Source organism: Methanobrevibacter millerae (assembly GCF_001477655.1).
Classification (GTDB): domain Archaea; phylum Methanobacteriota; class Methanobacteria; order Methanobacteriales; family Methanobacteriaceae; genus Methanocatella; species Methanocatella millerae_A.
Genome location: NZ_CP011266.1, coordinates 1,481,207 through 1,942,579 on the forward strand (window position 1 = coordinate 1,481,207; position 461,373 = coordinate 1,942,579).

Consider the following 461,373-nt stretch of genomic DNA (forward strand, 5'->3'; position numbering starts at 1 on the left):
GTTTTAAAGATGCAACAATATTATCTAAAATTGGAACTGCCTGAGAAGTATAATTGTCCGGAAGCAATGCAATAATTTCACTATACCATTCAGTCAGCCTCTCATCCATAGGATCTGTGTAATTAATGGCTATTGCATTTCTTGATAACTCACCAATATAAGCAACAGGCCCTTCCACAACCTGTAATTTAGAGATAGGCTGTAAATTTTCAAACCATCCTATGTATTCAGAAACCGGAAGCAAGACTACATTAGACCTATTAGCTAATTTTTCAAGTTCACCTGGAGCCCATGTAGCTACATTAATACCGCATTTAATAATCATATCTTCCAATTGGCTGGTATTTTCTGGAAGTTCACCAACATCATATCCTTCAGTTTTCAAAGCAAGCAAAAGATTATAGATACTAGTTATTGAATCCAAGTAACTTGAACCGATATTTTGTTTTCCCGGAGGATAATTATAATAGATTAATGAGATTTTTTTATCTGCATTTTCTGTATACTTCAAATCTATCCATGAAACAATACGATTAGTTAATAAATCAATGTTTGTATCATGTGGTTTGTATCCAGAACGTTCCGCACCAGTATTAGGGGATATTTCATGAGTTACACCACCAACAAAAGTAGCTTCAATTATACCTTGTGCTTCACCAATGGCAACATGCCACCATTTGTCACTTCTGTTTCCTGGAAGACCTGTAGTACTTAATTCCCACTCACCATTATTCACATAATCTGAGTGGACAGCTCTAAATACTTGTACTCCGGCAGTTTCAAAAAATTCAGTTACTTTATCAAATAATGTTCCTCCAATACCATAAGCAGGCATTGAAACGATTGCATCAACATGACTTTCATATTCTGATGGATTATCTAAAAATGATTGGTAATCTGGAGCATTGGTAAAATATTCAACCATGACTTTATATTGGTCATCTGAACCTCCTGCCGCTACAACAGGAATAACATTAGCACCTTTGGATTCTAATGATTTTATTAATGCATAATACGGTTCTAAAGAAGCACTGGATACATACATATTACTTTCAAGCAAACCAACAGTATATTTTCTTGATGAATTGAAATACTGCTTTTTGTATTCTTCCAATGACATATATTTTTCCCTATATATACCATATTGATAGGACTGATGGAAAACCGGATTAGCATACTGGCAATTAAAACCGCAGGTATTCAATGCCCATAATATCTGATTAATTTGATTTTCTTTATCATTGCAGTCTTTATATAAAACCGCCTGATTATATTTGGAATCCACTTTATTTCCATTCCCATTGGTCAGATAATCATTTACAGATGTGTATGATTGTCCTCTTTTTGTTGTTTGGAAATATTCATTTAAAAAGTCGGCTGTGTATGTACTATCATCGAAGATTTTATGATAATTTATAGTAGAATTTTTAACCAAATTAAATGTTTTAAGCTGTGAAGAAGAGGATGTTTCCAATATTAAAAACATTTCTTTATTTGACAAATTAGGATATTTTAATAACAAATTTGTAAAAACAGAATCAGCATCTGTAGTTAACCAGTTTGCCATGACAATATCACTTTTATCAACAAGTTCATAGAGTTCATCTTCTTTCATAGTAGAAATCTGATTTGAACTTCTAACCTGAATATTAACATTTGAATAGTTATTTAACACTTCATTAGCCGCTGAATCAAAAATATTTGTTCCTCCATTATCACTAATAAGCAACATAGATTTATCATATTGATTTGAATCAGCAGAGGTAATTGTATTATTATTATCCTGTGCAAATGAAATATTTAAACTACACATAATTAAAACAATTAAAATAGCTAAAATTGCTATATACTTAAAATTAAAAGTATTAAAATTACTCCTAATTATTTTAAAACCTCCTTTGAAAAGAACTATAAAATAATCCCTTTCAGATTATATTTTGAAAATAATTATTAATATATTTAATCAAAGTATTACCAATTCAATAAAATCATATAAAAAAGTATTACTAAAAAAAAGAATGGATGATAAAAAATCATCCACGAATTGAAATAGTATTTGCAATGTTTGCACCATTATAACTTGAAGTTATAATATATTCACCGGCCATCAAATTAATATTAAGCCTTGCAACACCTGTTGAATTAGTAGTTCTGGTGTAAAATACACCATTTACATTAAATTGTATTTTTTCGTTTGCTAATGGAATACCTTTTCCATCTAACAGTTTGGCTTTAAACGAAGATCCGTCCCTATAAGACATTTTTAAATCACTGGCTGACAAAACAGGCAAAATTTTAATATTATTTGATACCTTACAATCACCATATTCTGCGGTAATTATATAATCACCAGGTTGCAAGTTAAGATTAAGTTTAGCAATGCCTGATTCATTAGTTGTGCGAGTATAGAATACTCCATTAATATTGAATTTTACATCGATACCTTTACCAACAGCTTTACCATCATCACCAATAATTTTAACAGTATACTGGCTTGCATTCCTATAATATTTAGTCAAGTCATTATTTTCAACAATCTTTGATATGACTTCAATATTATTAGCTGCATTTTCACCAGTTACACTATTTGTTGCTGTGATAACATATTCTCCTTTAGGTAAATTAATATTTAATTTTGCAAGACCTTTATCACCATTTATAGATCTAGTATACAATACACCATTAATATTGAATTGAACTTCAGTTCCATCAGCCAAATATTTTCCTGTTGAATCTCTAAATGTGGCATAATATTGAGTTCCATTTCTGAAAACTTTAACAACATCAGTACCGTTTACAGTTGGTTTAATAATTACTTTAGATGTTATTTTAGCAGAATTATATTTTTTACTGCCATTAAATGCAATATCGGCATCATATTCATTACTTCCTAAACCTAAAGCAATAGAAACGACACCATTTTTATCAGTTTGACGATTATAACTTACTCCATTTAATTTAATGGAAATTGATTCATTACTAATAGGATTACCTGCATAATCTTTAAGATAAACATATAATCTTTCAGACCCTTTGTAATATTTTTGAACATCAGGAGAAGTTAAATTAACTGATTTGTTATCTTTTACTTTGACATTAACATCATTGCTGGTTGGATTATATTTATCATCACCGGAGTAATTTACTATAAATTTATAATCACCAACATCCAAATTGGAAATAACAAAAGTTGCTTTTCCATTTTTAATTGAAATAGTTGAATTGTTCAAAGTTACATTACCTGTAGCATCTTGAGGCAGTACCACATCAATGTTTACATTTTCACCAACAGTGATATCTTCAGCACTTAAATTTAATTGAGGAGTAATTTTTTCAAATTCTACAACTAAAATATCATGTAATGATAAAATGGTAGATCCTGTAGCCTGGAAATATATTTTATTGGATTTCAATATGGAATTAGTCATATCAATTAAATGATAATTTAATGAATTACTTGTACCATTCCAAATATTATTATATCCTTTTTCATTTACCACAACATTAGCTTCACCAGCCTGTGCACCTGCAGCAAATACATATAATGTAGATTTAATTGAGTCATCAGAATTAACATCCATAAATGTGTATGATCCGGATTCAATATTTGCAGGTTTGGATAATAAATCAGCATTTTCAGCAATATAAACCAATTTATAAGTAGTGCTTTTACTGTTATCAGTCAATAAAACCAAAGATGGAGGATAAACAGCACTTCCACCAGCATCCTTATTTAAAACCAACTTATTAGCACCAGATTTAACCAAAGCAGTAACATTATAAACAACCAAACCATAACCGTACCTACCATAAGTACCTAGATTAGACTGGTCACGATAATTAGCAACAGGAGCAATGGTCTTACCATTAAATGCAATATTCCAAGAATTAAAGTCACCAGAAGCTACTTTATCCCAATTATAAGAAATATAAAGCAAAGCTTCAACAACACCAGAATCTTTAACATTAAATGTACTCTCAAGACCAGTGGCGCTGCTGCCGGCATAAACAGAATCATCCTGAGTCAAAACAACAACATCACCAGTAATATTATAAACACGATTAACAGTACCATTAAAAGCAGGATAAGCCAAATCCTTACCTAAATTACCATTATATAAAACATTGAAAGAAGCACTAGTGGAATTTAAAACATTATCAAACTTATCCACAATCAAAAGAGTATAATCCTCTTTTTTATTTTTTTCACCATTAACCGTAGATTTATCAATTGGCCTAATTGTTTTATCAACAAAGGTAACTTTTCCAGTTGAATTATATTTGAGAGACAAATCACTGGATGCTATTTCTTTACCGCCAGCCAATAATTTTACGCTACCATCAAATGCCTTATTACCATTAACAATATCAACGGTTAAAGTATTATTAACTCCAGCAAAAACAGTGTTTGCATATGGAGGTGTAATTGTTGCTGAAATTGTATTAAACTCCAATGATTTTTCACAGACAATAATTTGATGCAATGCCAAAATTGTTGAACCAGTAGCCTGGAAGTAAATTTTATTATTATTTTTAATATCATCAGTTGAATTAATCATGAAATAATTTAATGAATTGCTAGTTCCAGTCCAAATGTCATTATATGATTTATCGTTGATAATTATATTTCCTTCACCTGATTGTGCACTGGCAGCAAATACATATAATGTAGATTTAATTAAATCAGTTGTATCAACATCCATAAATGTGTATGACCCTGATTCAATATTTGTAGGTTTGGATAACAAATCAGCATTTTCAGCAATATAAACCGTTTTAAAAGTTTTATTTTCATCATTATTAGTTAATAAAACTAAAGATGGAGGATAAACAGCACTGCCACCAGCATCCTTATTTAAAACCAACTTATTAGCACCAGATTTAACCAAAGCAGTAACATTATAAACAACTAAACCATAACCATATCTTCCATAAGTACCCAGATTAGACTGGTCACGATAATTAGCAACAGGATTAACTAAAACATTATTAAAAGAAACTTTCCAAGAATTAAAATCACCAGAAGCTATTTTATCCCAATTATAAGAAACATAAAGCAAAGCCTCAACAACATCAGAATCTTTAACATCAAAAGTACTCTCAAGGCCAGCAGCACTGCTTCCAGCATAAACAGAATCATCCTGAGTCAAAACAACAACATCACCAGCAATATTATAAACACGATTAACAGTACCATTAAAAGCAGGATAAGCCAAATCCTTACCTAAATTTCCATTATATAATACAGCATAAGAGACATCTGTTGAATTAACTATATTACCTGCACTATCTTCAATAACTAATGTATACTTTTCATAATTATTTTTTGCTCCATTTACAGTGTTGGCAGTTACGGGTCTGATTTTTGAATCAATGAAATATAATTTTTGATTTATTCCATTTTTTAAACTAATTTGTTCATTGAAAACTAAATTTTTATTATTATATAATTTAACAGTTGCATTCAAATCTTGACTTGATTTAACGTTTATTGTCAAATTGTTCTGAACACCTGCATAAATAGTGTCCTTATATTGTGGAGTTATACCTGAAGTTACAGTAAGATATGATTTAACAACCTTTAATAATTGAACATTTGATTTAAAAGAACCATAACCATTTGTAGACGCCTTATATGAAAAATTAGTGTCTTGTCTTATTTGAAAATTATTTGTAATGTTCCATATATCATCTATAAAATAACTTCCTGTCTTTTCATAAATCGGGTCATAAATCAACTTATTATTAATCCGAGATAATGCATTATAAGTAGATAAACCAATATTTTCAAAAGTTACTTCATCATATTCTCCGTCGAAATCTTTAGTATTAATTAAATTAGAACGCGTGGATTGAGTCCATGACTGTCCAATATTTAACCAATAATTGATTTTATCATCATCTCCATCATCATAAATCAATATTATTGATATTAACTTTATTCTAGCATCAAAATTATAACCATCTTTTCTTGTATTTTCCACAGAAACAGTGATTTTATCACCTGCAGATAAATTCTTAACTTTTTCAGTTATGTTAAAAACAGATTGATAATCAGAATATTGTTTTGTAGTATGATTATTCACTACATAAACTAAAGGATCATTAGTCATACTAAATTCACTATATAAATCTTCATAGCCCAATACTTCAAATCCGTTTGATGTATTTAATGTTATATTAGAGTATAAAGCATAAGTAGGAGCACCGCTCCCAGAGTACGAATTTACAATTGCATAAGCCGATTTAATTTCATCAACATTATCCGGAATTATATATTCAACACTTCCAGATGTTTTCCAAGGATTTGCACTTTCAATATGCGCATCCCCTGATACAGTTCCAGTTTCAACTAATTCCATAGCAGGTGCCTCATCAGCAAATGCTACACCTACTGTCATTATAATCAAAAATGAAACCAATAAACATAATAAAAAATTATTTCTAAATTTCATTTATTATACACCTATCAAATAATGTATAATAAAAAGTTTAAAAAAATAATATATAAACATAGTTAAAGTATTACTATACTGTTAAATTTTATAAAAAAAGTATTACTAAAAAAATAAAAAGTGAATGAAGCTAATCATTCACATTAAGCAGATACAGTTACAGTGTTTGCGATGTTTGCACCATTATAGCTTGAAGTTATAATGTACTGACCTGCCTGTAAGTTAATATTTAGTTTTGCCTGACCTGAAGAGTCAGTAACTCTGTTGTAGAAAACACCATTGATGTTAAACTGAATAGTTTGACTAGCATATGCCTTACCTTGACCGTCAACGAGAGTTGCAACGAATTTTGTTCCGTCACGGTATTTCATTGAAATGTCTTTTGCGGACAATACAGGCAATACTTTAATCTTGTTTGAAACTTTACAGTTTTTATATTCCGCAGTGATGATGTAGTCTCCAGGCGGCAAGTTCAAGTTGAGTTTTGCAATTCCTGATTCGTTGGTTTGACGAGTGTAGAATACACCATTGATGTTGAATGTTACGCTTTCACCAGCGCCGACAGCTTTACCGTCATCACCAATGACTTTAACTGTGTATTGTGTTGCATTTCTGTAGTATTTGGTAATATCTCTGTTTTCTATGAGTCTTGCTATGATAGTAATGTTGTTTGCTGCATTTTCACCAGTTTCAGGATTCATTGCAGTAATCACATAACTACCTTGCCCCAAGTTGAGGTTCAATTTAGCTAAACCTTCATTACCAGATATTTTACGTTCATACATTACACCATTGATGTTAAATGTTACAACAGTTCCTTCTTTAAGGTAGTTACCTTCACTGTCACGGAAAGTAGCATAGTATTGAGTTGCGTTTCTAAAGACTTTAACAACATCAGTACCGTTAACGGTAGACAATATAGTAACGACTGAATTAATAGTCTTGTTATCAACAGTTACAGTAGCATTGTAAACACCACTGTTCAATGACAATCCAATACTTGTTGTACCATCAGCTTTAGTAGTTCTGTCGTATTTTTGACCGTTAATAACAATAGTAACAGACTTGTTAGCAACAGGATTACCTTCACTGTCTGTTACATTTACAACAAATCTTTCAGATCCGCCATAGTATTTGGTTACGTCAGGAGCGGAGACGATATCTGATTTGTCAGCCTCTTCAACTTCGTAAGGAATATCTTTTGAAGCAGGGTTGTATTTATCATCACCTGAGTATGTTACATGAGCTGTGTAGTTTCCAGGTCTTAAACCAGGAATAGAAATAGTTGCAGTACCGTTTACAACAGGAGCAGTGTATGGATTGCCCTCAACAACAGCAGTCACATTACCTGTAGAATCTTTAGGTAAGTTTACAGTAATTGTAGAGTTTTCATCTTCAACTGCCTTATCTGCAACAACATCCATAGTAGCATTCTCCTTAGAAGGAACAGGTTCTTCTTTTGGATTAACTGTTATTGTTACATTATCTTCTGCAGGGTTATACTTATCATCACCGGAATAAACAACAGGCAAAGTAGTATTACCAACAGCTAAACCAGAAACAGGAACACTAGCAGTACCATTAACCACAGGAACAGTAGTATTGCCAACAGTCACATTACCAGTAGCATCTTCAGGTAAAACCACAACAACAACAGCATCTTCACCATCACTAACAGGATCAGCAGTAATATTCATAGTAACATTTTCTTTAGAAGGAACTGGTTCCTCCTTAGCATTTACAGTTAATGTAGAGTTTGCAGTTGCATTATTGAAATTATCATCACCAGCATAAGCTAAATCAATAGTATAGTTTCCTTTACTTAAATCAGGAATTACAAATATGACTTTACCATCAGTTAATGAATCTGTTTTTGTAATATTACCGACAGTTATTGTTACATCACCAGTAGCATTTTCTACAGTTACTGTAATTGTAGCGTTTTCTCCTTCTGTTATTTCAGGAGCATCAATGACAATTGTAGCATTTTGTTTAATGACTTCCGGAATAATATTTTCCACAACAACCATTTGTTGTAATGCTAAAATAGTAGCACCGGTTGATTCAAAGTAGATTTTGATATTTCCTGAAGTTACATTTGCAATGAATGCTTCAACAGAGTTAGATGTTCCATTCCAAACGTCAGTATTAGTTTCACCATTTATAATCAAGTTTCCTTCACCAGATTGTGCACTTGCAGCAAAGACAAATAAAGTAGCATTGCCATCAATCACATCAAAGATGGTGTTAAATCCAGCATCCAAATTCTTATTGTTAGATTTAGATAACAAATCAGCTTCTTCCAATATATAAACAGTTTTTTCAATTGAACTATTTTCAGCATTAGTTAAAACTATTAAAGTGCTTGGATAAACAGCAGCATTACCTTTAGTCTTATTTAAAACAAAGGTATTTACACCATCAACAACTAAACCAGTTACATTATAAACAACTAAACCGTAACCATATTTACCATAGTTACCTAGGTTAGACTGATCTCTGTAACTAGCAATAGGAGTGATAGTTTGACCGTTGAATGTAGTAATCCAAGTATTGAAGTCACCATTTGCGATTTTATCCCAGTTATATGAAACATAAAGCAATGCATCACTGACAACATCATCATTTAAAGCAACATCAAACACATCAGTTCTGTTTGTTGCAGCACCTGCACTATATTCTTCAGTAGTCACTACAATAACATCACCAGTGACAGTGAATTCTCTTAATGTGGAGTTAGCATTAGGATATTCGAAGTCTTTTCCTAAATTACCATTGTATAAAACAACAACAGTATAATTGCTTTCATCAATAATGATACCTTCATCATTTTCAACTATTACAGTATAATTTACTTTCTCATTATTATTTCCGTTAACAGTGTTTTCGGTTACTGGTCTTATTGTTGAATCAATAATGTTTAAAGTGTAGGACTCATTTGCATCATATTTGGCAATGGTTTCACTACCAATCTCTTCATCACCAATTAAAACACGGACAACAACATTTTCAGCAGAAATTCCAGTATTTTTAACGGTTAAAGTTAAATTATTGACAACACCTGCATAAATAGTGTTGGCATACTCAGTTTTTAGTGAAGTTTCAGCACCAGGTAACTCCTTAGCTCTTGTTACTACCAATATTTGTTCATATACAACAACAGTAGACATCAATTTAGGGTTGGTTAAGTACCATGCATCATTATTTTCACCGATTACATCAGTTACATTTGCAATATATGGATAACAACTGTTACTGCTACCTTCATCCCATAAATCAGAGAATACTTTATCATTGAATGATATGTTTCCATCATGTTTTCCATCGGCAGAACCCGCGAATACATACCATGAAGCATCCTGAATATCAGTTATGTCAATGCCATTGAATGGTACATATACATTTGTTTCATTTGCATATTCTTTATTATAATATCCATATAATACATCACAAATATCGCTAAAGTAAACATCTTTAATGGTTTTAGAAGCAGTTGTATTGTATAAAACAACTAAAGTGGATGGATATAATGCACAGTTTCCGGTTTTTGTTATGTTGAATGTATTTTCACCATTGACAAAGTAGTCGCTTACATCAAATACTAAGGAACCATATTGGTAAATACCCCATCCTCCGAGGTTTCCTTGGTCAATATCCCAGAAAATGTATTTTTCAGTGATATCATTTCCATTGAATGTTAAAGTCCATCCTTCAGGGAAGAAAGAAGTATCCCAATTATAATTGAAGTATAAGAATGCTTTAACTAAAGTTGAATCATCTGGAACAGAAATATTCCAGGTTTCAGTTCTTTGTCTTGAGAACTGATCCATATATACATCAGTAGGCTGTGGTGAAACGATAACATCACCAGTAATGGTGTAATTTCTATTAATTTTATTATCTGAACCATCATAAGCATATGTCTTGTTTAGATAACCATTATATGCAACAATTTTATCAAATGATTTATTGATAATATCACTATCAGCATATTTTACATTAATATTATATTTGATTTTATTGTTTTGAGCACCAGGCCAAACAGTATTTTCAGTTAAATCCCTAACAGTTGGATCAGTAATGACAATAGTTGAAGTTCCAGTAGGTAATGAATCAAATACATATGTTGCTACAATTTCATCAGTTTCATTGCTATATACTTCAACAACAACATTATCAAGAGATTCTGATGCTTTATTGTTGATTTGAACAGTTAAATTATTTTCAACACCTGCATAAACACCGCTAGACCATGGAGTTTTCAATGAATCAATGTCTATTTCAGGTAAAATTCCATACTCAACAACAACCATCTGGTGTAATGCTAAAATAGTAGCACCTGTTGACTCAAAGTAGACATTTATATTATCAGAATCAACCTCTGTAACATAAGCCTCAACAGAATTAGCAGTTCCACACCAAACATTTTCATTTTTCTCATCATTAATAATTAAGTTTCCTTCATTATTTTGAGCACTTGCAGCAAAGACATATAAAGTAGCATTGCCATCAACCACATCAAAAGCCGTACTGAATCCAGCATCCAAATTCTTATTGTTAGATTTAGATAACAAATCAGCTTCTTCTAAAATATAAACAGTTTTTCCAACAAGACTGCCAGATTTATTTGTTAAAGCTATTAAAGTACTTGGATAAACAGCAACATTACCATTAGTCTTATTTAAAACAAAAGTATTCTCACCATCAACAACAAAACCAGTCACATTATAAACAACTAAACCATAACCATAAACACCATATTTTCCCAAGTTAGATTGATCCCTGTAACTAGTAATAGGAGCAATAGTTTGACCGTTGAAAGTAGTAATCCATGTATTAAAATCACCATCTGCGATTTTATCCCAATTATAAGAAACATAAAGCAATGCATCACTGACAACATTAGTGTTTAAAGCAACATCAAACACATCAGTTCTGTTAGTATCAGCACCTTTCATATATGTGGAATCACTTTGAGTTAAAACAATAACATCACCAGAAATAGTAAACTCCCTTAAAGTAGGATTAGCTTTAGGATATTCGAAATCCTTACCTAAATTACCATTATACAAAACAACAAAAGTAAAATTGCTTTCATCAAGAACAATACCATCATCATTTTCAACAACAACAGTATAATTAATTTTTTCATTGTTGTTTCCATTAACAGTATTCTCAGTTAAATCTCTAACAGTAGAATCAACAATATTTAAAGTATAAGTTTCACCAGCAGCATAATCAGCTATAGTTTCGCTACCAATCTCCTCATCACCAATCAAAACACGAACAACAACATTCTCACCAGAAATGCCAGTATTTTTAACAGTCAAAGTTAAGTTATTGACAACACCAGCATAAACAGTATTAGTATACTCAGTTTTAAGTGTAGTTTCAGCACCAGGCAACGGCATATCTCTTGAGACAACCAACATCTGTTCATATACAACAACAGTAGTCATTGTTTTAGGATTTGTAATATACCATGCATTATTGTCTTCACCAATAACATCACTTACATCAGCAACATAAGCAAAACAGCTATTATCACTTGACTGGGTTGACCATATACTTTTAAACTCTTTACCATTGAATGATAAATCACCATCATTTGCACCACTTGCAGCACCAGCAACAACATACCATTGTGCATCTTTAATATTATCTACATTAATTCCATTATAAGGAACATAAATATTAGTCACACCATCATATTCAGTATTGTAATAACCATATAATAAATCACATATGTCAGTGAAGTATACATCTTTAAGTGTTGTACTTCCAGTAGTATTATATAATACAATCAATGTTGATGGATATAATGCAGCAGCATTACTTCCTTTAGTTATAGCAAATGTATTTTCACCGTTTACAAAATAGTCACTTACATCATATACTAGAAGACCATATTGATAATCTCCCCAACCAATGTTACCTTGGTCCTTTTCAAATGATACATAATCATTTATAATATCCTTTTCATTGAATGATAAAGTCCATCCATTAGGGAAATATGATTTGTCCCAATTATAATTGAAGTAAAGGAATGCTTTAACCAAATTAGAGTTCTCAGGAATAGAAATATCCCATGTTTCAGTCCTAGAACCCGCACCAGCACTTACATATTTATCTAATGATTGTGATGATAAAATTACATCACCAGTAATTGTATAATTTCTATTAATTATGTTATCATGCCCTTCATAAGCATAAGTTTTATTAATATAACCATTATATGCAAGTTTTTTATTATAAGATTTAGAATCCAAAACATTTCCATTATATGTAACATTTACAGTATATTTAACCAAATTAGCATTATAATTACCAATGACAGTGTTTATATCAATATCTCTAACAGTTGGATCATTAATAATAAATTTAGAAGTGCCGCTGGTTAAAGAATCCACATTGTAACTTGCCACAGCATCATCACTTTCATCAACATATACATCAATAATTACATTTTCCAGAGCATTAGATTCCTTGTTATTCAAGGTGATAGTCAAGTTATTGTCCAAACCTGCAAAAATTCCATCACCCCATGGAGTAGTTAAAGAATTTATGACTACTTCAGGAATAACTTCTGCTTTTTCAGTTGCAGTCAATAACAACATGTTAGTTTTGTAAGAACCATATCCTGAACTACTAGCTGAATAAGAATAAACAAGATTACTGCCTGAATTGAAATAATTAGTCAGGTTATCCCAAACAGCATAAATATAATAATTACCACTATTTTGACTGGAAGGACTATCAGCAGCTTTATTGTTAAATTTAATATCATATGCTAAAAAAGAAGATAATGCGATTGTTTTAAAAGTAATATTGTCTGTTGGGCCAGTATAACTATTTGTGTTTAAATTAATTGAAGAGGATGTCTGGGTCCAAACCTGACCTACATCAAACCAATAGTTAATCTTATCATCATCACCATCATCATAAGCTAAAAACAAAGAAATTAACTTAATTCTACCATCAAAACCATAATTACCATACTTTGAATTAGCCACATTAATCCTGATTGTATCGCCAGGAGACAAGGCAGCTAAATCATCAGTAATATTATAAGTATATTGATAATCTGAATACTGTTTTGATGTATGGTCATTAATTACATAAACCGTATCATCATTTGCCTGATTACCAGAATATGTTAAAGCCTCAGAACCTAAATTTTTTGTTGAAGAACCAGTAGTTAAAGTTACATCAGAAGTTAATGCATAAGTATCACTATTACCACTACCAGAATAAGAATTTATAACCACAATAGCAGATTTAACATTTTTAACATCATTAAGAATTGCATATTCCAAACTTCCAGAGGTAGTCCATGGATTAACGGCAATAATATCTGCACTACCTGATACAACACCAGATTCCCTCAAATATACGGAATCCCAATTTGTTGGAAGAACTTGTTTTTCCTTAACTTTAATTAGAACATAAGAATTATCCATTTCCGGATATCCTCCACCTCCTAAAAATTCACCAATATATTCCCCACTTTCTTCCGCACTAAAAGTTAATTTATAACTAGAGCTACTAGCCTTTAAATTCCATGAAGATATGTCCAAAGAAAATATACCATTTCTCATGTCAATATATCCCAAATCATTAGTTTTTAAATTATTATACTCCAAAGGAAAATTTCCATCAGTATTAATGGAATTTCCAGTATATAAAGTACCTTTTATGACACAACTATCACCTTCAGTAATAGTTATATCATCATTTTCAAATTTCAAATAGGAATTACTTGATGAAGCGGGATAACTTAAAACATCATCAGAATTTCCTTGATTAAATGTTTCTAAAATATTATTTTCATCATTATTTGTTAAAATATTATTATCAGTTGAATTAACCGAAACATCATCAATTTCGGCTGCAGAAATAGCAGATAACGAAATTAACAATGTAAATATTAAAACTAAAATGAAAATTGAATTTTTAATATTTATTTTCAATGATTAACCTCCTAATTACATTATAACTAATTGATTAGTTACAAATAAAGATATAATAATTATTATTAATAAAATTAATTAAAGTATTACATAAATAATTAAATTTTATAAAAAAGTAATACTATAATACAATAACTATAAACTAAACTAAAAACAACATATATAATATATTAAATAAAAATGAGGCTAATCCATGATGTGGAATGAGAAAATAGAAACAATGTCAAGGCAAGACCTTGAAGAATTACAATTAAAGAAACTTCAAAAAACTGTAAAAATAGCTTTTGATGAAATTCCTTATTATAACAAGAAATACAGTGAAGCAGAAGTTTATCCTGAAGATATTGAAACATTAAAAGACATTGAAAAGTTACCATTCATTACAAAAGATGACTTGCGTGAAAGCTATCCTTTCGGACTAATCCGTGTTGACATGAAAGAAATCAAAGAATTGCACTCTTCATCAGGTACTACAGGTAAACCAGTAGTTTCAGGATACACCGAAAAAGACTTGGACACTTGGGCAGAAACAATAGCTCGTGGATTAACCATGATGGGAATTGGCGAAGAGGACATTCTTCAAAATACACACGGATACGGCATGTTTACCGGAGGATTCGGTGTTCACTACGGATGTCACAAGGTTGGAGCAACAATCATTCCTATTTCAACCGGACAGACCAGAAGACAAATCGAAATCATGAAAGATTTCGGCACCACAGGATTGATTTTTACACCATCATACGGAATACATTTAGGGGAAGTTGCACTTGAAGATGGAATTGATCCTAAAGAATTGGGAATCAAGGCTATTGGTTTTGGAGCTGAAATGTGGACTGAAGAAATCAGACAGAAAGTGGAAGACATCTTCGGTGCAAAAGCATACAACATTTATGGATTAACAGAACTTATGGGACCCGGTGTAGGTGTTGAATGTGAAGCACAGGAAGGTTTGCACATCCCTGAAGACATCTATTATCCTGAAATTATTGACCCTAACACATTAAGGACTTTAGGGCCAGACACTCCAGGAGAACTGGTATTGACTAACTTAGAAAGAGAAGGAATGCCAGTAATCAGATTCAGAACAAAAGACCTGACCAAAATAACCTATGAAAAATGCAGCTGCGGAAGAACACATGCTAGAATGAGCAGAATTACAGGAAGATCTGACGACATGATTAAAGTTAAAGGTGTAGCTATTTTCCCATCACAAATCGAAAAGGCATTGCTTAAAGCAGGTGATGTAGAGCCTCATTATTTAATAATAGTTACAAGACCTGGAACTTTAGATGAAATCGAAGTTAAAGTCGAAGCATCACAGGATATTTTCTTTGATGGTGTTAAGGAAATGATGGCAGTTCAGCAAAAAATCGGAAAATCAATTGAAAATGAAACTGGTATCAGAGTAAAAGTAACCCTTGTAGAACCAAAAACCTTACCTAGATTTGAAGGAAAAGCTAAAAGAGTTATTGATGAGAGGAATTTACATTAGGTGGTATAAATGAAAATCAAACAGCTATCAATATTTTTACAAAACAAGATGGGCAGTCTAGCAAAACCCCTGGAAGTTTTAACAGTTGCCGATGTCAATATCAGGGCAATGTGTATGGCAGACACTTCCGAGTTTGGTATATTAAGACTTGTTGTTGATGATCCTGAAAAAGGAAAGGAAGCTTTAGAGCAAAACAATTTCCTTGTTAAGATGACGGAAATAATCGGTGTTGAAATGAACGATGCACCTGGAGGCCTTACCAGTGTTTTAAAAATAATCAGAGACAACAACATTGATTTGGAATATCTTTATGCATTTACACATGACAAAGCGGACAAAGCTATCCTATTACTTCATGCATCAGATATTGACAAATTGATTGAAGTTCTTGAAAACAATAATATTACAATAGTCAAAAGTGAAGAAGTTTACAATTTATAAACTTCTTATCCTATTTTTTAAAAAATTAGATTATCAACGCAGTTAACCAGTTCGCCAGCTAATTTTCGTGAAACTTCCATAGGTTCATATGAATAGCATTCATAAACAATAGTAGCGATTCCTGCCTCTGCTGTAGGCTCTGTAATGAATGATGGACTTGATCTGAATTCAGGTTCGTAATATACAACCTCATCAATCAGATTTATAATTTCATTTACATATTCTGTTGATTTTTCATCAAAGCCCGGTGCAAAAACAAAATTGGTAATCTTATACTCACCAGGACCGCGAGATCCTCTGTTGGAGTGAATATCCAAAAACAAATCATATTTGTTATTAATTATTTCATCTTTAACAAATTCCTGAGCCAGCAATTGACCTTCAAGACGGCCTTCGCTTTCACTTTCAGGATTGTCCACTTCAATATTATAAAGGTAATAGCAATAGTTTAAATTTTCACAACTGGTCAGTTCTTCAAACAGTGCCCTGTGGGATTTGCTTTCAAGAGGATGCATTCCAATGAGATATGCAATTTTAATGTTTGAATCCGAATTGCCGAACGGACCATGAATATAAACACTGCCCAAGTCATTTTTACCAAGTAATTTAGAGTCGTAATCTTGAGAATTAATTTTAGCTAAAGTTGTTGGACTGTCAGGATAGTTCATGGTAAAATCTCCAAAAATAAAAAAAATAGGACTAGAAAAAATCTAGTCGTTTGAAGGTGCGCGTTCACCTAATTCTTTGTTCAATTCATACATTAATCTGTTGTCGCCGTCAGCAAATTTAGCTTTTGCGAGCAATTCCATTGCGTTTTCTTCTTCTTCAACTTGTTCTTCAACGAACCACTGCAAGAAGTTGTTGGTTGCATGGTCTTTTTCTTCAATAGCTAAGTTTACTAAGTCATTGATTAATCCGGAAACCATTTTTTCATGTTCTAAAACATGTTCAAATGCTGCTAATGGAGAATCCCATTCAGTTTGAGGTCCTTCAATAGCAGATAAAGTTACAGAAGCCCCTCTTCTGATAATGTAATCATAAAATTTCATACCATGTTCTAATTCTTCTTCAGCTTGTACTCTCATCCAGTTAGCAAATCCTGCTAAGTCTTCATCTTCAAAATAAGCTGCCATGGATAAGTATAAATATCCTGAGTATACCTCAGCGTTTAATTGAGCATTTAATGCTTTTTCCATATTTTCTGATACCATTTTATATCACCATAATAAGTTTTGTAGTTTATTAAATATAAATTTAAAGAAAAAATAAGTTTATAAAAAAGTAGCTATTAAAATAAAATTTAATGAGATTATCTTAATAGCTATTGTAGACAGTGAAAGATAGTTATGGTTTCCATAACTCCTCTCTTTTTTAATTAAACAATTATTTTATATTAAGAAGGAAAAAATAATTAAAAAATTGGTTATGCCGACAATTTAATAATTATACTCCGGGCTGATGTATGAATTTTTTAATATAAAATAATCAAATGAAAAATAATCAAACAGAAAGCTGTTTAAACTATCTTTCTAACATTAGTATCTAAACACTAATCTTAGAAAGACAATTTAAGTGGGAGGGAAATAGCTATTAAATTAATAATAGCTATCAATAATAAACATATGGCTGACTATTTATTATTTACTCCAATTCCAATGGACCTAATTTAGAGAGAGTCTTATAAAATTCGTCCATTGTTGTTTGAAATTTTTCTCCTTCGGAAGCAGATATCCATTCGAATCTGAATCTTTCTTTTTCAATTCCAAATTCTTCTATGATATCTTGGACAATTTTTGCTCTACGTGACCACTTGTAGTTACCGGCATCATAATGGCAGTCACCTATATGACAGCCTCCTACAAATACACCATCTGCTCCTTCTTCAAATGCTTTAAAAATCATTGAAGGATTGATTCTTCCAGAGCACATTACACGAATAATTCTTATATTAGGCGGATATTGCATACGTGCTGTACCTGCAGTATCTGCTCCACCATAACAACACCAATTACATAATAATCCTACAATTTTTAAATCTTCAGACATGATCTCACCTCATAATTCCTCTTTAGCTGGACTATATAATGGAGGTTTGATATCATCACTTACACCTGCAATATAACCAGTCCTATCAGAATATTTCTTTTGCAATTTATCAAAAATCAATGAAACAGGAATATCCATTGGACAGACATCATCACATTGGCCGCAGTCAACACAACTGAAACTCATATGAGACAATCTGATTCCTTGGAATGCAATTGGTTTTGGAGGAATTCCTGAATTTTCAAAGTATGATTTATTGATTTCACAGTTTTCATGACACCAGCATATTGGACAAACATCACGACATGCATAACAACGAATACATCTGTCCCATTCTTCCATTTCATCAACTTTATCATAAACGGAATCCTGTGTTTTCTTAGACATTTTAATCATGATATTTTCAACTTTTGCTCTTGCATCAATTGCATCCTGTGATGGTGATTTTGTTTCAATTAATCCTGCTTTAATAGCACCATTAATTAATTCATCACCTTTTTCATCATTAATTTCAACGAATGTCCATCCATCAAGTGATCCCCAATTACCACAAGCAATATTTGCTTTTCTTGGGATTTTAACATCACATCTTTGGCAATTCAAACGACGTCCAAATCCTTCTTCTTCTAAATCATGGATTTTTACACCTTTTTCAGTACCATCAGCAAGTTCTACAATGAATTGACCTTTGTCAATTTCTTCACTTACTACATCATCAGGATTAATATCATAGAACAATTCAATCATTTTTCTTCCAGTTACTGGAGAAACTGTTCCTCCACAGTTTAATCCAACAGTGAATATATTATCTGGATTAATTTTATGTCTTTTTATTAATTCATCAATAGAACGAATATCACAAGGTTTTACTGCAACAGCAATTTTTTTATCAGACAAATATTTTTGAATTAAATCACCAAACATGGTAGGTGCACAATGATAAGATCCTGCAGTGTTAATTAAATCATCTGAATTTGTTACAAATGTTGGAACACCATCATATATATCATCACCAGGACTTAAAGCTAAAACTCCATCAACCAATCCTTCATCCAATAAATATTTGAAAATACTCGTAACAGCCCCACCACATTCTCCGGCTTCAAGAATGTCTGAGTTTTTTGATCTAGCTAATACGTAACTCATATTATCACTCACAATTTATTTTGAATTTTTTCAATAATTTCTATTTCACTAAGGTTTTCAGATTCAACAACATTTTCAAAACTTTGGGAAAGACCCATTGCATTGACATAACTACCATCAGTTTCAAGCCAAGTTTTAATTGGGACAACAATTGTTGAAATATCAGATGTAGAATTTGAACATGGAACAAAAGTAATGATTTTTGAAATGGATTTATAATCATAATCTATTTCAGCAACAAGATCATCATTAAAAATTAACAAAACATCTGTGTTATCTAATAACTCAATCATATCTTCTTTTGATTTTGCATCAATAATTTTTGAAACACCTTTAGAATTACATTTACTGAATACAGGTAATGATTTGCAATTGCTGTTAGCAATAGCTTCAACGATTTTTTCTAAATCATCACTAGATTCGATTTTACTGTAGACAACAACACTATCATCATCTAATTTATTAATAAGAGATTCAATAGAATCTGCAATTTCATCAGAGACATTTGCTGTAACAGTTTTTTCAGGAGCATATGAAAAAATATTTGCACCATTTTTCTTTGCATGAACAATTTTTCTTCCAATCAAAGGATTTTCATATACTACATCACCAATAACAATAACTTTAGATGCATTTTCAATTTCATCATAAGATGCAATATCATCATTTAAATTTACAAAATTATCTGCATAAAATGCAATATTAAAATTATTTAATTCAGCAAAATTTTTTATCATTTCTGCTTCTTCAACACTATTATTTCCAGAGCAAACAACAGTAATTTTATTAGCATCATTAGATTTTAACTCATTAGATACTTCATCAATAATTTTTTCAATATCAGAAACTTCCAATTTATTTTTATAAATTTCTATAGAATTTCTACCATTTAAACAATTTTTTCCTTCATTAATTTGATGTCTTTTGTAGGAATAAGTTCCTACTACATCACCATCCTGTGAAACAACATTAATACCACAACCAACACTACAGGAAGGGCATAACGTGTGCTTAATCTCCAACATAATATATCACCAAAATTAGTTAGAAAGAGTATCTGAAATCTTTTCACTGCCAAAATAATTGCATGATTCATTTCCTTCCAATACATGAGTAGATTGTCTAGTTAAAGAAAACATACCCATTAATACATCAAAAGCCTTATCAAAGATTAATTGTGAACAAGAAGCTTGAGAAAATTCCTCAAAACTTTCTAATTTCAATAAACCTTCAACTTTAAAACTTAAATCTAATGAATTGATAGATTTTAATATACAATCATATCTAATCTCCCTAAGATCAGTATCATAATATTCAACTGACCAATCAATTTCTAAATTTAACTTTTTATTTTTTGGATTTGAATAAGGTCTTATCATTCCAATTTTTTCTATATATATTTGCATATTACTCTCGCCAACAATTTAATCAAATTTTAAAGTGTAAATTATTCAACTAAGGATTTAATTAAATAATCTACTTTGTTATTGGTAGTATTAACCATATAAATGTTATTAAAGTATTACTTTATTATAAATTGTTTAAATTAAAAATTAAGGATTTTTTAATCATAATATAATAAAAAAAATATAACTAATTTTCAATACTTCAAATAAGAAACGTAGAATCGTTGAAATCAAAAATGTAATAATTAATGAAAATTAGACTTTTTGACTTATATCAACTAAAAACGTGAAAAATATAATTAAATCATGCAAATTTTAAAAATATCCACAATAATTATATTTTAACTATAAATAATTAAATTTATAAATTTATTAATAAAAAAACCTAAAATATGATAAAAATAAAAAAGTAATACTTTTTTTAAAATTATTACTACTTGAAAACATAAAAAAATTCAAAAAAGTATTACTAATTTTAGATGTACAAACCAAAAAAAAAACAAAATCAACAAAAAAAACTATCCTGAAAAACAAAATCAAACATGAAAAACAATCAATAAAAAAAAAACAAAAAACTATCCATAAAAAAAATCAAACATGAAAAACAATCAATAAAAAACAAAAAACATCCAATTAAAAACAAAATAAAATGCACAATAGCAAAATAATTAATTGATATTATCATTAAATAGAAGGGAAAGAGGTTAATGGCAAATGTTGATTTTAGAAGATAGATATGTGTAGTTAAAATATATAATTTTCAACAATTAAACCATTAACCTATGTTGTATTACAAAAGATATCTTGGCCAATAATTAATAAATACCATCATCAAAAATTGTAAATTGGGATAATAATAAAAATTTTTAATTATCAGCCAAAACAATTTTATTCTGGTTTTGAAATTAAATCTTTTTTAGATCCTGTTTGACCTTCCTTCATATGAGGAGTTCTTAAAACAGTATCATTAGATTTTTCAATTTCACGAGCTTCACTAGCTAATTTTGCAGCACATGAAGCCATTTCGTGAGCTGCTGCAACTAATGGAATGAAATTTTCATAACCTTTTGTCATGAAACAACCTTTCATATCTAAATTAGCAACTGCACCTGCCATTTCATATGCAGCAATAGCTTTTGCTTTAGCATATGGATTTTCAAAACCAGCAACATCAACAGCTTTTTCAGCAGTGATGATTAGTTTTGGTAATTCAATTTCATCTCCATTATCAAATGCATTGATAATATCATCAATGGTGTTTTGTACCAATCTTAATGCACCAGTTTCTGCAAGAACTTTTAAAATGTCTGAATTGAATATAGCCATTTCTGTTGGGTCTAACCATTCTCTTTTTGCACCAATCATTGGATCAGACATTACAATAATGTAACCTAAACCTTGTTCATCCATTTCTTCAGTTTTGCTTTTACCTGGAGCATCACCAATAATTACTGCAGGTTTATCCATTGCAGATAACAATTCTCTAGCTTTAGCTGGTCCAGGAGCTCCTGGATTTGGGCTAATGAAAATACAGAAATCTGGGTCAAATTGTTCTACTTTTGGTACAACATCTTCGACTTGTTCAGGATTCATTTTTGCACCAGATCCAAATACTCTAACATCAATATTTGGTCTATCAGCTCTTTCATCTAATAACAAATCTAATACTGGAGAAACTCCAATATTTCCGCTTTTTACTATTCCAATTTTTACTACCATTTTTTCACCATTAAATTTAATTTTTAAGCTGAAGGAATTATAATATCCCTTTCACCAGAAGGCATGAATTCTCTTAATGCACCCTTAGCTATTTCTTTTCTTGGATGTTTAAAGTCAAATGTCAAATTATCATCTGCAAATGCAATTTTAATTAATGGATTTGTACAGAATGCATCGCCTCTTGCAGCGTGAGGTGCTTGAGCAATACCTGCATATTCAGGTTGGTGACCTACATTCATTGCATAATTAGGATAATTAGGACCTCTTAATTCATGGATAAGACCTTCATCACTCCTAATTGATAATGAATTAGAAGCACCTGCTTGGTCTTGTAAATCATATCCATAAAATCCAAGTCTGGAATGAGCTTCTTTATGTAAAATCATACTTAAATACCATCCATTTACACCAGCATTGGAATTTCCTGTTGCAAAAGCAGTTGAACAACCTGCAGCGGCGGAAATAACTGATGCTCTTTGAGAACCACCAAAGTGAGTTTCTAAAAGAGTAGGTATCTCATACTGTTCTAAACCATAAAGGGTTACTTCAGTAGATATATCACGTACAGTATCCATATCTAATTCAGCATTACACATCCCATAATTCTTTTCGACATAATCCATTCCATAATAAATGAAATCGTCAAGGATATCATCAGTATAAGCTGCACTAGCATATTGTGTAAAACCAACACCACCAGACATATAAGAACCCAACCAAACTTGGTCATATAATACAGCTGCAGCAGCAATAACTTCTAAAGTTACTTCTGCAGGATCATCAGAGATTCTTGAAGTTTGAACCATATCTGCCAAATTACCGAATGCTACACCACCCGGCTCATTAGGACCTCTTGCACGCCTAGATGGTAAAAATGCTCCCATTCCGATTACATCAGCGTGTTTTGCAGCATATGAAAAGTCAGCAATAGCTGCTTCACCAGCACATAACTTATATGCATTGATAAAACTCATACCAATTTGCATTGCAGACCATCTTGAAACAGTACCACCGTCACAAGCCCTTACAACTAAAGTAGGAACTCTACTTACTTGGTAAGTTTTATTTCCAACATATTTTTTAAGCATTTCTGCTTGATCTTCCGGAAATTCTTTATTGATATCAATTAGAACTCTTTTGTCTAATTCATCTGCTAAATCATCATTTCCAGTGAATATTTTTGCATAACAGTCATCGACAAGACTAGGGTGTACTTCAACCATATGTTCCTGTACAACAGCTCCTCCAGGAAGTGCGTGGTTAATATTTTCCATGTACTCGTTGATTGTTTCCGGAGTTACTTCAACCCCTAATCTTTCTTGTAAAACAGAATGAGCAGTATCCATACCTACGATAATAGTTCTTTTAATATCATCAACCAATTGTTGAATTGCTGCATTGTTACAAAAGTGTAAATCATCACCTTCAACATAATCTTCAGTTCCAGAAATCTTATATGCCATTAACTGTCTTTGACCTAATGGCACCCCAATATCTGGATTATAAAAAGGCATATTTCTTTCTTTAGCTAATTTTTCAGCAGCATCATTAAATTCTCTTTTTCTTTCAGATTGTTTCCATCCATCGAAACAATAAAAACTGGTGTGATCACTTTCCTGATCTTCACCTTTGAATTTTTGATTTAATGCGTTTAAAAATTTTTTATCTTCCAAACCCATTCTATTCACCTAATTTCTTTTTTAAATCATTAGAAAATACTCCCATACCATATCCTCCTTTTGTTCTAGCGGTATGGATATTTTCAACGACTTCAATTGCTTCTTTATCCTGTCTCATACCAATATTATCTTCCCTATATATTGTTGTGATATCTTTTAGATATTCTTCATCCAATGGAGCTCCCACATCAATCATTTCATCTAAAGGACGACCAACCTGGTCTTTTACATAATAAACATGACCATCTTCCTCATTGAAAATATATCTTTGAAGTCCATCAAACATCAAACCATTTTCATCAAGTCTTAATGAGTGTCCATGTACAGTAGCTCCTCTCATACCACATCTAGCAGGATCAAAAATATCTGTTTCAACCAATTCTTTAGAAATTTTTTCTAAATCCTGTTCCCTTATTTCAATTACCTGCCTTCCAGATAATGTACCAGTATCCACTCCCCTATATCTCCACATGTAAGTTCTTGCCCTATCATATGGCTGAGCAGGAGCATGATACATTGAATCTGCAAATTGAATATATCTAATTCTTATTCCTTCTTTAGCACCAGGAGTTGGCTCAACAATACTTTTAATAATATCACCATCGTCTTCCATTTCAGCTAATGGTGGGTGGACAGTTTTATAACTTTCACCAGGACTCCTGTGACCTAAAATTTTAACTAAACCTTCATCAGATACAGATCTAATCTTTTTAAATTCATGGTCAGGATTCATATGCTTTCTTCTATTTTCAGCAATTTTTGTTTCTCCAGGACCAAATTGAGCTTTATATTCCATAATTCACCAACATAATATTATTTAATAACTTTAACTGTTTCAGATGATATTGAACGTGCATCAACCAAACCGATATAACGTTTATCAATAGCACTTTCGAAATTATTGCCATATTTTAAATAGTCAGTGATTGTTGATTTTGTTCTGGTAAAAATACCGACCAATATACTATAATCACATGGCATATTTTCATCTAAAATTTCATGTAAATTATCCATAAAATCATTAAAATTAGTCATATCAACTGTAATGATAATTTCTCCAACCATTACTCTTAATTCCAAATCAGTATCTTTTACACTAATGATTTTCCTGTCAGTATGATTAACGATATGGCCTTTTCCAGGACCATAAAATACTTTTAATGGTATTGATGGACCATGAATTAAAACCCTTTGTTGACCTTCCAAATCATAAATGCAATTTAAAATATTTTCAGTTGTATTAGGCTTCAAATATCTATTTGGAACAATTTTTATGTCAATAACATTAATTTTTTCTGATTCTTCCATGAACACACCTTTAAAGTTTATCTTTTATTTCACCTGCAACATTTGCTACATTAGGAATTGGATTTCTAAGATTATCAATAGTTCCATATACAGTTCCAATCAATGCAGAAGTTCTTTTAACAGAAAACATCTGAGTTCCTGCATCCAAACACATTGCAGCAGACGCACAAGGAATTGCAGTTCCTTTAGCATGTCTTGTTACTACGTGATTTCCATGAAATGTACCTGGTCCTCCTCCACCATAAATTGAATGTGAGAAGAAACTAAATCCTACACCAACACCTTCAGTTCTACCATAATCTACACCAGGAAGCCCAGTTTCGTATTCTAACATATCATTATAATACAATACAGTGGATGCTACTGCTTGAGCAGCCCTAGCAGCACCAACATTAACAATTACTGCAGCAAGTAATCCTGCAGCAGCATATGCATTCCATAATGCCCAATCAACAGGCTCATACATATTATATCCAGAAGGCATTTTTTTAGCTACTTTAATTACATTATCTTCTATTGCTCTTCCAACTAATGATTGAATTACAGTTCCAACAGTCCCTTTCGCATTCTCTTTAACTATGTCAAAAACCAAATTATCAGCATTCAATCCCTGATAAGCCAAAGTCAATAAATGCATTCTTTCAAATGCACCAGTAGCATCACCAGTTTCAAACATTGCGGTTTGTTCCATAATTGATGATAATGCAGCAGCATTTAAAGTTTGTTTATTAGTAATTGCAACAACATGGTTTGCCATAATGTTCCTAAGACCATATCCCAAACCTTCTAAAAGAACCGGTGGTCCTAAAAGAGCACTAATATGAGCACCTGAAAGATCCACAGTTCTTGGATAAGCACCCATTACTGAAGTTTTAATTGTGGATGCATCAAACATATTAATATCAAAAGTATCAATAATTGCCTGAATTGTTGCAGCACCTGTTTGTAATGTTGAAACAGAATAATCTGCAGCCACATTTAATCTTTCAAATGGAAGTTGGACTAATAATTGCTGTCCTTCATTTATTAGATTAACAGAAGTATCATCATCCTCATTAACTTGAAGAATCTTTTTTATTTTTTCACCAATCAATTCAGCATTTTCAACAATAGGAAGATCTAATTCCCTACCTGGAATAAAAACAGATTTACCACCCATAGCAGCAGTTTTTAATCCTTTTTCAATACCTGCCAAATTTACAGCAGCAGATCTTTTGATATCATATATCATTTCTTGAATTGCGGAATTTTTTAGTGGACTAATTGCTTCTAAAGGCACATCTCCTTGGAGAAGTTTACCATTAGGACCATACAAATCTAATTGATCATCATATATTTGCATTAGTAACCTCCTACAAAAAAGTATTAAAAAAATATTTTATAATTAATACAATCCCCAAAATAGGATTAATAAATTAAAAAGTTATTATTTTAATACTAATTTAACTAAAATCGATTATCATATGAAATAATCAATTATATACTTGATAGTAATAAACATATAAATATTTTTAAAGTATTACTTTATTCAAATTACTTAGATTTAAATAAAATAAGTTAAAAATCCTTTTAAAATAATATATTAATTTATTATTTATTTAAATTAAAAATAAATATTAAAATAATAGTTAAATTAAAAAAGTAATAATTTAAGCAAAAATAAAAAATTTCAAAAAAAATAGCCTAAATAAATTTAAAAGATTCATAATTAATTAAATACCCCAATATAGGCAAATCATATTTTAAATTAAAATTAAAGAAAAAATATCTTAAAAATCTAAAAAAAACTAAAAAATAAATGATAAATAATAAGTAATACTTTTTTTAAAATTATTACTACTTAAAGACATAATAAAATTTATTAAAGTATTACATAATATTTAATGTAAAAACAAACATAAATTAAAATATGATAGAAAAATCCGTCTACGAAGATTATGAAATAGAATTCAGCGATACATACACCAGCAATGATGCCTATTATTTTGCTTTCAATGAAAACAGAGAGTTGTATTTGAAAAATAAGAAATTAATTACAGAGGTTAATGAATTAGATATTAATTTCTCATTATTCATAGGCAAATACAAAAATAAGGACTGTTTTGTTGTAAATGCCAATTTTAAAGCGGGTTTCGATTTAAGGGAAGTCTATGAATTTGACAAAGATTTATACCTAATGGGTACAAAAGCTGTTTTAGTTAACGATTGGTATATATCACATCAATTTTGCGGAAGATGTGGAACACAAACACAAGTAGATGAAAAGGACATGATGTTAAAATGCCCTTCCTGCGGACAAGTGCACTATCCGCGCATCGCTCCTGCAATTATTGTGGCTATCCGAAATGAGGATAAACTTCTTATGGCAAAACACTCATACCATGACAACATCAGATATGCTTTGATAGCAGGATTTGTAGAACCTGGCGAGTCAATAGAAGAAGCAGTCCACAGAGAAGTAAAAGAAGAAGTTGGAATCAAAATTAAAAACCTGAAATATCTAAAAAGCCAATCATGGCCATTTCCAAACTCACTGATGCTGGGCTTTGAAGCCGAATATGACTCCGGTATCATCAAAGTAGACGGAGATGAAATTGTAAAGGCAAAATGGTTTAAAAAAGAAGAAATTATTCGTTATGAATCAGACATAAGCATTTCTGATTGGCTAATACAGAAATTCATTAATGAGAATTAAAAAAAAAGAAAAAAGAGGTTATATTTTAACCTCTTTAAGCAGATATTGTAATAGTATTTGCAATGTTTGCACCATTATAGCTTGAAGTTATAATGTATTTACCTGCCATTAAATTAATATTTAATTTTGCTTGACCTGAAGAGTCAGTTACTCTGTTGTAGAAAACACCATTTACATTAAACTGAACAGTTTGACCAGCAAACGGCTTACCTTGACCATCAACGAGTGTTGCAACGAATTTGGATCCGTCACGATATTTCATTGATATATCTTTAGCAGACAATACTGGCAAGATTTTAATTTTGTTTGAAACTTTACAGTTCTTGTATTCTCCAGTTATAATGTAGTCACCAGCCGGCAAGTTCAAGTTAAGTTTTGCAATACCTGATGCGTTGGTTTGACGGTTGTACATTACACCATTGATATTGAATGTTACAGTTTCACCAGCACCAACAGGATTACCATCATCACCAATGACTTTAACAGTGTATTGAGTTGCATTTTTGTAGTATTTGGTAATATCGCTGTTTTCTATGAGTCTGGATATGATAGTAATATTGTTTGCCGCATTTTCACGAGTTACAGGGTTCATTGCAGTAAGCACATAAGTACCTTGGCCCAAGTTGAGGTTCAATTTAGCTAAACCTTCACTACCACTGATTTTACGTTCATACATTACACCATTGATGTTGAATTTAACAACAGTTCCTTCCTTAAGGTAGTTTCCTTCACTGTCACGGAAAGTAGCGTAGTACTGGGTTCCGTTTCTGTAAACTTTTACAACATCAGTACCGTTAACTGTAGATAAAATAGTTACAACAGCATTTGAAGTTTCATTGTCAACTGTTACAGTTACATTGTAAACACCACTGTTTAATCCTAAAGCTATGCTTGTAGTACCATTGACATTAGTTGTTTTTGTATATGTAACTCCATTAATGACTATAACAACAGTTTTATTTGATAAATAAGTGCCTTTGTTATCGGTTACAGTTACAACAAATCTTTCAGATCCTTTGAAATATTTAGTTACATCAGGAGCAGATACAATAATTGCTTTTTCTACTGTTGCATTTAATGATTTTTCAACAGGTTCATAATTATTGTCACCAGAGTATTTCACATCAACTGTGTAGTTTCCATCGCCTAAGTTTGGAATGGAAATTGTAGCTTTTCCATCTTTAATAGGAACAGTGTAATCTTTACCGTTTACACTAACAGTAATATTACCTTTTGCATCAGCAGGTGCTGTAACATTTACAATCAAGTCTTCACCTTTTACCGGTTTGTTAATATCAATTGCAATATCAGCATCAGTCTGATTAATGGATGCATCAGCATCAACAGATTCTTTTGAATATCCGTCTTCATCAATTGAATATTCTAAAGTGTAATTGCCTGCATCCAATTTACCTAAATCAAAACTTGCAATACCATTTTTGTCAGTTTTAGCAGTATATGTTTTATTGCCAACAGTTAATGATACAGGAATATCACTTACAGGATTTCCTTCATAATCTGTGACAGTTGCATTGACTTTGACATTTTCACCGTAAACCGCTTCGACATCACTTGCAGTGACATTTACTTTTTTCATTGCAGGAACATTATCCTTGACTGTTGCATTTCCTGGAACATAGCTGACACTAGCATCACCAGTCAATTCATCAGCAACCAAATAGTTTCCAACAACGTTTACATCATCATTAGTTGTTAAAACAATTGAATTGTTACCTGTAGTTGTAATGTTGTTGTTTTCCACATTTACTTTTCCAGCAATTGCTTTAATACCTGTTGTTTCATATGGTATTGACTCCCATACACTAGGAGATCCTACATTGGAACCAGCAGACACAATGGTATTATCTTTAACATCAAGTTCTTTTGCTCTTGATGCAATACCAATAGTGTAATTACCTTCCAAGTTAATATTGTTTCCTGTTACAGTTTCTTTTGCTCCTCCTAATTCCATACCATAGATAACTGCAGCCTTACCTGAAATGTTGTTGTTTTTATGTTCAACTTCCACATTTCCATTGGACATTGCAGAGTATACAGGATATGCTGAAAGCGGAGCATTAGCAACAATATTGTTATCTTTGATAATACCTGAGGCAGGTCCCTCAACATCGATGCCATTTGCATAATATGAATCAGATTCGGAAGTGATGTTGTTATCTGAAATTGTGAAGTTTTCACCGCTGACAATCAATCCATAAATGTATGTGTGACCTTTTGCGTCAATGGTATTTGATTTTACTTTTGCATTATCAGAATTCTTAATGTCAACTGCATAGATTGTATCATAAGATCCAACGACATTGTTATAATTTACAGCAATATCATTTTCACTTAATTCCAAATTATCACAGTTATCAAATACCAATCCTTCAGAAACAGGACTGCTTACCCAGTTGCCTGATCCTGCTGGAACTTCAGCCCAAGGAACGTAACTTGATGGAACAGTAATATTGAAAACATTATCGTTTACAACTACATCTTTGGACTCAGAAATAAGAACCGCATTGTTTAGAGCAGTACCGTTAGTATTTCCTTCATAATTAACTGTGTTTCCTGAGATATTCAAATTATCTGCTTTATTAGCAAGAATTGCATAAGCATCTTTATCAGTTTCACCAACAACATTTAAAACATTGTTAACAATATCCACATCAGATGCATTATCCACAATTATTGCAGATGTAATATTATCCGCTTCAATAGTGAATCCATCAACACATACATCATCAGAAGTTATATTAATAGCAATATTGTTTAATGTTGCATTTTCACCAAGCAATTTCATTGGACGATTGATATTGATTTTATCAGTGTTTTTGTTTGAAATAACACCATCAAAGATCAACTCATCGCATTTTACTTCATCTCTTAAATTACCTTTTTCATCGAAGAATTTTTCAAATGTATCGTTAGTTACAATATTTGATACTTCAAATGAAACGGTAGTTGATTTATTGGCGTATTTTTCATCACCAGAATAAGTTACATCAGCATTATATTTGCCATTTTCTAATTTTGGAATAGAAACACTAGCAGTTCCTTTAGATACTATTGATTCATAGTCTTTTCCATTTACCTTAACAGTAACAATACCTTTTGCATCATCCGGAATGCCACTGACAGTAACAATCACATCATTTCCTAAAATAACATCATTTGCAGATGCATTAATTTCGAATTCAGAGATTTTAGATACAGCAAATGATACTTCAGTTGTGTTTGCAGTGTATTTGTCATCACCTGAGTATGTAACTTCATAAGTGTAGTTACCTTCACCTAAACCAGAAATAACAAATTTAGCAGAACCGTTTTCAACTTTTGCAGATTTACCGTTTATGCTTACATTGCCTGTTGCATCACGAGGAAGTGTTACTTCGATAATTGCATCCTGACCCACTTTAATGTCATCAGCTGATGCTTCAAATTCATAGTCACTTACTTTAGATACTTCAAATTTGACCTCAGCAGTTTCTTTGGTGTATTTGTCATCCCCTGAATATGTAACTTCATAAGTGTAGTTACCTTCACCCAAATCAGAAATTGTGAATGTAGCAGCACCGTTTTTAACTTCTTTAGTTTCATTGTTAACTGTTATGGTTCCTGTTGCATCGCTGTCAACGGTTACTGTAATTATTGCATCTTCACCAACTTTAATGTCACTAGCATTAGCAGTGATGTTTGTTTTGAATGCGACAACAGTTAAGTTTGATGAATTGGATGCAGGATTATAAACATTATCCATATTAATTGAATATTCCAAAGTATATACACCATTAGGCAGTACATCAATGTCAAATGTAGCAGTGCCGTTGATAATATCTGCAGTGTAAGTTTCATTGTTTAATTTTAAGGTAATTACACCTTCAGCTACAACAATGCCGCTTTCTTCCAATACAGTTACATTGATTTGAGTTTCACCATAGGTAATAATTACATCTTCAGCCAAAATAGTTACATTTCCAATAGCCAATTTATCTTCAACAGTTAAATTGACGGTTTGATTATCAACAGTAGCTTCGATATAGTAACCTTGGCCTTCAGTTCCTTCAAATGCATTGACAACAGCATTGTCTATGGTACCATTTTCATCTGCTAAAGTACCGTTGGTAGCAGACATTACAAAATCACGAGGATATAAACTGCCTTCATAATCAGTTACGTTTTCACCGTCAGTTGATTTAAATGCTAAAGTTACATCCTGTAATAATCCTGTTTTATTGGTTGCATTTAAAGTTAATACCAAAAAGTTTTCAGGATTAACAACTTCTGAACTGGTTTCTTTGAGTTTTAAAACATAATTACCAATGAAATTAGAAGTTGTGATTGTAGCATTTTTATATGTAGCATTGTTGCTTCCCCACCAGTTGTCGGAAATATCCATATCAATAGTTTTACCAGCTGCAATTCCTATTTTAGTAATATTATCTGATAAGATTACAGAATTATGTATGGCTACAGATAAGTTATCTCCAGAATTAAGAGCAGCGATTAAATATTCTACATTTTCAAATAAACATCCGTCAAATAGTCTGTGAGAGTGGTATGAACTGCCATCAGTTCTTGTATAGAATAAGCTTACGGATTGTAGGTTTCTGAATGTTGAATTATATACTTCAACGTCTCCAGGCACCAGAGTATAACCTCCCATTGCTAAGTTCCAGGAATTAATTCCACCGAATGCATTTGGAGTGTATCTTCCGCCTTTATCTTCAAATGTGGAGTTAATAATTGTTACATGTTCGGATGATCCGATTGCAAGACAGGTCAATGAATTTTGTGGCATGTATATGCGGTTGGACAATTCATCAACTGTTCTGTTAGTAACTGTGAAAATGGAGTTTTCTATTGTGATATTACCTTTTTGACCACCGAATGCACCGATAGCTACTAAATCCATATTCATTGAATAAGCATTAAGGCTGTCAGTTACTTTAGAATTGTTCATGTATAAAGTACCCTGATTTGCAATAGTGGATAATCTGCCTGCATGGTTTGCTTCAAATGTTGAATTATCAATAATTAAAATACCATCATTACAAATAGCTCCACCATAATATGCATTTGCTTTTTTAGATACATCACCATATCCGTTATCAAAGAAATATGAATTGTTTACAACTAAAGTACCTGCAGTGTTAATAGCTCCACCATAGTTACCCTGTCCACCAATGAATTTGACATTGTCAATTTCGACATTAGCTCCTTCTTCAACATAAATTGCAGATTGGGTATCTCGAGCAGCCCTATTTAATGTAACATTAGCTAATGTTAATTTCGCATTACCTGTCAATGCAGTTATGAAGTAATCTGCAGCACTGTCAGTGACAATAACTTTATCAGCATCTTCACCAACAATAGTTACATCAACAGTTGTCGGAATTCTTAAGTTAGTATTCAGTTCACCAGTGTAATTGCCTTCTAAAACATGAACAGTGATATTCGTAGATTTAGTATAACCTTCACTTAATGCTTTAGAAATAGATTTGAATGGATTGTTTTGACTACCATTACCGTTTTCATCACTGCCTGTGCTGTTGGATACATATAACTCTATACTATCTACAGCATCAGCAATGTTTGTAGAAACAACACCACTTATATAAGTATCGTTTTCAGTTGCATATTCATAAACGCTTGTGAATTGATACTTGGTATTGTTTTTAAATCCTACATATTCCAAAGTTGCATTTTGATTAATTAAATCAGATTTACCAATCACATCACCACCAAAGTAGAATGTTACCTGACCTCCACCAATGATTGCACCTGATGGATGAGATACAGTTACTGTTATGAAATCTGACAATTCAGTCACGTTTTGACTGTTTGCAGTGATTGTTAAATCAGTTAAGTTTGCAAAAACATTGCTTCCAGCACTAGGAGCAATGAATATATCATTTCCGCAAGCTGCAGTATTATCTTTAAAAGTAACATCTTCAATACTCATTTCACAAACCGGACTGGTTTTACCATGATTCAATAAGTATATTGCACCACCATTACCGGCAGCAGTGTTGTTGATGAATTTAGCACCTTTGATTTTAGCACCGGTAGTTACTAAACCTGCACCGTTTGCAGATGCCCTGTTGTTGATGAATGTAATGTTTTCTACAATAATTTCAGGGTCATTACCGCTGCTTCTATATTGAGCAACATAACTGGTTACATTGTTGTTGATAAACTTATCATTGATTGAAGTAATTTGATTACCACTGGCATATGCAATATTTGATGCAGAGCCGGTTACTGTATTTGAATCAAAAGTGTTATTGATACTTACCAAATCACCTTGATTATAATATGCCGCACCACCAGAATAACCACCAATGGTATTGCCTATGAAAGTATTGTTTTCCAAATGTATTACATTATCATCCCTAGTTGCTAACCATAATAAACCTGTTGAAGTTTTACCATCACAGTTTTCAAATAATGAGTTGGTTAAAACTAAATTATAAGCATTGATTGCTTGACCAGACCCGTTAATGACTTTTAAATTATCAATGAATACTCCATCATTAGGAGCTTGGGCACGAACAGTACTTGAGTTTATGACAATATTATCATTCATGGTTAATGCATATGCATCGACAGGATTTCCGTCACAGTTAATAAAGGTTAAGTTGACCAATTTTATTTCAAGATTTTGACCAAATGTGAATATGTTTGATCCGGATGCCAACCATCCAGTACCTGATTTTGCATGTTCAGCATCAATGATTACATTTCCATATGATTCACCTAAAATAGTAATTTTTCCTACATTGGAATAGGACAAGTCCCTGTTTTCAGACCCGTTGTATAAACCATCTTTAATATGTACTATTAAATCCACACTAGTTGCAGTTCCATAATCCAAAGCTTTTTTAAGGGTTAAAAATGGATTAGCTTCACTGCCATCACCAGTTGTATCATTTCCTTCAGTTGAAACCCATACTTCTGCAGGTGAGTGGTCAAAGTTCACTGTTGCCTTACCGTCAACGACAGTCACTTCAAAAGGATTGACATCTGAATAAGCCTGTGTACCTGAAATTGTGTATTCACCGTTTTCCAATAATTTGTTTACAGTTAAGGATGCAACACCGTTTGCTTCGGAAGTTGCTGTACCAACAGTTTTACCGTCAATAGTGAAAACAACTTTTGCGCTTTGAACAGTATTGTCACCATCATCAGTTACATTAGCTTTTAATACAAATTGAGTACCGTCAATTTCCACATCTTCAAAAGCAACTTTTGCATTGAAATCAGATACAGAATAAAGTGTAGCAGTTGTAGATGTACAATCTATGAATTTATTGCCTTTAAGATATGAATTTTGGAAAAATACAATTCCTCCATTTGAACCTGTATATGTACAGTTGATGAAAGTATTGTCAGTAATATTTGCAATATTGTCTCCATTATTGTATCTTACGGCCAATGCTGCTGCGCTATGTGAACTGGTTAAATTTTTAAAGGTATTTCCTTTAATGACAGATTTACCAGTACCAACAAAAACTGCAGGAGTATTTGCCGAGCTACTTGTTGCAGTACCACTTTCAAATATGTTATTTATTAAAGTTACTAAACCCTCATGGGAGAAATATAAATCTACATATTGATAACCTGAATTTTTGTAAAATTTAGAATTTTTAATAGTTAAGTTACCCTTTTCAGAATAAATCGCACCTAAATTGGTAACATAATTTTCTTCAAATACACAGTTATCAATTGTCAAATCTCCGGATGACCTGATTGCTGAACCCATATCAGTTCTACCATGAGTAAAAGTAATATTTATAAAAGTCACTATTGAGTCAGCACTTATTGATTTGAATATTGGTGCTGAGTCATCACCATCAAAAATAGTTCCCCCATTTGAATCTCCAATGAAAGTAAGAGATCCATTATAATTTCTATGAGCTAAGTTAATTTGTAAGTTTGTATTGCTTTCACCGGAATACGTTCCAGGACCAACATGAATCACAGCATTATCAGAAGAATTTACTTCTGAAATAGATTTGTTTAATGTAGCATAAGGACTAGCCTGACTACCTGATCCGGTATCCTCCCCAGTGTCACTTACATAAATTTCTTTGATACTTCCTGCAGAATCATCTGCTGAAAGTATATTATCACTATCTTGTGCACTTGCTGCACCTATTGATAATATAGTTAGTAATATTAAGCTTACTAACATTATTTTATTTAATTTCAATTTTTTATCTCCGTAAATTATTTAATTCCCAAAAGGAAGCTAATCGTTTACATAAAATATTTATCAACTATTAATTAATAATTAACAAACATAATTGATTTAAATTTAATGTATGCATATCCCAAATTCATAAAAAAAATCATGAAAATAAGATATGAAGTAATATATTAATAAAATAATATTTAAAATTTTTCAATTATAATATATAAAAATAATGTAAAATTTATATTTTTTAAAGTTAAATTATATAAAACATCCCAAAATACATAATCAAAACAGAATAAAACACAAAAAAATATAAAATAAAATAGAAAATATTCAAAGAAAAAAAGAAAAAAAATCTCCTAATTAATAATAATTGTATTTGAAATTGTACAACCATTATAACTAGAAGAAATTATATATTTTCCAGCCATCAAATTAATGTTTAAATAAGCAAATCCATTTTTATCAGTCATACGATTATAAAAGACCCCATTAATATTGAATTTAATTGATTTATCAGCAAATGGCTTTCCATTGCCATCCAAAAGAAGTATTCTGAATTTGCTTCCGTCCCTATATTTCATCTTCAAATCATCAGCAGACAGCACATGAAGAACAGTAATTTTGTTAGTGATTCTAAGGCCGTTTGGATGGATTGCAGTCAAAATATACTCCCCCGGAGCCAAATTGATATTCAAACGAGCAATACCTAAATCATTAGTTGTGCGTGTGTAAAATACTCCATTGATATTCATTGTAACATTCTTATTGACTAAAGGATTACCTTTATCATCCAATAATTGCACACAATACTGAGTATCATTTTTATAATATTTCACAATATCTGCACCCATTATTGTTGGAAGAACTGTGATATTAAATGATTCTGCAAAATTGCCGTATGGATTATATGCCGTTAAAATATACTCACCAGGAACAAGATTGATGTTCAACCGAGCAATACCTTCATCATTCGTAACCCTATTATAAAACACACCATTGATATTCATAGTTACGTTTTTTCCGACAATAGAAGAACCAGTACCGTCAATAATTTTCACATAGAATTGAGAATCATTTTTATAGTATTTTACCAGATTATCTCCAAAAATAACTGGAAGAACAGTAATTTTAGCAACTGCAAATGAATTCTCTTCAGGATTATCTGCATAATATGCACAGGCAATTGAATAATTACCTGGATTTAAATTTATATTAAATGTAATCCATCCACCTTTATCACTGGTACGGACATATTCTTGTCCATTAATAGTTATGTTAATTCTTTTTCCAGACAATGGATTTCCCAAGTAATCCACCAGCTGTGCATTGAACTGGGTTCCGTTTCTGTAATATTTGACAATATCATAAGCAAAAATATAAGTAAGATTACCTGATATGATTATTGTATCATCAAAGCTGGATTCCTTATAAGCTGGGTTTCCGTTGAATGCAGCATGAATTTCATATATTCCTCCGTTTGAACCTAAATTGATAAATACATCGCCATTGCCATCAGTTGAAACATTATAATTTTTATCATTGACCTTCACATTTACAGCAGCATTGGCAATTCCCACACCATTATCATCAACCAAAGAAAGTTTATATGTGGTGTTTATCAATACACCGTTGAAACTGGAATTTTTAAGAACAGAATATGATAGAACAGTAATATTAAATGATTCAAGCAGCCCGTCATAAGGATTCTGAACTGTTATATCATATGTTCCAGGCTCCAAATCAATATTCAATCTTGCAGTTCCATTCTCATCAGATAAACATGTATAGAATATTCCGCTTAAGTTCATTGAAATATTTTTATTAGCAATAGGAGTTCCGTCACCCTGCAATAGTTTTACTCTGAACTGTGAAGAATCCATATAGTATTTCACCAAATCTTGACCAATGACTGTAGAAAGTACAGTGATTGTAGATGTCTTATATGCATTTTCAGATACATTATCAGAGACATATGATGTGGCCACGTTATAAAATCCTGGCTTTAAGTCTATCTTTAAGCTGACCCAACCATTTTTATCAGTTATGTTGGTGTAATTTGTACCGTTAATGGATATTGTCAGCAATTTATCAGATAATGGTGAACCTAAATAATCTAAGAGCTGCGCATAAAATTGAGTTCCGTTCCGGTAATATTTAACCAGATTAAATACAAACAAGTAAGTTGAATTGCCTGAAATGACTGTGGAATCTGAAGTTTCAGATTTTTCATAAGTGTTATCCCCATCAAATATAGCATGGATATTATACATACCTGCAATGAATCCTAAATCAACATTTGAAATACCATTTTTATCAGTTACTCCAGAATAGCTTTTATTGTTGATTTTAAATATTATTTGTTTTCCTGAAAGCAGATTATTATATTCATCAATGAGAATAACTTCATAGGTGTTGTTTTGTAAAAAATTACCTTTTAAAATTGTTTTGGTTAAGTTATCTGAAGGTAAAACCTTAATATAATTTGTTGTAAAGCTTTCAAGGTATTTCTGTGAACCCGCATAAGCAGCAGATACCAGATAATCACCATATTTTAACCTGAATCTGAATAATGCTTCACCTGAATTATCCGTATTCTTTTGATAGGAATTGATTAATTCACCAGTTATTGTTGAAACATTGATTAAAATATTTGCTCCAGTAATTGGATTATCCAACAAATCCTTTAAAACAACTTTAAATTCTAAACTTTCATTATCACAAGTCGTTTGATCTTTTCCATTGAGATAAGTTGAGGTTTTATCTGAATCAACAACCAATATTCGAGCATCAGATTTGGATGATATGTAATTAGCTGCACTCATAGAAAATGAAGCCAAATAATTTCCAATTCCTTTATTGATTAATAAACGTGCCAATCCTTCATTATTTGTTGTTACATTGTATTTTGTACCATTAATATCAACATTTATTGGCATATTTGTTAAAGGATGATTATTTTTATCCTTCAAGAATATTTCCAAATACTTATTGTCTCCAACCTTCATTATAACATCAGAGGCATATATTGAAGTCGGCATATCATAAACAAGAATATTATTAGTTTTTTCACAAAATATTCCATAATATTCATTGGTATAACGATAAGTAATGTTGTAAGTACCAGGAAGGAGCTTGATTTGCATACGTGCTTGGCCGAATGCATCAGTTGTCAATTTATATGTTTCTACAATTTTATCTGAAGAAATTGTTGCAAGAATTGTTTTACCATACTGACTGAAAGCATTAGGGTCATTGAATGAAATTACAAAGTATTTATTCTCACTATAATATTGTGCCAGGTCACTTGCATTCATTGAAATCTGTTCTATTACAGTTTTGTTGCTTACAATAATTGTAGCGGCAGCTGTTGAATCTTCATACCAGATATTTCCTGCATAATCCAAAGTTGCCAGATATGAACCTTCATTTTCATTTATTACAAATGTTGCAGCACCGTTTCCATCAGTAACACGACTTAAAGTTTTAATTACGTTTCCTTTGTATAAATTCATAATTATTGTTTCATTTGGAATGAATCTGCCATACATATCACTCAAGACAACATCATAAACTCCGTTTATTGGTATTGTTACATGATGGAATCCTGAAATGATTGAAATAACCTTTTCAATAGTTATTACTGCTGAACCCTCAGCTGATCCATAAATATTATCTCCAGCATATGTTGCCCGAATATTATAATTGCCTGGAAGATAGTTTATCGTAAGCTGTGCAACACCATCATTATTTGTTCTCAAGGAGAACTTATCTGAGAGATTTCCCTGTGTAATTACAACATTGATATTTTCACCGCGTATCAGTGTTCCATGCTCATCTTTCAATGTGATGTTATAGACATTGCCTGTTCCATAAAATACAACATCCGGTACATCAATGGTTGAATTTACAGGACGAATGGTTATTTGTGATTTTGATTTTGAAGGCAAATACCATGCATCACCGTTGAAGCTTGCTTCAATATTATATTTTCCAACATCCAGACTCAACAATAAATCTGCACGGCCAAATTCATTTGTAACTGCATCAACAGTTTTAATCTCACCTTTTGAATTGACTATTTTGAATTGAATTGTTCTGTTTATTATTCCGTAACCGTTCACATCATTCAAAATTGCATTGAAATTATTGTTTTTACCGTAATATGTCTTGTTTTGAGTTACAACATATGTTGGAGATGATAAAACATTGACATATGCAGTATTATTTGATGCTTCGAAATAACCGTTTCCATTATAATAGACATTTATTGTATATAAACCTACAGGATACTGGAAATTAAACTCATAGTATCCGTTATCATCGCTTATGACATCAAATGTTACTGTTTTGTTTTTAGAATCTAAAATTTCAACTGTCAATGTCTGGTTTGATATTTTATATGAATTTACATTGATTAGATTAAATCCATACCTGTTGTTTCCACCATAAAATACTGAATTTTCCATCAGTATCATTGTACTTGTATCAACTAAAGATAAATCAAGAATCTGATTGTCGATTCTTGCAAAAACATTCACATCTTTTGAGGTGTCAGCATGAGTAATGTTTGCATAAAGAATATTATTTGAGAGTGTTGAATTAAGTGGCTGTATAATTGCATTAAGACATGATAAAAATACAGGTCTTTGATTAATAACATAATTTAATTTAACAACTTTCCCATTTTCATCCACCAATGAATCTAAAGCAACTTTTATGCTGTCTTTAGATAGATTAACTAAACTCATTACTATCCAGTTGTCCAATTTCAAATTGCCTAAGAACAGATAGATCTTTTTGGAGTTAGGCTTTTGATTGTCACCCCACCAATTAGATGAATAGTCCACATCACCAGAATATGAAAATATGTCATTACCTTCATAATAAGCACTGTTATTTACAAAGACAGAATAATGAACCTCTTTTGCATTGTATAATGCACCGCCATAAGCCGCATTGTTTGAAATGAATGTGGAATTTATAACGGTATCTGCAGTTACAAGGCCATCCCCTTTATATGAATTTCCTTCTTTTATGATATTGGAATTGTTTTCAAAGTAGGAATTATTCACTTCCAATGATTTTATGGCAGCTAATTTGTTTCCAACAAAAACTGATGAATTGATTGAGTTAAAACGACCTAAAGGACCATAATTATTTACAAATACAGAATTATTAATAAATCCAGCAAAGGAACCGTGGTCTTCTGAAATGTAAAATCCATAGGTATCAGAGTAATAATTCATGGAGTTGAACTTAAATGTGTTGTCAATGAATGATGAGTTTTCAACATATGCATAACTTGAATATGATGAATATTCAGACAATGAAGCTGACAATACCACAATAGGATGCATATAAATAATACCCAATTCATTTTTTCTAAAAATTGAATTGTAAATCTCTATAGAACCATCAATTGGAAAGAGATAATTATAATTTTTATATATTGCATTAGTATAATATTTTGAGGCTGATTCAACTGTAATATTATTTACATAAAAACTGGCACTTCCAGTCATTATTGCACCTCTGTTTTTATAGAATGATGAATTGATAACTTCAACCACCCCTCTACCGTCAATGATTGATGAGGATTCTACATTTTCAAATTTGGAATTTTCAATAGCTAATTTACCTCCGTTTACCACAAATAGTGAATCACCATACCCCTGAGAAAGAACTGTAAAAGTAATATTTTTTATTGTAAGGCTTCCCCATGACTGTATTCTGAATATGTTTCGTGCATTATCCCTGCTCATTACTGCAGATTCTAAACCTACAATGGTCAAATTCTTATTAATTACCAAATTTGAATTGGCACTGTATGAATATGTTCCATTAAGCAGATAAATTGTATTTCCATTTAATGCCTTGTTGATTGTAAAGTCCAATGTTTGGTAAGGAGATTCATAACTTCCATCACCATATCCATTACTTCCCCTAGTTGGAGAGACATACAATTCATAATCAGTTAATCCAGTACCAACTACTAATCTAAGTCTTTGAGAGTCTATTATTGCATAAACAAGTGAACTTTCCGTGTTTTCCAATAAATAATTATTGAATACAGCATTTGATAAAAATGCACTACCCTGTTGGAATCTTCCGTTTTGTGATTCAAATTTTACTTGCCTTATAGGAAGCAAGTCCACATCATCCAATTTGAATAATGATTTGCCGTCACTGTATTTATTTAGACTAACAGTGAATGGATCCGCTGTTCCTACAGGAATTGGTGAATTTTTATTTTCAAAAGTCATTACAATCCAATTATCTGCAGAAGTTTTTGCATATTGAATATTAGGACCATGATTATCTCCCCACCAGTTTAAAGGAGCATAAACTTCACTTATACCACCATTGCCACTGACAGTACCCAAAATAATACTGTAAGTTACATTAACTTTTGATGAAAATGAATTTATCCCATCATTGAATATTGATGAAACAGCATTTAATGTAGAGTTAGATAACAAAAAGGAATTTGAAAATCTTCCGCTTAAAGTAGTGACTCTATTGAAAGTTACATTGGAATTGTGAATTCTTAACTCGCCAAAGGTAGAATTGAATGCAGTTAAAATTCCATTTTCTTGCTGTAAATTGTTAATGATGGAGTTTTCAACATTGATGTTAATCCCGTAATTTTTTCCACTATCATAATCATAATTAGAAATCAATTGCCCAACTTTTGAATTTTTAACGCTGATTGATTTAGCATTATATAATGTAGCCTCCACACCATTGCCTGATTTGAAATTCAAATTTGAATTTGAAATTGTTGCATTTCCAAGATTAACTAGTACCTGAGCCAATGTTGAAGAAGAAATATCACTGAATTGTGAGTTATATATTCTTAAATCAGCATTGTTAAAGATAAGACCCATAAAAGAACTCATCTTTTTAAATGATACATGATCTAAAGCCAAATCACCATAATTTGTAATGATAGCAGTATTTTTTGAATTTACATCAGCAAAACCGTTGATAAAAGTCAAATTATACAATTTTAGAGAATTGGAATTTAAAATATTGAAAAATCCATATTTATTTTCACCGTCAATGACAACATTTCCTGACATTGACTGTATAGTTAAATTCTTATCAATCGTTAAAGCATTGTTTAAAGAACCTTTATAGGTACCTTCCATCAAAATAATAGTTGAATTATCTCCACCAGATTGAATAGCTTCGTTTAAATTTGAATATGGAGCATCATAACTACCATTTGCATATCCGTTATTCGAAACATTTACATAAATTTCATTATGATTTATTCCTATAACATTATCAACAGAATTTGATATTAAATCCTGTGATATTGTTATATTTTCCTCTGTAGCACTAACAAAGGATAATGAAAGAATAAAAATTAATAATAATGAAAAATATAGAATTATATTATTATATTTAATTTTTAACACCTCAAAATTTTATCATTTTAATGATAAAAGTCCATAATGTTTTAAGTTATGTTTGAAGTATTATAAAAAACTATTTAAAAAAAGAAGAAAAAGAATGACTTAATATTCATCATCACTCTTTCGCTTATAACCAAATATTAACAAGAAAACTAGGATAATTACAAGCAGTATTGATAAATAAATTGCCATATCATCATCAATTTTCTTATCTACAGATTTATCCTCAATTTCATATGCATTTAAAGAATCACTTGAACTGGAAGATGAAGATGATTCACCTTCTGATGATTCTCCGGAACTTGATGCAGATGGAGAAGTAGCGGAAATAGCATTGGATACTAAACCAAAAGTATCTAAAGACTCGTCAAATTGAGAGCTATTTACCTTACTTACACTATTACCCTGAGCAGTACCATTCTGTGCATTTATATTACTATTCCTTCCATTTCCACCAGAATTTATATCTGGATTAACAGAATTATCATTGTTTCTTGGATTGTAAGAAGGAATATTCTGATAGATAAACTCAGGATTTCCAGTATTTGTATTAGGATTTGGACTAGGAAGTGGAATGCCAATAACTTTAGCCACCACATCGTCAATTAAATTTCCTGACGGATTAGGATTAGGCAATCCTGGACCGCTATACTGTCCACCATCACCATCACCCAAATTAAATCCCTGACCCTCATGATTGCCATTCGGTCCGATTACATTACCGCTATAACCTCCTTCGGAATTGCCAGTTCCCCTTCCAATATTTGCATTTGTAGATGGATGTGAATTTGTTTGTGTAGGATTAACCACACTTGGAGTATCACCTCCAGTATCCTGAGGATTAACTGGAGATGCAGGACCATCACCATTATCTTCATCTTCTTTTGGAGTAATCCATGAGACAATTTCACTCAATCTGGAACCAAGTCTCATGTTAGGGAAATTGTAAACAGAATCATCAGCATTAGCTGGACGTCCATTTAATTGTGTAGGACCCCAGTAGTTATATCTCATATCCGCAACTACTCTTGAGCTGTCACTTGTTATATAAGCTGAAGATATAGTACTTGATTCAGGAGCAAAATTATTATAAATGTTGGATTGATGCACTGTAATGTTAGCTTGTCCAACACGCATAGCGCCACCAGAAATTAAAGCCATATTGTCTGATATCGTTGAATTATAAATATTCAAATTATTTTGGACATGACCATAGTAATAGTAAGAATCATAGCTTAAAGCTCCACCATATCTTGCTGAATTATTGGTGATTACAGTTCTAGTAATTAGGAAGTTGTTTGAAATGAACAAAGCTCCACCAGTACTTCCTGCACGGTTTCCAACAAAATTACAAAAGTCAATTAATGCATCTGGTGATTGTACATATAATGCACCACCATCATTTACTGCCTGATTATCAATGAAATTTGAATTAAGGGCATTAAATTTATTGAATGCACCGTAAACAGCCCCACCATCATGATTATTATTGTATAAATAATTATCTGCAAAACCACCATTTTGTACTTTAGTATCCTCTGCACGATTGTTTATAAATGAAGAATTTGTTATAATTAAATCAGCATTGGATTTAGCAGTGTTTGATGCTCCAACATACTTTGTAGCTATTGCACCACCTTTATGAGCAGAATTTTTATTGAATACTGTATTATCAATTATTAGGCCTGTGTTATTGGAATAAATCGCACCACCTTCCCCAACAGGTAAGTTACACATTGAAGAATATGAATATGTTACTCCAGTAACAGACCATGTTGAAACTGCTTTTCTAATCATACAATAATCAAATGTAGTGATTGCTTTATTGTCATAAAATATTGTATTGTTTACAATCAAATCATGAACTGAATCTGTGTAAATCGTTCCTCCATGAACACCTTGATTCGCATATAAAACTGAAGAATTTATTATTATCTTACCAAAATCTGCTATTGCACCACCGATATGAGCCAGATTTCCATATATGAATGCATTTTCAATAATCAAATTGCCATAATTTAAAATTGCACCACCTTTACCGGTATCTCTGCAGTCAATAGTGTATGCATGATCTTCATCCACCTCATTATCAAATGAAGGATTTGAATTATCATAATATGAAGAGGAATTACATAATGTTGAATTATTAATGATTAAATAACCATTATTTATAAATAATGATCCTCCATTCACATTATGACCATTTCTAAATACAATATTGTTAACTGTTAAAATACCTGATTTTGATATAGTAAATAGCTGTTTTAAATCTGCATCAATGATTACATTTCCATCAAAACCAGTAATTGTAATGTTTTTATTAACATCCAAATCAGATTCGAAATAAATTCCTCCTCCAACATAAATTACTGCATTGTTCAGTGCATTTTTCAATGCATGACCTATGCTCGCAAAAGGATTTGATTGGCTACCGTCACCAGTAATGTCACTACCATTTATTGATACAAATATATTATATGGAGTATTGTCGGTTACCAAATCATATTTGGCATTAACTGCATAATTGGAACGTTTAGACCCATTACTGCTTATCAAATAATTTTCAATTATCCTATTTGACAGGTTCGTATCGGAAATTATTTCAACAGCATAATCATCAGCATTTAAAGAATTGGATATGATTCTATTATCAAATACATGATTATTAGATGATTTGTCTGATAGATAAATACCTGATTGATTTGTAACTAAGGAATTACCATTAATTTTAATATCATTAGATATTATTGAATTGTAATGGGAGTTCAATGCATAATAACCAAATATTTCAGATGCGTTACCAAGAATTATATTATCTCCAATAAGTGAATTATTTGAATTAGAAGAAATGATAAAAATCAATTTATCACCAATACCAGTGAAATGATTATTCAATACACTAATATTTTGAGAATTATTGATAATTAATGCATCAGATTTTGAATCTATATTGAACATATTATCAGATAATAAATCTGACAATGTATTATTCATTTTTATTATAGAATTACTGATTGTATTATTTACCAAACAATTGCCATATCCTTCATCAATTAAAATTAAACTTCCATTAAAAGTATTGTTTAAAATATCCAATTTTGAAACGTTATTCAATTGAATGGTTGAGTTGACAAATTTGATATTTGACATGTTGGAATTATTTGAACCCTCATCGAATATCAAAATCACAGTATTATCCAAATTAGATTTGTAACTTGAAACATTAACCGGAACATCAATTATTAACTTCTGATTATCTGATAAATTTAAAAGCAATGTATCATTTTGCCTGACAAAAGTTGAATTCAATTTGGGATTGAAATAAATGCCATAATTCAATTGACTAATAACATGAGTATTAGCAGTTAAATTGATTATGGATTCATTTTCAATGATATTTATTGGATTTGTTCCATTTGAATAAATCGTATTATTTATAATGCTTACATTATCACAATGCTCGGAAACTAGAATTGCACTGCAACCCTGACCGATGACATCGAAAACATAATCCATTGTAATGTTATTTCCAAAAATGTCCAAAATGTTATTTGCAATTGAAATATTATTTGACCTGTATGATGCAATACCATAACTTCCGCCACTTTGTGAGAAAAGATAATTATTTTCAATATTCATTGAATCAGACATGTGCAATTCAATCAGGTAGGCCATTTTATCTGCATGAATGATTATTTCATTGTATGAAACATTCCACCCATAAAGCCTGCCGATTACATTTACAGCAGCAATTCCATATCCACAGTCATCAGAAACAATATTGATTTTATTACCAATAACTTCACTTTCAACAATAGCATCAGAAAATATAGCTTCACCCATATATGAAGTTATCATAATTATAGTATTATTGTTGATTTTATAATTTTTAGAAAATTCCCTATTATAAATATATGAACGTGGACTATATGATGAAATACTGATTCCATATGCATAATCAATTTTCGAATTGACATAAATGTTATTGTTTGATATGATATTATCTTCACCAACTCCACAAACAAAAATTGCTGAGTCATAATCAGTCTTTTTCTTAAACATTGATGTTATATTATTGTTGACAACACTCATATCATTAACACCATCCAAAACAACAGCACTTTTATCATAATTGATAAAATTAAAATCCCTAATCAATGAACCTGAAGCGTCATCTTCAAAGGTTATTGTAACATTGAATAACAAATTATTCTGCTTGTTGCTGACAACATTAATCTTTTCATTGAAGAAAATATTTTTATTTGAAATGAAAGTGAAAAATATTGTTTTGGTTGCATTTGCCTTGAATGTATAATTCAAATATCCGTCCTCATCAAAATATTCATAGAAATTATCATCATCGATAACTAAAGCAGTAGCATCATATATAACACCATTGACCATATTGTCTGAATCAATATCTGCAACTGCATCAGTGATATCCTTATATATACCAACACTAGCATTAGTTTCAATGACATTGGATGAAATAGTTGTATAGTATACTAAACCTTTAAGATATATTCCATAACTGTCACTGGTAATCTTATTGTTGGATATTGTATTATTATAATACCTATCAGTACCAGAAGTTGTAATGGATACTCCTCTTGTATTAGTAATAATTATATTATTATCAACAGTATCATTATTACCATATATTGTAACTGCATCATCATGACTTGACTTGACTTTATTGTTATGAACAGTAGAATAATTACCTACAATAGCTATGGCATTTCCATAATTATCTACACTTATAGTATTGCCATATACATCAAGATTGTTTCCTACATGCAAAGCCTCTTCAACATCAACATATGAAATATCATTTCGGGTAATAATGCCTGTTGTGCCTTCACTGCCATATACTGCTAGACCTATTTTTTGACTTGAACCGTATATGGTATTATCACAAACTGAAATATTTGCACCATTAACAGCAATTCCAACAGCACTACCATTTACATTATTGCCGTGAACTTGGGCATTGCTTCCCATTACATTAATACCGTAAGATCCCTTTGAAATGGTATTGTTTGCAATTACGGTATTTTCATGGTTTGCATAAACTGCCTGAATTATAATTGACATAGGCAATGTACAAAAGCCTATTAATTCATTGTAAGATATTGTGCATCCTTCACATAATGCAGTGTCAAGTCTGCCTGCAAATGCGAATGGAGAGAAATAAATCAAATTGGTAACAGACATGTCTGAATAGCTCAATACTTCGATTTTATTTCTTGAAATAAAGTTATAATGACTGTTTGACATGATGATGTTTGATGAAACATATGTTTTCATGTCATTGTAGACAATATTGTTCCTGCTTGATGAATGCATTGGAAGGGCATAGACTCCACCAGAGTTAGCAATTCTAATAACATTATAAGAAATGGTATTGTTGCTGGTATCAGATAACCATATTCCATGCAAATAGCCTACCTGATTGGAATTAATTGACAAAACAGCTTCTGTATTGTTGATTGTAAGTCCTGTTACTATTGAACCGTCACTGCCTTTAATCAAATGGATAAATCCATTAGAAATTTGATCAGATGAACTGTTAGGCATTATTGTCAATTGACGGTCTATAACAAAACCTCTATCAGATATATTAGCTATTTTTAATACATCACCTGATTTGATATCTGCATCCTTTTTAATTTCACCAGTATATTTATTAAAATAATTATCATATGAATCCTGATTAATTTCAATTGTTTTTCCTGAAATTGAATCACCAAACAATTCATTGACAACTGCCGAATCATTTAAATTATTAGCACCATACAAATCATCTGTCTGATTAGTTGCAAATACCATATTTAATGATAAGATAAATAAACAAATTAACATTAATGAAATCAAAATATTCTGTTTTCTTATGTTTTCACCTCCTTTTAAGTCAATTATAGAAATTCAATAAATTTTATTTATAGTAAGAATTATTTTACTATAAGAAAATATTAGTTAAAATAATATTTAAATATTTACAATTAGAATTTAATAAAAGGTTTAGAAAAAAAAGCATAATACACTAATTATTTCCATCAATTCTGCAAATAACTATATGAAAAATAATCATAATTTACAGATATTATATAATATACTAAAATTAGACAATTAAAGAATAATATAAAATAAATTAATGATAAAAAAATTAAAATGATTTAATATTATTCAGGCTAATGATTCCTGCCTTTAGTCTTCGAAGGCCTTCATCCAATAACTTTTCAGGACATGCTATATTCATCCTCAAGAAATTGTCGCCGCACCTGCCGAAATCACATCCTGCAGACAAGAACAATCCCTGATTAGTCCTTAAAAATTCGCTTAAAATTTTTGAAGATACTCCTAAAGCAGAACAGTCAAGCCACAGCAAATAAGTTGCATCGCTTTCAACCAATTTTATTATCGGCAACTCATTGGCCAAATAATCACGAACAATAGATTTGTTTTTATATAAAACTTTTTTAAGCTCATCCAGCCATCCAGATGACTCATTATATGCTGCCATCACAGCTGATGTTGCAAATACATTGCAGGCATAGGAGTTGTCCACATGCATTTGAGTCTTGATTTTTTCAAGAAGTTCACTGTTCGTTGCATGAACAACTGAGCTTTGAAAACCAGCAATATTAAATGATTTTGATGGTGACAGGCATCTGATTACATTATCATCTGATACAAATGGATTATAATCAACTCCAGGATCAGTCAAATCACAGTGAATCTCATCGCTTATCAAAATAACATCATGTTTTTTGCATAGATTGCCAATGCGGGCCAAATCACTTTCAGACCAGATTTTACCAATAGGATTGTGGGGATTGCATAGAATCATCAGCTTAACTTTTGACAGTTTTTCATCCAAATCGTCAAAATCAATTTTATATTCACCATTTTCATATATAAGTTCATTTTCTAGAACTTTTCTATCATTTTCTTCAATAACATAAAAGAATACATGATAGACCGGTGTCTGAATAAGTATTTCATCTCCGACATCTGTCAGACATCTAATCATTGATGAAATTGATGGCATCACGCCGATTGAATAGGCCATGTCTTCACGTGACATTTTCAAGTCATAGCGTGAATCCCACCAGTTAATATATGATTCAAAAAGCTCATCAGGAACAATAGTATAGCCGAAAACAGGATGATTGGCTCTTTTTAAGATGGCATTCTGAATTGGAGGAGCCACCTTAAAGTCCATATCCGCTACCCACATAGGAATATCATCATCAAAATAGTCCCATTTAACGGAATTCGTATTATGTCTGTCTATAACGCTTTCAAAATCATATTCAGTATTTTTCATGATGGATTCTTTCCTCATCAAATTTATCCATGAACTTGTTTTCCCATCCTTCAGCAGGATAGCCTAATGTGATAATGCAGTATGGCTTTACATCAGTAATATCATCAATTCCAATGATTTCACCTATCTTAGTCATTCTTTCTTCTTCAGGTGCTACACCATTCCAAAGGCCACCCAAACCTAAGTTGACCGCTTCAAGCAACATATTCTCTGCTGCTGCACCCATATCCTGTTGCCAAACGGTTTTATAAAATGCCCTTTCAATATTTGCAACAAGCACAATTGCAACAGGTGCATTGGTTACTCTAGTCTTGATTTCTCCAAGCTTAGCCAAAGTATCCTTATCCTTTACAATAACAAATTCCCAAGGCTCAGCACCCAATCTTGATCCTGGTGCCTGCATTCCTGCCTTTAGAATCTTTAGGATTTTTTCGTCTTCAACATCTTTATCCTGATATTCACGTATGCTTCTTCTAGTATTGATTATAGTTTCAAAATCACTCATGGTATCACTTACTTAATTCGGCACCTATTTCAAAGGCCTTTTCTAAATCTTTTGGAAATTGAAGAACATATTGTTTTTGCTTTGCTTCTTCACTGAATCCTGCCATATTATATTTTGAATATTTTGCAACCTGCAGAGTATCACAAACTGGATATGATACGACTTTTCCATTTAAAAAGTTAAATAGATATTCTGTTTTTGCCAGATTGTCCTTCATGTTATTGTTGAAAAACTCCAAAGGAGCATTCATCGTATAGAATAATCCAACATTAACCTTTCCGGCATAATAGCTTGATCCGTCATCATAGGACAATATGCAGAATACCAATCTTTCAACCAATGCTCTAAATTCACTTGTAGGCTCTCCGAAATATATTGGAGTGCCAATAAGTAATGCATCAGCATCAAAAATCCTTTCAATCAATGGTGACAAGTCATCTTTCCAGTAGCATTTACCTTTAGTTTTATCCTGCATTTTACAGATAAGACAACTTCTACAACCTTTAAAAGCCAAATCATATAAATTAATGTATTCTGTCTCAGCACCAACAGATTCTGCTCCCTTCTGTGCAGCTTGCATGATTTCTGCGGTGTTCCATTTTTTCCTTGGACTTGCATTAATCACAATAGTCTTCATGAAATAAATTATATGAAACAATACATATAAAGTATTTCAACAATCAAAAAAAACTTTTAAAAAAAATATAAAATTAAATATTGAAAATTAATTAGGTGAAAAATTATGGAATATGAAATTAAAGGTGGAGCATTTCCAATCGTAGTTTGTAAACTCCAAAAAGGAGAAAGAATGAAAGATGAAAGTGGATCAATGGCATTTATGAGTTCCGGAGTTAAAATGGACACCAATACTGGTGGAGGAGTACTTAAAGGTCTTGGTAGGGCAATTTCAGGAAATTCATTCTTCATAAACACATTCGTAGCAGAAAAAGACAACCAAGAAATTGGATTTGCATCAAATTTCCCTGGAAAAGTTATTCCAATCAAATTAGATGGTGCAAATTCAATCATTGGTCAGAAAAGATCATTTTTAGCTTCAGAAGATAGTGTAGAAATTGATATGTATTTCCAGAAAAACCTTGGAACTGGAATATTTGGTGGAGAAGGATTCATTCTTCAAAAATTCACTGGAAACGGAATGCTATTTTTAGAAATTGACGGTGAAGTAATTGAACGTTATTTAGAACCGGGAGAAGTATTGTTTGTAGACCAAGGACATATTGCTGCAATGGATGAGTCAATTGACTTTGACATCGAAAGGATAAAAGGTGCTAAAAATTGGTTATTCGGTGGCGAAGGAGTATTTTTTGCTAAATTAGTAGGACCTGGAAGAGTATGGGTACAAACCATGCCGATTACAAAATTAGCTCAAGCATTAATCCCTATGCTCCCTACAAAAAAATAAATAAAAAAAAGTTTATTTTCAATAAACTTTTTACTATTTTTTATAATTTAAAAAATTAGTTAAAGTGTGTAAATACACACCAAAATTAAAAAATCTATTTTTTAGCTTCAATAACTTTTTTTCCATTCATGTAAGGGACTAACACTTCAGGAACTTTAACACTACCGTCAGCCTGCTGGTAGTTTTCTAAAATACAGCACATGGTTCTTTCTGTTGCAATAGCTGTACTGTTTAATGTGTGTAAAGTTTGAGCATCTCCAGAACCTGCTCTTCCAATACGGGTTTTTGTTTTTCTTGCCTGATAATCTTTACAGTTGGTACAGGAAACCAATTCTCTGAATGCACCTGAACCAGGGAACCATGCTTCCAAATCATATTTAATAGCAGCATTATCATTTAAAGCAGATGATACGATAGCTATTATCTGATATGGAAGTCCTAATTTTTGATAGATTCTTTCAGTCACTTCCATCAAGTGGTCATGCTGGTTTCTTGAGTCTTCAGGTGCTGAATAGATAAACTGTTCTATCTTTTCAAACTGGTGGACTCTGAATATTCCTAATGTATCCTTTCCGTGTGAACCTGCTTCCTTTCTAAAACAGGTTGAAAGTGCACAATATCTTAAAGGCAAGTCTTCAGGTGAAATGATTTCATTTCTGTGAAGTGCTGCCAAGGTTTGCTCAGCTGTTGCAATAAGATACATGTCCTCATTTTCCACTTTATATAAAGTCTCTTCAAACTCACCTAATTCAGAGGTTTCTGCTGCAACTTCGCCTTTTACAAAGAATGGAGTTTGCATTGGAATATATCCTTCAGATTCAAGTTCAGATAATGCAAACTGAATTAATGCAAGGTTTAAATGCAATATATCTCTTTTCAAATAATAGAAACGTGCACCAGCAATGCTTGCTGCAGTTTCCAAATCTGCACCATCAATTTTATTAATTAAATCAACGTGGTTTAACAATTCAAAATCATATTCTGGGATTTCACCATAGGTTCTCACAACGACATTATCGTCTTCAGTGTCTGATACAGGCACATCATCATCTATGATGTTTCCTACCTTATACCTGTAGTCATCCCTAAGCTTGAGATACTCACTATTTTTAGCTGTTAATTCCTTAATTTCTGAAGCTACCTCTTTTGAACGTTGGATTACTTCTTCTAAATTACCTTCTTCTTTTGCTTTTTTGAATGATTTAGATAATTTATTTTTTTCAGATCTTAAAGAATTTAATTTTCTTTCACCTTCTCTCCATAAGGTGTCATATTCTATAACTTTTTCAACATTTTCAGTATCTCTAAATCTTTTCTTCTCAGAGTCAATGATTAATTCCGGATTTTCTCTGAATAATTTTATATCTAACAATTTATGTCCCCATTAATATTTAATCAATATATAATTATGAATCTTTTATTTTTTAAAGTTAATCCTTAACTTCCCTATTTATCATCATTCTTCTCATTTTAGTGTTGTCCAACAGTTTCAAATTATCATCAACATCATATTTTAAATCTGCAATTAGGTTGATTTCTTCATCCCATCCTTCTCTTTCCTGAGTTCTTATTTTTTCCCAGCGTTCAAAATCTTCTTTAACCGGAAGCCCATTCCTTTTAACATTTTCTAATGTATTAAAGAACTTAAATTGAATATTTCCCCTTATTTCCATTAGCTTATCATATTCCTGCAGTAAATCATCAAGCTGATATGACATCAATCTAAACTTTTCACATTCAAGCTCCAATTTTAAAGTATCCAAATCATCATTTGTCATGTTAGTTAATTTAGATTTAATTAGATATAAAAATTATTAAAAAAAGTGGTTTACAACTCCCGCCCACACCTAGCAGGAGCAATTATTTTGAATTATTTAAAAAGCAATTTATCTTTGAAACTGCGTTTCATCTTGCCTTTAGTTTCTTCATTGAATTTAGTATCACCAAGATCTTCATCAATACTAAACATGGCCAACTCATAGACAATTTTATTCAATGCTTGACCTTTTTTGGTCAATATGTATTCAACATCACGTTCATATCGGTCTGATATTCTTTTAATCAAACCGTCTTTTTCCATTGCCTTTAAGCAGTTGCTTAAAACTTTATTAGATAAATTTGGTTTTCCTTGCTTGAACTCTGAGAAACGGGATTTACCGAAAAATAAATCACGAAGAATTTCGATTACCCATTTCTTTTTGAACAATCGCACTACCAAATCGATTGGACATTTGCTATAGGTATTCATTTTCAATTTCCTCCCAGTAATCATATAGGCTTTTTTATCATATATAAAGTTATCGGTATTTTATAGAGTAACTAAAAAGTTACCAAAAGAATTTATATAATAATATCAGAAGTTTTAATTGAAAGTTTTAGTAAAATAGGACTTTCAAGTATTTAAGAGGTGAAAGACATGTATAAACTAAATTCTTGGAATGAAAAAGAAAAGTTTAATTCATCAGAGATTGCGCAAAACATGGTAAGTGGACCATGCGGCAGTGATGTTTCAACAAGCTGCTGTGTGGATACAACAAAAATCAGCACAAGCTGCTGTATTGACACTACAGAAATGTAGATCAATTAAATCAAAACAACACCAATATATCTCAACCCCTCCTCTAAATCATATATTCCCAAATAATCAAAAAAATGTTGTTTTGATAAACACGAAAGGGGATTTTAAATAATCCCCTTTAAAAAAATAATTATAAGCGTTCAATATTTTGCATTGGACACTTTTCAAAGCATCTTCCACAGTGAAGGCAGTTTTCCTGAGGAATACAATATTTTTCACCTTCAACAGGAACATTCTGAGGACATACTCCCTTACATATTCCGCAGGCAACACAATTATCCCCTATTACAAAACCTTTAGGAGTTATTTTAGCATTCCCTAATGTGAATGTTTTTCTAAAAATAGGCTTTTGTGTCAAATCAAAAAATTCCATTTCAGCATTTTCAATGCAGAACGGCTCTAAAATATAACGGGATTCCCCAGGATATACATTATTCAAGAACTTATTTTCATCAAACATCAAATCAATCCAATATTTTTGGTCATCCAACTGATATGCTTCACCAGAGATACGAATTGACTTGTTATCCTTTAGTGAAAGATAGGAAACCTTCGGATGATTAATGATTTCACGATACACATCCTTTCCGCGTCCTGTCAAAAAATATATTTTTTCATCTTCAATATGCATTATATCAATAATTCTGGATTGGGGATTTCCATTTTCATCAACCGTTGATAAAACTGCATCTATTACATCTCTTAATTGGTTAAAACAATCTTCTTTTGTTATCATATTAATCTGAATATTATTTTTCCTTGTGCATTGTTACTTTCCATTAACAAATGAGCTTTTGGAATGTCTTCCAGTGATGTGAAAACTCTTCCAATAGCCGGTTTAATGTCATTAATGATTATAAAATCAAAAATCTCATCAATAATATCCTGAGTAGGAAAATTAGAAAAGAATGAAGTTACATATTTTTTATATAAATGTTTTATTGGATCAAATCCGTCCAAATATTCAATTCCACCTAAAATTCCTGTCACACAACAGATTCCATCTTCTTCAAGTAAATTCAGTGAATCAATTAATGTTTTAGGTCCGATTAACTCCAAAATCTTATTGCATGAAATATAGCCTGACAAATCTCCATCATCAACAACACATTCATCTGCACCACAATTTTTAAGTTTTTCAAATCTGTTTTCATTTCTTGAAGTTGCTATTATTTTACATCCTACTGCACTAGCCAGCTGTATTGCAGTCAATCCCGTAGCACTAGTTGCACCCCTTACAAGCAGAGTATCCTCTTTTTTCAAATTTAATGTTGAAATTGATCCATAAGAAGTAAAATAAGTTTCAGGGATAGATATTATTTCTTCAAGAGTTAAATTATCAAAGGCATAATCCGGAATTTTAAATACATTCTTTTTAGGAAGCAGCGCATATTCAGCATAGCTGCCATCAAATAACCTTCCCATACCACCCATTAAAGCAACGATTTTGTCTCCTTTGGATAAATCACTGTTGGATTCATCTGCAATTTCACCAACACATTCAATTCCCGGAACTACAGGTAAGTTAATGTAAGGCTCATCTGCCTCATAATCCCTTAAAATTACTTCTGAGCGATTGATTCCAAAACCTATGATTTTAACTAAAACCCAATCCTTTTTGACTTTAGGTATATCTATTTCACTTACTTTCAAATCCTGTGCTTTACATGTTTTTTTTAAAACAATTGCTTTCATTATTATCCTACTTCCTTCCAACATTGTGGATCTGGTGAATACATATTATGAGTATATCCATAGCTTACTGCAGGACAACCTCTGCAAAATCTCAGCAATTCACATTTGCTGCATTTTTCAAATTCTTCGAAACGGCGATATTCATTCATTTTATCTCCAGTGAATATATCAAATATTCTCTCTGTTAATGCATTGCCCACTTTGCTGTCCATTCTGCGGCAGGCAAAGACATCACCTGTTGGAAGTATTGTCAAATGACTGTTTCCACAGTTACAGCCATCATAGATGACATCATCTTTTAAATTTTGAGGTATTTTAAAAATTCCCTTTTCATATAGGAACAATGTCCATAAGTGATCTTTTAAATTAAAAAAGGTATTAGAATCTTTATATTCCTGATATTTCTGCCAAACATCATCCAATAAATTTTTATATTCTTCAGGAGTCATTTGTGCTGTTTTTTCAAAACTGGTCGGACAATATCTTGCAAAACTAAACAATCCAACATCATTTTTTACAGCCTCGTCAATAATGCCTGTTATCTCTGAGATATTTGTTTTGGAAACTGTTGTCATGATGCTTGCTCTTACACCTGCATCCTGTAAGGTTTTAACAGCATTTAAAGTTGAATCAAAAGATCCTGGTTTTCTGAAATAGTCATGAGTTTCTCGAAGACCATCCAAAGAAAGCTGATACTGTCTGCAGCCTAATTCATTCAATCGACTGCATACGTCAGGAGTTAAATGAAAAGGGTTTCCCATGATATTGTAATAAAGTTTTCTATCATGAAGAGTTTCAAGTAAATCCCAAAAGTTAGGATGTAAAATTGGATCTCCACCAGTAATGGAAAAATATGGTCTGCGATTTGTTTTTTCACACATCTCCAAACAGTTATCTAAAACGTGCTCCATTTCATCATAGCTCATTGTTACCAGTTCTTTATTATTGTCCTCTGAAAAAATATAACAGTGCTTACACCTTTGATCACAATCATCAAGTATATGCCATTGAAAAGCAAAAAAATCAGCCATGAAATCACTCCAAAAAAAGAAATAAAAAAAGATTATTGAATAATCTTAGAATTTAATATCACTGCCACATGCAGTGTTAATGTCACTACCACAAGCAGAAGCAACAACATCACTACCACAAGCGGTATTAACATCAGAACCACAAGCAGTGTTAATGTCACTACCACAAGCAGAAGCTACAACATCGCTGCCACATGCGGTTGAAATTACATTTTGTGCAATTTTAGAACTAAAATATGTTTCATTTTCATTCCATGAGTTCAATTTAAACATATAATTTTCTCCTTAATTTTTAAATAAAAGAATTTTTCTTTTATTAATTTTACTTTAATTTATTCAATTATAAATAAATTAAGTTACTTTAAAGTAACTATTAACCATTAAGTTACCTCTAAGTAACTTAAAATTAATAAACAAATATTTATAAAAATTTAATTAACAAAAGAGGCATTTAAATGGAAAAAGAAGAAAAAGCATTAATATGTCCTATTGAAATAGCCATGGAACATATCAACAGAAAATGGGTTATCCAAATCATAAGGGACATGTTTTTTGGCAAAAAAAGATTCAATGAATTTAAGGAAGGAAAACCTAATCTTTCCAATAAGGTTTTAAGTAATTGTCTTAAGGAAATGGAAGAAAATGGTTTGATAACACGGAAAACTAATGGTGGAATAGAATATAAATTAACTGAAAAAGGTCTGGCTTTAAATAAAGTACTGTATGAATTGGCAATGTTTACCCTAAATACTGATATTAACAACAGATATTATGATGACGAAAATAAAAAAGAATTAAAAAAAGTTTTTAAAGAAATTTTATTATAATAATTTCTCTTCCCATTCTTTAACTTTAAAACCTGTTAAAACAACATCATCACTAACAATTATTGGCCTTTTAACAAGCATACCATCTGTTGCAAGTAATTCTAGCTGTTCATCTTCAGACATATCAGGAAGTTTGTCTTTTAATTTCAATTCACGATATTTCATTCCACTGGTGTTGAAAAATCTTTTTAACGGTAATTCACTTTTTTCATACCATTCCTTTAATTCCTCAAAAGTAGGATTGTCTTCCACAATATCTTTTTCTGTGAATTCTAGATTATTTTCTTCCAACCATTTTTTAGCTTTTTTACAAGTTGAACATCTTGGATAATGTACGAATAACATAATATTTAATTGATTTTTAAATTAAAAATAGTTAATGTTTAATGCATCACTTAACTGTGAAATATCATCAACAACAGCTACAGGATAGTCATCATTATAAGCTTTTTCATCACCATATCCCCAAGTAACAATGATACAGTCCATTCCTGCATTTTTTGCAGTTGCAATATCTGTTTTTGAATCCCCAATATATATTGCTTCTTCTGTTTTAACATTAGCCATATCAAGAATCCTATTAACACCTATCGGACTTGGCTTTGAGGGATAATTTTCATTATGCCCTTCAATCAAGAGAAAATCTATATCCTTGAGGAATTTATCCGTAAAATATTTAATTGAATCCGTTGTTCTGTTTGAATTGATTGCAAGCAACACGTTTTTATCCTGCAATTCTTCAAGCAAATTTCCAATTCCTTCAAAAGGAACACTGTTTTGCTTAGGTGATTCATCATATATTGGGATGTAAGTTTCCTTAACAGCTTCGATATTTTCCGGCGTGTTTTTGTCTTTTAAAACAAGGGAGACGATTTCATTAATGTTACCGCCCAATCTTTCAACATATTCACTGCTGGTCAATGTTGGAAAATCATGTGCTTTTAAAGCCTTGTTAAGACATATGACAACATCATCAACAGTGTCAACCAAAGTTCCATCAAAATCAAAAATATATAGCTTTTTCATGATATCTAGATAAATGACTTGAAAAATTCCTCAAATTCCTCATCATCCATAGGTTCTGGAATTGAAATATTTTCATTATCCATAATATTTGAAGCAAGCTTTGAGTATTCACCAGCCTCTTCACTTTCAGGATATTTTTCTACAACAGTTTTTGCATCTAATTCAGCATCCTGAATAAGATTGCTTCTGTGAATAGTACCAATAACATGAGTTCCTATTTTTTCTGCAAAAGCATTAACAATCTCCTCTTCATTTTCAACATTTCTGCAGTTGCAGATAATTCCGCTTAAATTTCCCTTAAGCTTTTTAACACCCCTAACAATATTATTTGCCGCATAAAGTGACATGTATTCACCGGAAGTTACAATCAATACTTCATCAGCATAATTTTCACGCAAAGGCACAGAAAAACCACCGCAAACAACATCACCCAATACATCATATACTACAACATCCAAATCCTCTTCAAAAATATCGAGTTTTTCAAGCCTTTTCATTGCAACGATTACACCACGTCCGGCACATCCAACACCAGGTTCTGGCCCTCCGCTTTCAACACATAATATATCCTTAAATCCTTTGAAAACCAAATCATCCCTTTCAGGATTTCTATTATCCTTAAGCGTGTTAACTACAGTGGGAATTCTTTGACCATATAATGTACGTGTAGTGTCTGCTTTTGGATCACAACCAATGACCAGGCATTTTAAATCATCACTGGCCCATGTAGCAGACAAATTAGCTACAGTTGTACTTTTTCCTATTCCACCCTTTCCATAAATAGCTATTTTTTTAATCATTGTTGTGACCTCTCTTTAAGTTTATAGACAAAATCATTTTTTCTAACTTTAGTAGGAATCAAAACACCTACATTTGAGTTTTTAGGAACTTCCTTAACATCTCGACCTTCAATCTGCATGGAATCTATGACATGAGTAACAGAACCCGTGGTTTCACCCTGAATCATTATCCTATCACCGATTTTCAATTCATCCCAAACCCTAATCTCAGCAACACTGACCTTATTATAAAAATTGACCACCTGCCCAATGTCTTTTTTAATGTATTTAGATTGGTTGGTTTCGCTTGTCTCATATGGAACATTGAAATAAAATCCGGTGTCAAATCCACGATTGAAAACACTTTTTAACTCTTCCATCCATTTAGGATTTACTTCATATTCATCAGGATTATTCAAATATAAATCAATAGCTTCACGATAAATTCCAGTTACCATCGCACCATAATCAGGACTGCGTGCCCTTCCTTCTATTTTAAATGAGCTTACACCAGTATCTATTAATTCAGGAATGTGCTCTATCATGCACATGTCTTTCGGTGAAAAAAAGTTAGTTCTATAAGTGTCATCATAGGATTTTGATATGACAAAAGACTCTTCCGAAACATCTGAAGTATTTGAAACAGCATCATTTTGAGACTCTTCAAATGTTAATGTCCAATTTTTACGGCATGGCTGCAGGCAATCTCCACAATTAGCGCTTCGGCCATATAGCCCATAGCTTAAAAAGCATCTGCCTGAAATTGCCATACACATTGCGCCATGAATAAAAATTTCAGTTTCAATAGGAGATTTGTCTGTAATTTCAGCAATTTCATCAATTGACAATTCACGTGAAAGAATTGCTCTTTTAGCACCCAATTTATGTAATGTCTTTAAAGTATGGGAATTGGTAACGTTTTCCTGAACGCTAACATGGGCTTCAAGACCATGTGAAACAGCATCTTCTATTAGTCCAATATCAGATAAAATAAGTCCATCAATCTCTGATGATGAAATGACATCCAAATTATTTTTTAGCTTTTCAATTTCAGATTCTTTCAAAATAATATTTGTGCAAAGATAAGTTTTAGCATCATAATCTGAAGCCATCTTTGCTATTTTAGATAAATCACTTAGAGAAAAATTTTTGGCATTAGCTCTCATATTGTATTCATCCAAGCCAAAGTATACTGCATCAGCACCATTTTCCAATACAGCACGCATTGAGATGAAATTTCCAGCAGGAGCTAATAATTCTACCATATTAATCCTTAAGGTTTATAATAAGTTTCTGCTTCAATATCATCTGGAAGTTCAGTTGGATATTCTTCGTTAAGACATCCTAAACATAAATCTTCAGCAGGCATACCTATAGCATCTATAAGAGCATCCAAAGTGATATAACCTAAAGTATCAATGTCTAATTGCTCCTTAATTTCTTCAATGCTATAATTAGCAGCAATCAATTCTTTTTTAGTTGCCATTGCCACACCATAGAAACAAGGTGCAACTACAGGAGGACATCCAACTAAAAAATGAATTTCAGCAGGTTCTGATTCTTTGACTAAATCAAGTAGTTTTTTAGATGTGGTTCCTCTAACAATACTATCATCAATTAAAATTATTTTTTTACCTTTAATAGCTTCCTTAATAGGATTTAATTTAAGTCTAACAGCCAATTCACGTTCTTCCTGAGTTGGCATGATAAAAGTTCTTCCAACATACCTGTTTTTAATCAAACCTTCACCATAAGGAATTCCGGAAGCCCTTGAATAACCAATGGCTGCAGGAATTGATGAGTCAGGTACTGGAATTACAAAATCAGCATCAATAGGATATAACTTATGTAATTGTTCACCTATATTTAATCTGGTTTGATAAACATTAATACCATCAATGGTACTATCTGGCCTTGCAAAGTAAACATATTCAAACATGCAATGAGATAATCCGTAATCATCTGCAATTTCTAGCATATGGCTTTGAATTTCATCATCTTTAAAGTAAACAACTTCACCAGGAACAATATCCCTAATGTATTTAGCATTTACAACATCAAATGCAACGGTTTCAGATGCTAAAATATAGTCATCAGCTTTTTTAGCAACTGCCAATGGTTTAATACCCATAGGATCACGAACACCATATAGTTCACCATTGACAAGAATGACTAATGCATAAGATCCAACAAGTTTTTTTGAAACGGCTTCAATAGCATCAATGATGCTGTTTTTATTATCATAATATTCTTTTTTAAGCATATAACAAATTACTTCAGAATCAGTGTCTGATTTAAATTCATAACCCTCAGCAATCAGTTCATTTCTTAACTCACCAGAGTTAACAATATCCCCATTATGAGCCATAGCAATAAATCCATCATCAAAATCAGTGACAAAAGGCTGGGAATTTTCTAATCGAGATTGACCAGTTGTTGAATACCTAACATGACCAATAGCAATGTTTCCTTCAAGATTATGGATTTCATAATCTTTAAAGACATCAGTGATTAAACCCATGCCACAGTAATAATTCAATCCTTTTTCTGAATTGAAAGTTGCTATACCTGCAGATTCTTGACCTCTATGCTGTAAAGCATACAAACCATAATAAACAAAAGAAGAAACATTCCTAGAAGTATCCTTAGAATGAATTCCCACTATACCACATTTATCTTCCATCTCACCTTGCATTTGCAAACACCATTTAATTATCAATTATTATTTTTCTTCAACCTACTATAAATAATAATCTTTTTACTCCTAGAAATTCTCAAAAGTGTTTGGTAAATCATAATCATCCCGAACTTCCGGAGGCTTATTTGAATGTTTAGAAGATAATTCCTTGGTTAATTCATCTTTATTATCTTCAACAAAAATTAAAGCAGTTTTAATAATTTTTAACCAATCAATAGCCAGATTTCTAGATTGAGCTGCTATAAAACCTTGTCCAACAAGTATATTATCAGGTCTGAACTTATTTGTAGCTATTACAATCTTTTCCTCATCAACCAAATTCTGATTAAAAGTTTCTCTCCACAGTTCATCCAGCCTGTAAATTTCTAAAAAATCTTTAGTGTGGATATTTTCAAACCTATTTTTAAAATTTGTGAAATCTGATTTTAAATTGTCAATATCATCATGCAAATCCTTATTTTCCATTGACAATACTTCATTTTCCTTAATGAGCTTATTATAATCATCAAGTAAATTATTATAGTTATGAGTAACTTTCAATAGTTTATTTTCCAAAGTATGAATATTAATTAAATTTAAAGAATAAGAAAGGGTAGACTTGATGATTGAATTCAATATTTCCTTTTGTGCAAGTTCAATATTAATCTCTTCACTTTCAAAAAGGACATTGTTATAATCAAATAAGCCAATATGATTAAAATCTGTTTTTAAATCATTGAATAGCATATTAAAATTATCATCTTGGCCATATCCACCAATAAGAATAATATCTGCACCTTCAGCTACTTTTTTAGCTATTTCAAAATCTGTGGTGGGAATTATAGATGAAACAACAATATTATAATCTTTTTCTAGCTGAACATTATTAACAGCCTTTGAAATCAAACCTGCAATGTCAAGGTTTGATACGATAATTCTAACATCAATCTTTGAGTTATAATTGTTGTTTTCCATAATAAACCTCTTAGATATCATTCACCTTTTGATGCCATTTCCATGCGGATGATACAATACATTCCAAATCATATTTAGGTTTCCAACCAAGTTCCTTTTCAATTTTGGATGCATCTGCAATTAAAATATCAGGATCACCTTCACGACGATCAGCAATGTCAACTTTAAAATCACGACCAGTGACTTTTTTGCACATGTCAATAATCTCACGAACTGAATATCCTTGTCCATTTCCTAAATTGAAGATATTAGATTCATTTTTTTCACATAAATATTCATAAGCGGCAATATGTGCACTAGCCAAATCATTAACATGAATATAGTCACGAATACATGTACCGTCAGGAGTATTATAATCAGTACCAAATATTGAAATGGAGTCCCTTTTACCAATAGCCGCATCCAAAACCAATGGAATCAAATGAGTTTCAGGGTCATGCAGTTCACCAATTTCACAGTCAAAATCACATCCTGCGGCATTGAAATATCTTAAAGAAACATAGTTGAAATCACCTTTTTGGGCTTCCCTTTCCAATGCCTTTTCAGTAATCCATTTTGAATGACCATATGGATTGATTGGCTTTAATTCCTGATCTTCTGTAATTGGAACCTTTTCAGGATTACCGTAAACTGCAGCAGTTGATGACAAAATGAATTTATCTACACCGAATTCTCTCATAATCTGTAAAAGATTTAATGTGTTTTTGTAGTTGTTTTTGAAATATTTTTGTGGAAGTTCAACAGATTCTGCAACAGATGAAAATGCGGCGAAGTGCAATACTCCATCTATATCATATTTTTCAAATACTTCGCGCAAATCCTTACTTCCAAAGTCATAATCTTCAAAATTGCCCCATTTAGCAAATGTTTCATAACCTTTACACAAATTATCTACTACAACAGTATCATAACCTGCATTATGTAATGCTTTATTAGTGTGGGAACCTATATAACCTGCTCCACCAGTGACTAAAATCATTCAAACACCTAGATAAATTTACCTAATTTCAATAAGGCTTTAGGTGAAATTTTAATTAATTTTTTAACGATTTCTGTAGTGGAAATTTTCTCGAAGCTTTCACCTTCAAATGCATGGGCAATACTGTCTAACTCTTCATCAGATAATGTAAGCAAGTATTCTTGAACTTTTTTATATCTTTTAATTTCATAATCCAACTCGTCATGAGCCATTTGATCATATTGCTTTAAGAATTTTTTAGAGCAGTCTTCCTTGATTGCTTCTGCTGCTACTTGACCAGCACACATTCCACCAGTCATTCCACTAATGATTCCACCACCGGTTAAAGGATTTACTTGACCTGCAGCATCTCCAACGACCATAATGTTATCATCATAAAGCTTTTTAGTCATTCCACCAACAGGGTCTCCACCAACATTTAACTCAACAGCCTGAGCATTTTGGGTGTAAGGACATTTAGCAATGAAATCATCCAAATATTCAATTGCAGGCTTTTCTGCCATATGTGGTAAAACAGCTAAACCAATGTTAGCGATGTCATCTCCTTTAGGGAAAATCCATACGTATCCTCCAGGAGCACATGATCCGAAGTAGAATTCAATGACGCCGGGTCTTTCAAATTCCACGTTACACATTTCGTATTGAACACCTGATTCCATTTCTTTTGCTTTTGCAGCTGGTTTAAGACCTGCCCATCTTGCAATATGTCCTTCCGGACCGTCAGCAGCAATCAATATTTTACATTTGTAAGTTTCTTGTTTACCCATGGATTCAGTTTCAACAATGTAACCATTGTCAATTTTATCAATACCTGTTACTAATGTTTTGATTTTAATTTCAGCACCGGCTCTTGCAGCATCCATTGCCATGAATTTATCGAAAACTTTTCTCTCAAGGATATAACCTGCTTCAGGCAATTGAACTTCATCTTTAGTCAGCCATACATCTGTTCCGTCTGGAGCCTGTAACCTTACACCTTGAATTTCCTGTGTTACGAAACGAGGACTAGGTTCAATTCCTAATTTTTCAAGCCCTTGAATTGAAACTCCTTCAGCACATCTTTTTGGTGCTCCAATTTCAGATTTTTTATCCATTAAAATAACTTTTGCTCCACCTAATGCAGCATGTTTTGCTGCAGTTGAACCTGCTGGTCCTGCACCCACTACTATTACATCAGTTTCAATCATAAAAATCAGTCCTCTTTTTCTAAAGCGTTAATTGGACAAGCTTTAATACATGTGTCACAATCCCTACATTCATCTTCTTTAAAAACTAAAGAATATTCTCTTACTTGAATTAAATTTCTTGGGCATACACCTGCACATTCTCCACAGAATGAACACCATTCTTTAACTATCATAATATCTCCTTTCTTAAAAAAATAAACTAAAAAGTTTAGTTATTAATAGTAATGTTTTTATTAATATTTAAACATTTGTAAAAAAATAGCCTATATGACTAATTTAATAAAAATAAAAGAAAAAAATAGTTATTTTACCAGTAAAACTGGAATATCTGAGGTTCTTAAAAGTCTTTCAGATACAGAACCAATCTGATGGTCACTAACATTATTTTCTTCAAAAGATACAAACCTTTCATTATCAGAACCATAACGATGAATAACGACCAAATCAGCGCCAGTTTGATTAACAATGAATTTCATATCCCTTAATGCATCAGCAGTCAATAAATGTTGAGTAACTTCAATGTCATATTCGCCAGCCTTTTTGGCAACTTTATCCAAGATTGCATCACCGCTATCCTCCTCAGAATCATAGCTACTGAATGAAAATTCCTCCAAAACATGAACCGCAGCAATTTTAGATGAAAATTTATGAGCTATTTCAATAGCCACATCTGCGGCTTCATAGCCATATTTAGACCCGTCCACAGGAACGCAAATTACATCAAACATTTTTATTCCTCTTTTAAGTAACTTGCATGACAGAAATCAATGAAATCATTAACAATCTTATCCATATCTTCACTGTCATCGATTATTTTACCGTCATCCATGAACAGTGCCCTATTTGACAGTTCCTTAATGAAATCAGTATTATGTGAAATCATGATTATGGTAATTTGATATTTTTTGGATATCTTTTTAAGTGAATTAGTAACGATTCTTAAAGTAATAGGGTCTAAATCACCGAACGGTTCATCCAAAAGTAAAATTTCAGGTTTAGAAATTAAGATTAAAGCAAGCATTACACGAACTTTCTGACCGCCAGATAATTCATAAGATTTTCTGTAAAGTATATCCAAATCCAAATCAAGACTCTCAAATATGTCAGCAACAGCTTCACGAGTAGCTGTTTCTGGGAATTTAGGGAATAAATCATTTAAAATATCTGGAGAAAGACCAACTTGTTCAAGACGTGCTTTAGCTTCACTTTCCTGTAAATCAGTGAGTAAATAAAGAGAATCCAACAATTCATCACTCAATCCCATTCTTTCAGCTCTTTGTCGAGCTTCTTTAACGACGTTTTGATTTTTATAACCCAAACGAGTAGCTAATTGATCTAAAACAGTAGCGTAATGAGATAAAGCAAATTCCTGATGCATAAAACCTAATTTTGAACGGATTTTCATACGGCCAATTCCGGCAATGGCAATGTCATGCCACTTTCCATCAACCTGATACAAAACATCCCCTTTGTCTGAATCATCAAGTCCTGCAAGCATTCTAAGCAAAACAGTTTTACCAGCACCACTAGGACCTATTAAACTTAAAATATTTTCCTTTTGAACTTTAAAATTAATGTCCTCAATCTGAAGAACTTCTCCACCAGTCAACAAGTAGAACCTTTTATAGACATCCCTTACATCTATGATATCCTCATCGGTTGAAACATTTTTAATATCGACAATAGGATCCATTCCACCCATAAATTCTTCCGTAATCTCATCAGGGGTTCCTTCTTTTTTAATTTCACCATCTTCCATCAATATTACTCTATCTGCAAGATATTTTTGAACTTCAGGCAAATGTGAAACAACAATTACAGTAATATTTAATTCTTTATTGATATTTTTAACTGCATCAAGGATTTCTTGTTTTGTTTTAGGGCATGCCATTGTTGCAGGTTCATCTAAAAGTAATGCTTTTGGTTGTTTTGCAAGCTGACGGGCAATGATTAATCTTTGTTTTTCCCCACCACTCAATACTGAAGCATAATGATCTTTTTTATCAGTAAGAGACACCAACTCTAAAATCTTATCTGCCTCTTCACCAAACTCACTTTCAGCAACCTTAAAATCTGTACCGCCTTCATCATGATATTTTCTTGAATATAATTTCCTTAAAACATTTTCACGCACGGTATCCGGCCATAATCCGAAAGACCTTTGAAGATGAATTGCTGTAACTTTTTTTAGTTTATTATAATAATATTGGGAGGATTTTTCATTAATGCTTACATCAGCAACAGTTATGCTACCCTCATCAATATGTTCAACTCCTCTTAAAGCTCTTAAAAGTGTTGTCTTACCAGAACCACTTTTTCCCATGATTCCAAGAATTTCTCCTTCTTCAACAGAGAAACTGACATTTTTAAGACCAACAACAGAGTTACCGTCATCTAATTTATATGATTTACTTACATTTTCAACATTAATCATGTTCATGCCCCATTATAACATACAAATTTTTATAAATGAAACTATTTAAAAATATTTATTAGTGATACAAATGAGTTGTGAAAATAAAATTAAAGAATATGTTAACAGTTTAGAAAATGATAAATTATTAATCGAAACACATTTTGCCAATATAGAAAGAATAATTAAGGAAAATGACAAATTAGAAAGGGAAAAACTAATCGGAGTACTCTCTAACTTCAATACCCTAAACATACAATACGATCAGTTATGTAATGATTTAATTACTTTTATGAAGATTTTCAAACCTGAAACTAAAGAAATCAGACTTTACAAAACCGATGAACTTGTTGAATTATTGAATCAAAAAGCTAATGAGACTGAAGGCTAACTTTGATAATTTATAGTTACCTGACCGCCGGAATTTGTAGTTGAATTTTCAGCTACGACCTCACCATTTTTTAAAAGTTGAACAGTCATGTTTTCAGTAGAATCGTCATTTTTTTCAACCAGAACATAAACCTTATCCCATGCAGCACAGTCTAAGTCAAAAGTATGTCTTCCTTGAGTTGATTGCTCTTGAAGTGTGCTAGGTTCTCCTGCTTTAGAATACCAGAATCCATCGTAAATTACTTTTACCGCATAAGGATGAGAAGAGCCCTGCTGCACATTATTATCTGCAACAACAACATTTAATGATTCTTCATTAGTTGGCTTGTTAAAATGATTAATAGCTGAAAATAAAACTAATGCAATAGCAATTATACCAATAATTAAAACAATTTTTTTTGCTGTTCCCATTTTCCACCCACCTTTTTTCTGACCTGTGGGTGAACCATCCAATATATAGGAACAGTTCTCACAATACGTGGTTGACGAAATATTGTCATGACCACATCTTGGACATTTTACCATAATATATACCTAATAATAATTCTTTAAGTCTTATTATTCAAATACTTATATTTAAAGTTAATGCAAAAATAAGCGATTTAAACAATTTAATGGAAAAAATCATATACATTTTGGGCAGAATTTTTACTCATGCCCTCAACTTTTAAAAGCTCATCAACACTTGCATTTTTAATATTATCAATAGATCCGAATTCCTTTAAAAGATTGATTTTACGTTTTTTACCAATACCTTTTATATCATCAAGACTGGATTGGATTATATTCTTACTTCTAAGCTTTCTGTGATAAGTGATAGCAAAACGGTGAGACTCATCCCGAACCTGTTGCAGCAAATGAAGAGCCCTGTTGTTTTTAGGAATTATAATGGGCCTTTTTGAATTCGGAAGATAAATCTCTTCAAATTCCTTTGCAAGACCTATAATTGGAATATGGCTTAAATTTAACTCATCCAAAACATCACAGGCCATACCCAATTGACCTTTACCTCCATCAATGACAATCAAGTCAGGCTCAGGGTCTGTTTCAATCATCTTTAAACGACGAGTCAGTAATTCTTTCATCATTGCAAAATCATTTGGTCCTGGTGTTTCCATTTTGAAATGCTTATACATCTTTTTGTTTGGTTTTGCATCCTTAAATGATACCTTAGAACCAACAGCAAATTTTCCTGAGATGTTACTTATGTCATAACCTTCAATAATACGAGGCAGCTTTTCAAGCTTCAAATATTTTTTAAGTTCTATCATTGAGTTTTCGAGCTTTTTCTTTTGATGCTTAATTATTTCAGCATTTTTCTCCGCCATCTTTACTAGCCTTAACTTAACTCCCTTTTGCGGAACTTTTATATGTACTTTATTTCCTCTCAAATCACTTAGCCATTCTTCAAGCAATTCATTATCATCAATCTCTTCACTTAATAATATCTGCTTTGGAACATGTCTGTTATAACCATAATACTGCTGAATGAATGATGATATAATCTCTGAAGTAGAATCATGCTCTGACCCGCTCATCAAAAAGTCATCACGGCCGGTGATTTTACCATTACGAACAGGCATGATAACGACATAAATATCAAGTTTGCCTTTTGCAATAGCTATTACGTCCTGGTCCAAATCATCATCAACCAAATCAACAAATTGTTTTTCCATAATTTCTTCAATTGATTCAATTTGATCTCTTAGCACTGCAGCCTTTTCATATTCTTCACTTTCTGCAGCTTCTTTCATTTCCTTTTTCAGATTCTTAACGATGACTGAATATTTACCCTGGAAAAATAAATCAATTTTGTTAATGATTTCACTGTACTCCTTTTCTGTAATATTACCTGTGCACGGAGCATAGCATAAATCAATTTGAGCATTAAGGCATGGCCCATCCATATTACGACAGGTCCTAATTTTAAATAATGATTTTAAAAATTTGACCGTTCTTTTAACAGAACCAACATCAGTAAATGGTCCATAATATATGCCATTTTTAGTAATGTTTCTTGTAATGACTAAACGCGGGAACTTTTCATCAGTTATTTTAACATAAGGATAACGCTTATCATCCTTTAGCTGAATATTATAACGAGGATGATGCTTTTTGATTAGATTAGCCTCTAAAATCAAAGCTTCCTTTTCGGAATTTGTTATAATATACTCCAAACTATCAAAATGACTCATTAAAATTTGAGTTTTCGGTCTGTCCAGTTTTTCCCTAAAATAGGAACGTACCCTATTTAAAAGATTTTTAGCCTTACCAATATAGATTATTTCACCATCGGCATTTCTCATAATATAAACACCTGGCTTTTTTGGCAGATTTTCTGGAGATTTAATTTTTGTAGACATTCAAATACCTAGTTAAGCTCAACAATATCATTATCTAATTTAACTGTACCTTCAGCAATCATTGAATCCAAAACGCTTTTGATTTTAACTGAAGTTTTGCGGGATGTGGATTTGAAACCGAAATTACGTGAAACTTCTCTTGTTAAACTAGCTGTTGTTATGTTTTGTTTATGGGACAATATTGTTTCTATGTTTTTAGAAATTTCCTCATCAGAAATCAAATCTATTTTAGGTTTAACCCTCTTTCTTATAACAACATCATTACTTGATGCATCATACAAGAAGTCACCGATTCTTATAATATTTCCTGAATTTTCAGATTCTTTAATGGCTTTCAAGACCTGTTTTTTCATTTTAGACCCTGCTCTTTTAATATGGCAGCTGTCTTTAACCCTTTTAACAACCTCATTTACATGAATTGGTCCTTCAACATTGACAATTTCATTTATCGAATTAGAAACATTATTAATAGGCTGGTTAAATAAATCTTCCTGTGAATTCAAACCGAAATCACTTGCAAATTTATAATCAACAATTTCATCTTCAATATTTCCTCTTTTCGGAAGTTTATTGTCATCAAAACTCTTTAAAGTATTATTATTTTTAAATCTTTCTTTTTCTATTTCCTTGTAATCTTCATCAGCAATCTGAATAATATCTTCCAAAGCCTGATCTTTAATATCTTCACGCCTTTCCTCTTCATGAATTGTTACAATAGCATTATCATCGCTAGACAATTCCTTTTTGAGTTTTTCCATTTGAAGTTCTCTTTCATACCTCAACTCTTCTTTTTCGGCAAATGTCAAACCTTCATCCTGAGGAACATATTCTTCGCCTTCATAGTCCTGAATCGGTTCAATGTAGTCATTTTCATCATATTCTTCTGTTCTGTCAACTACAGAAACATAACCAACTTCAGTAGGATTTTCTATTTCATTTAAAGATTTATGAATATATTTGATATCACGAATACTGCTTTTAATAGAGTCCTTAACTGATTTAGACTTATTTTTATCCCCATCATAATACAAATTATTCTTTCTGAGAGGACTATTTACATCATTTATCCCTTTATAATAAGTAACTCCATCAGGTGATGTAGATACCTTGTTTGTTTTTTGATTATTATTAATACCAATATCATCATTTACGATATCTGATTGATAATTATCATAGTTATCATCATAAAATTGAGCATATTCATCGTTTTTCTTATTTAATGTATCTGAAATTACATCATCAAATGCCTTACTTACCAATGCTGAAGCAATATTTGAAATATCATCATCACCAAGGCTGCCGTCAGGATGATTTTCAAAAGCTTCATCAATTACACGATCAAAATCCTTTTCTTTAATAGTTTTATTTTTTGTCATTTCAGACATCCCATCCACATTTTTCTTAAATACAATTTTATCTACATTATAAGAATCAACATCATCATTATCAGATTGGATAAACTCATCATCAATAGTTCTGTCCATTAATGGATTGACATTAGGATTATTTTTATAGTCAGAAGAAATTACTTCAACTTCAACCACATCATCATCCCTAGGTGCAGTTTCATGCTCATCAATATCTTCATCCATAATCTCAGCATGGACAGTTTCAACCTCTTCTTTTGTCAAACTAAGTCTAGAAGTACCCCTAATTGCATCACTAAATTTAGATTCACTTATTCCATTAGGATTTTTAGGTTTGCTATTTCCAAAGAATATATTTTTTAATGGATTTACTTCAACTACAGGAGGTTCATCATCAGAATAATCAATAGTACTCTCTTCATCATTACTATGATCTACATAAATATAATCATCATCAGAACCCAAATCAACCTTACCATCATCTTCATCCTGCTTTAAATCACCAACAGACTCATCTAAAAGATCATCATTAATATTTGATTCATCAACAACAGAGTCAGACACTACAATATCCTCTTCATCATTACTATGATCTACATAAATATAATCATCATCAGAACCCAAATCAACCTTACCATCATCTAATTCAACATCATCCATATCATCACTATCATTAACATCAGAACCCAAATCAGCAGATCCTTCACCATGATTTACAAAAACATAATCATCATCAGAATCAGAATCAATACTTTTATCTTTCAAATCAACAGATTTATTGCTTTTTGATTGGTTTATAGGTTTTATATCAAAATCATCTTCTACATCGACTTTTACATCACTTTCTTTTTCATTTTCAATATGTGAAAATTCATCCATATCCATATCTGAAGACTTGTTAAAAGTAACTTTAGATGTATTTTTATCTTTATCAATAGGTTTATGTTCTAAAACATCCTCTTCAACATCATCCACATCCTGATTTAAATCACCAACAGACTCATCTAAAACATCCTCTTCAATATTTGATTCATCAACAACAGAGTCAGACACTACAATATCCTTTTCATCATTACTATGATCAACATAAATGAAGTCATCATTGTCAAGTTTGTCCTTTATTATGTCATTTACTTCATCAATAGATTCATCACCATTACTTTCATCATCATGGAAAAATGAAAATTTATTTTTTATTGAAGATAAAATTCCTCCACCTGATGCCTTGGATATAGTTGAATCAAATTTAACACCTTTTGAATCTATATCATCATCTATTTCTTCGGAGAGTTCTTCTTGGATTTCCTGTGAGATTTTTTCGTCCGTATATTGAACATTTTCGCTATCGTTTTTATCACTTGCATATGTATCTTCATCTTCAACACCATCATCAAAATGATTATTCTCTTTATCGATTAATTCATCATCAGTTTCATCTTCAGTTAACTCTTCTATAACCTCATCAATATTAAATTTATTAGATTCATCATGATTAACATCTATTTCATCAACATGATCGGTATTAACATCAAAATCATCTTTTTTGTCGGCAGAATCATCCACATCAAGATCATCTACAGCAATATCATCTACAGCAATATCATCATTCTCATCAACAGAATCAACAATTTCACTATCATCCACATTAATATCTAAATCATTACCAGAATCAACAATTTCACTATCATCCACATTAATATCTAAATCATTACCAGAATCAACCACAGCATTATCTTTTACATTTTCAACATCATCAACAATTAAATCATCAGTATCTTTTTTAATATCAACTTCTTTATCGAAAACTGATTCCTTATTTATATTTTTAGCATCAGATGTTTTTTCTTCGGCCAAATCATCATGGAATACAAAATCATCGAATGCACTATATTCTTCATCAATATCTGATTCTACAACAAACTCACTAGGAGATTCTTTAACAATATCCTCCATAGGTTCATCTACAACATCAACAAAATCACTAGGAGATTCTTTAACAATATCCTCCATAGGTTCATCTACAACATCAACAAAATCACTAGGAGATTCCTCTACAAATTCAAAATCATCATTATCAAATTCATCAAGTTCATCTTTGCTTACAAAAATTATGTCATCATCAAAGTCAAGTCCGTCTGGTGGAATTACCTCTACATTTTCTCCAAGTTCAGCTGCTTTAGCCTCTTCTTCTTTCTTTCTTTGTTCTTCTAACTCTTTTTCGCGTTTTTTTCTCAATTCTTCAGCTTTTTTCTCAGCTTCTTGTCTGCGTTTCTCTTCTTTTTCACGAGCTATTCTTTGTTCTTCACGAGTTTCCTTAATTGATTTTTCTATGAACTCCAATAATTTTTTACGTCCCAAATCACGGTTTCTATACCAATCGGTAGACCATAAATGATAAAGTTTCCATCCTAATCCTTCCAATACTTGCTCACGAAGTCTATCCCGGTCACGTGCAACCTTACTTGATGCATACATCTTTCCATCAGTTGTAATTCCCAAAATATATTTTCCAGGATTTTCTTCATCCACAATAGCCAAATCTACCCTAAATCCTGCACAACCAATTTGTTTATCGACAACATAGCCATTTTCTTCTAAAAAACTTGCAATAGCATCTTCAAAAGGTGCTGCATTATGTTCTTCTGCTGTATGTGCACCCATAGTTAAATTTTCAGCATATTCTAAGAATTCTCGTAGTGCCCTTACACCATGAGGAGGATTTGCCGTTAATTTCATACTTGAAGCTTTAAAGTTGGAAAACACAACACATTTTTGTCTTGCACGTGTAATCAATACATTTAATCTTCTTTCCCCACCATCCTGATTTAGAGGACCGAAGTTAAGTGACATTTTTCTTTCATTGTCAAAACCATATCCCACACTTATTAAAATAACATCTCTTTCATCCCCCTGAATTGTTTCAAGGTTTTTAACAAAGAATCTTTCATCCTTATTTTCTGAGAATAATGGTTCAAATTCTGGCCTTTCACGACGTTTTTCTTCCAATTTTTCCAAAATAGCATTTTTTTGAGCTACAGAAAATGTTCCTACACCCAAACTTTTTGTATCACCATATCTGTCAAAATGTTCAAATATCGCTTCAACAACATCTTCCGCTTCTTTTGGATTTGCAGATGATGAACCTCTATCATATGCAGTGTTGGGATTATAATGGAATTTTAATCCTAATTCCGAATCATTGTGAGAAGGTGAAGGATATACAAGCAATTCATTATCATAAAACTCTTTATTAGAAACATTAATTAATGACTCATGACGGCTTCTGTAGTGCCATTTCAACATCTTTACTGGGAAGGATAACTTACATAAATGTAATATACTCTCCATATCGAGTGATGTTGCTTCTTCCTCATCACTTTCTCCACTTGCCATCTGATCAAAGAATGATGTTGGAGGCAATTGCTGAGTATCACCCATTACAACTGCGGTTTTACCTCTCATAAATGCTCCCAAAGCATCTTCGGGTTTTACTTGACTTGCTTCGTCAAAAATAACCACATCAAATTGTAGTTCTTCATTAGTCGGGTCAAGATACTGTGCCACTGACAATGGAGACATCATAAAACATGGTTTTATCTGTTTAATCATACCTCCTGCTTTTTCGAGTAATTTTCTTACCGGCAAGTGTCCACTTTTTCTTGTAAATTCCCCTGCAAGTACTTTTGCCTGAGGATTTTCAGTAGCACCAAATATCTGCGGAATATTCTGATTTAACTTATGGAAAATTCTTTTACGATTTAAAATTAATATTTTCTTATCCAAATCCTTAAATTCCCTTATCCTGTTTTCATGAAGTTCACCAATGAATGTAGCCAATTCCTGATTTTCTACAAAAAGAATATTTAAAAGAGAATCAGCGAAGTTTCCTTCCACTAAAGATTTAATATCGTCCTTTTTAATATTTCTTTTCTCGATTGAATCAACAAAAGAATCGGCAATTGTTCCTTTAAGGGAATTTTTAGTGTTCAGATATTGAGACCATAAATGAAGACTTGAAAGCTGACCTCTCCAGTTGTATAACTGTGATTGCCAGTCTTCAAAATCAACATCATTAGCACCTTTTTTAAATATTAATTTACTTCTAGGATTTAATTTTGATTTTAATTTATCCAAATCACTGCTAAATTGCTTTCCAGAGTCTATATAGTCAACCAAATCCCTTTCAGGATTAATGTCAAATAAATCTTTAGATAGAATGTCAATAGTGTTCTGTGAAAAAATTCCTTCTCTTGTAAGTGCAGTGAACTGTGTCATCCACTGAGCGATAGCTTTTAAATCATTAATATCTGCATTTAAATACCAATATCCACCATAATACTGTTTGGCTAATGCTTCATTAGCTTCTAAATTCTTTTTAAGTTTTATAGCAACTTTAGCTTTGCTTAAATCATCAATAATTGTATTGATATCATCCTGAACAGGATAATTATAATATCTCTCGACTAGCTCCAAATGCTGATTTCCTTTAAAGAAACGGAATTTTTTATGAGACAATTCGTTTAATTCATAAATTATTCTGTCAATATTTGCATGATAAATACTTGGATTAAACTTATTTAATACATCAGCAACCTTTTGATATTTAGCTAATTCCTGTATCAATCTGTAAGGATCATCATTGTTTTTATCCCATGCTCCTGATTTTAATATTTGAGCATCAATTAATTCTGAATTTTGAGTTTTAATTATGTCAAATGCTGAAAGTGACTTTTCAAATTCATTTAATGTATTTGGCTTTTTAATTCCATATATATCATATACCCTTCCACGTTCAATTAAAAATGCATCTAAAGATTTCAATGTATCATTTATCAGCATTTCTATTTCCCTTAAATCTGCGGGAAGCAAACTTTTTGGTGAACATTTGCTCCAAGGATTCTCCTTTGAAATAGTTTGATACAGTTCAGCCACACTTTCCAAAGCCAAAATAGTATCATCCAAATCTTTTAATGTTACTGATTCAGGACTATTAAATCTAACCAAAGGCATTATGCTTTGCTTGCGTGAAAAATGATCATCAGCAGCTTCTTTCATTCCATATAATTGAAATGCAGAGAAATTAACTGCAAATACAGGTTTATGAATAACACTAGCATAATCATCAAGTTGTCTTTTTAAGGTTTCTAACTTTCTAATTGTCTGGTCTATGTTTAATGTATCGACAGCTCTGACAGTGGTTGCTTTTTGCAGGTCTTTCAGGAATTTTTTACGTCTAGTTTTATGTGAATGCAATTCTAAAACAAATTTGCCCAAACCCACATTAGTCAATCTGTCCTTTACAACATCCAATGCCGCCATCTTTTCAGATACGAATAAAACTGATTTACCTTCTGCAAGCAGCTCCGCAATCAAATTTACAATTGTTTGTGATTTACCTGTTCCTGGTGGTCCTTCCACAACAAGATTTCTTCCAGCCTTTACATCCTGAATTGCGGCAATCTGTGATGAATCAGCATCTAAAACCTGATACATTGTCTGATAATCAAGTTGAGTGTCAATATCCTCTTCATTGAAAGCCTCCACATCATTTTTAGCTGGATTGAATATCGCTTGTATCAGTTCATTTTTAGTTAAATCCACATTATCTGCCCAACTATCAGGATTTAAATCATTATACATGACAAATTTTGTAAAACTAAAGAAACCTAAAGCAATTTTGTGATTAACTTTCCAATTTTCCATTTTCTGAACAGCATGCTTAACCTTTTCAATATAATGGTCTACAACTTCACCATATTTTTTAAATTCAAAATCTGGAAGTTCAATACCTCCTTCAAGGAGTTTTGCTTTAAGGGAAATGTTGGTTTGAATATCCTCCCCAGTCCATTCCAAGTTAAATGATTCACCCACCTTTTTCCTTTCCATGGAAACGGGAATTAAAACTAAAGGAGCCTGGTTGGTTTGTTTCGGTTTGGATTTATCAATCCACTCCAAAAATCCGACTGCAAGGTACAAAATATTATAACCCTGTTCCTGAAGCATTGTTTTAGCTTGGTTATTAATATAATACAGTCTTTTTTGAAGTTCGTTTGGAGTCAAGTCTATTTCTAACTTTTTATTTCCTTCAGAAAACTTGCTAAAATCAAATGGAATATGGTCCCAAACTGAAGATTTCTCCTCTTTTTTATCTTTCTTATTAGATACAAAATACATTTTATTTTCTTGTAAAACTAATGTTTGAAAGACATTAATTGGTGTTTGGTTATTAATAACAACAGTTTTAGCCCTAGATTTAAAATTAAGCAATTGATTTCTTAAAGTTAAATCTAATAACTCCTTACGTAAGTTTTTAAACTCCTTTTCGATTATATTAGTGGATGAATTGGATAACATGATGATCATTTATTTTAAAAAAATTCTTTCAATCATATATAATTATTAATATCGTAATTAATAAAGTTTACTTATTAACAAATATTGCTTTTAAATTTCTCAAAAAAGGAAAAATAGGATTATGAGATATTTTATAAAAAAATAAAAGATTTTAATAAGAGTTTTTTAATAATGATACAAATTTTAAAAATCAATAGTGACCTATTTTTTTAATTTTTTCACTTGCTATTCTTGAAGCGAAATCGCCTGATTGCATAATTGACTTAGATTTTAATCTCTGAGAGATATAAGCCGCCATATATGTGTCTCCACACCCTGTTGTATCAACCAGATTTTCACATTTTACGGCTTTAATTCTTATTTCATCTTCACCAATAATTCTTGATCCATTACTTCCATTAGTTATGACTATTTCATCCACATCTATGTTATCGCCAATAATGTTTTTTTCTGATTCATCCAAAAATATTAAATCCGCATTTGATAAAATATTATTCAAATCATCAAAGACATCTAATTTTATAGTGTAATTTCCATTTACTTCAACATCAGGAACTCTCAGAAATCCTTGCACCGATAAAAATATTGGAACATGAAAACCTTTTAGATATTCTATTGTTTCAGATGGAAAATCAAATCTGTTTAACGGATTTAACACAAATGCATCAATTTTTTCAGGCAATATATCTTCTAAATCATTAGGTAAAATTGGAATTTGAGCAAAATTACTCAATTGATTTCTAATATCCAAATTATCCTCAAAAGGATATTCATTTATAAAATAGTGAGTATTATCCTTTTTAATTAGATGAACTTTTGATATATCTGGAAAATCACCGATTAAACTTTCATCACAGCAGTTTACAAAAGCCATGTAATCATTGAAAAATTCTTCAAATACGAAACTTTGAAAGTAAGTCGCTCCACCAACCATGTTGGATTTTTCCTCACCGATAATAACCAAATCATTGGTCACTGGTCCGATAACAACTAGCGTCATGATAAAACTCTTAATCCAGTTCAATAGTGATATCCACTACATGATATTTATTTGAAATATCATAAATCTCTTTTTTTATATTTTCAACATTTTTTCCAAAGTCAACATCAACTTTAACAGTCATTACTGAGTCAATTCCGTCAAGTGACCATATATGGAAATCATCAAGTGCATTTACACCGTCAATTTCCAGAATCTGCTGTTTGAATTCTTCAACATCAAAGTTATCCGGTGTCTTTTGAAGCAATACTTCAAGTGATTTATATAATGTTCTACCCAAGTTAAAGATTAACCAAACTGCAATAGCTATTGATACGAAAGGATCCAAATAGGATATATCCTGCCAAAATATTAAAATTACACTTAAAATCAATATTGCAACCCACTCGAAGATATCTCCAAGCAGATGATAAAATATTGCCTTTTCATTAAATGTTTCACCGCCGTGAAGACGCCATACAGAAATTGTCTTGAATACCAAACCTATGATACCTATTATAAGCATTCCCTCAGCATCAACACCTTCCGGAGAAAATAACCTTGGAATAGCTTCTGAAAGTATGAAGAATGCCATTACAATAACAAATGTTGATGTTATGACTGCACCTAAAATAGAAAATCTTTGATATCCATAAGAAAATTTATCAGTAGCTCCTTTTTGGGCAACATGCTCTAAAATCCATGCAATCGCCATGGAAAAGGTATCTGACATATCATGAATACAGTCAGCTAAAATTGCCATACTGTTAGTTGCAAGACCACCTATAATCACTATAATATTGAATGTTAAATTCAATAAAAAAACAAATGCCAAGTTATCACTTGCTTTTTTGTGATGATGATGTGTATCTATTCTCATAGAATATTATATGATAATAATACAATAAAAAAGTTATTCAAAATTATAAAAAGAAAAAATAAAGTTAATTTTAAGTATTTAAAAAAATACTAAATTTTATATAATTTAAAAATAAAAAGATAATTAGTGATTAAAAATGGCGTTAACTGGAACAACAATATTTTCCCACATATTACCTGTATTTTTTGGATTTTTCGGAATATTATTAATATTATCCGGAATAATGGATGATAATAATCCTAAACTTGGTTTTGGTATCGTACTATTCATTGTAGCTTGTGCTTTCCCATATGTTGTTTTAAATGCACTGCTCTAAATAATAGATATCTCACCAGAATGTAGGCTAGTTCCTACCAATACTTTTTTTATACCCAATCTTTCCAGTTCATCAATAGATTCCTTATTTAATCCACCACCAATTATCAGACAGTCTTTTAAATCTTTAAATTCATCTAATAATTCTTTATTATAACCGTTATTGGTTCCGACACTGCTGATATCTAAAAGAATTATCTGAGAAGCACCAATATCAACCAATACCTCTTTAAATTCTTTAAGAGTCAAGTCAAGATTTTTACAAAACAGTTCATTATCCTTCACATCAACGCTTATGATAATTCTTTCCTTAGGATATTTCTCAAAAATTTCATATAGCTCATCCAAACTTTCCAATGTTTCAGTTGGAACAATAAGTTTAAATGCATAATCCAAAAAGAATGAAAAGCCTTCAGCATTTTTTACTCCTGCATCCAATATTACAGGAATAATAGTGTTTACCATTTTGATGTCATTAATATTATGGCCGTTGCTTTCGATTAAATCCAAATCCGCAATATATAATTCATCAGCCCCATTTAATTTTAATCCCTGAGCAATTTCTACAGGATTGGCTGATGGTGCAAATACTGTTTGCAATGGTTGATATGTATCCCTTAAACCAGATTTGCCGCTTACTGCCTGACCATCTTTTAAATCTAAAACTGGTATTTTTTTAATCAAATTATCACCTTAATTATAGTATTTAATTAAGGGAGTATTTAAGATTTTTAAAAAAAAGTAAAAAACAATAGGAGGAAAATTGAGCTAATGAAAAACTTAGCCCAATTTTGAAAATAATAAATAATGATCAATTTAGGGAGAGTATAAAAAATATGATTTTTAACCCTTGTTTATTATCTTTAATATCATAGTATATAAAATTACCTATAATTTATAAAAATTAAATTATACTTGAATAAATTAATGTAAATATAAATAATAATTATATGAGATAATGTTCAAAAAAATATTGTAAAATTTAAACAAATAAACATACAATATAATAAATTATAAAATTAATGAATTTTCATCAATTTTAAATGTTAAAAATCAATAAAGTTGGCTTGAAAATGCTATAATAGTAAGTAATCATGTCATATCAATATTACAATATGATAAAAGTATAATTGATAAAAGTAAAACTAAATTGCATATTTAAAATAAAATTAGGAAATTTAAAAAAATAATAAAAAAAAGTTTGAAGCCAAAGAGGGAATTTTTGAAAGACAGAAAAAATCGTGTTCATCCTTATTGCTAAGCTATCTAATAAATTACTTCAAACTTTATACTATATTATTGTCTTAATGATATAAATACTTTTTTATAAAAAAGTATTACTTGCATTATGAAAAAAATATAAAAAAGTAATACATATCAGTTTAAAAAAATAATTATTCTCTGAAATTTTCATCAATATATGAATCAAACTTCAAATAAGCACTATCAATAGCTTCATTTAACATATCTTGGTTTATTTCAGATAATTCATCAAAAAGAACTCCTAAATCAACATCCACATCAAGTTGATCATTTTCATAATTGAGTTCAATATCCAAATCAAGGTCTTCAAGTTCCTTTGTTGAAATAACCTTTGAAACTTCAATTTCGAGAATTTCACCAAAATCAGTAGAAATAGTATCTAAATCCTCGGAGGATAATTTTTTAAGTTTTGACATAATAATCAAAAAAAAGAATAGAAATTAAGCTCCATTAGGAGCCATTCCTTGCATAGCAGCTTGAATATTAGTTTGCATTTCTTCAAGTTTTTTCATGACTCTTTCTTCTTGGCGAGCCATTGTTTGTTTTCTTAACTTGAGGGTTTCTAACTTATCTTCAGCTTCATCTAAAGCATCTTTATAATCTACTTTAATAAGTAAATTACCTGCTTGTTTGAATACTTCAGTATTTTCATCAGTATTATTTAATTCTTCTAATGCTTTTTCAGTTTCTTGAATTTGAACTTCTACAGTTTGAATTTGCATAGTTACAGCTTGAGCTTGTTGTTGTAACTGTTGAAACTGATTTAATTGTTCTTGAATATTTTCAGGAATTTCCATATAATCACCTTTTAATTTTATATATTTGTTAAGTTATTTATTTGTAATGATAAATTAATCCACTTGATAGCGGAATTTACAGAAGCTCTAAATGATGTAGAGTCTTGAGCATCAATATCAATAATAATAAAATTATCCTTTAAAGTTAAATCCATAGAAGACCTGTAATCAGGAGCCGTTTGAAATTCTAAAATAATAGAATCATAAATTATCTTTGCTTGATTGGAATTATCAAACTCGACGTTAATTTGACTTTTTACAGATTCCAAAGGACTATTCTCTATCATTGTTATCTAAAATCTTTTTAATATTAATTTGGAAATCAGTTTTATCTCCAAATTTATTAATAAAATTTATTTTAGCTACTAAATCATCATAGCCATTAGTAATATTAATATAATTCTCTTCAGCCTTATCAACAAGTTCAAAACCTAAAATATCACTTAAGCAGTTTAGTTTTTGAACTTCACTGACTATTTTCAATTTAGATGGTGAAATATTTAGCCTTTCATTTGTTGTAGTAACACTAATTAAAACAGTAATCAGCACTTCACCCTTATTGGAATAAAATGTGATTCTACTAGGATTTCCTTTTATTTCATTAACAATAGCTAAATTAATTTCATCTTCATCAAGAGCCCTTAATAAAAGTTCTCTCATATTCATTTTACCTCTGTTAACAGATGTAGAATCTGTTGCATGAGCTAAATTTTTACAAAATTTTCTTGTTTTTTGAGAAGGTTTTCTAGATGTTGAAATTAACATTTAAATCAAAAATAGTAAAAAAATTATAGATAAAACAAGATAAAATCTTGATTTTATTCTATTTTTTAAGGCCAATTCTGTTAGCCATATTCCCATCAGGAACACTTGCTGATACCCAACGGGTTACTTCTGGAACATTTTTAAATAAAATCCTATATCTACAATTAGGACATTTATTATCCATGTAGCTTTTTTGATCTACTTCTGTTCCACAACGTGGACACTTATACAAGGATTATTCCTCCACTTTAATGTCTCTGATACTACGTGCTGCAGATTTAACCATAGGGGTTTGAGGAACATAAGCTCCACCGGTGAATACTGCACCACATTTTCTACATTTCCAAATTCCAGCAGCTTGTCTTTTTACATATGGTCTATCACATTTAGGGCAAACATGATTTTTTTTCATGTTTTCTTCGATGATTTTAACAGATCTTTTAGCTTTTCTTCCGTATCTTGCACCGAACCTACCTGTAATACCAACTTTTTTAGTTCTTGCCATTTTAATTTCTCTCCATTATAAAAATAATAATAAAAAATGTAAATCAATTAGATTTACCATGATTAAAAACAATCATAAAATTATCTAATGTAATAATATTGTATCACATCATATTTAAAGTTAATGGAAAATTTAAGAAAATAATAGTATTTTCTCAAGATACCATCAAATTTAGACCTCTTATCTTAATCGAAAGTGTGATAATTAGGACTTTCATTAGTGATTAACAAATCATGAGGATGTGACTCTTTAATACCACTACTAGTAATTCTTACGAATTGAGCTTTTTTCTGCATGTCAGCAATATCTTTAGCTCCACAGTAACCCATTGAAGATTTTAAACCACCAACTAATTGGAATAAAATTTCACTTACTGTTCCTTTGTATGGTACTGCACCTTCAATTCCTTCAGGGACATACTTGGTGTGGTTCATTTTACTTTTAGAACCTTGGAAGTATCTATCAGCACCGCCGTCATATTCACTGGTCATAGCACCCATGGATCCCATTCCACGGTATTTTTTGTATTGTTTTCCATTCATAACAACAACATCACCAGGAGCTTCATAAGATGCTGCAAGCAAATTACCTAACATTACTGCATCCGCACCTGCACCGATAGCTTTTGCAATGTCACCTGAGTATCTGATACCACCGTCAGCAATAACAGGAATTCCAGCGTCAGCTGCTACATCAGCAACATCTGAAATCGCAGTAAGTTGTGGTACACCAACACCAGCCACAATACGAGTAGTACACATTGAACCTGGACCGATACCAACTTTTAGAGCATCTACACCCATAGCGATCAAGTCTTCAGCAGCTTCTGCAGTTGCAATATTTCCAACACATAACTCCGCATCAATATTGTCCTTTATGGTTTCAGTAAACTTAACAACATTCATGTTATGTGCATGAGCACAGTCGATTGAAATAATATCTGCACCAGCTTCATCCAAAGCCATTGCTCTTTCCAAATCAAACGGACCTGATGCGGCTGCAACCAAATAGTTTCCATTTTTGTCACGTGCAGCATTAGGATATTGAGCTTGGTTTAAAATATCTTTAATAGTGATAATACCAACCAATTTGCCATCATGAAGAACAGGTAATCTTTCTACCTTATTTTCATAAGCAATATTCAATGCTTCTTCAGCAGTAATTGGCTCTTCGACAGTAACAACATCGGAAGTCATTATATCTTTGACTGTCTTATTTGGTTCTGATTTTAAAACTGGTCTAATATCCCTTTTGGATATAATACCAATAATTTCATCACCATCAACAACAGGAAGACCACTGATTAATTCATCCTGCATTTTAGATTGAACATCCAAAATAGTTGAATCAGGAGTGATTGTTACAACATCACGAATAGTCAAGTCTTCAGCAGATTTAACCTTTTTAACTTCCTCAACCTGTCTTTCTAAAGAGATATTCCTGTGTATTACTCCAATACCACCTTCCTGTGCCATAGCTATAGCAAGTTCTGCTTCAGTAACAGTATCCATAGCAGCACTCAAAATTGGAATATTTAATTTAATACCTTTAGATAATTCAATTTTAGTATCAATATCTTTTGGTTCAACATAACTCGCATTAGGAGTAAGTAAAAAATCATCAAAAGTATAAGACATTCTTGCTTCTTGAACTTTTTTAGAATACATTAAAAAACACCTACTTAAAATGAATCACATAATTCTTTTAACTCAGCTACAGCAGTATGATGTATTTTACCAGTGTTACGGTCACCGCCAACACAGGCAGCGCCTCTGATACCAACTACATCACAACCAATATCATGTAATGGTTTTAATTGATCTTTTTTAACAGAACCTGCGAGAGCAGTTTTTAAATTATAACTATGAGCTTCTTCAACAAATTCAGTTAGTTTATCAATATCCAAATAATCAAATAAAGTATGACCATCCTTTACAGCAGTATCTAACATTGCCAAATCACAGTTTGCATCACGAGCTACTTTCGGAATTTCCATAGGATCAACAGCACCAACACGATGAGCATCAGCATATCCAGCAGCCACAACAATAGTGTCTGGACTTACGTCTTTAACAGTTTTAGATACATTTTTCATAACTTCAACAGCTTCGTCGTAGTTTTTGGTTCCGTATAATCCTACTTTGATATAATCTGCTCCTGAAACATGAGCTCCCATTGCCGCAAGAGAAACAGTACCTGGTTTGTAAGGCACATCTCCTAAAGTAGCACTAACTAATTTATCTTCAGGAGTTAATTCCCTAATCTCTTTAATAACCCAAGGGAAATTAGCACCTAAAGATCCTTCTTTAGGATTTTTAACATCAACAATATCCGCTCCACCTTTAATAGATTCAAGAGCTTCTTCATGGTTTATAGGACTAATTAATAGAAGCATGTATTTCCTCCGTTTATAATAATAAAATATTAAAATATAATATATTTATATTTAGTATTCCTTCTTTATAAGTATATGCTTTGAAGATAGAAAAAAATAGTAAAAATCAGTATGGTGAATCGTTATTACTTACATTATCCTTGATTTTGCCATGTACTTTAGGATAAAAACCAACTTCCGAAGATAATTTTCTCATATTTTCAATTATTTCATTTGTTGGAATGGCTACAGGACAATTTAGAGTGCATAATCCACATAAGGTGCACATGTAAAGGCCTGATTCATAGCATGTCTCATCATCTTCAATGAATTTGGACATTGCAACACCACGACCTCCCAAATAATTATTAAAACCGAATTCATTGCCGACAGCATTATAAACAGGACAATGCACAACACAGTTTCCACAGCCGATACACCAAAGACACTCTTCACTGGCTGAACTTCTTCCATTATCCAAAAATATTACAACTACCCTTTCAGCACCATACATATTCTTTAGAAGTTTTTTTTCGATGTCTGCGGTTTTTGACGGTCCGGAAATTACATTCATATATGATGTCACATAGTTTCCTGTTGCATAAACAGTTTCAAGTTTTGCAACAGAAATTGCGTCTTCCAATGTAGGTACAATTTTATCGATTCCAGCCACAATTATATGCAAGTCTTTTAGTGAAACCAGTGAAATATTACCCTCATTGTGAACCATTACGCATGACCCTTCTTCGGATGCTATTGCATTAGCACCAGATATACCTACACTTGCATTTTCCAGGCGATTTAATACATCACTTCTGACAAGTTCCATAATTTCACGAGGAATTGGATTGACATTGCTGTCAAGGGAATCATTGACAATATTTGTTATTTCAGACACATTCAAATGAGAAGCAGGACCTGTTGGATGGACTGGCTTATTATCCGTTTTTTTAAGCTGCAATATTCTGTCACCCAAATCCGTTTCAACAACATCCCATTTTTTATTAGCCAACTCATCCTTAAGATTAATTTCACCTAATGTGTTTGACTTAGCTTTGGCAATTACCTTATTGTCATAGCAATCAATTAAATCAAAAATAATATTTATGGCATCTTCCTTGGTTTCAGCAAACTCTACATCAATGCCATTGCGTTTGAATGATTCAATGGCATGGCTGTATAATTCTTTAGAATTTTCAATAGAATATTTTTTAATTTCACGAACCCTCTTTTCCAATCTTTTTACCTGAGGAGAATCCTTAATTTCAGATGATCTTGACTTTACTGTATTGAATGACATTCTCATGGTTTCAAGTTCACTGCTCTTCATTAATATCACCATATCTTACTAAAAATTCTGTCAAGTCAAACACATCAATACCATGATCTTTTAAGTTAAGCTTGCAAAAGGGACACGGTGTGACCAATAAGTCCGCATCAGTATCAATAGCCTGTTTTATACGTGAATCAGCCATTTGAGATGCAATTTCAGGATAAGCAGATTTTACTCCACCACCAGCACCACAGCAAATGCTATTTTCACGAACATTTTCCATTTCAACCATATTCGCAACATTTGAAATGACATTTCTAGGCTCATCAAATACATCGCAATGACGTCCCAAATGACAGGAATCATGATAGGTAACTTTTAAATCATGTTTTTTGAAATTCAATTTTCCCTCATCAATCAACTGATTTAAAAATTGTGAAATATGAATAACATCAAGGCCTTCATAATCATCTTTTAACGTCTTATAACATCCAGCACATGAAGTTAATATGAGTTCTCCACTTAAAACTTCACTATTTTTTTGAATCTGTTTTTGAGCTTCATCGACAAAACCTGTTCTCAACAATACAGACCCACAGCATTTTTCATCATCCAAAACTCTATAGTCCACACCTGCCAAATCCAATAACATTTCTGTTGCATCTTTTATGGAAGTTTCCTTTTCACGTGCAGTGCAACCTCTAAAGTATATCATAGACTTATTCTTCCTCATCATCCACGTTTATTTCGTTGTTAAGTGCAACTTCCTTAACAAGAGTATTTAAATTATTTTGCATTTTATCAACAATGAAATATAACTTTAAAATGGTATAGAACAAAATTACAAATACTAATATAATGATAAAGTCCAAACCACGAGTTATACCGAATAATCGTGCAAATGTAATACTGATATCTGGAAAAATTGCAAATAAACTAACAACAATCCAGAATATAGACCATAAAACAACAGTTGCAAATGAATTTTTTCCCTTCAAATATCTTGTAATAAACCATATGATAGCAATTACAGAAATTATAGGAAATATTAAAGCATATAAATACATATTTTCACCTTAAAATTGATGTTTAATCATTTGGAACAAAATTTTAAGTGCAACAGTCACATTTGTTCCTTTAGCTTGAGTTTCAGGAGTATAAATTGTTTGAATTGGGACTTCTGCAAAAGGAATATTATTGTCATTGACTTCACGTATGAATTCAGAAGAAATGAGATATCCTACAGCATTGATAGAAATCTTATCCAACGCATCAACGGTTATGGCTCTAAAACCCGTTTGAGAATCACTTACGTCCACCCTATAAAATATCTTTGTTAAAAAATTCATGACGGAATTTGCAAAGCTTCTGGTTTTTGGCATATCCTCAAAAGGTCTTACACCAATTACTGCTTCAGCTTCACCAGTAACCAATGGTTTTATCATTTCATCCAAGTCATCAGCTGAATGCTGCCCATCAGAATCCATACTGACAACATATTTTGGGTTGAATCTTAAAACAGCTTCAAAACCTGTTTGGGTAGCTATACCAACTCCCCTATTAATCATCAGAGAAAAAATATGTATCTTATCAGGAAATTCTTTTTTTACCTGTTTAACAACTTCCAAAGTATTGTCTGATGAACCGTCATTTACAATGACCATATTATAACCTTTACTGGCTATATCCACTATAACCGGCCTGATTCTTGTAGCTTCATTATATGCTGGAAGAACCACATACGTTGCATTTTTATCTTCCTCAGTTATTTCATGTCCCATATATCCACCTATAATGGTCCGGCATCTTCTTTTCCTTCACGCATTCCCATTCCAGCTTCTTTTCTCATAGCTTTTCTATGATACATCATCTTTATTAAATTTTGAGCATGTTCACGTGCTCTGTTTTCAGCCAATTTGCTTAATTCAACAGGGTCTTCTTCCTCATCCTCATGAACAAAAACCTCTAAAATATGAGTATTTGTCATGAGCTGCGCATTGATAAGGCCTGTTGATGCTTCATGAGCACACATCTTGTCCTTTTCCATAGGTCCCGGCATTCCAAGAGCCATTACAATATCACAGTTTTCCTCTTCTATGAGGATTTTAGCTGTTACCGGCAAGTCTTTAACACCAGGAACGGTCTCACGAATTATTTGTAAATCATAAGCATTATTTTTAAGCTCATCTATAGCAGCAGACGCCATATCAAAACGAGCAAATGTTGTATCACAAATTCCAATCCTCATCAATTTCACCTTATAAAAAAATATGTTAATTAATAATATATAATGATTTGTAAAAATAATATGGTATTAAAAATTATTACTGCAAGTAATACTTTTAAAATAAGATTTATTATAAAAATTAGTGAATAAAAAAAATTAGTTTTTGTTAACAAGTTTCAAAAACTTCTCCTTTGCTTCTTCAACAGTCAATGGATAGTCATTATCCATATCAAATCCTTCAGCTTCAATCTGTTGAAATAACTCAGTAACAATAGGAATTTTTAAATTAGCACTTTCAAGTATATCTGGCCGAGAAAATATATCCTTAGGAGTTCCTTCAGCAATTAATTCACCCCCAACCAATACAAAAACCCTATTTGCATAATCAGGGACCAAATCAACTTCATGAGTTGAAATAACAATAGTAATTCCTTCATCATTTAGTTCTTTAAGCAATTTAACTAAATTAGTAACACCCTGAGGATCCAAACCTGCAGTAGGTTCATCCAAAACCATAATTTCAGGCTTCATTGCTAAAATTCCAGCTATAGCAACTCTTTTCTTTTGACCACCACTTAAATGATGAGGAGCCGTTTTTTCAAAACCAGACATTCCGACACGATCTAGAGCTTCTTCTACCCTATCCTGTACTTCTTCCATAGATAATCCTAAATTCAATGGCCCAAAAGCAACATCTTCCTCTACAGTTGGAGCGAAAATCTGGTCATCAGGATTTTGAAATACAATTCCAACCTTTTGTCTGAATTTTAGTAATGATTTCTTATCGTACTTTAGTTCTTCTCCATCAATGAAAACTTTTCCTTCATCAGGCTCATAAATTCCATTCAAATGAAGAAACAATGTAGATTTACCTGCACCATTTTTACCTAAAAGAGCAACCATTTCTCCTTTTTCAATTTTTAAGCTAACTCCTTTTAAAGCCTGATAATCATTATTATAAGAATATTTAATATCCCTAACTTCTAACATTATTAATCACTCCTTTTTTTAGGTTTGTAAATTGGAAGTTCACCAGTGTATCCTCTGGAATCAAGTGAATGCTGTAAAGTTTCACTTTTATCAAGAGACCTTAAAAATATTGTACTTGCAAGGGCACCTAAAGATTTGAATGAATTGAAATATGAATGATATCCCAATCTGGTTTCCTGTGCTTTTTGCATCGTGTCAATCTCATTTAAGAAAATGAATATTGAATTATACATTAATAATGCAATTTCAATGAAAATCCTTGGAACTTTTAAGGTTGACAAACAGTTTAATATCTTTGCAATAGGTGTTGTAAGAGCTAAAAAACCCAATGAAGGTAAACAACCGACAACTCTAAAAAATGTGTAAACACCGTAGTGCAGGGAATCTGTTGTTACTACAATTCCAAATATTCCAGTTTCAAAAATAACTTCCCCTTTACCAAAGAAGAAGATTAAAAATAAACATGTAATTATAACAAAAGCCATAGGTATTGAAAGAAATTTTAAATAAGATCTAAAACTGATTTTTGCAAAACCTAAAATAACTATTGACATTATCACAAATATTGTTATATCAAAATATAGATTATCTAAAGCTAAAGTTAATATCAACAAAAAAATTGTCAAAAATAACTTAAAATAAGGATTTGTTTCCGTTAAAGCATTATGATGTGCAATATAATCCATATCAAATTTCATATAATCACTAAAAATTAAAAAAAATAGAAAAAGAATTATTCTTCTTCTTTAGATGATTGTCCTCTCCATAAACCAAAGAAGTAACCAATAATGATTGCTCCAATAGCTGCTTGAAGAGCAAATATTAAACTTTCAATTTCTCCACTTGGTGGTTCCCAAATTGATTTATACCAAGGTTCAAAACCTGTTTTTTCTACAGCCTGACCAGCAGCATCATCTGATCCACCAAAGTATCCATCATCCTCACCATGACCACTATACATTATTAATGGTGCTATGAATATAATTATACAAATAACACCTAATAAAATTAAAGTATTTCTGTTCATAATATCACCTATGATTCATTTGGAGCTAAAGCATCGAGTTTAGCTAATAATTTTGGTTTGTATGCTTTTAATCTATCCCAAATAATTACAGTCAAAATACCTTCACCAACAGCTAATGGAATTTGTGTTACAGCAAAGATTATTAAGAAATTGGTTAATGCTGTACCAAAGTTAGGAGATGGGAAAGCTAAAGCTAATTGGAATGAAGTAGCAACATAAGTTAATAAGTCTCCTAAGAATGCTGCAAAGAAAATTGCAATAGTAGAAGAGATATTTGCTTTTGTTAAAGCTTTATATACAATCCAAGCAATAAATGGACCAACAATACCCATTGAGAAAATGTTTGCACCCAAAGTGGTTAATCCACCGTGAGCAAGCAAAATAGCTTGGAAAAGAAGTACTATAGTTGCTAAAACTGCGGTCACTGCAGGACCGAACAATGCTGCACCTAATCCGTTACCACAAGGGTGAGAACAGCTTCCAGTAACAGAAGGTAATTTCAAAGATGATAATACAAACATGAATGCTCCACTAACAGCAATTAATGCCTTAGATTCTGGAGTTTCATCTACTATTTTTTTAATTTGATATATACCGAATGCTACAACGATGATTGATATGACAAACCATATAATACACCAGAACAATGGTAAATATCCTTCCATAATATGCATGATAAATTCCTCTCTCAATTTAATATCAAATTTAGGTAAACTTAAATTTAAATATATTAATTACCATTTGACATGATTAGTTTTATTTTTATAATATATAAATCTAATTAAAAATTTATCAAGTATGATTTAATAAAATGATTGATTATATCAAACACATTTTAAAAAACCATGAAAGTAAATCCCAATTATAAAATAAATATAATACAATTCTAATCATGAATAAAATACATCAATCCAATTGTAATTAAATTTAATACAACAGAAATTTTTAGTATGACTAAAAATAATTCAAATAAATAAATATCAAAACAGCTTTTGAGAAAAAAATAATTTAAGCAGTAACAACAAATATTCAACCATGAACATTAAAAATAACCTAATTTTAGCATTAGATGTTGGAAGCGAATCAGAAGCAATAGACATTTGCGAAAAAGTAAAAGAAAGTATAGACACCATAAAAATTGGTTATCCTCTTGCACTTGCCGAAGGACTTGAAATAATCAAAAAATTAAAAGATAAATTTGGATTTAAAGTAATATGTGACTTTAAAGTAGCAGATATTGATGCGACAAATGAAAAAATCTGTGAAGAAACATTCAAAGCAGGAGCAGATGCTATAATATGTCATGGCTTTGTAGGACCAGACAGTGTACAGGCCTGCCTTGATGTTGCAAACAAATATGAAAAAGAACTGTTTCTTTTAACTGAAATGTCACATCCAGGAGCTAAAAAATTCCTACAACCCGCAGCTGATGAAATAGCCAAAATGGGTATTAAAATGGGAATTACAAACTATGTTGCTCCTGCAACCCGTCTTGATCGTTTACAGGATATTAGAAATATTGTTGGTGAAGATGCATATATCATATCTCCAGGTGTTGGAAAGCAAGGTGGAGACGGCAAAAAAACATTAGAAATTTCAAATGCAATAATTGTTGGAAGAAGTATTTACGAAGCAGAAAATCCAAAAGAAGCATGTGAAAATTTACTAAAATAATGTTAAAATTAACTAAAAATATTTTAATTATTAAATACATAAAACAATATGTTCTACTTATCATATGAACAAAAAAATAAAAAGGAGGATACAACATGGCGTCTAATGTAGGTAAATTAATTATGGAAACCATTTTAGGTTTAATTACTACCGCTTTTGCATTCGTAGCAGGTTTAGCATGGAACGAAGCTATTCAAGCATTAATTCAACAATTTGTCGGAACTGGAAGTGCTTTAACCAGCTTATTTACTTATGCAATTATCGTTACCGTTATTGCAGTCATTGTTACTGTAATCTTGGCAAGATTTGCTGCTAAAATGGGTATCGAATTAAACGAATAGAAAGGAAAATTTTTTCCTTTTTACTCTACTTTTTTAAATACAACACCAGCCATCATATATGAAACTTCAAATAAAATAAAGAATATAAACGTCCAGAATGAAAAAGCACCACATAAAGCCAATATAAATATGACAACCTTCATTACAAACCTATACTCAAAAAACGATTGAATAAACTTATTTTCTGTATAATTATATATTAGTTCATGACCTATTTCATCACCTAAAGCTGCCAATATTAATATTAACAAAACAATAATGCTCAATTGGGGCATTCCACAGGTAAAACATATTGCAGCGAAAATTACAAATGTTACAACATGATGAAGACCATCAACTTTGAAAGCCAACAAATTTCCTATTGCAATGGCAATGAAAATATATGCAGCACCGACATCAGAAACTGATGCAATTGCACAGGCCAATCCACACAATACTCCGAAAAAAGTAGCTAAAATCAAATTATTATTTATATCATACTCATCATCTGACAATTTCATGAAAAAACCAGATAGAATAAACAAAATAGCTAAATAAACATAATCCATAGTAACACCTAAATTTTATCTAAAACTGAAGCATAAATCAATGGAAATATTATTGTAACATCACCAATAACAGTTTCCAGAGTTGAACCGCATTTAGCTTTAGACCAGGATTTCGCTTCCTGCAGAGGAGCTCCGCTTAAACTGCCTGCCTCCGGTCTGTCCAAAGTTATTTGAATAGCTGAATCAAGTCCTCCTTTAAGCAATGTTGAAGCCAATGTGTAATGCTTAGTTAAACCACCGCCTAAAAGTATTCCTCCAATTCTTTCACTATCAAAAACAAAATCAGATAGATAATGCATATCCGCTACAGCATCAACAGTAAAATCATGATCCTGTGTAAACATCCATAACTGCAAACCAAACATGCTGTCAATCAAACCAGGTGCAAAGACAGGAGTCTTCATGCGAGCTGCAGTTGCTAAAAATGAGTTTTCATCATCAATCAATAATCCAACCTCATACAATAATTCCTGAATGGATATTTTGCTTTTACGAGAGGAGATATCTTCAAATATCTTAATTATTTCCCTTTCAAATATTGTAAAATCATCTGATCCCACATTTATATCAGCAATTCTTCCAATTCCATCAGCATTTAAGTCTTCATCATCACGTCCTTCATCACGATAATGATTTCCCCCAAATGCTTCCAGCATGTCATGAGTAATATTTGCCCCACTTGAAATAATCAGATTAACATGCTTATTTTTTATCATGTCAGTTACTATGTTTCTAAGGCCTCCAGGTATTAATGGACCACCTAAACTCATAAAAACATTCATTCCTACATCATTAATCATGTCACACAAAATATTAGAGGCTCTTGCTACTCTGCCAGATCCTAAAACTCCGGATTGGTCAAATTGCCCTATCAATTCAGATACTTTCATGTCTTTTTTTACATTTAATTGGTTAACTTTATCCATTTAATCACACTAATTAGTAAAAATTGGGAATTGTTCAAAATTAGTTATTGAATTTATTAAGTCTGTTCTTGTTACAATTCCAAGCAGGTTATTATCATTATCTGCTATTATTAATCTTGAAATAGATTTTTTAAATAGAATTTCAATTGCTTTTGCTATTTTTAAGTTTTCATTAATAATAATTACTTTTGTTGACATCAAATCGCCAACTGTAGCTTCATCATTATCTTCAGCAATTGCCTGAATCAAATCAGTAACAGTGAAAACACCAACAACCTTACCGTTTTTCATGACTGGTGCACCATCAATTCCATTTTCAGAAAACAATCTTGCAGCCTCTCTCAGGTCACAATCAATTTTTAGAGAAATTACATTTTTGCTTGCAATATCACCAACAGTTTGTTTTGGAATACTTCTTATTGTAGTTGTATCAACAAGCAATATATTATCCATATCATCTCTTCCAACAATCTCACCCATAATTCCCAAATTATTTACAGGTGTTGGACCTAACTTAATTGTATCGCCTAAATTCAAATCCTTAATGCTTCCAAGCACTTTAATGGCTGCCTCACATTCACCCGGTTGAGGCACTGAAGTAAATTCTATTTTTGCAACTGAAATATTATTTAATCTTTCATCATTTTTATAAATAGGAACCTTTGCTTCCTTATCAGAAATAGATATGTTTAAAGAATGATATGCTTCAATTGTTGGTTTATATCCTCCTCTTGGACCTGGAACTCCCTTAACTAAACCCAAACTCCTAAGTGATTGCATCTGATTACGAATTGTTCCAGGATTTCTATTCATAACTTCAGCAATATCTTCTCCCTTTATGGATTTTCCATCAGAAGACTGATATAAGTTTATTAGTGTTTGTAAAATTTCTTTTTGTACTGAGGTTAACATAATAATCACTCTTAACAATATTAAAATTAATATTAGTTTGTTAAATATACTTTATAAATATAATGATTTATCATGATATATTATTCAAACGAATTATATCGTTTTAAAAAAGAAAAATAAAAAATAAAAAAAGAATAATTAAATATTAAAATTTATTATTTTTGATCAGTTATGATAGTTTTCACATACATGTCTTTCCATAGAATGTGTGTGGGCATGCAAATGGCGAATACCATTTTCCGTTTGAATCGCATCAATTATTTCCACATTTTCATGTGAATGAGAATGTTCTCCATCATCATGCGTATGGTAATGATTATGCTGTGCTTTTTTACTAGTTTTATCAAAATTCCTATCATATAACAAAGCTGCATTTAAAACAACCAAACATGAGCCAGCATTGTGAACAATAGCTCCTGTAACAGGATTTAATAATCCCAAAACAGAACAAATTATAGCAGCTGCATTAATGGCCATAGACATGACAATATTTGCTTTGATTGTAAATAATGTGGAATTTGATAAATTCTTAAGATATGGAATTTTGGATATTTCATCACCTAAAAGAGCAATATCCGCAGCTTCAATAGCAACATCACTACCCATAGATCCCATAGCAACACTTACATTGGCAGTTTTTAATGCTGGTGCATCATTAACACCATCTCCCACCATACATACATTGCCACCGTTTTCCTGGAATTTTTCAATCCAATCCAGTTTTTCTTCTGGAAGGAGATTACCGTGAACTTCACCGATTCCAACTTTAGAAGCGAAATAATTAGCTGCTTGAGTATTATCCCCCGTAAGCAAAACAGTTTTTGTTTTTATATCATGCAATGCATTAATCATTTGAGGTGCATCTTCACGAATCATATCAGATAATGCTATGATTCCAACAACATCATTATTTTTACCGACGATGACAGTAGCCTTACCCTCATTTTTAAACTTATCCAAGTCTTCACCAATATCTGCTGAAATTCCATTTTCATTGATGAATTTAAGATTTCCTGCATAAATTTTATCTGAATTGATTTCACAGGATACCCCCAAACCAGGATTCATCTTAAAGTTATTGACATCACTAATTGAAACATTATCGTTTTTAGCCTTATTTACAATAGCTTTTGCAAGAGGGTGTTCACTTAAACTTTCACATGATGCAGTAATTGACAATAACTCCTCTTCAGAAATGCCATATTTAACAATATCTGATACCACAAGATTTCCATAAGTTAAAGTACCTGTCTTATCAAATATCAATGTATTCAAAGCACCTAATTTTTCTAATGCTTCACCTGATTTGATTAAAACACCATGTTTTGTTGCCTGACCAATAGCTGCCATAATTGCAGTTGGAGTAGCAAGAATTAAGGCACAAGGACAGAATACTACCAATACGGTTACACCACGTTCAATATTACCTGTGACAAGCCATGCAGCAATCGCAATAATCAATGCAACAGGAACCAGCCAAGTTGCCCATTTGTCGGCAATTCTTTGTGTTGGTGCTTGCTTTTCATCGGCAGCCTTAACTAAATCGATTAATTTTTGAAGAGAGGAATCTTCAGCTAAACTTGTTGCCTTAATGTCAATTGCACCAAACATATTTGTAGTTCCGCAAAATACTTCATCACCCACAGTCTTATCAATAGGCAATGACTCACCAGTCATTACTGACTGATCAATTGAACTGGTTCCTTTAATTATCTCACCATCAACAGGTATGTTTTCACCAGGCAATATCCTGATATTATCTCCCAATTTAACTTCACTTGCAGGAATTATATCACCATTCGTAAGCCTTGCAGTTTGCGGAGTCAAATCAATTAAATTTTTCAAACCTTTTTTAGCTCTTTCAACAGTCCAATCCTCTAAAAGAGCACCTAATGCCATAATCCATGCTACTTCACCTGCTGCAAATACTTCACCAATTAACAATGATGCGACCATAGCTATTGCAATTAATAATGCAGATGAAATCCATTTTTCACGAATTAATCTGGTCATAGCCAATAACAGCATTGGAATACCGCTGATTATTACTGTACCCCATGCAGGATTTAAATAAATTGGAGTTTCAACCCCAAATATCATAAAAATAATAGCTATCAGTAAAAATATTCCTGAAATAATTGTCATTTTTAATCCAAATAAAAAATCTGTTATTTCATCAATCATATTAACACCCACAAAGTATTACTTTTTTAAATTCTTTTATATACCAAGTATTACTCAAAAATTTTTCAACTAAAATCTCAATACTTGAGACAATTAAAAAATCAATAAAGCACTACTTTCATCTCATTTAAAAATAGTATTACCCACAGCCAAAAAGTATTACTTTTTTTAAAATCATTTATATACTCAGTATTACATTTAATTATTATATGGCTTATTTGATATAAATGTTATTACTTTTTTTGAATTCATTTATATACCCGGTATTACTAAAAAGAAAAAATCATATTAGAAAAAATAAAATTAAAAATAATTAAATAGAATTAATCTATTCGCCGTCATCATCCTTTTTTACAAAATTCATACATTCCTTAACATCCAATAATTGATGTTCATGAATTTTACAGACAATTTTATATTTGTTTCTCAATTCAAGATGCTTGCAATCATCACAAATCATATTATCTCTCCAAAATTATTTCATTGCCAAATCCATAATGCTGAATGCTTCGCCTTCTTTTCTTTCAGAAGGTGCTCCCATTCCAAATGCTGATTTGGCGAATTCCTTATTCATCCTTTTAGAAACTTCACCAAAAATCATTTTATATGCAGTACATTGAGGATCTACTGCCTGTGGAGTTTGATATGCAACAATAGCATTGTAAGGACAACCTCCTTCGCAGTATTTAACATACCTGCATTTTTTACAATTTTCATCGACATAATCCCGGAATTCCTGAAGTTTTGCCCATGCATCAGATTCCTTTAAGTCATCAAAGCTAGGGTTAGTCGAAACATTTCCCAAAATATAGTCATCCATTCCAACAAATCTGTAGCAAGGATAAATCGAACCGTCGGAGCCTACTGCCAGTGTCGTTCCAATGCAATCTGCAAAGGTACAGAGTGTTCCCCTTCTTCTTAAACTGGATTTGCAGATATGATCCAAGTCCATTATTGTAAACTTATCCAAATCATAGAGATACTTATCCAACCATTCAATTAGCAGTTTTCCATGTTCTTCCTGGTCTAGTGCCCATGGATCTGCATTATCTCCCCTTAGGGAAGGCAATGCCGCATGAATTTTCAGATTCATTTTTTCTGCCTTAAAGAATTCATATAACTCATCAGAGAAATCTTTTGAATAATCGGTTACAGTCAATACAAAGTTGATTATAAGTCCTTTGCTTTTAGCGAGTTCATATTTGGCCATGGTTTTATCGTAGTAACCTTCTCCCCTTTGATAGTCATTAATTTCTTTTGGACCATCTATGCTTGTACTGACAACAACATTATATTCAACAAACAAATCAATCAGTTCATCAGTCAAAAGCCAAATATTACTCTGAAGGGAAAATCCTTCCAAATTAGGCAATTTAGATAGCTTTTCAAGAGCATTTTTGTAAAAGTCATATCCTGCAAGAAGAGGTTCGCCACCATGAAAAGTGAAATGAACTTTATCATCCCTAAAATCACCTAACCAGTCAATTATCTGATCTATAATTTCAATATCCATCATTTCCTTTTTATTTTCAGAACCCCAACAATATTTACAATTTGATGGACAATTGAGTGTAGGGATAATCATCACATGAAATGTCATTTTAACCATAAATCTTATTTAATTCTTTTAACAATTTCTTTTTCTCATCCTCATCCATATGGTCATTTACAAAGAAAATGTAACCGCATTCTTCACATTTTACGGTATCCATCTCTGCATGTGCACGATGATTGTCTAACATTTTTCTGTGAGCGACTTTATCTTTAGAACCACATTTTGGACATGGTGCAATTAATTCTTCAAACTTCATTTTCCTCACCTATAATTAAAATTAGATTTTAAAATATATTAAATTTTTCAATGACAAAAAGTATAAATACCATGTTTCAGTGAGAACAATTTTTATCACTGCCCTCAACAAGCTTTAAATAATAAATTGCTAATAAAAATAACTAATTTTTAAAAAAAAGAGATGATAACCATGCCATATGACTATTATGATTACTTTTTAAAAAAGAGAAATGACACTGTTTTTACTGAAACCACAAATAAGATAAGGGAAAATTTCTGGAGAGAAACATACGATGTTGTAGAATCGCAGGAATGGGAAGAAATAACTGACAAAATAAGAAAAAATTAACGATTTAAAAATTTAACCAAATACCTGTAAACAGGAAATCCAACATGCCTTACAAAAGACAGCATATATTTCATTCCAGGCAATTCAAATTCCTTTTTTACTTTTTTTAATTCAGAAATTATATCCAATTTCTGAGGGCATTTTCTTAAACACTTACCGCAGCCATTACATTTACCGGCATTTCCAGAATTACCCATAATTCCACCGACATACTGATAATAGTCCATGAATGACTGATTAATAAATCCTTTATGATTGAATAAATACTTTTCATTATATATCTTCATGCATTCAGGAATATTAACTCCTTGAGGGCAGGGCATGCAATATCCACAAGTGGAACAGTTGATTTTAAGAGAATCCCTCATTACTCTTTTAACATATTCGACAGTTTCCAAATCCTCAAAGCTCATGGACATTGGAGGTGTATTATTTGCAACATCCAAATTTTCATCAAGCTGTTCAAATGAGTTCATTCCAGATAAAACACAGGTAATGTTTCTATTATTCAATACCCATTCCATAGCCCAATAAGCATTACTTTTGTTTGGATTGGCCTTTTTAAATATTTCCTCAGCTTTTGAAGGCATTTTTCCTGCAAGAATTCCTCCCTTTAAAGGTTCCATGACAAAAACACCCATGCCTTTTGAAGCTGCATGTTCAATTCCTTCAACGCTTGCCTGAACATTCTCATCAAAGTAATTGTACTGAACCATGACCACATCCCAGTCATATCCATCAACCAATAATGGAAATTCCTCTTTAGGACCGTGATATGAAAAGCCTATGTGCTTGATTTTACCCTCATTTCGAGCCTTGTTCAAGAATTTGATTAAATCCTTTTTAAGCAATCTGTTCATCGCTTTTAAATCAACGGCATGAATAAGATAATAGTCAATAGAATCCCTTTGAAGTCTTTTGAGCTGTTCATCAAGAATTATTTCCATGTCTTCATATTTTCGAACATTGATTGCAGGCAGTTTGGTGCATAACTTAACCTTATCTGCATATTCTCCTTTAAGGATTTCACCCAAAAAACTTTCGCTATCCCCATAAAGATATGCGGTATCAATAAAATTAACTCCATTATCTATAGCATGATAAATTAACTTTTTAGCCTTATCTCTATCAATTTTACCATTTTTTAATGGAAGCCTCATCGCGCCAAAACCCAAGGGAGAAATTTCATCCCCAGTCTTTACAATTGTTCTATATTGCATATTATTAAATATTAAACTGAATCATATATAATTCTTAAAAATAAAAAATAGTATATTTGCTGAAATCATCAGCAATTATTAAATTATTTATTCGCATTTGTTAATCATAGATTTCATATAATCAATTAATGCATCTTTAGATTCATCATCATCCAAAGCGAATTCAATTGAAGTTTTAAGCCATTCGAAACGATTTCCTATATCATAGGTTTTTCCTTCAAAGGTGTTTCCATAAATAGCATCCAATTTAGATAAAGCATCGGTAAGCTGAATTTCTCCTCCAACTCCAGGCTCTGTTTCATCAATTTTATCAAAAATATCTCCTGTTAAAACATAACGCCCCATAATAGCTAAATTGGAAGGTGCCTGATGAGCTAATGGCTTTTCAACAAGCTTATCAATCTTATAAACATCCTTTTCAACTTCGGTTCCTTTAATAATACCATATCTTTCTACCTTATCTCTTGGAACTTCTTCAAGGGAAATTGCAGATGCACCATATTTTTCATAAACATCGATCAATTGTTTTGTACATGGTGTAGGGCCTTTGGTAATTGAATCTCCCAAAAGTACTGCAAACGCTTCTCCACCAATATGTTTTTTAGCACAGTAAATTGCATCACCAAGTCCTTTTTGCTCTTTTTGCCTTACATAACAGATATCTGCCAAATCAGTAATTGCACGGACTTGTCTTAAACGATCATCTTTACCTGCACTTTGCAAAGTTTGTTCAAGTTCAAAAGATTTATCAAAGTGGTCTTCAATTGATCTTTTATTTCTTCCTGTTACAATTAATATATCATCAATACCTGAAGCTACAGCTTCCTCTATAACATACTGAATGGTTGGTTTATCATAAACAGGTAACATTTCTTTAGGTTGTGCTTTTGTAGCAGGTAAAAATCTTGTACCAAAACCTGCTGCAGGAATAACAGCTTTCATAGTTTATCACCATATTTTAATTATTAAATATATTCTTTATTTTAATACATAAATAGTTACTTGAAAAAAATAGTTTGAAAACAGTGCGGGGGACGGGACTTGAACCCGCGAAGGGACTAACCCACTAGGCCCTCAACCTAGCGCCTTTGACCGCTCGACCACCCCCGCATAAAACAAAAGTAGTTATAAATAAATATGTTTTAAGCATTATATAAAGTTAACTGTTAATCAAGGATTTTGATAGTTACTTCCAATGTTTCTTCATTTTTTAAATCAGCTATTAACTGAGAATCAAGGTCACGGGCAGCTTTTGAAGACTTAATCATCAATGTTCTAGGACAGGTAAACTCACTGGTTCTGCATACAATATCCGTTGGATGAGTTAAAGTTAAATCTTCATGGCCAAAACCAATTATTTCATCATGGGCATTAGGAGTATCCAATAAAACAGCAATCCTAGTATTTGAATTGGCAATTTTATTTTTAAACTCTTCCGGAAAGTCCAACATTGAATCATCCATGTCCACACCGATTATGCAATCGGCAGCAGGCCCAATTTCCAAATCTTTCGTTATTTCAAAAGTAGATTTATGCATGGATGATACATTCCTATGACCTTTTGATTTGATTTTAAATTCCATAATAGTATATCTATCTTTAATCACTTATTAATTCAACAGATTTTAAGTCCCTGATAAAATCCAAAAAGATATCTGCATTTGCAATATCCCCACTATGAGGATTTAATTCAAAAGCTTTTTTATATGATTCATAGGCTTTATCATACTCAAACAGGTTCAAATAACATGATGCCTTATCAAAGAAATAGCAATCGACAGTATTGTCTATCGATAATGCCTCATCAAAATATCTCAATGCATTTTTAAAATCTGACTTGTCCATGAAAATCTTTGCTTTCAAATACCAAGAATAAGAAATCTTCGGATTCATCTCAAGAGATTTATTTACATTATCCAAAGCCTCATCAATACGTTTTGTTTCAAAAAGAGCATCAGCTTTCAACATATAAGCCTGAGGATTTTCATAGGAATCCTTGAAAACCTCATCAAGAATTTTTAAAGATTCATCATATCTTTCAATAGAGTTTAGATACTGCACCTTGAATAATTTTATATCATTATTACTGGATTCTATTTCTAAAAGCCTTTCCAGACAATTAAAGGCAGCATCCTGTTCATCCAATCTAAGTAAAGCGACTGACTTGAAGCTAATGGCTATAGTATTCGTATCGTCAATATCCAGTACTTTATCATAACATTCAATAGCTTCAATATAATTTTTTAAAATCAAATTACAGTTTCCCTTAATGTTTAAAACAAATGGATCATTTTCAACATTTAATTTTTCATTACAAAGAATTATAGTTTCCTTATAAGTATCATAAGCCTCTTTTTTCATATCCAATCTCAAATAGCACTGAGCCTTACTCATCAAAATCAGAGGATTATCAATATCTCCGGAATCCAAATTATCAATAAATTCAAGCGCATTTGCATATTGCCTTTTTCCGACAAGTGACATTATTTTTTCAACCACATCAATTTTGTTATCATCATGTCCATAATAATTCATAATTTACACCTAAACTAATTTATATTAATTTATTTATTATATATAGTTTTTAAATTTATCTATTATAAATTTAGACAATTTTACTTCCCCAAATTAAAAAAATAAGATGAAATCAATATTTATTTGATAAGGTAAAAAAATATTTAAAAACAAAATTAATAATTAAATATGAAAGGATGCTACTGTCTGGTAATTAAACTCGAAAAGAAAAAAATTTAAAAATTGGCAAAAAACTTAAATTCGAGTTTAAAAAGGGCTATTATGTATATATCGGTTCTGCAATGAACAGTTTGGAGTCCCGAGTGAAAAGACATTTATCTGCATCAAAGAAACTCCATTGGCATATTGACTATTTATTGAAATATGGCGAAATTGTTGAAGTTATTTATAATCTGGACAAAAAAGTAGAATGTGAACTTTCAATGGAACTGTCAAAAAAGCATGAATACATTAAAGACTTCGGCTGTAGTGACTGTGAGTGTGAAAGTCATCTGTATTATTTCAAAAACAAAAAAGAAGCTATTGAAGAAGTAACTAATGCATACAACTCAATAGCATGTCCGTTTAAAATTGGTATTTCTGACTTTTCTTGAACTTATATGAAATTTCAAAAGTGTTTAAAGCAACCTTTCTTAACTCTTCAACATCAAAGTCTGCAATTTCGGCCCAATCTTTTTCCAGCAATCTAATTTCGGATAAAATTTCACTGCCGTAATCAGTCAATACGACATCATAATGCAAATCATCGACTTCTACTATTTCAACTAGGTTTTTCCTTGCCAGTTTCTCATATCTTTTGAGATAGAGTTTTGAGTGAAGCTTAAAGTGAGCATCATCATCTGAAATTTTAGCATATTGCCTTACTCTTGCTTTTCTGTGATGTTTTTTAGAGTGTTTATCTACATTCTTCAGTAACTTTATTTGGCTTTCATGAAGATGTATGCTTAAGTTACTTCTAACATGGCTAATTTTAGATTCACTAATAATATCTATTAATTTAGATGCATCTTCCATTGAGGAAATAGCATCAACATGTGGATGTGCCATATCAATCACTTCATCTGACCAAATAGTCCTCTCATAATACCTCTTGTCACTTCACGTGCAACAGTATTTGCCGCAGTTGTAGCAGCCTTTTCCACGGCCTTTTGCTGAGTAGTCTTTTTAGTCTTTTTACCTGCAGGCTGTCCGCCACCTAAAATGCTTCCAAGATCAAATCCTCCAATAGTCAATGGTTCTCCAGAAGATTGTTGCTCTTGAGGCTGACTTTGTGGAGCTTCTTCCTGAACTGAAGGTGCTTCAACCTGCGGAGGTGTCACAGGCACTTCACTTTCCATATTCTGATTTTCATTGATTTTGTTTGCAAGTATTTCATAAGCTGACTCATTGTCAACAGCTTCAAGATATTTGTCCTTAAATTCAGACAGGTTAATCAAATCAGATCTTACATTTTCATCAATCGGACCGATATATGACTGTGGAGCAACAATGTTAACCTTTTCAACAATGCTTGGAACACCCTGTTCATCCAAAACAGACACCAATGCTTCACCAATACCCAAATTAGAAATAACATCAGCAGTATCAAATTCAGGATTAGGTCTGAATGTTTGAGCAGCTACTTTAACCGCTTTTTGGTCTTTAGGAGTGTATGCTCTTAAGGCATGCTGAATTCTGTTACCCAATTGACCTAAAATCTCATCAGGAATGTCTGCCGGCGATTGTGAAATGAAATATAAACCAACACCTTTAGAACGAATCAAACGAGTAATCTGTTCTATTTTCTTTAAAAATTCAGCACCCATTCCATCAAAAATCAGGTGAGCCTCATCAAAGAAGAATACGAATTTAGGTTTTTCAGCATCCCCAACTTCAGGCAATTGCTCATACAATGATGACAGCATCCAAAGCAAGAATGATGAGTATATTTCCGGAGAAAGGGATAATTTCTGAGCATCCAAAATGTTGATTACACCACAACCGGAATCATCCACACGAATAAAGTCATCCAAATCCAATGCAGGTTCACCGAAGAAATCGTTTCCGCCCTGATCTTCCAATGTGATAAGATTTCTTAAAATGGTATTTGCAGATTTTGTAGCAATAGAACCATATTTAGGTTCATAAACATCCTTATGCTCAACAACATAATTAATCATGGACTTTAAATCCTTAATATCAATTATAAGCAATGATTCTTCATCTGCAACCCTGAATACAATATTTAATACTCCAGTCTGTGCTTCTGTAAGGTTCAATATTTTGGATAATAAAACTGGACCCATTTCAGATAATGTAACACGAACAGGCAATCCCTTTTCACCAAACAGATCCCAGAACTCAACAGGATATGATTTAAGCTTAAAGGAATCCAAACCTTCAACTCTTTTAGCAACATTATCATTCATTTCACCGACTTTTGCAAGACCTGAAATATCACCTTTCATATCTGCTAAAAATACTGGAACTCCCATGTCACTGAATGATTCAGCTAGTGTTTTAAGAGTGATTGTTTTACCTGTTCCCGTTGCTCCTGCAATTAATCCGTGCCTATTTGCCATCTTTGGTAGTAAGTAAACATTACCACCAATTAAAATTTTATCTTCTACAAACATTTTTCTAACCATTTTCTATTTTTTTAATTAAATAAGAAGTTTTACGTTCAATATTTCTTCGATTAAATGCTTTTGCAATTCTTTTAATAGCATCTAAGTTTTTAACAAAATTATCCAGCCATGAGAATATGTCTCCAGGATAAACCTGAATCTGATATTTTCTAAATAACTTATTTGATATGTCCACAGGATCTTTACCTTTCAAACGTTCATGGATGATAACTTCAGAAATTCCAAGCTGCAGACATCTGCAGAATGGCCTATCCTGACAGTTACATTTCAAGAAATCACTTTGAAGACGAATCAATGCATCCTGAAATTTGGAATCCAATTTATCCAGAGCTTCACCTGAAGATATGATATCCAATGTGGATTCGGCGAATAATCTGGTTGAAAACTTAATCTTTAATGCATTAGCTATCTGATTGTGAATAACAGATGAAAGATATGCATTTTCAAATAATTCCAAATCCAAAGCCATAGCTATTACTTTTACCAATAACTTATCATATTTCTCTCTTTTCTTATACATTGGGGATAATCCAACATAATTGATTAGATAATCCCAGTCATCCAAAGCAGATCTGATAAATTCAGCATCATCTATGCTTAAAAATGATACGGATGTGGCTCTTCCATATTTAGTAATTTTAAAATCATCACTTATTAAACCTAACTCTTTCATTTCGCTAATGGCTATTTCCAAGCTGATTGGCACATCAATATCCTTATAAAATTTATTCAATTCATCCATATTCTTAATGGATGTAGATGAAATGTCTGCTAAAATCTGTTCATATGAGCTTTCTTCATCATATTCAATATAAACATCTTCACTATTGCTTTCAAGAAGTTCCAATGCTTTTGATTCTTCGCTTTCTCCTGAAAAATCATTTCCAACTTCAGGAAGCAAATATACTATCCCCCTATCGTGATAGCTTGGTCTTCCAGCACGTCCAAGCATCTGTGAAAATTCATTAGGATTAATCCATTTATTCCCCATTACAAGAGAATCAAAAATTACCTGTGAAGCAGGAAAATCAACACCTGCAGCCAAAGCGGCAGTTGTAACTACAACAGATAATCTTGCCCTGTCAAAGTCCTTTTCGATTTTTTCCTTCTTATAATATGATAAACCAGCATGATAAGCGGCAGCATTGATATGCTTTTCCTGCAAAAAGTTAGCAATTTTGTGGGTTTTTCGTCTTGAATTAGTAAATATTATAGTTTGACCGCGATACCCTTTTTTTGATTTGGTATTGAATTCTTTTTTAGCCAATTTAGCCATCAAATGTCTTTTAGATGATTCATTTCTCATATAAACAAGATGCCTTTCCAATGGCACTGGCCTGTCCGGATATTCGACAAGTTTCATGTTGAATTCATTTGCTAAAAACTGTGGATTTTTAACTGTAGCTGAAAGTCCTATAATCTGAGTTTGAGGATATAGATTTTTTATTCTTTTTATCAAACCGTTTAAACGGGTACCACGGTCCTCATCATCAATCATGTGGATTTCATCTATCAGCACTACGCCAAGATTGCTTAATGCATTTGAATTTCCGTTTCTTAACAAAAAGTCAATTCCCTCATATGTTGCAACAACAATGTCTGCATTTGAAACATCACTATCCGGCAATTTCAACTCACCTTTGGCCTTGACACGATTGCGCCCAACCTTAATTGCAACTTTCAAACCCAATTTTTTATATTTTCTTTTAAAATCCCGATATTTCTGATTTGCAAGTGCAACCAACGGAGTCAGAAAAATAAATTTTTTACCTTTAAGAGCTTGTGTAATACCTGCAAGCTCCCCAATCAAAGTTTTACCACTTCCAGTTGCACTTACAACAAGCAAATCTTCACCCTTAAGCAATCCCTCATGAATAGCCAAATACTGAACAGGCAAAAGCTTATCATTGCCGTTTTTAATTAAAATATCTCTAAAATCATGATTTATCTTTAAACGTTTCATCTCAACAGAGGGAATCTTAAGCCTAGATTTGGTTGAAGTTCTATCAAATAACGTCAAATTTCTGTTTTTTAGGGGATTAAAATGGGGATCAAGTACAGATAATGTCTTTTCCAAATTACCTGTTTTTTCAAGTGTTGATTTTAAGTTTCTAAAAATCTTTTTATCAAAACCCTGAAGCTTGATTTCATTTTTTATCGTATCCAATGCACAGTTTTTACACAACAATTGATTTTGATACTTGTATGAAAAGTCAGAGTTGACTATGGTTATCATTCCATCATATGCACAGTAGTCACATACTCTCGTGTGTCTGACCTTAACGTTAAGTCCCTTTAAGAAGTTTTCTACCTTTTCATCATGAGTAGCTAAAAAAACAGCCTGAGAACGAAGAAGTTTATTTACCTCACCAGGAGGAACTAGCTTTTCATTTAAAGTGGAATTTTCTTTAAAATTATAATCTGCTACAAATCTAGAAATAGCCAAAGAATCTCCATCATTTGTAAATTTAATGTTTCCTACAAATTCAGGTTCCCTTTTATGATTAAGAGCACCTTTTGGTGAACCAATAGGATATAGTCTCCACTGTTTTTTAATCTTTTTTAAAACTAGCATCGTATTTTATTATATAATTAATTGTTAATAAATTTTAAAAAAAATAGAAAAATTTGATTAATCGATGTAATCAAATTTAGTTTCCATAATTACAATAATTACAAATGCAATTACCGCAATTATAATGCATGGTAATAAACCTGAAAAGTTCATACTTACAGCATTTGATATTTCAACGAAAGGAACTTTAAGTGATCCAAGCATTACACCAATAAGAAATGCCATAGTTAATTCTTCATGGTTTTTAAGCAAGTAATTTAATATTTTTGAAAATCCAAGTATACCAATTAGAGCACCAACAACAAACACAATAATTTCAGTGAAATGAAGCTGATGAAGTGCATTCAACATGTATTTGTATTGTCCAAGCAATAACAGTAAAAATGAACCGGAAATACCTGGTAAAATCATAGCACAAATTGCAATCATTCCTGAAAAGAATAATATAATCAAAGAATGATTAGCTGCTATTGGATTTAAGCTTACAAAAATATAAGTTAAAATACAACCTATTACAGCAGATATTATTGTTTTTATACTAATTTCATTAAGTTTTCTAAATAATACAACAGCAGAGGCTATAATTAAACCCAAGAAGAATGAATATGTTAAAGCAGTGTGTACATCCATACAATAGGTAACCACTTTAGCTAAAGTTAGAAAAGCAACACCAATACCTAAAACCAATGGAATGAAAAATTTAAAGTCTATTTCATCCAAAAGTTGATTCCAAAATCCTTTCAAATTTCCCTTAAACAAAGGCTTAATAAATCCAAACTTAATGTTACTGATTGCCTCAATTAAATGACCGTAAATTCCAGTTATAAGTGCCATTGTTCCGCCGGAAACACCAGGAACAATATCAGCAGCACCCATTAATAATCCACGAATAAAAATTAAAAATGCTTCTTTAATGTTAAAATTCACATTATCTCCTCTATCTTAATTATATATAATCCTTTTAATAACTGTTTTGATTGAAAGTTTGGTAAAAAAGAAGTAAGCTATTTCAATGTAAAAAAATAAAAAATTGAAAATATTATTTTCCCATATCCTCAACTAATTCCTTAGCATATGGAGTAATATTTTCATTTAGCATTTTTTCCAGGAACTGACCCGTGTATGTTCCGGCTTCGGCAATCTCTTCAGGTGTTCCGGTAGCTATGACTTCACCGCCTCCGTCTCCACCTTCCGGACCCAAATCAATAATATGGTCTGCAGTTTTGATTACATCCAAATTATGCTCAATTACAACAACAGAATTTCCTGCATCTGTTAATCTAGCAAGAACCTCTAATAAACGTTTAATGTCAGCAAAATGAAGGCCTGTGGTTGGCTCATCAAGAATATATAAAGTTTTACCTGTGCTGGTTCTTGATAACTCTTTAGCCAATTTGATTCTTTGAGCTTCCCCACCAGACAATGTTGTAGCAGGCTGACCTATTTTCATATAACCCAGTCCAACATCATACAAAGTCTGGAGTTTTTTAGTGATTTTAGGAATGTTTTCAAAGAATTCCAAAGCCTCTTCAACTGTCATTTCCAAGACTTCATAGATATTTTTACCTTTATACCTGATATCCAAAGTCTCTTCATTGTATCTCTTACCGCCACAGACTTCACATGGAACATATACATCTGCCAAGAAGTGCATTTCAATTTGAACGATTCCATCACCGGAACATGCTTCACATCTTCCGCCTTTAACATTAAATGAGAATCTTCCAGGTTTGTATCCTCTTGCTTTGGACTCTGGAGTGTTTGCAAACAAATCACGAATGTCTGTGAATACTCCCGTGTATGTAGCAGGATTAGATCTTGGAGTTCTACCAATTGGCTTTTGGTCTATTGCAATGACCTTGTCTATGTTTTCCAGCCCATTAATTTTATCATATTTACCTGCAAACATGAATTTTTTGGATAATTTACCGTGAGCTCCCTTATATAAAATTTCATTTATAAGACTGCTTTTACCTGAACCGCTGACACCAGTAACACAGGTGAATTTACCTAATGGAATTTCTACATCTATATCTTTAAGGTTATTTTGGGCAGCACCCTTAATTTCAATGAATTTACCGTTTCCAGGTCTTCTTTCTTTTGGAATATCAATTTTTTTAGTCCTTGAAATATATTGGCCTGTGATTGAATCCTTATTATTCATTATGTCAATTGGTGTTCCCTGAGCAACGACTTTACCACCATGCTCTCCGGCACCGGGACCTATGTCAACAACATGGTCTGCTGACAAAATGGTTTCCTCATCGTGTTCAACTACAACCAAAGTGTTTCCTAAATCTTTAAGTCTTTTTAATGCTTCAATAAGTTTAATATTATCTCTTTGGTGAAGACCAATACTTGGCTCGTCCAAAATGTATAATACTCCTACCAGACCGGAACCAATTTGAGTAGCTAAACGAATCCTTTGTGCTTCCCCACCAGATAATGTACCTGAAGACCTTGACATAGACAGGTAATCAAGACCTACTTCAACTAAAAAGCTTAAACGTTCTTTAATTTCTTTTAAAACTTCTTTTGCAATGAAGTTTTCTCTTTCAGTTAACTCGAGATCCTGAAAAAACTGATAAGAATCTTTTATTGCCAAATCACAAACATCAATAATGGATTTTCCACCGACGGTTACTGCTAAAACTTCCGGACGTAATCTTTTTCCATCACAAACATAACATTTCCTGTCAGACATGAATTTTGAGAGATATTTTCTTGAATAGCTTGATTTGGTTTCAAAATATAATCTTTGCATTCTTGGAACTACACCTTCAAATTTACGATTAACCATATAGGATTTATTTCTTCTTTTAAAAGTGAATGGGATTTTTTCATCACATCCAAAAAGAATCGTATCTTGATATTTTTTATCCAATTCCTCAAATGGAGTGTCCATGCTGAAATTAAAATATTTAGATACTGCATCAAGCATTTGGAAATAGTAATTTTCCCTTTTGGCTGAACTTGCCCACGGTACGATTGCACCTTCACTTAATGATAATGATTTGTCAGGAACAACCAAATCAGGGTCAATTTCCATTTTGGAACCAATACCATTACATTCAGGACATGCCCCCTGTGGAGCATTAAAAGAAAACATTCTTGGAGTTAACTCTTCGAAGTTTATTCCACAATCAACACATGCAAAATGCTCGGAATATTTTTTTTCATATTCTTTTTCACCATCATCATATAAAACTGTGATTAAACCTTCTGAAAATTCTGCTGCAGTTTCTAAAGAGTCAACAAGTCTTCTTTTAAAGTCAACATCCTTACGGATTTTCAATCTATCAACCACAACATCTATGTTATGTCTGTATGTTTTTGCAAGAGAGATGTCTTCTTCAAGTTCCCTGATTTCTCCATCTACACGAACTCTGACAAATCCCTTATTTCTCAAATCTTCCAAAACATCTTTGAACTGGCCTTTTTTATCCCTTACAATTGGAGATAATATTTGGACTTTAATTCCTTCTCCCTCTTCGATAATACTGTCACCAATCTGTCCAATGGTTTGATGAGATACTTCATTTCCACAATTTGGACAGTGGGGAATACCAATTCTTGCAAACAATAATCTCAAATAATCATAAATTTCCGTAATAGTACCTACAGTTGATCTTGGATTTTCCCTTGTTGTTTTTTGATCAATTGAAATAGCTGGAGACAAACCTTCAATAGATTCCATTTCAGGCTTTTTCATCTGACCCAAAAATTGTCTAGCATAAGCAGATAATGACTCCACATATCTACGCTGTCCTTCAGCATAAATTGTATCAAAAGCTAATGAAGACTTTCCAGACCCACTCAATCCAGTAATTACAATAAATTCATCACGAGGAACACTAACATCGATATCTTGCAAATTATGTTCTCTAGCTCCCTTTATGATAATTTGTTTTTTAGACTCATCTGTCATAATAATCTCCCAAAATTATATTGATTATAATATTATTGTTCTATAATATATAAACTATTTCAAAGAGCATTTGATAAGTAAAAAAAAGTAATGAAAAATTATTTATCAAAGCCTTTAAGTGCATAGAGCTTGTTTCTTAACTCAGCTGCCCTTTCAAAGTCAAGTCTTGCGGCAGCTTCTTTCATGTCACTTTCAACATCCCTAATGAGTAGTCTGAGCTCATCTTTAGGCATTTTGCTAATGTCTGCACCTGAAGCAATTTTTTCTTCGGTTTCTGTTTTTTCTTTTAATGTTCTTGTAGTTGATTTAGGTACAATTCCATGCTCTTCATTATATTTCATTTGCAGGAAACGACGTTTTTTGGTAATGTCTGTTGCTTTTCTAACAGAATCAGTCATTTCATCAACATACATGATTACCTGACCGTTGACATTTCTTGCGGCACGTCCGATAGTCTGTATTAATGAAGTTTCGTTTCTTAAAAATCCTTCCTTGTCCGCATCCAGAATGGCTACAAGTGATACTTCAGGCAAATCAAGCCCTTCCCTTAAAAGGTTTACTCCAACCAATACATCAAAGGTTCCTCTTCTCAAATCATCTACAATATCAATTCTTTCAAGTGTATCTATTTCGGAGTGCATGTATCTTACCTTAACACCAATTTTAGCATAATAATCAGTTAAGTCCTCAGCCATTCTTTTTGTCAAGGTTGTAACAAGAACACGTTCGTTTTTCTTAGCCCGTTTTTTAACTTCACCAAGAAGGTCTTCAACCTGGCCTTCAACTGGTCTTATGATAACTTCAGGGTCGACCAGTCCTGTAGGACGGATAATCTGTTCAACTACATTGCTTGATTTTGAAAGTTCATAAGGTCCGGGTGTCGCTGAAACATAAATTACCTGATTTACACTTGATTCAAATTCATCAAATCTTAAAGGCCTGTTTTCCTTAGCAGATGGAAGTCTGAAACCGTATTCAACCAGGGTTTCCTTACGTGCACGGTCCCCATTATACATTCCTCTGATTTGAGGAACAGTTACATGTGATTCATCAATGATTGTTAAAAAGTCATCAGGAAAGTATTTCAATAGAGAATATGGTTTTTCTCCCCATTTACGTCCAGACAAATGCATTGAATAGTTTTCTACTCCAGGACAATATCCCATTTCCTGAAGCATTTCAATGTCAAAGCGAGTTCTTTGCTCTAGTCTTTGAGCTTCTAGAAGCTTATTCATAGCATTCAACTCATTTAATCGTTCATTCAATTCAGATTTTATATTGGTTAATGCTACATCCATCTTGTCCTGACCGACAACAAAGTGCTTTGCTGGGAAAATCATATATCTAGGCAAACTTTCAAGTTTTTTACCTGTGACTTTATCTATAATGCTTATTGCATCTATTTCATCACCGAATAGCTCAATTCTTATTGGTGGTGTTCCATGAACAGGATTGATTTCAATGACATCACCTCTGACCCTAAACTGTCCACGGTCAAATTCAATGTCATTTCGCTCATACTGCATGAAAACTAGTTTTTTAATAATTTCTGAGCGGTCATAAATGTCACCAACAGCTATACCAAAAGCGAATTCACCATAATCCTCAGGAGAACCTATACCATAGATACAGCTGACACTGCTTACAACAATCACATCATCCCTTGAAAGAAGAGATTGGGTTGCAGAGTGTCGCATCATATCAATATCTTCATTGATGGACGCCTCTTTATCAATAAATGTATCTGTTCTTGGCACATATGCTTCCGGCTGATAGTAATCATAATAACTGACAAAATATTCGACTGCATTATCCGGAAAGAATTCCTTAAATTCCTCATACAATTGTGCAGCCAAAGTTTTATTATGTGAAATAACAAGAGTTGGTTTTTGGACTTTTTCAATGACATTTGCCATTGTAAATGTCTTTCCAGAACCTGTTACTCCTAATAATGTTTGATTTCTCACATTATTATTTATACCATCAACTAGTGCATCAATAGCTTTAGGTTGATCACCAAGTGGTTTATATTGTGAATTAAGTTTAAATTCCTTCATGAGTTATCTACAACTATATTAAAACTAATATGAGTGTATCTGGCAGAACAGCAAGGAACTATTCTTTCATCCCTAACGGTCAATTTTCCGTATTTAGCTAATTTTGATTCAACTTCCCTCATAATAGCTGGGGCATTTCTCTCATCAAATACTCTTAAGGAACCTAAAAAAGTTGTTTTTCCCTGCATATTCATTACAGAAATTCCATCAACTTCATAAGGTTCATTCCAATCTTTTAAAATAGAGTTTGAATCTTCAATTAAATCTTTTTTAATCTGTTCTTTATCAATTGGCATACTATTCCCTCAATGCATCTGCAATACTTTTTGCAAGAGATACACGTGAAGTATCAGAGGATAAACTGTTTGTACCAATGATTTTTTCAGCTCCGGCAGCATATATTCTAACAGCACCATTATTTGTTAAAATAGGATGTACACAGCATACATCTACAGATTTTGCGCCATATTGTTTTAGAATGTTTATTGCATTTACAATAGTTCCACCGGTTGCTATGATATCATCAATGATAATTGCATGTTTGCCTTTTACTGAGTCCACATTAACAGTGTTTTCACCTGCACCATCACATCTTACATCAACAATTCTTGTTTCTACTTTATCAGGCCCTAAACGAACTTTGGATAAATATGTGCATTCACATCCGATGATTTCAGAGATTTCCTGAGCAAAACCGTATGCGCCTTTATCAGGAGCGATAATCAACGGTTTTTCATCAGTTTTTCTGAAGAATTTTTTATCCAAATATTCGGCTATTGCAGGCATTGCAGAAATATTTCTAGCCTTAATGTTAAAGAAGTTTAAAACACACTCTTCATGAATATTGAATGTTATGAATTCATCAGCACCTGCAGATTCAATTAATTGACAGACAATCTTTGCAGAAACAGCTTCCCCGTCATTGAATCTTTTCTCTTGTCTAGCATATCCTAAATATGGGACAACGACACGTACCTTTTTAGCACCTAACTCTTTAAGGGTAGAAATTAAAAATATCAATTCCATCAGATTTTCATCTTGAGGAAAACCTGTAGATTGAATAACAGTTACTTCATCTTCAATTGTTCCATTAATACGTAAATACTTTTCTCCATCCGGGAATTTCTTAATTTCCACGTAACATAATTCTTCTCCAAGTTCTTTAGCAACATGTGCCGCCAAATCCTGAGAAGCTGAACCACCTATAATCATAAGTATCACCAAAATTTTTATACATTAATTAGTATAGTTTTTCAATGTTAAAAAGTTAAGTATTGATTTTGAAAAAAGCATGATTAGTGAATCAAAACGTATAATGATAATGCAACACCGACAAGTGAAATTGCCAATTGGATAAAACCATGGCGTTTGATTTCTCCAACAGGTGATTGGATTAAATAAAATGGTAAAAAAAAGCCGAAAAATGCAAATATTCCCATTGAAGAATGTTTTGATAGGATAGAAACTATAAAACCACTCCATGAAAGAAAAATAGTTATGATATAAGATATAGCAATTGTTTTTTTATTTATCCTTGGCTGTGCCTTGTAAACAATGAAATTTTTAGGCTGAACCCCTTCAATCAGCGGATTGCCGCATTTTGCACAGAAATCATAATCATCCTGATTTTCATATTCACATTTAGAGCATATTCTAGTCATCACTATAAACTTAATCATTAAAAGTATATAAATCTATTTTTTACGATTAATTATATGATATGCAAAAAAATTAGTTAATAATAAAAAATTTAAAAATTAATATAAATAAATTAAATAATTTAATAAAATTAAAAAAAGTTTAATAAGTATTGTATGCATCATATGCTGCATATAACCTTAATAATATTAATATAATTGTACCAGCAATTCCTAAACCTGCAAAACGTGTTAAAACAGAAAGTGCTATGAAAATTACAAATAATATTATTCCTTTTTGCTTATATCCATTTATTCCCTGACCTACACCAGGAATAAAAAATGAAAGAATTGCATTAACAACCGCATCCCATTCCATAAAAATCACCTATCAATTTTTTTGAGAATAATATAATACTGTTTATTTTATAAATTCAAAAAACATACAATTATATTTTTCTCAATTAGTATTTATAACATTTTTATATTTAAAATTATTGAATGAAAGAAAATATCCTCCTAATCCCTAAAATTTTATTATCATCTTATCTACATAGTATAATATGACTGTTTAAAGAATTAACTGAGGTTATTATATGAAAGTTAAAGACGGAATAATTGGATTGGTTATTGGTGATGCATTGGGCGTTCCGGTTGAATTCCAATCAAGAGAATCATTAAAAATTGATCCTGTTACAAAAATGGAAGGATATGGCACTTACAACATGCCTCCGGGAACATGGTCTGATGACTCTTCAATGACAATAGCCACCATGGCAAGTATTGTAAATAAAAATGAAATCGATTACGATGATATTATGAAAGAATTTCAATCATGGATAGAAACTGGAAAATATACTCAATACTCAAATACCTTTGATTATGGAATAACAACAGCCCGTGGAATTCAAAATTACAAAATGGGAATTGATGCAATAGAATGTGGTGGAACTGGTGAAAGAGACAATGGTAACGGTTCCTTGATGAGAATTTTACCCCTCGCATTTATTCCGGATATTGATTACGAGACTATTGAAAACATATCCGGACTAACCCATGGTCATTTAAGATCTAAAATAGCATGCGTCTTTTATATTGAAATAGCTAAATCAATGCTTGAAAACAATTTGACTATTGATGAACACATTAAATTAGCGGGAAATAAAATTAAAGAGCATTATAAAGACTCTGGTGAGTTACATCATTTCAAAAGAATTTTTAATGATGAATTAAATGATGAAGATAGCATTAGCAGTAAAGGCTATGTAATAACAACTTTTGAAAGTGTAATATATTCACTTAAAAATACTGATAATTTCAGAGATGCTGTCCTTAAAGCTGTTAATTTAGGTAGAGACACAGATACTGTCGGGGCAATATGTGGAGGATTGGCCGGAATATTTTATGGATTTGATTCAATACCTGTGGATTGGATAGAAGAAATTCCTAAAATCAGTGAAGTCTTTGAATTATGTGAAAAGTATGAGGTGTATTGTGATGGATGTTTATGAAACTATTAAAAATATCCGATCTGTCTGCAATAATTATATGGATCCTGATTTGGTGGCCACAGTAATTGATGATAATTACTACATGGGAAGCAATAGCATTGATGAAATGCAAGGTTATGATATTTCAGATGATGATTCATATGAAGAAAAATTCATGAAAATACTAAAAGATGAAAATATTTTCATCAATTGCGGAATGCTTGCTTTTATACCAATAGTCAATGAATGTGATATTTTTTCCGCGGAAGATAAAACGATTAAAATAACACAAGATGAATATGAGAAAAATGCACATGAAAACGAATTATACTTCGGAATATTGATTGAAAAGAATTCATCAAACTACATCATAGGAACAATCGATTTATGTGGATGTAAAATTGAATCATGCTTCAGACCAATTAAAAAAAGTGATGAAGGATTATATGAAAAATTAGATGAGATAATTAGTAAAATGATTATCTCTTAATTAATTTTTGCTTTATGCTTTCCCACATTGCCTGCTCTTCACCGCAACCTGTCATAATAACATAGTCATATTTAGACTCTATAGCAAGTTCATATAACTTATTGATTCTTTTTGTCATTTCCTCATAGCTCAATGGATAGAATTCGGCATCAGGATATTCCTCTTTTATAATTTTATAATATTCTTCAGCCTTTTCGATTGATTCTCTTCCAGGAACTACAATAACATGAGCAGGATTCATTGCTTTTATAACTTTAAAGTGGTCTTCAAATATTTCTTCTTCATCAACATCAGGTGTAGTGTAGATAAATTCCAAAGGTCCGTCAATGAACTGATTCATGAACAATGCATTGATTTTAGCTGCATCACCATTATCTCCCTGACCAAGACCTATCAGTTTATTTCCATGATTTACCACTTCAAATCTTCCAGGCGGAATGAATGACATGTCCAAATTGTCAAATACCTTATGAATTGTAGTTTCTATATTTTCAATTTTAGGAGTGAATGTTGCATAGGTAGTGATTGAAGCCAAAGTGTTGTAAATATTATGGAATCCGAATGGCGGAACATTCAAATCAACCTTAAATGAAATATCATGATTATTTGGATAATTGAATAAGTTTCCTTCAATGGTCATCATCCATTTTTCATTTGTAAACTCAATATTCGTTAATTTGACATTAGGTTCGGGACGTTTAAATCCGCATTCACATGAATAAACTCCTCTGTGATTCAAGAACCTTTTTTCATAGTTCAATTCCTTTCCACAGGAAGGACATTCTATTACATCAGCATCAAAAAAGTCATGGATATCATCGACTTCAAGACCATAATAATGAACTTTAACATCATTTCGTTTTTTATAACCTAAAAATGCAGTTCTTGGATCATCAGTATTGGTAATTATGAATCCCTTATCCATATTTTGGGACAATAATTCTTTAGCTTTATAATAATCTTTGAATGGATTTTTTACACCGGCAACCTGAGCATGTTCCGGTGAAATTGTGGTGTAGACAACACCGACAGGGTCAACAACCCTCTGTACAGTGTCTGGTATTCCATATTTTATATTACGGATACCATATTCAAAAACACCTATATCTCCTTTTTGTTGAATTAAAGCAGTAGCTATGGCATTAATCGTGTTACTTTCAAAACTACTTCTAATTTCCAAATCATTAGATAATAGTTTAATTAAAAGAGTGGTTGTTGTTGTTTTACCGTTAGTTCCAGTCAATATGATAGATCCAATTCCCAAATCTGAAGATAATTCTGAAATTGCATCAATACCTGCAACTTTTGAAAAGATAATGCCCGCAAAACTTTTTCCACTTCCAGAACCTAATTTTGAAACAGGTCCTCCAATTTTTGCCAATGTTTTTGCAATAACCACTTTAATACTCATATTATATACATTAGATATCAAAATATATAATTATTACTGAAAAATTAAAAAAATAGAAATAATTCCAACTAATTGGTAGTTGGATTATTTATTGTAGATTGAGGAACCTTTTCAGCTACTTTTGAACCAATTGATTTCATTTTTTCAATTAATTGATCCTTTTTGCTTCCGCTGATTAAAATATTTTCTAAAACATCACTTAAAGTTTCTGTTGGAATGATTTCAATCATGTCTTCATATTTTTTCTCAATCATTACATCTTTTAAGTTTGATTTTGGAATTAAAACTTTTTTCATTCCAGATTCTGCAGCTGCTTCGATTTTAGCAGTAGCACCACCAATAGGCATTACATCTCCACGAACATTCAATGAACCTGTTAAAGCTACAGTCTGATCAATTGGAATTTCTTCAACAGCAGATATTACAGCAGTAGCTATACTTACACTAGCTGAATCACCTTCAACTCCATCATATGTCTGGATAAATTGAACGTGAATATCATAGTCAGACAAGTTTTTGTTAGTGTATTTTTTAATCAGTGCACTTACATTTTGAACTGATTCTGATGCAATTTCTCCAAGTTTACCTGTAGCAATAATTTGACCACCGTTTTTAGATTGAGCAGGTGCTGCTTCAGCTGCGATTGGAGATACAATTCCACTTCTGTCTCCAATTACTGCAAGTCCATTTACTAAACCGACTCTTCCACCTTCAGCATTAACCATACTGTATTCTTTTCTTTGGATAATTGACCTGTCAGCTATTTGCTGTTCTAAGGTTCTTGAGAATTTCTTAGCTTCAAGCACATGTTCTGCTTTAACTAAATCTGCACCTTTTTCAATAGCCACATCACCGGAAGATCTTACTAATCCACCGAGTTCTCTTAATCTTAATGTTAATGCATTTTGCTTACCTGATCTACGTTTTGCTTCCATGATGATTTCATCCAATGCATCTGGAGCAAAATGAGGTATTCTTCCATCATTTTTAACTTCCTGGGCTACGAACTGGACTAATTTTTCCCTATTTTCAGTTGTATCTTCCATATAATCCTTCATGAATACTTCGTAACCGTAACCTCTGATACGTGATCTCATTGCAATATGCATTCCTTCAAGAACTTGAATGTTACCTGATGCCACAAGCACAAAGTCACATGGTACAGCCTGGGATCTTACCATCGCACCACTTGAGTTTTCGCTTTGGCCTGTGATTGAATATTTTTTTTCTTGCATTGCAGATAAAAGTTCTTGTTGGGTTTTCATTGACATTGTACCGATTTCATCAATGTATAATACTCCACGGTTTGCCTTGTGAATCATACCTGCTTCTACACGTTCATGTGCCGGAGTTCCTAATCCTCCTGATTGGTATGGGTCGTGACGTACATCACCAAGCAATGCTCCTGCATGCGCACCGGTTGCATCCATGAACGGTGCAAATCTGTTTTCTTCATTATTAACCAATAATTTAGGAGACATTGTAGTATTTTTTGGCTTGATTTGAATTGAAATAAGTAAAATTAAAGCTGCTGCGATAATGGATTCAAGAATTCTTCCATAGAAAAATCCGATTATCAATATTCCACCAATAGCTAATGTAGTAATGAGAGTTTTACGTTCTTCATGACCACGAGCAGAACCTTTGGTTGCTTTTACAATTTTTTTACCTTCTCCCGCAGGTACGGTTCTTATTATTGGATGATTATTATCTTCAACATTTGGATAAATTAATATGTCCTGTAAAGATTCGTGTGGTAATATTTGAGCCATTCCCTTAGCCAACATTGATTTCCCAACACCAGGATCACCAATTAACAAAATATTTCTTCTTTGTTTTGCTGCTTTTTTAATTGTTTCAATGGACTCTTCATGCCCAATGACCTGGTCAATCAATAAAGGAGGAACCTCAATGTCCTGTGAACTTTTGATGTTTTCATAATCTAACATAGGTTTAGTTTCCTCATCAACAACATCATGTGTGACTTCAGGCTCTAAAACAACATCATCAGAAGATTCTTCAATAGGCTCTTTTTCTTCAAATTTCATTAAAAAACCTCACTATATATAATAAGTATATTCAACATTTTAAAAATCATTTTTCCTATTACTATATTATATTAATTTTATTATATATAAAAAGTTTTCTAATTTAGTAAACTTTAGTAAGAAAAATAAAAAGCTAATAAAATCTCAATCAATTGAATTTTATATAATTTTAATAATGAGATTATACAAACATTAAATATAAATAAAATTTAAAAAAAGTAAAGTGATATTTTATGGCTAAATGTATAATGGTTCAAGGAACATCATCAAATGCGGGAAAAAGTATGCTTGTAGCAGCTTTATGTAGAATTTACAAAAATAGAGGGTATAAAGTAGCTCCATTTAAATCTCAAAACATGTCTCTAAATTCATATACCACTTTTGAGAATGGTGAAATTGGAATAGCCCAAATGCTACAGGCAGAAGCTGCAATGATTGAACCAAGCATACACATGAATCCAGTTTTGCTCAAGCCAAAGGGAGACTTTACATCCAATGTAATCATACAGGGAAAATCAATCGGAGATATGAATTTCTATGATTACCAGCATAAATATCACGACACAGCTTTTGATGCCATAAAAGACAGCTTCAATAAACTATCATCAGAATATGATATTATCGTAATCGAAGGTGCGGGATCTCCTGCCGAAATCAACATGAGAGACCAGGACATTGCAAATATGGAAATTGCTCATTTGGCTGATGCAAATGTAATCTTAATAGCAGACATTGAGATGGGAGGAGTATTTGCGGCAATAGCTGGAACATATGTATTGCTTGACGATTATGACAGATCACGTCTAAAGGCAACAGTCATCAATAAGTTTAGAGGAAACCTTAACATATTAAAGCCGGGACTGGATAGGATTGAAGAGATAACTGGTGAGCCAGTTTTAGGTGTTTTGCCATATGATGAAACATTAAGACTTCCGGAAGAGGATTCTGCATCCCTTACAACACATAATTTTGATGAAGACAAAGACATTATGATTGGAGTAATCAGACTTCCGAAAATAGCTAATTTTACAGATATTGATCCATTTGAAGCTGAGAGCGATGTGGGAATAAGGATGATTGGAGTTAACGATGATATTGGAGATGTTGATGCTATCATAATTCCCGGAACCCGTAACTCAACGCAGGATGCCTATGAATTACAAAAAAGCGGACTTGCAGATAAAATCATTGCAAAAGCTCATGAAATACCAATAATCGGAATTTGCGGAGGATTTCAGATACTTGGTGAAGAAATCATTGATGAAGAGAAAAAAGAATCAAAACAAGGAACAATAAAAGGTTTAGGTTTGCTTCCAATAACTTCCGAGTTTAAACGTGAAGACAAAATTGTAACACAATCACAGGCAACAATTCCAGATAATCTATGTGGAATTGCCGGGGAAATGTTTAAAGATATTGTTGGTGAGACAGTTACAGGATATGAAATCCATGAAGGGACAAGCAATCTTTTAAACTGCAATGCTCTTTTAAATATCGAAAAAGGTCAGGGAAATGATGAAAATGGTCTTGTAGACGGTGCTTGCCATGAAAATATTTTCGCAACATATTTCCATGGAATATTCAATAACTATAATTTCAGACGTGAATTCTTAAATTATATTAGGGCAAAAAAAGGACTTGAAATTCAAACTGGCGAAGACCCATACAAGGCCCAAAAAGATTATTCTCTAAATAAACTAGCTGAAATCGTAGAAAATAATCTGGATATGGATATTATTGATAAATTAATTTTTAAAGAATAATATTAATATATTTAAAAAAATATATAATAATAAAAATGAAAGGAGATTTTTTAAATGATTGTAAACGTGAAAGCAACAAATAAAAACAATGGCGAAGTAATTTCTTACAAGTTAGAAGGCGATTCCACCGCAGGATTTTTATGTGACGGAACTCACATGCAAGAAGTGGCTGACAATAAAGTCAGAGAAGTCAACAACAACCTGATATTACAAGGTTCACCATTATACACCATAAAATCTGGTGAAAGCGCTGAAATTGAAGCTATGACTTTTGATATTGAAATTAATGCTGAATAGATTTATTCAGTTCTTTTTTTACTATTTTTTATATAAATTTATACAGATTAAATAATTTTAAATTATTTTTATATAAAATTAAATCCAAACAATCAATTGTTTTACATTATTCTTTATTATACAATGAATTGGAAAATAATTGGAATATGATTAGGTATCAGATTGGGAAGACCACAAAAAGTATATTCAGTTACTTCTTTGCAAGATATAAAGTTAGATATGTCAAAATTTGAATCTAAAAAAATAATAAGTTAGTTAATAGAGGATATTATCCTCCACCAGGGATGGTATATTTATCATTAACTCCATAAAATATTCCATCACCTTTTCTTTTTTCACTTACATTCAGTAATGCATTATTAAATATAATGTTTAATAACTTATATCCATCTTTATCTATGAAATCTGTTAATGTAGAATTATTCTCCCTTACATCCAATGCATTCTTTTCAATGCCAAAGCATGCACCATATATAATCTGTTGAGAATTTTCCAATGCAGATTCAGGAGGAAACTTTTCAGTTAAATCCTTTGACTTTAAATAATCCTGGAAGTTCTTCCACTCTTTTTTAATTTCTTTTCCTTTGCCTGTCAATTTACCATTTTCCAAGATATCTTTATAATTTTTACCATCAAAGTCATTTTCATTTTCAATAACTTTGAGAAAATCACTGAAATCATTTTCGAATTTATTGGCAATTGCAGTAATATTACTTTGTTTGGCCATGCTTTTTAGGTTGAATTTTTTACTTTTGTTCATGTTCTTAAGCAAATTGATAGCTAATGATTCTGAAGTTTTCAACTCACCCTTATTTGCGATTCTAAGAGTTATGTGTTTCATGACTTCCATATCATGTGGAGTTAATTTTTTACCTATTTCATATGAATCATCCAAATCTATGTCACATCTGATTTGGTTTTTATTGATTAAATCAAGTATTGTAAGTGATAATGCATTTACACCCACACCATTATTTTTTGAATACAATATTGAAACCATAGGATATGAATCATCACAAGGAATATTTTTGATATTTTCATCAAATTGATTATTGTTTAAGCCTAACATATACAACACCATATATTTTTTTATTCATCATCTTTCAAAGATTCTACATAAGCTTCACGAATTTCTTGTGCCAATTCATCATTTCCTTCAATTATTGGTCCAGTGTAATCACAGTCTCTGCAAATGCATTGTGACCAATTTTGAGGAATAATCCAGTCAACATTTCTAGATCCACATCTTGGACAAATTTTATGCATCTTCATTATTAATTCCCCGATTATCTTTGATAAATATAATATATTTAAATATTTAAAAAAGAAATATTTAAAGTTTATAATGCCTAATCATTTTCCGACTAAAATTCTCTAATTATAATTTTCTAAATTTAAATATGAGTACATTTATTATTATAGTATATTTCTTAAAGTTTTTACCATTTGCATATTACTTTTCATTTGCTCTCTTTGGTTTTATTTAAATATGTTATTTTATATTATAATAATTATTGTATTATTTTTTAGGGAATTTGTGTTTTCTTAAAAAAAATATAATATAAATAAAATATGAACTCGTAAGTCAACGAGGGATAGCTTGGTAAACCTTATAATTCATAAAGAATATAACAGCCCAAGAATAATATTACAAAATGATAAAAACATTAAGTAATAGACTATATTATTAAATATCTGAATATTGTATTTTAAATGTTTCCTTTTAATTGTAATTTTTGTCATTTTGTTTATTGGAATTAAATGTTATTCATCGGACCCTTTTTTCTGTTGCATATTTAATTAAATACTCAAATTAGCCATATATCATTTTTATCAGCTTTGATTGGTGTTGCAGGAAATACACTCCAAAATTTTGCAGTCTTTGTTAATTTTACTTTAAATTTAACAATTTCTTTAATGATCAATTCTTTTGATTTGTAATGTGAGATTTTTTCATCTTCCTAATTTCTTATAAAATCTTTTAATACAACCCACAGTGTCTTATAATTTTGTAAACATGCTAAAATCAATATTTTAAGGAAATAAAACCCAAAATGTAACAATATATAAAATATACAGCAACTTCCAATTCATTCTCAATTTAAGAAGTTAGGGTATTGTATATGATAAAATAAAAGAAGAAGCAGATGCTATTGCATCTATCTGGCTGCAATTCCAACTTGAGATATTACTGAACTCCAGCCTGAATTTCTGCTAGAATAAAACCGGAAAAATCAATCATCAAATGAATAATATATGACACAGATACGTTTTTTGTTTTCATTAAGCATATAAATTAAATATAGAACCGAGTCCCTGAATTAATAATATTTGCAAAACTCTTCCAGAATATGCAGAGTAATGAGCCATTCCAAAGATAAACAATGATTCGACAATACCAATACCTATACTCATATCACGATTTCTAGTTGAATTATAATTACATACATTATCAGTAATAACAAATCCAATTTTATTTGAAGCGAATGTTTTCGAAGGGAACATTCCAAACAGTATGTGAAAATTTTTTATTTGAAATGGATTTGAAACAAAAATTATTATTTTCTAAAAATAATTTTTCAAAATATATACATAAAATGTTAAAAAGAATAATCTAAATTACAAAATTTTAATAATTAACAAAATTATAAATAATTAACATACCCATCAAGGAGAGATATTATGAATATTTCAAAAAATTATAATGAAAAAGAATTAACATTAGTTATTGAAGGCCGTGTTGATACAATTACTTCACAGAATTTGCATGAAGAAATTAATAATGAAATAGGAAATTTCGACTCCTTAATAATGGATTTTACAGATTTAGAATATATTTCAAGTGCAGGACTTAGAGTTTAAATTGACACTCAAAAGAAATTAAAAGCAGAAAATATTCCATTTGCCATTAAAAATGTTAATAATGCAGTTGGCGAAATATTTAGAATGTCTGGTTTTGATAAGATTTTAAAGATAGAATGAGTTCAATAATACTAAAACCCAAATTAACTGAATTATATACTTTAAATGAGTTTATATTAAATGAACTTCAAGAAGAAAACCTCCATGTTAATTTGATTGTTGAGGAGGTTTTTGTCAATATTATAAAGTATTCAAAAGCTGATTTCATTAAAGTAAATGTTGAATATGAAAATGAAACATTAATAATGAAATTTATTGACAATGGAATTGAATTTAATCCTCTTTTAAAAGAAAAACATGATCTTCCCAAGGATATTGATGAAGCGCAAATTGGCGGATTAGGTATATTTCTTACTAAACAAATATCTGATGAACTTTACTATAATTATATTGATGGTGAAAATCACTTAAAAATTATTAAAAAAGTGGAATAATAAAAACAAAACTAATAAAAATAATATTATCATTTTTTTAATGATAATAGTTGATTATATTTTTTCTTTTAATTTATTTTGGAATTTTGGATTAAGTAACCCCTATCTTGGTTTAGTATATATTTTAGGACTATTATTTGGCCCATATGGTGCTTTAGGTTCAGTATTAGCAAATACACTACTTGATTTTTTTAACGGATATCCCATTTCAATTATAACCTTGTAGAAACCATCTCCTAAAATACTTGTATGACCCTGTAAATGTTATATAATACATATTTGAGTTTTGTTTCTTTATTTTGTAATGGTGTACTTCTACTATAATTAACTCCACTAAATCAACCTCACCTTCATTAACATTTCCAATCAAAGTGAAGAATCTGGATTATGCAACATATATTCTTTTTAACCAGTTTCATGTTGACGTTGATGTAACAATGAATACACTTTGTTTTTATTCTGTATTTGTCGTATATTTATTCTAAATTTAATCTTTCCCCAGTTCGCTCTTGAACATGACTCTTTACCGGAAAGATCAATTATTTGATGAATTCTTATCAAAATATTAAAATTTAATTTTATTCATATACTCTTCAAGTGGAAATGTCAGTGATTATGAAATCATTGGTGCAGAAAACATTTATAAATTATTAAAAGCCTATCTGAATTAAAAAAAAATGTTGATTATCTAAAAACATTTAGATATATAAATCAAAGAAAATAAAAAATAATATTATACATAAATAATATCATAATTAATAATTTTGTAAATATATTGGAGGATTAATAAAAATGAATGAAACAAATAAGGAACAGTCATGGATTCCACTAATAATAGTGGCTTTGGCTTCCTTTATTATAGCTTTGGACGCTACATTCATGAATGTAAGTATTGCCCAAGTTGTTGCTGATTTGCATACTGATGTAAGTACTATTCAGGCAACCATGTCGTTTTATACTTTAATCACAGCTGCATTCATGATGCTCAGCGCCAAGCTTCAGGACATAGTCGGTAAAAAGAAACTCTTTTTAATCGGTACTGCACTTTATGGTATCGGTACATTCACTGCAGCAATAAGTTCAAGTTCTACCATGTTATTTATCGGATGGGCAGTAATAGAAGGTGTTGCTGGTGCATTAATGATGCCTGCCACCGTTTCCATAATAAGCGGAACATACCATGGCGAAAAACGTACATTTGCTTTGGCAATCATAGGTGTCATGGGCGCAATTGCGGCTGCTATCGGTCCACTCTTCGGTGGAGTCATGACAACATTTTTAAGCTGGAAATATGGATTTGCATCTGAATTGATAATCGTTATCATTATTTTATTACTGCAAAGTAAAATACCTAGTTTCCCACCTACCGAATCCAAAAAAGATTTGGACATTACAGGCACCATAATTTCATTAATAGGTCTTGTTTTGTTGGTATATGGTATTTTATTATTGACTAATGATTTCAACACCAGTATAGGAGTAATAATTGTAGGAATTATTGCATTAGTAGGATTTGTATGGTTTGAACTCAGAAGAAAAAGAAGTGGCAAAGTGCCATTGCTTGATATTGAATTATTAAAAGACAAAAATTTAAGTGTGGGAACTTTAATCTTATTATTAGCTTATCTTTCAATGGGAGGTGCACTATTTGCAATTTCCTTGTTCTTGCAAAGCGTATTGCAGTTAAATGCATTCGATACAGGTTTAACCACACTACCATTGACAATTGGTTTGCTTATTTTTGCATTAATGGCTCCAAGTTTATCTGTAAAATTGGGTCACAGGAAACTCATGGCAATAGGATGTATAATAGCAATCGTGGGATGTATGCTGTTAAGCACACAGTTTAGATTGCATACATCAATGCTGAATTTACTGCCCGGAATGTTTATAATGGGAGCAGGACTTGGTTTTGCAATGGCTTTAAGTGTGGATATTGCAATAATCAATGTTCCTCCCGAAGGTCAAAACGGGGCATCAGGCATTACTTCAACCAGTCAGTCATTAGGTGAATCAATGGGTACTGCGATTATTGGAATAATTCTAATTCTTGGAGTTTTCGGAGGTATTTCCCATGCAGTCGACGTGTATGCTCCCGAATATTCGGGAAATGAAACATTCGAGCTAGAAGCATATGAAAGCTTTCAGACAGTAAGTAGTATAAACGATATCCAATCCGATCCTACTGTTGTAGGAATTGTGGATATTATTCTTCAGGACACAATGGCATTCGTAATGCAAATAACAGCAATTATAATGGCAATTGTACTTATTCTGACGCTGCTGCTGGAAGATAAAAAGATTAAAAAATAATGGGACTTATTCCCCCATTTACTTTTTTTTAATTTCTTTTTTTAGTTTTTTGACTAATTCAACACATATTTTCAAAACTTATTTTCCAAAAAAATTCCAATCCATTCCGCATAATTTTCAATTTCATTCTTTATTCCTTTTTTATGTTGGATGGTAGTTCAAGTTGAATTTTTTCTGTTTTTTCGTGGATTTATTCGGGGATTTCGTGCAGGAAATTATTAATTTTTTGTATAATTTCATATTCTTTCTAGTGTTGGGTTTAGAATCATAATGGATAATTAAAATTACCATATATAGTTTTTTATATAAAAAAAGTAAGCAATAAAATTAATATTGTTTTCAATTAAAAAAAATGTTTTTAATTTTAAAAAAAATTAGTAGAGGGAGTTTAAAACTCCCAAAATTTTTAGTTTTATTTTTTGCGTATTCTTATAGGTATAGTACCCATGATAACCAATAACAACAAGATTATTGGGTTACCAGTTGCATGTTTATCTGCATATTGTGTTACAGGTTCATCATGTTTAGGAGTAGGTTCCGGAGTAGAACCTGGAGTAGGTTCTGTTTTATTAACTATCTCAGCATCACAACTATTTGTTACATTTCCAGTCATATTGGATCCTGCAATAACCACATTAGTAACATTTCCTGCAATAGCAGCATTAAATACTACAGTAAAACTAGTATATTCTTGTGGAGCCAAACTACCCGCATAGACAAATTCATCTCCGAATTTAGTCCAACCATCACCATTAAAGCTGACAATTTTTAATTTAATTGAATATTGAACAACACCATAAAGAATAGACTATAAATTCATTTAGAAATATAAAAAATAAAGAATTTATGCTAGTTTCTTAAGTGAAAAAATCTAGCACCCTAACTATTCAAAGACACTTATTTTTTAAAATAAAATAAACAATATTTAACTTACATTTGAATTAATACCATATTTTTAATTATTTTTAGAAAGTTTTATAAATGATAAAAATAAATTATAACTTGTCGGAATGATACTTCCGGTAATATATTTCCGAAAAATAAAAAAATAATAGAGATAAGATACAATGGTTTTATTTAGTGCAGGTGATACTGCTTGGGTTCTTATTTGTACATTACTTGTATTATTGATGAGTATTCCAGCAGTAGCATTTTTTTACGGAGGATTAAGTAAAAGAAAGAATGTTTTAAATACAATTTTTTTAACTTTCATCGCATTTTCCATCATTAGTGTGATATGGGTAATCTTCGGTTATCAATTTGCATTTGGAAGCGATATTTATGGTTTTATAGGCCAGCCGGCGAATTTCTTTTTGCAAGGCATTGGCTTAGATGATTTAAATGGTACAATTCCAACATTACTGTTTGTAATGTTCCAATGCGCATTTGCAGGACTTACATGCGCAATAATGTCTGGAGCATTGGTTGGAAGGATGAAGACAAAAGCCTGGGTTATTTTTGTTCCGCTTTGGGCGTGTCTTGTATATGTTCCCATTGCCCACTGGGTATGGGGAGGAGGATGGCTGATGCAGATGGGTGCACTTGATTTTGCAGGAGGTGCAGTCGTTCACATTAATTCAGGAATATCTGCTCTAGCAGTTGCTCTAGTACTTGGAAAAAGAAAAAATTCTTCATTAATTCCTCATAACTTAGGTTATGCAGTGCTTGGTGCTGCATTACTTTGGTTTGGATGGATGGGATTCAATGGAGGATCAGGACTTGCCGCTGACGGACTTGCAGCGAATGCGATAATCGTGTCCAATGTTGCAGCGGCAATGGGATTGATTGTCTGGACTATAATTGATACATTCAAAATTGGAAAACCAACAGTTTTAGGTGCAATTTCCGGTGCGGTGGCAGGTCTTGTTGGAATTACACCCGCAGCAGGTTTTGTTGATGTATTCGGCGCATTGTTCATTGGTGCAGTAGCTCCAATAATCTCATATTATTCAATTAATTATTTAAAACCTAAACTTGGTTATGATGATGCATTGGATGTATGGGGAATACATGGAATGTCCGGAGTATGGGGAGCAATAGCAACAGGTATTTTTGCAGTTCCATCAGTAGGAGGAGTTGCAGGTCTTATTGCAGGAAACCCAAACCAAGTATTGATTCAAATTATAAGTGTAATTGCAACAATGATTTATGCATTTGCAGTGAGTTATATCATAGCTAAAATATTAGATAAATCCTTAAACAGTATAAGAGTTGAAGAAAGTGAAGAAATTGGAGGTCTGGATTCAAATCTTCACAAAGAATCTGCATATAACTTTAACTAGGAGGAATGAGATTGAAACGAGTTATTGCAATCATAAGACAGGAAAAATTTGAAGATGTTAAAAAATCATTAGTTGAGGTTGGATGCGAAGGAATGACAGTCTCTGAAGTCAAAGGAAGAGGATCACAAAGAGGAATTAGGGAATCCTATAGGGGGTCAAATTATTGTATTGACTTGATTCCAAAAACACGAGTAGAAGTTGTTGTAAAAGATGAAGGGCTTGATTTGATTATTGATGCTATTAAAAAAGGCGCATTCACAGGAAACATAGGTGATGGGAAAATATTCATCCAATCTGTGGATAATGTAATAAGAATCAGAACCGGCGAAGAGGGGGATGGTGCCGTGTAGTCCCATTTCCCTGCTTAAAACCAATCACAGGCGGAATATCATTTGATATCCGCCTAATAAATTTTTATATTATTGATTATTTTTAAAACTACTCCAAAAATCATTAAAAAAAGGTGTTATAATGTCCGAAAAAGATAGCAAATTAGACCAAATCATTAAAACAATTGAAGAAAACGATATAAAATTTTTGAAATTAGAATTAAGGGATATACATGGATTGCCGAAAAGCATGGCAGTGCCACTTAAAAAAGCTGATGATGTTGAAGATATTGTAAATGACGGATTATTGTTTGACGGATCATCAATAGCAGGATTAGCTTCAATTAATGACAGTGACTTACTTGCAAAACCTGATATCAACACATTTTCCACAATTCCATGGAGACCTGAATCAAAAGGAACCAGCAGATTCATATGCGACATTTACACAACAGACGGAAAACCATATGATGGAGACCCTAGGGGAGTACTTAAAAAATCATTGAAATTAGCTGAGAAAAAAGGATACGAGTTTAACATGGGCCCTGAACCGGAATTTTTCATTATAAAAAAAGATGAAAATGGCAATTACATGCCGGCAGACGAAGCTGATTATTTTGATGTTGAACCATTAGACCAAGGTACCGACATCAGAAGGGAAATCGTGTTCGGTTTAGAAGAGTTAGGTTTCGATGTTGAAGTAAGTCACCACGAAGTAGCAGAAGGACAGCACGAAGTTGACTTTAAATATGCAGATGCTTTAAAAACTGCTGATGCAGTAATAACATTTAAAGAAGCTGTAAAAGCAGTAGTGCATAATTTAGGATTTAAGGCAACATTCATGCCAAAACCATTCATAGGAATTAACGGAAGCGGAATGCACTGTAATCAGAGCCTATTCAAAGATGGAAAAAACATCTTTTATGACCCTGATACTGAAAATCAAATATCACAGGAAGCGTTGTACTTCATCGGAGGATTATTAAAACATGCACCTGCATTGTCATCAATATTATCCCCAACAGTCAACTCCTACAAACGTCTAGTGCCAGGTTATGAAGCACCATGCTACATAGCTTACGGATTTAAAAACAGGTCAACATTATTAAGAATTCCTGCATCACGTGGATTAGGTACAAGAATCGAATGCAGATCCGCTGACCCATCATGTAATCCATACTTGGCGTTTGCAGTATTACTTGAAGCAGGTCTTGACGGTATGAACAACAAAATAGACCCTGGCGAACCGACTGAAGAAAACCTCTTTGCATATACTGAAGAGGAAATTGTAGAAAAAGGAATCAGCAGCTTGCCAACAAGTCTCTGGGAAGCATACCATGCATTAGAAGAAGATGATGTGGTTAAAAACGCTCTTGGAGAAAAAGTATTCAATCAGTTCTACAATATCAAAAGAGCTGAATGGGATGCTTACAGGATACAGGTATTCGATTTTGAAAGGGATGAATATCTGAATGTGTGAAACTGATTATTGGTTGAAATAAGGAATTCATTTCCTTTGATCCAACCACCTTTAATTTTTGGAGGTTTTAAGCAAAAAAATTTGAATTGTTATTCAAAGGCATATGTAAAGTTAAAGTGAAATAAGGCATATCGTAACTTTAGAATTATCTAATCATTAAGCATATGATGAATTGAAACGGAAATACATTTATTTTATTTGGAGGCATAAGATGTGTGGAATAGCAGGCGTAATTTATAAGGATAAAAAAACACACCCCGTAGGAGATGCACTAACATCAATGTTGGAATCCCTGCAGCATAGGGGACCTGATTCAGCAGGATATGCAATCTACGGTAGTTTAAATTTTCCTGAAAATTATTATCAATTAAATATTGAAGTGAAAAGAAGAAAAGGCACATTAGATAATTTAAAATCATTATTAAACCAGATAAGCCCCATCTATAAGGAACAATTGGTAGGTTCCGTTGGGGATTCCGACGTATACAAATGTAAAATAGCATTGGATGAATATTCTCTCCTCCAGCCATGCATCAGAGAAATTGATGAGCTGGAAAACGTGAATGTCATCAACGGTTCACACTCATTTGAAATGATAAAGGACATCGGAAAAGTAAAAGACATTGCAGAGAGATTTGATGTTTCAAGCAGAATGGGAACACATGGGATAGGACATACCCGTTTTGCAACAGAAAGTGGCGTGGATCGCTATCATGCACACCCATACCAAAGCTACATCATACCTGACATAACCGTCGTGCACAATGGGCAAATTACCAATTACTGGAAAATAAGAGATCCTTTAGAGAGAAAAGGACATACTTTCGAATCATTCAATGATACAGAATGCATTGTGCATTATATGGCGGATAAACTTGATCAGGGCTATAAATTAGAGGAAGCACTAGACCAAGCAGTGATTGACCTGGACGGTCCGTTTTCAATATTAGTTGGAACACCAAATGGAATAGGCATAGCAAAAGACAAACTTGGACTTAGGCCAGGAGTAATGGTGGAAAATGAAGATATTTTTGCAATAGCTTCAGAGGAAATGGCATTGCATGATGTTGTTGATTCAGATGAAATAGAGCAGATTGCTCCTGGCGAAACAAGAGCCTACACTATCTAATAAGGAGTTTTTATCATGAAAGAATATGTTATTGATGCAAATTATATGGATGAAAAACAGTTGAACCGTACCATAAAAGAAATGGCAGCATCTCATGACAAGCTCGTTATTAACAATCCCGATTCAAGACATAATATCTGTGCAGGATTAACTGAAGATGCAGATATAGAAATCAACGGCTCTGCAGGTTACTTCGTTGGAACAATGGTCAACGGACCAAAAATACACATCAACGGAAATTCAGGGTGGTTCGCCGGAGACAATATGACCCAAGGAGAACTGATTATTGAAGGCACTGCAGGTGACGGTGCCGGACAAGGAATTTATGGCGGAACAGTAATTGTGAAAGGAAACACCGGTTCAAGAACTGGAGAAATCATGAAAGGAGGAACTGTAATAATCGGCGGAAACAGCGGATATATGACAGGATTGCTTATGATGGGAGGAAGACTCATAATACTTGGTGATGTGACCGATGATGTCGGCGAATCTATTATGAGAGGAAGCATATATGTTCTTGGAGATGTTAAAAGCCTTGGAAAAAATGCAGTTATTGAGGAAATCACACTTGAAGACCAAAACGATTTAAAAGAGATTTTAGAAGAATATGATTTTGATTTAAGTGATGACGATTATGCGAATTTTAAAAAAATCGTTAATATGCAATAGGAGCTAAAAAAATGAGCGAACATAAAATAGCCATGGTTGGAACACCGTGTGAAATTATGGCTGCATCAAAACTGCAGCACTATATCAATAGCCCTATTGATGTTAAGCTGGGCTTATTCTGTATGGAGAATTTTTCATATAAATACTTTGAAAACCTCTTGAAAGAGTATGATTTGAAAATGGAAGACATTGAAAAATTCCAAATCGAGAAAGGATTCATATTCCTATTATTAAAAACAAAAGAAACAGTTAAAATACCATTGTCCATAGCAAAAAGGATAATAAGGAAAAATTGTAATATCTGTGTTGAGCTAACCTCAGAAACATCAGATATCTCAATAGGTTCCATCGGATCACAGGACGGATGGTCAACTGTAATAATCAGAACCGAAAAAGGCGAGGAAATAATTAATGGTGCAATAGAAGAGAAATTCATAGAATCAAAAGAGCTTGAAGAGCCACAATTCAAATTATTGAACAAAATTGCAGAAAGCAAAATAAAAAAGAATCTGGAAAACATTGAAAGAAGGGAATTCCTGGCACGTCCTGTGCTGTACCAAAGAAACAAATCAGACGATTCTATCGCCAAAGAACTCGCAGAGGCACAGTTCATAGATTTGAAATCCAATGTTATTGACATTGGGGCATGTGTGCTTTGCGGAGCATGTGAATATGCATGTCAAGACAATCTGATAAAAATTGATGATACAAAACCTATAACGAAAGGAGAATGTCCACAAAACTGTAATACATGCTTTACAGTCTGCCCCAGGACTTTCATACCGGAAGATCTGCGAAACGACAATTCAAAAGCAATTGGCGATTACATAAAAGTAATGACAGTGAAATCCTTAAAACACACACAGGGTCAGGACGGATCCATCGTTACAACAATCCTGGATTATCTGCTGACAAATAATATTGTGACAGAAGCACTTATTGTGGATAAGGAGGACTATCTGGCATGGAAACCTTATGCTAAACTAACTGGAAAAATTGATGAAATCATCAAATCCGGAGGGACAAAATATTCAGTTTGTCCAGTATTTAAACCACTGAAAGACCTTAAAGAGGAGGTGAATTAAGTGTCATTTACTGTTGAGAGAAAAATAGAAATTTGTAAACAGAGTAATGACAGGCCAGGCTGCTGCTGGTATTTATGTGACAATCCAAACAAAACCGCATGTAAAAACTGTTACAGCTGCTATTCAAACTGCCCTCACAATGTTTATGAAGTAATTAATGACGAACCACTTCCAATTCATCAGGAAAACTGTGTAGGGTGCAAAATCTGTGAGGAAATGTGTCCGACACATGCAATATATGTCAGGCCTCTCGTTGACGAGGGAAGAGGAGTCTGGTCAAATTCAACAATGGTTGAAATCAAACGGAAAAGCCAGTCAGGATCATATAAGGTTAGAGGTTGCGGACTGACAAGAAAAATCCCTACATTTGACGATTTGAGCATATTGCCTGCACAAGTGTCAAGGCCACCAATAGACTCATACCGGGAAACCTGCAAGACCTCAGTAGTACTTGGAGACAGATTTGCAGAAAATCCAATTGAAATTGATACTCCAATCATGATTGGGGCAATGTCATTTGGTGCATTAAGTAAGGAAGCTAAAATTGCATTGGCCATAGGAAGCAGCAAAGTGGGCTCAATAGCCAATACTGGTGAAGGAGGAATGCTTCCGGAAGAAAGGCAACATGCAGACAAACTGATTGCACAATATGCATCAGGCCGTTTTGGCGTATCCGCCGAATACTTAAACAGCGCAGAAGCTGTTGAAATAAAAATAGGTCAAGGTGCAAAATCAGGTATGGGAGGACATCTGCTTTCCCACAAGGTAACTGCAGAAGTTGCAAGAGTCAGAAATATTCCTGAAGGAACATCTGCCTTAAGTCCTGCAAGACATATGGACATTGTCGGACCGGAGGATTTAGGCATGAAAATCAATCAGTTAAGGGAAATTACAGACTGGAAAATACCAATCATTGTGAAATTCGCATCAGGAAGAGTGGAACAGGATGTGAAAATCGCCGCAAAGGCTGGTGCTGACATAATTGTGGTTGACGGCATGCAGGGAGGAACCGGGGCCGGACCTGAAGTGGTCACGGAACATGCGGGAATTCCTACAATCGAAGCCATAGTTAAAGCTGATGATGCACTTAAAGAGATAAACTTAAGAAGTGAAGTCAGCCTTGTGGCGGCTGGTGGAATAAGGTCTGGAGCAGATGTTGCAAAAGCAATAGCTTTAGGTGCAGATGCAGTGTATATTGCTACCTCCGCATTAATCTCAATAGGGTGTAAAGTCTGTCAAAGCTGTTCTGAAGGCATCTGTCCGAAAGGAATTGCAACACAGGACAGGGTGCTCAGAAGAAGACTGGATCCTATAAGGAAAGGCCAGCAGGTTGCAAACTATATTGAAGCAATGACGCAGGAAGTAACCGCTCTGACACAGCAAGCTGGAAACACAGATATAGAAAATCTTGAACGTCAGGATCTTGTTGCATTGACTATGGAAGCTTCACAACTGACAGGAGTACCAATGGTGAGTAAAAAATATTAAAATTTGCTTAAAATAGTTTTAAAAATTAAATAACAATTAGGAGATATCAATATGGCAGCATTTGATAGAGTGAAATCAGGAATTCCGGGACTTGATAAAGCTTTAGACAATATTCGTTTAGGGGACAATGTAGTGTGGAACGTTACAAATCTAAACGAATTTTCCTACTTTGTCAATCCCTATGTGAAACAGGCCAAAAAAGATAACAGGAACTTAATATATATCAGGTTTGCAACTCACCCCCCATTAATAGAAATGACAGAAGAAGATTTAATATTGCTTAAAAAAGAAGAGAATAATCCGAACACTGAGTTTTGCATGATTGAACGTGACGGGATTAAAATTTATATGGTAAATCCATATAACCAGTTTGAAACATTCACTCTGGAAGTTCACAGAATCATAGAAAAGGAAGGATACGATGCATTCTATGTTTTCGACTGTCTAAGCGACCTTCAGGCAGTCTGGTCAACAGATTTGATGATGGGTAATTTCTTCAAGGTAACATGCCCATTCTTATTTGATCTTGATACCGTGGCATTTTTCCCAATCATTCGTGGAAGACATTCATATGATGCAATAGCTAAAATCCGTGAAACCACACAACTATTTCTGAATGTATACTCAAATTCCCCCGAAGAGGTTTACGTAACCCCTCTAAAAGTGTGGAACAGGTATTCTCAGACCATGTTTCTTGGACATAAGTTCAATCCGCAGACCGGTTTCGTTAAAGTTCTTCAGGATGGTCAAGAAGTAAGCAAATACTATAAAACGATTAATTCCAACAAGTATCAGGATGGACGAACCCTTGACAGCTGGGAAAGGTATATGATTGAAGTTCGAAGGAAACATGATGAAGGCGAAAACATCGATGATGAATGCGACAAAATCTGTGAGCTGATGATGACAAAAGATGAAAAGATGCTTTCCAAAATCAAGGAATATTTCACCTTTGAAGATTATATCACTATTTACGACCGACGTGTAGGTAGTGGACTTGTTGGAGGTAAAACCTGCGGAATGCTGCTTGCAAGAAAAATAATTGAAAAGAACTGTCCAGATATCTACAATGACATTTTTGAACCGGACGACTCCTTTTACATCGGCACTGATTTATTCTACACATACATTGTTTCAAATGACTTATGGGACCTTAGGGTAAAACAGAGAACCAAGGAGGGTTACTATAAATACGGTAAAGAGCTAGAAGAAGCTCTTAAAAACGGTGTTTTTTCAGATGAAATCAAAAAGGAATTCATCCATATTCTTGATTATTTCGGACAGAACCCTATAATTGTAAGGTCAAGCAGTTTTCTTGAAGATGGATATGGAAATGCATTTGCAGGAAAATACGAATCTGTGTTCTGTGTTAATAGAGGTAGCCTTGAAGAACGTCTTGCCGCATTTGAAGAGGCCGTGAAGATTGTATACTCAAGTACAATGAACATTTCCGCTTTGGAGTACAGGAAGCTAAATGATTTGGACGACACTGATGAGCAGATGGGTCTTCTGGTTCAAAGGGTTTCCGGTTCATACCACGGCGACTATCTCTTCCCGACTGCAGCAGGAGTGGGATTCTCATATAGCCCCTATTCACCTCTTCCGAACATGGACAACAGCAAAGGAATGCTGAGACTTGTAATGGGTCTTGGTACAAAGGCAGTAGATCGGACAAAAAAGGATTATCCTAGAATCGTCAATCTTGACAAGCCTGAAGTAACCATGACTAAAGACATTAAGGAAAAACACAGGTATTCCCAACATTATCTTGATGTAATTGACCTTAAAAACATCAGTCTCCATGACATTCCTATTGATGAGGGACTTGACGTGATTCCAAGATATTCCAAAAACGTTATGGTTGAGCATGACCGTGAGGCAGAGAGAATGTTTCGTGACCGTGGCCAGCCTAGGGAAATAGTCTTCGTCAACTGTGAGGGAATCGTTAAAAATCATGAGTTCATCGATGTGATGAAAAGGATCCTGAATACATTAGAGATCGCTTACGACTATCCGGTTGACATTGAATATACAGTAAATGTAGGAGAGAACAAATCATTCAATATAAATCTCTTACAGTGCCGTCCACTTCAGGTTTCAGTCAATAATGAAGCCATTGAGATGCCTGAGAATCAAAATGTCTTCTTCCATATCAAGGAATCCTCAATGGGTATGTCAAGAAAAAGTGAAATCGACATCATATGCTATGTTGATCCTCATAAGTACTATGAATATCCTTATGCACAAAAAAGCTCACTGTCACGCATAATAAGCGACGTAAATGCCTACTGTAAGAACAATGACAAAACTGCCCTCTTAATAGTTCCAGGAAGAATAGGAACTTCTTCCCCAGAATTAGGCATTCCAGTGGTATTTGCAGATATCAGCCATTTCACAGCAATTCTTGAGGAAGCCTACAGTGATGTCGGATATATGCCTGAGCTTTCTTTTGGAAGCCATATGTTCCAGGATTTAGTAGAAGCAGAAATATACTATGGAGCACTCTTTGAAAATGAAAAAAGAATCGAATTCAACAGGGACATGATTTTTGACTATCCAAATATCCTAAATGACATCAATCCCAATTTGAATGATGAAATATATGATATGATACAGGTCATTGACTTTGACAAAGATAAAGCGGAGTTATATCATGACATGAACAAAGATGAAACAATGTGTATCTTCAAATAACTTTAAAACAGTTATATGAGGATATTTAGGGCAGGTGGGTGGGACATATGCCTTTTTATTTGCACAGTCAAATAAAATAAAATGTATGACAAAATTCGATGTGATTAATGACCCTATTAATCAATAGGGTTGTTTTTCACATGAAATTTAATTTTAAACTCTTTTTAGTACTTCACTGAATCATTTCAATAATGCAAAAAAAATAGAAAATATCATATTCAATGTTTTAGCAAATTTTGTTTCATAAGTAAAAGCGACCATATTCCATCAATTGACAACCAATTTTATCAATTCATTCATGAAGTTGAAATTTATTCTTCATTTAAAATAATGCTTCATTCATGTGAAGTAATATTATCAACTACATCAAAGTGAAGAACATGAATGGAAAAAATTAAAAAAATTAGATTAATGGTTTTGGACTTTGAGTGAAATCCTGAGGATACTTTTTTTCACATAATTCATATCCAATATATTCCAATCTTTCATTGAGCAATTTTTTTCCATTTTCAGATACTGCATACAATGGAACTTTTTTTCCAGAATAATATGGCTTTCTCTCTTCAGCTGTTTGCCTCATGTTTATAGATGAGCATCCTGAAATCACATCAGCATAATCGAATAACATTTCTGCTTCCTTTTTGGAAACATTGGTTGTATGTGCTACAAAAATATAAATGTTGACATCATCCGGTTTTGGATATTGCCTTAAATCCTTAACCATTTCTGTTGGAATAATTGTTATTGCAATGTTTTTATATCCTCTTTCAATTGCCATTTCAAGACCTTTTAATGGATTTAACTCTGCAGTTTCAGGATTTAAAACATTTTCTCTCCCAACTTTCTCCATCACTTCTTTGATTGGAGTAGTGCTTATCAATGCTGAAACTCTTCCCCCCACTCCCTGAACAATTTCTGCATCATTAATAAGCAATGTTCCGACTCCTTCGCATGCTCCAACTACACAATCAATATTGCCCTTAATCATATTGGTTTTTAATGTTTCGCTGGTCCCAAAACTCATTGTGTCTTCAACATCAATTGATCTTTGAGGAGTGCACATTCCAAATTCATCAATTCTTTTTTCAATATTGGATTTAATAAATTCTTTTGTCAAATCACCTTTATGCTGACCATTGTCAAATATGGAACAGTAATCAACTACCGGTTCTCCAATGTAAGTTATTTTTCCATTTTCTATTACGACTTCGGCTTTTCCTAATGCTTCAATTACATGTCTATCATTCATACAATCACCAGATAACAAATGTTATATACAATGCTTTTTAAATAGATTTTGTAAGGAAAAACTCACCAGCAGGTAAAAAAAGATGAAAAAAATCAAAGATTATGATGACAATTGCCCTATTGATGATACCTTAAAATTAATATCCAAAAAATGGGTGATATTTATCATTAGAGACATATTTTTAGGAAAAAAACAATTCAGCGAATTTTTAGAAGAAAAAACATTAAGTAACAGAGTATTGACAGACACACTCAAATTCATGGAAGACAATGATTTAATTACGAAACAAGTTTTTGAAAATGACATCAAAACGGAATATTCACTAACACAAAAAGGATTCAATTTAAATAAAATTCTATATAATATGCTGGAATATGGCATTAATGAGGTAAACAGTGGAAATTTATCTGAAAAACAAAAAGAAGAATTATTAAATGAATATGAAACACTTTTTAAAATCAATGATTAAATTATTATTTAATCGGTTACTGATTTTTACTTGCGAATTTGCCGCCGAATAAAAAGAACATGTATAAAAAAATACTTTTAGAACAACCTAACTTGTGGATCAATATAACTAGGTTCATCAACTTCCTTTACAACATCACCCTCTTTAACTTCCCCAATCAGCAACGGTGAATCAGGATTGTGCAACTTCTGGTTCTTTTTGACCAGTTTCATGTTGGCGTTGGCATAACACACTTTAAATTATCTACTACTTTTAGTGAAATTCAACTATGCTAAATCATTTCATTATCCATTAAAAAATCAATTAAATTCAAATGAATGATTCCCTCATGAGACATATCCACATCATCCATAGTTATTACATATTTCGGATAATTATCTGAAATCTTCTTTAATGGTTTAAATTCTCTTTCAATAGTTTCTTCACTTGCCAATAAATAAGAAACTTGAATATAAATGAGTTTATTTTGTTTTTTGCATACAAAATCCACTTCCAAGTTATCAACTTTACCCATGGTGATTTCATATCCTCTTCTTAAAAGTTCCAAATAAACAATATTTTCGATTACACGAGTGATATCCCTTTGATTGTTTCCTATTATTGCTTGTCTAAAACCCAAATCACATAGATAATATTTTTCATCATATTTCAATATTCTTTTACCCTGTAAATCTTCACGCTTTAGTTGATAAATCAGACATGCGTTTTCAAAGTATTTCAGATAATTGTAAATTGTATTTACAGATAAGCTTACCATATCCTGCTTTAGTCTTTTATGAATTTTATTTGCAGAAAAGGGCTGGCTAATATTATACATTACAAATCTTATAATCCTATCCAACAGGTCAACATTTTTAACATTATTTCTTTGAATTATATCTTTAAGGACAATGGAATTGTATAAATCAATTAGAATTAATCTTTTATCCTCACCATTATAGTCAAATGTTGAAGGCATACCTCCATCTTCCAAATATCTGTAAAAATGAGATTTAAAATCAGATGTAATTTCATAGTAATCAAGATATTCCCTAAAAGAAAATGGATATATGTTTAATTCCACATAGCGGCCGGATAAATATGTGGCAAATTCCCCGGACAGTAATTTTGAGTTTGATCCAGTAATATATATGTCATAATTTTCTTTTGCAAAGTAAGAATTGATTAATTTTTCCCATTGGGGAACAACCTGTATCTCATCAAAAAATAGATAAATCTTACCGTCAATATTTTCAGTTTTATGAGATATAAACTCTTCAAGCTTTTTAATATTATCAATTTCAAAATAATCACTTAATTCAAAGTTCATCCAAACAATATTCTCCTTTGGGATTCCTTGTTTTATTAATGAATCAATAATTTGTTTTAATATGGTTGACTTGCCGGAACGTCTTGTTCCAATTAAAACTTTAATAATATGTTTATTTACAAAAGGATTGATTTTATCAATATAATCTTTTCTTTGGATAATCATTAAAACCACACATCTTTTTATAATTATTATTTTATCACAAATATAATATAAAGTTTTCAGTATATTAAAAAGTAAATAATAAAATCAATATTATTTTCAGTTAAATGAAAATTAATATGAAAATTAGAATATATATTTCAAGTAAATGAAATTAAAATATAGATATGGAAATACACTAATCAAATGAATCTTGTTGTGTATCAATAAAACTAGATTCCCTAACCTATTTTACAACTTCACCAACATTAACATCACCAATCAATAAAGGAAAATCTTGATCATGTAATTTTTGATTCATTTTGGTCAGATTCATCTTGTTGCTGGCATAACAGCATAGAAATTATCTACTAAAAATTGAAATTTTGTTTCTATATTGCGAAGAAAACATGATTAAAAAGTATGAAAATCATCACCTGCATTTTAGTCAGATTTTGCCTCATAGTTAACGAACAAATATTGCTCTTAAAATATAATGCCACAATATTAAAATAGTCTCTTTCAAAAACTTTTATAAAAATACAAATATAAATAATAATATAATATATCATTAGGCTGAAGTCTAGGATATTAAATTTTATATAGATGTGTGTCCGAGTGGTCAAAGGAGGATGATTCAGGGTCATTTGCTTAGTGCTGCGTGGGTTCGAATCCCATCACATCTACTTTTTTTTAACTCCCTAAAAAGAATGATTAAATCAATTTTGCTGCCCATCAATATAGCTTGGTTCTTGAACTTCATTTATAACATCACTATAGAAACTGAGTTTATAACTGGAAATGAAACATTATGGTCAAGTCAAAAAGTCATAGCAGAAATATTTGGAACAATATCCAGTCACTGTTAATCATCCACAATGTCATTTTTATTTTTTATAAACAGAATTGTTATTATTAACAAGACCACAGTTATTATTATCATCATTAATGAAGTCATACTAAATGAATTAACGGAAAACTGATTATGAGTAATTTTTCCATTTGCCAATATCTGCATTATCACAACTGTAACTGATGATCCAATAGCTCCTACAACCTGCCTTGTGGTATTGTTGACTGCAGTTGCATCCTCAACATCACCTGCAACAACACTCATTGCCCAAGTAATTGCAGGTGATAAACCAAGCCCACAGCCGATTCCCCGGATTAACTGAGTAGCCAACAGATATTCGAAAGTGGAATTCATGTTATAAGTCATCATACAAGCAAATCCAATAATATTCATAATTGATGAGGCTATTAAAACTGGCTTTATTCCAATCTTATCAGCCATTATAGGGCTTATGAAATTGAACACAATCATGATTATTGCTGCAGGGAACAATATGAGTCCGGATTCTGTTGGAGAGTAATATGCAACATTTTGTACAAACAACGGCACCATTACATTGATTCCACACATCATAAAGTATAGCAATGCTGCAAAAACAGTCCCATATACAAAATATTTATTTTTCAGTACTATTAAGTTAACAAGCGGATTTTCAATTTTGTTTTGACGTTTAACAAATATTATTAATGTCAATATTCCAATGATTATTGGTAAAATCACATGAATAAAGCTGAATCCAAACTCTGCAATATTTGAAAATCCTATCATCAACCCTACACAGAATATTATTGACAATATCAATGATGGGAAATCCAAAGGATAATTTTGGGTTTCAAGTTCAAAGTTTGCAAGGAGTATTGATAAAACTAGAATTACTACAGTTATTATCGCTAAAAATTCAAAAATAACTCTCCAATTAAATAAGTCAATTATAATTCCGCCGATTGTAGGTCCCATTGCAGGCACAATTCCAACAAGAAATCCCATTAATCCCATGAAAAATCCCCATTTTTCTTCAGGCATTATTCTAAAGATTAATATTTGACCGATTGGCATTAAAATACCAGTTCCCATAGCTTCCAAGATTCTTCCAACAATTAACATTTCAAAGTTTGTTGATAAAAAACAAAGCAGGGATCCAATGATAAAAAGAATGAGTGATGTTATCAATATTGTTTTAATTTTAAATCTTTTTGTAATATATGCAGTTGGCGGAATCATTACTCCAATCACCAACAGAAATACTGAGTATGTCCATTGCGCAGTTGCTGAAGATACAGCAAAATCATCCATATAATAAGGCAAACTTGTTGTTACAATACTTTGTGAGATTAATGTAACTGCAGAAGCCATAATAAGTATAATCAAAGTTATTAATCCACTTTTATTTTCAAATTCCATTATAATTGTTCCATAATTTGTTGTCAATTAATAATTTATAAAATTTACATTAAATATTTTAAGAGCTACAACCCAAAATGAATCGATGATGTTATATAATGAAATCACCATCATTGACAGCGTCAATGGCAATGCCAATTTTTTAACGGCTATTTTCGGATTTGCCCTAAGTAAATTTACTCCCTGTATTTCATTACGTTCCATAGCATATATCCTCCAATTAAATTAAATTATCAAATAAAATAATGTTTAAATTTTGAAACTACTCTGAATTGATTAACTGTAGATAGTATAAGCTAATATAAACTAAAATCAGATAGTTTATTCCATAAAAAAAGTTATTTATAATCTAATTGGGGATGCTACTACACATACACACAACAGTTAAATACTAAAATTGTAATAATATTTTTGACATTCTCATTATAAAAACATGGAGATAAAATTAAATCTAAAGTGTTATGTGGAATACTACTTTTCCACATTAACTCTTTGTTGCTACTTTTATAGCTAATTTGACCATTTACGGCTTAAGTCAGTGTCATTAAATACAGTTTTTTCTTGACATTCTTTTAACTCACTTATGCCATCTCTAAAGAATTTTAAGCAGAAATCTTTTTTTGGATTGTAATTATCACAGTTTAAATGAATATTTTCCTGACAGTTATCACAACCAATGTCGCTACCTTTTTTGTTTTTACAGCATAATTCATCATTATCATCAAGATAACGGTATTCACAGTCTTTAAATATTATATCATTCATAAAATCCAATCTCCCATTTAATATATTTATCAAATATTAATCTGTTAATAAGAGAATAAATAAATTATTATCCAAACAGTAACATAAATCTGGTTAAAAAGAACATTACACTTCACAATTCTTCATCAACACTGTTAATTGGCAATGTCAAAAAGGGCGATATTATTAAAGAATCCGTAAAACTTCCCATATTGATAACAACATAAATTAATTTATCTATTCTAAAGTAAATAAAATGACCAAGCCATAAAAACTTTTATATTAAATGTTCAATAGATTATTAAATATAAATAAAACTTTTAAAAATTCAATCAATTTTATTAAACAAATATTATATAAAAATGTGCATATTTATCAAATAAATAATCATTTACCTGATTTTGGGAGGAATTTTTATGATAAAATTTAAATATTTTTCTAAAAAATCGATAATTTTAATTTTATGTCTGGTAATATTATGCAGTATACAGGCATGTACAGCATGTACAGCCGTATATGTAGGTCCAGATGCTAGTGATGACGGTTCAGTAATTGTTGCAAGATCAAATGACTATCCTGCCGTTTGGGCAAATCATATTGAGGTGACTCCTGCTGTAGAAAATCAGCCTGGTCGAGTCATGCCTGTAAGTGAGTATGGATCAGTAAAAACGGAAATCCCGGCAAATACTTACCAATACACTTCAACACCATATATGGATAGTACGGTAGCGGCTACGGGTTATTCTCATGATGCGGCCGCTGCTACTAATGAAAAAGGAGTAGCCATGACCATGTCTGTTACAGCATATCCAAACAGTGCCGCTTTGAGAGCAGATCCGTTAATATCTGGTGGAATTTGTGAAGATGCTGCAGTAGACCTTGTGATTTGTCAGAGTGGAACTGCCAGAGAAGGTGTTAATGTTCTTTGTGGAATCATTGACAGATATGGAAGCAGTGAATCCAATATTGCTTTTATTGTCGACCAGAATGAAGCATGGTATATAGAGATGTATACAGGACATCAGTATGCTGCGGTGAAATTGCCAAGGGACAAGGTGGCAGTTTTCGGTAATGAATTTTCTTTAGAGTACTTATCTGACTATGAAGACCATATTATATCTAAAGGACTATTTAGTCTTGCAGAACAAAGGGGTTTTGCTGTACATGGTAAGAATAATGAAATTAATCTCTTTCATACATATTCTGGAAATCAGAAGACTACAGATTATTCCCACAGGAGAACCTGGATTGGACACCACATTTTAGCCCCTTCAAAATTCAGTGCCGAATATAATCATAATACTATGTATCCTCTATGTTTCACACCAGATAAGAAGGTTTCACTGCAGGACGTCTCTCAGCTTATGCGCAATAGATTTGAAGGAACAAAATATTCTCCTGATGAGACGGGTAACACTGATATTAGGGTGATTGGAACTGATACTGCACTAAGCGCTCATATTATACAGGTGTTTTCAAATCTTCCTGCAGAAATGTCATGTGTCAGCTGGGTCAGCAGCGGTCCACAGGTCTATGGAGTCTTTGTACCTGTATCCAATGATTGTATATATGTTGGTGGGGCTTATGGAGCTAATCAGCCTGCAAGTCAAAAAAATGTCTTTGATATAAATTATCCATATTATCTCTTTAAGGATATCTGCTCTCGCTGTTTAGGACCAAGCAACTACAAAACTTATGGCGAGCCTGTCAAGGATTTCTGGTATAAATCCGAAAGCAATATGTTCATTTCAATGAGTAGAGTACTCTCAGCAGCAGCAAAAATGACTGATAAGAATAGCAGGGCAAATTATATCACTTCATACTGTAATGATATGATGGGTAAAGCATTTGAAACAGGAAAAGAAATACGTCAAATTATTCAAAATGGAGTGCCTCCAAGGAATTTGAATCTTGATGCATCAAAATTCAGTGTTGTTCCTGCAGTACCCGGAGACCACTCTACCGAAATTATCATTAAGACAACAGATCTTGTTAAAGTGTATAGAAATGGAACACAATTCTATGCAACTATCATGGACGGTGAAGGAAAATATGTGCCTAGAGGGGCTGTAGTTACTTTCAGTGTTTGTGGTGTATTGTATAATCGTGTAGTCGGTGAAAACGGTTTGGTTAAAATAAATATTAATCTTAATCCACGCAATTATAATATAATGACTTATTATGGTGGAGCAAGTGCTATGAATGCAATTGATGTATTGCCTACATTGATATCCAGAAACCTGGTGAAACATTATATGAACGACTCTCAGTTCTTTATCAAATTGGTTGACGGACAGGAAAATCCCTCTGCAGGCAAAGTTATTAGCATGAACATCAACGGAGTATTTTATGACCGTACAACTAATCAGGATGGTATAGCTAAGTTGAATATCAGATTAATTCCTGGTAAATATATACTGACTGCAACCGATCCGAATACAGGATTAATGATGTCATATATTATTACAGTATTGCCTATTTTAACGGCAAGTGATATGAAAATGACCTATTTAGATGGAAGTCAATTTAAAGTAAAAGTGGTTGATGGTCATGGAAACCCAAAGGATAATGTAAGTGTAATATTCAACATCAATGGAGTATTCTATAACAGAACTACAGATGCATCGGGAGTTGCCCGTTTGAACATTAATTTGATGCCTGGTGAGTACATTATTACTTCAGAGTATGAAACCGCTAGAGTTTCAAACATAATAACTATAATGGCAAAGGATTGATTTAAAATGTGAAAAAGATGATATTATTGCTGATTACATATAAAATGGATTTATAGAGTATTTATTTAAAGTATGTTTTGGAAAAGGTGATTTGTTAATCATTGAAGAACCTGAAGTTCATTTACATCCCAAAAATCAAAGAATACTTGTCAAATACATTGTCCGTGCAACAATAGTGGATTAAAAGTCATGCTGACAACTCATAGCGATTATGTCATTGAACAGTTCAATAATTTTGTCAGATTAGCTAGCATTGATTCGGAAAGTCTAGAAGAATTCGGATACTCTCCAAATAATGTTTTAAATCATGAGGAGAATTCAATATATAAGGTAAATGAACTTCATTTATAAAACCGGAGACAATCCAATTTTTGAAGCATTTACAGTTTCTGGAAAAGCAACGCTAGCAGATTTAAGTGGTGAACCTGCAAAGACTTATGAATTATAATTTAGTATTCAATTAATTGAATACTTCTTTTTTTAGATTTGATTAAATCTCATAATTATCATTACACCACACTTCACTTAATTACAAACTAGAATCAAAACCTGTAAAAATCCCAAATAACAATAATTAAGAAATTTTTAATATGGATAATCCCCTTTTTCTTCATATTCCTTTTTTAACCATGCTTTGAATATAGAATCATATATTTGATATTTTTCATTATTCAATTCTATTAATATTTTATTCTGTAAAGTTTTTAATGATGCTCCAATAGCTCCACTTTTCACACCTAATTTATTTGCTATATCAATTCTTCTTAATGGTTTTTCAACAAGAGCCACGATAATTCTTTGTTCCTGTTTAGTTAATTTATACCATTCATTAGTAAGATGAATCAATAAGTAAGGTAAGGATTTTTTAAATTCTGAAATTATTTTTTCTTCATTCAACTCTTCATTAGGCGGCAAGAGTCTAGCAAAGCTATTAATGTAATATGGAATTCCATTTGTGCATTTATAAAATCTTTTAAATCCGTCATCTGTGAATTCAAGATAATCTGCTTTTTCAGCCAGGTAATCTTTTGTTGTTTCATATGAGAATGTTTTGATTTCATAATTGAGGATTCTACCACCAAAAGCTCCTTTTTGACCAGCAATATCTGATATCAGTTCATCTTTAACACTCATGCTTCCTGAGAAAATATAACCAATATTTTTTTGTGATTGGATAACACTTCTAATATACCATAAAAATCCATTTACATCTTCATCAAGCTGTTTTAGGATTTGAAATTCATCCATAAATATTAAAATACCTCCAATATGCTCTTCGCAATCATCATAGATTTGTTGAGGCAAATCCATCACAAAACTTGTAAATTTAGTATAATCTTCTTCTGTTTTAAGAATAGGAATTGGGATTTTGTCTACTGACTCTATTTTGTCCATTATGAAATTACGAGTTTTAAAATACTTCAGAATTTTTGTATCAATTGTAATAATATTTGATTCATCACATGCATTTATAATGGATTCGTAAAATAATCTCATAAAGCAAAAACGATCAAGTTTATCTTTTTTAAATTTATCCATTGCTGATAAATCCATATAGACAACCAAATATTCATTTTGAAAGTCTTTTTTTAATTTTTTCATTAATGCAGTTTTTCCAACACCCCTAATACCTGTAAGCAGTATTGTTGGTGTTGAACCTTTTTTAGCTAGTTCTAGATTATCAGAGATAAATGAAATTTCATCTACCCTATTGTAAAACTGTGAATCATCTAAATCATTATCATTTCCTAATGGTAAACTTGCCATAATATTCACCTAAATTAGTTAATATTCTGTTAATCAAGTTATATAAATGTAATGTAAATTTCATTATAATGAAAAAAACACACTTTCCATTATGTAATGGAAATTACATCATGATGAAAAAAACACACATAACATTACATTAAAAAAATTAAATCATCAATACAATTATATTAGAATAATGTAGTTTATGGATTAATATAGCTTGGCTCATTAACTTCCATTACGGTTTCGCCATCTTTAACCTCACCAATCAGCAATGGCGAATAAGGATTGTGCAACTTCTGGTTCCTTTTAACCAAGTTCATGTTACTGTTGGCATAACACACTTCAAATTATCTACTACTTTTAGTGAAATTTGTTCAATACAATACGAAGAAAAAATGATTAAAAAGTAGAAGAATTATCTACTACTTTTTAGACAGCTTAGTTTCATAATAGAAAGTCCCAAATAACCATTTTCTTAAATTTCATCACCTAATAAAAAGTCAATTATGTTCATATGTTTTATTCCATCTCTAGACATGTTAAATTCATCCATACTAAATACATATGCATCATATTTATCAGGAATGTTTAATAATGGTGTAAATTCCCGTTCTATTGTTTCATCAGAAGCTAAAAGATAAGCAACCTGAATATAAATTTTATTATTCTTATTTTTAGCTATGAAATCTACTTCCTTATTTTTAACCCAACCCACTTTAACTGAATATCCACGTCTTAAAAGTTCAATATACACAATGTTTTCAATTATTCTAGGTAACCATTTATTATTTTCATCAACCAACGCCTGATGAAATCCATGATCCGTTAAATAGTATTTTTCATCTGTAGATAAGAGTTTTTTTCCAAGTATGTCTTCACGTAGCACTCTATGGCAAAATAGTGATTCAACAATGAAGTTTGTATAATTATTGATAGTTTCTCTTGAAGTTCTTTTACTTTCAGATTTTAAAAAATTTGCAATACTTTTTTTAGAGAATGTTTGCCCTATGGAATTCATAATATAATAAACGAATCTTTTAAATGTGTCAATTCTTCTGATTTCATGTCTTGAAAGTATATCACTAATAATGATAGAATCATAGATGTCAAGAAGTGCATTGATTTTACCATCTTCATCTTTTAAAGAAAGCAATGACGGCATTCCACCATATTCTATGTATTGCATGAAATATTCATATATCTTAGTTTTATCCATTTTAATATTGTTAATTTCATTATGATACTTTAAAATTTCTTTAAATGAAAAAGGATAAATGTTTATATGAACATATCTTCCTGCGACCAATGTTGAAAGTTCAGATGAGAACAATTTTGAATTAGATCCAGTAACATAAATATCACAATCAAAAGAAACCCTATATGAATTAATTGACTCTTCCCATTCATCAACCAATTGAATTTCATCAAACAATAAATAGATCTTACCCTCAATATCTTTAACCTTATCTAAAACAACTTCATCCAATTCTTTTGATGTCTTAATATGTCTATATTTCACATTTTCTAATGATATGTAAATTATATTCTCATCAGCAATACCTAAACCCTTAAGTTCCTCGATAATACTTTTTAAAAATGTTGTTTTTCCACATCTACGCAACCCAATAATAATTTTAAGAAAATCCGTGTCCAAATAGTTATAAAAAACATTAAGATAATCTTCTCTTTTAATCATGCAATCACATCTTAATAATATATTAGATTATAATCATATATAAATTTGTCAGTTATAACTTACAAAATTACAAAAATAAAAATAAAACAAAAGTATAACTTACAAAATTACAAAAATAAAAATAAAACAAAAGTATAACTTACAACATTATAATATAAAACAAGAAATACGTGATTTCACAGAACTTCAAAAAATCTCTTTTTAGCAACAAATAAATTCAAATTGAATTCAATATATTTTAGAGGTTTATAAAAGTATTCCTGAAAAAAAATGATTTAATTAAAAATGATACATGAAATTAATTAAAATAGTTTCTGTTTTGTGTCAATATAGCTGGGTTCATTAACCTCTTTTACAACATCACCATCTTTAACCTCACCAATCAGCAAGGGCGAATCCGGATTGTGCAACTTTTGGTTCCTTTTGACCAGCTTCATGTTGGCGTTGGCATAACAATATTTACATCCATGCATACATGTGTTATATAATCCAATATCCCTTCCCATTAAACAGTTGCATTCACGATTTTTGTATTTTCCTTTAGGTACTTTTAAATTATTTCCAATAGCTTTTTCAAGCACCTGCTGTGTCATGCAACCTGATGAATCAAAACCGAACTGGTCAAGCAATGTGCCTTCAACACAGGTCTTCATTTGTATACCATATTCATCAGCAATCTCTGCAAAATTTTTTCCAATGACTAATCTCTCTTCTGTCGTTACTTCACGGCCTTGCGGAAAATTCCTTAAGACCTTCTGGTATAAATCAATGAAACTTATTGTGCAGTCTGAAGTATATTCATGCAATTGTGATGCCATATCCCCAAACCGGTCAATGTGAAAATCCAAATCATACTTTTCAGTGATGAAAATCGGATCATATCTCCATGCCACTGCATTGGCTCCCAAATTCTCTGAAAGTATTTTAAATGTTTTAATAACTTTTTTATAATTTGGAACGTTTACTTCAATGTCCTTTCCATAGGACGTTATTGTAACAAACCAAAACTGCCTGTATTCAGATAGATTGTCCAATTTTTTAACCAAATGCTTTGGATTTTTAGAACAAAAGCAAATGCAATCCACAGTCTTGGGATTGAAATTGTATTTATAAATTTGATTGTTATATGGGTTTTTGCTTAAAACAAATCCTTCATCAATTCTTTTGAGAAACCATTTATGAAAAAAAGCTGGAATGTCCGTTCTGGTTCCTGTATTAAGTATCATAAAAAAAATAAGTAAAAAGAGATTATAAATCTCTTCCAAAAATATGTACTGCTGCAGTTCCTCCGGTACCACCGATGTTGTGGGTCATACCGATTTCTGCACCATCAACTTGACGTTTGCCTGCTTCTCCTCTTAATTGCCATACGATTTCAGCAGCCTGAGCAATACCAGTTGCTCCAAGAGGGTGTCCACGGGCTTTTAAACCACCTGATGAGTTGATTGGGAAATCACCATCGATTTCAGTTTGGCCTTCTTCAATAGCTATTCCACCTTTACCTTTTTCTGCAAATCCTAAGTCTTCTACTGCTAAAAGACCGTTGATTGAGAAACAGTCGTGAACTTCTGTAACATCAATATCTTTTACAGTGACACCTGCCATTTTATAAGCTTTTTTGGAAGCTACTTTAGTTGACTGGATAGTGGTAATATCTTTTCTGTCATGTAATGTTAATGTTCCTGAAGCCTGAGCGGAAGCTTTCACATAAATAGGAGTGTCAGTGTATTTTTTAGCATCTTCAGCAGGCACCATAACAATAGCTGCTGCTCCGTCAGATACAGGAGAACAGTCAAGTAATGTTAATGGGTCAGCTACCATTGTTGAGTTGATTACCTTATCTACGCTGATTTCAAATGGGAATTGTGCATTTGGATTGTTTTTAGCGTTTTTATGGTTTACAACTGAAAATTGAGCTAACTGTTCACGGGTTGTACCGTATTCATGCATGTGTCTTTTTGCAATCATTGCATATAATGAAGGAAATGTAGCGCCTTGCTGTGCTTCCCATTCTTGGTCTGATGCGGTTGCAATAGCTGGAGTAGCATCTACAACATCAGTCATTTTTTCAACACCTGCAGAAATTACTACATCATGAAAACCTGATGCAACTGCCATGATTCCTTGTCTTAAAGCCAATCCTCCTGATGCACAAGCAGCTTCAACTCTTGTGGTTGGTATAGGGTTTAAACCCATATGATCAGAAATAAGAGCTGCAATATGCTCTTGTTCTACAAATAATCCTGAAGACATGTTTCCAACAAACATTGCTTCAATTTCATCTCCTCCAATATCTGCATCATTAACAGCCTTTACACCAGCTTCAGCTATTAAATCTCTGAAAGAGGAATCCCATAATTCACCGAATTTTGTTTGTGAAACACCAATAATAGCAACGTCTCTCATACTTTAACCTCCCTACATTTTAATTTTACCTTTGAATTTAGCATAAACAGCATAGTCAACATAAGTTTTGTTGGATATGATATCTTCTGTTTTAGGAGCTAAATCTCTTTTTTCTGTTATTTCATCAGTTACTTCCAATGTGAATCCGTCACTACCTGCACCTGAACCATAGGAGACGACAAATATTTTGTCTCCAGGTTCTGCAACATCCAAGATATTTGATAATGCAAGAGGTACAGCACCGGAATAAGTGTTTCCAATATTAGGGGTTAATAATCCTTGAGAGTATTGTTCAGGAGTGAAACCTAATTTTTTAGCTGCTCTTAAGTAAAATTTACCGTTAGGCTGGTGGAAACATGCATAATCATAATCAGAAGCTTGAGTGTCAGTTATTTCAAATAAGTTTTTAGCTGCACTTAATACATGTTTGAAGTATGCAGGCTCACCGGTGAAACGTCCACCGTGAGATGGGTAGTCTTCACCTTCTCTTCTGTAAAAGTCAGGAGTATCAGTTGTGAAACTGTAAGTTTCTTCAATTTCTGCTAAGGTATTTTTCTTACCGATAATGTAAGCAGCACCACCTGCAGATGCGGTGTATTCCAAAGCATCTCCAGGAGCTCCTTGAGAAGTATCAGCACCAATAGCTAATCCATATTCAATCATGTCACTTTCGACAAGACCCATTGACATTTGAATACCTGCAGTTCCTGCTTTACATGCAAATTCCAAATCTGCTGCAGTCAAGTCAGGTGTTGCACATACAGCTTCAGCAACAATTGTTGCAGTTGGTTTTACTGCATATGGGTGTGATTCAGAACCGACATAGACAGCACCAATCTTTTGTGGATCAATTTGAGCTCTTGCTAGAGCATATCTAGCAGCGGTAACTGCAATAGTTGCAGTATCTTCATCAGCAGAAGGAACAGATTTTTCATTAACTACTAAACCGTTAGATAAAGCTACAGGGTCATCTCCCCAAACTTTAGCTATTTCTTCTACTTTTATTCTATATGAAGGCACATATGCCCCATATCCTACAATTCCTACCATTTAATCACCGAAATATATAATTTATAAAATAACATTAAAAAGTATTCTAATTAATTAATATATGATTTAAAGTATTATATAAAAGTAACTACAAAAAATAAGAATTTTTAATAAGGATATAAAATTTTTTTAAAAATAGTGATTCTGATATGCAGCTGCCGGGATTCGAACCCGGGTTGTAGGCTTGGAAGGCCCAAGTAATAACCAGACTATACCACAGCTGCAAAAGTAAAAGTGCGGCGTCCGGGATTTGAACCCGGGTCTCTAACGTGGCAGGCTAGAGTCTTAACCAGGCTGGACTAACACCGCATGAAAATAAACAACAATATTATATTATACCATTATGATATATAAACCTTTTGATTTTTGGATAATATACATGAAAATGTAATTTAAAAAAATAAATAATATACTCACAAGGAGCATATTCTATTCTTTTCTTGCAGTAATGCAAATCCAATCGTTTTCATTATTGACATAAGCTTTGAAATCCTTAAAACCAGTTTTTTCAAGAGATTCCTTTAAGACATCTTCAGAATATATTTTCATATCAAGAAGTTCAACAAGATCATCATACTTTTCCATTTCGCCTTCCCTGTAGACCGCCTCATTACAGAAAAATACCAAACCATCTTTTTTCAATACCCTATTGACCTCTTTTAGGTCATTGATGAAATCCGGCCAGAAGTATATTGTTTCAAAGCCCGTGACAATATCAAAAGTACCATCATCAAATGGCATTTCAGAAACAGAGCCCTGAATTACTTCAACCTTGCCTTCGTCAATAGCTTCCCGATTGAGTTTAATTGACTTTTCAACACTCACATCAGAATAATCGATTCCAACAACCTTTCCTGATTTAATTTCTGCTGCAAATCTTTCAATGTTTCTTCCGCCTCCGCAGCCAATATCCAATATCAAATCGTCTTCAGCAACATCAAAATGGCTTACACCCCATACAGCCATTGTTTCATGAGATCGGTTCATTCTCTCAAGAATCTGATGACCCAATTCGCCTACAGGTTTTCTTGCATTTTTAATCAGTTCCTTATCTTCAATATGATGGCCAGTATTTACCTTATCGTTATCACTCATCTAAACACCTACTTCTTAAATCCTTTTCTTGTCTTTATGGCTTGGCCAGTTTGGAAATCTTCAATTTCAACAGCAGACAACAATGACTTGCCGAATGCCAATAGCTTATCATCCTCATTAACAATGAGCACTTCATCATTTGCCCTTATGTTTTCATCGCATTCAACAACAAATTTTGAAAATACACTTTTACCGTCAAGAGCAAAAGGTTCTGAATCCTTGTTTACTACAACACGATTTTTCGGATATTCACATGCCCCGTGAAGTCTTTTTGCACCTTCCTTGGATAAAACCAGATATGAATCTGATGCTCTCATGTTTACAATCAGGGTTTTTCCATCATAGATATGTCTGATTTTACCTGTTTTTTTACTTTTTTCAACATTAATGTTTCCTTTAAGCAATGATTCTCCTGCACCCCAGCCAAACTGATAGTCTGCTATTGCCTTGAGCTTTCTGACATCATCCTTTTTGTATCTTATCTCCTCGTCTTCAAATTTATCGCTCAGTTCAATATCCAAAGTGTCCTTAAGCCTAGAATGAACCAGTACCTGATTATAGTCTTCAATGAATTCACTGAAGAACTGGTTGATGAATTCCAAGCTATCCTTATCGCGTATCTTTGGAGTTGCACTTTGGCTTAAAGGATAAAGCTCATCGACTTCAAGAGGTATCAGTCCGAACGGTACATCCAATACCATAAAATCAGTATTTTCCCCATCGAATTCACCTTTGTTTCCATATACATAGAATTCACCAAGTTTGCCTGATATAAACTTAGAGTATGGCTTTCGTGATGGAGGAAGCACCACCAAATCTCGTTTTTTAGGCATTTCCATCATTTTTTGCTGATGTCTTAACACTTCTGAACGGCTAAGTGATTCAGCTCCGGTATAGAAGAATGCGGACTTTTTGCTTCTCGGATCATATTTTTCAAAATCATCACTGTAGTTTGAAAGCTGGCGAACCGCATCCAAAAGTGCAGGGTGTGCACGGCAGCGTTCCTCTACAAGCTCCATTAAGCTTCCTTCATAAATGGCCTGTCTAATCAGCCTTAATTCTGCAAAAGATACGTGCAAGTTGTGCTGTGCAATCAAATCTCTCCTTTGCTTTTTAGGCATTGCCCTCAAATCATCAGGAGTGTATTTGGAGCATACTTCACATGAGCAAGGCATTTCCTGAAGGTTTTCAAGTTTGAAAGTTCCTCGAGTGGATAAAAGCCTGTCATCCTCTGCATACAATATATAGGCCGCTGAGTCAAACAGGTCACATCCCATTGCAACTGCAAGAGCGAAAATCATAGGATGTCCAGCTCCCATAAGATGGCGTGCAGTATTTTCCGGCAGATACATCATGGAATTCATTACAACATCAACTAGCTCCTTATAGTGGTAGGATTCCATTAACGGGACAACTGCACCTATAGGATACAAATCCGCATCAAGCTTTGAGAGTTCGGATGCACATTTCTGTCTAAGGTCCATGAATGTAGAGCCCTGAACTACAGAGTTGAGAAGCATCTCAATATTGTTTTCCTTCTTAAACTCAACAGCTTCCTTTGCACGTTCAAGAGTAATTTTTAAATCCTCTTCAGCTTTTTCACGCTCTACAAATGGTGCTGTCGGAATGTCAAGGCTTGTTCCAATATCTGTTCCTATCAGTTCCTGATACTCTATGACTTCCTTGTTGGTGATATCGACATCTCCATAGACTGAAAGCTGAAATGACCCTGAATCCGTCATTACCGGACCGTCAAAATTAATCAGCTTGTGAAGACCTTCTTCAATTGCTTTCTGCTTTAAGTCCTCATCCTTGTATATCAGATAAGCGTTAGTTATTACAATGTCTGCACCGTACTTCTTTACATCTATAGCCTGTTTGCGGGGATGTATAACAGGCATCAATGCAGGTGTCTTAACGTTACCGTGTTTAGTCTTTAAAACACCAACTCTTCCTCTCATATCTTTTGCTTTTATTTCAAACATTTAATTTACCTTAAAATAATTATTTAAAATAAATTATTTATTAAAAATTATTTAAATTTAACTAATAATATGAGATATGAAAAAATAAAAAAAGAAAAGCCGAAAAGTAATTTCAGCTTTAATAAGGGATTAATTTACCTCCGCCATTTAAAGCAATGGTAGCGCCGTTAAGCCATGAGTTTGCTGATGACTTATAATATATATTATATCCGTTACTTTGAATGTTGGAAAGTGTTGTATCATCATCTGAAAACGTTGTAAGATAGGAGTTTCCAGTAAGTGACCATGTTGAATCGCCGGAAAGTGACAGGGATATTGAACCTGCAGTGTTGGACGGATTGATAGCTGAGGAAATCCTTGTTGATGACAATTTCAATACTGCCGTACTGATTGAATCAACATATATGTTTCCGGATAATACCTGATTGACTGAAGTGAATGACAGGTCTCCACCGTTTGAACCGCTTCTACCCCATTCACCAGTGTTTCCGGATACATTGATTAGAATTCCGCTGCCATAGTTTATTTCAGTGTTTTCCAAATATATTTCAGCATCTGTGTTTGTATTGAACTTCCCCGCCGTTGGAGACGACGGGGATTCGCAAACCAAAAAAATGTATATTTTTTGGATGTTTTTACTGCATCGTAGTCCCTACGATTTCTAATCCGTTATTAAGGATATTAATTGCTGCATTAACATCTCTGTTATGATGTGTGCCGCATTTTGGGCAAATCCAGTCTCTTATTCCCAAGTTTCCTATTCCACCAACATTTGAGTTTATTTTTCGGCATTTGCTGCATGTTTGTGTGGACGGGAAATTTTTAGAAACTTTAACAAATCCGATATTGTTCCATTGTGATTTGTATTCTATTTTGTCCATGAAGTTGCGTGGTGCGTTTAATTGTAGTTTTCTAGATAAGAATTTGTTGTGTTTCCATGCTATGATGTTTTCATTTTGAACAGCAATGAAACAAGCATTCTCAACAATACATGTAGTTATTTTATCGTAATAATCGTTTCTTTTGTTGACTAGTTTGCGCATCCATTTGTGGTAGAGTTTTTTTGCTTTTTTGTATCTGTTGGAGTCTTTTTTGTGGTGTGACATCATTTTTTGATATTGTATGATTTTTTCTGTTTCTTTTTCTAGGTTTAGATTGGGTATCTCCTTGCTGTTAGAAAAAACAGCTAGTTTGCTGCATCCAATATCAATTCCAAGTTGTTGTTTTGGTCCGATAATTTTAACAGGAACGTGAATGCATTCGATGTTGAAAACAGCATAATACTTGTCATTTACACGTTTAACAACCACATGCTTTATTTTTACACTTTCATCGTTGGGATTGCTTCCTTTTAGTAGTAGTTTTTTGTATTCTTTGCTGGTTTTGAATTTGACCAGTCCTAGTTTGGCTAATTTAATTTTGTAGTATCCGTTTTTATCTTTCTGTATTCGGATGTTGTTGTTATTGTTCATTATTCTGAATGTGAATTTTTGAGTGTTTTTACGTTTTTTTAAAACAGGATAATGGGATTTTAAATCATGTTTAAAATATCGTTTAAAAGCAGTTACCAAGTCTTTTTGAGATTGTTGTCTGCTGCTTGACTCTGCTTTTTCTAAAAATGCATATTCCTGTCTTAACATCTTTAAAATAACATCACATGAACTTTGAGTGATCCATAATTTATCCTCATAACCATTCTGTTTTAACAATTGTCTAAAATAATTTATAAACGCCAATTCCATGTTATAGATGAAACGGTAAATGCCTATATTGGATTCTATTTCATTAATACTGGTGATTTTTTCACCATTATCATTCTTATCCATTTGAGACGGATAAATACGAACTTCAAGATACTTATTAACAATTTTCAAAATTAACAAAACCCTTTTACAAATTATTTTTTTAATATAATCTATTCACTCAAAAAAAATATTTAATTTTTTTAAATGACATTATACTATTTCATATGCAATAATATATAAACAATTACAAAGAGCATTTGAAAAGTAACATTACAATTTTTATAAAAAGTACACTAAATATAAAATTAAAAACAAATAATGACAATAAATCAATATTTTTTAAAAATAAAAACACAAAAAGGTATTTTACACTAGTACACCCAACAGTGCAATTCATCCCCAATCTCGGAGAGGTTGAGGTATTCTTGCATTTTTAAGATAAATTAAAAGTTTAAAAAAATGACTTAAAATGTAAATTATTATTGACAAACAATATTGAAATTTACATCTAAACATTATTGGCTTCAACATATGTCGCATACATCCCATATGCCCAAATGACAAATACCAGAATGCTAAAGAAAAATGAGTATATTGAAATTAAATTGCATATTATGGAAGAAACAAAAAGGCCGATTCCCTTTTGCGTATCGCCAAGATAGACAAGTCCGATTCCAGGTAGGAAAAATGACAGTGCCAATGCAATAGCTGATTTTTGATTCATTATTATTCTCCTTTAATTTAGTAATATACTATTTGATTTTGAGAACATATAAAATTTTATTGAAAAATGCAATTAAATTATTTTATACCAAAAAGTCCAAAATTAGTAATAGATACAATGAACTATGAAAATACCGCCCGAGTAATTAACGATGATATCTTTGATTTTATAAATCAATGTTTTGAAGAGGAAAGAAGTGGTCGAAATAATGAAAGTAGACTCAATTTTTTTGATACTTATAACGATTATTTTGTTTTAACGGATGATGGATCCTATTCTATTAACTCTAAAGAAATAAATCATAAAATTGAAACACTTCATACATCTACAGGTGCAATTAGTGAGGCGTTTGAGAAATTTATCAAGCCCATGAAGTTTGACTATGAAGATGACATTGCAATCCTGGACATTTGCGCAGGACTTGGATACAATTCTTCAGCTGCGATAGATGACTTTCTGAAAAATTCCAAAGATTCGCATTTGACCATTGATATGGTTGAAATATCTGCTGCAACCCTTGCATGCGGCCTTTTAGTGCCTTCCCCAATAAGAGCCCATGACATTACAAGAAAGGCAATAGAAAAAGAGCTTATCAAAACGGATTATGCTGCACTGGAATTGGAAAAGACAGAAATTCCAGAAAACATTGACATCAACGTATTCATTGAAGATGCTAGACAGACCGTTCAGAAATTGGATGATGACAGCTACGATGCAATATTTCTAGATCCTTTCAGCCAAAATATGGCACCGGAACTCTTTTCACTTGACTTCTTTAAAGAGTTTAGAAGAATAATCAAGGATACCGGAATTGTTGCAACATACACCTCATCAGCACCGGTAAGAGCAGCATTCATCGAAGCAGATTTCTATATAGGTCTTGGACCAATATTCGGACGCAAGCAGGGAGGAACTCTTGCAAGCCCGTCACAGGAAATGCTTGATACATCACTTCCGAAAAACGATGAAATCAGAATTGCCTTATCTGATGTGGGCATTCCGTTTAGAGATCCTGGCCTTAACAATTCAAGCGAATACATTTTAGAGAAAAGAACAGAAGAACGCCACGAAAAAAGGCACACAGAAAAAATATCCTCAGCAGTCAAAACGCCAATATTTTTAGCTCAGGAAATGGATGATGAAAAGCTAAAAAGACGTGTCGAGCGCAATCTGGCTAAAATGAACATACCCTCAACAACATCACCTGAAGCAAAATACATTGTTGAGATTGAAAACGATTATCAGGAAAAACAGTCTGTTGAAAACAATTCAAGAGATAGAATTTTAAATATGGCTGAAAAATTAAAAAAAGTAAAAAATGGTGATTATGCGTAAATCATTTCACCATTTTTCAACATGTAAGCGGCATCCTTTGTAGTTAACACTGACTGACTAACTACTGTTAATTTGGTTCCGCCGCCGTAGACATGTTCGTTACCGAAAACACTCCAATCGGCATCACAGTTTGCACAGAAGATATGTCCTTCTGCACTTCCACCTTCCTTATTGCCGGTTGCAGGGAAAACACCATAATTTGATGTTTCATCACCAGTCCAGAAGATACCCCAGTATAATTCACTGCTTCCACAGTATGGACATACCCTTTCAAATACGGTCATGTAAAATTTATATCCGTATGTGGACACTTCACCTGAAGCTGAAGGTCTTCCTATTGCCATAATTGTCTTGTTATCCGGTGAAACTCCATAAATGGAATAATATAATGTTTCATTAGTTAATGTTTCATTAGTAACTGAAGATGCTTCATCATAATAACTTATTTCATCTGACAGGTAATCAATGATTTGTCCTGAATCTGACTCATCAACTTCAGCATCAATCGCATTTACATTAATTTTATTATATACTTTCAATCCAGTTTCAACATCTTCTGATGCAACTTCATGAATGCCGTTGGTTAAGTTTAATTCAAGGCTTGCAATACCGTAATGATCGGTTTCAACAGAATATGTAACGCCATCAATAGTAATATTAACATATCTATTTTCACCAACTGAAGAATCTCCGTTGATTAATATTACATCAAATTTTGTTAATCTGCTTTCACTCTCCACATCAGATGTGATGAGAGTAGGCAATACGGTTACAATATTTGAAGCCATTTCACCATTTACAGGATTTATTGCTGTTAAGATATAGGAATCCGGAAGCAAATTAATATTCAACATAGCTATTCCATTTTCATCAGTGGTTCTTTCATAGTAGACACCATTGATGTTGAAATTAACGCTGGTGTTGACTAATGGTCCGCCGTCAGCAGCATAAAATTTAGCACGATACTGAGTTCCGTTCTTATAGAACTTGGTAACATCTGATCCATTGATTGAAGGTAAAACTACAATCTTATTTGAAAACATTAACCCGTTGTTATGAATAGCAGTCAAAATGTACTCGCCTGAATTCAAGTTAATGTTCAAACGGGCAATTCCGTTTTCGTTGGTTTTACGATTATAGAATACCCCGTTGATATTGAAAGTAATTTCACTGTTGGCTAATGGGTTTCCATTGTTGTCCAAAACGGTAGCATAATATTGAGTATCATTTTTAAATGTCTTTACTACATCGTTTCCTGATAATGTTGACAATACTTCAACATCACTGTTTAAAACAATAGAATTATTATCATAATCAAATGATGTAGAAATAGAGTAATTTCCAGGAATCAGATTTATAGCAAGAGATGCAATACCGTCATCATTGGTGTGTCTTGTATAATTCATTCCACTAACACTGATAACAACAGAAGCATTGTTGACAGGAACATCCCCATGAGTCAAAGTTACTTCATATCTTGTTCCGTTCTTATAATACATTGATAAATCTTTTGTCTGCAATGAGTAATCATCATTGCTAACAGATTTAATATCTGAAGGAATCACAGCAATCCCCGATGGGGGTTCCTCATCCGCTTCACTTACTTCGATGTCGTCAGTAGTTGCGTTTGTATCAAATGCTGCAACTGAAGAAATTGACAACATGAAAACAAGAGTTATAAATAATAAAGAAATTTTTTTGTTAAACATATATTAACCTCGTTAACATAGAATGCAAAATCCAGTTTTGCATCGCGATATAAAGTTATAAAACTTTTCTTATAAAAAGCTTTGTATTTTTAAAAAAGACACAAATAAAGCTAAACAGCAAAAATAAAGCAAAATTAAAAGGAATTGCTTTTTTCGTATTTTAAAGTTATCCATAAAAACTATCAAAGAATGAGTATTTATTAATTTATAAGCGAATGCATGCTTATTTATAATTTTCAATATTACTAAAAAATATTAAAATATATATAAATTGATAAAATATTTTAAAATAAATTAAAGTTAGAAAATATTAAAGGTCTTAAAAACAAAAATAAAAAGCAAATAACAATGGAATAGTAAAATAAAGAACTTATTCCACAGTTACACATTTTGCTAAATTTCTTGGTTTGTCCGGATCAAAACCTTTTTCAATTGTAATATAATATGACAATAGCTGAAGAGGGACAATATATACCAATGGAGCAATAATTTCTGATACCTCAGGATTGATTTTAAATACTTCAGGTGCCTTTTCTGCCAATTCCTCATCATCAGCCGCACCAAATGCCAGTACACGTGCTCCACGAGATTTCACTTCCTCAAGGTTGCTCATTGTCTTTTTATGGGAATCACCCGGAGGTATTACGACAACCACAGGTATTCCTTCATCAATCAAAGCTAAAGGACCGTGCTTGAGTTCTCCTGCAGCATATCCTTCACCATGGATGTATGAGATTTCCTTAAGCTTGAGCGCCCCTTCCAGTGCGGTCGGATAGGAATATCCCCTTCCAAGATAGAAGAAGTCCTTTGCATAGTTGTACCTTTGAGACATTGCCTTGATTGATTCGACATCTTCAAGAACCTCGTTGATGAAGTCAGGAACCTTATCCAAATCATTCAGCAACCTGTCATCCTTTGCCATCAATGCAGCAAATAGATACACTGCAGTCAGTTGGGACACATAGGTTTTTGTTGCTGCAACTCCGATTTCGGGCCCTGCCTGTGTTTGTATTACATATTGTGCCCTTCTGGTTATTGATGAGCCTGCAACGTTTACAATGCCCAATGTTTTTGACGTTTCGTTTGCAACATCCAATGCCTTAAGTGAGTCAGCGGTTTCACCTGACTGTGAAATGAATATCACAAGAGTATTTTCATCCAATGTTTTGGCCGAATACTTGAATTCGGAAGCCAATATCACATCAGTAGGAATTCCGGCCAAGGATTCAAGCAAATACTTTCCGGTAAGTGATGCATGATAGGATGTTCCGCATGCAACAAAGCATATTCTTGAAATGTCATCCAAATCGTCAATGATTTTTTGAATGTTGTCTTTTTGAGTTAATGTGTTTTTGACGGATGTTGCCTGTTCGTTGATTTCCTTTATCATGAAATGATCATAGCCTTCCTTTTCAGCCATTTCCGGAGTCCAGTTGATGGTATCCACTTCCTTGTTTATAGGATTGTCGAATTCATCATGAACGACAACACCTGTCCTGTCCAGAATTACGATTTCACCCTTTTCAGGATAAATAATGTCTTTTGCATATTTTAAGATAGCTGGAGAATCGGAAGCCAAATAATAGCCGTCACCGCCTAATCCTACAATCAGAGGAGAGTCTTTTCTTGTTGCAACAATCTTGTCAGGCTCTCTTGAAGAGATTGCAGCAATTGCATAAGCACCTTCAAGAATCTCGATTGTCTTTCTGACGGCATGCTCCAAATCCCTGCCTTCATCCATAAATTTTTGAATCAGATGAGGAATTACCTCAGTATCAGTGTCTGATTTGAAGGTATGGCCTTCAGCAATCAAGTCTGCCTTAAGTTTTGTGTTGTTTTCAATTATGCCGTTGTGAACGACCGCAATTGTATTTTCCTCATCCATTTGGGGATGAGCATTCAATTTGGACGGATCGCCGTGAGTAGCCCATCGGACGTGAGCTATGCCAAAACTGCCCGGCATGTCAGGCAAATCCAATTTCCGGTTTACTTCATCAATTTTACCTTTATCCTTTTTAATGTGAATGTTTCCGTCGTAAGTGGCAAGTCCTATAGAATCATAGCCCCTATATTCAAGCTTTGAGATACAGTCAAAAAGAATAGGTGCGACATTTCTATTATTTTCCTTTAATATACAACCTACAATACCACACATGATTACACCTATTTAATAATTATAAATATCCTTATAGAGCTTTACAACTTCACCGATTATTAGGATGGCCGGAGTTTGGATGTCCTTTTCGGAAATGTTTTCAAGAGTTCCGAATATTACGTTTTCATCAGGCAATGTTCCGCTTTCTATAACACATACTGGAGTTTGTTTATCCCTGTATTTCATTATTTCTGCAGTGTTTTGCCTAATGTTTCCGATACCCATCAAAATAATTAATGTATCTGCAGTATAGTCCCAGTGAACTTGACTTTCAGCCTTAGTCGGGTCTTCATGACCTGTCACTATTGTAACAGATGTTGCAACAGCCCTATGGGTTACAGGTAGTCCAAGTGATGTAGGTGCTCCAATAGCTGAAGTAACACCTGGAATAACTTCAAATTTGATATCATTTTCCATTAAAGCCAATATCTCTTCACCGCCACGACCAAATACGAAAGGGTCTCCCCCTTTTAATCTCACAACATTTTCATGAGCCTTTGCCTGCTGGACAATCAGCTCATTGATTTGGTCTTGTGTCTTATAATGCTGACCCGCTTTTTTGCCAACGTATATTTTTTCTGCATCTTCAGGTGCATGAGCTAAAATTTCTTCATTAGCCAAATAATCATATAAAACAACATCAGCTTTATTTAAGGCTTTAACAGCTTTAAGAGTTATTAAGTCTGCATCTCCAGGTCCTGCACCAATTAAATAAACTACCATTATATCACTTTTTATCTATAAAAATCCTTTAAAGAAATTCAAACCGTCTGTTGAACCCAATATTTCTTCACAAGCCCTTTCAGGGTGAGGCATCATTGCGCATACCAGTCCGGATTCATCACAAACGCTTGTAATTGCTTCCACGGATCCGTTAGGGTTTGTGTCTTTAAACTGCAATACGATTTGATCTTGGTCTTTTAACAAATCAATATCTTCTGTATAAAATCTGCCTTCTGCATGAGCAATAGGTATTTTAACAGTTTGTCCTTTTTTAAAATCTTTTGTAAAAGGAGTTCTTGTATTTGATACTTTCAAGTCAACCCATTCACAATTGAATTTGGGGTTTTCATTAGTTATAAACACGCCAGGAACAAGACCGATTTCTCCCAGTATCTGAGCACCGTTACAAATTCCTAAAACAGGTTTTTCTTCCCTGACCAATGCCTTAATTCCGTCAATTACTGGAGTGATTGATGCCATTGCACCTGCTCTTAAGTAGTCACCGTAGGAAAAGCCTCCTGGAATGACAACACCATCGAAATCAGTTAAATCTTCATTGCTCCACCAAACATATTCAGCTTCGAGGCCAACAAGTTCAATAGCACGAGCTACATCCCTATCACAGTTGGTTCCGGGAAATCTAATTACTCCGATTTTTTTCACTTAAACCACCTTATTTACCGCAAGCTGTGTTTTGAGGAATTACATTAATTTTATAGTTGTGAATTACAGGATTACATAGTAATCTTTCACACATGTCTACAACATTTTCTCTTATTACTTCCCTGTCTTCCCCTTCCATTTGGAATTTAATAATGTCAACAGTTTTTGCATTTTTCACTTCATAGCCAAGCAAAGCAAGAGACCTTTCAATAGTTGTAGCTTCAGGGTTTAACATACCGCTTTTTAAAGAGATTTTAACTTCAATATCAAATAACATCTAAATCACCTTCTCATCGTCAGGAATAATTCTATTATAAACTTCTATATAAGCATCCATCACTTCAGAATCCTTACCTTTTCTGAACAGTTCCTTATCCAGCATTTCCAAGGTTTCAGCATCCCATAATCTGCATCCGTCAGGTGAGATTTCATCACCCAAAAGGATTTTTCCATCTTTATCCTTACCGAATTCAACTTTATAATCAACCAATATGATTCCTGCATCCTTAAAGAACTTGGTTAAAATATCATTGATTTTTAAAGCTTTTTCAGTTAGAATATCAATTTCTTCCTGTGTAGCAATGCCCAATGCGGTTATTATTGAATCATTAAGCATAGGATCATGGTATTCATCATCCTTAAAGTCCATCTGTACAATTGGAGGGTCCAATTTTGTACCGTCTTCAATCGGATATTTGCGAACGAGACTGCCTGTTGCGATATTTCTTACTATCACTTCAATAGGAATCATGTCTAACTTTTTAGCCAACATGATGTTTTCTTCAGGCAAGTCTATGAACTGTGTTTCAACACCGTTTTGCTCCAAAACCTTAAAAATTTTAGCTGAAATGACTGCATTGTATGCACCTTTTTTGTCCATAACCTCTTTACGTGCACCGTCGCCGGCAGTCATGTCATCACGAAATTCGATGATTACTTCATCATCGTTTTCAGTAGTGAATACACTTTTTACTTTACCAGAATTAATTAACTCTTTTTTCTCCATGATATCATCAAATAAAATTTTAAATTATTATACTTTAATTTTTGTTTAAAATGCTATATAATGTTATTTAAAATAGATATTATTGTTGATTAATGCAACATTCAAATATTTCAACCACAATAATATTATAATAGTGATTATCATGAAAAGCATTTTTGAAAGAGAACTCGCCGGAGAGCTAATCTCAACTGACGATCCGGAATATCAGCAAATTTTAGACATAATTACATAAACGATGAACACATGCCGAGAATTAAATAGCGGCGTACACACTTCCGAAGAAAATCTTGAATACTTAAGCCGGATAATCGGAAAGGAAGTTGACGAATCAGTGTTTTTTATGCCTCCGTTTTATGTTGACTACGGCAAAAACATAAGCATAGGAAAAGGTGTCGTAATCCAGCAGCTATGTACCTTCATGGACAGGGGAGGAATAACCATTGAAGATGGCGTTTTCATAGCACCCAAGGTCAATCTGACCACGCTCAACCATGATTTCAATCCTGAAAACAGAAGCGGAACCTATGCTAAGCCTATACACATCAAGAAGAATGCATGGATTGGAATAGCTGCAACCATACTTCCTGGCATAACCATCGGTGAAAATTCAATTGTCGGTGCGGGAAGCGTAGTGACAAAAGATGTTCCGGACAATACGATTGTTGCGGGAAATCCTGCTCAGTTGATAAAAAAGATTGATGAATAACCCATCGATTGCTAATTTTTTTTTAAAAAAAGGAAAAAGAAGGAAATCAGTTTATTTTCTTCTTTTGATTTCTTATTCTGTTGTAGAAAAATGCTCCAACAGTAATTAACACAAATCCAGCTATTAAAATTACTGCATTTTCAATGACACTAACCAAAACATTACCAAGCGCTTTCAAGAAGTCCAAAATAGCTTGAAGTAATAACAGGATTTGATTGATTATTTCCAAAATGAAATTAATTAATGCGAACAGTAATCCTAAAATTTGCTGTATAAGTGCTATAATTGCGGAAATAAGTCCTACAATGAAATTCAATATGGCTCCAATCAAGTTTATTATCTGTTGAATGAAAGACAACAGAACACCTAATAATTTTAAAAGCCCATCAATTTCTTTCCACAGCGATGCCAGCATATTTAAAAATTTTTCAACAGCATCCATCATAGACTGAAGTTCCGCCATAAAGTTTTCAAACAGATGTACCATTTCCTCAAGAGCATGATAAAAGATTAAAAAGTCATTTAGCAATGTTTCAATAATAGGTTCCCATGCACCATAAAGCATATCCGCCCAAAAAAGCAAATAATCCAATAATTCCTCTAATAATGTTGCATTTGTTTCATTATCAAATAGAAGAGTCATATTGGTGATATTGGTTGCATTGGTAACATTTGTTGCATTAGTGGTATTGGTTAAATTAGTTTGATTAGTATTGCTGCTGATACTTCTAAATGATACCGTATATGCAAAATAATTCGATACATTGCCGGATACAGATTCCAAAACTTCAAAACTAAAAACGGCTGCAGTGTTATTGTTTATTTTAACGGCTCCATTGATTTTTTCAGAATTTTGTGCAGCATTAACCAAGTCACCTGAAGCGCCTGATTGTATAGCGCCAGACATTATACTTCCGATCTGACCGGATAAACCTTTTACGTAACAGCCGATAATGGTCTGCATCAGCATATTTGAATTAGGAGCACTTGATGCGGAAGCATGTTTGAATTCATCTCCAGAAGTTGCGGCAGGTTTAGAATAGTCAAGCCTAAATCCTCTAAACCCATCACTGAATTTAATATCATTTCCACTCCCTTGAGCCAAAATATATTTAGATTTATCATCCGTTTTGTTTTTATCGGGCGTTTTGTTCTTGTCAGAGGTATCTTTATCAATTGGTTTGTCATGATCATCTGTACTGTTATCCTGATGTGTGGCATTGTCAGCCATGGCAATACCTATAAAACAAAAGGAAATCAATATAACGATAATCAATGCAAATATTTTTTTGTTCATAATATGCCTCAATACTATTATTTATTAATTATTCCCATATATTAAGATTATGACATTCTAATGATGGTCAGGTTATTTAATATTTAAATTTTAAATACTATTATCTAAAAATATAATAAATAATTAATTAAGTAATGTGATAACATGAATTTACGTGAAATTATAACGGATGCTATTAAATATCCTATTAGCGATACCCGAAAATTTTTAATATTCTGTGCTTTAATTATTTTAATGAGCCTATCAACAGTTCTTCCATCATATGGCCTTAAGGACAGTACCATAGCCCTTATTTTAAGCCTTGTAACTTTCATTGTTTTATTTGTAGTTTTAGGATACTCAGTGGAAGTCCTTAAAGGTGGAATAGAAGGTGATGAGACACTTCCAGATTTTGATTATGTAAAACAATTTATCATAGGCATTAAAGCAATGATTTTAGATATAATATATTTCATCATACCTGCAGTCATTGTCATAATTATCGCTTCCGCAACAGGACTGTTTTCCTCATTCACGGAAATCGTAAATGTGGGAATTAATTCTCTAGCTAATGAAACAACCAATGTGACCACAATAATAGCTGCAGTTCCCAAATCAACAATGAACACATTTACCAATGCGTTAAGCGTTACCATAGTTGCTGCAATCATATTATTTATCATATTTTCATTGCTGTCATTTACAGCACTAGTCAGATTTGCAAAATTCGAAAGCGGTACTGAAGGTCTCAGATTCATGGAAATACTAAAGGACATGAAAAACATCGGCTTTATAAAGATTATAATTACATTGATTGTAATCTATATAATTGCATTAGCCATGGTATTTGTCATTGGATTGATTGGACTGATTCCATATGTCGGTGTTTTCATAGGCATTTTTGTCGGAGTGCCGTTTGTAGTGTTGTTTTTATATAGATCTATCGGTTTATTATATGCTGATGCATATTAAACCATTTTCTCTTTTTATAATTTTTTTGCATAAATCGCTCCAACGACTAAAAAAACAGTTCTTTTTTTATTTATAATACATGAAAATTATATAATTGTTAGAAAATGAATCTTTTAAAGCTCAAATGACACTGATAGAAGTATTATTTCATTGCTTTTCACTATTACTATAAAAACATTTAATAAAAGATTAAAACATTGCATTTAAAAAAAAGAAGGGACGTAAAAATTATCTTTTACGTCTTAAAATATTGTTTGAAACTAAACACATCAATACCAATAATGCAATCACTATTGGATTTCCAGTCTGTTTTGAGTCAATAGAATTATTTACAGATTTTTTAATTCCATTATCTTGTGAAATTGTGTTATTTTGTTCAGACTCAGTTGCATTAATGTTTATATCTAATGTGCTTTCACTTGGAGCATAGTATTCATTTCCATTATATTTTACAATAGCTGTTGTGCTACTTTTTGGTAAAATTACATCGATGAATCTAGCTATACCATTGTGAACTTCAGCAGTGTATTCAACACCATCAATAATTAATGTTGTAGTACCATTTAAAACAGGGTTTCCATCCTCATCTATGACATTTACTGTAACATTTATTTTATCTGATGGATTGCCATTGACCGGGTCTGCAGAGATAGTTGTATTTACTCTATTAACAACCACCATATTGACAGTAGTGTTTGACGGATTGTATGCATCATCACCCAAATACATCAGGTCTACAGGATAAACTCCAGAATCAGGTAACATTAATCCTTCAAATACTGCTTTTCCGTTTTCCACATTTGCAACATATTCACCAGCTGCTGCAAATCCTTCAGGAGCTTCTCCTATTTTATCGCCGATGATTAGAATTGCAGTACCGTTGGATACAGGATTTCCGTTTTCATCAGTTACATTTGCTATGATATTGACTTTTTCGCCAGAATATCCATAAACATCTTCAGATGCTATTGTAGTGTCCAGTTTAGGAACTGCATATGCTTTTAGGATAGCTATAAAATGTACTTTAGACAAATCTTCCCATTCCTTGCCGTCATCACTTATAAAAGATTTACCTGGTTGTGAAGGAATTCTAAGGTTATTAGTGACATACGGAGTATTTTTAAATGTAATTTTAAAGGTATCTCCCTTTTTAATTGGGACAGGTTTGTTTAGATTAACTGTTTCATATCCGCTGATTTTACTTATGCCCTTTTGGGTATGGACATCAGCATCATTTACAGATACTGTAAACTCATATTCCGCGCCGCTTTTATTAAAGAATGTTCCAACAGCACCAATAATCTCATCATCTTCAGCGGTGAAAACACTGGCATAATAGTTGCCTTCAGGTATCAATTTACTGTCTCCACCAACGTCATTCTGGTAAATCCTGGTGTATGTGTCATTGTTGATTATGTAACAAACGCTTTCCTTGTCTGCAAATGATGTGTCATAATAGGATAAATAGAAATATCCTTTATCACCCCAGCCGGTTCCCCAACTGTTTTTACAAATCCATGCTCCGTCACCTTCAGGAGTTTTTAGGAAATTATTTCTGGAATAATTGTCATCCCATCCAACGATACAAATTCTATGGGTTGAGTCATTGGAATCGTAACAATATTGTGCATAATTTGATTCATTGAAATATTTGGTTTTATTGAAATCTGCACGATGACTGGCCGCTACAGCACCATAATTGATTAAAGCATTTTTGATTAAATCCCTTCCTGCAGCATCTTTTACTGGAGGAATTACAACCACATTTTGAATGTGAATGTCCTCAGGAGTCATGTACAATGAGGAAATCTTACCCATTTCATCGTAACTGTCATATTCAGCCGGGAAAATTCCAAGCCAGTCAATCAGATAAGCAACAGCGGTAAATGCATTTCCTCCTTCCGAAAGAACATCATCACCATATTTTGAATATTTAAGCATTGTATTTTGCATATTGTTCTCAGATAAGGAATATGTCTGATTTGTATATCTGAGCAAGGCAGATTCCAGTGCTGCAACGTTTCCAAATGCCCAGCATGCACCCATGAATCCCTGATCTTTAACCGGAGTAATCCAGCCATATTTTCTCAAATCGAAAAACTCAGGCATCTTATCATAGGTAATATTGCTGTTGAGTATGATTAACGGTTTTGCATTAGATTCCCAATTATAGAAATCATTTTTATTGTTGAAGGATTTGACATCAGAAGTGTAATTGTTATCCAAATCACGATTTACTTTTCCATATACTGTGTATACGCTTATTCCATCAGACGGATTGTTGAAGTAATTTCCGATTAATGTTAATTCATTATCATATGCATAAACTGCAGATCCTTCAAAAGCACTATTATTTACAAAAGCATTTCCTTTAAGGAGTGCCTCATCACTATCAAAATAACATGCTCCTCCATAGGACTTGTCATCCCCAATGCTGTTTGAAATGAATTTGGAATTCTGAATATCGACATTAGCATGGCTAGTATAAATTGCACCGCCTTCATAATTTGCAGTATTGGAAGTGAAATTAGTATTGTTAATAATTAGATTTCCATCCAATTGAAGGATAGCTCCTCCAAAACCTGAATAACAGTTATTGAACAGTGTATTACTAATAGTAGTCCAACTTCCAAAAACACTGTCCCCAGCAAAAACATCGACAAAAATGGCACCACCATCGTTTTCACTGGCCACATTGTCAAATTCACAGCCCGTGATTGTTAGATTTGAAATAATTCTTGCTCCAATTGCACCTGCTGTTTTATTAGCAAAGAGGTTTTTGAATTTGGAGTTGCTGATTATTAATTTTCCATCATTTCTAGAAAAGATTGCCGCAGCATATTTTGAGGTGGTATTTAAAAAATTGGAATTGTCAACAGTCAAATTTGACATATCCAGAAATATTTGGCCTTTAATAATGTTATCGCTGCTGCTAGTGAATGTGGAATTGACAACATTGACCTCTGATCTAAAAGAGGTGATTGAAGCACCATTATCTCCACTATTGTCAATGAATTTACAGTTATTAACGTTCAACACAGCATCAAGAGAATAAACGGCCCCACCATCATATGTTTCATTATCACCCATACAATTTATGAATGTAACATTGTTTAATGTTAACTTTGAATCAGTTCCAATTGCTGAGCCATAGCCACAAAAAGCATTTTGAATGATTAAATTATTTATTTCAACGTTTTTTCCAGTTATATAAAACGCCCTGGCCTGATTGGTACAGTCTATTATATGATTGTTTCCATTGATTACAAAATTATTCTTGGTTATATTGATTCCGCCAGAATAATCTTTGTCAATTTCCTGATTGAATTTATAATCACTGTTAAAATTAAAATTTGAATTTTCAACAGCAATTGCCTTATTAAGGTCATCGTATGACTTATCACCATCATTTAAAACATCTCCAGCATCGTTTAAATCGGCTGCAGATATTGTGGTGATTGAAATCATGAAGACCATCAACATAAAAAAGTATAATAATTTATTATATTTCATATTTACCCCCGAAATATTATGCAAGGATATGTATATATAACAAAATATTTAAATTTATTTAGATAAGAATTAACACCCAATTGGACATCGTATTCATCAAACATAGCCTTATTGTTTTTTAATCGGATATCAATAGCTTAAATGTACCATTTGAAAAAAATAGGGGATGCAAATATATTATGATTATATGAATAATAAATCGTCTTCACTTTGGCCGAATTTAGTGCCATTTGTTTTTCCATTTGGAAGAATTGATAAAATGACAACAGGATATGAATCACCAGGATTGATAATCATTGTATGTGTAACATCTTTCCGGGTTTTGATAGTTATATCATAACTATTGCTGTTTTTAGATAAATTACCTTTTAAAAAGACTTCATTGAATGGATTCTCGTATAAATACTCTGGCAATTCCACATCAATTTCAAAATAGTCCAATAATTCCCTTAAAATCATACGAATCAAAAAAAGAAAAAAATAAATTAACTATGCTTCGATAGTTAATTCTTTTGCTAAATTACATGTATTGTAGTCACTGGTACCATTGAAAGTACAGTTGAAAGTATATTTACCTGGGTTAACACCAGCAATACCGAAACCCAATTTACCATCATTACCTGTAGTAAAGTTAATATGATTTTTTTCACCACTTTCAGCAATTACAATAATGTCAACTACCTGATTAGCAATAGGAGAACCGTCTTTTGCAGTTAAAGTCAAATTAAAAAAGTCTCCGTTTTTTAATTTGTCGGGGCTTGTAACTTCCATTTGACTATCTTGAGCTGCCGCATAAACAACAGATGTTGCAAGAACCAATACGAGCAATCCTAAAATTATTTTTTTATTCATATTTTTCACCATTTATTCCATTTTAGGTAGATTTTCTTGATCTGAAGCATAGGATGAACCTATTAGCTCTCCAGTTTCTTTATCAAATTGTCTAAATCCACCATCACTGTAGGTAACATGTCTATAATATCCGCTACCTTCCTGATAGTTAAATTTAATTTCTTCGGAAATTATTTCTTTATCATCATCTGTAATAAAAATCACCTCAAAAATCAATTTATACTATAAAAATAGATATTAGCAACTTAATTTATATATTTTATGTCAGAATATTTAAAAAAAATAATAAAAAAAGTAAAGTAACTTTAAATTACTAAACTCTTTCTTCAACTTCATCCCAGTCTTCGGTTTTGGCCGGAAGAAGTGTGAATACCAAAGTAGCCCCTAAAAGAAGAATTGCTGAGATGATAGTGAAATTAATCTGTTCAATTGTTGCATTGGCCACAACATCAAACATTCCACCGATCCACACGATTGCAATGAAAATCGGAAGAACATATTTTACGATGATAAGCCACCATTTGCCGAGTTTGATGGTTTTGGATCTTGAATTTAAAAAGTCAATAAGCTTTTCAGCCTTGAATATCCAGGCAAATACTATACATTCAACTATTACTCCAAAGAGCAATGCAATCTGGTTGATGAATGTATCGACAAATCCAAGAAGTTCTCCACCGAATGACGTTGCATAAACTAGGGAAATGACAGCACCCACAGCAATCAGTATTGTCATAGTTTTAGACCTTGAAAATCCAAACTTGTTTTGGATTGAAAAGGACAATGGCTCGATTGTTGATAGAATACTTGTAAGACCTGCCAGATAAACTGTCAGGAAGAAGAGAGGTCCTAAGATGTAGGCCCATTGACCCAATACATTAAATACGGTCGGATAAGCGATGAACACCAAACCTGTTCCTTGAACTACCAAATCAGACACTGCAGTTCCTGACTGAAGGGACATGTATCCTAAAATTGAAAATACTCCCAAAGCCGCAAAATTCTCAAAAAGAGAATTGGCAAGTGCTATTGAAATGGTGTTTGTAATCAAATCAGCATCATCCTTGGTATAGCTTGCATATGTAAATGCAATTGACATTCCAAGGCTTAGTGAAAATACGATTTGTCCGAATGCCGCCATCCAAATCTCAAAATTGCCTAAAAGTGACCAGTCCGGATGGAAAAGCTCTGAAAGCCCTATTGATGCGCCAGGCAAAGTCAGGGAAAATCCGACAATGACAACCATAATCACAAAAAGCAGGGGAACCAAAACCTTTGAAACTTTACCGAGACCTGATTCCAAGTCTCTGTGTGAAATTACCCAAATAATAACCCAACCGACAAGCATTGCAACAGCAATTAAAGGAATGAAATTAAACAGTCCGTCCATGGAACTTGAAGACTGCAATAGAGTGGTTGTGAAATAAGTATTGGGATCTGCTCCCCAACCCTTAAACAGACTTAAAATCATGTAAATTCCATCCCAGCCCAGAATAGCTGAGTAATAAATCATAATCATAAAAACAGCGACCGGCAAGAACCAGCCAATATACTCCCATTTGGAGTTGATCTTTCTTATGGCCTTAGCAAAAGAAGACTTATAGTTATATCCTACCCCATACTCCAATATTAAAAAAGGAATTCCCATTAAAAGGATAGCCACAATATATGGAATGTAAAAAGCTCCTCCCCCATTAGAATAAAGGACATAAGGATATCTCCAAATGTTTCCAAGTCCAACTGCAGAACCTATCATCGCTAGAATAAATGACAAGTTACTGCCCCATTCATTTTTATCTGCCATATATTAAAATTGTATTTTAATATGTATAATGTTTATGATTAAAATTAAATATCCAATAAAGAATAATGATTAATATGAATGCCTTTAACGATAACGGAAACATAAAACAGTTCCAGTTAACAAGAATGATTAATGAAAAGTGTAGCGACGAACACACAATAACTAAAATATCAATTGTGCTTCGAAGGGACAAGATTGAAGCTCCATATTATATGGTTACAAAAATCAAGGTTTCATCATGCATCGACAATGAATCCGGAGGACTTGTCCATGCAATGGATATGATGAGCCTCAACAGAATGCATAACCTGAGTGAAGATGCATATCATGAAATCGAAAGCCTTATTGATGATGCCTGTGAATCTGACGCGGTTAAAGTAACTTCAGATGAAAAGGGAATGAAAATGGCCATAATGTCTAAAAGCAATTCTGAAAGCATAAGTCTTTTTGAAAATTACAGGAAACTCTTTGAAAGGATTGACAATCTGATTTGCTAATAATTTTACCCTCTTTTCGTTGCAGACTCCCAAAGATATCAAAGGCCATAAATTATTTCTCAATTCCATTTAATTTGCCTTAGTTTGAGCATTTCTTTTAAGTCGCTGTCTGTCATTTCTGTAATGAATGATTCGTTTGAATCAATAGCCAATTCAGCCAATTCAACTTTTTCACTGAGCACCTGATTGATTCGCTCTTCAAAGGTTCCTGTTGTGATGAATCTGTAAACCATCACATTTTTTTCCTGTCCGATGCGGTATGCTCTGTCAGTTGCCTGATTTTCAACAGCGGGATTCCACCACAAATCATAATGAATGACATTTGAAGCGGCAGTCAAGTTAAGACCTGTTCCACCGGCTTTAAGGGATAAAATCATTATGCTGTAATTTTCATTATTCTGGAACTTATCAACCATTTCATCTCTTTTTTTACGTGAAATCTGACCATGGAAAAACAGCACATCCTGATTAAAATGCTCTTCAATCAGTTTTTTGAGTATTTCACCCATCTCTACATACTGCGTAAATATTATAACTTTTTCCTGATTTTCTAGAATTGTCTCCAATATGTTAATAAGAACTTGCATCTTTCCTGATTCATCTACTGACATCTTATTTGATTTGGAATATTGTGCAGGATGGTTGCAAATCTGTTTAAGTGAGGTTATTAATTTTAAAATCATCCCTTTACGACTTATTCCCTCACTATCTTCCACATCACGAATCAGGACATTTAAAGTTTCTTCATAAAGTGCGGCCTGCTTTAATGTTAAATTGCAGTAAATGTCATTTACTATCTTATCCGGCAAATCCTTTATGATATTTTTATCTGATTTATGGCGTCTTAAAATGAAAGGAGAAGTTATCTTTTTGAATGTAGATAAAACCTTTTCATCATGGTTGTTTTCAATGGGTTTTATGAATTTTTCGTTGAATATTCTTAATGAATAGAGATAGCCTTTGTTTATAAAGTCAAATATTGACCAATACTCAGACAGTCGATTTTCTATTGGCGTACCTGATAAAGCCATTTTATGGGCTACATCAAGGGATTTGATAGCCTGAGTCTGTTTTGATGAAGGATTTTTGATATTCTGGGCTTCATCGATTACGCATAAGAATATGTCAAGTTCATTTATTAGCTTAAAATCCTGTCTGACCATTCCATAGGAAGTCAGTATTATATCCACATCCTCACTCGGGAGTTTTCTGTTGATTCCATGATATATGAATGAAGTCAATGTTGGTGTGAATTTTTCTATTTCCTTTTGCCAGTTGCTTAAAAGACTGGTCGGTGCTACAACCAGCACGTTTCCTTTTATTGAATTGTTTTCTTTTAGGTAGAGTATTGTTGTCAGCACTTGAAGTGTTTTTCCAAGCCCCATATCATCTGCAAGTATGGATCCGAAACCTAATTTCATATTCTGATACAGCCATGAAAAGCCCGTTTTCTGATAGGGTCTTAACTCACCGTTTAACTTTTCTGGAAGGCTTGCATCATCAATATCAAATAATCCGTTGATTAACTGGGATAGCTTATCGTTTATTCCAATATTCAGTTTATCCACATCCCCGCTTAATATAAAATGCATCAAATCATTTTGTGTCGGATTAATTGGTATCAAATCGGTCTGACGATTGATATTAGCCAAATCCTCAGTGTTAATTCTTAAATATTTATTGTTAATTTTGACTAAACCGTTATAGTTTTTAGACAAGTTTTCAAATTCGTTTAGTGAAAATGTTTCATCCCCAATAGCCACTTTCCAGTCAAATTTGTTCAAGTCATCCAGTGTCAGTGTTGTTTTGGATGAAAAATCATCTTCACTTGTCAGTGATAATTTTGCGGATTTTTCAATCGTCAGTTCATCTGGAAGTATGACATCAATCCCGTTTTTTTCAAAGCGTTTAATTAAAGCATGATTGAAAAACAGGAAGTCTTTTATATCAAGCATGATTGTCTGATTTAAATCCACATCAAATAGATATTTTGAAAATAAGTCGCCTATAATATTGGAATTTCGAATGATTTCTGGATATTTGCCTGAGGATAAAATATCAGTCAAGTCAACTGATTCATCATCCATTATGACCTTAGGAGTGATTTTAAACATTTCGTTTTCCTGACTGACCTCCAATATGAAATGAAAATCCAATTCCCTGAATAATGGAGATAACCAGCTACTGATGGTATTTTCAACTCCTTTGGGAATATTTTGACTTTCAAAGAAAAAAAGATTATAATAAATATTATTTTTCAGTGATTTCATTAATCCTGGTTTAATATTGTAATATATGTAGTATGCAAATCCTGTAAAAAACATGCTTACTGCACAAACAACCTGATCGTATTTGCCTAAAGGAGCTCCTTTAAATGATATTAAATCATCCGGGCATCTGCATGCCAAATTTTCAATGCGCAGGGATACATCCGAATCATATGATGGAATCCATCGAATTGCGTAGCATCCATTATCCAATCTGAAAAATTCAGGTATCAGAGCGTTTTTTAATATTAATTCGGATGTGGTTTGAAATATTTCATGAAAAAACATTAAATCAGAATTATATTCAGCAATGTCACTGTATTGAAACTCTGCAAATAATCCAAATAATGCATGCTTTAAATTCCTTATTTTAAAATTCAAGGCCAAACCTGTGTCAAAAGAAATGATATTATAGTTTTCATCAATGCTGAAATGGAATTTCTCCCATTTTTCAGGATGATACCATTTTTCCTTAAAAATATAATCAAAATTTTCGCTTTCAATTCTAAAAGAATCACCAAAATTAATGTAATGGAGATAATAATGTTTTTCATCATAAATACTGTCGATTATATGGGAAAAATCCATTAAGGTATCAATTAAAATACTTTTAAATGATAATGTATTGCTTTTAAAAAAATCCGTTTTATCATCCAGTAAAAACTTAAAGTCATTAATAAGAAAAGGAATATCTCCAACATCATTATTTTTAACAATTTTCTTATCATTAAATAAATCATATATTCCTTTGACTTGATTTTCATCCTCAAAAAGAGTATCAACATGATAATCCCTAAGTGTTAATATTAAAAACGGATTTTTCAATAATTCCTTTGACAGGTAATGAAATACCGCTGCTTTATGTTTACAGAATAATCCTGTGTTATTACAATCACAAGACATTTTAAAATCAGTGATGGAATCAGGAATTATTTTAACATCATTAAAAAACAGTTCTTCAGGAATATTTCCATTTAAAATAAATCTTTGTAAATGTTGACTATTTTTTATCAATCTATTTAATTTTTCATTATCTGATGAGGATAATTTTTTAAATTCAATCTTAACATTATAAAAATCTCCCGGTGCACCTTCAACATTAGCTGTGACTATATTATCACTGATTTCAAAATCCTGAACACTGCCATCACTGGCATAGATTTTACCATGTTTAAGATGATTCTTATTATCTAATGTTTTAATATTATCCAACCAGGAATTAACCAAATCCTTTTCGAAATTCATTAAATATAATTTAAAATTAAGAATATAAAAAGCTATCACAGTAATATTCATTTAACTATACATACTGAAAAAATATCTATCATATTTAGAAACTCATCATGGTTAAAATCTAGGTTTCATCATGTATCTATAATAAAACGAGAGGACTTTTGCATGCAATGGATTTGCTGAGCTCATCAGGACACATAATTTGACTGAAAAAGCATATAATAAAATCGAAAGCCATATTGAGATATCGGTGAATCCGAGAAGTTAAAGTAACTTCAGATGAAAAAGGAATGAATATGGCAATAATATCCAGAAGCAATGTTGAGACTATAATTCTTTTTAAAAAAGCATCAGGGACTTTTTGAAAGCTTAGACAGTTTGATTTACCAAGAAATCATATAATTGAAATTTCTTGAAATTGACAAGTTATTTTAAAAATGACCTTAATTTTAATGATTATCAGCAAGTTCCTTAAAAAAGTATAATCAGTCAAACATTAAATTATGAAAGATCATTCCTAGAAACTTAAGGATTTAACTTATTTTTAACTATGTTTTCAATATTGAAAACATCTAATTTTTATTTATTTTAATTAAATCAATCATTATTTATTTTAATACTTGTTTAATTACTTTTAATTTACTTATATCTTATTTTAATAATTATTAATAGTTTATTTTAAATATTATTAGTCATATATAATTATATATGTAATTAAAGTTTTTTGATTATGAATTTAGTAGATTGGAGGATTATTTTATGTATTCTTTTGATAGGTTTATCAAAAATTTTTTTCGATTTTTTGAGTGTTTTATATTAAAAAGATATATTACTGAAGATAATCGATTTATTAGGGATAGAAAAATGACTCAAAAAGAATATACTGCATTTATTCTTTCCCAAAGGAGCTGTACTAGTTATATTGAAACTATTAGATTTTTTACTAGGTGGTTGAAGAAAGATTTTGAAACGATTTCTAGCCAGGGAATTGGAAAACAGAGAATGTTTATTGACCCTAAAGTTTTTATTGACATGTATGAATGTTTTATTGATGAATTATATAATAAATTTCTGGGATTTTCAAAATTTAAAGGATATATTGTTAGTGCTTGTGATGGAAGTATTGTTGATCTTCCAAATGTTACTTTAACGCGTGAAGAATTTCCTGTTGGTGATGAAAACTTGTTAAAAGAAAAAAGAATTCGTGCAAGAGTTTCATGTGTATTAGATGTGCATTCCAAACATATTTTAACTGTAAAAATAGTTGAAACAATAGTAAATGAAATTGATTTAGCAATAGAACATTTAAATAACTTAAAACAAAGATTTGACATCACAAAATTAATTACAATTTATGACCGAGGTTATCCATCAATCGAATTAATGACTAAAAACATTGATTTGAACTCAAAATTTTTAATAAGACTACCAAAAAACGTATTTGCACATCAAATTAAACAAATGAAAACCAATGATGAAATAATACAAATCAACATGACAAACAATAGATTAAACAATTTTAACGATGAAAATTTAAAAGAAAAAGCAAGAAAAATGGGACGACTAGAAATAAGAATAGCAATAATAGATATTGGAAATAAAGAACTAGAAATACTAGCAACAAATTTAACACCCGAAGAATTCTCAACAGAAGATTTAAAAGAATTATATGCAAAAAGATGGACAGTAGAAACAGGATTCGATAGACTAAAAAATTTAATAGAAATCGAAGATTTCAGCGGAATACGAAGACCAATAATCGAACAAGATTTTTACGCACACATATTCATTTAGAACCTAGCAATAACCATAAAAAACCATGCAGAAAACAATATAACAAGAACACCAAGAAATAAAGATAAAAAAATAATTTATCAGTCGAATTTCGCAAAAATAACAGGAAATATCTATTTATTCTTCTTTGACATACTATTTGAATCGAGAACAAAAAGAGAAGAAATAATCGATTTTATAATAAAAGAAGCATCTAAAGAACTAACACAATACGAAGAACATCAATATGATGAAAAAGAGCGAAAAACCCCCGGATGTTAATAATAAACATCCAGGAAACAAGAAAAAAACACACTAATCCAAAATTAAACACACACAAAATTAGTGAGTTTTCACATCTTGTTTAATTTTTTGTTCTCAAATAATATAAAAAACTTACGAAAAATCAATTATCTATACAAAAATAATATAACAATGTTATTAAAAACCAATTATGATGAAAAATTTCATCCAAAAATATATTAAGTTTCTAGGAATGGTATGTTATGACAAGGGTTATATACTATAATTAAAATATTAATTAATATACACAAATATTTTTTAAAAATATTAGAAGCACATATTTTTTAAAGGAGGTAATTAAATGGCAAAAGAGATTTTAGCAACACCTACATTGCATGGAAATGCCACTAAAGCATTTTTAGATGATATGATGCGTCCAGATAATGAAAAAGAGATTGAAATTAAAGAAAGAATTAAAAATGGAAATCATATTAAATTTCTTTAAATTATTTTTATATTCTTTTTAAATCTTTATATAATGTGATAGTAGTTTTTTGATTTCTTTCTGCAGTTCTTTTTAATTTTTCTGGTCGTTCTATTTTTATATGTTGAAATGCATTATCATAATAAAATTTTCTTACTTTACAATATGCATCAACTGTAATAAATTTAACTCCAATTTTTAAAGATATATTTTTTATTTCAGAACATATGTTGTCTAATATTTTAGTTCCTATACCTTTTTTTTGATAATCTTCATGTATGGCTAATCTTCCAATTTTTATAGCAGGAAAACTTTTATATGAGCATTCATATTCTTTTGGAATATCTTTTATGTTTATACTATCTGCAAGTAAACTAAAAAATCCAATTATTTTATTCTCATGTATTAAAAGATAAGTTGTATTTATATTGTCTTCCTGCTGGTTTAATGCATCATCTTTTAAAAAATTATCCATATCATTTAGGCCACAGTGAAAACTAGATAATTCATGTTCTTTAGTTAATTTAATAATATTATAATCGATTTGCTCAATATCATTAGTCATATATCAATGTATGTATTTAGTGGTTAATATGATTTAGGGGTAATTTGTTGTTATAAATATTGATTTTCATATTATGTTATTTTTCAATTAATATATGCTAACTCCTCCAACTTCACATATTGGATCTTTAATTAATTTTAATAATGGATTATTTTCATTTGATATATTTATCAATTTTGATTTTATTTACAATTTTATTTGGACTTATTATCAAGATTTCTCATCAACTGTCAATTTCTAAAATATTTTTTTACATTACCTTACTCAATTCATTTAAAATCACAATCTGTTTTTACCAGTTTAACTTTTCAGTTAATTTTCCTTTAAGTTTTTATCCATAATACTTATTTAATTGAGACTATCTTCAAGTATTCTCATATAAAGTTGTGTTGGACATTTTAATTTCATATTACTAGCAATCCATGTTGTATCTTAATGAAATGGTTATTTTGCTTCTACTACACTTTGAATAGTTTTTTGTGATGATTTTAGGTTATGATTTTTTGCTGTTTGACAAAGGTATTGTTTACATGTTTATTCGGATTTATTATTAGATTTGGTAGTAAACAAAGAAAATTGTCTCTAGATGTAACTTTTCATGTAACTGACCAAATCATCCCCGGACTCATCGCCATCCAGTGCAAACTCGATTGAAGTCTTAAGCCATTCAAGCCTGTTACTAATGTCATAGATCCTGCCTTCAAATGCAACCCCGTAAATCGAATCAAGCTTTTGAAGCGCATCGGTCAGTTGAATCTCACCGCCCACTCCCGCTTCGGTCTCATCGATCTTATCAAAAATATCCAAGGTTAGAACATATCTTCCCATTATTGCAAGGTTTGACGGGGCCTTGTCCCTTGGAGGCTTTTCCACTAATTCATTAATCTTGTAGACATTCTCGTCAGTTTTCTCTAATTGTGATTTCGTACCTCTCCACTTTATCGATGGGAACCTCCTCTAGTGAAAATCGATTAAGCATTGCGGGTGCTGTAAATATCAATAAGCTGCTTGGTGCAAGGTGTCGGCACTAGCAATTGAATCGCCTAAAAGGACTGCGAACGACTCATCACCGATGTGTCTTCTGTCTCATCTTATTGCATCGCCCAGGCCGTTCTGCTCCTTTTGTCGGACATAGCAGATGTCTGCAAGGTCTGTGATTTTCCTGATCTGTTTAAGTTCACTGTCCTTTCGGTCTTTTAAAGGTTGTATTCAAGTTCGTAGTGCTTGTCGAAATGATTCTCAAGTGATTTTTTATACCTGCCGGTGACGATGATTATGTCCTCGATTCCAGAAGCCACCGCCTCCTCAACTACATACTGGATGAGGGGTTTGTCATAAGTCGGTAACATTTCCTTAGGTTATGCTTTTGTGGCAGGTAGGATTATTGTTCCGAAACCTGTTGCTGGATTAATGGAGGGAGAGAGTTTTGTCATTGCATATGGTGATTGTGGATGACTGTCTACTGGAAATATTGAAAATCTTTTAAATCCAAATCATGAAAACCTGGAATTATCAAAAAAGACATTTGCGAAGTTAACCTGGAGAGGATTGGTGGCGTTGACTATATCCTTCACCTCGCTATAATGCCATGGGCATATTTTGTATATTATCAATGGAGTAGGTATTATCATTTGATAATTTCTGGCAGGATATATGTACGTTCCAATGTTGGTATTGTGATTGATACTGTTCACCGTAGATGTTGCAACTTTTTTAAGCAAATAATTTACGGTATTGTTAACATTATGGGAAGTAATGTATCATTTGCAGGCTTTATTTTACTGCAAATGATTATTACTTTAGTGTTATCAGTTTATAATCGCACTTTATGCCAGTCCCTGAAAAGGTTTATATTAATGGGTGTTGTTGGGGTTTTTAATATTTTTAAATAAGTCGTTTACTTCTGTTTCCCATCCATCTTTATGAATTATTCTTTTCATGTGTAAATCTGCATCCAATATTTCTTTTTTAGTGAGTTTACTGAATTCCATCCAGTTTTTATCAAAAACATATATTGCATTACCATAAATCAAAGACTCCAGTATAGTAAATTCCTTAAACTCAAATCCAACATATCCAGTAAAACCGGCGGTTCCAATAAATGTCATTGTTGGATTATGCGAATTTATGTATTTTATTCTGGCTTCATCAGCCACTCTTTTAGTTTTCTTTGTCTGTTCTAATACTGGCTTCAGGTGTTCTTTTAACTTTCCCCAGGGCATTTTACCTTTCGGCAGTAGTTCCCAGTTTAATCTTTTAAGATTTATTAAATCTGTTAATTCGCTTAAGTCTTCTTTTAAGATTTCACATTCTTTAAAAAGCTCTAAAAATAAATTTATAGTATGTTTCAATAGTTCATCATCTTTTTTATAAATGAATTTTTTATCAGCGATTATGATTTTTTGACCTTCTTTTTCAACAATTCTTAATTCAATACTTGGAGGGGCTATTGGTTCTCTGTATACTCGTTCGTAGGGTATTGTACAAATTTCTGTTACTTCTTTAGTTTCGCCTCTACCGCACCATTGTTTCCATGTTAATGATCTTTGATAGTATTTTGTTTCTTTGCCTAATTCTGGTCGTTTAATGTATGATCCTTCTGAATTAAACCGGGTGATAGTTGAATGTTTACCTGCTCCTGAGCCAATAGTGGGTAAAACTTGTTCGCCTATCTCTAAATCTTGTGTAAATCCAATTTTATTCAAATTATTGAACCTATCTATGTTTGAAACGCTGATTATTATAGCGGTTCCTTCTTCTTGATTTTTAAATTGTGTTTCTAAATTATTAATTCTAGTTTTACTTATTATCATATTCGGTCTCCTTAATCATTAATTAATTTAGGAGTGGTTATTTTTTAACCACTCTATTCTTTTTCATAAGTGCATTTTCCACATCTGCTACATGGTGGTAAGGGTTTACTTGACTTGTCAAGATGTAAATCTTCTCCACAGTTGGTGCAGACATATCTTCCAATGCCCGGTTTTTCCCCACATTTGTAGGTCATGAATATCACCTTTTTTTAGGTATATCTAATGGGAGTCGCAAGTAGTATTGTTTAAATATGATAAACAAGAAAAATAGAAAGTGAAGTTACTGTTTTACTTAAGGTTATTCATGCTTGTAATTAACTTTGTATTCTTGTAATTTCTTTCGTCTTTTTCTAGTAATAGGCCACTACAATGTCCTACTAAAGTAATGGCCTATTTTTAAGACATATTTTTTTAACTAATGTTATCACCATTGATATTTTGTCATTCTACAGTCATAGTCATAGGCACTTTTTAAAGCACCATCATTGACACAATATTAAGATTACACAAAGTGTGTAAAATCTTTTAGCCAATAGTTCAAGAATTGGCCATATTAACATTTAGTATTTTAGATAATACTGGTATATAAACATTTTTATTAACTTTTTTAGGATATATTTTTGGTATTTTCTTCTAATTTTTAGTATTTCTCATTATTTTTAATAGAAAATAGGTTCTAAAAAAAGGTATTTTTTAAAATTTATAGTTAAATTCAATACTTATTTTCAGTACTTTTGATGTAATTTTTAGAAAAGTATTATATTGACTTTATCCAAATGTATATTCATGGTAGAAATTATATCTCTTGAAGATGTTTACACTGCAATGTGTTCTAGTAAGCCAACATTATATAAAGCAGTTGCAGGTTTAATATTCTCATCAACTATGACTCCATCAACAATAGCAGAATTAACGCTAAATGACTTTCTAGTTGCATGCGATGAATATTTTGATGAAGATGAAGAAAAGTCACTAGTAAACCTCCTTAAGAAAAATCCTTGGAAAATTGTTCCCAACTGGAAATTAAAATCAAAAAACATCTTTACATTCAACACACCTGAAACTACATTTTATTTGTTTTTATATATAAAAGAAAAAAGAATGAAAGATTTAAATAATTTGGGGAATCCTTTATTTAAAAGTGGTAAAAATAATTTTTTAACATCAAGTAAAATCTCATCCTATGTGACAGAGTTCAATGCAGTTCTTAATTTATTCAATGAGGGTTATGGCAATAAATTCAAGTCAAAAAATCTAATTGCAACATTTGAAGAAATATATGATAAACAGATGTATATTGGAATAAAAAACAAAAATAATTTGATTAAGCTATTTGAAGGAAGACTGGCGAATAATAGTAAGTTTTACCGATATGCAGTTAAAAACCCTCATAAAATTAAAGAATATTATAATATGTTAGTGCCATATTTAACTTCAAGATCATATAATCTTGATAGATTCCATAGAAGCGGTATGGATGATAAAAAAAAGATTTCTTTAATTGTTAAAGATTTTTATAATGCTGAATTAAAAGATGATTTGAATTTGGATTATACTCAAGGACAGTTGTTGTGTAAGTTTGCAGTAGGTTTGTCAAAATATGTGCCTTTTTCTAATGATGAATTATATTTAAATAAATTATTTAAAAAGGCAATTATTAAGTTAAAAGTCTATAATTATGATTTTATGGATGGGGGAGGAATTTTAATGTATTATGTTAATAAAAATTCTAATCCTGAAGTTTATGCTAATAAATTGGAGGAAGATAGTTATAAATTAGGAGCTTATGATATAATTAATGTTAGTAGGGATGAGTTGAATAAACTTTTTATTAATTATGTTATTGAAAATAATTATTATAATAAATTTATGAGGGATTTTGAAGCAGAAATGATAATAAAAAAAGTTTGTTATAATTTAATTGATTATGAAGATAGAATTATATGAAAATTTTATCAAAGGTGAAAAAATGGTTGATTGGACTCATTTCAATAAAAATAATGGAGGTAGTGATTCTGACGCGTTTGAAGAAATGATTTATCTTTTATTTTGCACAAAATATGATAAAAAAGAAGGAATTTTTGGTTATTTTAATCAAAGAGGCATTGAAAAAGAACCGATTAAAGTAAATGATAAATGCATAGGGTTTCAAGCAAAGTTTTATACAACAAAATTATCAGATAACACCCCAGATTTAATAAAATCAATTAAATTTGCAAAAAGGGATTATCCCAATATTTCTAAAATTGAATTTTACATAAATAAAGAATATGGTCAAGGTCGTAAAAAAGGCACTAATAAACCTCAAGGACAAATCAAAGTAGAAGAATTTGCTGAGAAAAATGATATTGAAATTGCATGGTATTTAAAGAGCAAGTTGGATGTGATTTTATTCCAACCGGAATATCAAAGAATTCATGAAAAATTTTTTGGCAAAGAAAAATCGTTTTTGGATTATATTGAAGAGCTAAATATTTATTCAAATTCTTTATTTGAAAATATTAAGGATGATTTAACACTTAAGGATAATCCCATTAAACTTAATAGAGATTCATATATAAATGAAATTGATGAAAAAGTATCTGAAAATGATTGTTTCTTGATTAATGGAAATCCCGGATGTGGTAAATCTGCTTTGGCTAAAGAGTTCTTAAAACAAAAAGATTGTCCTATTTTAATGTTTAAGCCTGATGATTTTGATGTAGAAAATATTCAATTCTTTTTTGATAGATTTAATTTGTCTTTAAATGAATTTAGGGAGTTTTTTAAGGATTTTGATGAAAAATTTATTTTAATAGATTCTGCTGAGTTAATCGGCACTTTAAAAAACCAAAGGGTTATTGATGAATTTTTCAAATTGATGATTCAGGATTCCTGGAAAATTATTTTCACTTCAAGATTAAATTATTCCAATAGTCTAAAATTAAATCTGAAAGTAAACCTTAACTTTAAAGTTGATGAGATAACTGTAAAAGAATTATCCTTAAATGAGTTAGTGTCCTTATTTGAAGAAAATAAATTAAAACTGCCACAAAATATTAAATTTAAAAAATCACTTCAAAACTTATTTTATTTAAACGCATATTTATCCAATATCGATAATATTGATTTGGAGGATGAATCCGAAATTAAAGATGTATTATGGGATTTGATAATTAAAAAATCACATTATCAATATGGCAATAATCCTGATAAAAGAGAGGAATGTTTTCTAAGATTTATTGAGATGAAATCTAGCAATCCCTACTTTAAATTTGAGAGTGACTATTTTTGTCAGGAAATATTAAATGATTTTCAAAGAGATGGAATTATTAGCAATATTTCTGACAAATATTATTTCTGCCATGACATATATGAAGATTGGGGTCTTGAAAAGATAATTAATAAAAATTTCAATGAATCTAGCGATTATGAAATATTTTTTAAAAAGATTAATGATTCTGTTAAATTTAAAGTGGCTTATAGAAAATGGTTGCATTATCAATTAAATAATAATTATGGAAATGTTGATGAATTTTTAGACTTTGTTATTGTTGATGATCAATGTAGGGAATCATGGGTTGATGAAACTCTCTTTGCTGTTGTCGTTTCAAACAAATTTGAATTATTTTTGAAAAAATTTAAATTTCAAATAATGAGTGATGAGTTTATTCTAAAAAGGATATTGTATTGGCTGCAAACAATTTTTAGAAAGGAAAGTGATTCTCAATTTTCCAAGTTGGTAAAAGAACATGCAAATAAAATTATTTACAAGCCTTTTGGAGTTTATTGGGAAAAATTTATTTCATTTTTATATGACAATTTGGAAAAATGGAACAAATCTCAAATGGAAATAATTGTGCCTTACTTGTTAGAATGGAATCGGCATTATTCTGAAGGAGATGCGACTAGAAACTCTTCATTAATTGGATTAAAGTTTTATGAAAATCTGGAAGCCAATGATTATTATGGTGTTGATAAACTTAAAGATTCTTGTGTTTCCATTATCCTTTTAGGTTCAAAGGAAATAAAAAATGAACTTGAAGAAATTTTAAATAAGACATTGTTAAATCAGTGAAAAAAAAGTCAAGATCCTTATTATATGCTATCTATTCGGATATTGGGTATGAACAATTATGGGAACATATGTGAAATTTTTCCTGATCAGATATTAAAGTTAGCGGATTTATTTTGGATTGATGATAATAAATCAGACTATGATTTTGATAGATATGAAAGAAGTTTTTTAATAGATAATAATATTACTTGGAAATATTCTTATGAAAGTCCTTTAGAAACTCCTATTCTATACTTATTAACATGTCATCCTGAAAAAACTGTAGATTTCATAATAAATTTTGTAAATAAATCTATTGAATATCATGTTGAAAACTATCCAACTGATAATGATGATTTCTATCGCATTGATGAAATTGTGCTGGAAATTGATGGAATAAAAAATAAACAGTATATTTCAAACTCACTGTGGCAATGTTATAGGGGATCCGGTTCTCCGGTAATTCCTACGTTGCTAAAAATTATGCATATGGCATTGGAGAAGTTTTTACTTGATGAATGTGAAAATGATAATTTTGATGATGTTGAAAAAATATTGAGGAAAATTTTATGTAAATCAAAGTCCGCTTCATTAACGGCGGTTGTAACTAGTTTAGTGTTGGCGTATCCTGATAATTTTTTTGAGATTGCATTAATCTTATTTAAAACTCTTGATTTATTTAAGTATGATTATGCTCGGTGGATTAATGAATCCGAAGCTAAATTATTATATGAAATTGCACCTATGAATAAACAATTTTTGGTTCAAGAAAGATTGGATACCTGTGACCAAAAATTTAGAAAAATGAATTTGGAAAGTTTGATAATTAATTATCAATTTTTTAGAAATGAAAACATTTCCGAAGAAATTTCAAAATATAGGGTGGAATCTATACAGGAATTAATTGATAATCATTTAGAAGAGTTAGATTCTAAAAATTTGGCTAAAGAAAAACTTTCAAATTACCGAATGTTATTATCTAAAATCGATAGAAGAAATCTCAAACCAAATGTGAAAGAGACTGATGGTGAAATTCAGATATCTTTTGAAAACGTTAACATAGACGATGATTTAAAAGAAGACTCAGAAAATTTTTCCAAGGAATTTAATGATATTTTTAAGTATGTTGATTTAAGTAACTGGGCAGATGCAAAAATAAATGACAAACCTATTCCTGACAATCTTTTAAAATATGAAAATGATGTTAGTATTATTTTGGATGAGTTAAATCAATTTCTTACGGATTTAAATGAAGATAAATTAAAATTGAACATTTATGTGGATAATCTTCCATTAAGTGTTTCATTTTGCTTGTTAAAATTTTATTCCGATTCATTAAAAGATGAGGATAAAGAATTATGCAAAGATATAATCTTGGAACTTATTTATTTTTCATTGCTTGATGAATATTATTTTTACCAAATTTCTCATAGATTGGATATTGGGACCCTTGCTATAGTTTACTTGTTTGATTTGTTTCCGAATGATAGGTTAGTGTTCATGGTAACTTTATTGTTGATCTTATTCAATGATGAAAAAATCGATGCGACTAATTATTTCTCATCGTTTTCAATTATCGCATTGAGAAAATTATATGTTCAACATCCAAATTGTGTTAACAATATTTTATGCTGCTATTCCAAGTTTAAACCGGACTTCGATGATATTTATATTAAAATTATAAATGAAAACAGGAATTCAAATATTCCTAATCTTTTTGCATTTGCAGTAAAAAACTTTTTAGAAAAATATGAGGATGAATTGGGAAATATTGTAGACTATAATGATTTTGAATTTGAAAATTTAAATTTAATTTCAGCTAATGTGATTTTTCAAACTATTCCTGAAAATTCAAGTGATAAATTACACGTGGATTTCTTCAAGTTTGTTTTCCAACTTTTTGCAAATGATTTATTTGATAGGGAATCTCAGCTAAAGGGTTCCAAATATTATTCTGTTAGATATACTTTTTTAATGCGATTTTGCAACATAGCTCTAATGAATAAATCAAATTTGAAAGAATATATTTCGTCCTTTTTAGATCACTTTAGAATAAATGATGGTGCTTATGAATTAATCAATTCATTTGTCAATGTTGTTAATAATGAAGTTCTTGTAGAATTTTGGGAGATTTGGTGGTTGTTTTTAGAAAAAATATTGGAAAATCATGAAACTGTTGGGAAACATTATTTGGAGAAAATATTGGAGAAATTTGTCATAAATTATCAACTAGAAAATGATTTTGATATGAGTGAGGATATTGTTGAGATGGAAAAACAATTTTACAGAAGAGTTTGCAAAGAACTTGGAGAGTATGAATTCATCTTGAATTCGGTTTCTAAAATAGTAATTAAAAACAAATTCCTTTCATCTGGTTTAACTTGGATAAAAATCATATTGAATGAGGGCGATTTTAGTAATGTGGAAAAAGGAACTATTTATAATGTGGAGTATTTTGTTAAAAAATATGTTAGTGTGAATTCCCAAAAGATAATGGAGGATATTAAAATTCAGAAGGATCTTCTGTTAATTTTAGATTTTTTAATTAAAAACGGTTCCAATGATGCATTTAGAATTAATGAATGGTTAGTATCATTAAAATAGTAACAAATTTTGATTTATTATTCTATTCATAATATTTTTAAATCCAAGTATTTTTTGTGGAATTGAAAATTTATGGAATTTCATCTACTCGAATCTTTTCTTTTGAGTATGGAAATGATTTCATTAAATTCGAAATTCAACTTGATTTAAGTGAACTTTTCATGTTAACTATTAGTTTAGCTGACTCTACCTTCAAGCATTATGGCGTCGGATTTATTTCACTTTTTCAGTTTTTGTGGGGCACTCCATATCTCATGAGGTGAAAATTATAATGGTATTTCATATATGAATCTTAACAAATTTAATGTGTTTGACTTTTAAATGTTTTAAACTTGTAATTAATCAATTCACAAAATTTAAGGGGCAAAACCCTAAATTATTTCTTAATATCCTCACAGTTGTCTTTTTTATCTGAACTCATACGATCGACTGTTACGCGTGACTAATCTTTTGCAAGGTTAAACAGGTACTCGCCATAATCTGTTTTTTTAAGATCCTCGGCAGTTTTCAGTAACTGCTCGGTTGTGATGTACCCCTTAAGATAAGCGATTTCCTCAAGACAAGCAATGTATAATCTCTGCCTTTTCTGAATGGTTTCAATAAAGTTTGAAGCTTCCAAAAGCCCAGCATGTGTGCACTATCAAGCCACGCCATTCCGCGTCCAATAAGCTCGACCTTTAATTTCCCACGCATCAGGTACTCTTCATTAACGGAGGTGATTTCCTTTTCACCCCTCTCGGATGGTTTCACGTTTTTGGCAATCTCGATGACATCATTGTCGCAGAAGTATAATCCTGGAACAATATAGTTTGACTTTGGATTCTCAGGCTTTTCCTCAATGGAGAGCACCTTCCACTCCTTGTCAAACTCAGCCACGCCGAAGGCTTCAGGCCTCTTGGTGCAATGGCCGAAAATGATTGCACCCTCTTTTAGAGTGGTTGCCCTTTCAAGGATTTCTGTGAACCTGTGCCCGTTGAAAATGGTCTTTGAGGATTAATGCAACATTGCCGTCACCAATGAAATCCTCTACAATTATGAATGCTTCGCCAAGACCATTCTGATTTTCCTGGATTTCGTATTCGAATTTGATTCCCAGGGATGAGCCGTCCCCCAGGAGATCTTTATACATTGGAAGGTCTCTTGGAGTTGAAATGATTAGGATTTCCCTGATTCCTGCAAGCATCAAAAACTGAAATCGGATAATAAATCATTGGCTTGTCGTATAAAGGCAGAAGCTGTTTTGAGACTGCTTTTGTTATTGGGTAATGCGGGTTCCGGAACCTCCTGCAAGCACTATTCCTTTCATGGTAATCACTTTTACCTAAAATCTCTTTTATAACATGCTTGTCATCATTGTCAAAGACTCTTAACAGGTAGATTGCTGCAAAATAGATTATTATTCCAACTGGAAGCGCTACTGCATGTTCGGGTTCAATAAGTGGGGTGCTATTTCTAAAATTACTGATTCCGCCATAATCTTAAATGGGTCATGATATAATTTCCACATGTGCCTTATATGATAACGTTTTTTGCCTTCGCCTGAATCTTTTGTTTTGAAATCATATTTAAACATTCAGGAAAGTATTTGAGGATGTTGGATACCTGTCATTTTATTCGACTTATTAACAAAATTTGTTTTAGTTTTGTAATTTAATACATTAACTCGCTCTGTTTTCTAGATCTTTCGTGATGATTTAAAATTTTTCACTACTTGTTTTATTAAAATATATTTTCACCGCCAATATCTTATTTGATAAAGCCTGCTTTCAAGCATTCGATGCTTTGATTTCAAGGCTCATGTTTGGAAAGAAATTTTAATAATCGCAACATGTGCATGCACACACTTTAAAAAACTGATGCTTTTTCAAAATACCTCATTTAAAACTTTAAGATTGGGAAGTTTATTTTCCCAATCATCATTGGCTTGTTTTTAGTGGGTTTAATATTCGATGGGAAGTCTTTTTAAGCATGAAAAACTAAATGCCACATAAATGGTGTGTTAGCTTGTAATCTGCACACGAATTATTGTGTGCGGGACTATAAGTTACTTATAATTATAGTCTTGTTTTCCTTAAATTTTAGTTTAATGTAATTTTTCATATACTCTACCAATCATCCCTGATTCATTGTCATCAAGGGCAAATTCAATGGATGTCTTAAGCCACACCGGCTGTTTGCAATATCATATGTTTTACCTTTGAATGTGACTCCGTATATTGAATCCAGTTTTTGAAGGCATCTGTAAGAGGGATTTCACCACCCACTCCAGATTCTGTTTCGTTGATCTTATCAATAGATATCTGGTGTTAGGACATACCGGGCTATTATTGCAAGGTTTGACGGAGTCTTTTCCCTTGGTGGTTTTTCCACCAGTTCATTGATTTTTTAGATGTCCTTTTCAACTTCACTCCTTTAATGATTCCATATCTTTCAACTTTTTCTATGCGAACCTCCTCAGGGGAAATCGCTGAAGCATTGTACTTATTGTAAATATCAATCAGCTGCCGGGTGCAGGAGTTTAGTGATGGTGTCTTCAAGAAAAACGGCAAAAGGCTCTCTGGACACATGTTTTTCAGCACAGCGAATCGCATCGTCCCAATCATTCTCTCTTTTTGTCTGATATGAAGATATCTGCTAGGTCTTTATTTTTTCTGTTGTGTTACATAAATTCCTAAATCGTATAATTTTCAAGGGAGGAGGTTGGTTTGTCATTAATGGTAACATTTCAGGTGATTGTGTTAAAATAATTTTGTTCCAAAACATGCTAAAGATTAGTCATAATTAAAATCCATTAAATAAAACTCAAATTCAGATTTTTTTAATAGATTGAATGTGTTATTTGTAATTATTTTAGTTGGTACCGTTGGATTTTCTTTAAAATCCTTAATAAAACCTGCAATATAAACGATGTTGCGTTCATGGAGAATGTGTCTGAATTCATTTTTTGTTATTGGTATTTTATTTTTATTTTTATTTTTTAAACTGTCATAATATGAATTTATTTTTTCGTCAGTGGTTAATAATTTGTTTTTCAAATAATAATATGACCCTTCGATTTGTCCATACACATCTCTACATCCTCCATAATCAAATTTATTTTTAAGACAAATCAGAAATAGTTTATTCTCAGTTTCATCATAAATCATTAAATCAGTTATTTCAAGATAATCCGGCTTTAATGTATGTCCCACAATGATGTCATCATCCTTTTCAAAGGAATTATTGTAATTATTTTCGTTTTTCTTTGTAATTTTATCCCAATTTGTTAATAATTGAGGATATTTCTTTTGTAAAAATTCTGAAATGCGTCTGGAATTATTGTAAATCTCTTGAAATTTATTGGTAATTAGTTCGTTAAATGTATAACTTAGATAAAACCATTTTCCATCTAGTAAAAAGTAATCTTTTCGTGTTTTTGAATCATATAATCTGCAATCTAGGCAATTCAATAGGGCACTGTTTAATGTTTCTTCTCCATTTTGAGAGGTGTTGATTATTGTATTTTTAAATAATGCATTTAAGGATTCTTTATTAAATAATTCATTTTCATTTAAATAATTTTCAATAGTTTTCCACTGAATGGGGTCATCATCTTCTAAATTTAAATTAAGTTCATCACATCTAATCAAATAGAAGTCATTATTTAAATAGTTAACAATTTGTTCTCCAACAATTTCGATATCATAATTGCTGTTGGTGTCATCTAAAATAGAAGAGATTAATAGTTCCAACAATTCACTTGGTTTGTGATTTTCAGCACCAGACACCTCTATAAATGAATTCAACTCAAAATTTGGACGATTTTCATTAACAGAATCCAACCAATCAAAAACATACTCCAAATTTTCAAAGGTCAATGATTTTTCAACAAAAACAAAATCCTTATTTGTAAATCTGATGTGTTCCAAATCATCATTGAAATGTTCATTGTCAATCAAACCCAATTCTGTTAAAATTTTAGCATCCAAAACCAATCCTAATTCTTTATAAAGGTTTGTAAAATCAGATTCAACATTCAAGCTAGTTGCCCTTCTGTTGACTCGGTGATTGTATATCTGATTGTCATATAAACGGTTTTCGATGATGTTTCTCACAACACTATCGGTATTGTTGATTAATTTTGGGATTAGATTCAGACCATAATTTTTTTCATAATATCCTTTAAGGTGATGGTATCCCTGTCCTCCGGATATTGCATAGACTGTCTTATTTGAAGATTCCTTTAAAAGTACGTAGGACATATTATTGTTTTTTTGATATTTCTTTTTAAGAGATTCAGTCATTAGTTCATGGATGCATTTAATCCATGATGGGTCGCTTTCATTGCTGTAGATGATTCCTTTGTAACTATTTTTATTAATAGTGTCAAAATTGATTTCTTTTTCTCTCAATTTATTTTTTATATCATCTATTATGCCATCAATACTATACTCTTCTTTTATCATGTAGATTTTAAATTTATTTGTTGGTTTTTTTGACATTTTATCATAATTTCTTTTAATTATAAACTCTTTTTATAAATCTATTTTATTTGAAGTTTTAAATGGTTTTTGAGAGAGTATTCCTTCAAGATAATCATCATTTAATAAATTCAGAATCTTTTTGACATCTTCAAATTCATCTAAATGAAGTTCTCCATTTGATCTGTTAAACTTGATATTTTCACTTTTTTCTTCAATTTTTCGTATATTCTCTTCAGTTAAATAGTTGAAATTCTCATTATTCAGTATCATATATAATTTTTTCAAGCTTCTCTGATTGTTTTCAATTTTTGAAAATAACTTTTTAACATCTAATTTTACTGATTTGTCCTGCCTACTTTCAAATTTATCTAATTTATCTTTGATCTCTCTTCTAAATTTTTCTTCAAAACCGAATATTTGCTCAAAATAATAATTATGAAATATGTACATTATGGGATTATCATCATCTAATGAACAAATACAATCAATTTTATTTTCTAAAGGTAATAATGGTTTATCAAATTTTTTAATGTTTTCTTCAAGTATCAAATTCATTTTTTCATTTTCCAAAAATGTTTTATTACGTATTTTTTGGAATGATAATATTCTATTTTCACCATTGTCCATTAAAATAGCAATAATCCATAAGCTATGTCGTTTATCTAATTTTGTTTCAGAGTATATAATTGGATCTCTTTCGATATCATCTATAAATTTAGATAATCTGCTTAATTCACCACATTCAATTTTTTGAACAATATATTTATCATTAATAAGCGGATTATAATCAATTGGATCTTCTGTTTCTTCATTAGTAATATAATCGTGAATTTGACTATGTATTGCAGTTTTAAACTCTGAAAGCATTTCTAGATCAGTAATTTTTGTTGAAAATATTTCATATTCAATCTTACCTTTTGCTTTTGAAAAAAGATATAAATTCACATGTTTTGGTTTTATATTATATACTTTTTCTAAAATATTATTCATTATCATCACTTACCATATATACCTTTGAACTAAGTTGCATGACTCCAATTTTTTTACCAAGTCTTCTGTTAACATCAATTTTTGATATTAATAATAAATTAGTATTTTTTGAGTAAATTTTATAAAAATTATATCCTAAAAATATAAATAACGGATTTATATATAAAATCTCTGAATTAATATAAATCATGAAAATAATTATAAATATTACAATGCAGCATAAAAATTCTTCAGTACTACTAATTGAAACGAATGAAAAAAAGTAGGGTACTAAATAAGTTAATATTATGTCATTTTTCTCATCAATTCTATTCACAACAAAAAACTTTTCAGTTTCTGATTTTGAATTGTTGATAATCTTTTTGAAATTATAGATTAATAGGATTATAACTATTAAAATTATAATTGGAATAATTGGAAGTGGAATGGTTAACTTTAAATAAGGCATATTAATATTATAAATAAATTTTAAAAAATATTTAATGCCCATAATTATAAATAACGGAATATATGCACTTAAAAACAATATAAACTTTGCTAAATCAATTTTTTTTAATATTGTTATGCGATTTAAAGCCATATACTTTAAATTATATTTTTAATTTAATATAAAATATTGTATTTATTGTCAACCCTGTTAATTTAAGAAATTTTTGTGAAATTAATTTTTTTATTCACCTCTTCTTTGAGTTGGAGGGAATTTGTTATTTGGATCTTTGGCTGTTCTGTCAGGATTCCTATCATTTACTCTATTTTTTTCAACTAAGTTCGATTGTGCGGTATTCAATATTCGTTTTACAGCATTTTCTCTTTCCTTAGGGTCATCCGATAATAAGTCTGGCATGTCTAATTTGATTAATCCGAATAAGACATTGAGATTTGTTTTATATTCGTGTTTTAGGTTTTTATTTTTTTGTTTTTCTTGTACTTTTTGGTCTGCATCGAGTTTCATTGCCATGAGGTAATTAAACATGAATATGTTGGCGTAGAAGTCTTGTTGTATGATTTTTTCGTTATATCCGCTGAAGTTTTCTATGTGTATTATGTTTTTTAATCTGTCGAAATTGGTTTCTATTTTCCATCTTTTGTTATATAATTCTTTTAAATCGGAGGTAGTGAATTTATCGAAGGGTAAATTGCTTGCTAGTATTTCTGTGTATTTTTTTCCTGTTTTTGTTGTTAGTTCTATTTCTGTTATTCTTATTTCTGTATTTCTTTTTTCTTGTGCTTGTTTCTTTAATTCTTTATTATGAAAGTTTTGTGTTCTTGTTGTATTTATGGTGATGTTTATAGTTTCATCATTTGTTTTCATGTATTTTCGTTCTTTTTTGAAGTCATCTGCTTTTAATCGTATTAGGAAATATGAATTGATGCTTTTATGTTTGAGCATTAGTTCAAGGGCGTCGTATCCTCTGTCGTAGGTTGTGATGGTGTTGGTCATGTCGATTCTTTGGTTTAAGTTGTCTAAATGTTGCATTGCGAGTTCTACTTCGCCTATTTTTTTGCTGTTAGTTATTGTGGCCGTTAATATGAAATCTGTTTGTGTATCTGCAATGCAGGATGCTCTAAATCTTATTAATTCCTTTCGCAATCTATTGAAATGTGGATTATTTAATTCTTTTAGTTGTTTTTCTGTGTATCCAATATTTGGTGCATCACAGATGCTAGTATCGCCTGCAAGTATTGAATATCCCCTATAAAGGCCAGGTCGTTCTGAATCGTTGTAAATTCCATCAATAAAGTCTTCATTCATATCCACATAACAAACATGGTCGAGTAATTTTCTTCTTTGAGAAATGTTAGATTTGCTTAATGTCATATTTTTATCCTTTTTTTCTTTTATAATAAAATTTATAGCTTCAATTGCAGTTGTTCGGCCACAATCATAGAAAGGATACTTGATTATACTTTCCAGATTAGTTTTTCGATTTCGAACAAAATGATTTTTTCCATCATCAATTATATATTTTCGATCAACATATTTATTTAAGTTTACCCAAGTTTCATCACAATATTCCATGAAATTAATCATCAAAAACAACCCCTAAATCCAGAAATTCAAAACAAAAAATATTGAATAACTCTATATAAAAATATAATTTAATAATATTTAATATTAACTATTAAAAATACTTAAAATTAGATATAAAATACTTAAAATAATTATATAAAGTATTAAAATAATCATAGTTAATTTTAAGTAAAATAAAGGATTTTACTTGAAAAATATCTAAAAAAACTGAAAAATAAGAAAAAATTAATAACAAAAAAGAGAACCCAAATATAAAAAATAAAGGCGATAATACCATATAATATCAAATAAAAAATTATAAATTGAAAAATAAAGAAATAAATCAATATAATTAAAAATTCATTAACTAGTTTCTTAAATTAACAGGGTTGAGTTAGTACTCCAATATTTATTATAATAATATGTATATCAATATTAAAATCATGAAAACTCAGTTGGATCTTAATTTTTTTGGTTGTAGTGAAGGTTAATGAACTAAAAAGTGGTTTTTTCCAGACAAATTAATTATTATTTCAAATGCTCTTGAAAATCATAAACAATATTCTTTATTTTTTAGTTTTAATAATCATTATTTAATAATTAAATTAAATAAGGATTAATTATGGTTGTTATAATTTTTTGAGAAAAATTTGAATTGAACAAATTAATTACTAGATTATAAAGTTTTTCTTTAAAAAATTTTTAATCTTTATATGCATGAATTAATCCTGCATCTTCAAATTTATCATATGATGTAGGCTTAAGTATTATATTAAATCCTTGCTTTTTTAACTTTTCAATGAGTAATTTATGATCTATTCCAGTATGTATGGAATGATGTTCAAAAATTATATCTTTAAAATTTGATAAGTCGGTATTTAATATTATATTAAATTCACATCCTTCACAATCCATTTTTAAAATATCTGGTTTAATCTGATTTTTAGTTAAGATATCTTCAAGAGTAATAACTTCTACTTCATAATGATCTTTTTCAGTTCTAAATTGTGAAGTAGAGTTCATATCATCAATTGAGATGGTACCAATCTTATCAGAAACTCCATAATTAAAGAAATGTAATTTCTCATTTAAATCGGGATTTATTTTTTTTAATTCAAGTGAGTATTCATAATTTTTTTTCACAGGTTCGAATCCATAAACACTAGCCCCTTGATTTGCAAAGAAAAGTGCTGTGTCTCCAACATAAGAACCTATATCAATTACAACTCTATTTTTATAATTAATATTGAATGAACTATAGGATTCGCCCATATAGTATTCATAGAATGGTGTTTCATCAATTAATTGTTTTTCTTTTCTAAAATTAAAAATGTTCACTCCTGCCCAAGGAATAATATCTTTTGAGGAGCATAAATCTGTAATAAATAATGCAAATTCATCTACTTTATTTTTATTTATTTTAGGTATTAAACTCATAATTTTATCTAATGTAGATGTATCATTAATTAAATGTTCCTGAGTTGAATTTTTAAATTTAACATTAACTTCTTTTTTTAAATTAAATTTAAATAATAAACATTGTATTGGATTTTCTAAATAATTAAAATAATCTAATAAATAATCTATTTTTTTTACCATATTTTCACCATATTAATGTATGTGTGGGGTTCATTAAATTTTTTATAATATAATATATATGTTTATTTCATTTAAATTTTAATATTTTTAAAACTTGGAACTGTTATTTTCTTATGTCTTGATTTCTTTTTTTATAGTAAGTTACGAAACTTTTTTAAATAATAAATTATAAATATTTATTCATGGTAGGAAGAAAACAAATTCACTTAAAAAAGCATTTGAGTAAAAATGAAATAGAAAAATTACTTAAAGAATACAAATATTATCATAAAATTTATTTAAGACTTTTATTTATTCGTATGCTTGATAAAGGAGAAGACATGAATACTGTTTGTGAATTTTTCAATATAACAGTTCCAACAGGTTATAATTGGTTAAATGCATATAATGAAGAAGGATTTGAAGGTTTAAAACCAAAATTTGCTGGAGGAAGACCCTCTAAATTAACTTCTCAACAATTTTTAAAATTAAAAAATATGCTTGATATTAAAATCGATGCAGGTGAGAAATTATCTAGAAAAGATGTTCATATGTTAATTATTGAAGAATTTGGAGTACATTATAGTTTAAAAAGAGTAGGTGAGATAATTAGAGAACTTGGATTCAATTATAATAAAGCATATCCCTTTCTTTACAAAACAACCTGAAAATGCTGAAGAAATTTTAAAAGATAGATTAGAAGTTATTAATTAAACTAAAAATGAAAAAATTATATTTTTTGATGGATCTGCTATTCAAAATGAGCCAAATTCATCAAAATCAGTATCTAAAAAAGGAAATAAGAATTTAGCTAAGAAAAATCCATATAAATTTAAAGTTAATGCATTGGGTTCTATTGCTTTAATAGGTAATTCTAGTTTGACTATTTCTGAAACATCAAAAGCCCATGATATAGCAAGAGCTTTTATTGATATTAAGATAGCAAATAGTGAAATACCTATTTTAAAATCATTATTAAATAAAGTTTTGTTGGATTCTGATTTGTCTCCAGATCAAATTCAACAAAAGATTTCAGAAAAAAATTCAACAAAAGAAGATTTTATAAATAAAATAATGAAAAATATTAATGATGATGAATTAACAACTGTTGAATTAGCTTTAAAATTAGAAAAACAAAGCAAAAAAGAAAATTTGGATAATCAAAGAAGAATAGATTCAACTAAACGACAAGTTATCTTAGAAAATATTAATAAAGAAGAAATTAAGAAATATTCTTATTTAGAACCAAAAATTAACATTATTTTAGACAATTATAGTGTTCATAAAGCCCAATTAGTTAAAAAAATATGTGAAATTTTGAACATGAATTTAATTTATTTGCCTCCATATTCTCCGCAATTTAATCCTATAGAACAAGTATGGAGAACCTGTAAAATAGAAATAAAAAGAAAATATTATTATTCAAAGGAAAAATTAGAAAAATTTTTTGTCAAAACATATTTTAAAGTAGTTAATGAAGGTAATTTCTTTAATTGGTGGGAAAAAACATTTTTAAAAAAAGTTTTGTAATTTACTATAATCTAATTATTCTTTATGCATTAATGCACTTTAAAGTATTTATATTGGTATATAAGTCATTTTTAATATCTTAACTATTGTATTACTCTTATTAGGGAGTGTAAAAAATTTAACTGATAGATTTTCAGTTTTCTCCCAAAACATTTCTTTTTGTCCAATTTAAGTTGTTTAATCAAATTTGTCTTGTGCTCCTTTGTATGTTCTGAAGATTCTTTTTATTTTTCCAGGGAAAGTTACTCTGAATAATAATTCTGCTAAATTGTTTGTACTTGGAATTTTTCTGTTTTTTGTGTGATTCAAGGTTATTTCAAGTTTTTTAGAAAGTTTTCTCATGAAATCTTGGATTATTTCAGGCATTTCATCGAATTTTTCATTTAATTTGTTGAATCTATTCATAGCAGTCTTAATAGTTTTGGATTTAAATATTTTTGATATTTTTTCCTTGTATTCTAGGTATTCTTTGACTTCATTCTTGATTTGTTTTAATTTGAATTTATTTCTGTCATTTTCCATTTTAAGCTTTTTTCGTTGGTTTTGATTTTTTATTAATTTTTTCTCTGTTTTCTTTGGTCTTCCTATTTTTGGTGGCATTTTGCTTTTTAATTGTTCTATTTTTTCTGTAGTTTTTTCTATTTGCTCTTTGAGTGATTTTATGATTCTGTTTCGTTTATTTATGTGTTTTTGTAAAGGTAGCATTAATCCTTGCATTATGTGGAATGTGCAGGTGTGGTGTTTTGCTCCAATTTCTTCAATTATTTCTGGATAAGCACCATAGCCATCGGTAATTATTGTGTTTAGTTTTAATCCTTTAAATGATTCTTTAAAGTATTTTTTAATGGTTTCTTTGGTGAATTCTTCTCTCCTTATGATTTGATCATTGATTATTAATCGAGTATGAGAATCAATAATTGTCATTCACACGTAAATTTCTTTATTAATCTTTATAAACTCTCCATCATAATTATAAAAACCACTTGGTTTAATATTTAACTTTTTAATTAATTTATTGACTCTTTTTTCTTCTTTATCTAAGTATTGGTCTATTAAATCAGATTGAGAAATGTATGATGTTTGTCTACTCATTTTGACATCATAAATTAAATTTATATAATTTGCTTTGTTTTCATAAGATGAATATGTTATTGTGCTGAAATCTAAGCTTAATTTCTTTATTTCTAGTGTGTAATTGCAGTATTTACTGATAAATGTTTCTAATGAGGTTGTTTTGTAATATTTATGGTGTTTGCAGGAGTATTTTTGTTTATATATTGTTTTGTTCTTGTTTAAAATAAACTTCTGCAATCCATTTTTATTTAATGGTTGTTCACAAATTGGGCAAATTGGATTTAACTCATAATAAATTATTTTATATGATTTTTGAAGTATTTCCTCTGCAATGGAAATGAAATTCGGAGAAACAGCAGTGTTCAAATACAAATTCTCACCTTCACAAAAAAGGAAAGAATTAAATAAATTGTCATCCATAAAATTAATTACGGGTTTGTTTTTTTGTTGCATATATAATAATAAGCCCGTATTCCTATTTAAACCTATCTAAACTATTATTTTTAGGATTAAAAACTTATTAGATTATATTAAAGTACTAAATTTGATATTCATCAGATGATACAAATTTAACAAGGGATTATGTCCTTTTTATTAAATTAACAATATCTCCTTTAAAATTGAGATCAAGTTTCAAAACCTTCTTTTAAAATTAATGCAAAACTAAGCAAATGCTATGAAAATTATTATTTGTTTTTTATTTTGAAAAATTAGTTCAATTAGTTTTAAATAAATGAAATAAATATAGTAACAATTTATATACGATGGATAAGAGTTACACTATCAGTTAAATTTTTTACACTCCCCTTATTATTTTTAAATTTATTATTCATGGTTTTTAAATTATTTTTATTATATTTCAAGAAATTTAAGATATTTTTTATATTCGGAAAAAAGTATTTACTTAAGTAGTCAGAAAAATGGTATAGAATCATGTTTCATTTCTTTTTTTTAAATGATTTTGTTGTTTATTGTTTCATCAATAGATTGTTTAAACTAATTGTATGGATTTTTTATTATATTCTTAAAATTCTTCTTTAACTCATTTTTTAACTTATTTTGAATAATATTTTCTTTTTTTAAAAGCACAAAACAATCTCTCAAGAGCTAACAAATTGAAAGTCTCAAAATCGCATGTTTTTTAATCATCAAGGATTTTTAAAAGATTTTCCGGTATATTTTTCTTAATGTTTTTGAATGATATATAATTCTTAATAAATGTAAATATAAATATGCTAATTCATATTTTTCTTTTAATATGAAAATATTTAAAATATTAATTGAAGGTGTATTTACATGGTTAAAATTCACATAAATTTCAAATTCCCTCATTTTTTTTAAAAAATTTATAACATCTTTCTTTGGAGATTTCACCAAATTTAATGCATATAATCTGATTAAAGAACAAATAATATGGCCTTTGAAGATATATGCTAAATCTAAATCATATTTTTTAATTTTTTCTAAAATTTTTAAGTAAACGTTATGGATTTCATTTAAATTACTTAAAGTAATATTGCTAGTAATTGAGTCGGTATATGCATGATGAATATATCCATAGAAATTTTTCAAATAAACTGCTTTTTTGGAATAAAGTCTAAATATTGCTTTGAAATAAATATCTTCTGCATAATACGTTTCTAAAAAATAAATTTTATTTTGATTAATAATATCTTTTCTAAATAAACAATGGGTGGAAAGATGATCATTTAAGTAAAAAATATTTTCATTTATAAAACTTATTTTATTTTCAAAATTTTCATGAGATTTTGAATCATCATATTCTAAATCTATTTTTGAAGTATTAATATTATCAATGCGTAAAACTCCACAAGATACTAAATCTGCATTTTCAATTATTGCATTTGAATAAAGTTTTTCACACATTTCTTGATCATATTCATCATCAGAGTCTAAAAATAATACATATTCTCCAGATGCATTTTCAAGGCATTTGTTTTTTCCAAATCCTGGCCCTTTATTTTCAGTTCCAAAGAAGGATATAATATTTTTGTATTTTTCTGAGTATTTTTTTAGTATTTTTTTAGTATTGTCTGTGGATGCATCATCATATAATAATAATTCAATATTATTAAATCCCATATTTTGATTGATGATAGAGTTTATTGCTCTTTGAATAGTGTCTTCGGCATTATAACATGGAATTATTATACTTACTTTATAATTCAATTTATCACCTAAATTTTTATTAAAGATTTTTTTATAACTTTTTTTTATTTTAATAGATTTTGTAAGATTTTATATTTTTGTAATGGGTCACTTAATTTTTCTAAAAATTCTTATTTCTTTTTTTAATAAGTTATTTATTTATTAAGAATAATATTAGTTTCTATTAACTATTTTGGAAATGAAAAAATTTACTTATAAAATAATTTTTATTTATTATTATGGTTGTTATTATTTGGTTATAATATCATTTAGGGGCCTGAATTTTTTAGTTTTCAGATAGTTGTTGTATGGCTGTTTTCGAGTAAAACCCTTGTGATACAATTAGGACTCCTAAAAATACATTTAAATATACTGTTTTTGTTACAGATTTCGGTGTATATTTGTGTATTTCTCTCATGTTGAGTCCTTGTTTGAGTAATTTAAAAAAGTCTTCTATTTTTCCTCGAATTGGTTTGAATTTCTTCCAATCATCTAATTTTTTAAATAACTCTATTTTAAGGTTGTTATAAAATTGTTTTTGTGCTAATATTTTCTTTGTTTTGTTAAATACTTGTAATGGGTAAGATAATTGGTCGTTAAGCTTTGTTTTATTGAAATTGTCTTTTGGAAAAATAAAAGGAACTATTTTATATTTGCTAATTCCTAATTGATAGTTTTTATAACTGTAATAACCTTTATCTAAAATTATGGTGTCTCCTTTTCGTATGATTCGTCTTTTTTGTAGGTTTTCCATTATTTCATCGAAAAGTTTTGCATCATTTGGTGCTCCAGAATGAATTAAAATAGAAACAGGATTCATACTATCGTAATCAATGATTACTGTGGCTTTAAATCCAATATAAAATCCTTTAGAAGATGAATAACTCCATTTTAAATTTAATGTTTTGAGATGTTCTTTTGTCTTTTTATTTCTGTTAAAATTAAAATCCAAGTCAACTGGCGTTGCATCAACAATAAATGTCTTTTTTCCTCTTCTTTTAACCTTATTTTGATGATTTAATACTCTATTTAATGCTTTTAAAAGGTTTTCAGGATTTTGTTGTGAAAAAATTTTGTAAACTTGATTTGCAGTTAAAATTTCAGAAATTTTAAAGTAATCACGTAGTTCTTTTTTAGATTCAAGTTCATTTAAAATAAATGAAATATCTAATCCAAAGAACATGCTTATAAATATGATTTTAAATGCAAATATTTGTTTATTTAAGTTTTTAAATCCATATGATGCTAAAATTTCCAAAGATTTTCTAGAATCAATAATTTTAAATATTTTCTTTAACAAAGTATAATTTGGGTCTTTAATATCTAAATTTAATCTGTGTTTCATGTTTATCTCCAAATAAATATATGTAACACATAATACTTAAATTTAACGATATTATAGTACCCTTTTTAAAAATTAAGAATTATTCAAATGTATTTTTAGAAACCAAAACTAATCATTATAAAATATTAAAAAAATAAGAAAAATTAAGCGGAATTTATATCAGAAAAATTCAGACCCCTATTTATATTTGATGTTTAATGCTTCTTCCATTCCATGAAGTGCTATATTTGCCAATAATGGAGAAATGATGCCTCCTTGCGGAGTTCCAGTTCTAGTTTCATAGAATATATTATTTTCTAAATATCCTGCTTCTAACCATTTCTTAATCAACTTTTTAAGCGGAAAATTACCTAATTTGTTCAAGATATGTTGATGATTTAAAGTATCAAAACATGACTTGTCGGATAAGTCGGGAGGATTACTCCCCTCTTCTCTCCTAAGAACCTATCGTGTACCTTTCGATACAATAGGCTCAAGTATGCATTTATCCAGTAAAATAAGAGTATCTTCTATCGCGCATATCAAAATAATCGGTTTTATCCTTATCGTAAGGACTATAATCATGTTTTATCATAATATGTCGCCTAATAGGAGTCCATTTCATTTTAATTAGATAATCACCAGTCAATGGATCAGTCAAAATCCAATTGCCAGTATATCTACCGTTATTGAAATAAGGGAAATATCTTTGTTTAATCCACTTTTTACCTTTGTTTCCATGTAGTCTTCGCAAGAACTTATATATTTTATTCCAAATATAATCATCCATAGCACAGAATACTTTCTTTGAAACAACATGTCTCCAATAATTAGCAGTACCTCGAATGACTGGATTCAGTCGCCTTATTAAAACTCCCACATTATTTCCATAACAAGATTTACATATATCATCAATTTTCATTTAAACTTATTTATACTATCCTTAGAAGGTTTATTTAAGCATAATAAACCGTCTTTGGTTTTATATTGTCTAAAATTGAAACCTAAGAAATTGAATCCTTCGGAAATATGTTTAATGAATGTTTTATCCTCAGCTAAAACCAAACCTCTTTCGTCAAGATAAGGTTGTAAGATGCTTTCGACTTTCAGTATATCTTCTTTAGATTGTGCAAAAATCAAAAAATCATCGGCATACCTTACCATACGGTATTTGCCCCTAGAAGCATATGTTATTCCTCTTTTATTTTCATATCTAGCGTATGATATATCTAATATTTCTTCCATACCATGTAGTGCAATATTTGCAAGTAATGGTCTGATAAGGACAAGGAATTTCTTTCTTGACCTCTCATCAGAACCGTACAAGTGCCATTAAGCACATACGGCTCAAGCACACATTTATCTTCGGCTAAATTGATTTTTACTATGGGTTTCAAAATATTCAGTTTTACTAACATCATAAGGACTATAATTGAATTTAATCAAATTCCACCTCCTAATTGGTATACTGGACATTTTAAATAATTGGTTTTTATCATTAGGACCCACAAGAGCCCATTTACCAATAAAATTTCCTTCATCATCATATTGTGGAAAATATTTCTTAATTATCCATTTGATACCTTTATTAGGATGCAGTCTTTTGAGAAATTTGAATAATTTTATCCAAATATAATGGTCAATTTTGCTATATGTTTCTTTGGCTACTGAAGTTCTCCAAAAATAACCAATACCCTTAATTACAGGGTTTAACTTTTCGATAAGATAATCAACATTGTGCCCATGACACTTTTTGAATATATCCTTAATACGCTCTTTTGCTTTCTTAATACTTTCTTTTGAAGGTTTAATTAAGCATTTATAACGATTTTGTTTCTTATATAATCTACAATTGAAACCTAGAAAGTTAAATCCCTTATGGGTGTGTGTTATTCTGGTTTTGTCTTCTGCCAATTCCAGACCTCTTTCGTCTAGATATGGTTCCAATAGGTTTCTTACCTCTTCTATTTCTTCTTTTGTTTTAGAGAATATGACAAAATCATCAGCATACTTAACAACACGATAATTACCATTTGTTCGATAAGTTATACGCTTTTCACCGTTTTGATTATAATTCTCCTCTTTATAAGATATATTGAGGCATTCTTCAAGTCCCGTTAGTGCAATATTTGCTAATAAAGGCGACAGCAATCCACCTTGAGGAGTACCCTTCTCTGTTTCATTAAAAACATTGTTATCTAAATAACCTGCCTTTAATATTCTTTCTGCTACTCCTTTTAAGGGGAAACCTCTTAATTGTTTTAAGATAAAATCATGAGATAAATTATCAAAACAACCTTTAAAGTCACTTTCAAATACCCAACACCATTTATTGTGACTTATATTTTTGTGTATGCGTTCAATTGCATCGAATACACCTCTTTTTGGTCTGAAACCGTATGATATTGGTTCAAATCTTGCTTCCATTTGTGGCTCGAGAGTAATTCTAATTACTTCCTGATAAATTCTATCAACAATATTAGGAATACTTAATGGTCTTTCTTTACCATTTTTCTTCGGGATATAAATTCTACGAGTAGGACTTGGATTATACTTATAAATATCCTTTTTAATTAGTCTGTCAACTAATTCTCCTTTTTCTTTGCTAGTTTTAGCAATGAACCCGTCAGGACCAGGAGTATTTCTTCCTTTATTAATTTCAGTAACTCTACGAACAGCCAATAACAAAACTGCCTTACTATTTGCTAATAATCTTTGAATATTTCTCACTTTTCGTTTATCATTTTTAACCTCAGCTCCATATATCCGCTTTTGCTGTTTATCTACATACCTTTCAATTCTATTCCAATTAATAGAATCCCAGTCGGTAGTGTCTGATGATACGGACACACAAATATTATTATTTGCGGAATTTCTCAAGTTAATCACCCTCCTTTTGATAATAATGCAAAAGAACATTAAAATTTTCGTCTACATTGAAGTTGTCTACCTTCCGAAAGTGGGCAGTGTTTCCACTCCATACCTAAAAGTTATTTTTTTTTAGGCTTTTACTGGTATCCGTCATGGTTTATATGCTCATTATTATTCCCATTGTCTTTCGACTATTGACGGCATTATGCTTTCTTCGGAATCCTTTACCTGCTACACATATGTATATCATTCACAATCAACCTACCCCAGATTTTTTTTAGGGAGTGTATCAGGCTTACCATGTTGATCTGTTATCAGAAACGCCAAGAGGACGCTCCAACCTCTACACCGGCAAATATTATGGGTTGTGACTAGATAAATATTTTCCCAGTATTTATCTCCTAATTTGCGATACAGTAATAGTTACAATAATATTGTAAACCTTGTACTCCACTTACTGTTGGACTTAACGATGCTTACAGTTGTTCACACGATGTTGAGCGTTTCAAGGCTTCCCCTAGCCTGTAAATTTCAGAGTACTTGAAATTTACTTGGACATTCTATCATGCAACCTCGTAACCAATCACTTAGTTAAGAGTTTCAAGGGGGGAAATTCCATCACAACTAGAATTGAAATCTAAATATTATTAGTTTCACTATTAGAATGAGCAACAGACCCATCATGTCGCACGAGAAAGTAATCCTCCTTGAGGAGTTCCTTCAAGAGTATTATGAAATACACCATTATCAACATATCCAGCTTCCAAAAATCTTTTAACAAGATTATAATTAGGAAATCCTTTGATTTGTTTAAGTATGAAATCATGATTAAGTGTATCAAAGCAAGAGCGAAAATCTCCTTCGTACACCCAACACCATTTATTCCATTTGATATTATAGTGTATTCTTCTCGCAGCATCGTGTGTACTTCTTTTGGGACGAAATCCATAACTTGTAGGTTCAAATTTCGCTTCCCATTCGGGTTCTAATGCCATACGAATTATCTCCTGATAAATACGGTCTTTAATAGTGGGAATACCCAAAGACCTTAATTTACCGTTCTTTTTAGGAATGTATTTTCGATACGCAGGTTTAGGTTTATGTAATTTCATTTTCTCCTTTTTGAGCATGTCAAATAGTTTACCACGAGCACGGTCACTTGTAGCTTTAAAACCATCAATGCCAGGAGTTGATTTTCCTTTATTTTCTTTAGTAACTCTATTAATTGCTTTTAACAAAGCGGAATTACTTCTCATCAATTGTCTTTGTAAATCACGGACTTTTTTCTTATCATTATCTTTACTAGCACGATATATTCGTTTTTGTAAACTATCTACATGCCGATTGACTTTGTACCATTTAATACTTTTCCAATCGGTTGCATCTGGTTTCGCGGGCTCACAAATGTTATCATTTGGAGTTAATCTCATTATTGGTCACCATCCTTTAATAGTTTTATACAAATACGCATTATATACACGTTGCATACCATTCAAAAGTCAGCCAGGTTATCCCTGCCACCCACAATGGAGTGATATCCATTCACAGTTACATATCTTCATTTCTTCCTGCTACCTTTCGGTTAATAACGGCATTTGCTTTCTTTGAAATCCTCTACCCCCTAAGGAATTAAACATCATTCACAATCCGTTTACCCGACCTTAATCGGGACCTCGTGGGGTTTACCAAGTTTATCTCCAATCAGATACGAATAAGGGACGATTCGGACTATACACCGACAGACATATGAGTTGTGCAATATAAATATGACTTCAATATTTATTTCCAGTCTGCAAGACAATAGTAGTCATCCTAACTAATAGGAAAACATCGTATTCCACCTATTGTTCGAAGTTACGACGCTTACATCCGTTCACCATAAAGTTTAATCGTTCTTATCCTTCCCCTAGCCTTCAGAATTCGAATACTAAATTCTGATTAGACATACAATCATGCAACCTCCTAATCAATTACTCAATTAAGAGTTTCAAGGGGGGGAAATCCCAACACAACAGGGATTGAAAATCCATTTTAATGAATTTTCACTGCTTAAAATGAAGAAAGAGATACTTCTTGTCGCACAAAATCTCCTTCAAAGACCCAACACCATTTATTGCCTTTTATATTAAGGAAAATGCGTTCTATAGCATCATATACTCCTCTTTTGGCCTAAAGCCATAAGATGTAGGTTCAAACCGTGCTTCCATTTGTGGTTCAAGGATAATTCTAATTATCTCTTGATAAATTCTGTCAGTAATTGAAGGAATACTTAACGGTCTCTTTTTGCCGTTTTTCTTCGGTATATAAATCCTACGTGTAGGACTAGGAATATAATTATAAATATTCTTCTTAGACAATCTATCTACTAATTCACCCTTTTCCTTGCTGGTTTTAGCAAGAAATCCATCAGGACCAGGTGTATTTCGCCCTTTATTAATTTCAGTAACTCTACGAACCGCTAATAACAAAACGGCCCTACTGTTTGTTAACATTCTTTGAATATTTCTTACTTTTCGTTTATCTTTATTAACCTCAGCTTCATATATCCGCTTTTGCTGTTTATCTACATACTTTTCGACACTATACCAATTAATAGTGTCCCAGTCAGTAATGTCAGATGATACGGACACACAAATATTATTTGTGGTATTTCTCAAGTTAATCACCTTCCTTTGGATAATAATGCAAAAGAACATTTTCTTTCGTCTACATTGAAGTTGTTCACCTTTCGAAAGTAGGCAGTGTTTCCACTCCATACCTAACTTGCATTTATTAGGTTTTACAGGTATCCGTCATGGTTTATATGCTCATTATTATTCCCATTGTCTTTCGACATCGACGGCATTTGCTTTCTTCGAAATCCTCTACCTGCTACACATATGTATCTCATTCACAATCAACCTACCCCCTATTGGGGGGGGAGTGTATCAGGCTTACCATGTTGATCTGTCATCAGATACGCCAAGAGGACGCTCCAACCTTTACACCGGCAAATATTATGGGTTGTGATTAGATAAATATAAAGACAGTATTTATCTCCTGAATTTGCAATACAGTAATAGTTAAAATGTAGATTTTAACAGTGTACTCCACTTACTGCTGCGAGTGACGATGCTTACAGTTGTTCACATAATGTTGAGCGTTTCAAGGCTTCCTCTAGCCCGTGGTTTTCAGAGTACTTGAATTCCACTTAGACATTCTATCATGCAACCTCGTAACCAATCACTCGGTTAAGAGTTTCAAGGGAGGAAATCCCATCACAACTAGGATTGAAAACTATAAATTAATAGTATTTCACTGATTTAAATGAGCAACAGACCCATCATGTCGCACGTCTTTCTCTCGCCCTCTGTTATTTGGAAGTTAATAACAAGATTAGGCTTTACCTATCATGCAATCCACCCCACTGTTGCCAGTGACGCAGTTTCAATGGAGAATAACACGCACAACAGTGTTATCAGTCAATAAAGACTGCACTAACATATATCTTAAGAACTAAGACATATAACAAATTATTGATTCTATCTCGTCGCACTTTCTAAACGTGCTTTCACAAGGTTCGATGCCTCTTGTGAAAATTCTTAAAAATAAATTGGACTTGCATGCCATAACAATATCGGCATATTTATAGTCTTTTTGTTTAAAACAATACAATACTATGCCTAATAGTAATAATCTTGGATAATGTCTGTTTCCATTATCTTTGAAGTCTTATTCTAGTTCTTTTACAATATCCATTACTCCTGGTGAGAATATCAAATCCAGAATAATGTAAATTAATCGAACATCATTTCGATTTTCCTTTCATAAATCTTGATAAATTGTATTTTTATCAAATCCATCAATCTCTTTGGCTTTACTAACCATAAATTTACACCTAATTATTTTATTTAAGGATATTGCTTAAAATTAACTAATAATAACTAAAATAACCTTAAATAAACTTTTACTAACTAAAAGTTATTAAAAGATTTTTTAAAGAAATCTCCACTAATAATCTAAATCAATCATGGAAAACTTATTGATAGTAAAATAACGATTAAAGTATATTAAAGTTATTAAAAGTTAATTTAACAATATTATAATTAATAATATGTAAATTGAAGTATAAAAATATATGTATTTGTGGAATTCAATATTTTATTGAGTGTCAAATTGAGATTTCCCTGGTTTTTATGCAAATAAAATTGACTCATCAAATAGGAGGTGGTGAGTTGAGAAAAAGTTAATCTCTAAAAAAGTTTTTGATTAAACTAAGACTTAAATTTGTCATTGATTTTCATTATTATTTGTCTTAATTATCTTTGTTCTAAAAATTGGAGTCTATATAGTTTTAGATTATGTTGGGAATGGTTGTTATTGAGTATTTTTTCTGATTTTTTGGTGATTTTTGTATAAAAAAATAATGCTTTAACAGTTTAAATTTCAATAAAACTTAATCAATATGCTTAGAATAAAAAATTAAGATCAATCATTCAGATTAAGCAATATTGATTTTCCTCTCACTGATTTAAATAGAGTAAAGAGACAGTTAACTGTCGCACAACCCCTAGCTCGTCGCATGTAACCGAAATAGTTATGTCCACTTTCAGTGCAAATGGATTTAAAATCACAATCCCTGCTGCAAGGATTGCAATAATGATTATAAGTAAAATCATGATTATTTTATTGTGATTCATAATTTATTAACTATTTTTATTATTATTGAATTTACGATAAATATTCTTTATTAAGATGTTATTATAAAATAAAGAATATAAATTACTGATAAATATAGCTTTTTTGAAATCTTTCTTTAAAATTAAATTATTTAAAATAGATATTTCTTTTCTTGGAATTTGAATATCCAAATCTTTTTCAAAATCATAAATCTTTAAAATCGCTTCTTTTTTCTCTTTTTTATCTAAATTAGAAAAAATTAAAAGTAAACTACCAATATTTTCCGCTAAAAAAACATTAATTGATAAATTTACATTATCTAATAATTCATATGTATATTCCATACCTTTTAAAAAATTATTAAATTTTTCCAAATCATGACCATGAATGGCTGTTTTTTTATCTTCAAAAGTATTGTAAATATATAAATAATTTTTAGGTAAAATAGAAACTTTTTTAGAATTAATTAAACATTTAAAATAAAAATATGTATCTTCACACAAAGAATCATCAGGAAATGAAATATTATTATTTATAATTAAATTTTTTTTGAAAATTTTGCCCCATGGTGCTACTAAATGATTATATGATAGTTTATCGAATTTTTCTTGACTTTCCAAAGGATTGAATGAAATTAACTGTTCATTGGTTGGAAATAAATTTGCTTTAACCATATCCCCATCAAGGTTAATGTAATGGCTAGATATTACAAAATCTGAATTTTCTTCTTTTATTGTGTCATATAATATTTCAAATGCGTTTTTTTGATAAGTATCATCAGAATCAAGGAATATAATATAATCCGAAGTTGCATAATCAATACCCAATGATCTAGGTTTACCCGGAAGGCCAGAATTTTGCTTTAATTCTATTAATTTAATATTATCATATTTTTCCACATATTGATTAATAATCTCTTTTGATAAATCTGTTGACGCATCATCGACCAATATCAGTTCAATATAATCAAAACCAAAAGTTTGATTAATTATCGAATCAATTGCAAATGAAATATCATTTTCAGCATTATAAACAGGAATTATTACAGAAATTTTATAGTTAATGATTATACACCACACTAATAACTTTAATTATAATTAATATTTGACAAATAATAAATTAGTTTGTCTGTTAATGAATAAATTTGTTTCGATGCAATACGGCAAGAAAAAAATAATTTGAAAATTCTCGCAAAACATCAACTCTGCACAGTTCATTAAATACAAAACTTGATGATAAAAAATCTTTAAATTTTTTATTATTTTATGTTGATTAATGGTTTTTTATATTGGTATTATAGTTCACGACACTAAAAATTATAAAAATTCATAGGAACTTCCAGAGCCAATTTTTCCAATAACTTTCATTATTAATTACTTGTTTAAATTCATTTTCAAAGATAAATTTTAGTTGTTCCATGCAGGTTATAAATTTTCTTGAAATTTTAGCTTTTATTGTTCTCCAAACTTGTTCTATTGGATTATATTTTGGAGAATATGGTGGTAAATGGATTAAATCCATGTTTAAAATGTTGCATAATTCTCTGAAAACAGTAGCATGATGGACACTATAATTATCTAAGATTACTGCTATTAGTATTTCCATTATTAACTGGTGTTGTAAGTTTTTATCCATAAAATATGATAATAACATTGCTTTTTGAAGATTTTCGAGTACCTGGTCGGATTTAGTTTTGAAATTTAAAGGATTTTTTACAAGTCTTTCGAAAAATTTCTTGAAAGTATTACTTTTCTCAGATAATATTTCTAACGCTAATAATAGTTTTTCATAGTTTTTTTTCATCATTAACCGTATTTAAAATATTTTTTTAACTCTAAATTTTTATTATTCATTATTTTTCCTAATTTAGATTTTAATTCTTCATTTTCAATATTTTGAATAGTGATGGTTATCATAAATTTCATCATTTCAAAGGTTTTTGTATTATCTAAGAATGATACGAAAGATTTTCCATTTATTGCTTGTACACCTAGTGCATTTAAGGATAATCTTGTTGTTGGTTGTATTTTAATGTTTTTAGTGCCTTTTTTATTATAACATCTTTGACTGTTATCTTGATTTTGACAATATGTTTGATCTAAAAACACGACAGTGAAATTTTCTAAATCTAAATGTCGGGTGTTTTTTTTAACTGTTCTTCAGCATCTTTTGGCATTTTAGCATATATTTTATAAGGTTTAGTGTAAGTATAGTCCAATTTCTTCATTATGCGCTCAATACTTCTTAAACTATATTTAACGCCAAATAATGTTTCAATTATATGTTTTACTTCTTTTGCAGTTTTTAAATTATTTTCTTGAATCGCTTTGTCTAAAATTAAAAATTGTTCTTCTGTTAGTTTAGATTGACCTTTAGAACCTTTTTTTCTTTTTAATGCTTCCATACCACCATTATTCCATTGTTTAATCCAATTATATGCAGTTCCTTGACTAATCCCATGTTTATTAATAATGTCATTTATTGGTTCATCATGCAAAACATCCAAAATTACATATAATTTATTTAAAACTCGTGTATCATTCTCTAACTTTTTAATTTCCGTTTGAATCTCGGAAATAATCCCAGGATATTCTTCAATTAATGTTTGATTAGACATGATTATAATATTTATAACCAATAGTATTTATAATTTTCAGTGTCGACTACTATACTTTTTGATAGAAATTTGAATTTTTCAAAACACACATGACAAAACCCTAAAAAAGTAAATTTTATTTTAAATAAAATATAATATTAAAATATAGAATTTTATAAAAATAATGAAGGAAAAAACAATGGAGTATAAAATAACAATTATCATACCAATTTATAATTCTGAAAAATACTTAAAATATACTATTGATAGTGTCATTAAACAGAGCATAGGATTTGAAAATATTGAATTAATATTAGTTGATGATAATTCCAATGATAAATCTAAAGAAATTATTTTAAATTATTCAAAAAAATATGATAACATTAAACCTATTTTACTAGAAAATAATTCTGGTGCTGCAAGCATTCCCAGAAATATTGGAATTAAGCAATCAACTGCACCATACATAATATTCTTAGATAGTGATGATAGTCTTTATAATGATTATTGTGAAGTATTATACGCTGCAATAACAAAAAACAATGCAGATATTGTAAAATGCAAACACACAAGTAAAATTAATAATGAACTGTTAATTTCAAAAGACATTCATTCAATAAATAATGAGGAAAAAAAGTTAACATCAATTGAGAAAATGTTTTTGTACCATACTGTATGGGCTAATATATATAGCAGCTCTTTTCTTAAAAAAAACAATATAAAATTTTTAGAAATGTTATTTGAAGATGTTGTTTTTTCTGTTTATTGTTTAATAAAAACAAAAAAAGAGGTTATTGAATTACCCAATTATCCGGGATATATTTATCATATAGAAAACGAAGACTCAATCACCCATAATGTTTCGATTAATACTTTGAATCAATTTTTAAAATGTGTATCTTTAATTTATGACTTATTAGATAAAAATTGCAGTTATAATACCAAACAAGAATTAATGAATGAACTAATTAATATGGTCTTTTTCATATTAGCAAAGTTAGAAAATCCGAAAGAAGGATTGGAAATACTTCATGACTTTGAAAAAAATTTAACTATTCAGTTAACTCCAATTTCAAAACCCTTAAATATTTTAAATAAAAAAATTATTAATAAACAATTTAATCAAGCATTAATATTATTAAAAATAATTGGAATATTATATAACAATAAAAAAATTAGAACATTATTCCTTATAAAATATAGTAATTTAAAAAGAATTGATTAATAGAGAGATAACTTATTAAATATTATCAACCAATAACTAAATTTATAATTCATGTTGTTTTGCTTTTTCAAATTCTAATTCTAATTCTTTAACCGCAGATTTATTAACAACTTTTTTAACTAAGAAATAAGGTGTTAGATATAAAATAAAATTACCAAATTTATTTTTAGATAACAATTGGAATAATTTTAATTTATTATTAAATTTTGTTGAATAAACAATTGCAGATTCAGAATTTGATAATTTTGCATAATATTGATATAATTCCGCATAAGGATGATCAGGATTCTTCCATGGGCGAAAAACATCAGCGGCACAAAAATGAAGAAATATTGGATTTTTTCGGGCATCATCCATAATTTCCTTAGAATAATATTCATGTTCTATGCAACAAAACTTTCTTGACACAAAATAAGGCATATATTGAAAATATCTTTGAAGATTATACTTTGGTGAGATTATTTTAATTTTATCTTTAAAAATTACATTAATTACACCCTGATCATGTTGATAAAACCTATTCTGATTATCTTTAATAAATTCTATGAATTTTTCTTCAACATTATTTTCACGCCATTTTTTCAAATTAATCAGTAGAACACCAGCATTAACATATTTATCCTCTTTAGAATAACCCAACATTTCCTGAATTGTAGTATTGCAACAATCTAATACTCCAGCACAATAATAATCAGAAATATCTTCATCCCATAATTGTTTTAATGAATCAACGATAAGACTATCACAATCCAAATATAAAATTTTATCTATATCTTTAGGTAGTAAACTTGAAATAAATAATCTTGAATAAGTAGTAAACGAAATAATGTTATCTCTATCAAGAGAAGCAATATGAAAATTTAAATCTTCAATATTTTTTGTTTTAATGAAATGTAAAGAACACTCATATTCATTTACAACATCTTTTATTTTATTTATATTTTTATTAGTAATTCCATCACTTAAAATAAACACATTAATATCATTAAAATCATTTTTATTATTTTCTAATAATGATATTAAAGTTATGCATAAAAATGAAGAGTATTCATTATTAGATGCTAATACAACATTAAACATTTTTAACCTCAGTTATATACTATTAATAAAAATATGATAATCATTTAAAAAAAATGACAGACATAGATACTTATATATTATATTATGTTTCATTTAATATAAATTAATATTAAAGAATTGGGACTGTCAACAGGAATGTTGGTATTTTTTAATAATTGCTCAAACATTTTTTTTAATTCTAAATAAATACTTAAAAAAATTTAAACACTCATACATGCTATTAACATTAGATAATAAAAAAATAAATAGATTTTCATATGTTAAAATCCATAAACTTAAATTATTTGTTAGTGTAAAAAATTTAACTGATGAATTTATTTTTATTTCATCTACATTCTATTTATTAAAACTAAATATGTTATTAAGTTAATATTAAATTGTTAAATAAAAAATAAGGACAAAATGATTTGATTTTACTTCAATTAAATGATATTAATGCTTTGATAAAATACCATTCTTTTCCAATTATCTTTTAAAATATGATCCATTATCATCATAATAACTCATATTCCACTTAAATTAATTAAATTAGTATATATATTATGAATATCAACTTATTTATATATTAACAACTATTTAAGTTTTATTTTTAAATTTAAAGTTTATAAAAATGTTTAAATTAAATGTAGGCTAATTATTATATATGAAACCAAAAAATAAAAAGCCTACAGAGATATATTGTGTCGAAGATTAATTAAATATTACCTATTTGGACAGGGAAATTTACTCTACATTTGTAACACTATTTCTCCCAAAATCGTTGATTTATTCTCAGAAATTATAAATACTAAATTATTTGTGATTTATTTTGATTATAGAGAATCTGATCCTGATTTTGCTCAAACACATGTCAAAAATGGATTAGTTGAATTTAAATTAAACAAAAAATACATAATTTATAAACAAACTTATAAATATCAATCTAAAAATAAAGAAAAATACATGACAACAATGTTACCCGATTATATTGATAAATACTGCAATTATACAAGAGAAATCAAAAAACAGGGATTAATGTGCACAAAAATTACATTTTCATCATATGGACCAAAAACTGAAATTGTAAACGAACAATTTAACCTCAATATATCAAGACAAAGCATATACTTACATGAAAAGGAATTATCACCACAATACACCTATAATAAAGAACAAGAGATATTAAAAGAAATTGAAAAATTAAATATAAAACCTAGCGGTTATTATAGTTATGATGAAGAATATATAAAGATTAATAAGAAAATCTACGTAAGATTAGCCTTAATTGATGTGCATACAAAGATGATTATCAATGATGAATTAATTCCCAAAAACCAATTCAATAAGGAATACATTGAAATGTTCTTAAAAGTGTCTACAGCAGATATAAAATTAGATACTATCATTACTGATGGATATCGTTCATATTCAGAAATAATAGAACGATTGGGTGCAAAACACCAACTTTGCACATTTCACATAATGCAAAACCTAATGACAAAACTAAATCCATACATAAACACTAAAAATAGACTCATAGAATCCCCAATAAAATCCAATGAGAAAAAAGAAGCAAAAATAGAAGAATTAAAAAAACGAAATGCCCTTAAAAAGAGGAAGACCTAAAAAATCCGATAAAAAAGCAAACAAAAACCTAGAAAAAAGAAAAAAGCTAAAACAACAAATAGATGAAAATAAAGAAAAAATAAGAAAATACAAAGCTAAAATCAAAGAACACTTAGAATATAAAGAAACAATCAAGAAAATATTCCGTGCCAAATCTTTAAAAACCGCAATGAAATATTTCAATCAATTAAATGACAAATTAGAAGAATTACCTCCAATAATAAAAGACTTCATCAAAAAACTATCAAAAAAGAGAAATAATGCATTAAACTACTTAAATGATAAAAATATACCAAAAACAAATAATTTAGTTGAATTACTGTTTAAAGTAACATTTCCTGGAAAAATAAAAAGAATTTATCGAACATATGCAGGTGCAATAACTCAAATCAAAATTGATGACCTCAAATGGATTGAACAAAATGTCCTCAAAAAACCCAGTAAAAAATAAAATTATCAGTTAAATTTTTTACACTAACGATAAAACATAAATATAATCCTTATTATACCATTAAATCAGATTATTTTATGTTGATTGATTTTAAATACAAAAAATATATTAATTCTAATAAAAATTTACTCAAGCAGTATGTTTGGAAATGAACACCCACAGTTCCAAGAAGAATATGGATGAGAATCATCATAACTTATCCAACCATGGGATTTATTAAAATGTTATTTTTTAATAAAACTTTCGAAAATCTTTTCAAATTGGGTTAATATAGGATATTTAGAAATTAAAATATGAACAATTGGAAATTTTCTTGTATTTAATAATATATTGTACTCTTTAACCTTCAAATCATTTGCTATAATATAAGTTGTTAATAATCTTTCAGCCATAAATCCAAATATTCTTGTATCTCTGAATTTATATTTATCAAAATCAATTTCTTCACTAATTTTATCAAAAACTTTAAATAACCAATCAAAATAATCATTTGCTAATTCTCTATTGCAAATAAACATATTGTTTAACCAGAGATATCGGTCATTCATGACCTCATTATAAGTTTTTGCATATTTTGGAAAAAATCGCTTTAATATATCTTCAATTAATACATAATCTTCAAATAGAACATCATAATCCGGACGTTCTACGTTTAATGATTTATGGAAATCATATAATGGCTTAATAAATTTCATAGGTTTTGGTAAAATGATATCATATTCATTTAAATCATTGATAATATCGGACTTAGTGAGTTTATCCCATCTTAAACTTCTTACAAACCATCTACGATAATGGCAAAATCCTATTATGTCCTGATTAGTATTTTTCCAAGCCCAATACTCACCAGTTAACTCAGAATAATATTTATTTAAATTAGAAATATTATCTCCTTCATCATCATAAAAATAATTAGGTTTATTCTCCGTTATTCCTCTGCCACAGACTAAAGGTTTATATAACTCAGAGTCATATTCATCAGAAATTTCCTGATTAAATGTTAAAATAAATACATCAACTGTTTTATCCAAGTTATCACCAATAAATAGTATAGAAAAAAAACTATATAAACATATCATCAATACAATCTAAGGGGACTGTCAATTTGTTAGGACTTTTTTTGATTTTCTATCCAGCCATTTTTTCTAGCCATAATGTAGTCAAATATTCATTCAGGAGTTCTATAGATTCTTTTTGTCTGTTTGTCTAATGTATTTCCAAAGTAATTCTCTAGTTTGTTGTTAGTACTTTCTAATTTTCCAATGAATGATTTTTCAAGGAAAATTAAGTATTTTCTATAAACTGGGAAGAAATTTTTGTTTAAGTAGTCTTGCATCATCATTGGAAAATTAGTTAATTCTTGTTTTAAAAGGTATATATATCTTATTGCCTTATCAAATGATTGTTGGTGGAATAATTCATAAAATAATCCTACGTATATTTTTATTTCATTAGACATTTCTTCTTTTTTATTTTTGCGCATTTTTTTGATTTTGTATTCGGAGATTTTTGGTTGGGTTTTTCGTAATTCTGCTTCGTATTTGTCTAGTTCTTCTGTTATTTTTGGTTTTAAATTGGTGGTCATGTTTTTAATTAAATGAAATGTGCAGTGTTGATGTACAAAGCCTAATTTTCTCATTACTTGTTCATAATCTTCTTTTAAATCTGTTATTATTGCTTTACGGTGTTTTAAGGGAATTGATATATCTATGAAATCTTCAACTATTTTTGAAGTTTCCTTTTCAGATATTAAGCATGCTACGGGCATGTTATTGATTATATCAAATAATTCTAATCTAAACATATCGCTTAACTTTAATTCTAATTGGAGTTCCATCACCCAAATATAATAATCTCTAATTATATCTTTTTCTAGAATATTTTTTAGAACAACAATGTTTACAATATGGTTAACGTTCTTCTAAAATTCCCTGACTATTAACAAAGTAATTATCATCAAGAATAGACTCAATAGGCAAAATTAATTGAGGATAAATTTTTTCATCAAAATCCTTTTCGAACAGGATCCTTAAATTCACCGATAAATATATAAGTCTCACCAACCAATCTAAGATATGAAAGGCATTTAATTTCTGATTCCATATATAATTATTTGTCTTCCACCATATAAATAGTTAATTAAACTCAAAATTAAAAATATAAAATATTAAATAATATACAGTTAATTTACAAAATTATAACAAATTTATATTAAAATTAAAGCACAATAAATCGGAAAAAATCTTGAAAAAATTTAAAAAAAAATAAAAAATTAAAATACCAAACCATAACTTGCATATAAATTTAACGAAAAATAAACATTCCTAGAAACTTAAGGATTTAACTTATTTTTAACTATGTTTTCAATATTGAAAACATCTAATTTTTATTTATTTTAATTGAATCAAACATTATTTATTTTAATACTTGTTTAATTATTTTTAATTTATTTATATCTTATTTTAATAATTATTAATAGTTTATTTTAAATATTATGAGTTATATATAATTATATATGTAATTGAAGTTTTTTGATTACGAATTTAGTTAATTGGAGGAGTATTTTATGTATTCTTTTGATAGGTTTATCAAAAATTTTTTTCGATTATTTGAGTGTTTTATATCAAAAAGATATATTACTGATGATAATCGATTTATTAGGGATAGAAAAATGACTCAAAAAGAATATACTGCATTTATTCTTTCCCAAAGGAGCTGTACTAGTTATATTGAAACGATTAGATTTTTTACTATGTGGATGAAGAAAGATTTTGAAACGATTTCGAGTCAGGGAATTGGAAAACAGAGAATGTTTATTGACCCTAAAGTGTTTATTGACATGTATGAATGTTTTATTGATGAATTATATAACAAATTTCCAGGATTTTCAAAATTTAAAGGATATATTGTCAGTGCGTGTGATGGGAGTATTGTTGATCTTCCAAATGTTACTTTAACACGTGAAGAATTTCCTGTTGGTGATGAAAACTTGTTAAAAGAAAAAAGAATTCGTGCAAGAGTTTCATGCGTATTGGATGTGCATTCCAAACATATTTTAACTGTAAAAATTGTTGAAACAGTAGTAAATGAAATTGATTTAGCAATAGAACATCTAAATAACTTAAAACAACGATTAGACATCACAAAAGTAATTACCATTTATGACAGGGGTTATCCATCAATCGAATTAATGGCAAAAACTATTGATTTGAACTCAAAATTTTTAATAAGACTACCAAAAAACGTATTTGCACATCAAATTAAACAAATGAAAACCAATGATGAAATAATACAAATCAACATGACAAACAACAGATTAAAGAAATTTGATGATGAAAATTTAAAAGAAAAAGCAAGAAAAATGGGACGATTAGAAATAAGAATAGCATTAATAGATATTGGAAATGAAGAACCAGAAATACTAGCAACAAATTTAACACCAGAAGAATTCTCAACAGAAGATTTAAAAGAATTATATGCAAAAAGATGGACAGTAGAAACAGGATTCGATAGATTAAAAAATCTCATCGAAATCGAAGATTTCAGCGGAATACGAAGACAAATAATCGAACAAGATTTTTACGCACATATATTCGTTTATAACCTAGCAATAACCATAAAAAACCACGCAGAAAACAATATAACAAGAACACCCAGAAATAAAGATAAAAAAATAATTTATCAGTCGAATTTCGCAAAAATAATAGGAAATATCTATTTATTCTTCTTTGACATACTATTTGGATCGAGAACAAAAAGAGAAGAAATAATCGATTTTATAACAAAAGAAGCATCCAAAGAACTAACACAATACGAAGAACATCAATATGATGAAAAAGAGCGAAAAAACCCAGATGTTAATAACAAACATCCGGGAAACAAGAAAAAAACACACTAATCAACAATTCAACACACAAAAATTAGTGAGTTTTTAAATCTTGTTTAATTTTTTGTTCACAAATAATATAAAAAACTTACGAAAAATCAATTATCCATACCAAAATAATATAACAATGTTATTAAAAACCAATTATGATGAAAAATTTCATCCAAAAATATATTAAGTTTCTAGGAATGAAAAATAAAAAACTAAAAAATCAAAAGAAGGCTGGAAAAAGAACTTTGAAAAAATAAACACTAAATATCAACAAAAGTCCTAACAAATTGACAGTCCCCAATCAATGTTGTCAACTTGAGTACTATTCACATATTTTTTATCTCCTTCAAGTCTTTTTTGTTATTCTTTCAAACTTTAGCATATGAAATTGGAAATCTTAGATTGCAATTCGTCTTTCTTGACGTAGTTTCATGTTTCTGTACTTTGATTAGCAATCTGATATACAATTTGAAAAATAATTCATGTTGTTTTTCCTTATTTCTTCGAAGAGCGATAATATTATAAAAAGCAGATAATCATTTATATTCCGAATAATTTAGCATAATCAACACAATATTCTTCATAAATACCTTGAAGATATTTATTAACCATTATGCTTATTATAGTAAGTTACGAAACTTTTTTTAATAATAACTTATAAATATTTATTCATGGTAGGAAGAAAACAAATTCATTTAAAAGAACATTTGAGCAAAAACGAAATAGAAAAATTACTTAAAGAATACAAATATTATCATAAAATTTATTTAAGACTTTTATTTATTCGTATGCTTGATAAAGGAGAAGAATTGGATAATGTTTGTGAATTTTTCAATATAAGTGTTCCAACAGGATATAATTGGTTAAATGCATATAATGAAAAAGGATTTGAAGGTTTAAAACCAAAATTTGCTGGAGGAAGACCATCTAAATTAACTTCTCAACAATTTTTGGAATTAAAAAGTATGATTGATCTTAAAATTGATGCTGGTGAGAAATTATCTAGAAAAGATGTTCATATGCTAATTATTGAAGAATTTGGAGTACATTATAGTTTAAAAAGGGTAGGTGAAATAATAAGAGAACTTGGATTCAATTATAATAAAGCATATCCCTTTCTTTACAAAACAACCTGAAAATGCTGAAAAATTTTTAAAGAAAAATTAGAAGTTATTGATTTAAATAAAAACGAAAAAATAGTATTTTTTGATGGATCAGCTATTCAAAATGAACCAAATTCATCAAAATCAGTATCTAAAAAAGGAAATAAAAATTTAGCAAAGAAAAATCCATATAAATTTAAAGTTAATGCATTAGGTTCTATTGCTTTAATGGGTAATTTTAGTTTGATTATTTCTGAAACATCAAAAGCCCATGATATAGCAAGAGCTTTTATTGATATTAAGATAGCAAATACTGATATAACTATTTTAAAATTATTATTAAATAAAGTTTTGTTGGATTCTGATTTATCTCCAGATCAAATTCAACAAAAGATTTCAGAAAAAAATTCAACAAAAGAAGATTTTATAAATAAAATAATGAAAAATATTAATAATAATGAATTAACGACTGTCGAATTAGCTTCAAAATTAGAAAAACAGAGCAAAAAAGAAAATTTGGATAATCAAAGAAGAATAGATTCAACTAAGCGTCAGGTCATCTTAGAAAATATTAGTAAAGAAGAAATTAAGAGATATTCTTATTTAGAACCAAAAATTAACATTATTTTAGATAATTATAGCGTTCATAAATCCCAATTGGTTAAAGAAATATGTGAAATTTTGAACATGAATTTAATATATTTGCCACCATATTCCCCTCAATTTAATCCTATAGAACAAGTATGGAGAACATGTAAAATAGAAATAAAAAGAAAATATTATGAATCAAAGGAAAAATTAGAAAAATTTTTTGTCAAAACTTATTTTAAAGTAGTTAATGGAGGTAATTTCTTTAATTGGTGGGAAAAACTAAATTCATTTATTTTAATCAAACGACTATTTTTAACCAAAGTTTCTAATACTTAAACCAATTTAATTCGTCTTCTTTTTAATTATTCTAAGGGTGCTTAAATTAATTAGTTCTAATCTTATATTTGGTGAAGATTTTAAAAGGCGAACTTAGAGTGTAAACGGTTTTATAAAGAGTTATAATAAAATAAAAAACAATAACTGACTAAAAAGAAAAAACCCTAAAAAAATAAAATAAGAGACCTATAGTTAATTACCAAACTTTTGTTATAAATGCTTCGAGCCATTTGTCATAAACTTTTGTTTCTGAAATCGATTCAAAGTACGTTTTAATTGTCAATTCTTGTAAAAATTCTTTTGATTTAAGGTAATAATGTTTTATTTCTCTTTTAATTTGTCTCCAAATTTGTTCTATTGGATTTAAGTGAGGAGAATATGGTGGAAGATATATCAGAGCAATATTAAGATGCAGTGCTATTTTTTTGATGAATGCAGATTTATGAACGCTGTAATTATCAAGAATTAAACATATCCTTTGTTCGGTTTGCATTTTTGTAATTATATCTTCTTTTTCTAATTGATATAATGTTATTTTTCTCCTTATTTCCATTCTTTTTTTCACATTATTTAGTGATTCTCTATTACAGTGTTTTCCAATGATTCTAGCAATTGTGGAGGTTGTATTGTCTTTATATTTTTCAATTGTTTTTAAAATTTTTTCTGTGAAAACTACATTATCTTCATTATTTTGCATCAATAATTCATCTATTTCATCATCAGTTAAATTAACTTCTTTAATTATTTTATTTAATAATTTTACAGTATTTTTATTATTTGTATTTGCAATTCTTAATTCTAGTAATGCTATTGCAATTTCTGGTGCTGTTGAAGAATTTGTTATTGTGATGGTTGAATTTCCATTAATTGCTAATGATCCTGTGGCGTTGATTTTAAATTTGTATGGATTTATAATTTGCGTGTGTTTTGTTCCTTGTTTATATAATGATTTTTGAGTATATAGCTCATTTTGAAATGAAGCTTCATCAAATAAGACTATAACATCGTTTGATGTTACATTGTATTCTTCTAAGTTTTTTTAACTGTTCTTCGGCATCTTCAGGAGATTTTGAAAATTTTGGATATGCTTTACTATAGTTATAACCTAATTTTCTCACAATTTTTCCTATTTGCTTTAAACTATAATCTACATTGAATTTTTCATTAACAAGAAAATGTACATCTTTAATAGACATATTAGGTGTTTCTTCTATGATTTTGTCCAATTCTATTAATTGATCATAAGTTAATTTTGAGGGTCTTCCTCCACCAAAAGAAGGTTTTAAACCTTCCAAACCTTCTTTTTCGCATGTTTTAATCCACCTATGAACTGTTTGATATGATTTTCCCAAGATTTTTGCAGCATCGGCAATTGTATTTCCTTCAGTAACAATTTTAACTGCAATTAATCTTTGATAATACCTATGATACGCCACATAATTACTAATTTCTTCATCCAAAGCAGTTTTTGTCATTTTGTTAAAAACATTAATTTTAGATTTTCCAGACATAATTCATTATTTGTCAGTCATCTATAATAAAAGTTTGGTTAGTAACTATAAATCAAAAAAACAAGCAACTACGAAAAGAAAAAAAGAGATGAGAAAAAAGAACTAAAATAATTATTAAAAACTAATGAACAAGTAGAAAACATATATGATGCCGACACTAAAAAAGGCTCACACATAAGATTCAATACTCTTAACAACCGTGGAAAATTCTTTGACAGAAACAGTTGCAGTTTTCTAGAAAGCTTAGATAAAAAATTTGACAAAACAGTAACATACTATGATAACCCATTAATTCCCAGAACAAACAATAATATCGAACGATATTTCGGAATAACATTGCCCAGCTTCATTAAACGTAAATACAGAACAATCGAAGGTTTAACAAGATATTTAAAATTACAAAAAATCAGATGGATACATCGAAATGTTCTGCATGACTACCCACTTGAAAACCTTCCCTGACCCAGTACTTACAGGAAAAAGAGTGCATTATATCATGACAATTTTAAACAATGCCCTTATAACATTTTTTAATGAAATAATGAGAATTACAATACTTGCAATATGGATTACACTCCCCAATAACTCCATCGTCATTAACAAGGACTATCATCAAGAACTGAAGCAATAGGCAAAATCACTTGCACATAATTTTAAGTATCACTTTCGTTTTCATTCAAGAAATCAGTGCTAAATCGGACACATCCACCATTATTTTATTTTTAAAAAATGCCCATAATAAGTAATATTACCATTTTTATCAAATTTATTATAATTTTTCTTATAAGACAACTTAAAAAATTTATATTTATAACACAAATTTAAAAATTCATCATACTCACAACTTTTGGAAAAATTTTCATCTAAATAAAAAATTTTTGAATTTTTTAAAGTTGCATTGTCAATATATTCTTTACAAACCCCAAATGAATTATATGCTATTTCAGTCACATAATCTATTAAAAAATAATCTATAAGATAATTATAATCCAAATTATATTGAATCAACATATCATACAAAAATGAAAACAACATGTTTGATTTTCCACCCATGAAAAATCCGCACCATCGTCCTTTTGTAAAAAAATCCATCCACATCCCTTCTTCAAAAAAAAACAGTATTGTAATCCATATCATCAAACTCGTTGAAAATATAATCCAATATAAAAACAGTTGCATCAACCCATATCCCACCATATAAACTTAAAAGTTTTGCTCGAAGAATATCAGAAAAAAGAGTAATGGTAATATTTTGATTTTTAAATTTATTAATTATCTCAATTGGGATGTCAACATAATCCGAATAATTATATTTAGTTAAAATGACTAATTCATAATCACCAGAATATTTTTCAATATTTTTCACACATATTTTTACTAATTCTGGTGCATTTTCAATACCCTGCCACCAAAAACACCAAATTTTTTATTATTATTTCCTACAATTATATTTTCATGTTTATAATAATTTATTATCACTGAATATTTATTAACTAAAAATTCATATATATAATCATGTTGCATATCAGAAATTTTTAAATAAAACCCATTCAGTAAAATCAACCCTATAAAGTTAAGGATTGTTGATTAAATTATTTTTTTAATTTTGTTTATTTTTTCTTATTTTTAGTTAAATCAATTCTATATTTGTTTTTTAATTATTTTTATTGATTTAATGAAGTTTTATTTTATTTGGGGTTCAGTTTTAATTTTTATTATTTTTTTGAATGTTGATTTTTTTCACTTATTTTTAAATCGTGTGTCTTTTAATTTACTTGTATTTTGCTATAATTATTTTAATTCTTGTTTAATTAGTTTTAATTTATTTATATATAATTTTAATTATTTATTATAGTTTAATTTAAATATTAGTTAATATATAATTATTATATATGATTTATGTTAATTTGAATTATTTTTTAATGATTTAAATGGTATTTTTGAGGAGTTTTTGTTATGGAATTTTTTGAAGATTATTGTTTGGAAACTTGGAGAGGTTTTAATAATTATGTTAATCAAAAATATGTAATAGGTGAAAATCATTTCGTTAGAAGGCGAAAAACAACTCAGGAGAGTATTATGAAATATCCTTTAATGAATCATGGGCGTACGAATGCTATTGAATCATTATATTTTATTTCGGAAGTAACAGGGGATGAAGAAATGACTATATCTAAATCAGCGATTGGACAACAAAGATCATTTATAGATCCACAAGCATATGTGGACATGGAATGAGGACTTTATTAATGGAATCTACAACGATTATGAGGAAAAAGATAAATTTAAAGGATATATTGTATTGGCCGGAGATAGTTCTATTTGTGATTCACCCAATACCAAATTAACATACCAAGAATATAATCAACCACATTTTAACTTGATTAAAAAAGAACTACTAAGATTCAGAGCATCATGCATTGCAGATGTGAATTTAGATTTCATACTAACCTCAGAATTCACCAGCACAAAAATAGACGAAATAATATTAGCAAAAAAACATTTTTTTCAACATAAAAAATATAGATTTCCCAACCATAAATTCCTCACAACATACGACTGAGGATATAACTCAATGGAATTAATGTTAATCCACCATTTAAACGACTCCAAATTCTTAATTCGCTTACCAACAGACAATTATGAAAATGAAAGAAAATGGATGACCACCAATGACGAAACAATAACAATAAAATTAAACCACAACAGAAAACAAAATTTTAAAGACGAAAAACTAAAAGAAATCGCATCCAAACTCCAACAAATTGATTTCAGAATAAAAGAAATAGAACTAACAGATAAAAAAAGGAAACCCTTACACAGAAATACTAATCAGCAATTTAGAAAAAGAAACATTCACAACAGAAGATATAAAAGAATTATACAGAAAAAGATGGAAAATAGAAACTAATTTCAACAGACTCAAAAACATAATAATGCTTGAAAATTTCACAGGACATAGAAAAATAATTCTGGAACAAGATTTTTACGCAAACATATGCATATTCAACTTCTTAATAGCAATGAAACACGATGCCAACAACAAAATACAAGAAAAACACAAAAATAAAAACAACAAATATGAATATCAAACAAATCTCAACGTATTATTTGGAAAAATAAAAATGGAAATACCAAATCTCTTATCGCCAAGCAAAAAACAACAAAACAAAGCAATTAATCGCATAATGAAAATAGCAACCACAAATCTAGTTAAAAAAATATGATAAAAATGATAGAAATCCCGATAGGAAATCTCAAGACCCAACTAACAAATATCCTTACACACAACGGAGATCATCATGAAAAAATTTTAAAACTCCTTAACTTTATAGGGTTGACAAAAAATAGAAAAATTAATTAATGATTTCTCCCAAACTATCATTGAGGGCTTTTGTTTTGTGTTCATATTTATACATTTGTCCTCACTATTTATATAATAGTTTCTACTGACTCTGTTTTTCATATAAAAACTAAATAAATAACCATACTTTATATCTATTCCATATATTAGATTATTTGAAAATACTTGATTTAAATATTTCTTTAATTAAAACAATGAATTCAACGCATTAAATTAATATTGTAGTAAATAAGTTTAAATATAATAAAAGCAAAATATTAATTTAATTGATGAATAACAAATAATAATAAACTGTTTTTTGAAAAAAGAAATTATAAACACATATTATACCTAATAAAGATATAATATATTAACAATAATAAAATAAAGTAAAATAATCAATTTCTTAAGTTGACAGCATTGGAGAAAAAATAGTCGATTTTATAATAAAAGAAGCATCCAAAGAACTAACACAATACAAAGAAAATCAATATGATGAAAAAGAGCGAAAAACCCCAGATGTTAATAATAAACATCCGGGGAAACAAGAAAAAAACACACTAATCAACTTTAAACACACACAAAATTAGTGAGTTTTTAAATCTTGTTTAATTTTTTGTTCTCAAATAATATAAAAAACTTACGAAAAATCAATAATCCATACCAAAATAATATAACACGTTATTAAAAACCAATTATGATGAAAAATTTCATCCAAAAATATATTAAGTTTCTAGGAATGATTCACCATCAAAAATTTTATTAAGAAAATATATCTATATAATATATAATAAATGATATAAACAACAATCAAGAAATCACTGAAATAGACAATATCAAATATATAAATATTTATAATAATAATTTCGTTAAAACTCATCCTAAAGAATATATTGTATGTACTGAAGAATATTTTAGTGATGATCAATGGGATATGTTAAACCTTGAAAATAGATATATTATTGATATTGGTGCCAATAATGCTGATACTGCATTATATTTTGCTAAAAATGGTTCTTGCGTTATTGCTTTTGAACCCGTGAAGCATATTTATGAATTAGGACTTGAAAATATCAAACTTAATCCTTCATTAAAAGATAAAATCCAATATATAAATAAAGCTGTTGGTGCTAAAAAAGGAATGTTAAATATTAATGCAGAATCTCTAAAAGACTATGCGGATGGAAATGATTCATATGACATAGAAATAATAACAATAGATGATATAATTAATGATTATAATTTCCCATATGATGTTCTAAAAATGGATTGTGGAGGCTGTGAATTTGAAATAATAAAAAATAATGATTTGAGAAAATTCAATGAAATAATCTTTGAACATCATGCAGATATGGTTAAACAGGATTCTAATCAGTTAATTGATAAATTAAAATCACAAGATTTTAAAATTAAAACATTTCCATGTAATGCCAGTGATAAACCCTTTGAAGAAATTGGAATAATATATGCTTATAAATAATATAGGGATTTTATGAAAATATCAATTATTTGTGTTTATAATAATAAAACAGTTTTAGATGATTGCTTATTAAAAACACTACATGAACAAAATAATGATTTTGAATTAATTTTAGTAGACAATACTGAAAATAAATTTAACTGTGCTGCTGACGCTTTAAATTATGGTGGAAATAAAGCTACTGGAGAGTTATTATTATTTATACACCAAGATGTGAAATTATTTGAAAATAACTTAAACGATATTATAGAATACTGTGAAAAATTAGAAAACTTTGGTATTGCAGGTATTGCAGGAACTGATTTGAATGAAGGCTATATGAAAAGTTGTGGAATCCATAACATCCCCCCAAAACCCATGTGTGATAATCAAATAACTAAAATTGAAAGAGTGCAAACATTAGATGAAGTATTACTAATAATACCTCAAGATATTTTTAAATCATATAAATTTAATAATAAACTTTGTAATGACTGGCACTTATATGGGGGAGAATATTGTCTGAATTTGATAAAAAATGGATACTCAGTATATGTACTTCCAATAAAATTATATCATTATTCAAATGCGAATTCAATGTCAGTAGAATATTTCATTACTTTAAAAAGAATATTTAATTATTATAAGAATGATTTTGATATTATTCATACAAATTGCTGGGGAAGTCATAACCCAAAAAAAACAAATTATACTAAATTTAATAATTATTTACAATAAATCACATCTAAAAGAAATTATGCAAAAAATTAGTAAAAAAATAAAAAATTAATTTTTTATATAAATAAATACATAATTATATTAATTTTACAAAATGAATTTATAAAGTGAATTCCATGAGCAAAATACAAACAATCTTCAAAAATATGAGCTGGCTACTAATATCACAAATAATAGCCAGTGTTTTTGGATTTGTTTGGACTATTTTATTAGCTAGATACCTTGGCGTTGATAATTATGGAATTTTAGGATTTGCAGTTTCTATAACTGGAATTTTAGGAGTTATTGATGATTTAGGAATAAGTACATATATTGTTCGCCATATTTCAACGAATTATGAATCTGCTCCAAAGTATTTGGGCAATACAATACCTTTAAAAGCCATATTTGCGGCTATTAATCTAATTGTCACATTCATCATATTAGTTTTACTTAATGTGAATCAATTTACAATATTTATAACATTACTTTTCTCTATTGAATCGATTTTTATATCTTATGTAAATACACTTTATGGGACATTTCAAGCATTTGAAAAGGGTAAATATCAAGGAATTTGTAATATATTAATGAATACAATAACATTAATATTCATTTTAATTTCAATTTTTGCTGATTTAGGTCTTGAAGGAGTTACATTCGCATACATTTTAGCTAATTTAATCAATCTCATTTATGCATATTACATTTTAAACAAACATATTGTAAAACCAAAATACGAACTTGACTGGAATTTTTGTAAAAAAGTTACATTATTATCCATTCCCTTTGCGGTGACAGGAATATTATATAGCATTTATTATTCTATTGACATTATTATGCTCACCAATATGGTTGGGGATTATGCAACAGGAATTTATAATGCAACTTATAAGCTGATTTCTGTTTTAACCTTATTTTATTCAGTTTATACTGCTGTAATATTTCCAGTAATGAGCAGACTATTTAAAAATGATAAAAAATTATTAATAATAAGCTATGAAAAGTCAATCAAATATTTAATGCTCATTATTATACCAATAGCTATCGGAACAATGTTTTACTCATTAGATATTATCCAATTAATTTATGGACATAAATATGACCAAGCAGCATCTGTTTTATCAATCTTAATTTGGACAGTTTGCCTATTATTCATTAGCGGTGCAAGCAACACTCTTTTAAATGCATCACACAGAGAAGTTACGGTAACAAAGATTTATGCAATAGCTGCTGTATTTAATGTTGTCTTAAACTTAATCATGATTCCACATTTCTCATACAACGGCGCTGCAATCACAACGGTTTTAAGTGATTTGTTAATTGTATTTATACAGATATATGTAATTTATAAACTAGGACACAGACCAAATAAAAAACTATACAGTGATTTAATAAAAATCGTATTAGGATCAGCAGTTTTAGGAATCGCATTATACTTCCTAAACCTAAACATGTGGATTGCCATACCTGTTGGAATAATAATATACTTTGCAGTAATAACATTATTAAAATTCTTTGATGATGATGACAAATATGTAATTAGAGAAATATTGGGTAGAAACTAGATGAAAAGCAAAGAGAGAATATTTTACTTTGATGTGCTAAGGGCATTTGCAATAATAGCTGTAATAATATGTCATGTAGGCCACTTTTTCGGCCCGCTAACAACACCTGCACAGATTATAAGCGAACTTACATTCATTAATATCGGCATGGCCGGCGTTCCAATCTTTCTGATGATCAGCGGAGCACTGCTTTTAAACAGAGAGTATCCAAACCTTAAAAACTTTTTAAAACACAGGTTTGCAAGAATCATCTACCCATTTATCTTCTGGACCATATTAATTCTAGGACAACTTTACTACCATGGATACAATTCTAAGTTCATCTGGGGAGTTTTTATTGGTGAGCCGTCAATTCTGTGGTATTTTTGGACACTGATCGGAATATACCTGTTCATTCCTGTTTTAAACTCGTTTATTAAGGATTATAAAATCAAAGGAGCTGAATACTTTTTGGCAATCTGGCTTTTTACAATTATTCTGAAAACATTCAATGCTTATCCTTTATGGAGCCATTTCAACCTGGACATGTTTGCAAACTATATAGGATATCCTGTTTTGGGATACTGGATTTCAAACAAAAAGTTCAATATCAATGACAAGAAGCTATGCATTGCAGGTCTTATAATATTTTTAATTTCCCTTGCAGTCTTTGTATATTGCTGTTATACAAATTTCAGTTTAGCCCAGTATCAAAACCTTCCGAACATGCTTGAGGCAGCGGGACTGTTTATATTCATCATGTGCCTTGACAGACTAAACAGATTCGAGTCAATAAAAGATGGTTTTATAGGTAATGCAATACTGTCCCTAAGTATATGCAGTTACGGAATGTACTTTTCACACACCATTGTCGTAAAGGCACTTTCATACCACAATCCAGGATCCAACACGTTATTCCCGTTAATGTTTGTGCTGATAGTATTTTTAAGCTGGCTTTTACCATATGTGTTAAGCAAGATTCCATATGTAAAGACTTTCAGCGGGGTTTAACTACCACATTATTTTTACTAATTATCAAAATTTAAGAAAAGCATGTACATTACATATCAATTAATAATGCAAAAAATAAATAAAAATAATATATTGAAAAGTAACTTCAACAAAATTAATTAATATCTAATTAACCCTTGAAATTATAATATCTAAAATTAATTATTCAAGCATGAATTTCTGATGTCTAAGTTTTGTTATATATGTTCCCCACTATTGAAATATAAACTTAGAAAAATCATCAACCAATTCCACAAGTATGTAAAACAGATAGATGATAAAAATATCAAAAAAAGTCGAAAATTATTACATATAAACCAATCACAAAATAATAAAGAACTTATACAAGACTAAAAATGAAATACAAACATTTTTAGATTATCAAATGAAATTTGACTAAAAAACACATAAAATAAGCCTATATAATTTTACAGACTTACTAAAATCCTCCCCAATGTTATCCCCAATGACATGTCCTTTTTCACAAAATGCATTAAATCAATTTAATTATCCAAATACCTGAAATTATTCTAATTTTGTAAAATTGCTCCCACATTGTAAAATTTACCTCAATATAACATCATATATAATCCCATATGGTTTAAATCAAACAGATAATAATTTATATAGAAAAATATAACATAACTAATGTAAATTCCTATTATGTCCGCGCGAACTATTTTTATTAATAATACTAAAATAGTACAATCAAAGGACATTATAGAGTATCCAATGTAAATGAAACATATCATTCCCAACACAACCTTGAAATTAATATGGTGCCAACAGGTTAAAATACATAGATTAATATATAATCCATCAAAACATTGTCTCTAAATTTAATTAATTTAGGTAGATTTAAAATTTAATAAACTATACGGGGTAATAACATGACAACATCAATATTATTAGATACAAACATCATCATTTATCGTGAAGACAATGATGTAATAAAAAAAGACATTCAAGAACTTTCAAAAATTTTACATAAAGAAGATTTCAAAATTTATGTTCATGAAAATTCTTTTAATGATATAAACAATGATAAAAACGATGAAAGAAAAGAAATAATGTCCTCAAAAATGAATACATATCCAATTCTCAAAACTAAATATAATTTTCAAGATGATGAAGATTTTTTAAGCATAGTTGGATATAAAGAAAACACCCATGATTTTGTAGATAATTCTTTATTATATTCAATATTAAAAGGAGAATGTACTTTTCTAATAACAAATGATAATGGAATTCACAAAAAAGCAAAAAAAGTTAGACCATATCGAACCTAATTTCAGCGAAAGAATCTTTAACACACAAGAATTAATCAATAATTTCAAAGAATATACTCCGAAATATCCATACATTATTGAAAAAACAACAATGGATTATTTAAATATCAATGATCCTCTCTTTGACAAATTAAAAAGAGATTATGAAGAGTTTGAAGGTTGGTTTAAATCCAAACAATCAGAAAAAAGGAATTGTTTAGTTTATAATAAACCAGATAAAAGTCATGGTGCATTATTAATCTATAAAAAAGAAGATGAAACAATACCTCTGGATAATAAAATATTGCCCATAAAAAATAGAGTAAAAATTGCAACAATGATTGTAACCAGCGAAGGTTATAAGATTGGAGAATTCTTATTAAAATGGATAATAGATTATGCTTTGAAAAATAACCTAGATGAACTCTATTTGACCCATTTTGAAGAAGAAGATGATTCTCTAATTTATCTAATTAAAGAATATGGATTCCAGTTAGAAGGAAAAAATAACAGAGGAGAGGTTGTTTATGTAAAATCTATTAATAAATCTCAAATTACTCAAAACATTGAAAATGAAATTCATCAGAATTCTCCATTAAAAATTGATAAAAAGTATTATCCATATTTCTATGATGGGCTAGAAGTAAAAAAATTCATAGTACCTATTAAAGAGGAGTATCATGAGAAATTATTCTTATCTAACCCTGAACAAAGTGCATTATTCGGCCACATTACAATTTCAAATAACACCATTAAAAAAGCATATTTATCCAAAGCAAGAATTAATGTAAAAGAGGGAGATGTTCTTTTATTTTATGAAACTCCTAAAAAAGGCATTTCCCAAATAGGTATTGTTGAATCTTCCAATAAAGATTTAAATATAGAAAACATAAATAAAACTGTAGGAAAACGATCAGTTTATTCACAGAATGAATTGAAAAATTTTGAAGGAAAAAATTTAGTGATTCTATTTATACACACAAAAGAATTTGACAAGATTCCTTATGAAACATTGAAAAAAGAAGGCATTATTAAAGGTGCTCCACAATCAATTCAAAGTCTAGAGCATGAAAAATATTTAAAACTAAAAAAGATGATAAAATGAATCTTTTAATATCAATTAAACCCGAATTTGTTAAAAAAATATTGGCTTATGAGAAATTATATGAATTTAGAAAATCTATTTTCAAAGAGGATGTTGATAAAATTTTCATTTACTCAACATATCCTGTCAAAAAAATCGTCGGTTATTTTGAAGTGAACGAAATAATATGTGAATCACCACAGGAATTATGGAATTCATTTTCCGAAGTTTCAGGAATTTCAAAAAAAGATTTTTTCAAATATTACGCCAATTCAAATGAAGGTTTTGCAATAAAAATTGATAATTTACACATTTTTGAAGAGTACATTGACATGAGCCAATATGATGATTTTAGAGCACCCCAATCATTTTGTTATGTTGAAAATAATAAGTGTCTAAGGGAATTATTATTAGTTTAATAGCTAAATTTTAAAAATAAGCCAATTTAATCTTATTTTAAATTTTTTTATAATATGATATTTTATAAAATTAATTATATTGAAAAAAGCTATGTATAATAGGTTTGATAATGCAAATAATTTCTCTAGCAGTATTTGTTTATCTCGGTTACACAAAAGTCAGTCTCATAAGATATGAAAACCTGCCGAACATGTTTATGGGAGTCGGACTGTTCCTGTTCGTAATGTGTCTTGCAGATTAAATAAATTCGACCCAATCAAAGACAATTTCATCGCAAAGGCGATACTCTCCCTAAGCGTTTGCAGCTACGCAGTGTACTTTTCACACACAATAGTCGTAAAGGAACTTTCTTATCACAATCCCTGATCCAACATGTTATTCCCCGTAATGTTTGTGCTGATAGTATTTTTAAGCTGGCTTTTACCTTATGTGTTAAGCAAGATTCGATACGTCAAGACTTTCAGTGGGGTTTAACTACCACATTATTTTTACTAATTATCAAAATTTTAGAAAATCATGTACATTTCATATCAATTAATGATGCAAAAAATAAATAAAAATAATATAATAAAAAGTAGCTTCAATAAAATTAATTAATATCTAATTAACCATCGAAATTATAATGCAGAAAATTAATTATTCGAGTACAAATTTTTTTGATGTATGAAGTTTTGTTAAGGTGCGTATAAAAATCCCACAGCATTGCAAGAAAAAAATTATAAAACAATGGATTTACTCATACTCTTAATTATCATATCAAAATTTCTACTCTACTTTTTCATCAATTACGACAATTAAAAGTAAAACAACTAATTTTAAAGATTAATTAGTTAAACCTATTAAACGTTTAAATATTTTAAGTAAAATTATCACCTACCCAACAAATTCTCTTCAAAACGATTCAAAAAGTTTTCTTCATCAATATCTAAAAATTTTTTAAACAAAACAAATTCTTCATAAAATTCATTATAATTCTCTTTAATTTCATCATCATCCAAATGATTGAATTCATAAATGACACTGAAAATGAATAATTTAGAGTAGTATACAAAAAATTTATTTCTGTGATGTGTGATATTATATGACCATTCACTATCTAAATTTTTAAGTTTAACGAATAATTCTTTCATTGAATCCAATAATTTCTTATTATCATATTTATAGTAATAATAATGAATTATAAAATTACAATAATCTGTGCAAAGAATATTTAAAGCCATTTTTTTCTCATTTAACGAATTTAAAAGGTGATTATTCCATTTATTATAAATTAACTCGAAAATATATTTAGAATTTTCACATTCATTACATTTATTTAACATTTTTGTCCTAACATTAATTTCACTAATATAATCACTCAGTTGAATTGAATCAATTAATATATTTAAATCATCTTTAGATAATTCACAAAACATTCCACCCATTATCTCGTTGAAAAACTCATCATGCATAAAAATATCCATGAGTCCTTTAAAGAGAGTTTTATTCAAATGATAAAGTTGAATACACATATTTACAATAATATCATAATAATCATCAATATCATCCGAAGATACACTTAAAAACTTCATTAAAAAACAAAACAATGTTTTTTCTTTAATTTTATCATGTTTAATGAAAAATGAATTTATTTGATTAAAAGACATGCATTTTATAATTAAAACCAAAGAAAATACATTATCCGAATCCAATAACCTTTCAAATAAATCAAAATTATATTCATGTAACACATAAATCATTTGATAAAAATGATTAGGCAAGATAAATTTATTATTTTTTATTAATGGATTATATTTTTTAAAATCTATTTGTCTTAATGAAGTAATTAAAGTCTCTTCCTCATTAAGAGAGTTTAATTTATCAAAATACATCACTAAAACTTCATCAGCAGCTTGAATTTTAATGTTATTCAAAATTTCAAATATTATTAGAAGAATTTCATTAAATCGCTCATCTAAATCCTGTTTATTAACCAATTCTCCAATAGGCAAATCGATTAAACTATTAGCATGTAAAAATATGAAAAAATAAACTATATTAATTTCATTTAGACCCTTTTGAAATATGGAAATTAATGATTTTATAATAGCTACTTTTTTTTCGATTGAATCCACAATAAAAACATTATTATCTATTTTGTTAATTAATTTGTTTAATAAAACACGCAAATCTAAATTTTCACTATTTCCAACATATTCCATATAAATAAAATCTTCAGAAGAAAATTTAGATAAATCTTCAATAATCAAATTTAAATCATTATCTGATGAAATTTGATTAAACTCTTCCAAATTATTTATTATTTTGGATATTTCCATATTAAATTCCCCTTTGATTTTTCCCAAATTTTATCAAAAACTGTAACAACCGCTCGAGGATGTGAAACTTCTTGTAAAATATGATAGTTATGTCCAAATGAATTTAAAGACGTTCCAAGAGAATAAACCTTAGGTTGTTCATATTTTTCTGAGTTACCTGGAAAAATTAAAAAACGATCGTGTGCCTTTTGACTTTGTTGAATCCTAAATTCTAAATTTAAACCTTCAAAATTACTATTTAAATTTGAAAATAAATTTTTTTGATTGATCAATTCATCATTATTTAATTTATTGGATCCTAATGCTTTCAAAGCGACATCCTCAAAAGGACAATAGAATAAAGTGTTAACAATACCATTGAAGCTTAAAAATGGATCCCACAAATATACTCCATTTTTACCATTTTCACGAATCAATCTTCTTAAATCACGAATGCCTTCAGATTTATCCTTAAATGGGGTATACTGCTTAAACGATAATGTTTCTTCAAGTAATTCTTTTTCTTTAATACCTATTGAGTTTTGAATATACTGATAATATTCTTGATTTTTAACTGATGAATCAGAATTTTTTGAATTTGAACTAATATATGAGTCAAAATCTTTTGAATTTAAACTAATAACCTCTTTTTCATTATTATTCATGAAAAATCTTTTATGTTGAATATCAATCCACATTGACAATCCAATCGATTTTATAGAATAACCCGAATTGGAATATAATAATAATCTTGGATTTTCTCTCCAAATCTTCACATTTACTAATGAATCAACATTACCCACATTCACTTCTTGAAAGCCATTGCCACAATATTCTTCAAAATTAGTACCAAGATAGTTGTTATCCAGTATAGAGTCAACTTCTAAAATACAATCAGGACAATTATCATTGATTAAATGATGCCAATCTAAATTAAAATTTAGAGAATCCCCTGAATCTGATGCAATTTCTGTTTTAACATGTAATATATTGACTGGAAATTGAAAAATAAAGTTTCCTAACCTATCCCTTACATTAAATAAATTTATAGGAAGAATTTTATTAATTTTTTTAGATACCTTTTCAAAATGTTCTTCGTCTTCCGTGAGAAATTCAAACTGCTTTTTTTCATCAAAAAATTCTAGAATATATGAACCAGAATAAAAGTTATTTTTCAAAATATAATTTAACCTGTTATCTTCAATAGATGGAATAAATTGTTTATTAAGCCTTCTTAAACATTTATCCTTGATGGAATATTCTCCTTTACGATTAGAAATCCATTTGTATTCATGGAGAAGTTTTTCAAAATTCTCTTTAATTTCTGCTAAAGTTAATTCATATTGAAAAATACCCATTGAACAATCATCAATGTCTATCCTCTTAAAGAATCTATCATACTTATGTTTTTTTGGAGTTACATTTTTTTCTTGAAAAACACAAATGGTAAATAAATTATAAATTTTATTTGATGGTTCCATAACCACTAATTCAGTTACTTCACAACTATTATAAATTCCAACATTTCCTTTTTTAGATAATAAATCATATTCATCCATAATATTACTATACGATTTTTATTTAAAAATATTATATGTTAATATATTAACACGATTCATTTAATCTTAAAAATTAATTTTTATTCATGAATTTAACTAAAAAATATATTCATCAAAGCCAACAAAATTTCTAGAAAAGATTATAAATATAAAGTCAATTTTTCAAATATATCACAATATTGGATATTTTAATAAACCAATTTCATCTTTAAACATCTCTTTAATTTCTTCACAGGTTATATTATCCTTTTTAAATTCATCATATATTTCTAATAAGCTTTCAACAGTTATTATTAATATTCCATATTTAGTTTTTGCTAGTTCAATTTGTTCATTTTCAACAGGTTTTCTTTTTTCAGGAGAATATTTCCTAAAACGATTAATTATCAATAAAGGTTTAAGATTTTCACAATTATTTAAATCTCTTCTTTTTTCATAGTTTAAGTTTAATTCACCCAAATGACTATTTATTAAATTCCTACTTACACCTTTTATTTCCCCAATAAAAGTTATATCTGGAAATTCAATTAAAAAATCTTCATTTCCAATATCTTTAAATTTAGACAAATCTTTTTTTAACATATCTTGAAGAATATCTCTTACAACTTTTTCTAAAGGTTTTCCTTGCTCATATAATATGGATTTATAGTAATTATTCTCTTGAAGTTTAGTTTCTGAAATAGAAATTTCTTTTTCTAATGAAAGTATTTGTTGTTTATTATTGTCTATCAATGATTTTTGTTCTTTATCATCAAACATTTCAATATTATCAAACCATTTGGGAATATTTTCATTTGTTTCAAAAATTAAATTAATAAAATTTTCTATGTCCTGTCCATTATGTAATTGTAATGTAGTTAAAGTAATATTTCTTCTTTTAATTGTTGTAGGTTTTTTAATTATATTTTTAGTTATAATATTAAAATTAGATATTTCTTTAAAATAAAAATCAGCTTCTAAATTATAATCCCCAAAATTAGTTTCATTTTTTCCATAAGACAAAATAATCTTAGCAATATTAAAATAATCTCTTAAAAAAGTTGTTATTATTTCAGAATCATTTTTTAATTGATTATTTTCATTTTGAAGATAACTTTCAAGAACATATTCATCATTTGAAGGTAGTATTATAATTATATTATCATTTTCAGATATTGTTTCCGTTAATGTTTTAATATTTTTATCTTCTTTAAATTTCCGTTCTTCTGTATTATAAATCCATAATTCCTTTAAATTTAAATCAATTATATTATAATCAAATAATTCAATATCACTGAAACTATGTATACTAGATAATGTTATATCTAAATTATTGAGATTATAATATCCATTATTATTAATTAATTGGATTTTTTTCATCATACATTATTATATATCTTAATAATTTTTTAAGTTTTTTACAAATTTTGAAATGATTTGAGAATAATGAAATATTAAATTATAAATTAAATTACATAAAATTTGCATAATCTTGTAAATTATTAACTTCACCATAATAATCAATTAAAAATCCAATTAAAATTTCAGAAAGAATTTTGACTATAGATTGGTCAGACTGAGTAATTTCACCATGAATATTTTCATGAACTAAATCATTACGTTTAGATTTAATGAATTTTAATCTCTGAATAATTTTCTTAGGATAATTATACATCTGTAATATTTTTTCCATATATTTTACTAATAGTTTATCTGCCATACCCACATGAATATCCTTAATTATTCGTTCACTTAAAGACCAAAATTTCAAAAATGAATTCTCTATAGAACTTTCTAATGATGAAATGTAATATAAACTAAAATAATCTTTTAACTGATCAAATAAAATATTATTATTAATTTTATAAACATCTTCCAATAAAGTAGGAACAAGTTTCATCTGATTATCAAATTTAATAATTTTAGATTTGTCTAATTTAATAGCTGTATCCATAACATCTTGTTGATGAATAATATCGAAAATATTATTGTTTGAATCCGTCGCAATTAAAGCATTAATTTTTAAATCAGTTATTTTATTATCTAATGTTATTTCATTAATATGAAATTTTTCAGTGCCATTTTTATACTTATGAATATAAGTCACATATCCAAAAAACGAATAAATCTTGTTAAATGTATTATTTTTAATATATTCATAATCTTTACCCCTTTTTGAATATTTTAACATCAAAAATTTACTATTAAATTTATTTTTAATATCATAATCACAATCTTCTTCATTTTCAAAGTTATATTCAGAATAATCAAAAATAGATAAATTAAAATATTTTAATGCATCTCTAAATTTATTATTTTCCTCCAACTTTTTTGGAATATTAGTATAAATTATAATATTAATTATCTCTTCATCCATTTTTTTATACTCTAAAATGAGATTATTTAATTCTTGTAAAAAATTATCCAAAACAACTTCTTGAGAACTATCTTCAATATTTCTTAAAATATTTGAAATGTTACTTATAAACACCATTTTAGATAAACCCTGACTTTCAAAAACATTATTAATATTTGATTTCCACCCCATACAATCCCAAAGTGTTTCATAGTAATATCTTGAATCATACGTAGTGTTAATTGATTCAATACTATTTAAAAGAGTTTGTTCTATATGATATCTCTTACGTACAGTATATTTAATCTCACTATCTGAATCCATATACATCACACAATATTTTAAATATCCAATATCACATACCAATTTTTAAAATCAACTCAAACCAAAATCAATCAACGGTAGTACTCTTCAGAACTTATTTTCTTTCCATTGCTGTCATAGTACTCTTCATAGATTACACCGTCACTGCCCTGATATGAATGAATGGTATTTCCACGAGAATCTTTATCATTCTGGCCGGATGCTTTAACGTAACCTCCTTTTTGAGCAGAATATACATATTCATCCCCACCAGCATTATTGCTTGCCTTTTGGCTGTCTGTATCGTTGGAAATTTTTTCAACATTTACTGTAGTATTATTAGTTGAATTTGTAGTATTGTTTGACAAATTCATATTAGTTGAGTTTTGATGCGTTAATCCGAAGTACACTCCGGCACATATTATACATGCTGCTATCAATATAACTGCACAAAGTACTAATAACTGTTTATTTTCCATCATTTCACCAATTGACCTAAGATTGGGCGCTTAACTGTGACTGGTATGCATCCCTTTCTGCTTGGGTTGCATATCTGCTTCCGTCTTCAGCAGCATAAGGATGTGATTCACGGTAACTCATCATCTGTTCATGAGCCTCCCATTCCTCATCTGATACTCCTGCAGGCTTAGTGTTGGAACTATCAGAACTTGTTGTATTTTTAACAGTGTTCGTATTAACAGTTTTGCTGTCAGAAGTATTATTTGTATCCTTCGTATTATTGCTAAATTTTACTGAAGACACAATCTTTTTAAGCATTTCCAGATCTTTGCATGCAATCACAATATTGTCATGTGTAGTGTTGTTAACCAGTTTTGCGCTGTAGTATCCATTGCACTTGTACAATGAAAAACCGTTGATGATTTCAAGATTTTCTCCAACTGTCAGACCGTCACGAATGGTTGCAAATGCAACAGCACCACCTAAAGCATTGTTATTGGCTCCAAATGCATCCTGACTATTATAGGATACAATTTCAATACCATTTTTGGTGTCATTGTAAAGTTTAATTGTATCTGCATACAATGTCATATTTGTATCCGATTCTACAACATCAGCAGTACATGTACTTGAAAGTGCAATCGTTTTCATATTTTGTGACTGCGAAAACATTCCTGATGTGAATAATACACCAATTGCCAAGAGTATTACTCCAATAACAAGTAAAATTATTATTATGTTTAGCTTTTTCATTATTAATCCCTCTTTAATATTATATTATGTTTAAGTGGTTAATATCTTTTCATCATATGACCGTGCCAATGAATTATAAAAAACATATAACGAAGTTTAAAAATCCAATTACTATATTAAATAATTCATTCTAGAATCAGACATAATGATTAATTATAGTATTATTAAGCTGGCTTTTACCATACATGTTAAGCAAGATTCCATACGTCAAGACTTTCAGTGGTGTTTAACATTAAGTTTTTATTGAAAAAAAATTCATAGTAAATTATGGAGAGTCTTTTTTGTCATCATACATTTTTAAGATTCTCCATCATCATCCATGTAATTAATGATATATTGAAATGTAAATTCAACCAAATTAAGAATATTATTAACCATGAAATTATATTTAGATGTTCCTTGAAAAGATTTGCTTGACATGGAATATGGTAATAAGAATATTACGTTATCCATTTTAAATAAGCTATGTTCTTTATTTGGATGCAGTGAAAGTTATCTGCTATGTAGGAGTAGCGAATTTGACTATGAAAAATTTGCACTTAGAAGCACTATCATTGAAACAGATGATCTTGAAGGCATTGCAAGCATGAACCGAATATACATGAGCATGAAATACATAACAAGCAAAATGGATGATTAATATAATGCGACAACCAATTAAATACCAAACCATTCAATTACATTAAAAATCGACCCCTCAAAATAGTTTTATCATTTGTTTTGAAAATAATTTTTAATTAATATTATCAAAAAATAGAAAAAAATTGATAATATAAAGAGATATTAAAAATCAAAATTAATCATTTATAAAATAACTTAAAATAATTAAAAATAGAATTAATTAAACATGTTCAAAATAAAAAAATATTAAAAATATTATCCATAAATTCAATTAAAATATAGGCAATGAAAATACTCATATTATCAATCAGAAATTGATAATTGATAACATGAAGATAAAAAATAAAACTAAAAAGAAAAAATAAATTCTTTATATAATTATCAACAATAATGAAAATAATCACTAAAGAAATTAAATTTTATAGAGAAAAGTATTGAAATATTAGGCTTAATTAACATTAAAATATATGCAATAAAAATGGATACATTACCACCATATTAATTATAAAAATATAAAATAATATTGTAACCCAAATCGTAATACTGGTGGATTTTTAGTTAATTAAAATAAAAATAGTTAAAACAAATATAAGATGTCTAATAGGTTTAAGTCATAGAATAACTTAAAACCCACCACAAAAAATAGACACCATCCATCAATCGTTTATAGAACTAGAAATAAAGGTTTATTTCAAGTTTAAGATAGCACATGTGAAACTTTCAACAAGAGTTTAACTATATGCTAAATAATAGTTTCTCACCTATCTTTTATAAACATTACTATATTCCAATATTAAAATTAAATTTTATATACATTTAAAAACTAATAAATGATACAATAGAAATATAAAACTTATTCATCAATCGTTTGAAGGTGATGTTTAAAAATATATGTTTACAATTAACTATATTCATCTCCTCGAACTAGACGGAGGTGAATTCAGCATGATGTTCCTTGAATGGGTGCATTTGACCTTAGAGGTTGTAATGCTTGTGCTTACCATCATGAACATCATAATGTAATACTTTCCAGGTAATATGTTGTTGAATTCGGAGAAAGGTTTTTGATGTTTTTATAAATCCACAAAATGGAAGTTTTCCAAAATTCTTCCTTTCTCCATTATTTCAAGTTATTTAGTAATTTATAGTTTATAAAAAATTAATATTTATACTTACACCATTATATGACATTCATTTAATCGGAATGTAATCCTAAAAACTTTTAATTAAGACAAATGGGAAATAACTTAACACCCAATTATTTTGTTTCTTTATTTGACAATTGAAGATTTTCTGCCCAATTGTTCTAACAAACATTAATTATTTCTTTTCCTTCAAATAAACCTTCACAGTCTTCAAAAGTTTATCTCTAAAATCATGAATCTCACTTATCTTATTAATAGCTACATTTTCCTCAACTCTTGATCCTATAGAATTTTTTTCCATCGAATCAAATAGTGCAATAGCTAAGTTATCCAAATCATTGAAATACAATCGACAAATAGTATAATTCTGATTGTCATCCAATAATATTGCGCAGTAGCTTTGCCTATCACGAATAGCAACTCTTTCAGAGTCAATGATTTCAGACAATATCGAACGAACAATATAGAATCCTTCAATCTCTTCTGGTGTTGTTATTATCGGATTTTGCCTATCGCGATAATCCAAAACAACATTTGCTAAAATTGTTTCAAGCTCTTCAGTTATGAGTTTTTTAAACATATTGCGTTTTTTAGCAGTTATTCTCTCAGAGCTAACTTCCTTTGCAATCAACGTGACAAAGTCCTGTGAGGGATATGAAAACTCAGATAAAAGTTTTTCACGAATCAGGGTTTTATATTTAAGCTCACCAACCAGATTTTCTATTTTTTCATCACTAAACTTTTCTCTTGAAAATATTTCAAGAATTGACAAGTCATCATTTATTATATTCAGTTTTAAAAATGCTTCACTGTCCATTCTTCCGGGATTGACCGAATCTGTGAAAAACCAGTAGTCAACACCATTGGTCAATATTGCTATTTTACAGTCACTTACCGAATAGTATCTAAGCAGCTGGTTTAGATGATTTGAGTTAAGCTTTGTTTTTACGGATTTGCACTCAACAAGCATCTTCAATTCATCATCAATCAGAATTGCCAAATCAACTTTTTCTTAAGCGTTAACACCCACATCACAGGAATATTCACCTTTAACCTCATCCGGATTTTCTATATCATATCCTAAAATGCGAAAAAACGGTAAAATTAATGCAATCTTTGTTGTTTTTCATGGTAATTGATCTTTTTTTATTAACCAGATTTTTTCTAAATTTTTCCAATTCCTGAAAATTCATATTAATACATCTAATCACATACTATATTAAATATACATTAAGGATTTAATATCAAAATCACAAAAATACTCTTAATTAAATTAACTGAAAATTAATTAACTATCAAAATTAAAGCACCCAAAATCAATTATTCAAGAGACATTTTCAAAAATAGATTTTAAGTTTTGCAAATCAAAACCCAAAATAATTATAACAGTTTTTTTAATAATTATCTTAAGAGGGATTATTATGTCAAAAGAAAAGTTAATATCCGAAGGCTATAAAGCATATGAAAATGATGAAATCATTGTTTTTTGGAAACCTGATTTATGTGTTCATGCAACCGAATGTGTAAGAGGAAATAATGGCGTTTTTGATCCTACAAGACGACCATGGGTTGATTTAAGTCAGGGTGAGACAAGTGAAATTGCACAAATAATCGATAAATGCCCATCAGGGGCACTAAAATACGAACTTAAATAAGAAATTTCAAAAAAAAGAATTATAGTATATTTCCAAATATTTTTACCATTTGAGTTACTAAAAATCACATACCAAAAAACCTTTAATTAGTTAGATTGTAAAAAAATACTCATTTAGCATTGAGTATTGATATGTATATAATTTAGACAATAATGGTCCAAACTTTGCGAAAAACACTATAATAAATGAGATAATAGTCATTATCTCAATTAAATATTATAATTAAAAATGGCCATAACCATCGAAACTCCCAGGCCTAATATTTTTTTCAACACGAATAATGGTATTCACTGAATTATCAGTAATATCGGAAACAGTAAGAGAAAGCTCAGGTATCGTGAAATTAATGCAAGGATTCAAATATTTTGCAGGAATAATCCATTTTACAGACTGGAAATAAGTATCTTCTAAATCAATAGCTGAATTATCATTAGTAACAGAAACAGGGTCAACATTAACTAAATCATCACCAGCAATAGAATTATCTGCAACAGGTACATCCAAATCCATTTCAACCGGAACAGAAATGAAAACATCATTCATGATATCATCTACAGTTAAATCAACAGAACAATTTCCATCCATATTATCATTTAAAACAATACCAGAATCATCATCCAGATTAGAACGAACAGGGTCAAACTTAACCAAATCATCACCAGCAATAGAATTATCTAAATCACCAGCATTTTGATTTGAAGAACTTACTAGATTATGATCCACATCCATAGACACGAATGTATCATGAGGAACAGCAGAGTCATCAATAGCCATGTTGTCAACATCACTAGTTGCACAGGCAGCGCCTGCACAAACACAAACTGCCAATAAACAAATTAAACTTAAAATTATTTTCTTCAAATTATCACCTCATGATTTTATAGTATAAATTCGACCATATATAAATATTTTCGAATGTAAGTACTTACTTACAGCTTAAAAATAAATAAAACAATTAAATTACTAAATAAATAAAAAAATAAAGATTTTAAAACATTTAATTAAATATTAAAGTAAAATCATGAACAATATTTTCCATTGTTTGTCGATGCTTTAAAAATTAATTCAAATGTCTCAATTTAAAGAATAACATACCCAATCATTTAAAATATTGAAAATAAAAGCAACACGCATTTAAAAAGAAAAGCCGATCTCAAAATAATCAATTATCAATTAGCTATATCTAAAATAAAAAATATGGAAAATCTGATTCTGCAATTATGGAACTAAAAAACCAAATAATCCCTTTGCATCAGCAGGAACATCCGGAACATAGCTATACTGTGAAGCATTAAGTTTCAATTCTATCGGATGTGCAGAAGCATTTTTTAGATTATTATTTGAATTGAATTCATTCAGTATCTCTTTTCCATCGTTGAATGCCTTGGTCTGCACGTCATTGCAGTATGAAGTGAGATAATTTGACCGGTGATTCTTATCAGGTATTTGTGCCGCTTTTGAAAGTACTTCTCCCATTGATTTAAACATGTGACCTTCTGATTCATTCCAGTATGTCTGCACAGGCCTTCCATAAATATTGTAGTTATCATGTCCCATACATTGAGTACAAAGACTTTTAGAGACATAATACGGATAATTATTCGTATCAAATACTCCTGTATCATTTGCAGGCTGATTTGATCCATAAGCCTCACTGACATTTACACAATCATTGGATACAGGTACAAATACACCATAAACCGGCGGACCGCAGCTTACCCAGCTGACACATGACATTTCTGCAGGCAAATTTGGAAATATCTGAATAATATGGGCACTCAATGTCTCGTCACTTCCGATTACCCTTGTATCATTTCTTCCGGCCTCATCCGGAGAATATTGTGTTCCTTCATATCTGTCACGCAAAATGTGTGCAACGTCTTGGGGTGAAACTTTTTTATCCGGCGTGAAAGAGAGAGGATACATAGCATTATGGTCATAGTCTGAACTGTATTTTGACGGCTCAAGAAGTCTGTGACCCTGCCATGTTCTCATGTGGGCGGTGTCGTTATTAATCTTTGTTCCGGCGTATGTCTCAAAGAGATTGATTTCACCGTTTTTTCCTTTAACAGCAAAACCGTTTTCTTCCGGAAGTTTTGTTAAATCTGCAGATGTGATGGAATCTTCATAGTCAGATAAGTACTCCAGGGAAAACTCATTGCCGAATACTGCTACTTTGTCTTTAGGCATTTTCACAGCAGCGTACTGATGTCCGCCGTAGAGTTCAACATACCACACTTCGTTTTGATCAGCAATGATAGCAATATTAGACTCTGCATTACCGTACCTGTCAACGATTCCAAAAAGAACCTCTACCGCTTCTCTTGCAGTTTTACTTTGACAGATTACAAGATCTGCTGCTGAAACTTCAGCCAATCCTTCTTTCACCAGAGGGTCTGCTTTCAATGATTCATTGTTTAAATAGGCTGAAACAGACATAGTCATAGATACGCCATATTCATTAGTGCATGCTGCAGCATCACAGTCAGCCCAATTAGATGCTTGGGCACTGTCCATATATGGGGTTGCAGTGTATTTATAAGTGGTTGATGGAATTTCGGTTTTTACTTCCCCATCGGCACTTACAGGCATGAATCGACCAGGACTATTGTCTACATGAGGTGTTATCGTGATACGATTTCCCCAGTCGGCACGATAATCATTTGACCTTGCAATAATTGTTGAACCGTCGGTGCTGGCATCTTTACCTACATATATTCCAGTACATGCCGCAGAAATCTGCATGCTGCAAATCAAAAGAACACAAAAAAACAAACCTATCAATTTTTTAGATGAATATTCTAACTTCAAAAATAAAAACTCCAAAATAAAATATGAAATAATATATGGCTTTTCAATATATTAAGTGTAACTTTTTTTGTATAATTTATGTTAAAAAGCAATAATTTTATTGTTGAGATTGCAAAAAAGAATAACAGACTGGCGAAAATCAGGAACAATATTTTCCAACAATAGGAATCTTGCTTAACACCCACACAATCGCCCAGGATACAAAAAAGACAAATATGCTCATCAAGACTATAACTATACAAATCTCAAAGCCATTTCTTGGCAAAGCTGTAAAGAAAGGAGTTATATAAAACATCACAATGGAATTGATAAGATACATCCCATAACTCAGATTGCTGATTGAAACGACAGCTTTTCTAAATCCTGTAAAGTTCAGATTTTTAAAAATTACAAAAAGTGATCCTGCCTGAAGTATTACAAAAATACTCACGTCAACCCATGAGTTTAAAACTGCAGTCTGTGTCGCCTCATAATTAAGCGCGAAGCTTTTGGGCATTATTGCGCCTGTTGAAATCATTTTCATTGAAGTGGCAAATACAAACACCAAAAGCATCAATGCAATTAACTTTCTAGAATCTATTTTAAAGTCCTTTACTGACAGATAGTATCCCAAAACCAGAAATCCAATTGGAGCAGCAAAAAAGTTCAAGTTAAAGAAATTATCGATATTGTAATACAAAACAAACTGATAAAAAATTGCCGCCAAGATAAAAACTACTAAAAAATACTCAATTTCACGAATAGACGCATGTTGGATGAACTTGTTGATGATTGGAACCGAGAGATAAACTCCAAAAATCAGCCAGAAATACCAGTTATAAGATAAAATATTGGATGAAAATTCATAATCTGTAAATATTGAAAGTGCAAATGCAATAATCAGATAGAATATGAATGGATAAGTAATTCTTGTTAGCTTATGCCTTAAAAAATTATTCAAATCAATATCACGATTCAAAAGAAGCGCACCGCTCAGCATTAAAAATATTGGAACTGCATACCTGACGATTTCTGAAAACATGTATATGTACATGCCGTTTACCTTCTCACCGTGATGCCACAGCTGGAAGACATGTATTGCAATTATTCCAAAGATTGCAAGAACCCTCAAGTTATCGTAATATGCAATTCTGGTTTTAATGTTATCACCACCAGTATATTTGGAGTTCATGAATTAAGTATTTTATATGAAGCATGCCCCGAGCAAGAAAAATTTTAAAACTTATATAATTTAATTTATAAAAACTAAATAGGTGAATCCAAGATTGAGGAGTTATCAAAAATGAGAAATGTTGGTACTGTTGTACGTGGAATAAGGACACCAATTATTAAAGAAAACGACGATTTGGCAAGCATAGTCATTGATTCATTAATGGCTGCAAAGGAAAGTGAAGGATTCAAATTCAAAGACAGAGACATTGTTGCAATCACAGAAGCGGTTGTAGGAATTTCAGAAGGAAACTACGTAACCGTAGACGACATTGCAGAGGATTTACAGGAAAAATTCCCGTCCAAAAAAATAGGTGTTGTAAACCCTATTTTAAGCAGGAACAGATTTTCAATAGTCCTCAAAGGTATTGCAAGAGGAATGGATAAAATCACATTATTAACATCTTTTCCATCAGATGAAGTGGGAAACGGCATTTTGGATGAAAGCATATTGGATGAAAGTGAATTCAACCTGGCAAGCGTGATATCTGAGAAAGAATACTATGAAACATTCGGTTCATGGATACACCCATTTACCGGAATCAACATGATAGATTTCTACAAGGAGCTGATTGAAAGCGAAGACTGTGAAGTGGAATTCGTATTTTCAAACGACATAAAAACCATCCTGGATTATACAAATGACGTATTGACCTGTGATATCCACACAAGAGAAAAAAGCACAAAATTATTAAAAGAAAAAGGAGCTAACGTTTACGGCCTTCACGAAATATTGACAGAACCTGTTGGAGATTCAGGATATAATCCGGATTACGGATTACTCGGGTCAAACAAGGCAACTGAAGAAAAATTAAAACTATTCCCAAAAACAGGTGATGAACTGGTAATGGAAGTGCAAAAAAGACTTATGGACTTGACCGGAAAGCAAATTGAAGTAATGGTTTACGGTGACGGAGCATTCAAAGACCCTGTAGGACACATCTGGGAGCTAGCAGACCCTGTAGTCTCACCTGCACACACCCCAGGACTTGTCGGAACTCCAAACGAAATCAAACTAAAATATGTTTCTGACAACAAGTTCGCTGATTTAAAAGGAGACGAACTTAAAGAAGCAATAAAAGAAGAAATTAAAAACAAAGACAAGGATTTGACTGGACAGATGATTACTGAAGGAACCACACCAAGAGTATTGACCGACCTAATCGGATCATTATGCGACCTTACAAGCGGTTCCGGAGACAAAGGAACACCAGTCATATTCATACAAGGATACTTTGACAATTTAGCAAATGACTAAAATCTCAAAATCCTTCTTTTATTTTTTTCAACACCACCAATAAATAATCAAAACCAAGCAAATTAAACTGATAGCTAAACTTTAAAAAGTAGTGAAAGTAACAAATCATTAACTAAAAATTGAATAAAGCCAAAAAAAGATAAAAAAAGAACTTACTTTAAAAAAGTAAGTTTTATTGCTTGATGTATTTTTTCAAGTCTTCTGCCTTGTCGGTGTTTTCCCATGGGAGGCCTTCAATACCGAAGTGGCCGTATTTAGCAGTCTGCTTGTATTGAGTGTCCCTTAAGCCTAAGGTTTCAATGATTCCGTCTGGAGTTAATCTGAAGTTTTCGCGTACGATTTCTTCCATCTTTTTAGTGGTTTCAACACCGGTTCCGAAGGTGTCCACCATGACGGATGTAGGTTCTGCAACACCGATTGCATAGGACAGCTGTATTTCACATTTTTCAGCAAGTCCGCTTGCCACTATGTTTTTAGCAATGTATCTTGCCATGTAGCATGCGCTTCTGTCTACTTTGGTGCAGTCTTTTCCTGAGAATGCTCCTCCACCGTGTCTTGCATATCCTCCGTAGGTGTCTACGATGATTTTACGTCCAGTTAATCCTGCGTCTCCGTGAGGACCACCGATTTCAAACTTACCTGTAGGATTGATATGTTCTTTGGTGTCTTCTGTCATCAATTCCTGAGGAATTACTGCCTTGAATAACTTTTCGCGAATGTCCTCTTTCAATCCTTCCTGATTTTCGGACATTGACTCGTCATGCTGGGTTGACAATACAACAGCATCAAGGGAAATTACATTTCCGTCCTCATCATAGTTGACTGATACCTGTGCTTTTCCGTCAGGCCTTAAGTATGGAATTTCGCCTGATTCTCTCAATTCTGTTAATTTGTTGGTTAGCTTACGTGCCAAGTCAATTGGGAAAGGCATCAATGAATCGGTTTCGTTGGTTGCATAACCGAACATCATACCCTGATCTCCTGCACCGGTTTCATCTTCACCGCGATCAACTCCCTGATTAATATCCGGAGACTGTGAATGAAGCCTGTTTACCACTTCACATTTGTGACCGTCAAATTTCAAATCAGGATTGTCATAACCTATTTCAATGATAGTGTCTCTTATGATTTTTTCAATATCTTCATCAGATAACTTAGCAGTTGATGTAATTTCACCAAATACCATACAGAAATCCGTTGTTACACAAGTCTCACAAGCAACATGTGAATTTTTATCTTGTGCCATGTATGCATCTAATATAGCATCAGAAATAATATCTGCAACCTTATCAGGATGTCCTTGAGTTACAGACTCTGAAGTAAAAGTTCTATGTATATCACTCATATTATCACAAAAATAACTTAATCTAATTATAGTTTACTCAATAAAATAAATATACTTTTTTGTTATAACAAGAAAATGAGAAGTAATGAATTGGTGATTAATATGCTTCTGTTAATTAGATGAGATTTAGATTCAAACTAAATCATTAAGTTACAACCAAAGTATCTTTATTTTCTTCAAATATTTTAAATAGAATTTTTAAAGTAAGAAATTGAAATGACAGAAGCAAAAGCAACACCATCAAACCCATTTTAAATATAAATATGAAAATAGAATCTAAAATTAAATTCAATATATTTGAAATAACCAATATTAATACTGGCGTTTTAGAATTTCCTTCTGATTGTAATGTTTCACAGAACACATTAGTAAAAATAATTCTCAATCATCTTGCCAGGTAGTTAATATTATCTTGATATGACACTTATTTTTATCTATATTCCTATGTTTATATTTTCTCTTTTTTTAAAAAAATCGAATATAATTAATCATTTAATGAATTAATTAACAAAATAAATCACAAGACCAAAAAAATTAATTAACGGACAAACTCACCTTATTATGACCACATTGAATAAACTTTTAAAAAAATATTTAATAATTAAACAATATACAGTTTAACATGAATACGAAATATTTACTTATCGCAATAGTCGCTATTGTAATAATAGCAGTAGGTATTTTTGCGTTTTCAGGAAGTGGAGGACCATCACTGAGTGAAAATTCCACCATCGTTGATGCAAATGCCTTGACAGAAAAAGGAAATTTAAGTATCATAAGCAAGACCCAAGATGAAGATAAAGGATTTTTTTCAACTGACAAAAGTGATGTCAACAGCATTTTTGTAAACAGTTCAGGAATTTTGAAATTGACAAACTCAATAATCAACAAGACAGGAGACACTGCAACATCAGGAGATGACGCTGACTTTTACGGTGTCAACTCAGCGATTCTGGTTAAGGACAAAAGCCAGGCAACAATAGAAAACTGTGAAATAAATACAAATTCAAAAGGTTCAAACGGTATTTTTGTAACCAACACTGACACCGGCCAAGGACAGGGCGGAGCTCCCGGTGCAGGAGGCGCTGCACCTGGAGGAGGCGGAGGAAACGTTCCGGAAAAACCTCCAGAACAGCTTCAAAAGGATGAACAGGCAACAAACGATACTGTAGCCACCATCAAAAATGTCAAGATTACAACCCACCAGGACAAGTCACGCGGACTTGACTCAACTTTTGGAGGCATAATCAAAGCGGAAAACATCTTAATCAATACTGACGGAAATAGCTGTGCTGGTCTTGCAACAGACAGGGGAGAAGGTAACGTTACAGTCAAGGACTCAACCATCAATACAGGAGTCAGCAAAGAGTCCGGAAGAGGATCACCACTCATGTATTCAACAGGAAATATCACTCTTCAAAACTCAAAAGGTACATCCTACGTATCACAGATTGCATGTATTGAAGGTAAGAATTCCATAAGCATCGACAATTCCCAACTGGTTGGTTTTGGTGAAGGTAACCGTAAGGACGGGAACAAATATGTTGATTTGGCAGGTATTTTCATTTATCAGAGCATGAGTGGAGATGCTGATGTTGGAACATCAACATTTGACTGTAAAAACTCCGAGCTGACAATAGACTCATCTTCAAGCGTCTATAAGGAAGCTCCGATGTTTCATGTAACCAACACCAAGGCTAACATCAACCTTGACTCCTCAAAATTCAACTTTGGAAGCGGAATACTCTTTGACATTTCAAGCCAAAACCAATGGGGAAACAACGGCACTAACGGAGGAACCGTTAATTTAACTACAAGCAATGAGGAATTGAGCGGAGATGTTATTATTGATTCAATAAGTGCTCTTACATGGAATATGAAATCCACAACATTCAACGGTGCAATCAACTCAACAGGAAACACCACAGTCAATATCGAAAGCGGATCAACATGGAGCTTAAGCGGTGACAGTAATGTTACATCCCTAAACAATCAGGGAAAAATAGAATTGAACGGCCATAAGCTTTTGGTAAATGGTGAGGAATATAAAGGATAGATTAATATCATCTATCCGTTTTTCTTTTTTTAGCAGTTTTTTCCTGCATTATATACTTTTTCAAGCAAATCATTCTGATTTTTTACATCACCGAATGCTGAAAAGACATCTTTTTCTGTAGGGTTTTTGGAAAATCCTATGAAATCACGAATACCTTTTAATGCATCGCCGTTTGATGAACCTGCAGCGGTAATGATGTAATAGTCTTTATCTTCCAAGTATCTAAAAACTGGATAGCATCTGTCAAAGAACATCTTAAGGGTTCCGCACATGGAATAATAATAGACAGGAGTTGCATAGACAATCACATCAGCCTCCATCATGTCATCCAAAATCAGAGATATCTTGTCATCCTGGAAGCACTCTCTTTGTGGGGTTTTGCATGCATAGCATGCCTTGCATGATTCGAATTCAATATCCTCAAGGAAATATTTGGTTGCCGTATTTCCACCGTCAACTGCACCTTTCACGAATTCATCACACATAATATCTGAATTTCCACCTTTTCTAGGTGAGGAACTTATAACTACTACTCTTTTTGCCATATTAATCATCTATCCATTCTTTTATTTTATCTGAACTTTCTGAACCGGTAAGTCTTAATCCTTTCTTGAAATCCAAGTCAGGATAGGTGCTGGCCAGGTCGCTTACGCACTTGTCAATGCCTGATCCACCGGAAGTGCAGAATGCCTTAATGGCTTTTCCGCTTAAATCAACGCTTTCAATGAATGTGTTGATTATTGTAGGTGCTGTATACCACCATACCGGAAAGCCGATGACAACAATGTCATAACCGCTTACATCCGTTGTGTCAGCTATCGGAGGTCTGAAGGACTTGTCATTCATTTCAATAGTTGAACGGGAGTTTTTATTGGTCCAGTCCAAATCCTCAGGAGTGTAAATTTCCTCAGGAACAATTTCAAAAATATCATAGTCGTTTTCACTTGCAATTTTCTCTGCGATGCCTTTTGTGACGCCGCTTGCTGAAAAATAAGTAACTAATACATTTGACATTTTATCACCAATTATATAATATGATTTAAGATACTATATAATTGTTTACATTCGCAACAATATAATCCTCTGCAAGTACTTTCAATTTAAAGGTACTTTTAATTTATATAGCTTTATATACCCCCAAAACAATAGAATTAGACAAGAAAATATTATTATTTTCTTAACAACATCATCTGCTCAATTTGGTAGATGATACTGTAAATTAAAAAAATCATTTAAAAAATATGTAGTATATTGTTTAAAGACCGTAAGAAAACTCCCATTTTAATTACGAATGCTTAAAATATGCATTAATAGAAACACAATATAAAAATATTTTTTTGTTCAATGGTTTAGCATTATTTTATATAATACTAAATCAACCTCTTATATAATACTTATTCTTCAGCCTCGCCGTAAATCAGATTAAACCAATAGATATTGTCCTGTCTTGACAATATGTCCTGCAACAGTTCCTTACGTCTTTTGTATTGCTTGTCAAATTTTTCAGGATTCTCCTTTTGTACCAGTTCACGAAGTTCATAGATAACCTTATTGAAATATTCATCCATATCCTGCTTTTGATCATCATCCAGACAATCGAATATGTCATAACCTACAGAAGACTTGATTTTATAGTTTCTTCCTTTTTCGGTCAAGTTAATAATCAGTACCCTTTTGTCTTGCCTAGAAGGAACCTTTATAATAAATCCTGATTTTTCCAGTTTGTTCAAGAGATAATTGACTGAAGAAACGCTCACACCCAAAAGAATGGCCAAATCCTTTGATGAAAAACCATCCTTTGCCTGAAGAATAGCTAATATTCTTCCCTGACCTCTTGAAAGGTTATTGATTTGATTCTGATTCATCTTGGATTTATGTTCAATCATCTGATTTATAAGGTTCAGTTTATGATATAATTTTTCATTCATCAAAAAAAATCACTTCAATGCATTTCATTCACAATATAATTCAAATTATATAAAAATGAATATTTAAAATTTGTTGAAATAAAGCATTTTCAATATTATACAAATAATAGAAAAAAATATTGAGAAATTTTTTTTGAATGTTTAATTCTGTTTAAAAATATTTAATGAATATTATCAGAGTAGCAGTATACTTTCTTGAAAGCATTTGACATGAAGAGAGTTATTTCTCTAAAACATGACAAAAACAATTGCAAATACTGCCATGTAAGTAAATAACCCCAAAATGACCAATATTAATGTTATTCGTTTTTCCAAAGTTTTATTGAGAACATCATCATCAAAAAGTTTCCTAATTAGCATTAGAGTAACTGCGATTATTGTCATGTAGAAGAAAAATGCTGTTCTAGATCCTGATTCAAAGATTGTTGGTGAAAATCCGGCAGCTAATCTGGACATGAATCCTGCAATAAATAAAATTAGGGGAAGCATTTGTTCTTTCCCAAATGTTTTAAATATCATCCAGCAACTGCTTAATATCAGATAAATACTAATCAAAACCGCCAATACTGCAGATCCTGTGACAGCATTTGGCAATCCTTTATATGCAAATAAGCTGAGAGTATCGTATATTAGGGGGATACATTTGGAAATAGAATCCACTGCGGAAAATGCTGATACAACAGTAGGGTTGTGCATTAATCCAATATTCAAATACTCGGGAATGCTTGAAATATCAATCAATGTTTTGAAAAATACTAAAAAAAGTATTAATATGATATTAAAGTATAAGATATATTTTAGATATTTATTTTTTGTTTTAAGTAATGCAGATGCAGTTAGAATTATGTAAAATACTGTAAACAGCACTTTGTCTTTTAATAGAATTCCAATTGTTGGGATAGTGCCCAGGTATAGTTTTTCAATTATTCCGAAGTTTACATATTCAGGATAATATCTTGCAGTTTCGACAATCACTCTTTTAGCATTTCCAGGAGTGGTTAAAATCATTGTCAATGCCAAAGCAGATACTATTACAATTAAAACATTGAACCTGCTGATATCTTGTTTTTTAACTATGCAATAAATTAAATATAATGTGTTAATCCCTAAAATCAATAAGCAGGATTGTTCCTGATTTACCGCATAGAATAAACTTAATATGGATATAATATAAATGAAGATATTTGTTTTTTTACCATTTATTTCATTGATTAATGGTATGAATGATATCATTGCAAAAACAAAACACCATAAATAGTTTAAAGTCGTAGCGATCCATCCGGCACCCGCCATATCAAAGAAAGGATACATTAAGAATAATGACACTCCAATTAAAGCAACATATTTGTTATTGTCCTTATTGATGAATTTTATAACTAGATAAACGCCAATGGTATAAAGTATTATGTCAAGTATTTTCCAGACAATATAGTTTTCTTTAGCTAAAATTACTGTAATGCAGTCTATAATAAGTCTGCTGGACCATTCATGGTATCTAAAAGATATGAAATCTGTCAATGATTGATTTGATAAGACATTCGCATACCCAATATCATCACCAATAAATGTCATGATTATATGGAGCGCCAGCATCAGTATAAAAAAGCCGATGATGGCCAAATTATCTTTGATGAATTGAGTTAATTTCGATTTATCTTTACCAATATTCATATTAATTCACTTTTAAAACAACATTATTTTCCTGCAGGTCAAGGATATTAAGTATTTGAAAGATTCAATGTTACATCACATGACCGGATGCCAAAACAGTAATATACAGTAATTTCAATTATGCCCCCGTCAAGTTTTAGGACATCTGCATCAAATACATTTATTATCATATTTGGAAATTGATATGAAAACCCTTTTGGTTTAAGCAAAACATGATTCATTGTATGTTCAATCATTATCCTTACAGCATAAAACATTGAACAAATCTAATTTCACCATGCATGTGAGTTTAATGAAATGATTTTGGATTTAAGAGATTGTTAAACACCATATCTATTATATTCTACATAATGCTATTACAAGCATGATTTGATGAGATTCATTGAACAATGATACATTTTATGTATAATATATGGAAATAATGATATATAATAATTTAATTACACAAATAATATAAGCAAACAAAATCAAAATATATAACATTATAAGTTATTGAAGGTAAATATGATGAAAAAACCTGTTGTTGCAATTACAAGACCTGCTGACAGAGCTAAAAAAGCTTGTGAAATTGTAGAGAAATTAGGTGGAAGTGCAGTGCTTGCACCAACGCTAGACTTACAGCCAGTGAATACTGATTCACTAAAAAATTTGGTTAGAAATGTTGATTCGCTAGATTGGATTGTTTTTACATCTCCAACAACGATTGACTCTCTTAATTTATTCTATCCTGATTTTTTACAAAACCTGAACTGCAAAATTGCTGTGATAGGTAACAAAACAGGATCACTTCTTAAAAAACAGGGAGTTGATGTTGATTTGATGCCTGATGATTTTACTGCTGAAGGTCTGGTTGATGAGTTTGCAAAATCAGACATCAAAGGCAAAAGCATCGGAATTCCAAGAACCGCTTCTGCAAGAGACACCCTGCCGAAAGGTCTGGAAAATCTTGGAAATGAAGTCATCCTGGCTGAAGCATATAAGTCACTCTTTCCAATGGATGATGAAAGTGTTAAAGACCTGATTGAAAAAATTGAAAACTCAGAAATTGATGCAATCACTTTTACAAGCCCATTGACTGTTCATAACTTCTTTAAAATATCAGAAAATAATGAAAAACTAAAAAGACTCTTGTCAGACAACCTGCTGACTGTTGCAATAGGCCCTATTACCGGAAAGGTTCTCGACGACTATGAAGTCGCACATATTTACCCAGACACTTACACGGTTCCTGATATGATGGAACTGCTATTCAAAGTATGGAGAGATTCTAATGGAAGATAAAATCAGTATTATTCTGCCGATATTTAATGTTGGCGATCACCTTCGAGGAGGAATCGACTCTCTAATAAATCAAACTATTGGAAATGAAAATCTCGAAATAATAATGGTCAATGACTGTTCAACCGACGGATCAGGCGAAATCATTGATGAGTATGCCGAAAAATACGACTGCTGCATTGCAATTCACCATGAGCAGAACTCAGGAGCCGCATATACTCCACGTAACACAGGTATTGAAGCATGCACCGGAGATTATATAATGTTTTTGGATCCTGATGACAGATACACACTTGATTCATGCGAAACCCTATACAATGCAGTGAAGGAAAATGATGCTGATGTTGCATTTGCAAGGTTCAGAAGGATATTTGAATATGGAGGAACTGTTCAGAAGTCATTTTCACCCTATGAAGACGACCTGGAACATGCCTATCCCGACGAAACCTTTGAAACTGCGAATTTCCTTAACGTATCAGACTTTCTATGGGACAATTTCATCGAAAGGTTCCTTTACGGAAAAGACCATGAAGTGACATACAAAAGGGACGGACCGATTGATAAAATCATCATCGACAATATCGAGCAGGAACCTGACCTTTTGAAGATGGCACCTGCAGTCTGGAGTAAAATCTTTAAAAGGGAACTTATCATGGACAATAACATTCGTTTCCAGCCATACATATCAGGAGACGACCTGGCATTTACAGATGAGGCACTGCTTAAAGCAGAGGGAATCGTCTATCTCAACAACTTCATGTGTTACGATTACTATATAAGAGATCTGCCTGATGACAAGTCAATTACAAATACTGTAAACGTAAGGCTGCTTGACGATTTGATGGAGTCATATATCTACTGCAGAAAGCTTACTGAAGGATATTCAAAGGAAATACAGACAATTGCAGTAAATCCTCACCTGCTTCACTGGATGAATACATGGAAAGGCTCTCCATTTACCAAAGAGGAAAACAGACTGCTTCTAAAAAAAGTAAATAAACTCAAGAAAATACATAAAAGCGATATGAAAAGCAAGATGCTTTTATCTTCAATGACAACTGCAATCGAAACTTCAATTTATACTTCAAAAGCGTGATATAATGGAATTTGACTATGTGATAGTGGGAGCTGGCCTGTCAGGCCTTACAATAGCTGAAAGAATAGCCAATGAACTAGATGAAAAGGTTCTTATCATAGAAAAGAGAGACCATATCGGAGGAAATGTCTATGATTTCTATGATGACGGACTGCTGATTCAGAAATACGGACCGCACATCTTCCACACAAAAGAAAAGAAAGTTTATGATTACCTATCCAAGTTTACTGAATGGATTGATTACGAACACAGGGTGCTCAGCTATGTTGACGGCAAGCTTGTTGTGATGCCTATATGCATAGATACCCTGAACAAGCTGTATGACCTTGACCTGGATGAAGACTCAATGCATGAGTGGATTGACGAGCACAAGGAAGACATTAAAGAAATAAAATCCTCAGAAGATGTGGTTCTGGCAAATGCTGGAAGAGACATCTACAACAAGCTCTTCAAAAACTACACAGAAAAGCAATGGGGAACTTCAGCAGCCAATCTGAGTCCGTCTGTAATATCAAGAATACCATTCAGGTTCAATCATGATGACAGATACTTTGAAGACGCATATCAGGGAATGCCAAAAGAAGGATATACCAAGATGTGCGAAAAGATGATTGAATCAGACAACATTCATGTCGGCCTCAAGGCAGACTATAAGCAATACATCAACAGAATCAGCTATTCAAAAAAACTTATTTATACAGGCCCTATCGATTACTTTTATGATTACAAGTATGGTGAACTGCTCTACAGATGCCTTAACTTCGTTTATGAAATACTGGATGAGGATTCATATCAGGACGTAGCGGTAGTCAACTACCCGAATGACCCATACTTTACAAGAATTACCGAGTTCAAAAAGTTGACCGGACAAAATATTAAAGACAAGACAGCAATAATGAGAGAATATCCTGGTTTTAACGGCGAAAAATGCTATCCATACCCTACGCAGGAGTATCTGGATAAGTTCAAACTTTATGAAGCGGAAATGGAAAAAGAAGAAAACGTCATTTTTGCCGGACGTTTAGCCAAATATAAATATTACAATATGGATTTAGTTGTTAAGGACGCACTGGAAATATTTGAAAAGGAGATTAAATAATGATTACAATCTGGCCACAATATCTAGATAAAAATTTGACTTTAAGTGAAGGAAGAAAGATATCCAAAGAAAATGCCGTTTCATCACCTACAATGGATGAAATCGAAAAGGCATTGAAAAGATTGGGATTGACATACAATGTCCAAAAGGAAAGGGCATATCCTGGAAAATGGTATGAAAAATCAGGCAGAGTTTTGGTTGAATATGAAAATACCAAACTTGAGCTCATAAAGGAAATAAGCTTAAAAATCAAGGCCATCAGGAAATGATTTGAATGGAAATTCCTACTTTAATGTCTGAGCAGTATCGCCAAGCAAGGGAATTAATCGAAAATTCATCCAGCATCAAGGTCTATTCACATATCGACTGTGACGGAATATGTTCAGGCGCAATCCTTTCAACCATCCTGGACAGACAAAAAAAACCCCATGACATTGATTTCGTAAATCTTGATGTGCTTGATGATATCGAGCTTGATCATGAACTTACAATATTTTCTGATTTGGGTTCAGGCCAGCACATCGACACCAAAGCGACTGAGAACAACAACATTCTAATTCTAGACCATCACCCGCCATTAAGGGATTTGGACTATAAGGACAAAAAGGACTTCACATACCTTGAAATAAATCCAATCCACCATGGAATCGACGGGTCATATTATGTCTGCGGAGGAGGCCTGTGCTATTTTCTTGCAAAGGAATTCGGATATACAGACCTGAGCTGGATAGGCGTTTTATCTGCAATCGGAGATATGCAAAATACTCACAGTGGACATTTTGAGGGACTGAACGAAATCATTCAAGAAGATGCCATAAATGAAGGATATCTCGACTTGATTCAAAATGATTTGAACATATATGGAAGAAATACCCGTGAGCTTTTTATTGCACTGTCATATTTCAGTGATGTCAAATTACCTATAACAAACAATCAGAATGAATCCAAGGCTCTTTTAGATGAACTGGGAATCGATTCAACACTTCACAGAGTCATGCCCGAAGAGGCGGAAGTGCTTGAAAAAATCGGAATCCTATGCGAAGCCGGAAAGGACTATACACTGACAAGGCAGGACAGGGCAATGCTAAACAAGGAGCTTGACTCAATCAAGGCTGCTCAAACCCTTCCGCCATACCTGTCCAAAGACGAATTCATGATACTTTTCCAAACCCAAAGAAGAATCAAAAGAAAAACATTGTCAGATTTGACAAACGAAGAAAAAGGAAAACTCTACAATGCACTTAACAGGATGATAATCAATGAGGTTCCGCCAAAATACTATGAGCATATTCAAAAGATACTTATTGGAGACTCATACACTTTCCTTCTTGAAGATCCTGCAAGCTTTTTAAGGGATGGTGCTGAATTTTCAACCGCAATGAACGCTTGCGGTAGAAACCATGAAGAAAAAATTGCTATGGAAGTCCTTAAGGGAAACAGGGACTGGGCACTTGTCGAACTTGAAGAAATCAGCAGAAAACACAGATATAATCTTGCCACATCAATGGAAAAGGTGGCAAACGGAGATAAGATAATTGAACTTGAAAATTTGCAGTACTTTGACGGTACAGGAATCAAACCGGAAATTGTCGGTACAATTACAGGCATGATATTGGGATACTGCAACTGGAGAAAGCCTATAATCGGATTTACACAGATTGAAGATTCTGACGGCCTTAAGGTATCACTTCGATGTTCACGCTTCCTGTCATATGACGGAATCCATTTTGGAAATATTATACGCGAAGTATCATCACAAGTCGGCGGCAGTGGCGGAGGACATGCAATGGCATGTGGTGCATACATTCCCATTTCAAAAAAAGACGAATTTATACAAAAGTTTAATATATCATTAAATGGAAAAATATCAATGTAATTTTATAAATTTGTCAAAGCATGTTTAATGCTAATAGGAGGAATGAAAATTGAAAGCTTTTAAGAAAAGAGGTGCACTAACTCACTTCCAAATTCTAAGTGAAATATCTAAACAGGACCCACACCTTAAACAAAAGGATTTGGCTCAAAAATTAGGTATTACAATCCAGGCTGTTTCAGAAAACATTAAAACTTTAATAGAGTTAGGATACATTACCTCAAAAGACGGTAGATCACCTTATAAGATAACCCAAAAAGGTATCGATAAGGTTAAAAGAGATGCAATCAGTTTAAGAAAATATTCAGATTCCGTTTTGGAAACCATGAACCATTACAAAACAATCTGGCCAGCTATTGCAGGTGAAGACTTGAAAAAAGACCAAATTGTAGGTCTTTACATGAAAGACGGTATTTTATATGCCCATCACAAAGAGGAAAATGCAACAGGTATTGTTCTTGAAGATACCGAAAAAGATTCAGATGTGGCATTGACCAATCTGACAGGCCTTATTGACATGACTGTCGGAGAGGCAACAGTAATCAATCTTCCGACAATCAAGGAAGGCGGAACTAATGTTGCTGACATGAACCTGATTAAGGATGTTTATGAAAACGGTACTAAAAGCGGTGCAAAAATAGACAAGATTGCCGTTGCAGGTACTATTTCAAGAGTTGTTGCAAACAAACTTGATTTGAATGTGGACATTGAATTTGCTGCTCCCCAGGCAACTGCAAATGCTGCACGCAAAGGCTTGAATGTATTGGCATTATGCGTCGGAGACATGACAAAATCATTTGTCCGCGAACTTGAATCCGAAAAAATCAAATACAATATAATTGATGGAAGAAAATAATTATTTTTCCCTAATCATTTTTAACAATGCTGCGGCAATTTCAGTAGCATCCATTTTGGAAGATGTTATGACATTAACGTAATTTTCCAAATCATTATTTTCAATCAATACACGAACATCATCCAAAACTTCTTTATTTTTTATTCTCTCGATTTCATCACGGCTTGGAACTTTCTTGCTTTTAATATTTAAATTGAATTTTTTTCTGATTTTAACCAAGTCATGTGATTCATACGGAGCCACAATATTGAACGCATATCCGGATTCACCTGCACGGGCTGTTCGTCCGATTCTGTGAATGTAATCTTCAGGATTTTGAGGAATGTCATAATTGACGACAACATCAATTTCAGTTACGTCAATTCCACGGGCTGCAATGTCGCTTGCTACAAGAATCGATATGTTGCCGTTTCGAAACTTGTTCATTACCTTATCCCTGACTTTTTGGGTCATGTCACCATGAATGCTGTCTACCTTAAAGCCGTTTCTTTTAAGATTTCGATAAACAAAATCCACCCTGCGGCGAGTATTGCAGAATATCAGCCAGAGATTAAAGTCATAATATTCAATAATCTTACATAAATCATCAATTTTATCCCGGTCATCACTTTTAAAAGAGAACTGCTTTATTTTAGGAATCGTTTTTCTTGAATCTGAAATTTTTATAAATTTCGGATTATTCTGATACAGCTTGGTGATTTTTTTGATTTCATCCCTCATTGTTGCAGAAAAGAGTAAAGTCTGTCTTTGCTTTGGAGTGTGCCTTAAAATCAGTTCAATGTCATCCCTAAATCCCATGTCCAACATTTCATCAGCTTCATCCAGAACAACTGTTTCAACACCAATCAAATCAAGAGTTCCCCTTTCAATATGGTCAATAACACGGCCAGGAGTTCCAACAACAACATGAACTCCCTTGTTCAATACGCGAATCTGCCTTCCGATAGCCTGACCACCATAAACCGCCAATATCTTTACCTTATCCATATCCCAGGACAATTTCTTAAACTCTTCTGCAACCTGGATGCACAGTTCACGTGTAGGACAGAGTATAATGGCCTGAGGTGACTTGTCCGGAGTAAAAATCTTGTTCAGTATTGGTATAGCAAAGGCAAAAGTCTTGCCGGAACCTGTTTGTGCCTGACCGATAATGTCTTTTCCTGCTAATGCTTCAGGAATTGCTTTTTTTTGAATTGGAGTTAACTTTTCAAACCCCATTTTACCGACAGCACTTTTAATGTCATCATTTATTTTTAAATCATTGAAATTCATTGTTTTAATATTTGAAAAGATTATTATTTATAGTTTTAAAAACAATATTATATTACTATAATGGGAGATATTCTTATGGATAAGTCATCACTTGAAAATTTGGTTAATGATATAAACACGGAAGAAATGCTTAAGGAAAAACTTGAAGCCAGAATTTCCTCTGAAATCAACTCCAGAATAGAATCCGGCAGATATGATGATTACATCAATTCTGAAGTTGAAAGAAGAATGCAGACTGAAGAAGTTAAAAAGATAATCCAAAAACAGGTAGAAGATCAAGTCAAAGTAAAATTGGCTGAAGAAATGGCTGAACAGGTTGTTGAGGATGTTGATGAAATATTGTACACCCGTGAAGACGGAGAAACAATTAATGAACGTGGAATAGACATTGGCCTTAAGCAGGGCCGTGAAGAAGGAATAGAAATCGGCTACAAACAAGGCTTTGAAAAGGGAAAACAGGAAGGAATAGAAATCGGCCGTGAATCAGGTTATGAAAAAGCCATGAGCGAAGGCGGTGGAGCTTCATACCAGCAAGGACTTGATGAAGGAAGAAAACAAGGCCTTGAAAGAGTTGCACGTACAATGTATAAAGACAATTATCCCCTAGAAGAGATTACGAAGTTGACAGGACTTGTCTTGAAAAGACCAACAAGAAGATAGGAAAAATCACCATGAAAAATAAATTCATTAAATACAAGGAATACTCATTTAAAAAGCATCCTTCAATAGAAAGTATACAAATAATTAACGGTAAAAATAATTTCCCCATTAGCTGGTTAAATCAGCAGGGTTATTGTGAATACCAGATATATCTCCAGTACATGAAAGGCATAAAAACACAACCTACACGGGCAATGCTGAAGGGAACAGATGTGCACAGCCAGCTAGAAGAGGAATTTCTCAAGGATGCAGAAGAGGCAACATTCAACGAAGTGCTTGAATCATCAAAAAAGGAAGCTACAATATCCAGAGAATGCTTTGTTATTTCAGCCGATTACGGTATAAGAGGTTTCATTGATGAAATATGGATGACACCAACAGAAATAGTAATCATAGATGACAAGCCAGGTTCCAGAGCGTTCCCATCAACAATAAATCAGGTCAGGGCATACTGCCTCGCATTCAAAAAAATGAGCGGTGATGAAAGACAAATCAAGGGAGCACTGAGACAGCGCGGAACAGACAACATCTTTTGGAGTGAAGATTTTGATGCAAACGTTGAAAAGCAAATCAAATTCACAATAGATAGAATGCACTCACTTTTTGATGGTCAAAAACCATTCATCGCAACAAAAAATCCCAACAAATGCAAATCCTGCAGGTATCAAAGCTACTGTGAAGAGTGCAAATTATAGCCAACACCACATACTTCTTTTTTAAAACAAAAATAAAAAAACAGGAATTAAATCACACGATTTAATCCTAAATATAACTTGTTTTTCTTATACATCTTATCCAAAATTTCATTCCATTCATCTATGGTAATTTTTCCCTTGTTTGGAATCAGACTGTCAAGTGATGCTTCGTTAATGTTTAAAATATCCGATAATATATGTGCAAGAGTTCTTCCGGTCAAAGACAATTCATAGGGATCATAGCCAGTAACCATCAATACCCACACATTATCCTTTGAAGAGCTGTTGTATTCTTTTTTAAGTGAATCATACCAGTGAGTGATAATATTTTGAATGTCGCCGATTTCTCCATCACCCACTGAAATATAGTATCCCTCTTCAGAAAAGTCAATTGTTTTAATTGCGTCGGAAATTTTAGAGTTAAGTTCCGGTGAACCGATTTCCAAATCATATTCATTGTTTGTTATATGCTCTTTTAAGTAATTTTCTATTTCTTTTTTGTTTTTGAAGTATCCGACAGGCTCCAGCCTGTCAGGATCCCTGTCACATAAATCATAGATTAAATCTTCATCAACATCATAGATTTCATATCCGTCAAGCTTATGTGACTGATAAGGTTTGAAATCAAGACAATAATTCTCCAAATCATCCTTGTTTAAATACCATAGAACTTGAACTCTTTTAATCATTTTAATCATTTATTCTATTTCATTGACAACAATTGTTTTTGTAAAATCACTGAAAATCCTATCATCACGTCTGAACAATTTTCCTAAAGCCCAATCAAAGATAATAGGGAACCAGAAAATTTTTGTTAAATTACGCACAATAGCCTGAACTGTGGAAATAGGATAACCGTTTCTTGAAATAACACGCAAATACATTAAGGCCTTGCCAACAGTTGCCCCTTTGGTCTTTTCCAATAAAACAAAATAAAGTATTATTAATACTGGAACAACATATGGGAAGTACATATAGACCTGGAACTGACCATACGGATTAATGAAAACTGACAACAGAAATGAAACAATCCACATGAATGCAGAAACTACAAAAAAATCTATAATATATGCAAGTACCCTTCTTGTAAATACACTAGCCATTTTAACACCTCAGCAAACTCTAGGAACAGGATCAGCTATAGGAGCTTCCAAAATACGTTCTCCACCAATCGGCGTGTTGACAATGACATAATCACCATCTACAACTTCACCAATAATGGCAGCATTTTCACCATATTTCTCGCCTTTAATGGCTTCAAGGACAGCTTCCGCCTTATCTGCTTTAACACCCATTACAACCTTACCTTCATTTGCAACTTCAAATGGATCAATACCAAGCATTTCTGAAACTGCATGAACCTCTTCCCTTATTGGAATCGCATCCTGTTCTAAAACAATACCATTACCGGATTTGGAAGCCATTTCATTAATTGCATTAGCAAAACCACCACGGGTAGGATCTTTCATTGCAGTAACGCCACCGACATCCAATGCTTTTTTGATAATATTCCACATTGGAGCAACATCTGATTTTAAATCAGTGTCGAATCCAAAGCCTTCCCTAAAAGACATCAAACTCATACCGTGATCCCCCAAGCTGCCTGTGACAATGATTTTATCTCCAACCTGAAGACCGCTGTCACGTACAACCTCACCTTTTTTGGCTATTCCAATACCTGTTGTGACCATTACAATACCGTCAAGCTTGTCCTGAGGCATGACTTTAGTATCTCCTGTAATTACAGCAACATCAACCTCTTCACAGGTTTCATTTAAAGATTTCATAATCTTATCCAAGTCTTCTATAGGAAAACCTTCCTGCATGATAATTGCATTTGAAATAGCTAAAGGTTTTGCACCCATTACAGAAACATCATTTATTGTTCCTGCAGCTGAAATTCTACCAATATCTCCACCAGGGAAAAACAATGGGTCTATAGTATGACCGTCTGTTGTCATAACAATTTCATAATCGCCTAATGGTATTGATGCACCATCATCCAAAGCATCTAAACTAATACCACCATTAACACTTTTTTTGGATATATTGTCTAGGATTGTGGATGCGATTAAGTTAGCCATCACTTCTCCACCAGCACCATGATTCATATTAATTTTATCATCTGACATAAAGTATCGCCTTATAAAAAAGATATGTTGAAACAAGTATATTAAATTAGTTATAAAATAATTGAAAAAAATTTAGAATTAAAATAAAAATAATAAAAAAAAGAGTAAAGATAAGTTAATATCTTTAGATTAAAATTCCGTTAACAACGCCATCCTGACCAGGTCTGGATGTTACTTTTGCATTACCTTCAGGAGTTTCTACAACTGCACCTTTAGTAATAATGTTCCTTCTTACATAGTTAGGGTTTGCGTCGTTTTCAATTACTCCTAAAATATCAGTAACTTGGGTTTTACCGGATTTAACATCAGTTAAATTAATTTTATTAGTAGTAGCTAATCTGAGTTTTTCATTTCCGCCACGAGTACGGATTTTTCTTAATCTTTTTTCATCTACTCTAGTTTCAGCAGGATCTCTTCCTAATTCTGATTTCCTTTTTCCACGGTTTGCAACATTTCTTGCACCAGATGGACTTCTAGTTGATTTTCCTTGAGAAATTGCCATTATTTCACCTAAATAAGTATAATTAATTATATAATAATCGCTGCCATCAAGTCTCTTTTCTGTAAATTGAAGGACAAGAAAAATAACAATTTACATTATGAGAGCAAAAAAGAGCCTTAATGAATAATGATAATAAAATATTACTTTTTCATTATATATAAACTTTATTTTTTATAATGATTTTTACAGTTTTATTTTTCAAATGAAAATTTTAAATTGCATATAGGACAATAGTTTTCATTCAAAAGGGAAGTTCCACATACGGGACAGTTATCTGGAGAATTTGATAGATAGACATATTCCTTATCCAGACTTACCTTTGGAGGAATAATAGGTTCAGGTTTTCTTGAAGCATCCTCTGTTTTAGACCGAGCAAGGATTTCATCAACAAGATTATCGAAATCCTCTTCTGAAAGTTCACCGTCATCACTTGCATCCAATATTCTTTGAATATCATCATCAGTGATTTTGTCTCCCAAAACATCTTTCAATAAATCGACCAAATCATTGTCCTCTATATAGTACTCTTCATTTTCCATGAAAATAATATGTGAGTAATAATTAATATTATTTACTCACGAAATCCAAAATATTATCCTTAGGCTCCATTTTTTCAATTATCTCATCAGGAATTTGAGTATCCTCAAAACCAAAATCAATACTACATTCAGGCTCCTGCGGAATAATATCATCAGGATTTTCATATATATAATCTGAAATGTTGTTTTTCAAATCCCTGATTATCCTGTCGACATCCACCTCGCTGAGGTCATCATCATATTCATAGACAAACTCTTCACGGAGCTCATCATCCAGCTCATTTAAATAATTCATAATATCACCTAATTCGTCCTTATCTTATAGTTGAATTTTGAAACATCAAATGTATTGAAAAACGTGTTTGCATAAACCTTTTTGCTGGATATAGATAGTTCAAAATCTATCATATCGCCATTGCATTTGATTAAAATGCATACATCGGGATCTTCCAAAAGGTCTTTGCTGACATTAAGCACATCTGATGCACCATTTATTTGAATTGATGAAGGCAAACTGTTACCATCAACATTCAGGAATATTCCCTGTGAAAGTTCATAGTTTGCACAATATCCATCTTTTCCACATACTTTAGCAACGAACGTGTCATTTATTTCATCATAACTTGAAATTAATTCTTTTGATTCCATTATATCAAACCTCTACCATTATTATATCTAAAAAGTAATATAAATTAATTCCTAGAGCATTTGAGAAGTAATATGAGCATATTTCAATAAAATATTTATTTTACAAGTGATAAAAATTTCCCTGACCTGTAAAAATTGTCCTCACAAAAGTATTTTAAACACTTACATCAAAAATTATCATGATGGAAGAAACAGCCGAACAACTACAATTAGAAAATGAAATTAAAACTCAGGCCCAGGTCTTTTTAAAGGATTTCAATGCAGAACTGCCTGAAAGCATGGAACTTGAGTACGAAGGATTCTACAGAAGAGGATTCTTTGTAACCAAAAAAAGATATGCGGTCATTGAAGATGGAGAAATAATAGCTAAAGGCCTTGAATTGGTAAGAAGAGACTGGGCACCGATAGTCAAGGAAACACAGGAAGCTGTTTTGATGGCTCTGTTAAAAGAAGGAGATTCAAAAAAGGCCATTTCAGAAGTTAAAAAAGTATTGAAAAGAATAAAAAAGGGCGATGTTGAAAACAAAGAGCTGATAATACACACACAAATCAACAAGCCTTTGGGAGAATACAAACAGGTAGGCCCACATGTAGTTGCAGCCCAGATTATAGAAGACCACGGAATAAAAGTAACCCGCGGAACAATCATCCAATATATAATAAAAAAAGGAAAGGGTTCAATAAGCCAGCGCGCAGTACCTTATGAGTACAGCGAAGGCATTACATATGATAAAGATTACTACATCAACAATCAAGTCATTCCTGCAGTAGGACGGATAATGGAACCTCTGGGATATACAAAACAGGATTTGCAAGACCTGGCCGTTGGTGAAAAACAGCAAAGTCTTGACGCTTTCTTCTAGTTATAAAATAGTATTTACATCACCGATATTTTCTATGACAGTGATATCCAATTGTTCTTTTTTAATGTATTCCCTGTCATCTTCAGTAACATCAGAATTAACCAGGATAGCACTCATTCCGGCATTGACCGCACCTAATGCATCTTCCCTGAATTTGTTTCCAATCATCACTGACTTTTCAGGATCCCCTTTCATTTTTCTCAATGCAACGTCATAAATCAGTCTGTCGGGCTTTTTCTTTCCGACCTCTTCTGAAGTAATTACCTCATCAAAAAATGAATAAACATTCAATCTAACAAGCTTTTCCCACTGTTTGATTGTAATACCGTTGGATATGACAGCTAAACGGTAGCCCTGACTTTTAAGATAAATCAATGTATCAATAGTCTCAGCGAAAGGTCTTAAAAGTGCCATTTTCACATTATGATATGTAATCATACCCAAAGCAACAAGCATAGGGTCTTCATGACCTAAAACCACCTGAGTCAATACGTTGAAATGCCTTCCATAGTTAGAACCTTTTTCACGGATGATTGTTTTTAAAACACCATATGCCTCATCCTTATCTAAAGGCAGTCCATTATCAACCATCAACTCAATAGCTGCTTTTCTTGCAGTTTGTGCGAAAGCGGAAGTATCCAGCAATGTATCATCAACATCGAAAAATACTACACGATCGTCTTCAATATTTCTTCCCATAATTAACCCTCATTATTAAAATCAAGTTCTAAAGTAACTGGACAATGGTCTGAACCATAAATTTCATTTAAGATAGTTGCTGACTTTACATTGTCTTTAATCTCTTCATTAACATAAAAGTAATCAAGTCTCCAACCGGCATTCCTTTCACGGGCACGTGTACGATAGCTCCACCAGGTAAAGTTTTCCTCACTCTCATCAAACATGCGGAATGTATCTATAAAACCCGCATCCTCCAGCTCATCAAGCCATGCACGTTCTTCCGGAAGATAACCGGACTTTCCTTCACAGTTTTTAGGATTGTAAACATCAATCGGATGATGTGCAATATTATAGTCACCAGTGATTACAAGATTTTTGCCCTCACTTTTAAGAGTCTTAAGCTCATCCAACAGCGCATTGCAAAAATCAACCTTAAAATCAAGTCTCTTTGCATTCATTCCACTGTTTGGGAAATATATATTATATAAAATGAAATCTTCATATTCAATCTTTAAAACCCTTCCTTCACTGTCAAGCTCTTCAATTCCAAGTCCACGGGTGACTTTGACAGGTTTTATCTTGGAATATGTGCCGACGCCACTGTATCCTTTCTTTTCTGCTTCATTGAAGTGTGTTTCATATTCACTTATGTCAGCTAATTTCTTTGGAATATCATCTGCAGCAGCCCTTACTTCCTGAAAATTGATAATGTCTGCATCTGTATTGTCAAACCAATCCCAAAATTCATCCTTTTTTGATACTGCCCTGATACCGTTCACATTCCAAGAAACTAACTTTACTGACATTATAATTTCACTCCATTTGCAAGATTCAATTCACGTAGCCATTTGATATCACTTTTGTAAAGCATACGGATATCAGATACATCATATCTAATCATTGCCAATCTTTCAATACCTAAACCGAATGCCAATGCAGGCTGTGTAATTCCTAAAGGTTTCAATACTTCCGGCCTGAACATTCCAGCTCCGCCAAGCTCAATCCAGCTTTCCTTTTCCTCGAGATAGATTTCGGTTTCGGTGGAAAGGTAAGTGTATGGGAAATAAGCAGGCCTGAACCTTACTTCAAATCCTAATTTTTTATAGAACTCTTTTAATGTACCTAAAAGATTTTGAAAACTGATTTTTTCATCACATACAAGTCCTTCAACCTGATGGAATTCAGGCAAGTGCTTGTAATCGAATGTTTCCCTTCTGAATACACGGCCGACAGAAAACATCTTAATTGGAGGCTCATGTTCAAAAAGGTGTTTTGTAGAAATTCCTGTAGTGTGTGTTCTTAAAACGCTTTGGCGTGCAATATCTTCATTCCAGTCATATTGCCAGCCGATGGAACCTGTTCCTCCACCATTTTCATGGGTTTCCGCTGTTAACTTAACCAGATTGTCATCAGGCAAGTCACAGGTTAGAGGATTTTTAAGATAGAATGTGTCCTGCATTTCACGGGCGGCATGATCCTGAGGCTGGAAAAGAGAGTCAAAGTTCCAGAATGCGGATTCGACATAGCTTCCCTTGTCTTCTGAAAATCCCATGTTCAAAAAGATTTCACGAATTTCATCAATAATTACCCTTAAAGGATGCTTTTTGCCAGCGAAAAATACTGGAGCTTCTGCATTAATGTCATATGGACGATATTGTAAGCTTTTCCATTCACCATCTTTTAGCTGTTGGTGTGTTAACTGAGTAGCCTGCTTTTGAATTGTGAATCCTTCATTTAAGATATCTTCACCTTTAGGTAAAATATTAAAAGAATGTGAGGTTTCTTTTTTTACATTTAAAATATTTTTTCTACCTGCAAGCTTTTTAAAACCATCTTTCAAGTCATCAGTGAAAAGTTTAACTCCATCCGCATTGGTCTTGAGATAATCCAAAACCTTTTCATCAACGCCAACTTTGGATGTGAATTCCTTACCGAAATCCGTGATGTTTACAACACCTTTATCGATTTGAGCCCAGTTTTTACGGCGAAGCCATCCGATAGCAATATTTGCCTCTTTTTTGTCAACACCTGTTTCACTGGATAAATCCTTCATATGAATCTGTTTTTTCTCGGCAAGAACATCCAATATTCTTCTTTCAGGAAGGCCTTCATCAGCATATTTGAGACCGTCTTCGGTTAGGGAATATGTCTCTTCAACTTCCTTGTCAACATCAATAATGTCTTTGGATGCAAGAGATCCTGCAGCACTCATGACTGATTTTATGTCCATGCCAGTATTTTCTGCAATCTCTTCAGGAGTAGCTTTAGGATTAGCCTCTAGCTCTTTTAAAAGTTTCTTTTCGTATATATGTAATTCATTAATGGTTTTTTTAATATCCTCACTCATTTAAACACCATAGTTAATAATCATTAATAATATTATAATATCTATTTTAATTAATTAATAAATATTTGTAAAAATCAATGCTTAAAATAAAATATTCATTTTTAAACTATAAATACAAATACCTAAACCTAAAAAAACATTAGAAATAAAAAAAAAAGAAAAAATTTAAAAGTTGGATTTTAAATTGCTTACAAAAATAGATGCTGCGGTCAAATCAGCAGTTGTTCCTGGATTGTATTTATTGTTATAAAGATAATCATCGAATTCCTTAACTTTTTCCATGAAATCACTTTCATCTTTCAAGTTAAGCAAATCCCTTGTCATCATTGATATTTTAAGTGCTTCATCTGATCCGTACTTTCTTGAAATCAAAGTATCAGGAACCTGAGACAATATTGTTAGGAATGTCAATAGACATGCATCATTTAATGATTTTTCCTCTTTTAACTCATGGTATGTGGGATATCCTATTTCAAAAACAGCAGGCATGTCAGAAGTCATTTCACGAGCCAGCATGTCCCATGGTGCGGATATTTTTAAAACATCATACATTGTCTGGTTATTATCTCTCAACTCCTGTTTTGCATTGTCAGATGCAACATCATATTCATCCTGATCTCCCATTCCACCAGCATCTGCAATGTTGATTGCATCATACAGGTCACATGCATCATCAACAGAAGTGTTGGCCATTAGTTTAACGATGTTTGGACGGATATCATCAAAATCATCACTTATGGCTGCCGCAACTGCAATAGGTGTTGTCATCATCACAATGCCCAAGTTGGTATTGTTTTTAATCCACCTGTCAGTTTCAGCAACCGCCTCAAGAATATATTTTCCCAATTTAGGATTTTCAATATCGACATCACTGCATGCTTCACGTATGGTGTCTCCAATTACTATACCGCTGATTACAAAGTCTTCAAAGACCATGTCATCATAATCACGGGTTCTGTGAACGTTTCCAGGTTTTGGATAACCGCTCACTTCCAAAGCTGAAGCTATTTGAGCAATCTTTGCAATTTCTGAAGGATTCATTCTATCATGTCCTCCAATAACACTTTAGGTGCGAAGTTAGTAATAATCAAGTCTGCACCTGCTCTTTTGATTGAAGTCAAGCTTTCCATTATTGCCCTTTCAGTCAGATATCCTTTTTCAATAGCTGCCATAATCATTGAATATTCACCGCTTACATTATATGCAACCAGAGGCAGCATGAACTCGTCTCTCACCATTCTTACAACATCAAGATATGGAAGAGCAGGCTTGACCATTAAAAAGTCACATCCTTCAATCACATCCAATTCACATTCACGTATGGCTTCAACAGCATTTGCAGGATCCATTTGATAGCTTTTTCTATCTCCATTATGTGGTGATGAGCATGCCGCCTGACGGAAAGGCTCATAAAATGCTGAAGCATATTTTGCTGAATAGGACATTATCATTACATTATAGAATCCGTTTTCATCCAATGCCTGCCTTATTGCACCCACTCTTCCATCCATCATGTCTGAAGGTGCCACAATGTCTGCACCTGCACGGGCATGGGAAAGAGCAACTTTGGCAATGTATTCAAGAGATTCGTCATTCAATATTTCAATTCCGTCATCAGTGTCATCATTCTGCCTGATTAGGCCGCAGTGTCCATGGGATGTATACTGGCATAGGCATACATCAGTGATGACAACAAGATTTGTCTGCTTTTTAAGCTCACGAACTGCCTTTTGAACAATACCTGTATCTGCATAGTCTGGAGTTGCGATTTCATCCTTTTCGTCTTCAGGAGGAATACCGAAAACAATGATTGACCTTAAACCTTTTTTCTCAAGTTGCTTTGCAAATTCAACACCGCTTTTTAAAGAGTATCTGAACTCTCCGGGAAGTGATGAAATTTCTTCTTTTTCATCGCCTTCAAGGTCATGCTTAAAGTAAATTGGATAAATCAAATCTTCCTTTTGAAGTTTTGTTTCACGTACGATATCACGTATTTTTGAATTTTTTCTTAATCTTCTCATTCTTGTTGTTGGAAACTGCATTAGTATTCACCTTTACATATTATTTTACTTTGAAATTATTTAAAACATTATCATTTTCACCGTATGGTTTCTTCAAATAATGATTTTTGGCATGCTCCACAATCAGTGCATGATATTCCTGAAAATCATTGACATCACCATCAAAATTGTCTTCGAAGAACTTCTTAATCTTGTTATAGGAATCCTTTTCATTCACGAGTCCCAAATGGGAGAATATTCTTCTGGTGTATGCATCCACCACAAATTCCCTTTCGCCGTAGGCATACAGAAGTATTGAATCGCATGTCTCCGGACCTATTCCTCTAACTTCGAGCAAATCCTTTCTAGCAGGAGTATTGTTATCAAGAGAAATGTAAAACTGCGAAACATTTCTTAAATAATCATATTTCTGATTGAAATATCCGGAAGGCTTTATGGCCAGCTTGAATTCATTTTCATCAAAATCCAATAGCTTCTCGGGCGTAAGTTCAATCTTTTGCTTAAGATTATTTATGGAAGTTTCTACCTGAGGCCATGATGTATTTTGAGTCAGGACTGCACCTACAATTATTTCAAACTGTTCTGCCGAATCCCTTGGAAATGAATAATCACCTGGATGATATCCCTTTGTTGAACCTGTCTTTGTTGGATTTGTTCCGCCATAGCCGGTTATGGGCCACCATCCCTGATGGGAATATGTATCCAAAAGCTTTGCGAATATTTCATTTAAAATCATATGTAAGTATTTAATACTTTTAGTTAAATATAGATTATTATGTCAAACAAAATTGGGGAAAAATTTCAAATTACAAGCTTTGGTTCAAGCCATGGATATGCAGTAGGTGCGGTTGTTGACGGATGTCCTGCAAATCTTGAACTGAGTGCAGAAGATATTCAAAATGAACTGGATAAAAGAAAACCTGGAACAAGCAGTGTAACCACACCAAGAAAGGAATCTGATGAAGTTCAAATTTTATCCGGAATCTTTGAAGGAAAGACTGACGGAACACCTATTGCAGGAGTCGTATTCAACAAAAATCAGCATTCAAAAGACTATTCCATGTTCAAATCAACACCACGCCCTTCACATGGGGACTTCGGATGGATGAGCAAATACGGAAATTACGACTACAACGGAGGAGGCCGAGGAAGCGGAAGGGTTACCATAGGCCACGTCATCGGTGGAGCAATAGCTAAAAAACTTCTCAAAACAAAAGGCATTGAAATAATTTCTCATGTAACTCAAATAGGTAGCATAAAAGCCGAAAAACTTTCACTTGATGAAATAAGGGAAAACATAGAAAAAAATCCTATCCGATGCGGAGATTTGGAAGCTGCAAAAGAAATGGAAGAACTGATTTTAGCCAAAAAATCACAAGGAGATTCAGTTGGAGGAATTGTAGAGACAATTGCTACAAACATCCCTGCAGGTCTGGGTGAGCCTGTCTTTGAGCGTCTTGACGGTGATTTGGCCAGAATTTTAATGAATATAGGTGCCGTAAAAGGAGTTGAAATCGGTATGGGATTCGGTGTTGTTGATAAGGCAGCATCCCAAATCAATGATGAATACTATATTGAAGACAACACCATTAAAACAAAAACAAACAATTCAGGAGGGATTGTTGGTGGAATGAGCAATGGAATGCCTATAATATCCAGAATTGCAATAAAACCAACCCCATCAATTTCCAAATGTCAAAACACTATAGATATTGAAAGTATGGAAAATAAAAAAATAGAAATAAAAGGAAGACATGATCCCTGCATCTGTCCGCGCGTAACAGTCGTTGCAGAATCATCAACTGCAATAGTTCTTGCAGACCACATGATTCGTTCAGGATTTATCCATCCAAGCAATCTTGACGGTTAGTGCACATATTTACGGATTTGAGAAAGTTCATCATCTTCCCCATTTTTTGCTGCAAGTTTTCTTGAATTTTTCCTTTCAAAATTTGATAGATTTATGTTTGAACCATGATAAGGAGCATCAACATCCTTAAGTGAAATGATGCGTGCCTTTGAAGGATTGTTATAATTTATATCCAAAGACATTCCATCAAATGCGGCCAAAGTCTTGATACCTGTCAGTTTAGTTATCCTTTTAGCCTCACCAATAGGATTATTTGAAATCATCTTTAAACCCAAATGTGTCATTATGGCCAGTTTAGGTTGTATTTCTTCAATTAAGTTAATAAAACTTGACGAACACAGATGCCCTTTGATGGACTTGCCACCTGGACGTAAAACACTGGCAATAAAGACATCTGCTCCTTCATGGGATTTTGCCAATTCAGGAAAATAGGAAGTGTCTGAAGTGTATGATATTTTGAAATCCTTATATTCAATCTGAAAACCGACACCCATAGGGTCGCCATGTTTGGTTGGAGTAGCCCTAACAAGACAGTTATTGAAATATCTAATATCTCCTGCTTCAAGCTCCAAAATCTCAGATTTGGACTTATGATAAGAGGATATGCACGGACCCCACTTTTCAAAACCGGACAGAACACTTTTTGAACCCATAATGTGGCCGTTTTTCTGAGTCATTCCACGGGTCATCGCTTCAATCAGAATTTCAGCATCATTATAATGGTCAGTATGTGCATGGGAAACAAAAATACCATCTATATTTCTTGGATCAAGGCCAAACTGATATGTTCTAACCAATGCCCCAGGTCCGGGGTCAATATGATAATTCCTCCCTCCGAGATTATCTATCCTGAATCCGCCAGTCATTCTTCTTTGGTTAATGGCGGAAAATCTTCCTCCGCCAGTGCCCAAGAATATTAGCTTCATTTAATTTCCTCATAGAGAACACAGGATAATATTACATGACAATGGAGAGCTGTTTTTCTTAAGACACAATACTTCATCCTTGATTATGACCTTATCGCCGATTTTTATATCATCTGTATCGGCAAACATTATGACATTCCCATTCGGGCCTGCAAGAGGTTTCCAATTGAAATTGAATGCCTGGGTCTTGTCATTTAGCTTGACTTCAACCATCTTTCCGTCAATTGATTCGACTTTACCTATTGGTCCGTCATCAATGATTTTATTGGCCAGTTCAATTTCCCTGGTTTTTTGAATCATTTCCTCTGTTAATTGCTGACGATATTTTGTTAAAACCTTAATATCTGCATCAATTGTTATATTAAGATGTTTTTGAGCTTCTGAAGCAGTGAATTTAGGTTGCTGGATTAAGACATCAAATTCCTTACCTATAGTTGGAGTTTTTTGTGCAATGTCTGAGAGTATTTCCTCAAATATGTCTCCCATCAACCTCAAACTGTGTGAAGCTTTCCATCGTCTTTGAATTAAAGTTTCAGCCTGTTTTTTAGCAAAGTCATTACCGAATAATATTATGCCTTTTTCACCTGCCTGACGTGATTTTGTTTCAGAACCTATTAATTCAACAATTTGATAACCGTTAGTTGTTCCGTAAATTCTTTTACGTTTTGTTTCATGGGTTCCTTTTGTGCTTACTTCTCCCCTCACAGTGTTGCCAACAACTCTAATCTTATCCGCATCATCACTTATTTTAATAGGAACGTCAAGCTCTTTTGACCTTTGATATAGTTCTTCATCTGTTGTAATACTTCCATCATACAATTCATCTTCTAAGGCCTGTCTGTTATTGCCGAAATATGCAATACGCCTTTTATCACTAGCCATTACGCATCCTTTCTTACCTACATATGCTATAATTAAACTCATAATCCTCCTCGCTTTATCGGATTTATAAAATATTTATATATAGATTTATTTATTCTAATATTAAATCATTTTCATATTAAATAATTTTTTAAATAAAAATCCTTTAAAAATATTTTAATTGATATATAAAGGTTTAAAATTAATTATTTAAACAATATCTTTATATAATAATAAATCGAAATATAACAATATAAATAATTGTTAATTATTTATCATTATAGATTAAATAGTGTTAAATACAAAGGAGAAAATTTTATGAAAAATCTCAGTAAGATGTTCAAACCTGAATCCGTAGCGGTTATCGGTGCTTCAAACACCCCTGGAAAAGTTGGATACATCATTGTAGACAATTTAATAAATGACGGTTTTGAAGGTAAAATATACCCAGTAAACCCTAAAGGCGGAGAAATCTTAGGTAAACAAGCATATGCAAGCATAAAAGACATCCCCGAAAAAGTAGATTTAGCAATAATTACAATTCCTTCAGTCTTTGTTAATGAAACAGTGAAAGACTGTGGTGAAGTCGGCGTTGAAAATATGGTTGTAATTACAGCCGGATTTAAGGAAGTCGGTGAAGAAGGAGCTAAACTGGAAGCGGAATTAACTGCACTTGGTGAAAAATATGGAATCAACATTATTGGGCCAAACAGTTTAGGAATCACTGATTCACATACTCCATTGAACGGATCATTCTCACAAATGATGCCACCGAAAGGAAACATTGCATTCATCTCACAAAGTGGAGCAATGATGGTAGCAATCATCGACTGGAGTGTAACTTCCGGAATTGGATTCAGTAAAGTTATCAGTCTAGGAAACAAAGCTGGAGTAAACGAAATCGAATTATTGCAATACTTGGCTGACGATGATGAAACAAACGTAATCATCTGTTACTTGGAATCCATCTCAGATGATGAAGACTTCATCAGAACCATGAGAGAAACAGCAGTCAAAAAACCTATCATCATCCTTAAATCAGGTTCATCCTCTGCTGGTGCAGAAGCTGCATCTTCACACACAGGTGCATTGGCAGGCAGTGACCTTGCATTCGACACTGCATTCGGTCAATCAGGAATCATGCGTGTTGAAACAATGGCAGAATTGTTTGATTTAGGTTTAGCATTCTCCAAAGCACCTCTCCCACAAGGTAAAAATGTAGCAATCATTACCAATGCAGGTGGAGGGGGAGTTTTAACAGTAGATGCTATGGAAAAAGCAGGATTGGATCTTGTTAAATTTGATGAGGAAACTACTGCTAAATTAAAACAATGTATTCCTGACGAAGGAAGCGCAAACAACCCTATTGACGTATTGGGAGATGCACCAGTGGACAGATACAAAGAATCACTCGACATTGTATTGCACGACGAAAGAGTGGACAGTTTGATTGTTATGGTATGTCCTACAGCATCAGCAGACCCTGACGGAATCGCACAGGCTATCCTTGACGGAAGAAGAGATTCCAAAAAACCTATCATTGTAGTTAACATGGGTGGTCCATCATTCGAAGATGCAAACAACCTCTTAAGAGACAACCACATTCCAACATACGTATTCCCTGAAACCGCAGTTCATGCACTTTCCGCAATGACCAAATTCGCTAAACTGGAAGAAAGAAAATACGATGATGTGGTTGAAAAAATTACCGATGTTGACAAAGATACAGTAAAAGCCATATTCGACAAAGTAACTGCTGACGGAAGAGACACATTGCTTGGAAGCGAAGCATATGCAGTCGCAGAAGCTTACGGCATTTCAGCAGCACCAATCAAGTTATCAACTTCTGCAGATGAAGCAGCACAATTGGCTGAAGAAATGGAATTCCCTGTTGTACTTAAAATCGCATCAGATAAAATCTTACACAAGTCAGACATTGGCGGTGTAAAAGTAGGAATTGCAACACCTGATGAAGCTAAAGAGGCATATGATGAAATCATTGCTAACGCCAAGAAAGCTCATCCGGACATTGTGCCTGACGGTGTGGAAGTACAAAAAATGATGGAAACCGGACAGGAAGTAATCGTCGGTATGATTAAAGACAAACAGTTCGGACCAATGATTGCATTCGGTATGGGCGGAATATACGTTAACCTTATTGAAGATGTATCATTCAAATTGGCTAAAGGTTTATCATCCCAGGAAATTGATGAACAAATCGAAGCTACCAAAGTTTCTGAATTACTTAAAGGTTACAGAGGAGAAGCTGCCTGCGATATTGAAGAAGTAAAAGAAGCTATCAAAAGAGTAGCAAGATTAACTTTAGACTTCCCGGAAATATCTGAACTTGATATCAACCCAATTTTTGTTTACGAAGAAGGTTCAAGTGCTTTAGATATTAAAATCAAATTATAATTTCTCACTTTGAGAAATTTTTACTCTTTTTTTATTTTTTTAACACCATAGGCGATATTATGTATGGTGAAATTGACCTGGAATTATTTACCCACACAATTCTCGAACTGAACAATTCTTTTCAAAAATTAAACGACGGTAATTTTGACGTTAAGGAATCTCTTGATTCAAGTTATGAAAACTTAAAATCATTATATGATTCATTGAATGAAATCCTGAATGCAGATGAAATCAATGCCAATGAAGTTGAACTTTTCTGCAGCTATTCCCTAAACATGTTTCCGGAATACAAAAGCCAACTTACAAACCTGAAAAATTTGGATGATGATTTAAATGAATCTGTGATTAATTTAATTGAAATTTTTGACAAACTATGTGAAATAGCAGAGGACTATTTTAAAAATAGGAAAGTGATGTTATGAAATATGACTTAAGCAGTGTTGGCATACATAGGAACTTGCAATATGAATGCATTACTACAACAATTAATTCAGACAGAAAAAAGAATTCTGCCGCATTCGCATTCATCTACCTCGGCGATGACCGGGTAATGTGCAGAATATTTGAAGGCTCAAAAAGTCTTGAAAACATAAAGCAGACAAAAAGATACGTGGTCAACATTACACAGGACCCTCTGATATTTACCCTTTCTACAATCGATAAGCTTCCAGATGAGTATTACACTGATGATGAAGACATAGCAATTTTAAAGGACAGCGGAGCATATCTTGTAATTGATGTCGATGAGATTGAAATGAAAACACCCGAAGATTTCCCAATAAAAAACGACACCAACATCTATTTCATTACAGGTACGATAAAAGACTTCGTCATAAGGGACGAATCGGCACAGGCATTCAACAGAGGATTTTCCGGACTTATAGAGTCACTGGTCAACTGCAGCCGATACAAGATTGTTGACGGAGAAAAGAAAAAATACTACAAAGACCGTCTGGAAGAAAACAAGCGTGTAATAGAAAAAGTTTCAGATGAAAAAACCAAAAAAGCCATGGAAATACTCGCTGAAGAGTATGAAAAAAACTGATTTTTAAAAAAATAATATTGGAAGGATTTATTTTCCTTCCCAGTATAATTTATCATGCGGAATAGTGCTGTTTAAGATACCTAAATCCACTTCCACTTTCATGAAAGCGTCAACATTAGCTTTATAAGTATCATTTAATCCTGAAATGAATGGGAAACTAGCTAATGATTTAGCTTCAACATCTTCATTGGAAACAATGTCCTTAGGTAATAATTTTACTACAGAACTTGCATTGTTTTGAACATTTTCATTGATGTAATTGGTAGCGTTCTCATGGATTGCAGTAATATTTTTTACCAAATCAGGGTTTTTATCAATGAGATCCTGGGATGCCACAACAACACAGCATGGGTGGTTTGGTGAAATTTGACTGGAATTCATCAATACTTTATTTCCATCAGCTTCAGAAGAACTTACAAATGGTTGGAAAGTTACACCAGCATCAAGAGTGTTGGATTTGATTGCATCGTTAATTGAAGGAGTTTTCATTGCAGATGAATTAACTTTATCTATTGACAATCCATTGTTTTTCAAGAGAATGTTTAATAAAACATATTGAATACTTGCTTCACCAGGAGTTGCAACATTTTTACCATTTAAATCAGCTGCAGAATTGATTCCTGAATTGCTGGAAACGATAACACCACTACCCTCATTTTGAGCAGCGGAAATGATTTTTACAGGAACACCTTTTTCAACAGATGACAATACTGGAGAAATACCGACATATCCAACATCGACTTTTCCACTTGCCATTGCAGTCATTAAGTCTCCACCATTATTAAATTGTACGAGTTCAGTTTCAATACCTTTTTCTTTATATAAACCTTGTTGATCAGCAACAAATAATGCAGAGTCGTGATCAGAAGGCGAATAACCAATAGTTACCTTATTTGAATTTCCACCGCCTAAAAAGTCGAACCAGCCTGCACTGACAGTTCCCATTGCAATTAAAGCAATGAAAGCGATGACTAAAATAACACCTATCTTTTTATTCATTGAATCACCATATATTTTTTATAACAATAGTTATATCTTTTTCAATACATAACCAATTGATGGCAATAATATTGAAAAAAATAAAGTCTGGAATCCCTATTCATAGATATATACAAAAGCAATATATAAACTTATATGACTTGAAAATTTATAAAATTAAATTATCAACAAAAACAATCAAGTTTTTGATAAAAATTAAACCATTTTTGACAATAATACAAAAAATGATATCATTAACTAATCAAATAGCCAACACAAGCATTCTTTTTTTACAAAGAAGTGACTTGAAAAAATAATTCCATAAACCGAACATGAATTTGAATTAATCTGCTATGAATAATAATCAATAATTTAATACATTAATCCAATAAGTCATAGAATAATAATGCAAATTATTAATAATTTTAATAGATCAATTAGAATAAAAAAAATAGTTTTAGTACATGTAGATGAATTGATTAATTTATGAAAAATTAATAAAAAATAAAAAAGTTAGAAGCTGTTAAGCTTCTATTTTAATTGTATTTCCATTTCTTTCATAACCGTATTCAGAAGTGATTATGTATTCACCAGGCAGCAAGTTAAGATTAATCTTAGCTTCCCCTTGATCATTGGTTGTACGGTTGTACAATATTCCATTTATGTTAAATGAAACTTGCTGGTGAGGAGCAATATTACCCTGCTCATCCAATGTTTTTACAGTGAATGGGGTTCCATCACGGTATTTCATGACTACATCAGATGTGATTAACCTAGGAAGTACTTTGATAGTGTTACTTTCACGGCAATCTTTGTAATATGATGTAATTATATATTCACCAGGTTCTATGTTAATAGACAATTTAGCATGTCCGGTTGCATTGGTAGTTCTTGTGTAGAACACACCATTGATGTTGAATGTTACATTTTCACCAGCTTTAGCCCATCCACCATCTGCAGCACGTACACGAACAACAAACTGTGAATCGTTTCTGTAGTGTTTGACCAAGTCACTTGATTCTATTAAAGTGAATATTATAACATTATTTGTTCTCATTTCACCAGTAACCGGATTGATAGCAGTCAATATATAATGTCCTTTCGGCAGATTGAGGTTTAATTTAGCCCAACCTGTTGCATTGGTGGTTCTATTGTAGAATACACCATTGATGTTGAAACTGACATTTGTGTTTACTAACGGATTGCCCCGAGCATCTACGAATAATGCATAGTACTGAGTTCCATTTCTGTAAACTTTCAATACATCATTTGCATATATTGTAGGAAGAACTTCAACATTTGCATTAATGGTTTGAGGTTTAAACTCACCATTACCAGCAAATTCAACTTTAACAGTGTAATTACCACTGTTTAAGTTAAGAGCTAATGAAGCTTTACCGTCAGCAGAAGTTCTGGTGTAAGTTTTACCATTAATGGTAATCTTAACTTCTATGCCACTGATATTATTTCCATCATTGTCTTTAGTGTAGACAATGAATCTGTCAGAACCTGAGAAATATTTGACTACATCAGGAGCAGTGATTACAAGACTGCGTTCTTTAACAATGGATGCAGACACTGTTTTTTGATCATACTTGTCATTACCAGGATAAGTTACTTTTACATCATGAGTGCCACTTGGTAAATCTGAAATGTCCACAACAGCCTTACCGTCCTTAATAGGAACAGTGTAATCTTTACCATCAATAGATACTGTCACATCACCAGTTGCATCTTCAGGAACACTGACAACCAACTTATCACCATCAGTAGTTATATCAATTGGATAATCAGACTTCTTAGGCACATTAATTGTAGTTGAATTAGTTACTGGAGCATATTTATCATCACCAGGATAAGTAACTTTAACATCATGATTACCTGGAGCCAAATCAGAAATATCCACAACAGCCTTACCATCCTTAATAGGAACAGTATAATCTTTACCATCAACAGATACAGTCACATCACCAGTAGCATCATCAGGAACACTGACAACCAACTTATCACCATCTTTATCAATGCTGACATGATAGTCTGAAATCTTAGGAACTTCAACGACAGTTGAATTTGAACCTGGACCATATTTATCGTCACCTGAGTATACAACTTCAATTGTATGGTTACCCGGTTCTAAATCGGAAATATCCACAACAGCCTTACCGTCCTTAATAGGAACTGTTTGAGGTTTGCCATCGATTGTTACAGTCACATTTCCAGTTGCATCTTCAGGAACACTGACAACCAAATTGTCACCATCAGCAGAAACATCTATTGGATAGTCTGAAATCTTAGGTACTTCAACGACAGTTGAGTTGGAACCAGGACCGTATTTATCATCACCAGAGTAGGTAGCCTCAATTGTATGGTTACCAGGCTCTAAATCAGAAATGTCCACAACAGCCTTACCGTCTTTAACAGGAACTGTTTGAGGTTTGCCGTCGATTGTTACAGTCACGTTTCCAGTTGCATCTTCAGGAACTTCAACAACAATCTTATCTCCATCCAATTTAATGTCGACTTCAGTAGTTTTTGAAACAACATTGAATGAATCTGAGACTTGTTTTGAATCATATTTGTCGTTTCCAGAGAAAGTGGCAACAACATCATATGTTCCAGGTTTCAAGTCAAGAGGCAAGTTGACTTTTGCAATACCGTTTGTTACATTTACATAATAACCGATTCCATCGATATCTATCAGTACAACTCCGTTAATGTCATCCGGAAGTGTTACGACAATGTCTGTTTTATCTCCAACATTAATGTCATTTGCTGTAATGTCCATTGGATAGTCTTTGATTTTTGGAACGTTTACAACAGTTGCATTTGAAGCTGGGGAGTAGTTGTCATCACCGGAGTATATTACCTCAACAGTATGGTTGCCCGGAGTTAAATTATCTATAGGAATGACAGCAGTACCGTTGACGACATCAGTTACATTGTAAACTTTGCCGTCAATTACAACAGTCACATTACCTGTAGCATCGTCAGGAACTTCAACAGTGATTGTACCGTTAGTGCTGTTTTCCGGAATATCTACAGATATTTCAACTTCAGGTTTTATTTTTGCATCAACTATGAATGAAGTTGTATTTTCTCCAGGAGCATAGTAATCATCACCCAAGTATTTTGCAGTAACGTCATATTTACCATTATTAACATCACTTAAGTGTAATTTTGCTTTACCATTTGTTACATTTGCATAGTATCCAACACCACCGACATTAATTAGAACAATGCCATCTATATCTTCAGGCAAGTTTACAGTAATGTCAACATCACGGCCGTCTACAACAGCATCAACACTCATTTCATAATCACTTTGTTTAGGTATTTCTAACTCAATAGTAGATGATGCATTAGTATAGTTGTCATCACCAGAGTAAATTACCTCAACAGTATGATTACCAGGAATAATATTGTCAATATAAACAACAGCAGTACCATTAGTAACATTAGTTACATTGTAAACTTTACCGTCAATAACAACAGTCACATTACCCGTAGCATCATCAGGCAAGGTTACATTCACAATACCTGAAGTACTGTTTTCAGGAATAGTGACATCTACATGCATGTCTTTGGATGCATCTTTCTTAGCTTTAACGGTAAAGACTGTATTATTTGATTTAGCATCATAAGTTGCATCACCGAGATATTTAACAATAGCCGTGTAAGTGTTATTAGTCAAACCATCTACTTTAAGTGATCCTTTACCGTTAGTTAAATCAACGTAATATTTCTTACCGTCAATTTCAACAACAACACCATCAACGTCGATATTCAATTCAATGTTTAAGTTTTCTGTTTGTCCTTCAATAATGTCAGAGGAGGTAATGTTTATTAGATAATCAGTTACTTTTGGAATTTCAACATAAGTCATGTTGGATGCGCTAGTGTAGTTTCCATCACCAGAGTAAATTACCTCAACAGTATGATTACCCGGAGCAATATCACCAATATCGATGATAACAGGAGTTCCTGTTACATTTGTAACATCATATTCTACACCATCAACTTTTACAGTTATGTTACCAGTTGCATTTTCAGGTAAATCAACTTTAATGGTTTTATTAGATAGATTTACATCAACTGAAACTTCAGTTACATTTTTACCATCAACATTTAATGACAATACATTTGAAGTATTAGCTAAGTATTTGTCATTACCCTCGAATTCAGCACTTATTGTGTATGTGCCTTTAGTTAAGTCATTCAGTGTGATAGTACCTTTACCACCTACAACAGCAACATTATAATTTTTATTATTCACTTTAACAGATACGATTGCATCAATAGTTTCATTTAATTCAATGCTTACAACTGCATTTTCACCAACGAGCATTGAAGTTTTATCTAAGCTAATATCTATTTCAATAGGAAGTTTATTTACTGCTAATTGTTTAATTGCAGAAGCGCTGCCAGTGTAATTTTCATTACCTATAAAGACCGCTTTAATATCATAAGTAGTATTAGCTAATCCTTTAATAGTGTATGATCCTTTACCGTTTGTAATTGATACAGTGTAGTTTTCAACACCAACAGATAAAGTTACAGTAGTGTTGATGTTTTGATTCATAACAACATTTACCAATACATCCTCACCGACAAGTTTTGGAGTAGTGAATTCAACATCGATAGAAGATTCAGCACGTCCAATAACAAATGTCGCTGATTTTGAATTAGGAGCATATTCATCATCACCAGGATAAATTGCAGTTACTGCATGCAATCCTCCTGAAATGTTATTTAAAGTTAAAGTAGCAATACCATTAATATTAGGTTTTACTGAATAAGATTTACCATCAATGCTAATTGTGACATTTTCAGTTACATCATGAGGTAAAGTTACTTTGAATGTAGTATCTTCACCATAAGTATGATTATCCACAATTAAGATAATTTCATATGTTGGAGTTGGATTTACCTTGAATTTAGTGCCGTTTTTATCTTTTAGTGAATACTTATTATCACCAATGTATGTTACATTGACTTCATGTTCACCAACATGCAAATGAGGAACACTAATTGTAACAACACCATTAATCATAGTATGAGGTTGCACATCTCCATCGACTTTAATGATTAAATCAGCATTATCCACATCAGCAGGCAAAATTACAACAATAGTTGCATTTTCACCAAATTTAATATCATTAGCATTTACTTTAATTTCATAATCAGAAATCTTATTGACTTTTAAAATTGTATCATTTGCAGATTCACCATATTTATCATTTCCAGCAAATGTTACTTTTACATCATAAGTGTCGTTAGCTAAGTTAGATAGATTAAATGAACCTTTACCATTGATTATTGCTACATTATACATCTTACCTCCGACATTCAATGAAACAGTTGTGTTAATAGCCGCATCCAATTCAATTGAAATGACTGCATCGTCACCGACATATATTGGACTGTTTGAAGTTACAACAATGTCAGTTGCAATTCTATCCACATTAAATACTTTAGCAGCTGATGAATTTTTATTAAACTTATCATTTCCATTAAATGTAGCAACAACAGTTAAAGTAGCATTATTTAAAGGAGTGTAAGTATAAGTTGCCACATCAGCATTGCTTACTGCAACAGTATAGTTAACACCATTAATAGTAAATACAACATCACCAGTTACAGGCTCATTCAACTCAGCAGTGAATGTTACTGGAGTACCAACTTTAATATCAGTTACATCATCTAAAGTAACTGTAATATCATGTTTTTCAACATTGAATGTTTTTGATGCACCTGATCCAGTGTAGTTTTCATCACCGGCTAAAACAGCATTAACAATATATTCACCAGCAGGAAGACCACCATCAATAGTAATCACATTATTAGTTACAGTGTATTCTTTACCATTAATTGTTACAGTAACAGCACCAGTTGAGTTAACAGGATTTAAAGTAATAACAATATCATCACCAACTTTATATAACTCTTTAACATCAATTCCAATACCTGAAGTATTTTTATTGATATTAAATTTAGCACTTGCAGTTACATTATTATTGTAGTCATCAGTAGAGAAGAACTCAACACTAGCAACTTTAGCTCCTGCAGATAAACCTTCTAAATCAATAGTTCCAACACCATTGGTTACTGTTCCTTTGAATTTCTTACCGTCAACAGTAATGTTAACAGTTCCGTTTGCTTTATTACCAACAGTAATTGTAGCAACAGCCTTAGCAGGATAAGTCACATCATCAACAACAACACTAATTTCAGGAGTTACTCTTGAAACAGTAAATCTAACATTGTTTAATGTTAATTCATCATAGTTATCATCACCATAGAAGACTACAGTAGCAACCTTATCACCAGCTAACAGTTTAGTAGCGCCAATAATTCCTTTAACAGTACCATTGTATAACACATCACCATCAACACTAATTGAAACATTACCATTGAAGTCAACTACATCAATAATGAATGTAGTGTTTTGTTCTACAGTTACATTTTGAGCAGTTACATTTACATTCAATGTAGCATTGCCAACAGTGAATATTGCAGTATCATTGCTTGCAACATACTTATCATCACCAGCATAAGTTACATTAACTTCATGTTTACCGCTAGTTAATCCGGATGCATTAAATGATCCTTTACCTTTTACGATAGCAACATCATAAAGTTTACCGTCAACACTTAATTTAACAGTAGTGTTGATTGTTGCATTCAATTCAATTGAAATTACTGCATCACTACCATAAGTGATTGGAGTTTTAACAGTAACATCAATTTCAGTAGGAACTTTGTTGACTTTTAAGGTTAGAATGCTTGAAGAGTTTGTCAAGTATTTTGCATCACCTTTGAATGTAGCATTAATAGTGTAAGTAGCATTAGCCAAATCACTTAAGTTTAAGCTACCTTTACCGTTTACAATACCTACAATGTATTCTTTACCATTGACTTTTACAGCAACAGTAGTATTTATTGTTTGATTTAACTCAACAGTCACAACAGCGTTTTCACCCACATTGATTACAGATTTGTCTAAGCTGATATCCACTTCAATTGGAACTTTATTTACTGCTAAATTCTTAATAGTAGAAGTGCTTGCAGTGTAGTTTTCATTTCCAGCAAATACAGCTTTGATTGCATAAGTTGTATTGACTACGCCTGAAATAACATATGAACCGTTACCGTTTGTAATGACAACAGTGTAGTTGTTGTCGCCGACAGTTAAAATCACAGTTCCGTTGATTTTTTGTCCCATTGAAACATTGATCAATACTTTATCATCAACAAGTTTTGGAGTTGTGAAGTTCACATCAATGCTTGATGCTGCACGACCAATGACAAATGTAGTTGATTTGGAGGATTTTGAGTAATTTCCATCGCCGCCATAAGTTGCAGCAAATGTATGTAATCCACCTGAGATGTTGTTTAATGTTAATGTAGCAACACCATTTGCATTTGGTTTTACAGAGTAATTTTTACCGTCGATTTTGATTGTTACATTTTCTGTTACGTCATTAGGAAGGGTAACAGTGAATATTGTGTTTTCTCCATAAGTATGGTTTTCAACAGCTAAAATGATATCATAAGTAGCTGAAGGATTTACCTTGAATATATTGGAATTATTGTTTTTGGAAGCATATTTGTCATCACCAGTGTATGTTACATTTACTTCATATTTTCCAGCACTTAATCCTGGAACTACAACAGTTGCAACACCATTTACAATAGTGTATGCTTTTTCAGTTCCGTTTACTTTGACAACCAATTTAGTTGGATCAACATCAGCAGGTAAAACAACAACAATGGTTTCGTTTTCACCGAAATTAATGTCACCAACAGTTACATTGATGTTATAATCAACTAATTTGTTTACTTTTAATGTTGTGACATTTGAAACTCCCATGTATTTGTCGTCACCAACAAATATTACATTTATTTCATAAGTCTTGTTAGCAAGTCCAGATACATTAAATGAACCTTTACCATTAATGATTGCCACATCATAAGTTTCATCATCAACTTTTAAAGTTACGGTTGTGTTTATTGAAGGATTCATTTCAATGTCAAATACAGCATTTTCACCAACATAAATAGGGCTGGTTGTAACATTAATGTCAGTAGAAATTCTACCCACATTAAATTGTTTAACTGCAGATGAATTTTTATTAAACTTATTATTTCCATTAAATGTAGCAACAACAGTTAAAGTAGCATTATTTAAAGGAGTGTAAGTATAAGTTGCCACATCAGCATTGCTTACTGCAACAGTATAGTTAACACCATTAATAGTAAATACAACATCACCAGTTACAGGCTCATTCAACTCAGCAGTGAATGTTACTGGAGTACCAACTTTAATATCAGTTACATCATCTAAAGTAACTGTAATATCACGTTTTTCAACATTGAATGTTTTTGATGCACCTGATCCAGTGTAGTTTTCATCACCGGCTAAAACAGCATTAACAATATATTCACCAGCAGGAAGACCACCATCAATAGTAATCACATTATTAGTTACAGTGTATTCTTTACCATTAATTGTTACAGTAACAGCACCAGTTGAGTTAACAGGATTTAAAGTAATAACAATATCATCACCAACTTTATATAACTCTTTAACATCAATTCCAATACCTGAAGTATTTTTATTGATATTAAATTTAGCACTTGCAGTTACATTATTATTGTAGTCATCAGTAGAGAAGAACTCAACACTAGCAACTTTAGCTCCTGCAGATAAACCTTCTAAATCAATAGTTCCAACACCATTGGTTACTGTTCCTTTGAATTTCTTACCGTCAACAGTAATGTTAACAGTTCCGTTTGCTTTATTACCAACAGTAATTGTAGCAAGAGCCTTAGCAGGATAAGTCACATCATCAACAACAACACTAATTTCAGGAGTTACTCTTGAAACAGTAAATCTAACATTGTTTAATGTTAATTCATCATAGTTATCATCACCATAGAAGACTACAGTAGCAACCTTATCACCAGCAACAGGTAAAATATTACCAATTACAAGAGCTTCAACAGTACCATTGTACAATACATCATCACCGACTTTAATGGAAACATTTCCATTAAATTTATCAGTAACATTAATTACAAATGAAGTATTTTCTTTAACAGTAACATTTAAAGCAGTCACATTTACATCCAAAGTAGCATTACCCATTGTAAATGTTGTTGTGTCATTGCTTGCAATATACTTATAATCACCAGCATAAGTTACATTAACTTTATGGATTCCACTGTTTAATCCGGATGCATTGAATCCGCCTTTACCATTTACAACTGCAACATAATATTCTTTACCGTCAACAGTTAAAGTTACAGTAGTGTTAATTGAAGGATTCATTGTAACTGTAATTACAGCATCTTCACCAACCTTAACAGGAACTTTAACAGCAACATCAATGTCAGTAGCGATTTTAGCTACATTAAATTGTTTAGCTGCAGATGAATTTCTATTATACTTATCATTTCCATTAAATGTAGCAACAACAGTTAAAGTTGCATTATTTACAGGAGTGTAAGTATATGTTGCCACATTAGCATTGTTTACTGCAACAGTGTAGTTAACACCATTAATAGTAAATACTACATCACCAGTAACAGTTTCATTCAATGTAGCATTGAAGATGACTTTATTACCAACATAAATTACGGAAGTAATGTCTTTTATAGTAATTGTAACATTTTGTTTTTCAATTTCGAAGGTTTCCATTATTCTTGCACTAGTGTAATTTTTATCACCGTTGTAAATAGCTACAACATCATTTAATCCAAATGTTAAATTATTTTTCAAGGTTGCATTACCATTGACAAGCTTAATTGTGTATTCATTACCTCTGGTGTAGAATGTTACATTACCTGTTGTGTTTCCGCTGACAGTAGCAATTAAGTCAGTACCGTTTTGTGTTAAGGTAATTGTAGGAGTTGCCTGAGGAATTGAAGGACGGAACTCTTGTGAGATTTTTCCGTAATTCTCATCGCCATCATAATTGACAGTTGCAGAATGTAGACCTGCAGAAAGATTGTTTAATCTTAAGGTAGCACTGTTAGTAGTTCTGTTGATAGGAACAACATATGAAACACCATCAATTTTAATGGTTAAGTTTTCACCTTTAATGTCCTGAGGTATGTCTGTTATATTGATTTTTGAATATTCGCCGTATGGGTTATATTCAAAATCAGTTATTGTTACTTTCCAGCTTGTATTTGGACCTACATTAAATACAGTATTGTTCTTATCCTTAGGAGTGTATCTAGGACCACCGTTGTAAGTTACATTTACAACATGATCTCCACCAACTAAATCGGCAACATCCAAAGTAGCTACACCGTTAGTAAGGTTTACAGTACCTTTGTCAACTCCGTCAACATAAATTGTAACGTTTCCAACAGCATCAGTAGCAACCAATACCCTTACAGTAGCATTCTGACCGTAAGTGATATTATCAACTTTCACATCAATTGTAAAGTTGCCGGTCGGACCAACTTTGAATGTGGCGTCAGTTGAGTTTCCATTGAATTGATTATCTGTAGAGAAGAATGTTACATGAGCAGTGTAAGTTCCTACATTTAATCCGCTGATGTTGAAGTTTGCAACACCTTCATTAATGTATGCAACATAGATTTGAGATCCGATACGTACTGCAATGAAACCTGTTGCATTTTCATTAACGGTTACATTGATTATTTCATTTTCACCGTATGTAATGTTAGTTGTATTTACAGTAATTGTAGTATTCAGCAAGTATACTTCAAAGCTCGTCTGATTCATTGCATATTTATAATATCCATCTTCAATATAAGTGACAGACATCCAGTAAAGACCAGGATCAAGTATTTGGTCAAATGTTAAATTGAATGTACCGTTTACAAGTTGGAAATCCTCATATCTACCATTGAAGTAGATTCTTATTGTTCCGTTACCGTTTGAAGTAATGTTTGCACTTCCGTAAATTCCATAAGTATAATTCTGGATTGAAATTATAACCCATGTATCACGTAATTTAACAACGAATTGAGTTGTGTTTTGACATTCAAAGTGGTTTACATCACCGGAATACGTTGCAGTTACATGGTAAGTATTTGCAGTAAGGTTATACAGGTCTAAAGTTGCAATACCCTTAATAAGTTCCCTTATATAAGTTTCACCATTTACATCAAATGTTACATTTCCTGTAATAGTGTTTGGATCCTGCGGCACGGTAGCAGTAATAGTAACATGCTCACCTTCATTTATCTGTTCTACATCAAGTAAAAGAGTGGTATCTACCAAAACGTTCAGCGTACCGTTATATACAGCAGCATTTGGCAGTCCGACATCTTTACCGCTGATGTGGAATGTACCATTGTAATATACCTGAGTTGTCCATGCGTTATAGGACATTGGATACCATCCATGTTCAACATCATTGGTTGTGTTTAACTTGCTTACAGAGATGATTGTATTGTTGTTGTCATCATAAATGCTAGCCCAGAATGTGAAATTGGAATTCCATTCTGCATATACTGTAGTATTGTCCAAAATCTTGATTACTGTAGGAGAATCGATTATTCCTTCATCATTAAATATCACACAATCGAAGTTATTCTTATCAAGAGTTAAATTACCGTCATTCCATACAGAGTAAGGGACAGGATTAGTCACAATATTATATGGGGTAGTTAAGTAAGTCGTATTCTTGTTTTTAATATCTGCAGTAATGTTATTTTTAGTCATTTTAAGAGTTGCATCCTTATTAATCCAGATTGCATCAATACCATCAAATGATGAATTTGAAAGGGTTGAATTTCCGTTACAGAAGTATATTGCCCCTGCATATCCTGTAGATGCTTTGAAATTAGTAAATGTATCATTATACAAGGTAACATTACCGTCAATGTATAAAGTTCCACCGTTACCCCATGGAGTTGAAACATCATCGAAATTGGAATTGATGATACGGGCATCATTTATATTTTCAACGTATATTGCTCCTCCACGGGAAGTTGCGGAAGAAGATGTAATATTACATAAATCAATAGTTACATTTGTTGAATTGCCCCAGTAAATAGCTCCACCATCCTGTACAGCCAACATTCCATTGAATGAGGTATTGAATATTGATGAATCATTGACATTGACAATGTATAATGAACCCCCGTATGCGTGAGCCTGAGTATCATTAAATTCTGAATTAATAATCTTTAAGTTATTACCGTTTATCCAGGATATTGTTCCACCATCACCATAATATCTGTCTGAAGAGTCAATGTAACCTGCAGCTACGTTACTGTAAAATTTACAATCGCTAATAGTTGCATTATATGCATCATAAGCGGAAATTACTCCACCACGTTCCAAAGCAACTGAAAACTCAAATATGGAGTCAGTAATTGTTGTGTTATTGGACATCAATAGGATTACTCCACCTTCACCTAAAGCACGTGATCCTGTGAAGTTTGATAATGTAATATTCATATTATTGGAAGTGATGAATAATGTACCACCAGTATTAGCAAATGAATCTTTGAATGTTGAGTTATAGATATAACCGTTTTCACCAAGCCAGTCAATAGCTCCACCTTGACCGTCCTGTACATCATTTACCCTGTTGTTTTCAAAGTATGAATTACGTACTTTACAGTTAGGACTGTCACCTCTTACATAAATTGCTCCACCGCTTAATTCTGCAGTGTTGTTGATGAATTTATAATTGTTAATGTTAATTCCATCCACACCTAACCATGCAAGAGCTGCACCTGCAATTTCTGCATGGTTTTTGATGAATGAATTGTTTCCACCGAATCCTCCGGTAGCATTAGCTTCCCTACATAAAGCAGCACCATACTCACCGGCATAATTGGATATGAATATTGTATTGTTAAGACCCATCATACTGGCATTACAGTCGATAGCACCACCGTTTTTGGTAGCTCTATTTTCTATGAAGTAAACACTGTTTAATCTGGAATTGCTTGAAACACCGTTTAAGTAAATTCCACCACCATATTCAGCAGTATTTGCTCTAAAATTAATGAATTCGAAAATACCTGCTGATGAAAGCCAGTCAATAGCACCACCGTGGTCTCCTGCACTGTTATCTTCAAATGTAGTATAACGGATTGTATTGTTTGTACCGTTACCACCGGCATATAGTGCACCACCATGACGTACTGCAGTGTTGGATTTAAATATTGTATTATTGATAGTTAGGGATTCAGCTTTCAATCCGAGAGCTCCACCGTCACCCATCGCATAGTTTGAAGTGAAGTTGGAATTAAATATACGGATATTTTTAGAATCACTAGCCATATAGACTGCACCACCGGTATATGCACCGTTATTTGTAAAGTCAACATAATCGATTGTTAAGTTTTCACCTCTACAGTCAATAGCACCACCATTGTGACCCTCGGTCAAATTAGTCAAGTAGTTTCCTTCAAATGTACAGTTTTCAATTATATCATTGTTACTGCCTTTATTAATAAATATAGCTCCACCACTAGTTTCAGCAGTGTTGTCTATGAATTTATAGTCAACAATATGAATATCAGTTACACCCATCCATGCAAGAGCTGCACCGGAAATTCCTGCGTGGTTTCTGATGAAGGTATTGTTTGTACCGTGACCGGATGTTGCATTAATTTCCCTACATAAAGCAGCACCGTATTCACCGGCAATGTTTTCTTCAAATGTCAGGTTGTAAATACCGATGTTGGATGCATTACACTCTATAGCACCACCGTTTTTAACAGCGCTGTTTGATTTGAATGTAGAATTGACGACATTTGTATTGGCAGAGTTACCATTGAAGTAAATACCTCCACCCCATCTAGCATTGTTTTGAGTAAATTCTGAATTGTAAATTTCACCAACATATGCAACCCAGTAAATAGCTCCACCGTAATCGGTAGCATTGTTTCCTCTGAAAATGGATTCATGTACTTTGTTTTCTGTACCTAAACCACCGACATATATTGCACTACCGTTTACAGCTAAGTTATCATAGAATTTACCGTCATCAATATGTACACCTGAAGCGTGTAAGTTTACAGCTCCACCACGTTCTAAAGCAACATTGGATGTGAATATAGTATGATTAAGAATAGTATGACCTGAAGTAGCACCTACATGTATAGCTCCACCTAATCTTGCACTGCTTCCTGTGAAGTTTGTGTTTTCAACAGTTGCGTTAGCTCCGTAAATTGTAATTGCTCCACCATTACCTAAAGCATTATCAATATCCTCTTGAGTATTATAATAAAATATGGTTTCAGTAGCGAATACATCTGCAGTTGCAATTTTGGAAGTGTTAGTGGTCCATTCAGTTACATAATCCATACGTGTACCATCCCATGCAGTCCAACTGAACTGTTCACCACCAGTCCAGCCGTTTGTAATATTAGTTACATAGTTATCTTCAAAGTTACAGTCAATAACGGAACAGTTATGGCTGGTCGGACTTACATAAATAGCTCCTCCTGCAACATCAGCAGAGTTGTTGATGAATGTGTAATTTTTAATTGTAATACCAATAGATCCCATCCATCCTAAAGCTGCACCAACGACAATTGCATGGTTATTTTTGAAAGTGTTATTTGCACCGGAACCTGATTTTGCATTAGTTTCCCTACATAAAGCAGCACCAAATTGTGCAACATTACCGTCAAATACAGTATTTGTTAAATACATACTAGATGCGTTACAGTCAATAGCACCACCATTATATTTAGCATCGTTTCCTTCGAATAAACAATTTTCAATTCTACTGTTAATTGAATTTTCACCAAAGTATACTCCACCACCATAGTCCGCATGGTTATCAGTAAATCTGGTATCAACAATAGTACCTGAGGAAGCTACCCAGTAAATTGCTCCACCAAGACCATTCATTGCTGTTTCAGTAGTACTTATAGCATTATTTCCTTCGAAAACAGATCCATATATGTAATTATCAGTACCTACACCACCAACGAATAATGCTCCACCTCTAGTAGCATTATTGTTGTAGAAATTGGATGCATTTACAGTAACGGCAGATGCGTTAATACTGATTGCACCACCGGTAGTTACTGCAATGTTATCGTGGAAAGTGGATTTGGTAATATTAATTTCACCGGAAGCACTTCCTACATAAATTGCACCACCGTCATATGCACGGTTGTTGGTGAATTCTGAATTGTAAACTAAACCTTTTTCTGAATACCATTCAATAGCACCACCATGACCGTCAGTTTCATTTTCTACCCAGTTGTTGTCAAATATACAGTTTAATATTTCACAGTTTTTACTGCCTTCACCGACATAAATTGCTCCTCCACTGTAACCTACATGGTTATTATAGAAGTGATAATCATCAATGGAAATACGTGTTGCATTTATCCATGCAAGAGCTGCACCGGCATATTCTGCATAATTACCAATGAAAGTATTGTTTTTACCGTGACCTTCAGTAGCATTAATTTCCCTACATAAAGCAGCACCGATATATGCAAAGTTTCCATCAAATGTAGTATTGAATAATCCCATTCTAGAAGCGTTACAGTCAATAGCACCACCATGGGTAACTGCAGTATTTTCTACAAATGTTGTATTTATAATCTGACAATCAGGAGCAGTAACATTGTAATAGATTCCTCCACCGATAGTTGCATTATTGTGTTCAATTATTGAATTTGATATGATACCGTTTGGTCCGGCCCAGAATATGGCTCCTCCCATATCAATACGATCACCATATTCACCGCTGGCATTACCTCCAACAAGTATGACATTATCAATTGTGACATTTGAAGAGGTTATATTGAATATTCTGGAATAACCTGCCGCATCAATAACGAATCCTTCACCGCGAATTGTGAATGCATAAGGAATATTTGTTAAATTGATACATCTGTCGTCCATATTTTCATGGTTACCTTCGTAAAATGGAGTGAAAGTGAAAGTCCTGTTTAAGACAAGTTCTCTGTCACCACGTTTAACAGCATCATCGATTAACTTTTGAAGGAGTTTAAACTCACCAATAATTTCACCGTGAGCCTGTGCCACAGTGGAATTTACTTTATAGAGATAATTGTAATCTTCAAATGAAACTGTGATATTATAAGTTTCATTCTTTATAAGATTACCGAAACTTGCATAAATCATACCGTCACGTCTGTGAGTATCAATGTTAGATTCATTTATAATTATCGTTCTGATTTCTTCATGAGTAGTGGAATTAATTAATTTCATAACAACCCTAAGTCCATAACGATTCCAATCTCTAGGATTATCAATATAAACAGTAATATATGGGTTTAACCAATCAGAAATAACTCTAAGACGTAACATATAATCTTCATTATATTCAAATAAAGATGTGGAAATGAATTCAATATTTGTATTATTTGCTTTGACGGTAGTTCTGCCACCATCTACTGGAATACCAATTCCATCAAAGTTATTATAATCTCTGTACTTATCAGGTCCATTACCAACGAGATATAAAACAGCACCACCATTGTAAATTGCAATGTTTTTAAGGAAAGTATCATTTACTATTTTAAGAGCTCCATCGACATTAGTTGTACCTGCATAATAGACAGCACCACCATTTTGGGCAAGTGAATTTGTAAATGTTGAATCTGTAATTTTTCCTCCTTGTACTGCAGCGACATAAACAGCACCACCGTCTCCATCAGCCTTGTTTCCATCAAAGTAACAATTAATAATTTCTTTATCTATATTTGCAACATAAATGGCACCACCATCATCAACAGCACTATTATTAATGAAATTACAATCATGAATTTTTCTATTATCATAACCTTTAGATCCGATAAAAATTGCACCACCATCAGCAGCAGCCTTGTTTCCTGTGAAATTTGAATAACCTATGTCAACACCATTATTACTTACAGGAATAAAGATTGCACCGCCGCGATATGATGCACTATTATTAGTGAAATTATTTTGTGAAATAATTATACTATTTCCAATAGCATAAATAGCACCACCAGAGTTTGCGGAATTACCTGTGAAAATATTGTTTAAAACATAGACCCAAGATGATGTAGAAGAACCAGCCGGGATAAAGATTGCACCACCGGAGATAACTGCAGAATTATTTATAAAGGTCATATCCTCAATTGTAACACCAGCCCTATCCCAGTATAATCCACCACCATTAGCTGCTGAATTATTTATGAAAGTGAAATTATTATAGGTCATCTCAACATTACTAACATACATTCCTCCACCGTTACGTGCTGCCTCACCATTAGACATAATAAGATTATTCGCAGTAAATGCCTTTTTAGCATAAATACTTCCACCATCACCACATCCAGTACCAATGGTAGCTTTATTACCATCAAAAGTAGCATTGGTTATACTACACTCAGTAATTGAACTATCAATTACGATTCCTCCACCAAAGTTTGCAGAATTGTTTATGAATGTAGCATTAACAATTGTAATTTTTCCAACAGATTTTAATAAAATTGCTCCACCACCAAGATTAGTATCCTCAGTCTCATTACCATAAGCAGTGTTATTTATAAATGTATTGTTGATTAATGTAATTAGTCCATTTCTATCACCAGTTTGCAAGTATAATGCACCTGCTTCCTTTAAAGACCAGCAATTTTGGAAAATATTGTTAGAAATAGTTAAATTAGTACCCGGTCTTGCATACAATACCCCGCCTTGAATCCAATTACCCGCAGGACTGGTAGAGTTAGCGAAATTTCCATCAAAAAGACAATGGTCAATAAAAATATGACTACTTTTATCCCATAAAATAGCTCCACCATCCGCTTTACTATTGGTAACTGCTGAATTATTGAAGAATTTAGAATAACTTATACCACAGTAAGATCCACCTTCTGCGAAGTAGATAGCTCCACCTCCTTTAGTAGAATGTCCCGGATCTCCTTTAGCAGTATTATTAGTAAAAATGGAACCATTTACATAATTATATTTGGATCCTAGCCAGAAGAGAGCTCCACCGTCATTTCTAGCAACATTATTTGTAAAGTTGGAATCATAGACATTAGAATTTATACCTTTAGAAAAGTAAGCTCCACCATCACGATATGAATAACCTTTATCTAATGATGAGTTAATAACATCACAGAATTGGCCTTGCAAGAAAAGAATACCTCCATAATAAGCAGCTGAATTTGTAAAGCTGGAATTTCTAATTTTAGCATAATTATCTCCAATATATATTGCACCACCCATATTGGTATTATCTGGAGTAGCTTTAGTTGGGTCAGAATTTCCAGTGAAAGAAGATCCTAATTTTGCAAGAGTATCACTGAATGCTGAATTTTCAATAGTTGCAGACAGACCTTGAATATATACTGCACCACCAGAATAGGATGCGTTGGACATTGAAATATTGGAATTATTAATTAGAGCGTTTTTACCAGATATGTAAATTGCTCCACCATGTTGAGCAGCTGAAGTCATATTGAATCTGGATTTTTCAATGGTTGCATTATATCCAGATACATAGATTGCACCACCATACTTGGATGAAGTCATCATGATATCAGTTCCATAAATATATGCATCTTTACCTGAAACTTCAATTCCACCACCATTCTCATTAGCATGAGATTGAGATACTTTAGAATTTAAGATATGAGTGCTGTCTCCTTCAACATAAATTGCACCACCATTTACAGTAGCATTGTTTCTTAAGAAATAAGATGAATCAATAGTAGCATTCACACCTTTTACATAAATACTACCACCATTGGTTTTTGCAAAGTTCATTGTGAAGTTAGTTGTGTTGATTACTGCATTGACACCTTCAACATAGATAGATCCACCATAATTTTTGGTAGCGTTAGTTCTTGTGATGCTTGATTCGGAAATTGTAGCGTTTGCACCCTTAATATAAAAAGCACCACCATCCAATGCATAAGTGAAATCAGTCACTATACCTTTCAAGTTAGCGTTGTTACCTTGAACATAAATTACACCTCCTTCTTTAGCATTGGACCTTTGGAATGAACAGTTTAAAATATTGGAATAATTACCTAATAAAAAGATAGAACCTCCACCATAAATTTGGTTAGCTTCATTACCTTGAGTAACCATACATTTTTCAAATTCTGAATTAGTAATGTTTACATAATTACCTGTAGCATAAATTGCCCCACCATCAAATATAGCAGAAGACAATTCAAATCTTGATTTGTCCACAACTGCATTATTACCTGTAAGAGCAAGCGTACCACCTTTAGAATGAGCACTTGTTTTGGTTTTACCAGTTACGGTATTGTTGGAACATGTAATATTATACATAAAACCGTAATCACCCTCCCAATATATTGCTCCACCGTCATCGCCTGCATGGTTATTTTTAAATGAAGAGTTATACATTTTACAGTCATCACCAATAACATATAGTGCACCACCATCTTCTAAAGCGGAACAGTTTTCAAAGGTAGTGTTTTTAATTATAGTATAGTTTCCTGTGACAAACATTGCTCCACCCCAGGTTTCATTATCCTTAGCACCAGTATCAGCATATACATTACCCAAAGTGAATTTGGAATTTTCAATAGTAACATTGTTACCTACAAGACAGATTGTACCTCCTTTGGAAGTTGAACCTGATTTACCCAAAGCAGTGTTATTATAGAATATTACATTGGATACAGTACATAAATCAGCACCATGGTCAAAGTTGATTGCACCACCGTCGTCATAAACAGTGTTATTTATAAATTCAGAGTTTTTGATTGTGTTGTTTGTTGAACCTTGATCGAAGTTGATTGCACCACCGTTACGGCGAGCGCCGTTGTTGTAAAACTTGACATCAATTATTTTACAGTCTTTAGCATTTACGTCAAATGAAATCGCTCCACCATGACCTGTAAGTCTATAGTTAACTTTTGTATCTTCATTATCATCATTTCTTTCTTGAGTATAATTAGGCCAGGTATTGTTTGCTATACCTTTTGCATAGTTGCCTTCAAATATACATAATTCAAATGTAGCATTTTTATTATCCTGTAAAAAGACTGCTCCTCCACGACCAACTGAAATACAATCGGTAAATGTTGCATTGTATATGTATAAATGGTCACCAGTAATCATAATAGCACCAGCATCTCCACCGGTAGTGTTTGTATCCCAGTGAGAAGAGTCCCATCCAGCATAGTTTACAAGACCGTCTTTACTGACTTTTAAAGATCCACCATTTGAAGTAGCATTGATAATTGTGATATTTATTATTTCACCATAGTCTCCGTCGTAGTAGATTGCACCAGCAGAACGAGCCGCTCTTGTATTATTGAATATTGTATTATGAATTTTACCATAGTTAGCTCCAGCTAACCAGTCTACTCCACCACCGTTGGTACCTGAAGTACAGTTAGTGAAAGTACAGTTGTTGAATGTTACATAATCACTTCCAGTCATGTATGCTCCACCACCACGACGTGCGGAGTTGGAATCTATGAAAGTACAGTTATATACTAAACCTGTATCTCCACTCCAAAGGATAGTACCACCATCTCCGCCGAAGTACTGGTCAGTTGCCCAGTCAACAGGAGAAATAATGGAATCAGTAATATTAATAATAGTTTCATCTAATTTTTCCCAGTGATATCCGTCGCCGGTTGCATTTTTAACAGCAACATAAGATACGAAGTAATCACGATTATCAGATAATGTTTCATTGATTACATATAATTTATTTAAGTTATCAGCAGTAGGGGTTGTTTTTAAGAAATCCTCGTGAGATTCATTGTATAAAATTATATCCTCTCTGGTGATAGCCCAGATGTATTCCCAAGAAGTACCTGTTGCCCTGTTATTATTAAATTTGGAATTTTTAACAGTACCATTGTCACCGTGCCAGAATATAGCACCACCATTACGTTTAGCTGTGTTGTTAATGAATGTTACATTATCTACAAGACCGTTTTGAGCACCTTCAAACCAATCGATAGCACCACCATTGGTACCTGCTACGTTATGGGCAAAGTATGAGTCTTTAAATGTAGTGTTTTCACAAGGTTCGGTTTCACTGCCCTGCAAGAAGATAGCTCCACCACGTTTAGCAGCAGTATTGTTTACAAAGTTGGAGTATTCTACATCACCTAAAGCACCAGACCATATGATTGCACCACCATCACCACCATAGGTAACTTTACCATCAGGAGTAGTAGCATTAGCAATACCTAAAGCTGTGTTATTATAAAATTTAGACCATGAAATTGTACCGTTATGACCATTCCAGTAAATAGCACCACCAGAACGATTTGCAGTATTGTCTATGAATGTAACATTGTATACAATACCATTGTGAGCACCTTTGTTCCAGTCAATAGCACCACCATTAGTACCTGCAGTGTTGTTTTTAAAGTATGAATCAGTAAAGTTGGTATCTGTACAATTTGCATCAATGGTTCCCTGCAAGTAGACTGCTCCACCACGTTTAGCAGCAACGTTATCTTCAAATCTACAATCATCTACACTACCATAAGAACCAATCCAAATGACAGCACCACCGTCACCACCATAAGTAACGACATTAAATGCATCACTAGCATTAGCAATACCTAAAGCCCTGTTACCAGTAAAGTTAGCACGAATAATATCACCATACTCACCGTTCCAGTACACAGCACCACCAGATCTTTTTGCAGTGTTATTAATGAAAGTAACATTTTCCACAAGACCATCATGAGCACCTTTGTTCCAGTCAATAGCACCACCATTAGTACCTGCAGTATTTCTTATAAATTCAGAGTTAGTAAAGTTAGTGTTAGAACAGTTTTCACGTCCGTTAGCCTGTAAGTATACAGCCCCACCACGTTTAGCTGCTTCGTTATCTTCAAATGTACAGTTGTCTACTTCTCCTTCAGAACCTATCCAAATGACAGCACCACCGTCACCACCATAGGTAATGTTGCCGAATGCATCTTTTGCGGATGCAGTTCCTAATGCTTTGTTTCCTGTAAAGTTGGAATGTTTAATTTCACCGTTTTTACCATTCCAATATATAGCCCCACCTGACCTTTTAGCAGTGTTTTGTTCGAAAACTGCATATAACAAATGACCGTCTTCAGCACCTTCGTGCCAGTCAATAGCACCACCGTTAGTACCTGCAGTGTTTTCTTTAAAGTAAACATTTGAAAATGTAGTGTTAGTACAATTACCATGACTACAGTTTTGTAAATATACTGCTCCACCACGCATAGATGCATTATTACCTACAAAACTACAATTGATTACAGTACCATTTAAACCAGACCATATGATTGCACCACCATCACCAATATTACCACGAGTATCATTAGTTATACCTTTAGCAACGTTGTTAGTGAAGTTTGAGTGTAATATTTCACCATTGTGACCACTCCAGAATACTGCACCACCATTACTATTAGCTATGTTATTAGTGAATGTAGAATAATAAATATTACCTTCGTGTGAACCACTGTTCCAGTCAACAGCACCACCATTTAAACCAGCATAATTATCATTAAAACTACTATGATCTACAGTAATATTAGTACAGTTTTCAGTACTGTTACCATGCAGAAATATAGCTCCACCACGATTAGCAGCGTAGTTATTAGTAAAATTACAGTTATCATTAATAAGACCGTGACTACCTACCCATACGATAGCACCACCGTCTCCACCACCATAGATACCACCAATGTAGCTTTTAACTTCACCAGTAGCATTATTGTTTATAAATGTAGAGTTACTTACAGTACCATAGTGACCACTCCAATGTACTGCACCACCACTACGTTTAGCAGTGTTATTAGTAAATATTGAATCTATAATATAACCATAATTAGCACCTGCAGCCCAATCAACAGCACCACCATTATAACCAGCAATGTTGTCAATAAAGGTACAAAGTTCAAAACCAGTATTATTGTTTAAAGGATTATAAGATGTATTGGTTGAAAATACTGCACCACCATGTTGTTTAGCAATATTACCAATAAATGTACAGTTATATGCATAACTATCCCAACCTCTCATTACCATAGCACCACCATTACCAGGATAAGTGGTAAACTGACCTTTAGCTTCATTATATTTGAAAGTAGAATCAGTAATATGGAAATTTTTACTTTGCATACCAATACCACCAGCAGAACCGCCAGCAGTGTTATTGCTTATTGTACAATTAGTTATAGTAACATATTCTAAATAATTAGCACTACTACCAATTGCACCACCATTCAAACCAGCTTCATTCTTGATGAAAGTAGAATGACTAATAGCACTATTATTTGCATTTATAAATACTGCACCAGCACCACCAGACTGTTCATTATTAGGATTCTTTATAGCTTTGTTACCTTCAAAGTAAGAATTGGTAATTGTACTTCCAGAACCAACTAAACATACAGCACCACCATTAGCATAATATGCAGTATTATTAATAAATTTACAATTGTCAATATGAACTACACCTGAACCAAGCACAGCACCACCTTGACCAGGAATACCATTAGCTGCTTGAGAATAACCGTTGATAAATGTAATTCCAGTTAATGTTACTGTATTTGCCTGAGCAATACGGAATGCTCTTGCCTGATTAGAAGCATCAATCGTATATCCATTACCAATAATCTCTACATTCCTATTAATTAGAATACCAGTAGCATATGCATCGTCTGTTCCACTGACAAAGGTATAATTCTTACCTAATGTAATTACAGAATCTGTACTACCAGCAATTAAATTATTAAGTTCAGTAAATGATCCCCCACCTACACCTAAGGTTTCATTATTTTGAGAAGGCGAATACGATAAAAGATCATTACTACTATCGACAACTTCAATTGTTGAAGCTGAAGTTACATTAGTATTTGTGCTATTTGAGCTAACATCAGCAGCCATTACAGCCTGACAAGAACAAATAAAGCACAATATTATGCAAATTAATATAATTTCTCTTTTATTCATAATACAACATCCCTCTTTTATTTTTGACATATATTTATTACAATGCCATAGAGAGCTTATAATGACATATATTTATTATATTATTAATTAATATAGTTTTACATTTCAAACTAACCTAAAAAAATAAAAAAAATATAAAAATTAAGATAAAAAATAAACATTACATAAATAAAATGTATACAAAAAAATATTTTTTAAATGATTATTAATATAAATTAAACAACATTTTTTTTAAAAAAAAATTGAAAAATCATGACTGTTTTCAAAAAGAAATGAAATTTTAAAACATTGCAAAAATAGTATTTTTAAACAAGTGCATGTATATGAAATTTAATCAATTTAGTATTTTTTTTAAAAGGTAAAAAATACAAAAAAAGAAGAATGAAAATAAGTCAAAATGAAAAAATCACTTCAAATAAATGAAAGATATATTGCAAATAATAAGACAAAATATTAACAAATTTATAATACTGACCTATACAAAATCCGTTTAAATTGAATTATTTTGAGCATATGAATTATCCTTGAAAAAATTGCTGAACGTATCATAGATTTCCGTATCATTCTGTTTTTGGCTAGAAGAGCCATAGGTATATGATGGATAGTAGGTATATTCAACATCTTCTCCAGCGGAAGATGCAAGATTATTATTAATAAAATCATCAAATGAAGAGGAACTTCCCTGCACATTGGACGGACTATTAAAGAAAATCCCACTGAAGGCAAAAGATGACAATATTATAATGACAACCAAACCCAAAATGGATAAAATCATAATCTGATTTCTAGTGCTTAGATTGAATTTATTTGATTTTGAATCAGAATTCTTATCAAATTCCATATTATATGGCAATTTAGCACCGCATTTTCTGCAGTATTTTGTTTTATAATCAATCTCGCAACCACATTTCGGGCAATACATAATATTATTTATATTAAGTTCTAATATTTAAATTGAAATTATAATGCTTCTAACTTTCCATAATCTTCAATTATCTTTTCTAATCTTACACCATTATTAATAGAATTAATAAATGATTTTCCCGGATTCGTGTGATTTTTAATACGTCCATATAATGTTTTTAAAAAGATTTCTTCACCGATTCCCCTTTCTTTTAATCCGTCACTTGCCAAATCAACAATCTCTCTTGTTAACCTGCATAAATCATTTTTATCAATGAATGAGGGAATGTCTCTTTGTATGAATAGCTTTCTAAGTTCACTTGCAGTGTATCCCTTATGATAAATCACATCATCATTTTTTATTATTTCATCCATTTCATCCAATTTATCCTTAAGACCCAGATGAAATGCCGCAACACACATGGAATCACGAATCGGCTGAGTGCAAATGCTTCTAAACTCAATCGTTCCTCTGAATGTTAAATTAATAAACTTGAATGGTCGCAAATAGTTTATGTCCTCAAGGCATGGTCTGATATCAATTTTGCGATATTTTCCTTTGCAGTAAATTTCCCCGCTTACAAACTCCCTGGAATAGTAGTCAAGCAAATTTATTGATGGGAAATTGATATAGGCACCGTCACGCATTACACAATAGATGTTTAAAGACTCGAGATATGCCTGCAAATCATCAAGGTCCTTAAAATCAACATCATACCCCCCGATATTATGTGGATTTACTCCGTGCGTTGAATATTCCCATAGGATATCCCTGAAGCATGTCAAGGTATTGTCTTCCCCAAAAAGTACTGAATTTGAAAACAACAGTGCCTTGATTGGCTCGATTTTTGAAAAAACATTGATTGTTTTGACCAGATTGTCCTTGTGAACATCCAGCTGTACCTGTGAAGCTGATGAAAACATACCATATTCAGGATATTCATGAAACTGCATGCGGATATTCTTATAATTCTTATAGGATTTCAAATGATGATAAAGCATCAAATATCTCTCAGAGGGAATTGGCTGATTTAGATTATATTTCCTATACGGATTGATTCCCATTCCGGTCAGGGTATGGTTATACTCCTGAAAGGATTTCTTTACAAAATTATAAAACTCACTGAAACGCTCATTTATGGAAAACAGATCCTTTTCTTTACCCATTGCAAATTCAATGTTATTGTATGAACAGTCATAGCATAATATATCATCAGTTTTGGAATTTTTCAGGGAAAATACGTTGCCGTCAAAATCTATCCCGTCAGTTTTAAAATCAGGATACTCATTTTGAAATTTGTCGGTTACCTTATGAACAACATCAAAGTTTACTGCCTTTTTATCAAGATTGATAATGGGAATTTCAATTTCCACACCAATATAATTCTTCTTTTGGGTTGTTGGCTTTATAAACTCATTATACAATTTATATTTAACCAAATCTTCAGTTTTCATGATTTTCATCCGCAAATTTATCTTCAAAAAATTTTATATGTTCATCTGTAAGTACAAACTCATTTCCATGGTCTTCACTTTCAAATATTATAATGCCATCAATTAAACCGAATAGCTTATTTAATTCAACGGGTTTCCAGTTTTCATCATCCCCAAGTGGTGTTGAAGCTATAAGAAAACCTTCATCATTTTTTAAATAATACAGAGAATCTTTCATGTTGGAATGAATGTAAGTTAAATCCCCATCATATATCATTAAATTGAGTTTATTGTTTCTGGATAAATCTGCGACGATTTCTGTTAATAAGTTAAATCGTTCCTTAATTGTTGAAATGGATTTTTTATTATGTTCAAATTCATTGATTCTATCTACTATATATAATAGAATTCTTTCGGAATCTGTACTTCCTTTTTCTTTATCCTTATACTTGTCGAGGAGAGGATAATCAAAAATTGTTCCGTTATGTATCAGCATCCATGATCTGTTATTATCATCTGCCTCAATGAATGGATGGCAGTTTGGAGATATGATTTCACCAACAGTAGCCAATCTGATATGGGCAAAAATATTTTTTCCAACAACCGGATTGGACAATATATTCTTTAAGTTTTCGCTGCATGATGCCTTTACCGGCTCCTTGTTAATATTGAATTCACCAGACTGCATATTAGCTAATCCCCAACCATGCGGATGCTCATCTGAGTGATTGTAAAAACATTCAAGGCACTGATTAACCTGCTTTGGTTTATCTGAATTAAAACAAAAAATTTCGCACATATTATCCTCCTATCGTTCAATAATTATATCTTAATAACAATTGTTATATATTTTATAGTATATAAATATTTTCAGATTAACCGCCATAGATAATCTGAAGCAATTGGATTTCATCGCCCTCTCTAATTATATTATCTTCTATGGACAGTTCACCATTTTGTTTTGCCACAATAGTTTGTGAAGATAACTCTAAATCATTCAATAGATTTTTAATTGAATAATTATTACTTTTCAACTCTCGTTTTTCATTTATTTCTTTAAATTTCAATGTAAACTCCATATTTTCACATCACAAAATTATAGTTAACAATTGTTATATTATTTTCATCAGTTTTAAATATTACTGTTTAAAAGTTATGAAAAACATGACAAATTATATATAGATGAAATGACTTACTTTATTTATGGAAAAAATAACTATTGTTATATAGTTAATAGTTGAAGGGATTCTATTTTTTTCCATATCTCACAAATAATTAATTGTCGATAAATTGATTTATAACCTCTAAAAATTAATTTATTGATTAAACACATATTCATAGTTTTTTTCCTTAAAACAGAATACTAATAATTATCCTTAACCCTCCCCAAACTATGAATATGTAAAAGAGCATCTTTTTGATGCTCTTATTAAAATAATAATGTGATATAATGGATTTGGAAGATAAAATCGATATTGTGAAAAGCATATTGAAAGACAAAAAAGTAGCGATTGGCTTTTCAGGCGGTGCAGATTCAACACTAATTGCTTATTTATCATCAAAAGTTGCAGCAGACACATTAGCAATAACAATTAACAATCATCTTTTGCCTACAGGATTTGTAGAAAATACAAAAAATATTGCTCAAACATTTAACGTTAAGCATGAGATTGCAGATATTGATTTTTATGAGAATAAGTATTTTCTCTCCAATACGTCCAGCAGATGCTATGAATGCAGAAAATTAATGTATTCACAAATAAAAAGAATAGCTGAAAAAAGAGGATTTGATTTTATCTGCGATGGAAACAACATCAGCGATCTGGTGATTGATCGGCCGGGAATTCTAGTGACTTACAAAAATGAATTCAAAACCCCATTTATCGAAGCCAAATTAACTTCCAAGGAAATCCATGGATATTTAAATAAAAATAATATTCCATATTACAGGTCTACAACATGCCTTGCCACAAGAATTCCTACAGGTACACCCACTACAAGAGAAAAGATTTCAAAAATAAGGTATTGTGAAGATTTCATTTCATCCAACACCAAATGTGAAATCGTAAAAGTTAGGGATTTGGAAAATATTGCTATAGTTGAAGTGGATGAGATATCTGGAATATTGAAAGAGGATAAATTTAAACATATAAATGATGAATTAAAAAAGCATGGATTTAAAAAAGTTGCCCTAAATTTATCGCAGATTGATGATGATGAAACAATTAAAATCAGTTATCATGAAGGTTCATTTTCATACCTGCTGCCTTATACAATAAATATTGAAAATACAAAAAAGCAGCTGAAAAATGAAATTACATACATAAATCATGAAAAAATCAGCTTAAAAAATATGGATATAAACAGGAATGGACTGATAAGGGGATATGATTTCAGAGATTATGAAAATGCATTAGATTCATTTATGGAATTACTGAAAAAAATTAGGAGAAATGTTTAAGGTGAAAAAATGCCGACTAGATATATAGGTGATGGATATTGGGAAATTGCATCCAGACAGATGAGTATTGTTACAAGAAGCGAACAGCAAAGATTTAAAGACGCTAAAATCACAGTTATCGGCTGTGGTGGAATAGGCGGTGAAACGATAGAAATGCTTGCAAGAATGGGAATAGGAAATCTTGTTTTGGTTGATAAAGATGCATTTGATTTATCAAACTTAAACAGACAGACCCTGGCAAGCCTACCTGATTTGGGTCTTGATAAAAGTTCTGTTGCATCACAAAAGGTCAGGCTGATAAACCCTTATGTCCATGTAGATACATTCAATGAACATGTGGATCAGGAAAATATCGATAAGGTTATTGGAGATTCGGATATTGTGATAGATGCTCTGGATAACGTATTGACTAGAGTAATCGTATCAAGAAAAGCAAAAGAAAAAGGAATTCCATATATTCACGGAGCAATACATGGAACACAAGGTCAGATTACAGTATTCTTGCCCAACACTAAAAGCTATGAAGAAATGTTTAATCTCCCATCACTTGGAAAGGACTTGACCGAAGAAGTCATGAACGATTTAAAAAATGTTACTTCAGGAGTTCCTCCAGTTATAGGACCTACTCCAAATATTATAGGTTGTCTTGAAGCCTTTGAAGCATATAAGATAATAACCGGAGTTGGAAAGGTTACTGTAGCACCAAAAATTTTAACATTTGATTTATTGGATTTAGGTTCATTTTATTTGAATGAACTTTAATTTTCTTATTTTTTAAAATCAATACGTTCTGGTGCAGTATATACAGTAAAACGATTATTTCGAACAAATCCAACCATCGTTATATTGCCTGCTTCAGCCACATCCACACCGGATGATGCGGGTGATGCATTTGATATTATGATTGGAATTCCAACTCTAATCACTTTAATCAGCATATCTGCAGGCATTCTTCCACTATATGAAATGTAACATTTAGAGAAATCATAATTTTCTTTTGAAGCCGCCCCAATTACCTTATCCACTGCAACATGGCGGCTTACATCCTCTCTGATTATTATTTCATCACCGTACTTCAACTGTGCAACATGAACACCTGCAGTTTCCTGCCAGATTTTTGCCTCATCGGTCAAATGTTGGATATCCTTTATTATTTGTGTTGCATTAATTTTTAAATCTGAATCAATAGGATCAATGCTTTTTAACTCGGATCTTATTCCACCAGCATTATCCGAATTTACTCCCTGATATTCAAGTAACCTGCATACACAGGCATGTTCACAGTTTCCTTTTCTTTCCTGTACAATCCCTTCCTGTTCCAAATCTTCTTCAGGGTCATGACTAAGTGTTGTAGTTACCAAAATATTGGTTCCATCAACTTTAATGTCCATGATATCAGAATAATCTTTAATCAAGCCCTCACCTAAACAGTAGCCTATTGCAAAATCCTCCAAATCCTTTGGATAAGTTGAAAACTTTCGTGGGGGCAAATAATCGATGAACAGATAAGTATATTCATCTTCTACAGTGTTTTCTTCAATTGTTTTACACTCACCACCAATCCATTGAATTACATTACAATTTCTTATAAACTCCATAGTATCACATATAATAATATTAACAATTGTTATATTTAAAACTTAATAAAAAAAATAAAATTATTTTGTATCATTAATAAGGCAGATGCTAGATTTTTTCCAATAACAATTATTACATGTTCTGCATTCAGATACAGAGGATTTATTGTTCTTCCAATCTGATAAAAATTCAGGATTGCGAATAAATGGCCTGTACATAGATACAAAATCAATTGAAGTATCATTAATTAAGTTATTTATACGATTCATATCTGACATTCCACCACCCAAAATAACTGGAATTGAGACTTCACTAGCAACTTTATCACAAAACTCAACCAGCATGTCTTGATTGGACTGTCCTTTTCTGAAATATTGTGGAGATAAGAATTTTGTAATCTGTAAACTGTCAGCACCATTCTCAGCAAGTATCTTACATATTTCCAATGAATCTTCCATATCCTGATATAGATTTACCCTACAGTTAACATGCAAGTCAGTAGCCTTCTTAATCAACTTTATTATTTCAATTGCAATCCTTACACGATTATATGTATTTCCACCATAATTATCAGTTCTTTGATTTTCAAAAGGATTAATGATTCTTGAAAGATAATAATTATTTCCAATGCTTAATTGAATACCATCAAAACCTGCAAAAGCAACTTTTTTAGCGGCAACCAAGTAATCAGCCTGAATTTTTCTAATATCTTCAATAGTAAGGTCATTTACTTCAATCATCTGCTTTCCATTAACATTACAGTTAACAAAACCTACCTGGGCCAATATAGGAACATTGAATTGATGGACAATAGAAGTAACCTCCTTAAAATCCTTAATGAATAACGGAGAATTGATTGAATGGGAATAATCACTGAATCTATCGTGAGAATACAATGAGATTAATTCTGTAGTAATTAATCCGACGTTATTTTTAGCCAAGGTTTCATACCTTAAAAAAATATCCGCAGATAAATTCTTTTGAGACTCGTTTTGGGACTCCCACAAACCTGTTCTTACAATACGACTGTTGAGATTGAACTCACCAAAATTAGGATTATCAAATATGTCTTTCATAGATAATGTATTATAAAAAATAATATAAAAAGAGAAGAGTAATTCAGGAATTACTCTTATAGAGATATAATTATTTAAAATTAGAAATCATCTCTACAAATTCCGGAGTATCAATATTGGCTATTGGCTCATTGGTTTGTAAAGATTTGATTTCTTTCATTTCACCATCAGTTAATTCAAAATCAAAAATATTGAAATTTTCTTCCATTCTTTCGACTTTGACTGATTTTGGAAATACTATTATTCCTCTTTGAGTTAGCCATCTTAGTATTACCTGTGCAACTGACTTATCATGATATTCAGCTATTTTGGACAACAATGGATTTTTAAATATGTTGTCCCTGCCTTCAGCCAATGGCCCCCAGGCTTCAACTTTTGTATCAAATTTTTTGTAGAACTCTTCAATACCGTCCTGCTGGTAAAATGGATTTACTTCAATCTGATTGACCATTGGAGTTATTTTGGAATTGAGAGCCAAGTTTGTAAATCTTGCAGGTGTGAAATTGGATACACCAATAGCTTTAACTTTTCCTTCTTCATATAGTTCTTCAAATGCTCTCCATGTAGCAAACACATCACCAATATTTTGATGAATCAAATATAAGTCAATGTAATCTGTCTGCAATTTTTCCAATGATTCCTCACATGCTTTTTTAGCATCTTCATAGCTGTGATGGGAATGCCATATTTTAGTGGTAATGAAAAACTCTTCCCTTGGAATTCCACTGTCTGCAATAGCCTGACCGACATCAGATTCATTATAATATGCCTGTGCAGTATCAAAATGTCTGTATCCTGCAGAAATTGCATCTTCAACCGCTTTTTTAGTATTTTGTGGAGGTATTTGAAATACACCAAAGCCTAATTGAGGCACTTTTACACCGTTGCTTAATGTTACATAATCCATCATATCACCTATTGAATGTTAATTACCATCTGTCTGCTTTGAATGGTAGCAATTGTTCCACCATCTATTAATAAATCGATTCCAGTAATGAATCCAGCTTTTTCCCATTGATGTCTGCAAGCAATATTTTTTTACCTGCAGATATTCTTTTAATAATGGCCAAATCCATATCTCCTGCACCTAATAATGCAACAACCTCTTTATTTTCATTTAAATCTAAATTATATTAATACAATCTTTTCAATTGTTTTATCCACAGAAAGATTTTTATAATAATAAATAGTAAATTATTATATATAAAACTTTCCTAATGAAATAGTTATCTTTGTAAAGTGTTAGGTGATAATAATGAAAAATGAAAATATTATAATTTATATCATGATGTTAGGTACTTTCGGTGTATTAAGCACTGAAATGGGAGTAGTGGGAATTCTACCCCAAATAGCCGAGTATTTTAATGTAAACATTACACAGGCAGGATTATTTGTAAGCCTATTTGCATTGACAATTGCAATATGTGGAATATTCATGCCTCTTGTCTTTTCAAAATTTGACAGAAAAAAAAGCTTCATTTTGGTTCTTGCAATATTTACCATATTTTCAACAATAGGCGCATTCGTAACAGATTTCAATATTGCTTTAATCTGCAGAATAATTCCAGCAATATTTCACCCAATCTACTGCGGACTTGCACTGACAGTAGCCGCGGAAATTGTAGAGCCCGAAAAGGCACAGGATGCTGTAAGTAAGGTAATTATGGGAGTATCTGCAGGAATGATTGTAGGAGTTCCTATCACAACATTCGTTGCGACAAACTTCGGCTACCAATATGCAATGATGTGGTTCAGTATCGTGACACTTATAGCATTGATAGCAACAATAATATTTTTCCCAAGCCTGCCTGGAAAAGAGCAATCCTATGGAGGCCAAGTATCAGTTGCAAAAACGGGAATTTTTATCATATCCACATTAGGGGTCATATTCCTAAATGCAGGAATGTATACATCATATTCATATATTTCAGAGTTTCTAAATGCAATAACAAACATATTCGGAAGCGAATTGAGCATAGTGCTTTTTATCTATGGAATTGCATCAATTGCAGGAAACTGGATTGGAGCAAAACTGCTCAACTCAAACACCAATAAGACAGTTCTGTCATTTCCAATAATATTTTCAATATTGCTTTTGGGCGTATTCACATTCGGATCAATGAAAATACCAACAATAATATTAATGGCATTGTGGGGATTATTGGCCGGAATAGGTAATGATATAGCCCAATATTGGATGGTATCTGCAGCACCACAGGCACCTGAGTTTGCAAATGGAATATTTTTGAGTATGGGTAATGTGGGCGTAACTATTGGAACAACAATAGCTGGAGCAGTTGTATTGAGCATGGGAGTTCAATATGTAATGCTTGCGGCAATAGCCGTCCTTATTCTTGACCTAATACTATTATTTATAAGAACTAATAGATATACTACTGAGGCATAAAATGAATCTTCCAGAACAGTTTTACAAAGAGAATTCAGAAAACATTTTCATTTACCACTATGTTGAAGAGATAATTGCCAGCTTTAGCAGCCACCTGAAAAAAAATCTGGATGAAGAGGACATAAACAAAGCGGAATTTCCATTTTTAATCAGAATACGCTACAGCAAAAAAACAACACAAAAAGAGCTTGTTGAGTTATTTAAAGTTAGTGAAGGATATACTGCAAAGCTTTTAAGGAAATTTGAAGATAAAGGCTATATCACAAGACATGAAGACCCTGACAACAGAAGAATTAAAATTGTAGAGTTGACAAAAAAAGGCATTGAAAAAACAGACAGACTGGCAAAGATAATTGAACAATGGGAAACAAAAGTAACTACAGACATGACACAAGAAGAAGTGAAATTATTAAAAAAGCTATTATTTAAGGTAGTTGAGTAAGATGGTTGCCAAAAAAATTACACAATGCAGGAAACCTCATGGAAAGGAAGGAATTCAGACAATAAAAAACATGAATGAAAACCATAAGGACATATCCAATTTTGCATTCAAATGCATTGATGTTGGAAAAAACGATAAAATCCTCGATATAGGCTGTGGTGGAGGAATTAACATTGAAAAATTCCTCAAATTAACAGAAAATAATGTTGATGGTCTTGACTATTCAGAAATATCTGTGGGAGAGTCAATCAAAAGAAATCAGAAAGCTGTTGATAAAGGAAAGTGTAAAGTAATGCAGGCCGATGTGAGCAGAATGCCTATTGATGATGAAACATACGATTTGGTATCTGCATTTGAAACTATATATTTTTGGCCAGATATAGAAAACACATTCAAGGAAGTATCAAGAATCATCACACCCGAAGGAAGATTCATGATTGCACAAGGAACAGACGGAAATCATCCTGATGATGAAAAATGGCTAAGCACCGTAGAGGGAATGAATGTATATACAGCGGACATGTTGAAAAAATACTTATTGAATGCAGGTTTTTCAAGTGTTAAAAGCTTTAAAAAAGAAAATGACTATATTTTAGTGGTAATTGCACAAAAATAATTACCACCAAATATTTTTTTAATGATAACAAACACTTTTTTTAGTTCTATAACAGTTATTGCACATCAAACATCTGGATTTAGTGCACTCACCAGATTCCCATTTGGCAAGGAAATCATTTTCAGCCACAAATGGCCTATACATTGAAAGAAATTCAATATCAGTCGAATTCAATATATTATTTATATGTCCCATATCATTAAATCCTCCGCCTAAAATTACCGGAACATTTACAGAATCTATTAATTTTTTAGAATAATCCAACAAATCATCTTCCCCAGATAATTTTTTAGTAAAATACAAAGGTGAAAGAGGCCTTGTTACTTGAATGCTGTCAACACCAACCTTTTCAAGTAATTTACATGCTTCAATACTTTCAGCAGAATTAAAACCATCCTTTCTTTCATCAAAACTGTTTACTTTACAGCTGATATGTAAATTAAGATTATCTTTCATTACCTTAATCAATTCCAATACAAGACGCATCCTGTTGAATACGCTTCCACCATAATCATCAGTTCTTTGATTATAATAAGGATTGATGAATTTGGATAAGAAAAAATTATTGCCTATAGATAGCTGAATTCCATCAAAACCAGCAAATTCTAGTTTTTTAGCAGCTGCAATAATATCTGACTGAATTTTTCGAATATCTTCCATCACTAAATCATTTACAGAAATATCCAAATCAATGCCACGATTGTATTTAATGAATTCTACCTGACCCAATATCGGAACATCATAACTGTGAGTGATTTCAGCCATTTTACTAGCCATGACCATGAAATTTGTGCTGTCCATCCTATGTGAGTGCTCTACGAATTTATCTTTTGGATATATTGAAAACAGTTCAGAAGTTATCAATCCAACACCACTTGAAGCGATTTTATCATACCTATCATAAATGGCATTCAAATCTTTTTGCTGAGATTCCCAGAGTCCTGTTCTAATGATACGACTGTTAAGTTTAAAATCTCCAAATTTACATTTATCAAATATACTTTTCATAAAAATAATATTGTTAAAAATAATATAAAAAGAAATAAGTAATTTTAAACTTACTTTAAAAAAAAGATAGTTGAATAGGATTATTCAACTTGAGAAATTTTATTCGTCATGTCTTCAGAGAGATCCATTTTAGTAAATGATTCCGATGAGGATAGAAGCATGTTAAATTCACTGATAATATCTATGCCTACAGAGGCATTAGTCTTGTTGAACTCTAAAACATGACCTCCTTTTGTTTTATCATCAGACAAGAAATGCATATGCCATCCTGCCATATTTACATCACCCATATAATTAGGGAAATGGACTGCGACAATTGTTCCTGATTGATTTGTATAGTTAAAAACCTTTTGGTCTGTTTTTGCAACTTCATTAAATTCCTTATATGGCTTATCCTGTTTTTCTATGCTTCTAACAGTAATGTTTGAAAAATCCCCTTTGATTTTGACTACATACATATTATTTTTTCCCAACTTATCCAACTCTTTATCCAATTGAGAAGTTAAATCGGAAAAGTTATTGGCTGATATTTTAGGTATTGATGCATCTTCATCAAAATTTGTTACAACCGCAAAAGGTACTCTTTCATTATTTGGCATAACTTGAATACTGCCGTCAGCTTTTGCCTTGTAGACAACACCATCCAAAACAATCATTTCTCCATCGACGCCCTCAAAGGTTCCAAGACCGGTATCACCATTCAATTTCAAATCACCGACAGAAATAACACCCTCATATTCCCCATGCATAAATGCCTGCATTATAGAAACCTGATGAATGCTATCATCCTTCATTACCATCACATTGTCTGCAGAAACTACAGAAATGGAAAATAATGTTAAAATGATAAGTGTTAGTAAAATTATTTTTTTATTTAACAAACTTTTCACCTAATTAACTATTTAATTTACATGAATTATATAACTTATGAAAAGACATTTAATTTACTAAATGCAACTGATTCGATAAAATCATATACATTGTTTCATTTATGATAAGTTTTTTTCAGCCAAGTATTTTCCCGTTAGACTTTCAGGAGTATTAATGATATCTTCCAGACCACCTGTGGCTAGAATTTCTCCACCATTATTATCCTCATCGATTCCAATATCAATTATGTAATCCGCATTGGCTATCAAGTCCAGATCATGTTCAATTACAATAACTGTAGCTCCCCTGTCAATCAGATTATCAAATACATCAATTAAAACTTTTACATCTAACGGATGAAGACCAATTGTCGGCTCATCAAAGATGAAAATAGAATTCTTTTGAGATTTTCCAATTTCAGATGCCAATTTCAGTCTTTGAGCTTCACCACCAGACAGGCTTGGAGTAGCTTCACCCAATGTCAAGTAACCCAATCCCAAATCAGAGAGTTTTTGTAGCTTAGATGTCACTTTTTTAAGACCAAACAACTCTTCCAATGCTTCATCAACAGTTAAAGTCATGATATCTGCAAGAGACAAACCGTTATAAGTTGTTTTTTCTATATCTTTATTGTATCTTGTACCATCACAATCAGGACAAGTCATCTCTACATCAGGCAGAAACTGCACATCCATTGAAACGCTTCCAGTCCCATTACATGTTTCACATCTCAATTTTCCAGTATTATATGAAAAATCAGCAGTCTTATACTCATCAGACAACTTTGCAAATTCACGCCTTAAATCATCTAAAACTTTTGAGTATGTTGCAACAGTACTTCTTACATTCTTTCCAATAGGAACACTGTCAATCAAATCAATTTTTTTGATATCCTCGCATGAAATATCATAAACATTTTCTGGCAACTCTTCATTGCCAATATATGATTGGACTGCAGGATAAAGTGATTCTAAAAGCAGCGTTGTTTTTCCACTTCCAGAAACTCCAGTTACAGCAGTAAATTTACCTTTTGGAAACTGAACATTCAATGATTTTACATTGTGAATTTTTGAAGTTTTTATATCAATAGAACCATTTCCAAACATGTCCCGAGATTTGTTTCTAATAATAATCTTTTCAGAATTTGTTAAAAAAGGTGCAATTTGTGAAGATTCATTGGCTTTAATTTCATCAAGTGAACCCTGAGCTATTATATTTCCGCCATCAGCACCTGCAGTTGGACCTAATTCCACCATATAATCTGCAATGCCCAATATTTTTGTATCATGATCAACTAGAATTATTGAATTTCCATCATCTACCAAGCGCCTTATCACACTAATTAGGCCATTTACATTATCAGGATGAAGACCAATAGACGGTTCGTCCAAAACATACAATACACCAGTAGTATGATTTCTTAAAGTTTTTGCAAGCTGCACCCTTTGCAGTTCCCCAGTAGACAATGTATTTGCAGGCCTGTCAAGAGAAATATAACTTAATCCCAAATCAAGTAAAATATTAGCATTATCCAAGAATTCCTCCAGAATATTTTCTGCCATTTTGCCAACATTCTCCGGAAGCTCGCTTACAACCTTCTGAATCCAAACAACAAGATCTTTTAGATTCATCCGACATGCTTCATCAAGACTAATTCCACCCAGAAGAGTTTGTCTTGCCTTGGAATTAAGTCTTGTTCCACCACAATCGGGACAAACCTGCGTAGTCAAATATTTATTTATTCTTTGAAGTCCTTTTTCTGTCTTTGCTTTTTTAAGAGCTTCTTCAACTGCTTTATGAGCATTCCTATACTCTGCATTCAATTCAAACAGTTTGCCGTTTTTGGAAGGAATGTTTATATATCTTTTAACTGATGGTCCGTTATAGACAATGTCCTTTTCTTTTTCAGTCAAGTCCTTAAATGGAACATCTACCCTTACTCCCAGTTCTCCTGCAACATGATACATCCATGAAATTCCAAACATGTTCCATGATTCGACAGCACCATCTTCGAGAGTTTTTGTCTCATCGCCAACTAATTTCGAATCGTCAATGCCCCTAATATAACCGGTTCCCTCACATGTCGGACATGCACCATCAGAGTTAAATGCATACTCTTCAGCACCTAATCCATAGAATTCTTCACCACATTCAGAACATTTTATTGGGATTTCACGAGCTACATTAAGTGTTGGCTCTTGCATATGTCCATTTGGACAAAAATAGTTACCGCACCTAGAATATAATAATCTCAAAGAGTTTAAAAGTTCTGTGGATGTTCCAAAAGTTGATCTGATATTCGGAACATTAGGGCGCTGATGAAGTGCTAAAGCTGCCGGGACATACTGGATTAAGTCAACCTGAGCTTTTTGAGTTTGTGAAATCCTGCGTCTTGTGTAAGTTGAAAGGGCATCCAAATATCTTCGTGACCCTTCAGAGTATAATACTCCCAAAGCAAGAGATGATTTTCCGCTTCCGGAAACACCAGAAATAGCAACAATTTTTCCAAGAGGAATATCCACATCAATATTTTTTAAATTGTGAACTTTAGCTCCCCTTATTATTATCAAATCTTTATACATAATTAAAAAAAGAGTTAAAAGAATTATAATAATTCTTTTCTTAAGTCAATAGTATCTTTTAAATCAGGCCCAGTTGAAATGATAGTTACTGGAACATTTGTTTCTGATTCAATATCATTAATGAATGCTTTTGTTTCAGCAGACAAATCATTGTAATCCTGTGTTCTTGCACAATCCGGATATAATCTGTCAACACAGGTTAATGCAATTTGAGTTGCACCATTGATTCTGCATGATTCTTTCGCAAGTTCCATATCAAAGTAACCGATTCTTCTACGACGTCCGGTTACAACACCGTATTCTTCTAATCCTCTGCTTTCAGCTTCTTCCTGAGTCATTTCTGTTGGGAATGGTCCTTCTCCAACACGTGAAATATAAGCTTTAAATACATCAATGACCTCATCGACTTTGGTTGGACCTACACCAACATCAGCAGCAAATGTGGATGCTGTAGTATCCTTACTGGTTACAAAAGGATAGGTTCCATAGTAAAGTGATAAAGCAAAACCTTGGGATCCTTCAATGAATACTTCTTCACCATCATTAATGGCTTCATTTACTTCTAAGGAAACATCAGTTATATATTCTTCAAGTTCAGGATAATCACGAGCAAGATTTATAGTTCTCATAACTCTATCCGAGTTTGCTGGTCCGCATCCGGAACCCGTACTTCCTATTTTTTTAGCCAAATGCTCTGAAGATTTATCTCTATCCATATGGTCTTCAGTAATAATTGCACATCGTGAGTCAATTGACATTCTTTCCTTTACATTATATTTTGCTAAATCATCAAATTCTTTATAAAGTACATCCGGATTCACTAAAACTCCAGCCCCAATCATGAGTTTAGCATCAGTGTGTACAAATCCTGATGGGGTTAATCTTAAACCATATTTTTCACCGTTAAACTCGACAGAATGTCCTGCATTCGGACCTACACCTGCACGAGCAATAATGGATGGTTTGTCATTACTGCAAAGGTAAGTAATACATTTTCCTTTACCTTCATCACCCCATGCTCCACCTACTAAAATACTACAAGTCATCTAATAACTCCTAAAAAATTATCATGTGAAAATAAAAATTTTCATAACAATAATATTATATCATTAATGCTTAAAAAACTTTTCCAACATCATTAAATATAACATGAAATATAAATATAATATAAATTAAACAAAATCAAGGGTAAATAATATGCATATTGAAAGACAATTTAGAGAACTGGAAAAAATTGAGGAAATCAGTGCATATAATATAAATAAAATTGATTTATTTGAACATGCACCGCAATTCAAAAAGCCAGAAAAGATTCCTCTGTCCAACATAATCAGTTATGTACAATCTGACGTTAATATGTTTATACCGATAGAAGGTGAAGAAGACTATATTGTCAATAGATTAGGTTGGAATATTCTTCAAAGAGGAAATATTAAATTGGAGGATGTTGAAGGTCGTAAACTAAGTGAATGCTCACCGTTTTTCTATAAAATATTTAATGAGCCATTTAAAGAAATCCTAAAGACAAAAGAACCAAAAGCAATGCGAATTTTTTATTATGTGAGCGATAAAATTCAGACATTAACCAATGTCCAGATACTCTGTGATGAGGGGAATATCTTTGTTATTTCAGATTATGTTGATGGTCTGCATGATGAAAAAAGCTTAGAAGAGAAAAAAATTGAAGATGATGCAAACAAATCCAATTTAATCGAATACTTCTCTCAGACAGGAAGCTACTATAAAATAAGAAATGAATATACATGGACCCAAGGAATTTATAACATCATCAACAGGTCACCGGAATCCAACGATGCATATTACAATATTATCTTTGATTTAGTAATTCCAGAAGACAAGCCATTGGTTAAAGAATTGCTTGACACAATGAGTCCAGAAACAGATTCCTATGAAAACATCATCAGAATCAAAACACGCGATGGACATATCAAATATTTGGATACATACCTATACTCCAAATTTGATGAAAATAGAAATGAAATCAGCCATTACGGTCTGTTTAAGGACGTGAGTCTTGATTCACATAAACACATGACACGTCCTGTTGACTTTATGCTGAATGGATTCAATCATAATTCCAGATTATCACTACTTGTTGAACCGTTAAGCAAAAGATATGAATTCAGTGAAGGATTTTATGACATTGTCGAAGTACCTCATGAGAAATATATCCACAGTCAGGAAATACTCAAAAATATTGTGGAAGAGGATGTCAAAGAAAACATTAAACAGTTAATCAACGGCGAAATTGAAGAAGTAAATACAATTCTTACATACAAGGTCAACGGCAATCCTGAAAACTTGAAGATATGTGAATTGTTTATTGAAGTGTTCAGTTATGGAAACAACAAGCACAGCATCGGATTTTTAACCGACATTACAGACATGAAGAAAAAACAGAAGGAACTGATAGAATCCAATGCCAACAAAAACATCCTAATAAAAGAGGTGCACCATAGAGTTAAAAACAACTTACAGGTATTGAACAGTTTCTTAAACCTTGAAAGACGTGCTTATGGAAATAATCCGAATAGAATTTTGGACAATATGCAGGCACGCTTATCATCACTTGCACTGCTGCATGAAAAAACATACAATACAACAGATTTCTTAAATATCAACTTGAAAGAATATATTGAAGACCAGGATGAAACTCTTCAAGGTTTATTCAGCGCAAAGCACATCAACTTCAAATCAGAAATTGATGAAAACATTCATTTATCCATTCAGATAATTACCCCATTACTATTAATAGTAGATGAACTTACAATGAATGCTATTAAACATGCATTTCCTGATGAAAATATGGAAAATAAGACTATTACAAAAAGAATTGATTATATTGATGAAAATATTTGTGAATTTATCCTAGAAGACAATGGAGTAGGTCTTGAAAGTCCCGAACAACTTATAAACCACAATTTAGGTTGGGAAATAGTAAAAAGCCTTACAAAACAATTAAACGGAAAAATTGAAATAATGAATACTGAAGTTGGAACAGCATTTAAACTAACATTCCCAACAAGTTTTGATTATTCACTAGATGAAAAAGGAGGAAACTAAATGAAAATACAAAGAGAATATTGGAAACTGGAAGACCTTGAAGAAATAAGCATCTATGACATTTCAGAAAGAGAATTATTCAAATATGTGGATCCAGTAACCGAAGTACCTCCCATCCCATTCAAAAATACATTAAGAAGCCTTCCATGCGATATGGATGTTTTCATACCATACAATGACGGTGAAGATTTTATAATACACATGCTGGGATTGACTGCACTGGAAAGAGGAAACATAAGATTAAAAGATGTTGAGGGAAGATTATTAAGCGAATGCTCACCGGGATTCCATAGCATTTTCCATAAAGCATTTTATGAAGTTTACAAAACAGAAAAACCTAAAAAATTCCGTGTCAACTATTATGAAAACGATAAACTGGCAAGACTATCTAATGTGAAAATATTATACGATATGGGAAAAATCATTCTAATATCAGAGCTGAAATACACCAACGAAACCAAATTTTTAGAAGAAAACTTTAAAAATTATGATGAAAACAAAGCGAATCTGATTGAATACTTCTCACAAACAGGAAGTTATTATAAAATCAACGATAAATATTCATGGACCCAAGGTGTCTATAACATTATTAATCGTTCAAGAGAAGAAAATGATGAATATTACAATATTATATTTGATTTGGCAATACCTGAAGACAGACCTTTAATAGATAAAATTCAGAAGAAATTGGATAGCGGGGTCGCTGCTTATGAATCAGTCATACGAATTAAGACTCATGACGGTATTTTAAAGTATCTGGATTTGAATTTCTATTCAAAATTTGATGAAAATGATGAATTGATAAGCCGTTATACTTTAATTAAAGACATTACCAAAAATTCAAACAAGCAAATTACAAGACCCGTTGACTTTTTGCTGAATGGATTTAAAAAGTCCAAAAAACAGGCTTTGTTAGTCGAGCCGTTAAATCAGAAACAATACGAATACAGCGAAGGCTTTTATGATATAGTGGAAGAAGATAAAGAGACTTATTCAAACAGAAAAGTAATCATAGAAAATATCGTTGAACAGGAAACTGTAGAAAATTTCAGAAGACTATTCAATAGAGAAATCTCAGAACTTGAAGAAACATTTACATATAATGTTAAAGGAAATCCAGAAAATCAGAAGATATGTGAAATTTACATTGAAGTCTTTGAATTTGGACAAGAGGAACACAGTATTGGATTTTTAACAGACATTACTGAAGAAAGAAGTAAACAGATTGCTCTTCAAGAGGCAAATGAGCATCAAACCGTATTGATAAAAGAGGTTCACCACAGAGTTAAAAACAATCTCCAGATTTTAAACAGTTTCCTGAACTTGGAAAAAAGAGCATATAAAAATCAGCCCAATATAATTATTGACCATATGCAATCAAGATTATCTTCACTGGCACTGCTGCATGAAAAAACATACAATACCACCGATTTTAAAAATATTAACTTAAAAGATTATATCATTGATCAGGATAATAAACTTAAAAGTTTAATAGGCTTAAGAGATGGTATTGAATTTAAATCAACTGTCCAGGACGACATTAATCTTTCAATTGAAATCATTACACCATTGCTTTTGGTTGTTGACGAATTGACCATGAATGCAATCAAACATGCATTCCCTACAGATTGGCCAAATAAAACAATAAGCAAAGAATTCAGAAAAATTGATGACAATACAGGAGAATTGATTATTAAGGATAATGGTGTGGGTATTGATAAAACCAAAAAAGATATGAAGCACAGTCTTGGATGCGAGATTATTAAAAATCTGACAAAGCAATTGGATGGAGATATTAAAAATATTGATGTTGAAAAAGGAACTGCATATAGATTACTATTCCCGTTGACAATGGAACATACAATTTCACAATAATAAACATAGTAATATATAATTAATAAAAGATAAAAATAATATATGATAGGAAAGGGATAAAATGAATGAACGCATATTAATTGTTGAAGATGAAGCAATCACTGCACTTGACTTGAAGTATAGTTTGGAAGAACTTGGATATGAAGTTATAGATACAGTAGATACAGGTCAAGATGCAATTGATACTGCTGCAGAAACCATTCCTGATGTTGTATTAATGGATATAAAATTAAAAGGAGATATGGAAGGAATAGAAGCAGAAGAAGTAATTTCTGAACTAAGAATACCTATTGTTTATTTAACCGCGAACACAGATATTGACACTTTTGAAAAATCTAATGTGAAAGGATCATACGGATTTATTTCAAAGCCATATGACATTACCAAATTAGATAAAACATTGAAAATAACAATCAAAAGGTCACAAATGGAAGCAAAAAAAATAAACGATGCACAAGGGTTTAATGAATAGTAACTGATAAAATGAATTCTAACGAATTGAATGAAGTTACTTCACTTGCAAAATCCCATCCGGACATTTTAGTAATCAGTTCAGATAATGAATTGATTAACCAATTAAGAGAATATATTGAGGATTATGACTACAATTTTATAGGATCTGCAGATACCAAAGAGAAGATAAAAGATAAAATTGCAAGATTATCCCCCAATCTTGTTTTACTCGATTCTGAAATCGAAAATATTGATTTAATTAAATTAGCCAAAGATTTAGAAAAATATGATATCCCAGACATAGTCATCGTTGGAGAACGTTTCGATGATATGGTGGATAAAGTATTGATGATTACTCCATACGGATATTTATTTAAAGAAATCGATAAAGAAGAGTTACAGCGTGCAATGGCAGTAGCTATTAGAAAACATGAATTGAATAATCAAAAGATTGTTGAAGCCAAAACTAAAATTGATGAAAAAAATACGGAATTGTTAATTGAAAAGTCAGATTCCAGTTTTCTTTTAGTATTATGTGTTGCATTAATCATTATGGCAATTCTATCAAGAAATGCTACCTGGCTTCAATGGGTTTTACTTATTCCTACTGCAGCAATGTTAATTAATGGAATAGCCAGTATTAAAAAACCAGCAGAAGTAACATATGATTATGAAAAGCCATTTGTAAGCGTTTTTATACCTGCACACAACGAACAGGCAACAATTGAAATGACTGTTAGAAGCGTGTGTGAATCCGATTATTATGTTGATGGCAAACCTCATTTTGAAGTTATTGTTATAAATGACGGTTCAACTGACAGAACGGGCGCAATTCTACATGACATCAAAGAAGATTTGCCTCAATTAAAAATTGTTACAAGAAAACCTCCAGTATCAGGGAAAGGAAAAGGATTTGTACTTAACGATGCATTAACATTATCAAGAGGCGAAGTAATTGGTGTTTTTGATGCGGACACTAAAATATGTAAAGACTATCTTACTAAAATAGTTGCTTATGTGGCCGATCCCGCAATTGACGGCGTGCAGTCAAGAGTGAAAATGTATAACCGTGATGAAAATTTTTTAACGCGAATGCAACATGTCGAATTTGCAAGCTTTGGAAATACCCTAAGAGCCAAAGACAATTTGGGAAATACAGGATTTTTAGGAGGAAACGGCCAATTTGTTAGAAAGCAGTCAATAGTTGACTGTGGAAAATGGGACGGATTTGCTGTAACTGAAGACCTTAACCTGGCTGTAAAAATAATGCTTAGAGGTGGAAAAATAAGATACTGTGGTGAAGCAGCTGTTTATCAGGAAGCAATTACCCAATGGAAACCATTTTTCAGACAAAGAGTTAGGTGGGCAATCGGTAACTTTGAAACACTTTTCATATATTTGCCGCAAATCTTAAGGTCAAAAGTATCAATTCCTAAAAAATTCGGAATCATCGAACACATTTCATTTTACAGTTTCAATTTACTCATATTCTTTGGTTTTATCATAACCATTGCAAATGCAATATCCTGGCTTCTTTTACATGATGTGACCATTATAAGAATGGAAGCCCCATTCATTGTAGGTATTTTATCTGCAATTTCATTTTTCCCAGGAATAATGCTTGCATTATCCAGAGACAGTCCAGGAATTATAGAATTTATCAAAGATATTGTCAAATATTACATTTACTGTTTCCATTTAATTCCACTGTTTTTCATGACGATGGTTAGTATGATGACAAGAAAAGAGCGCAAATGGGCTAAAACTGAGCATAAGGGAGGACAAGATTAATGAGAAGACAAGACGTGATTCGTAGTATAATCTTAGCAATCATTATCATATTCCTTGCTGCAAACATTAATGGAATCAACAGTTTTTTAAGTGTTCAAACTGATAGGACAATTGATTTTGACCACAGCGTTACAGTAGTTCCTCAGGCATGGAACACAACAGAAGAATTAAATCAAACAAACCAATCCAAAACTCCACATGCAATTACAAATGAATATGTATATATTGACCATTGGGATGATTGGCCAGAAGACCATATCACATCAATATCGAATGAAAAATTCGCATCTATGGAAAATGGTGGTTTTGAAGTATTGAAAGTTGAAAATACTACACTCAGTGGCGTTCCAGTCTCTAAAGAATATTTCACCAATCCATCCAGAGACAATAATATTACATGGAGTCATATTGGAGTTAATTATGTTTTCCCTAAGGAAGATACCAATTATTCCATACAGGTTCATTACTTTACAAGTCATGACTATAACAACACTACATTTTTAAAAGAAGTTGATGACCGCATAGAAGATGATATGTCAAATATCCACAATAATCACTACAATGGATTTTTCTCAGGAATCAGAGGAATATACAATTTCTTTTCAAACATGATTAAACAAAAATAGCTATCATAATTTGATGGCTATTGCCATAACCATTAAAAATAATTAAATGAAATTTTAATTAAATCCATTATTTATTTAAAAAAATAAAAAAAGTTAAGACATCTATCTGTTGAAAGGATGATTTTCACACATAGGATCTTTTATAAGATTTCTTTTTTGATGATAAGTTAAATAATACATCATCCACTGATTAGACAACTCTTTCAAGATATCATCATTCAATCTTTCTGTAGGAGTAAAGAAATCCATTTCATTTCCTCCAACAGCAATTGCAACGTTTCCAAATTCAATTAAACAGAAGAAATCTGTACGGATATTATGAACATCAAATTCGGATTCTAAAGAAAAGTCTTTTTCTTTCTGATAATTATAAAAGAAAGTGTTTAAATATTCAAAATCCAAAAATTTTATTTTTTGATATTTAAAACAATTTCCTCCTGTAAAAAATGATTTTTATAATTGAAATTTGAAACAAAATCTATATCCCAAATATTATCATAAAAAACTGTGAAAAATGAATTTTTAGCAAATCGTACAGATAATGATAATACTTCATCATTTTTTGGATTGCCCAGCTCGACATCAATAAATTCCAAATAAATAGAATCGCCCGAAATCTCAATAGAAGCCAATTTAGCAAAATTACCAATAACATCTTCAATCAATCTTAAAGAATCATTTTTCATTCATAACACCTGTAAATAATTCATAAGCACCTTCAATTTCATATTCTGTATCTTCACTATATTTCTTATCCCACTTAAAGTTAATAATTTCAATAGGAGAATTGACAGTATTGTCCCAATTGACTTTAAATTTTGCATCAATTAACTTTTGATAAACTATTTCACCTATTTCCAAAGATTTATTTTCATCTCTTTGAAAATCACCGAAAGTTAATTTGAGAATATCCCTCTCAATAGCTTGTTCCACATCTTCAAATGTATAAAAGCAGAACCCTAAAGCAGAATATTTGTTGTTAATTAGATGAACATACAATTCGTAAATATCATCAACACCTTCTTTAAAGTCATATCCGCAGTTGTGTACACAAATGATTGCTTTTTCAGATAATTTTTTAAAGGTTTTCTCCAGAACAGAGAAATTATTGTTGTTAAAATCATTTGGAGAAATATCAAACTCAGAAAAATCAATTTCATATTCAATGAACTGATCTTCTAAAATTTCCAATATCTCATCTTGTGAAAAAAAACCAGATTTAGTTAATAAATCTATCATGTATTCTATTTCATCAACTAAATCCTGATTCATGCAATCACTCTTCTTCAAGTAACATTTGAATAGTTTTTACATTTCCTCTTTCAGTAAATCCGACAATTATGCGGCTTTCTCCCAAACATGCAATATCAAAATCATCATGATGTTTAATGCCATGGCCTTTAAGTTTAGTATAAGCATCAAAAGCTATTTTTGGATAAATATTGAAATTCTTTTGGAAAGTATAGAAAGTATCTTTAAATTTCTCGACACTATTGACTTCCGGAACATTGCCTTTTTCAATAGCTACAAATATATCCAATCCCTCTTCATTTACAGCATAATATGCATCGAAATCCAAGATTCCAACAGTTGCCATTGCCAATGTATGACAATCATTGAAATCCGCTTGGATTACAGAAGTGGAAAATTCTGGAATTCCCGCATCAATTCCTGCTTGTTTCATTTCGATGGCTGCCTTGATTAATTCATCACCGAAAATTTCTTCACTGTCCCAAGCCCAGGACCATTGTTTTAAATCCTCACGGTAGAATCCTAAAATCTGAATAGGCAATTTAATATCATCAAATATTAAAATACCATTCTCCAAATCTAAATCTCCTTCAACATCACCAATTAATTCTGATAAATTTTCTTGTTTATCTAGTGCCAAAGCACCATATTTTGATAAGACTACTTTAAATGAATCTCCTTCACGAATGACAACAGGTTCTTCAATAGTTTTCAAAGTCAATCACCTAAAATTCAAGTTTTGAAATTCTTTCCATTGCTTCTTTTGTATTTTCTAAAGTATTGAATGCAGTTAATCTTAAATATCCTTCACCACTTGGCCCGAATCCAGATCCTGGAGTACCAATTACGTTAGCCTCATTCAATAGAATATCAAAGAAGTCCCATGAATCCATATCATTAGGAGTTTTTACCCAAATGTAAGGGGAACTGATTCCTCCATAGACTTCAAGACCCATGTCAGTTAAACTTTCTCTGATTACTTTAGCGTTTTCCATATAATAATCAAGAACTTCTTTAATTTGAGCTTTACCATCTTCAGAATATGTTGCTTCAGCAGCTTTTTGAACAGGATATGACACTCCATTGAATTTTGTAGTTTGTCTTCTGTTCCATAATGGATTAACTTCAACTACATTGCCTTCGCCGTCATATGCCATCAATTCTTTAGGAACAACAGTGTATGCACAACGGGTTCCGGTAAATCCTGCGGTTTTTGAAAAACTCTTGAATTCAATAGCAACTTCACGAGCCCCTTCAATTTCATAAATTGAATGTGGAACATTATCCTCATGAATGAATGCTTCATAAGCCGCATCAAATAATATGATTACTTTATTTTCTTTTGCGTAATCAACAAATACTTTTAACTGGTCTTTAGTTAATGTAGTGCCTGTAGGGTTATTTGGGTAACATAAATAAATAATATCAACCGGTTCAGATGGCAATTCAGGAACAAAATCATTGTCAGCATTACATTTGAGGTAAGTTAATCCTTCATACATTCCATCATCACCCATTTCACCAGTTCTTCCAGCCATAACATTAGTATCAACATATACAGTATACACCGGATCGGTAACTGCAATTTTATTGTCTAATCCAAAAATTTCCTGGATGTTACCTGTGTCACATTTAGCACCATCGCTTATGAAAACTTCACTGGTATCCAATTCAATACCATATTTTTTGTAGTCATTTTCAATGATAGCTTCAGCTAAAAATCCGTAACCCTGTTCAGGACCGTATCCCATGAAAGTTTCTGCATCGGCCATTTCATCAACTGCAGATTTAAATGCATCAACAACAGCAGGAACTAAAGGTTTTGTTACATCACCAATTCCCATCTTAATAATATCTGCATCAGGATTAGCTTCTACAAATTCAGCTTCTCTCCTAGCCACTTCAACAAAAAGATAACTACTTTTTAATTTAAGATAATTTTCATTAATTTTAACAACCATAATCAAACCTCTAAAAAATTAAAAATTTAATATAATAATAATATAATTTTCAAAATATATAAAATAAATTGTTAAAAAAATTTTTGTTATATTTAGATTACCCTTTTCACAAATTGAATTCCAAATATAAAATGAGATATACAAAAATAACTTTTTTAAAAGAAAACAGAATAAATTTTTAAAAACAAAAGAATTTTTTTCAAATAACTTGATTTAATATAAAACTATATAATAAAGAATTTAGATAAATATATTATGATAAATTGAAAAATAGGAAGTAATATAAATGAATGAAACATTGATTCTAGTGTGGGTAGCAATACTGATAATAGGTATAATCGCTATAATAATTGTAAAAATGTATTTTAATGACAAAAAAGATGAAGAAATTGAATATTCGGATTTTACATCCACCCCATTGCAGGAAATAGTTTCCAAAAATGATAATGAAAATAAACATAAACAACGCACTAACCATATTACAAACTATTTTTCAAAAGAAGAAGAACCAGTCATTAGTCTTCGTAAAGAAGGAATACAACCAGATAAAGAATTCAATCCATATATTGTTCCAGAGAATAAAATACCAAATAGAAATATTAGTTATTCTTCCCAAAATCAGGTGTTAATTAATTATGATGACAATGTTCAAAAGTTCCAAGAACCAATAACCGATACCCAGAGAGATATTATGGCCAAAAATAATAAAGATGAAACCACAGATATTACTTTCAAAAAGACAACTGAAAGTAAACACGAACTTAAAGATTTATTTACAATTGATGAATTAATTAAAGAATCAAAAAGAAAAGATGACGAAAGGGAAAAAGAATCTCAAACCATAAAAAAAGAAGCTGAAGATAATAGTGATATTAAAGAAAGCATCAAGAAAAATAAAGAAGCTGAAGAATCTTCAGAAAATAAAGATATTACTGATATTAAAAGCAGCATTGAAAAAATGCATGAAATCGCTGCGGCAATCAAATCTACAGGCAGTGATGACTTAGCACCCCAATCAACAGCTTCTCAAAAAGATATTGCTGAAGCTATAAATACTGCTACCACAGAAAATGAAAAGGAAAAAGAAGAAATCCCTGAAATTTCTGAAACAAAATCCATAACTGATGCAGTAATCAAAAAAGATAGCGAAAAACCAAAAGAAGAAAGTACTGTTCAGGAAACACTCCAAATAGAAGAGGATGAGAAAAAAGTAGAAATAACTAAAGAAGCTAAACCTAAAGAAGAAAAAGCGGAAAAAATCAGTGATGCAATTCCTGAAAGTGAAAAAATCAAAACACCTCCTTTAAAAACACCAACTAAAGTGGAAGAAGACAGCATAAGCATTTTATCTGGTGCTGATGAAGATTATGAATTCGGTGCACCAATTGATTCATCAAACTTATTTGAAGATGAAAACGGTGAATTAAGCGATCTTGACTATAGAAAAGACTTAGCTAAAATTACAAATACAATTAAAAATTCAAGCATCGTAAAAGATATTCGCGAAAAATTAACTCCAGAATATGATGATATTGATGAACCTAATGAGGAATTCATCAGAAACGTGAATTCATATACTGAAGAAGCTAACGAATACTATGATGACTATGCACCAATCATAAATGAAACTCATGTTGATTATGTAGAACCAACAGAAGAAGAACAATTAAGACAAGAAAACACTCGGAAGGTATTCAATAATGCTAAAAATAATGTGGCTGAAGAAGTCAGTGCCCCAATCAAAGAAGAAAAAATTCCTACTCCAAAAGCAATACCTGAAAAGTCCAGTCTTAAAGTAGTTATCAACAATAATGAAGAAGTTCTTCGCAAGGGTGATGAAATCATATTTAACCACGAAGGAGAAACATATTCAAGTAAAGTCTACTCAATTAATGGAGATAACATTAAAGTAAAATACAGAAGACAAAACATTACCATTAAACCAAAAGACATTAAAAAAATCTATTAAATCTGTCATAATTATGACAGATTTTTTTATCATTTTTATATCTTAAAAAAAAGAGAATGACTAATCAGCCATCATTTAATTTATAACCTTCATCACACAAAAGATATTTAGCCTTTTTGATATCCATTGAACGAATGAAATTCAAATAAAAATCATCTAATTCTGCATCAGCATAAGGATAGACAAATTCAAATGAATATAAATTATTATCCTGAACATACATGAATTCATTTCTTCTAATCTGGCTTTCCTTAGTTGATATGGATGATATTATCATATAGTAGATATCATCATTAATAGCTATGAAATCTGCAGTTTGAACATCAATATTCGGATTGGCTTCCAACTGTTCTTCCATTGCATTTTTTATTTCCGGAAGACCGGCCATAGTGGGAGTAGTTGAAAATTTAATAGTCATTGGAATGTTCGGGTTGACCAATGATAATTCAACGAATTCCCCCTTATTAGGGATTGGATCAAAATCCTTTGGTGTTTGCAATGTAACAAATCCATTAGTGAAAAATGTCATCTGACCACCCTATTTGTGTGCATAGTAAAATATCAATTCATCATCTTTGATTTCATCCAAACGAGCGAATCCTACTCTTTCAAATTGAACAATGTCTCCAACTTTCAAATCACATAATGCAGATTCCCCAAGTCCTGTTTTAAGTGATGCATCGTCCATTACAATAGTAACTTTTACATTCTCTTCAACAGGAACCCATTGAATGATTCTGGCCTTCAAGTCTCTTGCATCTTCAAATGAAGTTGAATTATAGGTCACATCATCTCCTGAAATATCTACATTAACAGCATCCATCAATCGGAATATGCCATCACTGATATCATCTTTAGCCAAATAAGCTTTACCGTCAAATGGAAGCAATCTGTTTCCTCTGTCCAAATGGTCTGCATGAAGAGGCCTTTCAATTACGACTTCACCATCTTCATAATTTTTAACTTCAATTAGCTGAGGATCTTCAACAAAGAAATAACGATTAGCTATTGGTTCCAAAAGATTACGATTTAATCCATATATCTTTTTCCAGCTGATAGCTGAATCAGCCATTTTAACACCAATTTCTGTAATTAGATTGTAAATAGTTCTTGGATCGATTCCACGTCTTGCAACTGCCCTTAATGTTCCAAGTCTAGGATCATCCCAGCCGCTATAAGTTCCATTTTCAATACCTTCCAATGCTTTTGAAGTACTTAAAGCAATATCTTCCATTTTTAACCTACCATAATGAATGAATTCGGGCAAATCCCATCCCATATGGTCATAAAGGTATTTCTGTTTTTCACTGTTTGCCAAGTGGTCTTTTCCCCTTAAAACATGAGTCATTCCCATCAAGTGATCATCCACTGCTACAGAGAAATTCATCATTGGATATATTCTGTATTTATTACCTAATCTTGGATGGGTTTCATCAACAAGCCTCATTGCTACCCAATCGCGAATTGCAGGATTTTTATGATTTATATCTGTTTTTACTCTTAATACTGCATCTCCAGCATCCATTGTATCAAATTTATCCCATAATTCCAAATTTTCTTCAACTGAATTATCTCTGCATGGACATGCTTTACAATTGTCTTTAAGTTCTTTGAATGTAGCACCGTCACAGGTACACATGTAAGCTGCACCTTTTTCTATTAATTGACGAGCATAATCATAATAAATTTCAAATCTGTCAGATTGATAAATTATTTCATCAGGATTGATTCCCAACCATTTCAAATCCTGAGGAATCATCTCATAAGCATCTTCATAAACTCTTTTAGGATCAGTGTCTTCAATTCTTAAAATCAATTTACCATCATGTCTTTTCACATATTCAGCATTTGGAACTGCAGCTCTTGAGTGGCCAATATGGAGTGGTCCACTTGGATTTGGAGCAAAACGTAATACAATATTTTCATGAGTTCCAGGAAGCTCCTGAAGTCCTACTTCCTTAACTTGTTTTTTCTCTTGGACTTCCACATGATATTTTTCCATTTCACTTGCCTGCTCTTCTGCAGATAAATTATTAACTTTTGCTACAATTTTACCTGCAAGAGGTCCTATTTCTTTTGCTCTACTTCTTAGTTCAGGTTCATTTGCCATTATAGAACCCATAACAGCACCAGGATTTGCACTTCCTTTATGTTTAGCTGCATTTAACAAAGCATGTTTATATACAATTTCTTCTAAATCATTCATTTAATCATCACAATTCTAAATTTTAATAAAAATAAGATTAATATATAATTAGATATGATTTTCTTGTTAAAAATAGTTAATGTTTTTTAAAAATATATATTAATTTAAAAAACAAAAATGAAATAGAGTAGTTATTAAAAAAATGGAGTTGCATAAAAAATATAGGTCGATAAAATGAGTGATGCTGTAGAACAAGCAAAACTATACATTCAAGATGAAAACTATAAAGAAGCTCTTAAAATAGCAAAGAAAAGACATTCCAAAGATGATATCGAAGAATATATGACTATTTTGGATTTACTGATTGATGAGGATTACTTACTTGCATTAGAAGAAAAAGGCATGTATTATCAGTATTATGATGAAACCCATGACAATGGAGATTATGGGGAAAAGTACTTTGATGAATATCTTAAAAAGCAACCTCGCTCCATTAATGCATTATGTGATAAGGCAATGTCAAGATTCAATAAGAATAAAGTTGATGAAGCATTGGAATATATGGATAAGGCTGAAGAAAAGTATAAATCTTATTCTCCAATAGAAAAACCACGTATTTCTAAAAAAGAAATTAAAATGAGTAAAATCGAACTCCTGATTCAAGCAAAACGCTATGAAGAGGCATTAACTAATCTGAATAATTATGAAAATACATATGGTGGAGATACAAAATCTGATTTATATAAAGGTCAGATGCTTCAGAAAAATGGTGAAAACAATAAGGCACTTGAATATCTTGAAAGATCACTTCAAAACGAAGATACTGTAATTGGATATAATTCAAAGGCAGATGCATTATATGAACTTGGAGAATACAAAGAAGCTTTAAAAAACTATAATCACTGCATAGAATATGAAAGTAAAATTGATGATTTGGAATTATTAACAAATTTCAATTATAAATCTGCATTCTGTTGCGTAAAACTTAAAGACGAATCCGAAGCAATAAAATATTTGAATAAAACAATCAACATGCTGAATAAACATGGCAGACTTCCAAAGGATTTGGAGCAGATTTATCAGAAATGTTCTTTTGAAAAGGAAAGAATAATGAAAACTGGCGAAGTAAAAGACCGCGAATTTAGAAAAACCAGATTTTTTTCAGCAAGAACATCAATCATAATATTAATAATTATTCTTATAATGTATGTAATATTGAAAATGAATGGTTATTAAAATGAGACTTGGAAAAACAAATTTAGAAGTTAATAAAAATGGATTTGGAGCACTTCCAATCCAAAGAAGAAATATGGATGATTCAGTTGAAATTCTATTACACGCTTATGAAAATGGCATTGATTTCTATGACACAGCCCATTTTTATACAGACAGTGAAGCCAAACTAGGCAAAGCATTTGAAGATGTGCGTGAAAACATTTACCTTGCAAGCAAAGGGGCTGCTGAAGAGGTGGATGAATTCTGGAAGCAACTGGAAACTTCCCTAAAAAGTATGAAAACAGACTATCTTGATTTATATCAATTCCACAATATTTCATTTTGTCCAAAAGGTGATGATGACCTGTATAAAGCCATGTTGGAAGCTAAAGAAGAGGGATTAATAAAACATATTGGCATTACAACACATAAAATCACATTCGCTCATGAAGCTATTGAATCAGGACTCTACGAAACATTGCAATATCCATTCTCATACCTAAGCGGAAAGCAGGAAATTAACTTGGTAAATAAATGTAAAGAGTTTGATGTTGGTTTTATAGCTATGAAAGCAATGGGTGGAGGATTAATAACAAATTCAAAAGCATCCTATGCATACATGAATCAATTTGACAATGTTCTTCCAATATGGGGCATACAAAAGCTAGAGGAGCTTAATGAATTTTTATCATATGATGAAAACACCATATTAAATGATGAATTGAAAAAAGCCATCACAAAAGATAAAAAGGAACTTGGTGAAGACTTCTGCAGAGGGTGCGGATACTGTATGCCATGTCCGCAGGATATTAACATAAGCATGTGTGCAAGAATGTCGCTATGGATTAGAAGATTTCCGGCAGAACCTTACTTAACTGAAGAATATCTGGAAATAATGGAAAATACAAACGAATGTATTGAATGTTATGCATGTGTGGATAACTGCCCATATGAACTGGACATTCCACGTCTGCTTAAAGAAAACTATGAAGACTATCAAAATGTATTAGATGGAAAAACCAAGGTGTAAACATGAAGCAATGCATTGAAAATCCAAATGAATTGAAATGGGATGAATTTTGGGAAAATGAATTAAAACAAAAGGAAGACCGTGGAAAAGATTGGGATAAGGCAGCCGTATCTTTTCATAAAAGAGCCAAAAAAGATGACTATCATGAATTATTATTTTCAAAATTGATTATAGATGAAAATGACAGCGTGCTTGATTTGGGTTGTGGAGAAGGCTCAATTACATTACCCTTAGCTAAAAAAGCAAAAAGTGTTACTGGTGTCGACTCATCACCTAAAATGCTTGAATTATTAAATCAAAGAGCACAGGAAAGAGGCATTGAAAATGTAAAAACCATTTTAAAACCTCTAGAAGACATTACTTATGAAGACGTTGGTGCTCATGATATTGTACTAGCTTCAAGATCACTTAATGGAATAATCCCAATCAAAGAAACCCTGAAAACCATTGATAGAATAGCCACCAAATATGTATTCATTACGCTCTTTGGTCCTGAAAACTGGAAAATTGAGGGAGAATTTAATGAATACATTGGACGTGAAAACAAGCATTTTCCAGGACACAATTACCTATTCAACATACTATTTAATATGGGAATCTATGCAAATGTTGAAAGATTGGACATTAAGGCATATAGGGAATATGACAATATCGAAGAGGCAATGGACAACGGTAAATTCCGCCTTGATTTATTGAATGATGAAGAAAAAGACAAGCTAAAAGAATACCTTGAAAAAATTTTAACCAAAAATCCTAAAACCGGAAAACTATATAACAAAAAAGACAAGGCAGACTGGATTTTGATTTGGTGGAAAAAGGATTAAAAATATGGAAATGTTTTAAACACACATATAAATCAATTAAGGTAGTTTTTCAAACCCCGAGATTTATAACTAGAAATATCGAATCTAAAAACTCCTATTCAGGCATAATAGGTTAAAAAACAATTTTCACAATACAAAACATTAAAAACAGTTTATACTACATACAAAAAAAATAGCTAATATGTTAATTATAGAAAAAAGTAAAAAAATACTATAGATTAAATCTATAGCATTTTAAAGTCCTTAATTTGATTTAATCATGGTTAAAATCATTTTATATGGACTGTTTACTGCTTGAAGTGCATGGGGTTCATTTGCAGGCATAATTATTATTTCACCTTTTTTGACAGTATTTTTAACGCCAGAAATTGTAATTTCTGCTTCACCATCAATAATTTGAACCATTGCATCAAAAGGAGCAGAGTGTTCTGATAATCCTTGACCTTGATCAAATGCAAAGAAAGTGACTGTGCCTAACTCTTTTTTGATTACTTCACGACTTACTACAGTATCATCCTGGTATTCAACTAATTTTTCTATATCTAACGCTTTTGCTTTAATATCATCACTCATCATTCTCATCCCATAATCTGTTTAATATCTACTAAAGCATTACCAGATATTGGAGTGAGATTATAGTTTTCAACTAAAACGTTGATGATATCATCATTACACCATGCAGGGAGGACTGGTCCAATCCACATGTCAGTTTTTCCAAGGTATAATAAAGCCCATAAAACTGCTGCTGCTTTTTGTTCCATCCAACTTAATACAATTGTTAATGGCAATTCATTTAATTCCATTTCGAATAGGTCACATAAAGCTAATGCTACATCTACTGCTACAATTGTATCATTACATTGACCAACATCCAATAATCTTGGTATTCCTTCAATATCTCCTAAATCCAAATCATTGAATTTGTATTTTCCACAGGCTAATGTTAAGATAACAGTGTCTTCAGGTAAGTTTTGTACAAATTCTCTGTAGTAGTTGTTGTGTTTTGCTGCTTTATCACATCCACCGACAACGAAGAATCTGGATATTTTGCCGTCCAATACCAATTCTTTAATTTTTTCTGCATGTTCAACAATAGCTCCTGCACTCCAACCAGTAGTGATTGTAGTTAATTCTTCCGGTTCTAATGATCCTAAGGATTTTGCACATTCAATTACTTCTGAAAAGTCATAATCTTCTACAGTTTTTACTCCTTCTAATTTAGCTACATCCATAGTGAACATTCTTTCTTTGTAGGAGTCTAATGCTGGAAGTACACAGTTACTGGTTCCAACGATAGCTGCATTGTATTTAGCGAAGATTGTTCTTTGATCATGCCATGCTCCACCCAATTGTCCTGCTAAGTTTTCATATTTGTTTAATCCAGGGTAACCATGAGCAGGTAACATTTCAGAGTGAGTGTAAACTTTAATGTCGGTACCTTCCACTTGTTTTAATAATTCTTCTAATGCTTTTAAATCGTGACCGGTTACAATAATTGCAGGTCCTTCCTGTGCACCTACTTTTACTTCAACAGGTTGTGGTTCTCCATATGCTTCAATGTGTGCATCTTTGAGTAATCTCATTACATCTACACTTACTTTTCCTGCTTCTAAAGCAAGAGCAACTAAATCTTCAACATCGAAGTTAACATTGGTTAAGGTTGTGTATAAACCTTTGGTTAAGAATTCATCGATTTCAGGGTTTTTCTTACCTAAAACATTTGCATTGTAATTGTATGCACTAATACCTTTCATAGTAAAGATTAAATTATCCTGTAATCTTGCTACAGTTGGTTTTTTACCACATACTCCACTTACAGTACATCCAGTTCCCTTTGCGGTTTGGGAACATTGATAACAAAACATATCTAATCCATCTGCCATATTATTACCTCAAATTAATTTTATAATATATTGTTTAAATTGAAAGGTATATAAAGATTTTGTAACTTTTCAAGGGTTAAAAGTAGAAAACTTAAATAATATAATAAAAATATAATAAAACATGAATGATGATGTACATTTACTGAAAGGGATAGGCTTAACAATGTATGAAGCTCAGGCATATGTAACACTCACCGCATTAATATCAGCAACAGCTGTAGACATATCAGAAAAATCAAACATTCCTCGAAGCAAAATATATGATGTGCTGAAGAAGTTAAATGAAAAAAATTATATAGAAATAGAGGACGGAAGACCATTAATATATACCGTCAAATCTCCTGTTGAAGTGCTCACAAGAGAAAAGGAAAGACTTGACCGGAGCATTGAAGATTCAATTACTCGATTGACAAACATTTATGAAAACGGAATCAGTCAGGTTCAGGCACCAATATGGAGAATATACGGTGTTGAAAAAATCATCAATAAGGAACTTGAAATTATCCAACGAGCCAAAAAATCCATAAATATGAGGATTGGCTTTTTATTTAAAAATGAAGCAAAAATGCTTTTAAAGGAATTTAAAAAAAGAAATGATTTGGATATAAAAATATTGGCTTCACAAACATGTTACATTGACAATGAAGAATTCAATATAGTGAAATTCTTTAAAGAAAATGAAATTAATGTGCAAAAGGCAGATATTCCATTTGTGAAATTAGTAATTGCTGATTCAAAGGAAATGATGCACACATATTCCAAATTCACACAAGAAACGCGTGATGTGATTCCAGAAACTGCAATAGGAATCTGGAACCAATATGACGATATAGCAAGAAACTATAATGAGAGATTTGAAAACCAATTTAAAAAAATAAGTAAAAAAGCCAAAAATCAAAAAAAGAAATAAAAACTAATGCAATGAAAGTTCACCAAATAATATATTTTTGATTTTTGACTTACTAAATGAGAGATTAACCTCTAATAATACTATTAACCTCATCATTTATAAATCAAACAGTTATTTTATAGATAAATATTGCCTTAACTGAGTAAAAATTATTACAATTTCATTAAAAGTAACCTTTTGAAATAAAAATTGCTAAAAAGAGGTTATATTGTCTGAAATCAAATAAAAACTCTTAAATACTTCAAACAACTAAGTATAATATGGCAATAGAAAATATTGCCACAGACAAAAACTTCAATTATGAAAAATCCTATAGTAATGCTTGGCTATATAAAATCATCATAAACATAAAGTACAAAACAAAAAAACTTTAACTTGTATCCTCCCCCAAAAGCATTACTTATTGTGAATGATATACTCCATTGAAAAAAAACAAGTTAAAGAAAAAGGGGCTTTTTTAAGCCCCTACTATTTTTCAAATCTTTCGTGGAAATCAATGAAAAATTCAAGTAAATTATTATCAAGACGCTTAATGGATCTTGAAGCAATATTTGACGGAACATCCCAATATGCAGAGGCAATACTTCCAGCAATGGCCGCCTGCGTATCTGCATCACCACCCAAAGATACTGCATTTCTGACTGTATCCTCAAAATCATCAGCTTCCAGAAAACAGATTATTGATTCAGGAACTGATCCCCTACAGGACACATCAAAATCATAATGAGGCCTAATGTCATCAAGTTTCCTGTTCAAGTCATATCCGTAATTACTTTCAACATGTTTTTTAATTTTATTTTTACTTTTGCCTATTTTAGCTAAAAATATGGCGTCATTAGTTGCTAAAGCTCCTTTTATACCTTCAGGATGGTCATGGGTAACAATAGCTGACATGCGAGCAAGCTTTTGTGACTCCTCAAGTGAATCGGCAACCCATGCAACAGGACTGACTCTCATCGCAGACCCGTTTGCCCAACTTCCATATGGTTTAGGATTGTCCTGAGTCAGCCATTTTTTAAACATTCCACCATAACCTGCATGAGGATACTTTAAACCAAAAGCCTTAATTTCAGAAACTAAAACATCCATAGATGATTTGTCTTTCATTAACCATGAAGCAATTGCCAATGTCATTACAGTATCATCAGTAAATGTCGAATAGCCATTATATAACCTAAAGTCTTTAGTTTTAATGGGTCTGAACTCACGACTTGAACCTATTATATCTCCACAAATTGCACCTATTATACCTTTCATAATCAATAATTATATCAAAAAATTAATTTAAATATATTGAAAAATAAAATGATTATTATGAAACAAAAGCAAATTTTAATCATTTTAATTGTTTTAATTATAGCCATACTTGCTTGTTTAACAGCATATATATTTGTTAATTCAAATACTGGTGATTATACTACCCTCAGAATAAGCAATAGCTGTACTATAGAAGTTCCAAATGAAAACAACACAATGGAACATATGAACGGTGGTGTTTCCAAGTATTCATTTAAATCAGGAAATTTAAATATCACTCATCAGAAATCTGCAAACAATAGTGAAATTAAATCAATTTATGAAGAACAAATTAAAAATTCGAAAAAAATTGAAGATAATATTTATCATGATGAAACAAGCGGCACATATTCAATATTCATTGAAAACCAAAATACTGGAGATGCCATACTGATTACATCAAGCAATTTGGATTTATTAAAAAAAGTATCAGGCAGCGTGAAATTTAAAAAAGCAAATAACCTGAATATGAATAGCAACAATACTACAGACAATTCAACTTCAACCTCAGAAGGTGATGTTTCAGGAGATAATGCTCCTTCCGAAACAAATACTCAGCAATCCCAATCCCAACAAAGCTATAATCAAAACAGCAATAATCAAAATATTAATACACCATCACAGGACAATACAAATAACCAGGAAAGTGAAAAGCAAGAATCAAAATATCCATCATTAATTGAATATTAAAAAAAATAAAAAAATAGAAAGAACTTATGAATGTCTTTCTAATACAAAATCAGCAATGTCGGAAAGTACTTGTTTACTTGAAGAATCAGGTAATATTTCAAGTACTTCTTTTGCTTGGTCTACGGAATCTTGTGCAAGATTTCTTGCATATTCAATTGCACCGCATTTTGTTAAAATTTCAATAGCTAAATCTATATCTGCTTGTGAATTATTTTCATCTTTTAAAATTTCCAATAATTTTTCAGAATCATCACCTGCAGAAGAAAGACCATTGATTGCAATGATGGTCATTTTACCCTTTCCGATGTCTGATCCAATTGGTTTACCCAATGTTTCCTCATCACTGGCAAGGTCAAGATAATCATCCTGGATTTGGAAAGCAAGACCAATTAGTCTTCCATATTCATACATTGCATCAATCACTTCATCAGAAGCTCCTCCCATGATAGCTCCAACTTTTGTAGCGGCAGCAATTAATGCACCAGTTTTTTTGAAAATCATTTCCATGTATTCATCTTCAGTTACATCAAAACGATTTTCGAATCCCATATCAAGAGCTTGACCCTCACAGATTTTAACACATGCATCGGCAACAGCAGCTAATGCATTATTAATTTGTGCATGAGATGTTAATTCCTTATCAGAATTGATGATAATTTCAAATGCTTTTGAAAATAATGTATCACCTGCTAAAATTGCAACGTCTTCACCCCAGACTTTATGAACTGAAGGCATTCCTCTTCTCATGTCATCGTCATCCATGATATCATCATGAATTAATGAAAATGTATGAATAAGTTCTATTGCAGAACCTGCCTTAAGTGCATTTTCTTTTTGGCCTCCAACAGCTTCAGCAGTTATTAAAGATAAAGCCGGCCTAAGCATTTTACCGCCAGCTTTAGTTAAATAAATTGATGCTTCTTGAAGGTTATTTGGAGTAATAACATCTAATTCATCTTCTATTGTGCCAATAATATCAGATGAATAACTACCTAAAATTTCTTTAACATCACTCATATTATCTCTCCTAACTTTTAAAAACTTGTGCTTGTGAATTTCTTAAAATATGAACATCATAACCAATTCTATATCCTTCCTCTTCAGCCAATTCACCATAAGCTGCAAGCATGGATAAATCTCCGTGTGCAGGAATGATATGCTGTGGCTTTAACATGCGTAAAAATTCCCTGTGATCTTCTCTTCCAGCATGTCCTGAAACGTGAGCATTTGGATAAATTCTAGCACCTTTTGATTGCAATCTCCTTTCCATAATATGTCTGTTTGCAGCATTTGTTGGATTAGGAATAATAGGTGCTGAAATAATGACATTGTCTCCAGGTTTAATATTGAATGGAGTTCTTCCACTAGCTATCCTTGGCAACAATGCATCAGGTTCACCCTGGTGACCAGTAGTTACAAGCAAATATTTATCACGAGCTTCATCAGCTTCCATTAAAGCTCTGTTAACAGCTTTTGGACTTCCATAAATACTAGCATTTTTTGGTAATTTCAAAATTCCGTGCTTTTGTGCAATTCCGCAGAAACGTTCCATAGATCTGCCCAGGAAAAATATTTCTCTGTGGGATTTTTTAGCAATGTCTGCAATTGCCTGAACTCTTTCCACATGTGATGAAAATGTGGTTACAATCATACCTGTCTTTTCATGCAGTGGACCTCTCATCACATCCTCCAGGATATTGCGAGCAATACGTTCGGAATGTGTTTTTACCTCATCAAAGTTCTTAGCATTAGTAGTCTCTACAATTAAAACCAAAACTCCTTTTCTACCTAATTCTTTCAATCTCCTATAATCAGGTGGAGGAGATACTTTTTGGTGATTATCAAATTTAAAATCAAGTGCATAAACAATAATACCTTCAGGAGTATGCAATACAGGAAATACTGCCTGAGGTATACTGTGGGTTGATTGTACAAATTCCAAAGTAATATTTTTTGAAAGCTTAATTTTTCCTCCAGGATTTAATACCTTGATTGGATTTTTTACTTTGAACTTACGTTCACCCTTAATTTGTTTTTCAATTAATGCGGCCGTATATGGTGTTCCAATCAACGGAGCATCATATCTATGAGCCAATTTAGCTACAGCCCCAATATGGTCCAAGTGACCGTGAGAGAATACTATTCCCTTTACCTTACCGTCTACATCTTTCATTAAGGTATCATCAGGAATAACCCCTCTTTCAATTAAATCTAGGCTATGCATTCTGTCAATATCCGTATCTTCATGCATACTTATTCTGTCAAGATGAATACCCATATCAAAAATAACAACATCTTCGCCAATCTTGACAGCAGTCATGTTTTTACCGACTTCCTGATATCCCCCTATTGCGATTACTTCAACGCTCATATGTTTCCTATCTCCTTGAATAATTCTTAGTGTTAATTCCTCGTTCATTAAGCCATTCTCTTGTTTTTCCGCGTACAACTAATTTTGATTGTTTTAATTCTTCAATATTATTTGCTCCAACCAAAAACATGGCTATTCTTAAAGAGTCATTGAATTTATGAATAAATTGAGTTAATTCTTCATGTGAAATTGATTTTTTTAAAAATGGTAATGCCATACCAACACTATCTGCTCCAAGAGCAATAGCTTTAGCAGCTTCAAGACCTGATCTTATACCTCCGGATGAAATGACCGGAATATCAACATTATTTACAACTTCCGCAGTTGAAATAGCAGTTGGAATTCCCCAATCCCAGAACAATTCACCATAATATCTATCTTCAGCCCTATATGTTTCAACAGCAGCCCAACTAGTTCCGCCAGCACCTTCAATGTCAATAAAACTAACTCCAGCATCTGCTAACTGTCTTGCAGTATCTCCAGATATTCCGCAACCGGTTTCCTTGGCCATTACGGGAATATCAACTGCATCAGTAATTTTTGAAATTAAATCCAAATATCCTCTTGCATCTAAATCACCTTCAGGCTGAATAGATTCTTGAAGAGGATTTAGATGAATAGCTAAAATATCCGCATCCAAAATTTCAACTGCCTTATTAGCCAAATTTAATTGTGGTGCACCAATGTTACCTATCAACAAACAGTCGGGAGCATTATCACGAACAACAGAATATGTATCCTCCAATTCAGGATGTTCGCAGGCTGCCCTTTGAGATCCAACACCTAAAGCAATATTGTTTTCTTCAGCAACAATAGCTAACTGCTCATTAATTTCCTTTGAAGAAGGATGACCTCCAGTGATTGCTGTTATAAATAAAGGAGAATCCAGTTTTTTACCAAAAACAGATGTGGATAAATCAATATCATTTTTATCTATTTCTGGAAGCGCATTGTGAATTAATTCTATATCTTCAAAACCTGTAGTTTTATTCTTAAATTCAACATCATAATTTTTACAAATTAATAAATGCTCCAATTTTCTATCAGAAATCATGTTTTACTCCTTGAAATAACAGTCCCCTTAACATCATCATTTTCTAAAACTTTATAAATATTATTTTCAATTTCAGCATTTATTATTTTAGATTCTATCCCTAAATCAGCCAAATATAAAAGTTCCTTAATTTTACCGACCATACCACCGGTTACATCAATATTGGTAGTTCCTTCTAGTGCATCCAAATCTTCAATTGATGAGAATCTTTCATAAAAAACAGCATCATCATGAGTTTTTGGATTTTTATTGTAAACTCCATCCACATCAGTACCCAAAACAACTTTACTAGGATTTAGATTACTTGCCAAATATTGTATAATTTGATCTCCTGAAATAACACAAAATTCCAAATCTTCATCTAAAACAACATCGCCATAAATTATTGGAATAAATCCTTTTGATAAATATTTTTTAAAAATATCTAAGTTTCCATCAGTAATCCTTTTAGAATTAGCTGTTATGAATGAAGAGGCAGGAACTGCAATCACAGGCAAGCCATGAGATATGAATTCCTCGCAAATCAGCATGTTTAATTTCTTAACTGCATTCTGAATTTCACAAAAACCTATTCTTTTTTGAGGATACTCATCTTTATCAAAAGATTGTCCTATTTTATATTTTTTTGCAGGAGGATGGCCAAATGAACCTGCACCATGAACAATAACTAATTCCTTGGAAGAATTATCTAAAGATTTCTTTATCTCAAGAGCGATTCTTTTAAGATTAACTGAATCAACTTCACTTTCAGGTGCGTCCTTCTTTGTTAAAATACTGCCACCAATTTTTAAAATAATCATGAAAATCACATACGAACTCTAGAAGAAACTCCACGTTTGGTAAAATTAACCTGTAATACATTATCTTCTTTTGCAATGCCTCGCGCAACTTCTTTGGATTTTCCAGGACAAAGTGCTATAATACTTCCACCACCACCAGCTCCGGTGATTTTAGAACCGATTGCACCACATTCCCTAGCAGCATAAACCATACGAGACAATTCAACAGTATTTACTCCCAAAACATCTAAAAAACCATGATTAATATTCATCAATTCACCAATTTTGCTATAGTCCTGTTTAAGAATAGCCTGTTTTGCATAATTGGTTAAATTACCCATGGCTGTAATGACCGGATTGATAACTTTAGAATTTCTATTTTTAAGAGACCTAACATCCTTTACCATTTTACCTGTATTACCATGTTTATTTGTATAACCCACAACAAAAGGAGCATTGAAATTAACTCTAAATGGTTCGAAAGTTTTATTTCGTGATAAATAAACAAGCCCACCATATGTTGATACCAAAGTATCCAATGGAGATGCAACACCCTGAACCGCCTGTTCAACCATATGCGCATCATGAGCAAGAGATTTCTTGTTAAAACGAATATTGTGATATCTATATAATGCAGCCAGTGTTGCAACAGTGACTGCTGCAGAAGAGCCTAATCCTGAACCTATTGGTATTTCAGAAGATAAAGTCATTACAATTGGACTATGATCATGAACTCTATAAAAAGCTTCTAAAATATATCTAATAATTCCCGGTTTTCCTTTTTTTAAGATATATGACTTATTTCTTGTATCAAGTTCAACTTCAAAATTTAAATCATAAGATTTCAGTATAGATTTATCATTATATGATTTTTTAATTTCAACATAAGCTCTCTTATTTACAGCACCCGCAATAGCAGGTTCACCATAAACAACAGAATGTTCTCCAAATAAAATCATTTTTGCCGGAGCAGAAGCAATAGCCTTCATAATGACACCTATTTAAAAACACCTGAAGCATACCCAACAACAGAAGTCAAATCACCAGTTACATCACCGCTTGTTTTATACTGTAAAATATCGCAATTATGCTTGTTGGACATTTTAGAAACGGCAATTGTAGTCATGACCGGACCATAACCACACATGGTTATGTTATACTGAACAACTTCTTCATAAAGTTTAAATTCATTCATATGTTCTATATCCTCTAAAACAAATCCGTCAACGGTATTTGCCTTTTCTTGATTATTAAAATGAGATAAATCAGTGCTTGCAATAATACAATATGATTTATTTAATTCTTCAGCAGAATCAAAAATTGCCTTTGCAAGATCGCTAGAAGCAGAAAAAGATTGGGAGCCCATAACAATAGGCACTATAGTAAAATCATCAGAAAAATATTGTAAAAAAGGAAGCTGAACTTCAATAGAATGTTCAAATAGGTGAGCATCAAAATCTGCAGATGCCACATTTGAACAAGAAATTATTGAATTTGCAAAATCTTCGTCAATTTTAACACTTCCCAATGGAGTAATCCATTCCCCTTCATTGAAAACTGAAACTTCACTTCCATAACCAGTATGATTAGGACTTAAAATAACAAAAACTTCAGGAAAACCATTTTGAACTATATGACAATAACTATGCGAAGCTACTGAACCAGAATATTTAAAACCTGCATGAGGAACCATAACATTTATAGGATAATCTAGCCCATCAAAAGTATTTAGCTTTGGAATGAATCCTACACCAAATTCATTGACAAAACAATCTTCAATTGTTTTTCTAAGCATTTCCGGATTATCCGGATAAAATGTTCCATCTACAGCAGGTTTTCTTAACATTCAATTCACTTAAAATTTAAGTTCGAAATCAGATGCTTCGATATCTAAGTCACCGTCTTCAGGAATGTCTCCTCTTTCTCTTAAAATTTGTCTTGCAAGTAACCAATAAACTAAAGCGATAGCTTTTCTACCTTTGTTGTTAACAGGTACTGCGATATCTACAAAACTGAGTAAGTTTTCAGTATCACATAATGCAATTACTGGAATACCATTTTGTTTTGATTCAAGAACTGCTTGTGCATCTGACCTTGGGTCAGTTACAACAATGATTTTTGGTTCAATGAATTTAGCATAATTTGGGTTGGTTAAAGTTCCAGGAATGAATCTACCAGGAATAGTTTTTGCACCAGTAATTTCACCGAATTTTTTAACAGGAGCTTGACCGTATTGTCTTGTAGCTACTACTAAAATGTCATCAGGATTGTATTTTGCTAATAATTTTGCGATTTGTCTAATTCTTTCATCAGTTTTTTGAATATCTAATACATATAAACCGTCAGATCTTACTCTGAATATGTATTTTTCCATATCGCTAGTTTTTTGTTGGGTTCCGATATGTAAACCTGCTGCTAAGTAGTTATCTAATTCAATTAATAATTCATTTGTCATATTTAATTCTCCTTTATAGTTTATTTAAAAGTCATCTTCAATTTTTACACATTCTTCAGGACATACATCCATACATACTTCACAATAACTGCATTCATCAGGGTCAACTATTTCAATTTTATCTCCTTTAAGGACTAAAACTTCCATAGGACAAACATCAGCACATTCAGCGCAGTCATCGCCTCTACATTTTGAATAATCAATAGTTATTTTTGACATTTTTAAATCTCCTTATTAAAATTGACCCATTTTTGGATTTGGAAGTTCCTCTTCAATGCGTATTAATTCATTTAATTTAGCTATCCTTTCACCACCAATAGCCCCAGTCTTAATCATTGGTGAAGCAAAACCAACAGCCAAATGGGCTATAGTTTCATCAGTTGTTTCACCAGATCTATGTGATACTACCGGCACAATATTATGCTGTTTAGCTAATTTAACAGTCGCATAAGTCTCAGATAATGAACCAATCTGATTTGGTTTAATAATAATTGCATTTGCAGCATTCATTTCAATGCCCTTTAATAATAATTCTTTATTTGTTACAAATAAATCATCACCACAGATAAGACATCTATTGCCAACTTTTGAAGTTAACTGAGCAAAACCTTCGAAATCAGATTCATCAAATGGATCTTCTACATAAAACATATTATAAGTTTCAATAATATCTTTTACAAATTCAATTTGCTCACCAGTATCCCTTTCGACACCATCCTGAGCATAAAGATACTTCTGCTTTTTAGAATTCCACAATTCAGAAGCAGCCATATCTAATGCAGGCCTAATTTCAAGACCTAATTCATCACCAACTTCTTCACATGCCTTAGCCTGAATTTCCAAAGCATTATCATTAGTAATGTTCGGTACCCATCCACCTTCATCACCTTTTCCACCAGTGAAATTGGAGTCCTTAGATTGGATAAGACCTTTTAACTTTTTGTGGACTGAAGCATTGGCAAAAATTGCCTCAACAATATTTTTTGCTCCGATAGGAACAACTAAAAATTCCTGAATGTCTGGTGCATTAATTCCTGCATGAGCTCCACCATTCATCATATTTCCTAAAGGATAAGGTAATTCATTAACCCAATTACCTCCCAAATATCTATATAATGGAATGTTAGATGAAGCAGCAGCCGCTTTAGCAACAGCCATAGAAACAGCAACAGTAGTATTACCACCAATAGCTGACAAATTTCCAGTTCCATCCACTTCTCTTAATACTTCATCGATAGTAGTAATGTCATTCGCATCCATACCAATAAGCTCTGAAGCAATAACATCTTCAACTTCGCTTACGATAACATCCACTCCCCCTTCAGGAAATGAGACCACTTCTCTTGAACCGGTACTCGCTCCACTAGGTGCAGCAGCTCTACCAAAACCATTCCAAGTAGTAACATCTACTTCAACGGTCGGATTTCCCCTGCTATCCAGGATTTTACGAACTTGGACATCTTCTATTACACTATCCAAAAAAAACACCTCAGTGTCAGTTGATTTATTACCACACGACCTATAGTCCTTAAAAATTAGTAAGTTTCTTTATAGAGCCAATATGGTATTTTTATTTTTTAATAATTTAATTAGAATAAATAGATAAACTATTTATTCAAATCTTCATTTTTTATAACATCTAATGGTAAAACTCCTTCTTTAAGTTCTTTATAAGCAATATCAATAGGATCTAAGGAGTCGCCAAGTTCAACTTTTGGTTTTGCACCCATAGATATTTGAATTGCTCTAGCCCCAAGAAGTCTAGCTTGTTCAAATCTTGTTAATTCTTCCATTTCCATGAATATTACTTCCAATAAAGTTTTTATTTTACCAAATGTAATTTTTTTTAATATCCCTACAACCTGCAAAATTTATTCCCATGTCTGTACATGAGAAATTAACATTCTTCTACAACAGTATCTTGTTAAACCTAAATCATCTAAAACATCTTTAGATTTTTCACCATCAGCCACTCTACGATTGTATTCATCAAAGTAAGCTGATACAGGTTTTCCACAACTTAAACATCTTATAGGAATCATTTATATCATCTTTTATAAATTTTAATAAAATATAAAAGTACAGAATAAAATTATCTGTAACTTTTTTGTTTACGTGCTCTTGCTCCAGGACCACCGTATTTTTTAGGTTCTGAACGTCTTGGGTCACCTACTAACATAGTTCTGTCGTAATGAGTGAATTTTTCTTTTAAATCCATATCTTGTGACCATTGGACGAGTCCTTTTGCAATAACCATACGTGCAGCTTCTGCTTGGCCCATTACTCCACCACCAACAACGTGAATGTTAATATCCACTTGGTTAGCTAAGTCACCAGCTAATTTTAAAGGTTCTTGTAATTTTAAATTAGCAAGCTCAGGAGAGTAAAGTTCTAAAGGTACTCTGTTAATTCTAACTTTACCGGTTCCTTCTTTAACAGTACCACGAGCAATAGCTGTTTTACGTTTTCCACTTGTATGAATAACTTTAACCATAATCACACATCCATTTATCTAAAAGGTAGCTCCTAAAAGTTTGGAGATTTCCCCTAATTCAATACCTTTTTTGAGATTTTTGTATTCTGCTTCAGGAACTGCTTGGAGTTCTGCATCAGCATATTCAGCAGGTACGCCGACAAATGCTTTTAATCCTTTGTATGCAGTTTTACCTTTTGATTTTTTGAAAGGTAACATACCTCTTACAGTTCTTCTAAATATATCATCTGGTCTTCTAGGATATTTAGGACCTAAATCACGAGGGTTAGATATACTTGCTCTGTCAACTCTTTGTTTATATTTAGCATAAGCCCAATCCCTGTTTCCAGTTAACATAATTTTTTCAGCATTAAGAATTACTACTTCTTCGCCTTCTAAAAGATTTTTACTAGTAATACTAGCTAATCTTCCTAAAACGCATCCTTCTCCGTCAATAATCATCATGTTTACACCCTATTTATTCAATGATCCTAATGTTTGATCCTTTAGGATTAGTTTCGATTATCTCATCAATTGAGATGCATTCTCCACCCGCACTTTCAATTTTTTCTTGTGCTTTAGCTGAGAATTTTAATGCTACAACATTTACTTTTTTGTCTAATTCACCGTTAGATAAAACTTTACCAGGTACTAAAATAGTTTCATCAGCATCAGCATGTCTATTAATATCAGATAAGTTTACTTCTGCAGTTCTTCTATTTGACCTTGAAAGTCTATTAGCAACATCTTTCCAAATAGCTGCATCTTCACTTTTTGATTGTTTATTAAGTTTATTAATAAGTTCAATAAGGTTAGGATTAGTTTTGATAATTTTCTTAACCATTATTTACTCCTCCTTCTCACTAAAACTGATAAATTTATCTGCTTTTTCACCTAACTTATCACAAGCTGTTAATAATACTTCCTTAGGGGGCATTGATCCATCAGTTTCAATTCTAAATATGAAATCATTTTCACGATATCCTACGTTAATATAACTTTTGTCAGGTGCTCCGTTTGCAGCAGCACGATTGATAGAAGACCTTACACAACTTTTACACATGGAACAATTTTCAATGTCTAAAATTTTAATGTTTTTAGATCTTTTATCGGATTTTAAGACACCTCTTGGACATGCATCAGCACAGTCATAATCAATGTCTACTTCATCGTTGAAAGTAATTTCCGGATATTGTTTATAAGCACAAACAGTGGTTGGCATCCATTTAACATGGTTTTTACCATAACCTACTTTTGCATAAGCTTCCACAATAAGTTCTTCATCTTCTTTAAGTTTAACAATAGGAATTGTATCGTATACTGGTTTAATTTTTGAGTCTGAAGATATTAAATCCTTAGAATAAACTACCTTAGGTCCAACTTCATTTAAACGGAATGCAATACCTTGAGGTTCATACCAACCATCATCTTCAGGCAATAATAAGCCTTCAATAGCATCCAAATCAGACACTAAAGGAGTTAAACCAAGCCTATGAGCAAGTACCTCATTAAACATAGCAGAATCATTTTTAATAATATTCACATCTTCAATAGCTATTTTAGGAACATTAACCATTGCTGTCCTTCTAATAGCATTTACAAAAGGTACTTCTGCATCACGAACAATGAATACAATTTCATCATCGCTTTGACTTTTTACTTCTATCTCCATATTAAACCCTTCCAATTATACTCTTCTTCCTCTTTTACCACCAGGTCTTCCAGTACCATCGTGAGGAATTGGAGTGATATCTTCAATTTTACCAATTTTAATTCCAGCCCTTGCTAAAGCACGGATAGTAGCTTGTGCACCAGGTCCTGGACTTCTAGGTCCGTTTCCACCAGGAGCTCTAACTTTAATATGTAATCCTACAAATCCTTTTTCTTTAGCATCATCAGCTATTCTGGTTGCTGCAGCCATAGCTGCGAAAGGTGAAGATTGTTGTCTGTCTGCACGAACAACTTTTCCACCAGACCATTGGGAAATAGTTTCAGCACCAGTAATATCTGTTACAGTAATAATAGTGTTATTGAATGATGAGTAAATATTAGCTATACCCCATTTTTCATCTTTTGCCATAAATTACACCCTTTATTCTTCTGTATTAGCTTTATTATCCTTATTATTGTTGTACTCTTCAATTTGTTTTGCTACAGGTGAAGAACGATAGAATCCAATTTCTTCTTCTTGACCTCTTAATACTACATAACTTGGTGAGTTGATTTTTTTACCATCTAAAGCTATGTGTCCATGTACAACAAACATTCTTGCTTCTTTAGGAGTACGAGCTAAACCTTTTCTATATACAATAGTTTGTAATCTTCTTCTTAAGATATCTTCAACAGTTAAACCTAAGATATCTTCAATTGCAGCGTTTTCAGGCAAAACACCGGTTCTAGCTAAGTGTCCTAATAATTCTAATTTTTCTTCTTGCATTTGATCAGTTGAGAAACCGAGTAAGTATCTTGCTTCCCTACGATATCTTCTAACTAATGTATCAGCTTTCCAAATTTCTTTTTTATTTTTTAAGCCGTATTTAGTCATTAATTTGTTTTCATCTTTAATCCTTTCTGCGTTCCAAGGATGTGGTGGTGTATTATACTTTTTCCTTGATTTTCTAGGTTGACCCATTAAAACATCTCCTTATCTAAATAAATAATTATATTAAAAATAGCGTTTATGCTTATGAACGTCTTACACCAACTGAAGCACTTTTTCTGAAAGTAGATTTAGTTCTTTGACCTCTTACAGGTAAACCAACTTCATGTCTTCTTCCTTTATAACTTCTGGTCTTTTTCATTCTGTTTAAATCATCCCTTAAAGTCATGTCAAGGTCAGATTCAATTAAGTGAATGTCTTCACCAGTTTCATAGTCTTCCCTACGATTTAACATCCATGATGGAATATCAAATTTTTGAGGGTTTTCTATAATGTCTTCAATTTTTGCAACATCTTCATCAGCAATGTATCCGATTTTAGAGTTTAAATCTAAGTCCAAAATACGGCACATAGTTTTAGATAAAGATAAACCAATACCTTTAATATCAGTTAAAGCGTGCTCAATGGTTTTATTACCATCTACGTCCTTTCTAGAAATACGCACTAAGTGCTTAAATTCGTCTTCCATTAAATAACCTCCATTTATAGAGCGAACCTACGAGACGGAAAATAATAGATTCGAATGTTTTGAATTTCTCAAAACACAGTTCTTTCAACAATATAAACTTAGTATAATAACTAAGAGTGCAAAAAAATATCAGCTTAACAATATCTTTAATAAATATAAAAAAAATAGTGTTAAAAACTAATAAGCGCCGAGACTGGGATTTGAACCCAGGAGGGCAAAACGCCCACGAGATTTCCAGTCTCGCGCCTTACCAGGCTAGACTATCTCGGCACAACTAGCTATAAAAAAATACTTGCACACACATTACGCAATGTAACATGATATAATAATATATAATAATTAAACTATATAAATGTATTGTTTAAATTAAGATTTTGAAGAAAAATCTAAAATCCATGAAAAAATGAACTAGATTTTTCTCACCAAATCTTAAATGGAAAAAGTAATATCATATTACTAATAATAGAGTTTGTCCGTTAATGAATAAATGTGTTTCGATGTGAGCAAAAATGCTAGAATGAAATTGAAATTTCACATCTACACAACATCTAATATAAATTAATCAATTAAATTTTAAAAAATGACTTAAACTTTTAGTAAAACACTTATTTTTACAATTTTTAATGGAAATTACTGGGAGAATTATCAACAATTTTTATCAATACTTTCATCATTGAAAAAACAAAATCAGTTAATTTATCATAATAGTTGCAATCTACTGGTATTTGGACAAAAAACAGGTTAATACCTTCTTGTATCCCAACAGCCGAGAATTTAGTAAAAAGTCTTTTAAAAATTAGTAAATCTATAACTCCAATTGGATGCTATTTTCCTGTATTGCCATAGTGATTTCAATTTTTATAGCCATATATGATTTAACAAAATCTTACCCCCAATTAAATTCTACAAAAATAGAAAAAATAGTTGAAATACAATATAAAAATATTTTACCCATTAATATAATATGATTAATTAGGTGATAAAATGACAAATTGGATTTTAATTATTGTAATGGTTTTAGTCATTATATTTATCGTTTATACATTTATACACATGTATAATAGATTAGTTAGTTTAAGAAACCGTGTGGAGAATAGTTTTGCACAAATAGACGTTCAGCTTAAAAGAAGGAATGATTTAATACCTAATTTGGTAGAAACTGTAAAAGGTTATGCCAGCCATGAAAAAGAAGTTTTAGAAGAAGTTACAAGAGCTCGTGGAAATGTAATGAATGCATCAGGAGTTAAAGAAACAAGCGATGCGAATAATCAGTTGACTGGTGCTTTAAAAACTTTATTTGCTGTTGCTGAAAATTATCCTGACTTGAAAGCTAATTCCAATTTCCAACAGCTTCAAGAGCAATTAAACGATACTGAAGATAAAATTGCCTATGCAAGACAATTCTATAATGATACCGTATTGATGTATAATAATGCATGTCAACAATTCCCATCAAGCATGCTTGCTAAAATATTCCATTTCAAAACAGGTGAATTCTTTACAACTGACGAAGCATCCCGCGAAGCTCCTAAAGTAGAATTTTAATGGTGAAAACCCATGAACTATAAAAAAATAGCTGTAGTAATATTATTGTCATTGGTAATATTTTCTACAGCCAATGCCATTTATGCAGAGGATAAGGAGTATAGTATTATCGATGCATTAATTGACCTTACCATTCAGGAAGACGGACTGCTCCATGTAAACGAAAGCTACACCTATTCTTTTGAAGGTACTTTCAATGGAGTTTATAGGGATATTCCACTAAAAGATGGAGAAAGTATTGATAATCTGAATGTTTATATTGATGGTGCTTATGGAAGCTATGAAGTATCTGAAAAGAACAACAAAAAACATGTGAAAGTTTACTTATGGGCCGATAAAGCGCACACTCAAAAAATTCATGACCAGAAGGTGAAAGTTACCTATTCTTATGACATGAAAAATGTCGTTACAATATTTAACGATGTAGGGTCATTACAGTACAAAATATGGGGCAGTGAGTGGGATTGTGAGGTTAAAAAAATAACTGCAAATATCCATCTGCCGGGAGATAAGAACAATATTTATTATCTGAACCCCGAATATTACAATTTAAGCGATTCAATTAATGGAAATACCATACATGTTGAGACAACTTCAATACCAAAGGGAGAATTCTACGAATTGCAGGTACTGATGCCACTTGATGATTTTTCAAATGCAACATATGCAAAGCATGTAAACAGTGATGCCAAAGAGCAGATTATGCAAAAGCAGTCCGATTATAAAGGCGGAGTTAGCTTTTGGGGAAATATATTTAACATATTATCTGCACTTTGCTTTATATCTCCGCTATCCTTAATTTTTGTATATTTAAAATACGGAAGAGAACCTAAAGTTGACTATCATGGAATATATGAAAGAGAATTGCCAAGTGATGATCCTCCTGCCGTAGTTAATGCAATACTTAATAGATCCAGCATTGGCGAGCCCAACATGAAGGGTTTTGAAGCCGCAATTATGGATTTGATTGACAGAAAAGTCTTTAAAATACACATTGAAGAGGCAGAACATACTGATGATTTGGTATTGGAATTTGATGATAGCAAATATGAAGAATTGTCCATTACTGATAAAAAAGCATATGACCTTTTAAAAACATTTAGCGATGGAAATATGCTTAATGTATCCAGACTTTCGTCCAAATTGAATAATGAATATAACGGCAAATTATTTAAAGAAAAATTGGATGACTGGAAGGAAAGTGTAAAAAATCAACACATAGGTCAGATTTCAGAATACTTCAATGACACAGGAACATCAATATCTTATGGGTATACATTTGGAGGACTGGCAATTGCAGTGATATTATTCATAATATCCCTTTTTTCAAAACATCCTGCATCATGGACTTTAACAATTGCCTCAATATTTTTAGGAGTTATTGCACTTGCAATCTCATTTATACCTGAAGACATTTTTGGAAAATGGACTCCTGAAGGCCGCGTCTACTATCTCAAATGGATGAACTTCAAGAAGTTTTTAACAGATAACAGTTTAATTAAAGAACACCCCCCAGAATCAATAGTTGTTTGGAACAAGTACCTTGTTTATGGAACTGCTCTTGGAGTAGCAGATAAGGTTTACGAATCCATGAAACTTCATGAACCTAGAGTTGCTGATGATGACTATTACTATGGCGACTTGTATATGTTCCACTCATACTCCGGTTTGATAATGCTTGAAAGTGCATTCAACAATGGAATATCAGCAGCAAACCCTTCATCAGATGGTGGTGGATTCGGTGATATCGGAGGAGGTTCCGGTGGTGGAGGTGGAGGAGCTTTCTAGCTTCCCACCATTTTATTTTTTTAATCTTTTTTTGCAGAAACAGTTATTTTATTTGAAATTTGAGCATTTTCATACTGTGATGTTATTATATACTCGCCAGCCATCAGATTAATGTTTAATTTAGCCGTTCCATTTGAATCAGTGAGTCTTGTATAGAATACGCCATTAATATTAAATGTAACACCAACATTTTTCAATGGATTGCCCTTGCCGTCGACAAGTTTTGCTTTGAATTGTGTTCCATCCAGATATGTCATGCTGATATCACTGGCAGTTAAAACAGGCAATACTGTAATGTTATATGACATCATTAATCCTGTTAATGGGTCTGTAGCAGTCAATATATACTCACCAGGGTTTAAGTTAATGTTAAGTCTAGCTGTTCCATTTGCATCGGTTGTCCTGTTGTAGAATACACCGTTGATGTTCATTGTAATATCTACATCAGAGATAGCTTTGCCCGTACCATCAATCAGTGCGATATAGAACTGTGATTCGTTTCTGAAGTACTTGACAAGGTTTTGTGCAATTAAAGTAGGCAATACAGTAATTTTATTTTCAACAGCAATGCCGTTGAATGATGTTCTTATTGTGTAGTTACCAGGATTTAGGTTGATAGCTATTCTGGCCGTACCGTTTTCATCACTTACTCGATTATATTTGACACCATTAACATCAAAGGTTACGGTTTCATTAGCTACACCAACATCCGCTTCAAACTTGGAATCATTCTTATATATTTTAACCAAATCCTGCGTATAAATAGCTAAATCCTTAGTATAGACTTTTAAAGATGTAGTCATATTTTTTAGTGCCAAATCTTTCCATACATCATCTGTTTTCATGAAAACAGTATCTTTAGCATAATGTTGTCGTGAATTATTAAAGATAGGGACAGACTTTTTAGTTATTTCTACTGTAAAATTATCCCCCAGATTTATTGGAATTTCATCTGTTAATTTTACTGTATGGAAACCATAATAAGACCCTGTTCCATTTTGCACATGTTTTAATTCATTATTTACATAAATGTTAAGCACATAAGGTTCACCATCATATTTAAAGTATGTTCCAACCCCACTTATTAATTCAGTCTTTTGGGATTGATATGTGATTTTATAAGAAACATTCTTGCCAAACATATCATCGAAGAATATCATATTCCCGCTTAAATCCGTTTGATAATTTCTTGCGTATTTTTCAGTATTTTCAATGATAAATCCTACTGCATAACTTAAATTTAGAAAACTTACGTCATAATAAGACAGATAGATATATCCTTTATCCCCATTTTCAAAACCAAAATTATCTTTTAGTATCCATGCACCATCTCCTGGAGGAGTAGTTAAGAAATTTTCTTTGGGATAATTATCATCCCACCCCACAACAGAAACGACATGTGTCCTTTCATTTAATAAATTCTGATACTGGGCATGTGTTTTGTTATTATAGTCCGGAGCACCTACTGACGAATAATACTCTATTGCCAATGATCCATATTTCATTATGGCTTTTTTAATTTCATCATTATCAGTTAAATTTTTCCTAGGCCCCACAAAGATTGCATCTTGAATATGAATATTATCACCAGTAAAAAATATTGGTGAAACTTTTGCCATTTCATCAAAAGTATCATTTTTTTCAAAAACAGGCCCTAACCAACTAAGGATATTTTGAGTTGCATATGGAATATATCCACTACCCACTACATCATAAATACCATATTTCGAATATTGTAACATAGTATCTTTTATATTATTTTCTGAAAAATCATATTCAATTCCTGTTGATTTGAGTAATGCGGATTCAAGAGCCGCTATTGTTCCAAAAGTCCAACAACTACCATCAATTATTTGATTTTTAACAGAACTTATCCATCCCCATTCCCGTGAATCAAATTTTTTTGGCAAATTTACTACATCTATTGAATTATTAATCAGAATTAAACTGATCGGATTTTTACTAACCACATTGAAAAAGTCAGTTTCATTTAAAATTAGTGAATCATTGTTCAAATTTAGTTCACCCATTTCATAATTAAGAAAAACCCCATGAATTGCTTCATTGTTATTTTTAAAATTGCTTCTGTTAACATATAAATTACAGTCATAGGCATAAATAGCATTTTTTGTATTGTTGATGAAGTCTGAATTTGAAATATTTAAAGTACTTTTATCAAAAAACATTCCCCCACCATTATTTTCTTCATCCATCAATTTATTTGAAATAACGGAAATGTTATAGATATTTGCATTTACATTAGATGCATATATTGCTCCCCCATCGAAAGTAGCCGCATTATTAATAAATTTTGAATTATTTATTGTTAAATTACCATGTAACTGAAGCAGAGCTCCGCCAAAATTCCCTGTGGAATTGATGAAACTGGTATTGGCAATCAATGTAGTTCCAGGCAAACCATTACCAAACACATCTATAAATACTGCCCCACCATTCTTTACGGCAGTGACATTCATAAATGTACAATTAATAATTTGCGCAACACTCATTTGACTAAGCAGAATTGCACCAGCACTTTCTGTTGAATGAAGGTTTACGAAATTTGAATTAACAATTACAGTATTTTTCCTATTATATACTGCTGTAGCGAACTTTGAAGTTGAATTTGAAAATGTGGAATTTACAATTCTGATTCCAGAATTTTCATCTGCCCCATATAATAATGAATAAGTTAAATTATATGAATCTTTAAATACGCAATTATTAATGGTGGAATGAAAAGAAAAAGAAACTGCTCCGCCATTTTCGGCATGATTATTGATAAAAACGCAATTGTTCGCTTCAATCAAATCAATCCTTACTGCACCACCTTGCTTAGCAGAGTTATTTTCGAAAGTGACATTATTAAAATTTATCCTATCCTTAGTAAAGATAGCTCCACCATTCTCCTTTGAAAAACCGTTTATTAAGTTAAGATTATTAATATTAATATCACCAATAACATTAAAAATTCTTGCCTGTCCATTACCGTTAATTGTATGTCCATTACCATTAATGGTAAAACCCGTTTTATTGACAACTATTCCACTATTTAACAGATAATCCGTGGAATTGTCATAAATATAATCATCAGTTATTTCAATACTGTTGCCGGCATCATTAATTTCTGTCTGAAGACTTGAAAAGTTTCCATCAGCGTAAACTGCACTAACAGAAATAAAAAGCACCAGAAAAATAAATAAAATTCTAAATTTTTTCATAATATCAACCATATATTACTAATATTTTATAGAATATTCTTAAAAAAATTATCGAAACTGTATGATTAATATTCACTATGAAGTACTGTTTTCATCAAAGTAATAAAAAATGTTAAAATAATTAGAAAAAAATAATTTAATGAATCAAAAAATTGATTCGAAAATAGTTATTTCCACAATCTTGGATATACACCAGGTTTCATGAATACTTTTGATGTATTTACTACAAAACCACCTTCAGCTTCAAGAATCTCATCTGTAAAATACAATGAATTTCCTGCACCAACCAATTCACCTTTAAGGGTTTCTATAGCCACAATATCGCCTTTTTTAATGTTATCAGACAAATAAGCCACCCCACCGCTTGCAAGGTCTGCCCCATGACAGATTGCATCAACAGCAGAATCCTTTATCACTACTTTCGGCAAATAGTCAGCAGCCCTCTCCATTGGCATTATTGCTTCACGCAAAAATGATTCATCTCCATCTTCAATGTAGAAATGATATGCATCAGTTACATCCTGTAATGTAACTAAATTTTCACGTTCACGAAAAGATCCGACCTGCGTTCTTCTAAGCTCCGCCATATGAGCTCCAACTCCCAAAGCTTCACCAATATTGTGGCAGTATGTTCTTACATAAGTTCCTGCTTCACATCCTATTCTAAATAAAACATCACGGCCTTTAATTTCATAAATAGTAGAATAGTAAACATTACGTGTTCTTAATTCACGTTTGACGGCAGATTTAACAGGTGGCAATTGAAAAATTTTACCGGTAAACTCCTCAAAAACACGACGAATTTCACTTTCAGGCACATCAGCATGAAATGTAAGTAAACACACATATTCCTTTGGAGCAGTTAATAATAACTGTATTGCACGGGTTGCATCAGCCAAACCTACAGGTAAAATACCCGTAACTTTAGGATCAAGCGTACCCCCATGACCAGTTTTATCTAATTTTAAAATTCGTTTTACCCATGAGTCTACTTCATGGGATGTTGGTCCTGAAGGTTTATCTAAATTAATAACTCCATTATTAATATAATCAGTAATTTCCCTATCCTCAGGTTTACACCCATATTCAGGATTTGTAATGGATTTGGATTTTGTAATTAAATTAGTTTTCATGAATTAAACCTTAAAAAATAGTATAAAAAAATAGTAAAAAATAATGAATAAGTAAAATTATTCATCTTATAAATCAGCTAAAGCTGCTTTGATAGAGTCAGCGTCGCCAGAAACATCGATAGTTTCTTCAGTTGGTTCTAAGTGAGCAATGTTACATCTTCTGTTTTTAACAGCTTCTCCGATAACTTCAACATAGTTTTCGTCGATGATTTCAACGATTGCACATTTTTCACCAGCTTCTCTTCCAGCAGTTTTAACACATACTCTTCCTACTTCAATTGATGCCATTATATCACCTTTAATGTTGTTAAAATGATTTCTGATACTTCTTCAGGATTGAATGTACCAGTATTAATAATCAAATCATAAATATCCATATTTTTTATATCAATATTATGGATATCCATATATCTTAAAGCTTCACTTTCCTCACGAACAATAATTTCTTCGGATGCTACATCTACAGATTTTGATTCCCTTTCAGCAATTCTTTGAGAACGCACATCAAAGGGAGTTACTAACCAAAGTTTTAAATCAGCTTCAACAAAATAAGCAGATAACCTGCCTTCAACTATTAAATTATCTGAAGATTTAGCGAGTTCAGCTTGTCTTTTATCAATTTCTTTATCAATATCATCATTACCTTCAGCGAATTCACTAAACTCCAAGACAGACATACCTCTTTCAGAAGCCATCTGTCTAAAAACATACCCTGCAGAAATATAAGGAATATCTAACTTTTCACTAAGTAATTCCGCAGTGGTTGTTGTTCCAGTTCCAGCTAATCCACCGAGAGTAATTATCATTATTTTCTAGCCTCTTCTTTGAAATGTTTACGCATACATTTAGTACATAAGTACCCACCGTATGGACGGCTAGGTCTTTTACTAGTTTTTGAAAGTTTACCAATTTCATATGGACGTCCACGAGGAACTCCATGTAATACAGCACCACATTCAGCACAAACATGCTTAGATGGTTTTTTCTTTTTGTATCTTAAAACATTTTCTCCACCAGGAGTGTTTTTTCTCATTCTTTTATATGATCTTGATCTAAACCTATTTGCAGGCATTTAATCACCTTGATTAATTTAATAAAAAATTTAATAATTGTGTAATAGCGTATTCAAAATAGAATACTATAATATATCTATTTCATCATTAATAAATATATAAGATTCAAGGGTTAAATTAGAACCCTTGTTTGAATCCTAAGAATTTTCTTAAAATTTGACTCATACCAAAAGTACAAATCATATACCATAATAACCAGCCAATACCATATGGAATAGTAGCTTTTCCTCCATATAAAAATTGACCAATGAAATGCCAAAATGGAGTTAAAGTAAGCCAATAAGCAGGAGCAGGTAAGATTAAAACTAAATTACTGATAATAGAAGTCCTCATCCAAAAGAAAATTAAAATGATTGGAACAAAAGTAACAAGCATTGGTTTAAAAGATTCCATCATTACTGCATTTTGATTTTTGAGCATTTCTGTTTGTTCAGCTTGAAGTTTAGCAAGTTCTTTTCCATCCCCTTTCTTTTGAGCTTCCCTCATTCTTGAAGAAAGTTCTCTAGATTTTTTTTGATTTTCATTGACTTTATCTTGATCTACTAAATACTTGTTAGCAACAGTAGTAATTAAAGAAACAATAAATGCGATAACTAAAACTGTTAAAGCAGGATTTTGTGGGTTTGGATCCAATGCAAGAAGTGGATTGAATAATGTATTCAATATATCCAAAACCCCACCACTAAGCATACTAAAAATATCAGCCATACTATTCACCTATTTTAAAACTTCTACTAATTTTGATATAGTTTTTGGCAAATGATTATCATGATTAGCAATGATTTTTACTGTAGCTCCAGTTAATGTTGCATATGCCATAGAAGCAGCCCTATTCATTTCTTGATGTAATTGAATATCACTTGCTTTTTCAACATCACGGGAACGAGTATCATCATTCATTCTTCTGTAAATAATCTCATCAGGATTTGCTTCAACCATAATGAACAAGTCAGGTTGTAATTGTTCTAAAACCCAAATAGGAAGACCTGGTAAAAATCCAGAAGGAGTATTGATAGTACAATGAGTATCTACAATCACATTATTTTCTTCAGATCTTTCTTTGATTCTTTTAGCAGCTTTAGCTTGAATCTCTTTTTGAGTTTCAGCAGGTAATTTCCTTAAAGCATCTCTATCATCAACAATTTTTTCTTCAATTGCAAGTTCAGTCATTATGTCCCCATAGTTTAAATGGACATAATCAACTTCCTCAAGAGCTTTATTGAGCACAGTTGTACTACCTGAACCTGGAATTCCTGTTAATACTACTAATTTCAATTTAATCCCTCTATTAAAAATATGGAGAAGATTAATCTCCTCCTAAAACTTTCCTAAGTAGTGGATTTGAAGACATTAATTGTTCTTCAGCCATTTCTTCATATAGCTTATGTATAATACCTACAGTAAGCAATACACCGGTACCTCCACCTAAAGCACCAGTTAAATCTGCAAAGAATGCAATAATACCTACATATAAACCACTTATAATGGTAAGAGCAGGAATATATTTTTTCAAAATTTTATATAATTGACGTTTACTGCTTCTGAAACCAGGTATTTGGATACCTGAATTGTAAAGTTGTTCTGAAATTTTCTTAGCATTTAATCCACTGATTTCAACCCACAAGTATGAGAATAAAACACAACATGCCAAGAAGAATATAGCATATACAATAATATGTATAGGTTCTGTAGCGAACATTCCAATATTATTTGGTGTTGACAATAACCATGCAGCACCATTTACAGCTTTACCGTTTTCGATTTGACCTAAAATAGGGAAACCAATTTTTTGGAAAACATTTGCCAAAAGTGTAACGTTTACAAGAAGTGCACTTGTTAAAATAACTGGCATGTTACTTGCATAAACGAATTTTAAAGGATATTTACCAACAGAACCTCTAATTCTTCCATGTCCTTTTACAGCACCATGTGAAATTGGAATTTCAACACGGATAGATTCTCCATAAACAACAACCAAGAATACACAAATTGTTGCAATTAATGGAATTAATAATGTGAAATTAGCAGCACCAGCAGCAATAGATTGTATAAATCCTGGAATAGCACCAGTCATTATTCCATCAGTGCCCGGTAAGAAATTGAATGTTCCAACAAGAATTTGTTGACATACACCAGCAGCAATGAATAAACCAATACCACTACCGAATCCCCATTTAGAAACAACTTCATCCAAATATATAACTAAAACTGCACCAATTACAAGTTGAAGGAATAATACACCAAGATAAGAATTATCAATTGGTACTAAGTTACCAGTTAATACTAGAACACCCGCCTCAAACATTGTAAAAACAATAGATAACAGTTTTTGAGTAGCTTGGAAATGAGACTTGTCTTTGTGTGAAGAAAGATCCAAATCTAATAAACCAGAACCGACTAATAACTGCAATACAATTGATGCAGTAACAATAGGACCAATTCCCAAAGTAAGAATTGAACCGAAACTTCCAGCCATAACTGCCCTTAAAGCTGCAAAGTTATCCACAGCAGCCGGACTTAATCCGTATAAGGGTATTTGAGTTAAAATGTAATATAATACCAAAATAAGAGCAGTCCATTTAAGTTTTTCATTAAAATCTTCATGATGAACAGGAGATTTTACTTCAGGTAAAAACTTAAACATTGGCTCCAATACTTCAAGAGATGACATTTTATTCCTCTAAAAATTATAAAGGAAGACTATAATTCTATAGCCTCTCCTCCTACTTCTTCAATTTTTTCAATAGCAGATGCTGAGAATTTAGGAGCTGAAATTTTGAAAGTTTTAGAGATTTTACCTTTAGCTAAAACTTTATCATAACCTAATTCGGTCACATCAATAACAATAGCATCTCCATCCATGGATGCTTTTCCATCAGCAATTAAATCATCAGCTTTTTCTTCTAAGTAACTTAAGTTAACAGAATTAACTTTTTTAATCATTTTTTGAGGTCTTTTAAAACCATGTTTACCGAAATGATCAGGATCGTGGATAACAGTCCAAGTCCAGTGTTGTTTTCCGGCTCCAGCTTTACCTTTTCCACCTTTGTTACCTGCACCTCTACGTTTTTTAGTACAGCCTCCTCCGTTGGATCTAGAACCTCTGAGTTTGTTAATTTTACGTTTTGTTCTAATCATAATAAACACCTAATTTAAAGCATTCTTTTTGCGAGATCTTTAATTTCTTCGCCCCTGTAACCTAATGATCCACCTTCATTAATGGATAAACGGATATCCTCATATCCTTTTCTAGGAGGGTGTAAACGGAATACAGGTTTAATTCCCACATCAGCTAATTTAACTTCTGATTTGATTACAGCTTCTGCTAATTCAGCAATGTCTTTGTAATCTGAATTTTCAGCTACAAATTCATCAGTTACTTTGTTATTACCTTCGATTCTACCTCTTTTAGCAATAAGTTGGGCTAAAAGTTCAGCATCAATTTCACCCCAGGTAATGTAATCCTTAGACTTTTGAAGCATACCTTCAAAACTAGGATTTTCTTCAACTAATACTGCGTGGTTGATTCTGTTAAGTCTTAACATGTGTAAAGTGTCAGCAACTTTTTGAATGACACCAGTAGTTCCTCTAACTCTAATAACTAAAAACATAATCATCACCAATTAATAGTTAACTCCCATTTTCTTGAGGTCTTCTTTACTTGCTTTAACTTCACTTAAAGTTTTTAAAGCATCAAATACTGCATTAGCAAAGTTAACAGTAGTTTGGGTTTGACCGAAAGATTGAGACCATACATCGTGAATACCAGCAAGTTTTAAAATGGTTTTACCTACATCACCAATTACTAAACCTACTCCTGCAGGTGCAGGCATTAAGTTTACGCTAACACTACTGGTTTTACCTTGTACTTTGAAAGGTACTGTGTGTTCTCTTCCACAAACACAACCCCAATCACCACAGCCTCTTCTTACTTTGATAATGTTATATTTAGCATTATCAACAGCTTTTCTGATTGCAGGTCCAACCTCTTTAGCTTTACCTTGACCTAATCCAACATAACCATCTTTGTTACCTACAGCAACAATTACTCTGAAATTAACTTTTCTACCGGATTTATGCATCCTTTGAACTAAGTTAACATCCATTACTTCTTCTTCTAAATCCGGAATTAAGGCATCAACTATTTCTAATTCCATAATTGGAAGACCTTTTTCAAAGATTTCATCGATATCAGTAATGGTTCCATCTTTAACTAATTGACCCATTTTAGTTTTAGGTTCCCATTCATCAATATTAAAACTCATAGTTATTCCTCTGCCTCATCAATCTTCTTAATAGTTTCATCAAAGTTTTCAGGTAAGTCTGCAGGCTCTAAACCTCTTTCTAAATACTTTGAGAATTTTTTAGCTTTATCTTCATCATCTAAAGATTCAGCATAATTTGCGATATGTTCTCCTCTAATACGTTCGTCTTCAGGGAAAATAAAGTCTCCGTGAGGAACTTCTAAACCTGCATCAACAGCACCTTTGAGAGCTGCGAATATTTTAGAACCTTTAATAGGAGATCTTAAACCAATGTCTAAAATTGCATAGTCTACACCTGCAGCTAAAGCTCTTTTAGCACAGAGGTAACCAGTTAAATAAACACCAGTAATATTACCAGCATTTCCTAAGTAACCGTAGTTAGATAATTGTTTACCAACAGCAGATGCAACAGTGACATCTCCTTCAGGAGTGTAATCTATAACTTGAACAGTAGCTTGAGCGTTAGAAATTCTAACAACTAAACGAGATTTTTCGTAATCAATTAATTTAATCCTAGCACCGTAATCGGTTTTTCCTTCTCTTCTTCTTCTAAATGCTACTTTATAATTAGTTCCTTGTGCCATGTTTACTCATCTCCTTTAATTAAGTCATGGTCACGTGCGTAGTTTCTCATGTAAGATTTACTTCTGAAAGCTCCACCTTTTGCCATTTTGTATAATTTACGGTAAGTGGTAGCATCAATAACTTCATCTTCACGCATTTCTTTAAGGTCTTTTCTTAAAGCTCTGATTGTAGTCATCCATTGTTTTTTCTTAGGAGTACGAGCTTTTTTTGCACCTTTTCTACTACCTGCACCTTTTCTTTTTCCTTTTGCTTTTTGTTCTGCGATTTTTTTAGATCTGTAGCTACTAATACCTTTTTGAGGTTTTGCTTTAATAGCTCCATCATTAATTAACTGCTTAACTCCATCTCTAGTAATCGCCATGGATACTTCTTCAATTCTTTCAGGATCAATCCATACACGATTAAGCCCTACTTTGAGGATACTTGCAGCTAATCTTTTTTGAGTTGTAAGATTCATATATATAATCCTCCATAATTCAGCATAGCTGATAAATTTAGATAAATAATCTAAACTCCCTTAATTTTATCTTTAATAGTCATAGCAATTCTATAAAAGCCCCTGAAATGATATGACCTATAAATATAAATTCATTTAAATATTTTTATTTAAGACTTTAATTCCTAACTCAGATGCTTTATCTAACATCATGAGTTTTTTCCTTTTACCAATAGAAGCACTGATTCTTGCAGCATCAGTTTCTGGATTTAAAGCTTCTAATTCATTCATATTGTGAACAAGAACATCATTATAACCGGAAGGGTGTAAATTCCTAATAGCTCTAGGGGTTCTGTATCCAATAGCAGGCATGTCTGGTTTTCCTGCTTCATATCTTCTCATTTTACTTGTTTTACCTCTAGGGCGTCTCCATTTTATTCCAAGTTTTTTATAACGAGCATATTCTTGTCTTTTAAATCTTTTATTAGCCATAATAATCACCAATTATTCTTTGCTAGTTAAGTATATTCCGTCTTGGAATACTCTAGGATCTCTTCCTTTAATTTTAGTTGCTTGTTCTAAGTTAGCCATGGTTTGACCAACATGTTCCTTATTAATACCAGTAATTGTTACCTCATCACCTTTAACTGCTACTTTAGCACTACCTACAATTTTTGCAGTTCTTGGGTGTCTTTCCCCGAGGAAATTGTCAATATTTACGATATCTTTTTCGACTTTTACAGTCATTGGAAAGTGAGCAAATACGATTTTCATATGATATTCAAAACCATCAGTTACACCAGTAATCATATTGTTGATGTGTGCTTTTGTGGTTCCAATCATTGCTTTATCTTTCTTTTTAGGAAATGCTGTTTCTAAAACAACATTGTCTTCATCTTTTTTAATACTTACATTAGGATAAGTAAATTTTCTGGAATCTTCTCCATTAGGTCCTTTTACAGTGACCTCATTATTTTCAATTATAACTTCAACGCCTTCAGGGATTTCAATTTCTTCCCTTATAGCTGCAGCTACTACCATTATATCACCTAATACATGTAAGCCAACAAACGTCCACCAATTCCTTTTTCTTTAGCCTCATAGTGAGTCATAATTCCCTGAGGAGTAGTGACAATTAAAATACCGAAGTTTTTTGCTGGCAAATATCTTTTTTCAAATTTCTCAAATTCATCTTTCTTTACAGCGTGACGAGGTTTGATAACACCACATTTGTTAATGTTACCTAATAATTCAACTGTGAATTTTCCTGCTCTATTGTCATCGATGTATTCAAAGTTACCAATATAATTCTCTTTTTGCATTGTGCTTAAAACTTCCCCGATTAATTTGGAAGCAGGAGAAATAACACAAGAGTCGTTTACTTGTAATTCGTTATTTCTAATATTTGTTAAAGCATCTGCAAGAGGATCCATAAGACTCATATCATAACACCTTAATTATATTTTTTAAATCCGATTTTAGGAGCAATTTCCCTAAAACATTGTCTGCACAAATTTAATCCATATCTACTAATCATAGCAGAGTGGTCTCCACAACGAGCACATTTTTTTGCTGCTTTTCCATATTTTCTTGGCAAACTAATCACCTATTCATTTATTTCAGTTACATAATTAACATTAAAGTTTTCTTCCATGAATTTCATGGTTTCTTCTTTAGAAATTCTATGTTTTTGAGGAACTTTCTTTTGTTGGATTTTTCTTCTAGCTATTCTGTAACCAGGTTTTTCAAAAGTGATTGAAACATTCATACCAAAAATACCGATATCAGGATTATATTTCATTCCAGGAATATCAATATGTTCTTTAATACCGAAGGAAAGGTTTCCTTGAGCATCAAATTGAGTAGGTTTAATGTTTCTGCTAATTCCTTCTAAAACCATTTCAATTGCTTTGTCAGCTTTCTCTCCACGTAAAGTTAATTTACATGCGATTGGTTGACGTTTTCTGATACCCCATTCAGGATTAGTAACTTTTGAATAAGTTTTAACTGGGGTTTGATCAAACATTTCTTCTAAAAGAGTAATAGCACGTGATAATTTTTCACCAGCTTCTCCTACACCAATACTGACAGTAGCTTTTTCGATTTTAACTTCATTCATTGGGTTCATTTATTAACCTCCAATAAAGAAATTGCTGGAGCATCGCTACCAACTACAAATGCATAATCTTTTAAAGTTAAAAATTCATCTTTTGCACTATTTTCGATGATAATAGTATTTGGATTTGATGATTGATTTTCAATAATTTCACTTACAGTACCTAATTCACCAGTGTGTTTACCACCAGTAACAAGAACAGTAGCACCAATTTCTAAAGGATAAACTTCTTTAATTTCTTGTTCAGGTACTTTTAAACAAATTACATCTCCAACATTGTAATCATTTTCATCGAGAATGAGATTTTTACCATCGTGTAAGTTTAATTGAATTTTTCCACCTTTAATAGTGGTTTTATTAACAATTTTACTTAATTTTAAATCATTTTCTTCGATTAATTTTAATTGTAATCTTCCTTTAGTGTCTAAAAGAACTCTGTAAATCTCACCAGTTTTTGGAATTTCTATAACATCTTGGAAACCAACTGGGAATTTATAATCTTTGACAACTCTGCCATCTACTAAAACATTACCTGAGTTAATAATCCTTTTAGCTTCTCTAGAATTATCTGCTAATTTTAAAATATCTCTGATAACTAAAGTTAATGGAATTGCATCAACAATAGCATGAGAACCTGCGGAAGGTTTAACTGTCCAGGTATCTTCTTTAGGATGAATAGGCCAAGTTTTAGGTGCTTTATATCTTTTAAGATGTTTTCTAGATCCCATTTTAGCCATTTTAATTATCTCCTCTATTTTTAATTCTTCTATCGTCTTTTGTATCAGCATCAATAATCATTAAGTTAGATGGATCAACTGGAAGGAAAACTGCAGTTCCATCTGGTTTTGATAAAGTAACTTCTTCAATAGTAACTTTGTAAGAAGTATAATCAACTGAAAGAACTTCTCCTTCATGTCCTTTGAAATCTCCACGGAGAACTCTAACTTTATCTCCTGATCTTAATGGTAAAGATCTTTTACCTAAATCTGCCCTTAAATCTTTACTTAAAGTAGCACTTAAGTGTTTACCACGTGCGTGAGCAGGAGCATTATAAAGAGCTTTTCTTTGTTTTCTTGGTTGTTTTGACATTTTTTCACCTATACTAAAATATTTGCTGCACTACCTACACTAGGCCATCTGTCAGCTGCTTCTTTAGCAACAGGTCCTCTAATTTCAGACCCTTTTAATATTCCTTCAGGAGTAATAATAACAGCCGCATTATCTTCAAATTTAACACGAAGACCATCAGCACGCCTATATTCCTTTTTTTGCCTAATAACTACTGCGTTAACAATTTCTCTCCTCATGTCAGCAGTTCCTTTTTTAACAGAAGCAACAACTAAATCTCCAACACCAGCAACGTCTAATCTCCTTCTTACACCTTTAAATCCTTTAACGGAAATAATTTCGATTTCACGTGCACCAGTGTTATCAACACATTGGAGTCTTGCTCCAATTGGTAATGCTTTAGATACACTAGATGTTAATGGTTTCATATTATTTACTCTCCTTTAACCTCAACTAAAACAAAATGTTTAGTTTTACTTAATGGTCTGCATTCTGCAACTTTTACAGAATCACCAACATTCACATCTAAGCAATCTGGTTTGTGAACATTGATTTTAGATTTCCTTTTTTCATATCTTTCATATTTTCTAATGAATTTATAGTAACTACGTTCAACACTAATGGTCCTTTCAGCTTTGTTACTTACAACAACACCTTCAAGAACTTGACCTCTTACAGGTAAAGTTCCGTGGAAAGGGCAGTTAGGATCATCACATGTAGTTTCTGGTTCTTGAACATTAAGCCCAACCATATTATCACCATTTAAATTTTTTTAAACCTTTTTTTTATTCTATCTTCAGGACGAATCGACAAAATATCACCATTCACTTCAACTTTTTCCCCAGATGGAATTTCGAAAGTGAAAATTGAACCTTTTTTGGGAATTATTTTTTCCTGACCCTCAGATTCAATTTTAAATGTATTTTTTGTCTCATCAATAATAATTCCATATAAATTAAGAGATTTATTGCTTTTACTTTTCACATCAACAGCCAATCCAATGAACTCGTGATGAACTAAATTTTTTGAAGTAATCATATTCCCAAATCTCTTAACTAAAACATTTATAATAAATCATGCAGAAAAATTATAAAATTTTATTGAATATATCGAAGGATTATCTTCTTTTTTTATTATTTTTCTTTGATTCACGAATTTCTATTGTATCAGATGAGAAACCCATTTCAGATAAAACTTCTTTAACCTTAACTTTATGATCACCTTGAAGCTCTATTTGGCTATTCTTAGCGGTTCCACCACAAGCACATTTTGCTTTAAGAGTTTTAGTAAGCTCTTTGATATCAATATCATGTTCATCGATACCTTCGATAATAGTCATGAGTTTTCCGAATCTTCTTCTAACTGTAAAAACTTTTACAGCCTGAACTTCACGTGCAATTTCTTCACAGACACAAAGTTCTTCAGGAAGCCCACATACATCACAGATTTTTGACATTTAATTCTCCTTCTGTTTTTCATTCAATATTGTAAGAACACGAGCAATTGTTCTTTTTAATTCTCTAATTTTTCCAGGATTTTCATTAACCCCGGCAGCTGCACTTTTAGAAACATTTTTGGATAATTCAGTTCTGAGTTCAACTAATTTTTCTTGAATCTCATCAACTTCCATGTCCCAAATTTCTTTACTTCTTAAAATCGCCATTGTTCCAACTCTTTTAAGATAATTAAATTTAGTATTTAACTATCATCATTTTCTACTTCTTCAGTAGCTTCTTCTTCGACAACTTCTTCTAATTCCTCTAAATCTTCGATTTCTTCGACGATTTCTTCCTCTTCGATGACTTCTTCAGTTTCAACATCGATTTCTTCTTCAATAACTTCTTCACCATCTTCTTCAATGATCATTTTTGGAGGAAGAATTTCAACGGAATCAGGTAATACAGTTTCTGGAGGCATAATTCTTACATAAATACCTAATACACCAGGTTTTAATTGAACAGTTGCAAAACCTTCTTCAACTAATCTGATTGAAGGTTCACCACATTTTTTAATGTATCCTTCAACGAATTTAGCAACAGCAGATCTTGAACCTCTGATTTTACCAGAAATAGTAACTTCTACACCTTGAGCTCCAGCTCCCATAATTCTACGAATAGTGGAGTAAGCAACTCTTCTGAAGTGCATACCTCTTTGTAACATGTTAGCTATTTTATAAGCCATGATTTTAGGGTTAAGTTCAGGAACAGCAACTTCTTTAACTTCAATTTGAGGATTGTCTAATCCAAATTCGTTTTTAAGAGTATTGGTAATGGACCTAACATTTTTTCCACCTCTACCAATAACCATACCAGGTCTTTCAGCGTAAACAACAACCATAGTACCTAAAGGTGTAATTTGAACATCCATACCTCCGTATCCTGCTCTTTCAAGTTCTTTTTCTAAGTATTCATCAATCCTGGTTCTTCTAAGGCCCTCTGTGACAAAATCTTTTTCTATCATTAGTTAGCCTCCTGTAAAACTATTTGAATGTGAGTTGTAGGTGTATTGAAAGGAGTCATTCTACCGAATGCTCTAGGGATGTAACCTCTAATTACAATACCTCTGTGACTTGAGATATGTTCAATGAATAATTTTTCAGTGTCCATACCTTTGTATTCAGCATTAGCTTCAGCATTTTCTAAAACTTTTAATACTTGTTCAGCTGCTTTTACAGGGTATCTACCACTAGCCCATCCTTCTTGACCTTTTCTGTGTCCAACACCTCTATTGTGTCTTTTGAAAGGAACAGATTTTTTCATTTCAATAACATCTTCTAAATAAGTTTTAGCTTTAGCTACTTCCATTCCTCTAATTGCATTACAAATTTCAACACAGTGTTTTGGGGAAATCTTGAGAGATTTTGCCATAGCACGTGCAGTTTTTGCTTCATCAACTTCTTTATTATAAGCATATTTATTATTAGCCATGATCTAATCTCCTTATTTAAGTGGTACAAACATAGATGATCTTGTAGCTCCCATACCAGGGTCCCCGTGTTGAACTCTTTGTCTGGTTGGTGCATATTCACCAAAGTAATGACCTAACATTTCTGGAGTAATTTTTACTTCAACAAAGTTGTGACCATCATAAATACCGAAAGTGGTTCCAACCATTTCAGGTATAACAATCATATCTCTACAATGGGTCCTTACAACAACAGGACGACCATCTTTAGTTCCTTCTTTATTCAATTTTCTCATTTTATCCAAAACTTTTTGTTGTCTTGGTAAGAATCCTCTCTTTAAAGATCTTCTTTGTCTTGCAGGATATAATTTCATTACTTCCTCTAAAGACATTTCTTGTAATTCTTCAAGAGTATAACCTTTATATTTAAATACTTTTCTTGCCAATGAAACACCCTCTATCTATCTTTTTAATCCAGTTCTTCTAGCTGCAATTGAACCAACTTTTCTTCCTGGTGGTGCATGTCTTGAAATAGTAGTAGGACGACCAGGATGTTGTCTGTTACCTCCCCCGTGAGGGTGATCTACTGCGTTCATTGCTACTCCTCTAACAGTCATACATTTCTTACCTTTAGCTTTAAGAGCATGCCATCTTTTACCGGCTTTGAGATAAGGTTTATCTTTTCTACCTCCACCAGCAACGACACCAATACTTGCACGACAATTAGGGTTTAAATATTTTAATTCACCAGATGGTAATTCAACAACAGTTTGATTTGCATCGTGAGTAATTAAAGAAGCATAAGTTCCAGAAGATCTTACGAAACGACCACCGTCTCCAGGAGTATTTTCGATATCATAAATTGGAGTACCTTCAGGAATTTCAGCGAGTGGTAATGTGTTACCAAATTTAATAGGTGCAGAAATACCACATTCAATTTCATCATCAACTTGAATGCTTTCAGGTGCTAATATATATTTCTTTTCTCCGTTTTCGAATTTTACTTCTGCAATAGGAGCTGTTCTTGCTGGGTCATGTACAATATCAATGACTTTACCTTTAATACTTCCTTCTTTTTCTAATGCATCGAAAGATCTGTATCTAATTTTATCTTTAAACCGATGAGAAGCAACACGATGAGTAGGAGTTCCTTTACCTCTTCTTTGATGTATTAATCGTTTTCCCATTCAAATTCCTCCTTAGAATACTCCTATTCTGACAGCAAGTTCTTCTGCCATTTCTTCTTCTACAAGTTTAATGTATGCTACTTTTTCACCTTTAGTAGTGATATGAGTATTAACTCTAGCTACTTTTTCTTCGTATAACTCTTCAAAAGCTCTTTTGATTTGGCCTTTGTTAGCGGTACGACGTACGACAAAAGTAATTTCATTATTTAAGTCGATTAAATTCATGGTTTTTTCAGTAACATGAGGTTTAATAATAATTGAGTATGAATCCATAATAATCACCTTAATTTATCCAAAATTATTGGAATAAACCTCCTAACTTTTCTACAGCAGATTTGGTGTAAATAGTAAGTCTTCCTGGGTGAGTACCTGGTGCTAATAATTCAGCGTTCAAGTTATCAACAACTACAACATCTACACCAGCATGGTTTCTTGCACCTAAGCTGATACCATCGTCTTCACCGACAACTAAAAGAGGTCCTTTTACTTTTTTGTATTTTCTTCCTCTTGTTTTACCTCTACCTGCTCTTATTCTTTTTCCTTCTTTTGCACGAACAATATCATCATAAACTCCTAAACTTTGGAAGATTTCACGAGTTTGTTTAGTAGTTTTAACAGAAGAAATTTCATCTTCAACAATAATAGGAACTTGTTCTAAATCTTCGACTTTGTGTCCTCTTTTTTCAACAAGTTCTTTATTAGTGGTTGCTGCGATAGCTGATCTAATAGCAAATCTTCTTTCTTTTATGTTGATTTTTTCGTGATGATTTTTCTCAGCTCTTGTTGGGTGAGCTTGTCTACCACCAATAGCCATTGGTACAAAAGCTGCTCTTGAACCATTTTTAATCCTAGGAACTCTAGCAGTACCTCTACCAGAACCCCATCCTTTTGCTGAAGTTCTTTTACCTGCCATTGGGTCATTACCCCATGGTTGAACTCTAGCGGATTGTGCTGATAAAACAGCTCTTTTAATTAAATCTGGTCTGTAAACTTCATCAAAAATAGCTGGAAGTTCAATTTCTTCTTTTACTTCCCCATTAATAGAATAAACATTAGCCTTCATGATTATACCCCTTGTTTAGATTTTGTACTGATGTAATTAATTTGAGGTATATCCTCAGATTTCTTAGTAGGCCTAATTGCTTGTCTTAAAATAACTAACCTTTTAGATGGTCCTGGAACAGAACCTTTAATTAAAACGTAATCATTTTTAACAAGGCCGTATTTAATAAATCCACCATCAGGGTTGATTTGATCAACTTCATCAGCAGATGCAATTTTTAAAACTTTTTTATTGAATTCAGTTCTTTTATGGTATCCCATTTGACCTGCTTGTGCTACAGTCCACATAGTTCTTCTTGGAGTCCAAGGACCAATTGAACCAACGTGTCTTCCTTTACCACTTCTAGTAGCTTTACCATATTGAATTCTAATATTCCATCTTTTAACTACACCTTGGAATCCTTTTCCTTTTGTAGTTGCAATTGCATCAACAAATTGACCTTCATTTAATATGTCACTAGCTTTTACTTCATTACCTAATAATTCTAAAGCAGTATTTAATTTTTCTTCAGCGTTTGCGCCTCCAATACCACATTCAAATATGTCTGGTTTTTTCTTAGGTACGCTAGTTACTTTAGGATTGGTGTGTACTAAGACTTTGATATCTTCTGTGCGATCTAAAACACCTTGTATTTTTGCAATAGCTTCAGATTTATTGTATTCTTTAGGAAGTGAAATTTTCCTAGAGAGTTCTTCATCCAAATTATCTGCAAGTACTTCGGTGATTACTTTCAATCCACGAGAAGTTTTTTCGTATGCTCTAATTCCCATTACTACGACAGGAGGGACTTCCAAAACAGTAACTGGAGTAAATACTTCCATACCATTAGTTGGAGAGTTTTTATCGGTATCAGTGACTAAAGCATGAGTCATACCGACTTTATACCCTGCGAGGCCTAGTAATTTTGGTTCATCATTTTGCGGCCAAGCTTTAACTCTAGGGGTTTCTTTTGCTGCTCTTTTCCTTGGACTATAAGCAACAGACCCTTTTCTTGGCTGGTGATGTCTTACCATTCATTAACCTCCTTAATATATATTTTCCTTTATTTTAATTATATTCAAATATTCAATAGCTTAAAAAGCTATTTTGACAAAATTACTCGAAAATAATCTTGTCGAAATAATAAATAGCTGCAAGAAATTTACAACTAGATAAATATTATTTTAATATATTCTATATGAGCTAAAATTTATTTGAAGCACAATAAAGAATTTATTTAATGTATAAATAATTCTGCGCTAAGTTATTTTTGGCGAGTCCCAAAAATATCAATGTATAAAAAGTTGAGCAAATAATCTATTAGCAGTGTAAAAACTAATAAACAAAGTGAATTAATATTTCATAAAGTTAAATAAAGAAAGCGTAGCGACAACTGCCTCTTCAGTTCTAACAGTTTCAGTACCCTGACCCGGAATCGTATTTAATTTAACTAAATCCCAATTAGGATTTGAAACATCTTCTTGAATTGAAGAATAAGGGCCACCAAACAAAATAGCAATACTTTTAGATTCATCTACTTTATGCTTTAATTCATCAAAAATAGAATCAATATAATCTCCATATCTTGTAGTTTCAATTACAAGATCAGGTTTAATTAATTTTAAGCTATTTTTAAGACTCTTATTAGAGGAAATAACATTGTATCCCCAGTAAATGTCATCTGGTTTATCAGGTGTGACTATTACTTCTTTCTTAGCTATTTTAGCAATCTTAAAGTCAAAAATTTCTTTAACAGAAAGTTGCTCTTTGCAGAATGCAAGTTTATCCATACCTATATCAACAAAAGTTCCTTTATTGTTTCTTTTAACAGTGAATCCTTGTCTATAATCACCGACGTCAGGTTGACCTTTCAAAGGATGATGCGGAGTTCTTAGTGGTGGGAGTATACCTACATGCTTGAGTTCTTTTTTTATTGGAAAAGCTTGTTTCCTCAAGTATTGAGGTGTGTCCATAAATCTTAAAACTTCAGCCATAAAGGCTCCATCACTTTCCCCATCTTCATTCTTCATATGGTCATCATTGTAAATAACCACATTATCTGCTTGAAACACGGCTAAAGCTCTGCCTAAAATCCCTACTTTATAAGTACGAACTTTGAGATCTTTAGACTCAGAAAGAAATGAATTTGGAATAAATATAGATAGCTCATCTTTATACATCATATATAATATATTATATAAAGTATATAAAGATTACCCTACATTTACCTTTCACTAAAATAGATTTACACATTTTTAAGTATTATATCAATTATAATACCTGTAGCTCTTTTTATGCTACCAACTTTTTTATACTCAGAGAATATATTACTATTATATATTAAGTAACTACTATATAAAGGTATCTCTTTTTAGGTCAAAAATTAAAAAAAATAGAAATTTTAAAAAAATAAAATGATTTAAATGGCAAAAACGCATTATAATGTTGCCCTTATGACAATAACATCAACATTTCGTGATTCATCCGTGTGAAATTCATATATCTTCGCAATAGGAAAAGAATATCTGAAAACATGAGTAATATTGAATGACAAATTTTGATAAAAGTTTACTAAAAATTCTTCAGTCGATGCCATGTGAAAAGAATATAAAACATCCGGCGAAATATCACATGCTTTTTTAACAAAACCCAAATCAATGCCTCTGTCAGCTCTTTTTTGAGATCCGAATGGAGGATTTTGAAATATTGTATCTGCATTAAACTCATCTTCTAAGTCCAATACATCACCTTCAATATAATTTATATTATATAATCCCATATCATCAGCACTTCTTCTGGCCAAATCCAGAGACTCATTATCGATGTCAATACCTGTTGCAGATTTTGCTCCAAGCAACATTGAACCTATTGAAAATATGCCGCAGCCACAGCCCAAATCTAAAATATCCTTATTTTCAATATCCCCTAATGATAAAGCATTCCATAACAAATCTGATGCAATAACTGAAGGCGTGGAATACTGTTCAAGTTCCACTTTCGGTTTTGGGTGTGGGGGGATGGATTGAATTCTCATTTCCAAATGTTTCTTGCGGGTAATTTTTTTCATATAATCAACAAATTTATTATTTATAGTAAATATATTTAATATCATAAAAATTACTTTGAGGTTTCAAATGTTTGAAAAAGTATTAATCGCAAATAGAGGAGAGATAGCTATCAGAGTTATGCGGGCTTGTCGTGAACTTGATATGAAAAGTGTAGCAATTTACTCTGATGCAGATAAAACTTCCCTTTATACAAATTATGCAGATGAAAGTTATCCTTTAGGTAATCCTTCACCTGCCAAATCATATTTAAATATTGAAAAGATTATCAATATTGCACTTGAATCTGGAGCTGATGCAATACATCCAGGATACGGATTTTTAGCGGAAAATCCTAAATTTGGGGAAGAATGTGAAAAAAATGGTATAAAACTTATTGGACCAAGTGGAAAAGTTATCCATGAAATGGGAGATAAAATCACATCCAAAGCTTTAATGAAAAAAGCGGGCGTACCGGTTATTGAAGGAACTCCTGAAGGAGTACAGGATATTGAAGAGGCAAAAGAAATAGCTAGAAATATTGGATATCCAGTAATTGTTAAAGCTTCCGCAGGTGGTGGAGGTATTGGTATGCGTGCAGTTTACGAAGAAGAAGAACTTGTACGTGCTATTGAATCTACACAATCTGTTGCAGCTACAAACTTTGGTGACTCTACAGTATTTATTGAAAAATACCTTGAAAAACCAAGACACATTGAATTCCAACTTTTAGCTGACGAGCATGGAAATGTCATTCATGTAGCGGACAGGGAATGTTCCATTCAAAGAAGACATCAAAAATTGCTTGAGGAAGCACCGTCCCCAATCATGACTGAAGAATTAAGAGAAGAAATGGGTGGAAGCGCTGTAAAGGCTGCAGAGTATATTGGATATACCAGTGCAGGCACAGTCGAATTTTTATATGACAACGGCAATTACTACTTCCTGGAAATGAACACACGTATTCAAGTGGAACACCCAATTACGGAACTTGTTACCAATACTGATTTAATCAAAGAGCAAATCAGAATTGCAGCAGGTGAAGAATTAAGTTATGAACAAAAGGATATTCAAGTAACCGGACATGCAATTGAATGTCGTATTAATGCAGAAGATCCATTAAATGATTTTTCACCAAATCCTGGTAAAATTACTGGATACAGGTCTCCTGGAGGTCCGGGCGTGCGTTTAGACAGTGGAGTGTATATGAATTATACTATCCCAACATTCTATGATTCAATGATTTCAAAATTAATTACCTATGGAAGAAATCGTGAAGATGCCATAAACAGAATGAAAAGAGCATTGAGCGAATACATTATTTTAGGTGTAAAAACTACAATTCCATTCCATAAAGCTATTTTAAGAAATCCAAACTTTATAAGTGGAGATTTAAACACACACTTCATAGATACCTACAAAAAAGGTATTGAAAGTGAAATGAATAATGTAATAGCTGAAGATTTAGAAATTGTAAATAAACTCAAATCAACATTCATGCCAGGTAAAAAAATTGCAGCAATTTCAGCAGCAGTAGGATCTTACCAAAACCAAGCAAAAAGCCATATTGGAAAAAAATAGTTTAATGGGATTAAAATGCAAAATGAAATAATAAACATACTTAAAAAAGAAGAAAAATTTTCTGATAAAACCATCGAAGAAATTCGTGAAGTTGAATTAAATGATTTTTCAGATATTATTAAAGAAGTCGGCAAACAGGAAACAGAATATTTGAACAGGACCGAAATTTTAGATGGATTGAACACAAAAACTATTGGAAAAGAGTTATACCTCTTTAAAGAAGTGATGTCTACAAATACAGTAGCCAAATTCTTATCAGAAAATGATGTAAATAATGGAACTGTTATCATTTCTGAAAAGCAAAGCGGTGCAAAAGGCAGACTGGGAAAATCTTGGGAATCACCATTAGGAGGTATTTGGTTATCTCTTGTAGTTAAACCAAATGTAGACCACTCAAAAATCCCAATGATTACTCTTGCTACTGGTGTTGCTGTTGTTAAAACTCTTGAAAGAATAGGAATAGAAAATGCAGAAATCAAATGGCCAAATGATGTTATGATCAATGATAAAAAAGTCTGTGGAATTCTAACAGAAGCCATAACAAAATTCAACAGCATTGAAAGTGTCATTATCGGTGTCGGAATTGACGCTAATTTTGATGTGAATGTACTTTCCAAAGAATTGCAGGAAGGAACAACCACATTGGACATTGAATTAGGCCATAGGGTTAATGAAAATGAAATTATTAGATTCTTCCTAGAAGAATTTGAAAGAATTGGTATCTTATTCGAAGAGGGAGGATTTGAAAGAATCCTTAAAGAATGGAGAAAATATTCATATTCAATAGGAAAAATCGTAGAAGTAAGAGAACCTTTCAGCAAATCTTATGACGGATATGTTTTAGGTATTTCAAGAGAGGGTGCTCTAGTTGTAGAAAAAATTGATGGAACCTTAGAAAAAGTAATATCTGGAGAATGTATAATTAAGAAGTAAATACAATCTCCCTACATTTATCTTCATTAATAACTAACTTTTTCAAGTTATTAAATGAAGATACTATTTTTTTATTTAAATCATCCAAATCCAAATTAAAAGCATCACTTGTTGATAAATCGAATCTTATTGTGGCTGATGCACCAGGCATGGAAACCGGCGGAATTGTAATAATACCATGTTCTTTCAATAGTATAAAAGAAAATACATAAGCCACATCATTGTCAGATAAATTATGAGACACTTTTAGTTCACTGGCCAAATCACCCGGAGTAATCATCACACCCGTGGGCGTGGCCTTAAAATTAGTAAAATTTTGATTTAATAAAGTTAAAAAATCATCTTTTCTGTCAAAACTTCTGATTAAATTTTCACCGTTGAAATTTTTAATACCATTCAACATTGCAAGAATGGCTGGAGGCTGAGCTTCAAGACCAAATTGATTTACTTTAACTTTAATCTCATCAATTAAATCACTGCGACCTGCCATCAATCCACCTCTTGGACCGGGCATCAATTTATCAGTACTTGTTATCGAAATATCAGCACCCAAATCACATGCTTTAGGCTGATTGAATACAACAGTTCTAAGCCTTGCTCCAGATGCATCATCAACCATTACAGGAATGTCTTTTTCATGAGCCATTTCAATGACTCTTTTAAAGTTATCCAAATCTATGACTTTATGATCCATCGTTGAACCTGTAATGACAACAAGGGATGTGTTTTCAGGTATTGAAAATTCATCAAAATTATCTGTTTCACTATAATTGGCATTGACTAACTTACAACTTCTTGGAATTGATGGATGGGCAGGCAATTCTGCCAGATAATGAACAACATTAGTATTTTCACCTACAAGAGTTAATATCGTTGCAAGTATTCCGGAGGAAGTTCTGTTTAAAGGCAAAACCTTTTCTCCTCCCATATGTTCAATACCTACCTTTTGAAGTTCCTCTTCAAAAATGGCGGGACCCACATAAGTTTCTAAAAGATTAATTTCTGAAGGGCTTGCTATAAATCCTCCGGACAATCCAGTCAAATCATATAATGATTCACGGGATTTGTTTAAGACCCAATCCTTAATAATGGATAATGCATTTTCTCTTTTTTTAACTTCATCCAAAGAGTTGTTTACAATCATTTATGAATCATCCAATTCAAATTTCATGTCGCCAAATGCTTCAAGGAAAGGTTTTAAATCTTTTTCAGTTAATGGAATAGAAGTATATTGTTCTTCTTCAGGTTCTTCATAGGAATATTCTGCATCAAGTACTTTTCCTTCAGGAGTAACCCAAATCATTAAACTGTCACTGACAGTGTCACTTTTTTTGGTTGGCGGGAAAAACACTTCAAATGAAGTACCTAATTGAGAAAAGAATTTTTCCTTTTCTTCTTCACTTTTATTGCATTTTTTTATTTTTCTGATTCTTGATTTCAATCTTTTTTCTGCAAGTTCATTTATTTCTGACATTTTAAAAAACTCCTCATAAATATTATTTAAATTAGTTATAAATTAATTCTTAAAATTATAATATATAAATTAGTATAGTTAATCATATAAACTATTTCCTTTACTGTCCATTGCCACAATAAGAGGTCCAAAATCCTTCACTTTTAAATTCCAAATAGCTTCAGGCATTCCTAAATCTAACCAATCCACACTTTCAATTTTTTCAACTGCATCGACATATAATGCTGCACAACCACCAGTTGCAACCACATAAACAGCTTCATTTTCAATTAAAGCTTCACGAACAGTATCATCCATACCACCTTTTCCAATTACAATTTTAGGACCCATTGCAATTACATCACTTTGATATGGATTCATACGCATTGAAGTAGTTGGTCCAATAGCAACCATCTTGTAGTCATTATCCTCTTCAGTTATTATCGGACCTGCATGAAAAATGGCCGCTCCACCAATATCTCTTGGAGCACCTTGTTCTAAAATTCTTTTATGAGCCTGATCACGTGCAGTCAAAATGTTACCCGTTAAGCTGATAACATCACCAATTTTTAAATCCGCCACACTTCCATCCTTAATCGGAACATTAATTTTCTTCTCCATTGATACACCTGTATAATAAAATATATTATTTAAAAAAAATCAAATTAATTATTATATAATATTTAGAATTAATATTATTTAAAGTAGTAATAGTTTCTCAAGAAACACCAATATAGTATAGTTATACTCAATCATATCATTGAAATATTAATTCAGGAAAATATTACTAATCAATTGAAGGAGTAATCTATGGACAACAAAAAAATAATTATTATTGGAATAATAATTCTAATCATTGCTGTGGCAATTATTCTATTAATGTTAACAGCAGTAAATTATGAAAAAATTGAAATAACACCTAATGGAACAAGTATAGATGCTCCAGCCAAACAAACCAAATATAATGGAAAAATTGAAGGTGCTAAAGTTTGGAATTGGAACAATGGAATATTAGTTACATACAATCCTAATGAAGATAAAGATTTTATCAAAGTAACCGAAATAGGTTTTAATGCCCTGAATAAAATAATACAAAATGGAGAGAAACAAGAGATTGACGGTTATACATGCTATATAATAAATGCTGAAGACCTAATACAAGTACACATATTTGAGGTCATAAAAGTAAATTTAAATGGCAAATTTTATTGTATACCTTTATCGAATGAAACAAGCCACGATAATCTTATAATCTGCTGCAACAACAAGGATATAGCATTGCATATGGCCAAATCAGTACACTACAAAAATGTTTTTCCCGACAATAAAAATTTAGATAATACAATTTCTAAAGTAGAAAACATGACTGGAGATTTGCAGTCTAAAGCAAATGATTATATAAATAATCAAGATTTAAATGACATCAAATCCACAATAGAAGATAAAGCAGGAGATTTACGGTCAAAAAATCCAATTAAAATATAATAAATAAAATAAGGATTATCTTTGAAACTAATCCTTAACACACTCATGAAAATATTTTAATTTAACATTAAACTGAAAATAATTTTAAGTAATTTAATATAGTGTAAGGACTAAACTTTATATTATTATATGTGCTATTATGGATTAGTGAAATATATATTATCTTTTTGACAAATTTAATATATTCATTATGACTAACTTTTATATGAGATTTAAGAAAAATAGTAGGATAAATTTTTATGTCAAGTATGAGTAGCGTTGCAGGATTATCAAAATATATTAAGACACTCCCAAGTACAGGAAAATCAATTATAGCAATCTGTATTTTAAGTTTTTTAACTGGAGTGATACAATTTTTAATAAATCCTCAAGACAGTTTATCATATAATTTTTTTACTGAAGGATTCTGTACATTTATGATATTAGGTGTTAGTTCTATTTTAAGCGGTAGCGTTAACCAGTATTGGGTTAGAGCCCTTAAAGGAATTAATCTAAAAATTAAGCATTCCATGTTTTTATCTATGCTTTCGATGATATTCATTTCTTTAATTTTAATTGCAGGTGCAATTTTAGCTCAAATATTCCACATTTATCTATTTGTAAATTCGTTATTATTCGCTTGTGTGTTGGTTTATGGATTTAATACATTGGTATTATGGAGTACAACAAAAATAGGATTTTCCAAATCTGCAATAATAGGATTAATTCAGCCAATTTTAGTTTTAACAATGCTTGTATTATTGATGTTCCTGTGGAGTGACCCATCAGTATTTTCAACACCTGAAATAATAAACATTATTTTAAAATCTGTTGTTGCCTGCCTCATATTTGTTTTGACAATATATGCATTCATTACAATTCTCGCATCACCTTTAAAGAAAAATTTGGGTATAGGAATGCTAGACTTATTAAGTCTGTTTATAATGCATATGAATGAAGGTTCCAATGATTTAGAATCCACCTTCGAAAACATGGGAGAATCAATAGATACAGTAGTTACATTTATTTGTTTTAAAGGAGTTAACGGCATTAAATCATTATTCATATCTCCATCCGTGCATCCAGGACCATTAGGAAAAATTGGAGGATCAAACATGCCTACAATACTTGCAAACTCATTCGATCATTTTACAATGGTTGCTCATGGTCCATCAACACATGACTTCAATCCAATTTCATCCAAAGAAATAGACAAAATTGAAAAAAGTGTTAAAGACGGATTAAGTGAAGTAACATTCTCAAAAAAAGCAAGCAAGTTTAAAAGATATTCCATGAATGCTGCAAATATTGGAGTTCAATTCTTTAATGAAGGAATGGTTATACTCTCAACACTTGCACCAAACGGTAGTGATGATATCGAGTTTGGTGTCGGCCTTACAATGATGACCCAAAGTATCAGCAAATGTAATGTGAAAGATTCAGTTATTGTAGATTGTCACAATTCATTTACTCCTGAAAGCGGTGAAGTTTTACCTGGAAATCCTGAAGTTTTCGATTTGATTGATGCAATTGATAAAATTGAAGAAACTGAAAAACATGCCAATATCAGAGTAGGCTGCTGCGAAGATAAGATGGAAACCCTTGATAAACATGAAGGTATTGGGGAAAGCGGTTTGAAAGTAATGGTAATCGAAGTAGATAATCAGAGAACAGCATATGTTTTATTTGATTCAAATAATATGGAAATCGGATTCAGACAAGAAATTATGGATGCTACAAAAGATTTGGACATTGATGAAATAGAAGTGATGACCACAGATACACATACTGTGAATACCTTATCAAGAGGATATAATCCTGTTGGAATAGAAAAAAGACCTGAAATAATAGAATATATAATAAAATGTATAAAAATAGCTATTGATGATTTGGAAGATGTTGAAGTAGGAACTGGAACCAAAAAAATAAAAAACCTCAACACATTCGGTCCAAAAAATTCAACAGAACTTATCTCAACAATAAGCTCAATTGTTGCCGTCAGTAAAATAATAGCTCCAGTTTTGTTATTGACTGCATTGTTTATAGTATTTATATGGATTTTTTATGGTAATTTACCAATAATTGGCAATTAAAATCCAAACAATAATCCATGTAAAGAAGAAAGGTAAAACACAATCCCATATTTTTTGAGATCTATCAATTTCTTCTGTTGCAATTTTATCAGCTGATTTCATCATGGCATAAATAAAAACAATACCAAATATTAACCCAACCATATCATTTTTGAATCCTAAGGTTCCAATAGTGAATATACCAGATAATAAACCAGCAACGATTCCTAAAACAACATTAATTGAAGTAAGTTTAACAGTGTCGTCCAAAATATTTCCTCCACAAAATAAATTAAATAGAATAAATATAATTTAATAATTAATAGTATATTAAAGTATTGATATTTAAAGGTGTTTTAAATGAAAGCAATGTCAAATGTGGACATTTTTACAATTAGTGATGAACTTAATAATTTATTAACAGGTGCAAGAGTAGATAAATCCTTCCAACCAACCAAAGATATCGTTGTAATGAGATTTCACGTAGCTGGAACCGGAAGAGTTGATTTAGTGATGCAATGTGGTTCAAGGATACATACAAGCAAATATCCGCTTGAAAATCCCACCAATCCACCAACATTCCCAATGCTTTTAAGAAAAAGGGTGAAAGGAGCCCATGTTGTAAGTGTGAGTCAGCATAATTTTGATAGAGTTGTTGAAATTAAAGTAAAAAAAGACAAGTATTATACGATTGTTGTGGAATTGTTTGATAAAGGAAACATAATACTTTTGGATGAAGACAACAATATTATTTTACCTCTTAAAAGAAAACATTGGTCTACCAGAGATATAAGTTCAAAAAAAGAATATGTTTTTCCTGAAGATAGAGGTATCAATCCAATCAATGTTAGTGAAGAAGAATTTAAAGAAATTTTTATTGAAAAAGACAGCGATGTTGTGAGAACTTTAGCAGTTAACGGTTTTGGAAGTTTATATGCTGAAGAAATAATTGAAAGAGCAAATGAAAACACCGAAATAGATAAGAATACTTTAAATAAAGATTTAACACAAGAACAGTTTTCTGCATTATATAATTCATTAAAAGAATTATTTGATATTTTAAAAAATGAAGAGTATAAGCCCCAAATCGTTAAGGATGGAAGAAAGGAAGATGTACTTCCATTGGATTTGGTGAAATATGATGGCTTTGAAAAGAAATATTACGAGAATTTCAATGAGGCATGTGACGAGTTCTACTCAAAAAAAGTTAATACTGATATAAAAAATGTCAAAGAAAAAATCTGGAATAAAAAAGTAAACAAGTTTGAAAAAAGATTACGTTTACAAGAAGAAACACTCGATAATTTTAATAAAACTATTGAAACAAGCCAACATAAAGGAGAGTTAATTTATTCTAATTACACCACCCTCGAAAATCTAATAAATGTTGTTAACTCAGCCATAAGTAAAGACTACTCTTTTAAAGAAATTGGAAAAATTCTTAAAAAAGCAAAAGAAGATGGAATGAGTGAAGCGGAAATATTTGAATCAATTGATAAAATGGGCGTTTTAACACTGAAAATTGAGGATACTTCAATAATAATAGACCCTAAATTATCAATTCCCGAAAACGCTGAAAATTATTATGAAAAATCTAAAAAAGCTAAAAAGAAAACAAAAGGTGCTTTAATAGCTATAGAAAACACCAAAAAACAACTTGAAAAAATTAAAGCCAAAAAAGAAGTGGCCATGGAAAATATATCCATTCCAAAAAAGCGTGAAAAGAAAAATCTTAAATGGTATGAGAAATTAAGATGGTTTATTACTTCAGACAATACTTTGGTGATTGGTGGACGTGATGCAGGCACTAACGAAGCCGTTGTCAAAAAATATTTAGATAATAATGACATTTATTTGCATGCAGACATACATGGTGCATCATCAACTGCAATAAAATTAGAAGGCAAATCATTAAATGATACAATCCTCAAAGAATCTGGTGAGTTTGCAGCATCATTTTCATCTGCTTGGTCAAAAGGTTTCACAACCCAAGACGTGTTTTGGGTTCATCCAGACCAGGTATCAAAAACACCTGAAGCTGGAGAATTTTTAGCAAAAGGATCATTTGTAATAAGAGGAAACCGCAATTACATAAGAAGTGCAAGAGTAAAAATCGCTATCGGAATAGTTGACTATGAAGGAAAAAGAATAATGGCCGGACCAGTGGAATCACTTGAGGCACACTGTGACAATTATGTTGTGCTGAAACCGGGATATACAAAAAAAGAAGCGATAGCTAAAAAGATTCTGCATAAAATAAATGAAGAAGATTTATTGACTCTTGATGATATTATTAGAGTACTACCATCAGGCAAATGTGATATCGATGAAGAGTATCATCAAAGAAAAAAATATGAAAAGAATTAATCCTGATACTCTTCAGGATTATATTCAAAATATTCATTAGGATTTAAAATAACTGTACTGATTTTTGGATTGAATTGCATCACAAAGTTTGCAAAAATAGTAGGATCTTGCTCTATTGCGGGAAAAGTATTGTAATGCATTGGAATTGTTACCTTAGGATTTAACCACATTGAAGCAAGAGCTGCTTCAAAAGGACCCATTGTAAATTTATCACCAATAGGAACCATAACAATATCCGGCTTGTAAATATCACCAATAATTGTTTTCATATCACCAAATAAACCAGTATCCCCAGAATGGAATATTGAAGTTCCGTCTTCAAAGGTAATTAAAAAACTAGCTGCAACACCACCAGGAACTACTTCTTCAACCATATCAATATCAGAGGAATGTTTTGCATCAAGCATAGTGAATTTAACTCCCCTGAATATGAAAGAACCACCGATATTGACACCAATAGTTTCTATACCTTGTTTAGATAAAAATAAAGACACTTCATGAATAGCTGCAATAGGGGCATTAGTTGAATTGGAAATATCTAATGCATCACCCAAATGGTCAGAATGTCCGTGAGTAACTAGAATAATATCCGGATTTAATTCTTCTACAGGAACCGGACATGAAGGGTTGTTACTGATGAACGGATCAATTAATATATGGACATCATCATCACTTATTACTTCAAAACATGAATGGCCTAACCATCTAATTTCCATTAAGCAACTCCCCCAGCAATACTATTTAAAATCACATTTTCATCCAAGTTAGAAGCAATATTCCAAGTTTTTTCAAAATCGGCTCTGATATTTGAAATTGAAGCTCTATCATCATAAATAGCACCATACTCAGGATTGCCTGAAACATAACCGTCAGAGATAATCATTGCATGTGAGTCATCTGTGATTAAATTAACGGTATGTACCTTAGGTACAGTTTTTATATGAACTCCTTGTTTTAACAAAGAAGCTATTAATACAGTATAAGAAATATCAGATAAATCAAATTCATCAATAATAACTCTTGAATATATTGTAGGGACATGAGATAAGAATCTGTCGGATAAAGTGTTTAAAGATGGGATTTCCAACATTATTTCTTTATTCACTCCAACAGCCAATTCTTCAAAAGCATCATTTGAAGTAACTAATTCATTACCTATTAAAACATTACCTTTTAAAGAGTCAGGAACAGGCAATCTTTCAGGGTTATTAATATCAATTGCAATATCTCTTTGAGTAGGAACTGTTTGAGAAACAATTGCTGGTTCCAAATCCTGAGATAATGCTTTTTTAATTTCTTCTGTTTTATCAACACTTTGTTCTACAATAGGAGTTTCTTCATAAATGTAATCTTTTGAACGTTTTTTAGGTTTTCTAGTAACTTTAATAGGTTTTTCATAATTTGGGGTGAAATTCAATTCTTTATCTAAATCCACTTCTTTTTCTTCAGTATTTACAACACGTAAAACCGCTTTAGATTCATCAATTTCAGGAGCATCGAAGTACTCTCTTGGAGAAAGAGTGGAATTTTCTTCAGATTCATAATATTCCCACAGACCACTATCATCAATATTTTTACCATAATCATAATCATCATGTTCAGGCCTCATTATTAATGGACCGTTATTATCAAAATCACTGTTTGATTTAGAATTCCTTTTTGGAAAATTAATAGATGATTTATTGAATTCACCAGAATTCAAAAAGTCTTTGATAAGACCACTAGTTTTTTCAGCATTAGAATCAACAAAATAACTTATAATTAATATTATACCAACTATAGCTATTAAAAAACCAACCATCAATAAGACATCTACAAGGTTATATACCATTACTTCATATGATATAACCACACCAATCACAAATAAAATAATTCCTGATACAAATTTTAATGTATTTCCCAATTTGTTCACCCTTCATCAATTAATATTCACTCAAATACTAATATTTATTAATTACCCTATTTATAAACCTAATGGTTAAAATATCAAATTTCACCTAAATTAATTCATCAAATAAAAAAAATATTTATATACTCTTTGTTTTTGAGTGATTTTCCTATTAAAAAAAAATATTCAAAGTGAAAAATTGCTTTTAAAAAAACATGATACTTAAATGTAATACTTTTTTAATTTAAAGTAATATTAATATTATTGAAAAAACTACATTTTAAATGGTGAGAACAATGAAGTCAATGAAAAAATTTATCAACGAAGAATCAGGTCAGGGCGCAGCAGAATACATTTTACTGTTCGGAGGAGTTATTGTTATTGCACTTCTAGCTTTAACAATATATAGATCATATATGGAAACCAGCGATAAAAGTTTAAAAGCAAAAGACGATATTATAGACGTCAGAAATACAATATTGGACAATAGAACACATGTATAGAAAAATAGACAATAAAGGACAAAGTAGTGCAGAACTGATCCTAATCATTGGAGGATTATTGGTTATAATATTATTTGTAGCATCCTACATTACAAAAATAACAAACACTACTCAAAATTCTTTTAAAGGATTAATAAAACAAGAAAGAGATTATTTAATAAATAAAATATAAGGGGAGTAAACTCTCCTTATTCATCTAAAATTTTGTTTAAACATTCATTCCAAGATTCAGAATTAATATTAGTTAATTTCATCGAAGTTCTGGTTAATTCACGAATGTTTTGAGGACATGCACTAACACATGCTCCACACAAATTACAAAATGTTAAATTAGTTTCAGATTTGCCATCAACGATTTCAACAGCATTACATGGGCAAACATCCAGGCATGCATGACAAGAATCACCTTTACAAATTCCCTCTTCAGTTTCAACTAATTCTAATTTACCTGCAAATGGTTTAGATACATTAATTGCATCTACAGGACAAATTTCAGCACACCATGAACAATTTACACAATCGTCTTCAACAATATATGTCGTTCCAGTAATTTCAGGAACTATAATTTGATCTTGTAACATACAAGTTGAACAGATTTCAGTAATCGCATCTTGAGGACATATCCGTTTACAAATTCCACAATAAACACATTTTGATGTATCTACTTCAATGCTATTATTAAGCAAATCAACACTGGATGTAGGTACATTATTTATTATAATTGCTCCAGGAGGACATAAATCAGCACAGAATCCACAATAGATACATTTTTCATCATCAATAGAGATTTCTCCTCTAACTAAATCTTCTCTTTTAGGGAGTTCTCTTTTGAACAATATTGCATCCCTTGGACAAGCAATAGAACATCTTCCACAGAATAAGCAATCCTCTTCACATACTTCAGATTCAACTTCCCAATTTGGATAATTATCCATTTTTTTGATTTCAGTACCATCAATAGTCAAGGATAATGCATCGAATGGACAAGCTACAGAACATAAACCACACAATACACATGAATTAGAATTTACAGACAATAAATCCATCTCTATTAATCCACGTGCAATAGGTACAGTTGGCTCCAATCTCAAAGAAGATGTGGGACAAACATTACTACAAATTCCACAACCTAAACATTTTGAATCATCATATTTCAATTTACGAACTTCTGAACCAGTTCTTTCTACATTAAACATATATCATCCCTCTCAGGCTTTTGATATAGCTTGGTTAGGACAATTCTGAATACATAAGTCACAATCATCACAATTTTCAGGGACAATTTTAACATCCCCATCCTCTTCTATGATTGCTCCTTGTTCACAAAGTTTAATGCATAAACCTTGAACTGGACAATTTTCAATATGTCCACAAACATCAGAATCTATTTTAACTGCCATATAACCACCTCAATTTACATACTTATATTAATTTCTAAAAATTAACTAAATATGTTAATTTATAATATATCGAAATGTACATATAAACATATCGATATTTTTTTGATTTAAATGATTAATCCATTTTTATCTATTTCGCCACGCCTAATTCTTGTAGACGAAATTGGATTTCCATCTTCGGCAAGTACAAAACTAACAACAATAATATCAAGAGGATTCATTCCTTTAGATAATCTAATCTCATTAATTTTCATTGCAGTAGGTTCTGTCTCTTCACTTACAACAATTGCATCAAAATCAGCTTCATATATAGTTGTTCCAAAAGGATCATCTAATGACACTACTCTAAAATTAGATTTATCTTTAAAAAACAATTTCAAATTGTTCATTCTCTCTTCACATGAATCAATTTCTCCTTTCAAACCACCAAATGCATCGGATGTTACACCAATCTCAATTCGATTACCTAGTTCAAAAGCAGTAGATAATAACTTTTTATGACCATCATGGAACTTATCGAAAGTACCGCCGACAGCCACCTTAGAATATCTTTTATTACTCATAATATTGTCCTAATTAGTTTAGTATATAATATGTATATTAGAACTATTATAAATTATTTAGCAATTAAGGATGTGCCAAAGGACCAAGGCGAATTCCTCTCTCGGTAAAAATTTCGCTGAAACCTCTATATAATTAGGGTCCAATAATTCAATAAGGCCTTTCATAATTATATTCACCATATCTTCATTGAAGTCCTTATGATTCCTTTGAAGAAAAAGGCTTAGATAGACACATATCCACTAAAAAACTTTCAAAAAAAGAAAAAAGTACAATTTATGGGAAAAACCATTTCAAAAAGACAATTTATACTACGATGCAGAAATTGGAACCTGCATATGCCCTTTGGGAGAAATTTTATATCGAAGAAAAAACATACGAATACAAAAACAAACAAAGAATAACATACTAGACAAATGAATGCAAAAACTGTATAATGAAAGAAATCTGCTGCAAAAAAAGAACTAAATTTGTGGCACATCCTTTAATTTAAAAAAAGAAAAAAATGAAGTTAATTAGAATGAAATACTGGAATAGTATCCATTAAGTGAATAATTATAGTTATTCCAATTAACAACATTATCAAATGAGTTTCTAGTACTTGTTGAATCACTAACAATCCAAGTGTCACCGATTAATACTTGAGCCCATACATGACCGTATGTACTACCACTACTAAATACACATGTTCCATGGACATATCTAGCAGGGAGGCCTGCTGCTCTGTATAAAGCGATAGACAAATGCGCTTGGTCTACACAATTCCCAGTTCCTGCATTTAATGTACCTACCGCACCATAATGAGTGTCATAATAGAAACTATATGATATTTGATCTCTTACATAATTATAGATAGCTTTAGCTTTATCAACTGAATTAGTTAATCCTTGAGTTAAACTATTTGCAAGAGCAACAATTTGAGCATTAGTAACCTGACAATTGGTTGAACTGGATAAGTACGGTGTTAAATCTGTAATCGTATTTTTCTTATCGAGTGAACTTTGAGGTTCATATAATTTTAGAGATTTAATAGATACGGATGAAGGCAAATTATTATTTAAACCATAATATACAATAACCCTAGTTAACGCGTAAACAATACCATCATAACCTATAGTACCAATGCTAGTATCAACAGAATTAGGCGTTACACCATCCGTCATGCTAACAAATACTGAACTTGCAAGAGCAACATATTCACTTAAACTACCCATATTTGATGCAGAACCAGGAGAATCTGGATCGGAAACATCAAAGACATATAAATCAGAATAATCACCATTTGATATGCCAATTATAGCTTCGGAAATTAAATATAGATATTGTGCAGTGGAAAATGTATCTTCACCAATCAAAACATTGCTTGGCAATGCCGCATTAACTTCAATATATTGATTTACAGAATTTGCAGCACTGATTAAATCATTGAGAGATATGGTTCCTACCACATTAATAAATGATAAACCCACATTTGATTCATTATCATAACTATAAGTAATAGGATATAAACCTTTATTTAAACCATTGATTTCAATAGTGGCTATACCATCAGAATCAGTTATATTATTTACTGTTAAATCAGCGTAATTGAACTGAATAGATACATTTGAAATTGGATTATAATATGCATCCAATAATGTGACTGAGAAATAGCCTGTAGTTCCCACAATTATATCCAAATCGTCAGCTTCGAATATAGTACCATTAACTAAAATATGATTAGAAATGGTTTTTGCTGAATAAAATACATTATCCAAGGAAGTAGTTATTTCATAATACCCTACAGGAAGACCAACATTCAATTTAGCTACACCAGACTCATTAGTCGTTCTATTGTAAGAAACACCGTTAATTGTAAATGAAACTACGGTATTTGCTATAGGAGTACTATTTTTATCAACCAAAGTTGCAACAAAGCTAGCTGATTCAGAATAATTTTTTGCAAGATCATCTGCAATAAATTCAGCAAACATTTTATCTACAACAATAGTGTTAGTTCCATCATTATAATCAACAGAATCAACATTTGAATAACTATAAAATATTTCATAAGTGCCCGGAATTAAATTAATTGATAAGCCAGCCACACCACCATCATTAGTAGTACGATTATAACTCATTCCGTTAATAGTAAATGTAATAGTCTCATTGACTAATGGTTTTGAATCCAAGTCAGTTAAAGTAACATTGAATCTAGAACCATCATTATAGACCATACTTATATCATTACCAGATAGTATTACTGTAGAATTAGCAACCACAAATTTTTTAGTTATATTGGAAGAATAATAATTCCAATTTCCGTCAAATCCAATTTCAATATCATAAGTACCTTCTGAAAGATTTGAAACAGGAATTTCTGCTAAACCATTTTCATCACTTATAGCAGTTTGAGTTAAATTAGCATACTTGAAGTATACATTAGCATTGCTAATACTCTTATTATTTTCTCCAATCAAGTTTACAGCATAAACCCTATCGGTACCAAGAATAATGTGTGCATCATTACCATTAATAATAGACTTAGCTTTATTAATAGTTATAATATTAGATACTGATAAACCATTATCAGTAGTAGATGTAATAGTATAGTTACCTACATTAAGATTAATATTTAAGTGAGCATCCCCATCATTGCCAGTTACACGAGTATAGAATATACCATTAATATTGAATGTTACATTACCACCAACTAAAGGATTACCTTCATCATCAATAACATATGCAACAAATGAACTATTCCTATAAATCATGTTTAAATCATCTGCAGATATAGTAGGCAATACCTCTATATTATTAGAATGCATTTCACCATTAATTGGATTAATAGCAGTAATAGTATAATTATCTGGATTAAGATTAATATTCAATTTAGCCATACCACTATCATTAGTAGTACGAGTGTAATAAACACCATTAATATTAAATGTTACATTAGTGTTAGTCAATAGATTACCCTCATTATCAACAAATGTAGCATAATACTGAGTATCATTTTTATAATACTTAACTACATCATCACCAGCAATAGTACTTAATACAGTAATATTATTAGAACACATTTCACCATTAATTGGATTAATAGCAGTCAAAATATAATCTCCAGAATTAAGATTAATATTTAATTTAGCTGTTCCATTCTCATTAGTCTTTCTTTCATAAAACACACCATTTATATTAAATGCAACAGTGGTATTGTTTAAAAGAGCTCCTTGACCATCAACAAATGTAGCATAATACTGAGTATCATTTCTATAATATTTCTCAACATCTTCTCCTGAAATTGTAGATAATACTTTAACTATATTTGTAGTAGAAGAAGATTCATAGCTACTTGTTCCTGCAAATAAAGCACCAATAGTATAATCTCCGGAATTTAAATTTATTAAAATTGAAGCAATTCCTTGATCATTAGTAGTTCTTGTATAATTAATTCCATTAATATTAAAAATTACACTTTGATTAGTCAATAAAGTACCTTCACTATCAGATAAAACAACTTCATATGCAGTTCCATTTTTAAAGTATAATTCAGTATCATTTCCAGCTAATGAAGTTGATTGAGCATCATTAACCAAAAGTTCATCATCAGAGATATATTGGGATGTAAATAACCCCTCATCTTCATCAGAAGAATAATTATCATCATGAGAAGGTGTCTCTGGGATAGAATCATCACTAGAAACTTCTAAATTTTGTAAAGAAAAAACAATTTTATTATTTTCATTTAATAAATTTGAATCATCTATAGTAACATTTGAATCTATTGCTGAAACAGAACCTATCATTAAAAAGACTGTGAAAACAATAGAAAAAATTATTACTTTATTTATATTAGAAATTTTTCCACCTCTTACTCTCATTACGAAAATTTTAATAAAAATATGATATATACTAAGATTAGTATTCATAATGAGTAAATAAAGATTATAATTTAATAATATATAAATGTTTTTGTAACTTTAAAATTAAAAAAACTAATTAAAACAAGTTAAATTAAACAAAATCGTTTAAAAATATGCATAAATCACATTAAAATGAAAATTTAAGTGGAAACAAAGAAATTCAAGATTAAATATCTTGAATTTAAATTCATCAAAAAACAACCTTATGAAACATAAATACATTACAAACCAGATACCAAAATTAAAAATCATCAGATATTATCAAATTTTATTAAAAAATAATAGTGAAAAAATCATATATAGAAAAATTAATAAAAAATATAATAAAAAACAAAAAAATAAGCAAAATTATAGAAAATATAAAAAATAATGAAAAATTGAAATTATGATATTTGAAGACAATATTTTTAAAAAAGATTATAAAAAATAAACATCCGCTTTGCTTTGACATATCCAAACATATACAAAACAGCAATGTCATCACTTGGTTATAATATATTGTATAATTTTATTAATGAAAGAGACGACACATGGTGTGAAAGAGTAATATATCCGGATTTTCATTCAATTGAGTCTAATACTCCACTCAATAACTTTGACATAATTAGTTTTTCATTGCAATTTGAAGAAGATTATTTCAATGTTGTGAAAATACTAAAAAAATCAAATATTCCATTAAAACGAGAAGACAGAACAGAAAATGATCCATTAATAATAGCCGGGGGCCCATGTGCCACAGCCAATCCAATGCCTTTAAGTGATTACATTGACATATTTATCATAGGCGAAGGGGAAGTAATAATAAATAAATTTCTAGACCAGTATAACAAAAATCCGAAATTAAGCAATTTCTTAGATATAGATGGAATATATATTCCTAAGTTCGACAATGATGCAAAAATAGCAATAGTAAGCAATATGGATGATGCATACCACATTACACAGCCAATCATCACTAAAAGTGATAATGATGAATATAAAACTGTTTTTAGTGATTCAATTATGTTAAATGTGTCCAGAGGATGTACAAGAGGCTGCAGATTTTGCATGTCAAGTTATCTTTATAGGCCAATGCGTGAAACAAATATTGAAAGACTAATTGATACTGCTGTCAAGACAAGAGAAAACACTGGATTAAATAAAATTACATTAATTGGTGCTGCAGTTAGTGATTATTCACAAATCGAGTCGTTGATTCGAAAATTAGAAGAAAAGGATTTTCAAATATCAACACCTTCACTTAGGATAGAATCGATTACATATGAAAGTTTAAAGCTTCTAAAGGAAAGTGGTCTTAAAACTATAACATTAGCACCCGAGTCTATTGAAGAACTCAGAAAAAGAATCAATAAGGACATACCTGATGAAAAAATTTTTAGTGTCATAAAAGATGCTGTCAAACTCGATTTCAATATAAAATTATATTTTTTAATTGGACTTCCCTATGAAACAAAAGAGGATATAAAATGTCTTTGTGACTATATTGAAAAAATTGCAAACATGCATACATCAAGACATAAAATAAAATTCAGCATAAATCCTGTTGTTCCAAAACCACATACTCCTCTACAATGGATGAGTTATAATTTTAAAGATATAAAACAAAAAAGTAAATATATTAAAAAGAATTTAAGAAAATATAATGTCAAGATAGAAAGTCCTAAAAAAGCACTAATTCAGTATATATTGTCTTGTGGAAATAGAGACATTTCTACAATTATTGAAAAATCATTGACAAAAAACATAACGCTTCACGAGTGGATGAACTATCTGCCGGAATATAATATTGATGATGAACTGCCCTGGGACAAAATTGATGTTGGTGTAAAAAAAGAATTTTTAAAAATTGAACACAAAAGATTAGAATCAAAAAAGCAAACTCCATGGTGTGATGTATCCCCATGCTATAACTGCGGTGCATGTGAAATTAAATAATGAAAATAATATATAATATTATAGAGGAATTATTATGATTAACCCTGCAAAAAGAACAAGAACAATTGAATTATCCCAAATAAGAAAAATGTTTGAAGTAACCAATCCGGATGCAATTAACTTAGGAATTGGAGAACCAGATTTTGATGTACCTGAAAATATCAAAAAAGCAATGATTGAATCAATACATGAAAATGATACACATTACACTCCAAATAAAGGATATATTGAATTAAGAGAGGAAATTGTAAACAAATTCAAAAAAGACAATGATATAAAAACAAATCCTGACAATATAATTGTAACCGTCGGGGCAAGTGAAGCTCTCTATATGTGTGCTCAGGCATTTATAGAAAAAGGCGATGAAGTATTACTGCCTAATCCAAGTTTTTTATCATATGAAGCCTGCGTAAAATTAGCTGATGGAAAAGTAGTGCCTGTTGAATGCAGTATGGAAAATGAATTCAAACTACAGGCAAACGATGTTGAAGAAAAGATTAGTGAAAATACTAAAGCCATCATATTAAATTCACCATCTAATCCTACTGGAGCAGTAATGGAAAAAGAAGACATTAAAGCAATAGCAGATTTATCCGTGGATAAAAATTTCCTGATTATTTCTGATGAAATATATGAAAAAATAATATATGGCAAAAAACATTACTCTCCTGCCAAATGGAGTGACAATGTAGTGACTTTAAACGGTTTTTCAAAAACATATGCAATGACTGGGTTAAGAATAGGATATTTAACAGCAAATGAAGAGCTATGTGAAGAATTGCTTAAAATTCACCAATATAACATAGCATGTGCCACTACAACCTCACAAAAAGGAGCACTTGAAGCTTTAAGAGGACCTCAAGACGAAGTAATTAAAATGGTTAAAGAATTCAAAAAAAGAAGAGATTTAATTGTTGAAAGATTAAACGGAATGGGCTACAAAACAGTTAATGCAGAAGGAGCATTTTACGTATTTCCAAAAATTGAAGATAAAAACTTTGTTCAAAAAGCTGCAAAAGCAGGAGTTATCACAGTACCTGGGGCGGCATTCGGATCAAACGGTGAAGGCCATGTGAGAATGTCTTATGCAAACTCCTATGAAAATATTGAAAAAGCAATGGATATTCTTGAGGAGAAAATTATAAATGAATGAATCCCGAGAAAAAGCAGGTCAAAAAGCAGCATTTGTAGCGATATTATCTAATTGCTTTTTAACCGTTTTTAATATCCTTATTGGAACAATGAGTGGAAGTTATGCATTAGTTGCTGAAGGAATCCACACATTATCCGATGTTGCAACATCAATTATAGCATATATTGGATTTAAAATAGGACAACGTCCTGCTGATGATAAACACCACTACGGCCATGGACGTGCTGAAGCCATAAGTGGACTGGTTATAGTTTTATTTTTAACAATTGTTGGATATGAAATCATAGATACTGCAATAGACAAACTTTTGGATCCCAGTTTAATTACTACACCAGACATATATGCAGCATTGATGGCTATTTTTGGAATATTCATCAATTTAGCAATTAGTAAATATATTATAAATATTGGTAAAAAAATTAACAGCCCCGCTATTGTAGCTGATGGAGAACACCAAAAAACAGATATTTATTCATCAATTGCAATATTAATCGGAGTTATTGTATCAAATATGGGTTTTCCAATTTTAGACCCAATTATTGGATTGATAATTGGTCTTATAATATTAAAAACAGCATATACCATAGGTAAAGAAAATATCGACAACATAATGGGAAAAGTACCAGACGATAGATTAATAAGAAAAATTGAAAAAATTGTTCATAAAACCCCAAATGCCCATGAAGCACATAATATTAAAATAGATAACTACGGGTCTTATTCCGTTGTTAGTTTGCATGTTAAAGTTGATGGGGATATGACTGTTAACGAAGCACATAAAATTGTTCATGAAATAGAACAGAACATTCAAAATAAACTACCCGCCGTCAAATCAGTGTCAGTTCATACATGTCCTTTAGGATTAGAATATAAACATGAACAAAAAATAGATAAAAAATAATTAAAACGCCGGGACCGGGATTTGAACCCGGGTGATCATATGATCATCGGATTAGCAGTCCGACGCCGTACCAGGCTGGGCCATCCCGACATAAACAAAACAAGATATAACATTATATGTAAAAAGTTATTTATAAACTTATTCATTTTTTAATTAATGGCATGTTCAAGAGTGGACTAATCTCAAAAATATAAGTGATCTGAAAATCCAACTCCACCCCGGGATACTACAAGCATCAATTGTTAATAGTAGAGCTGCTCCCTTCCGGGCCTGACACGTTCCCATATTAAAGATAATTCTTCTTTACCCTCCAGTAAAGACTTTATCACCATTAATCCTGTAGGACGAAGTTTCTATGTTGTTTTTCCAGGCTTATATTTAATTAAAAAGCCGCCTCTTGAACTTCAACTGCACCAAAGGGGGTGTGTGCTTACAGAGGACCCCTAACCCTCCAGTCTAGCCACTATTATTTTATATAATTAATATTATATAAATGTTAACAATTTCACTGAAAAAAAAACTTTTACAGTAACTAGATAAAACTTCTTATAAAATCCATTTAAGATTAAATTTGATTTAAAAAATTTAAATAGTCTTTTTAAAAATAATTTCAGTACAAAAAAATAGAATATGATTCAATGACAAAAATCAAATAAATATTCACTAAAAAGAAAATATGAATAAAAAATCATTACTGGAAAAAATAAATTATTACAGTAAATGAATTAAAATTGTTAAATTTAAAAAAATAGAATAAAAAGAGGTTAATTAGAATACCTCTTGAATAATATCCCCATCAGAAATAATACCCACCAATTTTCCATCTTCAACAATTGGTATTTGATTTAATATTCCAGAACCCGGAATAGCTTCTTTCATGACATCAATAGCTGTTTCTAAGGTATCATCTGGAGATATGGTTACTACATCTTTAACCATGATTTCTTCAACTTTAGTTCCTAATTCATATTTGTCCAATATTAAATTATGGCCAACATCAGTAGCAGTAATAATACCAATAATCTTTTCACCATCAACAACTGGAAGAGAACTAATTTTATATTGCATTAATTTTTCAAAAGCATATACAACATCAGTTTCAGGAGTAGTTGTTATGACATCACGAGTCATTATTTCAGATACTTTTTGTTCCATCATTGCTTTCACCTCCAAATTTATCTATAATCTCATCAACCATTGAATCAATGGTTTGCCTAAAATCAACATTATTTATAATAGGATTATGATGAATATTAGCCTGTTCAATTAAAAAATTTTGAGTTTTCCTAATTGTAGAAAAATTATCCATGTAATGTTCAAGAGATCTTTTTACCCAAGGTTGCCTACATCGAGTATAAAATCTCTGTTTATGCATTTCCTCATCCTCAACAATTAATGTAAACATCATCACATTACCCTGATTAAGTAAATCTTCCCTAATAAATCCTGGAACTACATGAACTCCCTCTACAATAATACTAATTCCCTCTTTAATAGACCTTTCAATAATTGCTTCGATACCTACATTTACAACATCCACATGACTTATGAATCCTTCAATAATTGCATCTACACGAATTGCAGGAGTCCTTATACTTTCATATGCATCAAAACTGGATTTGTGTATAACTGGATTCAGTTCCTTTGAAATTATCTTACGCATGACTTCCCTAATCATATCGGTACTTATAATATTTTTTAATCCCAAACGATTTGCAAGTTCAAATGCCATGGATGACGTTCCAACACCAGAAGCTCCGCCAATCAAAATAATTAAAGGTTCTTCAGATTTTCTAACCGTCCTCCATCGCTCATACTTTTTAGAAAAACCTGAATCAACTGTATCTAAGTATCTTGCAATAGTTTTAGCCAATTCATCAACAGATATTTCACTAATACCTCTTTCAATAAGATTATTTTCAATATCATTAGCAATTTCATACGCCTGATTTAGACCAATACTGGAAACTCTCAATGAACGAGCTAAAATTCCTTTGGAAAAAGGTTCTTTATAAGAATTCCCATCAACATTACCAATTACCCAAATCATGATATCCCTTAAATTTACTTATCAAAAAAATATTTTTAAATTATAATAAATAAAATTTGTTATTTGATTTTTTGGTAGTTGATAAAAAAAGAGTAAAATAAAAAAAGAAAATATATTATTCATCTAATTGAATAATATTAATATCATAATTTGAACCATCAGCAATATCTATTAAAACTGCACCGTTATCCTTCAACATTCCAGGATTAGCTACATCTGTAGTTATGCCTATTTTACTAAGAGACTTAGCTTCATGTATATGGCCACAAATATTTATTTCAGGTTCAAACTCGTGGATTGATTTTAAAATTCCTGAACTGCCAACATGGTCACCACCAGAAGTTAAATCAGCATCTGTATTAAATGGCGGTGCATGAGTTACAAGAATCCTAACCTTAGGAACATCCTTATTGTATACATAATCATAATTAGCCATTAACTCAAAAACATCCCCATATATTTTTAAATCTTCTATTTCACCAGGAGTATCAAATGGTGTAGGATTAGATCCACCATATCCAAATAAAATAGCATCTCCATAACCAATAATTTCATTATGTAAACAAAATGCTCCAGATTCACCGATTGCTTTACAAATTCCCGTAGGATCACAATTACCCGGGATTGCAATTACATCACAATCATAATCAAATATTTTTCCAATGAATTCTCCAACAAATTCTAAAGGTCCGAAATTTGTAATATCACCAAGAATTATAACCAAATCAATGTCATTATTTTCTAAATATTTATATAAATTTTCGTTTTCTTCACCGTGAATATCACTAATAGCTAAAATTTTCATATTATCGCCTATTATTCTTCTAAAAAGAAAGAACCCATTTCTTTTAAACCCACTTGTAAATCAGGTTTATCACCATGCAATGCAACAGTAACATCATCATCAAATTCTATGATAAGTCCATTCCATTCAGCAATTTCCTGAACTCTTTCTTCAGCTAATGGAACTTTTAAATTTATTCTACCTGTTGTTAGGCCAGGAGGAGTATTGACCAAAAATGTTGAACGTGACTTAGGAAATTCAAATACTTCCTCACCTTTCATTGCCCGTTTAAATAAATCAAGCCAATGGTCAACATATTCCTCTCCCTCATTTTCTGCAATGGACAATATTGTTCCTTGAATACTATTTAAAGACATTTCTGCTTTTGCCAAACCATTAATCAAATCAGGATGAGAAGGATCTTTCTTATATGAACTAATTGAAGATCTAATCAATCCCATCTCAGGGTTAATTCCTTTAGGAATTTCATATCCCTTTTTATGTAAATCCGTAATTAGATTATTAAGAATTAACCAATTCTGTTCGGAGGGTAAACTCATAAATGTCCACCTATAATTTTTAAAGTAGTGTGGTTTATTTTAGCATCTGCTTCTTTTAATTCTTTTTCTATTTCTCTAGTATTATTGTATGAGTCTAAGAATAATACATGATGAGTAGAAGTTCCAGCAATGTTTAAAATAGCTATTTCATCATCATCATTAAGCTCTCTTTTATCAATAGTTGCTTTAAATTGAACATAAGGTTCATATTCTTCCGGAAGGTCACTATATTTAAATATACCATCTAATGTTGCTACAAACATTTTAATACCTCTCATATTTAATTAATATTTTAACTTTTTATGTTAATAATATATAAAATTAATTGTAATTCATTCGTATATTATCAAACAAAAATAAAATTTGAAAAAAAATTGTTACAAAAGTAACAATAAATCCGAAATGTGTTTTCAATGCCTAAAATTAAAAAAAAAGAATAAGGATAAAAATCCTTAAACTTATTTAGCGTTTTCACCTAAAGCTTTAGCTAAAGCAGGTGCTGCATCAATTTTTTGTGCGTCTAAAGTTAATTCATCAGAAGATAATCCCATAGCTAATCCGTATAATTGAGCTAAGTGGAATACAGGAATTGCAAAGTCAGTTCCGTATCTTTCGTTAACTTCAGTTTGTCCTTGATCGAATTGCATGTGACAGAAAGGACATACATCAATAATAGCATCTACGCCAGCTTCAGACATGTGGTCGAGTTTTTCTTTGGTGTAACTTGCAGTTACATCAATATCTCTAGCCCTTAAACCTCCACCTGCACCACAGCACATCATTTTGTCTTTGTAATCGACAGATTTTGCACCAGTGATTTCTACAAGGTCGTCTAAGATTTGTGGGTTTTCAGCTTGTTCTTCGATACCTATTTCTTCAGTAGGTTTTAAGAAGTGGCATCCGTAGTGAACTGCAACGTTTAAATCTAAAGGTTTTTCAATGAGGGATGCTAATTTTTCGTATCCAACATCGTCTCTTAAGATTTGAGCTAAGTGTTTTACGTTAGTAGTTCCTTTGAACTCTTTACCAATTTCAGCTAAGTTTTCATTAATTTTAGCTCTTTTTTCTTCGTTGTCTTTTAACATGTGGTTAGCTTCAAATAATGAACCGAAACATCCGTTACATTCAGTCATGATGTCAGCACCCATATCTTCTGCAAGAGTTAAGTTACGTGCAGCAATGGTAGCCCAAGTTTCTTCATCGAAAGAACCGAATACACCAGGAGCAGGACAACAGGAAGCTCCTTCCATATCTTTTAATTCAATATCTAATGCGTCAAATAATATACGGGTTGCTTTTTCAATACCTGGATAACGGTTAGGCATGATACAACCTAAGAAATATGCGATTTCCATACTAAAACTCTCCTAAATTAAATTATTCTTTTAATCCGCCGGTTGCTTCATCGTAACCGATTAATTCATCAAATGCGGTAATTTTACATAATTTTTGTACTTCTTCTAATGCTCCAGCATCTGCGTGAGTGGTTGCAGGAACTTCGGAAAGACCAATTTTGCTTCTTAAAGCTTTTGCAGCATCATTGATTGGTACAGCGTGACCTGTGTTAATTACAAATACACCAGTCATTTTGTGTGGTTTTGCCATGTATCCAGCGTGAGCAGCAACATTACGTGCTTTTTTAATAATTTCCACAATTTTTACACTTCTAGGACATCTTTCTTGGCAAGTGTAACAGGTAGTACACATCCATAATGCGTCGTCAGTGATTACTTCTTCTTTTAATCCAAGTAAACATTTTCTGACAATTTGTCTTACTTTATAAGGAGTTCTTCTTCCTGAAGGACATCCTCCACCACAGGTACCACATTGGAAACAATGTTTAACAGTTTCAATTCCAGCATCAATAAACTCAGCAGTAAATTCTGGGTCACGATTTGCATCTGTTAATAATTCTTTATCAGTCAATAAAGTCATATTATCTCTCTTTTTATCTTCTTTTTGTTCTTCTTCATCGTCATCAGTTTTCTCAACTGATTCGATTTCATCATCAGTGTTATCATCTTCCTCTTCTGAAGAAGTATTTTCTTCAACATCTAAAGATTCTTCCACAGGAACTTCATCTTCAATTTCTGAAGTTTCATCGCCATCTTCATCAGCAACAACTTCCACTGATTCAATTTCTTGAACTTCTTCTACATCAGAATCAACTTCCCCAACTTTAGGAATTTCTTCATCATTAGAAGGTTCATCTTCTTCTATTATAGGAAGATTATCCTCGACACTTTCATTCTCGATTGAACTAACATCTTTTTTGAATTTTAACTCAGTAGCACCAGTATCAAGATCTTTTTTAATAGAAACTTCACGTGAAACTGAGATTTTAGTACCGGATACTATAGGGTCGTTAAAATCTGAAGATGTCTCTTCGGCATCAACAGAAATATTTTCTCTGATACCTTTTTCTTCCATATCCTTTTCCTCTTTAAACAAGGATTTAAGACGATTTATAATAGACATTGAAAACACACCTCGGATTTTCACAGGAACATATCCTCCAATCCTTAATTATAATTTATCTGAAAATCATATATAAAGGTTACTAAATTTTTCATCAGTGTAATCAAAAAGATTACACCCAATAATTTTTTTAGGAAAACCTAAAATTTTAAAAATTAATAAACAATAATATACAAAATAAAAACAATAGACAAAAGGAAGAATTAAATGATAGAAAAATTCGAAATTAAATCACATGATGGACCTGGAAGAATAGGAAAATTAAACGGTGAAAAAACTCCAAAATTATTTTATAAAGATGAATTAAAAATCGCACCGTCAGAAGGATCCGCATACAATATTGATAAAGAAATAGCTAAATTCAACATAGAAGAAACCATAAGGCTCGCAGAAGAAAATGTTGATAAATGCAATGCTGCAGTAATTCAAGGATCAAAATACATAAACTTAAGAATTGAATGCATGAAGAAACTTGAAGAAATAGGATACAATATTTTTATTGTTGCAAATAGCGATGAATTATTAACAAATCCTCGAGAATTGGTAGATATTATTGTTAATTTAAGAAAAAATGCCCATCCTTCAAGCATATTAATTTTTACTTTTGCTGAAAGTTCATTTATGCCAATTTTGACATATATGGGAATTGATGGTTTTTTAACTAATTCAAGTAACTATTATAGTCACCTAAAGGTATTGCAAACACCCACCAAAGCATATGATTTGAATACATACAAATTATTTGATGAAATAACACAAGAAGAAATAGAAGAAAAAAATGTGGAATGCTTAGAATTTGTCATTAGAGAAATTCAGGCCCATATGGAAAATAGTTCTTTAAGAAATTTAGTTGAAGAGCGCTCTACAACCTCTCCCCAAAACATTTCAACTTTAAAAATTTTAGATAAAAAATATATGGATTTTATTTTAGAATACAACCAATTATTCTAATTTAAATGATGCAATCAAATCGGCATATTCATTAATTGCTTCTGAAGAGTAATCAGCAGTCCTTAACTCAAAAATATAGATATTGCCCTCCTGAATAAAAACATAAGTATGTATATCAAAAGTAATATCACGAGTTTTTATATTTCCGTGAAGCTTAATTGCATCCATCGATGCAATCTGAATAAATTCAGAACTTAAAATCACTCCACCATCATCAACAATGCATTTTTCCATAAATTCCTTATAACTATCCAAATTAGTTTCAGTCGGAAAAGAAACAACATTCAATAAATTGCTTTCACCTTTAGAAAGAGTGGCAATGCAGTCAGGATTGGAGAAAGTATCTGCCGTTTCAATATCCCATGTATCCGGATACTCAAAACTCACATTACCTGATTGAAACAACTTATTCTCCATCTTTTTCATCCTCTTTTGTTGATTTGATTTCAATCGTTTCTGGAGATTCTTCTAACGTATCAATATATTTGGAGAATGGTTCTGGAAGTTTTGGCATTACTTCTTTTAATATTTCAGCTGCATCCAATTCCAATGCCTGTCCTGAAAGTAACTGATCAACATCAAAGTCAAAATCAAAAGGCTTAAGCAAATCGTCAGTAGGTACCCTTAAGTTAATTTTATGTTTGTTAAGTATCATTTTTATAGTACTTGTGTTTCTGATTTGTTCATTCATGTCATCAATAGTACTATTTATATCATATGCTATGGCTTTATTCTTCTCATTTACATCATGTTTAGCTTTTGAAATGGACTTTTCTAAACTGTCAACCAACTCAGCATTTCTTCTATTAATATTATCCCTAGCTTCATCAATGACAACATTAATAGCATTTAAAATAGATTTATTTAACTCAACATTATAAGCAAGAATCATTTTATTTTTATAATCCAATTCTTTAAAAATAGCAACCCTTTCCTCATCAACACTTACAAGTTTCTTATTTAACTCATAAATTTCATCTTTAGCCTTAATTAACTCCTCTTTATCAGACAACTGGTCTTTCAGTGAGCCAACATCATCAAAAAATGAACCTTTAAGTGCGTCCAACTGTTCCTGCAATTCAAGTATTTCAGCATCTTTTTGAGCTAAAAGCTCCTCATCAACTTTAGAATTATTTTTTATCAATTGTTCATATTCATCTTTAGGAATGACTTTAACTAAATCATTATCTTCAAACGGATCTTCTTTTTTTAAACTGACTTGTTTTTGTTTTGATTCTTTTTCAACCGAATTACCGTCTTTATCTTTACTGGTATATTTTTTTGTATATACCCGAACAGTCCTAAATTCCTCATTTTCCATTTCCAAACACCTACTTAATTATATCTACATTCATTATAATTTAAATAGTTTATCTAAAAATGATTAAAAAAAATAATTATTGAGGAGGTTAATTTATAAAAATCACTTCTCCTCATTTTCAATCCACAACATCATAGCTTCTTCGATAGCTTTTGAATACCATCCGGTAGTGAACAACAACTTAGAAGAGGCTAATTTACGAAAATACATGTCAAGGTCATTATTGACCTTAATGGTAACTCTTCTATTTTTAGTCATGAATAATTATTATTTATCTTCTAGTAAATAAAGCATACAGTATCTTATGGACTTAATTTCATTTATTAATTATAATAATTATATTAAAAAGTTAAATTGGCCAAAATTAAAACATTTTGAATATACTTTTTAGGTAGATTAATTATCAAAAATCACCACCCCATTCAGCAATTTATTCCGTATCTTCCAACAATAAAATTCCCACATGCCCAATGAAATCTCCGGCCGATTAATCCCACAGACAAATTCACACACAGGACACTTAAACAAAAGTCTTGTCATAAAAATGTGTTATATTTACCCGGCAATATACTTATCCAACAAAAAGATTTATATATGAGAAAAACATAAGTATTATACGATATGAAATAAAATTCATGTCTACAATGAACATCAGTCAACCATTTTATAATCTCCAATTGTTAGTTCATTGCACTTAAAATGCGAAGTAGATAAAATTCTACTTCACTCCCCCTCCCCTTTTATAAACACATCGAAATCCATCATTAAAATATGAAAATATTTACTTATTTAAATTTAATTAATTATATACATATGATCCACATATTTTATAATAAATCAACATCAAAAATCAAATAATTTAATAAAAAACACAAAATATACATAATTGAATTAAAACATAGTACAAATTAACCTCAAACATAAATTTTAATTCATTATAGGAAAAATTTATATAAAACTATATATACTATTAAAACATATTAAAATACGATATGTTTTAAAATTCATATCAATGAACATCAAAAAGATTAAATTATTATCTCCGAAATTTGTTCATAATACAACCAGTATCGTAGATTGAAATATATCTACGATTACTTCCCTAAAAAGATTAAACATCATCCAAAATGCTTGAATCAGCTCCAGCAATTTCAACAAGGTATTCTGCTTCAACGATATGTAACTCCGCAGGAATAACGACACAATGAAGTGGTCCTCCAAAATCATAATCAATCAATTCTGAAATTTTACCTGCCTTTACTACAACATCACTTGAACCTACTCGAGCAATACCCATAGCCAAAGTATCTTCAGTTATCAGGCCATCATAATCAAGCGAATCTTTTATATTCATCAAATAATCTAAACCCTCATTAACAGTCATATAACGGTCTTTATGGGCCTGAATATCCAATAAAACCAAAGTATGAAGATTAGATTTTAAGTTTTCCTCAATTGCAACATATGGAGATTTAGGATAGAAATTATAATCCGGAAACGGAATAGTTGTTACTTTACCGAACTTATAACCTTGAAGACCTGATATGGCTGGGGCTGAAGATAGAATAGATGATCCATGAATAACCTCATATTTTATTCCTTTCTTAGCACATTGAACTAAAAAATCACTATGCGTTGTTGCAATCAAAGGGTCTCCTCCAGTAATTAAAGCCACATCACTATCTTTAGCCTCTTCGATGAACTTATGTTCTTCCTCAACTTCACCCCTAACCAATACTTCTATTTCTTTTCCAATCAATTCTTCAATCTTATCAAAACTGGATCCGAATAATCTTGATGTGAAAAATTCTGCATAAATTTTGTCAACACTCTTTAAACATTCCAAACCTTTCAAGGAAATATCTTTTTCATCAAATAATCCTAAACCTACTAAATAAAACATGATATACTATATATGAAATAAAACATAAAAAAGTTATTATGAAATGTGTTAAAGTTCCATTAAAAAAGCTTAATGATGTCAGAAAAGAATTAATGGAAAAAGAATTAATGAGAATGGATTACAGAATTAAAGCTGAAACTGATTATGGTTATATTCCAATAAAAGAGGATATTGATGAATATGAAATTGTTGATATAGAATTAGAGGAACTCAATACCCATCCACATAACTTTTCAGAACTTCTTGAAGATGAATTGACTGATAAAGAAATAGAGGATTTAAAAACTTCTTTTGATACAATTGGAGATATTGTTATTTTAGAAATTCCAGATAATTTAGAATCCAAAAAGAATATTATTGGAAAGGCCACACTTGACTTCACTAAAAGAAAATCAATTTACATGAAAAAAAGTGCAGTGCATGGAACAATACGAATCAGAGATTTGGAGCTGATTGCTGGGGAAAATAATCCTGTAACAATACATAAGGAACATGGAGCAAGATTAAAACTAAATGTTGAAGAAGTTTATTTTTCACCAAGACTTGCAACTGAAAGAAAACGTGTAAGTGACAGTGTTTGTAATGGTGAAAATATTTTAGACATGTTTTGTGGAATAGGTCCATTCCCAATAGTCATAGCAAAAAATAATAATGTTAACATCACTGGTGTTGATATTAATGAAAATGCAATAAAATATTTTAATGAAAATATTAAATTGAATAAGTTAAAAAACATTACTGCAATATGTGGTGATGCTAGAGAGATATCAACATCATTTAAAACAAAATTTGATAGGATAATTATGAATCTTCCAGGACTTGCATACCAATTCCTTGATGTTGCTATCAATTTAATTGAAGATGGTGGAATAATAAATTATTATGAATTCTCTGATGGGTATGAACAGGGGACAAAAAGATTAATTGATGCAGCATTAAAAGAGAAAAAAAATGTGGAAATAATTAACACAAGAAAAGTTAAATCCACATCCCCAGGAGAATGGCACGTAGCCATAGATGCGAAAATCACATCTAAATAGGATCAATTATGCCTTTTTCAGTGATAATTCCTGTGATAAATTCACTAGGAGTGATATCAAAAGCAGGATTTATTACTTCAGTGCCTTCAGGACATATTCTAGCCCCACCATAATATCTTACTTCATCACCATCCCTTTCTTCGATAACAGTATCAAAGATAGATGCTTCAAAATCAAAAGTAGACAATGGAGCAGCCACATAAAATGGAACATCATGCTGTTTTGCAGCCATAGCTACCATAAATGAACCAATCTTGTTAACTACACCGCCTTTTGCTATCCTGTCAGCACCAATTACAACTTTATCAATTTTTCCCTGAGACATTAAAAATCCTGAAGCAACATCAGGAATTAATTTCACAGGAATATTTTCCTGCTGCATTTCCCAAACACTCAAACTAGCACCCTGACCACGAGGCCTTGTCTCATCACAAATGACATTAATGTTTTTCCCTGCATCACGGGCTGCTCTAAAAACACCTAAAGCAGTTCCATAATCAACACATGCCAAAGCACCAGCATTACAATGAGTTAAAACAGTATCTCCTTCATCAATTACTTCTGAACCATATTTTCCGATTGCCATATTAGTATCAATATCTTCCTGATACATTTTTAAGGCTTCTTCAAGAGGATTGTCACTGTGCAATACCCTATCAACAGCCCAAAATAAGTTAATTGCAGTTGGACGTGCTGCCTTAATTTCATCGGCAGCCTTATCCAAATCATCATCATTCAAATAAGCAAGAGCCATACCGAATGCCGCTGCAACACCAATAGCAGGAGCACCACGCACAATCATATCTTTGATTGCAATAATGACTTCCTGATAATTTTCACAATAAACATAAGTTAATTCATCCGGAAGTTTAGTTTGATCAATTAATTTTAATTTATTTTCTTCCCATTCTATAGTTTTCATAGAATAAAATTTATAAAAAAATTATATAAAATTTAGCAAAAAAGAGAAAAAAAATTAAGATTATTTTTCTTCTTTCTTACTTTTAATTAAATTTTCCATATCATCAAATTGCTGGTCAACTTGTTTTTTTACAATTGAAGCAGCCAAAGTAGCAGTACCTACACTAGATAAAAGAAAACCTCCCCATGCCAAGATTAATGAATCAAGTTTTCCAACTACACTGTTTCCAGACGCTTCATAACTGTTACTTGTAAATGCATTTGAAACCATAGTTATGGACTCTAAAGGAGAAACCCCCTCAGCCAACATGGTAACTAAAAAGCTGACCCATACAATTGAAAATAACAATAATACTGATATTCCCAGACCCATACTTTTAGTGAATTTCACAAATCTTCGATAGTAAACTTGCATGAAATAAAAATATCCTAAAATATGGAATAAATCAATCCAAATAAGTGAACTATCCCCAAATACAATACCATTTATGGATCCGAAAGGAATCAATGTAAATAAAATGATTTTATCATTTAAAGAGTCAGTACTCATACTCATAACAAGATATATGGAAAGAATAATATCTAAAAGAAATATGGGAAATGACCCATCCTTCCAATTAAATATTAAATATAAGTCAATAATAATGAAAATAAATACCATTGACAAGTAAAAAATTTGCTTTAACGATGCTAATTTTTCTTCAGGGAAATATTCTACAGGATTTAAAAACTTCGCATATTTTAAACCCGGTATTGATTGCATATTATTAACAATTAATTTAGCAATATATACTAAAAATATAAAAATTCCGGCCGCAACTAACAATTGAAGAATAAGAAGCAACACAAAGTTATAATCCATTATTCATCATCCCCTTCAATTAATTTTTCTAATTCAGCAAATCTTTTATTGAAATGTCTTCTTAATATTGCTGCAGTCAATGTTGCAGCACTTACTCCCGAAATGACATAGCCCCCCCAGACCAATAATAGGCTATTGAATTTACCAAGGATGGTTGCACCGAAAATTCCATAACCATTACCAGTGAACTCATTGGAAATCATTACAAGAGAGTCCAAAGCATTTACACTTTCAGCATATTGAGTTATGAAGAAACTAGCAAAAATGATTACGAATAATAAAACTATAGTTACTCCCAAACCATTTGAATTAGTATAATCCATAAATTTATCAAAATTAAGTTTTGCAAAGTATATGAATATTAAAACATGAATTACATTGAAATAAATTACCAAATCCATATGGAACAAAAGTAAAGATAATGATCCATATGGAATTAGTATCAGCCATATAATCTTATTCTTTAAAGAGCTTTTATCCATTGTGACTGCAAAATACAATGAAAGTGCAATATCAAATATCACAAAGGAATACAAAAAGACCATTCCCTCGCCCACAATAGCATAAAAGATGTTTACAACACACAAAGCCATCATGATTAGATAAAAAATCTGCTTCAATGAATGAATTTCGTCCTCAGGCAAATAATCCTTCAAATTTATAAACTTAAAATAGCCATTTTTTACTAGTTTATATGTAAATCCTCCTAAAAGTGTTAAAACTAAAAAAACAACTATCACAATAGCAAATTGATATAATGTTTCCGCTAATAAATCCACAATTAAACACCAATTAATTTTTTCATATTTAAATTTTTATGATTTTAATTATATAACATTTTAGAATTCTTACAGACAGAATAGAAATAACAAGTATTAATTCAATTGCAACACAACATAATTACTTTTTATATTCTTTAAGTAAATTCTCCAATTCATCGAATCTATTGTCATAATCCTTAAATTTCCCGTCAAAATATTTCATTAAAATTGCAGCTGTCAATGTGGAAACACTTACTCCAGACAATAAATAACCTCCCCAGACCAAAACCAATGAATCAAGTTTTCCAGGAACACTATTTCCTAAAACGGCATAACCATTACTGGTAAAAGCATTGGAACTCATTACTAATGCATCAAGCATATTAACGCCTTCAACAAATGAAGTGATATACATACTTATAAATACAATGGCGAATAATAACAGTATTGCAATTCCCAACCCATGATTTCTGGTATACTCATTGAACTTGCCATAATATACCTTAATCATATACACCATCGCAATAATATGAGAAAATGTAAAAAGGGACAAAATAGAAAAGTCAGATATTAAAAATGACACGGTACCAAATGGAATTAATAAAAATGCAATTAATTTGCCCTTATAAGAACTTGTATCCACCTCTATAAAGCAAATCAATGAAATTACAAAGTCATAAATTGCAAGATAAATTAAATCATAATTCTCAACAACCAGTGCCAAAACAACAAATGTAAAACATCCTGCCATCATCAACAGAAAATAGATTTGTCTTAATATATGAATTTCATCTTCAGGAAAGTATTCATTCGCATCCACAACACGATAGTTTTTAATTCTTAAATAACTCTTGTTGATGAAAATATAAGCAATCAGAAAGATAACTAAAATAATTACAAAAGACAATGCTGTTCCAAAAATCATATAATTTAAATCCATAATATTATTTTTATTCAATAAACTATATAATAATATTATGAGACTGTCCAAATCAAAAATCAACACATATCTTAAATGTCCTCGTGAATTCAAATATAGATATATTGATGAAATTGAAACACCACCTAACGAGTACATGGCTCTTGGAAGCGATGTTCATCTAATAGCTGAAAACTATGCAAAAATCTATGGTGATAATCCACAGGAAAATCCGAGATACTTTCTCGATTTGATAGCACGTAATCTAAAATTAGATCCTGAAGAATATAATCTACATTTAAATAGTTTATCTTCATTTTTTAAAAGAGCATTTATAGAAAATGATTACACACTTTTCAGCCAAGAGGAATATCTTAGCGATGATACTCACAACTTTACAGGCATAACAGATATTGTTTTGGAAAATCCTGATGGTGATTTGATTGTTATCGATTATAAAACAGGATCATCATCTTCTTTTAGCAAATGCAGATTGGAACTAGGGTATTACAAAATGCTTGTTGAAAGCAATTATGATAAAAATGTTATAGCTGCAGGAATATTTTTTACTAAAGACAACAAGTTAAGATTATTATATTTTGAAGATGAAGAAAATAAAAGAAAATATATCTGTAATAGGGAACTTGAAGAAGGTCTTAATACATTATATGAAGTTAGAAAAAACATTAATGACAAAAAATTTCCAAGAAATGAACAGTTTCTATGCAGATACTGCACTTATTCAGATATCTGTTACAAAGACAAAGATTAAAAAAAATTAGATAAAGTGATTATTTTTCAATAACATAACCACTGTTTTGACCTTTAGTTATAAAAATAGGTGCATCTTCACCTAAAAATTCACGAGTTGCTTTTAATACAGACTCTTTATTTCTTTCATCAACAACAGAATATATTGTTGGTCCAAAAGAACTCATTCCAACACCATAAGCACCATTATCTCGCAAATGTTGCATCAAGTTATGCATTCTTTCATCATATAATGTTAATTCTGCTTTTTGGAATCCTCTTTTGTGAATTTCATTAATACATTTACCAAATTCTTCAATATCCTTTTCAAGCATTGATGGTATTAAATTCATGAAAACAATATGGGATAACTGTTCCACTTCTCTTTGAGGTAGCGGACAGAACCTTTGGAATAAGTTTACTTCTTCACCATCATGAATAGATAAACCATATGGTGGTATGGCTATCAATACATCCCATTCCTGAGGAAACTCATATCTTCCAATAAGAGGTGGTGGGCATGCACTGGAAGCTGAAGAAGGTAAAAATGTTGCCTTTTCTTTTAAACTGTGTCCTCCATCAGCAATGAATCCCCCATCTTCAAAACCATATGTACCGATACCGGAAGTTCCCCCTCTTCCAACGATTGAAGATAATTCCACTGATGTTTTTTCAATTCCAACAGTTTCACAAATTAATTTAGCAGCAGCTAGTGCTATTTGAGTACCTGATCCAAATCCTGAATGTGCTGAAAATGCATTGTGAACTTTAAAATCAAAACCAATATCCAAGTCAAAGTGATTGCAGACATCTTCGTAAGCCTGTCTAATCTTTAAATTGCATTCTTCAATAGCTTCTTCATCAGTAATGCTTTCATCAAATTCTACATTAACTCCATTTTCTGTTTGAGTACTTTCTAAAATAAATTGAGGATTTTGTATTGAAAATCCTATTCCGCCATCAATTCTTCCATATGAGCCATTCAAATCAAGTAATGTTATATGGATTCTAGCAGGTGTTCTAATTATCATAATTTATCGCCCATAATTTTTTAATACATATATACTATTCAACTTACTATATAAATAAATATCCATCATATAATGAAAAATGATTATTTTGTAACTAAAATCAACCCAACTATACAAATAACTATACCCAAAACTTGCTTTAAAGAAATATTTTCTTTATATGCAACAAAACCTACAATAAGCAGCGTGCATGCAAGACAAATATTTGCAACAACTGAAGCATTGCTGACCTTCCATCCTGCACGATATATTAAAATATAGCCTGTTTCCAAACCTACAATGGATATTCCCAGAACAATAGATGTCCAATTAATCTTTGATATTTCAAAAGCCACATTTTCCGGCCTTGAAATAACAAAAAATAATATTATAGTAACTATTGTTGCGGTTACATATGTAAAGATTAATGTAACAAATGGATCAACATCCCCCGGAGTTGATTTAGTACAAATGTTATACATAGTATTTGCTAAAACAACCAAAACCATTGGAAAGATTAAACTTATTGCCGTATTGTCCATTTTATTCCACATCAAAGTCTACAATTTCCCCATTATCATCAACTATTTTAGCAATTGTATCCTGTGCATCTTTAAGCTTATCATCACAAGCTTTAACCAAATCCATTGCTTTTTTAAATTCTTCAATTGCATTATCCAGTGGAACATCACCTTTTTCCAGTTTTGCAACAATTTCTTCCAATTCCTTTAAGTTATCTTCAAAACTGACATTTTCTTCTACCATATTAAATCACCTTTGTATTAACATTACCGTCTTCAAATTCGACTTCCAGATCATCTCCAGATTTTAACTGTTTAGCACTTGAGACAACCTTACCTTCAATTTTAGCTAATGTATATCCTCTTTTCAATGTATTTAGAGGATTTAATATTTCTAATTTTGATAATTGTAATAAATAATTTTCTTTTTGATTTTTAATAATATTTTCAGGATTTTTTAAAACATTGGAATTTTTCAACAAATCCAATTTATTTTTATTTCTCATTATTAATGATTCGGAAGAATGCTGTAAACGACGAACAACATTATCCAACATCATTTCTTTAGGAGCATAAAGTTCACATGGTGCTTTGAATAACTGTTTGGATACAATATTATCCAATTTAGATTTATTTTCATCCAAAGTTTTATTTATTGCCAAATTAGCCCTTAAACTAAGTTGATTTATACCATTTTTTATTTCCTCATATGGTGGAACTGCAATTTCAGCAGCTGCCGTTGGAGTTGCTGCCCTAAAGTCAGCTACAAAATCAGCTATGGTAAAATCGATTTCATGACCCACAGCACTAATAACAGGAGTATTGCAATCATATATTGCTCTTGCAACAATCTCTTCATTGAACGACCATAAATCTTCAATGCTTCCCCCACCTCTTCCAACAATAAGAGTATCCAAATTAAATTTTTCAGACCTTTTTATTTGATATACTATATTTTCAGCAGCCTTATCTCCCTGAACAAGTGAAGGAAATAATAGCACTTCGCATAACGGCCAGCGCCTTTTAATTGTTGTTATGATATCACGAATCGCAGCACCATTTGCCGCAGTGACAACCCCAATTCTTTTTGGAAAATTAGGAATTTTCTTTTTATGTGAATCATCAAACAAGCCTTCCTTGTTGGGTTTTTCTTTTAGTTCCTCATATTTTCTGTGTAAATCACCAATACCGTCTTTGGATATTTCACTAACATACAACTGATAAGTTCCATAGTTTTTATAGACTTCAATTTTTCCTTCTATAAGAACTTTCATCCCATCTTTTGGTTTGAATTTGAGTTTATATCTAGCTCCAAACATGACACCACGAATTTGACTTTCCTCATCTTTTAAAGTAAAATACAGGTGTCCACTTCGATATAATTTGACATTTGATAGTTCGCCCTTAATAAAAATATGTTTTAAATTAGAATCGCTACCAATTAACTCACCAATATAGTCAGTGACCTTAGATACAGTGATATACTCCTCAACCATAAAATATCACCTTAAATAATAATTTGTTAACAAGAAGTAAATACTTTTTTGATGATAGAATTTAATTATTTAAAAAACAAAGAAGATAATATGGCAGACAAAGATTTGAAATTAGAAACAAAATGCTATGATGCTAATGAATATGGATACCTATATGGATTAAACAAAAGGATTCCTGATGAAGAATTTGAAAAAGTAAAACCTTATATGAGAGATTTTAGAAGAAAAGACTTCTTAGATGGAATCATAAAAGTTACTGGAAGGCCAGAAGGTTATCGCTGCCTGGAAAAAGATGTCAGTAAAGTTGAGGAAATTCTAGGGATAGAAAATACACTAGAAAAAAGACAGAATAAGATTAAAAAGGCATTTGAAGATCCGATTCAAAAAGTAAATCTTAAAGATAAAGCATACAACTGGCTCAATACCCTTTTTAAAACTGGAGGAACAAGACCTAAGCAGGATTTGAGCCGTTTGGCAATCCATTCAACAAAAATTTATGATCCGGACGACAGCTTTAAAAATGGAGCTGAAGACGGTGAGGGAACATTGTTCATGTACACTCCTCACGGAATGTGGTATATTATCAACAATTGCGGAAAGTATAGTGATTTAAGCTTGAATAATGTAAAAACACCTCAAGGAGGAGCTATTGGCTATAGATTAATGTATGATGATACTCTTGATACATTGATTAGAATATACACAGAAGAAAATGAGTATGGTGGTGAAAAATTATATTAATTATTGACATCAACTATTTATGATAAAAAAATAATAATTAAAAAAATGTAAAAAATATGTGATATTATGGAATATGATATTAAAAGTATAGCCATTTATACAATAATTGCAACACTTATTGCATCTATCATTGATGCAGTATTTTTCGCATCAAATATTGTTGCATATAGTTCTATAATTGCTATAGCAATAGCAGGAGTTATTATTGGATTTTTAGCAAAAAATTTAGAAACTGCAGGATTGCAGGAGGAATAGTGGGTTTTATAGTCTCAATTCTTCAATCATTTATAGCTCCAATATTTTTAAAAGGAACAAGCATCCACATATTAGATTCTTATTATGCAATTATTTGTGTAAGTACAATTTGTAGAGCGGGAGTTAGTTTAATCATAACAAGAAATGATTAAACACCACCATCACAACCAAACCATTAAATGAATGAAAATACTACCCATCCAACATCAAATTATCACCTAAAAAAGAAAAGACCTATTACTAAATTAAAAATACTTAAAAATCAAGTATTATTAAATATAAAGAAAAAGCTTTATGCGACTTAAATAATTTTTAAAACAAACATATAATTACCTAAAAAGAGGTGAAATTATGGATAAGAAAAAAATTATTATTGCAGTAGTCGTTATTATCGCAATTATTGCTGCAGGATTATTAATTTTAGGTAGTTCAGACATAACATTACAAGGTGTGGGTGCAAAAGTTACTATACCAAATAACTACACCGTAGATGATAAAGGAGTAGCAAGTGCAGGAGACGTGAAAATAGCATTTATAGGATCTGCTGATGGAACAAATGCAGATGTTGAAAAGTTTTATGGAGCTATAGCTAAATCTGGAAATGAATCAGGATATAAAAACTATAAAAATGGAACTATAGGTGATTTCAAATTCCAAGAATTTAGTGCTAATCCAAAAGAACTTAAAAATATTACAACTGAAAAAGTTACCTCCGGAGATACAACATCATGGACAGAATATCCTCCACAAATGGCAACCGTAGGTATGTTAAATGATGACAGTGTTGTTAATATGAGAAGAGTTACTTTTGTTAATACAAAAGATAATACAATTAATGATTTATTAATTTACTCAAACAATACGAATATTGATTTAAACACTCCAGAGTTTGATAAAATAATAAATAGTATTGCAATTTTAGAAAAATAGATAATTAATTTATTTTTCTATTATTTATTTTTTAAATATTTTCAATATAAATAAAAAAAAGAATTTAGTAATGACTTTGTGGAGTCATTCCTAAATGATGATCTTCGCTTTTCTTACCAGGAATTCCATAAGCATCAGCTCTACATTGAGTACATGCCCTAAATACTGGTATAATCTCTTCAACTTGTTCACGAACACTTTCCATCATTGAACAATCAGGACGTGAATAATGTTTCATTTTTCCTAACGGTATCAATGGCAGAATATTCATTAAAGAAGCACCTCTCTTTTTAACTTCTTTAGCTATTTCAACAATGTGTTCGTCATTCAATCCAGGAATTAAAACTGAATTTACTTTAACAACCATTCCATTAGCTGCTGCCTTTTCAACACCATCCAATTGATTTTGAATCAAAATTTTAACAGCGTCATAATCCTTATAGACTTTACCTTCATATTTAATAAATGAATAAATATCCACTGCAATATCTGGATCAATTGCATTTATTGTTACGGTTACAGAATTTACACCTAATTCTGCAAGTCTGTCAGCATATTTTGGGAGCAACAATCCATTAGTACTCATACATTTAATTAAGTCAGGATGTTTTTCGGCCATTTTTTCAAAGAATTCAAATGTTTCCTCATTTGCAAGTGAATCTCCAGGCCCTGCAACCCCAACAACTGAAATTGGACCGTCTGCAGTTACATCATCAATATGAGCAATTGCATCATCAGGTTTCATGATACAACTTGTTACACCAGGTCTGTCTTCCTCATTATTAATATCCCTCGTACAGAAGTTACAGAATATATTACACTTAGGTGCAACTGGCACATGAGCTCTTCCAACTTTATCATGCATTTTTTCATTAAAGCAAGGATGTGCTTTAGTTATATGTGCAAATCTTGAACCTTTATGTTCAGCCATAATAACCACTTCTCCATATTTATTTATACTAATTTTATAACAAGTGTTATATAAATTTTTCTACATTCCGTTATTTAATTCAGCAATATATTCTTCAGCTTTTTCAATCCAAGAATCCATAATTAACTCATCAGTGGCCACGACTGCAATAATATCCTTTGTAGACATGTCTTTAATAATTTTAAAGCCTTCTGGTAAAATTCTGAATATTGCATCATAAATTCTTCTTTGAAGGTTGGAGTGCGGGTCATCAATAACCAAATTCTCCAAATCCATCTGATTGCCTGAAATTTCAAGCTGATACCTGTTAGGTTGATAAATCTCATCTCTGGAAAATATTCTCCACAATTTGTTTAAAATATTAGGAAGATAATTTTCATCATCAACAAGAATCATCGTCACATCATTTTGTTTATTATAACTGAAACTAGCGACATCTTTGAATTCGACAACAGTAGAAGTTTTTTTCATTTTAATAGCTAATATAAATACCGGATCATCAGGATTGACAAAAGCTTTTAAATCATCGACAGATGCACCCAAAACCAAATCCTGAAAGATTTGTTTAATGATGATTTCATAAACTTCAGCACCTTTCTTATCATAGCATTCAACTAACATCGAATCAACCCTGTTTATTTATTATCTTGCCTGTGTCCCATTCCTGATACAAGAAGAGCTGCACCTACAGCACCAATGTGTTGAGAGTATTCAGGAACAATAATTTCAATTCCACCTAATGTTTCACTTACAGCTTCAACAAGACCTGAAATTAAACTTGTTCCTCCCACTTGTATCAATGGTTCACGAATATCAATTTCCTGAAGTTGTTGTTCATACACTTGCTCTGATACAGAGTGACATGCAGCGGCCGCAACATCAGCTTTAGATCCACCTGCTGCAAGAGTAGTAACTAAATCTTGAATACCGAATACAATACAGTAGGAGTTCAACATTGCTCTTCTCCAATCCCCTTGAACAGCTAAAGGACCGAGTTCAGTAATATCTACATCTAATCTGCGTGAGGTCATATCTAAAAATCTTCCGGATGCACCGGCACAGATACCGCCCATAGTAAAGTTATCCGGAATACCATTATTTACAGTAATTACCTTGTTATCCATACCACCAATATCTAATACAGTAGCTTCTCCTTTTTGACAATCTGCCAAGTATACTGCACCTTTTGCATTAACAGACAATTCTTCCTGAATAAGTTCAGCGCCGAATTCCTGACCCATTGTAAATCTACCATAACCAGTAGTTCCAATACCATCCAAATCATCCCAGCCATAATCAGTTTGACCGAAAGCTTCTGATGCTGCAGTTTTTGCAGATTCAATGATATCCTTAGTTGATGTCCAACCAGTTCCAATAACCTGATTGTTTTCCATCAAGACCGCTTTTGTAGTGGTTGAACCGGAATCTAAACCAAGAGTAAGACCTTCTTGTTTTTCACGAGCAAGAATACTTCTACGAGTTACTGTAGTAGCCAATGCTTCCATACGGATAAACAATTCATCAGCTTTTGTTCTTTCAGTAAATGAATAGGTAACTACCGGAATACGAGTATTATTCTGTATAAAACGTCTTACTTCATTCCTTACAAGTGCTGCTTCAGCACATCTAAAACAAGTAGCAATAAATACTGCATCAGGCCTTGATTTACCTTCAACAATAGCCATGGCTCTTGCAATCATTAACTTTAAACTTGAACTTTGTGCAGAAAAACCAAATTTTTCATATGCCTCATCAATATACTCTAAATCGATTTCTGGAAGAATAATTTCCGCACCAAATTTATTAGCTGCTTTTTCAATTTCCTTTTGAATTCCACTATATTCAGTTCCACATGAAACTAAAGCAATTTTTACCATATTTATTCCTCCCCTGACTCTTCTAGTGAATCAACAAAATCATTTATTTCATTAACCATAAGATAAGTTTCATCTTGATTAGTTGGATAAGTTACTTCTAAAACAGGAATATCTCTGTTCCTAAGCAAAAATATTGACAATTCATTTGTTCTTGCACAACCAATACAACCAAAGCCATATGGTGCACCATCAACAATAATTGCTGCTTCAGCTTCATCTATCAATGGTCCAATAATAGACATTCTACCACGAACACCTGATGGAACCTCAATAGCCGCATATTTAAGACCATTAATCGGGTCTTCTTCAGTAATATTCATTGGTGGAGAATCAATCTCCGGATCTTTAATTTTTTGCCTAATTTGTTTTTGAAGAACTAAAGGAGTATGACCTTTCCTTTCAATTAAATCTGCCAAGATTAATGAATTTGGAGGATAAATAGCTACTTTCACCATATTTTCACCTATAATTTTTATTTATTTTCTAAACATTCATTCATAATTTTTTCAAAATCATCAACTTTTACCGGTTTTTTCTCTTCAATTGTTACTTCTTTGGGATTTTCTAAAGCTTCAGCAACATAACCAAGTATTGTATATTCTTTTTCCATTTGATGGAATCCTTCTCTTGGGCCGAATCTATGACCTCTACATCTTCTAGGATCCCCTGGAGCAAAGCCTCTTTCCTTTGTGAATATATGTGCAGGATCAAGTTTTCTAATCTCTTTAATTGCTTTATACACATCCTCTTTTTTTCCACTAATCATTGATCCATAACAAGTGTTTTTAATTGTTAAAGGAAGACCAAGCATGTGGAATTCTCCTACAATTTCACTTTCACTTACACGAGCTCCAGGTCCAAGAATAATCATACGAGTAATTACATCCGGATCCCAATCTTCACTACTCATGTTTACTTTAGGACATAGATTCTCTGACATAAACTACAACTCCTTCTTTTTTATCTTCTAAACCATCAGTATTCGCAACCATCTTACCGACAATATTTGTTGCATTGAATGATTCAGCAGTTGGCCCAAATTCCCGATTAGGTTCAAATCTAACACCAATCAAACCTGCAGTTTTTGATGACATGTTCGTAATACCAATTTCACATTCATTTACAACATCGGTCGGATTGTTTTCAGGAATAAGACCTTTAGCTAATTTCTTGTTACCTTCAAAAATGGTAATATGCATTCCAGGTACCGCGAAGTGAACTTTAATTTTTCCGATAGGGTTTTCCAAAAGACCTGAAATTAATTTAAAGTATTTAACTGATCTTGGAGCATTATCAACAAATTTAATTTCACATAATTCATTTGGACTGATGGCTTTTGTTACAACTTTTCCTTCATTAATAATATCAATAGTGTGTCTAGGAGATTGTTCGACAATTATTGCATCATCATCAGTTACACCCTCACGAATATGCTCAATACCCGCTTCAGCCAAAATTTTTCCAGCATCTCCTTGTGATTTACTAAGTAACAGTAATCTTTGTTGTTCAGATTTAACAGTTATGAAATCATCTTTTTTTGCAATATCAATAATTTCCATTCCTGCAGTGATTTTACCGACAGTGGTATGGTTTGGAGTTAAAACCCTGTTTTCACGGTAAACATACATCCTACCTACACCATTACCTTCATTCCTAATAGTTATAGTACCTCTAACTCTCTGAGTAGTATTTTCTTTAGGCTTATCGATACCTTGCAATTCATAAAAACCAATGAAAGAATTAGAATCAAAATTAACTTTAATTCTGTTATCCTTAATAATTGAAAACAAGTGCTCAACACATATTGGGGACTTCTCATCTATTTCAAAAGAAATATATGTAAATAATTCATTTCCTTCCTCCAAAACAGTGCTCAAATCAGAAACAGATGCACTATCAGTTGTTGTGCTTCTTTCAATAATCGGTTCAATAGAAGTTACCACATCATCATCAGTTAATTCGTTTAAAGTCTTTTTACCACCAATAATACGTGCAAAAATACCCTTGTTAAATGGAGGTACACCATATATATTAGTAGTATTTTCCTTAAGAAGAATTAAGTGAGTAGATTCATTACTAAAACTGGATAAACTTAAAACAACATCCCCCTCATAATATTTGAATTCATCATGAGTAGGTTCTAAATCAGTTACAATAGGTCCGATAGAAACTTCAGTTGAAGTAGACCACCTAATTGACAAATCAGTAAAATCTTCATATTGATTTTTCCACACATCAATAATAGGTTTTGCTTCCTCGTCATCAACCAATTCAATAATAATAGAACCTTGGGTAGTTTTAATTTTATATTTAGTAATATTCTTTTCCAGTTCTTTTTTACCTTTGATTAGACAAATAATACTACCAGGAGTATATGGAGCATTAGTTTCATCAATTACATCCTGAATTGTAGAACCATCTGCTACATCAATCTCTTTGCCATTAACTTTAATTAACATACAATCTCCTAATAATTGTTTAATATGATAAGTATATTTTTTAATATTAAAATACTTACTTATTTAATTTTGACAAAAGAGAAAAAAGAGAAAAAATAAAAAAATTCCGACTATAATTTAAAAACAGGATTTTTATTTTGATTAAAAACTTCTATTGTTTGGTCTTTATAGGTTACATTCAATACCCTATCGTCAGTTACTTCACCAACAACACAAGCTTCAATTGAATATTCTGCCAAATAATCACAGATAAAATCACATTTATCTTTACTAGCAGTAAATACAAAACCTGATCCAGGATATGATTTTAACCAATCATTCCATGGCATATTTTCATTTTTAGGAATATCTTCCAAATTAACATTAGCCCCTTTTTCAGAAGTTTCTAAAAGCATTTCCAGTGTCCCTAAAATTCCGGGATTAGAAATATCCTTGCCTGCTTTAATATAATCATGTTCGGCCAAGTATTGTACTGCAGTGATTTGGTCACGTACAAGCTGAGCATCCTTATCATAAGTAGTATCCCAGTTCAAACTAAACATTTCATGAGGTTTTCCATCCAAATCAATAGCCACAATTACTTTATCGCCAGTTTTAGCATCAAAACTAGTAATTAATTTATCTTTCTGAGCAATTCCCACAATAGCTACCCCTACAGAGTCACTATCGCCATCAGGATGTAGGTGCCCTCCAACCATTGGAACACCAAATTTCAAGCATCCATCTTTAATGCCTGTCAGCAAATCCTCATAAATTTCATCATGATTAATAGACATTATATTAACCATGGCCAACGGTTTACCCCCCATGGCAGCAATATCATTAACATTAACAAGAACTGAACAATAACCTGCCCAATAAGGATTTACATTCATGATTTGACCCCAGATTCCATCCGCAGCAATTAATACAACCTGATTATTTCCAATGTCAACAGCTGATGCATCATCACCAATATCAATGATCACATCCCCAGAAACATTATAAGCATCACTTAAAAGATTAACAACATTATCAATAGAACTTTTACGTGAAACTCCTTCAAATTCTTGCACTTCCTTTATGAGTTTTTCAAAGTCTAAAATAAACCCCACTTCCTTAAATTTTATTAATTGTATATTTAATATTCATATTATTTATGATTTCAATGATTTCATTTTCAACATCATCAATTGAATTGAAATCTCCAGAATAATTATTATTTTTAAAAATTTTTTTATAAATTATATTGCCGATAATATCATCATTTCCACTTTCAACTTCAAAAATAACAGAATTTTTTGATTTAAAACCATCTTCAACTACCTTATCCAAATCACCATCAGTTATTCCTATTATTGGAATATTGAATCTGTATAAAATATCAGATGCAATCAAAGTGGTATCATCACCGATTGTTATTACACATGAAGCATTCCTGAACTTATATACATCTTCCCCTGCATGATCAAGAAAAGCTAATTTAAATTTTTCAGAGGTTTTATTTTCCAATACTCTTGGCGTTACTTTTGCCTTTCTTAAAAGTCCTGTTTTAACAATTGCTGAAGATAAATCAACATCCCCTAATTTTTCAACACCATGAGGCTTTATCTCTCCACCAACAATATCAACTATTTTATTGTCGTTTGATACCAAAACAAGTTTATCTGAAGTTGATTTTCCAATGACAACACTATTGACCATAATGTTTTCACCAGGACTTACTCCATGAATAGTACGTCGACTTTGACTTTTTTCATCATCTTTAATATGGTTTTCATAGATTTCTTCAGGTTCAACAATGGTTAAATTTAATTTTTTAGCAAATTCGTCTGCCAAATTGCTTTTTACAGCCCAATTAATCACACTACCATCAACTTCGCCGGGCCTTTCAATTTGAATAATTGGAGTATTATTTTCATCGATCTTATTTTTATAGTGGTTATATACCTTATATCCAAAAACCTGTCCTGTGGTAGATGATTTGCCATAATTTAAAAGAAAAATAACATCAACAGAATCCTCATGAAATATTTTAAGCGAATCGCTTGGAACCAATTTACGGGAAATATCAATAATATCCTCCAAAGACTCGTCAATGACGGCAGTTCGACCCATCGTTCCACCCAATCTTACAGAAACATTCCCATATTCAACAATTAAATTTATAAGCTTCAATGCGTAACCTGAATCTATAATGTTTGGACCGTGAACTACAATTCCAATATTCATTTATTCACCTTAATCCTCTTTTTGAATATTTTAGATCCACATACATCACAGTCATCAAAAGGATAGTTTTCCTCAAATTCCTTTTTGCATCCCTGACAAACTTTTTTCCAATTATATATTTCTTTAATACCCTCAGTTATTATGCCTGAATATGGAATATTCATTATTTTTAATGTATTCTGAATAGTGTAGTCATCACTAATTACCTTAACGGATTTTCCTTCATCAATCAACATTAATGCAAGTGCTATTATCTTTTTATCAGGAAGAGATAATCTTAAGACATCACCGGACTTGGAGATATTTTCTTCAGTTTTATCCAAGTATTTTCTATCAACGTCCTGAACAATAAGTATTCCATCATCAACTGCACTATCATACAATAATCTAGATTCAAAATCCTTAATTTCAGCAGTGATTTCCGGAACAGTATAATTGTACTGTGATGTTGGTTTAAAACCATTAATGAATGCAGATGCATCTAAAACATAGTAAATTTCCATGAATATAAATATGATTTAAAAATTTATAAAAGTTTTTGGTTAATTCTATCGAAAAATGTAATTTGTTTTTCAGGAAATTTAAATTAATTACGAATATAAAACAGCCAAATATGTAAAAACCATATTACCCGACTTTCATGGAAGTTTCATAGAATATTCATAAAAACTTCATAGAATATTCATAAAAGTTTCATATATTTATTTAAATTTCATAGTAAAAAATAATATTATAAACATATTTCAATAATATGCAAAAACTAATGCTGTGATAAAAATGATGATGAATGAACAATACATACAAAAAGACATAATGTTTATCGTCAAATCAGAAATTAGATTAAAGATTTTAACTGAATTGAATGATAAACCCCAAACAATTAAAGAAATTGTTAATAAAACTAAAATGGCTTATAGTTCCGTGTCAAATAATCTAAATAAACTAGAATACAAAAAGCACGTTATTAAAGAAAATAGAATTTATACAATGACACCTATGACAAAACTTTATTTCAACCAACTGATGGAATTTAAGAAAAGCATTGATGTCATTAAAAATTTCAACAGCTTTTGGTATAAGCATGATATCAAAAATATTAACAATGAATTAATAGAAAATATTACACAACTATATGAATCAAAATTAATTGAGACAAATCCTATCGATATTTATAAAACACATGATAATATCAAAAATCAACTTAAAATATCAAAAAACGTAAAGGGAATTCTCCCATATATTCATCCGGACTATCCATTATTAATTGAAAATATCTTAAAAAATAACGGAAAAATCGAATTGATAATGGAAAAGAATATCTTTCAAGGATTATTGTCTCAAATCGATAAAGATCTGAAAAATAAATCTGTTCGAAATGGATCTTTAAAAATGCATATTTTTAATGGAAACTTAGATATTTATTTATTAATATGTGATGATTCCATGAATTTAGGATTATTTAAAAATGATGGCAGCTATGATCAAAACAGAATTCTAAATTCCACAACCGAAGACTCCCTAAACTGGGCGAACAACTTATTTGAAAATATAAAACAAAGAGTGATTTAAATGAGTTCAAGTACTTTAAAAGAAAATGAACCACAGGAATTTAAAAATGTCAAATATCTTTTGACATCTTCAATGCGTACATTAATCCTTATTGTTTTATATACTAATAAAAAAAATCTTAATGAAATCAGGGACGAACTAAAAAAACCATCTGCAACAATATTGCATGGTTTAAAGGAATTGGAAGAAAACAATCTTATTAAAAAAGATAGAAAATATTATTCATTAACATCAAACGGGTATTTACTAGCAACAAACATGATTAAACTAATTGATAATTGGTATGCTATCGAAAAAAACAAAGTGTTCTGGAATAACCACGACCTGAGTGGTATTCCAGAAAATTTTTTAAATAAATTATATCTCTTGAAAGATGCCCAATTCATTTCATCAACAACAAGCGACTTATCTAATGCATTTAATACATACATACAACTAATTTCAACAGCAGATGAACTAAACATTATACTACCAATATACTCAGAAAATCATTTTAAATATTTGATTAAATTATTAAAAAATGATGATTTGAAAAGATTGACAATACTAATAAATACAGAAATACTGAAAACGATGAAAAAGAATAGGTATCTAAAAAAATCATTGATAGAAAATGAAAAAACAAAAATAATAGAAATCTCTGAAAATCCGAAGATATTTTTAACATTTTCAAATGAATTTATGGCACTGACATTATTCTTTAATGACAATCATTATGATGATTCACAGATTATCATAGATAAACATGAAAATGCCATAAAATGGAGCAAAAATCTCTTTCAAAGATACATGGAAATGATATAATGTATATTGAAGAAAATGAAACCCAAAAAGCATTAAAAATAATTCTTTTACAGAAAAAAGGTGGAAAAAACTGTGCAAGAATTATTGAAAAGTTACTTATTCGACCATATAATTCCAATCAAATGGCAAATGAACTTCATATTAGCTACAATACCGCATATTACCATTTTCAAATAATGCTAAAATATGATTTGATTAATAAAATGCCATCAAAATATGGAACATTTTATGTGGCAAAACAGAACCTAATAAATGAAAAAGAATCATTTGAAGAGATAAAAAAATTAATTATAGATTAATTAAATATAGATTTTGTAATGATAAAAATTAGGTGATTAAATGGAAAGTGAAACTACCAAACAACATCAAGATGAATCTTCCAACAATATTACATGCGGAATTATCACTTTAAGTGATAGCAGAGATAAAAAAGAAGATTTATCAGGAGATTATATTGAAAATGAACTTAAAAAGAGATATACTGTAAAATCAAGAGAGATTATAAAAGATGAAAAAGATGATCTTTTAAAATCTATTGATGAAATGATAAACAACAATGTCGATGTAATCCTAACAAATGGAGGTACCGGACTAAGTGAAAGAGATATAACCGTTGAAAGTGTTGAAAAATTATTTGATAAAAAAATTGATGGTTTTGGAGAAATTTTTAGACATCAATCATATATAGAAATTGGTTCAGGAGCACTTCTCTCACGTGCTACTGCAGGTGTTTATAAAAAATGTTGCATATTTTCCATGCCAGGATCACCTAATGCTGTTAAAACGGCTCTAAACATAATAATTGATGAACTTCCACATATTGTTCATCATGCAAAAAAATAAATTTTTGATGGATTAAAATCCATCATTATATTTTTTTTATTACTTGCCAAATGCAATAAGTGTAATCATTGGAGTAGCATATGCTTCGATAATTGCTGCAACCAATAAGAAAATCACCATTAGAATTAAAGTAAAAATAATATCTTTTAGAACATATGAATCCAAAAAAGCTTCTTTAACACTTCTTTTTTTAATGGCACTGATTTCTAACTTCGTAATCAAAAATGCACCCGTTAATGCAAATACGCTTCCGCCCATATATTCAAAAATGAAATGGGGAAAAATCGATACCATAGAGAAATATAAATCACCGCCAAAAGGTGCGCCGATAGCAACAGCATTAAATATTACTAGAATTAAAGAAATTATTGAAAATAAAATTCCACCAATAAAAACTACCAAGTCAACGAGCAAATTATGCGTAAATAATCCTACAGCATCACCAGCAATATCCGAATAAGAAATTGATTTATTGGTTTCACTCATCATCTTAGAAATCATACCATACTTTTCTCCAGCAAAAATATTACCTGCAATGGCACCAATGATAACGAACACAATCAGAATTACCAAAGAAAGGAGTATTAATTTCTTATTTCTTGAAAAATATCCTTTTATAAATTTCTTTGTAAATAATTCCATCATATCACTAAAATTCATCAACAGTTATTAAGGGTTCTAGTTTAATTCCTTCTTTTTCAAATGCATCAATAGCGCCTTCCTGTCTGTCGACGACAACAAAAGCTCGGGTTACATTTCCACCATTTTCTTGAATAGCTTTAATGGCTTTAAGAAGAGATCCTCCAGTAGTTGTTACATCTTCAACAACAATAACATTATCGCCGGAGTTCAATTCACCTTCAATTAATTTAGATGTACCATATCCTTTCTTTTCCTTACGAATCATCAATAATGGAGTTTTACTTTCAAGAGAGACTGCAGTAGCAATAGGAACTGCACCCAAAGCAGGACCAGCAACTTTATCAATTCCATCTTCTGCAATCAATTCAGTGATTAATTTTGCAATAGTGGATAATATCTCAGGTTCTGTTATTGCTTTTTTCATATTGATATAATAGTCGCTTTTTTTACCTGATGACAAAGTGAAATCTCCTCTGAGGAAAACTTCATTTTCTTTTAATAGTTTGATTAAATAGTCTTTAGATGGCATTATAAATCATCATCACTTTTGAGTAATACTTTATCACCAATAGCTTTTACAAGTTCTACCGGTACAACATTTTCACTGTCACGAAGTTGTTCTGAGAATCCTATTTTCTTAATAACCAAATCAGTTATTTCAAAAGTATCTTCATCAAAAACAATTTCTTGAACTTTACCTATGATATTTATGTTCGCATCTAAAACTTCTTTATTGAATAATTCTTTTGTTCTCATAAAATCACCTATTATAAAATAATATTAAATTATTAATTTAAATAAATTTGTTTTTATCCTAAAAATTTTTCTATCCAGAACAACAATAAATAATTTACAGTATTTCCAACACAGCCCTCCAAAAGATTAAAAGATAAATCAAAGGCAGTATTTTTATTGATAATGCCCTTTTTAAAATCATCTATTAAATTTAAAATTGAAGAAGTTATGGCAATATTTTCCTGAATTTTAGAATCGATTTTTAGCTGTGAAATGAACTTATGTTTATTTTGATTTAAGCCATCATAAAATTCATTGATATCTAACTTATATCTATTTAATAATACCAAAACATTAGATTGTGAATTTGGAGTAATCCAAACTTGTTTTTTAATTGCTACATGTATAGACTCAATGATACTTTTAGCAATTATTTCACCTAATTTGGAATGTTTACCTGCATTAGTAATTACATTATTCGAATCTAAATTAGAAGCAATTATAAGACCGTCAGTGCCCGTGCCTGTTGCAAAATTATTAGAATATTGAGAAGGTATTTTCAAATTATTTAAAGCCACAGTTTTAGCTTCGCTAGCCACCATAAAAGCCTCTGCCAATACATTATCATTCAATTTTGAATTTATCAGCAAAATTGTATTAATGGTTCCTGGTTTAAATTCACCATTTTCTTCATAAAATCCTGCATCATCACCTGCGCAAACTGCATTAACACGAACTCCTGCAGTTGTAATGGCAACGACTTCCAATTTCTTATATTTCTTAGTCACTATTGACACATTTCTCATTTTAGCTAATGTGACAAGACCTGATGACATTTTAGGATTAAAATTTAAATCATCACATAACCGGATTAAATAATCAAATAAATCATGATTTTCCAAATAATTTATATTTTCTTGAGATAAATGATGATTAAAAACGAATTCCAAATTATTTTTTATTCCGCCATTTAAAACAGAATTAGAAATAGTGTTGTGCCGATTATTAAATTTAATAAAAATAGAGTCTTTGAAATAATACACTTCATCAGATGTTGAAGTCTTAAAAATAAGTCTGTCGTTATACATAAAATAAAAAAAGAAAAGATGTAAATTAGATTTACATCATTGGAGGCATACCTCCGCCCATACCTGGGTCCATAGGCATGTCGTCTGCTCCACCAGAGGATGCAATTACATCATCAATTCTTAAAATCATTTCAGCTGCTTCAGATGCAGATTGGATAGCTTGTTTTTTGACACGTTTTGGTTCAATTACACCAGCTTCTTTCATGTCTGCTACTTCACCAGTGAATACATCTAATCCCATGTAGAAGCTGTCTTCTTGAGCGGCTCTTAAATCTACTAAGGAGTCAATGCTGTCTAAACCTGCGTTTTCAGCTAAGGTTTTAGGTACGATTTCTAATGCTTCTGCAAATGCGTTTACAGCTAATTGTTCTCTTCCAGAAATAGATTCTGCATAATCTTTGAGTTTTTTAGCCATAGCGATTTCAGGAGCACCTCCACCAGCAACAACTTGGTCATCTTCAACAGTAGCTGCCACTACACCGATAGCGTCTTCGATAGCTCTTACGATTTCGTCAACGATGTGTTTGGTACTACCTCTTACGAATAAGGTTACGGATTTAGCTGCACTGCATTCTTCGACAAAGATCATGTCTTCACCAGAGATTTTTCTTTCTTCGACGATTCCTGCTTGACCTAAGTCATCTGAGGTTAAATCATCTAAGTTAGAGATAACGGTTGCACCGGTAGCTCTGGATAATTTTTCAATGTCAGATTTTTTAACTCTTCTTACAGCTAAAATACCTGCTTTGGATAAGTAGTGTTGTGCTAAGTCATCAATACCTTTTTGTGCGAATAAAACGTTAGCTCCAGAATCAGCGACTTTTTGAACCATGTCTTTAATCATGTTTTCTTCTTGTTCAATGAATGCTTGCATTTGAGCAGGGTCAGTGATTCTGATTTCAGCGTCAACTTCAGTTTCTTTAACTTCTAATGGAGTGTTGACAAGAGCGATTTTTGCATCTTTGATTTCAGATGGCATACCCGGATGTACTTTTTCTTTGTCAATGATTACTCCTTCAACTAAGTTGGATTCTTCGACAACAGCACCATCTTTTTTCTCGATTTTAATATTGTCAATGTCTACAACTTTATCATCAGCAACTTTTTGTACAGCTTCAACGATTAATTTTGCTAATGGTTCACGTGCTGCTTCGGTTCCTTTACCAGTCATAGCAGTCATAGCTACTTTAGTTAAAGTTTCAGTGTCAACATCATCGATTGCAATTTCATCTAAGATTGCTTGAGCTTTTTCAGCTGCTTTTCTGTATCCCATTGCAATGATAGTTGGGTGAATGTCTGAATCTAATAAGCTTTCGGATTTTTTTAATAATTCACCAGCAATAATAACTGCAGTAGTAGTTCCGTCTCCAACTTCATCTTCTTGGGTTTTTGCTACTTCTACGAGCATTTTTGCTGCAGGATGTTCAATATCCATTTCTTTTAAAATAGTTACTCCATCGTTGGTTACAACAATGTCTCCGAGACCATCCACCAACATTTTGTCCATTCCTTTTGGACCTAAAGTAGTTCTTACAGTTTCAGCTAATACTTTACCAGCTAAAATGTTATTTCTTTGTGCGTCTCTACCGATGGATCTGTTAGTTCCTTCAGGTAAAATAAAAATTGGTTGTCCACCTTGTGCCATTTAATCACCTTTTTTAATTTTAATAAATAATTAGATCAGTTTAAAAATCAACATGAAAAATAAGATATAGTGTTGAATAAACCTTTCTACATATAACATGAGTTTAAGGTTATATAAATACTTTACTATTTAGTAAATTTTTGTAAGAAAAAGATGATGATAAGACAATTAAAAAAAGTTGAATCGAAAATAAACAGAAAATAAATAAAAAAAGAATAGATAAAAAATTATCTATGTTGTTTTTTCTCTAATTTGAAAGGAGGAGTTCTTTCAATAGTTTCATAAGATTCCTGTTCCTCTTGGAGTTCATTGAAGAAAGCATTAATTTCTTCCAATCTTTTAATTTTATCATTTTTACGAATCAATTCATTTTGGAGATTAATAAACTCTTCACGTGAAACAGTTTGCTCTTTTAAAAATTTAAGTTCATTATCCTTTGCGTTGATTTCATTTTGAAGTTGATTTTGTAAATCAACATAATCTGATTTAGGGACACTTTGCTCTTTTAGATATTTTAATTCACTATCACGAACAGAAATTTCACTTTCCAAATAGTTTTGAAGACTTACATATTCTTCACGAGGAATTGAATTTTCTTTTAGAGAATTAATTTCATTATCCATTGCAGCAACTTCATTTTCCAATAATTGTTTAAGGCTATTATAATCTTCTTTAGGGATAGATTGTTCTTTTAAATTGGATATTTCATTATCCATTGCCGCAATTTCATTTTTAAATTGTGTTTCTAAATTATCATAATCCTGTTTTGGGATAGTTTGCTGTTTTAACAAAATCATTTCATTGTCAATAGTAGTAATCTCATTATCTTTTTGCTGGAGTTCCCTATCCTTAAGCTCTAATTGCTTTTGGAGTTCCATAATCTCCTGTTGAGCACCAGCATCATTTTCCAATTTGATGACCTGTATTTTATAATCATCAATGGTTCTTGAAAGATTATTTATTTGCGCATCCTTTTCAGCAATGCTTTTATAAGATTCATTCAATCTTTCATTTACTTCAGACAATTCATTTTTCTTATAATCTTTCAATTGTTCTGCAAAATAAGTTTTAATTTCATCCAAAGAATTATTTACATAATCAAGTTCATAAATCCTATCTTCCTGATTTTTAATTAATAAATCTTTCTCATTTAATTGATTTCGTAATTGATTTGCTTCCTCTTCTGCTTTAAATTTAATAACTGAAACTTCTTTTTCTTTGTCAACAATATCTTGTTCGAGCTCTCTAATGCGTGAAGCAGAGTTATCATTAGCTTTCTCCACTTCCAATTGTGTTAAATCGAATTTAAGTTTATTTAACTCTAATAAACAAGATCTGACTAAAGACTGTAAAGTCTCTTTTTCAGCATCTATTCCATTTACCATTTCTATCCCTTAACTTAAAATTTATCTCAATATTGAAATTTGCATATGATTAATTTTTAAATTTAAAAATTATGTTATACCATACACTATATTTATCTAATATTAAATATTGATGTTATACTATTTAAATTAAACCATTAAATAAACCAAAAATAGAAACTAAAAAAATATAGAAACCAGTTGAAAAATATAGAAAAAAATAGAAAAAATAAAAAAATAAATGAGTTAAATTAGAGTATTCTTTCATTAATTAACTCAGCATTTAATACTGATGCTCCAGCAGCACCACGAATAGTGTTATGCCCTACAAGAACATATTTAAAACTATTATCAAAAGCTTGGTCTTTTCTTAACCTACCAACACTAACAGACATACCATTACCAGCATTTCTATCCATTCTTGGTTGAGGCCTGTCCATTTCTTCTTTGACAATGACTGGATTTTCAGGTGCTGAGAATAAATTTAATTCTTGAGGCAATGCTTTGAAATTTGCCATTTTATCTTTCACATCACCAATGTCAAAGTCATCATCCAACTCAATGAATATTGCCTCGGTATGACCATCAATTACAGGAACCCTATGACATGATGCACTTAATCTGAAATTTGCATCATTGACTTTTTCACCATCAAAAGAACCTAATAAGTGCAAGGTTTCAGATTCCATCTTTTCTTCTTCACTGCCTATGTAAGGAACAAGATTGTCAACAATGGCCATTGATGGAACACCATTGTAACCTGCACCAGATACTGCCTGCATAGTTGATACTCTTATTGAGTTAACATTGAAATTATCCACAATAGGTTTCAATGTTAAAGTTAAAGCAATAGTTGAACAGTTAGGATTGGTTACTATAAATCCATCCCAGTTATTTTCTTTTTGCTGAGCATCAATCATGTCTAAATACTCAGGATTGACTTCTGGAATAACTAAAGGAATATTTTTCTTCATCCTATGAGCACTGGCATTACTTGCAACAACATAATCTTTTGCAAAGTCTTTTTCAACTTTAGCAGCAAATTCGGTAGGAAGTGATGAAAATACTATATCTACATCATTATCCATATCTTCAGGATTTGTTTCACATACAACAATATCTTTTACTGACTCAGGCATTTCATCATCAAGATACCATGTGGTTGCATCTTCATATCTCTTACCCGCAGAACGTGAAGAAGCTGCAAGAGCAGTAAGCTCAAAATCAGGATGTTTATCCAACAATTGAATAAATCTTTGACCTACCATTCCAGTAGCACCAAGTACACCTACATTAACCATAATAACACCTATTCTAAACCTAGAACATCATTCATACTGCTAACAACACCTTTTTCAGCAGTAGGCACATATCTAATAGCTCTAATTACACCGGCTATGAATACTTCTCTTGTATGTGCTTGATGTTTAACTTCAATTCTTTCACCATCACCAACAAACAATACAGTATGATCACCAACAATGTCTCCACCACGTATTGCATGGATGCCTATCTCTTCAGGAGTTCTTTTTCCAACCATACCCTGTCTTCCGTAAACTCCAACTTCTTCAGGGTCACGTCCTAATGATTCGGCAATTACTTCAAATGCGGTCATTGCAGTTCCTGACGGAGCATCTTTTTTCTGATTGTGATGAGCTTCGATAATTTCAATATCAAAATCATATAATAATGGAGCCAGTTTCTTTAATGTGTTGAAAAATACATTTACTCCAATAGCCATATTTGATGAAATTACTGCACCAACCTTATTGTCTTCAACATTTTTAATGTTTGATGCCATCTGTTCTTCAGTGAAACCTGTTGTTCCAACAACAATATTGACACCACAAGCAGTAGCTGTTTTAATAGTTTCAACAGCAGCAGGGGCAATTGTAAAATCGACCAATACATCAGGTTTTGTTGCTTTTAAAGTTTCTTCCAATTTTTCTGAACCAACAATTTCAACACCAAGCTCTCCGGCACCAGCCTGAACACCAGCATCTTTACCAGCCAATGGAGAATTTGGAATTTCAATAGCTGCAACAACTTCCATATCTTCTTGTTCTGTAATTTTTCTAATAATACCGGAGCCCATTCTTCCAGCAGCCCCAGTCACTGCAACTTTAATCATCAAATCACCTTAAATTAATTCTGAATCTTTTAATGCTTTTTTAAGAACTTCCAAGTTTTCTTCTTTCATTGGAGCTAATGGTTCTCTTAAAGGTCCTGAAGGAAGACCCATAATACCCATTGCAGTTTTTACAGGGACAGGATTACTTTCAATGAATAATGCCCTGATTAAATCCAACATTTCATAATGAAGTTCACAAGCACGAGTATAATCATCATTTAATATGCTATCAACCATTAAAACCATTCTTTTTGCATCTATGTTAGCAGATGCACTGATTACTCCAGTTCCTCCAACAGCCATTATCGGTAATGTTAAGGAATCTTCACCAGACAATATGTTGAAATCATCTTCAAGACCTTCAAGAGTAAGTGCTCTGTAAATATCAGATACTTTATCAACACTTCCGCTTGCCTCTTTAACTGCATCGATGTTTTCAATTTTTGCAATTTCAACAATAGTTTCAACATCCATATTTATTCCAGTACGTGAAGGCACATTATAAGCAATTACCGGAATATCACATTCCCCGAGAGCCCTATAATGTTCAACAAGAGCATGCTGTTGAGGTTTATTGTAATATGGAGTTATAACAAGTGCAGCATCAGCACCGGCATCTTTTGCATATTTTGTTAAATGAACGGCTTCCGTTGTAGAGTTACTTCCAGTACCTGCAATAGTTTCAACTCTGCCATCCACTTCATCAACCAAAATTTCAATAATTTGTCTGTGTTCTTCATGAGTAATCGTAGCTGATTCTCCAGTAGTTCCAGCCCCAACTAATCCATTCACACCTTTTTCAATCAAATAATTTATATTGAATCTAAAACCTTCTTCATCAATATATCCTTTTTCATCAAAAGGAGTTACCATCGCAACATAAGTTCCTTCAAAATTCATTCTAAAACCTCTTTAAGTAATTCAAATGCTTTTTTACCATCTTCTAATTTCACATAAACAACAATAGCTGTTTGAGATGAAGATATTTCTATTATATTAATATGATTTTTTCTTAACGGTTCTGTAATTTTTGAAATGATTCCTGGAGTTTCTTCAGCAAAATCCGGACTTACTATCGTAATCATTGATGTATCTTCTGCCAGAGATAGTGAACTGAATACATCATCTTCAATTACTAAAGTATGCAATAAACGATAAGCTTTTTGTGAATCTTGTTTTTCGACAAATACAGTCATTGAATTTTGTCCGGCTGAAATGCCAAATATGTTAATATTATTGCTTGCAAGACATGCAGTTAATTTAGCTAAAAGGCCTGATTTTTTAAGCATTCCATCCCCAACTAATGCTATAAGAGAAATAGGATTTTTATAAAGTGAAACGGATTTTGTCATGTCTCCTTCAAAAGGACCAGTAATGCGTGTTCCTTTAACGGACAAATCACCATATGCAAAATTAATGATTTTTGCACTTATTAATGGATCTTTATATTTTAATGCATGAGGATGTAAGACTTGAGCACCATGGGTGGCTAAATCCCACATTTCTTCAACAGATATTTCATCTAATAATTCAGCTTCCTCAATTTTATTAGGGTCAGTAGACATTACTCCTTCAACATCAGTTACAATTATAACTTCATTAGCATCTAAACAATGTCCAATTAAAAATGCAGACACATCACTTCCGCCACGACCAAGTGTTGTAATTTCTCCGCTCGGACCTTTTCCTAAAAATCCACAGATTACAGGAATAATACCCTGATTTAAAAGTTCTTCAATGCCCTTAAACATCTTATTAGTAGTAGCGAAATCAATTTTAGCTTCTAAAGCATTTGAATCAGTCATGATAGGCCATAATTCATTATATGGATCAATGAATTGAGATTTTACACCTAATGATTCAACAGTAGCAGAGAATAACCTAGAACTAGTCAATTCTCCCATAGCCATAATTTCTGCCTTTTGATTGTCAGTTAAGTTACTGCCAATTGCTTCATTTGACAAACCAATAAGATCATCTGTAGTTTTATTGACAGCAGAAACTACAACAACCACCTGTTTACCTTTCATATATTCATTTACAACGGACTGAGCCGCTTTTTTAATTCTGGAACCATCACCAACCGATGTTCCACCAAATTTTGCTACTATTAAATCCATTAATATTCACACCTATTTCTTAAAACTATTCAATAGTTTAATAATAATTTTTTGATATTTAAAAATACGATATATAATTATGTTAAAAGATATTAATAAACTTTTAAAAAAAGATTTTCATGAAAAAAATTAAATTATTAAAAAAAGTATATAAAAAAATAATAAAAATGCATAAAAGTTATTCTTGAGCTTGTTCTAATTTAACAAGTCTAGTAACATAACCAGCAATTTTATTTCTTAAATGTTTAGTACTTACAGTAGAATATTCAGATACTAATTTTTTGTTTTCTTCAAAATCAGTAGTGAAAACACCTTTGTGAGTTTCTATAAGTTCTCTTGCTAAACGTTTAACAAATGAAGTTCTAATATTACCCATCAACATTCCTCCTCAAAATTTCTTTCTGCTCATTTTTACTTAATATAGTTAGCATATTAACGATTTGATCGATTATATCCCTATCAATACCGTTTTCATCAGACAACCTCTTAATTTTTGCATGAATTGCATCTTCCCTACCTTTATCATAAATTGGCATGCCCAAATACTCTTTTGCAAGAGCAATATCAACTGCAAATGAAGTTCTCTGGCAAATTAAATTAAATAAATCATTATCAATCTCATCAATGCGATTTCTAGATTCTTTTAAAAGATCTTTAGCTTCTTTTTCATTATTAAAAGATTTAATCTCATATTTATTATTCAAAAAATCACCAAAATTTGATAATAATGATAATAATATAATTTATAACAATCATAGTATATAAACTATGGCATAATATTAGTTGAAAATTAAATTTTTAAAAAAATATGAAAAAATTAAATTATAAAAAGACACAACCGTCATTGTCAACATTAGTTTGTAAAACCCTGCCTTCTAATCTAGACCATGCATCATTTACATCATCAACACTGTTTTCATTGCAAACAGCAACAAATGATGATCCAGTTCCTGATAGTCCTGAGGCTATTGCTCCTGCTTGAAGAGCATCAATAGCTATGGAAGAATCAAAGCCTAATGTAGAAGCATAAAGAAGACCATTTAAATTTAAAGCTTTGAAATAATCTTTATTTTTTGCAAAATCAAATGCAATTTCAACAAGAGGAGCCAATACACGCATACGATTAACATCACTATCTCCAGATTTTGAAATGAAATTAGGCATATAGACAAGTATCTTATAATCATCCATCTTTTCTTTAATTATGAATTCACGATTTTTATTATCCGTTACAACAACGCCCCCAAAATATGATGCGGTCGCATCGTCAAATGAACCTGTGATAGTAACACCCGCTTCAATAGATGCATCAATAGCCAAATTTATAATTTCCAAATCAGACAATGGATTTAAATTAAATTCATCACTGATTATTTTAGATGAAATTGCAACAACAGCATTAGATGAAGCACTACTGCTTGAAAGGCCAGATGCCATAGGGAGTGTTGATTTTGTTTTTAGCTCCAATCCAAAATTATTTTCATCAATACCATACTTTTCAAAGACTTTCTTTACACACAAATCCATTAAATCAGTACTTGCTCCAACATCATTATAGCATTTTATTCCAGAACCAATGGATTTAGCTTCGCATTCAATATTAAGACCAATTCCAAAAGCAGATCCGAAACCTGTTGCTATTGCATTGATGATTGTAGCGGATCCTGGACATTTAACTTTTTTAATCATTATTTCATCTCATCATAAGGAATTTCAACTTTACTAAAATCAATAGCTCTTTTTCTTGCATTAGAAGATAATTTATTCCTAAATCCATCATCCCCAATTATCTTATCGATTGCATCAGATAAACTTGAAGAATCATTAGGGTCAATTAATAAACCAACATCATCAGTGATTATTTCAGAGATTCCACCAACATCACTTCCAATGACAGCCTTTTCACAAGCCAATGCCTCAATCAATACCAATCCAAAACTTTCAGAAAATGATGGAAGAACCAATACATCGCATCCAGGAATTATATTTTCCACATCCCTCCTAGAGCCTAAAAACCGAACATCAGAAATATTTTCAGTTTTCACTTTATTCTCCAAATCTTTCTTAAGAGGACCGTCCCCAACAATTACCAGTTCATAATCAGTTTTAGACTGTTTTTTAGCTTCTAAAATCAAATTGACATTTTTACGTTTAATAATATTACCAACAAACAATACAATTGGCTTACCGTGATTATCAAGTAAATTTTTATTGTCTTTAGAAAATTTATTTATATCTACAGAATTCCAGCACAACCTTGTTTTATTTGATATTCCATCTACACCAGTGGCCAATATTTCTTGTTTTAATGCATTACTTACTGCAAAAACAACATCTGCCTTTTTTAAAACATTTTTAATGGATGGTCGCATGAAAGATTGTTTTTTATACATTTCAAACATGTCTGATCCATGGGCAGTCACATATGTTTTAATTTTATGCTTTGAGCCAACCTCAACTGCAGCAGCACCTGCAGGAAACAGATAATGGCCATGAACAATATCAATGTCCACTTCTTTCAGCAATTTCTCTAAAGCTTTTTTAGCATTTCTTTTAAACATCAAACCCCTAATTCCTGGAATATTTATACCTTTAGTACCTATAACATGAATTCCATCGATGTCTGCCAAATCAGCATGAGGATAAGTTATTACATAAACTTCATGACCCAGTTTTACAAGTTCTTTTGATAATGTGTGAATATGAACACCTACACCACCAAAATGAGGTGGAAATTGACCAACCATCGCTATTTTCATAAAAATCCTTCCATATTATCGTTTAAATAATTACCTTCCATATCTACTAAAATAACATCCAAATCCAATTCAAAACGTAACATGCATCTTTGTTTAATGGCAGCTGCAATGCTGTTGACCACATCTTTTTGAAGACCTATTTCAGTCAATATATCCAACATATCATCGGTAGTGGCCGAATCATATAATTTTTCCAGAATATCCTTTTCAGCGCCACATAATGCAGCATGAGTAATCATTATTTCCCGTCTACCATCTGCAATAGCATGTTTTGTATTGAATATGCCTCCGGCGATTTTTATCAGTTTTCCGATATGACCAAAAAATGTGAATTTATCAATCCCTCTCTTTTTAGCCTCCTCAAACATGAACCCGACATAATTACCAGTTTGAATAATTTGTTCCTTAGTAATATCCAATCG

Annotated in this window: 422 protein-coding genes, 5 tRNA genes, 1 other RNA gene and 7 pseudogenes (2 of these 435 only partly in view); 119 read left to right on the forward strand and 316 right to left on the reverse strand. The window is 31.6% G+C overall.

All coding sequences use genetic code 11. From position 1 onward, the window contains the following. The 3 genes from SM9_RS06545 to SM9_RS06555 all read right to left on the reverse strand — a co-directional run. Positions 1 to 1,813, reverse strand: partial view of a cobaltochelatase subunit CobN gene (locus SM9_RS06545; RefSeq protein WP_083495861.1) — the 5' portion only. The gene continues 3,125 nt to the left of window position 1, outside the view; the window shows 1,813 of its 4,938 coding nt (coding positions 1-1,813); the start codon lies at positions 1,811 to 1,813; the stop codon falls past the left edge of the window. 220 nt (positions 1,814 to 2,033) lie between these two features. Next, positions 2,034 to 6,455, reverse strand: a complete 4,422-nt coding sequence (locus tag SM9_RS06550) for a DUF3344 domain-containing protein (RefSeq protein WP_058739377.1) — start codon at positions 6,453 to 6,455, stop codon at positions 2,034 to 2,036. 143 nt (positions 6,456 to 6,598) lie between these two features. Next, complete coding sequence (locus tag SM9_RS06555; RefSeq protein WP_058739378.1) at positions 6,599 to 14,425, reverse strand: DUF3344 domain-containing protein; 7,827 nt, start codon at positions 14,423 to 14,425, stop codon at positions 6,599 to 6,601. Between the two features lie 193 nt (positions 14,426 to 14,618). Here SM9_RS06555 and SM9_RS06560 point away from each other — a divergent pair, with 193 nt between their 5' ends. Continuing rightward, positions 14,619 to 15,920: a phenylacetate--CoA ligase family protein gene (locus tag SM9_RS06560; RefSeq protein WP_058739379.1), complete on the forward strand. Its 1,302-nt coding sequence runs from the start codon at positions 14,619 to 14,621 to the stop codon at positions 15,918 to 15,920. 9 nt (positions 15,921 to 15,929) lie between these two features. Beyond that, positions 15,930 to 16,361 carry an acetolactate synthase gene (locus SM9_RS06565; RefSeq protein WP_058739380.1) on the forward strand — a complete coding sequence of 144 codons (432 nt, stop codon included), beginning with the start codon at positions 15,930 to 15,932 and terminating at the stop codon, positions 16,359 to 16,361. Between the two features lie 17 nt (positions 16,362 to 16,378). Here the strand turns inward: SM9_RS06565 and SM9_RS06570 are convergent, their stop codons facing one another. The 11 genes from SM9_RS06570 to mcrB form a co-directional block, all read right to left on the reverse strand. Further along, positions 16,379 to 17,029 (reverse strand): hypothetical protein, encoded by a 651-nt coding sequence (locus tag SM9_RS06570; RefSeq protein ID WP_058739381.1) that lies wholly within the window; start codon positions 17,027 to 17,029, stop codon positions 16,379 to 16,381. A 42-nt stretch (positions 17,030 to 17,071) separates the two neighbouring features. Continuing rightward, the gene (locus tag SM9_RS06575; protein ID WP_058739382.1) at positions 17,072 to 17,572 is read right to left on the reverse strand and encodes a ferritin; all 501 of its coding nucleotides are present in this window, start codon (positions 17,570 to 17,572) and stop codon (positions 17,072 to 17,074) included. A gap of 430 nt (positions 17,573 to 18,002) precedes the next feature. Continuing rightward, positions 18,003 to 18,407 (reverse strand): hydrogenase iron-sulfur subunit, encoded by a 405-nt coding sequence (locus SM9_RS06580; RefSeq protein ID WP_058739383.1) that lies wholly within the window; start codon positions 18,405 to 18,407, stop codon positions 18,003 to 18,005. A 9-nt stretch (positions 18,408 to 18,416) separates the two neighbouring features. Continuing rightward, entirely contained in the window at positions 18,417 to 19,553 is a 1,137-nt protein-coding gene (locus SM9_RS06585; RefSeq protein ID WP_058739384.1) for a Coenzyme F420 hydrogenase/dehydrogenase, beta subunit C-terminal domain, read from the reverse strand. Between the two features lie 8 nt (positions 19,554 to 19,561). Continuing rightward, positions 19,562 to 20,578, reverse strand: a complete 1,017-nt coding sequence (locus SM9_RS06590; RefSeq protein WP_058739385.1) for a molybdopterin-dependent oxidoreductase — start codon at positions 20,576 to 20,578, stop codon at positions 19,562 to 19,564. 15 nt (positions 20,579 to 20,593) lie between these two features. Then, positions 20,594 to 20,959 (reverse strand): hypothetical protein, encoded by a 366-nt coding sequence (locus tag SM9_RS12175; RefSeq protein WP_058739386.1) that lies wholly within the window; start codon positions 20,957 to 20,959, stop codon positions 20,594 to 20,596. An 888-nt stretch (positions 20,960 to 21,847) separates the two neighbouring features. Continuing rightward, positions 21,848 to 22,678, reverse strand: coding sequence for a F420-dependent methylenetetrahydromethanopterin dehydrogenase (locus SM9_RS06600; RefSeq protein WP_058739387.1), 831 nt, complete (start codon positions 22,676 to 22,678; stop codon positions 21,848 to 21,850). 23 nt (positions 22,679 to 22,701) lie between these two features. Continuing rightward, positions 22,702 to 24,351, reverse strand: coding sequence for a coenzyme-B sulfoethylthiotransferase subunit alpha (gene mcrA, locus SM9_RS06605; RefSeq protein WP_198144467.1), 1,650 nt, complete (start codon positions 24,349 to 24,351; stop codon positions 22,702 to 22,704). Between the two features lie 7 nt (positions 24,352 to 24,358). Then, a complete protein-coding gene (gene mcrG / locus SM9_RS06610; RefSeq protein ID WP_058739389.1) occupies positions 24,359 to 25,153 on the reverse strand; it encodes a coenzyme-B sulfoethylthiotransferase subunit gamma in 795 nt (264 codons plus the stop codon). Positions 25,154 to 25,170: 17 nt separating this feature from the next. Further along, positions 25,171 to 25,665 carry a methyl-coenzyme M reductase operon protein D gene (mcrD, locus tag SM9_RS06615; protein WP_058739390.1) on the reverse strand — a complete coding sequence of 165 codons (495 nt, stop codon included), beginning with the start codon at positions 25,663 to 25,665 and terminating at the stop codon, positions 25,171 to 25,173. 10 nt (positions 25,666 to 25,675) lie between these two features. Beyond that, positions 25,676 to 27,007 (reverse strand): coenzyme-B sulfoethylthiotransferase subunit beta, encoded by a 1,332-nt coding sequence (gene mcrB / locus SM9_RS06620; protein ID WP_058739391.1) that lies wholly within the window; start codon positions 27,005 to 27,007, stop codon positions 25,676 to 25,678. Positions 27,008 to 27,574: 567 nt separating this feature from the next. On the opposite strand from mcrB, the gene nudC reads away from it, so the two are divergent. After that, positions 27,575 to 28,360 (forward strand): NAD(+) diphosphatase, encoded by a 786-nt coding sequence (gene nudC / locus SM9_RS06625; RefSeq protein WP_058739392.1) that lies wholly within the window; start codon positions 27,575 to 27,577, stop codon positions 28,358 to 28,360. 34 nt (positions 28,361 to 28,394) lie between these two features. On the opposite strand, the gene SM9_RS06630 is transcribed toward nudC, so the two are convergent. The 6 genes from SM9_RS06630 to SM9_RS06655 form a co-directional block, all read right to left on the reverse strand. Then, entirely contained in the window at positions 28,395 to 36,578 is an 8,184-nt protein-coding gene (locus tag SM9_RS06630) for an Ig-like domain repeat protein (RefSeq protein WP_058739393.1), read from the reverse strand. A 344-nt stretch (positions 36,579 to 36,922) separates the two neighbouring features. Then, complete coding sequence (locus SM9_RS06635) at positions 36,923 to 43,990, reverse strand: Ig-like domain-containing protein (protein ID WP_058739394.1); 7,068 nt, start codon at positions 43,988 to 43,990, stop codon at positions 36,923 to 36,925. Between the two features lie 99 nt (positions 43,991 to 44,089). Then, positions 44,090 to 49,816, reverse strand: coding sequence for a NosD domain-containing protein (locus SM9_RS06640; RefSeq protein ID WP_232299102.1), 5,727 nt, complete (start codon positions 49,814 to 49,816; stop codon positions 44,090 to 44,092). 337 nt (positions 49,817 to 50,153) lie between these two features. Further along, positions 50,154 to 51,317: a MalY/PatB family protein gene (locus tag SM9_RS06645; protein ID WP_058739396.1), complete on the reverse strand. Its 1,164-nt coding sequence runs from the start codon at positions 51,315 to 51,317 to the stop codon at positions 50,154 to 50,156. Next, positions 51,304 to 51,822 carry a nitroreductase family protein gene (locus SM9_RS06650; RefSeq protein WP_058739397.1) on the reverse strand — a complete coding sequence of 173 codons (519 nt, stop codon included), beginning with the start codon at positions 51,820 to 51,822 and terminating at the stop codon, positions 51,304 to 51,306. The genes SM9_RS06645 and SM9_RS06650 overlap by 14 nt, the downstream gene beginning before the upstream one ends. A gap of 4 nt (positions 51,823 to 51,826) precedes the next feature. Beyond that, a complete protein-coding gene (locus SM9_RS06655; RefSeq protein ID WP_058739398.1) occupies positions 51,827 to 52,459 on the reverse strand; it encodes a flavodoxin family protein in 633 nt (210 codons plus the stop codon). Positions 52,460 to 52,564: 105 nt separating this feature from the next. On the opposite strand from SM9_RS06655, the gene SM9_RS06660 reads away from it, so the two are divergent. After that, entirely contained in the window at positions 52,565 to 53,245 is a 681-nt protein-coding gene (locus tag SM9_RS06660; protein WP_058739399.1) for a TIGR00266 family protein, read from the forward strand. Positions 53,246 to 53,339: 94 nt separating this feature from the next. Here the strand turns inward: SM9_RS06660 and serS are convergent, their stop codons facing one another. The 3 genes from serS to SM9_RS06675 form a co-directional block, all read right to left on the reverse strand. Next, on the reverse strand, positions 53,340 to 54,617 hold the full coding sequence (gene serS, locus SM9_RS06665; RefSeq protein WP_058739400.1) for a serine--tRNA ligase: 1,278 nt from the start codon (positions 54,615 to 54,617) through the stop codon (positions 53,340 to 53,342). 58 nt (positions 54,618 to 54,675) lie between these two features. After that, positions 54,676 to 55,023 (reverse strand): hypothetical protein, encoded by a 348-nt coding sequence (locus SM9_RS06670; protein WP_058739401.1) that lies wholly within the window; start codon positions 55,021 to 55,023, stop codon positions 54,676 to 54,678. Between the two features lie 92 nt (positions 55,024 to 55,115). After that, positions 55,116 to 55,493 (reverse strand): winged helix-turn-helix transcriptional regulator, encoded by a 378-nt coding sequence (locus SM9_RS06675; protein ID WP_058739402.1) that lies wholly within the window; start codon positions 55,491 to 55,493, stop codon positions 55,116 to 55,118. A 168-nt stretch (positions 55,494 to 55,661) separates the two neighbouring features. Here SM9_RS06675 and SM9_RS12020 point away from each other — a divergent pair, with 168 nt between their 5' ends. Continuing rightward, complete coding sequence (locus SM9_RS12020) at positions 55,662 to 55,823, forward strand: hypothetical protein (protein WP_157064696.1); 162 nt, start codon at positions 55,662 to 55,664, stop codon at positions 55,821 to 55,823. Between the two features lie 130 nt (positions 55,824 to 55,953). On the opposite strand, the gene SM9_RS06680 is transcribed toward SM9_RS12020, so the two are convergent. The 4 genes from SM9_RS06680 to SM9_RS06695 are packed head-to-tail and all read right to left on the reverse strand — an operon-like array spanning position 55,954 to position 58,822. Beyond that, on the reverse strand, positions 55,954 to 56,559 hold the full coding sequence (locus SM9_RS06680) for a pyridoxamine 5'-phosphate oxidase family protein (protein ID WP_058739403.1): 606 nt from the start codon (positions 56,557 to 56,559) through the stop codon (positions 55,954 to 55,956). Beyond that, positions 56,556 to 57,518, reverse strand: a complete 963-nt coding sequence (locus SM9_RS06685) for a zinc-binding dehydrogenase (protein ID WP_058739404.1) — start codon at positions 57,516 to 57,518, stop codon at positions 56,556 to 56,558. Before SM9_RS06685 ends, SM9_RS06680 begins: the two co-directional genes overlap by 4 nt. A 2-nt stretch (positions 57,519 to 57,520) precedes the next feature. Beyond that, entirely contained in the window at positions 57,521 to 58,549 is a 1,029-nt protein-coding gene (gene acgM, locus SM9_RS06690; RefSeq protein ID WP_058739405.1) for a radical SAM/SPASM domain protein, ACGX system, read from the reverse strand. A 45-nt stretch (positions 58,550 to 58,594) separates the two neighbouring features. Next, the gene (locus SM9_RS06695; RefSeq protein WP_058739406.1) at positions 58,595 to 58,822 is read right to left on the reverse strand and encodes a hypothetical protein; all 228 of its coding nucleotides are present in this window, start codon (positions 58,820 to 58,822) and stop codon (positions 58,595 to 58,597) included. A gap of 182 nt (positions 58,823 to 59,004) precedes the next feature. Here SM9_RS06695 and SM9_RS06700 point away from each other — a divergent pair, with 182 nt between their 5' ends. Continuing rightward, positions 59,005 to 59,376 (forward strand): winged helix-turn-helix transcriptional regulator, encoded by a 372-nt coding sequence (locus tag SM9_RS06700; RefSeq protein ID WP_058739407.1) that lies wholly within the window; start codon positions 59,005 to 59,007, stop codon positions 59,374 to 59,376. Here SM9_RS06700 and SM9_RS06705 read toward each other — a convergent pair. The 11 genes from SM9_RS06705 to SM9_RS06755 all read right to left on the reverse strand — a co-directional run bounded on the left by SM9_RS06705 (position 59,371) and on the right by SM9_RS06755 (position 69,433). Beyond that, a complete protein-coding gene (locus SM9_RS06705; protein ID WP_058739408.1) occupies positions 59,371 to 59,721 on the reverse strand; it encodes an arsenate reductase family protein in 351 nt (116 codons plus the stop codon). The genes SM9_RS06700 and SM9_RS06705 overlap by 6 nt on opposite strands. 21 nt (positions 59,722 to 59,742) lie before the next feature. Further along, positions 59,743 to 60,402: an HAD family hydrolase gene (locus SM9_RS06710; protein ID WP_058739409.1), complete on the reverse strand. Its 660-nt coding sequence runs from the start codon at positions 60,400 to 60,402 to the stop codon at positions 59,743 to 59,745. A 5-nt stretch (positions 60,403 to 60,407) separates the two neighbouring features. Then, a complete protein-coding gene (gene cfbC, locus SM9_RS06715) occupies positions 60,408 to 61,202 on the reverse strand; it encodes a Ni-sirohydrochlorin a,c-diamide reductive cyclase ATP-dependent reductase subunit (protein ID WP_058739410.1) in 795 nt (264 codons plus the stop codon). Further along, positions 61,199 to 62,446 (reverse strand): peptidase U32 family protein, encoded by a 1,248-nt coding sequence (locus tag SM9_RS06720; RefSeq protein WP_058739411.1) that lies wholly within the window; start codon positions 62,444 to 62,446, stop codon positions 61,199 to 61,201. The genes cfbC and SM9_RS06720 overlap by 4 nt, the downstream gene beginning before the upstream one ends. 8 nt (positions 62,447 to 62,454) lie before the next feature. Further along, positions 62,455 to 63,876, reverse strand: coding sequence for an amidophosphoribosyltransferase (gene purF, locus SM9_RS06725; RefSeq protein WP_157064697.1), 1,422 nt, complete (start codon positions 63,874 to 63,876; stop codon positions 62,455 to 62,457). A gap of 69 nt (positions 63,877 to 63,945) precedes the next feature. Beyond that, entirely contained in the window at positions 63,946 to 64,833 is an 888-nt protein-coding gene (locus SM9_RS06730) for a hypothetical protein (protein WP_058739412.1), read from the reverse strand. 10 nt (positions 64,834 to 64,843) lie between these two features. Next, a complete protein-coding gene (gene galE, locus SM9_RS06735) occupies positions 64,844 to 65,812 on the reverse strand; it encodes a UDP-glucose 4-epimerase GalE (RefSeq protein ID WP_058739413.1) in 969 nt (322 codons plus the stop codon). 8 nt (positions 65,813 to 65,820) lie between these two features. Then, on the reverse strand, positions 65,821 to 66,999 hold the full coding sequence (locus tag SM9_RS06740; protein WP_058739414.1) for an NAD(P)/FAD-dependent oxidoreductase: 1,179 nt from the start codon (positions 66,997 to 66,999) through the stop codon (positions 65,821 to 65,823). Positions 67,000 to 67,004: 5 nt separating this feature from the next. Further along, positions 67,005 to 67,172, reverse strand: coding sequence for a 4Fe-4S binding protein (locus SM9_RS06745; RefSeq protein ID WP_058739415.1), 168 nt, complete (start codon positions 67,170 to 67,172; stop codon positions 67,005 to 67,007). Positions 67,173 to 67,301: 129 nt separating this feature from the next. Next, positions 67,302 to 67,727: a universal stress protein gene (locus SM9_RS06750; protein WP_058739416.1), complete on the reverse strand. Its 426-nt coding sequence runs from the start codon at positions 67,725 to 67,727 to the stop codon at positions 67,302 to 67,304. A 2-nt stretch (positions 67,728 to 67,729) separates the two neighbouring features. Continuing rightward, a complete protein-coding gene (locus SM9_RS06755; RefSeq protein WP_058739417.1) occupies positions 67,730 to 69,433 on the reverse strand; it encodes an ATP-binding cassette domain-containing protein in 1,704 nt (567 codons plus the stop codon). A 70-nt stretch (positions 69,434 to 69,503) separates the two neighbouring features. On the opposite strand from SM9_RS06755, the gene SM9_RS06760 reads away from it, so the two are divergent. Then, positions 69,504 to 69,803, forward strand: a complete 300-nt coding sequence (locus SM9_RS06760; protein WP_058739418.1) for a hypothetical protein — start codon at positions 69,504 to 69,506, stop codon at positions 69,801 to 69,803. Here SM9_RS06760 and SM9_RS06765 read toward each other — a convergent pair. The 5 genes from SM9_RS06765 to SM9_RS06785 all read right to left on the reverse strand — a co-directional run bounded on the left by SM9_RS06765 (position 69,800) and on the right by SM9_RS06785 (position 81,745). Then, a complete protein-coding gene (locus tag SM9_RS06765) occupies positions 69,800 to 70,327 on the reverse strand; it encodes a zinc ribbon domain-containing protein (RefSeq protein WP_157064698.1) in 528 nt (175 codons plus the stop codon). The genes SM9_RS06760 and SM9_RS06765 overlap by 4 nt on opposite strands. 86 nt (positions 70,328 to 70,413) lie before the next feature. Next, a complete protein-coding gene (gene uvrC, locus SM9_RS06770; RefSeq protein ID WP_058739420.1) occupies positions 70,414 to 72,165 on the reverse strand; it encodes an excinuclease ABC subunit UvrC in 1,752 nt (583 codons plus the stop codon). An 8-nt stretch (positions 72,166 to 72,173) separates the two neighbouring features. After that, positions 72,174 to 79,895, reverse strand: coding sequence for a DUF3320 domain-containing protein (locus tag SM9_RS06775; protein WP_198144349.1), 7,722 nt, complete (start codon positions 79,893 to 79,895; stop codon positions 72,174 to 72,176). A gap of 181 nt (positions 79,896 to 80,076) precedes the next feature. Then, positions 80,077 to 80,886, reverse strand: coding sequence for a PfkB family carbohydrate kinase (locus tag SM9_RS06780; RefSeq protein WP_058739422.1), 810 nt, complete (start codon positions 80,884 to 80,886; stop codon positions 80,077 to 80,079). Positions 80,887 to 80,896: 10 nt separating this feature from the next. Further along, positions 80,897 to 81,745 (reverse strand): cation diffusion facilitator family transporter, encoded by an 849-nt coding sequence (locus tag SM9_RS06785; RefSeq protein ID WP_058739423.1) that lies wholly within the window; start codon positions 81,743 to 81,745, stop codon positions 80,897 to 80,899. A 136-nt stretch (positions 81,746 to 81,881) separates the two neighbouring features. Here SM9_RS06785 and SM9_RS06790 point away from each other — a divergent pair, with 136 nt between their 5' ends. After that, positions 81,882 to 82,061: a hypothetical protein gene (locus tag SM9_RS06790; protein ID WP_058739424.1), complete on the forward strand. Its 180-nt coding sequence runs from the start codon at positions 81,882 to 81,884 to the stop codon at positions 82,059 to 82,061. Here SM9_RS06790 and SM9_RS06795 read toward each other — a convergent pair. The 18 genes and pseudogenes from SM9_RS06795 to cbiM all read right to left on the reverse strand — a co-directional run bounded on the left by SM9_RS06795 (position 82,058) and on the right by cbiM (position 93,955). After that, positions 82,058 to 82,744 carry a HisA/HisF family protein gene (locus tag SM9_RS06795; protein ID WP_058739425.1) on the reverse strand — a complete coding sequence of 229 codons (687 nt, stop codon included), beginning with the start codon at positions 82,742 to 82,744 and terminating at the stop codon, positions 82,058 to 82,060. The two genes, SM9_RS06790 and SM9_RS06795, sit on opposite strands and share 4 nt — an antisense overlap. A 710-nt stretch (positions 82,745 to 83,454) precedes the next feature. Beyond that, positions 83,455 to 83,739: a DUF3194 domain-containing protein gene (locus SM9_RS06800; protein ID WP_058739426.1), complete on the reverse strand. Its 285-nt coding sequence runs from the start codon at positions 83,737 to 83,739 to the stop codon at positions 83,455 to 83,457. Between the two features lie 24 nt (positions 83,740 to 83,763). Further along, complete coding sequence (locus SM9_RS06805; RefSeq protein ID WP_058739427.1) at positions 83,764 to 84,120, reverse strand: prefoldin subunit beta; 357 nt, start codon at positions 84,118 to 84,120, stop codon at positions 83,764 to 83,766. Positions 84,121 to 84,137: 17 nt separating this feature from the next. After that, a complete protein-coding gene (locus tag SM9_RS06810) occupies positions 84,138 to 84,407 on the reverse strand; it encodes a KEOPS complex subunit Pcc1 (RefSeq protein ID WP_058739428.1) in 270 nt (89 codons plus the stop codon). Further along, positions 84,394 to 84,885 (reverse strand): Brix domain-containing protein, encoded by a 492-nt coding sequence (locus tag SM9_RS06815; protein ID WP_058739429.1) that lies wholly within the window; start codon positions 84,883 to 84,885, stop codon positions 84,394 to 84,396. The genes SM9_RS06810 and SM9_RS06815 overlap by 14 nt, the downstream gene beginning before the upstream one ends. 106 nt (positions 84,886 to 84,991) lie before the next feature. Then, a pseudogene (locus SM9_RS06820) lies at positions 84,992 to 85,117 on the reverse strand (DNA-directed RNA polymerase subunit P); the annotation flags it as partial. Positions 85,118 to 85,120: 3 nt separating this feature from the next. After that, positions 85,121 to 85,390: a 50S ribosomal protein L37Ae gene (rpl37A, locus tag SM9_RS06825; RefSeq protein WP_058739431.1), complete on the reverse strand. Its 270-nt coding sequence runs from the start codon at positions 85,388 to 85,390 to the stop codon at positions 85,121 to 85,123. A gap of 185 nt (positions 85,391 to 85,575) precedes the next feature. Further along, positions 85,576 to 87,057, reverse strand: coding sequence for an IMP dehydrogenase (gene guaB, locus SM9_RS06830; RefSeq protein ID WP_058739432.1), 1,482 nt, complete (start codon positions 87,055 to 87,057; stop codon positions 85,576 to 85,578). A 14-nt stretch (positions 87,058 to 87,071) separates the two neighbouring features. Continuing rightward, positions 87,072 to 87,785, reverse strand: coding sequence for a (5-formylfuran-3-yl)methyl phosphate synthase (locus SM9_RS06835; protein WP_058739433.1), 714 nt, complete (start codon positions 87,783 to 87,785; stop codon positions 87,072 to 87,074). 106 nt (positions 87,786 to 87,891) lie between these two features. Further along, the gene (locus tag SM9_RS06840; protein ID WP_058739434.1) at positions 87,892 to 89,094 is read right to left on the reverse strand and encodes an LUD domain-containing protein; all 1,203 of its coding nucleotides are present in this window, start codon (positions 89,092 to 89,094) and stop codon (positions 87,892 to 87,894) included. Further along, positions 89,081 to 89,752 carry a (Fe-S)-binding protein gene (locus SM9_RS06845; RefSeq protein ID WP_058739435.1) on the reverse strand — a complete coding sequence of 224 codons (672 nt, stop codon included), beginning with the start codon at positions 89,750 to 89,752 and terminating at the stop codon, positions 89,081 to 89,083. The genes SM9_RS06840 and SM9_RS06845 overlap by 14 nt, the downstream gene beginning before the upstream one ends. 4 nt (positions 89,753 to 89,756) lie before the next feature. Further along, the gene (locus SM9_RS06850; protein WP_058739436.1) at positions 89,757 to 90,104 is read right to left on the reverse strand and encodes a DUF2304 domain-containing protein; all 348 of its coding nucleotides are present in this window, start codon (positions 90,102 to 90,104) and stop codon (positions 89,757 to 89,759) included. 9 nt (positions 90,105 to 90,113) lie between these two features. Then, positions 90,114 to 90,818 (reverse strand): glycosyltransferase family 2 protein, encoded by a 705-nt coding sequence (locus tag SM9_RS06855; protein WP_058739437.1) that lies wholly within the window; start codon positions 90,816 to 90,818, stop codon positions 90,114 to 90,116. An 8-nt stretch (positions 90,819 to 90,826) separates the two neighbouring features. Beyond that, positions 90,827 to 91,285: a riboflavin synthase gene (gene ribC / locus SM9_RS06860; RefSeq protein ID WP_058739438.1), complete on the reverse strand. Its 459-nt coding sequence runs from the start codon at positions 91,283 to 91,285 to the stop codon at positions 90,827 to 90,829. Between the two features lie 135 nt (positions 91,286 to 91,420). Further along, complete coding sequence (locus SM9_RS06865) at positions 91,421 to 92,254, reverse strand: ATP-binding cassette domain-containing protein (protein ID WP_058739439.1); 834 nt, start codon at positions 92,252 to 92,254, stop codon at positions 91,421 to 91,423. A gap of 2 nt (positions 92,255 to 92,256) precedes the next feature. Continuing rightward, positions 92,257 to 92,952 carry a cobalt ECF transporter T component CbiQ gene (gene cbiQ, locus SM9_RS06870; RefSeq protein WP_058739440.1) on the reverse strand — a complete coding sequence of 232 codons (696 nt, stop codon included), beginning with the start codon at positions 92,950 to 92,952 and terminating at the stop codon, positions 92,257 to 92,259. A gap of 35 nt (positions 92,953 to 92,987) precedes the next feature. Next, the gene (locus tag SM9_RS06875) at positions 92,988 to 93,281 is read right to left on the reverse strand and encodes an energy-coupling factor ABC transporter substrate-binding protein (protein WP_058739441.1); all 294 of its coding nucleotides are present in this window, start codon (positions 93,279 to 93,281) and stop codon (positions 92,988 to 92,990) included. A gap of 8 nt (positions 93,282 to 93,289) precedes the next feature. Next, complete coding sequence (gene cbiM / locus SM9_RS06880) at positions 93,290 to 93,955, reverse strand: cobalt ECF transporter S component CbiM (protein ID WP_058739442.1); 666 nt, start codon at positions 93,953 to 93,955, stop codon at positions 93,290 to 93,292. Between the two features lie 361 nt (positions 93,956 to 94,316). On the opposite strand from cbiM, the gene pyrF reads away from it, so the two are divergent. Then, the gene (pyrF, locus tag SM9_RS06885) at positions 94,317 to 94,955 is read left to right on the forward strand and encodes an orotidine-5'-phosphate decarboxylase (protein WP_058739443.1); all 639 of its coding nucleotides are present in this window, start codon (positions 94,317 to 94,319) and stop codon (positions 94,953 to 94,955) included. A 95-nt stretch (positions 94,956 to 95,050) separates the two neighbouring features. Beyond that, positions 95,051 to 95,296: a DUF5654 family protein gene (locus SM9_RS06890; protein WP_058739444.1), complete on the forward strand. Its 246-nt coding sequence runs from the start codon at positions 95,051 to 95,053 to the stop codon at positions 95,294 to 95,296. Between the two features lie 20 nt (positions 95,297 to 95,316). Here SM9_RS06890 and SM9_RS06895 read toward each other — a convergent pair whose 3' ends face one another. From SM9_RS06895 to SM9_RS06920, 7 genes are all read right to left on the reverse strand, one after another. Continuing rightward, positions 95,317 to 95,844, reverse strand: a complete 528-nt coding sequence (locus SM9_RS06895; RefSeq protein WP_058739445.1) for a hypothetical protein — start codon at positions 95,842 to 95,844, stop codon at positions 95,317 to 95,319. An 8-nt stretch (positions 95,845 to 95,852) separates the two neighbouring features. After that, entirely contained in the window at positions 95,853 to 96,770 is a 918-nt protein-coding gene (locus SM9_RS06900) for a deoxyhypusine synthase (protein WP_058739446.1), read from the reverse strand. Between the two features lie 9 nt (positions 96,771 to 96,779). Beyond that, positions 96,780 to 97,682, reverse strand: coding sequence for a CBS domain-containing protein (locus SM9_RS06905; protein WP_058739447.1), 903 nt, complete (start codon positions 97,680 to 97,682; stop codon positions 96,780 to 96,782). Between the two features lie 165 nt (positions 97,683 to 97,847). Continuing rightward, the gene (locus SM9_RS06910; RefSeq protein WP_058739448.1) at positions 97,848 to 99,866 is read right to left on the reverse strand and encodes a heavy metal translocating P-type ATPase; all 2,019 of its coding nucleotides are present in this window, start codon (positions 99,864 to 99,866) and stop codon (positions 97,848 to 97,850) included. A 328-nt stretch (positions 99,867 to 100,194) separates the two neighbouring features. Then, the gene (locus tag SM9_RS12495; protein ID WP_269744780.1) at positions 100,195 to 100,326 is read right to left on the reverse strand and encodes a hypothetical protein; all 132 of its coding nucleotides are present in this window, start codon (positions 100,324 to 100,326) and stop codon (positions 100,195 to 100,197) included. Positions 100,327 to 100,341: 15 nt separating this feature from the next. Continuing rightward, a complete protein-coding gene (locus SM9_RS06915) occupies positions 100,342 to 101,466 on the reverse strand; it encodes a TIGR04083 family peptide-modifying radical SAM enzyme (RefSeq protein ID WP_058740324.1) in 1,125 nt (374 codons plus the stop codon). Position 101,467: 1 nt separating this feature from the next. Beyond that, positions 101,468 to 101,677: a TIGR04165 family Cys-rich peptide gene (locus SM9_RS06920; protein ID WP_058739449.1), complete on the reverse strand. Its 210-nt coding sequence runs from the start codon at positions 101,675 to 101,677 to the stop codon at positions 101,468 to 101,470. A gap of 171 nt (positions 101,678 to 101,848) precedes the next feature. Here SM9_RS06920 and SM9_RS12025 point away from each other — a divergent pair, with 171 nt between their 5' ends. Further along, positions 101,849 to 102,007, forward strand: a complete 159-nt coding sequence (locus SM9_RS12025) for a hypothetical protein (protein ID WP_157064699.1) — start codon at positions 101,849 to 101,851, stop codon at positions 102,005 to 102,007. Here the strand turns inward: SM9_RS12025 and SM9_RS06925 are convergent. The 5 genes from SM9_RS06925 to SM9_RS06945 form a co-directional block, all read right to left on the reverse strand. Beyond that, on the reverse strand, positions 102,004 to 103,227 hold the full coding sequence (locus SM9_RS06925) for an aldo/keto reductase (protein ID WP_058739450.1): 1,224 nt from the start codon (positions 103,225 to 103,227) through the stop codon (positions 102,004 to 102,006). The two genes, SM9_RS12025 and SM9_RS06925, sit on opposite strands and share 4 nt — an antisense overlap. A gap of 87 nt (positions 103,228 to 103,314) precedes the next feature. Beyond that, positions 103,315 to 104,169, reverse strand: a complete 855-nt coding sequence (gene galU, locus SM9_RS06930; RefSeq protein WP_058739451.1) for a UTP--glucose-1-phosphate uridylyltransferase GalU — start codon at positions 104,167 to 104,169, stop codon at positions 103,315 to 103,317. Between the two features lie 84 nt (positions 104,170 to 104,253). Further along, a tRNA-Leu gene (locus tag SM9_RS06935) sits at positions 104,254 to 104,337 on the reverse strand. Positions 104,338 to 104,393: 56 nt separating this feature from the next. Then, positions 104,394 to 104,810: a DUF371 domain-containing protein gene (locus SM9_RS06940; protein ID WP_058739452.1), complete on the reverse strand. Its 417-nt coding sequence runs from the start codon at positions 104,808 to 104,810 to the stop codon at positions 104,394 to 104,396. 16 nt (positions 104,811 to 104,826) lie between these two features. Continuing rightward, positions 104,827 to 105,762 (reverse strand): tetratricopeptide repeat protein, encoded by a 936-nt coding sequence (locus tag SM9_RS06945; protein WP_058739453.1) that lies wholly within the window; start codon positions 105,760 to 105,762, stop codon positions 104,827 to 104,829. 168 nt (positions 105,763 to 105,930) lie between these two features. Here SM9_RS06945 and SM9_RS06950 point away from each other — a divergent pair. Beyond that, positions 105,931 to 106,355: pseudogene (locus SM9_RS06950) on the forward strand (GIY-YIG nuclease family protein). Here SM9_RS06950 and SM9_RS06955 read toward each other — a convergent pair. From SM9_RS06955 to SM9_RS07000, 10 genes are all read right to left on the reverse strand, one after another. Beyond that, positions 106,327 to 106,809 (reverse strand): hypothetical protein, encoded by a 483-nt coding sequence (locus SM9_RS06955; protein ID WP_058739454.1) that lies wholly within the window; start codon positions 106,807 to 106,809, stop codon positions 106,327 to 106,329. The pseudogene SM9_RS06950 and the gene SM9_RS06955 overlap by 29 nt on opposite strands. A 5-nt stretch (positions 106,810 to 106,814) precedes the next feature. Continuing rightward, complete coding sequence (locus SM9_RS06960) at positions 106,815 to 108,377, reverse strand: helicase HerA-like domain-containing protein (protein ID WP_058739455.1); 1,563 nt, start codon at positions 108,375 to 108,377, stop codon at positions 106,815 to 106,817. A gap of 4 nt (positions 108,378 to 108,381) precedes the next feature. Further along, positions 108,382 to 110,964: a DUF5814 domain-containing protein gene (locus SM9_RS06965; RefSeq protein ID WP_058739456.1), complete on the reverse strand. Its 2,583-nt coding sequence runs from the start codon at positions 110,962 to 110,964 to the stop codon at positions 108,382 to 108,384. 57 nt (positions 110,965 to 111,021) lie between these two features. Further along, positions 111,022 to 111,840, reverse strand: coding sequence for a DUF368 domain-containing protein (locus SM9_RS06970; RefSeq protein WP_058740325.1), 819 nt, complete (start codon positions 111,838 to 111,840; stop codon positions 111,022 to 111,024). Between the two features lie 163 nt (positions 111,841 to 112,003). Next, positions 112,004 to 114,892, reverse strand: a complete 2,889-nt coding sequence (uvrA, locus tag SM9_RS06975) for an excinuclease ABC subunit UvrA (protein WP_058739457.1) — start codon at positions 114,890 to 114,892, stop codon at positions 112,004 to 112,006. 98 nt (positions 114,893 to 114,990) lie between these two features. Beyond that, positions 114,991 to 116,949, reverse strand: a complete 1,959-nt coding sequence (gene uvrB / locus SM9_RS06980) for an excinuclease ABC subunit UvrB (protein WP_058739458.1) — start codon at positions 116,947 to 116,949, stop codon at positions 114,991 to 114,993. Continuing rightward, positions 116,946 to 117,245, reverse strand: a complete 300-nt coding sequence (locus tag SM9_RS06985; protein ID WP_058739459.1) for a hypothetical protein — start codon at positions 117,243 to 117,245, stop codon at positions 116,946 to 116,948. The genes uvrB and SM9_RS06985 overlap by 4 nt, the downstream gene beginning before the upstream one ends. Position 117,246: 1 nt before the next feature. Beyond that, the gene (locus SM9_RS06990; protein WP_058739460.1) at positions 117,247 to 118,161 is read right to left on the reverse strand and encodes a ribose-phosphate diphosphokinase; all 915 of its coding nucleotides are present in this window, start codon (positions 118,159 to 118,161) and stop codon (positions 117,247 to 117,249) included. Positions 118,162 to 118,244: 83 nt separating this feature from the next. Further along, positions 118,245 to 118,610 (reverse strand): zinc-ribbon domain-containing protein, encoded by a 366-nt coding sequence (locus SM9_RS06995; protein ID WP_058739461.1) that lies wholly within the window; start codon positions 118,608 to 118,610, stop codon positions 118,245 to 118,247. A gap of 139 nt (positions 118,611 to 118,749) precedes the next feature. After that, the gene (locus tag SM9_RS07000; protein WP_058739462.1) at positions 118,750 to 118,965 is read right to left on the reverse strand and encodes a hypothetical protein; all 216 of its coding nucleotides are present in this window, start codon (positions 118,963 to 118,965) and stop codon (positions 118,750 to 118,752) included. Positions 118,966 to 119,182: 217 nt separating this feature from the next. Between SM9_RS07000 and SM9_RS07005 the strand changes: the two genes are divergently transcribed. Next, positions 119,183 to 120,097 carry an ADP-ribosylglycohydrolase family protein gene (locus SM9_RS07005; protein ID WP_058739463.1) on the forward strand — a complete coding sequence of 305 codons (915 nt, stop codon included), beginning with the start codon at positions 119,183 to 119,185 and terminating at the stop codon, positions 120,095 to 120,097. After that, positions 120,084 to 120,566: a hypothetical protein gene (locus tag SM9_RS07010; protein ID WP_058739464.1), complete on the forward strand. Its 483-nt coding sequence runs from the start codon at positions 120,084 to 120,086 to the stop codon at positions 120,564 to 120,566. The genes SM9_RS07005 and SM9_RS07010 overlap by 14 nt, the downstream gene beginning before the upstream one ends. Here the strand turns inward: SM9_RS07010 and SM9_RS07015 are convergent. Together SM9_RS07015 and lonB are read right to left on the reverse strand one after the other, a co-directional pair. Further along, positions 120,556 to 121,977, reverse strand: coding sequence for a Mur ligase family protein (locus SM9_RS07015; RefSeq protein ID WP_058739465.1), 1,422 nt, complete (start codon positions 121,975 to 121,977; stop codon positions 120,556 to 120,558). The genes SM9_RS07010 and SM9_RS07015 overlap by 11 nt on opposite strands. Before the next feature lie 68 nt (positions 121,978 to 122,045). Then, positions 122,046 to 123,926 carry an ATP-dependent protease LonB gene (lonB, locus tag SM9_RS07020; RefSeq protein ID WP_232299197.1) on the reverse strand — a complete coding sequence of 627 codons (1,881 nt, stop codon included), beginning with the start codon at positions 123,924 to 123,926 and terminating at the stop codon, positions 122,046 to 122,048. A gap of 332 nt (positions 123,927 to 124,258) precedes the next feature. Between lonB and cobQ the strand changes: the two genes are divergently transcribed. Together cobQ and SM9_RS07030 are read left to right on the forward strand one after the other, a co-directional pair. Next, entirely contained in the window at positions 124,259 to 125,788 is a 1,530-nt protein-coding gene (gene cobQ, locus SM9_RS07025) for a cobyric acid synthase CobQ (RefSeq protein ID WP_058739467.1), read from the forward strand. 54 nt (positions 125,789 to 125,842) lie between these two features. Further along, positions 125,843 to 126,085, forward strand: a complete 243-nt coding sequence (locus SM9_RS07030; RefSeq protein ID WP_058739468.1) for a hypothetical protein — start codon at positions 125,843 to 125,845, stop codon at positions 126,083 to 126,085. Between the two features lie 268 nt (positions 126,086 to 126,353). On the opposite strand, the gene SM9_RS07035 is transcribed toward SM9_RS07030, so the two are convergent. The 3 genes from SM9_RS07035 to SM9_RS07045 all read right to left on the reverse strand — a co-directional run bounded on the left by SM9_RS07035 (position 126,354) and on the right by SM9_RS07045 (position 128,590). Further along, complete coding sequence (locus tag SM9_RS07035) at positions 126,354 to 127,154, reverse strand: DUF2207 family protein (protein WP_058739469.1); 801 nt, start codon at positions 127,152 to 127,154, stop codon at positions 126,354 to 126,356. A gap of 20 nt (positions 127,155 to 127,174) precedes the next feature. After that, the gene (locus SM9_RS07040) at positions 127,175 to 127,357 is read right to left on the reverse strand and encodes a hypothetical protein (RefSeq protein ID WP_058739470.1); all 183 of its coding nucleotides are present in this window, start codon (positions 127,355 to 127,357) and stop codon (positions 127,175 to 127,177) included. A gap of 1,011 nt (positions 127,358 to 128,368) precedes the next feature. After that, a complete protein-coding gene (locus SM9_RS07045) occupies positions 128,369 to 128,590 on the reverse strand; it encodes a hypothetical protein (protein ID WP_058739471.1) in 222 nt (73 codons plus the stop codon). Between the two features lie 177 nt (positions 128,591 to 128,767). Here SM9_RS07045 and SM9_RS12385 point away from each other — a divergent pair, with 177 nt between their 5' ends. From SM9_RS12385 to SM9_RS07060, 3 genes are all read left to right on the forward strand, one after another. After that, complete coding sequence (locus SM9_RS12385) at positions 128,768 to 128,947, forward strand: STAS domain-containing protein (protein WP_058739472.1); 180 nt, start codon at positions 128,768 to 128,770, stop codon at positions 128,945 to 128,947. A gap of 116 nt (positions 128,948 to 129,063) precedes the next feature. Further along, a complete protein-coding gene (locus tag SM9_RS07055; protein ID WP_058739473.1) occupies positions 129,064 to 129,441 on the forward strand; it encodes an ATP-binding protein in 378 nt (125 codons plus the stop codon). A gap of 792 nt (positions 129,442 to 130,233) precedes the next feature. Beyond that, entirely contained in the window at positions 130,234 to 131,754 is a 1,521-nt protein-coding gene (locus SM9_RS07060) for an MFS transporter (protein ID WP_083495865.1), read from the forward strand. Positions 131,755 to 132,166: 412 nt separating this feature from the next. Here SM9_RS07060 and SM9_RS07065 read toward each other — a convergent pair whose 3' ends face one another. Further along, on the reverse strand, positions 132,167 to 132,457 hold the full coding sequence (locus SM9_RS07065) for a hypothetical protein (RefSeq protein WP_058739474.1): 291 nt from the start codon (positions 132,455 to 132,457) through the stop codon (positions 132,167 to 132,169). Positions 132,458 to 132,821: 364 nt separating this feature from the next. Here SM9_RS07065 and SM9_RS07070 point away from each other — a divergent pair, with 364 nt between their 5' ends. The 8 genes from SM9_RS07070 to SM9_RS07105 all read left to right on the forward strand — a co-directional run bounded on the left by SM9_RS07070 (position 132,822) and on the right by SM9_RS07105 (position 142,910). Next, positions 132,822 to 134,036 carry an ammonium transporter gene (locus SM9_RS07070; protein ID WP_058739475.1) on the forward strand — a complete coding sequence of 405 codons (1,215 nt, stop codon included), beginning with the start codon at positions 132,822 to 132,824 and terminating at the stop codon, positions 134,034 to 134,036. Positions 134,037 to 134,047: 11 nt separating this feature from the next. Next, positions 134,048 to 134,386, forward strand: coding sequence for a P-II family nitrogen regulator (locus SM9_RS07075; RefSeq protein WP_058739476.1), 339 nt, complete (start codon positions 134,048 to 134,050; stop codon positions 134,384 to 134,386). 121 nt (positions 134,387 to 134,507) lie between these two features. After that, positions 134,508 to 135,845, forward strand: coding sequence for a type I glutamate--ammonia ligase (gene glnA / locus SM9_RS07080; protein WP_058739477.1), 1,338 nt, complete (start codon positions 134,508 to 134,510; stop codon positions 135,843 to 135,845). Positions 135,846 to 136,056: 211 nt separating this feature from the next. Then, complete coding sequence (locus tag SM9_RS07085) at positions 136,057 to 136,974, forward strand: class II glutamine amidotransferase domain-containing protein (RefSeq protein ID WP_058739478.1); 918 nt, start codon at positions 136,057 to 136,059, stop codon at positions 136,972 to 136,974. A gap of 15 nt (positions 136,975 to 136,989) precedes the next feature. Then, positions 136,990 to 137,643 (forward strand): GltB/FmdC/FwdC-like GXGXG domain-containing protein, encoded by a 654-nt coding sequence (locus tag SM9_RS07090; RefSeq protein WP_058739479.1) that lies wholly within the window; start codon positions 136,990 to 136,992, stop codon positions 137,641 to 137,643. Between the two features lie 11 nt (positions 137,644 to 137,654). Continuing rightward, positions 137,655 to 138,728 (forward strand): Coenzyme F420 hydrogenase/dehydrogenase, beta subunit C-terminal domain, encoded by a 1,074-nt coding sequence (locus tag SM9_RS07095; RefSeq protein ID WP_058739480.1) that lies wholly within the window; start codon positions 137,655 to 137,657, stop codon positions 138,726 to 138,728. Continuing rightward, a complete protein-coding gene (locus SM9_RS07100) occupies positions 138,729 to 140,216 on the forward strand; it encodes a glutamate synthase-related protein (protein WP_058739481.1) in 1,488 nt (495 codons plus the stop codon). Positions 140,217 to 140,267: 51 nt separating this feature from the next. Further along, complete coding sequence (locus SM9_RS07105; protein WP_058739482.1) at positions 140,268 to 142,910, forward strand: PEP/pyruvate-binding domain-containing protein; 2,643 nt, start codon at positions 140,268 to 140,270, stop codon at positions 142,908 to 142,910. 403 nt (positions 142,911 to 143,313) lie between these two features. On the opposite strand, the gene SM9_RS07110 is transcribed toward SM9_RS07105, so the two are convergent. Beyond that, entirely contained in the window at positions 143,314 to 144,159 is an 846-nt protein-coding gene (locus SM9_RS07110) for a methanogenesis marker 8 protein (protein WP_058739483.1), read from the reverse strand. An 82-nt stretch (positions 144,160 to 144,241) separates the two neighbouring features. On the opposite strand from SM9_RS07110, the gene SM9_RS07115 reads away from it, so the two are divergent. After that, a complete protein-coding gene (locus SM9_RS07115; RefSeq protein ID WP_058739484.1) occupies positions 144,242 to 144,628 on the forward strand; it encodes a winged helix-turn-helix transcriptional regulator in 387 nt (128 codons plus the stop codon). A 77-nt stretch (positions 144,629 to 144,705) separates the two neighbouring features. Here SM9_RS07115 and SM9_RS12500 read toward each other — a convergent pair whose 3' ends face one another. Further along, the gene (locus tag SM9_RS12500; protein ID WP_269744781.1) at positions 144,706 to 144,840 is read right to left on the reverse strand and encodes a hypothetical protein; all 135 of its coding nucleotides are present in this window, start codon (positions 144,838 to 144,840) and stop codon (positions 144,706 to 144,708) included. 59 nt (positions 144,841 to 144,899) lie between these two features. Then, a complete protein-coding gene (locus SM9_RS07120) occupies positions 144,900 to 146,099 on the reverse strand; it encodes an ATP-binding protein (RefSeq protein WP_058740327.1) in 1,200 nt (399 codons plus the stop codon). 689 nt (positions 146,100 to 146,788) lie between these two features. Between SM9_RS07120 and SM9_RS07125 the strand changes: the two genes are divergently transcribed. Further along, positions 146,789 to 146,947, forward strand: a complete 159-nt coding sequence (locus SM9_RS07125; protein WP_157064701.1) for a hypothetical protein — start codon at positions 146,789 to 146,791, stop codon at positions 146,945 to 146,947. Here the strand turns inward: SM9_RS07125 and SM9_RS07130 are convergent. The 3 genes from SM9_RS07130 to SM9_RS07135 form a co-directional block, all read right to left on the reverse strand. After that, positions 146,944 to 148,332: a DHA2 family efflux MFS transporter permease subunit gene (locus tag SM9_RS07130; protein ID WP_198144352.1), complete on the reverse strand. Its 1,389-nt coding sequence runs from the start codon at positions 148,330 to 148,332 to the stop codon at positions 146,944 to 146,946. The two genes, SM9_RS07125 and SM9_RS07130, sit on opposite strands and share 4 nt — an antisense overlap. Positions 148,333 to 148,359: 27 nt before the next feature. After that, complete coding sequence (locus SM9_RS12030) at positions 148,360 to 148,536, reverse strand: hypothetical protein (RefSeq protein WP_157064702.1); 177 nt, start codon at positions 148,534 to 148,536, stop codon at positions 148,360 to 148,362. A 306-nt stretch (positions 148,537 to 148,842) separates the two neighbouring features. Next, entirely contained in the window at positions 148,843 to 149,097 is a 255-nt protein-coding gene (locus SM9_RS07135) for a hypothetical protein (RefSeq protein ID WP_058739487.1), read from the reverse strand. 395 nt (positions 149,098 to 149,492) lie between these two features. Here SM9_RS07135 and SM9_RS07140 point away from each other — a divergent pair, with 395 nt between their 5' ends. The 3 genes from SM9_RS07140 (at position 149,493) to SM9_RS12395 (ending at position 152,162) form a co-directional block, all read left to right on the forward strand. Then, positions 149,493 to 151,811: a C69 family dipeptidase gene (locus SM9_RS07140; protein WP_058739488.1), complete on the forward strand. Its 2,319-nt coding sequence runs from the start codon at positions 149,493 to 149,495 to the stop codon at positions 151,809 to 151,811. 91 nt (positions 151,812 to 151,902) lie between these two features. Further along, positions 151,903 to 151,995 (forward strand): ATP-binding protein, encoded by a 93-nt coding sequence (locus SM9_RS12390; protein ID WP_232299103.1) that lies wholly within the window; start codon positions 151,903 to 151,905, stop codon positions 151,993 to 151,995. Positions 151,996 to 152,000: 5 nt separating this feature from the next. Then, the gene (locus tag SM9_RS12395; RefSeq protein WP_232299104.1) at positions 152,001 to 152,162 is read left to right on the forward strand and encodes a hypothetical protein; all 162 of its coding nucleotides are present in this window, start codon (positions 152,001 to 152,003) and stop codon (positions 152,160 to 152,162) included. A gap of 234 nt (positions 152,163 to 152,396) precedes the next feature. Here SM9_RS12395 and SM9_RS07145 read toward each other — a convergent pair whose 3' ends face one another. The 12 genes from SM9_RS07145 to SM9_RS07200 all read right to left on the reverse strand — a co-directional run bounded on the left by SM9_RS07145 (position 152,397) and on the right by SM9_RS07200 (position 164,264). Then, positions 152,397 to 153,578 carry an AAA family ATPase gene (locus SM9_RS07145; RefSeq protein WP_058739489.1) on the reverse strand — a complete coding sequence of 394 codons (1,182 nt, stop codon included), beginning with the start codon at positions 153,576 to 153,578 and terminating at the stop codon, positions 152,397 to 152,399. Between the two features lie 460 nt (positions 153,579 to 154,038). After that, a complete protein-coding gene (locus SM9_RS07150) occupies positions 154,039 to 155,259 on the reverse strand; it encodes an ATP-binding protein (protein ID WP_058739490.1) in 1,221 nt (406 codons plus the stop codon). 302 nt (positions 155,260 to 155,561) lie between these two features. Beyond that, positions 155,562 to 156,485 (reverse strand): DUF1848 domain-containing protein, encoded by a 924-nt coding sequence (locus tag SM9_RS07155; RefSeq protein ID WP_058739491.1) that lies wholly within the window; start codon positions 156,483 to 156,485, stop codon positions 155,562 to 155,564. A gap of 22 nt (positions 156,486 to 156,507) precedes the next feature. Next, positions 156,508 to 157,665, reverse strand: a complete 1,158-nt coding sequence (locus tag SM9_RS07160) for an acetyl-CoA acetyltransferase (RefSeq protein WP_058739492.1) — start codon at positions 157,663 to 157,665, stop codon at positions 156,508 to 156,510. 12 nt (positions 157,666 to 157,677) lie between these two features. Then, entirely contained in the window at positions 157,678 to 158,715 is a 1,038-nt protein-coding gene (locus tag SM9_RS07165) for a hydroxymethylglutaryl-CoA synthase (RefSeq protein WP_058739493.1), read from the reverse strand. 150 nt (positions 158,716 to 158,865) lie between these two features. Further along, a tRNA-Gly gene (locus SM9_RS07170) sits at positions 158,866 to 158,939 on the reverse strand. 11 nt (positions 158,940 to 158,950) lie between these two features. Continuing rightward, positions 158,951 to 159,024: transfer RNA gene (locus SM9_RS07175), tRNA-Gly, on the reverse strand. Positions 159,025 to 159,144: 120 nt separating this feature from the next. Then, positions 159,145 to 159,810, reverse strand: coding sequence for a class I SAM-dependent methyltransferase (locus SM9_RS07180; protein WP_058739494.1), 666 nt, complete (start codon positions 159,808 to 159,810; stop codon positions 159,145 to 159,147). Positions 159,811 to 159,818: 8 nt separating this feature from the next. After that, positions 159,819 to 161,795 (reverse strand): tRNA guanosine(15) transglycosylase TgtA, encoded by a 1,977-nt coding sequence (gene tgtA / locus SM9_RS07185; protein WP_058739495.1) that lies wholly within the window; start codon positions 161,793 to 161,795, stop codon positions 159,819 to 159,821. Positions 161,796 to 161,913: 118 nt separating this feature from the next. Beyond that, positions 161,914 to 162,405 carry a hypothetical protein gene (locus SM9_RS07190; protein WP_157064703.1) on the reverse strand — a complete coding sequence of 164 codons (492 nt, stop codon included), beginning with the start codon at positions 162,403 to 162,405 and terminating at the stop codon, positions 161,914 to 161,916. A gap of 25 nt (positions 162,406 to 162,430) precedes the next feature. Next, positions 162,431 to 163,669 carry an RNA-guided endonuclease InsQ/TnpB family protein gene (locus SM9_RS07195; protein ID WP_058739497.1) on the reverse strand — a complete coding sequence of 413 codons (1,239 nt, stop codon included), beginning with the start codon at positions 163,667 to 163,669 and terminating at the stop codon, positions 162,431 to 162,433. A gap of 379 nt (positions 163,670 to 164,048) precedes the next feature. Beyond that, on the reverse strand, positions 164,049 to 164,264 hold the full coding sequence (locus tag SM9_RS07200) for a hypothetical protein (RefSeq protein WP_058739498.1): 216 nt from the start codon (positions 164,262 to 164,264) through the stop codon (positions 164,049 to 164,051). 117 nt (positions 164,265 to 164,381) lie between these two features. Here SM9_RS07200 and SM9_RS07205 point away from each other — a divergent pair, with 117 nt between their 5' ends. Further along, a complete protein-coding gene (locus tag SM9_RS07205; RefSeq protein ID WP_058740328.1) occupies positions 164,382 to 165,599 on the forward strand; it encodes an MnmC family methyltransferase in 1,218 nt (405 codons plus the stop codon). Here the strand turns inward: SM9_RS07205 and SM9_RS07210 are convergent. The 6 genes from SM9_RS07210 to purC form a co-directional block, all read right to left on the reverse strand. Next, positions 165,590 to 167,308 (reverse strand): Ig-like domain-containing protein, encoded by a 1,719-nt coding sequence (locus SM9_RS07210; RefSeq protein WP_058739499.1) that lies wholly within the window; start codon positions 167,306 to 167,308, stop codon positions 165,590 to 165,592. The genes SM9_RS07205 and SM9_RS07210 overlap by 10 nt on opposite strands. Positions 167,309 to 167,678: 370 nt before the next feature. After that, positions 167,679 to 169,463, reverse strand: coding sequence for a glutamine--fructose-6-phosphate transaminase (isomerizing) (gene glmS, locus SM9_RS07215; RefSeq protein ID WP_058739500.1), 1,785 nt, complete (start codon positions 169,461 to 169,463; stop codon positions 167,679 to 167,681). A gap of 12 nt (positions 169,464 to 169,475) precedes the next feature. Next, entirely contained in the window at positions 169,476 to 170,186 is a 711-nt protein-coding gene (cobA, locus tag SM9_RS07220; RefSeq protein ID WP_058739501.1) for a uroporphyrinogen-III C-methyltransferase, read from the reverse strand. A gap of 15 nt (positions 170,187 to 170,201) precedes the next feature. Then, complete coding sequence (gene purQ, locus SM9_RS07225; protein WP_058739502.1) at positions 170,202 to 170,849, reverse strand: phosphoribosylformylglycinamidine synthase subunit PurQ; 648 nt, start codon at positions 170,847 to 170,849, stop codon at positions 170,202 to 170,204. 10 nt (positions 170,850 to 170,859) lie between these two features. Beyond that, positions 170,860 to 171,126 (reverse strand): phosphoribosylformylglycinamidine synthase subunit PurS, encoded by a 267-nt coding sequence (purS, locus tag SM9_RS07230; RefSeq protein ID WP_058739503.1) that lies wholly within the window; start codon positions 171,124 to 171,126, stop codon positions 170,860 to 170,862. Then, entirely contained in the window at positions 171,127 to 171,855 is a 729-nt protein-coding gene (gene purC, locus SM9_RS07235; RefSeq protein ID WP_058739504.1) for a phosphoribosylaminoimidazolesuccinocarboxamide synthase, read from the reverse strand. Between the two features lie 85 nt (positions 171,856 to 171,940). Between purC and SM9_RS12180 the strand changes: the two genes are divergently transcribed. Continuing rightward, on the forward strand, positions 171,941 to 172,087 hold the full coding sequence (locus tag SM9_RS12180; protein ID WP_198144353.1) for a hypothetical protein: 147 nt from the start codon (positions 171,941 to 171,943) through the stop codon (positions 172,085 to 172,087). A 186-nt stretch (positions 172,088 to 172,273) separates the two neighbouring features. Continuing rightward, positions 172,274 to 172,543 (forward strand): annotated as a pseudogene (locus tag SM9_RS12590) (DapH/DapD/GlmU-related protein); the annotation flags it as partial. A gap of 64 nt (positions 172,544 to 172,607) precedes the next feature. Here the strand turns inward: SM9_RS12590 and SM9_RS07245 are convergent. Next, positions 172,608 to 173,858, reverse strand: coding sequence for a hypothetical protein (locus SM9_RS07245; RefSeq protein WP_058739505.1), 1,251 nt, complete (start codon positions 173,856 to 173,858; stop codon positions 172,608 to 172,610). A 144-nt stretch (positions 173,859 to 174,002) separates the two neighbouring features. Here SM9_RS07245 and SM9_RS07250 point away from each other — a divergent pair, with 144 nt between their 5' ends. Then, a complete protein-coding gene (locus SM9_RS07250; protein WP_058739506.1) occupies positions 174,003 to 174,809 on the forward strand; it encodes a DUF4013 domain-containing protein in 807 nt (268 codons plus the stop codon). A 228-nt stretch (positions 174,810 to 175,037) separates the two neighbouring features. Here the strand turns inward: SM9_RS07250 and SM9_RS07255 are convergent, their stop codons facing one another. The 5 genes from SM9_RS07255 to SM9_RS07275 all read right to left on the reverse strand — a co-directional run bounded on the left by SM9_RS07255 (position 175,038) and on the right by SM9_RS07275 (position 180,975). Beyond that, a complete protein-coding gene (locus tag SM9_RS07255) occupies positions 175,038 to 178,322 on the reverse strand; it encodes a C1 family peptidase (protein WP_058739507.1) in 3,285 nt (1,094 codons plus the stop codon). Between the two features lie 183 nt (positions 178,323 to 178,505). Then, on the reverse strand, positions 178,506 to 178,763 hold the full coding sequence (locus tag SM9_RS07260) for a hypothetical protein (protein WP_157064704.1): 258 nt from the start codon (positions 178,761 to 178,763) through the stop codon (positions 178,506 to 178,508). A 48-nt stretch (positions 178,764 to 178,811) separates the two neighbouring features. After that, positions 178,812 to 179,174 (reverse strand): hypothetical protein, encoded by a 363-nt coding sequence (locus tag SM9_RS07265; RefSeq protein WP_058739509.1) that lies wholly within the window; start codon positions 179,172 to 179,174, stop codon positions 178,812 to 178,814. Between the two features lie 12 nt (positions 179,175 to 179,186). Then, entirely contained in the window at positions 179,187 to 179,378 is a 192-nt protein-coding gene (locus SM9_RS07270) for a hypothetical protein (RefSeq protein ID WP_058739510.1), read from the reverse strand. A 109-nt stretch (positions 179,379 to 179,487) separates the two neighbouring features. After that, positions 179,488 to 180,975: a sodium-dependent transporter gene (locus SM9_RS07275; RefSeq protein WP_058739511.1), complete on the reverse strand. Its 1,488-nt coding sequence runs from the start codon at positions 180,973 to 180,975 to the stop codon at positions 179,488 to 179,490. Positions 180,976 to 181,049: 74 nt separating this feature from the next. On the opposite strand from SM9_RS07275, the gene SM9_RS07280 reads away from it, so the two are divergent. Next, positions 181,050 to 181,472: a hypothetical protein gene (locus SM9_RS07280; RefSeq protein WP_058739512.1), complete on the forward strand. Its 423-nt coding sequence runs from the start codon at positions 181,050 to 181,052 to the stop codon at positions 181,470 to 181,472. 59 nt (positions 181,473 to 181,531) lie between these two features. Here SM9_RS07280 and SM9_RS07285 read toward each other — a convergent pair whose 3' ends face one another. Further along, positions 181,532 to 184,984, reverse strand: coding sequence for a DEAD/DEAH box helicase (locus tag SM9_RS07285; RefSeq protein WP_058739513.1), 3,453 nt, complete (start codon positions 184,982 to 184,984; stop codon positions 181,532 to 181,534). A gap of 747 nt (positions 184,985 to 185,731) precedes the next feature. On the opposite strand from SM9_RS07285, the gene SM9_RS07290 reads away from it, so the two are divergent. Next, positions 185,732 to 186,766, forward strand: a complete 1,035-nt coding sequence (locus tag SM9_RS07290; RefSeq protein WP_083495867.1) for an IS4 family transposase — start codon at positions 185,732 to 185,734, stop codon at positions 186,764 to 186,766. A gap of 583 nt (positions 186,767 to 187,349) precedes the next feature. Beyond that, the gene (locus SM9_RS12040; protein ID WP_157064705.1) at positions 187,350 to 187,493 is read left to right on the forward strand and encodes a hypothetical protein; all 144 of its coding nucleotides are present in this window, start codon (positions 187,350 to 187,352) and stop codon (positions 187,491 to 187,493) included. A gap of 7 nt (positions 187,494 to 187,500) precedes the next feature. Here the strand turns inward: SM9_RS12040 and SM9_RS07295 are convergent, their stop codons facing one another. The 4 genes and pseudogenes from SM9_RS07295 to SM9_RS07310 form a co-directional block, all read right to left on the reverse strand. Next, entirely contained in the window at positions 187,501 to 188,037 is a 537-nt protein-coding gene (locus tag SM9_RS07295; RefSeq protein WP_058739515.1) for a GNAT family N-acetyltransferase, read from the reverse strand. A gap of 582 nt (positions 188,038 to 188,619) precedes the next feature. Beyond that, positions 188,620 to 189,470: pseudogene (galU, locus tag SM9_RS12550) on the reverse strand (UTP--glucose-1-phosphate uridylyltransferase GalU). Between the two features lie 420 nt (positions 189,471 to 189,890). Further along, a complete protein-coding gene (locus SM9_RS07305; RefSeq protein WP_058739516.1) occupies positions 189,891 to 190,850 on the reverse strand; it encodes a hypothetical protein in 960 nt (319 codons plus the stop codon). Positions 190,851 to 190,903: 53 nt separating this feature from the next. After that, positions 190,904 to 191,044, reverse strand: a complete 141-nt coding sequence (locus SM9_RS07310; RefSeq protein ID WP_058739517.1) for a zinc ribbon-containing protein — start codon at positions 191,042 to 191,044, stop codon at positions 190,904 to 190,906. Between the two features lie 592 nt (positions 191,045 to 191,636). Between SM9_RS07310 and SM9_RS07315 the strand changes: the two genes are divergently transcribed. Genes SM9_RS07315 through SM9_RS07325 form a run of 3 tightly spaced genes read left to right on the forward strand, consistent with a single transcriptional unit; the run spans position 191,637 to position 197,490 of the window. Beyond that, entirely contained in the window at positions 191,637 to 192,797 is a 1,161-nt protein-coding gene (locus tag SM9_RS07315) for a hypothetical protein (RefSeq protein ID WP_058739518.1), read from the forward strand. 22 nt (positions 192,798 to 192,819) lie between these two features. Then, a complete protein-coding gene (locus tag SM9_RS07320) occupies positions 192,820 to 194,907 on the forward strand; it encodes a P-loop NTPase family protein (protein WP_157064706.1) in 2,088 nt (695 codons plus the stop codon). 48 nt (positions 194,908 to 194,955) lie between these two features. Next, the gene (locus SM9_RS07325) at positions 194,956 to 197,490 is read left to right on the forward strand and encodes a hypothetical protein (RefSeq protein WP_058739520.1); all 2,535 of its coding nucleotides are present in this window, start codon (positions 194,956 to 194,958) and stop codon (positions 197,488 to 197,490) included. Between the two features lie 507 nt (positions 197,491 to 197,997). On the opposite strand, the gene SM9_RS12505 is transcribed toward SM9_RS07325, so the two are convergent. From SM9_RS12505 to SM9_RS07355, 6 genes are all read right to left on the reverse strand, one after another. Further along, positions 197,998 to 198,471 (reverse strand): sugar phosphate nucleotidyltransferase, encoded by a 474-nt coding sequence (locus SM9_RS12505; protein ID WP_332308770.1) that lies wholly within the window; start codon positions 198,469 to 198,471, stop codon positions 197,998 to 198,000. Continuing rightward, the gene (locus SM9_RS12510) at positions 198,437 to 198,673 is read right to left on the reverse strand and encodes a sugar phosphate nucleotidyltransferase (protein WP_269744782.1); all 237 of its coding nucleotides are present in this window, start codon (positions 198,671 to 198,673) and stop codon (positions 198,437 to 198,439) included. Before SM9_RS12510 ends, SM9_RS12505 begins: the two co-directional genes overlap by 35 nt. 1,588 nt (positions 198,674 to 200,261) lie before the next feature. Beyond that, positions 200,262 to 201,971, reverse strand: a complete 1,710-nt coding sequence (locus SM9_RS07335; protein ID WP_058739521.1) for a DUF6119 family protein — start codon at positions 201,969 to 201,971, stop codon at positions 200,262 to 200,264. 33 nt (positions 201,972 to 202,004) lie between these two features. After that, positions 202,005 to 202,943, reverse strand: coding sequence for a Kiwa anti-phage protein KwaB-like domain-containing protein (locus SM9_RS07340; RefSeq protein ID WP_058739522.1), 939 nt, complete (start codon positions 202,941 to 202,943; stop codon positions 202,005 to 202,007). A 670-nt stretch (positions 202,944 to 203,613) separates the two neighbouring features. Further along, entirely contained in the window at positions 203,614 to 204,975 is a 1,362-nt protein-coding gene (locus tag SM9_RS07350) for a transposase (RefSeq protein WP_058739524.1), read from the reverse strand. 681 nt (positions 204,976 to 205,656) lie between these two features. Next, the gene (locus SM9_RS07355; protein ID WP_058739525.1) at positions 205,657 to 206,553 is read right to left on the reverse strand and encodes an FkbM family methyltransferase; all 897 of its coding nucleotides are present in this window, start codon (positions 206,551 to 206,553) and stop codon (positions 205,657 to 205,659) included. Between the two features lie 182 nt (positions 206,554 to 206,735). On the opposite strand from SM9_RS07355, the gene SM9_RS07360 reads away from it, so the two are divergent. Both SM9_RS07360 and SM9_RS07365 read left to right on the forward strand, forming a co-directional pair. Further along, entirely contained in the window at positions 206,736 to 207,200 is a 465-nt protein-coding gene (locus SM9_RS07360; protein WP_058739526.1) for a helix-turn-helix domain-containing protein, read from the forward strand. Positions 207,201 to 207,378: 178 nt separating this feature from the next. Then, a complete protein-coding gene (locus tag SM9_RS07365) occupies positions 207,379 to 208,062 on the forward strand; it encodes a transposase (RefSeq protein ID WP_157064707.1) in 684 nt (227 codons plus the stop codon). A 177-nt stretch (positions 208,063 to 208,239) separates the two neighbouring features. Here the strand turns inward: SM9_RS07365 and SM9_RS07370 are convergent, their stop codons facing one another. From SM9_RS07370 to SM9_RS07435, 14 genes and pseudogenes are all read right to left on the reverse strand, one after another. Beyond that, the gene (locus SM9_RS07370) at positions 208,240 to 208,986 is read right to left on the reverse strand and encodes a BAR domain-containing protein (RefSeq protein ID WP_058739527.1); all 747 of its coding nucleotides are present in this window, start codon (positions 208,984 to 208,986) and stop codon (positions 208,240 to 208,242) included. Then, positions 208,987 to 209,502: a hypothetical protein gene (locus SM9_RS07375; protein WP_157064708.1), complete on the reverse strand. Its 516-nt coding sequence runs from the start codon at positions 209,500 to 209,502 to the stop codon at positions 208,987 to 208,989. A gap of 792 nt (positions 209,503 to 210,294) precedes the next feature. Then, positions 210,295 to 211,326 carry a glycosyltransferase family 2 protein gene (locus tag SM9_RS07380; RefSeq protein WP_058739529.1) on the reverse strand — a complete coding sequence of 344 codons (1,032 nt, stop codon included), beginning with the start codon at positions 211,324 to 211,326 and terminating at the stop codon, positions 210,295 to 210,297. Between the two features lie 265 nt (positions 211,327 to 211,591). Continuing rightward, positions 211,592 to 212,650 (reverse strand): IS5-like element ISMmi1 family transposase, encoded by a 1,059-nt coding sequence (locus tag SM9_RS07385; protein ID WP_058739530.1) that lies wholly within the window; start codon positions 212,648 to 212,650, stop codon positions 211,592 to 211,594. 177 nt (positions 212,651 to 212,827) lie between these two features. Beyond that, a pseudogene (locus SM9_RS07390) lies at positions 212,828 to 213,037 on the reverse strand (reverse transcriptase domain-containing protein); the annotation flags it as partial. Positions 213,038 to 213,134: 97 nt separating this feature from the next. Then, positions 213,135 to 213,551 (reverse strand): group II intron maturase-specific domain-containing protein, encoded by a 417-nt coding sequence (locus SM9_RS07395; RefSeq protein WP_058739532.1) that lies wholly within the window; start codon positions 213,549 to 213,551, stop codon positions 213,135 to 213,137. Then, on the reverse strand, positions 213,548 to 213,955 hold the full coding sequence (locus tag SM9_RS07400; RefSeq protein WP_058739533.1) for a reverse transcriptase domain-containing protein: 408 nt from the start codon (positions 213,953 to 213,955) through the stop codon (positions 213,548 to 213,550). The genes SM9_RS07395 and SM9_RS07400 overlap by 4 nt, the downstream gene beginning before the upstream one ends. Before the next feature lie 33 nt (positions 213,956 to 213,988). Beyond that, complete coding sequence (gene ltrA / locus SM9_RS07405) at positions 213,989 to 215,509, reverse strand: group II intron reverse transcriptase/maturase (RefSeq protein WP_058739534.1); 1,521 nt, start codon at positions 215,507 to 215,509, stop codon at positions 213,989 to 213,991. A 671-nt stretch (positions 215,510 to 216,180) separates the two neighbouring features. Further along, positions 216,181 to 216,930: a reverse transcriptase N-terminal domain-containing protein gene (locus SM9_RS07410; protein WP_058739535.1), complete on the reverse strand. Its 750-nt coding sequence runs from the start codon at positions 216,928 to 216,930 to the stop codon at positions 216,181 to 216,183. Between the two features lie 711 nt (positions 216,931 to 217,641). After that, entirely contained in the window at positions 217,642 to 218,157 is a 516-nt protein-coding gene (locus tag SM9_RS07415; RefSeq protein ID WP_058739536.1) for a reverse transcriptase N-terminal domain-containing protein, read from the reverse strand. 2,028 nt (positions 218,158 to 220,185) lie between these two features. After that, the gene (locus tag SM9_RS07420; protein ID WP_232299107.1) at positions 220,186 to 221,238 is read right to left on the reverse strand and encodes a glycosyltransferase family 2 protein; all 1,053 of its coding nucleotides are present in this window, start codon (positions 221,236 to 221,238) and stop codon (positions 220,186 to 220,188) included. A 247-nt stretch (positions 221,239 to 221,485) separates the two neighbouring features. Continuing rightward, the gene (locus SM9_RS07425; RefSeq protein ID WP_232299108.1) at positions 221,486 to 221,962 is read right to left on the reverse strand and encodes a transposase; all 477 of its coding nucleotides are present in this window, start codon (positions 221,960 to 221,962) and stop codon (positions 221,486 to 221,488) included. A gap of 2 nt (positions 221,963 to 221,964) precedes the next feature. Beyond that, positions 221,965 to 222,267: a hypothetical protein gene (locus tag SM9_RS07430; protein ID WP_058739538.1), complete on the reverse strand. Its 303-nt coding sequence runs from the start codon at positions 222,265 to 222,267 to the stop codon at positions 221,965 to 221,967. A 20-nt stretch (positions 222,268 to 222,287) separates the two neighbouring features. Next, positions 222,288 to 222,776 carry a helix-turn-helix domain-containing protein gene (locus SM9_RS07435; RefSeq protein WP_058739539.1) on the reverse strand — a complete coding sequence of 163 codons (489 nt, stop codon included), beginning with the start codon at positions 222,774 to 222,776 and terminating at the stop codon, positions 222,288 to 222,290. A gap of 163 nt (positions 222,777 to 222,939) precedes the next feature. Between SM9_RS07435 and SM9_RS07440 the strand changes: the two genes are divergently transcribed. After that, a complete protein-coding gene (locus SM9_RS07440) occupies positions 222,940 to 223,980 on the forward strand; it encodes a glycosyltransferase family 2 protein (RefSeq protein ID WP_083495874.1) in 1,041 nt (346 codons plus the stop codon). Between the two features lie 42 nt (positions 223,981 to 224,022). Here SM9_RS07440 and SM9_RS07445 read toward each other — a convergent pair whose 3' ends face one another. Beyond that, positions 224,023 to 225,060 (reverse strand): glycosyltransferase family 8 protein, encoded by a 1,038-nt coding sequence (locus tag SM9_RS07445; RefSeq protein ID WP_058739541.1) that lies wholly within the window; start codon positions 225,058 to 225,060, stop codon positions 224,023 to 224,025. 678 nt (positions 225,061 to 225,738) lie between these two features. Between SM9_RS07445 and SM9_RS07450 the strand changes: the two genes are divergently transcribed. Both SM9_RS07450 and SM9_RS07455 read left to right on the forward strand, forming a co-directional pair. Next, on the forward strand, positions 225,739 to 226,665 hold the full coding sequence (locus SM9_RS07450) for a hypothetical protein (RefSeq protein ID WP_058739542.1): 927 nt from the start codon (positions 225,739 to 225,741) through the stop codon (positions 226,663 to 226,665). Beyond that, on the forward strand, positions 226,640 to 227,116 hold the full coding sequence (locus SM9_RS07455) for a hypothetical protein (protein WP_058739543.1): 477 nt from the start codon (positions 226,640 to 226,642) through the stop codon (positions 227,114 to 227,116). Before SM9_RS07450 ends, SM9_RS07455 begins: the two co-directional genes overlap by 26 nt. A 224-nt stretch (positions 227,117 to 227,340) precedes the next feature. Here the strand turns inward: SM9_RS07455 and SM9_RS07460 are convergent, their stop codons facing one another. The 3 genes from SM9_RS07460 to SM9_RS12515 all read right to left on the reverse strand — a co-directional run bounded on the left by SM9_RS07460 (position 227,341) and on the right by SM9_RS12515 (position 229,155). Continuing rightward, positions 227,341 to 228,147 carry a DUF4422 domain-containing protein gene (locus SM9_RS07460; protein ID WP_058739544.1) on the reverse strand — a complete coding sequence of 269 codons (807 nt, stop codon included), beginning with the start codon at positions 228,145 to 228,147 and terminating at the stop codon, positions 227,341 to 227,343. A gap of 137 nt (positions 228,148 to 228,284) precedes the next feature. Then, a complete protein-coding gene (locus tag SM9_RS07465) occupies positions 228,285 to 228,884 on the reverse strand; it encodes a hypothetical protein (protein ID WP_157064710.1) in 600 nt (199 codons plus the stop codon). Positions 228,885 to 229,026: 142 nt separating this feature from the next. Next, the gene (locus tag SM9_RS12515; RefSeq protein WP_269744783.1) at positions 229,027 to 229,155 is read right to left on the reverse strand and encodes a hypothetical protein; all 129 of its coding nucleotides are present in this window, start codon (positions 229,153 to 229,155) and stop codon (positions 229,027 to 229,029) included. A gap of 632 nt (positions 229,156 to 229,787) precedes the next feature. Between SM9_RS12515 and SM9_RS07470 the strand changes: the two genes are divergently transcribed. The 3 genes from SM9_RS07470 to SM9_RS11705 all read left to right on the forward strand — a co-directional run bounded on the left by SM9_RS07470 (position 229,788) and on the right by SM9_RS11705 (position 233,023). Further along, the gene (locus tag SM9_RS07470; RefSeq protein ID WP_058739546.1) at positions 229,788 to 231,014 is read left to right on the forward strand and encodes an IS4 family transposase; all 1,227 of its coding nucleotides are present in this window, start codon (positions 229,788 to 229,790) and stop codon (positions 231,012 to 231,014) included. 650 nt (positions 231,015 to 231,664) lie between these two features. Further along, a complete protein-coding gene (locus SM9_RS07475; protein ID WP_058739547.1) occupies positions 231,665 to 232,129 on the forward strand; it encodes a helix-turn-helix domain-containing protein in 465 nt (154 codons plus the stop codon). Between the two features lie 210 nt (positions 232,130 to 232,339). Continuing rightward, a complete protein-coding gene (locus tag SM9_RS11705; protein ID WP_198144357.1) occupies positions 232,340 to 233,023 on the forward strand; it encodes a transposase in 684 nt (227 codons plus the stop codon). Positions 233,024 to 233,219: 196 nt separating this feature from the next. Here SM9_RS11705 and SM9_RS12185 read toward each other — a convergent pair whose 3' ends face one another. Then, complete coding sequence (locus SM9_RS12185) at positions 233,220 to 233,720, reverse strand: transposase (protein WP_058739548.1); 501 nt, start codon at positions 233,718 to 233,720, stop codon at positions 233,220 to 233,222. Between SM9_RS12185 and SM9_RS07490 the strand changes: the two genes are divergently transcribed. Continuing rightward, positions 233,689 to 233,979 carry a hypothetical protein gene (locus SM9_RS07490; protein WP_058740331.1) on the forward strand — a complete coding sequence of 97 codons (291 nt, stop codon included), beginning with the start codon at positions 233,689 to 233,691 and terminating at the stop codon, positions 233,977 to 233,979. The two genes, SM9_RS12185 and SM9_RS07490, sit on opposite strands and share 32 nt — an antisense overlap. A 30-nt stretch (positions 233,980 to 234,009) precedes the next feature. Here the strand turns inward: SM9_RS07490 and SM9_RS07495 are convergent, their stop codons facing one another. The 3 genes from SM9_RS07495 to SM9_RS12520 all read right to left on the reverse strand — a co-directional run bounded on the left by SM9_RS07495 (position 234,010) and on the right by SM9_RS12520 (position 235,957). Next, positions 234,010 to 234,534 (reverse strand): helix-turn-helix domain-containing protein, encoded by a 525-nt coding sequence (locus tag SM9_RS07495; RefSeq protein WP_058739549.1) that lies wholly within the window; start codon positions 234,532 to 234,534, stop codon positions 234,010 to 234,012. A gap of 711 nt (positions 234,535 to 235,245) precedes the next feature. After that, positions 235,246 to 235,731 (reverse strand): capsular polysaccharide synthesis protein, encoded by a 486-nt coding sequence (locus tag SM9_RS12595; RefSeq protein ID WP_083495878.1) that lies wholly within the window; start codon positions 235,729 to 235,731, stop codon positions 235,246 to 235,248. Then, on the reverse strand, positions 235,640 to 235,957 hold the full coding sequence (locus SM9_RS12520) for a capsular polysaccharide synthesis protein (protein ID WP_083495879.1): 318 nt from the start codon (positions 235,955 to 235,957) through the stop codon (positions 235,640 to 235,642). The genes SM9_RS12595 and SM9_RS12520 overlap by 92 nt, the downstream gene beginning before the upstream one ends. A 557-nt stretch (positions 235,958 to 236,514) precedes the next feature. Between SM9_RS12520 and SM9_RS11710 the strand changes: the two genes are divergently transcribed. The 12 genes from SM9_RS11710 (at position 236,515) to SM9_RS12525 (ending at position 245,624) form a co-directional block, all read left to right on the forward strand. After that, entirely contained in the window at positions 236,515 to 236,772 is a 258-nt protein-coding gene (locus SM9_RS11710; protein WP_198144359.1) for a hypothetical protein, read from the forward strand. After that, positions 236,756 to 237,097: a hypothetical protein gene (locus SM9_RS11715; protein ID WP_083495881.1), complete on the forward strand. Its 342-nt coding sequence runs from the start codon at positions 236,756 to 236,758 to the stop codon at positions 237,095 to 237,097. The genes SM9_RS11710 and SM9_RS11715 overlap by 17 nt, the downstream gene beginning before the upstream one ends. Before the next feature lie 12 nt (positions 237,098 to 237,109). Further along, positions 237,110 to 237,445 carry a hypothetical protein gene (locus SM9_RS11720; RefSeq protein ID WP_083495882.1) on the forward strand — a complete coding sequence of 112 codons (336 nt, stop codon included), beginning with the start codon at positions 237,110 to 237,112 and terminating at the stop codon, positions 237,443 to 237,445. Beyond that, positions 237,405 to 237,761: a hypothetical protein gene (locus SM9_RS11725; RefSeq protein WP_232299198.1), complete on the forward strand. Its 357-nt coding sequence runs from the start codon at positions 237,405 to 237,407 to the stop codon at positions 237,759 to 237,761. The genes SM9_RS11720 and SM9_RS11725 overlap by 41 nt, the downstream gene beginning before the upstream one ends. A 1,050-nt stretch (positions 237,762 to 238,811) precedes the next feature. Continuing rightward, the gene (locus SM9_RS07515; protein WP_058739552.1) at positions 238,812 to 239,357 is read left to right on the forward strand and encodes an FkbM family methyltransferase; all 546 of its coding nucleotides are present in this window, start codon (positions 238,812 to 238,814) and stop codon (positions 239,355 to 239,357) included. Between the two features lie 12 nt (positions 239,358 to 239,369). Next, a complete protein-coding gene (locus tag SM9_RS07520) occupies positions 239,370 to 240,074 on the forward strand; it encodes a glycosyltransferase family 2 protein (RefSeq protein ID WP_058739553.1) in 705 nt (234 codons plus the stop codon). 116 nt (positions 240,075 to 240,190) lie between these two features. After that, positions 240,191 to 241,621 carry a flippase gene (locus tag SM9_RS07525; protein ID WP_058739554.1) on the forward strand — a complete coding sequence of 477 codons (1,431 nt, stop codon included), beginning with the start codon at positions 240,191 to 240,193 and terminating at the stop codon, positions 241,619 to 241,621. Then, on the forward strand, positions 241,622 to 242,611 hold the full coding sequence (locus SM9_RS07530; RefSeq protein ID WP_058739555.1) for an acyltransferase: 990 nt from the start codon (positions 241,622 to 241,624) through the stop codon (positions 242,609 to 242,611). Positions 242,612 to 243,501: 890 nt separating this feature from the next. After that, positions 243,502 to 243,900 (forward strand): PIN domain-containing protein, encoded by a 399-nt coding sequence (locus tag SM9_RS07535; protein WP_058739556.1) that lies wholly within the window; start codon positions 243,502 to 243,504, stop codon positions 243,898 to 243,900. Continuing rightward, positions 243,854 to 244,984, forward strand: coding sequence for a hypothetical protein (locus tag SM9_RS07540; RefSeq protein ID WP_058739557.1), 1,131 nt, complete (start codon positions 243,854 to 243,856; stop codon positions 244,982 to 244,984). Before SM9_RS07535 ends, SM9_RS07540 begins: the two co-directional genes overlap by 47 nt. After that, the gene (locus SM9_RS07545; protein ID WP_058739558.1) at positions 244,981 to 245,382 is read left to right on the forward strand and encodes an ASCH domain-containing protein; all 402 of its coding nucleotides are present in this window, start codon (positions 244,981 to 244,983) and stop codon (positions 245,380 to 245,382) included. The genes SM9_RS07540 and SM9_RS07545 overlap by 4 nt, the downstream gene beginning before the upstream one ends. 110 nt (positions 245,383 to 245,492) lie before the next feature. Beyond that, positions 245,493 to 245,624 (forward strand): hypothetical protein, encoded by a 132-nt coding sequence (locus SM9_RS12525; RefSeq protein ID WP_269744784.1) that lies wholly within the window; start codon positions 245,493 to 245,495, stop codon positions 245,622 to 245,624. Between the two features lie 628 nt (positions 245,625 to 246,252). Here SM9_RS12525 and SM9_RS07550 read toward each other — a convergent pair. From SM9_RS07550 to SM9_RS07575, 6 genes are all read right to left on the reverse strand, one after another. Beyond that, positions 246,253 to 247,701 (reverse strand): hypothetical protein, encoded by a 1,449-nt coding sequence (locus SM9_RS07550; RefSeq protein WP_058739559.1) that lies wholly within the window; start codon positions 247,699 to 247,701, stop codon positions 246,253 to 246,255. Then, positions 247,683 to 249,239, reverse strand: coding sequence for a VPA1262 family N-terminal domain-containing protein (locus SM9_RS07555; RefSeq protein ID WP_058739560.1), 1,557 nt, complete (start codon positions 249,237 to 249,239; stop codon positions 247,683 to 247,685). The genes SM9_RS07550 and SM9_RS07555 overlap by 19 nt, the downstream gene beginning before the upstream one ends. A gap of 171 nt (positions 249,240 to 249,410) precedes the next feature. Beyond that, positions 249,411 to 250,601 carry a hypothetical protein gene (locus SM9_RS07560; RefSeq protein ID WP_058739561.1) on the reverse strand — a complete coding sequence of 397 codons (1,191 nt, stop codon included), beginning with the start codon at positions 250,599 to 250,601 and terminating at the stop codon, positions 249,411 to 249,413. An 88-nt stretch (positions 250,602 to 250,689) separates the two neighbouring features. Further along, positions 250,690 to 251,646 (reverse strand): hypothetical protein, encoded by a 957-nt coding sequence (locus tag SM9_RS07565; protein ID WP_157064711.1) that lies wholly within the window; start codon positions 251,644 to 251,646, stop codon positions 250,690 to 250,692. Positions 251,647 to 251,969: 323 nt separating this feature from the next. Continuing rightward, positions 251,970 to 252,356, reverse strand: a complete 387-nt coding sequence (locus SM9_RS07570) for a hypothetical protein (RefSeq protein ID WP_058739563.1) — start codon at positions 252,354 to 252,356, stop codon at positions 251,970 to 251,972. Between the two features lie 16 nt (positions 252,357 to 252,372). Then, positions 252,373 to 253,089 (reverse strand): hypothetical protein, encoded by a 717-nt coding sequence (locus SM9_RS07575; RefSeq protein ID WP_058739564.1) that lies wholly within the window; start codon positions 253,087 to 253,089, stop codon positions 252,373 to 252,375. Positions 253,090 to 253,507: 418 nt separating this feature from the next. Here SM9_RS07575 and SM9_RS07580 point away from each other — a divergent pair, with 418 nt between their 5' ends. Then, a complete protein-coding gene (locus SM9_RS07580; RefSeq protein ID WP_232299109.1) occupies positions 253,508 to 253,729 on the forward strand; it encodes a hypothetical protein in 222 nt (73 codons plus the stop codon). Between the two features lie 1,301 nt (positions 253,730 to 255,030). Here the strand turns inward: SM9_RS07580 and SM9_RS07585 are convergent. Then, positions 255,031 to 255,855, reverse strand: a complete 825-nt coding sequence (locus tag SM9_RS07585; protein ID WP_058739565.1) for a type I restriction enzyme HsdR N-terminal domain-containing protein — start codon at positions 255,853 to 255,855, stop codon at positions 255,031 to 255,033. A 421-nt stretch (positions 255,856 to 256,276) separates the two neighbouring features. On the opposite strand from SM9_RS07585, the gene SM9_RS07590 reads away from it, so the two are divergent. Further along, the gene (locus SM9_RS07590) at positions 256,277 to 256,510 is read left to right on the forward strand and encodes a (4Fe-4S)-binding protein (protein ID WP_058739566.1); all 234 of its coding nucleotides are present in this window, start codon (positions 256,277 to 256,279) and stop codon (positions 256,508 to 256,510) included. A 222-nt stretch (positions 256,511 to 256,732) separates the two neighbouring features. On the opposite strand, the gene SM9_RS07595 is transcribed toward SM9_RS07590, so the two are convergent. The 3 genes from SM9_RS07595 to SM9_RS07605 all read right to left on the reverse strand — a co-directional run bounded on the left by SM9_RS07595 (position 256,733) and on the right by SM9_RS07605 (position 260,492). Further along, complete coding sequence (locus SM9_RS07595; RefSeq protein WP_058739567.1) at positions 256,733 to 257,371, reverse strand: hypothetical protein; 639 nt, start codon at positions 257,369 to 257,371, stop codon at positions 256,733 to 256,735. A 357-nt stretch (positions 257,372 to 257,728) separates the two neighbouring features. Beyond that, positions 257,729 to 259,321: a C69 family dipeptidase gene (locus tag SM9_RS07600; RefSeq protein WP_058739568.1), complete on the reverse strand. Its 1,593-nt coding sequence runs from the start codon at positions 259,319 to 259,321 to the stop codon at positions 257,729 to 257,731. Positions 259,322 to 259,460: 139 nt separating this feature from the next. Beyond that, positions 259,461 to 260,492 (reverse strand): acyltransferase, encoded by a 1,032-nt coding sequence (locus tag SM9_RS07605; RefSeq protein WP_058739569.1) that lies wholly within the window; start codon positions 260,490 to 260,492, stop codon positions 259,461 to 259,463. Positions 260,493 to 260,603: 111 nt separating this feature from the next. On the opposite strand from SM9_RS07605, the gene SM9_RS07610 reads away from it, so the two are divergent. Further along, positions 260,604 to 261,788 (forward strand): coenzyme F420-0:L-glutamate ligase, encoded by a 1,185-nt coding sequence (locus tag SM9_RS07610; RefSeq protein WP_058739570.1) that lies wholly within the window; start codon positions 260,604 to 260,606, stop codon positions 261,786 to 261,788. 172 nt (positions 261,789 to 261,960) lie between these two features. Here the strand turns inward: SM9_RS07610 and metK are convergent, their stop codons facing one another. Then, on the reverse strand, positions 261,961 to 263,133 hold the full coding sequence (gene metK / locus SM9_RS07615) for a methionine adenosyltransferase (RefSeq protein ID WP_058739571.1): 1,173 nt from the start codon (positions 263,131 to 263,133) through the stop codon (positions 261,961 to 261,963). A 145-nt stretch (positions 263,134 to 263,278) separates the two neighbouring features. Then, positions 263,279 to 263,518 (reverse strand): hypothetical protein, encoded by a 240-nt coding sequence (locus SM9_RS12050; RefSeq protein ID WP_157064712.1) that lies wholly within the window; start codon positions 263,516 to 263,518, stop codon positions 263,279 to 263,281. 237 nt (positions 263,519 to 263,755) lie between these two features. Between SM9_RS12050 and SM9_RS07620 the strand changes: the two genes are divergently transcribed. Further along, positions 263,756 to 265,189, forward strand: a complete 1,434-nt coding sequence (locus tag SM9_RS07620; protein WP_058739572.1) for a hypothetical protein — start codon at positions 263,756 to 263,758, stop codon at positions 265,187 to 265,189. Between the two features lie 29 nt (positions 265,190 to 265,218). Here SM9_RS07620 and SM9_RS07625 read toward each other — a convergent pair whose 3' ends face one another. The 5 genes from SM9_RS07625 to SM9_RS07645 all read right to left on the reverse strand — a co-directional run bounded on the left by SM9_RS07625 (position 265,219) and on the right by SM9_RS07645 (position 269,024). Continuing rightward, on the reverse strand, positions 265,219 to 265,734 hold the full coding sequence (locus SM9_RS07625) for a flavodoxin family protein (protein ID WP_058739573.1): 516 nt from the start codon (positions 265,732 to 265,734) through the stop codon (positions 265,219 to 265,221). A 1-nt stretch (position 265,735) separates the two neighbouring features. After that, a complete protein-coding gene (locus tag SM9_RS07630; protein WP_058739574.1) occupies positions 265,736 to 266,203 on the reverse strand; it encodes a flavodoxin in 468 nt (155 codons plus the stop codon). Positions 266,204 to 266,583: 380 nt separating this feature from the next. Further along, complete coding sequence (locus SM9_RS07635; RefSeq protein ID WP_232299110.1) at positions 266,584 to 267,075, reverse strand: MarR family transcriptional regulator; 492 nt, start codon at positions 267,073 to 267,075, stop codon at positions 266,584 to 266,586. Between the two features lie 270 nt (positions 267,076 to 267,345). Beyond that, the gene (locus SM9_RS07640) at positions 267,346 to 268,788 is read right to left on the reverse strand and encodes a DUF6056 family protein (RefSeq protein WP_058739576.1); all 1,443 of its coding nucleotides are present in this window, start codon (positions 268,786 to 268,788) and stop codon (positions 267,346 to 267,348) included. A 47-nt stretch (positions 268,789 to 268,835) separates the two neighbouring features. Continuing rightward, the gene (locus SM9_RS07645) at positions 268,836 to 269,024 is read right to left on the reverse strand and encodes a hypothetical protein (protein ID WP_232299111.1); all 189 of its coding nucleotides are present in this window, start codon (positions 269,022 to 269,024) and stop codon (positions 268,836 to 268,838) included. 271 nt (positions 269,025 to 269,295) lie between these two features. Here SM9_RS07645 and SM9_RS07650 point away from each other — a divergent pair, with 271 nt between their 5' ends. Genes SM9_RS07650 through SM9_RS07675 form a run of 6 tightly spaced genes read left to right on the forward strand, consistent with a single transcriptional unit; the run spans position 269,296 to position 274,990 of the window. Continuing rightward, positions 269,296 to 270,069 carry a uroporphyrinogen-III synthase gene (locus tag SM9_RS07650; protein WP_058740332.1) on the forward strand — a complete coding sequence of 258 codons (774 nt, stop codon included), beginning with the start codon at positions 269,296 to 269,298 and terminating at the stop codon, positions 270,067 to 270,069. Then, positions 270,059 to 271,162 carry a glycosyltransferase gene (locus SM9_RS07655; RefSeq protein ID WP_058739578.1) on the forward strand — a complete coding sequence of 368 codons (1,104 nt, stop codon included), beginning with the start codon at positions 270,059 to 270,061 and terminating at the stop codon, positions 271,160 to 271,162. Before SM9_RS07650 ends, SM9_RS07655 begins: the two co-directional genes overlap by 11 nt. Positions 271,163 to 271,166: 4 nt before the next feature. After that, positions 271,167 to 272,261: a UDP-galactopyranose mutase gene (gene glf, locus SM9_RS07660; RefSeq protein WP_058739579.1), complete on the forward strand. Its 1,095-nt coding sequence runs from the start codon at positions 271,167 to 271,169 to the stop codon at positions 272,259 to 272,261. Then, a complete protein-coding gene (locus SM9_RS07665) occupies positions 272,261 to 272,530 on the forward strand; it encodes a signal recognition particle subunit SRP19/SEC65 family protein (RefSeq protein WP_058739580.1) in 270 nt (89 codons plus the stop codon). Before glf ends, SM9_RS07665 begins: the two co-directional genes overlap by 1 nt. 5 nt (positions 272,531 to 272,535) lie before the next feature. Continuing rightward, on the forward strand, positions 272,536 to 274,137 hold the full coding sequence (locus SM9_RS12415) for a single-stranded-DNA-specific exonuclease RecJ (protein ID WP_058739581.1): 1,602 nt from the start codon (positions 272,536 to 272,538) through the stop codon (positions 274,135 to 274,137). A 49-nt stretch (positions 274,138 to 274,186) separates the two neighbouring features. After that, complete coding sequence (locus SM9_RS07675; protein ID WP_058739582.1) at positions 274,187 to 274,990, forward strand: DUF7839 domain-containing protein; 804 nt, start codon at positions 274,187 to 274,189, stop codon at positions 274,988 to 274,990. Here SM9_RS07675 and SM9_RS07680 read toward each other — a convergent pair whose 3' ends face one another. Beyond that, a complete protein-coding gene (locus SM9_RS07680) occupies positions 274,991 to 276,262 on the reverse strand; it encodes a DEAD/DEAH box helicase (protein ID WP_058739583.1) in 1,272 nt (423 codons plus the stop codon). Positions 276,263 to 276,337: 75 nt separating this feature from the next. Here SM9_RS07680 and SM9_RS07685 point away from each other — a divergent pair, with 75 nt between their 5' ends. Together SM9_RS07685 and cas4 are read left to right on the forward strand one after the other, a co-directional pair. Then, on the forward strand, positions 276,338 to 276,922 hold the full coding sequence (locus SM9_RS07685) for a FliH/SctL family protein (RefSeq protein ID WP_058739584.1): 585 nt from the start codon (positions 276,338 to 276,340) through the stop codon (positions 276,920 to 276,922). 11 nt (positions 276,923 to 276,933) lie between these two features. Then, positions 276,934 to 277,617 (forward strand): CRISPR-associated protein Cas4, encoded by a 684-nt coding sequence (gene cas4 / locus SM9_RS07690; protein ID WP_058739585.1) that lies wholly within the window; start codon positions 276,934 to 276,936, stop codon positions 277,615 to 277,617. A 47-nt stretch (positions 277,618 to 277,664) separates the two neighbouring features. On the opposite strand, the gene SM9_RS07695 is transcribed toward cas4, so the two are convergent. The 7 genes from SM9_RS07695 to SM9_RS12065 all read right to left on the reverse strand — a co-directional run bounded on the left by SM9_RS07695 (position 277,665) and on the right by SM9_RS12065 (position 281,438). Continuing rightward, complete coding sequence (locus tag SM9_RS07695) at positions 277,665 to 278,306, reverse strand: hypothetical protein (RefSeq protein ID WP_058740333.1); 642 nt, start codon at positions 278,304 to 278,306, stop codon at positions 277,665 to 277,667. Between the two features lie 9 nt (positions 278,307 to 278,315). Beyond that, positions 278,316 to 278,720 (reverse strand): RDD family protein, encoded by a 405-nt coding sequence (locus SM9_RS07700; protein ID WP_058739586.1) that lies wholly within the window; start codon positions 278,718 to 278,720, stop codon positions 278,316 to 278,318. A gap of 9 nt (positions 278,721 to 278,729) precedes the next feature. Continuing rightward, the gene (gene hypE / locus SM9_RS07705) at positions 278,730 to 279,749 is read right to left on the reverse strand and encodes a hydrogenase expression/formation protein HypE (RefSeq protein WP_058739587.1); all 1,020 of its coding nucleotides are present in this window, start codon (positions 279,747 to 279,749) and stop codon (positions 278,730 to 278,732) included. Positions 279,750 to 279,873: 124 nt separating this feature from the next. Further along, a complete protein-coding gene (locus tag SM9_RS07710) occupies positions 279,874 to 280,251 on the reverse strand; it encodes a 30S ribosomal protein S8e (RefSeq protein ID WP_058739588.1) in 378 nt (125 codons plus the stop codon). Between the two features lie 191 nt (positions 280,252 to 280,442). Further along, positions 280,443 to 280,790, reverse strand: a complete 348-nt coding sequence (locus tag SM9_RS07715; protein ID WP_058739589.1) for a hypothetical protein — start codon at positions 280,788 to 280,790, stop codon at positions 280,443 to 280,445. 28 nt (positions 280,791 to 280,818) lie between these two features. Continuing rightward, a complete protein-coding gene (locus SM9_RS07720; protein WP_058739590.1) occupies positions 280,819 to 281,085 on the reverse strand; it encodes a hypothetical protein in 267 nt (88 codons plus the stop codon). A gap of 8 nt (positions 281,086 to 281,093) precedes the next feature. Next, complete coding sequence (locus SM9_RS12065; RefSeq protein ID WP_058739591.1) at positions 281,094 to 281,438, reverse strand: hypothetical protein; 345 nt, start codon at positions 281,436 to 281,438, stop codon at positions 281,094 to 281,096. Positions 281,439 to 281,617: 179 nt separating this feature from the next. On the opposite strand from SM9_RS12065, the gene SM9_RS07730 reads away from it, so the two are divergent. Next, entirely contained in the window at positions 281,618 to 282,301 is a 684-nt protein-coding gene (locus tag SM9_RS07730) for a DNA polymerase domain-containing protein (RefSeq protein ID WP_058739592.1), read from the forward strand. Here the strand turns inward: SM9_RS07730 and SM9_RS07735 are convergent, their stop codons facing one another. The 6 genes from SM9_RS07735 to SM9_RS07760 form a co-directional block, all read right to left on the reverse strand. Beyond that, entirely contained in the window at positions 282,302 to 283,000 is a 699-nt protein-coding gene (locus SM9_RS07735) for a TIGR02253 family HAD-type hydrolase (protein ID WP_058739593.1), read from the reverse strand. A 2-nt stretch (positions 283,001 to 283,002) separates the two neighbouring features. Continuing rightward, positions 283,003 to 283,788 (reverse strand): exodeoxyribonuclease III, encoded by a 786-nt coding sequence (locus SM9_RS07740; protein WP_058739594.1) that lies wholly within the window; start codon positions 283,786 to 283,788, stop codon positions 283,003 to 283,005. Further along, a complete protein-coding gene (gene pheS, locus SM9_RS07745; RefSeq protein ID WP_058739595.1) occupies positions 283,788 to 285,329 on the reverse strand; it encodes a phenylalanine--tRNA ligase subunit alpha in 1,542 nt (513 codons plus the stop codon). Before pheS ends, SM9_RS07740 begins: the two co-directional genes overlap by 1 nt. 165 nt (positions 285,330 to 285,494) lie before the next feature. Then, positions 285,495 to 286,370, reverse strand: coding sequence for a triphosphoribosyl-dephospho-CoA synthase (locus SM9_RS07750; RefSeq protein ID WP_058739596.1), 876 nt, complete (start codon positions 286,368 to 286,370; stop codon positions 285,495 to 285,497). Then, positions 286,367 to 287,371, reverse strand: a complete 1,005-nt coding sequence (gene hemB, locus SM9_RS07755; RefSeq protein ID WP_058739597.1) for a porphobilinogen synthase — start codon at positions 287,369 to 287,371, stop codon at positions 286,367 to 286,369. The genes SM9_RS07750 and hemB overlap by 4 nt, the downstream gene beginning before the upstream one ends. A gap of 19 nt (positions 287,372 to 287,390) precedes the next feature. Beyond that, complete coding sequence (locus SM9_RS07760; protein WP_058739598.1) at positions 287,391 to 288,086, reverse strand: endonuclease III domain-containing protein; 696 nt, start codon at positions 288,084 to 288,086, stop codon at positions 287,391 to 287,393. A 39-nt stretch (positions 288,087 to 288,125) separates the two neighbouring features. On the opposite strand from SM9_RS07760, the gene aroC reads away from it, so the two are divergent. After that, positions 288,126 to 289,220, forward strand: a complete 1,095-nt coding sequence (aroC, locus tag SM9_RS07765; protein WP_058739599.1) for a chorismate synthase — start codon at positions 288,126 to 288,128, stop codon at positions 289,218 to 289,220. Here the strand turns inward: aroC and SM9_RS07770 are convergent. Together SM9_RS07770 and SM9_RS07775 are read right to left on the reverse strand one after the other, a co-directional pair. Further along, positions 289,217 to 290,146: an MBL fold metallo-hydrolase gene (locus tag SM9_RS07770; RefSeq protein ID WP_058739600.1), complete on the reverse strand. Its 930-nt coding sequence runs from the start codon at positions 290,144 to 290,146 to the stop codon at positions 289,217 to 289,219. The two genes, aroC and SM9_RS07770, sit on opposite strands and share 4 nt — an antisense overlap. Positions 290,147 to 290,155: 9 nt before the next feature. After that, on the reverse strand, positions 290,156 to 291,070 hold the full coding sequence (locus tag SM9_RS07775; RefSeq protein ID WP_058739601.1) for an MJ0548 connectase family domain-containing protein: 915 nt from the start codon (positions 291,068 to 291,070) through the stop codon (positions 290,156 to 290,158). Positions 291,071 to 291,325: 255 nt separating this feature from the next. Here SM9_RS07775 and acs point away from each other — a divergent pair, with 255 nt between their 5' ends. From acs to SM9_RS07790, 3 genes are read left to right on the forward strand one after another with little or no spacing between them, the layout of a single operon-like run. Continuing rightward, the gene (acs, locus tag SM9_RS07780) at positions 291,326 to 293,422 is read left to right on the forward strand and encodes an acetate--CoA ligase alpha subunit (protein ID WP_058739602.1); all 2,097 of its coding nucleotides are present in this window, start codon (positions 291,326 to 291,328) and stop codon (positions 293,420 to 293,422) included. A gap of 59 nt (positions 293,423 to 293,481) precedes the next feature. Beyond that, positions 293,482 to 293,844, forward strand: coding sequence for a hypothetical protein (locus SM9_RS07785; protein ID WP_058739603.1), 363 nt, complete (start codon positions 293,482 to 293,484; stop codon positions 293,842 to 293,844). 35 nt (positions 293,845 to 293,879) lie between these two features. Next, positions 293,880 to 294,467 (forward strand): DUF447 domain-containing protein, encoded by a 588-nt coding sequence (locus SM9_RS07790; RefSeq protein ID WP_198144361.1) that lies wholly within the window; start codon positions 293,880 to 293,882, stop codon positions 294,465 to 294,467. Between the two features lie 27 nt (positions 294,468 to 294,494). Here the strand turns inward: SM9_RS07790 and SM9_RS07795 are convergent, their stop codons facing one another. The 6 genes from SM9_RS07795 to SM9_RS07820 all read right to left on the reverse strand — a co-directional run bounded on the left by SM9_RS07795 (position 294,495) and on the right by SM9_RS07820 (position 322,772). After that, on the reverse strand, positions 294,495 to 295,466 hold the full coding sequence (locus SM9_RS07795) for an ABC transporter substrate-binding protein (protein WP_058739605.1): 972 nt from the start codon (positions 295,464 to 295,466) through the stop codon (positions 294,495 to 294,497). A gap of 502 nt (positions 295,467 to 295,968) precedes the next feature. Further along, positions 295,969 to 319,356 carry an Ig-like domain repeat protein gene (locus SM9_RS07800; protein ID WP_058739606.1) on the reverse strand — a complete coding sequence of 7,796 codons (23,388 nt, stop codon included), beginning with the start codon at positions 319,354 to 319,356 and terminating at the stop codon, positions 295,969 to 295,971. Between the two features lie 490 nt (positions 319,357 to 319,846). Next, positions 319,847 to 320,278, reverse strand: a complete 432-nt coding sequence (locus SM9_RS07805) for a zinc ribbon domain-containing protein (protein WP_058739607.1) — start codon at positions 320,276 to 320,278, stop codon at positions 319,847 to 319,849. A gap of 38 nt (positions 320,279 to 320,316) precedes the next feature. Beyond that, complete coding sequence (locus tag SM9_RS07810) at positions 320,317 to 321,714, reverse strand: hypothetical protein (protein ID WP_058739608.1); 1,398 nt, start codon at positions 321,712 to 321,714, stop codon at positions 320,317 to 320,319. After that, entirely contained in the window at positions 321,704 to 322,492 is a 789-nt protein-coding gene (locus SM9_RS07815) for a class II glutamine amidotransferase (RefSeq protein ID WP_058739609.1), read from the reverse strand. The genes SM9_RS07810 and SM9_RS07815 overlap by 11 nt, the downstream gene beginning before the upstream one ends. 76 nt (positions 322,493 to 322,568) lie before the next feature. Continuing rightward, positions 322,569 to 322,772, reverse strand: coding sequence for a MoaD/ThiS family protein (locus tag SM9_RS07820; protein ID WP_058739610.1), 204 nt, complete (start codon positions 322,770 to 322,772; stop codon positions 322,569 to 322,571). 371 nt (positions 322,773 to 323,143) lie between these two features. Here SM9_RS07820 and larE point away from each other — a divergent pair, with 371 nt between their 5' ends. Both larE and SM9_RS07830 read left to right on the forward strand, forming a co-directional pair. Then, entirely contained in the window at positions 323,144 to 324,154 is a 1,011-nt protein-coding gene (gene larE, locus SM9_RS07825; RefSeq protein ID WP_058739611.1) for an ATP-dependent sacrificial sulfur transferase LarE, read from the forward strand. 9 nt (positions 324,155 to 324,163) lie between these two features. Continuing rightward, positions 324,164 to 324,916, forward strand: coding sequence for a HesA/MoeB/ThiF family protein (locus SM9_RS07830; protein WP_058739612.1), 753 nt, complete (start codon positions 324,164 to 324,166; stop codon positions 324,914 to 324,916). A gap of 5 nt (positions 324,917 to 324,921) precedes the next feature. On the opposite strand, the gene fdhD is transcribed toward SM9_RS07830, so the two are convergent. The 3 genes from fdhD to SM9_RS07845 form a co-directional block, all read right to left on the reverse strand. Beyond that, positions 324,922 to 325,752, reverse strand: a complete 831-nt coding sequence (gene fdhD / locus SM9_RS07835) for a formate dehydrogenase accessory sulfurtransferase FdhD (protein ID WP_058739613.1) — start codon at positions 325,750 to 325,752, stop codon at positions 324,922 to 324,924. Between the two features lie 60 nt (positions 325,753 to 325,812). Then, positions 325,813 to 326,808, reverse strand: a complete 996-nt coding sequence (locus SM9_RS07840) for an oxidoreductase (protein WP_058739614.1) — start codon at positions 326,806 to 326,808, stop codon at positions 325,813 to 325,815. A 70-nt stretch (positions 326,809 to 326,878) separates the two neighbouring features. After that, entirely contained in the window at positions 326,879 to 327,715 is an 837-nt protein-coding gene (locus tag SM9_RS07845; protein ID WP_058739615.1) for an aldo/keto reductase, read from the reverse strand. A 348-nt stretch (positions 327,716 to 328,063) separates the two neighbouring features. Here SM9_RS07845 and SM9_RS07850 point away from each other — a divergent pair, with 348 nt between their 5' ends. From SM9_RS07850 to SM9_RS07860, 3 genes are read left to right on the forward strand one after another with little or no spacing between them, the layout of a single operon-like run. Further along, positions 328,064 to 329,215 carry an MFS transporter gene (locus tag SM9_RS07850; RefSeq protein WP_058739616.1) on the forward strand — a complete coding sequence of 384 codons (1,152 nt, stop codon included), beginning with the start codon at positions 328,064 to 328,066 and terminating at the stop codon, positions 329,213 to 329,215. Between the two features lies 1 nt (position 329,216). Continuing rightward, positions 329,217 to 329,657: a MarR family winged helix-turn-helix transcriptional regulator gene (locus SM9_RS07855; protein WP_058739617.1), complete on the forward strand. Its 441-nt coding sequence runs from the start codon at positions 329,217 to 329,219 to the stop codon at positions 329,655 to 329,657. A gap of 1 nt (position 329,658) precedes the next feature. Further along, positions 329,659 to 330,273, forward strand: a complete 615-nt coding sequence (locus SM9_RS07860) for a class I SAM-dependent methyltransferase (RefSeq protein WP_058739618.1) — start codon at positions 329,659 to 329,661, stop codon at positions 330,271 to 330,273. A gap of 18 nt (positions 330,274 to 330,291) precedes the next feature. Here the strand turns inward: SM9_RS07860 and SM9_RS07865 are convergent, their stop codons facing one another. From SM9_RS07865 to SM9_RS07880, 4 genes and pseudogenes are all read right to left on the reverse strand, one after another. Then, positions 330,292 to 331,281 (reverse strand): oxidoreductase, encoded by a 990-nt coding sequence (locus tag SM9_RS07865; protein ID WP_058739619.1) that lies wholly within the window; start codon positions 331,279 to 331,281, stop codon positions 330,292 to 330,294. 80 nt (positions 331,282 to 331,361) lie between these two features. Continuing rightward, complete coding sequence (gene budA / locus SM9_RS07870; protein ID WP_058739620.1) at positions 331,362 to 332,162, reverse strand: acetolactate decarboxylase; 801 nt, start codon at positions 332,160 to 332,162, stop codon at positions 331,362 to 331,364. Between the two features lie 108 nt (positions 332,163 to 332,270). Then, positions 332,271 to 334,718: pseudogene (locus SM9_RS07875) on the reverse strand (excinuclease ABC subunit UvrA); the annotation flags it as partial. Positions 334,719 to 334,756: 38 nt separating this feature from the next. Further along, on the reverse strand, positions 334,757 to 335,779 hold the full coding sequence (locus tag SM9_RS07880; protein WP_058739622.1) for an adenylosuccinate synthetase: 1,023 nt from the start codon (positions 335,777 to 335,779) through the stop codon (positions 334,757 to 334,759). Positions 335,780 to 335,930: 151 nt separating this feature from the next. Between SM9_RS07880 and SM9_RS07885 the strand changes: the two genes are divergently transcribed. From SM9_RS07885 to SM9_RS07905, 5 genes are all read left to right on the forward strand, one after another. After that, entirely contained in the window at positions 335,931 to 337,817 is a 1,887-nt protein-coding gene (locus SM9_RS07885) for a histidine kinase dimerization/phosphoacceptor domain -containing protein (RefSeq protein ID WP_058739623.1), read from the forward strand. After that, positions 337,818 to 339,692, forward strand: a complete 1,875-nt coding sequence (locus SM9_RS07890) for a histidine kinase dimerization/phosphoacceptor domain -containing protein (protein ID WP_058739624.1) — start codon at positions 337,818 to 337,820, stop codon at positions 339,690 to 339,692. Positions 339,693 to 339,753: 61 nt separating this feature from the next. Further along, complete coding sequence (locus SM9_RS07895; RefSeq protein ID WP_058739625.1) at positions 339,754 to 340,164, forward strand: response regulator; 411 nt, start codon at positions 339,754 to 339,756, stop codon at positions 340,162 to 340,164. A gap of 11 nt (positions 340,165 to 340,175) precedes the next feature. Continuing rightward, complete coding sequence (locus tag SM9_RS11735; RefSeq protein ID WP_083495886.1) at positions 340,176 to 341,936, forward strand: glycosyltransferase; 1,761 nt, start codon at positions 340,176 to 340,178, stop codon at positions 341,934 to 341,936. Continuing rightward, positions 341,936 to 342,562 carry a hypothetical protein gene (locus tag SM9_RS07905; RefSeq protein ID WP_058739626.1) on the forward strand — a complete coding sequence of 209 codons (627 nt, stop codon included), beginning with the start codon at positions 341,936 to 341,938 and terminating at the stop codon, positions 342,560 to 342,562. Before SM9_RS11735 ends, SM9_RS07905 begins: the two co-directional genes overlap by 1 nt. Before the next feature lie 102 nt (positions 342,563 to 342,664). Here the strand turns inward: SM9_RS07905 and SM9_RS12420 are convergent, their stop codons facing one another. The 5 genes from SM9_RS12420 to SM9_RS07925 are packed head-to-tail and all read right to left on the reverse strand — an operon-like array spanning position 342,665 to position 345,774. Further along, complete coding sequence (locus SM9_RS12420; protein ID WP_232299113.1) at positions 342,665 to 342,964, reverse strand: hypothetical protein; 300 nt, start codon at positions 342,962 to 342,964, stop codon at positions 342,665 to 342,667. 5 nt (positions 342,965 to 342,969) lie between these two features. Next, a complete protein-coding gene (locus SM9_RS12425) occupies positions 342,970 to 343,248 on the reverse strand; it encodes a hypothetical protein (protein ID WP_232299114.1) in 279 nt (92 codons plus the stop codon). Beyond that, positions 343,238 to 343,834, reverse strand: a complete 597-nt coding sequence (locus SM9_RS07915) for a DUF6891 domain-containing protein (protein WP_058739627.1) — start codon at positions 343,832 to 343,834, stop codon at positions 343,238 to 343,240. The genes SM9_RS12425 and SM9_RS07915 overlap by 11 nt, the downstream gene beginning before the upstream one ends. A 4-nt stretch (positions 343,835 to 343,838) precedes the next feature. Then, positions 343,839 to 344,528 carry a DUF6882 domain-containing protein gene (locus SM9_RS07920; RefSeq protein ID WP_058739628.1) on the reverse strand — a complete coding sequence of 230 codons (690 nt, stop codon included), beginning with the start codon at positions 344,526 to 344,528 and terminating at the stop codon, positions 343,839 to 343,841. A gap of 10 nt (positions 344,529 to 344,538) precedes the next feature. Further along, on the reverse strand, positions 344,539 to 345,774 hold the full coding sequence (locus SM9_RS07925; RefSeq protein ID WP_058739629.1) for an LL-diaminopimelate aminotransferase: 1,236 nt from the start codon (positions 345,772 to 345,774) through the stop codon (positions 344,539 to 344,541). Between the two features lie 286 nt (positions 345,775 to 346,060). On the opposite strand from SM9_RS07925, the gene SM9_RS07930 reads away from it, so the two are divergent. Next, positions 346,061 to 347,743, forward strand: coding sequence for a hypothetical protein (locus SM9_RS07930; RefSeq protein WP_058739630.1), 1,683 nt, complete (start codon positions 346,061 to 346,063; stop codon positions 347,741 to 347,743). A gap of 64 nt (positions 347,744 to 347,807) precedes the next feature. Here the strand turns inward: SM9_RS07930 and SM9_RS07935 are convergent, their stop codons facing one another. Then, positions 347,808 to 348,272: a hypothetical protein gene (locus SM9_RS07935; RefSeq protein WP_058739631.1), complete on the reverse strand. Its 465-nt coding sequence runs from the start codon at positions 348,270 to 348,272 to the stop codon at positions 347,808 to 347,810. Between the two features lie 9 nt (positions 348,273 to 348,281). Further along, positions 348,282 to 349,949, reverse strand: a complete 1,668-nt coding sequence (locus SM9_RS07940; RefSeq protein WP_058739632.1) for a glutamate--tRNA ligase — start codon at positions 349,947 to 349,949, stop codon at positions 348,282 to 348,284. Positions 349,950 to 350,123: 174 nt separating this feature from the next. Between SM9_RS07940 and SM9_RS07945 the strand changes: the two genes are divergently transcribed. The 3 genes from SM9_RS07945 to SM9_RS07955 are packed head-to-tail and all read left to right on the forward strand — an operon-like array spanning position 350,124 to position 352,958. Next, positions 350,124 to 351,125, forward strand: a complete 1,002-nt coding sequence (locus SM9_RS07945) for a tetratricopeptide repeat protein (protein WP_058739633.1) — start codon at positions 350,124 to 350,126, stop codon at positions 351,123 to 351,125. Then, complete coding sequence (locus SM9_RS07950; protein ID WP_157064715.1) at positions 351,115 to 352,134, forward strand: aldo/keto reductase; 1,020 nt, start codon at positions 351,115 to 351,117, stop codon at positions 352,132 to 352,134. The genes SM9_RS07945 and SM9_RS07950 overlap by 11 nt, the downstream gene beginning before the upstream one ends. A gap of 2 nt (positions 352,135 to 352,136) precedes the next feature. Next, positions 352,137 to 352,958 carry a class I SAM-dependent methyltransferase gene (locus SM9_RS07955; protein WP_058739635.1) on the forward strand — a complete coding sequence of 274 codons (822 nt, stop codon included), beginning with the start codon at positions 352,137 to 352,139 and terminating at the stop codon, positions 352,956 to 352,958. Between the two features lie 243 nt (positions 352,959 to 353,201). On the opposite strand, the gene SM9_RS07960 is transcribed toward SM9_RS07955, so the two are convergent. Beyond that, complete coding sequence (locus SM9_RS07960; RefSeq protein ID WP_058740335.1) at positions 353,202 to 353,531, reverse strand: cupin domain-containing protein; 330 nt, start codon at positions 353,529 to 353,531, stop codon at positions 353,202 to 353,204. A 5-nt stretch (positions 353,532 to 353,536) separates the two neighbouring features. After that, complete coding sequence (hcp, locus tag SM9_RS07965; protein ID WP_058739636.1) at positions 353,537 to 354,841, reverse strand: hydroxylamine reductase; 1,305 nt, start codon at positions 354,839 to 354,841, stop codon at positions 353,537 to 353,539. Positions 354,842 to 354,962: 121 nt separating this feature from the next. Here hcp and SM9_RS07970 point away from each other — a divergent pair, with 121 nt between their 5' ends. After that, positions 354,963 to 355,751: a TrmB family transcriptional regulator gene (locus SM9_RS07970; RefSeq protein ID WP_058739637.1), complete on the forward strand. Its 789-nt coding sequence runs from the start codon at positions 354,963 to 354,965 to the stop codon at positions 355,749 to 355,751. A 468-nt stretch (positions 355,752 to 356,219) separates the two neighbouring features. On the opposite strand, the gene SM9_RS07975 is transcribed toward SM9_RS07970, so the two are convergent. Continuing rightward, positions 356,220 to 357,008, reverse strand: coding sequence for an ADP-ribosylglycohydrolase family protein (locus SM9_RS07975; RefSeq protein WP_157064716.1), 789 nt, complete (start codon positions 357,006 to 357,008; stop codon positions 356,220 to 356,222). 57 nt (positions 357,009 to 357,065) lie between these two features. Here SM9_RS07975 and SM9_RS07980 point away from each other — a divergent pair, with 57 nt between their 5' ends. Further along, positions 357,066 to 357,737 (forward strand): hypothetical protein, encoded by a 672-nt coding sequence (locus SM9_RS07980; protein WP_058739638.1) that lies wholly within the window; start codon positions 357,066 to 357,068, stop codon positions 357,735 to 357,737. Positions 357,738 to 357,761: 24 nt separating this feature from the next. On the opposite strand, the gene idsA is transcribed toward SM9_RS07980, so the two are convergent. The 19 genes from idsA to SM9_RS08075 form a co-directional block, all read right to left on the reverse strand. Then, positions 357,762 to 358,754 (reverse strand): short chain isoprenyl diphosphate synthase IdsA, encoded by a 993-nt coding sequence (gene idsA, locus SM9_RS07985; protein WP_058739639.1) that lies wholly within the window; start codon positions 358,752 to 358,754, stop codon positions 357,762 to 357,764. Positions 358,755 to 358,764: 10 nt separating this feature from the next. Next, positions 358,765 to 360,108 carry an RNase J family beta-CASP ribonuclease gene (locus tag SM9_RS07990; RefSeq protein ID WP_058739640.1) on the reverse strand — a complete coding sequence of 448 codons (1,344 nt, stop codon included), beginning with the start codon at positions 360,106 to 360,108 and terminating at the stop codon, positions 358,765 to 358,767. A gap of 7 nt (positions 360,109 to 360,115) precedes the next feature. Then, positions 360,116 to 361,162 (reverse strand): type 2 isopentenyl-diphosphate Delta-isomerase, encoded by a 1,047-nt coding sequence (gene fni, locus SM9_RS07995; RefSeq protein ID WP_058739641.1) that lies wholly within the window; start codon positions 361,160 to 361,162, stop codon positions 360,116 to 360,118. Then, positions 361,159 to 361,962: an isopentenyl phosphate kinase gene (locus SM9_RS08000; RefSeq protein ID WP_058739642.1), complete on the reverse strand. Its 804-nt coding sequence runs from the start codon at positions 361,960 to 361,962 to the stop codon at positions 361,159 to 361,161. The genes fni and SM9_RS08000 overlap by 4 nt, the downstream gene beginning before the upstream one ends. A gap of 5 nt (positions 361,963 to 361,967) precedes the next feature. After that, complete coding sequence (gene mvk / locus SM9_RS08005) at positions 361,968 to 362,930, reverse strand: mevalonate kinase (RefSeq protein ID WP_058739643.1); 963 nt, start codon at positions 362,928 to 362,930, stop codon at positions 361,968 to 361,970. 8 nt (positions 362,931 to 362,938) lie between these two features. Further along, positions 362,939 to 363,787 (reverse strand): AmmeMemoRadiSam system protein B, encoded by an 849-nt coding sequence (gene amrB, locus SM9_RS08010; protein ID WP_058739644.1) that lies wholly within the window; start codon positions 363,785 to 363,787, stop codon positions 362,939 to 362,941. A gap of 9 nt (positions 363,788 to 363,796) precedes the next feature. Then, positions 363,797 to 364,396, reverse strand: a complete 600-nt coding sequence (gene rpsB, locus SM9_RS08015; protein WP_058739645.1) for a 30S ribosomal protein S2 — start codon at positions 364,394 to 364,396, stop codon at positions 363,797 to 363,799. Positions 364,397 to 364,420: 24 nt separating this feature from the next. Then, positions 364,421 to 364,615: a 4Fe-4S dicluster domain-containing protein gene (locus SM9_RS08020; RefSeq protein ID WP_058739646.1), complete on the reverse strand. Its 195-nt coding sequence runs from the start codon at positions 364,613 to 364,615 to the stop codon at positions 364,421 to 364,423. Positions 364,616 to 364,630: 15 nt separating this feature from the next. Further along, positions 364,631 to 365,875, reverse strand: a complete 1,245-nt coding sequence (gene eno, locus SM9_RS08025) for a phosphopyruvate hydratase (protein ID WP_058739647.1) — start codon at positions 365,873 to 365,875, stop codon at positions 364,631 to 364,633. A 128-nt stretch (positions 365,876 to 366,003) separates the two neighbouring features. Further along, positions 366,004 to 366,210: a DNA-directed RNA polymerase subunit K gene (locus tag SM9_RS08030; protein WP_058740337.1), complete on the reverse strand. Its 207-nt coding sequence runs from the start codon at positions 366,208 to 366,210 to the stop codon at positions 366,004 to 366,006. Positions 366,211 to 366,267: 57 nt separating this feature from the next. After that, positions 366,268 to 366,438, reverse strand: coding sequence for a DNA-directed RNA polymerase subunit N (locus tag SM9_RS08035; protein ID WP_058739648.1), 171 nt, complete (start codon positions 366,436 to 366,438; stop codon positions 366,268 to 366,270). Between the two features lie 50 nt (positions 366,439 to 366,488). After that, complete coding sequence (locus SM9_RS08040) at positions 366,489 to 366,890, reverse strand: 30S ribosomal protein S9 (RefSeq protein ID WP_058739649.1); 402 nt, start codon at positions 366,888 to 366,890, stop codon at positions 366,489 to 366,491. Between the two features lie 18 nt (positions 366,891 to 366,908). Further along, on the reverse strand, positions 366,909 to 367,331 hold the full coding sequence (locus SM9_RS08045) for a 50S ribosomal protein L13 (RefSeq protein WP_083495925.1): 423 nt from the start codon (positions 367,329 to 367,331) through the stop codon (positions 366,909 to 366,911). Between the two features lie 16 nt (positions 367,332 to 367,347). After that, entirely contained in the window at positions 367,348 to 367,713 is a 366-nt protein-coding gene (locus SM9_RS08050) for a 50S ribosomal protein L18e (protein ID WP_058739651.1), read from the reverse strand. A gap of 3 nt (positions 367,714 to 367,716) precedes the next feature. Continuing rightward, on the reverse strand, positions 367,717 to 368,541 hold the full coding sequence (locus tag SM9_RS08055; protein ID WP_058740338.1) for a DNA-directed RNA polymerase subunit D: 825 nt from the start codon (positions 368,539 to 368,541) through the stop codon (positions 367,717 to 367,719). Positions 368,542 to 368,556: 15 nt separating this feature from the next. Further along, on the reverse strand, positions 368,557 to 368,949 hold the full coding sequence (locus SM9_RS12190; protein ID WP_058739652.1) for a 30S ribosomal protein S11: 393 nt from the start codon (positions 368,947 to 368,949) through the stop codon (positions 368,557 to 368,559). A gap of 12 nt (positions 368,950 to 368,961) precedes the next feature. Further along, entirely contained in the window at positions 368,962 to 369,501 is a 540-nt protein-coding gene (locus SM9_RS12195) for a 30S ribosomal protein S4 (RefSeq protein ID WP_058739653.1), read from the reverse strand. A 52-nt stretch (positions 369,502 to 369,553) separates the two neighbouring features. Further along, positions 369,554 to 369,997: a 30S ribosomal protein S13 gene (locus SM9_RS08070; RefSeq protein ID WP_058739654.1), complete on the reverse strand. Its 444-nt coding sequence runs from the start codon at positions 369,995 to 369,997 to the stop codon at positions 369,554 to 369,556. A 185-nt stretch (positions 369,998 to 370,182) separates the two neighbouring features. Further along, positions 370,183 to 370,267, reverse strand: a tRNA-Ser gene (locus tag SM9_RS08075). A gap of 714 nt (positions 370,268 to 370,981) precedes the next feature. Here SM9_RS08075 and SM9_RS08080 point away from each other — a divergent pair. Then, entirely contained in the window at positions 370,982 to 371,542 is a 561-nt protein-coding gene (locus tag SM9_RS08080) for a LemA family protein (protein ID WP_058739655.1), read from the forward strand. A gap of 12 nt (positions 371,543 to 371,554) precedes the next feature. Then, positions 371,555 to 373,330: a DUF2207 domain-containing protein gene (locus tag SM9_RS08085; RefSeq protein WP_058739656.1), complete on the forward strand. Its 1,776-nt coding sequence runs from the start codon at positions 371,555 to 371,557 to the stop codon at positions 373,328 to 373,330. A 20-nt stretch (positions 373,331 to 373,350) separates the two neighbouring features. Here the strand turns inward: SM9_RS08085 and SM9_RS08090 are convergent, their stop codons facing one another. From SM9_RS08090 to SM9_RS08255, 34 genes are all read right to left on the reverse strand, one after another. Then, positions 373,351 to 376,551: a C1 family peptidase gene (locus SM9_RS08090; RefSeq protein WP_058739657.1), complete on the reverse strand. Its 3,201-nt coding sequence runs from the start codon at positions 376,549 to 376,551 to the stop codon at positions 373,351 to 373,353. Between the two features lie 167 nt (positions 376,552 to 376,718). Beyond that, a complete protein-coding gene (locus SM9_RS08095) occupies positions 376,719 to 377,684 on the reverse strand; it encodes an RNA-guided pseudouridylation complex pseudouridine synthase subunit Cbf5 (RefSeq protein ID WP_058739658.1) in 966 nt (321 codons plus the stop codon). A gap of 66 nt (positions 377,685 to 377,750) precedes the next feature. Further along, positions 377,751 to 377,972: a 50S ribosomal protein L14e gene (locus tag SM9_RS08100; protein ID WP_058739659.1), complete on the reverse strand. Its 222-nt coding sequence runs from the start codon at positions 377,970 to 377,972 to the stop codon at positions 377,751 to 377,753. Next, on the reverse strand, positions 377,972 to 378,490 hold the full coding sequence (gene cmk / locus SM9_RS08105; protein WP_058739660.1) for a (d)CMP kinase: 519 nt from the start codon (positions 378,488 to 378,490) through the stop codon (positions 377,972 to 377,974). The genes SM9_RS08100 and cmk overlap by 1 nt, the downstream gene beginning before the upstream one ends. Beyond that, entirely contained in the window at positions 378,490 to 378,756 is a 267-nt protein-coding gene (locus SM9_RS08110; protein WP_058739661.1) for a 50S ribosomal protein L34e, read from the reverse strand. The genes cmk and SM9_RS08110 overlap by 1 nt, the downstream gene beginning before the upstream one ends. 118 nt (positions 378,757 to 378,874) lie before the next feature. Continuing rightward, a complete protein-coding gene (locus SM9_RS08115; protein ID WP_058739662.1) occupies positions 378,875 to 379,465 on the reverse strand; it encodes a DUF106 domain-containing protein in 591 nt (196 codons plus the stop codon). Positions 379,466 to 379,474: 9 nt separating this feature from the next. Continuing rightward, entirely contained in the window at positions 379,475 to 380,032 is a 558-nt protein-coding gene (locus tag SM9_RS08120; RefSeq protein ID WP_058739663.1) for an adenylate kinase, read from the reverse strand. A 31-nt stretch (positions 380,033 to 380,063) separates the two neighbouring features. Next, positions 380,064 to 381,428, reverse strand: a complete 1,365-nt coding sequence (secY, locus tag SM9_RS08125; RefSeq protein ID WP_058739664.1) for a preprotein translocase subunit SecY — start codon at positions 381,426 to 381,428, stop codon at positions 380,064 to 380,066. Between the two features lie 29 nt (positions 381,429 to 381,457). After that, entirely contained in the window at positions 381,458 to 381,895 is a 438-nt protein-coding gene (locus SM9_RS08130) for an uL15m family ribosomal protein (protein WP_058739665.1), read from the reverse strand. Positions 381,896 to 381,909: 14 nt separating this feature from the next. Next, entirely contained in the window at positions 381,910 to 382,368 is a 459-nt protein-coding gene (locus SM9_RS08135; RefSeq protein ID WP_058739666.1) for a 50S ribosomal protein L30, read from the reverse strand. Positions 382,369 to 382,380: 12 nt separating this feature from the next. Further along, positions 382,381 to 383,022 (reverse strand): 30S ribosomal protein S5, encoded by a 642-nt coding sequence (gene rpsE / locus SM9_RS08140; protein WP_058739667.1) that lies wholly within the window; start codon positions 383,020 to 383,022, stop codon positions 382,381 to 382,383. Positions 383,023 to 383,024: 2 nt separating this feature from the next. Next, on the reverse strand, positions 383,025 to 383,606 hold the full coding sequence (locus tag SM9_RS08145) for a 50S ribosomal protein L18 (protein ID WP_058739668.1): 582 nt from the start codon (positions 383,604 to 383,606) through the stop codon (positions 383,025 to 383,027). 2 nt (positions 383,607 to 383,608) lie between these two features. After that, positions 383,609 to 384,064 (reverse strand): 50S ribosomal protein L19e, encoded by a 456-nt coding sequence (locus SM9_RS08150; RefSeq protein ID WP_058739669.1) that lies wholly within the window; start codon positions 384,062 to 384,064, stop codon positions 383,609 to 383,611. Between the two features lie 135 nt (positions 384,065 to 384,199). Continuing rightward, entirely contained in the window at positions 384,200 to 384,535 is a 336-nt protein-coding gene (locus tag SM9_RS08155; protein ID WP_058739670.1) for a 50S ribosomal protein L32e, read from the reverse strand. A gap of 12 nt (positions 384,536 to 384,547) precedes the next feature. Then, a complete protein-coding gene (locus SM9_RS08160; RefSeq protein ID WP_058739671.1) occupies positions 384,548 to 385,084 on the reverse strand; it encodes a 50S ribosomal protein L6 in 537 nt (178 codons plus the stop codon). Positions 385,085 to 385,092: 8 nt separating this feature from the next. Beyond that, positions 385,093 to 385,485 (reverse strand): 30S ribosomal protein S8, encoded by a 393-nt coding sequence (locus SM9_RS08165; RefSeq protein ID WP_058739672.1) that lies wholly within the window; start codon positions 385,483 to 385,485, stop codon positions 385,093 to 385,095. Positions 385,486 to 385,496: 11 nt separating this feature from the next. Further along, on the reverse strand, positions 385,497 to 385,649 hold the full coding sequence (locus tag SM9_RS08170; RefSeq protein ID WP_198144363.1) for a 30S ribosomal protein S14: 153 nt from the start codon (positions 385,647 to 385,649) through the stop codon (positions 385,497 to 385,499). Beyond that, a complete protein-coding gene (locus SM9_RS08175) occupies positions 385,650 to 386,171 on the reverse strand; it encodes a 50S ribosomal protein L5 (RefSeq protein WP_058739674.1) in 522 nt (173 codons plus the stop codon). Continuing rightward, on the reverse strand, positions 386,168 to 386,896 hold the full coding sequence (locus SM9_RS08180) for a 30S ribosomal protein S4e (protein ID WP_058739675.1): 729 nt from the start codon (positions 386,894 to 386,896) through the stop codon (positions 386,168 to 386,170). Before SM9_RS08180 ends, SM9_RS08175 begins: the two co-directional genes overlap by 4 nt. Position 386,897: 1 nt before the next feature. After that, positions 386,898 to 387,248: a 50S ribosomal protein L24 gene (rplX, locus tag SM9_RS08185; protein WP_058739676.1), complete on the reverse strand. Its 351-nt coding sequence runs from the start codon at positions 387,246 to 387,248 to the stop codon at positions 386,898 to 386,900. Between the two features lie 8 nt (positions 387,249 to 387,256). Continuing rightward, a complete protein-coding gene (locus SM9_RS08190) occupies positions 387,257 to 387,655 on the reverse strand; it encodes a 50S ribosomal protein L14 (protein WP_058739677.1) in 399 nt (132 codons plus the stop codon). A gap of 5 nt (positions 387,656 to 387,660) precedes the next feature. Then, positions 387,661 to 387,978, reverse strand: a complete 318-nt coding sequence (locus SM9_RS08195; RefSeq protein ID WP_058739678.1) for a 30S ribosomal protein S17 — start codon at positions 387,976 to 387,978, stop codon at positions 387,661 to 387,663. Positions 387,979 to 387,989: 11 nt separating this feature from the next. Beyond that, entirely contained in the window at positions 387,990 to 388,265 is a 276-nt protein-coding gene (gene rnp1, locus SM9_RS08200; protein ID WP_058739679.1) for a ribonuclease P protein component 1, read from the reverse strand. 79 nt (positions 388,266 to 388,344) lie between these two features. Beyond that, positions 388,345 to 388,683 carry a stress response translation initiation inhibitor YciH gene (yciH, locus tag SM9_RS08205; RefSeq protein ID WP_058739680.1) on the reverse strand — a complete coding sequence of 113 codons (339 nt, stop codon included), beginning with the start codon at positions 388,681 to 388,683 and terminating at the stop codon, positions 388,345 to 388,347. Beyond that, on the reverse strand, positions 388,684 to 388,890 hold the full coding sequence (gene rpmC / locus SM9_RS08210; RefSeq protein WP_058739681.1) for a 50S ribosomal protein L29: 207 nt from the start codon (positions 388,888 to 388,890) through the stop codon (positions 388,684 to 388,686). A 35-nt stretch (positions 388,891 to 388,925) separates the two neighbouring features. After that, positions 388,926 to 389,687 carry a 30S ribosomal protein S3 gene (locus SM9_RS08215; protein ID WP_058739682.1) on the reverse strand — a complete coding sequence of 254 codons (762 nt, stop codon included), beginning with the start codon at positions 389,685 to 389,687 and terminating at the stop codon, positions 388,926 to 388,928. Beyond that, the gene (locus tag SM9_RS08220) at positions 389,687 to 390,154 is read right to left on the reverse strand and encodes a 50S ribosomal protein L22 (protein ID WP_058739683.1); all 468 of its coding nucleotides are present in this window, start codon (positions 390,152 to 390,154) and stop codon (positions 389,687 to 389,689) included. Before SM9_RS08220 ends, SM9_RS08215 begins: the two co-directional genes overlap by 1 nt. A 12-nt stretch (positions 390,155 to 390,166) precedes the next feature. Then, the gene (gene rpsS / locus SM9_RS08225; protein WP_058739684.1) at positions 390,167 to 390,577 is read right to left on the reverse strand and encodes a 30S ribosomal protein S19; all 411 of its coding nucleotides are present in this window, start codon (positions 390,575 to 390,577) and stop codon (positions 390,167 to 390,169) included. A gap of 15 nt (positions 390,578 to 390,592) precedes the next feature. Next, positions 390,593 to 391,318, reverse strand: coding sequence for a 50S ribosomal protein L2 (locus SM9_RS08230; RefSeq protein WP_058739685.1), 726 nt, complete (start codon positions 391,316 to 391,318; stop codon positions 390,593 to 390,595). Between the two features lie 12 nt (positions 391,319 to 391,330). Then, positions 391,331 to 391,591, reverse strand: a complete 261-nt coding sequence (locus tag SM9_RS08235; RefSeq protein ID WP_058739686.1) for a 50S ribosomal protein L23 — start codon at positions 391,589 to 391,591, stop codon at positions 391,331 to 391,333. A 25-nt stretch (positions 391,592 to 391,616) separates the two neighbouring features. Continuing rightward, the gene (gene rpl4p, locus SM9_RS08240) at positions 391,617 to 392,381 is read right to left on the reverse strand and encodes a 50S ribosomal protein L4 (RefSeq protein ID WP_058739687.1); all 765 of its coding nucleotides are present in this window, start codon (positions 392,379 to 392,381) and stop codon (positions 391,617 to 391,619) included. Positions 392,382 to 392,383: 2 nt separating this feature from the next. Beyond that, entirely contained in the window at positions 392,384 to 393,394 is a 1,011-nt protein-coding gene (rpl3p, locus tag SM9_RS08245) for a 50S ribosomal protein L3 (RefSeq protein ID WP_058739688.1), read from the reverse strand. 318 nt (positions 393,395 to 393,712) lie between these two features. After that, on the reverse strand, positions 393,713 to 394,540 hold the full coding sequence (locus SM9_RS08250; protein WP_058740339.1) for a putative RNA uridine N3 methyltransferase: 828 nt from the start codon (positions 394,538 to 394,540) through the stop codon (positions 393,713 to 393,715). 257 nt (positions 394,541 to 394,797) lie between these two features. After that, positions 394,798 to 395,427, reverse strand: coding sequence for an METTL5 family protein (locus SM9_RS08255; protein WP_058740340.1), 630 nt, complete (start codon positions 395,425 to 395,427; stop codon positions 394,798 to 394,800). A gap of 67 nt (positions 395,428 to 395,494) precedes the next feature. Here SM9_RS08255 and SM9_RS08260 point away from each other — a divergent pair, with 67 nt between their 5' ends. Next, positions 395,495 to 396,985 (forward strand): acetyl-CoA carboxylase biotin carboxylase subunit, encoded by a 1,491-nt coding sequence (locus SM9_RS08260; RefSeq protein ID WP_058739689.1) that lies wholly within the window; start codon positions 395,495 to 395,497, stop codon positions 396,983 to 396,985. 15 nt (positions 396,986 to 397,000) lie between these two features. Continuing rightward, a complete protein-coding gene (locus tag SM9_RS08265) occupies positions 397,001 to 397,918 on the forward strand; it encodes a biotin--[acetyl-CoA-carboxylase] ligase (RefSeq protein WP_058739690.1) in 918 nt (305 codons plus the stop codon). Here the strand turns inward: SM9_RS08265 and SM9_RS08270 are convergent. The 3 genes from SM9_RS08270 to SM9_RS08280 form a co-directional block, all read right to left on the reverse strand. After that, positions 397,908 to 399,062: a TIGR03576 family pyridoxal phosphate-dependent enzyme gene (locus SM9_RS08270; RefSeq protein WP_058739691.1), complete on the reverse strand. Its 1,155-nt coding sequence runs from the start codon at positions 399,060 to 399,062 to the stop codon at positions 397,908 to 397,910. The two genes, SM9_RS08265 and SM9_RS08270, sit on opposite strands and share 11 nt — an antisense overlap. Further along, a complete protein-coding gene (locus SM9_RS08275) occupies positions 399,063 to 399,392 on the reverse strand; it encodes a hypothetical protein (protein WP_058739692.1) in 330 nt (109 codons plus the stop codon). Positions 399,393 to 399,470: 78 nt separating this feature from the next. Beyond that, the gene (locus SM9_RS08280) at positions 399,471 to 399,992 is read right to left on the reverse strand and encodes a FumA C-terminus/TtdB family hydratase beta subunit (protein ID WP_058739693.1); all 522 of its coding nucleotides are present in this window, start codon (positions 399,990 to 399,992) and stop codon (positions 399,471 to 399,473) included. A gap of 189 nt (positions 399,993 to 400,181) precedes the next feature. On the opposite strand from SM9_RS08280, the gene SM9_RS08285 reads away from it, so the two are divergent. Both SM9_RS08285 and SM9_RS08290 read left to right on the forward strand, forming a co-directional pair. Then, positions 400,182 to 400,856 (forward strand): hypothetical protein, encoded by a 675-nt coding sequence (locus SM9_RS08285; protein ID WP_058739694.1) that lies wholly within the window; start codon positions 400,182 to 400,184, stop codon positions 400,854 to 400,856. A 239-nt stretch (positions 400,857 to 401,095) separates the two neighbouring features. Then, complete coding sequence (locus tag SM9_RS08290; RefSeq protein WP_058739695.1) at positions 401,096 to 402,928, forward strand: DUF2070 family protein; 1,833 nt, start codon at positions 401,096 to 401,098, stop codon at positions 402,926 to 402,928. Here the strand turns inward: SM9_RS08290 and SM9_RS08295 are convergent. After that, positions 402,908 to 403,177: an EMC6-like membrane protein gene (locus SM9_RS08295; protein ID WP_058739696.1), complete on the reverse strand. Its 270-nt coding sequence runs from the start codon at positions 403,175 to 403,177 to the stop codon at positions 402,908 to 402,910. The two genes, SM9_RS08290 and SM9_RS08295, sit on opposite strands and share 21 nt — an antisense overlap. 90 nt (positions 403,178 to 403,267) lie before the next feature. Here SM9_RS08295 and rqcH point away from each other — a divergent pair, with 90 nt between their 5' ends. Then, a complete protein-coding gene (gene rqcH / locus SM9_RS08300) occupies positions 403,268 to 405,274 on the forward strand; it encodes a ribosome rescue protein RqcH (RefSeq protein WP_058739697.1) in 2,007 nt (668 codons plus the stop codon). Here the strand turns inward: rqcH and SM9_RS08305 are convergent. Together SM9_RS08305 and SM9_RS08310 are read right to left on the reverse strand one after the other, a co-directional pair. Next, positions 405,271 to 405,990 carry a metal-dependent hydrolase gene (locus SM9_RS08305; RefSeq protein WP_058739698.1) on the reverse strand — a complete coding sequence of 240 codons (720 nt, stop codon included), beginning with the start codon at positions 405,988 to 405,990 and terminating at the stop codon, positions 405,271 to 405,273. The genes rqcH and SM9_RS08305 overlap by 4 nt on opposite strands. Next, the gene (locus SM9_RS08310) at positions 405,990 to 407,177 is read right to left on the reverse strand and encodes a hypothetical protein (RefSeq protein ID WP_058739699.1); all 1,188 of its coding nucleotides are present in this window, start codon (positions 407,175 to 407,177) and stop codon (positions 405,990 to 405,992) included. Before SM9_RS08310 ends, SM9_RS08305 begins: the two co-directional genes overlap by 1 nt. A gap of 281 nt (positions 407,178 to 407,458) precedes the next feature. Here SM9_RS08310 and SM9_RS08315 point away from each other — a divergent pair, with 281 nt between their 5' ends. Further along, positions 407,459 to 407,665, forward strand: a complete 207-nt coding sequence (locus SM9_RS08315) for a Flp family type IVb pilin (protein WP_058739700.1) — start codon at positions 407,459 to 407,461, stop codon at positions 407,663 to 407,665. Beyond that, positions 407,658 to 407,837 (forward strand): class III signal peptide-containing protein, encoded by a 180-nt coding sequence (locus SM9_RS08320; RefSeq protein WP_058739701.1) that lies wholly within the window; start codon positions 407,658 to 407,660, stop codon positions 407,835 to 407,837. Before SM9_RS08315 ends, SM9_RS08320 begins: the two co-directional genes overlap by 8 nt. A gap of 16 nt (positions 407,838 to 407,853) precedes the next feature. Here the strand turns inward: SM9_RS08320 and fwdF are convergent, their stop codons facing one another. The 5 genes from fwdF to SM9_RS08340 all read right to left on the reverse strand — a co-directional run bounded on the left by fwdF (position 407,854) and on the right by SM9_RS08340 (position 413,489). Beyond that, positions 407,854 to 408,861, reverse strand: coding sequence for a tungsten-dependent formylmethanofuran dehydrogenase subunit FwdF (gene fwdF, locus SM9_RS08325; protein ID WP_058739702.1), 1,008 nt, complete (start codon positions 408,859 to 408,861; stop codon positions 407,854 to 407,856). A gap of 12 nt (positions 408,862 to 408,873) precedes the next feature. Continuing rightward, a complete protein-coding gene (locus SM9_RS08330) occupies positions 408,874 to 409,065 on the reverse strand; it encodes a 4Fe-4S binding protein (protein WP_058739703.1) in 192 nt (63 codons plus the stop codon). 107 nt (positions 409,066 to 409,172) lie between these two features. Beyond that, entirely contained in the window at positions 409,173 to 409,628 is a 456-nt protein-coding gene (locus SM9_RS08335; protein WP_058739704.1) for a phosphopantetheine adenylyltransferase, read from the reverse strand. Positions 409,629 to 409,685: 57 nt separating this feature from the next. Further along, positions 409,686 to 409,808, reverse strand: coding sequence for a hypothetical protein (locus SM9_RS12600; protein WP_083495888.1), 123 nt, complete (start codon positions 409,806 to 409,808; stop codon positions 409,686 to 409,688). A gap of 333 nt (positions 409,809 to 410,141) precedes the next feature. Continuing rightward, positions 410,142 to 413,489, reverse strand: coding sequence for a transglutaminase domain-containing protein (locus tag SM9_RS08340; protein WP_058739705.1), 3,348 nt, complete (start codon positions 413,487 to 413,489; stop codon positions 410,142 to 410,144). 427 nt (positions 413,490 to 413,916) lie between these two features. On the opposite strand from SM9_RS08340, the pseudogene SM9_RS08350 reads away from it, so the two are divergent. The 3 genes and pseudogenes from SM9_RS08350 (at position 413,917) to SM9_RS08360 (ending at position 417,520) form a co-directional block, all read left to right on the forward strand. Next, positions 413,917 to 415,466, forward strand: a pseudogene (locus tag SM9_RS08350) (radical SAM protein). A gap of 34 nt (positions 415,467 to 415,500) precedes the next feature. Continuing rightward, on the forward strand, positions 415,501 to 416,619 hold the full coding sequence (locus SM9_RS08355; RefSeq protein WP_058739707.1) for a pyridoxal phosphate-dependent aminotransferase: 1,119 nt from the start codon (positions 415,501 to 415,503) through the stop codon (positions 416,617 to 416,619). Beyond that, entirely contained in the window at positions 416,612 to 417,520 is a 909-nt protein-coding gene (locus SM9_RS08360) for a cation diffusion facilitator family transporter (protein ID WP_058739708.1), read from the forward strand. The genes SM9_RS08355 and SM9_RS08360 overlap by 8 nt, the downstream gene beginning before the upstream one ends. Positions 417,521 to 417,526: 6 nt before the next feature. Here the strand turns inward: SM9_RS08360 and SM9_RS08365 are convergent. The 9 genes from SM9_RS08365 to hdrC all read right to left on the reverse strand — a co-directional run bounded on the left by SM9_RS08365 (position 417,527) and on the right by hdrC (position 423,392). Next, a tRNA-Ser gene (locus SM9_RS08365) sits at positions 417,527 to 417,610 on the reverse strand. Positions 417,611 to 417,673: 63 nt separating this feature from the next. Next, positions 417,674 to 417,987: signal recognition particle sRNA (ffs, locus tag SM9_RS11750), an RNA gene on the reverse strand. A 301-nt stretch (positions 417,988 to 418,288) separates the two neighbouring features. Further along, positions 418,289 to 418,678, reverse strand: coding sequence for a CBS domain-containing protein (locus SM9_RS08370; protein ID WP_058739709.1), 390 nt, complete (start codon positions 418,676 to 418,678; stop codon positions 418,289 to 418,291). Next, positions 418,656 to 419,570 (reverse strand): 2-phosphoglycerate kinase, encoded by a 915-nt coding sequence (locus tag SM9_RS08375; RefSeq protein ID WP_058739710.1) that lies wholly within the window; start codon positions 419,568 to 419,570, stop codon positions 418,656 to 418,658. The genes SM9_RS08370 and SM9_RS08375 overlap by 23 nt, the downstream gene beginning before the upstream one ends. A gap of 115 nt (positions 419,571 to 419,685) precedes the next feature. Next, positions 419,686 to 420,375 (reverse strand): metallophosphoesterase family protein, encoded by a 690-nt coding sequence (locus tag SM9_RS08380; RefSeq protein ID WP_058739711.1) that lies wholly within the window; start codon positions 420,373 to 420,375, stop codon positions 419,686 to 419,688. A gap of 11 nt (positions 420,376 to 420,386) precedes the next feature. Beyond that, positions 420,387 to 420,914, reverse strand: a complete 528-nt coding sequence (locus SM9_RS08385) for a DUF2096 domain-containing protein (RefSeq protein ID WP_058739712.1) — start codon at positions 420,912 to 420,914, stop codon at positions 420,387 to 420,389. Then, the gene (locus SM9_RS08390; RefSeq protein ID WP_058739713.1) at positions 420,911 to 421,177 is read right to left on the reverse strand and encodes a DUF749 domain-containing protein; all 267 of its coding nucleotides are present in this window, start codon (positions 421,175 to 421,177) and stop codon (positions 420,911 to 420,913) included. Before SM9_RS08390 ends, SM9_RS08385 begins: the two co-directional genes overlap by 4 nt. 195 nt (positions 421,178 to 421,372) lie before the next feature. Next, positions 421,373 to 422,269, reverse strand: a complete 897-nt coding sequence (gene hdrB, locus SM9_RS08395; protein WP_058739714.1) for a CoB--CoM heterodisulfide reductase subunit B — start codon at positions 422,267 to 422,269, stop codon at positions 421,373 to 421,375. 22 nt (positions 422,270 to 422,291) lie between these two features. Continuing rightward, positions 422,292 to 423,392, reverse strand: coding sequence for a CoB--CoM heterodisulfide reductase subunit C (gene hdrC / locus SM9_RS08400; RefSeq protein ID WP_058739715.1), 1,101 nt, complete (start codon positions 423,390 to 423,392; stop codon positions 422,292 to 422,294). 207 nt (positions 423,393 to 423,599) lie between these two features. Between hdrC and SM9_RS08405 the strand changes: the two genes are divergently transcribed. Beyond that, entirely contained in the window at positions 423,600 to 424,343 is a 744-nt protein-coding gene (locus tag SM9_RS08405; protein WP_058739716.1) for an archaeosine tRNA-ribosyltransferase, read from the forward strand. On the opposite strand, the gene SM9_RS08410 is transcribed toward SM9_RS08405, so the two are convergent. The 3 genes from SM9_RS08410 to dph5 form a co-directional block, all read right to left on the reverse strand. Beyond that, positions 424,335 to 424,748 carry a hypothetical protein gene (locus tag SM9_RS08410; RefSeq protein WP_232299116.1) on the reverse strand — a complete coding sequence of 138 codons (414 nt, stop codon included), beginning with the start codon at positions 424,746 to 424,748 and terminating at the stop codon, positions 424,335 to 424,337. The genes SM9_RS08405 and SM9_RS08410 overlap by 9 nt on opposite strands. Position 424,749: 1 nt before the next feature. Next, positions 424,750 to 425,664, reverse strand: a complete 915-nt coding sequence (locus SM9_RS08415; protein WP_058739718.1) for a hypothetical protein — start codon at positions 425,662 to 425,664, stop codon at positions 424,750 to 424,752. A gap of 1,111 nt (positions 425,665 to 426,775) precedes the next feature. After that, on the reverse strand, positions 426,776 to 427,567 hold the full coding sequence (gene dph5 / locus SM9_RS08420; protein WP_058739719.1) for a diphthine synthase: 792 nt from the start codon (positions 427,565 to 427,567) through the stop codon (positions 426,776 to 426,778). A 38-nt stretch (positions 427,568 to 427,605) separates the two neighbouring features. On the opposite strand from dph5, the gene SM9_RS08425 reads away from it, so the two are divergent. Then, entirely contained in the window at positions 427,606 to 428,607 is a 1,002-nt protein-coding gene (locus SM9_RS08425; protein WP_058739720.1) for a class I SAM-dependent methyltransferase, read from the forward strand. On the opposite strand, the gene mtnA is transcribed toward SM9_RS08425, so the two are convergent. The 4 genes from mtnA to SM9_RS08445 form a co-directional block, all read right to left on the reverse strand. Then, positions 428,600 to 429,529 carry an S-methyl-5-thioribose-1-phosphate isomerase gene (gene mtnA, locus SM9_RS08430; protein ID WP_058739721.1) on the reverse strand — a complete coding sequence of 310 codons (930 nt, stop codon included), beginning with the start codon at positions 429,527 to 429,529 and terminating at the stop codon, positions 428,600 to 428,602. The two genes, SM9_RS08425 and mtnA, sit on opposite strands and share 8 nt — an antisense overlap. Before the next feature lie 60 nt (positions 429,530 to 429,589). Then, positions 429,590 to 430,390: a hypothetical protein gene (locus tag SM9_RS08435; RefSeq protein ID WP_058739722.1), complete on the reverse strand. Its 801-nt coding sequence runs from the start codon at positions 430,388 to 430,390 to the stop codon at positions 429,590 to 429,592. After that, positions 430,390 to 431,169 carry a hypothetical protein gene (locus tag SM9_RS08440; RefSeq protein WP_058739723.1) on the reverse strand — a complete coding sequence of 260 codons (780 nt, stop codon included), beginning with the start codon at positions 431,167 to 431,169 and terminating at the stop codon, positions 430,390 to 430,392. The genes SM9_RS08435 and SM9_RS08440 overlap by 1 nt, the downstream gene beginning before the upstream one ends. A 121-nt stretch (positions 431,170 to 431,290) precedes the next feature. Then, on the reverse strand, positions 431,291 to 432,091 hold the full coding sequence (locus SM9_RS08445) for a hypothetical protein (protein ID WP_157064717.1): 801 nt from the start codon (positions 432,089 to 432,091) through the stop codon (positions 431,291 to 431,293). 37 nt (positions 432,092 to 432,128) lie between these two features. Here SM9_RS08445 and SM9_RS08450 point away from each other — a divergent pair, with 37 nt between their 5' ends. Then, positions 432,129 to 432,842, forward strand: coding sequence for a RecB family exonuclease (locus tag SM9_RS08450; RefSeq protein WP_058739725.1), 714 nt, complete (start codon positions 432,129 to 432,131; stop codon positions 432,840 to 432,842). A gap of 19 nt (positions 432,843 to 432,861) precedes the next feature. Here SM9_RS08450 and SM9_RS08455 read toward each other — a convergent pair whose 3' ends face one another. The 4 genes from SM9_RS08455 to xseA all read right to left on the reverse strand — a co-directional run bounded on the left by SM9_RS08455 (position 432,862) and on the right by xseA (position 435,847). Beyond that, complete coding sequence (locus tag SM9_RS08455) at positions 432,862 to 433,851, reverse strand: beta-ribofuranosylaminobenzene 5'-phosphate synthase (RefSeq protein WP_058739726.1); 990 nt, start codon at positions 433,849 to 433,851, stop codon at positions 432,862 to 432,864. Positions 433,852 to 433,934: 83 nt separating this feature from the next. Further along, complete coding sequence (locus SM9_RS08460; protein ID WP_157064718.1) at positions 433,935 to 434,372, reverse strand: EamA family transporter; 438 nt, start codon at positions 434,370 to 434,372, stop codon at positions 433,935 to 433,937. A 1-nt stretch (position 434,373) separates the two neighbouring features. Next, positions 434,374 to 434,595, reverse strand: a complete 222-nt coding sequence (locus tag SM9_RS08465) for an exodeoxyribonuclease VII small subunit (RefSeq protein WP_058739728.1) — start codon at positions 434,593 to 434,595, stop codon at positions 434,374 to 434,376. Position 434,596: 1 nt separating this feature from the next. Beyond that, complete coding sequence (gene xseA / locus SM9_RS08470; protein ID WP_058739729.1) at positions 434,597 to 435,847, reverse strand: exodeoxyribonuclease VII large subunit; 1,251 nt, start codon at positions 435,845 to 435,847, stop codon at positions 434,597 to 434,599. A gap of 90 nt (positions 435,848 to 435,937) precedes the next feature. Between xseA and SM9_RS08475 the strand changes: the two genes are divergently transcribed. From SM9_RS08475 to SM9_RS08485, 4 genes are all read left to right on the forward strand, one after another. Beyond that, positions 435,938 to 436,588, forward strand: coding sequence for a hypothetical protein (locus SM9_RS08475; RefSeq protein WP_058739730.1), 651 nt, complete (start codon positions 435,938 to 435,940; stop codon positions 436,586 to 436,588). 66 nt (positions 436,589 to 436,654) lie between these two features. Next, on the forward strand, positions 436,655 to 436,843 hold the full coding sequence (locus SM9_RS08480; protein WP_058739731.1) for a hypothetical protein: 189 nt from the start codon (positions 436,655 to 436,657) through the stop codon (positions 436,841 to 436,843). Beyond that, positions 436,843 to 436,995: a hypothetical protein gene (locus SM9_RS12070; protein ID WP_157064719.1), complete on the forward strand. Its 153-nt coding sequence runs from the start codon at positions 436,843 to 436,845 to the stop codon at positions 436,993 to 436,995. Before SM9_RS08480 ends, SM9_RS12070 begins: the two co-directional genes overlap by 1 nt. Before the next feature lie 199 nt (positions 436,996 to 437,194). After that, a complete protein-coding gene (locus SM9_RS08485; protein WP_058739732.1) occupies positions 437,195 to 437,773 on the forward strand; it encodes a hypothetical protein in 579 nt (192 codons plus the stop codon). Between the two features lie 64 nt (positions 437,774 to 437,837). Here the strand turns inward: SM9_RS08485 and SM9_RS08490 are convergent, their stop codons facing one another. From SM9_RS08490 to SM9_RS08530, 9 genes are all read right to left on the reverse strand, one after another. Then, positions 437,838 to 438,704 (reverse strand): radical SAM protein, encoded by an 867-nt coding sequence (locus tag SM9_RS08490; protein ID WP_058739733.1) that lies wholly within the window; start codon positions 438,702 to 438,704, stop codon positions 437,838 to 437,840. Positions 438,705 to 438,764: 60 nt separating this feature from the next. Continuing rightward, a complete protein-coding gene (locus tag SM9_RS08495) occupies positions 438,765 to 439,325 on the reverse strand; it encodes a methanogenesis marker 17 protein (RefSeq protein WP_058739734.1) in 561 nt (186 codons plus the stop codon). 14 nt (positions 439,326 to 439,339) lie between these two features. Beyond that, positions 439,340 to 440,581 (reverse strand): methanogenesis marker 15 protein, encoded by a 1,242-nt coding sequence (locus SM9_RS08500; protein WP_058739735.1) that lies wholly within the window; start codon positions 440,579 to 440,581, stop codon positions 439,340 to 439,342. A gap of 2 nt (positions 440,582 to 440,583) precedes the next feature. Beyond that, a complete protein-coding gene (locus SM9_RS08505; RefSeq protein WP_058739736.1) occupies positions 440,584 to 441,036 on the reverse strand; it encodes a methanogenesis marker 5 protein in 453 nt (150 codons plus the stop codon). Positions 441,037 to 441,053: 17 nt separating this feature from the next. Next, positions 441,054 to 441,521, reverse strand: coding sequence for a methanogenesis marker 6 protein (locus tag SM9_RS08510; RefSeq protein ID WP_058739737.1), 468 nt, complete (start codon positions 441,519 to 441,521; stop codon positions 441,054 to 441,056). Continuing rightward, complete coding sequence (mmp3, locus tag SM9_RS08515) at positions 441,499 to 443,040, reverse strand: methyl-coenzyme M reductase-associated protein Mmp3 (RefSeq protein ID WP_058739738.1); 1,542 nt, start codon at positions 443,038 to 443,040, stop codon at positions 441,499 to 441,501. The genes SM9_RS08510 and mmp3 overlap by 23 nt, the downstream gene beginning before the upstream one ends. A gap of 110 nt (positions 443,041 to 443,150) precedes the next feature. Next, positions 443,151 to 444,134 (reverse strand): methanogenesis marker 2 protein, encoded by a 984-nt coding sequence (locus SM9_RS08520; RefSeq protein ID WP_157064720.1) that lies wholly within the window; start codon positions 444,132 to 444,134, stop codon positions 443,151 to 443,153. Positions 444,135 to 444,138: 4 nt separating this feature from the next. After that, positions 444,139 to 445,251 carry a DUF2117 domain-containing protein gene (locus SM9_RS08525; RefSeq protein ID WP_058739740.1) on the reverse strand — a complete coding sequence of 371 codons (1,113 nt, stop codon included), beginning with the start codon at positions 445,249 to 445,251 and terminating at the stop codon, positions 444,139 to 444,141. Continuing rightward, positions 445,248 to 445,754 carry a PIN domain-containing protein gene (locus SM9_RS08530; protein ID WP_058739741.1) on the reverse strand — a complete coding sequence of 169 codons (507 nt, stop codon included), beginning with the start codon at positions 445,752 to 445,754 and terminating at the stop codon, positions 445,248 to 445,250. The genes SM9_RS08525 and SM9_RS08530 overlap by 4 nt, the downstream gene beginning before the upstream one ends. Positions 445,755 to 446,028: 274 nt before the next feature. On the opposite strand from SM9_RS08530, the gene SM9_RS08535 reads away from it, so the two are divergent. From SM9_RS08535 to SM9_RS08550, 4 genes are read left to right on the forward strand one after another with little or no spacing between them, the layout of a single operon-like run. Continuing rightward, positions 446,029 to 446,820: a helix-turn-helix transcriptional regulator gene (locus tag SM9_RS08535; protein ID WP_058739742.1), complete on the forward strand. Its 792-nt coding sequence runs from the start codon at positions 446,029 to 446,031 to the stop codon at positions 446,818 to 446,820. Next, positions 446,821 to 447,624: a helix-turn-helix transcriptional regulator gene (locus tag SM9_RS08540; protein ID WP_058739743.1), complete on the forward strand. Its 804-nt coding sequence runs from the start codon at positions 446,821 to 446,823 to the stop codon at positions 447,622 to 447,624. Then, positions 447,624 to 447,923 carry a helix-turn-helix domain-containing protein gene (locus SM9_RS08545; protein WP_058739744.1) on the forward strand — a complete coding sequence of 100 codons (300 nt, stop codon included), beginning with the start codon at positions 447,624 to 447,626 and terminating at the stop codon, positions 447,921 to 447,923. The genes SM9_RS08540 and SM9_RS08545 overlap by 1 nt, the downstream gene beginning before the upstream one ends. A 40-nt stretch (positions 447,924 to 447,963) precedes the next feature. Next, positions 447,964 to 448,467 (forward strand): MogA/MoaB family molybdenum cofactor biosynthesis protein, encoded by a 504-nt coding sequence (locus SM9_RS08550; RefSeq protein WP_058739745.1) that lies wholly within the window; start codon positions 447,964 to 447,966, stop codon positions 448,465 to 448,467. Positions 448,468 to 448,506: 39 nt separating this feature from the next. Here SM9_RS08550 and SM9_RS08555 read toward each other — a convergent pair whose 3' ends face one another. The 15 genes from SM9_RS08555 to cbiD all read right to left on the reverse strand — a co-directional run. Beyond that, positions 448,507 to 449,109 (reverse strand): stage II sporulation protein M, encoded by a 603-nt coding sequence (locus SM9_RS08555; RefSeq protein WP_058739746.1) that lies wholly within the window; start codon positions 449,107 to 449,109, stop codon positions 448,507 to 448,509. Between the two features lie 7 nt (positions 449,110 to 449,116). Then, positions 449,117 to 449,638, reverse strand: a complete 522-nt coding sequence (gene pyrE, locus SM9_RS08560; RefSeq protein WP_058739747.1) for an orotate phosphoribosyltransferase — start codon at positions 449,636 to 449,638, stop codon at positions 449,117 to 449,119. After that, positions 449,638 to 449,865 carry a PRC-barrel domain-containing protein gene (locus SM9_RS08565; RefSeq protein ID WP_058739748.1) on the reverse strand — a complete coding sequence of 76 codons (228 nt, stop codon included), beginning with the start codon at positions 449,863 to 449,865 and terminating at the stop codon, positions 449,638 to 449,640. Before SM9_RS08565 ends, pyrE begins: the two co-directional genes overlap by 1 nt. A 53-nt stretch (positions 449,866 to 449,918) precedes the next feature. Beyond that, the gene (locus SM9_RS08570) at positions 449,919 to 450,932 is read right to left on the reverse strand and encodes an adenosylcobinamide amidohydrolase (RefSeq protein WP_058739749.1); all 1,014 of its coding nucleotides are present in this window, start codon (positions 450,930 to 450,932) and stop codon (positions 449,919 to 449,921) included. 31 nt (positions 450,933 to 450,963) lie between these two features. Further along, the gene (gene thsA / locus SM9_RS08575) at positions 450,964 to 452,577 is read right to left on the reverse strand and encodes a thermosome subunit alpha (RefSeq protein WP_058739750.1); all 1,614 of its coding nucleotides are present in this window, start codon (positions 452,575 to 452,577) and stop codon (positions 450,964 to 450,966) included. 227 nt (positions 452,578 to 452,804) lie between these two features. Continuing rightward, the gene (locus tag SM9_RS08580; RefSeq protein WP_058739751.1) at positions 452,805 to 453,962 is read right to left on the reverse strand and encodes a coiled-coil domain-containing protein; all 1,158 of its coding nucleotides are present in this window, start codon (positions 453,960 to 453,962) and stop codon (positions 452,805 to 452,807) included. Between the two features lie 230 nt (positions 453,963 to 454,192). Continuing rightward, positions 454,193 to 455,242: an aspartate-semialdehyde dehydrogenase gene (asd, locus tag SM9_RS08585; RefSeq protein ID WP_058739752.1), complete on the reverse strand. Its 1,050-nt coding sequence runs from the start codon at positions 455,240 to 455,242 to the stop codon at positions 454,193 to 454,195. Between the two features lie 8 nt (positions 455,243 to 455,250). Beyond that, positions 455,251 to 456,072 (reverse strand): 4-hydroxy-tetrahydrodipicolinate reductase, encoded by an 822-nt coding sequence (gene dapB, locus SM9_RS08590; RefSeq protein WP_058739753.1) that lies wholly within the window; start codon positions 456,070 to 456,072, stop codon positions 455,251 to 455,253. 9 nt (positions 456,073 to 456,081) lie between these two features. Beyond that, positions 456,082 to 456,972: a 4-hydroxy-tetrahydrodipicolinate synthase gene (gene dapA / locus SM9_RS08595; RefSeq protein WP_058739754.1), complete on the reverse strand. Its 891-nt coding sequence runs from the start codon at positions 456,970 to 456,972 to the stop codon at positions 456,082 to 456,084. Next, on the reverse strand, positions 456,969 to 458,192 hold the full coding sequence (locus SM9_RS08600; protein ID WP_058739755.1) for an aspartate kinase: 1,224 nt from the start codon (positions 458,190 to 458,192) through the stop codon (positions 456,969 to 456,971). Before SM9_RS08600 ends, dapA begins: the two co-directional genes overlap by 4 nt. Positions 458,193 to 458,370: 178 nt before the next feature. Continuing rightward, positions 458,371 to 458,568, reverse strand: coding sequence for a 30S ribosomal protein S17e (locus SM9_RS08605; protein ID WP_058739756.1), 198 nt, complete (start codon positions 458,566 to 458,568; stop codon positions 458,371 to 458,373). Then, positions 458,561 to 458,896, reverse strand: a complete 336-nt coding sequence (locus SM9_RS08610) for a chorismate mutase (protein WP_058739757.1) — start codon at positions 458,894 to 458,896, stop codon at positions 458,561 to 458,563. The genes SM9_RS08605 and SM9_RS08610 overlap by 8 nt, the downstream gene beginning before the upstream one ends. A gap of 118 nt (positions 458,897 to 459,014) precedes the next feature. After that, complete coding sequence (locus SM9_RS08615; protein ID WP_058739758.1) at positions 459,015 to 459,881, reverse strand: shikimate kinase; 867 nt, start codon at positions 459,879 to 459,881, stop codon at positions 459,015 to 459,017. Continuing rightward, positions 459,881 to 460,951: a glycosyltransferase family 4 protein gene (locus SM9_RS08620; protein ID WP_058739759.1), complete on the reverse strand. Its 1,071-nt coding sequence runs from the start codon at positions 460,949 to 460,951 to the stop codon at positions 459,881 to 459,883. The genes SM9_RS08615 and SM9_RS08620 overlap by 1 nt, the downstream gene beginning before the upstream one ends. Then, positions 460,948 to 461,373 carry the 3' portion of a cobalt-precorrin-5B (C(1))-methyltransferase CbiD gene (cbiD, locus tag SM9_RS08625; protein WP_058739760.1) on the reverse strand. Its footprint extends 651 nt past the window's final position, so only the last 426 of its 1,077 coding nucleotides appear in the window; its start codon lies off the right edge, out of view; the stop codon is at positions 460,948 to 460,950. The genes SM9_RS08620 and cbiD overlap by 4 nt, the downstream gene beginning before the upstream one ends.

Coding starts and splice junctions, on each gene's coding strand:
- SM9_RS06800 (WP_058739426.1), bottom strand. CDS start 83,739: ATGTCAAAACTTAAAAAATTATCCTCCGAGGATTTAGATACTATTTCT.
- SM9_RS06560 (WP_058739379.1), top strand. CDS start 14,619: ATGATGTGGAATGAGAAAATAGAAACAATGTCAAGGCAAGACCTTGAA.
- SM9_RS07165 (WP_058739493.1), bottom strand. CDS start 158,715: ATGGTAGGAATTGTAGGATATGGGGCATATGTGCCTTCATATAGAATA.
- SM9_RS07810 (WP_058739608.1), bottom strand. CDS start 321,714: ATGAAAACTGAAGATTTGGTTAAATATAAATTGTATAATGAGTTTATA.
- rpsE (WP_058739667.1), bottom strand. CDS start 383,022: ATGAGTTTTAATATTGATGAATGGGAACCTAAAACTAAAATGGGTCAA.
- SM9_RS07040 (WP_058739470.1), bottom strand. CDS start 127,357: ATGAAGATGCATAAAATTTGTCCAAGATGTGGATCTAGAAATGTTGAC.
- mcrD (WP_058739390.1), bottom strand. CDS start 25,665: ATGGAAGAATCAGAAAAAATTAATGTTATTGACATAAAAATTGTTCCA.
- larE (WP_058739611.1), top strand. CDS start 323,144: ATGGATTTGGAAGATAAAATCGATATTGTGAAAAGCATATTGAAAGAC.
- SM9_RS12065 (WP_058739591.1), bottom strand. CDS start 281,438: ATGGAATCAAAAGAATTAATTTCAAGTTATGATGAAATAAATGACACG.
- SM9_RS06575 (WP_058739382.1), bottom strand. CDS start 17,572: ATGGTATCAGAAAATATGGAAAAAGCATTAAATGCTCAATTAAACGCT.
- SM9_RS07425 (WP_232299108.1), bottom strand. CDS start 221,962: ATGAAAAAAAACTATGAAAAACTATTATTAGCGTTAGAAATATTATCT.
- SM9_RS06835 (WP_058739433.1), bottom strand. CDS start 87,785: ATGCTTCTATTAATTAGTCCTATAAACCATGAAGAAGCTCTTGAATCT.
- SM9_RS07980 (WP_058739638.1), top strand. CDS start 357,066: ATGAAACAAAAGCAAATTTTAATCATTTTAATTGTTTTAATTATAGCC.
- SM9_RS07130 (WP_198144352.1), bottom strand. CDS start 148,332: ATGGAATTTGAAAATAAAAGTGGATTAATAACTTTGATTATACTTATT.
- SM9_RS06650 (WP_058739397.1), bottom strand. CDS start 51,822: ATGAGTGATTTTGAAACTATAATCAATACTAGAAGAAGCATACGTGAA.
- SM9_RS06740 (WP_058739414.1), bottom strand. CDS start 66,999: ATGATTGAAACTGATGTAATAGTAGTGGGTGCAGGACCAGCAGGTTCA.
- SM9_RS07095 (WP_058739480.1), top strand. CDS start 137,655: ATGAGCGAACATAAAATAGCCATGGTTGGAACACCGTGTGAAATTATG.
- SM9_RS07935 (WP_058739631.1), bottom strand. CDS start 348,272: ATGACATTTTTCACTAATGGATTTGTTACATTGCAAACACCAAAGGAT.
- SM9_RS08305 (WP_058739698.1), bottom strand. CDS start 405,990: ATGGAAATTAGATGGTTAGGCCATTCATGTTTTGAAGTAATAAGTGAT.
- SM9_RS07830 (WP_058739612.1), top strand. CDS start 324,164: ATGCCGACTAGATATATAGGTGATGGATATTGGGAAATTGCATCCAGA.
- SM9_RS07840 (WP_058739614.1), bottom strand. CDS start 326,808: ATGAAAGACATATTTGATAATCCTAATTTTGGTGAGTTCAATCTCAAC.
- SM9_RS06745 (WP_058739415.1), bottom strand. CDS start 67,172: ATGATAGTTAAAGAATGGTGTTCATTCTGTGGAGAATGTGCAGGTGTA.
- SM9_RS07250 (WP_058739506.1), top strand. CDS start 174,003: ATGAATTTACGTGAAATTATAACGGATGCTATTAAATATCCTATTAGC.
- SM9_RS06765 (WP_157064698.1), bottom strand. CDS start 70,327: ATGGTAAAATGTCCAAGATGTGGTCATGACAATATTTCGTCAACCACG.
- purC (WP_058739504.1), bottom strand. CDS start 171,855: ATGGAGAAAAAAGAGTTAATTAATTCTGGTAAAGTAAAAAGTGTATTC.
- SM9_RS07200 (WP_058739498.1), bottom strand. CDS start 164,264: ATGAATCAAAAATCAGCTATTGCATTGGCACTGTCATTTTTCCTACCT.
- pyrE (WP_058739747.1), bottom strand. CDS start 449,638: ATGCCATCTAAAGACTATTTAATCAAACTATTAAAAGAAAATGAAGTT.
- SM9_RS07455 (WP_058739543.1), top strand. CDS start 226,640: ATGCCCTTAAAAAGAGGAAGACCTAAAAAATCCGATAAAAAAGCAAAC.
- glnA (WP_058739477.1), top strand. CDS start 134,508: ATGTCCGAAAAAGATAGCAAATTAGACCAAATCATTAAAACAATTGAA.
- SM9_RS08335 (WP_058739704.1), bottom strand. CDS start 409,628: ATGAGTAATAAAAGATATTCTAAGGTGGCTGTCGGCGGTACTTTCGAT.
- glf (WP_058739579.1), top strand. CDS start 271,167: ATGGAATTTGACTATGTGATAGTGGGAGCTGGCCTGTCAGGCCTTACA.
- SM9_RS06790 (WP_058739424.1), top strand. CDS start 81,882: ATGGCGTTAACTGGAACAACAATATTTTCCCACATATTACCTGTATTT.
- SM9_RS07650 (WP_058740332.1), top strand. CDS start 269,296: ATGAAAAAACCTGTTGTTGCAATTACAAGACCTGCTGACAGAGCTAAA.
- SM9_RS07905 (WP_058739626.1), top strand. CDS start 341,936: ATGAGAAGACAAGACGTGATTCGTAGTATAATCTTAGCAATCATTATC.
- SM9_RS07315 (WP_058739518.1), top strand. CDS start 191,637: ATGGTAGAAATTATATCTCTTGAAGATGTTTACACTGCAATGTGTTCT.
- rpl4p (WP_058739687.1), bottom strand. CDS start 392,381: ATGAAGGCTAATGTTTATTCTATTAATGGGGAAGTAAAAGAAGAAATT.
- SM9_RS07975 (WP_157064716.1), bottom strand. CDS start 357,008: ATGAAAGGTATAATAGGTGCAATTTGTGGAGATATAATAGGTTCAAGT.
- SM9_RS07845 (WP_058739615.1), bottom strand. CDS start 327,715: ATGGATTATGTAACATTAAGCAACGGTGTAAAAGTGCCTCAATTAGGC.
- SM9_RS08445 (WP_157064717.1), bottom strand. CDS start 432,091: ATGGATTTAAATTATATGATTTTTGGAACAGCATTGTCTTTTGTAATT.
- SM9_RS07620 (WP_058739572.1), top strand. CDS start 263,756: ATGAATACGAAATATTTACTTATCGCAATAGTCGCTATTGTAATAATA.
- SM9_RS12195 (WP_058739653.1), bottom strand. CDS start 369,501: ATGGGTCAACCTAGAAAATCAAGGAAAAAGTATAATACACCACCACAT.
- SM9_RS12175 (WP_058739386.1), bottom strand. CDS start 20,959: ATGCAAATATATATAGAAAAAATTGGAATGATAAGACCTTATTCAAAT.
- SM9_RS08195 (WP_058739678.1), bottom strand. CDS start 387,978: ATGGTTGGGCTTAATGTTCAAGAACCAGAAACTACATGTGATGATCCT.
- SM9_RS06655 (WP_058739398.1), bottom strand. CDS start 52,459: ATGAAGACTATTGTGATTAATGCAAGTCCAAGGAAAAAATGGAACACC.
- SM9_RS07635 (WP_232299110.1), bottom strand. CDS start 267,075: ATGATTGAACATAAATCCAAGATGAATCAGAATCAAATCAATAACCTT.
- SM9_RS07545 (WP_058739558.1), top strand. CDS start 244,981: ATGAATCTTTTAATATCAATTAAACCCGAATTTGTTAAAAAAATATTG.
- SM9_RS08605 (WP_058739756.1), bottom strand. CDS start 458,568: ATGGGTAATATTAGAACTTCATTTGTTAAACGTTTAGCAAGAGAACTT.
- SM9_RS07145 (WP_058739489.1), bottom strand. CDS start 153,578: ATGGCAAGTTTACCATTAGGAAATGATAATGATTTAGATGATTCACAG.
- SM9_RS12415 (WP_058739581.1), top strand. CDS start 272,536: ATGGAAATTCCTACTTTAATGTCTGAGCAGTATCGCCAAGCAAGGGAA.
- hdrC (WP_058739715.1), bottom strand. CDS start 423,392: ATGTCTATTATAAATCGTCTTAAATCCTTGTTTAAAGAGGAAAAGGAT.
- dapB (WP_058739753.1), bottom strand. CDS start 456,072: ATGATTAAAGTTGCAGTGACTGGGGCTGCTGGAAGAATGGGCTCCGGT.
- SM9_RS07525 (WP_058739554.1), top strand. CDS start 240,191: ATGAGCAAAATACAAACAATCTTCAAAAATATGAGCTGGCTACTAATA.
- SM9_RS08095 (WP_058739658.1), bottom strand. CDS start 377,684: ATGAAAACTAATTTAATTACAAAATCCAAATCCATTACAAATCCTGAA.
- mtnA (WP_058739721.1), bottom strand. CDS start 429,529: ATGAAAACTATAGAATGGGAAGAAAATAAATTAAAATTAATTGATCAA.
- SM9_RS08435 (WP_058739722.1), bottom strand. CDS start 430,390: ATGGATTATAACTTTGTGTTGCTTCTTATTCTTCAATTGTTAGTTGCG.
- SM9_RS06785 (WP_058739423.1), bottom strand. CDS start 81,745: ATGAGAATAGATACACATCATCATCACAAAAAAGCAAGTGATAACTTG.
- SM9_RS06875 (WP_058739441.1), bottom strand. CDS start 93,281: ATGAACAGAAATACTTTAATTTTATTAGGTGTTATTTGTATAATTATA.
- SM9_RS07970 (WP_058739637.1), top strand. CDS start 354,963: ATGAATGATGATGTACATTTACTGAAAGGGATAGGCTTAACAATGTAT.
- SM9_RS07795 (WP_058739605.1), bottom strand. CDS start 295,466: ATGAATAAAAAGATAGGTGTTATTTTAGTCATCGCTTTCATTGCTTTA.
- SM9_RS11715 (WP_083495881.1), top strand. CDS start 236,756: ATGTGGACATGGAATGAGGACTTTATTAATGGAATCTACAACGATTAT.
- SM9_RS08230 (WP_058739685.1), bottom strand. CDS start 391,318: ATGGGAAAACGATTAATACATCAAAGAAGAGGTAAAGGAACTCCTACT.
- rpl37A (WP_058739431.1), bottom strand. CDS start 85,390: ATGGCAAGAACTAAAAAAGTTGGTATTACAGGTAGGTTCGGTGCAAGA.
- SM9_RS07385 (WP_058739530.1), bottom strand. CDS start 212,650: ATGAAACACAGATTAAATTTAGATATTAAAGACCCAAATTATACTTTG.
- SM9_RS12385 (WP_058739472.1), top strand. CDS start 128,768: ATGAATATTTCAAAAAATTATAATGAAAAAGAATTAACATTAGTTATT.
- SM9_RS06960 (WP_058739455.1), bottom strand. CDS start 108,377: ATGTTTGTAGAAGATAAAATTTTAATTGGTGGTAATGTTTACTTACTA.
- SM9_RS12190 (WP_058739652.1), bottom strand. CDS start 368,949: ATGGCAAAAGATGAAAAATGGGGTATAGCTAATATTTACTCATCATTC.
- SM9_RS12020 (WP_157064696.1), top strand. CDS start 55,662: ATGTATAAACTAAATTCTTGGAATGAAAAAGAAAAGTTTAATTCATCA.
- SM9_RS07700 (WP_058739586.1), bottom strand. CDS start 278,720: ATGGCTAGTGTATTTACAAGAAGGGTACTTGCATATATTATAGATTTT.
- SM9_RS08110 (WP_058739661.1), bottom strand. CDS start 378,756: ATGCCTGCAAATAGGTTTAGATCAAGATCATATAAAAGAATGAGAAAA.
- SM9_RS06760 (WP_058739418.1), top strand. CDS start 69,504: ATGAGTTGTGAAAATAAAATTAAAGAATATGTTAACAGTTTAGAAAAT.
- SM9_RS08020 (WP_058739646.1), bottom strand. CDS start 364,615: ATGTCAAAAATAACTATTGATTATTCAAAATGTAGAGGCGATGACTGC.
- SM9_RS06970 (WP_058740325.1), bottom strand. CDS start 111,840: ATGGGTGCTGCTGATATTGTTCCTGGTGTTTCCGGCGGAACAATGGCA.
- SM9_RS07335 (WP_058739521.1), bottom strand. CDS start 201,971: ATGTCAAAAAAACCAACAAATAAATTTAAAATCTACATGATAAAAGAA.
- SM9_RS06775 (WP_198144349.1), bottom strand. CDS start 79,895: ATGATCATCATGTTATCCAATTCATCCACTAATATAATCGAAAAGGAG.
- SM9_RS07560 (WP_058739561.1), bottom strand. CDS start 250,601: ATGATGAAAAAAATCCAATTAATTAATAATAATGGATATTATAATCTC.
- SM9_RS11720 (WP_083495882.1), top strand. CDS start 237,110: ATGGAATTAATGTTAATCCACCATTTAAACGACTCCAAATTCTTAATT.
- SM9_RS08550 (WP_058739745.1), top strand. CDS start 447,964: ATGGAAAGTGAAACTACCAAACAACATCAAGATGAATCTTCCAACAAT.
- SM9_RS06965 (WP_058739456.1), bottom strand. CDS start 110,964: ATGCTAGTTTTAAAAAAGATTAAAAAACAGTGGAGACTATATCCTATT.
- SM9_RS08090 (WP_058739657.1), bottom strand. CDS start 376,551: ATGAAAAAATTTAGAATTTTATTTATTTTTCTGGTGCTTTTTATTTCT.
- SM9_RS06945 (WP_058739453.1), bottom strand. CDS start 105,762: ATGAATTATTATGGACATGATGATAACAAAATTGATGTGGTTGAAAAA.
- rpsB (WP_058739645.1), bottom strand. CDS start 364,396: ATGACAAATGAATTATTAATTGAATTAGATAACTACTTAGCAGCAGGT.
- SM9_RS07815 (WP_058739609.1), bottom strand. CDS start 322,492: ATGTGCGAAATTTTTTGTTTTAATTCAGATAAACCAAAGCAGGTTAAT.
- SM9_RS08100 (WP_058739659.1), bottom strand. CDS start 377,972: ATGGCATCAATTGAAGTAGGAAGAGTATGTGTTAAAACTGCTGGAAGA.
- SM9_RS07360 (WP_058739526.1), top strand. CDS start 206,736: ATGGTAGGAAGAAAACAAATTCACTTAAAAAAGCATTTGAGTAAAAAT.
- SM9_RS07760 (WP_058739598.1), bottom strand. CDS start 288,086: ATGATTTTAAATGAAATATTCGCAAAGCTTTTGGATACATATTCCCAT.
- SM9_RS07770 (WP_058739600.1), bottom strand. CDS start 290,146: ATGAAGCTAATATTCTTGGGCACTGGCGGAGGAAGATTTTCCGCCATT.
- SM9_RS07535 (WP_058739556.1), top strand. CDS start 243,502: ATGACAACATCAATATTATTAGATACAAACATCATCATTTATCGTGAA.
- SM9_RS08600 (WP_058739755.1), bottom strand. CDS start 458,192: ATGGATTTAATAGTAGCAAAATTTGGTGGAACATCGGTTGGTGATGGT.
- SM9_RS08455 (WP_058739726.1), bottom strand. CDS start 433,851: ATGATAATTAGAACACCTGCTAGAATCCATATAACATTACTTGATTTG.
- SM9_RS07280 (WP_058739512.1), top strand. CDS start 181,050: ATGAATGCCTTTAACGATAACGGAAACATAAAACAGTTCCAGTTAACA.
- SM9_RS08175 (WP_058739674.1), bottom strand. CDS start 386,171: ATGAACCCAATGAATGAAGTTAAAATCGAAAAAGCTACTGTCAGTATT.
- SM9_RS07625 (WP_058739573.1), bottom strand. CDS start 265,734: ATGGCAAAAAGAGTAGTAGTTATAAGTTCCTCACCTAGAAAAGGTGGA.
- SM9_RS07030 (WP_058739468.1), top strand. CDS start 125,843: ATGATTGTAAACGTGAAAGCAACAAATAAAAACAATGGCGAAGTAATT.
- SM9_RS07710 (WP_058739588.1), bottom strand. CDS start 280,251: ATGGCAATTTCTCAAGGAAAATCAACTAGAAGTCCATCTGGTGCAAGA.
- SM9_RS07470 (WP_058739546.1), top strand. CDS start 229,788: ATGACTCAAAAAGAATATACTGCATTTATTCTTTCCCAAAGGAGCTGT.
- SM9_RS08545 (WP_058739744.1), top strand. CDS start 447,624: ATGTATATTGAAGAAAATGAAACCCAAAAAGCATTAAAAATAATTCTT.
- SM9_RS07800 (WP_058739606.1), bottom strand. CDS start 319,356: ATGAATAAAAGAGAAATTATATTAATTTGCATAATATTGTGCTTTATT.
- SM9_RS08115 (WP_058739662.1), bottom strand. CDS start 379,465: ATGGCTGATATTTTTAGTATGCTTAGTGGTGGGGTTTTGGATATATTG.
- SM9_RS08450 (WP_058739725.1), top strand. CDS start 432,129: ATGAGACTGTCCAAATCAAAAATCAACACATATCTTAAATGTCCTCGT.
- SM9_RS07010 (WP_058739464.1), top strand. CDS start 120,084: ATGGATGTTTATGAAACTATTAAAAATATCCGATCTGTCTGCAATAAT.
- SM9_RS06570 (WP_058739381.1), bottom strand. CDS start 17,029: ATGAACTATCCTGACAGTCCAACAACTTTAGCTAAAATTAATTCTCAA.
- SM9_RS08280 (WP_058739693.1), bottom strand. CDS start 399,992: ATGGAGAAGAAAATTAATGTTCCGATTAAGGATGGAAGTGTGGCGGAT.
- SM9_RS07960 (WP_058740335.1), bottom strand. CDS start 353,531: ATGAGTGATGATATTAAAGCAAAAGCGTTAGATATAGAAAAATTAGTT.
- SM9_RS07750 (WP_058739596.1), bottom strand. CDS start 286,370: ATGAATCCTTCAGAAATTGCAAAGATTGCTCAAATAGCTTCAGCTTTG.
- SM9_RS08055 (WP_058740338.1), bottom strand. CDS start 368,541: ATGGAGATAGAAGTAAAAAGTCAAAGCGATGATGAAATTGTATTCATT.
- SM9_RS08570 (WP_058739749.1), bottom strand. CDS start 450,932: ATGTATAACGACAGACTTATTTTTAAGACTTCAACATCTGATGAAGTG.
- SM9_RS07855 (WP_058739617.1), top strand. CDS start 329,217: ATGAATCTTCCAGAACAGTTTTACAAAGAGAATTCAGAAAACATTTTC.
- SM9_RS07350 (WP_058739524.1), bottom strand. CDS start 204,975: ATGATTAATTTCATGGAATATTGTGATGAAACTTGGGTAAACTTAAAT.
- SM9_RS07035 (WP_058739469.1), bottom strand. CDS start 127,154: ATGTTAGGCTTAAACAATAATCAATTTGATGAAAATATCAAAAATATT.
- SM9_RS08475 (WP_058739730.1), top strand. CDS start 435,938: ATGGCAGACAAAGATTTGAAATTAGAAACAAAATGCTATGATGCTAAT.
- SM9_RS07930 (WP_058739630.1), top strand. CDS start 346,061: ATGAATGAAACATTGATTCTAGTGTGGGTAGCAATACTGATAATAGGT.
- SM9_RS07005 (WP_058739463.1), top strand. CDS start 119,183: ATGAAAGTTAAAGACGGAATAATTGGATTGGTTATTGGTGATGCATTG.
- SM9_RS07115 (WP_058739484.1), top strand. CDS start 144,242: ATGAAAAAAATCAAAGATTATGATGACAATTGCCCTATTGATGATACC.
- SM9_RS08045 (WP_083495925.1), bottom strand. CDS start 367,331: ATGATTATTGACGGAGAAGGATGCGTTTTAGGAAGATTAGCTAGTATT.
- SM9_RS06585 (WP_058739384.1), bottom strand. CDS start 19,553: ATGAGTTACGTATTAGCTAGATCAAAAAACTCAGACATTCTTGAAGCC.
- SM9_RS08415 (WP_058739718.1), bottom strand. CDS start 425,664: ATGGAAAATGAGGAATTTAGGACTGTTCGGGTATATACAAAAAAATAT.
- SM9_RS08370 (WP_058739709.1), bottom strand. CDS start 418,678: ATGATGGAACAAAAAGTATCTGAAATAATGACTCGTGATGTCATAACA.
- SM9_RS08180 (WP_058739675.1), bottom strand. CDS start 386,896: ATGGCTAAAATGGGATCTAGAAAACATCTTAAAAGATATAAAGCACCT.
- SM9_RS07325 (WP_058739520.1), top strand. CDS start 194,956: ATGAACAATTATGGGAACATATGTGAAATTTTTCCTGATCAGATATTA.
- SM9_RS07605 (WP_058739569.1), bottom strand. CDS start 260,492: ATGAACTCCAAATATACTGGTGGTGATAACATTAAAACCAGAATTGCA.
- galE (WP_058739413.1), bottom strand. CDS start 65,812: ATGATTTTAGTCACTGGTGGAGCAGGTTATATAGGTTCCCACACTAAT.
- SM9_RS06750 (WP_058739416.1), bottom strand. CDS start 67,727: ATGTTTGATGTAATTTGCGTTCCTGTGGACGGGTCTAAATATGGCTAT.
- SM9_RS08290 (WP_058739695.1), top strand. CDS start 401,096: ATGTCAAGTATGAGTAGCGTTGCAGGATTATCAAAATATATTAAGACA.
- ribC (WP_058739438.1), bottom strand. CDS start 91,285: ATGAGGATTGGAATTTGTGATACAACATTTGCTCGTTTTGATATGGCG.
- SM9_RS07295 (WP_058739515.1), bottom strand. CDS start 188,037: ATGACTAATGATATTGAGCAAATCGATTATAATATTATTAAATTAACT.
- SM9_RS07890 (WP_058739624.1), top strand. CDS start 337,818: ATGAAAATACAAAGAGAATATTGGAAACTGGAAGACCTTGAAGAAATA.
- SM9_RS07850 (WP_058739616.1), top strand. CDS start 328,064: ATGAAAAATGAAAATATTATAATTTATATCATGATGTTAGGTACTTTC.
- SM9_RS06900 (WP_058739446.1), bottom strand. CDS start 96,770: ATGGATAAAGTTAACCAATTAAATGTAAAAAAAGACATGAAAGTATCT.
- pheS (WP_058739595.1), bottom strand. CDS start 285,329: ATGAGTGAGGATATTAAAAAAACCATTAATGAATTACATATATACGAA.
- SM9_RS07645 (WP_232299111.1), bottom strand. CDS start 269,024: ATGATTGAACATACAATGAATCATGTTTTGCTTAAACCAAAAGGGTTT.
- SM9_RS06670 (WP_058739401.1), bottom strand. CDS start 55,023: ATGACAAATGATGATTTGGATACTTTAAAATTGGAGCTTGAATGTGAA.
- SM9_RS06675 (WP_058739402.1), bottom strand. CDS start 55,493: ATGAATACCTATAGCAAATGTCCAATCGATTTGGTAGTGCGATTGTTC.
- SM9_RS07775 (WP_058739601.1), bottom strand. CDS start 291,070: ATGAGTTTAATTATAGCATATGTAGGTAAGAAAGGATGCGTAATGGCT.
- SM9_RS06990 (WP_058739460.1), bottom strand. CDS start 118,161: ATGATTATAGGTGGTTCAGCTTCTCAGGATTTGGCGGCACATGTTGCT.
- SM9_RS06780 (WP_058739422.1), bottom strand. CDS start 80,886: ATGACGCTAGTTGTTATCGGACCAGTGACCAATGATTTGGTTATTATC.
- SM9_RS07055 (WP_058739473.1), top strand. CDS start 129,064: ATGAGTTCAATAATACTAAAACCCAAATTAACTGAATTATATACTTTA.
- SM9_RS06910 (WP_058739448.1), bottom strand. CDS start 99,866: ATGATTGATGAAATAACAGATTTTTTATTTGGATTAAAAATGACAATT.
- cbiQ (WP_058739440.1), bottom strand. CDS start 92,952: ATGAAATTTGATATGGATTATATTGCACATCATAATGCTTTAACGGAA.
- SM9_RS06700 (WP_058739407.1), top strand. CDS start 59,005: ATGGAAAAAGAAGAAAAAGCATTAATATGTCCTATTGAAATAGCCATG.
- SM9_RS12025 (WP_157064699.1), top strand. CDS start 101,849: ATGCCATATGACTATTATGATTACTTTTTAAAAAAGAGAAATGACACT.
- SM9_RS08265 (WP_058739690.1), top strand. CDS start 397,001: ATGCAAAATGAAATAATAAACATACTTAAAAAAGAAGAAAAATTTTCT.
- hdrB (WP_058739714.1), bottom strand. CDS start 422,269: ATGGAAATCGCATATTTCTTAGGTTGTATCATGCCTAACCGTTATCCA.
- SM9_RS12510 (WP_269744782.1), bottom strand. CDS start 198,673: ATGCTTGCAGGAATCAGGGAAATCCTAATCATTTCAACTCCAAGAGAC.
- SM9_RS07135 (WP_058739487.1), bottom strand. CDS start 149,097: ATGAATGATATAATATTTAAAGACTGTGAATACCGTTATCTTGATGAT.
- SM9_RS07530 (WP_058739555.1), top strand. CDS start 241,622: ATGAAAAGCAAAGAGAGAATATTTTACTTTGATGTGCTAAGGGCATTT.
- SM9_RS07695 (WP_058740333.1), bottom strand. CDS start 278,306: ATGATTAAAAGAGTTCAAGTTCTATGGTATTTAAACAAGGATGATTTG.
- SM9_RS07265 (WP_058739509.1), bottom strand. CDS start 179,174: ATGAATAAAAAAATAATTTTAGGATTGCTCGTATTGGTTCTTGCAACA.
- SM9_RS08085 (WP_058739656.1), top strand. CDS start 371,555: ATGAACTATAAAAAAATAGCTGTAGTAATATTATTGTCATTGGTAATA.
- SM9_RS07465 (WP_157064710.1), bottom strand. CDS start 228,884: ATGCCCGTAGCATGCTTAATATCTGAAAAGGAAACTTCAAAAATAGTT.
- rqcH (WP_058739697.1), top strand. CDS start 403,268: ATGAAAGCAATGTCAAATGTGGACATTTTTACAATTAGTGATGAACTT.
- SM9_RS08340 (WP_058739705.1), bottom strand. CDS start 413,489: ATGAGAGTAAGAGGTGGAAAAATTTCTAATATAAATAAAGTAATAATT.
- SM9_RS06720 (WP_058739411.1), bottom strand. CDS start 62,446: ATGGTAGAATTATTAGCTCCTGCTGGAAATTTCATCTCAATGCGTGCT.
- SM9_RS06565 (WP_058739380.1), top strand. CDS start 15,930: ATGAAAATCAAACAGCTATCAATATTTTTACAAAACAAGATGGGCAGT.
- nudC (WP_058739392.1), top strand. CDS start 27,575: ATGATAGAAAAATCCGTCTACGAAGATTATGAAATAGAATTCAGCGAT.
- SM9_RS08565 (WP_058739748.1), bottom strand. CDS start 449,865: ATGAGAACAAAAGAATTATTCAATAAAGAAGTTTTAGATGCGAACATA.
- SM9_RS08615 (WP_058739758.1), bottom strand. CDS start 459,881: ATGATTAAAAAAGTTAAATGTCCAGGATCCGCTACAATCATCAATGCA.
- SM9_RS07630 (WP_058739574.1), bottom strand. CDS start 266,203: ATGTCAAATGTATTAGTTACTTATTTTTCAGCAAGCGGCGTCACAAAA.
- SM9_RS06815 (WP_058739429.1), bottom strand. CDS start 84,885: ATGTTAATTTCAACATCTAGAAAACCTTCTCAAAAAACAAGAAAATTT.
- SM9_RS07410 (WP_058739535.1), bottom strand. CDS start 216,930: ATGAGATTAACTCCAAATGATAACATTTGTGAGCCCGCGAAACCAGAT.
- SM9_RS06590 (WP_058739385.1), bottom strand. CDS start 20,578: ATGTTGGAGATTAAGCACACGTTATGCCCTTCCTGTAGTGTTGGTTGT.
- hemB (WP_058739597.1), bottom strand. CDS start 287,371: ATGCAGTTTCCAACAACAAGAATGAGAAGATTAAGAAAAAATTCAAAA.
- SM9_RS07180 (WP_058739494.1), bottom strand. CDS start 159,810: ATGAGTGATAACGATAAGGTAAATACTGGCCATCATATTGAAGATAAG.
- SM9_RS08355 (WP_058739707.1), top strand. CDS start 415,501: ATGATTAACCCTGCAAAAAGAACAAGAACAATTGAATTATCCCAAATA.
- SM9_RS06915 (WP_058740324.1), bottom strand. CDS start 101,466: ATGACATTTCATGTGATGATTATCCCTACACTCAATTGTCCATCAAAT.
- SM9_RS08380 (WP_058739711.1), bottom strand. CDS start 420,375: ATGAAAATTTTAGCTATTAGTGATATTCACGGTGAAGAAAACGAAAAT.
- SM9_RS06925 (WP_058739450.1), bottom strand. CDS start 103,227: ATGCAATATAGAACAATTGTAAAGACTGGGGATGAAATTTCTCCCTTG.
- lonB (WP_232299197.1), bottom strand. CDS start 123,926: ATGTTAGATTATGAAAACATCAAAAGTTCACAGGACATTGAGGTTCCT.
- SM9_RS07740 (WP_058739594.1), bottom strand. CDS start 283,788: ATGTCAGTAAAGTTAGTTTCTTGGAATGTGAACGGTATCAGGGCAGTA.
- SM9_RS07435 (WP_058739539.1), bottom strand. CDS start 222,776: ATGTCTAATCAAACATTAATTGAAGAATATCCTGGGATTATTTCCGAG.
- cbiM (WP_058739442.1), bottom strand. CDS start 93,955: ATGCATATTATGGAAGGATATTTACCATTGTTCTGGTGTATTATATGG.
- SM9_RS06685 (WP_058739404.1), bottom strand. CDS start 57,518: ATGAAAGCAATTGTTTTAAAAAAAACATGTAAAGCACAGGATTTGAAA.
- SM9_RS07155 (WP_058739491.1), bottom strand. CDS start 156,485: ATGATACTTAATACAGGAACCAGAACGGACATTCCAGCTTTTTTTCAT.
- guaB (WP_058739432.1), bottom strand. CDS start 87,057: ATGTATTCTAAAAAAGTTCAAGAAGCAAGAATGTCTTATACTTTTGAT.
- acs (WP_058739602.1), top strand. CDS start 291,326: ATGAAAAATCTCAGTAAGATGTTCAAACCTGAATCCGTAGCGGTTATC.
- pyrF (WP_058739443.1), top strand. CDS start 94,317: ATGAACATTAAAAATAACCTAATTTTAGCATTAGATGTTGGAAGCGAA.
- SM9_RS07610 (WP_058739570.1), top strand. CDS start 260,604: ATGAGAAATGTTGGTACTGTTGTACGTGGAATAAGGACACCAATTATT.
- SM9_RS06850 (WP_058739436.1), bottom strand. CDS start 90,104: ATGTATTTATATGCTTTAATATTTCCTATAATTTCTGTAATTGCTATC.
- SM9_RS08530 (WP_058739741.1), bottom strand. CDS start 445,754: ATGGAAATTTACTATGTTTTAGATGCATCTGCATTCATTAATGGTTTT.
- SM9_RS08330 (WP_058739703.1), bottom strand. CDS start 409,065: ATGGCAGTTAAAATAGATTCTGATGTTTGTGGACATATTGAAAATTGT.
- SM9_RS07340 (WP_058739522.1), bottom strand. CDS start 202,943: ATGAATAATATTTTAGAAAAAGTATATAATATAAAACCAAAACATGTG.
- SM9_RS07785 (WP_058739603.1), top strand. CDS start 293,482: ATGTATGGTGAAATTGACCTGGAATTATTTACCCACACAATTCTCGAA.
- SM9_RS07475 (WP_058739547.1), top strand. CDS start 231,665: ATGGTAGGAAGAAAACAAATTCATTTAAAAGAACATTTGAGCAAAAAC.
- hypE (WP_058739587.1), bottom strand. CDS start 279,749: ATGTCAGATGATAAAATTAATATGAATCATGGTGCTGGTGGAGAAGTG.
- uvrA (WP_058739457.1), bottom strand. CDS start 114,892: ATGACAGATGAGTCTAAAAAACAAATTATCATAAAGGGAGCTAGAGAA.
- SM9_RS08275 (WP_058739692.1), bottom strand. CDS start 399,392: ATGTCAGAAATAAATGAACTTGCAGAAAAAAGATTGAAATCAAGAATC.
- SM9_RS07640 (WP_058739576.1), bottom strand. CDS start 268,788: ATGAATATTGGTAAAGATAAATCGAAATTAACTCAATTCATCAAAGAT.
- cas4 (WP_058739585.1), top strand. CDS start 276,934: ATGAAAAATAAATTCATTAAATACAAGGAATACTCATTTAAAAAGCAT.
- yciH (WP_058739680.1), bottom strand. CDS start 388,683: ATGTCAAAAATCTGTGATGTATGTGGGCTTCCTGAAGAACTTTGTGTC.
- SM9_RS07735 (WP_058739593.1), bottom strand. CDS start 283,000: ATGGGAAGAAATATTGAAGACGATCGTGTAGTATTTTTCGATGTTGAT.
- SM9_RS07110 (WP_058739483.1), bottom strand. CDS start 144,159: ATGAATGATAGACATGTAATTGAAGCATTAGGAAAAGCCGAAGTCGTA.
- mmp3 (WP_058739738.1), bottom strand. CDS start 443,040: ATGTTAATTAAAGTTAATGGCAAAGAGATTGATGTAGCAGATGGTTCT.
- SM9_RS07685 (WP_058739584.1), top strand. CDS start 276,338: ATGGATAAGTCATCACTTGAAAATTTGGTTAATGATATAAACACGGAA.
- SM9_RS07885 (WP_058739623.1), top strand. CDS start 335,931: ATGCATATTGAAAGACAATTTAGAGAACTGGAAAAAATTGAGGAAATC.
- mcrG (WP_058739389.1), bottom strand. CDS start 25,153: ATGGAATATAAAGCTCAATTTGGTCCTGGAGAAACAAAAATTGCTGAA.
- SM9_RS07125 (WP_157064701.1), top strand. CDS start 146,789: ATGATTAAATCAATTTTGCTGCCCATCAATATAGCTTGGTTCTTGAAC.
- SM9_RS07305 (WP_058739516.1), bottom strand. CDS start 190,850: ATGATAATAAGTAAAACTAGAATTAATAATTTAGAAACACAATTTAAA.
- SM9_RS08360 (WP_058739708.1), top strand. CDS start 416,612: ATGAATGAATCCCGAGAAAAAGCAGGTCAAAAAGCAGCATTTGTAGCG.
- SM9_RS12185 (WP_058739548.1), bottom strand. CDS start 233,720: ATGCAAAATAATGAAGATAATGTAGTTTTCACAGAAAAAATTTTAAAA.
- SM9_RS07915 (WP_058739627.1), bottom strand. CDS start 343,834: ATGAATCAGGATTTAGTTGATGAAATAGAATACATGATAGATTTATTA.
- SM9_RS07720 (WP_058739590.1), bottom strand. CDS start 281,085: ATGAATTATTTAAATGAGCTGGATGATGAGCTCCGTGAAGAGTTTGTC.
- SM9_RS08235 (WP_058739686.1), bottom strand. CDS start 391,591: ATGGATTCATACTCAATTATTATTAAACCTCATGTTACTGAAAAAACC.
- SM9_RS07665 (WP_058739580.1), top strand. CDS start 272,261: ATGATTACAATCTGGCCACAATATCTAGATAAAAATTTGACTTTAAGT.
- aroC (WP_058739599.1), top strand. CDS start 288,126: ATGTCAAACAAAATTGGGGAAAAATTTCAAATTACAAGCTTTGGTTCA.
- uvrB (WP_058739458.1), bottom strand. CDS start 116,949: ATGAAGGAATTTAAACTTAATTCACAATATAAACCACTTGGTGATCAA.
- SM9_RS07045 (WP_058739471.1), bottom strand. CDS start 128,590: ATGTTCCCTTCGAAAACATTCGCTTCAAATAAAATTGGATTTGTTATT.
- SM9_RS06600 (WP_058739387.1), bottom strand. CDS start 22,678: ATGGTAGTAAAAATTGGAATAGTAAAAAGCGGAAATATTGGAGTTTCT.
- SM9_RS06995 (WP_058739461.1), bottom strand. CDS start 118,610: ATGACTAGAATATGCTCTAAATGTGAATATGAAAATCAGGATGATTAT.
- mcrB (WP_058739391.1), bottom strand. CDS start 27,007: ATGCAAATATATGATGATCAATTAGATTTGTATGGTCCTAATGGTAAA.
- SM9_RS07150 (WP_058739490.1), bottom strand. CDS start 155,259: ATGATTAAAAGAGAAGATTATCTTAATGTTTTTTATAACTATTTGGAC.
- SM9_RS08150 (WP_058739669.1), bottom strand. CDS start 384,064: ATGAATCTTACAACTCAAAAAAGATTAGCTGCAAGTATCCTCAAAGTA.
- SM9_RS06810 (WP_058739428.1), bottom strand. CDS start 84,407: ATGATAGAGAATAGTCCTTTGGAATCTGTAAAAAGTCAAATTAACGTC.
- SM9_RS08480 (WP_058739731.1), top strand. CDS start 436,655: ATGGAATATGATATTAAAAGTATAGCCATTTATACAATAATTGCAACA.
- SM9_RS08000 (WP_058739642.1), bottom strand. CDS start 361,962: ATGATTATTTTAAAAATTGGTGGCAGTATTTTAACAAAGAAGGACGCA.
- SM9_RS08555 (WP_058739746.1), bottom strand. CDS start 449,109: ATGGAATTATTTACAAAGAAATTTATAAAAGGATATTTTTCAAGAAAT.
- SM9_RS08500 (WP_058739735.1), bottom strand. CDS start 440,581: ATGGTAAAAATTGCTTTAGTTTCATGTGGAACTGAATATAGTGGAATT.
- SM9_RS07520 (WP_058739553.1), top strand. CDS start 239,370: ATGAAAATATCAATTATTTGTGTTTATAATAATAAAACAGTTTTAGAT.
- SM9_RS06730 (WP_058739412.1), bottom strand. CDS start 64,833: ATGGAAAACAACAATTATAACTCAAAGATTGATGTTAGAATTATCGTA.
- cobQ (WP_058739467.1), top strand. CDS start 124,259: ATGGCTAAATGTATAATGGTTCAAGGAACATCATCAAATGCGGGAAAA.
- SM9_RS08460 (WP_157064718.1), bottom strand. CDS start 434,372: ATGGACAATACGGCAATAAGTTTAATCTTTCCAATGGTTTTGGTTGTT.
- fwdF (WP_058739702.1), bottom strand. CDS start 408,861: ATGTTTAATGTAGAAAGAACTGGTTCAGAAGTTCGTAAATTGAAATAT.
- SM9_RS08190 (WP_058739677.1), bottom strand. CDS start 387,655: ATGAAACCATTAACATCTAGTGTATCTAAAGCATTACCAATTGGAGCA.
- SM9_RS08320 (WP_058739701.1), top strand. CDS start 407,658: ATGTATAGAAAAATAGACAATAAAGGACAAAGTAGTGCAGAACTGATC.
- SM9_RS08080 (WP_058739655.1), top strand. CDS start 370,982: ATGACAAATTGGATTTTAATTATTGTAATGGTTTTAGTCATTATATTT.
- SM9_RS07445 (WP_058739541.1), bottom strand. CDS start 225,060: ATGTTTAATGTTGTATTAGCATCTAATAATGAATACTCTTCATTTTTA.
- SM9_RS07680 (WP_058739583.1), bottom strand. CDS start 276,262: ATGAATTTCAATGATTTAAAAATAAATGATGACATTAAAAGTGCTGTC.
- SM9_RS08490 (WP_058739733.1), bottom strand. CDS start 438,704: ATGGCTGAACATAAAGGTTCAAGATTTGCACATATAACTAAAGCACAT.
- SM9_RS07245 (WP_058739505.1), bottom strand. CDS start 173,858: ATGAACAAAAAAATATTTGCATTGATTATCGTTATATTGATTTCCTTT.
- SM9_RS07495 (WP_058739549.1), bottom strand. CDS start 234,534: ATGTCTGGAAAATCTAAAATTAATGTTTTTAACAAAATGACAAAAACT.
- SM9_RS07895 (WP_058739625.1), top strand. CDS start 339,754: ATGAATGAACGCATATTAATTGTTGAAGATGAAGCAATCACTGCACTT.
- SM9_RS06645 (WP_058739396.1), bottom strand. CDS start 51,317: ATGAAAAATACTGAATATGATTTTGAAAGCGTTATAGACAGACATAAT.
- SM9_RS08160 (WP_058739671.1), bottom strand. CDS start 385,084: ATGGTAGTAGCTGCAGCTATAAGGGAAGAAATTGAAATCCCTGAAGGC.
- SM9_RS12395 (WP_232299104.1), top strand. CDS start 152,001: ATGCTGACAACTCATAGCGATTATGTCATTGAACAGTTCAATAATTTT.
- SM9_RS07320 (WP_157064706.1), top strand. CDS start 192,820: ATGGTTGATTGGACTCATTTCAATAAAAATAATGGAGGTAGTGATTCT.
- SM9_RS07730 (WP_058739592.1), top strand. CDS start 281,618: ATGATGGAAGAAACAGCCGAACAACTACAATTAGAAAATGAAATTAAA.
- SM9_RS07285 (WP_058739513.1), bottom strand. CDS start 184,984: ATGAATTTCGAAAAGGATTTGGTTAATTCCTGGTTGGATAATATTAAA.
- SM9_RS07090 (WP_058739479.1), top strand. CDS start 136,990: ATGAAAGAATATGTTATTGATGCAAATTATATGGATGAAAAACAGTTG.
- SM9_RS07515 (WP_058739552.1), top strand. CDS start 238,812: ATGTTAAACCTTGAAAATAGATATATTATTGATATTGGTGCCAATAAT.
- SM9_RS08035 (WP_058739648.1), bottom strand. CDS start 366,438: ATGATTCCTATAAGATGTTTAAGTTGTGGAAAACCTGTATCAGCTTAC.
- purF (WP_157064697.1), bottom strand. CDS start 63,876: ATGCAAGGTGAGATGGAAGATAAATGTGGTATAGTGGGAATTCATTCT.
- SM9_RS12495 (WP_269744780.1), bottom strand. CDS start 100,326: ATGATTTGTGATGATTGCAAGCATCTTGAATTGAGAAACAAATATAAA.
- SM9_RS08040 (WP_058739649.1), bottom strand. CDS start 366,890: ATGGTTAAAGTTATTCATACAAGTGGAAAACGTAAAACAGCTATTGCT.
- SM9_RS08375 (WP_058739710.1), bottom strand. CDS start 419,570: ATGATTTGGGTAATTGGTAATGTTGATGGGAATTCTTATAAAGAACCT.
- mvk (WP_058739643.1), bottom strand. CDS start 362,930: ATGAAGGCTATTGCTTCTGCTCCGGCAAAAATGATTTTATTTGGAGAA.
- SM9_RS06895 (WP_058739445.1), bottom strand. CDS start 95,844: ATGGATTATGTTTATTTAGCTATTTTGTTTATTCTATCTGGTTTTTTC.
- idsA (WP_058739639.1), bottom strand. CDS start 358,754: ATGAGTGATGTTAAAGAAATTTTAGGTAGTTATTCATCTGATATTATT.
- SM9_RS06845 (WP_058739435.1), bottom strand. CDS start 89,752: ATGATATACTTTAGAGGTTGCACTGCACGTGAAAAGGAAACTTCCATA.
- acgM (WP_058739405.1), bottom strand. CDS start 58,549: ATGGCTGATTTTTTTGCTTTTCAATGGCATATACTTGATGATTGTGAT.
- SM9_RS07355 (WP_058739525.1), bottom strand. CDS start 206,553: ATGGTAAAAAAAATAGATTATTTATTAGATTATTTTAATTATTTAGAA.
- SM9_RS07275 (WP_058739511.1), bottom strand. CDS start 180,975: ATGGCAGATAAAAATGAATGGGGCAGTAACTTGTCATTTATTCTAGCG.
- SM9_RS12030 (WP_157064702.1), bottom strand. CDS start 148,536: ATGGAACGTAATGAAATACAGGGAGTAAATTTACTTAGGGCAAATCCG.
- SM9_RS07590 (WP_058739566.1), top strand. CDS start 256,277: ATGTCAAAAGAAAAGTTAATATCCGAAGGCTATAAAGCATATGAAAAT.
- SM9_RS06920 (WP_058739449.1), bottom strand. CDS start 101,677: ATGAAGTTTGAAGAATTAATTGCACCATGTCCAAAATGTGGTTCTAAA.
- rpl3p (WP_058739688.1), bottom strand. CDS start 393,394: ATGGTAAGACATCACCAGCCAAGAAAAGGGTCTGTTGCTTATAGTCCA.
- SM9_RS07060 (WP_083495865.1), top strand. CDS start 130,234: ATGAATGAAACAAATAAGGAACAGTCATGGATTCCACTAATAATAGTG.
- SM9_RS07255 (WP_058739507.1), bottom strand. CDS start 178,322: ATGAAATATAATAAATTATTATACTTTTTTATGTTGATGGTCTTCATG.
- SM9_RS07205 (WP_058740328.1), top strand. CDS start 164,382: ATGAACTATGAAAATACCGCCCGAGTAATTAACGATGATATCTTTGAT.
- dapA (WP_058739754.1), bottom strand. CDS start 456,972: ATGAATTTTGAAGGAACTTATGTTGCGATGGTAACTCCTTTTGATGAA.
- SM9_RS08260 (WP_058739689.1), top strand. CDS start 395,495: ATGTTTGAAAAAGTATTAATCGCAAATAGAGGAGAGATAGCTATCAGA.
- SM9_RS06705 (WP_058739408.1), bottom strand. CDS start 59,721: ATGTTATTCGTACATTATCCAAGATGTTCAACTTGTAAAAAAGCTAAA.
- metK (WP_058739571.1), bottom strand. CDS start 263,133: ATGAGTGATATACATAGAACTTTTACTTCAGAGTCTGTAACTCAAGGA.
- SM9_RS08535 (WP_058739742.1), top strand. CDS start 446,029: ATGATGATGAATGAACAATACATACAAAAAGACATAATGTTTATCGTC.
- tgtA (WP_058739495.1), bottom strand. CDS start 161,795: ATGTTTGAAATAAAAGCAAAAGATATGAGAGGAAGAGTTGGTGTTTTA.
- SM9_RS12525 (WP_269744784.1), top strand. CDS start 245,493: ATGCAAATAATTTCTCTAGCAGTATTTGTTTATCTCGGTTACACAAAA.
- SM9_RS08215 (WP_058739682.1), bottom strand. CDS start 389,687: ATGATAGAAAAAGATTTTGTCACAGAGGGCCTTAGAAGAACCAGGATT.
- SM9_RS07955 (WP_058739635.1), top strand. CDS start 352,137: ATGAAGCAATGCATTGAAAATCCAAATGAATTGAAATGGGATGAATTT.
- SM9_RS07550 (WP_058739559.1), bottom strand. CDS start 247,701: ATGGAAATATCCAAAATAATAAATAATTTGGAAGAGTTTAATCAAATT.
- SM9_RS08510 (WP_058739737.1), bottom strand. CDS start 441,521: ATGTCAGAGAATCTATGTCCTAAAGTAAACATGAGTAGTGAAGATTGG.
- SM9_RS07000 (WP_058739462.1), bottom strand. CDS start 118,965: ATGGAATGGGATGCGGTTGTTAATGCAATTCTTTCATTTTTTATTCCT.
- SM9_RS06580 (WP_058739383.1), bottom strand. CDS start 18,407: ATGTCTGAAGATTTAAAAATTGTAGGATTATTATGTAATTGGTGTTGT.
- SM9_RS08525 (WP_058739740.1), bottom strand. CDS start 445,251: ATGAATATTGGAATTGTAGTTCACGGTCCAAACATTATAGATTCAGGT.
- SM9_RS08425 (WP_058739720.1), top strand. CDS start 427,606: ATGAAATGTGTTAAAGTTCCATTAAAAAAGCTTAATGATGTCAGAAAA.
- SM9_RS06755 (WP_058739417.1), bottom strand. CDS start 69,433: ATGATTAATGTTGAAAATGTAAGTAAATCATATAAATTAGATGACGGT.
- SM9_RS07105 (WP_058739482.1), top strand. CDS start 140,268: ATGGCAGCATTTGATAGAGTGAAATCAGGAATTCCGGGACTTGATAAA.
- SM9_RS07210 (WP_058739499.1), bottom strand. CDS start 167,308: ATGTTTAACAAAAAAATTTCTTTATTATTTATAACTCTTGTTTTCATG.
- SM9_RS07655 (WP_058739578.1), top strand. CDS start 270,059: ATGGAAGATAAAATCAGTATTATTCTGCCGATATTTAATGTTGGCGAT.
- SM9_RS08050 (WP_058739651.1), bottom strand. CDS start 367,713: ATGGTTAAGAAAATTATCAAAACTAATCCTAACCTTATTGAACTTATT.
- SM9_RS07160 (WP_058739492.1), bottom strand. CDS start 157,665: ATGAGAGACGTTGCTATTATTGGTGTTTCACAAACAAAATTCGGTGAA.
- SM9_RS07940 (WP_058739632.1), bottom strand. CDS start 349,949: ATGAATGATTTAGAAGAAATTGTATATAAACATGCTTTGTTAAATGCA.
- SM9_RS12600 (WP_083495888.1), bottom strand. CDS start 409,808: ATGGTGAATATAATTATGAAAGGCCTTATTGAATTATTGGACCCTAAT.
- SM9_RS07540 (WP_058739557.1), top strand. CDS start 243,854: ATGGAATTCACAAAAAAGCAAAAAAAGTTAGACCATATCGAACCTAAT.
- SM9_RS06940 (WP_058739452.1), bottom strand. CDS start 104,810: ATGGAATTTAAAATCAAATCAAAAGGTCATAGGAATGTATCATCCATG.
- SM9_RS06985 (WP_058739459.1), bottom strand. CDS start 117,245: ATGCCAATTGATAAAGAACAGATTAAAAAAGATTTAATTGAAGATTCA.
- rnp1 (WP_058739679.1), bottom strand. CDS start 388,265: ATGATTACTTCAAAAAATTTAGTTCATCACGAGTTCATTGGATTGGCT.
- SM9_RS08315 (WP_058739700.1), top strand. CDS start 407,459: ATGAAGTCAATGAAAAAATTTATCAACGAAGAATCAGGTCAGGGCGCA.
- SM9_RS07990 (WP_058739640.1), bottom strand. CDS start 360,108: ATGAGCGTTGAAGTAATCGCAATAGGGGGATATCAGGAAGTCGGTAAA.
- SM9_RS07015 (WP_058739465.1), bottom strand. CDS start 121,977: ATGAGTATTAAAGTGGTTATTGCAAAAACATTGGCAAAAATTGGAGGA.
- SM9_RS06660 (WP_058739399.1), top strand. CDS start 52,565: ATGGAATATGAAATTAAAGGTGGAGCATTTCCAATCGTAGTTTGTAAA.
- SM9_RS07865 (WP_058739619.1), bottom strand. CDS start 331,281: ATGAAAAGTATATTTGATAAATGTAAATTTGGAGATTTTAAACTTAAC.
- SM9_RS06680 (WP_058739403.1), bottom strand. CDS start 56,559: ATGATAACAAAAGAAGATTGTTTTAACCAATTAAGAGATGTAATAGAT.
- SM9_RS07580 (WP_232299109.1), top strand. CDS start 253,508: ATGGAATATGGTAATAAGAATATTACGTTATCCATTTTAAATAAGCTA.
- SM9_RS07370 (WP_058739527.1), bottom strand. CDS start 208,986: ATGACAATTATTGATTCTCATACTCGATTAATAATCAATGATCAAATC.
- SM9_RS07555 (WP_058739560.1), bottom strand. CDS start 249,239: ATGGATGAATATGATTTATTATCTAAAAAAGGAAATGTTGGAATTTAT.
- SM9_RS07085 (WP_058739478.1), top strand. CDS start 136,057: ATGTGTGGAATAGCAGGCGTAATTTATAAGGATAAAAAAACACACCCC.
- SM9_RS07290 (WP_083495867.1), top strand. CDS start 185,732: ATGTATTCTTTTGATAGGTTTATCAAAAATTTTTTTCGATTTTTTGAG.
- SM9_RS07570 (WP_058739563.1), bottom strand. CDS start 252,356: ATGGAAAATAAACAGTTATTAGTACTTTGTGCAGTTATATTGATAGCA.
- SM9_RS07880 (WP_058739622.1), bottom strand. CDS start 335,779: ATGACTTGTAGTATTTTAGTAGGTGGAGCATGGGGTGATGAAGGTAAA.
- uvrC (WP_058739420.1), bottom strand. CDS start 72,165: ATGTCTACAAAAATTAAATCTCCAGAAAATCTGCCAAAAAAGCCAGGT.
- SM9_RS08495 (WP_058739734.1), bottom strand. CDS start 439,325: ATGTTAGTTGAATGCTATGATAAGAAAGGTGCTGAAGTTTATGAAATC.
- rpmC (WP_058739681.1), bottom strand. CDS start 388,890: ATGGCGATTTTAAGAAGTAAAGAAATTTGGGACATGGAAGTTGATGAG.
- rplX (WP_058739676.1), bottom strand. CDS start 387,248: ATGTCAAAACAACCAAGAAAACAAAGAAAAGCTCTTTATAATGCTCCT.
- asd (WP_058739752.1), bottom strand. CDS start 455,242: ATGGTTAATGTAGGTGTACTTGGTGCTACTGGAATGGTAGGTCAAAGA.
- SM9_RS11735 (WP_083495886.1), top strand. CDS start 340,176: ATGAATTCTAACGAATTGAATGAAGTTACTTCACTTGCAAAATCCCAT.
- cfbC (WP_058739410.1), bottom strand. CDS start 61,202: ATGATTAAAAAAATAGCTATTTATGGAAAGGGTGGAATAGGAAAAAGT.
- SM9_RS06865 (WP_058739439.1), bottom strand. CDS start 92,254: ATGTTAGAAGTTAGGGATATTAAATATTCTTATAATAATGATTATCAG.
- SM9_RS06955 (WP_058739454.1), bottom strand. CDS start 106,809: ATGGCACATCCACATGTTGATGCTATTTCCTCAATGGAAGATGCATCT.
- SM9_RS06840 (WP_058739434.1), bottom strand. CDS start 89,094: ATGAAGAGCAGTGAACTTGAAACCATGAGAATGTCATTCAATACAGTA.
- secY (WP_058739664.1), bottom strand. CDS start 381,428: ATGTCATCTCTTGAAGTATTGGAGCCAATGTTTAAGTTTTTACCTGAA.
- SM9_RS07140 (WP_058739488.1), top strand. CDS start 149,493: ATGATAAAATTTAAATATTTTTCTAAAAAATCGATAATTTTAATTTTA.
- SM9_RS08250 (WP_058740339.1), bottom strand. CDS start 394,540: ATGTATAAAGATGAGCTATCTATATTTATTCCAAATTCATTTCTTTCT.
- SM9_RS08540 (WP_058739743.1), top strand. CDS start 446,821: ATGAGTTCAAGTACTTTAAAAGAAAATGAACCACAGGAATTTAAAAAT.
- SM9_RS12500 (WP_269744781.1), bottom strand. CDS start 144,840: ATGAAACTGGTCAAAAAGAACCAGAAGTTGCACAATCCTGATTCACCG.
- SM9_RS06855 (WP_058739437.1), bottom strand. CDS start 90,818: ATGGGACATGAAATAACTGAGGAAGATAAAAATGCAACGTATGTGGTT.
- cmk (WP_058739660.1), bottom strand. CDS start 378,490: ATGATAATTACTCTCGGTGGATTAGCTGGAACTGGAACAACAACCACT.
- galU (WP_058739451.1), bottom strand. CDS start 104,169: ATGAAAGCTGTTATTCCTGCAGCAGGTTTTGGTACAAGATTTTTACCT.
- SM9_RS07945 (WP_058739633.1), top strand. CDS start 350,124: ATGAGTGATGCTGTAGAACAAGCAAAACTATACATTCAAGATGAAAAC.
- SM9_RS07820 (WP_058739610.1), bottom strand. CDS start 322,772: ATGGAGTTTACATTGAAATTTAAAGAAATAAATGAAAAACGAGAGTTG.
- SM9_RS12595 (WP_083495878.1), bottom strand. CDS start 235,731: ATGGTGGGATATGGGTTGATGCAACTGTTTTTATATTGGATTATATTT.
- SM9_RS08135 (WP_058739666.1), bottom strand. CDS start 382,368: ATGTTTTTAGTTATTAGAGTTAGAGGAACTACTGGTGTCATTCAAAAA.
- SM9_RS12040 (WP_157064705.1), top strand. CDS start 187,350: ATGGCAAAAGAGATTTTAGCAACACCTACATTGCATGGAAATGCCACT.
- SM9_RS08220 (WP_058739683.1), bottom strand. CDS start 390,154: ATGGCTAATAATAAATATGCTTATAATAAAGAAGTTGATGAAGCAAAA.
- SM9_RS06640 (WP_232299102.1), bottom strand. CDS start 49,816: ATGGTATTTGCAACTAATCAGACAGATGATTTGTATGGTGCTAATAAT.
- SM9_RS07860 (WP_058739618.1), top strand. CDS start 329,659: ATGGTTGCCAAAAAAATTACACAATGCAGGAAACCTCATGGAAAGGAA.
- SM9_RS06695 (WP_058739406.1), bottom strand. CDS start 58,822: ATGTTTAAATTGAACTCATGGAATGAAAATGAAACATATTTTAGTTCT.
- SM9_RS06805 (WP_058739427.1), bottom strand. CDS start 84,120: ATGGAAATTCCTGAAAATATTCAAGAACAATTAAATCAGTTTCAACAG.
- SM9_RS08620 (WP_058739759.1), bottom strand. CDS start 460,951: ATGAAAATAGCGATGGTTGGTCAATTTCCACCTCATTTTGGTGGTGTA.
- SM9_RS08130 (WP_058739665.1), bottom strand. CDS start 381,895: ATGATTAGAACAAAACGTAAAATTAACAAACTCAGAGGTTCTAGATCC.
- SM9_RS07395 (WP_058739532.1), bottom strand. CDS start 213,551: ATGAAAATTGATGATATATGTAAATCTTGTTATGGAAATAATGTGGGA.
- SM9_RS08485 (WP_058739732.1), top strand. CDS start 437,195: ATGGATAAGAAAAAAATTATTATTGCAGTAGTCGTTATTATCGCAATT.
- SM9_RS08465 (WP_058739728.1), bottom strand. CDS start 434,595: ATGGTAGAAGAAAATGTCAGTTTTGAAGATAACTTAAAGGAATTGGAA.
- fdhD (WP_058739613.1), bottom strand. CDS start 325,752: ATGGAGTTTATAAGAAATTGTAATGTAATTCAATGGATTGGTGGTGAG.
- SM9_RS08145 (WP_058739668.1), bottom strand. CDS start 383,606: ATGGCACAAGGAACTAATTATAAAGTAGCATTTAGAAGAAGAAGAGAA.
- SM9_RS07070 (WP_058739475.1), top strand. CDS start 132,822: ATGGTTTTATTTAGTGCAGGTGATACTGCTTGGGTTCTTATTTGTACA.
- SM9_RS08390 (WP_058739713.1), bottom strand. CDS start 421,177: ATGTTTGTAGCAACATTAGATGGTATATTTAAATATAGTGACCTTCCG.
- hcp (WP_058739636.1), bottom strand. CDS start 354,841: ATGGCAGATGGATTAGATATGTTTTGTTATCAATGTTCCCAAACCGCA.
- SM9_RS06890 (WP_058739444.1), top strand. CDS start 95,051: ATGGCGTCTAATGTAGGTAAATTAATTATGGAAACCATTTTAGGTTTA.
- SM9_RS12425 (WP_232299114.1), bottom strand. CDS start 343,248: ATGAAAAATGATTCTTTAAGATTGATTGAAGATGTTATTGGTAATTTT.
- SM9_RS08070 (WP_058739654.1), bottom strand. CDS start 369,997: ATGGAAGACGAATTTAAGCACTTAGTGCGTATTTCTAGAAAGGACGTA.
- thsA (WP_058739750.1), bottom strand. CDS start 452,577: ATGGCACAAGGTGGACAACCAATTTTTATTTTACCTGAAGGAACTAAC.
- purS (WP_058739503.1), bottom strand. CDS start 171,126: ATGTTATTTGATATTGAAGTTAAAATCTCTTTAAAAAGCGGTATGTTA.
- SM9_RS06710 (WP_058739409.1), bottom strand. CDS start 60,402: ATGAAAAAGCTATATATTTTTGATTTTGATGGAACTTTGGTTGACACT.
- SM9_RS06905 (WP_058739447.1), bottom strand. CDS start 97,682: ATGTTAACCTCAGTACAAAAAGAAATTTTACAAACACTAATAAACTTA.
- SM9_RS07925 (WP_058739629.1), bottom strand. CDS start 345,774: ATGGTTGTTAAAATTAATGAAAATTATCTTAAATTAAAAAGTAGTTAT.
- SM9_RS07805 (WP_058739607.1), bottom strand. CDS start 320,278: ATGTATTGCCCGAAATGTGGTTGCGAGATTGATTATAAAACAAAATAC.
- SM9_RS08270 (WP_058739691.1), bottom strand. CDS start 399,062: ATGATTGTAAACAACTCTTTGGATGAAGTTAAAAAAAGAGAAAATGCA.
- SM9_RS08165 (WP_058739672.1), bottom strand. CDS start 385,485: ATGAGTCTTATGGATCCTCTTGCAGATGCTTTAACAAATATTAGAAAT.
- SM9_RS08155 (WP_058739670.1), bottom strand. CDS start 384,535: ATGGCTAATAAAAGATTTAAAAGACAAGAATATGCTCGTTATAAAAAA.
- amrB (WP_058739644.1), bottom strand. CDS start 363,787: ATGTTAAGAAAACCTGCTGTAGATGGAACATTTTATCCGGATAATCCG.
- SM9_RS08405 (WP_058739716.1), top strand. CDS start 423,600: ATGATAGAAAAATTCGAAATTAAATCACATGATGGACCTGGAAGAATA.
- fni (WP_058739641.1), bottom strand. CDS start 361,162: ATGATTTCTGATAGAAAATTGGAGCATTTATTAATTTGTAAAAATTAT.
- xseA (WP_058739729.1), bottom strand. CDS start 435,847: ATGGTTGAGGAGTATATCACTGTATCTAAGGTCACTGACTATATTGGT.
- SM9_RS07440 (WP_083495874.1), top strand. CDS start 222,940: ATGAAGGAAAAAACAATGGAGTATAAAATAACAATTATCATACCAATT.
- SM9_RS08580 (WP_058739751.1), bottom strand. CDS start 453,962: ATGGTAAATGGAATAGATGCTGAAAAAGAGACTTTACAGTCTTTAGTC.
- dph5 (WP_058739719.1), bottom strand. CDS start 427,567: ATGTTTTATTTAGTAGGTTTAGGATTATTTGATGAAAAAGATATTTCC.
- SM9_RS07715 (WP_058739589.1), bottom strand. CDS start 280,790: ATGGAAAATGAAGAGTACTATATAGAGGACAATGATTTGGTCGATTTA.
- SM9_RS08255 (WP_058740340.1), bottom strand. CDS start 395,427: ATGAAAAAAATTACCCGCAAGAAACATTTGGAAATGAGAATTCAATCC.
- glmS (WP_058739500.1), bottom strand. CDS start 169,463: ATGTGTGGTATTGTAGGTTGTATATTAAAGGAAAATAATAGAAATGTC.
- SM9_RS08505 (WP_058739736.1), bottom strand. CDS start 441,036: ATGGTGAAAGTAGCTATTTATCCTCCAAATTCATTAATCTTGGCAGAT.
- SM9_RS07310 (WP_058739517.1), bottom strand. CDS start 191,044: ATGACCTACAAATGTGGGGAAAAACCGGGCATTGGAAGATATGTCTGC.
- SM9_RS08285 (WP_058739694.1), top strand. CDS start 400,182: ATGGACAACAAAAAAATAATTATTATTGGAATAATAATTCTAATCATT.
- SM9_RS08385 (WP_058739712.1), bottom strand. CDS start 420,914: ATGAGTTTACCCTCCGAACAGAATTGGTTAATTCTTAATAATCTAATT.
- SM9_RS07575 (WP_058739564.1), bottom strand. CDS start 253,089: ATGAAAAAGCTAAACATAATAATAATTTTACTTGTTATTGGAGTAATA.
- SM9_RS07950 (WP_157064715.1), top strand. CDS start 351,115: ATGGTTATTAAAATGAGACTTGGAAAAACAAATTTAGAAGTTAATAAA.
- cobA (WP_058739501.1), bottom strand. CDS start 170,186: ATGGTAGTTTATTTAATTGGTGCAGGACCTGGAGATGCAGACTTAATA.
- SM9_RS06550 (WP_058739377.1), bottom strand. CDS start 6,455: ATGAAATTTAGAAATAATTTTTTATTATGTTTATTGGTTTCATTTTTG.